We start from the raw sequence: 346,546 nt of genomic DNA on the forward strand, positions 1-346,546 counted from the left end.
AACTTTTTAATCCTTCCTTATTTCCAACATAGGGGCTTGGAAAATACTAAACAGCCAAATCTTAACCGCAAAACCGCAACCAGCCGTTTGAAAAAAGAATTATTCTATTTTTACCGGACAGCAATGATCCGAAGTCTAAAAATCCGAAATTCAAACGAACATATGACTCCCTCCGCAACGTCTATCCCCGGTCACAGGTGTTAAAAGTCGAACGCTAACAACAAACTACAAACAATAAACTATTAAACTGTATTCCCTATGATCTCATATTCTCATACTGCAGCGGAATACCCAACTCCCATGTTTTGGAAGCCTGTATAACAGTCTGCAGATCGTCAATTTTTTTTGCAGTAACCCTTACCAGGTCATCATTAATAGAAGCCTGTACTTTTAAGCCTGCATCTTTTATATGTTTAACTATCTTTTTAGCATCTTCCTGCTTAAGCCCATTCCTCACGGTTACTTCTTTTTTCCATACTTTACCGCTTTGCGATCCTTCTTTTGACAAATCAAAAGCTTCGGGAGCGATACCCTGCTTATGTGCCCTGTTGATGAGCATATCAATCAACTGCCGCATCTTCATATCATCATCCGTTTCTATATTCAGCTTAAATTCTTTTTTATTCAAATCAATTACCACATGGGCGTCTTTAAAATCAAAACGGTTAGTGATCTCTTTTTTAGTAACATTTACAGCATTGTCCAATAGCTGGGCATCTACTTTGCTTACCATATCAAATGAAGGCATAATGATTATTTTTCAAATACAAATGTAATATATCTCATCATAGAACCAACAAATCAACCTTATACAAAACAGGTTGGTACATGATGGTAACAAACAGCAACTACCCAAAAAAGCATCCTGCACTATAAAATTCCAACAGCAGGCAGAAAGAAAATTGAAATCAAATAAAAAATCTATCTCCCCAAAGCTCCATTGGCTTATTTAGTTTATTTTGGGGACAAATTAAATTGCCATGATCAAAAAGAGCACGCATTTATTATTGTCTTCCGTTTTAGGTATCCTTTTTTTTACAAACGCTATTGCTCAGAATAAAAAAAATAACAGGGAGTTTTATGAGATAAAATTATATCATTTTACTACAACTGCACAGGAAGAAGTATTGGACAAATATTTGTCGGAAGCCTATATACCAGCATTACATAAAGCAGGCATTAAAAATATCGGGGCTTTTAAGCCATTGAGCAACGATACTGCCGCCGACAAAAGACTTTACGTTCTTATTCCGCTTAACTCAATGGAACAGCTACTTACGCTGCCACAACAATTGCAAAAAAATGCTGATTATACTAATGCGTCAAAAGCTTATACGGATGCGGCTTACAATGCAGCGCCCTATACCAGGATGGAATCTATTTTACTGCGTGCCTTTCACCTGGCGCCAAAATCGGCAATACCGCAATTAAAATCGAACAAAAATGAAAGGGTATATGAATTGCGCAGTTATGAAAGCCCTACTGAAAAACTATACTGGAATAAAGTGCACATGTTTAATGAAGGCGGGGAAATCCCTCTTTTTAAAAGGCTTCAGTTCAATGCAGTTTTTTACGGTGAAGTAATTGCCGGAAGCCGCATGCCTAACCTGATGTATATGACCAGCTTTGAAAACATGGCTGACAGGGAAGCACACTGGCAGGCATTCAGGGATGATGCCGTATGGAAACAACTTTCAGCAAAACCGGAATATAAAAACAACGTTTCAAGAAATGAAACTATACTAACGCAGCCTACGGTCTATTCGGACTATTAAATAATGAATGACTGTCATTTTATATTTTCTTCAAACATTGTTTCTAAGATGTCCAATAATTTCCCCAATAAATTTACTAACCGGAAAAACATCCTCGTAAATTGCATTACAAAAGAATTATCTTCATACAAGGAGCCCTTCCGATATGCTGGCATAATTTTATATATATAAAACCAAAATAAATTTTATGCAAAACTGGCTTAGAACTTTACTTGCAGGATACGGCGCTTACAAATGGGGAGGCGGATGTTTGGGTGGCATCCTTGTTTTTGTAATCATTTACTATCTTTTGGGATATTGTTAGCTTGTTTTGAAGAATGCATTTACCGGTATCGGGAACTATCACTCTTCAATTATACAGTTTACTATGCCCCGTAAAAAGGTCTTTTACCGCATTGCTTTTTTACTGTTTATTTGTTTACTTGTTATTGTGACAAGATATGTTTATCTGGCTGCATCTGTTATAAATGCATACGGTGCAAAAATAATATGCTCTGCGTTTTACCTTCAGCACCGGAGTGTACAAAAAGTTATTGAGGAAGAGCTTTATGCCTTCCCTTTTTCTTTGGCAGACTATACTTTAAATGAACAGGATTCATCGGTTACCGGAACGATATGGGGTTTGGCAAAACGAAAAGCTATTTACCGCAAAGGACTGGGCGCAACACTGGTGAGCGATAGCAGTGAAACCCAAATAAAAGCACAACATTTTATACTTCCGGTAAAGCCTTCAAAAAATACCGATACCATTGCCTGGCCCAATGGCAACCAGTTGCCGGATACATTGCCTCCGGGAATTGATCCCTTGAGGCTGGATACGATATTGCAGCAAGCACTCAATGAATATAAAGATGGGAATCCTGTATATACAAACGCAATTGTAGTATTATATAATGGTCAATTGGCGGCTGAGAAATATGCTCATGGCTACAATAAAAATTCACTCCTGCCGGGATGGTCTGTTGCCAAAAGCATAACAGCCGCATTAACCGGTATTCTCGTAAAAAAAGGAAAACTGGATGTAAATGCTCCGGCGCCCGTAGCGGAATGGAAGGGTACCGGAAAAGAAAAAATTACCTTAAAGCAGTTGCTGCAGCAAACTACCGGGTTGGATTATGAAGAGAATTACAGAAAACCATCCGGTGCAACCAGCATGCTTTTTGAAAAAGGTAACGCTGCAGCCTATGCAGCACAACTTCCGTTAGCATATACGCCCGGTACTGTATTCAACTACTCCAGCGGCAACAGCAATATTATAAGCAGGATCGTCCGGCAGGCCATGGGCGAAAACTATCACGCTTTTCCTTATGAATCGCTTTTCTATAAAACAGGCATGTATTCTATAGTGCTGGAGCCTGATGCATCGGGAACTTATGTGGGTTCTTCCTTTTGCTATGCAACAGCCCGTGATTATGCCCGCTTTGGCCTGCTCTACTATAATAATGGTAAATGGAACAATGAACAATTATTGCCTGAAGATTGGGTAGAAGCAACGGTTCAGCCATCGGTAGCAGATACACTACAACATTATGGATACCAGTTTTGGTTAAATGGTTTCAATAAGAATGATCCTTCGCAACGCTGGTACACTGATGTGCCGGCTGACATGTATTTTGCTGATGGCTTCGGTGGGCAGGATATTTACATCATCCCTTCAAAAAAATTAGTGGTAGTACGTTTGGGTTTGCATGTAATGGATGAAAACAAGCTACTCAAAGACATCATTTCAGCCATCCGGTAAATATTTCAATATATTGATTTAATCGAAACAAATTATTTCTTTATGCGCTTAGATGAGGCGGCAGCAATGCTTAATAATGATTACTTCCATACTGGAGAACAAATGGTTTGGGCCGACCTTGGATGTGGCAAAGGAACTTTTACCCTGGCGCTTGCAAATCTGCTCTCTCCGGGAAGCCTTGCGTATGCTATAGACAGCAACGCCGCCTCCCTGCAACAAATACCCTCATCCTATAAACAAGTAAGCATCGAAAAACACAAAGCCGATTTTGTCGGCGATAAGTTGCCATTTGATACAGTTGATGGAATACTTATGGCTAATGCATTTCATTATGTGCAACACAAAGATGCCTTTATAAAAAAAATTGCAGTTCATATAAAGCAAGACGGGCGGTTTTTAATTGTGGAATACAATACCAATCAACCCATACCGGTATGGGTGCCCTTTCCGGTAAGTTTTACAGCGTTACAAAACTTATTTTGGGATGCGGGTTTTAACACTGTCCGGCTGCTGAGCGAACGCCCTTCTGTATATGGACATGCCTCCATGTATTCTGCGATTATAACAAGATAATGGCCGTCTTTTTTTATACATATGTTAAGAAAACGGGCTGCAATAAATGAAAAGAGAAAAGGCATTATTTTTATAAATGAACCCATATTTTTATTATTAAACACACCAGAGTGACAAAGACTTCTTCCATTAACCGTGCATGGCACGAAAAGAACCGGATGCCTGCGAATGCCAATTTTGAGCAAAGGGTTAAATGGCATATGGAGCATAAAAAACATTGCTCCTGCCGCCCTATACCCAAAAAACTGGTAGAAGAAATGAAAAAGAAAGGACTATCATTGTAAATCCCATTTATCAACCTTTACCCATCATGAAAAAAGTATTTCAATTATTATTCAGTATATGCTTTTTTGTTTCGCCACTGCCGGCCCAACAATCTGATGATGTATCCGGGGGATATTTTCTTGAAGGTGTACAGGAGACCGCAAGCGGATTTCAGTTAAAACCCAATTATACTTTTACATTTTTTTTCACCTATGGCGGGCTCGACCGCTATGGATCGGGAAGATGGGCGCAGGAAAAAAATTCGATCGTATTTAACAGTCGCGTAAAACCATTAAGAGATTTCAAACTTCTATCGGGCAGGAGGGTAAATGATAATTTTGTTACGGTAAAATTCACAGATAAAAATCCTGCGTTGGTGAACGGCATTGAATGTACTTTGTATACCGCAAGAGGAAGGCAAAAATTATTCACCGATAAAAATGGCATAGTAAAATTCCCTAAACAGCAGGTGGATTCCCTGCATATCTTTTCCCCGCTTTTTCCGGATCATCCTTTCACCTTTATCGTAACCAATAAAATTCAGAATAATTTTGAATTTGCTTTTGAAAAATGGGTGGCAGAAGTTTTTTTTGAAGATTTTACTTTATTGTTTACGAATAACATGCTTGTGGGACAGCATCCGTTGCTGAACGGCAACAAGTTTCGGTATGTAAAAAACAAGTAGGTGGTGGGTGTCAGCAATCAGCCGTCAGCAATGAACTTCATATTCCGGAGATGATATGAGGTTTCAGGTATGAGATTAGGAGGTAAAATGAAAGCATCCGTGGTTTGACTTTGCCGGGTAATATTTTATAGCAGATGTGGAAGAATGTATTGTCCGGGTTTGTAACCAAAGTGCCGTCCATCTCTACTTGTGAAGAGGGACAAGAGTCCGCCCGCCTGCCCGACTGAGCCATTCAGGCGGGGCTGAATGTCGTTCAGCGGGGGGTGAGGCTATCTTTCATCAGCCGAAGGTCCGTATAAACCCGGCACCGGCACATTCAGCAAACGGAGATATACCGATAACTGTCCCCGATGATGAATAATATGATTCATTACCATGTTGCGAATAGCCACTTTCCGGGGCAATTCAAAACGCATCAGCTCAGCTCTTCTTAGCGTCCATCGGATGTTCAATTGTTCATCAGAGGTTTTTTCCAGAAATTCAACCGCCCGTTGTATGGTAAGGTCAAAAATTGCTATTAATTCATCTCTTGAAGAAACATTTATCCGGTTAAAAACATCCGTGGCAAAATTAAATTCAGTACCTGTCATTATATGATCAATCCATTGCGGTAGTTCCGCTATATGACAGGCCAGCCGCGCCAGCGACATGCTTTTTTCGTGTGGTTTCCAGTTAAACTGTTCTTCGGGTATCCGTTCCAGTATTTTGCGCGTATTTGATGCTTCGTATTTGAGTTCACCTATGAGTGCGGTATGCATTGACATTGAAAAAATTTTGACAAAGATAGAATTGATTTTGCTATGCTTTTTTTGTTTGTTACCTTTTCGGTATAAAATAAACCGTATGAATAAAAGCGTTGCATTGTTTTTTTGGGCCAGTTTTATCTTAATAGGTCTGAGTTTCGAAGGATTTGCCAACATTCGCCTTCCTGCAGTACTTTCCAATAATATGGTATTGCAACAGCAGTCAACCGCAAATCTGTGGGGCTGGTCATCTCCCGGAGAAAAGGTTTTCATTACCACATCATGGGGCACAACAGTTGATTCTACCATTGCATCGGGTGATGCCAAATGGAATATTGCAATCAAAACGCCTGCAGCGGGTGGTCCTTATACTATTACCTTCAAAGGCAATAATACGATTGTGCTTAATAATGTATTGATTGGTGAAGTGTGGGTATGTTCCGGTCAGTCGAATATGGAATGGAGCAGCCTGAATGGTTTACCTCAAATGGATGCCGAACTTCCGAACAGCGCCAATTCCAATATCCGTTTCTTTCATATTCCCAAAACCACAGCGCTAACTCCCCAGGATGATTGCGCGGCTACGTGGACAGAATGCAACCCGGAAACATTAAAAAGCTTTAGCGCAGTAGCTTACTATTTTGGAAAACAATTGCAACAAAAATTAAACGTGCCCATTGGGCTTATCAATACCAGTTGGGGCGGTACCCCTGCCGAAGTATGGACACCGGAAGAACTGGTGGAAAACGATCCGGAACTGAAAGCGGCTGCAGCTAAAATTGGCGTAACCAACTGGTGGCCCAACGCACCGGGGAGAGCCTATAATGCTATGATCGCTCCCATCACTTCTTTTAATATTGCAGGCGCCATCTGGTACCAGGGAGAAAGCAATGCAGGCACAGCATCTACCTATAAAGAATTGATGACAACCCTGATTGATAGCTGGCGCAAAGACTGGAACAAGGATTTTCCTTTTTATTACGTACAGATAGCCCCCTTTGCCTATGGCAATAAAAATATAGGGGCATTATTAAGAGAAGCGCAAACCCAAACGCTCACACATCCCAATACAGGCATGGCTGTAATAACAGACCTGGTAGATGATGTTAAAAACATTCATCCAAAAAATAAGCAGGATGTAGGTGCACGGCTGGCCGCCTGGGCTCTGGCGGAAACCTACAAAAAAGAAGGGATCACTTATAAAAGTCCCATGTATAAAAACATGGAAGTAAATAAAAATAAAGTAACGGTGTATTTCGACAATGCCCCCAATGGACTAATCATAAAAGGAGGAGAAAAGAAAGCAACTGAATTTTATATTGCCGGAGATGATAAGAACTTTTTGCCTGCCGATGTAAAGATTGATGGAGATCATGTAATACTTTACAACAAACAAATTAAAAACCCTGTAGCTGTTCGCTTTGCGTTCAGCAATACGGCAATAGCCAATATTTTCAGCAAAGAAGCCGGCCCGGACGGACAGGGATTGCCTGTAAATCCTTTCAGAACAGATGACTGGGATGTGGATACGGGAAAGGCGGATTGAGAAGATTTAGAGTTTATGGTTTGTTTGCAGGGTTTCGGGGCACAAGAACAGTTTGCGAACTTGCTCCCGTGAAACCTGGGACCTGCAACCTGGAACCTCCTATCCTTTCGTTGATAAATAATTATAATCCTTTAACAAGGTATCTAAAAAATCAAATGCAGGCATGGTACTTTGAATGGCTAATACATTCTTTACCCGGACTGAAGCGTTTTCCACCATCTGTATATGTCCTGTTTGGCGGCCCGTATCCAAAATACCCTTAATCGTATTAATATCTCTGTCGCTCAGGCGCATTACCTGTGGAAATACAGGAACATAGCTGTCGCTTACTTCCATGAAAATGGTGTCTTCAAGATTTCCTTTGGGATTAGCTTTTATGAGGAGTGTCCCGGCGGCCAAATCTCCAAGCCTTTTTGACTTTTTATGCACTGCTACCAAAACCAGGTCTGCAACAAACATCAGCGTTGTTATCCACAATGCTTTTAATGCGCCTATCCAGCCAAATACAATAGCTATGATGATAATCGGAATAGAAAGATCGGATGACCGCAGCAGCCAGCGGATCATATACTGACCCGGAGCGGCTTTGCCCCCGTTATCATTCACCACCCTTATGCCCAGTAATTTTTTCCCCACGCTTTGCCCGTTCCAGAACAATTCGCAAAAAAAATGATAGGTGAACACGGGCAGCAATATAATGAGTTGCAGGGCCCACATGTCGTATCCTGAAATATTACGTGCATAATTACCTGCGGCGGAAGCGTATACATTGTAAGCAATGATGATATAAAATATTTGCAGCACAAAATCAATGATCCAGGCTATCATTCTTGTATGAAAAGGAGCGCTTTCAAATTCAAGATCAATATTAAAACTGGTAGGAATAAAAATCTTACCCATAAGTATGCAATAATATATATTTGGGTCAGTTCTTAAACGATGTTAAGTATTTATTTAAATTGGAGCAAATTTAATTACCGTTGCGCGAAGCCTTATTTATAAAAAAGCATAAAGACAGGTGGCTGAAAACACAGCACATGCCGGCAGAAGATGCTGACGAAACCGGTGTAGATTTCACGCAACTGGTAGACGATCTTTCCTATGCCAAAACCTTTTACCCGCATAGCAGGGTAACCCGGTATTTGAATGCAAGGGCATCGCAAACTTACATGAGCATTTACCAGAGCAGGAAAGAGGAGCGCAACCGCATTACTGAATTCTGGAAGTATACCGTACCTCTTACCGTTCGTAAACATCATGGCGTATTGTTGTTTTGTGCAGCACTTTTTATTACTTTTTTTATAACCGGTTTTTATTCTTCGCAGCATGATGAAACTTTTGTGCGCGAAATGCTGAGTGATGGTTATGTGAATATGACGGAAGAGAATATTGAAAAAGGTAAGCCCTTTGGCGTATACGCTGAAGGAGGTGAACTGCTGATGTGGATGGGGATCATGATCAATAATCTTTTTGTGGCTTTTGGCTATTTTGCGCAGGGACTTTTGCTTTGCATTCCGTTGATCATTTCCTTACTTACCGAAGGCGTTCGGCTGGGCGCATTTGAACAAATGTTCTTTGCAAAAGGATTGGGCATGCAATCTGTGCTAACTGTTTTTATTCATGGCACACTGGAAATATCAGCTATTGTAATTGCAGGCGCGGCGGGCATTGTATTGGGCAAGGGCTGGATGTTTCCGGGAACGGGTAAAAGGTTAGATGCATTTATGCGGGGAGCTAAAGATGGCGTTATCATATTAGCCAGTCTTATCCCGGTTTTTATGGTAGCAGCCTTTTTTGAAGGATTTATTACGCGTTATTATACAATGCCGTGGTGGTTAAGTGGTTTTATTTTACTGCTTTCTGCTTCCTACATCACCTGGTATTATATTATTTATCCCGTGCGGGTGCAAAAACGCATGTTAGCCCGCAAAACCGTATAATGTGATCAGACGCTTTTTTTATATATACATTTTCCTCCCCGGTTTTATACATCTTTTTGCGCCTGTTGTTGCCTATGGCCAGGAATTCAGAGACAGCATCCGGGCAATAGAACAGAAAGACAGTATAGAAGCGCAATTAGACAGCCTGAGCGGCTACCACTCTGAAAGTGAATTTGCTGAACCGGACCTGGATACTTTATTTTTTTCAGGTAAAGAGGATCCTGAATCATTATACGATTCATCAATTATAAAAAACAGGTTTGTTCCCGATTCCATTACGCAAAATCTGAAAGGTGACAATGCTTTCTGGTATGCTAATAAAGACAGGCATGCCCAAAACAAAAAGACGGAAAGCAATTCATTTTGGGAAAAATTTTGGGAAACCGTTTTTACAATGCTCCGCTCGCCTCTGTTCAGGCAGATCATATGGCTGCTTATGCTCTCATTATTTGCTGCCGCAGTAATTTGGTTTCTTGTTCAAAACAAAATGAATATTTTTGGTTCAGGCAAAACGGTAATATTAGCCGCACAGGCGAAGGGGGGTGATGCAGATAACCTTTTTACTACCGACCTGCAGGAAGCCGCTGATAAGGCAGCGGAGAAGGGAGATTACCGTTTGGCCATTCGTTTTTCCTACCTGCTATTGTTAAAAACATTTTCTGAAAATGGTTTGATCAGCTACGGTACCGATACCACCAATAGTGAATACCTGGCCCAATTGTATTCCCGGCCCTGCTATAGGGATTTTTTTAATGTTACCCGCAGCTATGAATATGCATGGTACGGCGAAATGCCTGTGAACAAACAACAATATGAAAGTGTTGTAAGCGATTTTTCTTCACTGTATCAAAAAGCAGGCTTATCCATTTGAAAAAAGCAATACCATACCTGTTAGGGAGCTTATTGCTTTTACTATTACTGGCATTGCTGATAGGAGGGAATAAGAAAAATTTCGACCACAGAATTACATTAAGTAAAAATGATAAGATTCCTTACGGAAGCTATGTAGCCTACCAGAGCCTTTCTCATTTATTTCCACAGGCAAAAATAACCATCAACAAAAAAGCGCCGGGTTATTGGGATGAGGCGGTATTGGATTATGATACGGGCAGGCAGGCTATAATCATTATTTGCAAAGATTTTAATGCCAGTGATGAAGAATTGACGGAATTGTTTCATTTTGTAGGCAGGGGTAATGATGTGCTGATATCATCGTACGACCTGAGCAACGATGCGCAGCATTTTTTTCATTTGAATTTAAGTTATGCAGATGCGGGCTTTCCTGTGTATGACAATTTTAGTGAATTAGATACGCTGCAGTTGGGATTAATACATCCGCCATTTTCAAAAACAGATAACCAGTATGGTTATCCCGGCAGAAAATTCAATTCATGGTTCAATACCATTGATTCTTCCATGTCGTACGTACTGGGTACGTCAGGTGAAAGCAGGGCCTCATGCATTCGTTTGCGTGTGGGAGATGGCAGCTTTTTTATACACACCGCGCCACTCGCATTCAGCAATTATTTTTTGCTGCATAACCAAAACATGGGTTATTACAGCCAGTTGCTTTCTTCTATGGATGCCGGGGCATCAACCGTGGCATGGGACGAATATTACCTGCATAAGCCTCAAAACAGCGGACAAAAAGATCCATCTCCCCTCCGGGTATTAATGGAACAACCGGCTTTTCGTATGGCTTTATTAACGGCGCTTGCAGGATTGATTTTATTTGTATTGCTTGGTATTAAAAGAAACCAGCGCATGATACCTGTTGTTGCTGCACCTCAAAATGATTCATTGGATTTTGTAAAAACCATCGGCCGTTTATACTTTCAAAAGCGGGATAATAAAAATCTCTGCCAGAAAATGATTGTTTATTTCACGGAGCATGTCCACAGTCATTTTAATATAGCTACCGGAAATATGGATGCGGATTTTATTACACGGCTTTCTCAAAAATCAGGATGCAGTGTGCATACCATTCAATCTATAACAGACTATATTCGCTTTATACAGGAAGTGCCTGCTGTTCACGACCGGCAGGTAGCTGAGTTTTATCAGTTATTAGAACGCTTTTATAAAATTACTTAGCATGGAAGAAAATGTATTTCAGCCCCGAACGGATCTCTCACAACTGCATGAAGTTGTAGCGCAAATGCGCAGCGAAATAAGCAAGGTAATTGTTGGGCAGCACGACATGGTCAAATTAATTATGGCGGCGCTGCTTGCCGACGGGCATGTATTGATAGAAGGTGTTCCGGGCGTGGCCAAAACCTTAACCGCAAGATTGGTGGCTAAATGTATTGCATTGCATTTCTCACGCATACAATTTACGCCCGATTTGATGCCATCCGATGTATTGGGTACTTCTGTCTTCAATCCGAAGGAAGGCGGCTTCCAGTTTAAACGCGGGCCTATTTTCGGCAATATTGTTCTGGTTGATGAAATTAACCGCGCGCCGGCTAAAACGCAGGCGGCATTATTTGAGGTGATGGAAGAAAAACAGGTAACGGTAGATGGGTATTCGCATCCTATGGAAAAACCTTTTATGGTGCTGGCCACACAAAACCCCGTGGAACAGGAAGGTACCTATCGTTTACCTGAAGCGCAGTTAGACCGTTTTCTTTTTAAAATAACCGTTCCCTACCCTACCGAAGAAGAAGAGATTGCCATATTGAACAGGTTTCATCAAACACCGGGAGAAGAAATAGCCGCACAGTTAAATGCTGTATTATCGGCAGCACAGATCAGCGAACTGCGACGATTGGTGAGACTTGTACTGATTGAGGAAAAGCTATTGCAGTTTATTGCCCGCCTGGTAACATCTACCCGTTCGCATAAATCCATTTACCTTGGCGCCTCTCCCAGGGCATCATTGGCTATAATGATGTCGGCAAAAGCCGCAGCGGCTATGCAGGGCCGTGACTTTGTAACGCCTGAAGACATACTTGAAATGGCTCCTCCCGTATTACGCCACCGCATTATTTTAACGCCCGAAAAGGAAATGGAGGGTGCGACAGAAGATGATGTAATAAAAGAAATTATTCATGCACTGGAAATACCGCGATAAATATTGAAAAAACTTGTGGCCTTATACCGTTCCTTTATGCTTACCCGCAACGTATATATGTTGCTGGCAGGTATTGTGCTGTTGTTTATCGTTTCTTTTTTTATTCCCATACTTATGATGGCAGGCCAACTTCTGTTACTGCTGGTGGCTTGCCTGGTAGTGGTGGATGCTATTGTATTGTATGCGCGCCTGCACGGCCTTACCGGCAAAAGAAATGCCGCAGAACGGTTTAGTAACGGAGATGATAATATCATTCACATACAGCTTGGAAACCATTATACTTTTACGGTAAGGGTTGAACTCATTGATGAACTGCCGTTTCAGTTTCAGGAAAGAAGCTGGAAAAGGAAAGCTGTACTTAAAGGCGGGCAGGATTATCATTTAACCTATATATTGCATCCCCAGCAAAGAGGTGAATACGCTTTCGGTAATATCAATGCTTTTGTAACCAGTCCGATGGCGCTGGTGCAACGCCGGTTTGTTTTTGAACAGCAGCAAACAGTACCTGCATATCCCTCTTTTCAACAATTGAAACGCTACCAGCTAATGGCGGCAAGCAACCCGCTGAATGAAACGGGCATACGGCGTTTACGCAAATCCGGCAGTAGTATGGAATTTGAGCAGATAAAGGAATATGTGCATGGCGATGACAACAGGAATGTGAACTGGAAGGCTACCGCCAGGAAAGGAGACCTGATGGTGAACACTTTTACAGATGAAAAAAGCCAGCATATTTATTGTCTCATAGATAAGGGGCGCAATATGAAAATGCCTTTTGAAGGGATGACGCTTTTAGACTATGCCATTAATGCATCGCTGGTATTAACCAATGTAGCTTTGCTTAAACACGATAAGGCCGGGCTACTCACTTTTGCAAGTCAGCCTGATACTTTTTTACCTGCAGACCGCAAAGGCATACAAATGGAAATGATACTGGAAAATTTATACCGCCAGCAAACGCATTTTTCAGAAACCGATTTTGAAGCATTGTATACTCATATTCGCGGTAAAATAAAGAACAGGGCATTGCTGATCCTCTTCACCAATTTTGAATCTATCCCCGGTTTTCAGCGGCAACTGCCCTACCTGCGCAAAATAGCCAAACATCATTTGCTACTGGTAGTGTTCTTTGAGAATACGGAATTGAAAGCGCTCAGGGAAAAACCAGCCGAAAACATAGAAGACATCTACATTAAAACCATTGCCGGCAAATTCGCTTTTGAAAAAAGATTGATTGTAAAAGAACTCCAGCAGCATGGCATACTTTCCATGTTAACTACTCCTCAGCAGGTAACTGTAAATACAATTAATAAGTATATTGAATTGAAAGCAAGACAGGCATTATAAGCGAGCCGAAGAAAAGACCAAAAAACAAATAACAAGAACCAAATAAAACCTGTCCGCCGTGGCGGATTCAAACCCGAAACTGCAAATCTGAAATCCGAAAAACAATCGAATTCAAGTCACACACATAGCTCTATTTCCCACATCTCCACACTTCTCACATTCCCACATTTCCCACCCGCCTATTTAGTCGGGCAGGCATTTTCACATTTCATATTCCTTGCCCATATCTTTGCTTCAAATTTTTAAACCGCATGCAACCTGAACATAATAATCCGTTTGCCGAAGGAAAAGCGCTACTGATCAATAAGCCATTACACTGGACATCTTTTGATGTTGTGAGAAAAATACGTTCTACCATAAAAATAAAAAAAGTAGGTCATGCCGGTACCCTTGATCCTTTAGCTACAGGATTGCTGATCGTGTGTACCGGAAAATTCACAAAAAAAATAAATGAATATATGTCCCGTGAAAAAGAATACACCGGCAGTTTTACCCTGGGCGCATCAACGCCTACCTATGACCTTGAAAGTGAACCGGAAAATTTCAGAGATTACAATCATATAACAGAAAACCAGTTGCATGAAGCCACAAAACAATTCACCGGTCAAATTCAGCAAATACCTCCCGCACACTCCGCTATTAAACAAGACGGTAAGCGTGTATATGAAATGGCCCGCAAAGGGATGGCCGTAAAACTGGAACCAAGAACATTGTTCATAAAAGAATTTACCATTACGGATATTGAATTGCCTAAACTGTATTTTAAAGTAGTATGTTCTACGGGAACGTATATACGAAGTTTAGCGCATGATTATGGAAATGTTCTGGGATGTGGTGCTTACCTCAGCAGCTTATGCCGTACAAGAATAGGAGAATTTACTTTGGAAAATGCTATGAGCATGGAAGGCTTTCAGGAAATGGCAGAAGAGATGAAGCAACAAAGTGGTAAGAAGTAAGTGGTAAGTTGTACGTGGTGAGTGTAATGAGCAGTAAAGTTCTAAAATGGATAACCTATCCCAAACTGGAAAGCAGGTCTTCTCATGTTGGAAGTGATAAACCATCCATCGTTTTGCGGTTTTATATATTCATCCGATGCGTATAACGGATCTTTTAACCGCCAGCCCAGGTCAAACCGCAATAAAAAGAACTTAAAGTCAAGCCTCAACCCCGCTCCTCCGGCTACAGCAATATCTTTATATAACCTGCCCAAATCAAATACAGCATATTTAAATTCCGGGCTTGAAGATCTTCTTACCCAAACATTACCGATATCTGTAAACAAGGCTCCGCGCAACCAGTAACCATACACCGGAAAAATATCGAACCGGTATTCAACATTTCCTTCTAATTGAATATCGGCATACCTGTCGTCGAATTTTTTCTCCACTACGCCCGGGGGATCTGTAGTAATCGTACGGACCCTGAGTGTATCATAAAAAATGCTGGAACCCGGGCCTAATTTACGCAGTTGCCACCCCCGCATGCTGTTGGGTCCTCCCGCAAAAAACTGCCTGAAGAATGGAAGTGAAATATCTCCCTGCCGGTTTTCGGTTTTAAACCCAAGTCCGTAACCTGCAAATACCCTGTAAGCCCACATGGATTTGGCATGTGTAACATAATGCCTGAAATCTGCACTTAGCTTTATAAAGCGGTATAGCTGGCCAAGTGGTTTACCATCCTGCGTTTGTTTTTTAAATAAAGCACCTATAAGCAATCCCGATTCTTCACCATATAACCTCAGGTAATTAAATATCCGTGGATTTGAAGTATTAAACCTCCGCGTATACGTTCCGTTAATGCCCATAATAAGCCCGTTATTGTAAGAATAAGACAGGAGCGGATAGTCTCTGATCAACTGTTCAAAACCCAGGTCAATATCATAAATGCGGGTAAATTCAATATTAGGGAACCTGATCTGCCAGTTAATATTGGCCCTTTTCTGAAATTCGTACCCCAGGTATGCATTCAATGTATTGATCTTATAATATTTATACCGGTCTATATACGACCCGTCTAAGTTCACGTATGTTCTTGCATTTAAAAAATCTTCCTGGTTTTTTAGTTTAAATGGCGTGAGTAAACGTGGAAAAATAAGCCGGTTGCTTAATCCCATTTCTGTAGAAAGTATCTTACTGAAATCTGTAAATTCAATCCCAGTTCTTAATACATTTTCCAGTTGCAATGCCTGGCGGGCAACATTCCTGTTCTTTAACTGGAAATTAAGCGCCAGCCCCTTATTACCTGCATTATACAGTTGATTTTGTGCCGACAGAATACTGGAACCTTCGAAGTCGGCGCTGAAAAAATATTTTTTTGCAGGAACCATGCGTATAAAAAAATCCACTGCCGGTTCAATGGAATCCCGCGGACGTGCATTGATCGTAACGTTTTGCCAGGCCTCAATACGGTTAAAGTTGAGGAGCGTTTTATTGAAATTTGATGCCCGAAAAAGTTCGCCGGGCTTCAGTGCAATTCTTTTTACCAGGAAAGATGGTTTAAAGAGATTATACCGGCTGTAAATGCTGTAATTTCCATATTCTGTCCGCTCCACGTCCCGTCGCATGCCTGTCATTAATTCTGCCGGCTCATCAGGCAAAATAACTACATTGCCCACTTTATATAACTGTGTAATGGAACTGTCTTTTAACGGTATTTCCAGGATGGCAATATCAATTGTTGGATTTTGATATTTTTTCTGAGCCTCTACCTGCAACTGTATTTGTTCAAAAGGATCCGCAGAGGCGTCTATTAAAGATACATTCACGGTATCTAATTGTGCTTTCAGCATCTCCCTGTTAATACGATAAAACCCATTGTTACGGAATACTTCAATAAGCCGGTTCAGCTCTTCATCAATTTGCTGATTGCTGAAAGCTTCCGATTTTTTTAACAGCGATTTATCCTTGTTTTCGTTTACCAGTCTTTGCAACGTAGTGTCCGTGAAATGATAGCTTATGGAATCTATACGAAAAAGACTTCCGGTATTGATATTATAATTTACTTTCAGGCGGTATTGGTCGGGTTTATCATTGCGGATAACCGTATCCACTTTATTCCATTCTGCCTGTACATCACTCCGGTAATAGCCATTATTGTGCAGCAAATTGTTCATGTTCTGAACTGATCGCTTGATATAGTTGCTGTCGAAAACCGCAGGCCGGTTTAAAACATGACGCACAAACAAAACACTTTTAAAAACGGGCTTTACACTATCCTCAATCTGGGTCTCCAGCTTATTTTCCAGTTCCTTCTTCTCACCGGAGTTCATTTTACCGTTAATATGAATTTCGTTCTCAAAAACGAATGGCTTATAGGGCTGGTATTTTTTAACTACCGTACATGATGATACCAGTCCTAAAATGATTATGATAAAATAGGAATGATTAAAGAAAGAAGAATGTATTTTCATCCGTATTTTTTTTAATTTGCCGTTTTCAGCGCTGATATTTTGCCGGATGCCTGCCTGGTCGGCAGACAGGGAACGCCTTATATACATTATTTTTGTGAAAAAAAATTTACATGTGCGTTTCGTTGGTGAATCAGGCATAAATAAAAATAAGGATGCTCAGCAAATCAAGGGTCAAATATATTCAAAGTTTATACCATAAAAAATTAAGGGATGAAGAAGGATGTTTTGTAATTGAAGGCCCTAAAATTACGGAAGAATTCCTGTTGCATGCACCAGATAAAATACTTTCGCTATATACTGTTAAAAGTTGGCTAAATAATAACGAAGCACTTATAAAGCGGATGGATCCATCAGGTATTTTTCTTATAGAAGAAGCCGGCCTGGAAAAAATATCTTCACGCAACACGCCCAACCAGGTGCTCGCCATTGTGAAAAAAAAGGAAGAACAGCATGAGGCTACAGTTCCCCCCGGCATTTTTTTGATGCTTGATAGTATCCAGGACCCCGGTAATTTTGGTACTATCGTTCGCATAGCCGATTGGTTTGGTATTGGTACCATCATATGCAATAAAGCATGTGCAGATCTGTACAATCCTAAAGTTGTTCAGTCAACAATGGGCAGTTTGCTGAGCGTAAATGTTATATATACAGAACTTATTGACTGGTGCAAACAAAATACCGGCATTGCCATATATGCGGCCACATTGCATGGAAAATCAATATATCAGTGTCCCCCTGTATTGAATGGAGCTCTTCTTATGGGCAATGAGTCGAAAGGTGTTCAACCGGAATTATTGCGCTTTTGCAAAGAACAGCTAACCATTCCGGGGGCAGGACGGGCAGAATCGCTCAATGCGGCAGTGGCTACGGGTATACTGCTATCACATCTTGTAAAAACAGGGGTGGGCTATCAGCCATGAGCCAGGTAACTTATACAGTGTATTTTATGAAAAAGGAAAGCGAAAAAAGACATCTTTGTAAAAATATCAACAAATAACCAATGACAATCCAATGGACGGGCGTATATCCTGCGCTCACTACAAAATTTACCTCCGGTGATGCATTAGATCTTCCGCTTTTTGAAAAGAACCTTGATGCGCAATTAAAAGCCGGCGTTAGCGGCATTATTTTAGGCGGTACCCTGGGCGAAGCCAGTGTGCTTACTGTGGATGAAAAGGAAAGACTGGTAAAATTTGCTGTTGAAAAAATCCAGGACCGCATACCTGTAATTTTAAATATTGCCGAAGGCTCAACACGTGAAGCGATACAGCAGGCGGCATTGGCCAAAGCATGGGGCGCCCACGGACTAATGCTATTGCCTCCTATGCGGTATAAAAGCGACTACAGGGAAACGGTTACTTACTTTACCACTGTTGCTAATTCCACAGATCTGCCGGTTATGTTGTATAATAATCCCATTGATTATAAAATTGAGATTACCCTGGATATGTTTGATGAACTGAGTGTTGTAAAAAACATTGAAGCCGTTAAGGAATCAACACGTGATACAACCAATGTAACGCGTATGATCAATCGCTTTGGCAAAAGGTTTAAAATACTTTGTGGTGTAGATACGCTTACTTTTGAAGAACTTGCCCTGGGCGCCGATGGATTGGTGGCGGGGCTGGTATGTGCTTTTCCTGCCGAAACCGTTGAGCTATATCGCCTGGTAAAAGAAGGGAGATGCGAAGAGGCGTTGGGTCTGTACCGATGGTTCATGCCATTGCTCGAATTGGATATTCATCCTAAATTAGTACAGTACATTAAACTGGCAGAAGCGCAAACGGGTATCGGCAGCGAGTATGTGAGAGCGCCGCGCCTGGCGCTCATCGGTAAAGAAAGAGAACAGGTACTGAAAGTGATCAGTGGTGCTTTAGCCACACGTCCGGTTATCGATGGGGCCTGATCCCACAATCTCTTCTCACCGCTTTCACTTCGGTTCAATATTCACCACTGACTACTCACTACTCACCATTTACCACTGACTATTCACTACCCGCCACTCACTAAAATGCAGTATCTTGGCGCATCAAAAAAATAAGGAATGAACGATATTGATATGGTAATGCAAAACGCGCAGGATGCGTTTAACAGTTATAAAACCCTAAGCCCTGCACAACGCGCCGTTTTTTTAAATGAAATAGCCGCAGCATTAGAAGCGGCAAGAACATCGTTGGTACCGGTAGCCCATGAAGAATCAAACCTTCCTCTCCCCCGCTTAAACGGAGAACTAAGCCGCACTACCAACCAGTTAAAAATGTTTGCCCGCCTTATTGAAGAAGGAAGTTGGGTAGAGGCCGCCATTGATACCGCAGATAAGAACAGAACGCCTCCAAAACCCGACACCCGTAAAATGTTATTGCCTGTAGGACCGGTGGTGGTTTTTGGTGCAAGCAATTTTCCTTTTGCCTTTTCCACTGCGGGAGGCGACACAGCCAGTGCCCTGGCTTCGGGCTCTTCGGTGGTTATTAAAGGTCATTCGGCTCATGCCAAAACTTCTCAATTGGTTTTTGAAGCCATACAAAAAGCAATTGCAAAAACAGGAGTACATGCTCATACAGTACAGCATGTATTAGGCTCCGGTAGCACAGCAGGTAAGGCCCTGGTGATACACCCCAATACAACTGGTGTGGGTTTTACAGGTTCCTTTAGCGGAGGTAAAGCGTTATGGGAATATGCCAATCAGCGGGAAACACCTATTCCTGTTTTCGCGGAAATGAGCAGTATCAACCCAGTAGTTTTCTTGCCCGATACGCTGGAGCAAAATACAGTTGCATTGGCCAAAAGCTACGCGGCATCCGTTACGCTTGGCATGGGACAATTTTGCACCAATCCCGGGTTGCTGCTTGCTGTACAAAGTGAAGCTTTAGACAATTTTTTAAACCTGCTCGGCGCAGAGATCACACAGATCATTCCTCAAAAAATGCTGCATAGCGGCATTCATACATCTTATCATAAAGCATTGGACCGGGCATTATCGCAAAAAGGCATTGAAAAGATAGGGGAATCCGAACAACAAGCGGGGGACGGAGAGGCTTTTCCTACAGTAGCCAGAGTGAAGGGAAATATTTTTTTACAAAACCCGCATTTCCGGGAAGAGGTTTTTGGTCCTTACTCTTTAGCAGTTTGTTGCGATAGCAAAGAAGAATTAATAGCGGTATTGAAACAACTGAAGGGACAGTTAACCACTACCGTTATGGCTACTGACGCTGATATTGCCGCTAACTACGATATTATTGATTTGCAAACAACGCTGGCGGGAAGGATCATTTTAAATGATGTGCCCACAGGCGTTGAAGTATGTGCCAGTATGGTACATGGCGGTCCCTATCCCGCTACTACAGATGCAAGATTTACATCGGTTGGCACTACTGCTATTAAACGGTGGGTTCGGCCGGTATGTTTCCAGGGCTTTAATGACCGTATGCTGCCCGATGCACTGAAGAACAGCAATCCGCAATATATATGGAGAATAGTGAACAATGAATGGACCAATGCAGCGATCTCAAAATGAAAAAAACGTTTTTTTGTATAGATGCGCACACTTGTGGCAATCCTGTTCGCCTCGTAGCAGGCGGCGGTCCCATACTGCATGGGAAAAATATGAGTGAAAAAAGGCAGCACTTTTTGAAGGATTATGACTGGATAAGAAAAGGATTGATGTTTGAGCCCCGTGGTCACGATATGATGAGCGGCAGCATTTTATATCCGCCACATGATCCTGCAAATGATGTAGCCGTATTGTTTATAGAAACCAGCGGCTGCCTGCCCATGTGCGGTCACGGCACTATCGGTACCGTAACCATTGCACTGGAGGAAGGATTAATTGTACCGCAAATACCCGGCGTTATACGCATGGAAACTCCTGCCGGACTGGTACGGATCAGTTACAAACAGGAAGGCAAAAAAATTAAATCTGTAAAGCTTACCAATGTGCCCGCTTTTTTGGCCGCGGAAGGATTAACTGCTGATTGTCCCGAATTAGGAGAACTTGTGATTGATATTGCCTACGGCGGTAATTTTTATGCTATAATAGATGTACAGCCTCATTTTAAAGGACTGGAACATTATACCGCCGATAAACTGATTGCGTGGGCAAGGGGAATGCGTAAACGCATCAACGAAAAATATGAATTTGTTCATCCGGAGGATCCTACCATAAAAGGGTGCTCACATATTTTATGGACAGGCGCCGTTTTGGATAAAAATGCTACAGCACGCAATGCCGTTTTTTACGGCGATAAAGCCATTGACCGCAGCCCCTGCGGAACTGGCACCTCTGCCCGCATGGCGCAATGGTACGCCAAAGGAAAGCTCAAAAAGGGAGATATTTTCATTCATGAGAGCATCATCGGTTCAACATTTACGGGAACCATTGAGGAAGAACTGGATATACACGGAAAACCTGCCATTCGCCCCGGCATTGAAGGCTGGGCAAGAATTTACGGCTACAATACCATCACGATTGATCCAGAAGATGATCCTTACGCCTATGGCTTCCAGGTGATATGAAGTAGTAAGTAGCAAGTGGTAAGTCATAAGTGCTGCTCCTGAATCTGTCTTATCTTTGCGTCTTAATCTATTCGTTACATCAATCTTACAGTTATGAGTTTAGGTTATTTCAGCTATCCTTTACCGGCTAACGAGCCTGTACTAAACTATGCAGCAGGCAGCAATGAAAAAAACATTTTAAAAAAAACATTGTCGGAACTTAAAAAAGAAACGGCGGATATCCCCATGTATATCGGCAGTAAGGAAGTGAGAACAGGAAAGAAGACAGCCATTCATCCGCCACATGAGATCAACCACGTATTGGGATATTTTCATGAAGGCAATGAAAAACACGTGCAGCAGGCTATTGATGCAGCGCTGGCGGCTAAAGCATCATGGACTGGCATGAGTTGGGAAAACAGGGCGCATATTTTTCTGAAAGCCGCCGACCTTATCGCTACAAAGTACCGTTCGTACATGAATGGCACTACCATGCTGGGCCAAAGCAAAAATGCCTACCAGGCAGAAATTGATTCTGCCTGCGAGCTCATTGATTTTTTACGGTTCAATGTACATTACCTGAGCGAAATATATAAACAGCAACCCGTAAGTTCAGCAGGTATTCATAACCGTATGGAATGGCGGCCGCTGGAAGGTTTTGTGCTGGCTATTACGCCTTTTAATTTTACGGCCATTGGTGGCAACCTGCCCACATCGGCCGCTATGTGCGGCAATGTGGTGGTATGGAAACCCGCCAACACACAGGTTTTTGCCGCTCAGATGTTCATGCGCATTTTAAAAGAAGCAGGTTTACCTGATGGTGTGATCAATTTGATTTACGTAGACGGACCAACGCTGGGAAAGATTTGTTTTGCACACCGCGATTTCGCCGGCGTGCATTTTACAGGATCTACGGGTGTATTTAATTCCATGTGGAAAAGCATAGGTGAAAATATTGCTTCTTATAAAAGTTACCCCCGCATTGTGGGCGAAACGGGTGGTAAGGATTTTGTTATCGCTCATAAAAGTGCTGATGCTGCCGTGGTTGCTACCGCTTTGTTGCGCGGGGCATTCGAATTCCAGGGACAAAAATGCTCTGCTGCTTCAAGAGCATATATCCCCAATAATATTGCTGAAGAAGTAAAAAAGAAACTGGTGGATGGCGTAAAAAGTTTTAAGATGGGAACAGTGGAAGATTTTTCCAATTTCATTAATGCGGTTATTGATGAAAAAGCTTTCGATAAAATAAAAACGTATATAGATAACGTAAAAAAAGACAGGAAAGCGGAAGTGCTGGTGGGTGGTAAGTGCAATAAGAGCAAAGGTTATTTTATTCAGCCTACGGTAATAGAAGCAAAGAATCCGAAGTATATTACCATGTGTGAAGAAATTTTTGGACCTGTATTGACTATATATGTATACAATGCCAATAAGTTCGAGGAAACGCTGCAATTGGTAGATGAAACTTCGCCTTATGCATTAACGGGTTCGGTGATTGCGAAGGACCGGGCCGCAGTAGAGCTGGCTACGAATAAGCTGCGCCATGCGGCCGGTAATTTTTATATTAATGATAAGCCCACCGGCGCAGTGGTAGGCCAGCAGCCTTTTGGCGGTGCAAGAGCGAGTGGTACCAACGATAAAGCCGGCAGTATGCTGAACCTGTATCGCTGGCTGAGCGCCAGAACCATTAAAGAAACTTTTAATCCGCCCGTAGATTATGCCTACTCTTTTTTAGGTGAAAAATAAGTTACATTCGCTGTCAAAAATATTCATGCATTGAAAACCATTCTCGATCCTTACCAGTTAAACCTCACCATACAGCGCCTGGCGTATGAGATCATTGAACGCCATAGCGATCTGGATAATACCGTATTGATCGGCATTCAGCCCAGAGGTGTTTTTTTGAGTGACAGGATAGCAGCTCATATACGCCACCTGGTTCCTTCTGTTTCTATAGATTATGGCAAACTGGATATTACGTTTTACCGTGATGATGTACGCAGTGAACTGCACGAAGCCAATAAAACGGATATACCATTTTCAATTGAAGACAGAAAAGTAGTGCTGATTGATGATGTGCTGCATAAAGGCAGAACCATTCGCGCAGCTCTGGATGCGCTGCTTGCTTTTGGCCGCCCCGATAAAGTGGAACTGTGTGTATTGATTGACCGCCGCTTCAGCCGCGAACTGCCCATACAACCCGATTATTGCGGCAAAGCAATAGACTCCATCATTTCTCAAAAAGTAAGGGTGGAATGGGATAAGGAAGAAGTGGTATTATACTGAGGTAAGTTGCAAACCGCTTATTTTCATTGACTACTGAATATGATACAACTCATCAAACGCACGAAACTGGTATATGCCATATACAACTTCTTTCATAAAAATCAATTGGCACATAATGTACCATTGTATAAAAAATTAGGATTACAGAAAAAATATTATTCTTCCCTGTCAAGCAAAGACTTTGCGGGTTTGCCGAAAAATTTATCTGAAAGCCTTGCAATAGATAAACAAAAGCTTGCGGCATGTGCACTTTTCAGCAGCATAAGTGATCGCGCCAAAGAATATATTCTTTCCTTTAATGACAAAGGGTTTGCCATCATTGATAATTATCTCTCTGTTCAGCAGGCTGAGGCTATTAATGCTGAAATCAGTGGATTGCTGGAACAGGGAAAGCTAAAGTTAAATGAACGCAATAAAATCATGTTTGCTATTCATGCTTCCAGCCTGATATGGAATACCGGCAACAATGAGGATCTTAAAGAAGTGCTTTCTGTTTTGCTTGGAGGCAAAGCCATACTTTTTCAAAGCATTAATTTTTTAAAAGGCAGCGAACAGGCAACACATTCCGACAGTATCCATATGACTACTTTTCCATTAGGAGGACTGTTGGGTGTTTGGATTGCACTGGAGGATATTACGAATGAAAACGGGCCATTACATTATTATCCCGGCAGCCATAAGTTACCCTATTATTTGAATGGCGATTATGGCAATGAAGGAAATGCATTCTTCCTGGGAAAGAAATCCTATGCTGATTATGAGGATATGATAGCGGAAAGAATCAAAGCGCAAAAACTGGAGAAAGTAAAGTTCTTCGCGAAAAAAGGCGATCTGATCATATGGCATGCCAACCTCTTTCATGGCGGGGATCCTCATCTTAATAAAGTGAAAACCAGGAAGAGTATGGTATTTCATTATTTTAGTGAAAATGCGATCTGCTATCACGAAATAACCCAAAGGCCGGCACTGATAAGGCAATACCGTTAAACCATACACGACATTTGAATACTGAACCACACCCCGCGTATTGCTCATTCATATCTGCCATTTTATCTTAGTTTTGATGTAAGCCGGATATAATTTTCCCATGGATAAATTGCCAAATATATTTTATCTTCTATTTACCGTTATAGTCATAGTGAGCTGCAAACAGGCTGCCCAAAAATCTGTTATTGACAATATAAAAAAACAGGTAGCGCTTCAACTCAACCCCCGTGAAAATAATCCCCGCAATAGCGAAGGAGATTTCATCACTTTAAAGGATGGGCGTATTCTGTTTATTTACAGCCACTATACCGGTATATCTGCCAGCGACCATGCCCCGGCTCACCTGGCAGGAAGATTCTCTGATGATGGAGGAAAAACCTGGACGCAGGAAGACAAACTCATTATTGCCAATGAAGGAGACATGAATGTGATGTCGGTTTCCCTGCTGCGGCTGCAAAACGGCAACATCGCCTTGTTCTACCTGCGTAAAAACTCGGAGCAGGATTGCATTCCCCTGGTGCGCATTTCAACGGATGAAGCCCGAACATGGAGTTATCCCGTTGCGTGTATCACAGATAAAAAAGGGTATTTTGTTTTAAACAATAACCGCGTAATCCAACTGCAAAGCGGAAGGTTGCTGATGGCAGTGGCTTTACATGCGGTACCTGGCGGCAAATGGCAAAACAAAGCCACATTGTATAGTTATTATTCGGATGACAATGGTATGAACTGGAAACATAGTAAACAGGTACCCAACAGCACCGCGATCATTACCCAGGAACCCGGGGTGGTTGAGCTTAAAGATGGCTCTCTAATGATGTTCATCAGGGCCAGTGGTGGTTTGCAGCAATTATCCCGCTCAAAAGACAGGGGCGAAACCTGGGGACATATTGAACCGGCTAATATTAAATCTCCGTTATCACCCGCTTCCATTGAAAGGATTCCCGCAAGCGGGAATTTGCTTTTGGTATGGAACAATAATGATGGTAGTGATCCTTCGATCAAAAATAAACGTACACCGCTGACTATAGCGATTTCGAAGGATGAAGGAAAAACCTGGCAAAATATTAAAACAATCGAGGGCGACCCCGATGGCTGGTACTGTTATACCGCCATTCATTTTTATAAAAAGCATATTTTATTGGCTTATTGTGCCGGCAGTCAGTCTAAAAAAACGCATTTATCGGTAACCCGTATTAGTCGTATCAGCCTGCACAATCTTTACAGCAACCACAGGAATAGTATTGACCCGCGCAACCATTAGAGGCAATTCATCGTATACTCAAAACTAACCGCCGGAAACTTGCATCCGGCAGGATTTTATTGTAATTTAACCCATCCCTGCATTATTCCTTTTCTATGAATGGTTTCTGAGTTCTATTTATTAACAATTAAAAGATTACATCATGAAAAAGAACATGTTTTGTTACATGCTTATGCTTGTAAGCATAACGCTTTTTTCCTGCACAAAAAGAAATGTAATGCACGATGATGTTGCTGCAAATGCTATGCATATGTCCGACAAGGAAGCCAATGGCGGCGGGCCTTATGTACTCAACATGGTGATCCAACTCAGCGGGAATAATGAAGTGCCTGCTGTTTCCACCACAACAAAAGGCGTTGCACATTTACGGGTAAGCGCCAGTAAAAAATTGTATTCCAAAGTAATTGTTCAGCGTTTGGAAAGCGGCGATGCTCTACGATTTGCCCATGTACATTCCGGCGCCACCGGTGTAAATGGCCCCGTTAGGATTTTCTTATGCCATACCGCTGCTGATTTCGGGCAAAACATAGTAACAGAACTTACCGATGAACAATATAATTTTCTTTTAAATGAGCCAGCATATGTAAATGCACATTCCAATTTTAATCCTGCCGGTATTATAAGAGGACAGGTTCGTTAATATGACACATAAAAAGTGCTGATATATACTATACCAGCACTTTTATAAAAAACGTACAAGTAAATACCTTGCTTTAGTATGTGAGCGTGTTTAATTACATTAACCTATAAAACGTTTTTTTCAAACCCTTTACTATGAAATAAAAAAGGAATAAGAAAAGTAGCACCGATACCCGTAATGATAATAACACCCAATAACAATCCCCTGAATTCTACAGTCATCTCATGATTTAAAGAACGGTTCACACCTTCCGCCTGCCATGCCAAAAAAACAGTAAGGAGAGAAAATAGAATGATAAAAACCAATTCTCCTTTTCCTGATGCTTTTGTGAGCGCAAAATAAATCAGTCCAATCACAATGAAAAGGATATTTACTCCAAAAATAATAGAAGCTACATTGATAATATCCGTAGGCACAAATCCTGTTTCGGCCCGGTAAATAAGGTTGTATGTTAAACAAATAAAGGTGCTGACAATACCCACAAAAACGCCTGTTAGAAATGCTTTCGAGAAAGGGGTTTGCAAATTTTCGTATTCCATATACATCATTTAAAAAGTGAAGAAATTCTATAGCGCAATACAATGAGCAGCAGAAAAAAAGCAGGTGAAAGTTACAGAATAACAGGGGCTATACTGCACTTCATTCGCGAATGCCCGCTGAACAATCGCTTCAGTAGGCCTGAAACGCTGAAGTAACAGGCATTAAAACAATTGGTTAAGCAATTGTTATTGAACGGACGATTCAGGAAATATATCCTGATAAATGTTTCTCCGTTCAAATTATTTTGGTATCCCTTTTAAATTGAAATGTGAAGTTGTCATCTCCCAGCAATAACACGCAGCAATACAATCAATCTATCAGCGCTGAAATGTGTATGCGTATCCAAGCGTTAAAAACAAACCTCCCGTATGACTTTTACCGTTTGCCTTTGTATCTTTTTGAATGGATGTTAAACCATACCCTCCCCGTGCATCCAAAATAATTTCACCGGCTCCTCCGGCGGGGTAGGTTAAACCAATTCCTCCGGTGAGTCCGAAATTAATCGGGTTGATGTCTTGCTTTATGTCGGTATCTGCTTTAAAAGACTGGGCAGGCATTGGTTGCCCCTGGATGCCTAACGGCTGCGTGCCCGCCCTGTCCAAATAAAGCTGACTGGTGCCTTCGGTTTTTTGAGTAGCACTCAGCAAAATACCTGCATAAGGCCCGGCATTGATATAATACTTTAGTTTATCACCCCAGGTGAATTTAGCAGTAACCGGAATTTCAAGATAGTTTAAAATAGCTTCATTTTGAAAGTCGGCATACAACATTGTTCCGGGCGGCAACAATTGCGATAAATCCGGGGGAATAGCGGTAACAGGCTGCATACCTTTTCTTTTTCCTCCCTGCCCGGTATAATTTACAGCAGCTTTTATGGAAAATTTCTGCGTTATACCCACATCCGCAAACCCTCCAAAAACAGCGGCAAGCCTCGATTCATATCCTTCACTTATTTCATTGTTCCCGCTACTCCGTAATTGCGGAACGCTTATGCCTCCGTTAACACCTATTGCAGTGACCTGAGCAGGTAGTGAAGCGGAAAAGAAAATACAGATGAAAAAGCAAATAATTAAACCATAAATATCCTTTTTCATAACCAGTGATTTAAGAAATACTATTCCCGGATACGTTCCAAATTGCAAATGACAGATAAAATGTCCCAAATTTTGTTCCTATTTTAAAAAGAATACTGCAGAACCGGCATTAATCATCAGCACATCAATATGAAAACCATTAGCGGCCCTAAAAAGCAATATATTATTTGTTTAAAATTTACGTTCTTATTAATAAATCCGGTGCCGTGAAAAAGACCATTATTCCTTTTATACTTTGTGCTTGTATACAAGTAGTTTCAGCGCAAACCTCTTTTGATTCTTCGGTTGCATTGGTTCCTCAGCAGGGGAATATCATTATGGCTTCCACTATCGTTAAAATTGAAAACCTGGGCATCAATATCAATTCCGACCTGCCGGAGTTAAGACCTACTATATCGGCAGATGGAAATCTTTTATTCTTCATCTGTCAAAACCATCCTGCCAATACAAAATACCGGTCTGTGCCCAATTCGCAGGATATATGGTATTCAAAAAGAGATAGCCTGGGTATATGGAGTGAAGCCAGGCACATGCGTTATCCTATGAACAGTACCCACTATAATGCTGTTTATTGGATATCTCCCGACAACAACAGGATTTTATTGCGTGGTGCATTTACGGAAGGCGCCTTTCTGGGTAAAGGTGTAAGCATGAGTCATCTGCAGCCCGATAGCACCTGGAGTGCCCCTGATATGCTCTACATTAAAAACTATGAAAAATATGATAAGGGACGCCAATCCGGCGCTACCATGGCACATGACGGGCAAACGCTTTTATTGTATATGACTCCCGAAAGAGGAAGCCCCGACAATGATTTGTATGTATGTTTTTTAACTGCCGACGGCTCATGGACAGAACCTAAAACATTAGGTAAGACAATAAATTTACCGGAGTATGATGAAATGACGCCTTACTTAGCAGCGGATGGTGTAACGCTGTATTTTAGCAGTAACCGGCCCGGAGGGCTGGGCGATAACGATATATGGATGACCAAAAAACTGGATAAAACATGGCAAAAATGGAGCGATCCGGTAAACCTGGGCAGTCCCATCAATACGGAAGATTGGGATGCCTTTTTTACACTGGACGCCGGCGGCGAATATGCATATTTATCTACTAATCTGGATACCTACGGCCAAAGCGATATTGTGCGGGTTAAATTGCTGGAGAAGGAAAAACCTGATCCTGTAGTATTGGTAAGCGGTAATGTATACAATGCGAAAACCAAACAACCATTGAGCGCTTCACTCTTATATGAAACATTACCCGATGGCGTAGAAGCAGGAAATGCAGTGTCCAATCCTTCAGACGGTGCATTTAAAATTGTGTTACCCTATGATAAAAATTACCTGATAAGGGCAACCGCAGATAAGTTTTTTGCGCAATCGGAGAACCTGAACTTAGATTCATTAACAAAAGCGGGGTATAAAGAGATACATAAAGATCTGTACCTGTTTCCTATTGAAATTGGGCAGGTAGTACGATTGAATAACGTGTTCTTTGATTTTGATAAATGGGATCTGCGGCCTGAATCTTTTGTAGAATTAGACCGAGTGGTAAAATTGCTGGTGGAAAACCCGGCTATTGAGATAGAAATGAGCGCCCATACCGATAGCAAAGGCTCTGATGAATATAATTTTACATTAAGTGATAACAGGGCCAAATCTGTAAGGGACTATATTCTTTTTAAAGGCATAGCCGAAAGCAAGATCATTTCGCAGGGATATGGTGAAACAAAACCCGTAGCAACAAACGATACGGATGATGGCAGGCAGTTGAACAGAAGAGTTGAATTTAAAATTTTAAAGAATTAGTATTAGTTGGAAAACATTATTCCTTTGGGAAATTTGGATCCATTTTTACCTCTTCAATTTGCATGGTATGCCTCCTGCTATGGGCGCCAATAAACAAAATTACCTGGTAGGCATCAAGGCTGCCAAATGGAAACGCAGCAACGTGATTGCGCAGGTCTGCTTCGGTATTAGTAACGTATGCAATAAGCTTTGTCCTGTTTTCTTTAAAGGAAGCTAACGCTTCCTCCGCAGTTGCAAAGGCAGTATTCTGAGGCTCAAGCGGAGGCGCAGTTTTTACTTTATGTGTACGGTCAGGAACTTTGGTTTTTACATCTTCGTCTGTCATTTTAATTTCCGCTCTTTTTTCGGGGTTGGCAGCCTGTTCTATTGCGCCGTTGGCTGCTTGCCACAACATAGTTTCAGAAGCTGCAATATGCTTCAGGCATTCTTCTACGCTCCATTTATCTTCCGCGGGCTTAAATTTTAATTGCGCTTCGCTGAGGTTTTTAACAGAAGCATATACTCCCATTTCGGTTTCTTTCAGAAATTTGGCGGCATCTTTTCTTTCTTTTTTTGAAATACCTTTTTCGGGAGCAACAAATGAAAGCGCCATTACAGCGGTGACAAACAAAAATATCTTTTTCATAAAAAAAATTGAGTGGGTGGATGAAAAATTGTATGCAACAGGAAATCTTCTGTTAAGTTAATACATTTAAAGCTGAACTTATAAAATCAAGGCCGGTCGTGATTTACAAACAAGTGCCTTTAATTAGCCGGAAATTTCGTACTTTTGGAGGGATACGCGAAAAGCTTCATCACTTTTCCTGCAATCTCTTCACCTGAAAAAACAATCAGTTAAACATTAAGTAAAATTATATTTATGGCAGAAACCTGGAGTAAAAAAGAAAGAGAAAAGAAAAAACAACAAAACAAAAAAGAAAAAGCCGAACGGAAACAGGAGCGGAAAGAAAATTCCAAACCAGGAAAGAGTTTGGATGATATGCTTGCCTATGTAGATGAAAACGGCCATTTCTCATCCACTCCTCCTGATCCACGGAAAAAAGTAAAGATTAACGTAGAAGACATTGAAATTGGCGTTCGCAAACAGGCAGATATTGATCCGGCAGATTTAATCCGGAAGGGAATTGTAACCTTCTTCAATGAATCGAAGGGCTACGGATTTATTAAAGACAAAGAAACACAGGAAAGTGTTTTTGTACATGTGAATTCATTGCTGGAACCGGTAAAAGAACATAGTAAGGTAACTTTTGAAGTTGAAATGGGCCCTAAAGGCGCCAATGCCGTTAACGTTAAGCTTTCTACTTAATACTTTAAAATACAGATCCTGTAATTTGTACACCGCTTTTCGTAAACGCCGCTACAGCCTGTTGCCGCACTTTTTTAGCTTCTTTTTCTTTTTTCTGTTGCTGTAATGCATCTGCCAGCCCGGTAAGCGACCAGGCATTATTGGGATTTACAATAAGATCTTCCCTGTATACTTTTTCGGCCGCTGCATATTGTTTAGCTTTCAGTAAAGCATGTCCCAGGTATTGCCGTGCGGGATGCGGCCAATCTCTTGGCTCATTATATAACATAGCTGTTTCTTTATTCACCGCCTCTTCCAGTAGTTGGGCCGCCTGAGCATACTGATTGCTTTCTTCTGCGATAACGCCTTCCAAAATTTTTTCAGCCACCTGCACCGCCGCAATACCAGGATTAAAAGCAGCAGGACTTTCATGCAATAAGGCAGACGGCATGCTATCGCGCATATACTGTAGTTCCATTTTGGCCGCTTCAAACTGCTGCCTGCGGGCGAAGGCCAACCCCCGCCCATAATGCCATATAATATTAGCATATGCCCGGGAGTGATGAGTAGCAGCAGTTTTCAAAATCTCATCCCATTTACCAAAACGGATTTGGGTAAAAAAAGGTGTCATATACACATACTGCGCATACATACCAAAATATCCACCGGCATCAAGCCATGAACTGTCGAAACTATTTTTTGCCCTTTCCGATATTTTCAGTGCTGTTGTATAATCACCAGCCATATTAGCACAGCTTGCCTGCATATGAAGGTTGTGTACGATATAAATAAAAGCATTATTAACTACGGGCGGATATTGAGAGAGATACTGATAATAGCCTTTAACGGCGTTTTCATTGACCTCCACTCCCTTGTTGTAATAACCGGAACGAATGTAAATATGTGAAGGCATGTGTACCAGGTGGGCGAGGCCGGGCATCATAGCGCCGAGCCGGTTAGCAACAGCCAATCCTTTTTCGGGATGTTCCGAACCCTCAATGGCATGAATATAATAATGACTCGCTCCCGGGTGATCAGGAAATTGTTTTACCAGTTGTTCCAGCACACGCACGATCTCAGGCGTCCAGGGCTTGGGTTTATACAACCGGTCATACAGATCCCACGGATGCTGCACCATTAACGCATCGGCGTATAACGCGGCCGCATCGCCATTCTGCGGAAAGGTTTCATGCACCTTCTTCATTGCACCGGCATACAACTGGTTTAAGTATGCTCTTGTTTGCGTTGTGTCGGTAGAATACCGGGTTTGCATAGCGGCAATCAATGCTTTTTCAACAGGTGTGCAGTTGCCACATAGTTCGGTTGCCCTTTGCACAGCAGCCAGCGCTCCGGGTGAAGCGGCATAGCCAAAGTCGTTGATATTAGGGCCATAGGCTAAAGCTTTCCCCCAATACCCCATGGCAAAATTCTCATCGAATTGTACAGCTTTTTCAAAAGAAGCCAGGGCTTCAATAATGTGAAAACCATAATACATATTGATGCCCTGCTGAAAATAGATACCTGCACTGTCGTTGGTTACAGTTACCGGCATGCGATGCTTTCCCCAGCCTTCCAGCAACGGAATGATATTGGCGCTGTCGTTAAAATTAATAGCAGAAAGGTTGGGACTACAACCCAATGCATATTGCTTTTTATAGGATTCTACAGTTTCCGGGCTTTGATATACATCAGCGGCACCGGGCGCCTTGTATAAGTAAAGTATGGAGGAACCGATAAAAGCGGTAAGCACGAGAATGACATAATTTCTCATGACTGTAGATTTTAGTTGCAATAAGATACGAAAGTTGTTTCGAAATTTATAATAAAAATATCCCGGTCTTATTTAATGAAATTTTTCTTCTTTGCTCAACATTTCCAGTATGATCTTCATTCGCTTTTCCCCGGTTTCTGGCTTTTTAGCCGTTTGCAAACGCCAGGCAATGATATAAGTATTCGCTTTATTGAGCGTTTGAAAAAACTTTTTAGCTTTAGGAAACTCATTTTCAAAACCAGCGCATATTCAATATGCATTACCTATCTACAAAGTTCAGCCATGCTTTAATTAACCTTTTCAATCCCTCAGCCTTCACTTCCGCATCTTTTTTACCCGTTATTTTCATTACTCTCCGGCCGTCCGTGTAATTACCTTCCAATAGACCGGTGGTATCGTTAATAGTTGCCCCGGTTGGGAAAACAAGTAAGATATATTCTTTTTTATGGAGATTGAAAACAACAATATCTCTTTTATACTCCTTCGGATCAAATGGTTTCATTTTGCCCGTATACCAGAAAGCCGGGGAGTTCCATTTTACCTGTTCCCCTATTGTTTTGTCGGTCTGCAAAATAATTTGCCTCAATTTTTCAACTGTATCTTTCAGTGGGTGATCCAGTTTTTGAATAAACGCCTTTACCTGATCTTCGCCGGATTGTTGTGCAGACTTTGTCATTGATTGTTAATTGATATACAATATAAAAAATAGTTGGATAAAAACTTACCCTTGATTCAGATAAGTTTTCCTTTACCTATTATGTGTCTACGCACCTACTGCGTCTATACGTTTTTTTTATTACCACATAGGATTATAGACGCACAGGATCACATAGGTTTATACTATTGTGTGTCTATGTGCCTACTGTGTCTATGTGTTTTTTTAATTACCATAGGAGGATCATAGGTTCACATAGGCATATCCGTAATGGTGTTAATGTATTGCATTATGTTTTGCTCTGATTGTTTATTATTTTTAATGCAACGCCCGGCGCTATTGCTGATAAGAACCGGAGGATTTTTACTTTCCCAATTTTGATTTCCTGTTTCCATTTTTCTAATCCAGATATCATTTCCGCTACTGCTTTTTGTGGAGTTATGGCTATTTTAGGAGGATTGCCTTTATGCCAGGGCGTTATAGTTTAATGATATAACAGGATGAAGCAAATGAATCAGCCGCACAGGCGCTATAAAGTTTGTTTGCATTTGGGACTCCCCCATTTCAACAATATCTTTATTTCGCCAAAAACCGGTTCTATGCACAATAGCTGCATTGTTGAAAATTACATTGGTGTCCGGATGTTCCTGTTTTACCCAATAGGCCAAACCCTGGCATTGTTCCGGATCGGAAATGTCAGACCGGAAATATCCGCTTAGTTTGCAGAAATCTTTCGCAGCAATTGGTTTCTCTTCCGGCCTTCCGCAAATAATTACTTTGTTTCCTTTAGCTGAGAGTTGTTTACCCAGTTCCAGTCCGATTCCGGAACTGCCGCCTGTAATAAGGATCCTGCTGTTGGTAAGTTTCATTTTGGAATATTTTTGTTCCTGTGCGAACAAAAATATTCCAGCCTTTCGTGCAAAATCCTGACCTATGTTAAGTCATGATTTTTTTTCTGATCCTGCTGAGTGATTCAGGTTTAATGCCAAGATAAGACGCCACCATATGCAATCTTACCCGGTTTTCCAGCAAAGGAAAAGCTTCTAAAAAATCCATGTACCGGGTTTCGGCATCAAGTAGCAGTAAATCTCTTTCCCGTTTTTCTTTTATGCAATATGCTTTTTCCAACTGTGTAACCAGGTAGCCATCCCAAAACGGATCGCTTTTTTTCAGGCTGAGCCAATCCCGGTAATTAATTTCCAGTATTTCGGCATCTTCAAGGGCCTGGATAAAAAAATAAGAAGGTGTATCTTTTATCATAGCCGAATAGGAAGAGATAAAATTATTTTCAGGTATGATCGCTTTTGTGTATTCATTCCCTTCCTTATCAATATATACATACCGAAAAAGGCCACTGAGCGCAAAACAGAATTTCCGGGGAATTTGTCCTTCGGTAATGAAATATTCGTTTTTTAATAATTTTTTAGATTGAGCTATACTTAAAAGCTGTTCGGACCTGGTTTCTGGCAAGCCTGATATGTTTTTGATTATTTCTTTCAAATTGAGAATTTGTTTTTGAATTAATTGAGCTATGAAAGTACAACTGAAACTCAGGTAATGTTTAAAAATCATTAAAGTTCCATGGTGCACGGTATGGTCTTGAGATCATAAGGTTGGCGAAATCATCATCAAATTTTTCCTTTTTGGGATTCCACTTCAGTGGTCTTTGTAATTCATAGGCAATATTTACCGCATTACACACTGTTGCTGTACGGTGCCCGATCTCCACATCTGCTACAGGCTTCGTTCTTTTTTTAATGGCAGTGATCCAATCCTGGTGATGATTATTACTGTGGTATAATTTTTTGTCTGATGGCTTTAGCTGCAGCTTAACAATATTTTCCGGGTTCGACCTCAAAAAAGATCTTGATACCTCTATTGTACCTTCTGTGCCTATAAACTGTATGGCATTCCCGTCGCCCCATTGTTTATGATTAACCACAATTCCACTAGCATAAGTAAAAGATAAGCCGCTTTGTGCCGCCGGTGTGGAAGGCGGGTTAAAGGCTACCGGGCCGGAATCGTCCATATCCAAAGCCCATTGTACAATGTCGAACATATGCGCTCCCCAATCGGTAATATACCCGCCTCCAAAGCCTCTGTATCCGCGCCACCACGCCCATGAATTGTCTTCGATTGGTGGTGATAATGTTGGATTATAACCCCTGTACAAAGACGGACCAATCCACATATTCCAGTCGAGGTATTCCGGAACTGGCAGGGAGGGTAAATCGCATTGCTTTACCGGCTCTCCTACCGAAACATTAATTTCTTTCACCTGTCCTATATAACCATTCAGCACCAGCTCACCTGCCTGTCTGAAATTGTATTGTGAGCGTTGCATGCTTCCGGTTTGCAACACCCGTTTGTATTTCCGCACAGCGTCTACCATTGCCCTGCCTTCGGCAATCGTTAAAGCCAGTGGCTTTTCGCAATAAATATCTTTACCGGCTTTTGCTGCGTCAATGGTTATTTGGGCATGCCAATGGTCCGGCGTGGCTACTACTACAGCATCAATATCTTTACGTTCCAGCAACTCCCGGTAATGGCCATACGCGGTTACATCAGCATTTGTCTTTTTTGCATTAGCTGTTTTTGCAAGGCTTACAAAATGTTCCAGTTTCTTTTTATCTGGGTCACAGGCAGCCAGTACCATAGTTTCGGGAACGGCGGATATAGCTTTCAGCAACCCCCCTGCCTGTTTTCCATTCCCAATAAAGCCCAGGTTAATCCGGTCATTTGGCGCTAAAAACCCTTTTCCGCCCAACACATGCCGGGGAACGATGGTAAATGCTGCTGCTCCAATCAATGTGTTCTTTATAAAAGTTTTTCTTTGCATCTGTTTGTAAGTTTAGAATTGAACCTTAAATATAACCAGAATTCATATACTGCGATGCAGTAACTGACTGTAACGGTTCTCCTCAAAAATAAATCGCAGTTCATAAATATATATTGTCATTGCTGCCAGGAAAAAATAAACAGCAGGGTTTTTGTCGCAAACCACCCTTCAATTGTCGTCTTTATTTATACATTATTGTGGCTTGCGAAAATCAAATGCTCCTTTTCGCAAATTAATTCCATATTCAAGATATGCTTTTAAGCAGGCAAGAAAGTTAGCCCAACCTTCGGTATTACCCTTCAGCCAGTTTATTCCTGTTTCATCGTTGTTCATGCCTTTTTCTGTTACGGTTACAACTGTTGAGTTGTTCTCCCGCGATGTGAGCGATATTTCTACCAGTAGCTCCTGTTGGTTGTCGCTCATCCAGTAGAAAGACAGGTATTGGTTTTGCACTATTTTACCAACACGTACCGGAACATCAATGTCAAATTCCGGAAAATTCCAAACCAATTGTTTGCCTTCCTCCATGATGCCTGTACTTTGAGAAATGAAATAGTGGCTCATTTGGGCAGGATCCGTAATGGCTTCAAAAATTACCGTAGCCGGCTTTTGAATTTCAATCGCTGCTTTAATTTCAAGCGTTTGTGCTGTCATACTAAATCATTTTTTAAAGTTAGTCGTTTTGCTGCCAGAGCGGTCTTAAGTTTGGGAATGGCTGAAATACCCAACCCGTGCAGGGCCAATAATTCCTTTTCCGAAAATGCTGAAAGTTGCTTAGGAGTAGTAATTCCTTTAGCTTCCAGCGCACGCCTGGCGGGCGCAGAGAGAATAGATAAAAATCCGTCATTGGGTTTGCGTTGCGCTTCACAAACCGGGCAGGTGGGACAATCGCTGCTCTTATAATATTTATGCCCGTTTTTACAGGTGCGCAAAGTTTTGTGCAGTGTTTTCGCTTTAGGATTCCTGCGCTCACTCATTTCTGTATAAATTTTTAGATTTTGCCCAACGCATTTACTCGTTTACGGTGTAATTAAACAAGCATACATATTTTGCAGGTTCAATTATTTTGCCTTTAAAAATCATAATGTCTTTCTCCTTCCGGAATTTTTTCTACTGCTAAAATATTAGCCAATATGCTGTCCAGTACCTGGTGTAGATCTTTCTTATCCGGAACAGATTCAAAAAACACATCGGATAGCTCGTGTGTCTTAAGCGCTTTTATTTCTGTTATTAACTTTTTTGCTTCAATGAGGTATTCCTTCTCGTTTTCACAGGAGGAAGCCAGTAAACCAAATGGCAATGTGAGGTCGTGATTAAATTTTTCCGCCTCCACTATTATTCCCTCATAAGCTTCTGAAGATAATTCATCTGTATCCATAATAATTGGTATTTACCGTTATAAAAAAATTGAATCGGACAATTCACTCTGATTATTTATCGTAATATGTTTGTACCGGAACACCTTTAGTGAGGGTTTGATAAACAACACAATATCTTTCTGTTAACTTAGCCAGGCTGCTGATTTGTTCATCTGTTGCATTTGAAGTGAAAGCAAAATACAGGCGGATGGCTATGAAGCCCACGGGCGCTTCTTTTGAAACGCCCAGGGTGCCGCGAAAATCAAGGTCTCCTTCCGCCCTGATACTTCCACCTGGTATTTCAACTCCTATTGCGGTGGCAACAGCACTTAAAGTAACGCCGGCACAGGCAACAAGCGCCTCGAGGAGCATATCGCCCGAACAGGCCAGCAACCCGTTTCCACCAGTAGCAGGATGCAATCCCGCTTCCACCAATGCCCTGCCAGTATCCACTTTACAGGATATCCCCTCCCCAATCTTTCCTTCAGCCTTTAAAGTAACGCATGCCATTTCAGGATCCCGCTGATAGCTTTCTTTTAAAGGCGCCTGAAGCTTTTTTAATTCAAAAGAGTTCATGGCTATAGATTTTAACTCGCATATTAATGATGTAAAAGCCGTACTGTAAAACATCCTTAATTAGTGCCGGGTAAATATACCATGAATTAATTGTTAAAGAAAGGGAGGCAAGGCTATTATCCCGGGCAAAACACAAACAAAAAATTTCAAAACTCAAGAAATTCCATCTTGCCCAATATCATATAAAAGCACGACGAAACTCATACCCGCAAATGCCTGAAATATAAAACGCTTTCGTAACTTGCCGCCGTGAAACGGCTTACCGGCATATTGTTGCTCTCTTTACATATCCTGGCATTTACAGAATGTCATCAGTTGCTGCGTATTCCATACTTAATGCAGCATTTCCTGCAGCACCGTGCAGCCGATCCCAATATGAACTTCAGCGCATTTATCAAAATACATTACCTCGGTCCTGTTATTGTTACCGACGATTTTAAGCAGGATCAGCAATTGCCTTTCCGAAGCGTGGATTGCCACATGCTCAATACCGCAGTTTGCATATATGAGCCTGTTACAGTGGAAATTGATCCTCCCGCTGAAATACCGTCTGTATTCTATTGCTGTAATGAAACGAATAAGCCCCAGTTCTCTTCCTTTGATATTTTTCAACCCCCACGCAAGTCCTGAGTGATATAGACTGACTATTTATTTACAGGCCAAACCATTTTACATGTTAAATGCTATTATTCGCTTTTCCGTAAGGAACAAGCTGATCGTAGGTTTATTTACCCTGGCGCTCATTGTGTGGGGTACCATAGACCTTAGAAATTTACCGATTGACGCTCTGCCCGATATTACCAGCAACCAGGTGCAGATCATTACCGTATCGCCTTCATTGGCCGCTCCCGAAGTAGAAAGGCTGATCACTTTCCCGCTGGAACAGGCCAATGCCAATATTCCCGGCATAAAAGAAATGCGTTCCATTTCCAGGTTTGGTTTATCGGTGGTTACTGTGGTGTTCAGCGATGAGACAGATCTGTACTGGGCCCGCCAGCAGGTAGGCGAAAGGCTGAACCTGGTGCGTGAACAAATACCATCCAGCGCAGGAAACCCCGAACTGGCGCCGGCAACCACAGGTATTGGAGAAATTTATCAATATGTGCTGCGGCCCAAAAAAGGCTATGAGGGGAAATACGACCTGGCTGAACTGCGCTCCATTCAGGACTGGATAGTAAGAAAGCAATTGCTGGGAACACCCGGTGTGGCCGATGTAAGCAGCTTTGGCGGCTATTTGAAGCAATACGAAATTGCCGTGCGGCCGGATCACCTGAAGAGCATGGATATTACTATTGCAGATGTATTTAACGCATTGGAAAAAAACAACCAGAATTCCGGCGGCGCCTATATTGAAAAAGGCCCGGCTGCATTGTTTATTCGTACCGAAGGATTGGCAACCACTATCGGGGAACTGGAAAAAATATTTGTAAAGCATACCACATCGGGCATTCCAGTGTATATGAAGGATGTAGCGGAAGTGCGTATTGGACATGCTATACGTTACGGCGCCATGACCTATAAAGACGAAGGAGAAGTAGCCGGAGCAGTGGTGCTGATGCTGAAGGGCGCCAATGCATCGCAGGTAATAAAAGATGTAAAAACAAGAATAAAACAAATCCGGACAACATTGCCGGAAGATATTGTACTGGAATCTTTTTACGACCGTACTAAAATGGTGGATAATGCCATTGGTACCGTAAAAACCAACCTGCTTGAAGGCGCCCTGATCGTAATTTTTGTACTCGTATTATTTTTGGGCAATTTCAGGGCAGGTTTGATTGTGGCATCGGTTATTCCGCTGTCTATGCTCTTTGCCGTTATTTTAATGAATCTCTTTGGCGTATCGGGCAACCTTATGAGCCTTGGTGCACTGGATTTTGGGTTGATCGTAGATGGGGCGGTCATTATTGTGGAAGCGGTATTACACCGGCTTTCGCATAGCAAATCCTTTGCTGGTATGAACCGCATTACGCAAAACCGGTTGAATGAGGAAGTGGAATCTTCAGCAGGCAAGATGATGAACTCGGCCGTGTTCGGACAGATCATTATCCTCATCGTGTATTTGCCCATTCTTACCCTTACCGGTATTGAAGGAAAAATGTTCCGGCCCATGGCGCAAACCGTTTCTTTTGCGTTGATCGGCGCCTTTTTACTTTCGCTTACCTATGTACCCATGATGTCTTCGCTCTTTTTAAGCAAAAAATTGAAGCATAAAGATACATGGGCCGATAAGATGATGAAAACATTGCAGGGATGGTATCAGCCTTTACTGAAAAAAGCGCTGGCTTTTCCGAAAGCGGTGGTAGGATTTGCCATAGTATTATTTTTAATAGCAGCTTTTATCATGAGCCGCCTGGGTGGTGAATTTATTCCCAAGCTGGAAGAAGGTGATTTTGCCGTAGACGCCCGCCTGCTTGCTGGCAGTTCATTAACCGAAACCATTAAACAAACCCAGAAGGCGGCGGCTATTTTACAAGGCCGTTTTCCGGAAGTAGAAAAGATTGTAACCCGTATTGGTTCAAGTGAAATACCTACCGACCCCATGCCGCTGGAAATGACGGATATTATAATCACCTTAAAACCAAAAAAGGAATGGACTTCTGCTTCATCTTTTGATGAGTTGGCCAATAAAATGAGCAAGGCATTAGAAGAAATACCGGGCATGACCAACGGTTTTCAATATCCCGTGCAGATGCGTTTTAATGAACTGATATCGGGCGCCCGCCAGGACATTGTATGTAAAATTTTTGGTGAGGATTTAGACAGCCTTTCGGCCTATGCCAATCAAATGGGAAATATGGTGTCTACCGTAGAAGGAGCCAAGGATATTTATATAGAAACCGTAACGGGTTTGCCCCAGATTGTAATAAAATATAACCGGGAGGCAATGGCACATTACCAATTGAATGTGGCGGATGTAAACCAGGTAATACGTACAGCTTTTGCCGGCGAAGCAGCGGGAATAGTTTATGAAGGTGAACGGCGCTACGATCTTGTGGTGCGATTGCAGGATGACGAGCGTAATGATGTTTCCGATGTTCAGCAATTGCTGATCCCTACCCCTGGCGGACTGCAGGTACCGCTGTACCAGGTGGCTACGGTTGAAATAAAAGAAGGGCCTAACCAGATACAACGTGAAAATGCGCAACGGAGAATTATTGTTGGTTTTAATGTAAGAGGAAGGGATGTGGAATCGGTAGTGAATGAACTGAGTGAAAAAGTGAACCAACAAATAAAATTCCCGGCCGGTTACTATGTAAAATATGGCGGACAATTTGAAAACCTGGTGGAAGCCACGCAGCGCTTATCTATTGCTGTTCCCGTGGCCTTACTGCTGATACTGGTGCTCTTGTATTTCGCTTTTGGATCCCTGAAGTATGGCCTGCTTATTTTTTCCGCCATTCCTTTATCTGCCATTGGCGGGATATTAGCGTTATGGATCAGGGATATGCCATTTAGTATTTCAGCAGGAGTAGGTTTTATTGCTTTGTTTGGCGTAGCGGTATTAAATGGCATCGTACTGATAGCAGAATTTAACCGGTTAAAGCAAACAGGACTACAGGACATTCAACAAATTATTATGGAAGGAACACAAATAAGGCTTCGCCCCGTACTAATGACGGCCAGCGTGGCCTCACTGGGTTTTATGCCAATGGCTTTAAGCCATGGAGCCGGCGCTGAAGTGCAGCGGCCGTTGGCTACCGTTGTAATTGGCGGATTAATGACTGCCACAATGCTTACATTGGTTGTGCTGCCGGTTTTATACCGCTGGTTTGAAAAAGGAGGAATGAAAAAAATGAAGATAAAGCCTCCTGCAACGATAATATTGTTTTTGGGGCTATGCAGCGCTGTACAAGGCCAACAAAGGGTAACGCTGGAGGAAATGCTGAAAATGGGCAGTGAACAGAATCTTAATTTGCAATCCATAAAAAAAGAAACGGATTACTGGAAGCAATTGCAGACAGGTGTTTTTGATCCGGGCAAAACCCAGTTGGGTGGCGAATACGGGGGCATCAACGGCATAAAAAATGACACCCGCTTTTTTGTAAGCCAGGGTTTTAACCTGCCGGTAGTATACCGCCGCCAGCGGCAATTGTATAAAAATGAGCAAACCGCACAGGAGCAGTTGGCCAACTGGAAACAAGCGGAGCTGCAACGGGGAATTAAAAGCGTGTTTTATAGATTGGCCGATGGATTGGAAAGAAAGAAATTATTGCAGCGGTTAGATTCGGTATACAGTCGCTTTCAGCAATCGGCAGACCTGCGTTTAAAAGCAGGAGAAAGCAATGTGCTGGAAAAAACCACCGCCGATGCACAGTTGCAACAGTTACAATTACAACAGCAGCAATTAGACGCCGATATACTGATATTGCAACAGCAATTGCAATGGCTTCTCAATACGGATGAACTTTTTCTTCCGGCATATGCCACTTTAAAAATGGAAGATATTGCTTTGATGGCTGATACAACTTCTGTGGCTACTCACCCGCAAATACAGTATAATAAATTGCAGGAACTAACAGCAGCAGCACAAACCAGTGTTGAAAAAACAAAGTTATCGCCCGACTTTTCTGTTGGCTACAGCAACCAGTCTATTATTGGTTATCACAGTGAAGATGGTATCAGCCAAAAGTATTATAGTAGCAGCAACCGCTTTCATATTGCCAATGTAACCGTTGGCATTCCATTGTTTAACAGCGCCACAAAAGCAAGGATTAAAGCGGGCAGGGTACATGAAGAAGTGGCGAAGCTGCATACAAAAGCAACGGAGCAATACATAAAACACAATCTTCAGCAACTTATGGCAGCATACAAAAAAGAGCTGAACAACCTGGCATATTATGAAAACACCGGATTGCAGCAGGCCGAACTGATCATAAAAACAGCAAGACTGAGTTTTGAGAACGGCGAAATAAGTTATTTAGAATGGACTGCACTGATGAACAATGCAGTGAATATCCAGTTGAATTATATGGATGCTGTGCACCAATACAATCAAACCCTTATTGAATTAGAATACTTAACCGGAAAATAAAATTTATGCGTTATCTATATATCATTGTATGGCTTGGACTAATGACAGCCTGCACTTCAAAAAAACAACAGGAGGAAAAACAAACCCCTGTATCTGAAAATGCAGTAACGCTTACCGCAGCGCAAATTAAAAATGCGGGTATTGAAACCGGGACGATCCAAAAACAATCGCTCAACAGCGAGCTTAAAGTGCATGGACTGGTGGACGTGCCCCCGCAAAATATTGTTTCGATCAGCTTTCCATTGGGTGGTTACCTCAAAAACACAAAGTTGCTGCCGGGTATGCATGTAAATAAAGGAGAGACAATTGCTATTATGGAAGATCAGTCCCTGATACAATTGCAACAGGACTACCTGGTAGCGAAAGCAAAATTGCAGTATACGGAAAAAGATTTTGAAAGGCAAAAGATGCTGAATGAAAGCAAGGTAAACGCGGATAAGATTTACCAGCAGGCACAGGCGGATTTTTCTTCACAAAAAGTATTGGTAAAAGGGTATAGTGAAAAGCTCAAACTGGTTGGTATTAATCCCGAAAAGCTGAATGAAAATACGATTTCAAGAAGCGTGCCCCTGTATTCACCTATCAACGGATTTGTTTCCAAAGTAAATGTGAATATTGGTAAATATGTGAACGCATCGGATGTGTTGTTTGAACTCATTAACCCTGCAGACATACATGCCGCGCTTACTGTATTTGAGAAAGACCTGGGTAAAGTAAAGCCCAAACAAAAAGTAATGGTCACTTTTGTAGATGATCCTTCTACTGAATATGAGTGTGAAGTAATACTGGTAACTAAAAATGTAGATGACAACCGCAGCGCTTTAGTGCATTGTCATTTTGAAGAACAGCCCAAACAATTGTTGCCGGGTATGTTTATAAATGCAAGGATCAAAGTAACCAATGCACAGGTAACTGCCGTGCCTGAAGCGGCCGTAGTACGGTATGGCAATAACGAGTTTGTGGTTGAATACAGGGGAAATAACAGTTTTCATCTTTTGCCGGTTCAAACAGGAATGAAAGAAGATGGGATGGTGGAAATTATAAGTGAGGATAATGATCTTACGGGTAAAACAGTAATCATTAAAAACGCCTATGCGGTATTGTCGCAGATGAAGAATGCGGGAGAAGAGGAATGAGCAGGCCTGTTAGATTTGCAGGGCGGAAGGCAGCGCAGCAAATCTAACAGGACTAAGCCAAATAATGTATCTTTAACCTCATTCTTATTATGAGTTCATCAGTAAAAATATTGCCACATTACACCTATGCCGATTATGTACAATGGGAAGGTCAGTGGGAATTGATTGATGGTATACCCTATGCCATGAGCCCATCTCCTGTTCCAAAGCATCAGCGGCTTGCTAATAACCTGGGGGCAGAATTAAGATTACAGTTGAAAAAATGTGATAAATGCAGTGGTTATCAGCCCGTAGATTACCATGTAGCCGATGACACCATTTTACAGCCTGATATGCTGGTGGTATGTGGTACTATCACTAAAAATTATTTGGATTTCCCGCCTGCCCTGGTGGCTGAAATCCTTTCTCCCTCCACGGCGTTAAAAGACCGTCATACCAAATACGGTATTTATGAATCACAGGGCATACCCTACTTTATTATTATAGCGCCGGATACCGAAGAAGTGGAAGTATATACCTTACAGAATGGTGCATATACGCTTTCCGCTAAAGGGAAAGATATTAAACACGATTTTGACTTCGAAGATTGTAAGGCGCTAATTGATTTTAAAGAAATATGGTGAGGATCTAAGATTTGATATTTGAAATGCAGAGAAGGCTCTGAATGCTGAAAGCCCTGTAGTATGAATTTCAAATCATAAACCTTAAATTTCAAATTATCTTATAATTTCTCCTTTCAAACGCAGCAATTCCGTTTCAGAAAGCTTGGTATTGTATCTTGCCGCTATCAGGCGGTCGTAGGCTTCTTCTAAGCTTTTTTGCGCTTCTCTTAATTCTAAAAAAGTAGATACACCCTGGCGAAAACGTTCCAGTGCGATCATTACGTTTTCCTTCGCCAGCTCAATATTCTCTTCTTCCAGCCTCAATGCATTGATCTGGTATTGATAACTGTTAAATGCCACTTTAATCCAAACATTTACCAGGCTCATTTGTTTGGATACTGCAATATCCTGGTATTCCACATCTAACTGCGCCTGCCGTATATTCCTGTTAACGCTTAAATTATTGAGTATAGGGATGGCAGCGGTAAAGCCAAAATTGTATCCTTTATTACGGCTGTATGTAGAAGAAAAGGGATTAATATTATTCTGGTTCTGATTACGGGTAAAGTTATACGCAGATACAAAGGAAACAGTAGGCCAGCGTGAAGCCTTAGCTTCTTTCAATGAAATTTTTGCAATATCCGCACCTTTTAATGCCTGTAAAATAGTCGGGTTAGAAGTTTCGATCTGGTTTTGAATATCAGATATATTCATGTCCAGTTCCAGCGGAATGGAATCAGCCACTTCATATACTGCCGGCAATTGCATGCCGGTTAACTGGTTTAACTGGTCTCTTAACTGGATCATGGTTGTTTGCTGCTCCAGGTGAGCAGCTTTCTGTGCATTCAGATCTACCTTGGCCTGTAGCAGTTCCGGTTTTGTGCCCAGCCCCACTGATAATTTCCTGTCGGCCAATTTCACCCTTTCTTCATTAATGGACATTTGCTCCTCGATAGCCTTCAGCAGTTGTTTCTGCCGCACAATAAGGTAATAGTTATTAATGATCTCCGCGGTAGTGTTCACTACCTGCGCTTTGAGGTTAATTCTTCCCAGGTTATATAATTCGTCAATCCTTTGTTTGGTGGCGAACATTTTTAACCCGTCAAATAAGGTCCAGTTTAAATTAACAGCAGCATTAATATTACCTGTTTTAATGCCCGAGCCTTCAACATCGTCCCTTGTATCAAATTTTTGTTTTTGTGCCGAAGTAGACCACAGGGTACCTGCAGTTGCGTTTATATTGGGCAAAAAAGCACCATAAACATAACGTTGATCCGTAGCCGCAGCTACAGAATCATTGCTTAATAATAATATGTCATAATTACTATGCAGTCCGGCGGCTATAGCTTCCTGCAGCGTAATCATTTGCTGCGCCTGTACCGAAAAATTAAAACCACATACTATTGTAACGATGCTGATTATTTTTTTCCACTCCATAACAGGTCAGGCTCTTTTTTCTTCTGAAAAATATTCGTCAATATGACTTTCGTGTTTTCTTGCCGAAAGAAAACTATACATGGCAGGAATTACAAACAGGGTTAAAATCAGTGAAAATATAATACCACCAACAATTACTATACCCAGAGGAATACGACTGGTAGCAGCCGCGCCAAATGATAAAGCAATGGGCAAAGCGCCCAAAGACATGGCAAGGCTGGTCATTAAGATCGGTCTTAACCTGGCCACGGCAGCTTCAATAACCGCCTGACCTTTTGGAATGCCTGATCTTTGCTTCTGGTTAGCGAATTCCACAATAAGAATACCATTCTTGGTTACCAGCCCGATCAGCATGATCATACCAATCTGCGAAAATATATTTAAGGTTTGATCAAATAACCATAGTGATAATACAGCGCCGGCAATAGCCAACGGCACAGTGAACATAATGATGAAAGGGTCAATAAAACTTTCGAACTGTGCTGCCAGCACTAAAAATATTAAAGCCAGCGCCAGCACAAAGGCAAACATGGTATTGCCGGAGCTTTCAGCAAAATCGCGTGAAGAGCCGGCAAGTGAAGTAGCAAACGTATCGTCTAACATTTTATCGGCTATGTCCTGCATGGCTTTAATGCCATCGCCAAGGGCTATGCCCGGAGCCAGCCCCGCCGAAATAGTAGCCGATTTATAACGGTTAAAGTGATAGATAGTAGGCGGTGTAGTGCTTTCCTTAACGCTTACCAGGTTGTCTAACGAAATACTTTCACCCCGTTGATTGCGCAGGTAAATATTTTTCAAATCAGTGGGTTTGTTCCTGTCAACCCTTGGCACCTGCCCTATTACTTCATATTGTTTTCCTTCTTTTGTAAAATAACCCAGGCGCCGGTTGCTGTAAGCCAACTGCAGCGCTTCAGAAATAGCATCAACACTAACGCCAAGCGCACTGGCCTTCAAACGGTCAACCGTAACCGAAAGTTCGGGCTTATTGAATTTGAGATCAATATCCACTCCCTGGAAGGCCGGGTTTTTATTCGCTTCCTCCATGAATTTGGGGAGGATTTCTGTAAGCTTTTCAAAATTATTATTTTGTACAACAAACTGAACCGGCAGGCCACCCCTTCGGCTAACCGAAATGGTTTGCTCCTGGGTTGGAAATGCTTTACCTTCTGTAAATTTTGGAAGATTCCTGTTTACCATGTCTACAATGTCCTGCTGCGACCGTGTGCGTTCAGCCGGATCAACCAGTGTTACTCTCAAAAAACCGGTGTTTACCGAACCAGAGCCGGAAAATCCCGGTGCGGTTACCGTTAATACCGATTTAGATTCCGGAACAGAGTCCAGCACAAAATTGGTGAGCTTATCAATATAGCGGTCGGTATAATCAAAAGAGGAGCCTTCGGGCATGGTTACCGACATGCGAAACTGGCTACGGTCTTCCATAGGCGCTAATTCAGATTTCAGGCTGCCGCCTATCAGCCATATCACCCCTCCGCAGACCAATATAATGATCACCGCCAGCCATTTTACTTTCATAAACAGTCCCAGCAAACGGTGATACCCGTTTTCCATACCACTGAAAAAGGGTTCGGTTACCCTGTAAAACCATCCGTGTGTATGCTTTTTGCGTGCAAGCTTTACATTGAGTACCGCGGTTAGCGTTAGCGATACAAAAGCCGATACCAGCACAGCTCCTGCTACTACAATTCCAAACTCACGGAAAAGGCGGCCCACAAAACCCTGTAAAAAAATGATGGGCAAAAAGATAACGGCGAGTGTAATGGATGTGGAAATAACGGCAAAATAAATTTCTTTGGACCCCTCCTTTGCGGCCTGCCATTTATTCATCCCCTGCTCCATCTTTTTATAAATATTCTCCGTTACCACAATACCATCATCCACTACCAGCCCCGTTGCCAGCACAATAGCCAGCAGGCTTAATACATTGATGGTAAACCCGCAGAGATACATAATAAAGAATGCGGCTATTAATGAAACGGGAATATCTATTAATGGACGCAACGCCATCAGCCAGTCGCGGAAGAAGAAATAGATGATCAGGATAACGAGCGTTATAGCTATAATAAGCGTTTCCTCCACCTCGGATATGGAGCGCTGAATAAATACACTGTCATCCAGAACAATATCAAGTTTAATATCTTCGGGTACTTCTTTTTTTAATTGCTCATACCGTTTGTAAAACTCATCGGCAATAGAAATATAATTAGCTCCCGGCAGCGGTACAATGGCAAGCGCAATCATAGGCACACCATTGAGCTTTAATATGGTTTCTTCATTTTCGGGGCCCAATACCGCTTCTCCTATATCTTTTAACCGTATAATACTGCCGCCGAAATTCTTTATGATGATATTATTAAACTCCTCCTCAGTAGATAAACGACCGAAGGTTCGTACCGTAAGTTCTGTATTATAGCCTGCAATTTTTCCTGAAGGCAGTTCCACGTTCTCCTTTAAAAGCGCTTCCTGCACATCCTGGAAAGTAAGCCCGTATGCATTGAGCCGTGAAGGCTCGAACCAGATGCGCATAGCATATTTTTTTTCACCCCATATTTGCAGGCTGCTTACTCCCGGAATGGTTTGCAGTCTTTCCTGCAGTACATTGGTTGCATATTCCGTAATCTGTAATGGGTTACGGGTATTGCTTTGCACCGTCATTGATATAATGGAACTGGAACTGGCATCCGCCTTGGAAACTACAGAAGGAGCGTCAAGATCCTGGGGAAGACGGCGCTGCGCCTGGGAGGTTTTATCTCTTACATCATTGGCGGCCGCCTCCAGGTCAACACCCAGTTCAAACTCGATGGTAATATTGCTCATGCCCTGGCTGCTGGAAGAGGTCATGTTTTTAATACCAGCAATACCATTAATAGATTTTTCTATGGGTTCCGTGATCTGCGATTCTATAATATCGGCATTAGCACCGGAATAATTGGTACGTACATTAATAATGGGCGGATCAATAGCGGGGTAATCTCTTACACCAAGGAAAGTAAAACCAATTACACCAAACACAATAATCAGAATGCTTGCAACGGTTGCTAACACCGGGCGCCTCAGACTTGTTTCAGAAATATTCATTATTGTATTTTGCTGAGTTGTATTTGAGAATTAGGTTGTATTGCCATTAACCCCGACATCAACACGGTATCTCCAATATTTACTCCACTGGTTACCTGCACATATACCGAATCTCTTATGCCGGTGGTAACGGGTAAAAACTGCGGCGCTCCGTTCTTATATACAATAACCTGTTTGCCATGGCTGAGCGGAATTACGGACTGGGTAGGTATAATAATAGCGTTATTATCTCTAGCAAGGTTAAGGGCAACTTTTGCAAAAGCCCCGGGTAACAGGGATGCGTGTTTTCCCTTTACCAATGCTTTGATATTTAAACTGCGGGTATTGGCATCAATAAAATATTCCGTTGCTATTACAGTAGCTTCAAATTTTGTACTTACGCCATCAACACTAAAGTTGATCTTTTTACCCGGTACAAAATTAGCGCTATATTTTTCAGGTACGGTAAAATCTAATTTCAGTTGATCTACCTGCCGTATGGTAGCAATTACATCTGCCGGGGAAACATAGGCGCCAAGGCTGATATTCCTTAACCCGATCCGTCCGTCAAAAGGGGCCCTGATCTCGGTTTTAGCAATACTTACTTTCACTAATTCAATATCCGCCTTATTATTATTTACCTGGAGTTCACTCAGGTCAACATCCTGCTGACTGATGCCCTGTATTTTTAACAATTCTTTATAACGCTCTACGGTTTTTTGATTGATCGCCAATTGAACCTCAAGCTTCTTTAACTGGGCCTGCAGATCATCATCAAACAATTTGGCTAATAATGTACCTTTTCTCACGAAGCTGCCCTCCTTAAAATTAATGCTTACCAGTCTGCCGGTAATTTCCGGGCGGATATCCGTTCCTTCTGCAGGCAACAATGAGCCGGCCACTTCAATATTTTCGCTTAAGGGAATGGTTTTTACAATAAATGCATCAGCAATAACAATGCGGCTTCTCTCTTTGGGTTGGGTTGCGGCTTTTTCTTTTTTTGCAGAACAGGCAAACAAGCCGGAGAAGACAATAATATATAAATATAAGTTTCTCATCGGCTGCGAAACTAATACAATTTGAAGTTGAAACATTCACCACTTGTAAATAAGTGAACGTTAATTAATGTTAATGGAAAATTCCGGGCATTCTGATATATCCGGGTAATAAACAATAGTCAATTGATTTCTCTTTTTAGGATAGGTACAGCCAGCTATAGTTGATTGCAGGTAATGGCTTTTAAATGTGCTCTTTCTTTATTGCATTTTGGATGAAACCAATTGAAAATAAACTATATTTTGCAACAGGGCTTTAGTACCATTTTGCTTATGAAGGGATGTGGCTAAAGCCACACAGTATCACTTTTAAGGCAGTCAGCTAAAGCTGACTGGAAGTGATGGGGCTTTCCTATATGATATCAATTTCCTTTGTAGTTGGCTAACCTGGTCGCAAGTGTTGAATCATCTCCAAATATCTTCATTCTTCATTGCAGTTTGGTTTTAGCCAACTGAAAAAAAACAATATTTTGAATTGGGCTTTAGCCCCATCTGTTTCCAGTTAGAAAACATGCTTTATTTAGGCTGAATATATTGCCAGCCATACTTATTCATAAATTCTTCTATCTCGTCAACAAAAGATGCTTTCTGATGATGCACTTCCTGGTTGAATATGTAATTTCTTACTGCTTGCACATGTCTTTCACTTACACTCACTGCCCAATAATCGTCCTGCCAGATAAATTTGTCTAAAGTTAATTTATTTTGATTGATCCATATAGATGATTCGCCTTTTATAAGTTGAGCTGTCTTGCTCATGCTCAGGTTTTTATTTAATGAGATCAGGCAATGAGCATGGTCTGACCAGCCATTAACGGAATCAAGATAAATGTCCTTTTTCTCTGCATTTTGTTTAATGTGTTGAAATACTTTTTGTCTGATTGCTGCATGCAGGAAGGGTGCTCTGTTTTTGGTAGAAAAAACAAGATGGACCCAAATTCTAACCCAACTCATAAGCGGTGTTTTTAGAATACAATTTAATGAAATTAATGTGGCTAAAGCCACATAGTATCACTTTTAAGGCAGTCAACTAAAGCTGACTGGAAGTGATGGGGCATTCCTATATGATATCAATTTCCTTTGTAGTTGGCTAAGCTGGTTGCAGGTGATAGGGCTCTCTAAATGTCTTCATGCCGCATTGCATCTATCATGTTTTATATTGCCGGGAATAAAATAGCTGTATCAAAAACGAACACCTGTTGTATCGCTAACGTACGAAGAAACAAAATAATAGGTTACAAATTATTGATAATCAATACACTTGTATTCTGGCACAACATTCACTTATAACATTAATGTTTTCTCATGTGCTGATTTTTTTGTCTCCCGGTTTTAAAGTCGGGAGGCTTTTAAAAAAGCCGGTAAAATTGCCTGAAAAAATAAATAGAATGGACAGAGCTATTGCAAAAAAGAAATGGAGTACAAAACGGATACTAACTATAGCCGGTATAGCAGGTATCGTTGGATTGATTGCCGCGAGTTATTATTCTACTTCCGGTAATTCAAAATTAAATGTAGACACGGAAAGGATTACCATAAGCGAAGTAAAAGAAGGAATTTTCCAGGAAACCATTCCTGTAAATGGTGTGGTGCTTCCGGTAACGAGTATTTATCTTGACGCGCAGGAAGGCGGACGGGTAGAAGAAAAATATGTGGAAGACGGCGCCATTATGAAAAAGGGAGAACCCATTTTACGGCTTTCCAATACCGACCTTTTAATGAACCTGATGAGTCAGCAGAATACCGTTTACAATACACTAACGCAAATGCAGATCAACAATAATGCGGCACAGCAAAATACGGTGAGTAAGCTGAACCAGATGGCCGATGTAGAAAGCCAGTTGAAAGAAGCTGAAAGGCTATACAATTTAAATAAAAAGCTTTTTGAACAAAAAGTTATCGGCTCACAGGAGTTTGAACAATCGAAGATCAGTTACAATTATTACATGCAAAAAGAAAAATTAACAAAACAGATATTATACCGTGACTCTTTATCGCGTTTACAACAGGCAACCCAGGATAAACAATCCTATGCCGGTTCGCAACAGGCGCTCAATATCATGCAAAAAAAAGTTGGCGATCTTATTGTGCGTGCACCGGTTGACGGGCAGCTTACTTCATTAGACGCGGAGATTGGGCAGAATAAAAACAAGGGAGAAAGATTGGGGCAGATAGATGTGCTGAGCGGTTTTAAAGTGCGTGTGGATGTTGATGAACATTATATTTCAAGAATATACCCGGGTCAGAGAGGACGTTTCACCTTTGCAGACACTACCTACCAGTTGGAAATTAAAAAAGTGTTTACGCAGGTAACCAACGGCCGCTTCCAGGTAGATATGGAATTTGTGGATAAAGTGCCCAAAGGCATAAGGCGCGGTCAAACCCTGCAAACCCTGCTGGCATTAAGCGATGAAAGAAAATCTTTACTGCTGGCACGTGGCGGCTTTTACCAGCAAACCGGCGGCAACTGGGTATTTAAAGTATCTGCAGATGGCAAAAAAGCGTATAAAGTAGATATACAGTTGGGCAATCAAAACCAGGATTACTATGAAGTGTTGCAGGGATTACAACCGGGCGATAAAGTAGTAACCAGCAGCTATGAAAATTATGGAACCATGCAGGAACTGGTGTTGAAGTAGCTGATAGCTATCGGCTTTCGGCGATCAGCCATCAGCATCAAGTTTCTTTATGAGTGAATAGATCATTCTTTTTATTCCGATTGTTTCAAATTCAAGCTCTTTAAATACAATTTCGGAGAGGTAACCCAGATCTTTTGATAAGAAAAGCTGGTATTCCAGCTCCGAAGATGAACCGGCAGCAATGACCAGAAATCGTTTGAAATCAGGAGTACTGCTGCGCCCGCATCCTTCAGCTATATTTGAAGGTATGGAATAAGCGCAACGGCGCATTTGAGACGCAAGTCCAAAAATTTCGTCTTTAGGATATGACTTTGTAAGCGAGTAGATTTTCAAAGTAAGCGAATGCCCTTTAGGCCAGACAGAAAGATTTCGGAAGTTTCTCATTCTGCAATGCATTTTAGGTTAACAACAAATATGAAGTTAACTTAAAATACCAAGTGGCCAAAAGCTGATTGCTGACTGCCGATTACTGAAAGCAACAGTGTAACAATTTATGCATATAAACGTATTATCATTCTTAATAAAATATATCATCCATGATCAAAATCTCCGAATTAGAAAAAATATACCGCACAGAAGAAGTAGAAACGGTTGCGCTGAATAAACTTTCATTTGAAGTAAAAGAAGGCGAGTTTGTGGCGGTAATGGGCCCTTCGGGCTGCGGAAAATCAACCCTGTTAAATATCCTGGGGATGCTGGATGATCCTGATGCAGGCAGCTTTTTATTCAATGGTATTGAGGTAGCGCATTTTAATGAACGCAAACGCGCCGACCTGCGCAAGCATAATATTGGTTTCGTATTTCAAAGCTTTAACCTTATTGATGAGCTCACCGTTTTTGAAAATGTGGAGTTGCCATTAATATATACCGGTGTAAAAGCCGCCGACCGCAAAAAAAGAGTGGAAGCAGTTTTGGATAAGGTACAGATCATGCACAGGCGCAACCACTATCCCCAGCAATTATCCGGTGGGCAACAGCAACGCGTAGCCGTAGCAAGGGCAGTAGTCAATAATCCCAAGCTTATTCTTGCGGATGAGCCTACGGGTAACCTCGACTCAAGCAATGGCAATGAAGTAATGCAAATGCTTACCGATCTGAATGAACAGGGCACCACCATTATTATGGTAACACACTCCGAGCACGATTCAAGGTACAGCCATCGGATCATTCGCATGTTAGACGGACAAACGGTTACAGAAAATATACTCGTGTAATTTGAGATTTGAAATTTAAAATTTAAAATCAGTTATGACACAGCAATATCAAACCAAAGTACAGCGCATTACCATGCTGCTTACACTGCTGGCATTGGTAATCGCTATTGCCAAAAATGTATCGGCAGGTACAAAATGCATACCTGCTAAGCAATCACATCAATGCGAAAGCAATGCAAAGACCGGCATTATTGAAACCACAACAGATATAAAAGATATACCCTGGCTGCCTGTTATATCCATGATCTGGTAAATAAAACATACTGTCTTCCAGTCCAATCCCCATGATTTCATTTCTGATCGTACAACAGGAGAAACAAACCGCCGGCAACAACAATAACATTAAACTGTATTGTAATGATCAGAAATTATTTAAAAGTAGCACTAAGAAATTTATGGAGAAATAAAACCTTCTCCCTGATCAACATTATTGGACTCGCTACCGGGCTATGCTGCTTTATCCTTATTGCCTTATATGTGCTGGATGAACTGAGCTACGACCGATTTTACAAAAATTCCGATCGCATTTACCGCATCAGTTCCGATATCCGTTTTGGCGGAGCCGAAACAAAGTATCCGTTCACTTCCGACATGATGGGGCAGACGCTGAAAAAGGACTATCCCCAGGTTGAGCAATATACACGCATTTATAATTCCAATGGAAGCAAACTGTTAAAAAAAGGAACACAGTTTATTACAGAAACCCGCGTGGCGCATGCAGATTCAACTTTTTTTGATGTATTTAGTTTACCCGCAATTGCAGGCAATGCGCACACAGCGCTCTATGAACCCAATACAGTGGTAATAACGGAAACGACCGCCCGAAAATATTTTGGCAACGTTAATAACGCTATTGGAAAAATTATTGAAACCGATGACAATGGTAAAACATTGTACAAAGTAACGGCGGTTATAAAAGATATTCCCTCTAATTCGCATTTCAATTTCGATTTTATTTTCTCTATGAAAAATGTGAATTACCAGTGGGGACAGTACGGGAGCCATAATTTCCATACCTATCTTTTGCTGAAACCCGGTATAACCCCGGAAGCTTTTAAAAAGAATTTTGATCAATATACAGACCAATATGTGCTTCCTGAGGCAAAAGCATATTTGCAGATCACCAGTATGGATGAGTTTCAGCAATCGGGCAATAAGCTGGAATATTCATTAACCCCGCTTACCGGTATTCATTTGTATTCTAACCGGCCTTTTGAGCTGAGTCCCGGCGGCAACATACAATACGTATATATTTTTTCGGCGGTGGCTATTTTTATTTTGCTGATCGCCTGCATCAATTTCATGAACCTCACTACTGCACGTTCGGCCAACAGGGCTAAAGAAGTGGGCGTTCGCAAAGTATTGGGTACCGAACGCAAAAATTTAATAACGCAATTCCTTAGTGAATCCATCTTAACTGCTTTCATCTCCTGCATACTGGCCATATTACTTGCTTTTGCCATTATGCCTTTGTTCAACAGTATTTCCGGGAAAACCATGAGTGCGCTCCACATTTTCACACCCGCCATCATTCCTGTTTTGGTGCTATTGCCATTTGCGGTAGGACTTTTGGCCGGTAGCTACCCTGCGTTCTTCCTTTCTTCATTTAGGCCTATAGAAGTATTAAAAGGCAGGTTAAGTTCGGGCCGAAGCAACGGAAGTCTCCGAAGTGCACTGGTAATATTCCAGTTCGCCACTTCTATTGTGCTCATTGCAGGCACCATTATTATTTACAGGCAGTTGCATTATATACAAACCAAAAACCTGGGCTACAATAAAGACCAGCTACTGCTCATTGAAAACGGGTACGCTTTACAAAATAAGCTGGAAGCGTTTAAGCAGGATATGCTGCAGCAACCCGGCGTAGTCAGCGGAACCATCAGCAGCTATTTACCCATACCCTCTTCGAGAAGCGATAATATTTTTTCAGGAGAACAGGTCATTGATGCAAAAAACGGGTTTAGCATGCAGGAATGGGTCGTGGATTATGATTACCTGAAAACATTAGGCATAGAACTTATTAAAGGGAGGAATTTCTCCCGCGATTTTGGAACAGATTCCAACGCGGTTATTCTCAATGAAGCTACAGCAAAAACTTTGGGTTACACTGATCCTGTAGGACAACATATTTACAAATCGGGCATGGGCCCCGGCTCCGCTGCATCGTACACCATTATCGGTGTAGTTAAAAATTTTCATTTCGAATCCCTGAAAAGAGATATTGGCATGGTAGGTTTGTTTTTGGGTAGAAGCACCGGATTCGTTTCTTTTAAAATGAATGCGGCCAATGCCCCGGCAATCCTAAAATATGCGGAAAAGAAATGGAAAACCTATGCTCCTGAAATGCCTTTCAGCTATCAATTTTTAGATGCAGCATTTAACAACGTATACCGCTCGGAGCAAAGGGTAGCAAAAATCGCTATAACCTTTTCTGTACTGGCTATTCTTATCGCCTGTTTGGGATTGTTTGGATTAGCCACCTATATGGCCGAACAACGCACCAAAGAAATTGGTATACGAAAAGTGCTGGGCGCTTCTGTTGGCAATGTAGTTACTATGCTTTCGAAAGATTTTTTAAAATTAGTAACCATAGCGTTTTGTATTGCTGCGCCGCTGGCCTGGTGGGCCATGCACAATTGGTTACAGGACTTTGCCTACCGCATTAACATATCGTGGTGGATATTTGGCATTGCAGGTGTGCTGGCGCTTTCCATTGCTTTGTTTACGATTAGCTTCCAGGCAATAAAAGCTGCAGTAGCAAACCCTGTCGCAGCATTGCGAAGTGAATAACGAAGTAATGCGAAGACTACGATGCATATCGGAGTAAAAAGTTTGAGAACAGAATAATTGTCTAAATGCTTAAAGCAACAGGTAATATGAAACAGTCAGTTTTATTCATAGTATTTTTTTCGCTTACGGTTTGCTGTGCTGCGCAAAGAACTAAAGCAAAAAAAGAAATAGCAGGCACAGAAATAAAAATTCCAATGACGCCCGCCTATTGGGAATTTGATACGTCTGTTACAGAATTTGTTACTTATAAAAATACAAACGTTATAAAAGGTAAAGATGGGAAGGGGTTCCAGGTGTTTCTCAAAAATGAAATTTTTTCAGAGGGCACTATTGAGTTTGATGTGGAGCTAAGCGGTATGGGTTTTCCGGGCATCAATTTCCGCATGTCTGAAGATCGTAAAAATGGGGAAAATTTTTATATCCGTTCCTTCGGGCCTGTTCAGCCCGAAGCCAGAAACACATTGCAATATGCTGCCTTAATAGATGGCATGAGCATCTGGGATTTATCGGATGAATACCAGGCAGGAGCTGCTGTTTATCAAAATAAATGGAACCATATAAAGCTGGTTATCTCAGGTAAACAAATGAAGGCCTATGTAAATGACATGAACAAACCCGCGCTCATCGTTCCTGAGCTGGAAGGCCGGCGTGATTCGGGCAGTATTTCCCTCTCAGGAAATGTTGTGTATGCCAACTTAGTGATTAAACCAAACGCTACTGAAGGTTTAGGCCCCGAAGCGGGATACATCTCAACGTGCAACGATACCCGCTACCTGAGAAGCTGGATGATAAACGCTCCAAAAGATTTCCCGTTTGGAAAAGAGATAATAATGCCGCTGCCCAGTATGTATGGAAAACTGAATACCTCGGAGCTGCCAGACAGCACCACACAATGGATGCCCATACAGGCAGAAAGTCGTGGCATTGTTAACCTAAGCAGAATATACGGGCACAAAGAAAATGATAGCCGGAGAATGGCATGGCTCAAAACTACCATTCAATCTGATAAGGTACAGGAAAAGACGTTGAGGCTGGGTTTTAGCGATGAGGTTTGGGTTTTTATAAACGGGCAAATGCTTTATGTTGATAAAAACTATTTCGGAACACCGCAGCAGAAATCAGGCGGAAGATGTACGGTAGAAAATACCAGCTTCAAACTGCCGCTTAAGGAAGGAGAAAATGAAATACTGATTGGGTTAGCCAATTATTTTTATGGATGGGGAGTTGTTGCACGACTGGATGATATGGACGGTATTAAAATTTTTCGATAAAAATATCAGCTAAAAAAAAACTAAAAAAGACAGGAATGCGAATCAGCAAATTTTATAAATCAAACTGATAAATAAGCGGTATAAATTAAGATATATAACATGTTCAGGAATTATTTCAAAACCGCATGGCGAAACATTATCAAGAATAAAACTTATTCTTTTATTAATATTCTTGGATTAGCAACAGGCATGGCTGTAGCAATGATTGTTGCATTATGGATATATGATGAAGTTTCTGCCAACAAAAATTTTAAAAACTACGATACGATTTACCGGTTAATGATGAACCAAACCTTTGATGGTGTTCGTGGTTCTCAACAAGCTTTGCCTTATCCAATAGGTGAAGAACTTAAAAATAAATTTCCTGATTTTAAAGCGGTGGCAATGTGCGATTGGGGTCAAAACAGATCGTTGATTTATGGTGAAAAAAAGATAAGCAAGTTCGGGCATTTTATTAGTGAAGATGCTGTTTCGATGTTTTCTTTAAACATAATTGACGGAAGCAAAAATCCATTGCACGATCCATATTCAATTGTATTAACAAAAGAAACAGCCAATATACTTTTCGGTAATGAAAATCCCATTGATAAAACTGTAAAGCTGGATAATCAAACCGATTTGAAAGTAACAGCAGTTGTAGATAAGGAACCTAAAAACAGTTCGCTCTCTTTTGATTATTTAATCCCTTTTCAATTGCAGGAAAGTATTTATCCATGGATAAAGCAACATCACAAAACAAACTGGGGAAATAATTCATGGCAAACATTTGTACAATTATATCCTGATGCTAACCCCGCAAGTGTAAAAACAAAAATCAGCAATGTCGTGATTTCTCATCTCACAGATGAGAATATATTAAAGCACATTAAACCGGAATTGTTTATTCATCCAATGTCGAAATGGAGATTGCACAGCGATTTTGAAAACGGTAAAAATGTGGGCGGTTTCATAAAATACGTAAGGATGTTTGGCATATTGGGTTTTATTGTTTTGCTGATTGCCTGTATCAACTTCATGAACCTAAGCACCGCACGTTCGGAAAAAAGAGCCAAAGAAGTTGGTATTCGTAAGGCAGTGGGTTCGGGCAGAAGACAACTCATTAACCAATTTTTAAATGAATCGCTATTGATGGCTTCTTTTGCATTTCTGTTAGCTCTTGGTATGGTTGCACTTGCCTTGCCATATTTCAACAAGCTCACCGATAAAGAAATGAGCCTTCAGGTATCTAACCCAATTTTTTGGTTAATCATGATTTTATTCACTTTTGTTACAGGTTTGCTCGCGGGGAGCTATCCTGCCTTTTATCTTTCTTCGTTTAACCCGGTGCGTATATTAAAAGGAAATTTAAATGCAGGAAAGAAAAGTTCATTACCGCGAAAAATATTAGTGGTGATTCAATTTGCATGTTCGGTAATATTAATGATTGGTACCCTTATCGTTTATCAGCAAATACAATATGGGAAAAACAGGCCAATTGGTTATAATAATAAAGGATTGATTACGGTGAATTGGTCTGATGATATCGCCAAACATTTTGAAGCGCTTCGACAGGAATTGCTAAGTTCAGGTGCAGCTATTTCTTTATGCCAAAGCAATTCGTCCCCTACCGAAATTGACAGCAATAATGATGGCTGGGAATGGAAAGGAAGTCAGCCTGTTGAAAAAGCCGTATTGTTCTCAACAATCACCACCACTTACGACTATACAAAAACACTAGGCATAAAAATGTTGGCAGGCAGGGATTTTTCAAGAGATTTTGCAGATTCCAATTCAGTTATTTTAAATGAATCGGCAGTAAAACGGATGGGACTACAACATCCTGTAGGTGAGGTATTGAAATGGAGAGACAGGCCTATGACTATTATTGGAGTGATACCCGATATTCAAATAGAATCACCTTATCGTTCTATATCACCACTTACAATAATATTCGATAAATATTGGGTAAACAATTTGGACATTAGATTGAATCCGGTTATGTCTGCATCGAAGTCACTTGCTTTAATGAAACCGATTTTTGATAAATACAATCCCGCTTATCCGTTTGAATATCATTTCGCAGATGAAGAATACGCAAAGAAATTTAATTATGAAGAACTCGTTGGTAATCTCGCAGCAATCATTGCAGTGCTCGCCATTTTCATTTCATGCCTCGGGCTTTTTGGTTTAGCATCATTTACTGCAGAGCAAAGAGTAAAAGAAATCGGTGTAAGAAAAGTGCTTGGTGCAAGCGTGTTTAATTTGTGGCGATTGCTTTCAAAAGATTTCCTGATACTTGTTTTGTTGTCATGTGCAATTGCAATTCCTGTTGGCTGGTATTGCATGAATGAGTGGCTGAAAAATTATGATGATAAATACAGAACGAATATAAATGTTGAAGTTTTTGTTGCAGTAACATTGGTTGCAATAGTAATCACATTGCTGACAATTAGTTTCCAGGCAATAAAAGTAGCGATGTCAAATCCTGTGAAGAGCTTGAGGGCGGAATAGAGAATTGTCTGAACCATGATTAATCTGATTATAGATTAATCATGGTTCAGGAACAATCATAAAATCATTTAATCAAAAAAATCATAGTTCAGAAAATGATAAAAAATTATTTCAAAACCGCGTGGCGGAACCTTCGCAGGAACAAGTTGTTTTCTTTCATAAACATACTTGGTTTGTCTATTAGCATTGCTACCTGTTTCATTATCATGTTGTATGTTCAAAGCGAACTCAGCTACGACCGGTTTCACAAAAATGCCGGTGATATTGCAAGAATAATTTTCCAGGCAGACATAAATGGCGGAAAAATAAATGAAAGCGTGGTGATGGCCCCGGTGGCAGCAACCATGAAAAAGGATTTTCCCGAAGTAAAAGATGCCACGAGGCTTTTGAATTACGGTACGCCCAGGATCAGCTTTGAGAACAAAGCTTTTAAAGATGATCATGTGGCCATTGCTGACCCCAACTTCTTCAGCATTTTTACTTTACCCATGATTGAAGGAGATGCAAAAAACGCTTTGGCAAACCCCTATTCAGTTGTGATAACAAAGTCAACTGCAATAAAATATTTCGGGAAGCAGGAGGTGATAGGTAAAACATTTGCGATCAATAATGATACCACGCTATACAAAGTAACGGGTGTTATGGAAGATATACCAGCCCATTCGCATTTCCACTTCGATATATTTGCTTCGATGAAAGGCTGGAGAGATGCTGGTTCCGATTCATGGCTGGGGGGTGGCTTTCATACCTATTTATTGCTGAAACCTGGTACTGATCAGCAAAAAATGCAGGCACGGTTTCCGGACATGGTAGCCAAGTATATGGGCCCGCAAATTCAAAAAGGGATGGGCTTAAGCCTCGAACAATTCAGAACTAAGGGAAATAAACTGGGATTTGTGCTCCAGCCTTTAACTTCTATACACCTGCATTCTGATACGTCTAATGAATTTGAACCGGGCGGAAATGCTACATACGTATATATATTTGGCGGTGTTGCGCTTTTCATGCTCATTGTAGCCTGCATCAATTTTATCAATCTCTCTACTGCCGGTGCATCCAAAAGAGCCAAAGAAGTGGGTATACGGAAAGTAGCAGGTTCCGGTAAACTTCAACTTATCAGGCAATTTTTATTCGAATCGCTGCTGATAACCTTTTTTGCATTACTCATTGCGTTTGTATTGTTGCAACTGGCGCTTCCCTGGTTTAACAACATCTCCGGAAAGCAATTGAGCATCGGGTTAAATCCTGTATTGGCATTTATCATGCTGGGATTGATTGTTGGATTGGCGGCCGGAATTTATCCCGCGTTCTACCTATCCTCTTTTAAACCAATTGCTGTATTAAAAGGAAAACCTGCCGGCAATAATAAAAACTTTGCCTTGCGGAGTGGACTGGTTGTTTTTCAATTCTTCATTTCAGTGGCTTTGATCATAGGAACCATAGTGGTGTACCAGCAAATGAAATATATACAAAACAAAGACCTGGGATACAACAAAAATCAGGTCATTACTATTCCCAATTCATGGGCTTTAGGCGCAAACGAAAAAGTATTTAAGCAACAAATGCAGCAGGATCCCCGTGTATTAAATGCAACAATGTCGTGGTATAAGCCTACAGAGCCCAACAACTACAACAATGCACTGGGCTACCCGGCCGGCAACGACAATTTAATAGTAAGTGGTGTAAACTATTATGTAGATGAGCAATATATCCCAACCCTGGGCATGCAAATGATCAGCGGAAGAAACTTCTCGAAAGATTTCGCTACCGACTCCAGCGCCATTATTCTGAACGAAACTGCAGCAAAGGCTTTAGGATGGAATGCAGAAACAGCTATTGATAAAACAGTGATAAGACAGAACAGCTCTAAAGGCGATAATTTTCCTTTTCATGTCATTGGTGTTGTAAAAAATTTCAACTTCAAATCCCTTCACGAAGCCATCAGTCCTTTGTATATGACCCTGCAACCCGAAGGCGGATTGATTTTTAAAGTAACCAACAGTGATATATCCGGTCTGCTGGCTGCTATGAAAACAAAATGGGACAGTTACAATACAGAAGAACCGTTTACTTTTTCTTTCATGGATGATTATTTCAACAAAGCTTATGCAGCAGAGCAAAAAACAGGTACCATACTGAACATCTTTGCGATACTCACCATTTTTGTGGCTTGTCTTGGCTTATTTGGACTGGCAACCTATACTGCAGAACAACGCACAAAGGAAATAGGCATCAGGAAGGTATTAGGCGCCAGTGTAACTCAGGTAACCCAAATGCTTTCCAAAGAATTTTTAAAGCTGGTATTGATTTCATCGCTTATTGCTTTCCCGGCTGCCTGGTGGGGCATGAATAAGTGGCTGCAAAACTTTGCATATCGTATTGATATTTCCTGGTGGGTATTTGCTGTAGCAGGATTGGCCGCGCTGGCAATTGCCCTGCTCACAGTGAGTTTCCAGGCTATAAAAGCAGCAGTTGCGAACCCGGTGAAAGCGTTGCGGACGGAGTGACCTCACCCCCGGCCCCTCTCCGCGTAGCGGAGGGGGGTGCCTAAATTTATGGCTGGTTGAGTGAATGGCGAGAGGAGCAACCTGGCATTCAAGGCAACCGGGAAATAGAAGAGATGTAAAAATGTAAAGCGCTTATCCGGATTTATTCAAATGCTGATATGGAAGAACTAAAAGTTTGTAATTGTTATGTAGTGCCGTCCCTCTCCATTGCATGGAGAGGGATAAGAGGGTGAGGTAATATCAAATCCTAAATATCAAATCTCAAATGATAAAAAATCTCTTACTCGTTGCGCTGAGGAATTTTAAAAGAGACAAATGGTATAGCCTCTTAAATATTCTTGGGCTTACCATTGGAATAACTTTTGGTTTGTTCCTTATCTTTTATATTAAAGATGAGTTAAGCTATGACAGGTATCATAAGAAAGCTGATAGAATATTTCGTGTAAACTCCATCATTAAGGAGGCAGACAGGGATACCATGCGCTGGGCGATAGCGCCCTTTCCAATGGGACCCGCTTTGGCAAAAGATTATCCTGAAGTAGAGGAATCCGTTCGATTTGTAAACAGTGGAAGAACCATGTTTAAGAATGGTGGGTTAAGGTTGTATGAAGACAAGGTATTTTTTGCCGACAGTAATGTGTTTCGTGTATTTACTTATCCTTTTATTGAAGGAAATCCACAAACAGCATTGAAAGAACCCAACACAGTTGTACTTTCTCAATCATCAGCTATAAAATTTTTTGGCACAAACAAATCTTACGTTGGTAAAACTTTGGAGAATGTTAATGGTAAGGTATACAAAGTAACGGGAGTGATGAAAGACGTTCCCAAAAATTCCCATTTCATTTTTAATATCCTGGCTTCGAGGAGTTCGCTTCCGGCCGATTTCGCGAATAACTGGGGGAACTTTGATTACTTCACCTATGTATTACTAAAACCGGGTACAACGGCCGCCGTCTTTGATAATAAGATGAAACCCATGTACGATAAATACCTGGCTTCCATTTTTGCGCAGTATAATATTAAAATAAAGTTTGAAGCGCAACCCATCACCTCCATACATCTTCATTCCAATACCGCTAACGAGCCTGAAGAAACGGGTAGCATGTCTTATATCTACATATTTTCGGCTGTTGCATTTTTTATGTTGCTGATCGCCTGCATTAACTATATGAATCTCACTACCGCGAGATCAGCGAGAAGAGCAAAGGAAATAGGTATAAGAAAGGTAACCGGTTCAAATAAAACACAACTGGTATTACAGTTTTTGATTGAATCAACACTTACGGCTTTAGTTGCTTTATTATTGAGTATAGGGCTGATTGCGCTGTTCCTTCCAATGTTCAATACACTGGCCGGGAAATATATTTCGTTCGGTACATTATTCAGACCAGATACTATACTTATTCTGCTGGCTGTAGTTGTGTTTGTTGGAATTGTGGGCGGCAGTTACCCGGCATTTTATCTATCAAAGTTTAACCCGGTTGATGTATTAAAGGGAAGCTTGTCAAAAGGCTCCAGCAATGCTAATTTAAGAAAGGCTTTAGTGGTGATACAGTTTTCCATATCCATGATTATGCTCATTTGCACATGGGTGGTATATGGACAACTTCGATATTTAAGAAACAAGGATCTTGGTTTTGATAAAGCCCAGGTGATGACTGCATCGGCTGTTACAGACAGGGATATACAAAGTGCTGTTCTTTCTTTTAAGAATGAAATGCGCAATAACCCGCAGGTACTTTCTGTTAGTGCTGCAAGCTCAGTGCCGGGGCAGGGAAATAGTTTTAATTTATTTTCTGTTCAAACAAAAGACGGATATGTAGATAAAGGAGTAGATGTATATGCTATTGATGAAGACTATATTAAAACACTCGGTATTAAATTGGCAAAGGGCAGAAACTTTTCAGGACTTCCGGATACGCTGCATGGTATGCTGGTGAATGAGAAAATGGTACAGGAATTTGGCTGGGGCGATAATCCGCTTGGCAAAAGAGTGAAATTTCCCGGTGATACTTCAGGTAATTATCTTGAAGTGGTAGGCGTAGTGAAAGACTTCAATCAAAAGTCATTATACAATCCTATTACTCCATTGATCTTATTGTACCGGCCCAATACCAATCTTATCCAGCTAAAATTAAGCACTGCAAATATTTCTTCTGCTATTACGCGTATAGAAAATACCTGGAAAAAAATATTTCCCGATATTCCTTTTCAGTATACATTCCTTGACCAGGATTTTGATTCTCAATATGCCGCCGATCAGAAACGTGGAAAAATATTTACCGCATTCTCTATACTTACAATACTTATTACATGCCTTGGACTTCTGGGTTTGATTGCCTTTACAACAGAACAAAGACAGAAAGAGATCAGCATCCGTAAAGTAATGGGTGCGAATGTTGGCCAGATCGTTCCGCTGATTACTAAAAATTTTGTTGTACTGGTTGGATTATCCTGTATTGTAGCTTTTCCGGTTGCATGGTATTTTATGGCGAAATGGCTGAAGATATTTCCATACAATACGGGGTTAAGTATAATGCCATTTATACTTTCAGCGCTGGTTGTGTTGTTGATAACGATGCTTACGGTTATATTTCATACCGTAAGAGCGGCTGTTGCTAACCCGGTGAAGGCTTTGAGGAGTGAATGATACAAATGTGGAGATGTGAAAATGTGGAAATGCCTGCCCGACTGAATAGGCGGGTGAAAATGAAAGCGGTGGGTACGCTACGAAGGAAGCGTCAGACCGCAGGCAAATGTGGAGGTGTGAAAATGTAATGCTGGGATTAGTTCAATAGATGATGTGGTAGTTAATATAACCTGAAATTGTACTATAGCACCGTCCTTCTCTATAGGAGAAGGATAAGAGGATGAGGCTAAACTTCTCAGGAGAGATCAAAACCAAAAGTAAAAATCATAAACAATAAATGTTTAGAAACTATTTCAAAATCGCCTGGCGGAATATTACAAGGCATAAAGCATATTCCATACTCAATATAGCAGGACTATCTATTGGCATGGCCTGCAGTATACTTATTTTGCTTTGGGTACAGCACGAGTTAAGTTATGATCGCTTCAACCGGCATGCACATGAGATATACCGTCTCACCTGTAATGCCGGTGATTTCAAAGCTGCCGTAAGTCCGGCAGGTATGGCGGAAGAATTGCGGGCGGAAATGCCGGAAATAGAAGCTACGGTACGTATAAGCAAGCCGTCTACCAGCCTGGTAGAAGTCGGTGACAAAAAATTTGAAGAACATCGTGTTTTTTTTGCTGACTCCAATTTCCTGCAGGTCTTTTCCTATGCCCTGCTTAGTGGCGACCGTAAAACAGCACTGAACAGCGCTGACGGTGTTTTAATCACTCAGGATATTGCAAAGAAATATTTTGGGAGCGAAGATGCTGTAGGTAAAATGATACGCGTAAACAATAATGAAAACTTTGTAGTAAAAGGCATTTTGGCAAATGCACCGTCTAATGCTCATTTCCGGTTTGATATCATTTTTCCTATGGCAACGCTTGCCCGGACAGACTATGATTTGATCAACAAGGTTTGGGGCAATTTTAATTTCTATACATATATTCAGTTTCATAACAACTTCAACAAAGCAGGCATACCCGGTATCATCAAAAAAATCAAGGCCATTCACAGGGCGCATAACGGCGACGGACTCAAAGTGGATTTTCACCTGCAGCCATTACCGGATATTCATCTGCATTCTGATCTGCAGATTGATTTGCCCGGACATGGCAATATCCAGTATGTCAACATTTTTTTCATAGTGGCTATCTTTATTCTTGCGGTAGCGTGCATCAACTTTATGAACCTAGCCACAGCCCGGTCAGCGCGGCGTGCAAAGGAAGTAGGATTGAGAAAAGTTGTTGGTGCCAGCCGTTACCAGATCATTCTCCAGTTTTTAGGTGAAGCCATGATCATTGCCTTCATTTCACTGCTTGTTGCTATCGGTATAGTATACCTGCTATTACCGGTATTCAACACCCTGTCTGGAAAGGAATTGACTATAAATGCGTTTAGTGGCGAGCTATGGATCAACCTGTTGATCATAGCATCCGTCACCGGCATCCTGTCTGGCAGCTATCCTGCTTTATTCCTTTCAGGCTTTAAACCGGTGAAAGTGCTGAAAGGAAAAGTTAAAGTGGCGGACGCCAGTTTTATATTACGGAATACACTTGTTGTTGCTCAATTCGTAGTAGCTATATTGTTGCTCACAGGGACCGCTGTAGTATACCGGCAACTGAATTTTATTAAAAACAAAAATCTCGGCTTCGACAAGGAAAACCTGCTGTATGTACCCATGACGGGTGAGTTGTGGAATAAGCGGCAGTCATTGAGGTCTGCACTGCAACAAAATCCGCTTACCTCCGATTTTTCAGTGATTTCAGATTTACCTACTGCGCTCATTTCCGGCACAACGGATATTGATTGGCCGGGTAGAGATCCTAAATCTCAGGTAGTAGTGCCTTCAATAGATGTGGATGTAAAATTTATGGATGTTTTCAAAGTAAAGCTGCTTGCCGGCCGTGGTTTTTCCGCGGCGCTGACAACAGACAGTTCGAATTACATGATCAATGAAAAGATGATGCAGGTGATGGGAATGAATATAAATAATGTGGTGGGGCAAAACATCAGGTTTGGCGATAATAAAGGGACGGTGATAGGGGTAGTAAAAGATTTCAATTTTAAACCGTTGCAATATGCCATTGAGCCATTGGTACTGAGATTTAACAAATACGGCGGATTGGTAATGGTACGTACGCAACCCGGAAAAACAGAAGCCACTATAGCCGCGCTGAAAGACATCAGCCACTCCCTCAATCCTTCTTATCCATTTGCTTACAGTTTCCTCGATAAGGATATTGATAATTTATATCGTGGCGAGCAGCAGATGGGTGGCATATTTAATCTCTTTGCCGCACTCGCTATTTTTATTTCCTGTCTCGGGTTATACGGATTGTCTGCCTTCATGGCAGAACAGCGTACAAAAGAGATTGGCGTACGCAAAGTACTGGGGGCTTCAATATTCAATATCGTATATCTTTTGTCTGCAAACTTTACGGGGTTAATATTGATTGCGATGTGCATAGCAATCCCCCTCTCTTGGGTGGCCATGAGCAAATGGCTTGACGGGTTTGCCTACCGGATTGAATTCAACTGGACCATATTTCTTGCAGCCTGTGCAACTGCATTATTGATTGCCTGGCTAACGGTGAGTTATGAATCTATTAAAGCGGCGGTGGCAAATCCTGTGAGATCACTCCATACGGAGTAATGCAAATTTGAAAATGTGAGGAGTGTGAAAATCAACAATCAATAAATCAGACATCATAAATAACACTTTATGTTCAAAAACTATTTTAAAATCGCATGGCGCAACCTGGCAAGGCATAAGGCGCATACCACTATTAACGTGGCAGGACTTGCAACAGGCATCGCTGCTTCCCTGCTCATTTTTATAGTGGTGTCATATGAACTGAGCTACGATACCTTTCAAACAAACTACAACAGCATTTACCGCATCGTCACATCATCAAAGCATGCAGACGGTAGTGTGGATTATAACCCAGGTGTACCATGCCCGGCTTATGATGCATTGAAAGCAATTTTTCCTCAAATTAAAAAAATGGTTGCATTGAACGCAAGTTCCCGCAACCAGTTTACCGTTCTGGGAAACAATCCCAACAGTGATGTGGCGATCAGCAAAAAATTTATAGAAGAGGGCAATATGATTTTTACCCAGCCTGCTTATTTTGATATATTCAATACGAAATGGCTTACAGGAAACAAAAAATCCCTGGCAGACCCTGGCAATGTCGTCATTGACAGATCTACTGCCATAAAATATTTTGGCGATTGGAAAAACGCTGTAGGTCAGTTCCTGAAATTAGATAACACCGTACTGCTGCAGGTATCCGGTATTGTAGAAGATATGCCAGCCAATACCGACTTCCCGATAAAAATATTTGCATCGTACGAAGCCTTTAAAAAATACCCTGATAATTTTGGTTATTCTGCCGAATGGGGAAGCCTCAGCAGCAATCACCAGTTATATTTCATGCTCCCGCCACATGTAACTGCAGAAAGTATCCGGTCCGGAATAAAAGGCTTCGTCAAAAAGCATTCCCGTAATACAGGACGGGATGAAAGAATGCTGGTACTACAGCCCATGAAAGACTTTCACTTTAATATGCAATATGGTGCACTTGGTGATCACAGCTCCAGCAAAACGATTTTGTTAACACTTGCGCTGATTGGCGTACTGATCATTATTATGGCTTCCATCAACTTCATCAATCTTTCCAGCGCACAGGCTATTGGCCGGGGTACCGAAGTTGGCATCCGCAAAGTTTTAGGCAGCAGCCGTGGTCAACTTATACGCCAGGTAATGGGCGAAACCTTTCTCGTTGTTTTCTTTTCACTTATGCTGGCGCTCGGTATTGCCAGATTGGTGATGCCCTGGTTAAGCAATGTTGCCAGTGTCCCTCCCGGCATTTCGCTGTTCACACCGGCAAGCAGCCTATTCTTAACCACCGTATTGATTTTGGTTACCCTGTTATCCGGCGCCTACCCCGCTTTGATCATCTCGGGGTTTAAACCTGCGCTTGCGTTAAAAAGCAAGATCAGTGTTGCCAGTATGGGTGGCATTTCCTTAAGAAGAGTTTTGGTTGTTACGCAATTTGCCATTTCACAGGTGCTGATCATTGGAACTATAGTAGCCGTTAGCCAGATGAAGTTTGTACGCAATGCAGACCTGGGATTCAATAAAGATGCGGTGCTGGTGTTGCCTTCAAATAGCAGCAGTGAAAACCTGGCCAGAAGAAATCCGCTAAAGGAACAATTGCTGCAAAATCCCAATGTAATAAGCGTTTCATTTGCAAGCGATGAAGCTTCTTCCGAAAACAACTGGGCTTCCAATTTTGCTTTCGATAATAAAGAAGATGCCCCCTTCCCGGTTTTTTCTAAATATGCTGATGAGGATTATGTACAAACATTCGGATTGCAGATAATAGCCGGAAGAAGTTATTCGGCCAGTGATACAGTAAAGGAATATTTAATTAATGAAACCCTGGCAAAGAGACTGGGATTACAGGATCCCAAACAAGCTGTTGGAAAGAACCTGCGGATGGGTGGCGGCCAATGGTTACCGGTAGTAGGTGTAGTAAAAGATTTTAAAGTAAACTCCCTGCGTGAAGAAGTAAAGCCACTGACTATCGCAGCAAGAAAAGATTTCTATTTTACAATTGCCGTAAAGCTCCGTACGCAAAACCTTGCTCAAACAACAGCCCAAATACAAAAGCTATGGGAAAAAACATACCCGGAATATGCTTATACCAGTCATTTTTCTGATGAAACCATAGAACGGTTTTACCGACAGGAAACCCAGCTATCGCTGCTGTACAAAATTTTCGCCGGTATTGCCATCTTCATATCCTGTCTTGGGCTATATGGATTGGTGTCATATATGGCTGTACAAAAAACAAAGGAAGTGGGCATTCGCAAAGTACTGGGCGCAAGTATAAGCAATATTGTATTGTTGTTTTCGCGTGAATTTACTTTGCTCATTGCCATCGCCTTCCTGGTTGCAGTGCCGGTGGGCTGGTATATCATGAACGGCTGGTTACAGAATTTTGTTTACCGGATTGATATGGGCCTAGGTGTTTTTGTGCTAGCCATTGTTGCATCGCTCACCATCGCATGGATAACGGTTGGTTACAGGGCGGTAAGAGCTGCGTTGGCTAACCCGGTGAAGAGCCTTCGCACCGAATAGCTACGGCTCTCAAAGAGCGTTTGAGAACGGAATAATACAAATGTGGGAAATGTGAAAAATATTAAAATCAAAATCAACTAACCTCCCTACCCCTGGGCAAGACCAATAATCTTTTTTTATGATAAAAAACTATCTGAAAATAGCGTTTCGCAACCTGTGGCGACACAGGGTGTTTTCATTTATTAACATCATGGGACTTACAGTAGGTATGACGGCCTGCTTCCTTATTTTTCTATTTGTGAAATTTGAATTGGGCTACGACGCATTTAATACAAAAGCCGATCGTATTTACCGCATCGTTTGCGATATTAAAACGCCTACCGAAGTCATTAAAGCAAGCGGTCCTTCATGGGCAGTGCCACCGCACATCATCAGCGAGTTTCCCGAAATTGAATCGGCAGTGCGCGTTGGTGATGTGAGCCTACTGGTACGAAAAGGAGATATCAAATTCCAGGAAGAAAATGCACTATGGGCCGACTCTGCTTTTTTTGGCATGTTTGATTTCAAGTTAATTCATGGCAATCCTTCAACAGCTTTAAAAGACCCGTTAAGCATTGTTTTTTCCGAAACAGCGGCAAAGAAATATTTTGGCAACAGCGATCCTGTAGGACAAACACTCTTATTAACGGGAGAAGGGATAAGTGCAACCGTAACAGGCATTATGAAAGACATGCCGGAGAATGCGCATATAAAGGCAGACATGCTGGTGTCTATGACTACGCTCACCAAAAAATTTAATCCCGGGCTCGATGACCAATGGGGAAACTATGGCGCTTCTGCCTACCTGCTGTTAAAGAAAGGAACAAATGCCAAAGCCCTGGCAAGAAAATTCCCCGACTTCCTGGAAAAGAGAAACGGTACCGAAATGAAGCAACAGCAAATGTATGCTACACTATTGCTCGAGCCACTAAGAGACGTTTATCTTCGTTCCACACGAAACGGTGATTCTAAAAAGGGCAATATCAGCAATGTATATATCTTTTCCGTTATTGCCGTGTTTATATTACTGATCGCATGTATCAATTTTATCAATCTTACTACTGCACGATCCAGTGAAAGAGCTAAAGAAGTAGGCATAAGAAAAGTAGTGGGTGCGGCCAAAAGCCAACTGGCACGACAATTTATAGGAGAATCTGTATTGCTGTGTCTCCTCTCTTATATCCTCACCACCGGGCTGGCGGCACTGCTGCTGCCTTCGTTTAACCACATGGCTGGTAAAACCATTGCTACAAGTATTTTTGCAGATCCGCAACACGTTCTTATCCTGTTTATTGCCTCAATAGGTATTGGTTTGCTGGCAGGCGCCTACCCTGCACTGGTATTATCTTCGTTTAAGCCCACAACTGTACTGAAAGGACGCTTTGCAACAGGCACACGCGGTATCGTTTTGAGAAAAGCACTGGTAATAGGACAGTTTACCATTTCCATTGCGCTGATCATCGGAACACTCATCGTATATACGCAAATGAAATTTATGCGCAGCCGCGACCTGGGTTTCAGCAAGGACCAGGTAATGGTGATCAATACCAACGGCGACCCGGGCAGAATGGCATTTAAACAATCCGTGTTAAGTGTTCCGGGCATAAAATCTTCGGCGCTGTCATCGAGCGTTCCCGGTGGGGGAAATCGCGGCGCTTATTCCGAAATAGAAAACAGGAAAGGTGATTTACAAATCGCTAATCTTGACCTGTATTTTGTTGACTTTGATTACATCAACCAGTTCAATATAAAAATGGCGGCAGGGCGTAGCTTTCAAAAGGAATTTGGAACAGATACCACGCAGGCAATGTTGTTAAACGAAGCTGCAGTAAAGATGTTTGGGTACAGTAGCCCGGAACAGGCAGTCGGCCGCCGTTTCAGGCAATGGGGCCGCGAAGGAAAGATCATCGGTGTTATGAAGGACTTTCATTTTCGTTCTTTGCAACAAGACATTAAACCGTTGAGCATGCGTATAGAACCCGATGGCTGTGACCTGGTTTCAGTAAAAGTGTCTGCCACCAATTTGCCGGCAACGATTAAGGCTATCGAAAGCAAATGGAAAACAACCATTCCTAACCGCCCGTTCAGCTATTATTTTTTGGATGAATTTTTTGACAGGCAATACCGGAGTGAAGAACGGTTTGGAAAACTATTTCTGAATTTTGCGGTATTGGCCATCTTCATTTCTTGCCTGGGTTTGCTTGGGTTAGCATCTCACAGCACCGCGCAACGTACCAAGGAAATTGGCATTCGCAAAGTAATGGGTGCATCGGTAACCAATATTGTAAATCTTTTATCAAAGGATTTTTTGTGGTTGGTGTTCATTTCCTTTGTGATAGCTGCACCGCTGGCGGGATACTCGATGTACACATGGCTGCAGGATTTTGCATACAGGATAAACTTAAGCTGGTGGGTGTTTGCAGTGGCTGGTATAACAGCCGCACTCGTTGCGCTGATAACCATCAGTTTCCAGGCAATAAAGGCAGCGGTGGCCAACCCGGTTCAGTCATTGCGAACGGAGTGAAGCAAAAGTTGCTCCGTACACGGAATATAAATGTGAAAATGGAGCCGGTCGTCACGCGACATGAGAAGCGTCAGACGGCTAGTTCAAAACGATAAACAACATAACACCGGTTGAAGTGTAACATTTTTTTTACTGATACGTACATACTATGCAACATTGATTTTTTTTGCCGGTCTTTACTTGGGCCGGCGCCTGTCGTTTTTGATAATATTCCGCCGGCGGGATTTCATCTTTCTTATACAGTCGTATGATTAAAAATTTCTTTAAGACAGCGTATCGCAACCTGGTGCGCAACAAGGGCTTTTCAACCATTAATATTACCGGGCTGGCCATAGGCATGGCCAGCGCTATGCTTATCTTACTCTGGATACAGAACGAAGTGAGCTATGACCAGTTCCATGATAAAAAAGACAGGATCTACGAAGCCTGGAACCGGGCACGTTTTGACGGCAAGCTTATGTGCTGGAACACCACACCCAAAATACTGGCAAGAACGCTCGAGCATGACCTCCCTGAAGTAGAAAGGGCCGTGCGGGTAAACTGGAACAGCAACCTGCTGTTTACTGTAGGCGATAAAAGAATAATGAAGTCCGGCAATACGGTGGATACAGGCTTTCTTCAAATGTTCAGCTTTCCCCTGCTCAGGGGCAATCCTGCCACAGCGCTCAATGATATGCATTCCATCCTCCTTACGGAAAAGATGGCAAAAAGCCTTTTTGGTAATGAAGACGCGATGGGTAAGATACTTAAAGTGGATAACAAGGATAATTTTACCGTAACAGGTATTTTAAAAGACTTTCCCAATCATTCAAGATTTACTTCCGAATATCTGATACCCTGGTCGTATTTAAGGCATACCGGCGGTGATGATTCCAGTTGGGGCAACAACAGCACCCGCACCTATGTAATGCTGAAGCCCAATGCCACGCTGGCTTCTGTAGCCCCCAAATTGCAGGTATTGAAGCAAAAATACGATGAGGAAGCGCGTACAGATAAATGGGAAATGTTTATATATCCCTTGCGAAAATGGCGGTTGTATTCGGGTTTTACCAACGGAGTGGAAGACGGCCGCGGACGCATTGAATTTGTACGTTTGTTTGGCATTATAGCCGCGTTTATTCTGCTCATCGCCTGCATCAATTTTATGAACCTGAGCACGGCGCGCAGCGAAAAAAGGGCAAAAGAAGTAGGTATTCGCAAAGTGGTGGGCGCCCGCAAAGGAACACTGGTGGGGCAATTTATCGGGGAATCCATTTTATTATCGTTCCTGGCAGCCCTGCTTGCCCTTATTATTGTAGTCATTAGCTTACCCGCCTACAACCAGCTAACAGATAAAAAGTTGTTCATTGATTTTGCGGATATTAACACCTGGCTTGCGGGTATGGGCTTTATTGTATTTACAGGCGTGCTGGCAGGCAGCTACCCGGCGTTTTTTCTTTCGTCCTTTCAGCCGGCAAAAGTGCTCAAAGGAACTTTTAAAAAGGTACACGCTTTGGTTACGCCACGTAAAATTCTGGTAGTACTTCAATTTACATTCGCTATTATCCTTATTATCTGCACCATTATCGTTAAGCAGCAGATTGATTATGCCCGCGACCGGCAAACAGGATATGATAAAAACAACCTGGTCTATCATTTCTTTTCAAACGATATTGAAAAAAATTATGCGCTTATTAAGAACGAACTGCTTGCTTCCGGCGCTGCTACATCGGTTGTAAAAACCAATTCGCCTCTTACAGAAGTGTGGAGCGATGGCTGGGGACAGGAATGGGAAGGAAAAGATCCGAACGATAAAACGGATTTTTACCGCTATGTGGCCGATGACGGGCTGGGAACCGCAACAGGCATGCAGTTCGTCCAGGGGCGCGACTTCGACCTGAAAAAATTTCCAACAGATTCAACAGGAATGATCATCAACGAATCTTCGCTGAAGGTGATGAAATTTAAAGAGCCGCTTGGCAAAACAGTAAAAGACAATGGTATATCGTGGCATATTATAGGCGTAATAAAAGATTTTATCATTACTTCTCCCTATGAGCCCATCCGCCCGATGCTCATCATGGGTGCAAAATCCAACTGGTTTCAAACCGTGCTTATTAAGCTTAACGATAAGCAGCCCGTTGCACAAAACCTGAAAGCTGCCGAAACCATTTTCAAAAAATACAATCCGGAATATCCTTTCGATTACAAATTTGTTGATGAGGAATATGCCAAGAAATTTGAAAATGAACAACGGCAGGGAACCCTTGCTGCATTGTTCGCAGGACTTACCATTTTCATTTCCTGCTTAGGATTGTTTGGACTGGCTACCTATATGGCCGAAAACAGGATTAAAGAGATTGGCGTTAGAAAGGTATTGGGTGCATCGGTTACGGGCATCACCGCCCTGCTCTCAAAGGATTTTTTAAAGCTTGTTATCGTGTCTTTTATTATCGCTGCACCATTGTCGTGGTGGGCCATGTACAAATGGTTGCAGGATTATTCTTACCGTGTAAGCATTCAATGGTGGGTATTTGCATTGGCCTGCCTGGTATCGGTAATGATCGCGCTGCTCACCATCAGCTATCAATCTATAAAAGCGGCAGTAGCCAACCCGGTGAAGAGCCTTCGCACCGAATAGCTACGGCTCTCAAAGAGCGGTTAAGAACGGAACAGGATGTCTGATGTCTGATTTAGTGATGTCTGATTTAAAAATAAAATCAAACATCACAGATCATCAAAGCAGAAATTTTTTGAGCCAACCCTGTGGCTCATCCCCGCCGGACTGGCTCAGTCGTGCGGGGTGAGGCACCGTCCGTTATCGTACACCTTTCGTCCGTTATCGCACAATATCTTTTATTAAAGGTTACAAGTAATTACAATTCAGCTTGTTACAAAGTGGCACATGTCTTGGGAAAATAGCTTCATCCGCTCATTCTTCAAGCAATCCATATGTTCAAAAATCACCTCACAACAGCGCTGAGAACGATAAGGAGAAATAAAATTTTTTCAGGCATCAATCTCCTGGGACTGGCGCTCGGGCTGGCCGCATTCTGGCTGATCGTTTTATATATAGCCGATGAACTGAGTTACGATCGTTATAATGCCAATGCCGAAAGGATAGTACGCGTAGTGCAACATTCGCGGTGGAGTGACAATGATCTTCACCTGGCCCTAACTTCGGCTCCCTTTGCACCTGCATTGAAAACAGCTTTCCCTGAAATTGAAGATGCGGTAAGAATTAACACTGAAGGCGGAGGCATCATTACTTATGGAGATAAAAACATAAAACAGGGTGATATCGTATTTGCAGATAAAAGTTTATTGCATATTTTTTCTTATGATTTTTTATACGGTGATGCCGGTTCTGCCCTGAACCAGCCTTCGGCTGTAGTAATTACGAATAGCCTTGCCCTAAAACTTTTTGGCAGCGCCGAAAAGGCTTTCCACCAAACCATTTATTTTGATAAGCAGTTTCCATCCACTATTACTGCCATTATTAAAGACATCCCAGGTAATTCGCATTTGCGCTTTAGTGCGGTACGCCCCTTCCCAGCTGATGATACGGGTGACTGGCAAAATTTCAGCATCTATACTTACCTGCTTTTAAAGGAAGGGATTAATTATACAGAACTGGAAAAAAAGCTCCCGGCTTTTGCGGCTGAAACCATTCAAAAAGCAATGGGAATTACGGATTATAAAATGGAGTTGCAACCGCTTACATCTATTCACCTGCATTCTAATCTTGGATACGAGCTTAGCGCTAACGGAAATATTAACCGCGTTTATACTTTTGCTGCTATCGCCCTGTTGATATTGATCATTGCCATGATCAATTATATGAACCTTACTACTGCGCTTTCTGCTTCACGCATAAAAGAAATTGGGGTGCGCAAAGCCATTGGTTCAGGAAAGCGTTCTATTGCAGGCATGTTCATTACAGAAGCAGTGCTGGTAACATGCATTGCGGCATTCATTGCAGCAGTTATAGTATCGCTAACGCTTCCTTTGTTTAATGAACTTACCGCAAAAGAGCTGTCGGCAAACCGTTTTGGTATTTTAAATACTATCCTTTGTTTGATTGCATTTTCACTGTTAACCGGCTTCATCAGTGGTATTTACCCTTCTTTATTTTTAGCAAAATTTAAACCTATTCCTGCACTTAAAGGCCAATTGGGAAAGCAATCCGGAAGTATATTCTTCAGAAAGTCATTGGTGGTTTTCCAGTTTGTAATTACGGTGGTAATGATTGCAGGCGCTGTTATTATTTACCAGCAATTACAATATGCTTTGCACACCAATCTCGGGTTTAACAAAGACGAAGTACTCACTTTTCATATTGATGATAAAAAGGTTCGCAATCAAATACCAGCATTAAAAGCACAATTGTTGCAAAACCCTCTTATAAAAAGCGTGGCTGCAGCAGGCAATCCTATTGGCAATAACAACCTGGGCGGCAATGGATATAAATATGAAGAAAACAATGGCGCAGTTTCGGATCATACAAAAATGGCACAGGAATTAATGGTGGATGCTGATTTTGTAAATACAATGGAAATAAAACTATTAGAGGGAAGAAATCTTTCTGAGGCTATACCCGCTGATCAATCCGGTTCCGTTTTAGTTAATGAAACACTGGTAAGGGAATTAGGGTGGAAAGAACCGGTTGGCAAACAAATGCTGAAAGCATCGGATGACGATGGGAACACAGCACCTAAAAAAGTAATAGGTGTTATAAAAGATTTTCACACGTATTCATTGCAACACAAAATAGAACCCCTGGTAATGGTAATGCCATCGGCCTCTTCTATGGAAGATAACCTGTATGTGCGGATTGCAAAAGGGAAAATTCCAGAGGGGCTTGCTTACATTGATAAAGTGTACCGCCAGTTTGATAAAACGAACCAGGCTACATATCATTTTCTTGATCAGAACTTTGCAAAGCAGTATGACGCGGAAAAAAAACAGGGCCAAATCGCTTTCTTATTTTCTATACTCGCCATCCTTATCGCCTGTCTTGGACTATTCGGCCTCGCTACTTTTTCTGTCAGCCAGCGCATTAAAGAAATAGGAATCCGCAAAGTACTTGGGGCCAGTGTGGCAGGCATTGTGGTCTTATTATCAAAAGATTTTTTAAAGCTTGTACTCATTGCATTGTGCATTGCTACTCCCATTGCATGGTACGCAATGAGCAAATGGTTGGAAGATTTTGCCTACAGAATCGAATTAACCGGAGGCGTATTTATTGTAGCCGGAATAACGGCTTTGGTTCTGGCATTGCTTACGGTAAGCTTCCAGGCTATCAAAGCAGCAGTTGCGAACCCTGTGAAGTCACTTCGAACGGAATGATTTTAAATTAAGATGGAGGCAGGATGAACATTCCTTCCTTATTAAAGCGGGATGAGAATAGAATAATTAACAAGCTATTTATATGATAAAAAACTATCTAAAAATTACCTGTCGGAATTTAATAAAGGACAGGCAATTTACACTGCTAAATCTTTCGGGGCTTTCAACGGGACTTGCTTGTGCATTATTGATCTGGCTTTGGTTAACAGATGAACTTCAGATGGATAAGTATAATCCGAAAGATGAGCAACTCTACCAGGTAATGCAAAATATCCGTCAGGAAAATGGCATACAAACACTAGAAAACACTGCCGGAATTCTGGCTAAAGCTTTGGCAACAGAAATGCCGGAAGTAGAATACGCATCAACAGTTGTACCGGCTTCATGGTTTTCCAGCAGCGGGATTATTTCCTTTGACAACAATAGTATAAAAGCGGGAGGTCAGTTTATCAGCAAAGATTTTTTCAATATGTTCTCCTGTTCTTTTATAGAAGGAGATAAAAATAAATTATTGACCGGGAAACATTTCATAGCCATCTCTGATGAATTAGCCCAAAGGCTTTTCCACACGACCGAAAATGTCGTTGGAAAAAGCATTGAATGGAACCAAAACGAATTTAATGGTTCCTATCTGATAACAGGAATATTCAGGAAAAACCCGGCTGCTGCTTCTATGAAATTTGACGCTCTTTTTAATTTCGATTTATTTGTTGAAAAGCGGCCCGGCATGCAGGAATGGGGTAATAGTGACCCTTATACCTATGTGCTGCTTAAAGAAGGAACAAATGTTAATCAGTTCAATAATAAGATCAGAAATTTTTTTGAACAAAAAAGCAAAGAGACCGGAAGAACACTATTTATACGGCGATTTTCAGATAAATATCTTTATGGGCAATATACCAACGGCATAGTAACCGGGGGAAGAATTACCTATGTGAAATTATTTTCTCTTATTGCCATCTTCATCCTTGTGATCGCCTGCATCAACTTCATGAATTTATCAACAGCAAAAGCCTCCCGTAAGGTAAAAGAAGTGGGCATAAAAAAAGTAGTAGGGGCACGCAGGTTGTCCATAATCATGCAATACCTTGGAGAATCTGTAATAATGAGTTTTTTATCATTATTCGTGGCTGTTGCATTAATTATCCTGTTGTTGCCTGCATTTAATGATATTACAGGTAAAACCCTCACCCTGCGGTTCAGTAACGCGCCTGTTTTATCCGTTATCTTAATTACGCTTATTACAGGGATTGTGGCTGGCAGTTATCCTGCATTTTATATTTCAGGCTTTAAACCGGCTGTTGTTCTTAAAGGGAAACTTAAAACATCTCTGAGTGAATTATGGATCAGGAAGGGATTGGTGGTTTTTCAGTTCACCTTATCGGTAATTGCCATAGCGGCTGCTATTATTATTTACAGGCAGGTAAATTATATACAATTCAGGAATCCCGGGTACAGCAGGGATAACGTTATTGATTTCGCAATACCGCTCGAAATGGATCCGGCCAAGATCGCTGCCACAACGTCTTTTGTAAATGAATTAAAAAATATATCGGGGGTGATACAAGTTGGCAGTTATTATCATAACCTGAATGGAGACCACGGCGCTATAAGCGATTTTCAATGGCCGGGCAAAGATCCAACAAAAACGATCAATTTTTCGAACCTCGAAGTTGGCTATGGTTTTATTGAAACAGTTGGAATAAAAATGAAAGAAGGAAGAAGTTTTTCTAACAATAACAATACATCCGGAGAGATCATCTTTAATGAATCAGCTATAAAGGAAATGGGGCTTAAAGACCCCATTGGAAAAACGATAAAATTCTGGGGGCAGGAACGGCAAATAGTGGGAGTAGCCGAAGATTTCAATTTTGAATCGTTGTATCAAACCATAAAACCCTGTTTTTTCCAGGCTTATCCTGTTATGCCTAATGTTATCGTTAAAATAAAGCACGGAACAGAGAAGCAGACCATTGAAATGATTAAAAAAATTTATAGCGATTTTAACAAGGGGCTGGTTTTTGATTACAAATTCCTCGATGCTGAATACCAGGCCCTGTATGTAAGTGAAACAAGAGTATCTGTATTGTCAAAATATTTTACAGGACTTGCCATTATTATTTCCTGTTTGGGTTTGTTTGGGTTGGCCGCTTTTACCGCTCAACGAAAACAAAAAGAAATAGGGATCAGAAAAATTGTGGGCGCCACGGTAAGCAGCATAGCTATCATGTTATCTAAAGACTTTATGAAACTCATACTTTTTGCTGTTTTGCTTGCATTTCCTCTAACATGGCTGACAATGAATAATTGGCTCAGTGAATTTGCTTACCGGATCTCTATTGGTATGGATGTTTTTCTGCTGGCAGGAATATCAATTCTGTTAATAGCAATAGTAACCGTAAGTTTCCAGGCCATCAAAGCTGCGGTGGCGAACCCGGTGAAATCGTTGCGCACAGAGTGAACCTCACCCCCCCTCTCCCCGCTGAGGAGAGGGGCGCCTAAGGTCAGTGCGTGTGGAGTAAATGTAAGAGGGAAAACAAGAAAACTTAAGATGACGGGAAATGAAAAACTAACTGATCGTTCAGGTGTGCAAGGAATTATTCTAAGGATGATATGGAAGAATCAAAAGTTTTGAATTGCACTGTAGTACCGTCCCTCTACATGCTGTGGAGAGGGATAGAGGGTGAGTTTAATTGCTGAAGTCATTTGACAGCGCACAGCTAAATAAATTTAATTTTTAATAAAGAAATAATAAGTATTAAATGAACACTTCCATTAAACCCATTTTACGGCATCTTTGGCGTCACAGATTATTTACGGTTCTCAATATTTTCGGATTGGCCGTAAGCATAAGTGCGAGTTGGGTCATTTACCGCATTGAAAGCTATGAATTCAGCTACGACCAGGCTGTACCCAATAAAGAAAATACGTATAAAGTAATCACTGCGCTTAATTCGCCAGACAGGCAAAATGCTAAAATGGGTGGCGTGGCTGCACCATTATATGAAGGGATAAGACAGGAAATTCCGGGAGTGGCTAATGTAGTTCCTGTTTTCAAAAAAAATGTGAGCAGTATTGAAATAAATAGGCCCGATAAAATTTTCACCAAAGAAGATCCGGACAATATTATTGCAACTGATGTGTCTTATTTTAATATGCTGTCTTATAAATGGATCGCAGGCAGCAAGGCTGCCGCATTAAACAGCCCTAATGAGGTGGTACTTACCCAAACCAGGGCGCAGGAATATTTTCCCAATCAGAGAACAGAAAATATCCTCAATAAAACAATTGTTTACTATGAAAGATCAGATACAATTAACAGAACCGTTACCGGCATTGTGGCCGATTATGTAACGCCCTCACAATTCACTTACAAAGAATTTGTATCGCTTCCTAAAAAAGACTATCAGCCGAACGCATGGACAAATACCAATGGCAGTGATCAACTTTTTATACAGGTAAAGAAAGAAGCAAAAGCATCTGTTGTACTTCAGCAAATAAATGCCCTTTCTGCCAGGAAATGGAAAGATTTTGAAGCAATTACCGGGAAGGAAATAAAAATGTCTAAAAGCTATGAACTGTTGCCCGTACAGGATGTGCATTTTGCTACTGATGTCGAAGAATATGGTATTTCCAAAACGAGCAAACCGGTATTGTACGGGCTAATGGGAATAGGTTTTTTTCTTTTGCTGCTCGCATGTATTAATTATATCAATATGAGCGCGGCGCAAATTCCGCAAAGAGGTAAAGAGATTGGTGTTCGTAAAACCCTGGGAAGCAGCCGCGGGCAATTGATCAGGCAGTTTCTTAGTGAAACGTTCATTACTGCTTTAATTGCCTGCGCGCTGGCGTTGATATTGAACAGTTTGGGTTTCGCGATTTTAAAAGATATTATTCCTGCAGGAGTGGCTCCCTATGGCTCTTTAGCCGAAGTCTTATTTTTTATGATAGCGCTTGCTTTGATAATTACCCTAATGGCGGGCATATATCCCGGCTGGCTCATTACCCGGCTCAAAACGGTGAATGTATTTAAGAATTTTTCTGTTGTTTCAAACGCACATCAGAAATTCAGTTTGCAAAAAACCCTTATCGTATTTCAATTTATCATTGCATTGGTATTCATTACCAGTTCCATGATCGTAGGTTCGCAATTGCGATATACGCTAAATGCCGATATGGGTTTTAATAAAGATGCAGTTGTGCTGGTAAGCGTTCCATGGAAATATAGTGGCGATGCAAAATATAAGGATAAACAATTTGCATTGCTGGGCCTGTTAAAGAATGAATCAGGCATTGAAAATATAGCATTGGGAAATGCACCTTTGTCATCGGGCTATTCCTCGAGCCCTTTTGTATATGAAGCTGATGGAAAGCCTGAAGTTAAAATGCAAACTTATAAAAAGAGTGGCGATACTACTTATCTTGATCTATACCAGATAAAGTTACTCGCAGGCAGGAACTTTCATGCATCAGATTCCATGAGTGAGTATATCATAAACGAAACAGCGGCAAAAGCATTTGGCTTTACCAATCCGCAGGATGCTGTAGGAAAAATGATAGGGCAATTGGGTAACCCTAAACTGCCGGTGGTAGGCGTGGTAAAGGATTTCAATACACAGGATTTTTATACCAAAATGGAGCCATTAGCAATTTCCAATGACAAAAACAACCTCTTTACTTTTAATATCAAACTCAGCAGTCATAATACTGCTCAATGGCAAAACACGCTGGAAAAAATTGAAAAGCAATGGTATCATTTTTATCCCGCAGAAAGCTTTCATTTCACTTTTTATGACGAAACCCTGGAAAAGATGTACACGCAGGAAAGGCAAATAGGAGAACTCATTGACCTCGCCACGATCATTACCGTGCTGATCAGTTGCCTCGGATTGTTTGGACTGGCAGCGCTTACTGCTTTTCAACGTACCAAAGAAATAGGCATCAGGAAAGTATTGGGTGCTTCCGTTTCGTCAATTGTTTCTATGTTCTCAAAAGAGTATGTCATTTTAATATTGATAGCCATGTTGATTGCGACACCTGTGGCGTGGTGGGCGATGAATAAATGGCTGCAGGATTTTGCGTATAAGATTGATCTGCATTGGTGGATGTTTGGCCTGGCAGGCATCATTGTTATGGCAATCGCTTTACTAACAGTTTGCTTCCAGGCAATCAAAGCAGCAGTTGCGGACCCTGTAAAATCGTTGCGCACAGAGTGAATCCGTCATTGCGATGCGCCGCGGCGGAGAAGCAAAAAGCGGCGATAGCGAATCCGATTCAGTCATTGCGTACGGAGTGAACCTCACCCCCGCCCGACTGAACATCGTTCGGGCGGCCCGCCCCTCTCCCTGCCGAGGAGAGGGCTGCCTGTAAGGTCAGAGCGTGTAGAGTAAATGTAAGGGGGAAACACGAAAACTTAAGATAACGATAAATGAAAAACAACCTGATTGTTGAGATGTGCAAGGAATTATTCTAAAGACGATATGGAAGAACAAAATATTAAGCCTTGCACTGCAGTGCCGTCCCTCTCCGCTGAGTGGCGAGGGATAAGAGGGTGGGGACAATTGCTGAAAGCTGATAGCTGATCGCAAGAAGCTGACGGCTCAAAACTTACAATTATGATCAAAAACTATTTAAAAATCGCTTTCAGAAATCTTGCTAAGAATAAGGTTTCTTCTTTCATCAATATTGGTGGCCTTGCTGTTGGCATGGCCGTTGCAATACTGATTGGCTTATGGGTATATGATGAACTTTCGTTCGACAAATACCATAAGAATTACGACCGCATTGCGCAGGTGATGCAGCATGCAAACTTTAATGGTGAATGGGATTCACAGACTGCCAATCCTGCGGTAATGGGCCCGGAGCTACGGAATAAATACGGAAGCGATTTCAAATATGTTGTACAATCATCATGGACGGGGAGTCATTTACTTTCCGTTGGAAATAAACATATCACTAAGGTAGGTAACTTTTTTGAGCCGGATGCGCCGGAAATGCTTTCGCTGAAAATGCTCAAAGGCACAAGGGCAGGATTGAAAGACCCTTATTCTATCATGCTTTCGGCATCCGCTGCCGAATCTGTCTTTGGTAAAGAAGACCCGATTAATAAAGCAATAAAGTTTGACAGAAGCTTTGATGTAAAAGTTACCGGCGTTTATGAAGATTTGCCAGATAATACTTCTTTCAGGGAATTAAAAATTATTATGCCATGGCAGTTGTGGTTAATTCAAAATCCGTGGGCCAAAAAAATGGATAACCCCTGGGGAAGCAATTTCTCTCAAACATTTGTGCAGATTGCAGACAATGCGGATATGGAAAAGGTTTCTGCAAAAATTAAGAATACAAAATTGGACAATGTCGGGAAGGAAGAAAAAAAATATCAATGGGCCGTTTTTCTGCAACCCATGAGCAAATGGAATTTGTATAATGAGTTTAAAAATGGCGTCAATACAGGCGGAAACATTCAATATGTCCGGCTGTTTGGCATCATCGGCATATTTGTATTACTACTGGCCTGCATTAATTTCATGAATCTTACCACCGCACGAAGTGAAAAACGGGCAAAGGAAGTAGGCATCCGCAAAGCGATAGGTTCACTACGCTGGCAATTAATTAAACAATTTTTTGCTGAATCTTATTTAGTGGTATTGCTGGCGTTTGTACTTTCCCTGATTTTAGTGGCCGTATTACTGCCTATGTTTAATGAGGTAGCAGGAAAAAAGATCGGCATTCCCTGGCAAAGCCCGGTGTTTTGGCTTTTCAATCTTGTATTTATCCTGGTAACAGGATTGCTTTCCGGCAGTTACCCTGCGCTTTATCTTTCTTCATTTCAGCCATTGAAAGTACTGAAAGGAACATTTCGTGTTGGTAAGCTGGCATCTGTTCCCCGCAAAGTTTTGGTAGTAACACAGTTTACTGTTTCGGTAATGCTGATCATCGGAACTGTTATCGTTTACCAGCAAATTCAGCATGCTAAAAACCGTCCTATTGGTTATACCCGTAGTGGTTTGATAAACCTGGGCATGGAAAAGGAAGTAAGAGAACACTACGAAGCTATAAGAACGGAATTAAAAAATTCAGGGGCCATTGAAGAAATAGCGGCATCCAATAGTCCTTTAACAGGGGTATGGAATACCAATGGTGGCTTTGAATGGGAAGGTAAAGACCCCAACCTGGCCGTTGATTTCCCTAACAATACAATATCATATGAATTTGGTAAAACAGTACAATGGAAAATCAAAGACGGACGTGATTTCTCACGGGAATTCGCAACCGACTCTGCCGCATTTATTATTAATGAATCAGCCGTTAAGTTTTTAGGCTTTGAAAACCCGGTGGGCAAGGTTCTGAAATGGAATGGAAAACCTTTTACCATTATTGGCGTCGTTAGTGATATCATGCAGGAGTCTCCTTTTTATCCCGTCCGGCCTACTTTGTATCATACAAGCGGTTATGATGATATGTATAACCTGATCATGAAGCTAAGCCCTCAGCAAAATGCAAAAAAATCTTTAAGCAGTATTGAACAGGTTTTGAAAAAATACACGCCCGGTGTACCGTTTGATTACAAATTTGTGGATGAAGAATTTGGAAGCAAGTTCAGAGCAGAAGAACGTATAGGAAAACTATCTTCTTATTTTGCTATACTGGCCGTTTTGATTTCCTGTTTGGGTTTGTTTGGTATGGCAAGTTTTGTAGCCGAACAGAGAACAAAAGAAATCGGAATCCGCAAAGTACTTGGCGCCAGCGTTATTAATGTATGGCGTTTGCTTTCAACAGAATTTTTTGTTCTGGTTCTTCTCTCATGCATTATAGCTACACCAATTGCATGGTATTACCTGCACAACTGGCTTGCTAACTACGATTACAGAGTTGAAATAAGATGGCAGGTATTTGTGCTGGCTGCATTGGCGGCGCTGGTAATCACTTTATTAACAGTAGGTTTCCAGGCGATAAAAGCGGCGGTGGCGAACCCGGTGAAGAGTTTGCGAACGGAATAGGATGTCTGATGTCTGATTTAGTGAGATCTGATTTAAAAATAAAATCAGACAGATCACCAAATCAGAAATTTTTTGAACCCAACTGTGGCTCCTCCCCGCCTGAATGCCAGCCCCGTCCGACTGGTGTCATCCGGGCGGGCGACTGAATAGGCGGGCGGAAATATGGAAGTGGAAAAATAAAGCGGTCGGCACGCGACGAAAGGAGCGTCAGACCGCGGGTTAAATGTAAGAACGTTAAACAATTGCTGAAAGCTGATCCGCCACGGCGGACAAGTTGCTGACGGCTCAAAGCTTACAATTATGATCAAAAACTATTTAAAAATCGCTTTCAGAAATCTTGCTAAGAATAAGGTTTCTTCCTTCATTAATATTACGGGGCTTGCAACTGGGATGGCTGTTGCCTTGTTGGTAGGCTTATGGATATGGGATGAGCTTTCGTTTAATTCCAATCACGAGAATCACTCACAGCTTGCACAGGTAATGCTCAGTCAAACAAGTATGGGAGAAACCTATACCGGCGAAACGGTTGCTATGCCATTAGGAGAAGCATTGCGAAACAACCACTCAGGTGATTTTAAATATGTATCTCTTACTTCATGGAACAATGATCATATACTGGCTGTTGGGAATAATAAATTACCTGGCGCTGGCAGGTGGGTGCAACCCGATTTTCCTGAAATGTTTACGCTTTCAATGATACAGGGCAGCCGTGATGCTTTAAAAGATCCTTCTTCTATCCTGGTTGCTGAATCTTTTGCCAAAGCCATTTTTGGGAATGATGACCCGGTAAATAAAACTGTAAAGCTGGACAATAAATTGGATATGAAAATAGGCGGTGTGTACGAAGACCTTCCCCGCAATAGCAGTTTTTACAACACTAAATTATTATTGCCCTGGGATAATAATGAAAACTGGATGAACAAACAAACGGATTGGGATAACCATTGCGGTTTGTTATTCGTACAATTAAATGATGGCGCTGACTTCAATAATATTACTGCAAAAGTTAAGAATATTCCTACGCCTCATATCAAAGAAGTGAAAGAAGAGATCATGCTGCATCCTTTCGCAAAACTGAATTTATATACTGAATTCAAAAATGGCAAAGCAGTGGGTGGCCGCATACAATTTGTATGGCTGTTTGGTATCATTGGTGTATTTGTTTTGCTGCTGGCATGTATTAATTTCATGAATCTTTCTACTGCAAGAAGTGAAAAACGTGCAAAAGAAGTTGGCATCCGGAAGGTAATGGGTTCATTACGGGGGCAATTGATCGGACAGTTTTTAAGTGAATCAATTGTATTCGCCAGCCTTGCTTTTATACTTGCTTTAGCATTGGTGCAATTATCACTTCCTTTCTTCAATGGATTAGCGGATAAACAAATGTCTATTGTATGGAACAGCCCGCTATTCTGGTTGCTGGCATTGGGTTTTACTTTCTTTACCGGAATTGTATCCGGAAGTTATCCTGCTTTTTATTTATCAAAATTTCAACCGATAAAAGTTTTAAAAGGAGTTTTCCGTGCAGGACGGTTTGCATCGCTTCCACGTAAGGCGCTGGTGGTAGTACAATTTACCGTATCTATTACATTGATCATCGGTACTATCATCGTGTTCCGTCAGATCCAATATGCAAAAGACAGGCCGGCAGGTTATACCCGCAACGAGCTTATTTCCGTTCCGCTTACAAACGAATTGTTTGGACGTTATGATGCTGTACGTAATGACCTGCTTCAGACGGGAGCTGTAGAGAATATGGCTGAGTCTTCACAATCTGCATCCCATTTCAGTAATAATAATAGCATTGACTGGAAAGGAAGGGACCCTGAGCTTGTTGTTTACTTCAGAAATGTGAACGTAACACCTGACTTTGGCAACACCATTGGCTGGACAATGAAAGAAGGCCGTGATTTTTCAAGAGATTTTCCAGCCGATTCAGGCTCCGTCATATTGAATGAAACCGGGGCGAAAATAACCTGGCTTAAAAATCCTGTTGGTGAAATAATAGAATTCAATGGAAAAACATATACGGTCATCGGTATAGCAAAAGATATGTTGACACAATCTCCTTATGAGCCTATGCAGCCGTCTATCTTTTTTTGTGAAGGATGGATGGGCGTTATTACTATCAGGATAAAACCATCAGTGGCCATAGGAGAAGCTTTAGCTAAAATAGCAACTGTATTTAAAAAGTATAGCCCCGGTAATCCATTTGACTACAAGTTTATTGATGAGGAATATGCAAAAAAATATTCCGGCGAAGTAAGGATCGGCAACCTGGCCAGTTTCTTCGCTATTCTTGCCATATTTATTTCTTGCCTGGGGTTATTTGGTTTGGCCTCTTTTGTAGCCGAACAACGGAATAAAGAAATTGGTGTACGCAAAGTACTCGGCGCCACTGTATTCAATCTTTGGAAAATGCAGTCAAAAGAATTTGTAGGATTAGTGATGATCTCTTGTCTTATTGCTATCCCGGTTGCATGGTACTTTTTAAATCAATGGTTGCAGAACTATAACTACCGCACTCCAATATCCTGGTGGGTTTTTGCAGCAGCAGGCATTGGTTCATTGCTGATTACTGTACTGGTAGTGAGTTTCCAGGCTATTAAGGCTGCTATTACTAACCCGGTTCAGTCATTGCGAACAGAATAACTAGTGAGGCTTGTAATAAATAGAAGTCGGGAATAGGGGAAAAAACAACATTAGAGAATAAAATAGTGATGTTAAAAAATTATTTCAAAACCGCTTTTCGTAACATTTTACGACACAGGTTATTTTCAGGGATAAATATTTTTGGACTTGCGACCGGGATGGCTTGCAGCATATTGATCTTTTTGTGGGTGCAGGATGAATTGAGCTTTGATAAATTCAATCACAAGGCAGATCATGTGTTCAGGCTTACAGCAAAAATATCTGGCGTTGAAGCCGCGGTGGTACCTCCTGCTTTAGCGGCTGCTATAAAAACGCAAATTCCAGCTATTAAAAACGTTACAAGAATTGCTTCAGCAGAAGAAATGATCACTGTCGGAATAAAAAAGTTTAAAGAGAAAAATATTTATTATGCCGACAGTAATTTCCTTCAGATATTCAATTACCCTTTACTGAAAGGAAATATTGCCACCGTTCTTTCTTCGCCCAATGGTGTTGTTCTTACCGAAGCAACTGCAAAAAAATATTTTGGTTCAATAAATGCTGCAATGGGCCAAATTATTTATATAGATAATGATATAAAGGGCACTAATCTTTCGGTTACAGGTGTATTGAAAAATATCCCTTCCAATTCACATCTGCAACCTGATATGCTCATCCCGATGGATCTGTATGACAAGGTAAACAATCCCGAGGGTGCATGGAATAATTTTGATGTATATGTTTATTTCCGGATAGAAGATGCTGTAGCGCTTACTGCGAATAATTTGAATGACATCAGTAAGCAGGTAAATGCCATATTGAAGCAGAATAATTCCATACAAGCTTCATTACATATTCAACCCTTAACCAATATTCACCTGCATTCACATTATATGCTGGATGTTGCGGGTCAGGGTAATTATGAGCATGTAAAAATATTTGCGCTGGTGGCTGTTTTCATACTCATTATTGCCTGCATTAATTTTGTTAATCTTACAACAGCCGTTTCAGGCCAGCGTACCAAAGAAGTAGGACTAAGAAAAACCGTTGGTGCATTACGTTTTCAGCTAATTGCTCAATTTATTGGTGAATCATTATTACTCTCATTCATTTCATTATTTCTTGCAGGACTGATTGTTTATTTAATGCTGCCGTTGTTTAACCAGCTTGCATCCAAATCAATTTCGTTTGATCTGTTCAATCCTTACACATTCATCAGCCTTATTGGTATTGCAATAATTACCGGACTCCTGTCAGGAAGTTACCCCGCATTTTTCCTCTCATCATTTAATCCTGTAAAAGCACTAAAGGGAAATAAAATATTGCACGGTAAAAAATCATTTTTGCGAAATGGATTAGTGGTATTCCAATTTTCAATTTCTGTGATCCTTATCATCAGCACTCTTGTCATTTATAAACAGCTTCAATTCATAAAAAACAGGGATATTGGTTTTAACAAAGAGAACCTGCTGTATATACCAATGCCCCAGGTAGGCGATCTGAAAAACAATAAAGACGCGATGAAAGCAACCCTGGCACAATATCCTGACATCAGCAATTACACATTCACGGATGAATTGCCTACTAATCTTAGTTCCGGGGCTTCACAACTTACATGGCGTGGTATGAACCCGGGAACACAAGTGGTAGCATACAGGCTAAGAGTTGATGAGAATTTTACGAAAACGTTTGGTATGCAGATGGCAGCAGGGCGTTCCTTTTCAAAAGATTTCGGAAATTATGACACCGGTTATGTTGTGAATGAAACTGCCTTGAAAGTGATGAAGCTGAATATACAGGATGCGATTGGTAAACTAATTTCAATATCATTAGAGGACAAAGAAGCGCCGATAATCGGAGTGGTAAAAGATTTCAATTTTAAGCCGGTACAACAACCTATTGAGCCACTGGTAATGAAACGCAATTTTTCAGGAGGTTATGTTGTGATGAGAACAACGCCTGCCAACATTCAAAAAGTTATAGGCTCGTTACAAAAAAGCTTTGATACTGTTTATAGTGACTATCCCTTTACATACGGATTTGTAAACGATGATCTTTCTAAACTGTATGTTACGGAACAGAGAATGGGAAGGCTCTTTAATATTTTTTCCATTTTGTCAATTGCTATTTCCTGTTTGGGCTTATTTGGTCTTGCAACATTTGCCACCCGGCAACGCACTAAAGAAATTGGTGTAAGAAAAGTTCTGGGTGCAAGTGAGGCAGGCATTGTGGCACTACTTTCAAAAGATTTTATCCAGCCGGTTGCAATATCATTCGTGATTGCTTTTCCTGTTGCGTGGTGGGCAATAAACCAGTGGCTGCAAAGCTTTGTCTACAGGATTAATATAAGCTGGTGGTTATTTGCAGCAACAGGAACAATAGCAATATTAATTGCACTACTGACGGTGAGCTTCCAGTCCATAAAAGCAGCATTGGCAAACCCGGTCGCAGCATTACGAAGTGAATAGCGAAGTAATGCGAAGACTCCTATGCATATCGGAGTAAAGTCACTGCGAACAGAGTGAACATCACTGCGAGAAGAGCGAAGCAGGAAGCAGGAGCCGAATAGAAAAATGATTGATAAATAGCTGGCTAAGATCACAATATTCAGAACTAAAAAATAATTTATGCTAAAGCACATTCTTACGATTGCCTTTCGGAGTATAAAGAAACATAAATCTTCTTTTGCTATTAATTTAACCGGCCTTTCTACGGGATTGGCCTTTGCTTTTCTTCTCTATTTATGGGTAGAGGATGAGAAAAGTATAGACAAGTTTCATGCAAATGATGACAGGCTTTACCAGGTAATGGAAAAAAGTACAGAAAATGGGATAATAAGAATACAGGATGGTACACAAGGTCCTTTGTCGGAAGCTATGGAAAAAGATCTCCCCGAAGTAGAAAATGCAGTTACAGTGATGAACTTGTCGAAAGAGGGTATGGATATCACTATAAAAAATGGGGAAAAATCTTTTAAATCTGCTCCGTTGTTTTCAGGTGATGCATTCTTTAAAGTGTTTACATTTCCTCTTATCTCCGGAAGTGCAGCAACAGTATTAAAAGAAAAAAACAGTATAACGATCTCTGAAGATCTTGCACGAAAACTATTCGGCACTACAGATGCAGCGTTGGGAAAATCTTTGCAATGGAATGCATTCGGGAAAGATCATTTATCCTCTGTTACAGGTATCTTTAAAAATGTCAGTTCAAAGTCCACACTTAAGTTTGATGTTGTATTTACCAAACAAAAATTAATTGAAGATCTGTGGCAAAACGGCCAGCAATGGTGGAACACCGGTCCTGAAACTTATCTCTTGCTTCAACAAGGAGTTAATCTATCGGCCTTTAATAAAAAAATTGAAAAATTTATTGACAAGTATGATAAGAATAACATCTTTTCCCTTTTTGTAAGAAAATATTCAGATGCTTATTTGTATGGGAATTATGAAGGCGATAAACAGGTTGGCGGCAGGATCACCAATGTGAGACTATTCTCTGTAATCGCTATTCTGCTGTTAATAATCGCTTCTATTAATTTCATGAATCTATCCACTGCAAAAGTGTCTGGGAGACTCAAAGAAATTGGCATTAAAAAAGCAGTTGGCAGCAGCAGGCGCAATCTTGTTTTTCAATTTCTCGGGGAATCGCTTTTTGTTACTGCTCTTTCAACTGTTATTGCATTGGTGCTGGTTGCACTATTAATTCCTCAATTTAATTTCATTACTGGAAAAAATTTGGAATTTCATTTTTCCGTCAGCCAGCTATCAGTGCTTTTTTTAATTGCATTGGTAACAGGTATATTGTCCGGAAGTTATCCTGCTTTTTATCTTTCAGGCTTCAAACCACTGGAAACTTTAAAAGGAAAATTGCAGGGAAAGGCAGGTGAACATTTTGTAAGGAAAGGATTGGTCATATTTCAATTTACAATATCCCTTGTTTTAATCGTATCTGTCTTTATTGTTTACCGGCAGATTCAATTTGCTCAAACCAAACCCATTGGATATGCAAAAGAGAATGTGGTTTATTTTGATATGGAAGGAAAGATATTTGAAAACAAAAAGAATTTCTTTGATGAATTGAGAAGAGTACCGGGTGTAGTACAGGCAGCAGGAATAAACCAAAGTCTGATCCGGGAAGATGGCGGCTCGTCAACTTATGGTGTAGAGTGGCCCGGCAAAATAGAAAATAAGAATATTGACTTCATGATCAGGGCAGTTGATAAAGACCTGGTGCGTACGCTTGGAATGCAGATAAAGGAAGGAAAATCTTTTTCCGATAGTATGGGCGGTAATAATGCTTATTTGTTGCTCAATGAAACCGCAGTAAAGGTTATGGGATTAAAGAAGCCTGTTGGAACGAAAGTAAAATTATGGGGAGAAGAAAAAATGATACTTGGCGTAATGAAGGATTTTCATACAGCTTCTGTTCATGAGCCGATTTCACCTTTGATATTCAGATGCGTACCAGATGATGTGAGCATGGCTATGGTTCGCATTCAAGCGGGGTCGGAAAGAAAAGTGATTGATCATCTTACTGCGTTCTACACAAAAGTAAATCCCGGTTATGCGTTAAATCTTCAGTTCCTCGATGAAACTTTTAAGGCTCAATATTTAACGGAGGAACGTACCTTTACCCTCGCAAAATACTTTGCTTACCTGACCATAGTGATCTCCTGTTTAGGATTATTTGGTTTAGCTGCTTTTGATACGGAACGACGCACAAAAGAAATTGGTATCCGCAAAGTATTAGGTGCAAATACAAAAAGTCTTATTGCACTTTTATCCAAAGATTTTTTAAAACTGGTAGTAATAGCAATCATACTTGCATCCCCGGTTGCTTATTATTTAATGAACAAATGGTTGCAGGATTTTGCTTACAGAGTGAATATAAGTTGGTGGATTTTTATCGTTGCAGGAGTGTTGGCATTATTAATTGCATTGCTTACCGTAAGTTTTCAGGCGATAAAAGCAGCATTGGCAAACCCGGTGAAGTCTTTGCGAGCGGAGTGAACCTCCCCCCGCCCGACTGAACATCGTTCGCACGGGCCCCGCCCCTCTCCACGCTGAGGAGAGGGACGCCTAAGGTCAGAGCATGTGGAGTAAATGTAAGGAGGGAACACGAGAACTTAAGATGATGAGAAATGAAAAATTAATTGATCGTTCAGGTGTGCAAGGAATTATTCTAAGGGTGATATAGAGGAATCAAAAGTTTGGAATTGCACTGTTAGTACCGCCCCTCTACACGCTGTGGAGAGGCCCGCCTGACCGGACGGGCAGGGATAGAGCCCGCCCGAACGACAAGGTCGGGCGGGGGTGAGGTTAATTGCTGAAAGCTGATCCGCCACGGCGGACAAGTTGCCGACGGCTCAAAGCTTACAATTATGTTTAAGAATTATTTCAAGATCGCCTTCAGAAACTTGTGGAAAAACAAAGCTTTTTCCGCCATTAATATTTTTGGATTGGCTATCGGCATCGCTGCCTGCATTGTTATCATGCTTTTTGTTTTTTATGAAAAAAGCTTTGACAGCTTGCATTCAAAAAACATCTACCGGTTAGATGAAGTGCAGAAGTTTGAAGGCATGGTGGAACCGCAGAATGTGGCATTGTCCATGTATCCAATGGGGCCAACCCTTACTACCGATTTTCCGGAAATCAAAAATTTTACCAGGGTAAGACAGGCGCAAAAGCTGGATCTGACCTATAAAGAAAAGCGGATATTCTTTCCCACCATTTTATACGTAGACTCAACATTTCTGCAGATTTTCGATTTTGAGGTGTTGAGAGGTGACAAAAATAAAATTCTTGAAAAACCCAACAGCATTGCCTTAACAGAAGAAAGCGCAAAGAAGTTATTTGGCAATGAAGATCCGATTGGTAAAACGGTGACCAAATATGTAGGAGATACCATCGTTTTTACCATAACGGGTATCATGAAAGATGCGCCGGAGAACTCTCACCTGCAGTTTGATGGTCTTGCTTCATTCAGCACAATTGCCGGCCCGCGAAATATGGAAAACTGGGGAGGTAATTGGCTGGTTACATACCTCGATCTGCAGGAGGGCACTGATATCGGATCACTGGAGAAAAAATTTCCGGCTTATCTCAAAAAATACATGGCGCAAAATGAGGGCTGGAAATTCTATGAATTATTCCTGCAACCAATTGCAGAAGTACATGGCGGATCAACTGCCATTACACATGATTACATCAACTATAAAAAATTTGATAAACGCTATACTTATATCTTTTCCATCATCGCCATTGTAATTCTCATTATTGCCTGTATCAATTTTATGAACCTGTCCACCGCCAGGTCTGCTGAGAGAGCGAGGGAAGTAGGTATCAGGAAAACGATCGGTGCGCATCGTTTACAACTGGCCGGGCAATTCCTCGGAGAATCAATACTGCTTTCGTTGATCGCATTGATCCTGGCAATTCTGGTTGTAAAGCTGGCATTGCCTTCTATTACACAGTTAAGCCAGCGGGAGCTGAGGTTGCCGCTCACTGACCTACCGCTGCTATTGTTAATAATTGCCGGCACTGTAGTTGTTGGCATAATCGCCGGTTTATATCCCGCCGGTTATCTTTCTTCTTTTCAGCCAATCCGAGTACTCAAAGGTGCAATCAGTTCGGGCCGGAGTAAAAGTTTCTTTAGAAATATACTTGTCGTGAGTCAGTTTACTGGTGCTGTATTATTGATCATAGGAACCGTGTTTGCAATACAACAATTGCATTATATGCAATCGAAAGATCCCGGCTTCAACCGCGACCAGGTTATGATTCTTCCATTGAACGGAGTGACTTCCGGAAAATATGATGCGTTGAAACAGGAGATGCTAATGAATGCCGCGATTACCAGTGTGAGTGCATCGCAGCAAAAGCTGGGCAATAACCTGCATCAGTCCGGCATGATCTTTCATGGTGACGGTCCTGCCCGCGAACTAACCTCTTCGCAGGTAGTTGTAGACCCCGATTATCTCACACTTTATAAAATACCGCTGATTGAAGGCAGAAACTTCACCAGCGATCCCAATGATAATGCAAAGGCCTACATCGTCAACGAAACGATGGCTAAAGAATTATTAAAAGATCAACCTATCAAGACCTATGAATCACTCATCGGCAAACATTACGGCTTTGGCGGTATGGACTCTGCAGGTTTTATTGCAGGCGTCTCAAAAGACTTCAACTTCAATTCGCTTCACTACAAGATCGAAACACTGAGTATTTTTTGTCAGAAAGATTGGGGCTATAGCGAGGTTTCGGTTCGTATAAATGGCGCCAAAGCACGGGCTGCCATAGAGCATATCTCCACAGCGTGGAATAAACTCAATCCTGACCAACCTTTTGAATACAGCTTTCTTGATGAGCATTTCAAGGAACTGTATGATGCTGATCGTGCTGTAAGTAAAGTAGTGGGGATACTGGCAGGCCTTGCCATTTTGATTTCCTGTCTTGGGTTGTTTGGCCTTGCATCCTATTCTGCAGAGCGAAGAGTAAAAGAGATTGGCATCCGGAAGGTGTTGGGCGCATCTGTTCAGAATATCACTATTATGCTGTCAAGAGATTTTGTTCGCCTCGTCATTATTTCTACACTGATAGCCTGGCCGATTGCCTGGTTCGGTGTAACCCGTTGGTTGCAGGACTTTGCCTATCGTGTTGCTGTTAGCTGGTGGGTCTTTATCATGGCGGCGGGTGTTGCATTGCTGATCGCTTTGCTGACAGTCAGCTTCCAGGCCATAAAAGCAGCATTGGCAAACCCGGTGAAATCATTACGCACAGAGTGAGTTCGTCATTGCGATCCGCCGCGGCGGAGAAGCAAAAAGCAGCGGTAGCGAACCCTGTTGAGTCTTTGCGGACAGAGTGATGCAAATGTGAAAATGTGAAGATTTGAAAGTGCGGAAATGAAAGCGGTCGGTACGCGACGTAAGGAGCGTCAGACCGCAGGTTAAATGTGATAAATATGGAAACCTGCCAGCCCCGTCCGAATAGCTCATCCGGGCGGACGGCAGGCAAGTGTGGAAATCAACAAATCATCAAATCATACATCAGTAATCCTATTTTATGATCAAAAATTATTTAAAAATTGCATTCAGGAATTTCTGGCGTAACAAGACTTTTTCCACTATTAATGTCCTGGGATTGTCTATTGGCATCAGTGCTGCCCTGGTTATTTTTTTGATCGTGTATTATGAATTCAGCTTCGACAAATTTGAAAAAGACAGCGATAGCATTTATCGTGTGGTAGTTGAAGAAAAGAATGGTGGTGAAATCAATTACAGTGCCGCTGTGCCGGCCCCTTTAGGCAGCGCTGCTGAAACTGAAATGACAGGTTTTGAGCAGACTGTCCCGCTTTTTCAGTTCCAGGGAGATGCAACAACCACTGTCTCTGTTATAAAAGACAACCCCGATAAGCCTGTTCTATATAAAAAACAACCCAATATTATTTTTACCAACAGGCAATACTTTGAAATGCTGACCTATGAATGGCTGGCTGGCTCGCCGGTTACCGCATTGCAGGACCCATTTGCAGTTGTACTTACAGAGCGTAGGGCACAACAGTATTTTCCCGGCGTTCCTGCAGGGGATGTTGTAGGGCGCTATATTATATATGGCGATTCGCTTAAAACAATGGTTACAGGTGTGGTAAAAGACCTTAACGAGCATACCTTTTTTACAGCCGGCGAATTCATTTCGCTTGCAACCGTTATGCATACCGCATTAAAAGATAATTTCATGATGGATGTATGGAACGACTGGATGGCTTATTCGCAGTTGTTTGTAAAACTTTCAAAAAACAATACGGTTGAACGGGCAGAAGTTAATATGAACAGCCTGTTGCATAAATACAATAAAGAAGCCAATAAAAATCCTTCGCATACTATGGCTTTCAGGCTACAGCCTTTAAGCGATGTGCATTTTAATTATGGAAGTGTGGGGCAGAGAACGGCACACAAGCCCACCTTATATGGTTTGCTTGCGGTTGCAGCCTTTCTATTATTGTTGGGTTGTATTAATTTTATCAATCTCACTACGGCACAGAGCGCTGAAAGAGCCAAAGAAATAGGCATACGCAAAACAATGGGTGGTTCCAGGAAACATTTAATTTTTCAATTCCTGGGAGAAACATTTTTTGTTACGCTTACAGCAACTGTTGTATCGGTTATCTTAACTCCTTTTTTGCTGCGCGTATTTGCAGATTTTATTCCGGAAGAAGTACATTTTGATCTCCTTCACCAACCGTATGTAGTATTGTTCTTATTGTTGCTTGCGGTGCTGGTGAGTATACTCTCCGGATGCTATCCCGCCCTGGTATTGTCTGGTTTCAAGCCCGTATCAGTTTTAAAAAACCAACGGGTAGGGTCAAACCAAACAAGAAGAGCCTGGGTTAGAAAAACACTTACTGTTTCACAATTTGTAATAGCCCAGGTATTTGTTATGGCCACGGTGCTGGTAAGCAAACAGATCCGCTTTGCCATCAATAAAGATCTTGGATTTAAAAAAGATGCAATTGTAAACTTCGTTGTTCCCAGGGATACTTCAATGAACAACAGGTATGCATTATTACGGAAAATAAGTGCTATTCCCCAGGTAGAAAAAGCAAGCATAGGTTTTCTGCCACCCGCTTCAGATGGTCCTGCGTTTACGAATATAATGTACAATAACGGTAAAGAAGATATAAAAGCCGATGTACAAATAAGATGGGGCGATACGAATTACCTGGAACTGTATCACATAAAATTACTTGCCGGAAGAAACGTACAGCAAAGTGATACCATTAAGGAGTTTATAATCAATGAAAAATATGCCCGGCTATTGGGATTTCAACATCCTGAAGATGCGCTCAACAAGCAGTTGGATTTCAATGGCAAAAAGATGCCTGTAGTGGGTGTGATGCAGGATTTTCATGAACAATCACTGCATGCAGCTATAGACCCTGTTGTATTTGCGGCTTTTAATGAGCGGAGCGGTTTCTTTCATATTGCACTCAAACAGCAAAATGCAGGAGGAACGGTTTGGCAGGCAGCATTAAGTAAAATAGAGAAAGCATTTAAGGAGGTTTACCCGCAAAATGATTTCAGCTATAGCTTTTTTGATGAAAGCATTGCAAAATTTTATAAAAGTGAGCAGAACACGGGACGGCTTTTAAAATGGGCAACGGGACTGGCCATTTTTATTAGTTGCCTGGGTTTATTGGGACTGGCAATATACACAACCAATATGCGAACAAAGGAAATAGGCATCAGGAAAATCTTAGGTGCTTCTGTAGCAAATATTATTTCCATCTTATCAAAAGATTTTGTGCGCCTGGTATTAATCGCTTTTGCAATTGCAGCTCCCATAGCCTGGTGGACCATTTACAACTGGCTGCAGGACTTTGTTTACAGAACAACCATAAGCTGGTGGGTATTTGTATTAAGCGGCATTTCGATGCTTTTGATAGCGCTGATCACATTAAGCATCCAGGTAATAAAAACAGCGGTGGCCAACCCGGTGGCAGCATTGCGAAGCGAATAACCTCACCCTCGGCCCCTCTCCACTCCGTGGAGAGGGGCCGAGGGTCGAAGAATGTGGAGTAAATATAACGGGGGGAACTGGATAATATGATAAATGTGATATTGTTGTGCTGAATTTTGTTCAACTGATGATGCGGTAGCTCTAATGTCTGAAAATATTCTATAGCGCCGTTCCTCTCCCTGCCCGCCCGAACGACCTTCAGTCGGGCGGGGCTGAGGCGGTCGGTACGCGATGAAGGAGCGTCAGACCGCGGGTAAATGTGAGAGATGCAGGAATGTGGGAAATCAGAAATCACAAAATCAGAAATCATAAATCTTCTTCTATGTTTAAAAACTATTTCAAAACTGCATGGCGGAATGTAATGAAGCATAAGACTTTTTCCTTCATTAATATTTTTGGCTTGACCATTGGTTTGGCAAGCTTTCTGCTGATCGCCTTGTATATTTTTGATGAGTTTACGTTCGACCGTTTTCATAAAAGTGCAGAAAACATTTATCGTGTTATAGAAACCAGAACAACACCTGAAGGAAAACAAACCAAAAGCGCAGGCGCTGGGTTCCAGGTTTCTGAAAAGCCCAAAACCGACTTTCCGGAAGTGAAAGATGCTGTTCGCCTGATCGCTTTAGGAAGGGTGAATGTGTCTGCCACTGAAAATACCAACGTGTTTTATGAAAATTATACGCTGGCGAGCCAGGATTTTTTGACCACTTTCAGTTTCGAATTATTAGAAGGCGACCGTCATACCGCATTAATTGGACCTCATTCTGTAATTGTAACCGAAGAAACCGCTCAAAAATTATTTAGCACTACCCATGTGATTGGCAGGATGATAAAGAATGACAGGGACAATCAACTTTTTAAAATTACTGCTGTATTAAAAAATCTCCCTGTTAATTCCCACCTCTCCTTTAACCTGCTTTTTTCTGAATCAAGCATTACTGATGATGATTTCAGGCAATTTATAAGCTCAGACTGGAATTCCGGCGCTTTTGCAAGTTATTTGTTATTAGATGACAAAGCCGATGCGCATAAGGTTGAAGCAAAAATAAATCAATTGGCTGCTGCCGGTAAAAACAATGAACCCGGGATTAAAAGACAGTATACACTTCAGCCTTTAAAAGACATTCATTTTTATTCCAATGATATTGAAGGCAATTCGGGCCGAAAAGGGGATATTTCATATGTATATGTTTTTTGCATAATTGCATTGTTTGTTTTACTCATCGCATGTATCAACTACATGAACTTAACTACGGCACGTTTTGCCAACAGGGCAAAAGAAATAGCCGTACGAAAAGTAGCAGGAGCTTCAAGGAGGAGACTTACGGGGCAATTTCTTACAGAAGCATTTTTATTGACCACCGTTGCATTGCTGCTTGCATTGATCCTGGTTAAACTGTTGTTGCCTTCTTTTAATGCATTCACAGAAAAACAATTAACGCTTAACAATCAAACCGACTTTCGCATTTATGCAGGCGTTTTTATAATCTTTATCATCACAGGATTACTGTCGGGCATGTATCCTGCGCTGTTTCAATCCGCTGCCAAACCCCTTTTATTACTTAAGAACAAGATCAATATTGGCAAAGGAAATCTTTCCATGCGGCGTTCACTGGTGGTATTTCAATTTGCGCTTTCCATTATTATGATCATTGCTACTATTGTGGTTTACATGCAAATGAAATATGTAAACGCAAAGGATATGGGTTTTAATAAAGAACAATTGCTTGTGGTGGATATTAACAGCGGAAAGATCAGACAGAGCGCCGAAGCCATTAAAACTTCCTTTGCAGCATTAGCACAGGTAAAAAACGTTTCGGTTAGTTCAAGAGTGCCGGGCGAATGGAAAGACCTTCCTAAGGTAAAGGTAAAAAATGAAAAAATACAAACACCTGAAGGTGATGACATGTATTTCATTGGTGTGGATGATCAGTTCCTGGAAACCTTCCGGATAGATTTATTGCAGGGAAGAAATTTTGCTGCCGGCAGTGTTGCCGACTCCTCTGCAGTGCTGATCAACGAAACGGCAGCCAAAGCATTAGGCATCACCCGGCCTTCAGAACAACGGATTGAAATACCATTGGATCAGCCATTCAAAGCAAGAGTAATTGGTATTATAAAGGATTTTAATTTTCAGTCATTGCGTGAGCCACTTGCACCTATGGTATTGGGCTTTCAAAAAAATCCTGTTCAGTCTATTGATTACTTCGCCGTAAGAGTAACAACAGATAATATAAGCGAAACGCTCAAACAAATGGACGCTGTGCTTCACGGGTTTGATCAAAAACATCTTTTTGAATATCATTTCTTAGATAAACAGTGGGAGCTGTTTTACCGTGAAGACCAGGTAAGAGAGACCATTTTTCTCATTGTTGCCATTCTTACTATTGTAATTGCATGCCTGGGTTTGTTTGGCTTAGCCACTTATGCAGCCGAACAACGTATCAAAGAGATTGGTATCCGGAAAGTATTAGGGGCAAGTGTTATCAGCATTGTAAGCATGTTGTCTGCCGATTTTTTAAAGTTGGTTTGTATTGCCGCGGTAATTGCCTTCCCGGTTGCGTGGCTGGCAATGAATAAGTGGCTGGCTGATTTCGCTTACCGTATCCACATTAGCTGGTGGATATTTGTGATAGCAGGTATAACAGCATTCCTGATCGCGCTGTTTACGATTAGCTTCCAGTCCATCAAAGCGGCCATGATGAACCCGGTAAAGAATTTGAAAACAGAATGATAATAAATTGGCGTTTAATGTTTGTGGTTGAGTGACAATAGACATAAACCATAAACTACAAACTATAAACTTTCTTTATGTTTAAGAACTATCTCAAAATAGCCTGGCGGAACCTGATTAAAAACAAGGTTTATTCTGCGATCAACATTGGCGGGCTTGCTGTAGGCATGGCTTCGGCTATGCTGATCGCACTCTGGATTTATGATGAATTGAGCTTTAACAAATATCATCAGCATTATGAACGTATCGGCCGGATCCGGTCTGTTTCCACAGAGCCGTCAACGGGTGCAATTGAAGGGAGTCCTTTTATGCCCATCCCGATGGAACATGTACTGGAAACCAACTATCAGCATTTGTTCAGTAAAGTTCTTATATCCTGGGGGATAGGAGAATATACCTTGAGATTTGGCGGAGAGAAAAACCTGAACAGGACAGGACATTTTGTTGAGCCGGGTATCCTTGAGATGCTCTCTCTAAAGATGTTGAGGGGGAATTACGGGAGCTTAAAAGATCCGCATTCTATTGTTTTGTCAAAAACTGCTTCCGATGCGCTTTTTGGCGATCGTGACCCTATCAATCAAAGCCTCAAAATTGATAACAAAATGGATGTTAAGGTAACGGGTGTATACGAGGATTTACCCAGGAATTCATACTTTGGCGAAGTGCAATTCTTTTCTCCCTGGGATTTGTGGGTTTCCTCTAATGAATGGGTCAAAGAAAATGTAAACTTTTGGGGGAACACCTCTTTCGGTATCTACGTAGAACTCCAGCCGAATATTACTTTAGAAACGGCGCAGGCAGGTATTAAAGACTTTTATCTCAAAAATATGCCGGGAGATTTTTTTAAATCTATTGAGAAAAATAAGCCCGAGATCTTCGTTTACCCGATGAAACAATGGCATTTGTATTCTGATTTTAAGGACGGCCGGCCTGACGGAGGACGCATTACATTTGTTTGGCTTTTTGGTGTTATAGGTGGTTTTGTGTTGCTATTGGCCTGCATCAATTTTATGAACCTGGCTACAGCCCGCTCCGAAAACCGTGCAAAAGAAGTAGGCGTCCGCAAAGCCATAGGATCCCTCCGCGGGCAGTTGATCAGCCAGTTTTTTAGTGAATCATTTTTAGTGGTCATCCTATCCTTTGCTGTCTCCTGTGTATTCATCCTACTCTCTTTAGGATGGTTTAATAAGCTGGCAGACAAAGCAATTTCTTTGCCATTCAATAATCCTTACTTCTGGTTAAGCAGTATAGCTTTTATCGTATTCACCGGTATGCTGTCTGGCATTTATCCCGCATTTTATCTGTCTTCTTTTCAACCTGTTACAATCCTTAAAGGAACATTTAAAGTGGGCCGGTTTTCAACCCTCCCCCGGAAAGTGCTGGTGGTTGTACAATTTACAGTTTCCATCGTAATGATTATCGGAACTATTTTAGTGTACCGGCAGATTGAATATGGCCGAAATCGTCCTGTAGGTTATAACAAGGAAAGTCTGTTAACCATACCGCTGAATGATCCCAATTATAAAGGCATGTATGATGTGATCAGGAACGAGTTACTTAACACAGGAGTGGTATCCGGCATGGCCCTTTCCAACAGTCCGTTAACTGATATCTGGAACAGGTCGGGCGGATTTACCTGGCAAGGGAAAGACCCCGAATCTCCATCAGGTTTTAATACCATTCGCGTAACACACGATTTTGGTAAAATGATCGGCTGGAAAGTGATCGCCGGCCGTGATTTTTCAAAGTCGTATGCAACCGACTCAGCAGCAGTAATTTTAAATGAAACCGCCGCCAAATATATAGGGTTGAAAAGCCCAATCGGTGAATTTATTAAATCTGAAGACGGGAAACAAGCCTGGCAGATTATTGGGGTAACTAAAGACATGATCATTCAGTCGCCCTATGAACCTGTCAGTGGTTCACTCTATTTTTTAGACTTCAATAAATCTACACGGCAAATGACCATTAAAATCAAACCCACAGTCAGCGCCAGTGAAGCTTTGCCCAAGATAGCGGCCGTATTCAGAAAGCTGGTACCGTCTGCTTCTTTTGATTACCGGTTTGTAGATGAAGTATATGACAAAAAATTCAGCCAGGAACAACGGATCGGAAAGCTGGCTGCACTTTTTGCCGTATTAGCGATATTTATTTCCTGCCTGGGACTTTTCGGGTTAGCTTCTTTCGTAGCCGAACAACGCACCAAAGAAATCGGCATCCGCAAGGTATTGGGAGCCTCGGTAGCTAATCTATGGCAAATGCTCTCAAAGGATTTCGTAATTCTGGTATTCATTTCCTGCCTCATCGCTGCTCCGATCTCCTGGTATTGTATGAATAAATGGCTACAAAATTATACATACAGAACGGATATTTCGTGGTGGATATTTGTGGCGGCTGGAGCCGGAGCATTGATGATTACCCTGTTAACCGTGAGTTTCCAGGCCATCAAAGCAGCCATGTCCAACCCGGTGAAGAGTTTGAGAACGGAGTGAACCTCACCCCCCGGCCCCTCTCCCCGCTGAGGAGAGGGGTGCCTAAGGTCAGAGCGTGTGGCGTAAATTTAAGGAGGGGAAACACGAAAACTTAAGATGACGAGAAATGAAAAACAATCTGATCGTTCAGATATGCAGGGAATTATGCTAAGGATGATATGGAAGAATCAAAAGTTTGGAATGGTACTGTAGTACCGTCCCTCTACACGCTGTGGAGAGAGGAAAGGGGGTGAGCCATGTACGGCAATGTAACAGGCACCGTTCGTTTTCGGACGCTTTCTTTAAATGAATATTCTTAAAGTGTTTGTTTATAGATACTTATATGCTTGGCACAGGTATTGAAACATTTATATTGCAGGTTTCTTTACGGCTAAACACTCCCCATGCTGCATCTTTTTTTTAAAGCTATTTTTCGAAATCTCAGGAAGAATAAAACCTATAGCTTCCTCAATATTTTCGGATTGGCAACCGGCATCGCCTGCGCCGGCCTTATTTTTTTGTGGGTGGAAGACGAGGTGAATTACGATAGCTTTAATGCAAAGAAAGATGAATTATACCTTGTTCGGGTAAACCAGCTTTATGATACATACACGGCCACATTTTCTTCAACGCCGGGTGTAATGGGACCGGCTTTGCAGGCAGATATTCCGGAAATTACCAATACATGCCGGGTAACTGAAGAGCAAACTTCGCTCCTTTTTACTATAAGAGATAAACCGGTATATGCTTCAGGGAAATATACAGAGTCTTCACTGTTCAGCATGTTTACATTGCCTTTTGTACAGGGCAATGCAAAGAGCGCTTTTTCACAATTATACTCCTTAGTAATTACAGAGAAAACCGCCAAAAAATTCTTTGGCAATGAAAAAAATGTGCTGGGAAAAACAGTAAGGGTTGATAATAAGCAGAACTATGTGGTAACGGGAGTTTTAAAAGATATCCCCGAAAACGCTTCCCTGAAATTTGAATGGCTGGCGCCTTTTGACATTTTTTATCAGCAAAGTCCCTGGGCACGAACATGGGGAAATTTCTGCATCAACACCTATGTGGAACTAAAACCCGGAAGCAATCCTGCAGCAGTAAATAAAAAACTATACGATTATATTCAACAAAAACAGCAGGCAGAACAATCTGCAGTGCATGCTTTTTTATTCGGAATGAACAACTGGCATTTGTACAACCAGTTCGATAATGGCAGTCCAACCGGTGGGGGCCAAATACAATATGTACGCCTGTTCACTATCATTGCATGGATTATTCTTTTCATTGCCTGTATCAATTTTATGAATCTTGCCACAGCCCGCAGCGAAAAACGGGCAAGGGAAATAGGAGTAAGGAAAGTGCTGGGCTCGGGAAGAAAAAGATTGATCGGCCAGTTTATGGGTGAAGCATTGTGTATGGCGGTGCTTGCTGCGATTGGCTCCATTATCCTGATGTCTTTAGCATTACCTGCATTTAATGCCCTGGTTCAGAAAAATCTGTCGCTGGGTTTAAATAATCCAAATCATATAGCAGCATTATTGCTTATTACATTCATATGCGGATTGGTAGCAGGTAGTTATCCTTCTTTGTATTTATCATCATTCAACCCGGTATTTGTTTTAAAAGGAATAAAGTTAAAAACGGGCAGCGCTGCCTATATACGAAAAGGATTAGTAGTATTGCAATTCACTGTTTCCATTGTACTCATTATTGGAACAATTATTATTTACCGGCAAATTCAGCATGTAAAAAGCAGGAACCTCGGTTTTAATAAAAACAACCTGGTGCAGATGAGACTCCAGGGGGATATGCTGAAAAACTTCTCTGCCATCAAGCATGATTTAATAGCCACCGGCGCAATTGAAAATGTGGCCCTTGCTGATCATGAAACGATATACGATGGTAATAATACCGGCGACATTACATGGCCGGGCAAAGACCCCAACAGCAATATTCTTATTTCGCAACGATTGGTAAGCCCCGAATTTATTTCAGTTACAGGTATGCATATCAATGAGGGAAGAGACTTCGGTCCAACGGATGTAGTGGAGATGGGAAATGATTTCAGACCAAAAGATAGTAACCAGTTGTTCAATATTATCATTACAGAATCACTGGCAAAGCTGGTTACGAAAGGGAGTGCATTGGGCACAATGCTGCAGGTTCCGGGTCAAAAGGAAAATCAATATTTCAACCTGAAAGTAACCGGTGTGGTGGCAGATTATGTTTATGGCGATATGTATGGTAAATCAGACCCGGTGGTATTTTATTGTATACCACAGTTTACAAGTTTACTTTACCTGCGTACCAAAGCGCATGCAAACGCAGAACAGGCTTTGGCAAAAATAGAAGCCGTAATGAAAAAACACAACCCGGCCTATCCTTTCGAGTACAGGTTTGTAGATGATCAGTTCAACCAGATGTTCATCAATGAAATGCTGATCAGTAAATTATCGCGTGTATTTGCGGCGTTAACCATCATCATTTCATGCCTGGGGCTGTTTGGACTTGCAGCATATACCGCTGAAAGAAGAACAAAAGAGATCGGCATACGAAAAGTGCTGGGGGCAAGCGTTTCGGGTATTGCGGGGCTGCTATCCAAAGATTTCCTTCAACTGGTGCTGCTCTCCTGTCTTGTTGCATTTCCCTTTGCCTGGTGGATAATGACCAACTGGCTGCAGGGCTATGCCTACAGGATAAATATTGACTGGTGGATATTTTTAGCGGCCGGCTTTCTGGCAGTGATTATTGCCTTGCTTACGATCAGCTTCCAGGCAATAAAAGCGGCAGTGGCGAATCCGGTGAAGAGCTTAAGAACGGAGTGATACAAATGTGGGAAACCTGCCAGCCCAGTCTACCGGACAAGCAGGCGGCAGACTGGTTTGAAAATGAAGCGGTCGGTATGCGACGAAGGAGCGTCAGACCGCGGGTTAAATGTAAGAATATTAAACAATCGCTGAAAGCTAATGGCTGACAGCTCAAAGCTTACAACTATGTTCAAAAATTATTTCAAAACCGCCTGGCGGAACCTGGTAAGGAATAAGATTTATTCCATTATAAATATTCTTGGTCTGGCGCTTGGCCTGGCGGCATGCTTTTTTATATTCCAGTACGTAGCCTTTGAATCAAGCTACGACCGGTTTCATACTAACGCGCCGAACATATATCGTGTTCCCATCTCCTACTCAGGAAGTTTTGCCGATAATGGAACTTCTGTAACCAATCATCCCGCCCTGGGGCCGGCAATGAAAAGGGATTTTCCCGAAGTAATAGATTATGTAAGAATGGTAAACTTTGCTAATTTTTTTAAGTCGAGTTACATGGCTTATGAGGAAGAGGGAGGTAAGGGAATTAAGACATTTTATGAAACCAATATTTATTTTGTTGATTCTTCCTTTTTCAAGGTATTCTCTTTTCCTTTGATCCGCGGAGATAAAAATAATTGCCTGAAGGATCCTAACACTGTTGTGATTTCCGAATCGGTGGCGAAAAAATATTTTGGAGATAAAGACCCTTTAAACAAAACGCTCATCGCTAATGGATCGTTTCCCGCAAAAGTTACGGGCGTTTTTGCCGATCCGCCGGAAAACTCACATATAAAGTTCAATGTACTGTTTCATTTTGATGGATGGGGAGCTGACGAAAACTGGAGATGGCCGGAATGGTACACCTATGTATTACTTGCGCCGGGAACGGATACCAAAAAACTGGAAGCGAAATTCCCCGCTTTCATTGATAAATACCTTGGTAATATCATGAAAGAGTTCAACTTCGGGTCTTCTTTTCAACTGCAGCCGCTAACCGATATTCACCTTACATCTCATTTTAATAAAGAAGCCGAAATAAATGGCAGTGAAAAGGAAGTTTTTTTCCTTTCTGTTATAGGTGTGTTCATTTTGCTGATTGCCTGGACGAACTATATCAATCTTTCTACCGCCAAATCAATGGAAAGGGCCAAGGAAGTAGGCATACGGAAAGTATCCGGCGCCATGAAAAAACAACTTATGATACAATTCCTGCTGGAGTCATTTATCATCAATGTAATGGCGTTAATTGTTACCGTTGTAATCATTATTGGCACCCTGCCCTGGTTTAACCGGTTCATTGGTAAAAATATCAGTGAGGGATTTTTCACACAAGGCATGGGAAGCCACCCTTCCTTCTGGTTGTATACTCTCGGAACTTTTCTCCTGGGCGCCATCCTGGTAGGGGCTTATCCCGCGTTTATATTGTCCTCTTTTAATCCTGTAAAGGTATTGAAAGGGCTGATCATAAAATCAAAAATGAACCTGTCGCTCAGGCGTGTGCTGCTTTTTTTTCAATTTTTTCTTTCCATCATGCTGATTGCCGCCACACTGGTTGTATTCAATCAACTGAACTTTATGCGCAGAGGCGATCTGGGTTATAAGACAGATCAGACACTAGTTATCAAACTGCCTGCTATATCTGATTCAACAAATGAATCCAAACTGAATTATTTTAAACATGAAGTATCAAGAGTGTCCTCTGTATTGAATACAACGTATACTTCAGAAGTGCCCGGCCGGTCAATCGACTTTCATAACACTGTAAGAAAAAGCAGCCTGGATAAACAACACAATTTCAATACCTATTTTATAAGCGTCGATCATGATTTTTTAAATACTTACCAGGTACCGATGACGGAAGGAAGCGGTTTTTCGCCTGCGGACAGCTCAGGAATTTATAATTGGGGACTACCGGGAATCTTCGGACAAGACAGGGATTTAAAGGTTTTGGTAAACGAAAAGCTTGCAAAAAGTTTGGGGTATAAATCGGCGAAAGAAACGCTGAATCAAAGGATCGTATTTAACTTTGGATTGGGAGAATACTATGCTACCGTTAAAGGAGTGGTTAAGAATTTTCACCAGCGTTCACTGAAAGAAACATACGATCCGATTTTGTTTTATTACCCGAGCTATTCTTCCGTCCTGCCCTGGAATTATGCATCGGTTGGCATGAATACAACTGATCTCAATAAGAGTCTTTCAGGCATAGAATCTGTGTTTAAAAAGGCATTTCCAGGAACGCCGTTCGAATCGTTTTTTCTTGATGATTATTTTAACAGTCAATACCAGGCCGATCAACGTTTGGGCAATGTGTTTGGATTATTCGCTTCGCTGGCCATTGTTGTTGCGTGCCTGGGGTTACTCGGACTTTCAGCTTTTATAATAAAGCTGCGTACCAAAGAGATCGGCATACGTAAAGTACTGGGTGCGCCGGTTTCCAGCGTGTTGCTGCTTGTTTCAAAGGATTTTATCAAACTGGTTTGCCTGGCGGCTGCTATAGCTGTGCCGGTTATTTTCTGGGCGGCAAATGAATGGTTGAAGAATTACGCGTTCCATGTCAAATTAAGTTGGTTCATGTTTATTATGCCGCCGCTGATGTTGCTGCTGATAGTGCTGGTGACAGTTTGTTTGCAGAGTTTGAAAGCGGTGATGGCAAACCCTGTGAAATCATTGAAAACGGAGTAGAGCCCCTCACCCCCGGCCCTCTCCCCGCTGGGAGAGAGGGGTGCCTTAACTCTTAACAGTTTGAAAAATAGTAAGAGTGGCAAGCTGAAGATCGAAAGAACATGAGAGTATGAAAGTGTGAAAATATGTAGACGCCTGTCCGGATTTATTTTGTAGATGATGTGGAAGAACAAAAAGCTTGGCTCTGTTTTACAGCACCGCTCCCTCTCTGTTGTACGGGGAGGGAGAAGGAGGGTGAGGCTTAAAAATGTGAAAATTTAAAGAATGTGGAAGTATGGAAATAAATTTTAAAATGGTAGCGGTCGGTACGCGACCAAAGGAGCGTCAGACCACGGTTTAATGTAGAGAATGTGAGAATATGGAAATTTTAAATGTAAATCAGAGATCACAAAATCATACATCAGCAATCAATAAATCAGCAATCATAAATAACGCTTTATGTTCAAAAATTATTTCAAAACCGCATGGCGTAATCTTGTTAAGAACAAGCTGCATTCCTTCATCAATATTGCAGGGCTTTCTATTGGCATGGCCGTTACGTTAATCATCGGGTTGTGGGTGTGGAATGAATTGTCGTTTGACAAATACCACAAGAGCTATGAGCGTATCGGCCAGGTATGGCAGTTTGTGCGTTTTACCGAAGAAAAATCATCTTATAATTCAGTGCCGATACCGGTGGCGGAAGAATTACGCAGCAAATACCCGGCTGTAGAGGCCGCCTGCGTTACCACCTATAACCGGGATGTGATATTGAGCGCTGACGGAGATAAAAAAATTGTAAAGAGCGGGATGTATGTGCAGCCCGGTTTTCCCGGCATGATGACGGTAAAAATGCTGGAAGGATCGGCGGGCAGCCTGCAGGACATGCATTCCCTATTGTTGTCTGCATCAATGGCCAATATACTTTTTGGCGCCGAAAGCCCGATGAACAAAACCGTCCGGCTGGACAACAGTACAGATGTAAAAGTGGCCGGGGTGTATGAAGATTTCCCCGGCAACAGTTCGTTCAAAGATGTATTTTTCTTAGCGCCCTGGGAATTGTTCACAAGTTTGAACGGTTATGCAAAGTACGCCTCAGATCAATGGGATGAAAATTCCTTCCAGGTTTTTGTTCAACTGAAAGAAGGCGCTGATTTCGCTAAGTCATCATCCGCCATTAAAGACATGCGGATGATAAGGGACAATCCGCCCAAGTACAAGCCGGAATTTTTTATACATCCAATGAGTAAATGGCATTTGCACGGAAATTTTGCAAATGGAGAGAATACAGGCGGATTGATCCGTTATGTACGACTGTTCGGCATAGCCGGTATTTTTGTATTGCTGCTGGCCTGCATCAATTTTATGAATCTGAGTACGGCCCGCAGTGAAAAAAGAGCCAAAGAAGTGGGTATCAGAAAAACGATTGGTTCTGCAAGAAAGCAGTTGCTGTTCCAGTTTTTCAGCGAGTCGGTACTGGTATCTTTTATCGCTTTTCTTCTCTGCTTATTGCTTGCACAATTGTCCATGCCTTTTTTCAACCGGTTGGCCGGCAAAGAAATGGCCATTCCCTGGAACAATATGTATTTCTGGTTACCGGCGCTTGGCTTTTGTTTACTCACCGGATTAATAGCCGGAAGCTATCCTGCTTTCTACCTTTCATCATTCAAGCCCATAAAAGTGCTCAAAGGAACGTTCAAAGCCGGGCGACTGGCTTCATTGCCAAGAAAAGCGCTGGTTGTTTTTCAGTTTGCGGTTTCCTGCATATTAATCATCGGCACTATGATCGTTTACCGGCAAATTCAGTATGCCAAAGACCGGTCTGCCGGTTACAACAGCAATGGTCTTATTGAAGTATCCATGCGAACGCCGGATATACTGAAAAATTATGAAGTGCTGCGGACAGCGCTTTTGGGCACGGGAGATGTAAAAAATGTTTCCCGGTCCATGGGTTCTGTAACAGACGACTACGGCGGTACTACGGCGGTAGGTTGGAAAGGAAAAGCGCATGGCACACAACCCCTGCTGATTTCCAACAAAGTGACGCATGATTACGGCGAAACAATCGGCTGGAATATATTGTCCGGAAGAAATTTTTCCAGGAATTTTTCCACGGACACAGCAGCTATTATTTTAAACCAGTCTGCTGTGGGACTGATGGGATTCAAAAACCCGCTGGCTGAAACAGTTAAACTTGCCGGCAAAGATTATAGAGTGATCGGTGTGGTGAGCGATATGATAAAATTTTCACCATTTAATAAAGTAAACCCTTCATTGTTTACTATTGACCCGAATGCAACAAATATCATAAATATCCGAATTGCCTCACAGATACCTATTGGCAATGCATTGTCAAAAATTGAAACGGTTTTTAAAAAGTATGACCCGGCAGTGCCGTTTGAGTACAAATTTGTGGATGAAGAATATGCGACTAAATTTTCAAATGAACTTAGGATTGGAAAACTTGCGGGAATCTTTGCTGCCCTTGCCATTCTTGTTTCATGTCTTGGTCTTTTTGGACTGGCCTCATTCGTTGCGGCGCAACGCACAAAGGAGATAGGCGTGCGCAAAGTGCTGGGTGCATCCGTATTTAATGTATGGAATTTATTGTCGAAAGACTTCATAATGCTGGTGACACTTTCGTTTCTTATTGCATTTCCACTGGCATACTACTTCATGCACAATTGGTTACAAAACTATGAATACCGAACAACCATATCGTGGTGGGTTTTTGCATCGGCGGGTATCGGTGCATTGTTGATCACCTTAGCTACGGTTAGCTTCCAGGCCATCAAAGCGGCAGTGGCTAACCCTGTGAAGAGCTTGCGAACGGAGTAACCCTCACCCCCCACCCAACTGAACGTCGTTCGTCCGCCCGGATGACGCCAGTCGGACGGGGGCGGGCCCGGCCCCTCTTCACGGAGTGGTGAGAGGTGTCTAAATTTATAACAGGTTGAGTAAATGTAAGAGGTGAGGCTGAGCCTTAAAGAAGAATGTGAAAGTATGGAAACCTAAAATGGAAGCGGTCGGTACGCGACGAAAGGAGCGTCAGACCGCGGTTTAATGTAGAGAATGTGAGAATATAGAAATTTTAAATGTAAATCAGAGATCACAAAATCATAGATCAGAAATCAGCAATTCAGCTATCATAAATAACGCTTTATGTTTAAAAATTATTTCAAAACAGCGTGGAGAAATCTTTTTAGAAACAAAGGGTTTTCTATTACAAACATTCTTGGCTTAACCATTGGTATTTCATGCACCACCTTTATTTTATTATGGGTGTATGATGAGCTTACCTACGACAGGTTTCAAAAGAACTATGATAACATTTACCAGGTTATTGCCAACCGTGATTTTAATAACCAGGTTTTTACCGACAGAAGCATGGCGCTTCCGCTTGCAAGAGCGCTTGAAAATAGTTCTCCGCAAATAAAACATGCTGTTGTTACTACTTACCAGCAACAAAATATTCTTGCTTATAACAACAAAAAAATAAAGAAAGATGGTTATGTTGCAAGCGATCATTTCTTTGACATTTTTACATGGCAGTTTGTTAAAGGCAATGCAGCAACAGCGCTGAAAGATCCGCATTCTATTGTTCTTACAGAGGATGCAGCGAAAGCTTTTTTTGGAAATGAAGATCCTATTAATAAAGTACTTACAATTGATAATAACCAGACAGCAAAAGTGAGTGCTGTAGTTAAACATGCACCAGGCAATTCTACTTTTCAGTTTGATTGGATAAGACCTTTTAACTATGATGATCCTGGTACAAAACAATCCATGAACGAATGGATAAATTCTTCATGGAATATATTTCTGTTAACGGTACCTCAGGCTGATACGGCTTTATTGAATAAGACCGTTACTAAAATAAAAAGAGAACATGGAAACGATGAGATCAGCAGCTATTTTGTTTTCCCCATGAATCACTGGCATTTGTACAGCGATTTTGAAAATGGCAAGAATATCGGCGGCATGATTGAATATGTGCGCCTGTTTTCTATTATCGCTGTTATTATTTTGCTGATAGCCTGCATCAACTTTATGAATCTTTCTACTGCAAGAAGTGAAAAACGCGCAAAGGAAGTCGGGATAAGAAAAACACTTGGTTCAAATAGAAAACAATTATTATTCCAGTTTTTCTGCGAATCATTCATCCTGACATTGATTGCTTTTGTGCTGGCTATTGTTGTTGTTATATTATTGTTACCGCTGTTTAATGCAATGGTTGACAAACACCTTTCGTTAAATGTAATGCAGCCCGTATTCTGGGTTATGGCTTCGGGCACTATTTTATTTACTGCATTTGTTGCAGGTAGCTATCCCGCATTATATCTTTCTTCTTTCAATCCGGTAAAAGTTTTAAAAGGAACAATTGTAGCAGGCAGAAAAACAATATTGCCAAGGCATGTGCTGGTTACTTTACAATTTGCAATTTCTATTTTATTGATATCTGCCACCATCATTGTTTACCAGCAAATACAACATGTTAAAGGTCGCGACATGGGTTATAACCCCAACGGTCTGGTGATGATTCCGTCAACACCTGATACGGATAAAAATTTTGCAGTTATCAGGAATCAATTATTGTCTTCTGGAATAATTACAAATATCACAAGAACCTCATCTCCTATTACAGAAATTTGGTGGAATACCGGCGCACCGGATTACGATGGCAAGCCTGCCAATTCACAAATTATTATGGGTGGGCTGGCAACTGACGTTGATTTTTCGAAAACGATGAATGTGAAAATGTTGCAGGGACATGATTTTACAGGAACGCCTGCAGACTCAACTTCTATGATTTTAAATAAAGCTGCGGTTGACGCGATGAAACTAAAAAATCCGGTCGGTATGCAAATGCGGTATGGAAAAACATATACGGTGATTGGTGTTATTGATAATGTGATTATGACTTCGCCTTTTGAACCGGCTTATCCAATGTTGATGGTTTATGAAAACCGCAGCTCCGGCATGAACACCATGCGCATTAAAGCAGGAGTGCCGGCACAAAAGGCAATTGCATTTTTAGAAGCTGCTTTTAGAAAAAACAATCCTTCTGTGCCGTTTGAATACAAGTTTGTTGACCAGGAGTTTCAAAAGAAATTCTTAACTGAAAAACTGATTGGTAAACTCACTAATATTTTTTCTGCATTGGCCATTTTTATTTGTTGTCTTGGTCTTGCTGGTTTGGCATCTTTTACAATTGAAAAACGTTTCCGCGAAATTGGTGTGCGTAAAGTATTAGGGGCAAGTGTTCAGCAATTGCTGATGCTGATATCAAAAGAATTTTTAAAACTGGTTGTAATTGCATTTGTAATTGCCATGCCGCTTACTTATTGGCTAATGAGTAACTGGCTCGACAAATATAATTATCGTATTACCATCAGTTTATGGCTTTTCTTTATTGTGGGTATCGCTATGTTCCTCTTAACATTGATAGTAGTGAGTTTAAATACAGTAAGAGTGGCATCAGGCAGCCCGGTAAAGAGCTTGAAAACGGAGTAAGGACAAATGTGAGAATGTGGAAACCTGCCTGCCGGCAGGTGTGAAAATAAAAGCGGTCGGTACGCGATCAAAGGAGCGTCAGACCGCGGGTAAATGTGAGAGATGTAGTAATGTGAAATCAGACATGACAAAATCAGAAATCATAAATCTTCTTCTATGCTCAAAAACTATTTAAAAATCGCATGGCGTTCTCTTGTTAAAAACCGGGTTACTGCTATTATTAACATATTGGGGCTTTCCGTAGGAATTAGTGCAGCGCTCATCATTTTTATGGTGGTACATTATAATTTTAGTTTTGACCGGTTTGTTCCTGGCAGAGACTATGTATATAGAATAGTTACTGAAGGAGAGGGTTGGAACAATAGCGGCGTGCCTGTACCTTTCCATACTGCATTACATAATATTTCAGGTGTTGCAGGCGTAACGCCAATACTTAATTATTCCGATAAGGTTAAAATAAGCATAAACGAGGGGAACAATACCGAGCCGAAATTGTTCAGGAAACAAACGGATGTGGCGTTTACCAATATGGAGTACTTTAAAATATTTCCACATAAATGGATAGCCGGCAATCAGCAAAAGGCTTTAGGTAACCCTTATTCAATCGTTATAACTAACAGCAGAGCAAAGCAATATTTCCCGGATTTGAAACCTGAAAATGTAATTGGTAAAACAGTTATACTTAATGATACTATTACTACAACCGTAACTGGTATCGTAAATGACCTGGAAGTCAATAGCGATTTTGATAAAATGATTTTTGTTTCCCTCCCAACAGCCACCCTGGGAAATTTGAAAGACTATTTTAATTGGAAGCACTGGGATAACACTAATTCAAGCTTTCAAACCATCATAAAACTTTTGCCGGGAATAAAGCCAGAGCAAATTAATAACCAGCTCGCAAAAGTTTTTAAGGAACGTGATCCTGGCAATACTAAAACGATTCACAGACTTCAGCCATTAAGTGATGTGCATACCAATCCTGTATTTGGAGGATCCGCTAATCCTGAAACGATGCGCAACCTGGTGATTTTAGGCGCTTTTCTATTGCTGCTGGGAGCAATCAATTTCATTAATTTATCCACTGCGCATGCATCGGAACGATCAAAGGAAATTGGTATTCGGAAAACATTAGGCAGCACGAAAAAGCAAATTGTTTTCCAGTTTCTGTCAGAAACATTTTTGCTAACTGTACTTACCGCTTTGTTGGCGATTGTTCTTATACCTTTATTGCTGAAAGGGTTTGAAGGTTTTGTTCCCGAAGGTTTACATTTTAATTATTTTCTGCAACAACCCTTTGTATGGCTGTTTTTACTGGTATTGATTATAGCGGTAAGTGTTTTGTCCGGTTTGTATCCTGCATTTGTATTAACAACATTTAAACCTGTATTGGCTTTAAAAAGCAATTTGCCGGCAGGAGATAATATATCCAGAGGTGTATTGTTGCGTAAAACTTTAATTGTATCACAGTTTGTAATAGCACAGGTGTTTATTATAGGGGTGTTTGTAGTGAATAAGCAAATACGATTTTCGCTGCAAAAAGATATGGGTTTCAGAAAAAATGCTATCATCAATTTCTATCCGCCATTTGATTGGTATAATCCCAACAATAAAAAATTTTTATTGAAAGATGCCCTATCTAAAATACCGGAAATACAAAAGCTTAGTTTTGGTAATCAGTCTCCTGCTTTTAATGGATATATGACGAGTAGTATTACTTATAAAGAAAATAACAAGAATCAGGAGATAACAGTTAATACGAGGAATGGCGATACTTCTTTTTTAAGTGTGTATGATATTAAATTGCTTGCGGGCAGGAATATTTTATTAACTGATACTGCAAATGAGCTTCTTGTTAATGAAACATTATCAAAGCAATTGGGATTTAAAGAACCATCAGATGCAGTTGGGCATTTTGTGTTTTTTAATGGTGCACCTAAACCCATTGTTGGCGTAATGACTGATTTCAATTTGCAATCTGTAAGAAATAGTATTAATCCTCTTATATATTATGCATCTCCCAAGAATGCCTATGTTATGCATATAGCATTACAACCTGACCCGGCAACCTGGAAAACAGCAATAAGCAAAATGGAGAAAGCCTGGAAGCAGATATATCCCGATCAGGATTTTGAGTATACCTTCCTGGATAAAACAATTGAAAATTTTTATAAAGAAGATCAGCAACTTTCAAAACTATTGACCTGGTCGGCAGCGGTAGCGCTATTTATAAGTTCCCTTGGATTATTAGGACTAGTAATCTTCATTACCAATAAACGGATAAAAGAAATAGGAATTCGAAAAGTATTAGGTGCTTCAGTGCGACAGATTATTGCTTTGCTTTCAACAGATTTTGTCAAATTACTCATACTTGCATTTATTATTGCTACGCCAATTGCATGGTGGCAAATGCATGGATGGCTGCAAAATTTTGCATACCGAACTAATTTAAGCTGGTGGATATTTTTGGTTAGTGGAGTAATCATGATTGTTATTTCACTTATTATTTTGGGCATAAGAGCCGGGAGTGCGGCAGTGGAAAATCCAGTGAAATTATTACGAACGGAGTGAACCTCACGCCAGCTCGAAAGAATCATTCTGGCGGGGCTCAGGCGGGTGGGCGACTGAACAGGCGGGTGAAAATCAACAATCAATAAATCAGACATCATAAATAACACTTTATGTTCAAAAATTATTTCAAAACTGCCTGGCGGAACATGGTTCACAACAAAGCATTCTCGGCCATTAATATTTCAGGACTGGCGCTGGGGATAACCTGCAGCCTGCTGATCATGCTTTGGGTACAGGATGAGCGGAGCATTGATGGCTTTCATGCCAATAGCAGTCGTTTGTACCAGGTATATGAGCGACAGCACTACGATGGTAAAGTGGAAGCCGGCTATTCAACGCAGGGACTGCTTGCGGATGAGCTTAAAAGAGTAATTCCTGAAATACAATATGCCAGCGGGTTGGAATATGCAGCAGCACCGGGCGCGCTCAGTACTTTTGAAGTGGAAACAAGGATCAATAAAATGAGTGGATTTTTTGCAGGCGCTGATTTCTTCAGCATGTTCAGCTTTCCTTTACTGGAAGGAAAACCGGAATCAGCTTTGAATACGCCCGAAGGCATTGCTATTTCGCGAAAAATGGCCGAACTGTTTTTTGGAAGCCCGGAAAAAGCTATTGGCCAAGCCATCCGTTACGAAAACAAAGATGAATTGCAGGTAACTGCTGTGTTTGAAAATACACCTTCCAATTCTTCAATGCAATTCGATTTTTTGAGAAGCTGGAAAGCTTTTGTAAAAGAGAATGCCTGGGTAAACAATTGGGGAAACACAAGTCCTTCCACCTATGTGCAACTAAGCGCCGGTGCTGATCCCCTGAAAGTAAAAGCCAGGATCAAAGATTTCGTTTACAATTACAGGCAAAAAGAAAAAGGTTTTGTAGTGGAGCTGGATTTGCAGTCTTACCCTGAAAAATACCTTCATTCTTCTTTTAAAAACGGCAAAATTGATGGTGGACGCATAGAATATGTGCGCCTGTTTACGCTTGTAGCTGCTTTTATTTTGTTAATTGCCTGCATCAATTTTATGAACCTGGCAACTGCCCGTTCTGCCAAACGATCTAAGGAGGTGGGTGTTCGAAAAGTTATTGGCGCCTCAAGGTATGCTTTGATCGGTCAGTTTACAGGAGAAGCAATGTTACTGACATGTATTTCAGTTTTAATTGCCGTTATTTTGGTAGCGCTGCTGCTGCCGGCCTTTAATACGCTTACCGGCAAACAATTATACGTACCCATTACTAAACCCTTTTTCTGGACATCTTTAGCGGGATTGCTATTGGTTACAGGCCTGGTAGCGGGTAGCTATCCTGCATTTTTTCTCTCCTCGCTTAAACCTGTAAAGGTGCTAAAAGGTAGTTTGACATTTAGCTGGAGCGCAATATTTTTCCGTAAGGCGCTGGTGGTTTTCCAGTTTGCCCTCTCTATTGTATTTATTGTAGGTATGATTGTAATTTATAAGCAGATGAATTATGTTCAGACAATAAACCTCGGTTATGACCGGGAAAACCTGGTATATATTCCTATAGAAGGCGACCTGGTTAAAAACTATGCACAGTTTAAAGAAGAAGCAGGCAAAATACCGGGCATCCTCAGCATTTCAAAAATGAGAAATTCACCAACCGTAATTGAACACCATACCAGCAGCATCGGGTGGCCGGGCAAAGACCCCAATCTTACCGTGTCATTTTCCGATGGCGTAGTGGGTTATGATTTTGTAAAAACAATGAAATTAGAGTTAAAAGATGGGCGTGATTTTTCCAGGGACTTTGGAACAGATTCCGCAAGTTTTCTGCTGAATGAAACAGCCGCGGCAAAAATGGGATACAAGGACCCTGTTGGTCAGCCTGTGTCATGGGGCAACCGTCCAGGTAAGATCATTGGCGTACTTAAAGATTTTCATTTCAATTCCATACACCAGTCCATCGAACCCCTGATCTTACGATTGGACGAAAACTGGGGCTGGGGCACCATACTGGTTCGTGCCGGGGCAGGCAAAACCAAAGCAACCATTACCGGACTGGAAAAAATAGGTAAATCATTAAATCCAAAATTTCCTTTTACCTACCAGTTCTCCGATCTTGAATATATGAAATTGTATAAAAGCGAGCAGGTTGTCAGCAAACTATCCAATTACTTTGCCTTCCTGGCTGTTTTTATTTCCTGCCTGGGTTTATTGGGTTTAGCAATGTTCACTGCCGAACAACGTACCAAAGAAATTGGCGTACGCAAGGTGCTGGGCGCATCCGTTCCCAATATTATTGCGCTGTTATCCTCTTATTTTATAAAACTGGTTTTGGTCGCCATACTCATCGCCTCTCCCATAGCATGGTACGCGATGAACAGGTGGCTGCAGGGCTTTGCCTATAAAATTGATATAATATGGTGGATATTTGCACTTGCCGGTTTGCTCACCATTGGCGTGGCGTTGTTAACAGTGGGCTATCAAAGCATCAAAGCGGCTGTGGCAAACCCTGTAAAGAGTTTGAGAACGGAATAGGATGTCTGATGTTTGATTTAAAAATAAAATCAGACATCACAGATCATCAAATCAGAAATTTTTTAAACCAAACTGTGGCTCATCCCCGCCTGAACAGTCAGCTGAAAATCAGCAATCAATAAACTTGTCCGCCGTGGCGGATCAGATATCATAAATAAAACTTCATGCTAAAAAATTATATTAAAATCGCCTGGCGGAATATTACAAAAAGCCGTTTTCATGCCCTGGTAAATATTTCAGGATTATCGGTGGGCATTGCTTTTACATTGCTTATTGGCGCATATGTATGGAGTGAACTGAATGTGAACAGTGCATTAAAGAACCTTAACCGGCAGTATATACTGCAAAGCAAATGGAAAAATCCCAACCAGGGACTTGAACTTACCACGGTTGGCCCACTGGCTAAGGCGCTAAGGGAAACGTACCCCCACCTTGTGGCCAACTACTACCGCTGGGATGGCATTACATCGAATGTATCTAAGGGAGATAAGGTTTTTAGGGAAGGGCTGCAGGTTGGCGACAGCACGATGTTAAGCATGTATGGATTCAGTGTGCTGCATGGCAATACGAAAACAGCTTTTGATGATCCTTTTTCAGTGGTTATCACCGCGGAAAAAGCGATCAAATATTTTGGCAAAACAGATGTGACAGGAGAAACACTGTCTATAGAAAATTTTTCAGGAGCGAAGCATGATTTCATGATAAGTGCTGTATTAAAGAGCCCTGCAAAAAATTCTGTAACGATGCTCAACGATAATAACAATAACCAATTCTATATATCGGCCAATAACATCAGTTATTTTGGCCGAAATATGGACTGGCCTAATTTTTATATTGTAGGTTATATTGAGCTTCAGAAAGGTGTTTCACCGATTGAACTGGAAAAGCCGATGCAGCATTTGTTAAAACAAAATGCGCCACCGGGAGTTGCGGAAAACCTTACTCCCTATATTGTTCCTTTAAACCAATATTACTTAGATGCCAATAACGGGTTGATCAAAAAAACCCTGTTTGCCTTATCCGGCATAGCATTCTTTATACTGCTGATGGCCATTGTAAATTTTATAAATCTATCGGTGAGCAAATCAGCGGCGAGGATGAGAGAGATTGGCATTCGTAAAGTATTGGGTGGCGTAAGGAGGCAATTGATTGTTCAGTTCCTGGTGGAGTCGGTAATCACTGTTCTCTTTTCTACAATAGTAGCAGTCTTTTTATATATAGCAACCTGTAACCTGTTCAGCAATATACTGGGCAAAGAAATTCCTTCTTTAAATGCCTTTCCATTATACTTCATTTTTATTCCGGCTATATTAATTGTATTGATCGGGTTCCTGGCAGGCATCTACCCTTCTTTTGTTTTATCTTCTCTTAAAGCGGTTGAATCCCTTAAGGGCAAGCTGGGAGCAGTAAAAGACAATGTTTTGTTGAGAAAGTTATTGATCGGTTTCCAGTTTGGCACGGCAGCGCTTGTTTTTATTTGCGCTTATATTATTACGGAACAAATGCAGCTTTTTTTTACAAAAGACTTAGGATACAATAAAGACTATATCGTGTCTGCCCAGTTGCCACGCGACTGGTCACGGCCCGGAGTTGATAAAATGGAAACAATCCGCAGCCAGTTTGCAGCAATGCCGCAGGTTAGTAATGCCGCACTGTCTTATGAAGTGCCGGACGATAACAATGCCGGGCAGGTTACACTGTACAGGATCGGTTCCGATTCTGCCCATGCTGTTTCTTCACAACAATTCACCACAGATGAATATTACAGGTCCACTTTTAATATCCCGATGGCCGCCGGAGAATTTTTTGGAAAGGAAGGCGGGCTGGTGGATGCAACTAAAATCGTTATCAATGAAAAGCAGGCTAAGGCCTTGGGCTGGAACGATCCACAAGATGCCATTGGTAAAGGAGTAGTTTTCCTGGGATTTAATGGTTACAAAGCTGCAATAGCAGGTGTTACAAAGGATTTCAATACCGGCTCATTGCAAAAAGCGATTCCGCCGGTTACATTCGTGCATGTTAAAACCAATACTATTTTCAGATTCCTGTCTTTCAAACTGCGGGCTGGCAATGTACGTGAATCCATAGCGGCTTTGCAGCAAAAATGGTCTGTGCTTTTGCCAGGCACTGCATTCGACTTTACATTTATGGATGATACCATCAAAAAATTATATACAACAGAAATACAATTACAGCAGGCGTCTTATACCGCTGCTCTGCTGGCGCTTGTTATTGTATTGCTTGGCGTGCTGGGCCTAATATCTTTAAGCGTACAAAAAAGGATAAAGGAAATCGGTATCCGGAAAATACTGGGATCTTCGGTTTCGGCCATTATTGCCTTGTTTGTAAAAGAATTTCTGTCAATCGTGTTAATAGCCGGTTTGGTGGTTTGCCCGCTTGCCTATATATTAATGAACAGTTGGCTGAATGCATACGTTTATCGGGTAGCCATAACCGGCATACCATTTATGGCATCTCTTGTTTTTATTGGCGCAGTTACGATACTGATCATTGTAGCCCGCACCTATAAAGCTGCTATGGATAACCCGGTGAAGAGCCTTCGCACCGAATAGCTACGGCTCTCAAAGAGCGTTTGAAAACGGAGTGAAGTTAATTTGAAAATGAGATGATTTGAAAATTGAAAATGAGCGGCCGCCACACAACGAAGGAGCGTCAGACCGCGAATACGGGATTATGTAAAATGTTTAAATTGCTGAAAGCTGATTCGCCACGGCGGACAAGTTGCTGACGGAAAGCTAACTACTGACAGCTCAAATCATACAATTATGTTAAGAAACTATTTTAAAATCATTCTTAGAAACCTGAAAACCCAAAAAGTCTTCTCCGCCATAAATCTTCTTGGGTTAACCGTTAGCCTCACGGCTGTAATATTTATATCGCTGTATATACGGTACGAGTTGTCTTACGACAAATATTTACCCACATCCGGTAATGTTTACAGGCTTTATACTGAAAATACCCGGTTAAAGGAGGATGCCAATAAACTGCAATTGCCAACCGGCCTGGCAGAAATGCTTAAAAAGGAGTTCCCCGAAGTGAAGGAGTTCGTGCAGATAAACCAGGGAAAACAGGAATTTATAGGGAAAAACGGAAATATAAAAGTCGGCACGCTTGATGCCGGCAATAATTATTTCACCATATTTCCTTTCACCTTTATTGCAGGTAACCCACAGCAGGCGTTATCGGAAAAAAATTCGATTGTTCTTACCGAATCTGCTGCTAAAAAAATATTTGGCAACACCAACCCTTTGAACCAGGTATTAATGAATACCCAAAATGAACCATTTACCGTAACTGCTATTGTAAAAGACATCCCGGCTAATACTCATTTTGAAGCAGAGGCTATTGTTAATTTAAGCTATCCCTGGGCCTTAAAGCCGCTCAACTGGAAAGCCTATTCCGGTATATACCAATATGTATTATTAGGAGATAACGTTGAAGCAGGGGCGCTGCAAAAAAAGTTTAAGTCTGTTTATGAAAAATATGCTTTTCCTAAAGATATACAACTTGTTTTGCAACCGGTAACAGCTATCCACCTGCACTCCAATTTCAGTGGTGAATTATCTGTAAACTCCGATATCCGGTATATCTACATTTTCGGACTGGCAGCACTGCTGCTATTGTTTCTTGCAGGCATCAATTACATCAATCTCTCAACTGCCCGTTCGCTGCACCGTGCAAAAGAAACAGGTATCAGAAAAGTACTGGGCGCCCAAAGAAAAGGGATTATCATACAATTCCTTTCGGAAACAATCCTGTTTTTCCTTTTAGCAACCATCGCCTCAATTGTATTAACAATTATTTTTTCTGCTTTCATTGCGGGAATATTACACATTAACCCGGATGTTTTTACAGCATTTGATACCGCTTCGCTCCTTGTTTTTTTGGGAGGAATATTATTTTTTGGAGTGATAGCAGGGCTTTATCCTGCATTTTACTTATCAAAACAAGCGCCTGCATTCATTATAAAAGGGATAATGAGCAGAAACGCATTTAATGTAATATTAAGGAAAGCATTAGTGGTGTTTCAATTTGGGGTTTCCATCTTCTTCATCATTGTTACCATTACCATTTTTCAGCAACTCCGCTTCATTCAGCATAAAAAACTGGGCTTCGATAAGGAACAATTACTGATGATCGCCTTTAACAGGTATGGCAAAAATGTAGAAATATTTAAAAACAGGCTGCAGCAAAATCCTGCTATTAAAAATATATCCATTTCTTCATGGAGCCCCGGTATAGGTTATGGAGGCAGCGGAAGCTGGGACGACCAGGCGGATTCATCTAAAAAGATTTCGGTAGACATGATGTTTACAGATGTTCATTTTATAAAAAGCATGGGTATTGAGCTCATTGCAGGAAGGGACTTTTCTGAAAAGCATCCTTTGGACACATTAGAACCGTCGGGAAATAAAAAATTAACCGGGGAAGCTTTTCGAAAAGCGTTAAGCGACAGGTCGCTCATTTTAAATGAAACCGCTGTTAAAGTATTGGGGTTACAACTACCTGTAGTGGGAACGCGGCTCAGTTATCCCGCATTACAGGGCACCGTAATTGGCATAGTAAAAGATTTCAACGGGCTTAGCCTCCATCATAAAGTAGCTCCTTTAGCATTAAGGGCAGAAGGCAACATGACAAGCGGCTATACTTTTATTCGCATCAATCCGGGAAATATGCATGCGGCAATTGAAACCATTAAAAACGAATGGAAAAAAACTTTTCCTGAGAAATCATTTGAAATTTCATTTGTAGATGAATCGCTGGAAAAATTATACACTTCCGAAAAAAGGCTTGCGGCATTATTCAGTTCCTTTGCTTTATTGGGAATAGGAATTGCCTGTCTTGGTATTTTTGGCTTGGCCTCCTATATGGCAGAACAGCGTTCAAAAGAAATAGGGATAAGAAAAGTGCTGGGAGCCAGTGTAAAACAAATAGTGAATATGTTATCCCGGCAATTTTTGAGATCCATTTTCCTTGGCGCATTGGTCATATTCCCGGTTGCATGGTGGTTCCTGAATTACTGGCTGCGCGGATTTGCATACAGGATCAGCATTAACTGGTGGGTATTTGCTTCGGCAACGCTCATTGCAGCAATTATTGCATTGGTCACAATAAGTTACCAGTCCATCAAAGCAGCAATAGCCAGCCCCGTGAAAAGCCTGAGAACAGAATAATACAAATATGAAAATGCCTGCCCGACTGAATAGGCGGGTGGAAGTGTGGAAATAAGCGGTCGGTAAGCAACGAAGGAGCGTCAGACCGCGGATAAATGTGGAAGAATCAAAATCCTGGAATTGAACTGTAGTACCGTCCCTCTACACGCCGTGGAGAGGAAATCCATTATTTTTATTGCAACAATAGTGGTGCTGATCACCATTGTCGGGCAGGGACTGGTGCTTCCCGTGATCGTGAAATAAATCCCGGCCTGACACAGAGTTGAGTTAAATTGTAATATGTGGTATTGCCCTTTCTCCTTTCTCCTCTCTCCTCTCTCCTTTCTCGTCCCAGGTCATTCCGCGGCCTCATCTTCTTCAACAACGGGAGGAACAGGATAAGCAGCCGAAGCCTCACGTGCAGCACGTTTCTGAGCCGGTGTAAGCGGCTGAACCCATGAATTATCATAAGGTTTGAAACAGGCATTGGCCAATAATTCCTGCAGGGTTATTTTACCGTCAATGTAGCGGCATAACGCTGTGAACGCAGGCCTGTTCTCTTTTTTTAAAATCAATAAACTGGCATTGGTTCCTGCTTTCGCAGCAATAGGCACGCCTCCGCCCAGTTCGGCCCAATGGCCACCCAGCAACAGATTTTTTACCGGCGTTTGGTAATGGGCTATTTTGCTTTGCATGTTCTTTCGTCCGGGTTTTGCTCCCATCATCGTGCCATTCTTATTGCCCGTATAACGATGATGCGTAACCGGTGTTGCCACTTCATAAAATAATATACGCGATCGCAGCCCCGGAGCTACCAGCGCTTCTACCCTTCCGATGATAATTTCAGCGGTTTCTTTCTTCAATGTTTTGTAAGCTTCCCCCCTGATATAACTACCCTTATCATCCAGTGTAGTATGCCAGTTATTACTATAGTCCATTAGCGCCGGCATAAATAAAGTGAGTGAGCCATGTCCTTCCGGCACCATCGTCTTATCTCTCACAGAGGGCGCCAGTATACTAATTTCGGTTGTAGCAGGATCGCCGGTATGATGACTGTCGTACGACTGTCTCTCGTCCGCAACATGTATCATCTCTTCACCAAAGCCCAATTCCTCCGCGGTGCAATCAAGGGCAATAGAAATGGTTACAGATGAAGTATACAATTCAGCATGCTGCAGTTTACTTTTCAGCTTTACAGGAACAGCATCAGCCGGTAACATCTTTTCATACAGGGTTTCAATATCACAGGCGGCAATTACATACTTACTGCTGAGCTGATGCAACTGCCCCTTATGCATAAATTTTACACCGGTACAAACATTTCCGTTCACCACGATTTCTTTAACACTGCATTGCGTGCACACCACATTATTATAAAATTCCACTACATGCTGCAGCCATTGTGGTATTACCTGCCCCCCTCCTTTTGGCGGACACTGGAAATCGTTGGCATACGACCAGCCTATAGGAACCATACAACCAATTAATTCGGTTTCAGATGCAAAAATGCTGTGCAATTTTTCATTTTTAAAGAAACGTTTTAATCCCTTCTTTAAACCCTTTTCCCCACTGTATGAAATAAAAGGAATAAAAGGCAGGATCACCTTAAGCACCTTTAACTTGTTTTGCAGCTTTTCTGAAAAAGACATGGTTTCTTCCGATCTGAATATCTGGTTCAGATTATTAAGTGAGTTCCCTATTTTTTTGGCTTTTAAAAAAAAACGTTCAATTCCTTCTTTTTCATTTGGGAATTCTGCACTCAACTGATCTTTTAATTCGTCAGGATTATTGGTGAGCAGGTAATCATAACCACTGCCCTTATATCGCCGGGTGCGCTCCAGGGTAATGGCTTTTGGATGATCATTACCCAGCACATCAAAAAGTTTGGTTACCATTCCCTCCGGCCCATATTGATTGAGCCAGTGAATAGCGGTATCAAAAATAAAATCCTTTCTCCTGAAACCGGCTAAGTATCCTCCCACATGCGGCTCTTTTTCCAGCACACAAACCGAAAGTCCGGCCTTGCTTAATAAAGCTGCCGCAGTTAGTCCGCCTATGCCGGCGCCTATGATCACCACATCATAATGCGTCTCCAGTTTTTTCATGGCAGGAAATTACTAAACAGATTTCAATTGTATGTTTTAATTATTCTTTTTACCCGCATTTCGGATTCATAGGGTCCGTGATCCCTCTTTTAAAGTAATTGAATAGGATGAGTACCGGTATAGATTGTGATGCAGGAAGGCGCAAATTACATTGGTTGAAAAGAGCTAAGATTATCATATACCTAAACTTAAAAGTGCTATACTTTTCCGATCACATATAATTGAGACATTGTAGGCACAGCGCTGCCCCCGGCATTTTCAAGTGTAATAGCAAATGCCTCAGCCCTGGGTATATTCTTCATTTTACAAAGCACATCGCCGCAGTCCCCAACCATGCCTGCATCAACGGGCTTGCCGTCTACAATTGCCCACAACTGGTACTGTTTTCCCTGCGGCACTTTGGCCATTTCATTCTGCAATACGTATACATCTTTTGTACGCGAATTCCAGTATACGGTAGCTTTGCTGTTTTTGCCTGTCATGGCAATAATCTGCATGGCCGTATCTTTCATCATCTGCATACTACTGTCCAACACATTCAGTTTTGTTTGAGCAGCATCAAGGTTCGCAAAAAGTGAACTACGTTCGGCAAGCAGCCCGTTGTACTCACGCCGCGCATCAGCATATTTGTTGTAGTAATAAATGTTCAGCACAGCGCTGATCAATAAAAGCACCAGGCTGGCGGCTGCCAGATATTTCCAGGTAGCGGGCCGTCTTACTGCAGTTCCGGTAATAGCCGGGTCTTCCTTAATTACCGGCAAAAAATCAGGATTAAGCTCATTCCATATCGCCTGCTTTACATCAGGCGATGGTACAACTGCATTGGCTGTTAAATGCTGCTCAAGACTGATCTCAAAGTCATTTACCGCTTTGGCAATTTCGGGATAGGCAGACATCATAGACACAACATCAGCAGTTTCTTCCGGAGAAGTAAGCCGCATGACGTAACTTTCAATTATTCCACTTTCTATGTATGCTTTAATATCCACTTTTAGCTATACTATTATTATAAAAGTTGTTTTAGTACAATTAGTGCTTTTCTGATCCTTGTTTTAACCGTTCCCAAAGGGATGTTTTCCTCCTTTGATATTTCCTCATGCGTATATCCTCTAAAATAAGCCAGTGTTATTAATTTTCCATACTCACCAGGTAAGCGTTTTACAATACCCGCAATTCCTATCCTGTCGGTATCAAATGGAATATTTTCCGGCAAATGACCCATAGTATCAGAGATGTCAAGATGCTTACGGCTGTTTTTAAATTGCTTTCCCCGTGTAAAATCTATTGATGCATTCCGCGCTATGTTAAGCATCCAGGTAAAAAGCCTGCCTTTCGCCGGATCATACTGATCTGCCTGCCTCCATATCTTTACAAATACGTCCTGCAAAATATCACTGGCTGTTTCTCTGTCCGTAATAATATTGAGTATTACCGCGTATAATGCGCCTGAGTATTGTTCGTACAGGTAATCAAAAGCAGAGCGGTCGCGCTGTTTCAGCAACAGCACAAGATCTGCTTCTTTATAATTTCCGGTAACTGGCATTAATCCTGCTAAATTAGTCCTTTCCTTTTTAATATGCATTATTTTCAGGCACGCGTAATATAAATGAATATCATCTGCATTTAACAGGTAAAAAAGTATGTCGATGCGCAAATAAATGCCGGAACCGGCTGCAACAATTGAGTAGAGTTTAAAAGGTTAACAGGGTTGAAACTATAGGAAGATATATTGCTAAGACCTGATGATACCTTACATCACATAAAAACTTACTATTTTTATTTAGGCAAAAACGGATCAACAATGGCCAATATCTGTTCCATGGAAAGGGGTTCATCAAAGCTTTCCGAAGCGGCTTCCATGCTAATATTCTGACCATTAATATTTACGATATTAACACCTGCCTGTGTGGTTATTTCTTCCCCGTCATAACTTGCCTGCACAGCAGCCCCAATTCCGCCACTATCCTTTCCTGTTATCCACGGCTTCAGATCATTGTTTTGCGTGGTTGCCCGGCGCATACTACGGATATGAGCTGCATGCCTGGCTTCTACGGAATGTATATTCAGCGCTGCCGTAAGTACATCGTTATTGGAAATTAAATTTCCCGCCTGGCCCTTATACGCTCTCACTCCCGTGTCTTCAAAGGTTTGCGCTACCGCAAGGAACAAGTCATAATTAGAGAAGGCGTCTTTAAAAGGTCCGTTGCCATCGCCCTTTGCTCCTGAAAAATCAAACTCAGGTTTGGATACAGGTGTAGCGCCCATTGCCATTATAGCTGTTTTAAGAAATTCCACATGGGCCACCTCATGATCCCTGATGGTAGTGATGGCCCCGGTGGCAGCGCCAGCAGGCAAAAGTCCCGGAGCTGCTACTGCTTTAGTGTAAAACTCAGCTTCAAGATATTCGAGTGTTAAAGCGAACTGAAGTACATCTGTAACACTTGCGGTGGTTTGTCCGTATGCTTTTTGAAACATGGAGCCAAAGGCGAGAGGAACCGTAGCTAAGGCAATTTTTCCACTCATTTTAGTAAAGCCGCTTATCACTTTTCTTCTTGAATCTAACCTGTTGTATACTTCGGGATCGGCTTTTTCAATTTCAGAAATAATATTATATAAGTTCATATTAGTAAGTTTTTAAGTGAATAATAAATGCTGATTAACTTGTTGGCAATCCGCTTGCATCAATTTTTGATTTAAGGTAAGTGGATGCAATAGTCAATACTTCTCCGGGCAAACGTGATTTGTCCAGCCCGTTACCATCAATAACTGTGTTGTCGGCAAATGAACCGTTGCTGATCATATCCCTGATGGTTGCCGCATGCCTGGCTTCAACCGAAACGATTTTACCGGCAAGCAACAGATAGTTGCCATCTTTTATCAGGTGGCCCGCCCCGTTATAGGCCGATACACCGAGGTCTTCAAAAGCTTTGGCCGTTCCGAGTACACTGTCCCTGCTTCCAAAGTCTATGGAACTGAAATCTACTTCCAGGGCAGGAATAGCTTTTGCACCCAAAGCCGATTTAAAAAATTCACGATGAGCAATTTCATGATCGCGGATATCGGTAAGATACGACTGCTCAGTTGCGGTAATGCCGCTGTATAGCGTACTTATTACCTGCACGTAAAAAGCAGCTTCCAATTGCTCCAGTGCATAAGCATAATTCAATATCCCTATGTCATCGCTGCCAAGTGGTATGCCTTTGTTGTTTCCGTTATTATTATTATTATTATTGTCTTTTTTACATGCTGCGGCTACAGCCATTACGGAAACAGTTCCTCCTATATATTTGAGAAAATTACGCCGTTGCATGCCTTCGGAAAACTGGTCGCTCTGAAATGCTGACTGGATTGTACTTTTCATAATTTCTGAATTAAAGTTTTAAAATGCTTTAATACACATACGAAAAGCAAATCCATATGGATTTAAATGCGGATTTTTAATTTATCGGGGAATAGTAAATATTATGGAGAAAAGCGATATAACGCTAACAATATTCTTAAAGGATTACGGCACTCCTCTTTATTGCTCTACCAGCACCACTGCCGTTGCTATTCTTTTAACATGCGATAAGGAAACATGTATCTTCATAAGGCCAATTGTAACGGCAGTTTCTCCAAGCAATTTTAGTTCCGGCTTACCATTTTCATTGTTAACAATTTCAACTTCATTAAAAGCCGTTCCATTTTTCCACCCGGTGCCGATCGCTTTAAAAAAAGCTTCCTTGGCTGCAAACCGCGCTGCGTAATGCTGGTATTTATTCGTTTTTGATTCGCAATAGGCTATTTCATTTTTTGAAAATACCAGTTCCCTGAAGCCCTGTTCTTTTTCAATGGCTTTTGCCATTCTGCCTGTTTCAACAATATCTGTTCCAATACCCGCAATCATTTTATTGAAGTTTCTTTTGAATATCGGTTATCTGTCGCCGGATATAGGCTTCTTCCTGCTTTGTAGCGATCTCTTTCGTTAATGCCAGCCCGTAATATTTTAAAGCACGATCAAATTGTTCACGTTTAAAACAATAATCACCCGCAAGCACATACGCATGATAAAATTGCGGGTTGCTTTCTACTAAGCTATCTGTATTTATATCTTTTCCTTCGGCTACCCGATGCTTATATTCCCTATATTTTTCAAAATTTTTATATTGCCGGCTCAATAAAAAGGTATCGGCAGCAACCGTAAGCTCAGGGTCATATATTTCCCGGTTTTCCGGCAGTCCATGCAACGCAAAAACCTTATTAAGATCGTAGGCTACAAACTCACCCAACTGCCAGGGAGCCGTGGACACCCATACCAATAATTTTTTTGGCTCAAATACAATGGCGTGATGGGCTATTAGCTGGTTCAGCGCTTTTTCATTTCCTATACCAATATTGGCATCATGCAACCCCTTCCTGTCTCTTAATATGCTAACTGTATTTTGCACAGTGTTTTTCCCTTTCTCCTGTAAAAGTTCCTGCAGTCTTTTATAACGATAAGCCGATGCGCTTTCATTCATTTGTTCAATATTGGGTTCAGACCCTGCCAATGCTTTACTCTGGAAATGATTGGCGCAAAGAATATGATCCGACTTTGGATCATACACATCTAAGGTATCGGGTGTTTTTTCAATGATCACGGCCTTATTGTCTGCCGCTGATCCCACCAAAAACGATTCGGATACAAACATCGTTCGTTGATGCGCTATAGCAATGGCTTCATCAATCGTAGCAGCATACTGCAATATTTCCCTTGCCACCAGTGAAACCGGCGTAGCTGAACCGGAGGGTATACTGCTTTTGGCGGCGTTTATGGTTACGGTAAGTCCTTTTTCGTTCATGCCCGATACCACGCCTATAAAGCCGCCCCATGTAACGCTCATGAACTTATAACCCTGCGAAGGATTTTCAAAAAGGATGATCTTGTTTTTGGCAAAATCATCACCCACATAAAAATCAAAATTCCGGCCAATGATCATGGTGCTGTCTTCCGAGGCTGCATTCCAGGTACCGAAAGAAGTACATCCCACCAATGCCATGTTCTGCAACGCATGACCAATATCGTGTGCTGCATGATAATTGAGTATACGCTGATAGTTGGTACCTATATATCCATATCCATCTGAAGCGGATTCGGATATGCCGTATATTTCCTGTTTATACTCATCGGTAATATTCTTATCCAGGTCGCGGTTGAACCAGCCGATCACATATTTTAAAAAATGCAGGTAAAAGGTGGAAGGGATCATTTTGCTGATCTGCGCACTGAAATAATCTTCCTGTGATACCAGCAATTCTTTGGAAAGCTTACCATTTACCACTCCCCTTTCAAAAGAATCTCCTTCTACATACAATTCAAATAATCCTGATCTGCTCTTCTTTAGCCAGTTGTTTCCAAGCGTATAAAAGCCATTGCCATGATCTTCCCGCTGCCATTTCACACTGCTCCTATCTGCAACAACAGGCGGATCTGTTTTGCTTACGTATACCACATATGCAAAACCACATAGCAATATCAGCCCCAATACGCCAATACTGTATAATAACCATTTCCCTATTTTTATGATGCTACGCATTTTTTATTTTTTCAACTACGTTTTCGTTACCCAATAGTGAAACACAGGTAAGCAGGGCGCTTATGGAAGAACCCAGCACACCGTGGATATTAATATTTTGCCCGGTAAGATAAAGGTTTCTGATCTTGGTTCTGGGTGATACAAATGTTTTTAAAGGATCTTTATAATCTTTTGCCACGCCATATAAAGATCCGTCATAATTACCAATATAATCCCTGTAGGACAGCGGTGTGGAAGTAGTGTATGATTGTATACAATTCCGCAGTCCCGGAAACTTTTCTTCCACGCAATCCAACAATATTTCAGCCTTATACTTTTTAAAGGTATCATACGCTGTGCCGCGTTTATTTTCGGCTGAAACCGTATTGAAAGTATCATGCCAGGGTGCTACTTCCTCATAACGCATATAAGTAAAAATGGTCATCGCCTCTGCATATTCTCCTGTTTTGGATGAAGGAGGAAGAAAAAGCGCGTAGCCCAAAGGCCAATTGTCTTCTGTATAATCAGCAAGGTTCCATATCTGTCCTTCTTTGTGATAATAATAATTATGCCTGGCATACCTGAAACAGTTTTTCTTTAATACAATATGCAGTAAAAAAGAAGAAATGGTATGGGGAAGGTTACGTATGCGCTTGCGATAGATGTTTTTTATAACCGCCGCATCCGTCATTTCCATTGTTTTTGCCGGATGAACATTAGAAATAAACTGGTTTGCATAGTACCGGCTGCCATCAGCCGATTCCGCATATACAACCACATCATCTTCGGTTACTATTTTTTTTACCTCGCAATGCCTGATAACTTCACCGCCGGCATCCCTGATCGTTTTGGTCAGAACCTTTCCTATCTGCGATCCGCCGTCAATGCATTTCCATGCGCTTTCAATATAACTGTTTATAATAAGCGCATGCACATAAAAAGGAGTTTCATCTGGTATGCCCACGTACAGCGCATTATTGCCTGCAAGCACAGCCTGCAATGTTGTATTACCGGTTAAAGAGGTAATAACGGAATGGGTATCCAAGGTCAATACATCCGCCTTTTCTTCATACAACCCGTTTGTTCTCAAATTATATAGGGGAAATTTGCTGCAGGTTTCTTTTATTTTACAGCAATAATTGCGGATAGCTGTTTCTTCATCCGGAAAATCCACAACCAGGTTTTTTATAAAATTTTCATATCCCTGGGCCTGCCGGTATACTTTCTGATCATTGCCGATGATGATCTTATCAAAGGCGTCCTCATCCATCTTTTGCAATTTCAGCTTATCCATCAAACCCAGGTATTTGAATATCTGGTAAAGGTTTTGTCCTTTATCTAATCCGCCAATATAATGTACGCCCGAATCGAAAATTACTTTTTCGCGTGCAAAGGTCTGAAGACTTCCGCCTGTTTGCTTATTTTTTTCGAGTATGCAAACACGGTATCCTTCTTTGCTGAGTATACCTCCGCATACCAACCCGCCAATACCACTTCCAATTATCACTATATCATACCTGTTCATTGTATGCCTTTGCGGTTTTGAATTACAAAAATAACATTAGATGTATACTTCGTTTCATCAATCTTGCGGCATTCCATATGATGTGCCGCTGCCATATCACTGATCAAACGGCCCGACAAAAAGGATAAGCCCGAACCGGTAGTTTTATTGAATCCAAAAAGCCTTGTGGAAAAAAACTCTGTCAGCTTAGTACCTTTATGCTTCTCCTCCAGGTCCTTATCACCGTCACGTATAATAAGTGTTCCGCCTTCATTCAGGCTTTCCATGCACTTACCGATGATCTGTTTTTGCTGCCCGGGGGTGAGATAATGCAACATATCGGCAAGTATAATACCATCGTATTTTTTGAATGCAAAGTTCAGTACATCTGCATGTTTAAAATTGATCTGTTCATCCTTACTGAAACAATGACCGGCTACAACCGTTTTTTCTTCATCATAATCAATACCGGTAATATTTCTATCCCTTGCAGCAAAATAAAGCATATACGACATAAAGCCGTAGCCACAGCCAATGTCGAGCAAATTGCCCTGCAAAGGCAGCAACTGATGAAACTGCAGGTAATCCTTTTCCAGTCTCACCTTAACGCGCATATACCATTCAAGCACCGGTCCTTTATAAATATAATTATAAATCAGTTGTTCCCTGAACCAGGAGGGAACTTCTTCCGATGCTCTTAATTTTTCATATTCAGTTCTGAAATACTTCCCGATTTGTTTTGCCCTCTCACTGTAACCATCACCATAGCTTTTATCCAAGGGGTGTATACGCGGTAAAAACCGAACCGTTATTTTTCCATCTTTTACCAGCATATCTTTTTTGGTCATCGTGTACCCGGTACCGTGAATAACCACGGGCAATATATCTAAGTGCAGTTGCTCCGCGAGGTAAAAAGCGCCCCTGTGAAATCTTTTCATTTTCCCATCCGGCGAACGGGTACCTTCGGGAAATACTACAATCGAATAGCCCTTGTTCACTTTTTCCCGCATTTGTTCAATGCTGTTCTCCGCTCCTGCCGAGGCCGAATAATAATCCGCCATGCGAACCACCGCGCCCGAAACAGGCGCATGCCTTACCCTGTCGTTGGTGAGCAATATCAGCTTTGGATATTGCATCATCAATATAAAATTATCTAACCCCGACTGATGATTGCAGATGATCACAGCAGGCTTTGAAAAATCCTCGCCCAACGGATTAATGATCGTTTTCTTAACATTACCCATTATATAAATGAGCGACCCTGAAAACCGGGCAATAGCCACATGGAAAAAATATTTACCTTTTTCTTTATTAAAAGGGTTGCATTTTACCAGCAGAAAGCCCAGTATAGCCAAAATAATGCTGCCGCCAATAAACCACACATGAGCAAACATAGATTTGCAAAAGCCAAAAAAAGTCCAGGGAAACAGTTTCTTCTGTGTTCTGTTCCTGATCAGCACGGAAAATAAAAAAGGAATGCATACCTGCGCCACCAGCACTACGCATAGTATACCAATAACGGAAATCATGGCAATGGACCGCAGGGCGGGATGTTGGGCAAAGATGAGCACACCAAGTCCTACGGTAGTGGTAATGGCCGAAAGCAGGATGGATGATTTAAAGGAAGAAAGGTTTTTTTTACCGGTTTTATATTCCTGCAACAAACCATCCATTATGAAAATACTGTAATCATCACCCAAACCAAAAATGAGCGTAGATACAATAATGTTAATAATATTAAATTTAATACCCGCTATACCCATTATGCCAAGGATCCATATCCAGCTCACCAGCATTGGCAAAAAAGCCATCAGCGCCAGCTCTATTCTTCCATACGTTACCAGCAAAACAAAAAATACCAGCAAGGAGGTAATGAGCGCTATAGTGGTAAAATCAGCATTGATGAGTTCCACAAATTTACCTGTGAGGTATTGCTTGTCTAATATGGTAGCGCCGGGCTTATTTTCAAATGCATCATATACAGCCGCCTTGTTTTGTGCGGGCACTTTCAACAAGGTTACAACAGTACTCTTACCGGGTTCTTCGGTAATATAATCATCCAGGAAGGTTTTTCGAATAGTGGCTACAGTAGTTTCGTCTGTGTCGTCAAAAGACTTGTCAAGCAACAATGCAAAACGGTTAAAAGCTGTGGTACTATATCCTAATGCGGCTCCCTGCTGTTTCAATACCAACAATAGTTGTTGCTTTTTTTGGGGCGTCCAGTAATTATTCCAGCGGGTGATCCTTTGTTTTTGCAGGGTATCGGAAATAAGCAATGAGGATACCCCGGAGTATTTGGTAATAATATCCTTTTCTCTAAACTGCGCTATCTTTTTTGTCAGCTCTTCATTAAGCACCAATGCATCGTTGAGTGTTTTTCCTTCAGCAACAAGATAAACCGACTGCAGGGCGGTTTCATTTATCCTGTTCAGTTTAGCTTCTGCCTTCTTTAAATGTTCCGGCATAAAGTTCATATTGTTCAGCTCTGTTTCAAAGCCTACCCGTCCGGAAGTATATACAAAAACAGCAGTTAACGCTGCAATACCAATTAAAATGTATTTGTTATGATCGGGGCGCAGGGAAGCTATCCTGTCAATCCAGGAATGTTTTGCTGCGGCATTCAGTTGATGCTTTTTTTGTGAAGGAAGGAAATGAGGTAAAAAAACCAGGGAGCAAAGAGAAGCGCCAATAAGGCTAAACCCTGCAAAAAGACCCAGATCCTTCAACATATCTGATGCTGCAAAGTTCAAACAAAAAAAACCGCCTATTGTGGTAATGCCGCCCAGCGTAAGCGGAAAAGCCAGGTCGCTTATTACCTTCCGGATATTGCCGGTATGACGGTAATGATTAAAAACATGCAGCGAATAGTTTACGGCAATGCCTAAAATTACTGAACCCGTACCAATAGCAATTACTGAAATACTTCCCCTTATAAAATATACAGCCATTAAAGCAAACAGGGCTCCAAAAACAACAGGGATCATTATGAGTATGGGTGCAGTTACCCGCTTAAAGTAAAGCCCGATAAAGACAATCAAAAAAATAACGGTAGCTGTTTGCGTAAATAAAGTATCCTTTTCCAATTGGGCGGCGTTACCGGCCGAAACTGCTGTAGCGCCAAAATAAGAGGCGTCAATACGGGGGAAAGCTGTTGCCTGCGAAGCCATCACGCTATCCAGTCCTTTTAAAAAAAATGCATTTTTCCCTGTATTATTCGGGGAGTATACCGGTGTAATAAAGAGCAGCAGATTTTTATGATCTTTGGTTATTACCGCGTTGTCATACAATTCAAAATTCTCATCATACTGGAGTTGTTGTAGCTTTTTGAGCGCAATAAAGGAAATACCCACGGGATCGTTGCTGATCATATTTTTAAAAGCGATGCCCGCAGGGGATGTCAGGGTTTGAATATTCCGTTGAAGCGTTTGGCTAATGACATCCGGAGTAATAAGACTGTCTATAGTAAGATAATCCTGTTCTGTAAGATAAACGGGAAGGTGTTCATTGATTACATCGAACATAGCCATCGTTACTTCATCATCTACTTTATAGCTTATCCTGCTTATATAGGATGGGAGCTTTTGCTGTACCTGTGTTACAAAATCATCCGCAAAAGCAACCAGGCTGTCCGGCTCGGCTATGGCAGTATCTTTTAAGGAAACCATTACCACCAGTTTATCCATGAATTTGGAATGCTGGAAAACATGGTTTAGTTTTTCAACCTTATCATCTTTGGGAAGTATTTTAGAAATGTCCTCTTCAAACTTCAGTTGAATTGCAAAGAGGGCCGACCCAATTAAGCAAACAAAGAAGAGCAGGTACAGTTGCCATTTACGTTTTTGAAAATAACCATATATACCGGCAAAAATCTTCTCCATATAATTGTTGCATTAAACTGCCGTACTCGTTTTTTTTCTGAAAAATGCAAGCAGTGCCCATGTCAGCAGTCCGCACAATATACCCAAAACAATTGCCAGTGTTATGCTGCCGTACAGGTATTGCTGAAAATTGTTTTTTACAGAGTCGAATGTCAGGTCGCTGGTCAAAGTCAAACTTCCGCCTCCGGTTTTCATCCATACCGCACCGGTTTTGTAGCTAAAAAAAATGATCAGTGGTATTAATGGCGGTATGCTGATATTGGCTGCTATTATAACCAGCGCCTTATTTAGCTTTAACACAATGGATAAAAATATGGCGGTAACCAACTGAAAGCCCCATACAGGCATTATACCCATGCATATACCCAGTGCAACAGAAAAGGCTTTTATATGATGAGGTTCATTTACATTAAACACCTGTTCCCTGAAAAATGCTCCCCAGTTTCTTTTTTGAAAAAGAGACAGGAAAAAATTTCGTGGCTTGATGTATAAAAATGCAATCAGTACCAGTAATGTATTCAACAGGCTGATCCTGAAAAAATCTTTGAATGGCCTGAAATGTGATATCCTCTTTTCTTTCGGAGCATAGTATACGGAAACCGGAACAGACTCAATTTTAATTCCTTTCCAGGCAACCCTCACCAGCACTTCAATTTCAAATTCATATTTGCGGGTAAAGAAAATTATGTCTTTCATTAAAGCTACAGGATAAAGCCTGTAACCCGATTGTGTATCGGGTGTATTAATGCCCGTCTCTATTTTAAACCAAAAATTAGAGAACTTATAGCCAAAGCTGCTTTTTCCCGGAACGGAAGACTGATCCATATTGCGGGCGCCTATTATTATTGCGTCTTTCGTTAATTCTAATTTATCCATGAATACCGGCAGGTCTTTGGCAAAATGCTGGCCATCCGAATCAATCGTTATGGCATGTGCATAGCCCGATTCAACTGCTTTTTCAAAGCCTTTCCGTAATGCCCATCCCTTACCTTTATTTTTTGGATAACTGACAATGTCAATATGCGGTAAAGATGCTAAAATTAAAGCCGTATCATCGGTAGAGCCATCGTTTACCACGATAATATTGTGGGTATATTCCGCAACATCTGCAATTACTGCAGGGAGCGTAATATCATTGTTATAAGTAGGTATGATGACACAGGTACGGTACTGGTTGAAAGCAGCCCTTAATATATCTTTATCACTCATCTAAAATATGGTAAGATTATGATTGCCGTGGCAAAGATAAATATTTAATAGCTAAGGGGTAAAGCATACATGCCGGATATGAGGGAATACAGCTTTTAAATGTGATGCCAAAACATGAAATGAATTGTAAAAAATTACAATTTCCGGCGCTTCATCTCTTTTTTGATCAACCCCAGTTCCCTGCCTGTTTGCCCGGCCATGGAACTGTTTTCCTGCGCCCGGCGCATAAGGTAAGGCACAACATCTTTAATGGGCCCAAACGGAAGGTATTTGCTTACCGAACAACCGGCTTTGGCAAGGTTGAAAGTTATATTATCACTCATGCCGTATAGTTGTGAAAAATGAATATGCGGATGATGCAATGAAAGCTTTTTTTGTTGAAGTAATTGTGCAGCATGCAAATTACTGTACTCATTATGCGTAGCCACAATAACAGCAATCTTATCTATATGATCAATACAAAATGAAACAGCATTATTGTAATCGCGGTCGGTAGCCGCCTTATCGGGTTGTATGGGTGATGCATACCCCATAGCCTCTGCCCTTTCCCTTTCTTTTTCCATGTAGGCTCCGCGAACCAGCTTAACACCCAGGATAAAACCACGCAGCTCGGCCGCTTCAAGTGAATCTTTCAGAAAAGATAGCCTGTCGTGACGATACAATTGAACTGTATTATATACCACCACCTTCGTTACATTAAGTTTCTCCATCATTAAAATGGCGATCACATCAACCGGATCCTGTATCCAGGTTTCTTCGGCGTCAACCAGTACGCCAACTCCTTTTTCGGCTGCCGCCCTGCAAATCGTCTCCATTCTTCTTTGCACATTTTGCCATTCGGCCCGCTCTTCATCACTCAGCGATGCAACTGCTTTGCTATATCTTTTCATAAGGGAGCCCTTGTGGTCCGAAACGGAAGAGTCTAATTTTTCCAATAAACCATACCTGGCAAAACCCGTTACCTTAATACTGATGAAAGGAATATTGGGCTGGGTGGAGGCATAATCAATTACTCTTATAAATTCAGCCATTGAATGATTAAAAGCCGCCTCATCATTTTCTCCTCCCTCCACGCCATAATCGAGAATAACACGCACATTGTAATCGCCGAGCTGCTGAGCTACCTGCGCCGTTTCTTCTAATGTTTCACCTCCTACAAACTGCTCAAAAATGGTATGCCTGATCAGCCCTTTCAGCGGTAGCCCGGCCTTTAAAACCCAGGGCGTTAACCGGGTACCCCATTTTACCAGCAACGGATATCCCATTGACGAAAAAAGGAATTTCGCTTTTTTTAATTCCTTATCTGTTTTGTAAGCAAATGCATTTTCAGTATTGTCAAATGAAATGGGGACGATGGTGTCCATACCTGCATTATTTGTTCCAAATGTAAGTAAGGAAAATTATGTAGCGGCATTTTTCACTGCCTGCCTGTCACTTATTTCTTACGGCTTTCTGCTCTCCTTTCCTTCATTAGTTTCTTTATCTTGCAGTTTTGCAGTACATTTTATGAAAATTACCCACACCGTAATTTACAAATTCAGCATTCCCATGCATCCTTTTACCATCGCCACGGGCACGATGCATTTTGCCCAGAATATCTTCATAAGAGTATATACCAACGAGGGAATCTATGGCGTAGGGGAATGCTCAGCCTTTCCAATGATTGTTGGCGAAACGCAGGCAACCTGTTTTGAAATGGCTAAGGATTTCGCTTTGTTATGGAAAAATAAAGATCCGTTGAACATAGAGGAACGCATGAACGAGTTGCATGCTTATACTGCATATAATAGTACGGCTAAAAGTGCTTTTGATATGGCGCTGTACGATATAAGCGCAAAAGCTGCAGGCAAGCCCCTGTATGACTTTCTGGGAGGAAAGAAAAAAAGCATGGAAACAGATCTTACGATTGGTATTGATACCCCTGAGGCGATGACGGAAAAGGCGGTTGAGTTCAAAAACAGGGGAGTAAGAATAATTAAAGTAAAATTAGGCAGGGAGCCGGAAGAAGATGTAGAACGCATAATGCAGGTACGTGAAGCCATAGGCGATGCTTTACTATTGCGTATAGACGCCAACCAGGGATGGAACAAAAACCAGGCGCAACTGGCTTTAACCGCATTAAGCCGGTATAATATTGAGTTTTGCGAACAGCCCATGCGCAGGCATGACGATCATTTTCTTCCTGAATTAAAACGCATTTCTCCTGTTCCCATTATGGCAGACGAAAGTGTCTTTGATCATCACGATGCGGAACGGATTATAAAAAGCAACGGATGCAGTTATGTAAATATAAAATTTGCGAAAAGCGGGGGTATACTGGAAGCCCAAAAAATAAATGAAGTTTGCCAGCATCATCATATTCCGTGTATGATGGGCGGCATGCTCGAAAGCCGCATTGCACTTACCGCTTTTGCGCATTTCGCCTCAGCTACCGCCAATATAAAATTTTATGATATGGATACCTGCATGCTTGGACATAAGCTTGATCCGGTAACAGGCGGGGTGATCTACAATAATTTTTATGTAGAATTGCCGGATGCAGATGGTATAGGTGCGGATGCAGATGAAAGTTTTTTACTTGCCAATGAACATATTATTATTTAATTTATTTACGATTACATTGATTTAAAATTAATTCTTTTTAAAAAAATAGTATAAATTGTTATATCAGTTACAAAAGAATAACCTCTGAACCTTGATCAATGATGAAAATACCTTTTCTGATCTATTTATTAACAAGTATAACCATCACCGAAATAATTGCGCAGGAAGTTCCTGGAAAAGAGGAGAATATAGAAGACAGCAGTAAAATTTACATTAAGCAATTTACCAATACAATAAATGGCGGGGTTTCTTACAGATCTCCGGTTTTTTTTGCCATTGGTGATAAAGGAGAAAGGCTAATCGTTCAATTAAACACTACTTCAGCAAAAGATCATATTCAAATTACTTTTTTAGCAAAAGATATAGCCTGCAGTAAACAGGGCCAAAGTATAATTATATTGATGAATGAGAATCATTCTCCCACCCTGGTAAACGCATTGCCTTCTAACTGCAGAAATATGCAGGCTGCATTTATATCAAACACAGAAGCACGTTTAGAGGACTTCGGTACCGATCAATCGGAAATTATGTTTTTGGGCTTTTTCAAAATAAAGTCCTTTACGCTCAGTGATGAATCAAAAACCATTAAGTATCACTTTGATAATCGAAGCGCTGAAAAGTTTCGAATAGCTTATAAATGTTTTGAAAAGTTTACAGGCATGTGGAACTGAACATATTGGAAAATGCAATCGGTGGCTTTTCCACAAATCAGGTAAAGGATTCCTCAATAAAAGCAGAATAAGGCGGCCGGTAACTATTTATTCACAACTAAGGGCTGAAAAAACAAATGGTACGATATTATATGTATATTGTTTTATAAAAAGAGTTTGCCATGATGAAAATATTTATTATTCTGCTTATGATGGCGGGTCCTGCAACGGGCTTTTGTCAGTCAAATGCCAAACAGGTAATTAAAGTGGCAGGTATCAGTTTGCAACAACTGGTCAGCGGGTTTCTGGATGCCGGATATTCTATCGAAAAAAGTGAAGCCTCCATGAGTGTAATTATAACGCATTTAAAAGAAACAAAAAAAGCGAGTGTAGCTACGCTTTTAAAAGCAAAAATTCAGGATGGCAACCTGTTGTTATCAGGCGAATATATTGTACCGGGAAAAGATGAAAACCATTCTCCCATTACAAATGCCGGAATTCCCGGAAGTCCATGCAGCGAATCATGGGAGATGATGCACGATTTTGCACAATCTTTTAAAAAACCATTGGAGATCCAGTGATTCAGGAGAGCAGCTATCGGTTATCAGGCTTTAAGAAACCAGTGCTATGTGAAACGTGAAAAGTGAAACGAGAAAGGTTAGAGATGAATAAATTTCACGTCGTTTATCATCTATCCTCTCACGAGGGCTGTGCTGAATTCACGATTGCGTTAAACCGGGCGGGCATTGCCCGTTCCCTCTTTTACTTTTATCCTCTCACTTTTCACCCTAACTTTAATATCCTTTAACCATAAATACACATTCTTCAATCTTCTTCACCTGTTGGGTTCTGCCTATATTTTTTATGGTGGAAGTGGAAGGTAATTTTATGTGGAGGTTTGCGCTATCTTTTTTCAATTCATCAAGCGCCTTATAAATGTTTTTTGATTTAATAGCAAAAACAACGCCTTCCGCACTTGTTTGACGGGTGCTTAATATACCAATTATTTCTCCATCTTTATTAATAACCGGGCCACCGCTATTTCCGGGATTAGCAGAAATAGATATCTGGCAGGTGAGCGAATCGCCATTAAACCCTGTTTTTGCGCTAAGGTAACCTTCGCCATATACAATTTCTTCCCTGGGATAACCTAAAGTAAATATGGGCTCAGCAAGGTCAACAACCGATTTTTTGTTGATGGTATAAGGCAGGGCGTTCAAAGGCTTATAAAGGCTGTCGCCGATCTTAAGAATTGCAATATCTAAGCTATCATCCGAAAATATGGTTACAGCGCTTAATTCAACCCCCGATTTACTTTGTACAGTAACTTTTTCGGCTTTGCTTACCACATGGGCGTTGGTTACCAGATACCCTTTAGCATCAATTAAAAAACCCGTTCCGCCAAACTTTGCCGGAATACCGGGAATCTCGATTTTATTCTTTACATCGGTTAATTCGCGGCGGGTATGATTTTGATTCTTTTCCAGAATATCAATCTTTCGTCCCAGGTTTTCTATTTGTGCTTTATCGGTTTTTGGTGTTAACGAGGTAATCATGCCGCTTATAATTAATGCGGTGATCCCTGCTATTGAAGCTGCAACGGCTATTGTTTTTCTGGAACGGTTCCAGAGGTAGATAAGTTTATTTCCACCAAATTTCTTTATTTTTCCTTCTGCTACTAATTTATTGTGCGCATCTTCTAAGGAAGAGCGGTATTGCTTATCCTGCTCAAACCGCTCCATTTGATTAATAAAAAAGTGATGCTCTACAACCAACTGGTCAACATCGGGATGGGTTCTGCGTAATTCCTGGAACAATATTTTTTCTTCCTCCGACAACTCCCCCTGGAGGTAACGTTCCACCATTTCAAGTAAACGAATGTCATTCATTTGTTACCATTTTTATATTGTGCAAAAAATAGCTTTCGCAATCTTATCAGGCATTTGTACTTCTGATTCTTTGCATTATCCGAGTTGGTATAGCCGAAAGCCTCCGCTATTTCCTGCATATTTTGTTTATGTATATAATAGGCCTCAAGCAGGCTTTTACAGGGTTCTCCGACATTTGCCATAGCATGTTCCATCATCCCAAGCTCATTGTTTCTCTTTTCATGCGCCCCAAGATCTTCCTCCACATACACCGTTTCTTCAAGTCCATTGCTTTGCAGCTCATACCGGCTATTTTTTTGTAATCGTTTGAGCCACAATCGTTTACTAACAGAGTACAAATAGGTTTTAACCTGGCAATTCAACTCAAATACCCCCGATTTAGCCTTTTCATATAATACAATCAAAGCCTCCTGAAAAATATCTTTTGCATCATCCTCCGTTCCGTTATTGTTCAGAATCAGGCTTTGAATAATTCCATAGTTATCCTTGTATATTGCTTCAATGGCGTTTTTATCGTTGACCGACAGGCCTTTGATTAATTCTTGTTCCTTAAGGTTACTATTCACTAAGCTTATATTAATACTATAATGCCATAATTGGTAACCCAAAATTGGGCAAAAAATAATTTAAAAAAAATCGGGTTACCTTTTTTTCACTTTTGTATTAAAGGTAGATTTCATTATCAAACTATTCAAAAACATTAAGAATGAAAAAGTTACTCGTTATTTTGGCTATAGGCGCTTTTGCTGCCTGCAACAATGCATCTGATTCTGCTGAAGCTACTGTTGACAGCGTAAAAACTGCCGCCGAAGCTACTGTTGACAGCGCACAAAATGCTGCAGATGCTACTGTAGACAGTGCAAAGAACGCTGCAGATGCTGCTGTTGATTCTGTAAAAGACGCAACCAAGCAATAAGCGATCCCAAGTTTTTTTTATATGGCAAGCAATCGTTGAGGCCACTCCTGTTCAGGAGTGGCATTTTTTTTAAAAATTGCGCTCTAAATATTTGTTTGTTTATTTTTAGTCTTACATTTGCTTTGCAATGAATACAACAAAAGCATACGGTTTCTTTTATTTTTATTTCTACTTTACAGGCAGACCGGGATTGCTTTTGTTGAAAAATAAGTAAAAACAAAAAATTCAGCATACACAGTCCCGGCTAAAAACCGGGATTTTTTTATGACTTTTTGACAAGATATACCCAAATATATGAGTAATTATAATAATACCACACCACCTGAAACAGCAACTTCCGAAGATAATTTTGCAATGGTTGACCAGGAGGATATACCGGGAGAAAACAAACCTGTGCTGGCATCTATACAAGGCTACGAAGGCAGCTTTCACCAGGTGGCGGCACAGCATTTCTTTGGCAAAAAAACATCTGTAATTTGTTGTGCTACTTTTGGAGAAGTGGTTAAACAAGTCACTAACAAAAAAGAAAGCGATGGTGGTGTAATGGCAATTGAAAATTCTATAGCCGGAAGCATTTTACCCAACTATAACCTGCTACAAAAAAGCAAGCTTAAAGTTATTGGTGAAATATACCTGCAAATCAAACAAAATTTATTGGTTAATCCGGGCATACAATTAGAAGACATTAAAGAAGTTCATTCACATCCAATGGCTATTCAGCAATGCCTGGAATACCTTGAAAAGTACAACTGGAAGCTTGTTGAAACCGAGGATACAGCATTAAGCGCAAAACATATTCACCAGCATAAAAGCAAACACATTGCCGCTATCGCAAGCACACTGGCAGCCAGGTTATATAATCTGGATGTGCTTGCGCCCGACATTCATACACTAACGAATAATTATACCCGCTTTTTAATATTACAGCATGAAGACCTGGCACAGGTAATTGAAAATGCCAATAAAGCTTCTGTGAATTTCCATACCGATCACTCTATGGGCAGCCTGGCCAAAGTGCTTACAAAAATTGCTGAAGGAGGGATCAACCTCAGTAAATTGCAAAGCTCTCCTATCCCGGGATCCGACTTCAGATATTCTTTTCATGCCGATATGGAGTTTGATTCGCTGGGCCGGTTTTACCAGGTAATAAAAGAAATGAAAGCCCTCACTGAAGATTTAAAAATTTATGGAGTATATCGCAAAGGAAAACATTATTCATAACACCACCCACTACTTACCACTTACTACTTACCACTATTATGACAGCAAAACGATTAGAAGGTATTGGTGAATACTATTTCTCCCAAAAGCTGAGGGAAATAGATGAATTGAACCGGCAGGGCAGGCAAGTCATTAACCTCGGCATTGGCAGCCCGGATATGCCTCCGCATCCGGATGTAATAAAAACCCTGCAGGATGAAAGTGCCAAACCCAACGTGCACGCTTATCAGAATTATAAAGGGTCGCCCGTTTTGCGCAAGGCTATTGCAGCCTGGTATAAAACATGGTACGCTGTAACGCTTAACCCCGATACAGAAATATTACCATTGATAGGTAGCAAGGAAGGCATTATGCATATATGCATGACCTATATAAATGAGGGGGATGATGTATATGTGCCCAATCCCGGATACCCAACCTACCGAAGCGCTGCAAAATTGGCCGGGGGAAATATTGTAGAATATACACTGGAAGAAAACAACAACTGGTTACCCGATTTTGAAAAGCTTGAAAAATTGATCAGCAGCTCAAAGACGAATCAGTCAACCCGTTTGCTCTTTGTAAATTATCCCCACATGCCTACGGGGCAGTTGCCAACCCAATCATTTTTTGAAGCCCTGGTTGCGTTTGCAAAAGCAAATCAGTTGTTAATTGTGCACGATAATCCGTATAGTTTTATTTTGAACAACCGGCCCGCAAGCCTCTTAAGCGTGGAAGGCGCCAAAGAAGTAGCTGTTGAACTAAATTCATTGAGCAAATCGCAGAATATGGCCGGCTGGCGTGTGGGAATGTTATGCGGTGCCAGGGAAAGAATTGATGAAGTATTGCGCTTTAAAAGCAACATGGACAGCGGTATGTTCTTACCGGTACAACTGGCGGCTGCAACTGCCTTAATGCTTGGCGGGGAATGGTATGACAGTATCAACACAATGTATAAAAACCGGAGAGAAAAAGTATTTGCCTTACTACAGTTGCTTAATTGCTCATTTTCGCCAGGGCAGGCAGGCATGTTTGTATGGGCTAAAATTCCCGGAAGCTACAAAGATGGCTATGCTTTAAGTGATGAGGTATTGTATACTTCAAATGTATTTATAACGCCCGGTGGCATTTTTGGAAGTGCAGGCAAGGATTATGTACGGGTAAGCTTATGTTGCACAGAGCAAAAAATAGATGAGAGCATAAATAGAATCAAAACATCATTGAAAGGAAAAAAATAAACAATGTTCGATACCATTACCATTGTAGGCGTAGGCCTGATCAGCGGTTCATTTAGTATTATTTTAAAAGAGAAAGGATTAGTAAAACATGTAATTGGCGTAAGCCGTACAGAGAACAGCATAAAAAAAGCGCTGGAATTAGGCATTATTGACGAGGCGCTGCCGTTGGAAGAAGCCGTTAGAAAAAGTGATCTTATTTATGTTGCCATACCTGTAGATGCCACTATTACGGTGATGGAGAAGATAATGGATCTGATAACCGAAAAACAAATTGTGGCAGACGCAGGTTCTACCAAGCAGGCACTCTGCGAAGCTTTGGCCAATCATCCTATGCGAAGCCGTTTTGTTGCCACGCACCCTATGTGGGGAACAGAATACAGCGGGCCGGAAGCAGCCGTTCGTGATGCATTTGCAGGACGTACCTGTGTAATTTGTGAGAAAGAAAAAAGCGATAAAGATGCCGTAGCTACCATTGAAGAAGTATATAAACTCCTGGGAATGCATGTTACTTATATGGATGCAGACGCTCACGATATGCATGCTGCTTACGTAAGTCATATTTCTCATATTACCTCTTTTGCGCTGGCAAATACAGTGCTGGAAAAGGAAAAAGAAGAAAATGCCATTTTTGAACTCGCAGGTGGCGGTTTTGAAAGCACGGTCCGGCTTGCGAAAAGCAATCCCGCTATGTGGCTTCCCATTTTCAGACAAAATCGGGAACATGTATTAGACGTACTCAATGAGCATATTACGCAATTAAGAAAATTTAAAAGTTGTATCGAAAAAGAAAACTATGTCTATTTACAGGAGCTGATGGAGAATGCCAATAAAATAAATCGTATAATCAAGTAACATTAAGAGAAATACAGCATACAAAATGGCAAATAATAAGCAGAATCAGCGAAATCGTGTTTATCTTTGCGAAAATTTTTTTAATATATGATGACATTTGAAGAGTTGGGTTTAGACGGGAGATTGGTACAGGCTACCGATGCTTTGGGATTTAAACAGCCAACCCCTATACAGGAAAAAGCGATTCCTGTTTTGCTGAGCGGCACCACAGATCTGGTGGGGTTGGCACAAACGGGTACAGGAAAAACAGCGGCTTTTGGCTTACCATTGCTGCAATTAATAGATGCAAAAGATAAGTATCCGCAGGCATTGGTGGTTTGTCCTACCAGGGAATTGTGTATGCAGATTGTGAATGAAATAGAGCTCTTTAAAAAATTTATAACCGGCATGCATGTGGTGGCGGTATATGGAGGAACATCTATTGGTGCACAGATCAGGGACCTGAAAAGAGGAATACAGATTGTTGTAGCTACACCGGGAAGATTGATTGATTTAATTGAACGTAAAGCAATAAACCTGGAGCAGATTAAATATGTAGTGCTGGATGAAGCAGATGAAATGCTGAACATGGGTTTCCAGGATGACATTGAATTTATTTTACAGAACACCCCAAATCGGGAGAGCACATGGTTATTTAGCGCCACCATGCCCCCCGAAATACGGCGTGTAAGTAAAAAATACATGAAGCAGCCCGTAGAAATAACGGTAGGCAAAATGAACACTGCCAATAAAAATGTTGATCACCAATACTATGTTGCCAGCGCACAGCACCGCTACGATGCGTTGAAACGGCTAATTGATTTTAACCCCGGTATTTATGGCATCATCTTTACCCGAACCAAGGCAGATGCCCAGGCAATAGCCGAAAAGCTTACACGGGAAGGTTACGATATTGACGCTTTGCATGGCGATCTTACACAGCAGCAAAGAGACAAAGTGATGGGTGAGTTCAGAGAGAAAACACTTCAGCTTTTAATAGCAACAGACGTAGCGGCCAGGGGCATTGATGTGCAGGGTATAACCCATGTTATCAATTATGAATTACCCGATGATGTGGAAGTATACACCCACCGCAGCGGCCGTACAGGGCGTGCGGGAAACACCGGCATTTGTATGTCTGTTATACACAGCCGGGAAATTGGCAAGATCAGGCAAATTGAAAGAATGGTGCAGGTACCTTTTCATAAGCTGGAAATACCTGCAGGCAAGGATGTATGCCGTAAACAGTTTTACCATTTTATGGATAACCTGCTTCAATTAGATATAGAGGATGACAGCTATGAACCATACATACCCATGCTGGAAGAAAAATTTGCGGACGTGAGCAAGGAAGAAGTATTGAAGAGATTAGCTGCACATGAATTTAAAAGGTTCTTAAAATATTATGAAAATGCAGAAGACCTGAACGTAAGAGAAAGAACCCGCGAATACCGCGAAAGAGATCCGAAAGCATTTACAGAAAGAAGGGACATCACCCGCAGGCGCGATACACGGGGACGTGAATTTGGCGGCAATGGCGGAGACTACACCAAATTGTTTGTTAATCTCGGGACTAAAGATGGGTTTTATAAAGCAAGTTTCCTGCAATTTATTTTAGACATGAGTGATTTAAAAAAAGATTCGTTGGGCAGAATTGATATGAAGGAAATGAATAGCTGGATAGAGGTGGATAAAAAATCTGCTCCCCAGATGATACGTTCTATTGACGGAAAAAAATATAAAGGAAGAAGCATAAGAATGAACGATGCCGATCAGAGAAGATAGTGTGAGAAATAATTAGTAATCCAATTTGTAACAAATAAAACATTATTATATGCAAGCGGTTGAAACCAATACAAAAGCTGCAGTGCTGGAAAAACTGAATAAAAAACCACTGATCATTTCCGGCCCATGCAGCGCAGAAACCGAGGAGCAGGTGCTGGAAACGGCACAGCGGCTGGCCAATACAGGAAAAGTAGATATGCTCCGGGCAGGTATATGGAAACCCCGCACCCGCCCCGGAAGTTTTGAAGGAATTGGCACAAAGGGTTTACCCTGGTTACAGCAGGCAAAAAAAATAACAGGCTTGCCCACAACAGTAGAAGTAGCTACAGGTAAGCAGGCGCAGGATGCATTGCATTTTGAAATAGATATGCTTTGGATAGGGGCACGCACAACAGTTAATCCTTTCAGCGTTCAGGAAGTAGCGGATGCGTTGCGTGGTGCAGATGTTCCTGTATTCATCAAAAATCCCATCAATCCTGATCTTGAATTATGGACAGGTGCAGTAGAACGCATAGCCAAAGCCGGTATAAAAACCATAGGATTGATTCATCGAGGCTTTAGCGCATATGGCAACACAGAATACCGCAATGCCCCCATGTGGCACCTGGCCATCGAAATGAAAAGGCGTAATCCTGAATTGAAAATAATAAATGATCCTTCCCACATTTGCGGCCGGAGGGATATCCTGCTTGAAGTAGCGCAAAAAGCTATTGACCTTGATTTTGACGGATTGATGATAGAAAGCCATATTGATCCGGATAATGCATGGAGCGATGCCAAACAGCAGGTTACGCCCGAAAAGCTGGCCGAAATGCTGGACGCTATTACCTGGAGAAAGGAAGATGTAAATTCGGAGGAGGTTCATGCGGCATTGGAAAAACTCCGCCAGCAGATCAATCACCTCGATGATGAAATGATGCAGATATTAAGCCAGCGCATGAGCCTGGCTGAAAAAATAGGGCAATACAAAAAAGACAATAATATTACGATCTTGCAAACGTCCAGGTGGAATGAAATTCTGGAAAGAGCATTTAAAAGAGGTGATAAGATTGGTTTAAGCAATGAATTTATTACCAAGTATTTTGATGCTATACATATGGAATCTATCAACCATCAAAATAAGATCATGAACTCCTGAACCATTCCGCATCAATAATATGCAGGGCAGCATTAATACTTTTATTTATATCCATGCCATATGGTGTACTGCCGGCAGGCAGCCTTCACTTACCAGCGTGGTAAGAAAAGTATTATTCCCTTATATAAAAAAAAATGCAGAAGAAAAGGGTATACAGGTGATGGCAGTAAACGGGGCCGGGGAACATGTTCATTGCCTCTTTAAGCTGATGCCTGTTCAGTCTGTTTCCGAAATCATAAAGCAACTCAAAACTGAATCCGAGAGCTGGCTGAATGACAATAAATTCCTCCTCCATACTTTTGAATGGGAAAAGATTTATTCCGCATGGTCTGTTAGCCCTTCCACTATTGATAAGGCTGTGGAATATATTAATAAGCAGGAAGAATATCACCTGGCAAAAACCCTTGATGAGGAACTGGCTGCGTTTGATAAGATGGTCATTCAAATAACGTGACCCGGATAATCCGTCCATCTCTAATTTCAACTCTTAAATCAGAAATGATTATAATGGATCCCGTAAAATACACATTCAGCAACGCTTCTACACATTGCTATTTTGACGCTGCTTTTCCGCAATTAAAAAAAATTGTGGATCCCAAATCGGCGATTATTGTTACCGATGAAAATGTTTACAGCGGGCATATCAAAAAATTCAGGAACTGGAATACCATTGTATTAAAACCAGGTGAAGCATTTAAAGTGCAGGCCACTGTTGATACCGTAATTGAACAAATGATAGCGCTGCAGGCCGACCGGAAAACTACACTTATTGGCGTTGGCGGAGGGGTGATTACAGACATTACTGGGTATGCAGCTTCGGTGTATATGCGTGGCATCCCGTTTGGCTTTGTACCAACATCGGTATTAAGCATGGTTGACGCAAGTATTGGCGGAAAAAACGGCATTGATGTAGGTGTATATAAAAACATGGTAGGGGTTATCCGTCAGCCCGCTTTTTTATTACATGATCCTGCTTTTTTGCAAACCCTGCCGCAACATGAATGGGAGAATGGCTTTGCCGAGATCATCAAACATGCCTGTATAAAAGATGCTGCTATGTTCAGGGAACTGGAAGCCAATACGCTAAAAACATACCAGAACAAAAGACAGGCAATGCGCACCTTAATTCAGCGCAATGCCGTGATCAAAATTAAAGTGGTGCAAAAAGATGAATTTGAAAAAGCCGGCAGGAAGCTATTGAACTTCGGCCATACACTGGGGCACGCTTTGGAAAACCAATACGACTTATCGCATGGACAGGCGATTTCCATTGGCATGACCTATGCCTGTCATATTTCAGCACAATTAAGAGGATTTAAGGATACGGAAAAAGTAGTGCAATTATTAGAACAGTACGGGCTCCCCACCTACGCTTCTTTTAATAAAAAAAAGGCTATAGAAGTACTGAAAATGGACAAAAAGAGGGAGCGAAAAGAAATGAACTATGTATTATTGGATAAGATAGGTAAGGCTGTGATTGAGTTAATACCTTTACAGCAATTGGAAAAAATAATATCAGCATTATAAGTTATGATTGCAACTATTCAACCTTCGCGGTTATCAGATACCATCCAGGCGCCTGCATCCAAAAGTTCCATGCAACGGGCCTGTGCTGCGGCTTTGATATCGAAGGGCAAAAGTTTCATTTATAATCCCGGCCATTCTAACGATGATAAAGCTGCACTACAGGTAATTGCAGCAATGGGAGCCAAAGTTAACCAGCTCAGTGATGGTTCAATAGAAACAGACAGCACTGGCATTGATCTATCTTCACCCGGCAAAGCACAGTCTTCAACAGTAGTAAATTGCGGTGAAAGCGGGCTGGGCATACGCATGTTTGCACCCATCATTGCATTAAGCAAACGACCGGTTACCATACAGGGAGAAGGTAGCCTGCTTTCGCGCCCCATGGATTTTTTTGATGAAATATTACCACGTTTAAACGTTACAGTTAGTTCAAATAAAGGCAGGTTGCCCATTACGCTTTCCGGTCCGCTGCAACCCGGGGATATTGAAATTGATGGTTCGTTAAGTTCCCAGTTTTTAACAGGTTTACTCATGGCATATGCCGCTGCGGATGCAAAAGGTGTAACCATTACCGTGAACAATTTAAAAAGTAAGCCTTATATAGATCTCACACTAAAAGTGATGCAGGCTTTTGGATTGAATGCACCACGTAATAAAAATTACGAAGAATTCTATTTTGAAGCACCCATTACCGGGCATACAGCATCACAAACCCGGTATACTGTAGAAGGAGACTGGAGTGGCGGAGCATTTTTACTGGTAGCAGGAGCTATTGCAGGAAATATAGAGGTATACGGGCTTGATCCTGATTCTGCACAGGCCGATAAAAAAATTCTGGCAGCATTGCGGGATGCCGGCGCAGGAATGGAAGTCAGCAATAAAAGCATTAAATTATTTACGGGTAAATTAAAAGCATTTACGTTTGATGCAACAGACTGTCCTGATCTTTTTCCTCCATTGGTGGCATTGGCAGCATATTGCAGCGGGTTAACCACAATAAAAGGGGTAAGCAGGCTGGCGCATAAAGAAAGTAACCGGGGATTAACCCTGCAGGAAGAATTTGGTAAAATGGGGTTGATTATAGATTTGGAGAAGGATACTATGCGGATACAGGGTGGAAAAGGATTAAAAGGAGCAACAGTGCATTCCCGCCATGATCATCGCATTGCCATGGCCTGTGCTGTGGCTGCACTGCAGGCCGCGGGAGAAACAATGATCGAAGAAGCAGAAGCAATAAACAAATCGTACCCTGATTTTTATGATGATCTGACAACACTGGGAGCCGGAATAAAAATAAAGCAGCAAACAATACATATTCAATAACCAATCATTAGCTTTAAGCAAAATCGCATATGAATTCTTTTGGGAGATTTTTTCGTGTACATATTTTTGGCGAATCACATGGCGAAAGTGTGGGTATTACCATTGACAATTGCCCGGCTGGTCTGCCGCTGAAAGCTGATGATTTTTTGAATGATATTGAAAGAAGGAAAGGAGGCACGCAAAAAGGAACAACTCCGAGGCAGGAATCGGACCTGCCTATTTTTAAAAGTGGTATTTTTAACGACACAACAACGGGTGCGCCTGTTACCATACTGTTTGAAAATAACAATACCCGTTCAGGAGATTATCAAAAACAAAGAGCGGTACCACGACCAGGGCATGCTGATTTTGTAGCGCATCAAAAATATGGAGGATTTGAAGATTACAGGGGTGGCGGTCATTTCAGCGGGCGTCTTACAGTAGCACTGGTAGCTGCGGGTGTAATAGCAAAAAAATTATTACAGTTGGCTCCAACCAGCAACAATGAAGCTTTAACTGAAGTTAAATCTGCAGGCATCTCTGTGATTGCATCTATATTAGAAATTGGCGGTGAAAAAGACCTGGAAAAAGGTCTGCAAAAAGCCATTGACGCTAAAGATAGTATTGGAGGTATTGTAGAGTGCAGGGTGAATGGCCTGCCGGCAGGCCTGGGTGAACCTTTTTTTGACTCTGCAGAGTCATTACTGAGTCACGCTGTTTTTGCCATACCCGCTATTCGTGGAATTGAATTTGGAACAGGCTTTGCCGCTGCCAGCATGTTTGGAAGCGATCATAATGATGCTATTGCCGACACGAGTGGCACAACAATTACCAATCACGCAGGAGGAATAGCAGGAGGCATAACCAATGGAAATGAATTGGTTTTTCGCATTGCTGTTAAACCCACTTCTTCCACACCCAAAGTACAACAAACCTTAAACTGGGAAACCGGTGCTGTGGAAGCGTTTTCAGTAAAAGGTCGTCATGATCTCTGCATAGCTTTGCGGGTGCCTGTTGTGCTTGAAGCCATTACAGCTATTGTTTTAGCCGACCTGATGCTAATTGAACAAAAGATACCGCGGATAATACATACTTAATTACTTAAACCAACTGCCATGCCTCTCATCTACCATGTTACAACCGCTTCTGAATGGAACGATGCAAAACAAAAAGGATATTATGAATCCCGGGCGCTCAAAGAAGAAGGATTTATTCATTGCAGTGAAGAAAGGCAAATACCTGATGTGTTGAAAAGGTACTATAGCGACAAAACTGATCTTGTTAAATTAACCATTCAAACAAACAAATTAACCAGCCAGCTAATATACGATTGGTCCAATGCTATTGAAGATACATTCCCGCATGTTTACGGACCTATCAATCTTGATGCAGTTGTAAGCGTTGAAAAAATACAGGCTGATTGATATATATCAACACATCCATGGCTTTCTTTTTTGATTATTGTTGAGCTATGATAATAAATCATTCCTTCAGTTAATTTACATAGTGTTTCATGCAGTTTTCATCATTTATGTAAGTATTTTTACTTACCCTTACGGGGATAATACTATAGCTCACAGTAAAAAAAACACGTATGAAAACTTTATTAATCATTACCAGTATTATCCTTTTATCCTTCCAGATAGACCGCCTGCTGGTAATCAATTTATCAGATGCCAGCGTTGAAATGCCATCATTAACCAATGCCTTTTCCGTTTATGAAAGTTTGCCGGACATAAAAGCCGCAAACAGCCATATAAAGGCGCCTGTTAAGGTAAATGAAATCAGCTCCGGCGCATTAACTTTAAAATCCGCTCCGGAGCGTATAGAAAAAAACAGGCCTGCAAAAATAAAACCCGGCATGAATCGCTCTAACCGGATGAATAGTAAAAACAGCCTTCTTCATCATGAAATAAAGCAATCCGGCAAATATCTTGAACTAAACACACTGCTGTTTGATTTTGATCAGTATGAGAATGTAGAAACTGAAGAATTTAATATTATTCTTCAGCTTGCAGACAAGCTGATCTTTGACGAATCATTAAAGATAAGTATAGCAGGTTTTACAGATAACACAGGTAATGCGGAATACAATAAAAAACTTTCCCTTTTACGTGCCGAAAATGTAAAGCACTATATGCTTGACCTGGGCGTAAATGAAGGCCAGATCATCGTTTCAGCAAACGGCATTTCATATCCTGCGGCAAACAATAACACAATGGAAGGAAGAGCAACAAACAGGAGAGTGGAAATGTTGCTTATACCATAATAGTCACGGAGCTGGCTTTCCTGCAGAAAATCAAACAGGCAGACTGTTTTATAAAATATGCACACAAACCGGCCTGAAACTAAAAGGGACCGGGGGGGTCAGCAGAAAAGTCAATCAACATTGTTTGACCGGTTTGCATGCAAATGGGTACGGATTTTCGCGGTTCGGCGAAACGTTATTATACTATGCTAAGGGTAGGGATAAACTGAAACCGGCAAAGGTATTGCCCAACGGATATAAGGAAAATTAAAAACGAGATTTCAACAATACAGACGGGTGGTTGTCACTAAAAAGTTGCAGCGTTAAAAAAAATACTCCTGCAAACAAAGTACGGATTACATTTATTTACAGGAGCCAACGCAGTAAACTGAAAGTATAAATCATTTAAATGATCAGCATGGCATCTCCATAGCTGAAAAAACGATATTTATCTTTTATAGCCTTTTTATATGCTTCCATAGCAAGATCATATCCGGCAAAAGCACAAGCCATAATTAAAAGACTTGTTTTAGGAAGATGAAAATTAGTAATGAGTGAATCAGCTATAGAAAAATTATATGGCGGATGAATGAAAGTATTCGTCCATCCTTCAGAAGGTTTTAGTAATTTTTCAGCAGTAAATGACGATTCCAGCGCTCTCATGGTAGTAGTTCCAACTGAGCAAATTCTTTTCCCTTCCAGCCTGGCCTTATTTACAATACCGCAGGCTTTTTCTTCAATTCTGTAATATTCCGCATCCATTTTATGTTTGCTGAGGTCTTCAACTTCAATAGGCCGAAAAGTTCCCAGCCCCGTATGCAGTGTTATTTCGGCAAAACGGATGCCTTGTATTTCCAGGCGCTTAATAAGCTCAATGCTAAAGTGCAAGCCGGCGGTTGGCGCGGCAACTGCTCCTTCATGTTTGGCATACACAGTTTGGTAGCGTTCCCGGTCTTCCTCATCAGGCTTGCGTTTAATATATTTCGGTAAAGGCGTTTCACCTAAAGTATTTAAAACCTGTTTGAACTCTTCATTACTCCCGTCAAAAAGAAACCGGATCGTACGTCCACGGGAGGTAGTATTATCAATTACTTCGGCAACAAGGTCTTCTGCTTCCCCAAAATACAGCTTATTTCCAACTCTTATTTTACGTGCAGGATCAACAATAACATCCCACAATTTATTCTGGTGATTCAGTTCCCGAAGCAAAAACACTTCAATTTTAGCACCTGTTTTTTCTTTACGTCCATACATACGGGCGGGAAACACCTTGGTATTGTTTACAACAAATACATCCTTATCGTCAAAATAATCAAGTACATCGCGAAAATGTTTGTTTTCAATTTGGCCTGTAGCGCGATGAACTACCATCATACGGGCGTCTTCTCTTTTTTTGGCAGGGTGTTGTGCGATAAGATTAAGTGGGAGGTCAAAACGGAATTGTGATAATTTCATCTGAATGTTTATTATTTTTTGCAGTCACATGAAACTTACCCTTATCAATGCGGCGAGGTATCTTTGTTTGCCCTGAACCTGATCTTACGGTACCAGGTTTCATGTAAATAGCTGTATTTAACAGCGTGCAAAGGTAAGGAAATAATTATTTCAATAATGAAATCTTCAAAAAACAGATAAAAATGCAATACATTGCCGGAGAGTCCCTAAAATTCGGTGAAATATAAAATACCAGTTTAGCCGGGTAATATTCCCTTTGGTATAGCTGCAATCAATTGCTTTGTATATGCACTTTGGGGTGCATTGTATACATCCTCAGCAGCACCCGCTTCTTCTATTTTTCCTTTATACATCACCAGGATACGGTCGCTGATGTAACGGACCACGGAAAGATCATGGGAGATAAAAAGTGCCGCGAAACGAAATTCCTTTTTCAGATCATTAAGCAAATTAAGCACCTGTGCCTGCACGCTTACATCAAGAGCAGAAACAGATTCATCGCAAACAATAAACGATGGATTTAACGCTAAAGCCCGCGCAATACCTATACGTTGACGTTGTCCGCCGCTAAATTCGTGCGGGTAGCGGTTGTAATGATCAGCGCTTAAGTTTACTTTTTCTAAAATGTTAATTATCAAATCCTTTCTGTTTTTGATGCTGCTTCCTACGCCATGTATACTCATGCCTTCGTGTATAGCGTTGCCTACAGAAAGACGGGGATTCAGGGAGGAATACGGGTCCTGGAAAATGATCTGGAAATCTTTTCGAACATGCCGCAATTGCGTAGGAGACAGATCCGGTAAATTTTGTCCATGAAAATGAACTGTTCCGGAAGTAGGATCAATCAAACGGAGCAAACTTCTTCCTAATGTTGTTTTACCGCAACCCGATTCTCCCACCAGCCCTACCGTTTCCCCTTCGTATATATCAAAACTCACATCATCCACAGCCTTTATATAACGCTTATGTGTACCCCTCATTCTTCTTTCCGCCGGAAACCATACTTTCAGGTTTTCCACTTTTACCAGTGGGGATGCAATGTCCGGGGTATCCTGTTTTGCCTCAATGGTTATGTGTTCTGTTTTTTCATGATTGCTACTCAGTCTTTCCTTCCTTACTATACTCCCATCTTCATTCATTTCCATAAAATCGCTTACTACAGGCAACCGTTCTCCTTTTGCATGAAGTACGGGACGGCACTCCAACAAAGCTTTGGTGTAAGGATGGCGGGGATCAGTAAACAACTCATGTATTGTATTTTGTTCAACGATCTTTCCGTTAAACATTACTATGGCCCGGTCTGCTATTTCGGCTACCAAACCGAGGTCGTGACTGATAAAAATTACACCGATATCTTTTTCAACCTGCAACTCTTTTATTAAGCGAAGAATGCTTTGCTGCACGGTTACGTCTAATGCGGTGGTAGGTTCATCGGCAATCAGCAATGAAGGTTCACAACTCATAGCCATAGCAATCATAACCCTCTGCTTTTGACCGCCGCTTATTTCATGCGGGAAACGATTGAATACAGCAACAGGGTCGGGCAGTTGAACTTTTTCAAATAATTCAATTGTTTTTTGCTTCGCGCTTTTATAATTGATATGCTGATGTAATAATATGGCTTCTGTAACCTGGTTTCCGCAGGTATATAAAGGATTAAGCGACGTCATGGGTTCCTGGAAGATCATGGCAATTTTATTACCCCGCACATATTGCATTTCCTTTTCAGAAATCCTTAAAAGGTCAACACCTGTTTCGCCTTGTGCAGAAAATATAATTTTGCCGCTTGTATATGCTGCAGGAGGTAATAATTGAAGTACAGCAAGCGAAGTAATTGATTTTCCGGAACCGGATTCTCCCACTATTGCTACGGTTTCGCCACGATTTACAGAGAAAGATATATTGTGGAGGGCGGGTGCAGCCTTTCCTTCCTGGCTGAAGCTGATACTGAGATTTTGTATGGATAAAAGAGGAAACATGCAAAAATTAGAATCTCAAATGCCTTACCGTTAGCCCATCATTAATCAGTTGTTTTAAGGAATCAATGCCGATCTTTATATGTGTTGCAACAAATTCTTCCGTCACTTTTTTATCACTCTCTTCCGTTTTAACGCCTTCGGGTATCATAGGCTGATCGCTTACCAGTAAAAGCGCCCCCGTAGGAATTTTATTATAAAATCCCACCGAGAAAATGGTGGCGGTTTCCATATCAATAGCGTATGCCCGTACTTTTTGCAGATAGTTTTTAAACTCTTCGTCATGTTCCCAAACGCGCCGGTTAGTAGTGTACACGGTGCCGGTCCAGTAATCCACACCGTAATCTCTTATAGTGGTAGAGATGGCTTTTTGAAGGGCAAATGCAGGTAATGCAGGAACCTCGGCAGGAAAATAATCATTCGATGTACCTTCTCCGCGTATAGCAGCTATGGGCAGTATCAGATCGCCCAGTTTGTTTCTTTTTTTTAATCCTCCGCATTTGCCTAAAAATAATACCGCTTTGGGCTCAATAGCTGTGAGTAAATCCATAATGGTTGCAGCACCCGGGCTGCCCATTCCAAAATTTATAATCGTAATGCCTTCAGCCGTAGCACATTCCATTGATCTGTCTTTCCCAATTACCTCAACCTTGTTCCACCGGGCAAAAGTGTTAACATAACTGCTGAAATTCGTTAATAATATGTATTTACCGAAATTTTCAAGCTTTTCGCCAGTATAACGGGGCAGCCAGTTTTTAACAATATTCTCTTTTGTGTGCATACTTCTTTAATTGGCTAAATTAGCAAATTCATTATTAAGTATGATTAAAATAGAATACCCTGCATACCAGTATAAGATCAAAACAGAAAACAACAGGGAATTTATTTTTGACGCTATACGCAAACAATGGGTAATGCTTACTCCTGAAGAATGGGTGAGGCAAAATTTCCTGCAATATTTATTACAGGTAAAAAAATTCCCGGGTTCATTAATTGCCGTGGAAAAAGAAATTCGTTTGGGTGAGCTCATCAAGCGTTGTGACATTGTTATTTATGACAGGAATGCAACGCCACTGCTAATGACTGAATGTAAGGCAATGGAAATAGAAATTAACGCCAGTGCAGCAGAACAGATTTTACGATATAATATTTCATTGCCTGTACAATACCTGGTTATTACCAACGGATCTTATTGCTTTGCATTTGAGAGAACAGGAAAGGATTTTCAACCTTTGATGGAAATACCGGAATGGAAGGATGGCTGATGAAAAGCTACTCTTCCACGGTTTTTGGACTTTCATAATCCTTTATCTTATTGTACAGGGTTTTGCGGTCAATTTTAAGAATTTCGGCAGCTTTTGTTTTATTGTAATTCACCTGTTTCAATACTTTTAAAATCGTGTCATACTCAGCCTGCGATGCAGCACCTTTCAGATCAGGGTTTTTAGCAGGAGTAATGCTATGAAAAACAGGTTCTTTTCCCGTTTCAATAAGTGATGCCGGTTGTATAATTTCATTGGGTAATACAGATGCACTGATCCGCGGTGCATTGGTTAATAAGGCAGCACGACGAATTACATTTCTAAATTCACGCAGGTTACCCGGCCACGAATAATGTATAAATAACTGTAAAACTTCATCGTCAAATCCTTCAATGTCCTTATCCAGTTCATTGCAGGCTTTTTGTAAAAAGAAGTCTGCAAACAACAGGATATCTTCTTTACGATCCCGGAGTGCAGGTATGTGAATAGAAAACTCATTAAACCGATGAAAAAGGTCTTCCCTGAATTTCCCTTTGCGGTAGCCTTCCTGCAGATTTTCATTAGACGCTACAATTATCCGGATATCCAGGTTCATTTCTTTTGTGCCCCCTACCCTCTTAAACTTACGCTCTTGTATTACCCGCAATAAACCAGCTTGCACGTCTATCGGAAGATTACCAACTTCGTCTAAGAAAATAGTACCTCCGTTAGCCATTTCAAAATGTCCTTCTTTATCATTTATAGCTCCGGTAAAGGAGCCTTTCATGTGTCCGAACAATTCGCTGCCCGCCAGTTCTTTTGATAAAGTACCGCAGTCTAATGCTATAAAAGGTTTATTGGCCCTGTCGCTGTATTGGTGGATTGTTTTTCCTATTACCTCCTTGCCCGTTCCGCTTTCGCCATATAATATAACACTATAAGGTGTAGGCGCTACCAGTTTAATCTGCTTATACAATTCTTTCGTGGCAGGATCCTTACCTACCAGGTATTCGTCATCCTGCAGTACTGGCTTTCCTTTCTGTTTACTTGTACTGATATTTGAAGAAGAAACAGACGCGCCGGCATTGGAAATATGTGCCTGCGATTTTTTTATAACACTTAATACTTCATCAGGAATAAGCGGTTTGGCAATATAATCGAATGCCCCCTGTTTAATTATATCAACTGCCGTTTTAATATCAGAATAACCCGTAATAATAATAACAGTTGTAGAAGGCTTAAGAGATTTAACTTCTCTTAATACATCATTGCCTTCTTTATCACCCAATCTAAAATCACACAGTACTATATCAAAATGCTGCTCCTTAAACTTAGATATTCCTGAATTTCCTGTAAACGCTGTTTCCGTCTCAAAACCTTTACGCTGCAAAAATCTGCTAAGTAATGCACACATATCCATATCATCATCCACTATCAATATTCTATTCATATCAGAATCAATTTAAACAATGTCTAAGTTAGTTGAAAACATTTAAAAATCCCGTTTCTATAATAGCTTATATAATTTTAGTATCCTGAAATACATCTTAAGGAGCTTAATTTATAAGCCACTGCAAAATGCAGTGGCTTATAATTATCCCTTTTCATAAATCTACCTAAAAAATATTATAGTTTTAATTTTAAGTATTCCGATGAGGACATTTTCCAGCCAGCTTACAAAATTAAAAAATCCTGCCAATAGCCAAAAACCTATCTAGCCCCATGTGATGGTACTATGGCTTTTATTTAATCATAATTCGTTGGTGAGTAAAATCGCCATATTGGGGAAATTTATGCCCAGTAGGCAATAGATTATAATTTCTTTTTTTATATATAATATTTAAATTATGCGTAAATTGGGTAATATAGTTTTACGGTGAATAAAAACGCTGCAACACAATATGGCAGGCAAGTTGCAATGAAAAGACGTGATTGTTTTAACCCAATGGCTTAAATTCACGTTGAAAATATGTTTAGCCCCCATTTTTTATGAAAGTTTTGATTATTGATGACGAATTGGATATATGTTATTTGCTAAGCGGTATATTAAAACAGCAACATTACAGTACCCGTTATGTAACTTCATTATCTGATGCGGAAATTGCTTTAAAAAACGATCCCCCTTCAATCATTTTCCTCGACAACCACTTGCCCGATGGATTGGGAATTGATTTTATCCAATTTATAAAATCCCGGTATCCTGTAAGTAAAATAATAATGATAACAGCCCATGATAGTCCTGCTGAGCATCGAAAAGCATATGCCGAAGGAGTAGATGTTTTTATTCCTAAACCTTTTACAAAAGAAAAGATCTATTCTGCAATTAATGAGATTACAGCATAATTGGATTTATTTGCTCATTGTGTAGAAATTATTTCACGCTCATTTCTTAAAAATTTATCCCGGTCACGTTAAAACCCTTATCAGGTAAGATTTTTAAAGAATTATTTTTTTTGGCAATATTTTTTAATATGGTATAATCATTCATCATTTAAAATTTATTTAGTATGGGAAATTTATTATACCTGATAGCGGTAATTTTAGTTATAGCATGGGCTATCGGCTTTTTAGGTTATCATGCCTCCGGATTAATACATATTTTACTGGTAATAGCCGTTGTTGTTGTTCTGTTAAGAATAATAAGAGGGGCAGCCAACTAATTTTCTTTGTTAAAGCACATGAAACAGGCGTTTATTTTTTATCAAAAATATTATTTATGGAAAGCTGGAAATTAAAGCTAAAAGGCAGTTGGAATGAAGTTAAAGGCAAGATCAAACAAAAATATGGAGATCTAACCGAAGATGATCTTATATATGAAGAAGGTAAAGATGATGAATTACTGGGAAGGATTCAGCAAAAAATTGGAAAGTCCAAACAAGATGTAAAGAAGTGGATTGAAAGTTTATAATAAACACAGCTCATACCGTAGTACGGCAAATCCCTATCTATAGGAGTTTGCCGTATTTCATTAAAGAAGTAAATTTATACCAATTGGCGTTACACAAAATCAAACGTAATAATGAAACGTGTACCTTTCCCCGGTTCACTTTCAACATGGATAGTACCTTTATGACTTAGTATAATATTTTCGGTATTGGTCAATCCCAATCCTGTTCCCTTCGCTTTTTTACTGTAATAGGGCTCAAATAACTTATTAAGGGTTTCACTATCCATTCCGCATCCATTGTCATCAATTTCAACTATACATTTATTATCTTGGTCATAAGTTAAAATAGTCAAAATTCCCTTACCGGGTTCCATAGCTTCAATGGCATTTACAATAATGTTTAAAAAAGCTATTTTTATTTTTTCTTTATCTACCGATATGCTACATATGTCCTTATTGTACTTTTTTACAATTTTAATATCATTTAGTTTTAACCTGTCTTCGGCCAGTTGCAAAGCATCTTCCAGTAAATGGTTAACAGAAACCGCTTCTGCTTTGGGCTCTATAAATTTCGTAGAGTTCAGCAGTTCAGTAATAAGCATATTAATGCGCTGGCTGTTTCTCGTAATCATGTCATAAAAAACATTTCTGTTTTCCTCGTCAGAATCTGTTTCAGATCTGAGCTGGTCTACAGACAGGTTAATATTGGTAAGGGGATTCCGGACTTCGTGTGCAATGGTTCTGGCTATACGGCCTGTAGAAGCAAATTTTTCCATCCTGCGCATTTCCAGTATTTCTTTATTTACTTTATCCAATTGCTTAATTCTTTCTTCCAGTTCGTAACGATACTCTTCAGCACGTCTGTCTGCAAGCCGCCTGCCCCGATTTTCTGTTACATAAGTAACGAATCCAAAAACAAATAACAATAAAGCAACAATAAGTGAAACAATTACAACAATGTTGAGCAAACTGGACCGGGATATCAGATCAATATTTCTCTGTTCCAGCAGATTGCGTTCAGATTTCTGCATCGTTTTAATAATGGCATCCAGGCTTTCCATATTTGCTTTCCCTTCTCTTTCGAAGTGTAGCATACTATCGGTTAGCTGATAATTGTTTCCACTAAATGTATCAACAGCACTCTGGATAAGATCATATTTCTTATCCATCAGCTTCTTTGCCTGTTGCATCAAATCGCGCTGCGTTTTGCTATTAATTATTTGGGTAAGCAGATCATAAAACAAAGGGCCCGATTTCATTTTACTCTGGTAGTAGGGGCTCAAAAAACTTTTATCCTTATTGATAACAAAACCCCTGAAACCTAAATCAGCGTCTTTCATGAGTGAAAGAAAATCTTCCAGTTTATGTATTACCTGGTTGGTATGCTCAATCAGCCTGGATTGCTTAAGCACCTGCTTATTAATATATAAAGTGATAAGATAGGAAATAAGTAAAATAAAGAAAGCAGAGCCATACCCCACCCTGATCCTTTTATCAATTCTGAATTTTTTTATAATACGTTTCATGTATAATTAAAATAATAGCCGAAGATTCTGGTAAGGCAATATGATAAGGATTTTGTTTTTAGTATGTACAGTTGGTATTAAAAACGTACCAAAACAAGGGTAAAGCTAAATGAAAAAATGGTACAACAATTGTTTTATAAACAGACTGGCCTCCGACCTTGTTATTTCTTTTCAATTTGCCTGTACTTTAACCGAGCATATGATACAACCCAGCACATACAAAGCTCCTCCGTACGTTTTAGAGCGCCTATCACATTTACTGAATTTACTGAAAATTGAAAAGGAAAAATATGAACGGGTTGCATTTTCTGTAACTGACCGGCAATTAAAATATGCAGTGAGCATTTTAGCACAGGAAAGTAACCAATATATATGTGAACTGGTATCCCAATTAAGATCACTTGGTGCGGATGCAAATACCGAACAGAATGAAAATATAAGAAGCAAAGAATATCCGGCGCCTGAAATGGATGCTACCCGGGACAAGATTGTAAACGTTACCACATTAGAATTTTGCAGGGAAAGTGAAAAACAAATGATTAATGCTTATAGGGCAGTGCTGAATGAACCCTTTCTGATGGAAGGAGTAAGAAAATTAATGCGTACTCAACTTAATGGCATAATGTACGCTTTTTTGCAATTAAAACTCTTTAGTACAGCCAGTTAGTATGCAATGAAATGAGCCCGAAAAGGAAATGTATTATAAAAATGAAGGGATAAATCTTGGTGATTTATCCCTTTTGTATATGTTTTTTATATTATGACATTTTTATGGAATCCGTATATGCAGGAACAAACAGCACCTTCTTTTTTGTTTTAACTTCATCCAACTTAGAGAATTCAGAATTATTGCTGATAAATTCAGGAACAATTTGTTTCATTTTTCCAACCAGCTTGAGATGATCTCCCTGTTTGCATAGGTCGGTGAGGTTTTCAATATCGTTAAGCACCTCCTTATATGACCTGGAAACTACTTTTGCTATTTTAATTTTTTCATGATGAGTAGGTAAAGTCTTTTCCGCTTCATTCAACAACTCTTCATATAATTTTTCACCCGGCCGCAAGCCAGTATATACTATATTAATATCCTTATCAGGTATCAGTCCGGATAATTTAATCATGTTTGCTGCCAGGTCAGCGATTTTCACAGGCTCACCCATGTCAAAAACAAATATTTCCCCGCCATGTCCTACGGTAGCAGCTTCTAAAACCAGTTGTACAGCTTCCGGGATAGTCATAAAGTAACGGGTTATATCCGGGTGAGTAACTGTTATGGGGCCGCCATGCTGTATCTGAGTCCTGAAGCGGGGAATAACAGAGCCATTAGAACCTAGTACGTTTCCAAACCGGGTAGTAATAAATTTTGTTTTAACGTTGGCGGTAATCGTAATTGAATCATCATCATCATCCTGTATAAGACGGGAAAGGAATTCTGCTGCAGGCGGATTATTGGATGCATGATTTAGCGATTGAACATATGTTTCAGCAATGCGTTTGGAAGCACCCATGATATTTGTTGGATTCACTGCTTTGTCGGTAGATATCATAACAAATTTCTCTACTCCAAAACAAACTGATAAATCCGCCATATTTCTTGTACCCATTACATTGGTAAGTATCGCTTCCTCGGGATGCTTTTCCATCATAGGAACATGCTTATATGCCGCAGCGTGGAAAACAATATTAGGACGATATTCCTTGAAAGGAATGAGCATTCTTCTCAAATTCCTTATACTGGCAATAAAAGTTTTTATTTTGGCTGAAGGATATTTTTCTTCCAGCTCAAGCTGTATCTCATGAAGGGGTGATTCAGCCTGGTCGCATAATATAACCATTTCCGGGCGATATGACATGACCTGCCTCACAATTTCGGCTCCAATAGAACCGGCGGCACCTGTAATAAGCACCCTTTTCCCGAAAATCTCTTCAGAAACCAATTGGTTATTAATCTCAATAGGCTTACGGGGAAGCAAATCTTCAATCTTCAAATCCTGCATCTGGCCAAGGCTAAGTTTGCCGCTCACCCATTGTTCTGATGGCGGTACTGTTTGAACTTTGATGCCCAAATTAAGACAACGGTCAATAATTGCCCTGAACTCAGGTTTGCCCGACTGTCCGTTAGGAAGAATAAGCTTGTCTATTGTAAGCTTTTTGTGCAATTCGGCCAATTCACGCGTATGGTACACTTTCTTTTGCTCTATGGTACTATTGATCTTTTTGCCTCCCGATTGAATAAAACCGCTTACAACAAATTTATGATTTCCGGCTGCTTCAATTGCCTGTTTAATAAGAATAGCATGATTATCCGATCCGTATATTAATACTTTTTTTACATCGGTCATTGCATACCCTTTGGCTAAAATGTATACTTCTTTGATAGAAGTACGGAACATGATCAGTAAAGAAGAGCTAATGAAAAAATTCAATACCAGTAAAGTTGGCATATCAAGAGATGGAATATGGTATATGCGATTCGCTATTATTTCTGAAACAAACGGATAGATCAGGCTAACCATAAGGATTGCTGAAAATATCCTGAACATATCCTTTGTATTGGAATAACGGATAAGCCCTGTATAAATCCGCATAAAATAAAACACTGCAAGAGATAAAAAACTGAATAATCCTGCGTGGATAAAAAAGTGCCCACGCACCAAAACCGGAAAACGGAATTGTTTTAAAATAAAATAAGACAGTGCAAAAGATGCAGTTACAATAACTGTATCTACCATCAAAATGATCCAGCGTGGAACAATGAAGGGTTTGTCGTAAAAAATTTTCATACTTCAGTACAGTATTAGATTCGGATAACAAATAATTACCAGGTTTTAAAATACAATACTGGAATTAAGGATGTAAAGGAAAGGAATAAGGTTTAGTTTGCCCGTATTCATACAGCAGGCAACAAGCTTTTTTGGCAATACATTAACGATACTGGAAATGATTTCATCTAACTCAGAAGGAACATCCGAGAATAGGAAATTGGGGTTATCAGTAGAGAGCAAAAAGAAACAATTCGTTGCAAAGATGATAAAAAAAATTCACATTCAAGCACTTTCTGCTCATTTTATCTTTAATCAATTATATAAAAGGTATCTGATACACAACTTACTGCAAACATTTAATTATACAGCAAAACGAATATTTATTTTTCATAATGTATTTATACAACAATTATTATTATCATCTACCACTAATATCACACAGGTTAAAGCATTGTTACCTTCTTTCGGGCAATTAATTATGATATTTTTCCTGCCAGCCCAACATACCACCTGAAAGATTTTTGGTTTTGGTAAAACCTAATGTATCCAAAATCAGGCATGCCTGGCCGCTCCGGTTGCCGCTCCGGCAATAGCATATAACTTCTTTTTCCCTGAGAGGTTCAATTTCATCAATGCTCATACTTTGAATTTTGCCGAGTGGCAAAAGAATACCTCCAATGTTGAACTCCGCATTTTCACGCGGTTCACGTACGTCTATTAAATTAAGTTGTTCACCTGCGTCCAATCTGCTCTTTACTTCTTCTGCAGTTATAAGTTCCATTTTATTTGCTTTATGCTATTAATCTAACTAATATTCGTTCAATGCCGGTTCAGGGTTGGGTGCATCAACATTTGTACTATCAATTTTTCTAACCGGTTTGTTATTGGTAATCCAAACGTCTATCATTTGCCCTTTTCGAATGCGGTTCAGATTTCCGTTATCGTTATAACGCTCCGGCTGCTGCCTGAATACATAAGAAGAACCGGTATCCTGGATTGTGCCGTCCTGAATAACACTACCAGGTATAATTCCATTGGCTTCCAGTAAGGTAACAGCTTCTTCATAATTCATACCAAAAAGATCAGGTACAGGCATTTCTATACTTCCGATCCCGGCTCCTAAAACCAATGACACCACTGAACCCATTGTAATTTTTGCCCCCGGTTTTATCGTTTTATTATTCAACGACTGATCCAACACTGCATTTTTGGCTATATCCGGCGTATAGGTTGTGTCGCCTAATTTCAGGCCTCTTGCTTTTAATTCAAGTTCCGCATTTCTAAAGCTCATCCCCACCAGGTTAGGCATTTCAATTACAGGCGGAACCGCCCGGTTTATTGTTAAATAAACCACGCGATTTACTTTCACGGATGCATCTGGTTCGGGAAACTGCTTTACAACAGCAAGAGGTGCAAGCGTATCATAATATACGGAGTCCTGCACCCACACCTCAAACCCCTGCTTATTAAGCAAAGCAGTAGCTTCTTTGATATTTTTGTTGCCCACATCGGGAACTTTAAGATAAGAACCATGATGCGTGAAATATTGAAGTGATTGCAGAGACAAAAAAACGAGGAGAAAAATGGTTACAGCAGCAACCAATACATTGAACCATAATGGACGTTGAGTTATTATCTTAAACATATTTACTGATAAGTCTTTAAATCGGAAACCTAAGTTTTACTCCATATATACCTGTTAATCCTATTGTTCATTTCCTTCGCAACAAAGCCTCATCAATTAAAGCTGAATAAAACGCCTTCAATGTCCAATTTAAGGCTTTTACCTGTTGTGGAACTATACTGGCTTCGCTCTGACCGGGAACTGTATTGATTTCAAGTAAGTAAGGAAGCTCATTTTCCTCATTATAAATAAAATCCATTCTAACAATACCGCGGCAGTTGAACAATTCGTATACCTTCCTGGCATTTTGCGTTAACTTTTCCAAAATTCCTTCCGGAATTTGTGCCGGTGTAACTTCCGTAGACATTCCTGCGGTATATTTCGCCTCATAATCAAAAAAATCTTTCTTACTGATTACTTCTGTAACAGGCAGAATGATAATCTCCTCTTTGGTTTTAAATACCCCGATGGTAAACTCTCTTCCTTTTATAAATTCCTCCACCAATACCTGCTCATCTTCATTAAAAGCTTTTTCCAACGCCACAGGTAACGCTGCCGGGGTAAGCACCTTGCTCATGCCTATACTGGACCCTCCATTATTGGGCTTAACAAATACAGGGAGCTGTACCTGCGCCAGTATTTCTTCCGGCAATATGGCATTGTGCCTGAAAAGATGCACAGACTTGGCTACACGGATCCCTGAAAAAGCAGCTATGGCCACAGTGTACCGTTTATTAAACGTAAGGGCCGAAGTGGCGGCATCGCAGGAAGTATAGGGCAGGTTTAGCAAATCAAAATATCCCTGCAGCTTTCCATCCTCGCCCGGCGTGCCATGTATACCAATTAAAACAGCATCGAACTTTATGATGGTTCCGTTGATATTAATCGAAAAATCATTCTTATCTACCGGTAAATTATCATTACCGGTACTGTAAAACCAACCACCGGGGGTTATGTTTATCGTATAAACGTCATATTTATCCTTATCAATATTATTTTCAATAGTGATGGCACTTTTATAGGAAATAACCGCTTCACCTGAATAGCCGCCGGTAACAAAAGCAATATTGGGTTTCATGTATTATAGCCAGTTTGCATGCAAAGAAACGATTTTTGATATCAAATATGATAATTGAAAAGCTAAATTTCATCGTTTGCCACCCATTGTTTACTTACTTATCTTCTTTCATTTCTGCACCCACCCCTTCATTTCCCGCATCTAAAACAAATTTCCATCTCCCGTCTGCCTGCTTTTTCCAGATGGTTACATAGGTTCCCCGGCGCGCAGAATCTCCTGTTTGCATACTATAAACCCCATAGGTATAACCCATATCTGCAGATGTTGCAACATCGCCGCCCACGGGCTGCCAGGTAAGTATAACCGAAGAATCATTAAAGGAACTAATGAAATCTATAGCATCAGCACCTTTTACCGGCAAACTGTTTGGCTGTAATAACACGCCATCAGCCTCAATATATTCAAGAAAGGCTTTCTTCATTCCCACTTCTTTTGAACGATTGGAGAAATCAACATCCGTTTGCTGCATTTCATTTAATGCATTCATCCGTTCAGTATTCTCCCTGAACTGAAGATTGCAGGAAGCATTAATCAGAAATAATAAAGCAGGTGCAAAAGAAATCACAGTCCTTTTCATAATTCTATATTCAAAAAACAAGGGTGAAGAATCATTTTCATGTCTTCACCCTGAAACGGGAAATATCACCCGCCTGTAATATGATGCGAAGCATCATTAGTTAAGAATGTAAAACTGCTCTTTATTTGCCGCAGCGCACGCCCTTCCAAAAGGTTATACGTGCAACTTTTCTTTTTTAGCCATTAATTCCTCTACTGTTTCCTGATACATTTCATCAGGTACGCAACAATCTACCGGGCATACCGAAGCACACTGAGGCTCTTCATGAAACCCCTGGCATTCGGTACATTTATCAGGAACAATATAATAAATATCAACACTTACAGGAGGGTTGCGTTGATTTACTTCCATAACCGTTCCGTCCATCAGTGTAAAATCCCCCTTTATAGTAGTGCCATCAGCAATTGCCCACTCCACTCCACCTTCATAAATTGCATTGTTCGGACATTCAGGTTCACAGGCTCCACAATTAATACATTCATCTGTTATTTTAATCGCCATACTAATTTACAATTTTTCGGATAATTTTTAGCAATAGATTTGCACATCAAAGATAATCACACTGAATTTAAAATCCATGTTGAATTTACAACAACGAATCAATATATTAACCTATCTGCAAAAATATATAGCCGGTAACGATCCCGTTTGGCTGAATATAAAAACGCAGGCAGCCGAAAGCAATCCCTGGTTTATCGCTCCATTTATTGATAACGCCATTCAGAATATAGCTTTACAGCTTCTTGAACCATCGAAAATGAATACTTGGGCTGCTTCATACGATATACCCGAGCAAACCCCCGCTCCTGTTAATATAGGTATTACCATGGCGGGTAATATTCCCCTTGCAGGATTTCATGACTTTTTATGTGTTTTTATATCCGGCCATAAACAAACCATTAAGCTGTCTTCTAAAGATAATGTACTCCTGAGGCATATCGCCGAAAAGATGATATCCTGGGATCCAGCAATAAAGGATTACATTGTTTTTGCGGATATGCTTAAAGGATGTGAGGCCTATATTGCCACAGGATCCAATAATACTGCCCGGTATTTTGAATATTATTTCAGGAAATATCCTCATATCATCAGAAAGAACCGAACTTCCATAGCCATATTAAAAGGAGATGAAACCGGGGGGCAACTGGAAAAACTGGCGGACGATGTTTACCTGTATTTTGGATTGGGGTGCCGGAATGTTACTAAAATTTATGTGCCTGCCGGCTATGATTTTCTACCGCTGTTAGAATCATTTAAAAAATATGACAACCTGATCGAAAATCATAAATATAAACATAACTATGATTTTAACCTGGCAATGCAAATGATGAACCAGCAATTTTATATGACTAATGGTTCTGTCATCTTATCTGAAAATCCATCCGTTTTCTCGCCGATAAGCCAGCTACACTATGCGTTTTATAACGAGCCGGAAGATATATACAGCACCCTTAACCCGGAAGAAATTCAATGCATTATTGGAACAGGTAAAATTCCTTTGGGTACTGCCCAATCGCCCGGCTTAACCGATTACGCGGATGGAATTGATACTATGAAATTTTTAAACCGGCTCACAAAAAGCAATTGATTTTACAGAGCACTGTTTTTCACAACCATCTAACATTCCTTAACATTTTCATTACGTATTCCTTCGTAACTTCACAACACTTCTTTGAAATACGAAATTGTTCCTAATCATTTGTTAAGCCTGTTACGATGAAATGTCATATTCACGGCCGATTTATTTATTTTGTATCAGTAAAGGCATAGCGTTTGATTGAACAATTGAAGTCTATTTTAATTTAGCTAAAAAATAAAATTCACATACAAATGAAAATTAAACAGATAGTATTCACAGTGTTGATAAGCGCCGCTACCGCATTAGGTGTAATGTATGCTTACAACTCATTTGTTACAAAACCCGTGGCTATTCAGGATGGTGTAAAAATTCCGGCTAATTATGCAGGGTTATTTAATGGAGACAATATTCCTGGTCCTGTAGACTTTGAACAGCCCTCAAAAGTAGCTGTACCCGCTGTAGTGCATATCACCACAGTGATTGGAAAATCAGAGGCCAGCAATAACCTGCCCCGCAAGAGTAACCCTTTTCAGGGACTTGTGCCTGATGACTTTTTTGACGATTTTTTTGGTAACGGGCCCAATATGAGGAGCATGCCGCAAAGAGCTTCGGGGTCAGGAGTTATTGTAAGCCAGGATGGTTACATTATTACCAATAACCACGTAATTGATGGCGCCTCTGAAATTAAAGTAAGCCTCAACAATAATAGCAGCTATACAGCAAAAGTAGTAGGCGCCGATGCCAGCAGCGATCTTGCAGTATTAAAAATTGATGCAAAAAATCTTCCCTTTTTATTGTATGGTAACTCCGATAATGTGCAAATAGGACAATGGGTGCTGGCCATTGGCTATCCCTTAAACCTGGAAACTACGGTAACTGCAGGTATAATCAGTGCTAAAGGAAGAACACTGGGTTTAAATGCACGCCGGAGCAAAACGCCTATAGAATATTTTATACAAACGGATGCGGCGGTTAACCAGGGAAACAGTGGCGGTGCGCTGGTTAATACAAATGGTGAATTGGTTGGTATTAACTCTGCTATTGCATCCCCCACCGGATCATATGCCGGCTATTCCTATGCCATTCCGGTAAATATTGTAAAGAAAATAGTAAACGATCTGATCCAGTTCGGTACCGTTCAAAGAGCATATCTGGGCATAAGCTATTTGCCCGATGGGGCTCCGGATTCTGAAAAAGAAAAAGTGGGCTATAAAACCGGGCAAGGTGTGTATGTAAGAGAAGTTGCAGAAGACGGTGCTGCCGCAGCTTCAGGCATCAAGGCCGGTGATTATATCTCCAAGCTTAATGATGTTCCCATTACGTCAGGCAATGAACTGGTAGAAAAAGTTGCGAGACTGAAACCCGGCGACAAGGTTAAAATTACTTATCTAAGAAACGGAAAAGAATCCACTGTAAATCTTACGCTAAAAAACAAAACAGGTACATATGATATTGTAAGAACTTCTGTGCTGGATGATTTTGGAGTGGATTTTGTGCCTCTTGATAAGAAAAAAGCAAATGAATACGGGCAAACTGGTGGCGTAATAGTGAAGAAGATAAACCCCAACGGCTTAATAGAAGCACAAACAAGGATGCGTGACGGCTTTATTATTCTTCGTGTAAATGATAACCCTGTAACATCTGTGGATGAATTATCCGCTGAAGTTGAAAAGGCAGGAAACAGCATTAAACTTGATGGGTTTTACCCCGGGTTTGAAGGGTTGTATACTTATAATATCAGTAAAGAACCCCAGTAAGAATTATAGTAATTCAAATTTATGCATATAAAAAATGTCCCGGAAAACCGGGACATTTTTTATAATAAAACACATTGATGATAAGCGCTCCTTCCCTTTTACACAATGCCCTCAATTATTATAACACGCTCTACTCCCCCGGCTGTTTTAAATTAACGCTATTATAACCGCATGATTCTTTACCGGGGGTTCCCGGTTACTAATGGTAACCCATTAGGTGAATGACCCTGGCGTAATAATGTTGTTATGAAACCAATGGAAAGCCCGGGAAAAAATATATATTCGTAATGATGAAAGGAGAATTTCTGAACCCCAAAAAAATAAGCCTCTCTTTGCAGGGATTGTCCCTCCGGCAACGCATTCCTTTACTGATATGCCTTCTTTTATGCAGTGTAGTAGCGATTTTTAGTCTCATGTCCTATATAAGTGTCAGAAGTCTTGAAATGAACGCAGGTAAACAACGACTTATTAACCTTGCTTCCCAGGCAAGCGGCATGATAGAGGAATCCCTGCGCGATATAGTAATGGATACAGAAGAAGCCATTACAGAACATACTGTCCTTGCTTATTTAAAAAGCGGCACCGCAGAATCAAAAAGTGCAACACTCCATTTATTACAGCAGATAGGTGGTGACGGGTCTTCGGTTTATGCAGAGTTGATGGACAACAATTTTAATATTTTATTGTCGGCAGGCAGAGCTCCGGATCGCAGGCCCCGTAGCTTAAAACCATTACCAGATACTTCGTTAAAAAATTTTACAAATAAAGCAGGCAATATTTACCAGGTTAATGATTCTATTTATTTTCCTGTTATCATTCCGGTTATGGAGAATAAAAAGGCAATTGGATATATTGTCAGGTATCGGCAGGTGAAAATAACTTCCAAATTAATAGAACAATTTTCAAAACTCGCGGGAAGAGGAGCAGCCCTGTATGTGGGTAACAGGGATGGCAGCCTTTGGACAGATCTGGTACATCCTGTATCGTACCAGCTTCCGGTAGGCCACTTTAATAAGGACAAAACCTATGAATATGTTCAGAAAAACAATAATAAATTAATCGGCGCAGTGCGGTATATACCAGATGCACCCTGGGTAGTAGTGCTGGAGTTTCCGCACCAGGCATTTCTGCAGGCTTCAACTCAATTTTTTAACTGGCTGATTGTTGTAGGTCTTATTCTTATCGGAGGGGGCATCATAGCAGCGTGGCTGATGAGCCGCAACCTCACCCGTCCGCTCAATACATTGACTGCTGCTGCTGCAGCCATTGCCGGCGGGCACTATGCTTCAACTGTAGATGTTAGCGGTAGCGGCGAAGTGGGCAAACTAGGGAGGTCTTTCAATGCCATGTCCGCAAAACTAAAGGCTGCCCAGGATGTAATGAAACAGCAAATACTTGAGGCAAAGCAGATGAATGAACAGTTGCGTAACCTTTCTGCCCATATGGAAAATGTGAGAGAGGAAGAAAGGCTGCATATTGCCAGGGAAATGCACGATGAGCTGGGTCAATTGTTAACAGGATTTAAAATGGAGGTATATCTTTTAAAAAGAAAATTGGCAGGTGATGAAGACCCGGCCATAGCAGAAAAAATTCATTCTCTCGAAAATGCCGCGGGTGAAGCAATACAGTTTGTGAGAAGACTTTCATCAGAGTTGCGGCTTGGCCCCCTGGAAGACCTGGGACTGATTGCAGCACTGGAGTGGTATTGCGGTGAATTCACAAAACGCTTTAATATTCCTGTTGCTTTTAGTAGCTCGGTTGCAAACCTCCAAATATCCGGCCTCATTAAAACCGGGCTGTTTCGTATTTACCAGGAGTCGCTTACTAACGTTGCCCGCCATGCCGCGGCCACCAGCGTTGAAGTTAGTTTTGACATCATCAATGATAAGCTGTCACTTACCATACGGGATAATGGCAAGGGGTTTAATGCCAGCTCGTCTGAAAAGAGGAAAACCCTTGGTTTGCTGGGAATGAACGAAAGGGCTATAATGATCGGAGGATCACTGAAAATCAGGTCTGCCAAAGGACAAGGTACTGTTGTGGAAATAACTGCCCCGCTCATAAATGATGCGGTAACCGCATGATCTGTATAATTGTCATGTTCTGCCAGTTGTTTTTTGCAATTCTCCCTGTAACAACGTACATGTGCAACCGAAGATGCAATTGACGCGGCTAAAACCGCTTAATGAATCACAGGATTTGAATAGCAAAGGCTTACAATGCATTTATATCCGGGCCGCATTTTCTGTTCAATTGTTTATTTTACCCTAAATACATATTTCAGGCACTGGGTTTGCATTAGACCTAATAAATTAATGGTTATGAAAATTATTATCACCGCTCTCCTGTTTGCTATTGTCATGCCATCCTTTGCGCAGCGGGAGAATGAGCACAATAAACACGACATGGAAAAAATGGAGCAGTTTCTGCCTTCGGTTACGCGTAGTATAGGTGGGAGCTTTCAACAATTTGACGGGCTGAATGCACGTGTGGCAAATTTGCCCCAGTATGAACATTTAAAGGACTATACGGCTACCCTTGGATTGGGCTGGATGAAAGAAAAGGATCGGTTTATTTCCGACATGGGCATTACCATTGGCAGCAGCCTTAGTCGCCACAGAGATGAAAAAAGCAGCACCATCCGCTATATTGGCTTCAACGCCAATGCCGGCTATGATGTATTAAAAGATGAAAGAATAACACTATGTCCGCTGGTGGGTATTGGGTTTCAGGCATACCAGGCCATTTTTTATAAGGACAACTCAGCAGTAGATTTTGATGATGTACTCCAATCGCCTGCTGTAGAGAACAGTATTCATCCGGTGAAATTTAATAACGGGTTCTGGGTATATCGTGCCGGGCTGGGTTTGTCATTTAAGTCTCCCAAACATCCGTCAAGTTCAATAGGTTTGCAGGCCGGGTATACAGGCAGTTTTCAGAAAAGAGCATGGAGGAGCAGGGAAAATCAGTCTTTGCGCAATGCCCCCAAAGACAGGATTTCGCAGTTCTACGTTAGTCTTATTTTAACCAGTAAGCCCTGGATGATGATGAAAAAGTAACATATCGAATTGTTTTGGATTCGCCCCGATCCGGTATGGATGCCTGCGCTTAGCTGAGGTTACATTATCATCTCTGATTTTGAAATTTGATAGCGCTCCGCATCTGTTTGCCCGCATAAGATTATACAGCGGGTAATCAATAAAAATAAAAAGGGGCTGCTTTAAAATTCTGCTTTTAAGGCAACCCCCGCTTCTTTCATATCTCTGCCGAATCAAATATCGCCTCTTGTTGTTGGTGATGCCAACACACGTTGCCCGTTGCACGAACACCAACAACGGCGGAAAATAATTCTTCAAAAGGGGCATCATAATTAAACTTAAAATCGGCGGGTAACTTTTCAGGCTTAAAAATAAATTTATCTTGTACAAAATAAAGAACAATAGTTAATACGATAATTCCACCAATAATATATAAAAGCGCAGCAGGCAATGCAACAGGTAGTTTTGTTGCATGAAATTACGGAAACCAATAACAGCTTTCAGCCGTTAATCAGCGAATGTATACTATTCCTGATTTCGGATTTGTTGATTTCTGATTTTTAGTTTACCGTGTATTCCTTCGGATTTCGGATTTGAAATTTCGGATTTGAAATTTCTTTGGTTCTTGTTTTTTGTGATTTGGTTCTTCTGCTGCTACCGCTCCCGCCTGGTGTTGTCACCAGCGGGATAACCAATTCTGCTTTGCTTTAAGGCAATCCCCCTTCTTTCTTTTCATATCATTACCGAATCAAATATCGCCTCTTGTTGCCCGCCCGGATGACCCAGTCGGACGGGTTGGTGACGCCGACACACATTACCCATCCCACGAACACCAACAACGGCGGCAAACGTTGTTTTGTTGTTGGTAATCTCTGTAGTTTTTGATACGGAAAAATTAATGCCAGGGAATTTTAACCATTGAATGCAGGCTGCGAAACGGATTTCATCCAACATGCCTTTTATTTTGGCGATAAGGCGGAAACAAGTAGTTACAGCAGGTCTTTCAGTTGTTGTATAAAACCAGGTGTGTTATAGCCAGCAATGCCTTCCTGCTTTAATACCAGTTTTCCCTCTTTATCCAAAACAACGGTAGTTGGCAATGTGCCACTAAAAATTTGAGAAGGTACAATACCTGTGGAGACGGTTAAAGGAATATCAAATTCTTTTTTTTGCAAATAGCTTCTTGCTTTAGACAAGTCATCATCTTCACTGATGAATAAAAAAACAAACCTTTTATCGTCTTTAAACTTATTGTATAGCGCATGAAGTGAAGGCATTTCTGCCCGGCACGGCGGGCACCAACTGGCCCAAAAGTTAATGAAAACAACCTTGTCTTTTAAATCCGCTGTTGATATTTGTTTTCCATTGGTATCGCTGAAAGAAAACGACAGATCGTTTTGTGGTGGATTTTTGCTGTGGGCGTCCTTTTTAATTTCTGCATTAAATAAACCTATAGAAACCAGTTGTCGCAGTACCCAGGATTTTGCATCGGTATTGAAAACAAAAAAAAGCAGTAGCACAATAAATAAAACATTCCCTGCTTTTTTCAGCATCATTTTCGAAGGCATCTTTTCAGCACTCATGCTAATCATTTAAACCAACAAATAAAACATTACTTGTTGGTAATTTTTGTTCCCCTGAGATTGCTTTATTGACAGAGGTATTAAAATCAATATTCTTCCTGGTTAAATAAAAAATCTTCCTGCGTGGGGTAGTCCGGCCAAATTTCTTCCATTGATTCATATACATAAGAATCATCTTCGCTTTCCAGTGTCTGGATATTCTCTATCACTTCCACGGGAGAGCCGGAACGGATCGTATAATCTATTAATTCATCCTTTGTTGCCGGCCAGGGCGCATCGTCTAAGTGCCTTGCCAATTCTAATGTCCAGTACATATAATTTATTTGAGATCGCGAAGATAAAACAATGATAACGATTTATTCTTTCTGTTCTGCGTTTATCCTTTTTAACAATATAGCTGACACTTTTGTTGTCAGCAAAGGGATCAGATAGAATTTTTACTACCTGGTTTCTGTATTTGCGTGCAGCCTCAATAATTGAAATCAGAAATGATACCAGTCCGATACCGGTAATCCTACAGTTAAGATTTATGCATGAAGTAATAATAAAGTATCAAATCCGCAGCTTACCAACTTGTATGTTTGCTCAATAAAGAATTCAACACCGGGGTAATAAAGCAGATGGTTAACAGGATACCGTATTTTCAAAATTGAATGCTGTATATTTTTCTTATGCTCAACAATAAAAATATTGTCATTATAGGGGGAACAACCGGAATAGGCTTCTCAGCGGCAAAAGCATTTATCCGGCACGGGGCAAATGTAGTTGTGGTTGGCCGCAATTCTGATAATAACCAGCAAGCTCAACAGGCATTCGGCGATTCAGGTTTGGTTTTTACCGGAGATGCAATTCATGAAAATACTGCGGCTGATGCGATTGAATTATGTGTAAGAACCTGGGGAAGTTTGGACGGACTTTATCATGTAGCAGGCGGAAGCGGTCGTAAAATGGGAGATGGCCCATTGCATGAACTTTCGCTGGATGGTTGGAATAAAACGCTGGCATTGAATCTTACTTCTTTAATGCTTTCCAACAGGGCTGCAGTGAAATTTTTCTTAAACACTAAACGCGGAGGCACTATTTTGAATATGGGTTCCGTTCTGGGTTATTCGCCAGCGCCCAAATATTTTACTACACATACATATGCTGCTGCTAAAGCCGCTGTCATTGGTCTTTCTAAGTCTTTAGCGGCTTATTATGCAAAAGACAATATACGCATTAACGTGATTGCCCCGGGCCTGGTAGAAACACCAATGGCACAACGGGCCGCTAGCGATGCGGATATTCTATCCTATATCAAAAGTAAGCAACCCTTAGACGGAGGAAGAATTGGGAGGCCTGAAGATCTGGACGGCGCTGCCTGTTACTTTATGTCTGACAATTCCAGCTTTACTACCGGACAAGTATTGGCGATTGACGGAGGCTGGAGTGTAAGTGAAGGGCAAATATCTTCAAAGTATAAACAATAACAATGACAACAGCTATAGGTATTGACCTGGGAGGCACCAATATCAAGGGTGTATTACTAAATGCTAAAGGTGACCTGATACATCAGGTGGCACGGGCAACGGAACCAGGCAGAACCCGCAACAATGGGGAAGAACAGTACTGGAAACAAACCGTATCCCAAATGATCCTGGAACTAAAATCAAAAAGCGCCAACCCGGTAAATGCTATTGGATTAGCAGCTCCCGGCCTTCCCAACGAAAACAATTCAGCCATCCGGGTAATGCCTGGAAGGCTTGATGGATTGGAAAATCTTATCTGGACGGATTACCTGGACGAAAAAGCCGTTTGGGTTTTAAATGATGCACATGCCGCCTTAATAGCTGAGGCAAGATTCGGAATTGGGCAGGGCATAAAAAACATTGTTATGTTAACCTGGGGAACGGGCGTGGGCGGCGGCGTATTAATTAATGGAGAATTATATCAGGGCAATTATCAGATGGCGGGGCACCTGGGACATATGATATTAGATGTTTATAATGAAGATCCCGGAATTGTAGGTATGCCCGGAACGCTTGAAAATGCTATAGGCGATGCCACGGTATCAAAACGATCTTTTGGAAGAATCCAGTCAACGCATGAACTCGTAAAAGCCTATCGGCAGGGAGATTCATTTGCAACTTATATCTGGCTTAACACGGTACGACAATTGGCCCTGGGTCTTTGCTCCCTATGCAATTTACTTTCCCCAGAACTGATCATTTTAGGTGGAGGCGTTACAAAAGCCGGTGACGCCTTATATAAGCCGTTAGCCGATTTTATAGACGTATATGAATGGAAAAATACAGGTAAAAAAACACCCATTAAACAAGCGGGATACGGTGAAATGGCCGGGGCAGTAGGTGCTGCGGGTTTTGCTTTTGACAAAGTTGCATTGGTTAGTTGAAATGCTTTGTACCCGGATGAATCAAAAATAATATTGACTTCTTAAATCTTTGGCCTAAAATCAATTGATATGGATGTAATTAATGAATACCTCACTAAATGCCGTCAAATCATTGAGGTTGTAGAGAAACAATCTGAGAGCATACGAAAAGCAGCAAATCTGTTTACCGAAACCATTCTGGCCGGTCGCATGGTCCATGTGTTTGGTTCCGGCCACAGCAGGATCATGGTAGAAGAAATGTGGCCCCGTTACGGCTCTTTTCCGGGATTCAATCCAATAGTTGAACTATCACTCACCTTCCATAACCTGGTAGTAGGGTCCAATGGACAAAGGCAGGCCATGTTTTTAGAAAATGTACCAGGACTTGCTGAAAGAATCTTACGCAACTTTGATTTGAGTACCCGGGACACGGCCCTGATTATTTCGTCAAGTGGTTGTAATGTTGTTCCGATTGAAATGGCAGAAAATTTTCAGCAGAAGGGCATTAAAGTTGTGGCTTTACTTACAGCAGCGCATGCTGCAAACAGCAGCAGTAAGCGGAAAGATGGGAAAAAACTGGGTGATTTTGCAGATATAATATTAGACACAGGTGCTCCCTTAGGTGATGCGATGATAAAGATACCCAACCTGGAAACGCCCGTATCTCCCGGATCTACAGTTGGAGGAGTCTTGATTATTAATACCATCAAAGCTGAAGTAGCCCGCTTGCTGACAGCGGCCGGACAGCCACCTAAAGTATTGAGTAGTGCAGCTATCGTTGGAGCAGAAAAGGCTGTTCAGTTATTTGAAAGCGCTTATGATGAACATGCGCATCGCCTGGCAGAATTATATAAATCTGTTGGAAAGCCGGTATCTTCTATTCATTAATACTGATTCATACAATGATAGCATTTATTGATCATCATCAAATTCCTTTACTCGCCGAAACGGACATCCTGGTAATAGGCGCAGGTTCTGCCGGTTGTTTAGCTGCGTTGGCTGCAAGGCAAAGTAAGAAATACGAAGTGATGTTGGTTGAACGATACGGTTTTCCCGGCGGCACATCTACGCAGATGCTCGATACATTTTATGGATTTTTCACGCCGGGGGATACACCCAAAAAAATTGTGTCCGGTTTGGCCGATACGATTGTAAATACATTGAATGAAACAGGGGATATTTTTTTACGTCCCAATACTTATGGAGCGGGAACAGGGGTAAATTATAATCCGGAGCGTTTAAAATATGTGTGGGATCAAAAGATCATGGAAGCTGGTATCCGTTTTTTGCTGCATACTACTTTGGTTGACGTGGTAAGGGAAGAAGCAGAAAAACAGAGTTGTATTTTCTGGAATAAAAGTGGATTTTATAAAGTTAAAGCCAAAAGAGTTATTGATGCTTCCGGTGATGCTGATTTTTGTCATTTGGCGGGATTTTCTTATGAAGTTGCCGGTGAGTCAGCGCCTGCACAAAGTATGACTACTACTTTCAGGATGAGCAATGTGAACTTAGAAAAATACAAACAGGCAGGCGGTAAAAAAATGATGAATGAAAAAATGAAAACCGCCTTTGAAACCGGAAGCTATGCATTACCCCGGAAAGAAGGATCGGCTCATGAAATGTGCCAGAAAGGATGTATCTCTACTGTGGCGGTGAAAGTAGGCGATTTAAATCCATTAAATGCAGAGGAGCTCACCCGGGCTGAGATTGAGGGCCGCAGACAGGCATTCGTTTTCGAGGAGTTCTTTAGAAACGAAGTGCCGGGGTATGAAGAATCAAAGATTATCGGCCTTTCACACCAGATCGGGGTTCGGGAAACCAGGCGTGTATATGGCGAATACCGCCTCGAAAAGAATGATTGTCTGTCTGGCAACATTTCACCGGATAGCATTTTTCTCTGCGGGGCGCCTATTGAAGATCATCGAAAGTCCAAAAACGGAGAAAGTGAAACTTTCTGGCAATATATTCCTGATAACGGAGTGTATGGAGTTCCCTATGGAACAATTGTGCCTAAAGGAAGCGAATTGGTATGGGTGGCAGGACGTTGTTTTTCTGCTACGCATGATGCCCATGCCTCATGCCGCTCGATGGCCCAAACGATGTGTATGGGACAAGCTGCGGGACTTGCCGCTGCGTTATCCATAGATGAAGATATGGCCGCTCATTCCTTAGATATTTCCAAATTACAATCAAAACTGTTACAGACAGGAGCCATCCTGGAGGTTCCTCAAACTTTGGCAGATACAAGCAGAAATGGTTGGAGATATAATTTTAGGTAGAGCAATCTTTGATAAGCATTCAGCGATCAGCCATCAGCATTCAGCCAGAAGCGATGGTTGAAAGCCATAAGCAATCCAGTGCTATGTTAATCGTGAAACGTCAGAAGTCAAACGTGGAAATCTCACGTCTCACAATTGTTTACGATGCAATAGTCTTAACTTAACATTAAACATGCAATCCACTAAGATCCCATTTGTGCGAACAGTTCTGGGAGACATTTCTCCTGCTGAAATGGGATTAACCTATTCGCACGAGCACATTGTTATTGAGGAAAGTTATCCTACCCTGCAATATCCTTTGTTTCTGCTTAACGACGTAGATAAAATTTCGAAGGAATTAAAAAGCTTTTATGACGCAGGGGGACGAACGATGGTTGATACCATGCCCGCTGATTGTGGCCGTAATGTGCTCAAACTGGCTGAAGTTTCCCGCAGAACAGGTGTACATATTATAGCGCCTACCGGCATTCATCTCGAAAAATATTATTTACCTAATCACTGGCGATATTCCTATACGGAAGAACAATTGACGCGGTTATTTATCGCTGATGTAATGATTGGAATTGATGCCAATGATTATAACGGTCCTAATGTTGACCGCACCACGCATAAAGCCGGTATGATTAAGCTGGCCACCGGTGATGAAAAGATTACTGCCCACCAGGAAAAAATATTTCGTGCAGTAGTGAACACACACCTGGAAACCGGTGTACCTGTTTTAACCCATTCCAATTTTGGTAAACATGCCATTGACCAGGTGAATATATTTGAAAAGCTGGGCGCTCATTTAGCGCATGTGGTGATTTCACATGTTGATCGCTACGAGGATATTGGATACAACCGGGCATTACTTGAAACAGGGGTAAGAGTAGAATACGACAGTGCTTTCAGATGGAAAGAAAAAGAGAACTGGACCTATAAACTACTGCAAGCTTTATTGCCTGATTTTCCTGATCAGATAACGATGGGAATGGATGCCGCTAAAAGCAGCTATTGGTTATCTTACGGTGGCAAGCCCGGATTGAATTTTTTGCTAACCACTTTTAAAGATGATCTGCAAAAGATGGACTTAGTCCAGTATTATGAAAATATTTTTTTTAAAAACCCGGCGCAGTTGTATTCATTTTCTTAAGGCATACATCTGCTATGCATATTTAAAGAGAAATTGTCTCAAAATATTCCTTTTTAGACCGGCCCCTCTACAACGCTCTTATCCAGATATTCCGAAAACTAACTTCACTCCCGTGACCTTGTAATTTGATAGCTGCTTTATCATGAAGCTCGTAGCGCGGAATACCGATATATTCTATCGTTCCCTGAATTTCAAAATGGTTCAGTGTTAATACTCCGTTATGCACTAAAGTAATATAGGCTGGTTTTTCAACACTACCGTTGTAGCGGAATCGGGGAGCTGTGTAATAAATGTCAAAAGTATTCCAATCACCCGGCTTGCTGGAAGCATTTGCCATAGGGATAACCTGTTTATAAATGCTTCCCATTTGTCCATTGGCATAGAGCGGCGTTTCATTATTATAAGAATCGAATATCTGTACCTCATAACGTTCCTGCATAAATACGCCACTATTACCGGCATTGTTGCGCTCAGTACTGTTTTTAGCATCTGCCGGAATTTTAAATTCAACATGTAACTGGCAATCACCAAATTTTTGTTTGGTTTGAATATCGCCGGTTCCTGGCTTAAAAGTCATCACACCATCTTGCAATTTCCACAGGCAAGTACTCTTATCTTTTGACATTACCCAATTATCAAGGTTTTTGCCATTGAATAGAACTATTGCATCGGATGGTGGTGCACTACCTATACCCGGAGTAACGATTTTAGGTAACGGGCCTACTACTTCCGTAGCTTCCGGTTTAGTATAATCTTTCTCAAAAATGTTCTGAGCTTTCGCCATAGAACAAAAACTTAATACAACCAGGGAAAACAATATTTTTTTCATAAAAATTTTTGATAACCGTAAAGATTGGGTAAGTAAACCCGGGTCTTTCAACCCGGGTTTATAATAAAACCAGCCTGCATACACTGGCGTTACGTTGCTCCGATTATGTCTTTCAACAAAACTAATATCCGGGATTTTGTGTCAATTTCGGATTTTTTTCCATAATGCTCAAAGGAATCGGAAGCCGATAATTTTTATCATTGGTTATAATATAAGATTGAGGCACAACATTAAAATACTCATAACTGATTTGATTGGTTACCGTATTCAAAGAAGGCTCAACTCCCCTGACAAAACCTTGCAGCTTATTGCCTATTTTCCATCTTGTAATATCTGTATATCGCTTATCTTCAAATGCAAGCTCAATTCTTCTTTCAGTACGGATAATTTCGCGCATTTGCTCCTTGCTCACAACACCATACGTATCCTGGATCGTAGGAATATTTACATCGGCTCTTGTTCTTATTTGATTAATGGCATCTAACACAGACTGATCGGGGCCAACGGCTTCGTTTTGTGCTTCAGCATAGCCCAGGAGTACATCAGCATAACGGATCAATGGCCAATCTCCCAAATTTTTCTTTCCCTTAGGACGTTCCAATAGCCCATTGATTCTTTCGTCATACGTTTTGCGGATATAATATCCTGTAGGGGTAACCCATGATGTACGGGCCCGATCAACAGCATTGTAAGGGTCTCCTTTCCTGGTGTAAATAAAACCGTCTCTAAATGGCGCCCCGTCGTAAATAATAGATTCATAAAACCTGGGTTCACGGTTTTCATAGGGATGAGCTGCGTCATAAAGTGGAGACTCTGTAATGGTTTTTCCGTCTTTCATACGGTAGGCATCTACCAAATCCTGGGTAGGCGCGGATTCAACAATAGAATAATTTACAACGCCAAATGGCTCTATTATAGCATTAGCAGGACCATAGAGATCTTCCAAAAAACGAGTATCCTGGTCTTCATTGGCAAGAGGATATCTTATGACGTAGGGCAAAATCATTTCAGCATTGTGATTATTATCTTCAACGAACAATCCGTGGTAATAATCCGTTAGTTGGTATTTTGCCATATCCATAACCTGCTTGTAACTGGCAGCGGCTTTTGCCCATAGCTCAGTATTACCATCAGGATTGCTTAACGGACTTGCTGCAAGAAGCTCGACATAGCCTTTCAATGCGAGTGCAGCCCCTTTTGTTATCCTGCCCCATTCCGGTTGATCCACAGGAAGTGAGTCGGCTGCTTCCTGGCAGTCTCTGCTTATAAAAGCAGCGGTTTCCTGCGCAGTTGCCCTTTCCCGGAATATCGCATCTCCCTGGGTTTTTTGATCTAAAGGCTCTTCAATAATAGGAAGACCTCCAAAATATTTGAATGTGGTCATATAAAACCACGCCCGCAGAAACTTGGCTTCAGCTATCCGCCCGGTTTTATACTCGCTGGTTAACGCTTCAGATTGTCTTACCTTTTGTATAAACACGTTACATTTCCGGATATAAGAAAAGTTCGCATCCCAGGCCCAATCATTTACAGCATCATATCTTTTGATAGTGAATAAAGTATTACTTGGAGACATTGAACCACTGCGAACAATTTCCGCCTGGCCTTGCCAGGTTTGGACATTCATGCAATTGTCTGTCCAGCTTTCGCTCCACCAACCGGTAGTTCTATACGGTGGTAAAAAACCATAGATATCGTTTAAAAATAAGTCTGCTACTGAAGGTTTATCCCAAACTGCATCTTCACTCACACGGTCTTGCGGTTCAATATCTAACCATTTTTCTTTACACGATGAAAAGGTTAAAATAACGGTTGTTAAAACCATAATAAGACTATAGTGTATTGCTCTTTTTATATTTTTCATTGTTGCTGTATTTAGAATGATAGACTAACACCGAAAGAAACAGATTTTTGGTTGGCAAATCTGTAAGCACCTCCCGCTGCGGATTCAGGATCCGAGTTAAGGTATTCAGCCGTCCAGGTAAACAAATTTTGACCAGAAACATAAAACCTTGCAGACCCCACTCTGATTTTTTTCAATAAACCGGCAGGGATGGTGTATCCAACATTAAAACCCTTCAATCGTATATAGGTATTATTTCTCATTGTATGCGTTGAGGTACGGAAATTATTAGCTGAACTGAGGTAAGACCACCTGGGAAATTTTGCATTGGGCGTTTGTGGGGTCCAGTGATCCAAGGCTTCAACCTGGGTATTCCCATTGGAATTGCCAGGTGCTCCGCCACCTGCTGCTCCCGGTCTGTTAACACTCATTAAGGTAGCTCCCTGGATCAATGCACTGATATCAAAACCTTTCCATGAAACGGCCAGATTTAAGCCGAATATACTCTCAGGAAAATTCGGGTATCCTATCTTTTTTTCATCAGTGGCATCAACTATGCCATCTTTATTGAGATCTGCATACTTTACATCGCCGACTGTGTAGGTGCCAAAATTTTGTACTGGCGAGTTATCCACTTCTTCCTGCGTCTGAAAGTATCCCAGGGCTACCAAACCATACTGTGCCCCCAATTGATTACCTGTACGTCGCCGGTTAGGATCGTTATAAGTTGCCGGGTTTTCGAAAATTCTAAGCAGTTTATTTCTGGCAAAAGAAAAATTAGCATTGATATCAAAGGTAATCCCATTGGCAAAATTTTTTCTTGTGCCTGCTGTCAACTCAAACCCCCGGTTTGACATTTTCCCTGCATTTTCCTGAGGTAGGGTAATTCCGTATTCTGCAGGAATAGTAACATCAGGATTAAGCAACATATTATCGCGGATCTGGTAGAAATAATCAGCACTAAAGGATAATAAACCATTCCATAAAACAACGTCAACACCAATATTGGTTTGCTTTTGTTTTTCCCAGGTAATAGAAGGATTGGCAGGAGATCTTTCATACAATCCAGTACCTAACTGACCACCCAGTCTATAAATTTCGTTAGATATGCCATATGTACTCAGATATTGATAAGGATCACCGGCAAGGTTCCCGGATTGTCCCCATGAGCCACGGAGCTTTAATTCGTTGATCCAGGCATATTTATTTTTAATAAACTTTTCCTGCCCAATTCTCCATCCTGCAGAAACAGCAGGGAAATAACCAGTCCTGAATCCGGGAGCAAAGTAATAATGCTGATCCCGCCGGCCGGAAAAACCAATCATATATTTGTCCTGGTATCTGTAATCTAATTTAGCAACTAGCCCAAATTGACGGGCTTGGGTTGCAGTACCACCATTACCTATATCAGTCTGCACTGAACTACCCATGTCAAGAGTGGGAATCAGGATACTATAATTCTTTTTGGTCGCGTAAAAACTCTTGGTGTTCAGATCACGTGCCTCAGTCACAAATAATGCGGTGATCGCATGTTCACCAAAAATGCGGTCATAATTTAGAAAACCCTGGGCGGTAATGGTATTGGATCTCAAATAGTTTTGTGCAAAGCCTGGTTTTGATGTGGGTAGTCTTTTGGTGTACACAGCAGGTGTTACTGTATTGTCAACGTCCCAGTAAATAGGATCGGTATTCCATGCTTCGCCAAATGTATTATTGGTTCCATAGTTAAAAACGCCCTTAATACTTAGGCCTTTTAGCGGTAGTTTTTGTTCAAGACCCACGCTATAAAGGGTGTTATCTGCTTTATTGGTACTTTGTCCCGAAGTATATATACGACCAGCAGGATTGAAATCAAACCTGCCTCTTGCCCAAAATCCGTCCGTGTTAGGATACCATATCGCGTCATCAGGAGCGATTTCATACATTCGTCCATAAATCCCAAACACATCTGTTATTTGACTGCCGAATGAAGGCCATTTCCTGATACCCCGGTCCATCCTTACCCCTAAAGAAACTTTCAATGACTTGTTCAGATCAGCATCAAGGTTGAGCACCCCGTAATATCTCTGAAAATTTTCAGTGGGGATCATTGACGCCTGGTTAAAGTATCCGAGGCTTCCGTAATAAGTAATGTTTTCCGAACCGCCTCTGATCGAAAAATTTTGATTGCTGATCGGGTAATCATGCCTGATAACATCGTGCAGGTTATTGCTGTTAAAATATTTATCGTAATTACCGGTAGGATCTCCTACAGATACCTTGCGGTATTCTTCGAGTTCACTTTCCGACCAGGGAACATTGGTATCGTTAGGATGATCATTTAAATAAATTTCATTTTGCATCAATGCCTGCTGGTACGAATTGAGGGTCTTCGTTAAATAAACAGGGTTTTGAAATCCCAAATTGGCATTATAAGAAAGTTTTGCACCCCCCTTAACCCCTTTCTTTGTTGTAATTAAAATTACGCCATTGGCGGCGGCCAATCCGTAAGGAGCAGCAGCAGCAGCATCTTTTAAAACAGATATGTCTTCGATATCTTCAGAATTTACGCTACTCATTTGCCCCGGAATCCCATCAATGATGATCAGGGGGGCTGAATTTCCAATGGTATTTTGACCCCTGATCCGGATAGTAGTTTCATCAAGACCCGATTCTCCGCTGGTTTGGTAGGATAAAATTCCTGTAACTCTACCAGATAATTTATTAGCGATATTCGGTACAGCTTCAATTAATTTATCGCCTTTTATCGCACTGATCGAAGATGTTAATGTTGCTTTCCTGGTTTTATTGCCATATCCCACCACTACAACCCCTGCTAACCCGGTACCATTTTCTTCCATAGTTACATCAAATGCATTTTGATTTCCTACAACAACAGACTTCTCAGTAAACCCAACATAAGTAAATACTAAAACAGATTGGCTACCAGGAACCTCGAGGGAAAATCTTCCATTCACATCCGTCATAGTTCCAATTTGCGAGTTTTTCACTTTTATACTTACAGATGCAAGCGGTTCCTGTCCGGAAGTTTTGACTACTCCGGAAACTTTTACCGACTGGGCACTTAAAGTGCCGGCTGAAAACAGCAATAGAAGCGCAGGGATCAAAAAGGAATACCTCCCTGGTTTCCAGAGATCGCAGAATGCTTTAAATAATCTGAGCTTTTTGTGCATGATCGTTAGTTTAGTTATTAAATATTTGTTTTTCTGTTTTATGGTTGACACTCAATATAGATGTTTAAAATCCAACTAATTGCAACCTGTATAATCCTTCTGTCTTGCTACAGTTTCTTGTCGTTTTGCAACAAAAATGAAACAACATCAGCAATATCCTGCCTGCTTACCGGCATGTATTCGGGTGAAGGCATAATCGTCATTTTGTTCAATTGCTTCCTGGTTTCAATTTGCGAAGCTTCAATGATGTATTGCCTGCCATAGGTATCCATAACTGTTACTACAGGCCCACCCGATTGAAGTAAGCCATAAATGACTGCCCCGTTTTTCAACAGTACAAGGTATGGCTCAAGTCCGAAGGAGATACCTGAGGCGGGATTTGTAATGGCGTCAAGTATTACTTTCTTATCAAACCTGGTTTGGATATTGGTAAGGTCAGGACCAATGTCCTGGCCGGTGGTTCCTACTTTATGACAGACAACACATTTTGCAATAAAGACGTTTTTGCCACGGCCGATATCTGACGGTAATCCTGCAATGGCGTCAACCTGGTAAGAACTATCCGGCGAAGCAAAATAATGGGCCATTAGTACTTTTATATTCCTATCGTCCTCTTGTAGCATTTGCGTGCTTAAAGTATGGATAATGGTGTCCGGCAACTGATGACTAACCAATAAATAAAGGAGATGGAGTTTACCTGTTGGGCTCACCGCCAATGTGGAGGCACTTTCCATTCTTATGTTCATCGCTACTGTTGAATCAGCAACCTGCCGGCGGTATGTCAGCATTTCGGGGTGCGCTTCCGGTAACAGATCTACGGATGATTTCCAGTTTTTTAAATAGTCCGTCCAGCTATTTGTTTTGCGAAACACGAGCCACCATTTCACCATGCGGTTCATGTCATCACCCGAATGATCTTCAAGGTGAAGCATTGCTGTAGCCGCTTCCTGTGTAGGAATAAACGCCAGAGCTACCAAAGCCTTTTTCCTGTCTTCAGGTGAGAGCTGCCTGGATGAAGCTCTTTTTTGTAATGCCGGAACCGCCGATGACGGATGTAATTCCCAAACGATAGAAGCCAGCGGCTGGGGCCAGCTTTCGGCATCCTCAGCATTAAAATGTTGCAGTAAATCCGGGTAAAAAGCTTCCTCTTTGCCCTCCAGTGCAATCCCTAATGCATTTAAGTACGCCGGATCCTTACCATCAAATGCGTCTATCAGTGTTAGTATAACTTCTTTGCTTTTATCCAGTGGTACATCCCTCATGGCAATGGCCACCTCCCGCCTTACTGCAGGCGATTTGTCCTTAGCTGAGCGCCCTGCATACAGCATCAGGTGTTCCGCATCTGCCTGCCTGAGTGCGCGGAAAGCCGTGATTCTTATATTCGGATCAGCATCCTGTAGCAGCGTTTCTACTTCTTTAATACCCTGTTCTCCCATTTGAGAGAGCAGCCAAACGGCCCGGGCACGGTGATAAGGATTTTCAGCAGATAATATTTCTTTTATTTCAGGCAGCACTTTGCTTCCCTGTGCTTTCAATAGTTCAAAGCCCCGGTTCCGTACATTAATGGCAGGATTCAACAATGCAAGTACCTGGCCGCTGGTATTTTTTAAATTAATAAGAGGTGAAGCGAGCTTTTTGTTTTTGGGAGCAATCCGGTATATCCGGCCATTGCCTTTTTGATCCAGCATCTGATGTCCGCCCACAACAGGATCGTACCAATCAGCTACATAAATAGCCCCATCAGTGCCAATCGCTACATCACTTGGACGAAACCATTTGTTTTTATTGACGGAATCTATTTCACTCCAGCGGTAGTGCTCATTATCCATATTAACCGAAGCAATAAAGGAAGTTCTGCCTGATAAATTATAACCGGCACCATCTGGTTTGGGATGATAGCCAAAAATAGTATTCCGCCCGGCATCAGCGCTCAGCAATAAACCCCGGTATGCTGCACCTAATCCATCACTTTCATTAACCACTATTCCTGTTGGGGCTCCCGCGCCGTACATATCTCCTGATTGCTGGATGCCGGGGTCTTCCTGATGCCAATGGGCTGTCAGGATACTTTGCCCCGGCCGTTTGTCTGCCTGCCAGGTTCGTTCGCCGGTAGAGCTGAAATATCCTGCATTTCCCCCTTCCATAACCCAGCTTGTACGACAGGCATCTACCTCATCGTCATTATCACTCTGCCATAAGTTACCATAAGAGTCTACTGCAACTTCGTAAGAATTGCGAAAGTTGTGAGCAAGGGCTTCCAATCCTGTTCCATCCGGATTTACTCTAAAAGCTACCCCTCCTGTCCATATTCTTCCATCATCACTTTTCATTGCCGGCGTATTTTCTGTGTTATAAGGAGTGCCCCCGGTATATACGCTTCCGGCACGTAACGTGCGGCCAGCTTTATCCGTAACTATATGAGGTCCGGCGTTTCCGGCAATAAAATACCATTTCCCATCAGGTCCGGCAGTACCCGTGTGCAAGCCATGATCATGATCTTTGCCGCCAAAACCGGTGAGAAAAATTTCTTTTTTATCCGGCTTGTCATCTCCATTTTCATCGGTATAAACAATAATGTTAGGGGAACAGGAGACAATTACTTTATTGCCAATGACCGAAATTCCTAATGGCGCCACAAGATCACTATCCTGCACAAAAACTTTTGAAGTGTCTGCTTTGCCATCACCATCAGTATCTTCTAATATCATAACTCTGTCTCCCTTCGAATGCAGGAGATATTTTGTGGTATCATGATTAAAGTTTCGATAATCAACTGCTTCAGTCACCCAAATACGTCCCCTGATATCCACATCTATATTTGTAGGATTATAGAACATCGGCGATTCAGCCCATACAGTAGCTTCCAGGCCATCAGGAACAAATAGCAATGGCGCTGTTTGAGATTTTTCTTTACCAGATGTACAGGAAAATACCAGAAATAACAAAAACAGGATAAAGTAATCATTGATTCGGCAAGAAGTCATTGTTGTAGAATATTTAAAGGAATGAAAATGCACTATCAGACTATTATTTTCGAAAAATAAAATGATGATGCATTAAACTGAACGGATATATGAAATATTAGCAATGTAAAAATTGAAAAAATGCCCCTGAGCCAACAGCACCTTCTACGATGATCCAGGGCAATTGTTTGCCAAAGCGACTACCTCATTAGCTTTCCGGGAGATCAATCATAAGCGCAACCCTGAATTTCATTTTGGCCGGGTGTAATTAGGCTGAGGGACTTTTAATAGGGTGAATGTTAATCAGCATGCTGTTTTAATATTACTTTTTCCGATAAAAGTTATCTGTAACAAATATAAAATGGTAAAAGCCTCAGGGTTGATACTTTTTCACCAATTCATGCAAATATTTTGACTTTACTCAATGTTCAAAATTTTTTTAACTTCGGGAGTAACGAGGACAAAAGAATGGAAATCAATTTACAGATAAAAAGTACGCTGGAAAAGAAGAAACATTTCGTCTTTCAAATTACTTTTTTCAACTCGTAAAAATGACATGATAAATTTAAGTTGTTGAGTTGAATGAAAAAGTCGGTATGTTTATTTTGTTATTGACTGTACTAATATTTAAAATATGAAGCCACGGCAGGAAAAACTAATCTTGGAACTGATATACTCTTTTGTAGTGCAAAAAGATGTTTACCCATACTATCCTACTCCATGGCACTATCATCCGGAGTATGAATTGGTGCTGGTTTTAAAAAGTACCGGACAGAGAACAGTCGGTGATAGTGTTGAACGATTTTCTGATGGTGATTTAGTTTTCCTGGGACCTAATTTGCCTCATGCTTATCAAAACGATCCTGTTTATTACCAGAAAAATTCAAACTTAACAGCGGAAGCAATAGTTATACATTTTAAAGAAGATTTTTTAGGCAAAGAATTCTTTAATCTTCCGGAGATGATTTATGTAAACCAGCTTTTTGATAAAGCCAAGCTCGGAGTAAAAGTGCTGGGGGATACCCGTGAGAAGATTTCAGACATGATGCTGGAAATGCAAACCTCAGGCGGACATAGACGCATTATTCTTTTACTATCTATACTCGAAATGCTTTCTGTTTCAAAGGAAATTCAACTTTTAGCAAATTCTGGTTTTGTTCAGCAATCTACCGTTTCCGCTAATGATCGTCTTGCAAAAGTTCATGAATATATTATGGAAAATTTTAAAAAAGACATTTCGTTGGTTGACGCCGCCAAAGTAGCTAATATGTCCGTTCCCTCTTTTTGCCGGTTTTTCAAAGCCTGCACAAGAAAAGGATTTTCTAATTTTCTTAATGAAGTACGAATCGGTTATGCGCGTAAACTACTTTTGGAGGACAGGTACAATATTGCTCAAAACTGTTACGAGAGTGGATTTAAGAACATGTCGAATTTTAACAGGCAGTTTAAAAAATATACAGGTGAATCTCCATCACATTATAAGCAAAGAGTATCACAATCCATTAATGCATCGTATTTGTAAATCTGAAAAACACCCACCCATTTACTCACCCTGAGATTGCCTTTTTTTGAAATGATTTGACAGGAGAAAAACAAAAATCCCTGTAAATCAATGAAGACTTACAGGGATTGATTTGATTTGACATCGAATTAAGTCGGGAGGACAGGATTCGAACCTGCGACCCCGTGGTCCCAAACCACGTATTCTACCGGGCTGAACTACCTCCCGAACTGTTCTCTTTTTTCTATCCCACCCTAAAGCGGGATCTTTGAAAATCTATTAGTCCTTTCGTTACAATGATTTTCTACGACCGGGCTGAACTACTTCCCGAACCTCATTTTCCTGCCGCTGCCGTTAAGGCAAATGCTGAAAGGGTGGCAAAGGTAATGGAAATGACAATCAATTCCCAAAAGAGACAGAATTCTTCCCGAAAAATTTCTACAGTTCCGGTTTCCCCTCTTACTTCTTACTTCTTACCATCTTAACTCTTACCCTCCTACCCTAACCCGTTTATTAAAAACCAGCTTACCGCCCACATATACTTTTAAATAATAACGTTGTGCCGGCCGGTACGACAGGTCGTATGTAAACACAGCTTCTTTCAACTCCTCGTATATATGTTCTTCGATTACCTCATTGCCGGGATCGGTAACCAGGTGCACCGTTACTTTTTGGGGACTGTTCCCAAAGTAATCCATCGTGGTTTTGCCGCTTGTACGCGTTGGAAAAACACCGATAGCGGGCAGGGCATCCGGTAAAGCAAATGCTGTGGTATCGGTTGATACTTCAAAGCTATAATAGATATCACTTCCAAAATCCGAATCAAAATGTTTCAGCAATTGCCCTTTACTATCCAGCAGCCGGGCAAAGCCTCTTCCACCACGATTATTGAACCAAAATTCCAGCCCGTTATCCGCCGTATCTTTTAATACGAGCTCGTAACATCCGGGAGCTAAACGAAGTGTATCCCTGTAATCGGTTTCCGCTTCTAAGGTGCCTAAAGCTCTTTCATACATTGTGTTACCATCACTGTTGCGTACAACATACCCGTTTTGCTGCGGCTGTTTGTTGGTGCGCAAATGAAACACCAGCTCACTGCCATGCACAGGCGCTTTTGTAAACAGCGTATGCATGGTATTGTCACTCCTGTTATCATCTTTTTTTCCATTGGGTTCGGCAAGCGATACGTTGAAAGTATTTTCACCTGTATTACCCTGCACTTCACCTGGCAACCCTATAATCGCTTGCCGGTTAAACAACAGGTTGCCTTTCCATACATGTTTCCGCCGGCTAAAACCAGCCGTACCATACTCAATTACACATTGTGTAAGCGGCTTACTGCCCATATTCCGGATTACGATTACGGGATTTGCACAGGAAGGGTTTTTACGAAGATGCGTTTTCGAACCCGTAGGTACCCTAATATCTTCAACAGCCACATCATGTTGCGCCGCCGGTTTTTTATATTGAATGAGATAAGCGCTGATGCGTTCATTGGCACTGGGGTTACCGGTTACATAAGGTTCCATGTTAATATCTATCGTATGCTCTGTACCGTTAGTAACAGCCAGGTCAAAAACATCAGGTTGCTGCAGGTAGCCGGGGCACCAGTAGGCACGGTCTATAAGCCAGGTGCCTGCCTGCGGGTATAAAGGATTATCGCCACATTTTTTCCAGATATTCCTTTTGTCAATCATTTTCCCATCGAACCAAAGTTCGCGGTACCGGCTGCAAAACTCGCCGCAACCATTGGCGTCCATACCATGCCCCGTTTGAAAAATAAGGATACGGGTATGTTGCGTATTTTTTCCGGTAACAAAAGAAACCGGTTTTAATTTTTCCTCTATGCTTTGCGTACTGTCGCCATAAAGAAAGCTGCCATCATACAACTTAAGAATAGAAACAGGTTCCAGCACCGGCGTGCCTTCAACAATCTCAAAGGTTACGGTAATCTTCCAGCCCCTGTCGTTATTGGGTTCGTAGCCCGTATGCTCGTATTCAATTTCAACACTGTCCCGCAGCAATAAGCTAAAATCCGTAATGTCCGACTTCCAGTCAAAGCTCCAATCCTGCCCAAATGCGCCACCATAAGGAGTAAGCATTCTGCCAATGGGATAATCCAAAGACGGGCTGTTAACGCCTCCTTTCCTGCGGATATAAATATGATCTAAGTAATCCCAGTCGGCGCAACGCAAGGAATCCGGACAGCCGAAAATAACCAGCAGGTTAATTCTGCGTACCGGCACTTTTGTTGAGGGAAATACCGCCCACCGCCTGTAGGCTTTTACACCTTTGGCGGGATCGGTAACTACTACGGTTTGATCGTGTGAAACCACGCGGATAGTATCACCTGTTTTTGACCAGAGCAGGGAAATGCAGCAAAAGATAAATACAAGGGATAATAGAACTGTTTTCATATAAGCACCTGTAATTAACGGTCTGTTTCATGCATGCACGCTATCTTACGCCAACGCTACAACCTTCCCTGTACGTACCGATTCATCACAGGCAAAAGCAATGCGCAGGCTATTAACGGCATCTTCAATATGATTGGTGAGATCAATATCTTGATTTATGGCTTTTAGAAAATAAAGCTGCTCGCGGTCGCACAACTCCTGGTGGCCCGGCTCATCTTCTAAGTTGATCCATTCATCTTCTCTCGCGAATTTTTCATTGGCATCTAATTCCGCATGATGCACCAGCAACGATTCTGTTTTGGTATGCGCGTCAATAGAATCCGACTTTCCGCTTCCTCCCGCTGTTTTTGCCACAATAGACACCGAACCTTTTGGTCCAATTACATCTTTCACAAAAAACGCTGTTTCACTGATCATCGGCCCCCACCCTGCTTCATACCATCCTACCGATCCATCTTCAAAACGGATCTGCAGCTGACCGTAATTATAATTTCCTGCCGGTATCTCTTCGGTTAGCCGCGCTCCTATGGCGTATACCTGCACCGGCTTTGAGCGGGTCATCTGGCACATCACATCAATATAATGCACACCACAGTCAACAATAGGGCTCAGCGATTTCATAAGGTTACGGTGCAACGTCCACATTTTGCCGCTGCTTTGCTGGTTCAGGTTCATGCGTATAGCCAAAGGCTTACCCAGCTTATGGGCTTCTACAATAAACCGCTCCCACGAAGGGTGATGCCGCAGGATATAACCCACTACTAATTTCTTTCCTGTTTTGCGGGCAACCTCCGCTACACGTTCAGCGGCAGCAACAGAATCCGCTATGGGCTTTTCAACAAATACATGACAGCCTTTTTCCATGGCTTTAACAGCAAAGCGTTCATGCGTATCGGGATAGGTAGATATGCATACCGCATCGGGCTTTGTGGCTTCCAGGGCCAGGTCAAAATCGTTATACAGGTCATAGCCACCGCCCAACTTTTCATTCAATATTTCTTTAGTGCTTCCACCAGAAACCAGTCCACAGATCTCAAATCCATCAAGATGATGATAAGCCATTGCATGGGAACTTCCCATATTGCCACAACCTACAACCAAAACGCGTATTTTTTTTGTATTGTCCAGCATAACTGAAATGATATTTTATGATATAAATATAGTTAACTCTGTTTTATGATACCCCTGTTTAACCTATTGAACATTATTATTCATTCACCAAAAAATGTACAATGCGACAGGCATTTCCTTTCGAATCTTTGTTCTTTTGAGCTATGATCTGCACCTTCAATATATGTTTCCTCTTTGGTAAACCATCGGCTAATACCAGGTACCAGGGCAGATGCAATCCCCCACTCCATTGTGTGTACAGATCAATGGTTTTGGCAGCCTTTCCATCCACCGAATATTTTATCATTCCCGCATCCGGACCCGCAACAATAGCAATGCCCGCAGCAGTTCCTGTAAATGAAAAACCAAAAGATGCACCGGCTTTACCTGATTCAAGTACGGGCACATGCACAAAGCCCTGCCTGGTTCCTCCTTTGTCAAGCGGATGCCAGTTGGCGTTCAGCGAAAAATCCTTCAGTGCAGTGGCCTTATCCACGCTTACATATCTTCCATTATCATAAGCTGCTTTATATCTGGCCGCCGGAAGTTTTACAGGAACCAATCCTTCTTCTTTATATTCCTCGCCAGCCTTTTTTAAAAGTGCTTTAATAGCCTGAAAATAAATTTCCTGGCCAAAAGGAGAAGGATGCAGATCTTTAAAATCAGCTTCCCAGGTAAACTCTTTCTTAGCAATACGCTGCTGCACTTCGTGTGCAAGATTAAGAAAGGAAAGTTGGTAATACTTTGCCATCTGGTCGTGCAAGGCTACTTCAGCAGGTGTTTTTCCATTTTCGTAGTCCCTGATCTTGTCTTCGTCTGCAAAAGCCATTAACACAATATTCATATAAGGATTAGCCGTAAGCGCATGCCTTATGATGCCTTCCATTGCTTTTTGCTGTTGTGCCACTGGCGTTTGATTGGCCAAATCATTTACAGCCGCTTCCACAAACAGCAGGTCAACTTTCCCCTTACTTAAAACATCTGTCTGCAAACGAAAAGCATGCGGCACACTTCCCAGGGATGCAATGCCTGCATATATAAAATGAAATTTTGTTTGCGGATAAACTTCCTGCAGGTATTTGGCCGTTTTATCTTTCCAGCCGGGGTTTTGCGTTATGGAACCGCCTAAGAAAGCAACCGTCAGCTCCTTTTTTTCTTCGACCTGGTAAAATGTATTGTTCAGGCTGCCATAGCTGTGCACAAACTTTTCATTAGAAAGCGTTTGCTTTAAAGGGATCGTATGATTGAAAATAAAATCCGCATATTGCTCAGGATCTTTAATCGTAAAATGATGTCCTACATCATTCACGCCTTCCGTCATGTAATCCACGCGAATATTGCCTCCATACTTTTTATAATTCTTTTCCAGTACTGCTGTATTTTCAGCCAGTGGCACTATGCTGTCTCTTTCACACACCACGTGCACAACAGGTACTTTATACGCGGCCAATACCTCCAGGTTGTTAACCGGGTTATCGGCAAAGGCCATTGCCTGCTCTTCAGTATAGTTATATGCTTTGAATAATTTTTTCCAGTCGGCATCGCTGCCTCTCCCTTTTCCTTTGCCACCGGGCCAACTCTTAATGTCTAATACAGGCGCTTCGGCATAAATGCAACTCACCTTACCGGGATTCCGTTTAGCCCATGCATATACATACAGTCCGCCGCGGCTTACCCCTTCCAATGCCGGCTTTTCTGAAAATTGTTTTTCGCGTATAAGATAATCGTAAAATTGTTCCCATACCTGCATGGCTTCTGCACTGCCAAACATATCGCCACAATCAATATACGCGATATGAAAGCCGCGTGATAAAAGGATGCTGTCCATATCCGTATGCCAGTCGGGAAAATAGGCCCGCCATACCCACGGGTTTCCCGGCAAAGCCTGTTGCGGTGCTACAATACGTGCCTGCCTTCCCTCAAAAACAAAACTGTGTTTAACAAAGCCATGCCATGCGCTTTGTTGCGGCTCCTGCTGTGCAAATACGGATGTGCAGCCGAAGATGCAGAGCAATAATATCTTTATGATGATCTTTTTCATATACCTGTAATAGTACCCGCCCGCCTGCCCGACTGAGTCATTCAGGCGCGGTTGAACACCTTTCGGACGGGGTGAGTGGTGAATAGTCAATAGTGAGAGGAAGACCCTTTCATCGCTCCTTTCTCGTCTCTCGTTTTCCCTGCAATTTGCAACCTGTAACCGGCCTCCTGTCCCTGAAACCTGCAACTTGTAACCTGCCCCAAACCCCCTCCTACTTCGTCATAAATTCCCACGTAATTTTATTGTAGTGAAACGCCTTGCTTTCAGGCAATTTAGCCGAACCTTTTAACTTTCCTTCCTTATCTTTTTTTACCGACAATAACGCCCTGGCATAAGCGCCTTTTTCATAGTCAAAGGTTTCCCCGTCATCGTCGTATAATTGTATACTGTTTTCTGTATGTCCATAATGCCTCACAGTTAAAGGTAATATTTCATCCTTACCCGGCGTATGCAATACCGGCGGTATCATTGGAATAATGGCTCCTTCTTTTACAAACAAAGGGATGTTTTGAAGTCCCGGTTCAATTTCAATTATAGCGCCATTGCCTGCAAGCCTGCCCGTATAGAAGTCGTACCAGTTGCCTTTGGGCAACACTACCTTCCTGGTTTTTTCACCGGCGAACATGGGCGCCACCAATAAATAATCGCCCAGCATGTACTGGTCTTTTATATCCTGCTTTATCGCTGTTTCATAAGGATTGTCGGATGAATTTAAGTTACCTCTTTCTTCTTTGGCATTAAAGAAAAATCCTTCTTCGAGATTCATGGCCCTCACCGGAGGTTTGCCCTCGAAATGATATTGTGCAAATGCATTGTACAGGTAAGGCAACAATTGCATGCGCAGCAACATTACCGATTTCACTTCATCGGCCACATCAGCAAAAGTCCAGGGTTTGGTTCCATCCGCCCATGCATTGAGCATAGCCATGGGTGAAAAACAAACCGACTGCATACGGCGCAGCCATTCCTCCGATGTTTTGGAGGAACGTGCTTCCGGCGTCCATAGTACGCCTATAAAACTACTGTTGCATAAAGCGGTGATGAAGTCACGGTGATTGTAATAATCATTATAGATCACATAAGGCAAAGACGGAGCGCCTGCATTGGAAGCCCGGGTTAACCCGTAAGTGCGCTGATTTTTTTCGCGGAACCACTGGTCGCTCATTTTCTGAAACTGCAAACCATATATCTGGCGCATTTGCTCACCACTTAGCCCGGAAGGAAATTTAGCGCCATCGGGCCAAAGCCATACATCAAAGCCATCCGTTTCATCAACTTTATAACCCGACACGCCGATACCGAGATGCTGTTGCGAAAAAAGTTTTTTATACAAATCCTGTACCGGAGGTAAAGTAAGGTCGGGTACCACACCGGCCCAAACGGTATGGGTGCCGGTGTACGGTAGTACATCTTTATAAATGGGTGAATGGGAAGATACATAAGGATTGATCCACAGGTTAACCCTGATGTTCCTATCCAATAGCCCGCGAACAAATTTTTGCGGCTGTGGAAAACGGGTACTGTCCCAAACAAAATTATTGGGATAGGAGTAGGTTTGCCAGCCGGGTTCCAGGCCTATAAAACTTAAAGGATATCCTCTTTGTTCAAAAGCATCCACTTCTTTCATCACCTGCTTACCGGAAAAAAGCGTTGGCGTACGTTGGGTAAAGCCCAATCCCCACTTGGGCGGTAATACACCTCCGCCGCAAAACAGGTTATAGCGCTGTACTACTTCTAATGCATTGCTGCCTGCAAAAACGTACACTTCCGTACCCGGCGCAGGCACTACTATTTCCACCGCATCGGAGTAAGGTTGCGGATCCCAGTTGGACTGGGTATTCCGGTTCATTTCATCAGGCGGGTTTTTGCTATCCTTTCTAACCGCTATACCCGCATACACTTTAATGCGGCGTGCGGCATTTATTAAAACACCGTAACCTTTATCGGATATATACAGCGCTACCGGCGCATGGGTGCGGCCATCGTCTTTTCCACCATAATGATCTACCTGCAATTCTTTAATGGTGCCTCTTTGCTGAACCGATTTAAAATTCAATCCCAGTCCAAAAAGTTGTTCTTCTCTTTCCAGGGGGAACCTAAGCAGCGTTTTGGCATCAAAAATTTCGTTTACGCTTTGCTGTAAGTTTGCCGGGAAAGACGGTTCACCCAATTTTGAAAGCGCCGCTCTATTGGGCTCTATACCTGCAATACTTAACGGACTTACTTTTTCCGGAATGCCGGCCAGGGCTTTCCATACCCCCGGCGCTACCTGCTGCCATTGAAAAGATTTTTCCTGGGCACTAACAACAATGCAACTAAAAGTTAAACTTAAATAAATCAAATACTTCATGCTGGTGGTTTATGGTTTTCATAATCATTTCCCGTATCATTCAAAAATTTGAAAGATACTAAGCAGCCCATTATCATACGCTATTATTTTTTAAGATAGCCGGCTAATACGGGCGCCAGTTTATTATAACCTGTGGCGTTGGGGTGCAGTCCGTCGCTAAAAAGACTTTCATCAATTTTACCGGAGGCCTTAAGGAATACCCGGCCGGGATTAATATAGGTAACCTTCATTGTGGTTGCCAGTTTTGTAATTTTTTCATTGATCTCCCGCACTCTTTTTTCCATATCTCTTCTCGGGAATATACCAGACAGCAGTATGCCTGTTCCCGGCTGACGCAGTTGAACGGCTTCCACTAACCATTTCAATCCGGCTATTATTTCTTCATTGGTATTGATGGCCAAATTATTGGTGCCTATCATCAACACCACGTGTTTTGCGGTATACCCTTCTAATGCGCCGTGGTACACCCTCCACAGCGCATTCTCTATCCTATCCCATCCAAATGCCATATTTCTGAGATCCAATGGCGCCAGGTAGCGGTTCCACGAATCCTCCCCTCTTGCAATCGGATCTCTGGGTTCACCGGCCCAGTAATGAATTATTGAATTAGCGATAATTACATTGCGGGGTGGAGATTTTTTATTGAGTTCGCTGATGGCATTGTGTCTTCCACGCCAGTCGTACCCGTCGCGGCTTTGTATTATCGGCTGCGTGGTGCTGTACACCGGATTGGCAGGCTCATGCACAATTTCGCGAATGGCCTTCGTGTAGGCATCGGCGTGCTGTTTCATGCCCAGGTCCGTAGGATGGCTGCCGTCTACAGTTGAATTAATATCCATTCCCAGCGCTGCATTGGATAGTATATAAATATTTTTAACGCCCTCGCTTTTTAGCTTCGCGAAGGTTTGCTGCAATACTTTAGTGGATCTTTCGCAATCCTCCACCCTTTTAGCATTGATGATACCTGAATGAGAACCCAGGCTATGTTCAACCAAAAGTATAGGTGTGGTAGATCGTTTAGCCTGCAGTCCTTTCACCGATTCCCTGATTTTATTTTCCAGTTCTTTATCAGGAATATTGACCAGGTTGGGCAAGCAGTCAAGCACGTATATTTTAGCGTCAATTTCTGTCATCAGGTCAATCACCGGCTTTTCTAATCTTCCATTGCCCGAAAAACCAAGATTAATCAAAGGATAATCCAACTGACGTTCTAATATAGCGGTCCACGCCATGCCCGGCCGGGATGCGCAACCACCCTGGGCTATAGAAGTGCCATAGATCACTACCGGTTTCTCTTCCGAAAGCGGCATCGGGATAAACGTATTTCCTTCCGGCACGCCAATTTCCATCCAGCTAACGGCATTGTATAGGGGCAGGAACAATCTGAATTCACAGTCTCTTCCTTTAAATTGCCGGTCCACTTCTATATTAGCATACTGGTAGGTTATGGTATCAGAAAAATGATATTTTCCCGGCGCCCACACCCAGTTCCCGCTATGGTCAAGAGCATACAGGTCTACCCCACTTACGCCCGTAGCCGGCATATGTGGCATGGCGAAATTGCCTTTTGAAGTTACACCATAACGAACTGCGATATTACTTGCATTCGTCTTGAATTTGATGTACAAACCTGCGCTGTGCCGCGATAAATTCCATACTTCTTTTCTTACGGTTGGTTCTGCCCTTGCGGGTAAGCGGTCGTAAAAGCTTTTTACTTCCTTTGGCCATGCCTGTCCTTCGAGAACAGGAAAAGCATTGCCGGCAGGATTCCACCAGGCAATGGTATCTGTTGCCTGCGCCGCGGCTTTTTCAACAATCAAAAAACAGATCAGTATCCCAAACAGGTATTTTAATTTCATACTCCGGTTTTTTAAACTCGTATTTATAAGGATGCTTTTTCACCCGGCCATGGCGCCGGCTTACCGGTTGCTTTATACAGCGGCTTTTGGGCCTTTACTTCTTTTAAATATGCCGTTAACTGGCCGGCAAGGTTCTTCACCTTAGCCGGGTATTTTTGTGCAAGGTTATTATGCTCTCCAATATCGCCTTTTATATTAAACAATTCCGTCCGTGCATCTTTATAATAATAAATCAATTTCCAGTCGCCTGAACGGATGGTGCTGGTTGCTCCGATACCGGGTCCTGCAGGGCCCCAGTTATTGGGAAAATGCCAGTACAGGTTACGGCTTTTTCTTTTGGCCTGAGGGTTTTTTAAAAGATCTTCAAAAGATGCACCATCAACATGCTGTACTGTTTTTGTTGCTTTTATACCGGCCAAAGAAAGGATGGTTGGGAAAAAATCTTCAGCGATAATATATTGGTTACAGGAACTGCCGGCTTTGGTAACGTCCGGCCAGCTCACGATCATTGGTTCCCGTATGCCGCCCTCATATGCAGAACCTTTACCACTGTTGAGCGGAGCGTTATGCGTATGGGGTTTGCCCGCACGGGCCTGGGCGCTCAGCCCGCCGTTGTCCGACATAAAAATGATGATCGTATTACCTGCAATATTTTTTTCATCAACGTAATTCAAAATATCATTTAAACTCTTGTCCATTCCTTCTATCATAGAAGCATAGCGTGCTTCGCTTTCGGGTAAATCCCGGTCTTTGTATTTTTTGTAATAACGATGATCGGCCTCCAATGGAACATGTATGGCGTAATGCGACAAATACAAATAGAATGGCTTATGCAATGAGCGCGCCGTGTCCATTGCCAGAATAGCCTCCTTAGTAAGCGCATCGCTCAGGTTAATATCCTGTCCCCAGTATTTTTCCAGTCCCGGAATGGACCATACCTGTTTGCCGGGGTCTGTTGAATTATTGCCAAAATCATTTAAACCCTGGTAAGTAGCCGGACCGCCTGCCGCGTGTCCGGCAATATTCACATCAAAGCCAAGGTTTTTAGGATCAGCCCCCGGCGTACCCATTGCGCCCCAGTGCGCTTTACCGCAATGAATGGTATAATATCCGTTGCTGCGCAAAACCGCGGGTAACGGGGTAGCATACACGGTGCGCTCAATACCGGCTACGGGTGATAATCCATTTACATTCCATAATGGATACTCAAGTACATCGTCTTTTGCATCATTAGAGGCATTTTTTCGCAAAGTCCAGTTGGTTACCCGGTGCCTTGCAGCATTCATTCCCGTCATCAAACTCACACGGGTAGGCGAACACACGCTGCTGGCATAAGCCTGGGTAAATTTCATACCCGAAGCAGCCAGGCGTTCCATAGCGGGGGTATGATACAAATGGTTAAAAGGCGTTGCTTCATTCCAGAAAGGAACCGAAGTATCCTGCCAGCCCATATCATCCACCAAAAAAAAGATGATATTGGGTTTGGGGTTATCCTGCGCGGACAATGCGCCGGGCGTACTCACACAAAACAATAAAAAAGCAATGAATAGAAGGGATCTTTTCACATTCAGGTTTATTTAACAGGCAGCGCTTCATACAAATCATTGCTTTCAAAAACCTCAGCGGCTACGCAATGCGAATAAAGGCAAAAATTGGGGTTGAACCTAAAACAAATACTATAATTTTATGAACAATTTACATCGTTTATGACAGCTACCATCAATGAACTCCAAACTATTATAGAAAAATACTGCCCACTGCTTAAAACGGTTAGTGACGCTGATTACACATACAAACCATTACCGCATAAGTGGAGTAAAAAAGAAATACTGGGTCATTTGGTAGATTCAGCGCAAAATAATACCAGGCGGTTTATTGTAGCCCAATATGAAGATGAGCCTCAGATCACCTACCAGCAGGATGAGTGGGTAAACATCTGCAATTATCAGGAATACCCTGTGCAAGACTTAATTCAACTGTGGCAACTGCTGAACCGGCATATCTGTATTATTCTTGCCCATACGGCTGCCGAAAAACAAAACAGAACGGTATTCACAAGCGAACCACATACCATGGGCTGGGTAGCGTCAGATTATAATAAACACCTCTTACACCATTTGCACCAGGTGCTGGATATGGAGCCTGTAGCCTACCCGTGATGGGTGTTTGAATGAATGTGCAAATGAAAATTTTTTAGTTCCCTCTATGGTGCTTCTATGCAACTATGTGTCTATGTGTCTATGTGTCAAAAAATAAATTGTTTTTGCTGTGCCGGACTGTTTTAACAAAAATGCGTAAATTGGTTTTATGAAAAAAACAGGCATTCCTTTACTGTTTTCCATGATCATTTTTATGGTAAGCAGCAATGCTTCCGCTCAAAATGCTTTAGACAGTATATTGCCCGTTCGCGGGTTTTGTATTGCGGCGCCGATGCCAAAAGGCGTTGATTCACTTGTGACCTTTATTAATAAGGAACTGGCTCCCCGCAAAGTAAATACACTGATCCTTCGTGTAGATTATAATTATCAATATACCAGTCACCCCGAATTGCGCGATAGTATTGCTTTGTCAAAAACGGATGCTAAAAAGATAGTAGCCGCCTGCCGGGCGAACGGAATAAAAGTAATACCGCAGGTTAACCTGCTTGGGCACCAGTCGTGGGCGAACAAAACGGCTAATCTTTTACTAAAATACCCGCAATTTGATGAAACGCCTCATGTAAAAATGCCGGAAAAATATGTATGGCCCAATGCGGATAGTTTGTACTGCAAGAGCTATTGCCCTTTGCATCCCGGTGTTCATAAAATTGTATTTGCATTGATGGATGAGATTTGCGATGCGTTTGAAACAGATGCTTTTCATGCGGGTATGGATGAAGTATTCTATATTGCCGATACCAGGTGTCCCCGCTGCGGTGGAAAAGATAAGGCCGAACTGTTTGCCGGAGAGGTAACCCGTATACACGACCATCTTGCCGTTTCAGGAAAAAAACTATGGATTTGGGGCGACAGGCTGATTGACGGATATACCACTGGGTTGGGCATGTGGGAAGCCAGTCATAATAACACATATCCTGCGATTGATATGATCCCAAAAGATGTGGTAATATGCGACTGGCATTACGAACGGCCCGATAAAACAGCGGTATACTTTGCTATGAAAGGCTTCAATGTAGTTACCTGCCCCTGGCGGAACCCATCCATTGCATTAAGCCAGCTCAACGATATGATCAGTTTCAGAAATGGATCAACACCTGAAATGAACTCCAGGTTCAGGGGAATGGTTCAAACCGTATGGTCGGGCGCCGATGGATTCCTCAGAGGTTATTATGGCGGCACAGAAAATACGCCGTCAGGCGGGAACACCCCATGGGATTCCTTCCGGGTGCTATACCAGGAGATCAACAAGCTGCAATAAAAAGCGGGTAGTGCTACACTACCTGTTTCATGATCTCCCTTTCAGAAAAGCGTACCAGAGGTTTAAACCGCTCATACCAGTCTTTCCACTGATCACCGCCCAGCTCTTTTTTCAGATCTGTTTCATAATCGGACAAACGGGCATAGGGTAATTCAATAATGAGGCGGTAACCTTCGCCGGTAAAATCAGTTAAAACCCTTGTGCCGGTGGGATGAAGCAGTAAGTCTTTTTGAATCCCTTCATCCAATAAAGCTTTGGCATCACGGTAGCGGCCAAACTGAAGATGGAAAATTTCGCGAAAGATGTACATAACCCATTTGTTAAGATGAATAAGTGCTTGTAATAAATATACTCAATAGATCAGTAAATAAAGATTTTGTTACATATAATAATTGAATTCTTATAATCTAATGATAATAAATCTCCCTTAAAATTAATAATTGTGCATTTAAACAGACAAAGATTTCTTCTACTGTTTTTTGTGGTGTTATGGCATGATTTTTTCAACCTCTTTGCAAAATTTATAACTTATGTCCGTACGTAATTTTTGTTTGCTGATTATTTCAGCTACCATGTTGCTGGCAATAACATCCTGCCAAAAAGACAATAAGAATGATTCTACACATTTAAAAATCAAGCTTACGGATAATCCCTACCAGGCTTCAGAAGTGAATGTGGACATCATGGAAGTAAACATAAAATTAAATAATGATTCTGCCGGCTGGACGCGGCTTGAAACACATGCAGGCATTTACAACCTGCTGGATCTGCAAAACGGCATTGATACAGTATTGGCGCAGGGCGTTATTCCCACTGGCACACTCAAAGAAATCCGCTTTGTACTTGGCAATGAGAACAGCATTAAAATTGGAGACGCAGTTTATCCCCTAAGTATTCCCAGTGGTGCGGAGTCGGGCTTAAAAATTAAGCTTAATAAAACACTCAATGCCTCTTTGGATTCTTTATTGATTGATTTTGATGCTGCACTGTCCATTTTGCAGGAAGGAACCGGTGATTATAAATTAAAACCAGTGCTGAAGATTAAATAATTAACTGATCTTGACCACGTAAAAGAAGCTAAGTTTTTTTCAAGAACTTGGCTTTTTTCGCTGCAATTATAGCCGAACTTATACTATAGTGCCAATAGACTGGCATTGCATCATATCTATTCTACCTTCCATGCTTTTAAGGATTGTTCCGCAATCGTATGGCCCGGAACGGGAAATTTAATAATAAACCGAAATGCCGGCACCATAAAACTGTTTAATATCCTGTAATATGATTAATTTGTAGGGTTAAAGTTCTAAAAACAACCGAATGCACGGTGTTAGGGCTGATTTGGATATTATCATCAATATATTCCTCAACATAGCTGCGTATGAAAATAATTTTCTTCATCTTCATCCTGATTCCTTCCGGACTGTTGTCTCAATCTGCCTCCTATAGCCTTTTTAACGGACGCGATTTAAGCGGATGGCATATAGATGTTCCGGAAATGGATACGAATGCCCTGGCTAGAAATCCTTTTATCATTAGAAACGGACTGCTGGTAAGCTTAGGCGAACCCAATGGACATTTGATCACAGATTCCATTTACAAGAATTTTAGGTTACAGGTGGAATACCGCTTTGCCGGTAAACCGGGAAATTGTGGTGTGCTGGTATTTGCTTCCACTCCCCGGTCACTTTATAAAATGTTTCCCAAATCCATTGAAGTGCAAATGATGCATGAAAACGCGGGTGACTTCTGGTGCATTGTGGAAGATATAGCCGTGCCTGATATGAAAAAACGGCGGGGAGCAAAAAAAGAATGGGGCATAACGGAAGGTAAAAAAAGAAGGATACTCAACTTAACAGACGGATCCGAAAAGCCTTTGGGAGAATGGAACACGATGGTAGTGGAATGTCTAAAAAATTCGATACGGGTATGGGTAAACGGCGACCTGGTCAACGATGGTTTCAACTGCACGGCGGAAAAGGGTCAGATCGCGTTACAGGCTGAAGGCGCAGAAGTAGAATTTCGAAAAGTTGAATTAACGCCTATTGCCGCGTTGTCGGCGGCTGTTAAAAAGTAATTGGCGTTGCCACCAGGCGCTATAGTTTTGCGTAAAAGTTAATATCATCCGATTTAAAACTGCATAGGTTTCATCCATCAAACAATAACCACGGAATGAGGACGCGGGATTGCTTTACCAGTCGATAAACGGCCATCCGGTTTCTTCCTCAAGCAATAAACTCCCTTATTTTTGTAGCAAAACAGACCGGTTTGGGTAATTTATACCACACCCGCTGTATCAATACAACGTTTACATGCATTAGCATGATATTTTCTATTGATTGATAAGGGATTAGCTCAAAAAAACAAATACCCGTATTCATTTAGCATGAGTAGCATGGACCAGCAGGGAACAAAAAAAAATACAGGAAGAAGAATAGCACGGATAGTGGTCAAAACTGTTCTTTTTATATTGTTGTTTCTGGTTCTTCTTGCCGGGCTCATCCTCACCCCGCCCGTGCAAAATTTTATTCGTGGAAAAGCGGTTACTTATCTTGAAAAAAAGCTACACACCAAAGTTGCTATTGGCAAAATATATATCGGCTTCCCCAAAAAAGTGGTGGTTGAAAATGTTTATATAGAAGACCGGAGCAAAGACACGCTAATTTCCGGAGGCAGCATAAAAGTAAATGTTGATTTATTTGATCTCATTACCGGAAATGGAGTAGACATCCAGTCTGTTGAATTAGATAATATAACGGCTAAAATTAAACGACAATTACCCGATACGGTTTTTAACTTCCAGTTCATTGTTGATGCTTTTGCTTCAACAGATACAAGTCCCAAAGAAGAAGATACCAGCTCTACTCCCATTACTTTACGTTCTGTTGAATTGAATAAAATAAGAACGATCTATAAAGATGCTATCACAGGCAACGATGTGGAGGCATACTTAGAACATTTTGACACCAGACTGCAAACATTTGATCTGGAAAAAATGCAGTTCAGCGTGGCTCCTATTACCCTGCAGGGTTTAACTGCCCGTGTATACCAGTCGAAGCCATTGCTTGATGCAGAACCTGCACAAAAAGATATAACAGATGCCAAAACACCGCTTAATGTGCAGTTAGATATAGACAATTTAGATCTTCAAAACATCAACCTCGATTACCGCAACGATGTCTCTGCTTTGTATACGCAGCTAAACCTGGGAGCATTGCAGATTCAACCGAAAAAAATTGACCTCGCACAACGCATCATTAATCTCGATGCCCTTGCATTAGACAGCACAACCGTTGTTTTACGCCTGGGCAAAAAAGAAGGTGCGGAAATTGTAAAAAAAGAAACCCGGCAGGAAGCAGAGGCCCAGGCGGAAGCGGGCTGGCGGGTACAGATAGGAAACTTGCAATTAGACAACAATAACCTGCAGCTTGATGACGACAACAGCCCCAAACAGCAAAGCGGCATGGACTATATGCACCTGAAAACAGAAGCATTGACCTTACACGTTAGCGATCTTTTATACAGCAGTGATTCCATTGCCGGCAATATTACAAAAGGAACGTTTAGCGAGCAAAGCGGTTTTGTATTGAATCAATTGCAAACACATTTTTTGTATTCAAACAGGCAGGCTTATTTAAAAGAGCTCTATTTAAAAACGCCCGGAACGGAATTGAAGCGAAGTATTGCTATCCGGTACGATTGTGTTGCTGCATTACAAAAAGATATAGGCCGCATGGAGCTGAACCTTGATCTGCAGAAAAGCAAAATTCAGGTAAAAGATATACTGACCTTTGTACCTGACCTGCATTCTCAACCCGCTTTTGCCGACCCCAATACTACATGGCTGATCAATGGCCGCATAAGCGGCCGCATTGCTGATCTGCAGCTCCCTGTTCTACAGATCAGCGGATTGAAAGATACACGGATTGACATAAGCGGGCGATTAAGGGGTTTGCCTGACATGAATAACCTGGGCGCCGATCTTTCCATAAAAAATATCAGCAGTTCACAAAGAGACATTGCATTATTTGTGCCTGCAGGAACCCTGCCTCAAAATATTACACTGCCTTCCCAAATGCATGTATCCGGCAAGCTCAATGGTAATACGGGGAAGCTTGTTACCGACCTGTTACTGAAAACCAGCCTGGGCAATGCTTCGTTAAAAGGAACCATGGAGGAGATTGCTGACGCCAAACGCTCTGTTTACAATCTTCAACTGAATACAACAGCTCTTGACCTGGGAACCATTTTACAGAATAAGGAAAGCCTTGGGCCGGTGTCTGCCGATTTCCACATTAAAGGAAATGGTTATGATATCAAAACAGCCAACGCTACACTTACGGGAAAAATAAGATCGGCCATCATTAAACAATATGAATACCGCGATTTGAATATGAAGGGAACAATAGCCGATCAGCAGGCAACAGTACATGCTGATATTGCTGATCCCAATATTCATTTTGCGGCGGATGCTACAGCCGACCTTTCCAAAGAATACCCGTCTGTACAATTGAATGCAACCATTGACAGTATTAAAACGCAAGCCCTGCATTTAACCGGCGATGAGTTGATCTACCGTGGTAATGTAAAGGGCGATTTTAAAAATACAAATCCGGATAGTCTTGATGGTACATTGTTCATCCTGCAATCATTGCTGGTACATAACCAGCAAAGAGTGCAAATGGATACCATACAATTACTGGCAGGAACAAATGACAGCGCGAGATATATACAGTTAAACAGTGATGTGGTAAACGCCCGATTGCTGGGCAGGTATAAGCTCACCGAACTGGGCAGTATTTTTCAATATGCTATACCACCTTATTTCGCCATGGCTGATACAGATTCAGCAAAAAAACCGGAGCCCTATGATTTTACCATAAATGCAAATATCATAAACGGACCGGCGCTAAAGGCTTTTGTGCCCCAACTCGAAAGAATGGATTCTGTAGTGCTCAAAAGCAGGTTCACAACCAATGAAGGCTGGAATGCATTGCTGGCTGCACCGGTTGTACATATTGGCGCCAACCAGGTAGACAACCTGCAACTGAACGCCTCAACTGCAGACAGTGCCCTTCAGATTAATGCTGATGTAGAAAATATAGTTATTGGAAAAAGCCTCGCCCTGCATAAAACCAATATTACCGCTTCGGTAGCAAACAATACAATTGATTATGCATTGAATATAAAAGACAAAACCGACAGCGAAAGATACAACCTGAAAGGATTATTACAGCAATCAAAAAACGGTGATTACCTGTTTTCGATAAAGCCTGAAGACCTGCTGTTGAATTATAAAGACTGGACAATATCGGCAGATAATAGAATTACAGTAGCTGATGAAGGAGTGCATGCGGAAAATTTTGTTTTAAACCAGGACAAGCAGCAACTGAGCATCAATAGTATTTCCGAAGCAGCAAATGCCCCGATGGAAATCGGCTTTTCCAATTTTAGCATTGCCACCCTCACCGGTTTTGTGCAGCCCGACTCCACTTTAGCTGATGGCACACTGAATGGTACAATTACCATTAGTAATCTCATGCAGCAGCCTGTTTTTGTTGGTGACCTTTCTATAAATGAGTTGAGCATCAAAAAAGATACGGTAGGAAATGTAAAAATGCTGGTCAACAATAAAGTAGCAGATACCTACAATGCCGATGTAACCATAACCGGCAATGACAATGATGTACAACTCAGCGGCAATTATTATGCTAACAATAAGGCTATTGATCTGAGCCTCGACATACGTAAACTGCCTCTTACTACCGCACAGGCGTTTTCGGCAGGGGCATTGCGCGATGCTTCAGGGTTTGTAAACGGGGCATTTAAAATTACGGGTACAACAGACCAGCCTGCTGTAAACGGCGAATTGCTTTTCAACAAAACAGTTTTTAACCTGAGCATGCTCAACAATATGTTCGCTATTGACCAGGAAAAATTATCGGTAACCAGCCAGGGTATTGTTTTCGATCGCTTTGAGATAAGGGATTCAGCCAGCAATGCACTGATGCTTGACGGTACTGCAGCCACCAGCAATTTTTTGAATTACAATTTTGACCTTAAAATAAGAGCGGATAATTTCAGAGCATTGAACAGCACCAAAAAAGACAATAAATTATTCTATGGTCAATTGTATTTTAATACCAACCTTACCGTAAAAGGGACGGAAAAAGCGCCCGTGATTGATGGAAGCCTGAAAGTAAATGAAAAAACAAAAATGACCATCGTACTGCCCCAAAATGAACCAGGGGTGGCTGATAGGGAAGGCATTGTAGTTTTTATTGATAAAGATGCGCCGAAAAATGATTCTCTTTTTCTGGCTTCCTATGATTCACTGAACACTTCATCGCTGCAGGGAATGGACGTTTCGGTAAATATTGAAGTAGATAAGGCTGCGGATTTTACACTGATCGTTGATGAAGGCAATGGCGATTTTCTGAATGTGAGGGGTGATGCACAACTGAGTGCCGGTGTAGATCCCAGCGGTAAAATAACACTTGCCGGAACCTATGAAATGGAAGAAGGCAGTTATGATCTTACATTCAACTTTCTTCACCGAAAATTTGATATCGTAAAAGGAAGCAAAATTACCTGGGAAGGAGAACCTACGGATGCCAACGTGGATATTACCGCCAAATACACAGCCAGCACAGCTCCTTTGGACCTGGTGAAAAACCAATTGGGTGAGGACGTAACTCCTGCCCAAAGAAATACATACCTGCAAAAACTTCCTTTCGATGTAATGCTTAGTATGACAGGTAAACTGCTGAAGCCCGACATTAGCTTTAATATTATTCTTCCGGAGAATAAAAATTACGGTGTTTCAAATGATATTTTGGCCAATGTAAGAACGAAACTTGATATCCTGCGGCAGGAAGAAGCGGAAATGAACAAACAGGTTTTTTCATTATTGCTGCTTAACCGTTTTGTGGCAGAGGATCCTTTCAGAAGCAGCGGAAGCACCAGCGCCTCTACATTGGTGCGGCAAAGCGTAAGCAAACTGATGACGGAACAACTCAACCAGCTTGCGGCCGACCTGGTAAAAGGTGTTGATCTTAACTTCGACATTGCCGCTTCCGATGACTATACTACCGGGGAAAGACAAAGCCGTACTGACCTGAACGTGGGACTATCCAAAAAATTATTAAATGATCGTTTAACCGTAACCGTTGGCAGCAATTTTGAGGTTGAGGGTCCTAAAAATTCCAATCAGGCTTCAAGCAATATTGCCGGTGATGTAGCGCTGGATTACCGTTTAAGTGAAGACGGCAGGTATATGCTGAGGGCTTACCGGAAAAATGATTACCAGGGCGTAATTGATGGTTATATCGTGGAAACGGGCATAGGCTTTATCATTACTGTAGACTATAACCGCTTCAGGGATATCTTCAGAAAAAGGAAAACACCTGAGCAACGCAGAAAAGACAGGGAGATAAAAAAAACCGAGCGGCAGGAACAAAAAAACAATCCACCGGAAAACACCAATCCTGCAAACCAATAAAATGAAGAAAAGGACCATTCATATTATTATAGCATGGGTAACGGTTTGCTTGCTGGCAGCTTGCAGCAGTACCAGGAAACTACCGCCCGGCGAGGCATTGTATACAGGTGCTGATGTAAAAATAGAAGGTCCTTCCCTTGGGCATAAAGAAAAGAAGAATATTAAAAATGAGCTGGAAGCGCTTACCCGCCCTTTACCGAATAAAAAAATATTAGGTGTTCCTTTCAAATTATTGATGTATAACCTGGCAGGCAATCCCAAAAAAGAAAAATCAATAATGGGCTGGCTGAAATATAAAGTAGGTGAGCCTCCCGTGCTGGCCAGTGATGTTAATATAGAATGGAATGTAAAAGTGTTACAAAGCACAATGGAAAACCGGGGTTATTTCAAGGCTGCCGTACAGGGCGATTCTATACTGAAAAACAAAAAAGCTAAAGTAGTGTATGCCGTTCAAACGGGCAACCGCTATGCCATTAATAAAATTATGTTTGATAAGGACAGTTCTGTTTTACAAAAAACAATAAATGCATCTTCTGCCAAAACCCTGCTTAAAACCGGCTCTTATTTTGATCTTGAAACCATCAAAGCCGAACGGGAACGGATAGATGCAGATCTGAAAGAAAAGGGATTTTACTATTTTGATCCGGATTATCTTATCATCCGGGCCGATAGTACGATTGGTAATAATGCAGTGGACCTGGATGTAAAAATTAAGCCGGGCACACCACAAATGGCCAGGCAGGTGTATACCATTAACGATGTATATATTTTCCCGGGCTACCGGCTCAGTGCAGAAAAAGCCGACACTCTCAAAAGTGATGCGGAATACTATAAAGGCTACTATGTTGTAGATAAACGTAAAACCTACAAACCGCAAATGTTTGCGCAGTCCATGCAATTTAACCCCGGCGATGTGTATAACCGCACTGATCACAACCAGAGCATCAGCAGGCTGGTAAACCTGGGCGTATTTAAGTTTGTAAAGAACAGATTTGAGCCCGTTAAAAATTCAGATTCCGCCCAACTCAATACCTATTATTACCTCACTTCCCTGCCCAGGAAATCGCTGCGTGCCGATATCAATGCCAATACCAAATCGAACAATCTTACCGGCTCCGGCATTACCATAGGATGGCGCAACCGCAATACGTTCCGGGGTGGCGAACTGCTGTCTGTTAATGCTACTGCTGGTTTTGAAATACAGTTTAGCGGACAGTTAAAAGGATTTAATACCTACAGAGGCGGATTGGAAACCAAATTGACTTTTCCACGCTTTCTTATTCCTTTTGTTAGTTTGAATACGCGCAGCGGCTTTGTGCCTAAAACCAATATGCTCCTGGCCTATGATATCCTTACAAAGGAAAAATTGTATACCATGAATTCTTTCAGGGGCGAATTTGGTTATGCCTGGAAAGAAACAGTTAATAAAGAACACCAGCTCAATCCCATTTCAATCAATTACGTGCAACCCATCCGTGTTACCCCTTTATATGAAAGCAATGCGTTCAACAATCCCACCCTGCAAAAGGCAATTGAAAAGCAGTTCATCATTGGTTCCAATTATAATTACAATTACAATGAACTAACAGGTAACAATGGCTTAAAAGGATTCTATTTTAATGGCAATGCCGATCTTTCCGGAAATATTGCCGGTTTAATTACCGGCGCCAATACACTGAACGGAAAACCTAAAACGATTTTTGGCGCACAGTTTTCACAGTATGTTAAGCTCGAAACCGATCTCCGGTATTACGTGAAGCTCTCTTCAAAAAATACATGGGCAAACCGTTTGATCGTTGGATTTGGTTATCCGTATGGCAATTCCACAGAGCTTCCTTTTATCAAACAGTTTTTTGTGGGTGGGAACAACAGCATCCGTGCATTTCGCAGCCGTTCCCTGGGGCCCGGTACTTATAAAGACATGAATACGGTTAATTTTATTCCTGATCAGTCGGGCGATATCAAGCTGGAATTCAATACAGAGTTAAGAGCTAAATTGTTCAGCATAGTACATGGAGCTATTTTTGCAGATGCAGGCAATATATGGCTATACCGGGGAAATACAGATAAGCCAGGCGGTAAATTTAGTAGTAGTTTTATGAAAGAGCTGGGTGTAGGTACAGGTGTGGGGTTACGTTTTGATGTATCCTTTCTCGTGTTGCGGCTCGATGTGGCCTTTCCTTTGCGTAAACCCTGGCTTCCGGAACCGGAAAGATGGGTAATAGACGGGATAAAATTCGGCAGCGGCGCATGGCGGAGAGACAACCTTGTTTTTAATTTGGGGATTGGCTATCCGTTTTAGTAGTAATTGGGCAGTTGTCAGTGGTAAGTGTCTTCTCACTTTCACCTTTCTCTCTTTCTTCTCTCCCATGGCCTATTCACATTTTTGTTCTACTCATATTTGAAATACCGGGGCTTTTTTTCCACAGGTTTCGTTTTATAATTCTCCTTACGTTTACGGATATGCTATTGCGTTGCAGGTGTGCTGACTTACGCATTAATAAACAGATCATATCAAACTGGCAAGACTTTTGAAAAAGAGGATAGAAACTAAAAGAGTACATTATGAAAAAGACTATCGCAGCACTTGGTGCATTACTTCTGATGAGCGGACTGGTTGTACAGGCGCAAAAATCTTCCGTATACGTAAAGGCTGGTTTAAACCTGGCCAATATTTCTGTTAATAAAGACGGACAGGTAGATGATTCGAGAACGCTTCCCTCTTTTCATGCGGGATTACAGGCCGATCTTCCTATAGGTTCATTCTTCGCTATTCAGCCCGGTGTATTTTTTACGGGTAAAGGATCAAAACTCGAATCGGGCAACACATCGGGCGATAACTGGTACAGGGTTTCTACACGCCCCTATTACATTGAGGTTCCTGTGAATGCCATTATAAAAATTCCATTGGGTGAAGACGCCCGGTTCTTTGTTGGAGCCGGCCCGTATGCCGCCATTGGCGTGGGCGGAAAAAATAAAGTAGAAGGCGAACTGTTTGGCGTAGACTTCAGCAGAACACAGAACATTAAATTTTCAGATGATGATCCGTTTACCAGTGGTGAAGAAGGATCTGGTTATGGCATTATGAGGCGCTTTGACTACGGTCTGAATGGTACGGCAGGTATAGAAGGTAAACGTGCCCTGTTTTCCATCAACTATGGATTAGGATTAGCGAAATTACAATCAGGCACCAGCAGCTCGGATGATGAATTGAACAAGCACCGGGTGTTGAGCTTTACCCTTGGAGTTAAATTATAAGTTAGTGAATGGTCAATGGTGAATGAATGGTCAGGGGTGAGTTGTCAATTGTCAGCGATGACTCACCTCTTAGTTCATAAAACGATAAACGTGAAGCGATAAACCGTTTCAACTTCTCACCTTTCATATCGTGAGACGATAAACTATCCAACTTCTCCTCTTTTCACCTTTCACCTTTCACCTACTCACCACATCATCCACATAATACACCGCTTTTGCAACTTTCTCATCTGCGCCGGGCAATGGAGGTGTTGGTTCTTCATTAGGCGTTCTGCGGTTCGGAATATCCCTGTATGGCCCTGTTCTGAAAGATATCCGCTCAACCGATTTCACTGCTTCGGTTAATGCTGCGCGTGATAGCACTTTTTTGCCGTTCAGGAAAAGATCGAATGATCCGTTTATATCAGCATTAATGATAAGCCGGAAATCATACCATGTACCGGGCCGATATTTTTGGATCATAATGCTTTTACTGCCATTCATTACTTCTATATATCCCTTATCTGTAAAATCAATCCGTACCGGGCGATTGCCATAGCGGTCGGTTACATCAACTGACAGTTCACCATGATCGCTTTGCCCGGCATATAACCTGAACCGCAGATCAGCTTTAGTGGTTTCTTTAAAAACCCGTATGGCTCTTGCATAGTCATAGGGATCTTCATCCGTTAACTGCAGACTTTTATTTTTAGCACCGGGAAAATCTGCTACTGCAACGGGCGCCCATTTTGGAGAATAGGTATTCCAGTTGGGTATTGCTTTCCCCGCAACAAAGGAATTAAAATTATCATTTACAGGTGTGTTTATACTGTAGGTAACAGGAACGGGTACACGCGTTATCCACATATCCTCCTTGTTCATGCTGTAAGTGATCCACATATCGTTGCCCGGCGGGTTGCCATTGCCTTCCACTATGCCTCTTGTATAGCAGGGTCCGAAATCTTTCCACCTGCCAAAAAAACGCCTGGGCGGCACTTCGCCCTGCACCAGCAGCATATCATCAAAAACAATTCCGTCGTTGCTGGTCACTATAATTAAGGGATAACGGTATTCGGAGTTGTCTATCGGGTTATAACACATGGCATACCTGCCGTCCTCCATTCTTTGTCCCCAGTTTTTACCGCCCGACATTAAGAGCGTAGGCACTCTCACAGGTGTGGAAAATGTAGCGCCTTCGTCTTCCGATAAAGCGGCTTTTGATTTTTTCCATAGCAGAACCACTTTGTCATCTTTACGATGAAAATAAGACAATGCGGAAAGATGGTCATCATTTTTATTTTCGGCATATAAGGCATCGTTACCATCATCCTCATCCTTCCATTGTAACACCATTAACCTGTTTTTCAGCAATGCTTCGCAGGCGGCAACAAAACCGGTATCCTTTGATTGGGTATAAAAAGGAAAGCTGGTATTGGTTTCGTTCCATTGGGCATGACTTTCATAACGGATAAAATGTATAGGGCCAAAACTACCGTCTTTGTATATTTCCCGCACTACCCTGCCAATGCCACCTTCCTGGAAAGGGTCTTCCGTATGCCCGTAAAAAGCAAGGGTGAGTAACCGCCCGTTTGGCGCCGCGTAAAATCCCATGCGCTGATGCATCATATACCCGTGGTATCCGTCCGGTATTGTTACTCCGGCAGGCGGCTGGTAAGGCGGAAACAAAATGCGTGGCTTTTCCCAATTGCGTCCATCAGCCGAAGTAGTGAGGAGCGTTTGCCCCGGCGCAATATGTTCATCAACCGGGTTGCTGAGATATTGCAGGTAAAATTTTCCATTCCGGTAGGCCAGGTTAGGTGCATGATTATATGTCCACCCCGAATCCGCATCCATCCCGCCATGTTCTCTATTGGCCCGCATTACCTGTATGCTTTCGGCGCCAACTGCCCAACGTAAGCGACCTTCATGCACACTCGGATCAATGGTTACGCCGCCCACATAGCGAACGGGTTCGGAGGCGCTGCCGGTTTGGGCAAACAAATATGCAGGCAATAAAATAACCGTCAGGGATATTGCACAAATAACTTTGCTGTGGGTTGAACAAAACATAATGATGAAATTAAGGTATTCAACTATATAAAACAGCACGGCTATGCTGAATCTTATTCTAATTTACTATAGAGAAATTATATTTCGATTTATACTGCATAATGTACCTGCCGTTAATCTTTCGGTTTGGGTTTCGTGGCTAAGGGTTATAGGTTTCACACGGCGTACGCAGCGATATGCGCAGCGTGAATAAAAGTTTTAATTTTGACCATTGAAAAATATATCACATGAACGTTGAACAAATACGCGAATACTGCTTGCTAAAAGAAGGCGCAGAGGAGTCTCTTCCTTTTGGACCCAATACAGTAGTATTTAAAGTAGACGGGAAAATATTTTTATTGCTCGCTTTGGATACAGCACAAACACAGTTCAATGTAAAATGTGATCCGGATAAAGCGGAGGAGCTCAGAGCAGCATATCCCTGCGTACTTCCCGGTTACCACATGAATAAAAAACACTGGAACACGATTATTGTTGATGGATCTGTTTCATCTGGTTTATTGAAAGAATGGATGGATGATTCGTATGGGCTGGTGAAGAAAAAGAAGTAAGCGGTTATATTCCATTAAAGGACAATAGCCGCTGTCGGCAGCTATTTCCTCCCGCGCTTCATTTTATGAAGAAATGCTATCCGCCTCAAGTACAGCGCTGCTCATACGCACTATAGCATTGATGTTTTCTTCCTTTACATTATCGCTGTCCTGCCGCATGAATTTCTTAGCTTCAGGATCTTTTACCAGCATAGCACCTACATTAAGCATAAACCTGTCTTTCCATGAGAGCTTACTTTGGATCAACCGCCCGGGCAGGAAAAAAAGATGGGAGGGGTCAACAAGCCCGTCAGGAACATTTTGCATTATGATCTTTTCGCGGTCCTTGGGGTTATTGCTGCCGCAAACTATAAACAGGAGTATCTTCTTATTTTTTAAAACATCCGCATATTGCTTTATCCAGTCGCGGATGAGCAATTTGCCGATATACACGGAACTGCCCATAATAATGCAATCATACGTTTTGATATCCGCTTCCGGCAGTTCTTCCGGTGTTTTAAGTGGCAGATGAAGTGCTGCACCCAGCCATCCAGCATACTGGCGTGTGGCTCCGTACTTTCCTTTATAAATGATAACGCTTTTCATACTAAGCATTGGCTGCCTGCTGTTCCTTTTTTAATTTACTATCCAGCACAAATGTACCGAAAGGCAGAAGGGATGCTATAAATGCCAGCACTACCTTACCAAAACTCCACCGGTACTGTATCCATACTTTTAACAGCAGCGCTATATACAACACAAACAATACGCCGTGTATCCAGCCCGTATACTTTACCGCCTCCGGAAGCTCTGCGAAATACTTTAAGGGCATGGCTATACCTAATAAAATAAGGTAGGATATACCTTCCACTATCGCTACCAACCTGAACCTGCCCAATGTTGAATCCCAAAATGAATTATTCATGCCTGAAATTTTTGGAAAGATATAAAGATTTCCCACAACGCGGGCAATGAAACTGGCCACTCACTTCTCACCTTTCTCGTTCCACCTCTCACTTTCAATTCACTATCATTCACCACAGCCACAGCGCGTATAGGAGAACCATCACGTCCTTTAAGATACCATACGCTTATTTTGAATTATTCTTAATCATTTGTTTTTTCTTTTTAACACCCGCTTCTTTTATCTGCAAATTTTTAAAAGAATATCCGTTTACATTATCCATAACTATTGCAGTTCTGTAATCTTTATTACGTGCAATGAGCTTTACATTTTCGAAAGATATATTCCTGGCATTTTTAATAAAAAACCCCCAGGCTGGTAATTCTTTGAATTGAGAAAATTCGGGATACGCAGTTTCCATTTCCGGGATTTCACTCAACGCTTTTGCCGAGGTTCCCCGATAAGCATAATTGGGATTGCCATTTCCGGGATATGAAATTTCTATGTTCTTTAATTTCATATTCTCTATTAACATGTTTTTCAATCCTACAATACCGGATGGAGAAATATTTCTTGGATTATCTTCTACAGGCCCTTCTATTTCATAACCTGCATCGGGTTTTTCTTCTGTGATTTCAGCATAAAAATTCTGGATGGTTATATTTTTCATGGAACCAATCCTTTCATTGTTCCAGCGCGCGCCAATACGCAAATAAATAGGATTCCCCGTATGATAGGCGTACAAACTGTCTACGAATATGTCTTCTATAATCCCACCGTCCGGTGTAGCAATGGTTAAAGCAGACCTTAAGGTATTATAGACTTTATTGTTGATAATTCTGATATTTTTATATCCTCCTGCCGACACTGTTCCGAACTTGATACCATTAGCGCTTGACCTGGCTACGTTATTGCGTATCTCTACATTCTCATTTCTTTTGGTTTTATCGTGGGATTTAAGACAGATGGCATCATCAGCAGCATCAATATAAGAGTTGAGTAACTTAAAATTTTTACAGTCAACAATGTCAATACCATCATTATTCCAGAAAGCAGTGCTGATTACCGTAATACTATCCACAACAACGTTTTCACACTGATCATAGGTTTGAACCCATGTAGCGGAGTTTTTAATAATGATGCCATAGATATTTACACCTTTACACTCCCTGAAATAAATACAATGCGGACGTTTATTATCAGGGCGGTCATATTTCATGGGGTCTTCTATAACACCTTTATGAATCTGATCAACCAGATTATACGCCACTTCCCTGCCCTGCCCGTCAATAACCCCCTTACCCCTTATGGCTATATTTTCAGCTCCTTTAGCATACACCAGGCCGGGAATGGGTTCTTTTATATTGTAATCATAAATATTGGTTGAGCCCAGTAATATGGCTCCTTCTTCTAAAAGTATGGTTACATTTGATTTCAGTTCAATGGTTCCTGTAAGGTACCTGCCCACATAAAAACGCAATGTTCCTCCTCCTTTTTCGCTGATATAATCTACGGCTTTTTGTATAGATGTAGTATTCAGCGTAGTTCCATTCGACTTAATGCCAAATAAAGATGCATTATAAATGGTATCAGTGGTTCCGGCTTTTATATGAAAATTTATCAGCAATAAAGCCAATGCGGAAATAATATATCGTTTAGTATTCATCACCATTTCAAATTTAAAGTACAGGTTTACCCTTTGGATTAATGCAATTTTCCACCATGATTATTTCGCTATTCTGATCCTTTATAATGGGCTGCCCCTTAGCATCAATAAAAATATTTTTTAGCGTAATTGATTTTGTATTTTGAAAAACGACACTGCCGCTGTTTTCAATAGTATTGTTTCTGATGATTTGATTGCTCAGATCAATCTGATTACAGGAGATATACTTTTGAGCATTTTGAAGTGATTTCTGGAAGATGATCCCTTCCACCTTAACATTGGAACAGTTTATCATGGTGAGTAAGGAGGGCGTTAGCGCTAAATAATCAGCCTGTAGTTGTTGCTTACCCTTTAGCGCATTCGTAGTTAAAAAATATTGCTTTGGATTTGCTTCTATTACTCCTTTCCCAATAATACTTACATTCCTAAGGTTATTTCCAAATAATAATGCCCTTTCGTTTTCATAGAGTATATAATCATTAATATTAGAACTGGCAACCAATATTGCTCCTTCGTGCAACTCAATCGTTACATTGGATTTAAGCACTAATCCGCCTGTTAAGTAACGGCCTACATAAAAGCTCAGCTTGCCTCCGCCTTTTTCTGCTATATAATCTATTGCCGCCTGAATGGAAGTTGTATTGTTGGTAATACCGTCGGACATGCACCCAAACAGGGAAGCCTTATATTCCTGTGCCTGGCAAATGGTTATAGTAAATATTGCTATAAATAGCGACAGTCGTATTCCTTTCATAGCTATTTGATTGAGGTATTATTAGACTTATAAAAGAAAATTTGTTGTTTATTACCGGCTTCAGGTTCTTCCGTTTTTACATTTATAAATTCAATATTATCTACTTTGTCACTTACTATAGCAGGTCTGTAGTCCGGCTTATTGGCTCTGAATGTTACATTCTTGAACGTGATATTTTTAGCATGACGAACATAGAATCCCCATGCCGGTAATTCTTTGAATTGAGAAAACTCGGGATACGCAGTTGGCATTTCAGGTATGGAGTCCAGTTCCGCAGCAGTTAAACCTCTGTATGCGTAGAATGAATCGCTCCCTCCCGGATAAACGATCTCAATATTTTCCAATAACACATTTTCAATATTATAACCCGGCAATCCTATAATACTTGACGGAGAAATATTCCTGGGTAAATCTTCCACCGGGCCTTCATAATCATAACCCTTATCCGGTTTCTGAAGGGGCACTTCCGCGTATACATTCTTAATCGTTATATTCTTCATCACCGGCTTCTTACCTTTACCCCAGCGGTCTCCTATCCTTAAAAAAATTACATTGCCGGTATTGATAGATCTAACGCCATCAACCAAAATATTTTCTATAACAGCTCCATCAACCGCGGCAAAAGTAATTGCAGACCTGTAGGTGTCAATTACTGTTAAGTTTTTAACCGTTACGTTTTTAAATCCGCCACGTGATACCGTACCAAATTTCAAACCATTAGCGCTTGACCTGGCTACACAATTTTCGATTAGAATATTTTCACACAATTTTGTTGCGTCATGAGATTTTAAACAAAGCACATCATCGGCTGCATCAAAATAAGAGTTACGAATAATCACGTCTTTACAATCTACGATGTCAATACCGTCGTTATTCCAGTAAGATTTACTGTCTACAGTAATATTGTCAACAAGGAGGTTCTGGCATTGATCATAGGTTTGATTCCAGCTGGCCGGGTTTTTTAAAGTAATGCCTTCAATTTTTATATTCCTGCACTCGCGGAAATAAATATTCTCAGGTCTTTTCCATTCGCGTACTCTGTCGTATTTCATCTCGTCCTCAATCAGTCCCCTGTGTGCAAGATTCAGCGTGTTTATAGCTGTGGTAAATCCTCTGCCATCTATTATGCCGGCGCCTGTAATGCCTATATTATCCTGCTTGATTGCGAAAATCAGGGCTTTCCATTTTACCGTGCTATCCATAATGTAATCATACGGATTAGTCGAACCCCAAATGGTAGCCCCTGCCTCCAGATGCAGGGTTACATTGGCTTTTATATAAACAGATCCGGTTACATAATTTCCGGGGCTGAAAATTAACCGCCCTCCGCCTTGTTTGGATACAAAGTCTATGGCAGTCTGGATTGATCTTGTGTTCAGGGTAACATGATCACCATAGACTCCAAAGTCCTGAACAAAATAATCCTTGCCATAAACGCTGGTTGTTAGTATCGAAACTAAAATCAATAATAGTCTTTTCATAATGATCTTATCGTTTAATAATTGTAACCGCCTGAATCTCATATCCGGCTTCATCCTGGTTGTTGTGCTTTCCGGAAAGTGAATTGTTTCCGGACTCCAGTCTTTATCTAGCACGAAAGTGTTATGGACTGCAGGCAGAAACTCATTATCAACTGGCTTTTGGAGAAGTTTAAAGGTTAATACTTTAAATTAAGGCTGCCACCAAAGTTTTGTTCCTTTGGTATCTCCGCCCATCGCCTGCTTTGCTTCATTGTAATTGTCGCGGTTATTGGAACTCTCGGCAAGCGGGTAAGAAACCCGGAATGGAACAGAAGTTACGGTATTATCGAGGATCGTAGCCGGGATAACGAAAAAATCATCGCCATTGGGCTTTTTAAAATCCAGCCGGGTTCTTTCAAACCAACCCTGCAACCCCTGGTTATAAAGCGCAACCCATTTTTGTGAACCGATGATGTTTTTCCAGTTCGCCTGGTCGTAAGGGTTAGCGAGGAGAAAGGCATCGGCATCCGTATCGCTTACACCCCAAAATTTCATACTGGCTCTAACGCCATTTTCATAAAACGTTGCTGCATCGCCTCCTACGCTAAATCCTCTTGCTGCGGCTTCGGCCAGGGCAAACTGCACTTCAACATAACTCATAATATAACCGGGGAATACAGGACTGTATACCTGTGAACTGGGCAGGGAAAACCGGTCTATCCCTCCGGTGAAATCGCCAAGGCCATAAGGCTTGCCCACAATATCATTAGGTGTGGGTGCAACCCTGGCATATTTGGTTAAACGGGGGTCATTGGTCTCTTTTAAGAAATCAACGAGTGTAGCAGATACAAAGTATTGATTGGATACCCCACCGCCTGATTGATCGTTATAAGGAAACTGATCCGGCACGTCTTTCAGGTAAGTAAATTTCGCCTCATCGTTTATACTGGTAAAAACACCGGCACTTGCCGCCTGCTCAATAATCGTTTGAGCCTTTGCAGGATCGGCATTGAGCATTCTGCACCCTATCCGGAGCTTTAAAGAATTCGCCAGCTTTTTCCATTTATCCGGAGCGCCATTGTAAATGAGCTCACCATTTGAAAAAGTAGGTTCACCTGCATTTAATGCAGCGATCTGTTCATCCAGCATGGTGATTAAACCGTCATAAATTGATTTTGAGTCATCGTATTTGGAAGTCAGAATAAGTTCATCCCCTTTTAAAGCCTCGCTAAAGGGGACATTTCCATACGTATCTGTGAGTACTTCATAAATCCAGGCGCTAAGAACAGAAGCTATGGCATTTTGATTTTTAGCGCCGGGCTCTGCATTGAGCTGGTTTATTCTTTCCAGTTCCTGGATATTGGAAAGAGAAGTGGAATACAATGTCCAGAGTAAATTATTTCCGCCTTCGTCTAACTGGTACTGGCTTTGAGATTCATTTTGAGTTTGTGAATAATATTGCGCATAAAGATTACCGATATTGATGTTTACAAACTGATGGTACATGATATCAGACGCCGTTTTTTCGATTCCGGTAATCAGAAGTGCCGGAGTAACAGCAGTTGGTTTTGTAGGATCGCGGTTCAATTCTTCAAATCCCTTGGTGCACGATTGAAGCGAGTAAATAACCAACAGGGCGATAGCAAATTGTATTTTCAAATATTTTTTCATATCACTGTTTTTAAAAATCAGAAACTAATGTTTAAGTTGATGCCAAAAGACTGTACAGATGGCAATGCTCCGCCCTCTATTCCTATAATATTTGAATCTGAATTAATAATGTTCGAAGGGTCTACGTTAGGCGAATTGGAGCTGATCAGCCACAGGTTCCTGCCATATAATGAAAGTGTAGCCTTATTAGAATGAATGGCCCGGATCCATTTTTCAGGTAAGCTATATCCAAGCTTTACTTCCCTTAAGTATACATAGCTGCCATCATACAAATTGGCTTTATTAAGCCTGGTACCGAAGTTGTTTTTGAAATAACGCGGGGCTGTAAGCCTGGTGGTCAGGGGGGTTCCATCGGCCAATACACCTGTAACATCTATACCGGTTTCCCTGATATTATTGGCAACGGTTTCCTGTAACATGCCCGAAGCAAATCCATACATATTGGTGTAAGAAAAGAAATTTCCGCCTTTTTGGAAATCAATCAATCCACTCAATACAACGCCTTTATACGTGAAAGTGTTGGTTATACCTCCCACAAAATCGGGTTGGGTACTACCAATAACCTGATTTTTATCGGAGGGTACATAAAACCCGTTAGCATCAACCACTTTTTCTCCCTTTAAATAGGTGTAATCTGTACCGGTAAGTACAAATAATGGTTGTCCAACGATTGCCGCAACAGAAACAGAATTTCTTCTCCGCTCTGTTGCCAGAATGTAACGGTCAATACTCGGATTATTTGGAATATCCAAAGCCAGCAAAATACTGCGGTTTGCAGCGTAATTAATTCCTATTGTCCAGGAGAAATGCTCAAACTGCAAAGGGATACCCGTTAATTGCAATTCAATTCCCCTGTTTCTTGATTTTCCAACATTGGTAAGAAAGGAGCTATACCCCGAAGTATTGGAAATGGAAAGTGGCATTATCAAACCATTGGTGATCCGGTTGTAGAAAGTAAAGTCAATACCAATACGGTTTTGCAGGAACTTTAGTTCTACCCCCGCTTCTATTTCATTGCTTCTTTCAGGTTTTAACTTACTGTTCGATAATGTAGGGTTCCTTAAAATATAGGGATTACTTCCAAATAGTACAGCAGGGTTATATGCTACCTCGGTTCTGTAAGGGTCCGTATCGCTCCCTATTTGTGCCACACTTGCTCTGAATTTCCCATAGCTAAGCCATTTGCTGGCGGAAGTCAGCCAGTTTGAAAAGATAACAGACAGGGAACTTGCAGGATAAAAATAAGAATTGTTTCCTGCCGGCAGCGTGGAAGACCAGTCATTTCTTCCCGATATATCCAGGAAAACAGCATCCTTATACCCCAGTGTTGCAGTTCCAAAAACAGAGTTTATTGTTTTTTTGAAAATATTCTCTCCAACACCAATCCTTCCAATATTATTGGTAAGGGTATATAATCCGGGAGTGATGAGTCCTGCATAACTGGCCGAATTTACTACATCTTTTGAGTTCATTATATTTCCGCCCAATGCCGCGCTGATATTAAGACTTTGACTGAGCTCCTTTTGTGCAGAGGCAATAAATTGATAATTCAATTCTCTATGCTCAATGTCTGTTCTTGAATAATTACCGGGCGTATAATCCCTGGCTACGCGTTCTTCCCGCAAGGTATTGAACTGGTCAATAAAAACTTTTGCAGAAAGGTTGATCCAGTCTACCGGTTTAAAATCAAACCCTGTCAACCCGTATAACCGCTTCCTTTTATCGGTAGGATAATCTTCATATTGATGCCAGTAAGGAGTAGTAGCGAAAAGCGGACGGGGATTGGTTGGAGAGGTTCTGTTCCAGCTAACCTGCGAGCCATCAGCAAACTTGTAAAATTTCAACATATCCATCTCCAGTTGCCTTTGCCCATACATAGTGAATAGCTGGGTTGGATTGTAACCACTAAAGCCGGTTGCCGATTGGCCCCTTACGAAGTTTTCAGAATAATTGGCACTCAGTACTACACTCAGGTTCCTGTTTTTGGTGAGTATATGGCTGCCGTTAAAGCCAAAATTATTTCGTTTCAGAAGGGAATTGGGAAGAATAAAATTTTGATTCAGGTTGCTGTATGCCAGTCTGAATGATCCTTTGTCATTGCTTCCTCCCACACTGATGCTGTTGGTTAAAGTAATTCCTGTTTCATAAAAATCCCTGATATTATCCGGCTGAGGCGACCAGGGTGTAGTAACACCAAAATAGGGATTGCCCTTATCCTGATCAAAAGAGTAATAGGGTCTTATAATCTGTCCTTTAAGTTCAGGTCCCCATGATTCATCAACCGAATACTGAGGCAGCAGATCATATCCTCCATTCACCGGGTCATTATATGTGGGGCCATTCAAAAAAAGATCCGGGAATTTGCTCTGCCATAAGGTATCAAAGCCACTGGCCACAAAATCGGGTGCATTATTAGATCCGCCGCCGCCATACCTGTTTTGAAATTTGGGCAAATAATACACATTGTCTATTTGAGCATTCATATTATAGGTAATGCCTAATCCATATTTCCTATTTCCTTTTTTAGTGGTAATGAGTACCACGCCATTCGAACCTCGGCTGCCGTACAATGCGGTAGCCGCGGCCCCTTTTAAAACACTGATCTGATCAATATCATCGGGGTTTATATCCTGAATGGGGCTGCCATAATCATATCCGCCACCCCCTTTTTCCTGGTTGGTGTTGGCAATGGGCGAACTATTACCCATGAAAATGCCGTCAATAACAAAGAGCGCATTGTTGTTACCCGTAATGGATTTATTACCCCTTATAAGTATTTTTGTAGAACCACCCAGAGCGCCATTATTGGTGTTTATTTGAACACCCGCTAATTTGCCCTGTAAAGCATTTACAAAATTCGCTTCTTTAGCCGTTTGTATGGCATCCCCTTTTATTTCTGCAATGGAATAACCAACGGCATCCGTCTTTTTTGAAATACCCAGGGCGGTTACTTTTACTTCAGTCAGTTGCTGGGCATCCGTATTGACCGATAAAATCACTGTAAGGTAGGCATCGGGGTTATCAACCACCAAAGTAGTATCCCGGTAACCCACGCTGGTAATCAGTATACTTGTTCTTTTGCTGAAGGGAAAACTGAATTCACCATTATTATTGGTGCTGTACATATTGCCGTCATCCGGCGTTAGGGTGGCGCCCGCTAAAGGATTGCGGTCCTGGTCAAGCACTCTTCCCCTGATATTTTTGACGGTGTCCTGTGCGGCAAGCGTACAAAATGAAAGCGCCGTAAAACAGAAAAAGCATAGCAGTCGTTTTTTAAATGGCATAGGTATCTTTTTAGGTGATCAAAAAAAATCGGATGTATCAATCATTTCCGGATAAAGATTTATAATATTTTCGGTTTATTTTTTAAATCTTTTGAATACCATATTATTACATTGCCACGCTGAAACTATATTTCCCCGACTGCAATAGCACCTTCGTTTCCTTGCCCGTAGCTGAAAGTAATTTTACGCCTGCGGCACTTTTAATATCACTTCCGCTTTCGGTAACACCATTTCCGGCCGGAATAACAACTGTGGCCGTTGTATTCACAGGTATTTCCACATCTATACTAAAGCTTTCCTTTTCTTTTTTCCAGGATACGCCAATCCTGCCTGCAATAGAATGATAGGATCCTTTTGCATGGGTAAGGCTTCCTCCCGGAACGGGTTGAATGATAAAATGCTTATACCCCGCATTCTCTTTATCGTTATTAATACCCAGGATACTCCTGTACATCCACTCTCCCACTGAACCTATGGCGTAATGATTGAATGAATTCATCCCGACATCCTGGAAACCCCTGCCCTTTACATATCCATCCCATCGCTCCCATATGGTGGTAGCGCCCTGGTCAACAGAATAAAGCCATGAAGGAAACCTGTGGCTTTCAATTAGCCGGTAAGCGATATCATTGTATCCAAACGCCGTTAACTGGTTCATTAACCGGATGGTGGTTTGAATACCGGTTGAAATACGGTAATCATATGCTTTAACTGCTTCCACCATATGTGCGGCTGCTTTTTGCTTCATATTTTCAGGTACAAGGTCAAAATCTAACGCCAATGCATACCCTGCCTGTGTATTGCCTGTTACCATTCCATCATCAGACACATATTCTTTTACAAATGCTGCTTTACTATTTTTTGCCAGTGAATCATAATAGGCAATGTCGTCCTTTTTATTTAAGAGTTGGGCTGCTTTGGAAACAATGTTTGCAGAATATGCAAAAAATGCGGTGGCATATACATCATCCGGAACTTTGCCCCCTTCTTTTGGATAATCATCCGCAATAATTGTATTTCCATTCAGCCAGTCTCCGTATATATTACCGCGGGCCCGTTTCCAGAGCAGGTTCGGGTTTTCACTGACAATGCTGTGAATATATTTTTTCATCGCACCGTAATGTAATGACAGTACGGTGGTATCGCCATAATGTTCATAAACCTTCCACGGAATAATTACACCTGCATCACTCCATCCGGGAGAATTATAGAAATTGGCCATTACACCTACCTGGGGTGCAAAATCAGGGAAACGTCCCTGGGAAGTTTGACAATCCCTTATATCGCGTATCCATTTGGTAAAAAAGGCTGCCATATCCATATTCAAAATAGCGGTAGTGGAAAATACCTGTGCATCGCCCATCCATCCGGCCCGTTCATCTCTTTGCGGACAATCGGTAGGCGTTGAATGAAGATTATCGCGCTGCGTCCATAAAATATTCAACCACAGTTTATTCAAATCCGGATTAGAGGTTTCAAAGTTACCAGCAATGGATGCGGAAGAGGCCACCACCCGGGCCATAACATTGCCGGGCTCAGGCTCCTGTGTGAGTCCTGATATTTCCACATACCTGAACCCGTGATAGGTAAAGCGCGGTTCATAGCTTATTTGCTTTTCATTCCCGGGAATATAAATATCGGTTTGCTTGGCCTGTCGCAGGTTATCGGTATATAATTTCCCTTCCTCATCTAAAACTTCACCAAAGCGCATCTTTATTGTTTTTCCGGGATTGTATGGCAGCTTTAATTGCACCCAGCCTGCAATATTCTGTCCAATGTCAAAAATATATGTGCCTGTTCCGGCAGAAATTATTTTAACGGGAACAATCTCTTCAGTAACTGCAATGGGTTCATTCATTTGAGCGCTCAGTATAAGAGATACTTCATTATCCACAGTAACATGCTTCCATTTGCTGTCATCAAAACCGGCCTTATTTAAATCTGCCTGAACAAGCCTGGCGTCAAAATGTTCCCCATTAAAAAGAGATGCCTGCTGCACGGGACCATTCTCCCATATTTTCCAGCTTTCATCTGTTGCCACCAGGTCCCTGGTTTCATCATCGTATTCAACTGCTATCTGGGCCATTAATCTGCGGTCAAAACCATAGGAACCCCTGTCTGAATGCGAAAAGATTTCACCGGCATACCATCCATCGGCCAGCATAGCCACAATAACATTTTGCCCCTGGTTCAGCAGGTTGGTTACATCGTAAGTTTGATATTGCACACGTGTATGATAATCCGTCCATTCCGGCGCAAGAATATATTGTCCACAGTTTTTTCCGTTGATGCGGATATCGTAAACGCCCAATGCACTGGCATACAGGAAAGCCTTTTTTACTTTTCTTTTTGTCGTAAATTCCTTACGCAATACGGGGGAAGGAGGAACGGGGAGGCTAAATTGTTTATGATTGAAATTGGGTTTTAAAAATCCGTCTGTTAAAAGTTCGGGGAGCCAGTTATCGCCTTTCAATCTCCTGTAATTATTAAAAAGATGATCTGCCAGTACATGCTTCTTTAATGCGATGTTTTTTCCCTGATCATCTAAAACTTCTATTTCTGCTAATGAAAAGCCAAACTGTGCCGAATCAATAGCGGCAGATTTTGTAACATACACTTTAATATAGCGCGCATTTGTTTTATTGAAGTGTATATAATACGGGCTCACTCCTTTTGAAACATAATCATTGCCTGTTTCATCAGCAAGGATAACCGGGGAACTAAAATCAGCGGTGGAGGAAGCCACTATTTTAAAACGTACCGGGAAAATAAAAGGGGAAGACTCCTGGTATAATACCACGGGATGTAAACGAATGGCAGCAAATGATTCAGGCTTGCCCAAATCAACAGTTACTGATCCGGGGTTTGTTGCCGATGAATCGCTCCGCGACTGATAGCCATAATGAAAATAGAACCTGTCTTCCATTGGAACCTGCTGTGGCGCAGCGCCTATCCATTTGGCCTTCCAGTCTTGTTTATTCAATAATCCTGCAGACCAGCTTGCAATTTCACTCCACGCACTTGTATTTCCCTTTTCATCCCACACTCTTACTTTCCAGTAATATTGGTAGCCCGATTCAAGGGCCTTACCTCTGTATTTTACCTGGTTTGTTTGATTTGATTTTACTTTTTCAGAATCCCATACATCAGCTTTATCTTCTGTCAGCATCCCAGAATCGCCCGCTACCAACACCTGGTATGCCGATTGTGATTTTGCTCTTTCATCCGACAACAATTCCCAGCTTAGCCTGGGTTGTGTTACATCAATGCCCAATGGGTTTTGAAGATACTCACAACGCAGGCGATCAATAGCTATGTTGGCGGGTTGTTCTTTACAGGAGAATAATATAAAAGCGAAGAAGAAGCAAAGCAGCCTGGTATTCATATGGCAATTTTTACAAGGATACCAACTCCTTTGTACTATTTCAAATGTTTTTATAACATTTTAGAATGTTTTTTAAGCTTTCTGCAAACATAATACAGGCTGGTATGCTTTGTGTACGTTAGCGTTTTATACTACGCAGTGGAAACAGTATTGCCAGTTGCTTTTTCTTATAAATAACTAAGCCACCACTTGTGATGTACATTCAGGCTTTTATACCGGTCATATTTTTTACAAAATGGATATAAAATAAGTACTACCAATAACCATACTGCATACACTCCCCACAAGTTAAATCCAAAATCACTTGGCCTGAAAAGGAAAGGATTGTTGGGCGTAACAATTTGGCTATTGGAATAACCCTGCGCAAAGAAACAAATGACAACAAGCAGATGAATAAGATAAAAATGCAGGATATAATAAAACATTGGTACACGTCCGTATATCCTGAAAAAATCAGTGGTTTTATTTCTTATTCCTTCCAGTAATGACAACAGCAGCATTCCACCGCCAATAGTGATACAAAGAAAATGCAGCGATGGGGGGTATTTATTGATATTAATAAAGGAAAGAAAAGTAAACACATCACCTCTTGGTTGTACGGACCATGGAACCGGGTCGCCATATTTATTGATAAACCGGAAAAGAATAAAAAGCAGTAAAAGCCCTGCTCCCATCTGCCATAATATCTTTTTTCTCCATGCGGCATTAACACCGGAACTGAATAATCTTCCAAAACAATATCCAAGCAGCATTACTCCCGTCCAGGGTAGAAACGAATAAACAATAAGAACTAAATGATCTTTATCAATATTGTAAACAGAAAAATCAGAGAAGTACAAAAGGTTTGAAATTAAACTTCCTTTCAATCCCGCGTTGATACCCGGATAATCGAGCAGGTTATGACCAAAGACAATGATAAACCCAATAGTTAAGATCGCTTTAAAAGGCAGGTATATCAATAAACCCAGGATGAAAAGACTTATACCGATAGCCCAGATGACCTGCAGAATGACAACATTATAAAATGGATTGAAAGTCCAGCCCAAAGTAATGATCGCTACTTCCACCACTACCAGCCATAACCCTCTTTTCATCAGAAAACTGCTGAGTTCCTTTTTTGTTTTTTTTAAACCAAGTAAATAACTTGAAGAACCTGCCAGGAAAACAAAAATGGGAGCACAGAAATGAGTAATCCACCTGGTAAAAAACAATGCCGGCGTGGTGCTATCAAGATCAGTGGGACCGGTGGCAAGTTCATCCCCGCCCTCAACAATCACTCTATGAAAAAAATCCCTGACATGATCCAGCGCCATGATAACCATCACAAGTCCGCGAAGCACATCAATCGAATCAATCCGGTAGCGACCAGTAACCGTTAATTCCTGCATACAATTGCATTTAACGTTTAAGATACAAAAAGGTGATTGTCTGCAAATACCCGAATTGGGGGATAAAGCTGCAATTTTCTTCCCTGTTCAGAAAATGAATATCCACTCCAATCATTTTAAATTCCGCTCTACTTCCCCTACTACAAATACACTTCCGCAAACTATTAAAAGGTCGTCTTGATGTGAATGACCGATTGCGTTTTGCAGCGCAATGTTTACATTGGCGAAATGATCCCCTTTCAGGCCATATTCTGCAGCAATAGTTGCAAACTGGTCTTCCGGCATGGCCCGGGGTGTTTGCGCTTTTGTAAAATAATACGAGGCTTCTTTGGGTAATAACTGCATCACTTTTTCTATCTCTTTATCCTTTACCATTCCAATTACAATATGGAGATTATGATAGCTCATTAATTCCAACTGCTCTGTTATTTGCCGTATGCCATCTTCATTATGACCTACATCCAGTACGATCAGGGGTTGCCGGTGAATAATTTCCCAGCGGCCATGCAGCCCCGTCAGTGATTTAACATTGCGCAATCCATTTTGTATGGCTGTATCCGGAATTTGCCAGCCTTCTTTCTTTAGCTGGCCAATGGCAGTATATGCAGTAATTAAATTTTTTACCTGGTAAATACCTGTAAGATCAAGGTGGATGGTTTGCTTTTCATTATGTGAAGGACGCACCAGTTCTACCGCCAGTTCGTGCTTTTCATATTTGTGATCATCAGCATACCATTCCTTTTCAGCTAATACGAGAGGAGATTTTTTTTCTTTGGCAATGCTTTCAAAAACGGGCTTTGTTTCAGGCAGAGTTTCACCAACAACGACGGGTATCCCTCGCTTGATGATGCCTGCTTTTTCAAAAGCGATCTGTGCCAGGCTATCACCCAAAATATTCATATGATCCATGCCGATATTGGTAATTACGGATAACACGGGTATTATTACATTCGTACTGTCTAACCGCCCGCCCAAACCTGTTTCTATAACGGCAATGTCTACCTGTTTACCGGCAAAATATTCAAATGCCATCACAACGGTTATCTCAAAAAAAGAAGGTTCAATGGTTTCAATCAGGGATATTTTTTTTTCTGTAAAGGATACCACAAAATCTTCATCAATCATAGCACCATTTACCCTGATCCGTTCCCTGAAATCTTTAAGATGAGGCGATGTATACAACCCCGTAGTATAGCCTGCTGTTTGCAATACCGCCGCCAGCATATGGCTAACAGACCCTTTGCCATTTGTTCCCGCTACATGAATACTTTTGAATGTATTTTGCGGATCACCGGCTTTTTCGCACAAAATGCGGGTATTGGTCAGATCTTTTTTAATAGCCGAAGCGCCCGTGCGGCTAAACATGGGAAGCGCCTTATACAGATAGTCAATGGTTTCTTTGTAATTCATGAAAATACCCTGCCTGGTGCAGGGAACAAAAGTAAGCGGAAAAATAAATGTAAGTATGATTTGTAAAATAAAAGAAGGCATACGCTGCAACTAATGGTTGATCTGCGTATGCCTTTTGAAGATATTGGGCTTCAAAAACAGGTATCTTTAATTCGTTACTTTAAAATTGAAAATGATCGTTCCTCTTTGTTCATCACCGGCAGCAAATTTTAGCTGGCGGGCCTTACGTAAAGCGATATCTTTTAAGCCGGCATTGGAAGTGGTAGATCCTCTTGGCTGGTAGGTAGCGCTGGTAACCGCTCCTGAAGCATTAACGGAAAGATCAACAGCCACTTTTGCATTTTCATTAAAATCATCCTGAAAGGAAGGTTGTTGCAAGATACGGCGCCCTCTCAAATTACCCGATATGGTATAGCCGCTGCCGCCCGATCCTTCATAGTTTTTTGAATTGGGATCACCATCAATCTTACCCCTGTCGCCGGAGCCTGTGGTATTGCCTTCGCTACGACTACCATTCCATGAATCGGCATTATTGCCTCCGGTACCACTACCATCACCGCCTTTATAAGTGGCTTTAGGTTTTGGTGGAGCAGGTTTGGGATTTTCAACAATCTGTGGCTTGGTATTATTTTGCTTAGTTACCGTTGTATTTTCCTTAGTTGGAACGTTGGTGCTTTTGGGATTAGATACCTTAGGTTTGGGTACCGTTACATCGGGAGCTTCTTCATCATTGTCGTCTGTTTCAATAGCTCTTACATCCTGAACTGGTGTATTGGCAGCTTTGGGAGGGGTATTCACTTCTTTTTCCGCTGCTGCGGGTTTACCCGGAATAAGCGGCTGTATGTCTCCGGACCCATCATCACTGTTTCCAAGATTTACAACCATTCCTTCTTCAACAGGAGGAGGCGGAACAACCGGAACAGACCATGAAACCAGGAAAAAGAATAATAATAAAGCACCGGATATTACACCCGTTATTGTTCCGGCCTTTACGTTTTTTGCTTTTTCGAAATCAGATGACATTTTATTATAATAAATTGATTATACAAATTTAATCATGTTACTGTTATAATCATGTGAATTTGGGCATATAATCATATAACAACTTATCATACAACGTCTGTCATTACTCAAATCGTATCTGCGCATTGGGATGCACATGCCCGATGGAAATGGCAATATAGCTCAATAATAAAATACAGAGCAGTACTGCAGCCCACCATTTAAGCACAACATATGGCCAATGGGCAGGAATGGAACTTTCCTCCCCGGCTAATGCATCCGGGGTATTTTTACGCAGCAACAGCCACAATACTACCAGGTTCACCCAATATAAATGTTGAGAACTGAATTTTGGCGTAAGCCATATAGCGCTGATCACGTTGCTGATTATTATATACCATATCATGTAAAATAAGGTGAGCCACACTACTTTTTTTTGTGTGGATGCTTCCTGCAATGCCGGCTTATAATAATAAGTGAGTGCCAGCATAAATAATGCAGACATCACCCACATAATAACCTGCCAGTTGAAAGCAAAAGCCGCCGGATCGGCAGTATGTATACCTTCCCCGGTTGACATCATGGTTTTGGTATTCACGCCTTCCATAAGATTAATTACAGGAAGGAGTATTATTAAAAATATCCACGCTATTGTGTTAGATGTTTTACCGGGAGCAACGGTTTTAGGCCATTTGTTAACAGAAAATATTCCATAAGCCATTCCCAGCCCGCCAAAAAAACCGATAGAATATTCCATTACATTCCACCAGTTGAATTTTATACCTGAAGTATGCCCCATGCGTTGCAGGAAATTACCAAAGCCAAAACCAAAACCCGCACCCAAAGCGCTGAAAAAAGCGATGCGCAGCGCATAGCTATAGCCGTTACGATGCATATACCATCCCAAAGCCAGGGCGGCGCCCATGCAGGCGGCCCAAAGTTCAGAGCGGGGGGGCGTCATAAACCACTCCAACTGAAAAATAAATACACCCCAGAACAGGTATCCTCCTGCAAACATCTGCGTAAATACCGCAGCCCAGTCTACTTTATGTTCAGGTGTGGTTGATAAAGCAAGTGCCGTTATTCCTCCGCCCAAAAATCCATATAACGCTCCGATAATTACCAGCATTAATAAGCCGTAGCTTACATTCAGGTAATCCGCAGCATGCCCGTAACCAACAATTTTTCCATAACTGATCATACCGCCGGCGCCCCATGCAATAGCGCCCAATACCACAATAACAGGCAAACGATCGTACCAGTCTTTACGGCCCGAAAGCGCTATTACCGTTAATATACCAATGGCGGCAGCCCAGGTTGCACCATATTCATGGCCAATTTGTCCACGGGCGGCCCATGCAGTTCCTAATGCAAGGCCCACAGGCAGCATGCGTTTAAAAAATAATGAAGATGTATGCATCAGTAAGGGTTTAGTAATACAGGTGAGTACACCGGCGTTGTGATAAGAGCACTAAAACATCGGCCGCTAAGCTGGGAAAATAAGTGAGAAATGACATGGAGGAAACGAAAAAGTTTCGAAACATTCAAATCTCAAATTTTAAATCTCAAATCACATCTACCTGTCTTTGGCCGCTTTTATCAATGCATCTTTAGTACCTATCCAGTAAGCGATATTCTTCCTGTTCCATGTATAGCTTACGGCAATAGTATCCCCATAGCTGATCACTGCGGGGTAGGAAAACTCGTCTTCTTTATCGCCGCTGTCAATATCCAATATCTTCGGCCAGGTAGCACCGTTATCAAATGATATAGCAAGCGAAAGCGGTGAACGCGAACCCCAGTTAGCCGTATCCGGATTATAGGCCAATACCAGTGTTCCATCTGGAAGTTTGGTAAGATCAATACCGCTGTTGGGATTGGGCAACCCTGATTTGCTGCCGGCAGACCAGGTTTTTCCCCCGTCTTCGGAATCACTGCGATAGATTGCGCCTTCAGAACTGCGCAGCAACATATGCACTTTACCGGGAGCGGATTCCCATAGGGTAGGTTGTATTACTCCCTTGCCTTTAAACTCTTTTCTGTTTAACGCTATATATGGAGCAGCCGTCCATGTTTTACCCTGGTCGGTACTGATATCTGCAAAAGCATCCCATTTTCCTTCTTCGTGAGAAGCACCTGCTATCCACAATCCGCCGCACGTTACAATAGGCTTATTGCGCACCGGTCCTCTTCCTCCTTTATCGCCCTTCACCAGTTCGGTGGCTTCCGACCAGGTTTGCCCGTTGTCATCAGAAGTTTTTACCCATGTTTCCCATGAAGGAATTTTTTTCCCTACTTTAAAATACAGAAACACTCTGCCTTCGGGAGCCTGGAATAATACAGGGTTCCAATGTGCATCTTCTCTTATTTTAGCCACTTCAACCGGCGTTGTCCAGTTGCCGGGTTTACCCTTTACCAGCCAGATCCCTACATCATCGGTTCCCTCTTTTTGTCCGCCAAACCATGCAGCCAAAAATTCACCATTTTGCAAATGCAGAATGGTGGATGCATGGCACTCCGGGAAAGGCGCAGGCATCGTAAAAAAATATCCTTTTACAAAAGATGAATCACCGGCAGGCATATCGGCGTCTTTACTATTGGTTTCTGTTTTCTGTTGCGGCCCCGAGCAGGCAGACAAAATGAAAATACATAAAACTGTGAGTAGTTTAACAGGCATATTGATATTTGAGATTTGAGATTTGTGGTTTATAGTTTAGGGTTGCATTTCGCTTCGGATTCGGATTGGTGGCAAACATAGGAGCAATCAGGTGAGTACCTGCTAACGACACGATGAGTATTCTTTCTTTTACTTCTCATTTTTCACCTCTCTCTTCTCTCCTTCCGTCAGGCTTCGGATTCTGTTACTGATACCTGACACCTCATACCGTATACCTAACCCAACTCCTCACGCTACATCTTCATACACCACTTCTTTAATGTCTAACTTTTCGTACCATGATTTTAAAGTATCTAAAATGGAGTGTAAAACAGCTTTTTCTTTAGGTGTAGGCTCCAGTGCATGCGCCCTGCTAATGGCATGAATGGGCAGTCCTCTCAGTTGCATAAAAAATTTAGCGCTCATGGGGTAAGCAACATGAATTAAAGGATCTACGCGGGCCAATTCAGCCTGTATCCATTCTACTTCCTTTTGCTTGGACGGGTCGTTAACATGATCACACAACCACACCAATATTTCGGGGTAAAAGTTACCGGCTATGGCCGATAGTCCCGCTGCACCGGCTTTCATGGAAGAAACGCCATTGGGCGTATGGGCATCAAAAAATTGCATGGGTGTATTTTTGATCAGCGCTAATTTTGCCTTTACCTGTGCTTCATCGCAACAGGTATCTTTATGATAAAACATCCTGTTGGTTGATACCAGCGTTTTTAATACTTCCGGCGTTACCACTCTTTTATAAGGAGCGGGGCATTCATATAACCCGAGGGGAATATTACCCGTTAAGGATAACATTTTTTCAAATCTTTGCAGCAAAATATCATCTCCTTCATCTATCGCCGCATAATGTCCGGTAATCAGTACAACCGAATCAATACCGGTATCAAATATTTTTTTGGTGAATTCCGCTTTATCTTCAATGGTTAGGCCAAATGAACCGGTTGCCACCACCGGAACGCGGCCGTTAACATGCTCCACTACGGCCCTGGTAAGTGCCAACCGCTCATCTTCACTTATACTATACATTTCGCTGGAAAGGCAATTGGCGAATAATCCTTTTACTCCCGCGGCAAGATAAAAATCAACCAGTACTTTCACCATATCAAAATCGAGCTTTGCCTCAGGTGTAAACGGCGTTATCATTACAGGAACAAATTTCTTTGACATAAATTTGTTTTGGTTTTATCAATTATTTGTTGAATAATATACTTTACAAATTAAACGCAACATTACTTTACTGAACATACGCGGGAATGAAGACATTTTTATATGATCTTCATTTCTTTGGCATTGTAACTCAGTAAAATAAAGAGCCCCTATCATAGGCGTTCATACTCATTTCCTTCTGGCTTTTGTTAATAATAGTCCTACAAGGAATATGGTCAAGGTACCTATAACCACGATCATGTTTACATGGAACGGGCTTTTAAGATGCTCCCATTGTGCCGGGAAATATTTGGATAATGACATCCATAAAATAACCAGTATACCAACGATCGTTCCTGTAACGGCTTCGGCATTGCGCGCCTTTTTTGCAATCATGCCCAATAAAAATAAACCCAGCATACCCCCCGAAAGAATACCAGCCAGCTCCCACCACATATCCAGAATGCTTTTTACGCCAATCAGTGCAATGCCAAATACGATGGATAATATACCCGTAAAAGCGGTTACTGTATAAAGAATGAGCATCTCTTTTTTAGGTCCCGGATTGGGATTGATGTAGCGCTGGTAAATGTCTTTTAAAAATACAGTGGCCGAACTGTTCATACCACTGCTGATGGTGCTCATTGCGGCACTCAGAATTGCGGCAATGATCAATCCCACCAAACCTTTAGGTACTTTCAGCACCATAAAATAAGGTAATATTTTATCTCCGTAATCAGCAGGCGTTAGGGTATTAATATCTACATTTTTTTCGGCCGCCACCTGTTGCTTTACCACATCTAACAGTTCGGGATGCTGACTAAAATACGCATACAATGCCGTACCTATAATAAAAAACAGCAGAGATACAGGCAGGTACCAGTATACGCAGAGCCAAACGCTTCTTGCAGCTTCCTTTTCACTCCGCGCGGTATGATAGCGTTGCACGTAGTTCTGATCCATACCGAAATTATTCAGGTTGATAAAAAATCCATATAAAAAAACAACCCAGAAAGTAGAAGAACTGAAATCGGTGAGAGAGAAACTACCCAAGCCAAATTTTTCATCCGCCACACCTATTCTGAATATTTCCCCTACACCTCCTTTCATTTCGTATAATATAATACCCAATACAATTAAAGCGCCTGCAGTTTTAATGATCCCCTGTACCACCTCTGTCCATATCACTGCCTCCATTCCTCCCAATACCGTATAAATAATAATGCAGATTCCTGTAACCACCATTATGGTTTTCATATCCACACCGGTTAATGCCTGCAAGGTTAACGCAATACCAAAAAAGATAGAGCCCATGCGGGCCAACTGGGTAAGTATAAAGCAGATCATGGCATAAGTTCGGGCCCAGGCGCCAAATCTTTTTTCGAGGTGAGTATAGGCGCTTACTTCACCATGAGTACGGTAAAAGGGCACAAAAAACCGGGTAGCGAAATAGGCGGCAAAAGGCATTGACAAACTGAATACGAGCGAATTCCAGTTGCTGCCAAACGCTTTTCCCGGAACACCCAGGAAAGTATTGCTGCTTAAAAAGGTAGCATATAACGATATACCCAGGGCCCAGCCGGGTATGCTGCCTGAAGCCGTAGTAAATTGTTTGGTATTTTTATTTTTCCTGGAAAAGTATACGCCAACCAGTACCATACTGAGAAGATATACAAGGATTACTATCAGATCAATCAGGGGTAAATGCTGCATGGTTCAGATCGGTGCGTTTAAATGCGGGTTTCAATCAAAGATTATTCAAATTTAAAAAGCGGCCAATGTTAATTGTTATAAAAAGAATAGCATAAATTATTATTGCCCTGTAAATTAATACTATTTTTAAGCCACCGAAAATTAACTGAATATAGTGAGTATAGCAACAAAACAAGATACCGGTACCATGGAAACAACGGCCCAAACACATTGGGTTTTGCCTGCACGTTTAAGAAGCAAATTAGAGAGCCATCCGATCGGAAAAAACCTATACATAACCGAAATAGCTTTTTATACTGAACAAAGCGCTCTTGAAAAAGAGATATTAAAAAACAATCCCGACTATGTGCTGGTATATTGCGTAAGCGGTATTGGATGGTACACGATCAATAATAAAAAACTAATCCTCAAAGCCAATCATTTTGCAGTATTACCCCGCAAAACCTATTTCCGGTTGGGTGTGGAAGCTTCTGACCAGTGGAGTCTTTATTTTGTAAAATTTAACGGGGCAATTGGTGAAGCGATGTATACCTACCTGCTGCGGGATAAAAATAATAAAAACCAAACCACACCACCACTGGTAGGGCGGATAGCACAATTCCAGGACATTATGCATCACCTTGACCTGATGGATAACATGGAAAACCTGTTGTACGCCAACTTCCGGTTCTATAGTTTTTTGGGCACATTCCGGCTTACCGTTTTCAATTATATGAAAAAGGGAGTGGATAATATTATTGAGCGTTGTATCCTCATTATGAAGCAACATCTTCATGACAATCTTACACTGGATGAATTAGCGAAAGAAGCCTGCGTATCAGCCTCCTATCTTTCGGCACTGTTCAGGCAAAAAACACATTATTCCCCCATTCAGCTTTTTACTTCACTTAAAATTCAGAAGGCAAGCCAGTTGCTGAAAGCAACAAAAATTCCTATTAAGCAGATCGCCGAGGAAATGGGATATACCGATCAGTACAGTTTTTCAAGATCATTCAAACAAATCATGGGCACTTCACCAAAAAAATTCAGGGAAAATAAATAAGAGCTATTTATGATTTGCGGTTTTTGGTTTATGGTCGCATTTCGCTTCGGACTTAACAATTTGAAATTTGAGATATTAGATTTGAGATTGAATCCGTTCGAATTCTTGCATGCATTGTCCCCTTCTACTCAATAGCTGAAATGGAAGAACTTATGCCCGCCTCTACCCTGAAGCACCGTCCCTCTCCGCTCCGGGGAGAGGGAAAGAGGGTGAGGTTACTTTCCCAGCCTTACCTAACTTTGTCGTATGGAACAATTTTTAAAAGACCTGTTTGCCGGGCAATCGTATAACGAAAAAAACTTTTTCCTCATTGCTGGTCCCTGCGTTGTAGAAAGTGAGGAGCTGGTAATGGAAGTGGCCGAAAAAGTATCCGGCATTTGTAAAAACCTGGGCATTCCTTATATATTCAAAGCTTCTTACCGCAAAGCCAACCGTACCAGCGCCTCTTCGTTTACGGGTATAGGTGATGATAACGCGATGGCGCTGGTGAAAAGAACAGGTCAAAAATTCGGGCTGCCCACTACGTCCGATATACATGCACACGATGAAGCCGCATCCGCGGCCGCATATATTGATATATTGCAGATCCCCGCTTTTTTATGCCGCCAAACCGATTTGCTGCTGGCAGCGGCAGAAACCGGCAAGGTAGTAAATGTAAAAAAAGGACAATTTTTAAGCGGCCCCGCTATGAAGTTTGCGGTTGAAAAAATAAGAAAAGCAGGAAATAATAAAATTTTACTAACGGAAAGGGGTACCACATTCGGCTACCAGGACTTAGTAGTGGATTATCGCAATATCCCGTGGATGCAGGCGCATGGCGTACCGGTAGTAATGGATTGTACCCACTCTCTTCAACAGCCCAATCAAACCAGCGGCGTAACGGGTGGCAATCCGCAACTGATAGGCACCATAGCGAAAGCTGCTATAGCGGCCGGTGCTGAGGGACTGTTTATAGAAACCCATCCTGATCCTGCTTCGGCTAAAAGTGATGGCGCCAATATGCTGCAATTGGATTTACTTGAACCGCTTTTAAAACAATTGCTGAAGATAAAGGCAGTGGTATAAGAAGTTTCAGGGAGCAGGTTACAGGAGAATGGGCTTGCGGGTTTGCAAACTGTCCTTGTACCTTGCAACCTGTACCCTGCAACTTGTACCTTGCAACCTGTAACCAACCATAAACTTCCAAACCACAAACTTCAAACTTCCAACCATCACTGGTCATCCGGTTTTTTACAGCAGGTTGGTAATTCTTTATATGAATCTTCATTCGCTTTCACGTCATCTGCATCATAACCTACATTAGCGATCCCTGTTTTTATATTTTCAACATTGGTCCTGTCTTTGAGGTAGGTTACCGTAGTTTCTTTGCGTTTAAAATTTACGTTCACTTTTGTAATGCCTTCCTCATGTTTCATATAATCTTCAATACGTTTTTTGCATTGTTCGCATTGTACGGTGGGTGTGGCGATTTTAACCGTTACCGGTTTTTTTTGTTGCGCCGAGGCAGACCAGGCAATACCACAAACCAGGGTGACAAGCAGTACGAGTTTTTTCATAAAATACATTTTAATGTAAAAATATTATTGCGGAATTATATGGTGAAAAGGTAATTGTTTTTTTCAAAACAATTTGTTAACCCTGCCAATGCGCCGGATCGCTGCGCCAGTTTAACAAAGTTGCTTCTTCGGCAGAGCCTACTATACCTTTATCCAATGCCAGGGATATAAGCGTTTCATAGTTGGTTAATGATTTCAAAGGCACCCCGGCTTCTGCAAAAGCGGCAGCAGCCACATCGAAGCCGTAAGTAAAAATAGAAACCATGCCTTCCACTTTCAATCCCTGTTCTTTAAGCACCGTGCAAACCTGCAGGCTGCTTTTGCCTGTGGAGATCAGGTCTTCCACCACCACTACCCTTTTGCCGGGTTCAAAATAACCTTCAACCTGGTTGCCCAACCCGTGTTCCTTGGGCTTGGGACGAACATATATATAAGGCAGCTTTAGCTGGTCGGCAGCCATTGCGCCCCACGCAATACCGGCGGTTGCTACACCAGCCAGCATATCCGCTTCGGGAAAGCTTTCAAATATCACATTGCAGAGCTCCGATTTTACAAAGTCGCGGATGTAGGGAAAAGACAGTGTTTTGCGGTTATCGCAATAAATAGGACTTTTCCAGCCCGATGCCCATGTAAATGGTTGTTGCGGATTCAGCCGGATAGCATTAATTTGTAAAAGCTTTTCGGCTACTGCTTTTTCATTCGTCATGGCGCGAAAATAATAAAAATTGAATGGTATGGTTCTGAAAATATACTTTGGTGATAAGCCCGTTTTTCTTTGTGATGAGATAACCCCTGCTATAGAAATATACAGGCATCACCCGGATACCGTTTTTATAGATGAAATGACCAATCATGCCATTAATGCATTATTGCATGAAATTGCAAAACCGGGGTTTCATGCAGGTATTCTTTTTACTGCCAATATGGAACAATCAAAGAAATTACTCTGGAAGCATTTCACCAGAATACAGGCCGCGGGTGGTTTGATAGAAAATGAAAAAAATGAGATCCTGATGATTTACAGGAGAGGGAAATGGGACCTCCCGAAAGGCAAATTAGATAAAGGAGAAACGCTGGAAGCATGCGCGGTGAGGGAAGTGAAGGAAGAAACCGGGCTGAAAAATGTGCAACTTAAAAAATTCATACTAACCACCTTTCATACGTATAATGAATTTGGCAGGCATATCTTAAAAGAATCGCATTGGTACAGGATGAAAGCCGCATCCTCCCAGCCATTGAAACCGCAAACAGAAGAAGATATTCAGCAAATAGAATGGGTAAAGGCCGCTGCGCTGGGTGAAAAATTAAAAAATACCTTTCCTTCCATTAAAGATGTGATTGAAAGTGGGCATGTAAGAAAAGAAAGCTAAGACAAAGCTTATGCAACCGGTATATCTTGCTTGATATAGCGAGTATTTAACAGCAGGCACAGGGGTTTAACTAATATTAATATATGAAGAGTATTTTTTTTATGAACCTTATTACAGTTCTTTGTTTCCTTTCTTCTTGTGGATTAGGCTTTTACTTTAAAAAGCAAATTACAGGTCAGTATTATTTGGTAGCTATAGATACAAAAGAACAGCTAAATATTGCTTATCGGGATGGAGCTACTAACAGCTATTCTGGAAGAGTTCCACATAGAGTAATAGAATTTGGTTTTTCTGACAGTTTGATTGTGGCAAAATCCATAAATAATGTAAATCAAGCTTATTATTATATTATTTCCGCCGTTGTTGGTGTTCGTGCGATGGGCAATGTGTGTTGGCATCACCAACAACAAGAGGCGATATTTGATTCGGTAGAGATATGAAAGAAGCGGGGGCTTTATTGAATTGCAAAATTTTCCTTGACCCGCTGGAATATACTGACAAGCTACTGTTTGCTTCCCACGAAGAAGGAAGGATAAGGGCATTGTATAATGACCCGCTAAACCCCAACACCCCTACCGGATTAACCTATGACTATTTTATCAAAGACCATTTGGGTAATGTTCGCATGGTCTGACCGAGGAAAAAAAGACAGATCAATATCCTGCAGCAAAGCCGGCATGCTCATTAACCTACCGCTTCCGCGATCATCATGTTTTGGTTTTCTATAAGCCGGCGATAGCCGCTTATATTGCCGGCTCTCTATAACTTTTTGCTGTTTTTAAATGGGTTGAAACCCTACCGATTTTTGCGGGATTATAATATCTTTCGAGGCTACGCCTTTTTTACGATTTTTTAAACCAGGTGCATTTGCCCTGCTTATATAACTGGTATATCCTTTCCTTTTAAAATGGCTACCGTAAGGCGGCTTATACAAAGCAATCTTTCCCTGTCATCATAAATTTTTATATCCCACACATGGGTAGAGGAGCCCAGATGTATGGGTGTTGCAATGCCAGTAACCAATCCCTGCCGGGCGCTGCGGATATGATTGGCATTAATTTCCAGTCCTACACATATAAAAACACTGGTATCCAAAACCAGCGATGAAGCCACACTCCCCAGTGTTTCTGCCAGCGCAACGGATGCGCCACCGTGCAATAAGCCATAAGGCTGGCGGGTGCGGTGATCCACCGGCATGGTGGCTTTCAGATAATCATCTCCAATTTCAGTAAACACAATACCAATGTGCTCACCCATCGTTCCGGCGCTCATGGCCTGCAGCTTTTGGAGTGAAAATTCTTTTTTAAACCAGATATGCGACATGGACATGGAGATTTTAACCTTTCAAATAACTTCAAACTTAATTGTTTTCATCATAATTACACGTTACTGATTGCATTGATCAGTAAATAATTTTAATATTGCCGGCAGATTTTTTAATGCAGGAACAACTTTTACAACTCAGGCAAATGATTCAGGCTGTGCACCCGCTGCCTGATGAAGACTGGCATGCATTTACCGGGATATGGCGGCCTTTTTCGGCCAAAAGAAAGGAGATCATTACCGCTGCCGGTGAAAAAGAAAAATATTTATATTTTGTTCTGGAGGGTGTGCAAAGAATATATTATTACGATGAACAGGACAGGGAAGCTACACTCGTTTTTACCTATGCACCTTCTTTTGGCGGTGTGCTGGATGCCATGATGCTCGGGCAGGCTTCCCGTTATTTTTATGAAGCACTTACCGCTTCTGTTTTTTTAAGAGCTGCATACAGTGAGGTGGAAACCATAATGAAAAACACGCCTGCTGTTGAAACCATGGTTCGTTTGGGTGTAACCAATGCCTTATCGGGCTTATTGGAAAGACTGGTGGAAATACAATGTTATTCTTCAGAAGATAAATTCAGGAAGCTGCTGCAACGCAGCCCTCATATTTTGCAATTGGTTCCTCATAAATACCTGGCCAATTATCTGGGGATAGACCCCACCAATTTCAGCAAGCTCATCAATAAAATAAGGATCTGAAAAATGTTGGTATTTACCAATAATTATTATTGCGGCGAGGTACAATTTTGCATCATAAATAAATATGAAGCAAATGAAAGCAATCTCAAAATTCGAATTACTAAGCACATTGGAACAGGAAACAGAAAAGCATCTTACGGAAGCCGTTCGCGTTTTTCAGAACTTGCCTGAAAAAATCCTATTAAAACCTGCTGCAAATGGCGGCTGGAGCATAGCGCAGTGCCTGGCGCATTTAAACAGTTACGGAAGATTCTATTTGCCTGCCATAGCGCATGCGCTTGATCATCCGGAGGGTAATGCCTGCAATGAAAACTTTACAAGCGGATGGCTGGGCAATTATTTTACTAAAATGATGCAGCCCGGCAGTTCCGTTAAAAAATACAAGTCGCCCAAAGATCATTCCCCGGTTGCTGATCTCAATGCCGCTGCCGTTATAGCTGAATTCATTGAACAGCAGGAGCAGCTCATAATACAGCTTCGGAAAGCAAAAACAGTCAATATCAGTGCTACCCGTGTGCCCGTCTCCATTTCAAAATGGATCCGGCTCAAGCTCGGCGACACCTTCCGGTTTTTAATAGCACATAACGAACGGCACATCTTGCAGGCAAAAAGGCATTTGAAATAATACCGATGATTAATACATCAATCCATCCTCTTTAGTTCAACATGTATTTCATTTACCGGGGTTGTAATACTGCAATTGCATTTCCAGTAATTTTTTATAATTCCGGTACTTGTATGCATTCCATTCATCTGCAACTTTAAGCACCAGTTCATTTAGTTCACCAAGTTCATCATTTTGAAACGCGCCAAACACGAAATAAGCATATTCTTTGTTTAAAAAATTATTTAATACTCCATACAATTCTTCATTTTGTTGCGGAAAGATAAGCCGGTTATTCATTGTTTCGGAGAAACGTTTCTTCAAGGCAGGCTCCCACACTTCTTTTAATTCTTTTATGATGTGCTTTATCTGATCTTCCGTAAGACCAGACTGATATAACGGGGCAATTGCATTGAGCGCTTTATCGGCAATATCTAAGTAAGCATTATGCTTAGCAGTGATCGCTTTATAACCGGCATACTCATTTTTAACGCTTCCCGCATTTATCCCGGCTTTGTTGCAGAGAAAAACAAACGCATCCTTATCCAACGATTCCAAAGCCCGTTTTTGCTGTTCAATTTCTTCTTCTAATATGCTGATAACCGAACCGGCATCTTCCCTGGTATATTTCTTACCATCAAAGTCAAAACTGCTGACATCAATTTCTTTGTCCTTAATAGCGTTCGCGATCAGCAGGTCATTCTCGTTATTTTTTAAAGAAACATGCAATTGACCATTCTTTTCACTGAATATTTCTTCAAACGTTGCAAGCTTCCCCGTGTTACCAATAAAGTCAATATCCCAGCTATCCATGTTTATATAGCGATTGTCGTAAAATCCATTGTATGCTGAGGGTAATTCGTATTTTTCATTTTCCTGCCGGCACCATTCTTCAAAATGCCTGGCATCGCAGATTTCGGGAGTTGTTTCCAGGTGAACAGCATGATATAAATTATTTGTCATTCTTTCCTGTAATGCTTCTATATCTTCAAAAACCTTCCACGCTCTTCTTTCATCCGGAGTACAGTTTATATTGAGTCCGTCAAGATGTTGTTTTCGTTCTTCAATGGGCGGATGGCTGGCCCATTGGTTTTTATAATTGATCCTTGATTTTGAAAAAGACTGGATAAACTGAAAAGACACTTCAGGCAAGCCCTCATTTAGAGGCAGCTGGTATTGTTTAGCAAGAGAATGAAATACAGATAGCTGATTACCAAAAATATTTTTAACCACCTTATTTTGTTTCATCCATTCATTGGCCTTCTCAAGAGCTGAATTGTAACAACTTTGGGAAACTTCTACCCTGCTCAACCCGCTCACCAGGTTATTTCCGCCCGCTACACTTGCTGCCACTGCATCGGCATGAAACTCCATTTCACGGCTAAGCGACATGTAATTCTTATTGATGAATGAATACATACCTTTCAATACCCATTGTATTCCCTGCGATATTTTAACCGTAATGCCAGCAAACAAAACAAAATAGCCGCTTATCCTGCTCCAGGATTGCAGAAACCGGGTATAACTCGTATTTTCATAAAGCATGTTATAAATTACGCGGTTAACATTATAGGTAAAACTTCCCAGCTTCATACTTCTTTGACTAAAGTGGCCAAATTCATGAGCCATAATAGCTTTAAATTCGCTCATGTTAACCGTATTAACCAGGCCTAATCCAATCTCCAAATTTTTACGAACAGGTAAAAACATGCTCCAGAAGCTGGAGTTATAAAATACGCAGGCATTTACATCAGGCGATAAGTAGATTTTCCTGGGGAATGTAGTTTGCGTTTCCTTTGTTAATTTTTTGATGAATGCAAACAACTGTGGTTGATCCGCTTCCTTAATTTCTATTCTTCGGGCATTCTCATTTTTTGATACTGCAAAAATAAATTTAATCAGGAAGAAAACAACAGATACCCCAACACCCATCAACCCAAGTCCCAACATTATTGTTATAAATTTCGGCATCGCAATTATGACCGACAACCCTATATAAAAACATGCAATGGCCAAACCTGTTGCGGCTATAATAAGAATAAGGTAAACCATAAAAAAGAGTACAATCGAAACGATCACTTTAGACACCTGTTGTTTAAATGCGGCGGATGGAGCCAGCTTTTTCCCATCCGTCACTACAGGAGATGCAGGATACAAAAGAGCATTCATAATAAGTAAGGGTTTAAGGATACACAACATATAAAAAAAAGAAGAACAAAAAAAATCGGATCCCGAAACCTTTCCTGACCGCGAATATCATCCCGGCAAAACTCCGCTTCAGAGGCTGCTAACTAAAACACCTAACTGACTGCTCTGCGTTACAATGCCTATAATATCAGCCGGCAATATTTTACTATTAAAATTTTTTTTATTGGTAAAGTTTTTTATTTTTACCATGCAAAATTGATTAGATGGTAAAATTAATCGGCCTGCTTCTATTGTTTCTGTCAGAATTGCTGCTTCCTCTTTATAGGCCGTTGCTGCTGAAGGATATGGTACAATTATCGCAGATAAACATGAATGCTCCGGCGGAGCAAGCAACAAACGATGGGTTTATTAAAGCAGTGCCTGTCCGCGCGGGCGACATAACACCGGGCACAAAAGGAATGGCGACAATGCGTTCCCAGGCAGGATTATACATAACCTCATTTTGCGGAATAGCACGATAAAAATTTTTGCATAACTATTTTAACACAACCGTTAAATTATGATCACAAGAATATGGCATGGCAAAATTAAAACCGTGCAGGAACGCATGTACACGCAATATATAACAGATACAGGCATAAAAGATTACTTGAACACCGCCGGTAATATGGGTGTACAAATTCTGCAAAAAACAGAAGGAGATATAACGCACGTGTATACCGTAACGCAATGGAAAGACATGAAAAGTATTGAAGCGTTTGCAGGAAAAGACCTTGAGAAGGCGAAATACTACGAAGAGGATGAAAAATATTTACTGGATGCCGAAGACTATGTTACGCATTATAAAAGCTATTCGTTTTCCAATACCAAAATCAACAGCTATATCCGCCAGTTTGAACAATTGTACAGCGGCGGAAGCTGGCAGGATGAAAGCTTTGAAGCAAAGCTGCAGGATTTAACTGAAGAGACAGCTTTTATGCGGCCCTTGCCGGGCATTCATTGCATTGCCGAAATAATGTGGCACAGCCTGTACTGGCGAATAGTATTGATTAAACGAATGGAAGGAAATTACGGTTACAGAGACGAAACCGTTGATAAGTATAATTTTTTATCCATTGAAACTTTAAAGCAGAAAGGATGGAACAATTTGTGGAATGAATGGAAAGAAAGCCAGGAACAGATTATACAATATCTTAAGGAAAAGACAGATCGTTATCCTGAAGAAAAAATCACCGGGAAAGATAGCCTTGAATATATAGTGGAAGGCATTATTCAGCACGATATTTATCATCTGGGACAAATAGGGCTGGTTAAGAAAATAATGAGTCTAAAATAATATTTTGTTTTAATAAGCGATATTTTATAAGGATAACATTTGATTTCATACCTGTTATAGTTTTAGATTTGCGATAATTGTTTTACTATTCACACAGGTACTCCGGATGCTTACACATAAAATAAACCGCACATCATCTGAAAAAGCAAAACCGATTTATTCGCCGCTGGCGGATTTTATCAGGATGGTATATCCAATAGGAAAAAAAGCTGAGCAATACATTATACAAAATTCGTTTCATCAAAAAATAAGCAGGGGCAAATACCTTTTAAAAGCAGGTGAATTTTGCTCACATTATTATTATATACACAAAGGCGTTTTACGTGCTTTTATAAAAGAAGGCAATAAAGAGATCACTACATGGATTAACCCCGAAAATGAAATCACTACCTCTATCCGGAGCATGTCACGCAGTGAACCATCACTGGAATATATACAAGCCCTGGAAAACAGCGATCTGTATGCAATATCTTTTGAAAGCCTGCAAAAGATGTATACGCTCTTTCCGGAAATGAATATAGTAGCGCGGATGCTGCTGGAAGAATACTATGCTGCATCCGAAGAAAGATCATACATTTCCAGGCTCCCCAGCGCTGAAAAAAGATACAGTCATTTCAATGCTACAAGGCCGGAGCTGGTAAACCGTATACCACTCAAATATGTGGCCTCCTATCTTGGCATGTCGGAGGAAACGCTTAGCCGGCTCAGAGGCAAGAAAAGCATGTAGCCCGCACTGTTATATATTATTTTACCAATTGTTATTCCCCGGCCAAATAAAAAAGAGTAATGGTAATGAAATTTTTATTTGTAATATTGGGTATCTTTCTGCCTGGGCATACTCTAAAGTAAAAGCAGCAGGTTTTTAACTGTAGCTATACTTTGAAATTTCACACAACTGATAATAAATTCTTCTTACTATAACGCTCTAAATCAGATCATTTAAGTATGGGAAAACTCCAAATAAAAAAATCTTCCACTGTTCATGACGTAGTTATCATTGGTTCCGGAGCAGGAGGAGGAATGGCCGGACATTTTTTAGCCAATGCCGGTATTAAGGTGCTGATGCTGGAAGCGGGTCCTTTCTTTGATCCTGCCAAAGATTCACAGCAGTTTAAATGGCCATGGGAATCTCCGCGCCGTGGCGCCTCTACTGTTCGCCCATTTGGTGATTTTGATGCCGCTTACGGAGGATGGGAAATAGATGGTGAGCCATACACGCGAAAAAACAATACGGAGTTCGACTGGTTCCGTTCCAGGATGCTGGGTGGCAAAACCAATCACTGGGGCAGGATATCCTTACGCATGGGTCCCGAAGATTTCAGGCCTAAGGATGGCTTAACCGATGATTGGCCCTTTACCTACAATGACATCAAACCTTACTACGACAAGGTTGACCGCTTAATAGGGATTTATGGTACCGTTGAAGGTATAGAAAGCGAGCCCGACGGTATTTTCATGACACCTCCCAAACCCCGGCTCCCCGAATTATTCATAAAAAAATCGGCCGCCAAAGCAGGCGTAACGGTTATTGCAGGCAGAGGATCGGTAATTACCGAACCCATACCCGGAAATAAAGACCGTCAACCCTGCTACTATTGCGGTCAATGCAGCCGCAGTTGCAAAACGTACGGCGATTTTTCCGCATCTTCCTGCCTGGTTATTCCTGCCATTAAAACGGGAAACTTAGAAGTAATTACCAATGCCATGGTAAGAGAAATACTTACCGATAAAAGCGGCCAGGCTACCGGTGTTTCTTATATTAACAAAGATGATATGCAGGAGTACCAGGTAAGCGCCAAAACGGTAGTGCTTGGTGCAAGCGCCTGCGAATCGGCACGTATATTACTAAATTCTAAGTCTGCCAGCCATCCCAATGGATTAGCCAATAACAGCGGCGTGGTGGGCAAATATCTCCATGATTCTACCGGCTCCAGTTTGTCTGGTTTTTTGCCGCAATTACTCGATCGTAAACGCTTTAATGAAGATGGTTCAGGAAGCATACATATTTACTCACCCTGGTGGTTAGACAATAAAAAACTGGATTTCCCAAGAGGTTACCATATTGAATATGGAGGCGGAATGAGAATGCCTTCCTATGGTTTTGAATCGGGTATACACCGGACAAACGGAAAGGTGCCCGGAAGAGATGGCAAACCCAAACAAGCGGGCGGCTTTGGCGCATCACTAAAAGATGATTATCGCCGTTTTTATGGCACCCGTGTTGGCATGGCCGGAAGAGGCACTGCCATTGCAAGAAAAGAGAATTATTGTGAGATAGACCCCAATGTTGTTGACAAATTTGGGATACCCGTATTGCGTTTCAATTATACATGGAGCAATGAAGAAGTGAAGCAGGCCAAACACATGCAGGAAACCTTTCAGTCTATTATGCACGAGATGGATGCAATCGTTACATCAAGCCCGCATGGCCCCGAAGATAATTATGGATTAGAAGCGCCAGGCAGGATCATTCATGAAGTGGGCACCATAAGAATGGGAGATGATCCGAAAAAATCGGCCCTTAATAAATGGTGCCAGGCCCACGATTGCAAAAATTTATTTGTGGTAGATGCGGCGCCCTTTGTGCAGCAGGGAGATAAAAATGCCACCTGGACGATCCTTGCCTTATCGTTGCGTACAGCAGAATATATTCTTGAACAAAGAAAGAAATTAAACGTGTAAAAGCTTTATAATTTTATTATATTATGAACAGACGCGAATCACTTAAGGCCATTGGCTTAACCGCTGTTTCAACGGGCGTTTTATTGGAAGCCTGTAAAACCGATAATAAAAAAACAACGGCAGCTACGGCAACAACTGCTAATGACAACAATGCAGGGCGGGAAGCTTTTGAAGTAGAACGCAACAAAAAGCTGAACGAAGAGCGATTTTTCACTGATCATGAAATGCTCACTATTACCGCGCTTGCTGATATCATTATACCCAAAGATGAAAAATCCGGCAGCGCTTCAGATGCCAAAGTGCCGGAATTTATAGAATTCATTGTGAAAGATATTCCTTCGCACCAGGTTCCCATGCGCGGGGGATTAAGATGGCTGGATATACAATGCCTGAACAGGTACAACAATACTTTTAAAGATACTACAGCAGAACAACAGCTCGAAATGGTGAACGATATTGCCTGGCCCGAAAATGTAAAGCCCGGTATGGAACAGGGGGTTGCTTTTTTTAACCGCATGCGCGACCTTACAGCATCTGGTTTTTTTACCAGTGAAATGGGCGTAAAGGATCTGGGTTATGCTGGCAATATGCCCAACAAATGGGAAGGCGTGCCGGCAGATGTATTAAAACAATATGGTTTGGAGAATGTTTGATATTGACATGAAAAGCACCAAATAGCAAGCCATAAGAAACAAACCTGTCTGCCAGGGCAGATAAGATTCAAAATTCAATTCGAAATATGAAATCTGGCTTAAGTAGCCTGTAATGGTGTGCGCTGCAATGCTAAATCAAGGGCTGAAACCTGATCATCCGGTACTGTCCGTTAAAGCCCGGCAGTGCCAGGTGCTGGTTAACCCGGCGCTGGGATATGGAATAGTACTGGTGCCAGTGCCCGGCAAAAACTCCGGTCAGTTTTTTGGCTGCCATCACTTCTTTCACAAATGCCGCTGTTGAAGGTTGGTTACCTGCTGCTGACCAGCGTTCCCTGCGTTCGGTCTCATGATTTTTGTCGCTGGCCGCACCCCATCCGGGATGACCGCAACACATGCGCATGGATGACATATACAGGGGAATATGCACAAAAAGCGCAACGGGTTCGGATCGTTTAATCTGATCCCGGAAAAACGCCAGTTGTTCTTCATTTACCTGGTAGGTAGAATTATCAATAGTAACCATATTAATGCCACCCACAATATCTGAGGAGTAAAACAGGTTGCTACCAGTATATAAAGGCTTAAGCCTTTTTTCGCACCATTCTTTTCGAAGTGCATCTGAGGAACCTTTCATGCCTTCATAGTGCCAGTCGTGATTGCCTGCGGTATAAATATGAGGAATGCCGGCGCTTTCAACAGCCGAGCGTACAAATTCCACAGCGGTCGCAGAAGGATAGTTAACAATATCACCCACCAGAGCGATCAAATCCACTTTTTCCTGCTTCGCCAACTGCATCATATCTATAAAACACTCCACAGTAGTTGTAGATTCGCCGGTTTTATAATGCTTAGGCTGCAAAAAAGCCCTGTTCATACGGGCACTGTATTGTTCATATTCGCGGTCGCTTTCATTGTCGCAACTGATATGGGTATCCGCTATCTGTAATACGGTTACTGGCGCAGGCAAGCCGGTTAATGATATGGTGGTTTGCATGGTATTGGTGTTGTGCACGCATTGCCAGGGTTCTTTGGGCGAAGCAGTAAAAGAAGACAATACGGGTAAACCAAGTGAAGCTCCTGCGCCAAGCGAAGTTTTGGTTATAAAAGACCGGCGGTTCATGGAAGACATAATAAAAGGTTTGTGTAAATAAAAAAATGAATGCTTGTCAGGTTATTCCTGCCGCGTTGTAAAACGAACAAAAAGAAAATTCCTGCAGGCAATCAATTTAAAAGTAATTATATTTCTGCATTCATTTGCTGCTTTCACAGATGAAGGTTACAGTATTCAATACCAATAGTCTAAAATATATAAGGAATGTTCTCCGGCCCCGGCACTACTCCTTATCTTTATTTTTTTATTTGTCTTTCATAACCACAGGTTTCAGCATGAAGAAAATTTTTCTCTCTGGATTATTCTTATCGGTTGCTTTTGCCTATGCGCAGCAAACAAGCGCACCCAATGCTCCATGGAATATAAAAAAACTATATCAAACGCCGCCTGTGCATGAAACAGATTGCTGCAGTGTGCCCGGCATACGATCTTTTTTTTATGAAGGAATTGTTTTTAAAACCAAACCAACAAAAGTGTTTGCTTATTATAAAGCACCCGGGGGAACTCCGCCTGAGGGCGGATGGCCGGCAGTGGTTTGTGTGCATGGCGGCGGTGGAATCGCATTTCCGGAATGGGTACAAGCCTGGGTAGATCGTGGCTATGCCGCTATCGCTATGGACCTGGAGGGGCATCTTCCTATAGGAGACTTTCCCAACCGCGAATGGCATGAACAGGCCGGACCACCCCGTATCACAACCTTTGGCGATATTGAGATTGCCGACAGGGAACAATGGTTCTATCATGCGGTAGCAGACGTGATCAGGGCTAATTCGTTACTGCGTTCTTTTCCTGAAATTAATCCCCAAAAAATCGGGGTGCACGGTATTTCATGGGGAGGAGTAATAACAGCCGCAGTAATGGGGTTGGATAATCGTTTCGCCTTTGCCGTGCCGGTATACGGTTGCGGCTTTTTGTACGAATCCACCGTTTCGAATTTTGAAAGATATTTTAAAGTGATGACGCCTGCCCAGTTAAATGCCTATAAAACCAAATGGGATCCTTCATTATATATTCCTTCTTCTACCGTTCCAAGCCTATGGTATATTGGCAGCAACGATGGATCGTTTCCCTTAAATATATGGCAGCAATCGGTATCACTTGTTAAAGCAGCGCCACTGCTTTGCATACCAGTTACCAGCGAGCACGGACACATATGGAACCAGCCAGAAATATTTGCCTTTGCGGATATGATGGTAAAGAGTGGTAAAAAATTAATGCAAATCACTAACAACCCCATCCGAAAGAATATTGTTACGGCAAAAATTGTTTCTGAAACAACCCTAAGCAAAGCAGTATTGTGCTATACAGCCGATGCTGGTGTTTGGCAAAGCCGCAACTGGGTACAGGTACCAGCAACATTAAATAAAGACGTGGCATTGGCTGTTTTGCCGGGCGATGCAAAAGCATATTATTTCAATGTCACAGATGCTAATAATCTTCGCTTCAGCTCTGCGGTTACCATTATAGAAAAATGATGTGATAAAATATTTTGTATCAGTTCTTTATCTTTAATGACCTCACAACTGGTTCAGGCAAAAACTGGGTGACATCTCCACCATTGCGAATTACATCTCTTACCAAAGTAGAAGCTACGGAAGTATATTGCGGAAGGCAGGTTAAAAAGATTGATTCTATCTCCGGGGTAAGGCTTCGGTTCATATCTGCAATTGCCTTTTCGTATTCAAAATCACTGACATAGCGAATGCCTCTTAAAATAAAATTCGCATTTACTTTCCGGCAGCACTCAACCGTTAATCCTTCATAAATAACCGCATCAACCTTATCTACATCTTTAAATATTTCCTTTATCCACTGCAGGCGTTGCTCTTCCGAAAACATAGCGGTTTTATTTACATTCCGACCAATACCAATGAACAGCTTATCGAATAAATTGAGCGACCGGTTTATAATATCTAAGTGACCAATGGTTATTGGGTCAAATGTTCCGGGAAATAAAGCAATGCGTTGCATATATTTATTTGAGATTGGAAATTTAAAATTTGAGATTTCCCGGCGTCCTCCCTACTCACTCAGTACTCCCCACTCCCTACTCACTACTTACCTTTTCAACTCACTTCCCTTCCCCCGGCTAATAAATACAATACCGCCATCCGGGTGGCTACACCGTTTTCTACCTGCTGTAAAATAATAGATTGTTTTGAATCGGCCACATCGCTGTCTAATTCAACCCCCCTGTTGATGGGGCCGGGATGCATGATCAGTATCTCTTTATTAAGTTCATCCAGCATTCTTTTATTAATGCCATAGGCGAGATTATATTCCCTGAGGGATGAGAACAACACCTGGTTCTGACGTTCCAATTGAATTCTCAATACATTCGCTACATCACACCATTTCAATGCGTTACGAACATTATATTCTACCCGTATATCGAATGCTTCCTTTATATAAGGTGGAATGAGTGTGGGAGGTCCGGCGACCATCACTTCGGCGCCCATCTTTTTTAAAAGGTAAATATTACTAAGCGCCACCCTGGAATGCATGATATCACCGATAATAGCCACTTTCAAACCTTCCAGCTTTCCCTTGTGCTCCCGCATGGAAAAAGCATCCAGCAGGGCCTGGGTAGGATGTTCATTTATACCGTCGCCGGCATTTACAATAGCCGCCGGAATATGTTTTGCCAGAAAGTGAGGCGCTCCGCTGGCGCTATGCCGCATCACCACCATATCTACTTTCATAGAAAGAATATTGTTAACGGTATCCAGAAGCGTTTCACCTTTTGATACAGAAGAACCGCTGGCTGTAAAATTAATGGTATCGGCGCTCAGCCGCTTTTCCGCCAGTTCAAATGAAATACGGGTACGGGTAGAGCTTTCGTAAAAAAGGTTCACAATGGTTACATCCCTGAGCGTGGGTACCTTTTTAATGGGGCGCTGTAAAACTTCCTTGAATTGGGTGGCAGTATCTAAAATGAGTTGAATATCCGATGGAGTGAGGTCTCTAATGCCCAACAAATGTTTGGTGCTGAGTTGCATTAGGGAGCGAAATTAAAGGATAGAGATTAAAGTGCAAAATCCGAAAGCAAAAAATCGGAAGAAATACAAAGAAACAAAAAGCCCAATCTCAAGAAACAAACCTGCCTGCCGGCAGGCAAGCCTGTCCGCATGATGGAAAAATTCAAACGCCAAATCCGGAGACTGAAAACCCGAAATCCGGGGCTGGCGATCAACTTTCAGGACAATTCAGCCTGTCGTTAGTAACACTTATACCTCAACACACCTCACAACCTTATACCTCATACCTTACACAACCTCAATACCTTATCTGACTGCTGATACCTGTTCTGAAAAAGTTGTTTTCATATAAGATGTTTTATATACCTTTGCAGCCCGTAAAAACGGGTGTGTTTGTTAAATGCTTTGCAGGAACAGGCACAAATTGCCCCAAAGGCTCCATAAGTGTTCCGTCTGTTCGGAACCGCCCCACGGGTATAACATAAATACTTTTACGCATATGCCAAAGGTTAAAACCAATTCAAGTGCAAAGAAAAGGTTTAAAGTGACCGCCACAGGCAAGATCACACATCAAAAGTCTTTTCGCCGCCACATTCTCACTAAAAAATCAAAAAAACGCAAACGGGGCATGAGAATTGACGGGCAGGTACACAAGTCCAATATGGATTTCGTGAAACGCCTGTTACGTCTAAAGTAATGACCGTGCCTTTCATAAGGCGGGCGAAAAAACCAGTAAACCTCCATTAAAAAACAGTTGACCGTACATCAATAAAGTACCGAAACATAAAACTTATTAAACTATGCCACGTTCAGTAAATGCCGTTGCATCTAAGGCACGAAGGAAAAGAATTTTAAAAGCCGCCAAAGGCTTTTATGGTAAACGTAAGAATGTTTTAACCGTTGCCAAAAACGTAGTAGAAAAAGGATTAACCTACAGTTATGTAGGACGCAAACTGAAAAAGAGAGAGTACCGCGCTTTATGGATTGCCCGTATCAATGCGGCCGTTCGCGAAGAAGGGCTTACTTATTCGGAGTTTATATTCAAACTGAGACAGAAAGGAATTAACCTTGATCGTAAGGTTTTAGCCGATCTGGCAATGAATGAAGCCGAAAGCTTTAAGAAACTGATCGTTTCAGTTAAGTAATTATAAAAGGAAGGATGAATTGAATAATTTTTCCAGATAATTGCATATGACCGGTAGTGAAAAAATCACAACCGGTTTTTTTATGGGGGACTGATCAAAGAACTACATTTGCAAATCATTGCTCACGCTAAACAACAAGGCTAAGTAAAAATGAATAAATCATACACCGACCTGGTGAAACAAACCTTTTACTTCCCACAGGAAGGTTTTGAAGTAACCGACGGCTATCTGCGTTTTAACGGATTGGATCTTAAAGCTATTATTGATAAATATGGCACCCCGCTTAAACTCACCTACCTGCCCAAAATAGGTATGCAGATAGACAAAGCCAAGAAAATGTTCAAAGAAGCATTTAAAAAACACCGGTATGAGGGCAAATATTTTTACTGCTATTGTACCAAAAGCTCACATTTTTCTTTTGTTGTGGAAGAAGCCCTGAAGCATGAAATTCACCTCGAAACCTCTTATGCATACGATATTGAGATCATAAACCGGCTGTATGAAAAAAGAAAGATCAATAAAGACATTCATATCATTTGCAATGGCTTCAAGCAAAAAGGATATACTTCCCGCATTGCGCGGCTGCTGAATACCGGATTTAAGAATGTGATTCCCGTTTTGGATAATAAAGACGAATTAGATGCTTACCGCCGTTCCGTAAAAGTGCCTTTTAAATTAGGGATACGCGTTGCGGCTGAAGAAGAACCTACTTTCCCGTTTTATACTTCGCGGCTGGGTATGCGGGCAAGAGATATACTGGAATTTTATGTTGATAAGATCGAAGGCAACGAGGAAAAATTTCAGCTAAAGATGCTGCATATATTTCTCAATAAAGGGATCAAGGATGATATTTATTACTGGAGTGAGCTCAATAAGATCATTCACCTGTATTGCCAGTTAAAAAAGATCTGTCCTGAACTGGATTCCATTAACATTGGCGGAGGATTCCCCATCAAACATTCGCTTGGGTTTGAATATGATTACCAGTTCATGATCAATGAAATTGTACGCAATATTAAAAGCGCCTGCAAAAAAGCCAAGGTACCCATGCCCCACATTTATACGGAGTTCGGCAGCTTTACAGTAGGCGAAAGCATGGCGCATATTTACAGTGTGGTAGGTCAAAAAGTCCAGAACGACCGGGAAACCTGGTATATGATTGATTCTTCTTTTATTACTACCCTGCCCGATACCTGGGGCATAGGGGAAAGGTTTTTGTTGCTGCCCATTAATAAATGGGATGAAGAATATCAACGGGTGGTACTTGGCGGCATGACATGTGACAGCCATGATTATTATGATTCCGAAGAACATATCAACGAGGTCTTTTTGCCCAAAATTGTAAACGGCGAACCGCTCTATCTTGGCTTCTTTCATACAGGTGCATACCAGGACCAGATCAGCGGCTATGGTGGCATCAAACACTGTCTTATCCCTTCCCCCAAACATGTAATAGTGGAATACGATAAGAACGGGAAACTGGTTGACTGGCTGTATGCCAAAGAACAGTCTTCGCAAAGCATGCTGAAGATACTGGGATATATTAAGTGAGTAGTAAGTGGCGAGTGATATACAAGTTACAGGTTACAGGTTACAAGTTTCAAGTTTTGCAATGTTTTCATGGACAACTAACCACTCAACCAATCACCAGCTATCAAAGCTTAACAAACCTCAGTATATAACTGTTTTTCCCGGCGGTTAATTTTATAATATACGTACCGGCAGCCCAGTTACCGGTATATATGTTTTTGGTAAGCAGCGTGTTGTTTATTTTTTCGGCATAAACAAGCTTCATATCACTGCTTAAAATTTCAATAAGGGCATTGGACGCCGGCCTTCCGAAATGAATCGTAACATTATTTGCTGCAGGAACCGGGTACAGTGTAGGCGTAGTATTACCGGAGCCGTTTGTATTTATTTGGATAACCTTACTGTACGAACTTTTCCCATCTACATCTACCTGTTTTATGCGGTAATACAATTTTCCTCCCCGGGGTTGAACATGAAGATAGTTATAAGATACAGGTATGTTGCTGTTGCCTTTTGAAGCCAGTTTTCCCACCGGGATAAAACGTACTGCATCGGTACTCATTTCTATTTCAAAATAGCTGTTGTTCAATTCCATAGCCGTTGACCAGTTCAGTTTTACATTGCCATCAGCATATAAAGCTTCAAAATCAAGCCAGCTTACAGGCAAAGCTGCATCAACCGAACCAATTGAAAAACCCGAAAAACCCGTATTAAAAGTAGTTGTCACCGTATGGTCTTCACCAAAGCCGCCATGCACCAGTGTTGTACTCAGCTTTACTTTTTCCGTTTGCGGACTGGTTGGAGAAAAAGATGAAACCGGGATTTCCGTTTTGATCATTTTTACATTGGCCCAGGACTTTCCTGTTGCTGCTTCATAACCCAATTTTTCCGCATCGGTATAATAAAGTGTTATTTCATAATTTCCCGAAGCATTGTTGTTTTGCGGCGTTACAAAAAATGTTTTACGTGTAAGAAACTGAGCTGGTGTATTGTTCCAGAACGGTGCTGCACTGTTACCATCCCGGTCTATGCTTACAGTTGTGCAACCATAATCCCAGTCACCCAGGTTTTTAATTTTAGCAATGATCTTCTGCGGCTGAAATTTATCGTAAAAATATACTTCGTTATATGGACCAAGGTATTCTTCTTTGGATGTGCATACAGAATTGCTTACCGGATTGCCCTGCACAGCATAATCCAATATTATTACGGGTTTTATACCGCTTTGATAAAAACTTACCAAAGAAAAGTCTTCGGAGCAGCTTATTCCTTCATTTTCTATCATATTGCCCTGTTCAGCATTGCTTCCATCAGGGTAGGCATATAATATATCCGCGGCATCTGCAATGGCCGTGCCGTTATCAAAGCAAAGTTCTACTCCGATATTACTGGTACCATCCCACTTAAAAGGTTGCGTGAATGCAAATGCATTCCAACCATTCTTTGTAGTGTATGAAGGAAGCGAAAGAACAGTAGTCATATTAGCAATGGTATGAATACTTCCGTTTTCCACAAGATTACCGAGGCTGGTATTGGCCATTTTAATATTCAGGTTTTTAAAGGCCCGGAGAGAATTCTTTTTTACAAAGAACCTTATTCCTGAAATGGAACAACCCGAAAGCCCTGCCGCAGTAAGTTCACCTGCTTTATACAAGATCTGGGTTTTTTGCTTTTGGAGTGATGCATCAAAGATTTTAGCATTATTAATATCGTAAGTTGATGAGCCTATACTGCTGTTTGAGAGTGTACCCGGAGCTACAGGACGATAATCATGTCCGCGGATAGTGATATTCATTACGGTAACAGCGCTGCCTTTTTCGGCAATACCGCCACCATTATCAACAGAAAAGCTCAGCTTTAAAAGTTTTGCTTCCGGTGAGCTTCCGTGATCATAAACACGCAGTATGAAAGACCGGTTGTTGTTTGCGCCTGCCGGAAATACAACCTCCTTACCAGAGGGAAAATCAAAATCTGATTTTTCCAGGGCTGTTGAAACAGGATCAACACCAATGATGGCGGTAGCATTTTGTACCGGGTCACTGCCAATGGTAAAATTAAAAACATGATCGCAGTACTTGCGGCAGCCGTTTACAGTTGTTGCCGTTTTTACAAGCTCAGCATTTTGCTGTTCAAAATTTATTTTTGGTGTACAGGAAGGATTTGCATAGGTGGGTATGGCTCCTGCTGATGTAATAAGGGAGCTTCTTTCCTCCAATAGTATACTTGCCTGTATCCGGTCTTTTTGTCCGGGTGTAAAAAGCGTGTAACAATTGGTGTAGCTCATAAAATTGCTTTCCGTACGAATATTATAAGGCTGGTTAATACAAATATTATTGCCCGTGCGGCAGGTAAAATTAACTACACCTGAAGCATTGGCATTCATGGAAACAGGATCAGTATCAGCAACATGATCGCCATTACCAACAGGACATTTAGTGCTTACATTAGATCCCTCAAAAGGATGATAAAGATTAAAGGCATGACCTATTTCGTGGGAAAGTGTTTTAGAGCCTGCCTTCATTTGCGTGGCCAGCATTACTGTTCCGTCTACCACGCTGGAAGTAGGAAAATAAGCATACCCGGCAATAAATTGCCCTGTAGTTCCATCCTGCCCATTGATCTTATTTACCACATAAATATTGTAATACCGCGACCTGTCCCACGACACCGGCTCTTTCATAGCTATATCCTGGCTAACATCATTATTGGTAGCGCCATTGGTCACATAATCTGCATTGGAAGACATATTAACCCGGTTAATACCAGGTGTTGGATTGCAACCAGGATCTCTTTTCGCTAAAACGAACCGTAATCCAAGATCACCGGCAGCATTTATACCGGCAGGAGTAAGGGAAGGATAGGTGCCGCTGTAAACGTCATTCAGATAGTCAACCGCAGCAATGATCTGTTCGTCCGAAGGATTGAAAGGCGTTCCAACCGGTTCGCCGGTGTGTAATACATGCACTACTATTGGAATAGTAAAGATATTTGTTTCCTTTTTTTGATAATTCTTTGGGGCTTTCCGTTGCTGGATAATTTTTTCAATTTTTTGCTCATTAAAGGTTACGCGGGATTTATATAAAGGATCAGCACCCTGCAACGCACGATGCGACTGGTCGAAGCCACATATTGGTTGAGCAGGTATATTGGCGCAATACAATAACACACAACAAAAAGCAGCAATTACGCCTTTCATAGCAGCATATTATAGTCCAAATGTAAATAATAAAACAAGTGCCTCATTTTTTACATGACTAATTTTGTTCACATTTACGTTTTCACCGAACGCTTCTTCAATAGTTGCGATTGAAGCCTTGTTCACCGGAAAACATGCTATAATCCGAAAATTTTCCGTGATCATACTTCCTGGTGAAAGGGAGTTTAATTATTCACGGTTTCATCCTGGTGGCTAATTCCTTTTGGAACGGATACCACCAATATTCTATTAACGCGTATAATACCCAGCCATTTTAAAAGAAGTATAACCGGGTAAACAGGATCTACTTCGTGCCAGCGCTTCCCGAAATTAATGGAAGAGGGATTTTTGTGGTGGTTGTTGTGGTACGACTCTCCGAGCATTAAAACATCAACCGAAAATAAATTGTATGAAGTGTTTTTTAGCCTGAAGTTTATATACCCGTATTTATGGGCGAACCAATTAATGATGGCACCATGAAACGCGCACATGGTTATTACTACAGGAAGCAATAAAAACCACCATGCCGAAGATGCGAAAATGATAAAGAAACTGATATACAGCAAAATCCATAAAATTTTTGAAGTAGTAGAATTGGCCCATTTATCAAAACTATTCCATTTAGGAAGGTTTTTGGTAAATCTCGATTCTACAGGCAATGTTCCCTTAAGTATACCAACATAAATATTCCGCGTTCGCCACATCATTGAAAAAATATTCGATGAAAACTTAGGCGAATGCGGGTCTTTTTCGGTGTCGGTATAAGCATGATGCATCCTGTGCATTACGGCATAGGAACGGGGACATGAATAAGAAGACCCCTGCATTAAATAAGTGAAAATGAAAAAAAACCTTTCCCAGAATTTACTCATTTTAAACGCGGCATGAGCGGCATACCTGTGCTGAAAAAATGTTTGTGTAAACAAGGACATGTACCACATTGATACAAAAAAAATAAGTATAGTCATAAAATTGATTTTATTCCCACAGAAGGTAGCCTGAAGAAATACAGGAATTATTTTTGGGAAACATCCGAATGAGAAATGAGTTCCTGAATAGGGGGAAAACGATTGACTGTATTATCTGTTTTGAAGATAGGCATAATTATGTTAAGAAATGCACAACGTATATAGGAATTATTGGTGAATAAATCAAAAATGTAATTAATGCTTCTTCAGCTTCTGATTTTTTCACCTATTTTTGCATCATGAATAACATTAGTGTATTGACAGATTTTGAAGCATTGACCAATACCATCAATTTTAAAAAGCTGCCTTCTCCGCCCGGATTAGAATCCTATACTATTTATGCCGGGGGCAATTTTATTTTCATATCCAATGCCAAAAATCGTACGATCCGCTTTAGTCTCGCCAATTTCAGTACCAATGATATTACAAACGACGGAATCCAGGACTGGATTGATCGCATTCATAAATTGTACCCCAGTTTTTAATGAACAACGCTATTAATTAATAGTCCTAAACAGGAATTTTTTCCGCATCTTCCAAAATACTTATTACCTCTTCGACATTCAATTGTCTCCTTCATCCCTGCTTTTGACAATAACTTGTTGTTATGCCAGTGCTTCTTTTCGTCACTCCCACACTATTTCTAATTGTTGTTCTTGTGGTTTAGCTTTCAATCCGTGGTTATGTTGTTCAATTTTGTCTGTGTCAAAGTTGCATACCAAAGCTTCTACAACTGTCCGTCGGTTTTCAATGTTGCCACCGTTATGATAAAAATGGTCTTTGGTAACAATGTTGAATTTGTTCCAAAACCTATTTATCATTTCATTATCTCGCCAGTCATTATGATGCCAGGTTGATAGAATAAATTTTGCTTTGGTTTCTGTAAGTAAATTGAATAACAGTTCTTCGTCCTGTTCTGTCCAGCCATTGTAATAGTCAACATGTCTACCGTAATAGGGTGGGTCACAATAAATAATGTCGTTTTCTGTTGCAAGAGGAATGATACCAGCAAACGATTTGTTGTGAAATATCCAGTTAGGTTCGGGTTGTATGATTTGAGAAACTGCAGCAACCTGATTGGTAATTTTTGTTACGTATGCTTGTGCAAAACGATCAGGTTTTTTACAAAAAGGAATATTCCAGTTGCCCTTACTTCCAAAACGCATCATTCCGTTGAAACCAGCTCTCGAAAGAAAAATAAAATCATAAGGTGAAAACTCACCGCTGTTAAAACGGGAACGGATTTTTAGGTAATGTTCGTAACCATTGTTTTCAGCTTCGCTTAAAAGTTTGCCCTCTTCTTCCAGGTATTGTTTCATCAAAGGTGCAGAAATGCTTTTATCCTGTATCCCTTTGTAGAAACCAATTATATGAGGATTTGTGTCGTTTAAAATTGCTTTTTTATAACCCGAATTATAAGCGACTACACCAGTTCCCAAGAATGGTTCTATCCATTTGCCTTTTTGATTGGCAATAGTTACTAAATCCTTAATCCAGGGAACAAGTTTGGTTTTTATACCCTGACTTTTTATAGGTGGGACAATAACTTTCATTGGCTTAATTTTTTAGGGATTCTTGTTACAATTTTTTCCCACAAATCTGTTCTGCCTTTAAACTCTAAAAAGTCTTTGAGGTTGGTTATCTTGATGGTTTTACCGTCTTTAACCATTGTAGCCAAACCGAAGTTTATCCAATATTCATCAAACCACTCTTCGCCTAATTGGCTAAAAATGCCGTTTTCATTCCGTAAGTCATCAATGCTTAATGTAGAGCCAATATTTGCAGTATTGCCCGAACCTTGTTTGTCGCTGGCAATTTTCCATTTTTCGGTTGCGAAAAAGTCAAAATCCTTAATTACGGAAGTAATAGATTTCAAATTCTTTACAGTCGTTACTTCTCTTTCTCCTACTTTTTTGTTTGGCGTTTCGTATTCTTCCTGTAGCTCCTCAACCTGAAAGATTTCAGTATCAGAAGGGTCGTCAGCAGTAATATCAGTTCTTGTATAAATTACACCTAAACAATAATGACCTAAATACTGACGGTAAGGAAATTGAATGTTTTTCTTCTTATCTCTTTCTTTGAAATAGCTTCCGTGGCTTCCTAACGTAAAACTTGAAATACCGCTTTTCTTACGATAAGTTGTTTTCAAATCCACTGCAAACTTTACATCTTCATTTTCTTTGTTGATGAAAGTCAAGTCTGGATAATAATTCTGATGTTCGGTCAGTAAAATCTTGTAGCCAATTTCTTCCGCAAATTGCAAGATTTGAGGGAAGATGTGTATTTCAAGAATTTTTGAAACGATTTTCGTGTCGGACGAAATGGTGTAAATGTTTTTATAAACATCAATAAACCCTTTTACCGACCAGTCGCCATTATCAGTTGAAACGTATTTTTCCAACTTGCCCGTAAATCTGTCAAGTTCTTTTTTGAATATCGCCTTATATTTCTCTTTCTCGTTTGCTGTCATTCGTCAAATTTACTAAAAATTGTAGTTTCTTTTTCGGTCTGTTGATGTTACTAAGGTTTCTCGGAAGTTTTGGGCAAAACTTGTGCATTTAAGTCATAATCTCAATAAGCCTACCCCCATGTTCAACAGTAGCAAAAGGTCCGCGAAATACGGTATACGCTTAAGGTATTGTACGGGGAATGCATTGGGGCCAAGGCATGCACAACGTTTATTTACAGGCAGGAGGCACAGAATACTGGGAATCATTTGAAATTAAAAAAGGATCGCATTGATGGATCCTTTTTTAGCGGAGGTCCCGAGCGGATTCGAACCGCTGTGGGAGCTTTTGCAGAGCTCTGCCTAACCACTCGGCCACAGGACCTTTTATCTTTTTTACCGGGTTGCGAAAATAGGATATTTTTATGAACCACAAAATAACTTACCAATGCAATATATTGCTGAATCTGAACTAATTCTCAACAAACGGGGCGCCATCTATCATTTAGATTTGTTGCCTGAAGAGTTGGGCGACATTGTTATTACTGTGGGCGACCCGGGCCGGGTAAAAGAGGTAAGCAAATATTTTGATATGGTAGCATGCAGCCAGCAGCACCGCGAGTTTATTACACATACCGGACGCCTGGGTAATAAGCGCATTTCCGTTGTATCTACAGGCATCGGAACCGATAATATTGATATTGTGATGAATGAACTGGATGCCCTGGTGAATATTGATCTCCATACAAGAACCGTGAAAACGCAGCTTACTTCATTACAAATTATCCGGATAGGTACAGCCGGATCCCTGCAGGAAGATATCCCCGTTGATAGCTGGGTGGCCAGTACCCACGGACTGGGCATAGATAATTTGCTGCATTTTTACCGATATGAAAATAATGAAGAGGAAAATCAGTTGATTCAGTCTTTTATTACACAAACCCAACTGCATAATAATGCTGCATTGCCTTATATTAATAGCGCCAGTGTTGGACTGATCAAGCATTTTGTAGAAGGGTTTCATCATGGCATTACCGTAACCTGTCCCGGGTTTTACGGGCCGCAGGGAAGAATGTTGCGGCTGGGCTTAAGTGACCCTGCTTTTATAGACAGGTTGTCCGGCTTCAGTTTTGGTACCCATCGTATTTGTAATTTTGAAATGGAAACAGCAGGCATTTACGGCATGGGGAAACTTTTGGGGCATCATTGCCTTAGCCTCAGTGCTATTGTGGCCAACCGGATCAGCAAAAAATTCACCAGGGATGGGAATGCGGTTGTTGATCAACTGATTAAAAAAGCACTGGAGATTATATCGGCTTTTTAATTACCAGCCATTTCTATGCATCTGCCAGAACAACTTATTTAATCAATTAATGCCATTCAACCAATAACTTTGCAGCATAAAAAAAGGGTAATGGATATACATTTTTTTAAATATCAGGGAACGGGAAACGATTTTATTATATTAGACAACCGTGACAATGCCTATTCTTTTCTTGATACAGCGCAGGTAAACTTTTTGTGTAACAGGAAATTCGGTATCGGTGCAGACGGGCTGATGTTACTGAATAAGCATAACAGCTATGACTTTGAAATGGTTTATTATAATGCCGATGGAAAAGAGGGCAGCATGTGCGGAAACGGCGGGCGATGCCTGGTAAAGTTTGCATACGACTCCGGTATAAAGAAAACCACCTATCATTTTATGGCTACAGATGGCCCCCATGAAGCAGAAATAGACCTGCAGGGCATTGTTCGGTTAAAAATGAAGGATGTGCAGACAGTGAAAAATAAAACGGATCACTTTATCCTGGATACGGGTTCACCGCATTATGTACAGTTTGTTCAAAATCTGCAAAAATTGAATGTAAAGGAGGAAGGAAAGAAAATACGGTATAGCGATGCTTTTGCTGATGAGGGCATTAATGTAAATTTTGTGGAGACAGTTGATGATCACACCATTTTTGTACGCACCTATGAACGGGGTGTTGAAAATGAAACGTTAAGCTGTGGAACCGGCGTAACGGCTGCAGCGCTCGTTTCGGCGCATAATGAAAACAGCTTTAATGAAATTGATGTACGCACTACAGGAGGTAATCTGAGCGTGGAGTTTGACCTTTCAGACGAAAATCAATACAGCAATATCTGGCTTTGCGGCCCTGCAGAATTTGTATTTAAAGGAGAAATAGGATTGGAGTGAATTTCAAATCTCAAATATTAAATCTCAAATCATAATACCCCTACCTTTGCGCCGCAATGATTCAGTACTTCAAAAATATCAATGGGGTAACCACCGCCATAGAAAAGGCGGATAATGAAACCTGGGTAAATATTTTGCCGCCCCTGAAGCATGAAGAATTTGCTGAAGTATCGGAAACCCTTGAAATTCCTATTGAATTTTTACAGGATTCCTTAGATATTGATGAACGTTCGAGGTTTGAACTGGAAGATAATGTGAAGCTGATCGTGATCAAAACGCCTACTGAAAACAATTCTTTTAACGAAAGCGATGCGTATTATATAACCATACCCATTTGCATCATTCTCACCCATAACCAGATTGTTACCGTTAACTCCTTTGAAAACGGAGCTATTAAAAAATTTCTGAGTACATTCCAGAACAGGAATGCCGGTAAAAAGAACATGATGGTGCTCAAGATATTCGAGAAGATCACACAGGCCTTCATGGAATACCTTAAAGAGATCAACCACCGCAGGAATATCCTGGAACAGCAATTGTATGCCTCTAACCGCAACGAAGAGTTGCTGGAACTGATGCGAATACAAAAAAGCCTGGTGTATTTTGTAACAGCACTGCGTTCCAATGAAATGCTGCTGATGAAATTAGAAAGAACAAATTTTTTAGGATTCAATGAACAGGAGAAAGAGGAACTGGATGATATGGTAGTTGATATGTCTCAGGCACTTGAAATGGCCCATATCTATACCAATATCCTCAGCAGTTCTTTGGATGCTTTTGCCAGCATCATTTCCAACAATCAAAACTCCGTATTGAAACGACTGACTTCCATAACCATCATTTTACAATTTCCCGTATTAATCGCCAGTATATATGGAATGAATGTACCTATCCCCTATCAGCATCAGGCTCACGCATTTTATATCCCTATTATCCTGGCCCTATCTGTGTCTATTATTATGGGCGCCTATTTTATGAAAAAGAAATGGTTTTGATAAGTTGGTTGAGTAGTTGATTTGAAACTGCCCCCTTGTAACTTGTACCCTGCAACCTGTACCTACCATTCACCTCTTCTCACCATCCCCGCCACCACCTTATCTATAGGAAGCGTAACACTTTCTTCGGAAAAATCATTCCAGTCAATAAACCGGAAAGTTTCTGTTTCACCTGTTTGCTCGTATACGTTCATTTGTCTTTGATCAAAATCAAAGGGCTTTAACCGGAGCGGTGCCGAAATAGCAGCCAGAGGCTCGGCAAAATAATAAATGGAAATAATTTGCTGATCGGGTGTAAATGCCGACATCTGAAAGAAATCCGTTGTATAAATGTGATCCGTTACTTTCACTTCGAGGCTCATCTCTTCTATAAATTCCCTTTTCAGGCAATCCCTTGTGCCTTCACCAAATTCGAGTCCTCCACCCGGAAACTTGGTGTAGTAACTGCCGCGGATAAATTCGTCACTCACCAAAACCTGTTTTTTTTCATTGATAAGAATGCCGTAAACCCTGAGATTGAACATAGGAGTTTGTAGTTTTTAGTTTGTTGTTTATAGTTTGTTGTAAAAGTAATAAAAGCCGTTAGCAGCCTGTTTTCGCCTCACCCCAACCCCTCTCCGCCCGGAGAGGGGTTAAAATCCTCTCCTATATTGGCTTTCATTTAGCTTTCAAAGATTTTCTCCGGACACTATTAGTTTTTGTTTATCGTTTGTTTTCTTTTGGATTTGAGTTTTATTTGGTTCTTGGGATTTGATTCTTGGTGCTTTTCAGAAGCAGTCTAACCCTTTCTTCATTTTCACACCAGCCGGCTGGCAGGTTTCCACATTTCCACATTTGTATGGTCTGACGCTCCTGCGTCGCGTATCGACCACACTACATTATCACATTTTCAAATTTTCAAATTATCTCTCCATCGCCGCCTTTTTCATTTTTATTGCTGTTTCCTTACCTACATATTTTTCAATTCTTGCTTCAGCAAAGTAAATAAGGGGAGTTAAAAGAATAGCTATAGTAAATTTATACATATAGTTTACACAGCCAACCGCAATCACCTGCGCCCACGTCCAGTTACTGCCCAATTTAAAGGCAATGGTTAGCACTATAAAACTGTCAATGAGCTGAGATACCAGTGTAGACCCCGTTGCCCTCAGCCATACTTTCTTTTCGCCTGTTGCCCTTTTGATCCGCTGAAATACAAATACATCTACTACCTGGCTTACCAAAAAAGCTACCAGGCTTCCCAGTATAATCCACATGCCCTGTCCGAATATACCGTTAAAGGCTACCTGCATATCCGGAACACCCTGGTTTGCCTTAGATGCCGGCCACCAGTCGGCATAGGGAATATGAATACTGGCATAAAACATAATAAAAGCATAGGATATCAATGCAACAGCCGTATAGCTGATCCTTTTTACGGCTTTGGGTCCGTAATATTCATTTACGATATCCGTCATAACAAATTCCAGTGGCCACAACAGCACCCCGCAGGTAAGGCTGAACGACAGCCCGCTTTGACCGAAAAGGGTAAGGTTTACGGGATCGAAACCGAATAGCTTTTCGAGAGAAAAAATTTTACCTCCAATACACTCCGCTATCAGTGCATTGGCTACAAAAAAAGCCGCAAACCCTATAAATAGTTTGGTTGGCCGATCTTTCAGTATTTGCTGTATCATATTATGCGTTAAAATTAAAGGGAAGATTAAAAATAACATTAATTTGCCGCCTTAAATTTGAATTCCTGTTCCGGGAGAAGTTTTGCTTCTGTGGCCCTGATAAAATCAGCATTAAAATATTCTGAAAGTGAAAAAATTTAACTTCAAAGCACTTGTCCCTCACCTGGTGGCTATAGGCATTTTTTTAGTGGTGTCTGTAATTTATTGCAGGCCTGCCTTAGAAGGAAAAGTGTTGCAACAAAGTGATATTGTGCACTGGGAAGGTATGTCGCACAATTCATTCGAATATAAAAAAGAGAAGGGGCATTTTCCCTTATGGAATACCCATCTGTTTAGCGGAATGCCCAATTACCAGGTAGCTATGGAAGCCCATTCCCTGGTTCCGGATTTTCATACCATACTAACATTAGGACTACCCAAACCCATCAATTTCTTCTTTTTAGCCTGCCTTTGTTTTTATATACTGTGCTGCACCGTTAATATAAAACCTGTTTTGGGTATTATGGGGAGCCTTGCTTTTGCATATGCCAGTTACAATCCTATCTTGATAGCAGTAGGGCATGAAAGTAAAATGTGGGCGATAGCATATATGCCGGGCGTGCTGGCGGGGTTATTGCTCATCTATCAAAAAAGATACCTCTTCGGGCTTGCCGTTACGACTATATTCGCCACCTGGGAAATAGCGTTTAATCACCCCCAGATCAGCTATTACTTTTTTATTACAGCGGGTATTATCACCCTTGGTTATATTGTACAATGGATTAAAGCCAAAGACTGGAAACACCTGGCTATATCGCTTGGTTTGGCTGCTGTTGCCGGGTGCGCCGCGCTTGCCAATTCGGCCATGAGCTTACTTACCACAGCCGAATATGCAAAGTATACCATGCGGGGCGGCAAAACCATTGAAACATCGGGAACGGAAATAAAAAAGGTAGATACAAAAGGATTAGACAAAGATTATGCGTTCAGCTATAGTATAGGCAAAAGTGAAATTCTCACTTTTTTCATTCCGGATGTATTTGGCGGAGGTTCAGGTGAGCACTTCGATGAAGACTCCAAACTGGTAACAGCGCTCACGGAAAAGAATATCCCGGGAGACCAGGCTGTTCAGCTAGCCTATTCCCTCCCCCGCTACTGGGGCGGGATAGAGGAAGGCACCGCAGGCACTATTTACCTGGGAGCCATTATCTGCTTTCTCGCTGTTATTGGACTTATCTTAATAAAAAACCCGGTCAAATGGTGGGTCCTTGCAGCCACAGTTTTTGCGATTTTTATGGCATGGGGAAGAAACTTTTCGGCTTTCAATTCATTTTTGCTGGATTATTTCCCATTGTATAACAAATTCCGTTCACCCAATATGGCATTGGTTATTCCCCAGATGCTGCTGCCCTTGCTGGCTGTTTGGGGATTGCAGCGCATATTTTTTACGGCTAACGGCAAAGACCAGTTGAAGGCGTCTTTTAAACCCATTTTGTATTCCATAGGCGCTTTATTCGGCGTTACTTTGCTGATTTATTTCTTTAACGATTTCAGCAGTGCTTTCGATTCCCGTATTGTGCAGGCATATACCAACCCACAGGATGGCAGTACAGAAATAGGCCGCATGATCGTGAATGCTTTAAAAGTGGAACGAAAGGATATGTTCAGCAGTGGTATTTTACGTGCGCTGTTATTTGCCGGGCTGGTGATTGGGCTATTGTATTTATACCTGAAGAACATTATTAAACCTTTGGCGGCTGTTATTGTTTTTACTGTGATCAATATGATTGACCTTCTGGTAGTTGACAGCAAATACCTGAATACTGATCATTATATGGATGAAGATAGTTACCAGTCAGAAAATTTTACACCAACAGCAGCCGATACGCAGATTCTGCAGGACAAAGACCCGCATTACAGGGTATACCATTTATCGGGCGACAGGTTCAGCGATGCAATCACGGCCTATTTCCACCGTTCCATTGGCGGATACCACGCGGCCAAACTGCGTATATACCAGGATCTCATTGAAACGCAGTTGTCGAAAGAATCATTGAACATGGATGTGCTGAATATGCTGGATACCCGTTATCTTATTATTCCTCCCCAACAGCAGCAACAGGCGCCTGCAGTGCATAAAAATGATGAAGCACTGGGAGCGGCATGGTTCATTAAGCATATTAAATATGTAAATGGTCCTGTAGAAGAAATAAAGGCGCTGAACCAGTTTGGACCAAAAGATACGGTTATTGTTGACAACAGCTTTAAATCAATAACCGGCACCGATCCCGCACCCGATTCTTCGGCTACTATACAGTTAGCAAGCTATGATAATGATGAAATAAAATATTCCACCCAATCCGCTACCAACCAGTTTGCCGTGTTCAGTGAAATATATTACCCGGCGGGATGGAATGCCTATATAGATGGCAAAAAAACGGATTACGCGAAAGTGAATTACGTTTTAAGAGGTATGCCTGTGCCGGCGGGTAAGCATGAAATAGTATTTAAGTTTGAGCCAACCTCCTATTCGAACGGGCAAAAACTCATATACGCCGGCAATGTGCTATTCTTTCTTGCCCTTGCTGGAGGCATTTTTTCTTTATGGAAAAACAGGGAAAAGTTCACTGTATAATTTTAGCAACGAATTGAATGATAAATGTATTAAGTATTGTATCGTATCGTTTTTTACCAGCCTTAATGGGCGGCGAAAAGAATATCAGCATATTTAATAATTATCTTTCAGGCCTGGTGAACCTTAGCTGTGTTACTGTAAAAAAGGTAGAAGTACCTGCTGCTGCCGCATATGATATACTTCCTTTGTTGTCCAACAGTATCATCCGTTATATCAATCCCTTTTATTTTTTCACTATAAAAAAGATCATCCGGCAAAAAAAAGTTAGTCATATTATTTTAGAACATCCTTATTATGGCTGGCTGGGCATTGCTTTGCAAAAACTGCTTGGTATAAAACTGATCATACATTCGCACAATATTGAAGCATTGCGGTTTAAAAGTTTTGGCAAATGGTGGTGGCGCCTGTTGTGGCTGTATGAGAAAGCAGTACATCGCCGGGCTGATATGAATTTCTTTATCACCCGGGAGGATATGAATTATGCCATTAGGGATTTTAAACTAGAGCCCAAAAAATGTACTGTTATTACTTATGGTATAAACTTCAACACCTCTCCTACCCCGCAGGAAAAAACAATTGCCCGGACAACCGTCTGCACTGCGCATCATATTGATCCCGCAGACCTGCTGTTGTTTTATACAGGCACTTTATACTATCAACCCAATTTAAAAGGTTTGGATATTATTCTGGATGAGATCAATCCCCTGCTGCAGCAAAACGAAATTGCGTATACGATAATGATCTGCGGCAATCACCTGCCCGAACGCTACCATAATCTTGAAGCGTATAAAAATAAAAACATCATTTACGCGGGTTTTGTAAAAGATATTGATACTTATTTTAAAGCCGCGGATATTTTTATGAACCCCATCAGTGAAGGAGGAGGTATAAAAACAAAATTGGTGGAAGCCCTGGCTGGCAATACTTCGGCTGTATCCTTTGCCAGCGGAGCCTTTGGCGTTCCGGCTGAATTAACCGGCGGAAAGCTGATCGTTGTGCCCGATGGGGACAGCACAGCACTTTTTGAAGCCATACGGCAGTCTGTAATATTGCTGAAAGAAAATGTTTCAACAGATTTTTACGAACATTTTTACTGGGGCAATATCGTACAAAAAGCATATCAGCATATACTTTCGATAGCCTGATCAGCAGCGCAATGTTTACTTTTGATATTCCAAAGGATTATTTCATGCAATATAAAGAAAGGGTTCCGGACGAATTATTTACCGGTGAACATTACCTCGGCCGGCCGGCCGATATAACGGATAAGATCATTAGCCGCCGCATTAGCCTGCTGGAACAATATCCCGGGTTTACCGGGAAGCAATACACACATCTTGATATAGGGTGTGGCAACGGTGCGTCTATGTTCCTGCTGTCGCAAAAAATGAAATCATGCCTGGGAATTGATATTGTAAATGATTACGAACAGGACATTAATGATTATCTCAAAAAAAACAATATCATCAATTGCCGGTTTCAATGTGTGGATATTGAAAAGGATATTTCACCCTTGCAGCAACAATTCGACCGCATCACCAGTTTTGAAGTAATAGAACATTTGCATGATGAGAACAGTGTATCCATTTACCGGGAGCTTTTAAAAAATGATGGACTGATGGCAATCTCTGTTCCCAACAAGTGGTGGATATTTGAAACGCATGGCGCTAAACTACCCCTGTTACCGTGGAACAGGGTTCCTTTCTTTTCGTGGTTACCCCGCTTTTTGCACGAGCGCTGGGCCAATGCCCGCATTTACACCAAAGGAAGAATTACACGATTGCTCGAACGCAACGGATTCGAAGTGCTGCACAGCAGCTATATTACCGCACCCATGGATGTTTTAAAAGAAGGCAAACTGAAGCGCTTTTTGGTAAAGCATTTCTTCAAAGATGATAGGACCCGATTCCCTTTTAAATCAACTGCGATATTGGTGATTGCGGGGAAGCGGAAATAATAATCATTTCTTATTTTATTCAACTCTTAGGTTGTACCAATCTAAGATGCTTTCAAATCCATTGAAAGGCATAATTGATCGAATAAACATCATATTAAATCTTTATTTCAATTATTTTTCTTTTATTTGTGGTATTATTAAAATCAAACACCTAAACTATGAATTTAAGAACCTCTTCCTTAATTATCCTCTCATTAAGCATACTGCTCTTTACCAATTGCACAAAAGAGGAGATCATAAATAACAAAATTCCCATAGCTGAAGCCGGAGAAAGTCGGGTTATTGAATTACAAGAGAGTGAAGGATCAGCAACCCTCACAGGAACAGGTGCAGATGCAGACGGAAATGTAGTAGCTTATTTATGGAGCCAGATATCGGGGCCCAATGCTTCGGAAATAGTGAACGAAGGAGCCGCTTCAACTGAAGTGAGGAAGCTCATTACGGGAATTTATACTTATCAGCTGATGGTGGTAGACGATGGCGGAGCAACTGGTGTGGATACGGTTTCTTTAACTGTAAAAGGCCCCACAAATTTAATACTTCAGCCTGCAATAAATCCGGATGAAGTAGCAATTTGGGGTAATACTAACGGACTTGACCAGACCGATTCAAATCCTCCAGAATTAGGCGCAGTATCGTGGACATATGGTGGAGCTGTAATAGGCATGAGGTCTGCCTTTAAATTTGATTTAAGTAGCATTCCTGCAACTGCAACCATATTAGATGCCAAGTTATCGCTTTATTCTAACCATAGCCCTCTCAACGGAGGTGTTCCAAATGCAAATTCAGGCCCTGATAATACAATGCTTATTCAACGAATAACAAGCCAATGGAGCGCTAATGCAGTTAACTGGGTTAGCCAACCTTCTACGACTACTAATAACCAAGTTATTATTCCTTCAACAACTCAGCCATATTTAGACCTAATTGATGTTAATGTGACAGAGTTAGTGAAAGGCATGACAGCAGGTAATACAAATAATGGCTTTTCTATTCGCCTACAAAATGAAGTTATATATAATTCAAGAATTTTTTATTCAAGTAGGCATACTGATTCAGGAAAACATCCTAAACTTATTGTGACTTATTCAAACTAATAATTAGTATATCTACTTAGTTATATTAAAATTCTGATGACCACAATCATCAGAATTTTTTATATAATCAATCGTCAGACTGTTAGCGAATCAAGGTTATTAATCCTTTTCTATCAATTGTACCACAAAAGGTTTTTGCTTTTATCACATACACAAAACTGCCTGAAGGCTGCTCAATACCCTTAAAAGTTCCATCCCAGCATTGAGAAGAATTTTTTGCAGTAAAAACCAATTCACCCCAACGGCTATAAACAGAAAATTCCTGTATTTGTATATTCCCCCATTTAGAAAGACCAAAACAATCATTTAGTCCGTCTCCATTAGGTGTAAATGCATTAGGTACAAGGAAAAGCCCCCGGCCATCGGCAGTAACTTTAACGGTTACGCTATCCGTTGCAGGGCAACCATGCTGGCTGGTTCCCGTCACAATAAATGTAGTAGTACTGTCCACAATAGCAACAGGATTGGCCCGGTTCATATCATTAAGATAAATGCCGGGACTCCAGGTATAGACATCTGCACCACTGGCCTGCAATTGCGCAGTACGTACCGTACAATTAATGTCATTTAATTTAAGTGCCGATACTGCAGGAGTTGGATTAACATCAACCCGCACATTCATCAGTGTATCATTATGGCAAATACTTTCGTTTATCCGTACCGTATAGCTGGTTGTTATGGCAGGCGACACCCTTGTAGAGGGCTCCTGGGGACTGTCTACCGAGGTATCCGGTGTCCATTGATACATATCTCCACCACTGGCAGTAAGCATGGCAGACGAACCTTCACAAATTGATTGATCCTGTGAAACGGAAAATTTCGGATAAGGGCGAATGCCCACCTTAACGGAATCTGTATTTGTGCAATTATTAGCATCTGTAACCAATACGCGGTAAACGGCATTTTGCATTGGCAAAGCGGTGGGATTAGAGATAGCGGTATTGTCAAGTGTTGCGGCCGGTGACCACAAATAAGCATTCCCCCCTCCGGCATTTAATTGCAGGGAACTGTTAGAACAGATCAATGTATCATTTGTTATTGTAATAGCTGGCTTGGGCTTTACGGATATAGTAACCATATCCTTTCCACTGCAACCGGCGGCAGTAGTGCCCGTGACAATATACTGAGTGGTATTAACCGGGCTGGCCTGTGGATTGGCAACGTCCGCAGCAGAGAGCCCCGTAGCAGGAGTCCATGAATAACTGCCCGCACCCATAGTATTCAATTGAACAACGCTGCCCTCGCATACGAGCGTGTCATTATTAGTGCGAACAACAGGCGGCTTTTCAATAGTGATAACAACACTGTCGCGTTTAATGGTTACCGGTGCAAAAGAAATATCATCAAGTGCAAAATCATTCCCCCAGGTTAGCGTATTCTTGTTTACAATAGCAATAGTAGCGGTTGTATTATTCCCTGAATTCCATGTGGTATAGAATTGTGTCCACGTGCAAATTGGCAAACTGGCTGTTATAATATCTCCTATATCATTACCATTAATTGAAAAGCTTAATTGTGCCGGATTGTCACGGAATAATGCTTCGATCCATGTTGAAAAGGAATAATTCGTATTGGGCGTAACATTTACCGTTTGTGTCCAAACATTTACACCGGCTTGTGGTGCTCCGTTTACCAAAAGCATATTTCCATTTCCGGAATGATCCGGGCAATCACCTTCCAGATGCGGGTTCCAGGCCTTAGAACTGGGTCCTACAAAATATTCAGCTTCTGTAGTACTAATAGGAGCAAGATTATATTCTGATGTAAACCCTGTGTTGCCTGCGGAAAAATCACCATTTACAATAATATTTGTTCCATAACCATTAGCTAATGAGGTGAGATAGTATGTTGTTGACATATTGGGTGCTGCAATTGGATTAGCAATACCTGTGCTGGAAAGCCCTGCGGCCGGCGACCAGCAATATTTTAAAGCAGGAATAGCATTTAATTGTAAGCTTGATCCTTCGCATATTGTAGTATCATTCGTAATAATAAGACTGTCAACAGCAACCTGAACTGCTATTTGTTTGGTAACACTCACAATATTGCCTCCGAAAGTTTCCAATTTTAATGTAACATCATAATTTCCAAAACCACTATAGGTAGTTGAGGGATTATTTTCACCGGGTGCAACCGGGCCACTCCCAAAATCCCAGTTGATTACCGTGCTGCCAGCCGTTTCATTCCTGAATTCAAAAAGTAAGGGATTACAAACATCCTGTTTGTAGGTAAAGTCGGCAGTTATTGCATATCGCAATAAAAAACTATCCCTGTTGCTGCATCCGTAACCGGTGGTTTCCACCCAGTATATACCTTCATCCTGTACAATTATTGAATCCGTTTTTTCACCTGTATTCCATGTGTAAGTACCTGAAGGATTGTCTGTACCGATTTTAATATCTTCTCCGGGGTTAATGGTAAACGTTTGAATGAGTTTATGCACAGGTTTTGGAACCACCACTACCTGTCTGCAAAAAGAAGATTGAGATGGCAATCCATCGTCAATAGTAAGATTGATATTATAGACGCCCGGAGCATCATAAATAATTGGTGGAGGATTTTCCAGGTTAAAACCCGGTAAACTGGAATTGGTACAACTGGGAAACTCTACACGCGTTATCGTGTTGTTATTAACATTGGTAATAAAAGTATATACTTTATCATTTACCCTGAATAGTTTGGATAAAGAATGAGGAAAATTAAGTGTTCCAATATTTCCCAGCGATATCCCGGATGGTATTCTTTCAAGATCGTTATGAAAATTAAACCTTGCGATATCGTTGCCTGAACCATTAACTGCAAAGCCTACTATTGCGTCACAAAATTTCATTATATAAACATCCCTCGGCGAGTTCAGGGCATTACCCGGATTTCCAAGGTTGAAAGCTATGGGATCATTTAATAATGAGTTACCAAATTCCAACCGGGTAATACCATTATCATGAGCAGTGGTTATAAATGCATACCATTCCCCTTTGTCGGTCAGCACATTTATTCCAGTCGGGTAAATCAGCCCCAATCCCGTATGATTTTCTGCATCAGGTGCATTATCAAGTCCGTTAGCGAAATTAAAGCGGGTTATAGAACCATTTTTATTTACGGTAAATCCATGCCAGTTATTGTTTTCCTTAAACATGTAAAGGTCCAGAGGTTGATACATTGCTCCAAGATTTCCCCAGTCCACAGCCGTTGGCGTATTATTTGAAATATTGGCCCCAAAGTCAATTTTTACGATCTGTGGCACATTGCCATAATCAGGATCTCCACCTACAATAAATATATACCATTTTCCGGTTTCATTTATAATCTGTATTCCCTCTATACGTGTTTTAAGCACGCCGCCAATATTGCCAAGATTTACAGCCGATGGCGTATTGAGCAGACTGCTGCCAAAATCAAGTCTTATTAGTTCAGCAGTTACATGGTTAACCACAAAAACAAAGAAATTACCATCGGCTTCAACAAAATCGCTGAATACCGGCATATTGAGTAAATTACCGGGATTGCCTAAATTGGTGGCCACAGGTGGAGTATTAACTATATCCGCAACGCAAAAATTCCAGTAATAACTTGTTGCACCAGCAGAATGATTGGTAATATTCACCGGTTCAGATATACAAACCGTGTCGGGGGTAGAAAAATTAGCTGTTTGCGCTTTTCCAAAAAAAGGAGAAATAAAACCAGTAATAAAAAAAAGCATCCTGGCGTAGTTTCCCATGGGTAAGGTTGTATGTTAGTGGGTTAAGGTTAATTTCTGCTAAACTACAATTTTCTCTAATATATGCCTGAGTTTTTTATGATGCATAACTGGCAAATTGCCTTCCTGATAATCGCTTCGTTTTAAAACTGCATGTTTTTTGACAGGAATACCAAAATATCAAACAAATTTTCATTTTGTTTGATATTTTAAATCACCAGTTTAAATTCAACAATATAAATTTGCCGGTAACTTAATACCCAAAGTACTATGGCTGAAACATTAGGAATGCTATGCGATAAATTAACCATTGTTAAGCTAAAAGAATATCATACCCAGGATGCCTCACGGCTTGCAAGCCTGGGCGAACAGGCTTTGCTGTTACAGGAGGAAATAGATGAATACCTTAGCCTGGCTGTAAACGGGCAGATTCCTCCGGAACGTCTTACATTTGCCGCCAACAAAGTATTCAAAAAAGAAGGTAATGAAGTAGCCGAGGTAGTTGGAAAAATAGGTGAGGTCTTTTACCAGTTGGCAGATGTGAATTGCCGTTTATGGCATGAACAGGAAAAAGTATATGAATTTGAAAAAGTACCCGTTGAACAGAAAGATGCAGTAGTAAAACAACTGGCGGTATTAAACCTGGAAAGGAATAAGTGCATTGATGCGATCAACCAGCAGCTTATAAACTATATAAAAAAGCAACAGACCACCTAATATAAAGTCATTCAATTTTATGCATATAAAAACGAGAACAACCTGCAGGGTTTGCGGGTCTTCGTCACTAAAAAAAGTAATTGATCTTGGGCCACAGTACTTGCAGGGATCCTTTATAAAACCCGGCAAGGAGATGCCCTCCACCCGCCGGATTTCATGTACATTGGTAAGATGCAACCCCGAAGAAGATGAAAATGCCTGCGGTTTGCTTCAAATGGAACATAGTGTGCCGCCAGAAATATTATATGCCGCATACTGGTACCGTTCGGGCACTAATAATACCATGCGCAATCATCTGAAAGGCGTGGTTGATGCTGTAACATCTATTATTAAAAAGAAGGATGCTATTGTATTGGATATTGGTTGCAATGATGGAACATTATTAAGCTATTATCCAAAAGGCGGAATGAAATATGGCATTGATCCCTCTGATATAGCACAGGAAATAAAGGAAGACGCCATTGTGGTGCAGGATATTTTTCCTTCAAAAAAGCTGGTGGAAGTACTGGAGGGAAAGACCCTTGATGTGATTACTTCCATTGCCATGTTTTACGATCTTGAAAATCCTGTTGAATTCGTAAAAGGCATTAAACAGTTACTTTCTCCTAAAGGCATTTGGGTATTTGAAATGTCGTATATGCCCGATATGCTTAAGCTGGATTCCTTTGATACCATTTGCCATGAGCACCTGGAATACTATAGTCTGGCAGTGATTGAAATTATTTTGAAGAAGGCCGGCATGCGGTTATTTAAGATAGGATTCAATGATATTAATGGCGGAAGCGTTCGCTGCTATGCCACCCATGATACCAACATTACATACGATACCCCTGAAGCCATCCATCTGCTAAATGAAACCCGCCAGGCCGAATTTGACCTTGAGCTGGATACAGATAAACCTTACCAGGCATTCTGGAACAGGATCAGCGTTTTAAAAGAGGAATTACACGGGCTGCTTGTAAAACTAAAATCTGAAGGAAAGAAAATTCATATTTATGGCGCTTCTACCAAGGGCAATACCATTTTGCAATGGTGCAATATAGATAACACAATTATTGATTACGCCGCAGAAAGGAACCCGGATAAGTACGGAGCAAGTACGCTCGGCACCAATATTCCCATCATCAGTGAAGCAGAAAGCAGGGCAATGAACCCTGATTATTACCTCGTATTGCCCTGGCATTTCAAAGAAGAGTTTCTTGAAAGAGAAAAAGAAACATTGGAAAAAGGAATAGGACTGATTTTTCCTTTGCCTAAGGTTACTATACATACAAAATAAAAGAGTGAACAAAAGAAATATCCACAATACCATTTAATGAAAAAAAAAATACTATTTATTTCTCATCCACAAAAAAATTGTGGTGTTCATGAATTTGGCAGGGCTATTTCTGACGCATTACAATCTTCACAACAGTTCAATTTTGTATATATGGAATGCAGCAGCATGGCTGATTTACAGGATGCCATTGATATGCATTCGCCAGTTGCAGTAATATATAACTATCATTTTTCCACCCTGCCTTGGCTTACTCAAAAGATTATTCATACAAAACACAAACCACTAAATCGTCATATTTCTATTCCTCAGATAGGCATTATGCATGAAGTAACCCAGGAGAAAGCGGATACCGCGACTAGTGCACTTTTTAATTACTATATCGCACCAGACCCCACATTATTGTTAAAAAATCCTATAGTATTTAAAACAGGACGGTTGATTCCGGAATATAATAATCCTTTTACTATACCTGATAAGCCCGTTATAGGTAGTTTTGGATTTGCCACCCCCAATAAGGGTTTTGAAGAAATAGTTGAAGCTGTACAAAATGAATTTGACATCGCCGCTATCCGGTTTAACATTCCTGCAGCTGATTTTGGTGATCGCGATGGAAGCAATGCTGCCAAATTGGAAAAGAAATGCAATCAACTTATTAAAAAGCCTGGTGTTACCCTAATCGTTACACATGATTTTTTAGAACAGAAGGAGATTTTGGATTTTCTTGCCCAAAATTCCATTAATGTTTTTTTATACCAGGATAAAATCAATCGTGGATTATCTAGCACACCTGATTATGCTTTAGCCGTAAATCGTCCGCTTGCCGTTTCAGATAGTATTATGTTCCGCCATCTTCACACCGTAAGCCCGACAATAGTGTATGGACAGTCTACATTAAAACAAATTATAAAAAACGGTATAGACCCTTTAAAGGAAATTCAAACCGATTGGAATCATATTACGCTTGTATGGGAATATGAAAGAATTATAAAAGCCATACTGAAAAAAGAAGAGCAAAAAAAATACAACAAGCAAAAAAACACCTGGTCAACTGTAAAAACACAAATCAGAAACTTCCTGGGGCTTCAACAAAATAAATTTACATGGTTAAGAAATACTGAAGCAGCAACTGATGATATCTTAACCGTTGATCCTTCCCAAAAGTATATACCTGTTCATCTTCCGGCACCAAACGTATTCAACCGGATACTTGATAATAATGCACGCCTGTTATACAAACCTGCTATCAAAAAATTAGAAGAACTGGTTCCACTTACGATGGCAAAAAAAATATCTGAAGCAAATGTGCAGCAGGCTTTTGTATTTGATACAGTATACCGGCTAAGCGCAAATTATAAGAACTCTAAAATTCTTTGTGTTGGCAGCTATGAAGATACGGCAGCCATGTCGTTGAAAAGATTAGGATTTGAGGTTGAAGAAATTGATCCCGTACTGAATTATTACTTGCAGGAGTTCTTTTCCAAACCAACTACTATTAAAAACTCCTATGATATTATTTTTTCCACCTCAGTTATAGAGCATGACCCTGATGACGAGTCCTTTATCAAATGTATAGAAGGCTTATTGGCTCCGCAAGGAATAGCCATACTCACCTGCGATTATAAAGATGGCTGGCAACCGGGTGAACCCAAACCTGATGTTGATGCCCGGTTTTATACAAAGTATGATCTCACAACAAGATTGCTTTCATATATTCCGGAATGTAAACTTATTGATAACCCACATTGGGAATGTAAAAATCCAGATTTTAATTATCTTGGTAAATATCAATATACGTTTGCCACTTTTGTAATACAAAAGACGAAATTGTAATGACAGCAATAATATTCGGCGCAAATGGTCAGGATGGATTTTATCTTTCCGCACTTTTGCAAAAAAAAGATATTGAAGTTTTACCTGTGTCACGTAACGGAACTTCAATTAAGGCCGATGTTGCAAACAGGGAAGAGGTTAAGACGTTAATCAGAAATTACAAACCAGATTACATCTTTCACATGGCCGCAAATTCCACTACCCGGCATGATGCTTTGTTTGAGAATCATGCAACTATTTCTACAGGCACCCTAAATATACTTGAAGCTGTAAAAACGATTCATCCAACTGCTAAAGTTTTTATATCAGGCAGTGGACTGCAATTCAAAAATGAAGGAAATCCTATTAAAGAAACTGATCCTTTCGAAGCCAGAGATGCATATTCTGTAAGCCGTATCCATTCGGTATATGCAGCAAGATATTATCGTTCACTGGGCATCAAAACCTATGCAGGCTACTTTTTTAACCACGACAGTCCCCGGCGAACGCCCAGGCATATCAGTAAAATGATAGCCAACGCTGTTAGCAATATATCGAAAGGAAAAGAAGAAATGATTGAGATTGGAGATATGTCTGTAAAAAAAGAATGGGGATTCGCCGGAGACATCGTAGAGGCGGTATGGACACTTGTACAACAGGATGATATTTCAGAAGCAGTATTGGGAACGGGCGAAGCATACTCCATAAAAGACTATATTGAAAAATGTTTTGCTGTTATAGGCAAAGACTGGACAAAATATGTTAAGGCGAAGGAAGGTTTCACCGCTGAATACTCTCAACTGGTTTCGAACCCAGCTACCATCTTTTCTTTGGGATGGCAGCCCAAAACTTCATTTACTGAACTGGTAAAACTCATGCTTAACCATGAATAATCCAGCCGGGAAAAATAAAATTTTACTGGTACAGCTTTTCTCAAACGGAGATTGTTTGTATGCCACAACCATCGCCAGACAGATAAAGCAGGACTATCCGGGTTGTCATTTAACCTGGGCCGTTGCCGGTTTTTGCAGAAGTATAATCGAAGGCAATCCCTATATTGATGCAATACTTGAAATAAATGATGTTCCCAAGAATGATGTGGCTGCTTTTAGGAGACTAAAAAAGAGATTGCATACTGAAAAAAGAAGTGGCTTTTGGAAAGAACTGTTTATTACTCAGAACATGGATGAAAATCAGGCATATTATGACGGTTGTATTAGAACAGGTATTTTCCGTTCTTATCCACATCCAGTAACTGTAGATATAACCCCGGTGATAAGACTTACTGAAAAAGAAAAAGAAAAAACTTGTGCTTTTGTAAAAGCACATGACTTGGAAAATTATCAGTACCGAGTTTTATTTGAATTCGCACCGCAAAGTGGACAATTACCAATTACTAAAGAGTTTGCCGTAAAACTAGCTGAAAAAATAGTTGAGAATACTGATATCGCCGTGATTTTATCATCTGCGCTTAAAATTAATCATCCCAATAAGAGGATTATTGATGGCAGCACTTTAACATTAAGAGAAACGGCAGCGTTAACATTTTACTGCACGCATTTAATTGGATGTTCAAGCGGCATTACCTGGATTAGTACGTCTGATCATGCAAAATTACTTCCAATGATTCAATTAGTAAATCCGAATACAGATTGGGTAAATCCGGTAAGCAGAGATTTCCAAAGACATGGTAAATCAACTGATAACATTATTGATTTACTCAATTTAGATCAACAAAATATCATATGCTGCCTTCAGCTATGTCTGACAGATTTTCCTGCTGCAAAACGGAAATACAATGAAATTATTCCCGTTCGGTTCAAAACCACTAAAAAAATCGTATATAACCTCATCTGTTATTTTCAATTTAAAGCTATTATAAAACACATTAAGGTAAATGAAGAAGTGTACGGAAATAATTGGAGTTTTTATAAACAAGTAGTTTTAGCATTCTTGTTTTTTCCATTAACGTTGCTCCGTAATTTTCTTACCAAAAGAATTTTAACGCCATTTAAATCTTAGAATTTAATTAAATGAAGATAGTCGTAAATACACGCTTACTCCGCAAAGATCAAATGGATGGTATTGGCTGGTTTACATATAATACGCTCAAGAAAATTACAAAAGAAAACCCTGATATTGAATTTCATTTCTTGTTTGATTCGGGCATTGATAAGAGGTTTTTATTTTCAGAAAATATCATTCCTCATAATTTATTTCCACCAGCAAAACATGCTTTGCTTAATATCATGTGGTTTGAATGGAGTGTTAAAAAAGTTCTCAAAAAAATAGAACCCGACCTTTTTCTTTCGCCAGACGGAATCCTATGTCTAGGATGGAAGGGCAAACAATACAGCGTTATACATGATCTTAATTTCGTCCACATTCCAGAAGTATTAAAATATAGCAATAGAAAATATTATAATTATTTTTTTCCACGTTACACAAAAAAAGCCGACAGGATAGGAACCGTTTCAGAATATAGCCGACAGGATATTATCAATACTTATAAGACTAATGGAGAAAGGATTGATGTTCTTTATAATGGTATTAATTCGTTTTATCACCCTGTAGACAGTAATATTAAAATACAAACACGCAACAAATATACACAAGGAGAAGATTATTTTGTTTTTATTGGCACCCTTAGCCCAAGAAAGAACATACTAGCTCTCATGAAAGCCTTTGAAATATATAAATCAATAACTAATAAAGCTACCAGGTTGATAATAGCTGGCAGCGGAATGTATAAAACGAATGAATTAGTAGCTTATAAAAGTGAAATGTTATTTGGTAAGGATGTGATTTTTACCGGTCGATTAACTGATAGAGATCTAAATGATGTACTTGCATCCGCTCTAAGTCTTGTTTTTGTTCCGTTATTCGAAGGTTTTGGAATACCTGTTATAGAAGCAATGCAATGTGATGTCCCTGTAATTGCCTCAAACGTCACTTCATTGCCTGAAATAATAAGTGACGCAGGGCTTCTCGTGAACCCTGAAAATATACGCGAGATAGCCGGAGCTATGATAAAAATAGATGAAGAAAAAACGCTTCGAAAAGAATTAATTCAAAAAGGCCGTATAAGAAAAACTTTTTTTTCATGGGATAAAACATCAGATCTTTTGTGGGATAGTGTAAAAAAAATATTATGATTTTATAAAACATCCAAAACAAATCTATTGTTACTACACCAAACTGATTGATAATAAACATTCCCCTCAATCTCTCCTCGCTACTGAACTGGCGCCGCTGCTTTTAATATTGCGGGTTATGCCCTGTCCTTTATAATAGATGTCGCTGGCGCCGCTGGCACTGGCGGTAAGCTCTTTTGCTACGGTGATTTGTATATCGCTGGCGCCGCTGGCACGGGCTTCACAACAGTTGGCAACCAGGTCATAACCCTTTACATCGCTGGCGCCGCTCACTTCTATTTTTACATTTTCCGCCCTGCCACTGATCCGGGAATCTGAACTGCCGCTCTGCTCAAGACTCAGATGATTAACATCCACCGCTCCTTTAAAATCGCTGGAACCTGATATATCCACCTTAAGTGCATCCGCTTTTATCACACCATTTACATAAATATCTGAAGCGCCTGAGGCTGATAGCTTTTGGATTGTTTTAAACGAAACGTAGGCTTTTAAATTTTTACTGCCACTTGTCCATGAAAGCCCTTTGTCGTTATAATGTATCTTAAGTTCCCCGTTTACAACCTCCGTCACGATCCGGTCGCGGTATTTGGTTTCAGCGGCGCTCACTACCACTACTTCCTCGTCGCTTTGCGATAAATACAAATCAATGGAGCCTGAAACGGAAATGGCGGAAAAAGGTCCGTTTATACTCCTGGGCTGGGCATTTTTATCATTTACAAATACTTTCTCGTCCTGAGCGCTGGCTGCAAAGACAAAAGCAGTACATAATGCAAGCAGTAATATTTTTTTCATGCGGAGCTTTTTAAAGATGTTTTTGTTACAGAAGCGGGCATAATATTCTTTTTAATCCCTGTTATCAACCATTGTAATACGGTGACCCGACATAAAAGTTACACGATTTGGAAAATATTTTAAAACTCCGTTAACTTTGCATCACAAACAACCGCGGTTAAAGTTTGTTTTAACCTCAGTGATTCCCGGGGTGTTTTGTTTCGCTTACAGCGGGGCAAGACTGAGATCAAACCCGTAGAACCTGATCAGGGTAATGCCTGCGCAGGGAAGGACGAGTCCTCACATCTCTCCTTTCCTGTTTTTGTAAACCCGGCCAACGACAAGTGAGTGCAGTAAAAACAATATGCACGTCGGCAGCCGATAACAAAAACAGAAATGAAAAAAGTATTTTCGCTATTGATTATGCTGGCAGGCGCAGTTGCAGCTTTTGCCCAGTACCCGCTTCATGGAAAAATTGTAGAAAAAGAGTCGGGGCAACCTGTTGCCAATGCCAGCATTGCCTTATCCGGTAACCGGAATACGCTTTCCGCCGAAAATGGTGATTTCCATTTTAGCCATCTCAAAGAAGGCAGTTATACAATAACCATAAGTTCTATTGGTTTTAAAGCGATCCGGGAAACCATACAGGTTCCTTCATCTTTTCCTGTAAGCATTGTCTTAGAAAGGATTAACCTTATGCTGCAACCTATTGAAATAAAAGGCGTAAGAGCAGGTGAGAGAGCGCCTTTTACGAAAAGCAGCCTGTCGAAAAAAGAAATAGAAAAAGCAAATATGGGTCAGGATCTTCCTTTTGTACTGAACCAGCTTCCATCTGTAATTGTAAGCTCAGATGCCGGCAATGGCGTAGGTTATACAGGCATACGCATTCGCGGCACCGATGCTACAAGAATCAATGTAACGCTAAATGGCATACCTTATAATGACGCAGAATCGCAGGGTAGTTTTTTTGTTGATCTGCCCGATTTCGTTTCATCGGTCAACAGCATACAGGTACAGCGTGGGGTTGGCACCAGCAGCAACGGTGCAGGGGCTTTTGGCGCAACCATTAATATGACCACCAACGAGTTTATCGAAAAGCCTTATGCTGAAAGCAACAACAGTTACGGTTCTTTTAACACATGGAAGAACACCCTTAAAGCCGGTACCGGTTTAATTGACGGGCATTTTACTGTAGATGCAAGACTTTCATCGTTGAAAAGTGACGGCTATATAGACCGCGCCAGCAGCGATCTGAAATCATTCTATTTGTCTACTGCTTACTTCTCCGGGAAAGCCTCGGTAAGACTGAATGTTTTTTCCGGCAAAGAAAAAACCTACCAGGCCTGGAATGGTGTTCCCGAAAGCCTGTTAAAAACAAACCGCACTTACAATTCCGCGGGAACAGAAAAGCCGGGGGAGCCATACGAAAATGAAACCGATAATTACCAGCAGGATCATTACCAGTTGTTTTACAACCAGGATGTAAATGATCGCCTGAGCTTTAATGTAGCGGCATTTCTGAGCCGGGGCAAAGGATATTATGAACAATACAAGGCCTCCGAAAAGTTTATTGATTTCGGGTTGCCCAATATACTTATAGGCGATTCAATAGTAAGCAGTACAGATGTTGTGCGCCAATTATGGCTTGATAATTATTATTATGGTGGCATCTTTTCGCTTCAGTATAAAAATAAGGGAACGCAATGGATAACCGGCGGCGGATGGAACCGTTATGATGGCAATCATTATGGAAAGATCATATGGTCACAGGTGGGTATTACTAAAGACTATCAATGGTATGACCTGGATGCCTTTAAAACAGATTTCAATATCTACACCAAGCTTCAGCAAAAGTTAACGTCTAACCTTGAGGTATTTGGCGACATACAATACCGGAATGTAGGATACCAGTTAGACGGTTTCAGGGATAACCCTGCATTGTTCGTGAACAATACATATCATTTTATCAATCCCAAAGCGGGAATAAGCTACACTACTCAAAACTGGTCGGGTTATATTTCTTACGCTTTAGCCAATAAAGAGCCCAACCGGGATGATTTTGAAGCAGGCGCTGAACAACAACCCAGGCACGAAACTCTGCATGATCTTGAGCTTGGGATTGAACAGAAAAATTATACATTCAACTGGGGCGCATCTTTTTATTATATGAAATACCGCAACCAACTGGTATTAACCGGTAAAGTAAATGATGTGGGTGCATACGTTCGCACCAATATCCCCGACAGTTACCGTATGGGCATTGAACTGCAGGCCAAATGGCAGGCTGCCCAATGGTTCCATGCTTCGGGCAATATTGCTTTCAGCCGCAATAAAGTAAAAAACTTTGTGGCCTGGTACGATAATTATGATGATGGCAGCCAGAAATCTGAAACATATAATGAAAGTGATATTTCTTTTTCTCCTTCCGTGACAGGCGGCGCTGTTATCAATTTTATGCCTTTACAAAATTGGGAGATCAGTTTTTTGGGCAAGTATGCCGGTAAACAATATTTGGATAATACCAGTAATAAGTCCAGAAAATTAGATGCTTTTTATGTGCAGGATTTCAGAACCATATATACGCTGAACAAATTGCTGTTCAGCGAAATTAACCTGGTATTGCAGGTAAATAATCTTTTCAATAAAAAATACGACCCCAACGGCTATACTTACAGCTATATTTCCGGCGGAGCGTTAGTAAACGAAAATTATTATTTTCCCATGGCGGGTAGGAATTTTATGGTGGGAGTAAATGTGAAATTGTAATATCCTGCAAACCATCCCTTACGGTCTGACGCTATGCGTACCGACCGTAAGGGATTAATCTTATCATTTAAATACCAGCGCTCCTAAAGGCGGGAGATGAATATTAATTTCAAAAATTTTATCCTTTTTATCAATCTCAACTGTTTCAACATAGGGGTTAAATACATCGCCGCTACCCCAATATTTTTTGGCATCGCTGTTGAATATTTCTTTCCATTCAAATTTATCTTTCACCTGTATTTTCCAGTCGCGGTGGACTTCTGGTGTAAGGTTTAAAACCACGAGCAAATCATCTTTTGGTTTCTTTCCCTTTCTGCGGTATGCAATTACGCTTTCCGCCCTGTGATTAAGATCTATCCATTCAAATCCGTAAATATTAAACTGGTTTTCATATAAAGCAGGTTCACAGCGCAGCAGCCCGTTCAAATCTCTAACACAATCTTTTAACAGCCTATGACTGTCGTGCTGTAATAAATACCAGTCCAGTTCCGATTTATAATTCCACTCACTCGTTTGCCCAAATTCATCGCCCATAAACAGCAATTTTCCGCCGGGGTGGGTAAACATATAGGAATACAACAGGCGCAGGTTGGCAAATTTCTGCCAGTCATCACCGGGCATTTTATATATCATGGGGCTTTTGCCATGCACCACTTCGTCATGGCTCAGGGGAAGCATGAAATTCTCATCATAGTAGTATATCATACTAAAAGAAAACTTATCCTGGTGATGAAGCCGGTGTATCGGATCTAATTTAAAATAATCCAGTGTGTCGTGCATCCACCCCATCATCCATTTCATTCCAAAGCCCAGTCCACCCTCAAAAGTAGGCCTGCTAACGCCCGGCCAGTCTGTTGCTTCCTCTGCAATGGTTTGTACGTCGGGGAAATCCCGAAAAATGGTTTCATTCAGGTCCTTAATAAAAGCTATGGCTTCCAGGTTGCCATCACCGCCATATTCATTGGGTTCCCATTGCCCGGTTGTACGGGAATAATTTAATTTGAGCATAGAACTAACAGCATCAACCCGGATTCCATCAGCATGATATTTATCCAGCCAATACCTTGCGCTGCTGATTAAAAATGATTTCACCTCTCCTCTTTTGTAATTGAATATATAGCTGTTCCAGTCGGGATGAAATCCCTTGCGCATATCTGCATATTCGTAAGTATGTGTACCATCAAACATAAACAAACCATGTGCATCATAAGGAAAATGCGAGGGCACCCAGTCCAGTATAACGCCTATTCCTTCGCGGTGCAATGCATCTACCAGTTCCATAAAACCCTGCGGATCGCCGAAGCGGGAAGTGGGAGCAAAATACCCAGCGCCCTGGTAGCCCCATGATCCGTCAAAAGGATGCTCCATTACAGGCATAAATTCCACGTGGGTAAATCCGGTTTCTTTTATATAAGGCACCAACCGTTCTTTAATTTGAGCGTAGGTATTATAACTTTCTTCATCGTTCCTATTGGGCCGCATCCAGCTTGCCAGGTGTACTTCATATACGCTCCAGGGCGCTTCCAGCGAATTGTTATATTTCCTGTCTTTCATCCATACACCATCATTCCATTCATATTCCAACGCCCAGGTAATTGACGCCGTAGCAGGTCTTTTTTCCCAATACCAGGCAAATGGATCACCCTTATCCTGCCGGCTTCCTTTATAGCCGTGGATATGATATTTATAAACTTCACCTTTTTGCAGATGAGGAATAAACCCTTCCCAAATGCCAGAATTATCCTGCCGAACAAATAATGGATGCGTTTCATTATCCCAGTTATTAAAATTGCCTTTAACAGATATATAGGAGGCGTTAGGCGCCCATACCGCAAAATAGTAGCCATTGGTTTCCAGCACCCTCACAGGTCTCGATCCAAATAAAGTATACAAACTGTAATGTGTACCCTGCTGAAAATTATTTATATCTTCATCTGTAAATAAAGAATAGTTCCATACAGTTTTTGTACTATCTACAAAATGAATCTCCTCGTATTTTACGTCTGTCACACTATTATGGGGGTTCATCATTTTTTTAGATTTGGTTTCTGATTGTTTAGTTCTTTTGGATTGTGTTCCCTCCGAAATAATTTTGGAGGACTTCTTTTGAGAAGCTTTTGTATGCTTTATGGATTTTTCAGGTTTTGGCATCTTGCTGTATTAAGTATGTGAAGCTATTTTAACTTAAGATTAAAAGTACAGCTTATGAATTTAAAGATAAATAATAGATTTTTATATACTTAACCCCCTTATCCTCTAAATATCGCTTATGCTCCGACCAATTACCTGCTTTTTTGCTATCCTGTGCATTTTATCAAAAACATACGGACAAAAAGCATCCATTACGGGATCAGTTTTTGATACCGCCAATCAAAAGAAACTGCAATATGCTGTGGTTACATTGCTTAACCCTGCCGATTCGTCTATAATCACTTTTACAAGAACTGATAAAGAGGGCAATTTTATTTTGCCCGGGCTCTCTCCCGGAAAATTTTCCGTTGTCATCTCCTACCCTTCTTTTGCCGATTACGTGGATGAGGTACAACTGCAACCAGGTGCTGTTGCCGATATGGGGAAGGTCAGCCTCACTAATAAAAGTGTTCTGCTGAAAGAGATCATCATCAGGCAGAACAATGCCATGCGTATGAAGGGTGATACGCTGGAGTACGCTGCTGATAGTTTTAAGGTGAGAGCTAACGCCAGCGCAGAAGAGTTACTAAAGGCGATGCCGGGGATACAGGTTGACAAAGACGGGAAAATTATTGCACAGGGGCAGGAGGTGCAGAAGGTGCTGGTAGATGGAGAAGAGTTTTTTAGCGATGATCCTACCGTGGCTACGCGAAACATAAGGGCAGACGCGGTGGATAAAGTGCAGGTATTTGATAAAAAAAGCGACCAGGCCGCTTTTACCGGCATTGATGACGGTGAAAAAACCAAAACGCTCAATCTTAAATTAAAAGAAGACAAGAAAAACGGCTATTTCGGTAAAGCCTCAGCGGGTGGCGGTTTAAAGGATAAGTTCAATAATGAAGCGATGATTAACTTCTTTAAAGGCAAAAGGAAAATCGCTGCTTTCGGTACCATGTCCAATACAGGTCAAACAGGGCTTAACTGGCAGGATAGCCGAAAATACGGAATTACTGAAGATAACTTTGAGTACGATGAGAACAGTGGCTTCTTTTACTCGTTTGCTGAAAATGATGCTTTCGAGTTTAATGGTAACGGGTTGCCTAAAGCATGGACCGGAGGACTTCACTTTTCAAACAAATGGAATGAAGACAAACATAATTTCAACGCCAGCTATATGTATAAGAAATTAGATGTAGCGGGTGATGGAGAAACCCGAACCCAATACATTCTTCCTGATACGCTTTATTATATCAACCAGCGCAATGCCAGTTTTTCGCAGCGCGACCGCAATACCCTGAACGGAAAATATGAAATACAACTTGATTCATCTTCTTCGCTGAAGTTCGTGTTCAGCGGGTATAAAGGCCACACGGAGACCAGCAGTATTTTTCACTCCGAAGCGCTGAACGAAGATTCGGGCCCTGTAAATACCAGCAACAGGAAAACCTCTAATAAAAATCAGGAGTCCTCCCTGAATACCAGTATCATTTACAGGAAAAAGTTTAAAAAAACGGGAAGAACCATCACGGCTACCATGGAACAAAAGTATACTGATAATGACTCCCAGGGATATCTTGATGCGATCAATAACTACTATGGAGAGGCTGGGGAAATTTTCCAGAATGACACGATTAACCAGCGCAAGTACAATCACAGCAAACTGTTTACTTTTAACGGGAAAGTGACCTATACTGAACCTATAGGCAACAATAATTACGTGATACTGAACTATGGCATTTCCAATACTACCAGCAGCGCCGACCGGTCTACCTATGATTATAACGATGGCAAATACGATGTGCTTAACCCATTTCTGACCAATGATTATGATTTTCTTGTTACTACTAACGCCGGTGGTGTTGCTTACCGCATAGCCAAAAAGAAATACAATCTTTCTTTCGGCAGCGACCTGGCTTCGCAGGCCTATACACAAAAAGATAATCTTAAAGATTCATCCTTTCATTACAACAGGCTGAACCTATTCCCGAAAGCCAATTTCTCCTATAACTTTAAACCACAAACAAGGCTTAACTTAAGTTACAACGGAAGTACACAACAGCCTACCATCCAGCAGATACAACCGGTGCAGGAAAACAATGATCCTCTTAATATTTTTACCGGCAATCCCGATCTTGAGCCTGCATTCAATCACCGCTTCAATATTTTCTTCAACGACTATAAAGTGCTCAAGCAAAGGGGTATCTTCGCCAATGCAAGCTTTAACCTTACCAATAACGCCATTACCACAAGCAATACGATAGATAGGTTTGGCAAACGCATATACCAGTCTGTAAATACCAGCGGCACTTACAATTATTCCTCTTATATCAGCTACAATATGGAAGTGCCCTCTATTAAAACCAGGTTCTTCGCCAATATTAATACCTATGGGGGCAAAGGGATCAATTTCGTCAACCTTGAAAAAAACGTCACACACAACAATACTTACTCCGCAGGTGTTGGAGGTTACTTCTCAAAGGAAAACAAAATGGGTATCAATCTCCGAACAAACGTATCTTACAATACATCTCTAAGTTCGATCAATGAAGCTGTTCAAACAAAGTATTGGGTATATGGCTATAATATTGACACTTATTTTGCACTCCCTTACAAATTTGATCTCTCCAGCAATGCCGATTTTAATTTCAGGCAAAAGACCAGTGTATTCGATCAGAACCGTAACACTATTATATGGAATGCCTCGCTGAGCAAGCGTTTGTTTAAAGAAACCTGCTCTTTGAAATTTTCCATCAATGATATCCTCGATCAGAACATCGGGTTCAGGCGGGACATACAAAGCAATTTCATTACCGAGAACACATACGCTACATTAAGGCGGTTCTGGTTGGTAAGCTTTACCTGGAATTTTTCTAAAAACAATGCACAAACGCAAAACCCATAACCATGAAACGTAACAGTACCATCCTTTTATCCATATTGCTGGGCATAGTACAAATATCAAACGCACAGTTTATCCTGAAAGGAAAGATTGAGTTTGAAAAAACCGTTAATATCCACAAGCAGATGGACCTGGGCGATGATGGCTGGGCTTCGACCCTTAAAAAACAAACACCGGAATTTAAGCATACCTACTTCAATCTGGTATTTGCCGGAGATAAGACATTGTATGCACCCGGGCGTGAAAGCAATGAGAAGGCCGGTCCTTTTGGTGAAGGTCCGGCTTCATCTAATATGGTATATAGCGATTTTGCAAATCAAAGCACCATAGCAGCCAAGCAGGTGTTTGATGAGTCCTTTCTTATACAGGACAGTTTGCGCAAGTACCGGTGGCATCTTACAAAAGATACCCGTAAGATAGCGGGCTTTGAATGCAGGAGAGCCTTTACCGTTATTATGGACTCGGTATTCGTGGTAGCTTTTTACACCGATGAAATTGTTGCACCCGGTGGACCGGAATCTTTCCAGGGATTACCCGGGATGATCCTTGGTGTGGTTATACCCAGACTGTATACCAACTGGTATGCTACCAAAGTGCAGCTTGAAGAAGTAAAAGAAACTGCTATTGCTCCACCTAAAAAAGGAAAAACCACCAATTATTCCGGAATGGAGAAGACGATACAGGATAGCCTTAAGCGCTGGGGCAAATGGGGTACCAAGTATATATGGCAGATTATGATATGAGACGGGTAACTGGCTAATTCGTTAATAATGTACGATTGTGTAAAAGTTTTTTACGAGCGTATAAATTGATGGCAGCTTTGATTGCATTATATGTATCATGGATTAAATGGCTGGAAGCGAATATGCTTACCTGCCCTTCGGTAAAATATTTTAGCATAGAATGCCCCGGTTGCGGAATACAACGCAGCATGATTGCGCTGCTTAAGGGAAATTTTTCCGGTTCCCTGGTAATATATCCTGCATTGGTGCCACTTTTGCTGCTATGTGGTTATGCCCTGCTTCACCTGAAATATAAATTTTCAGATGGTTCAAAAATTATTATCGGATTGCAAGTGCTTGTTGTAAGTATCGTTACAGCACATTACATTTACAAAATAGTTACACATCAAATTTTTCATTAAATGAATCCACAGGATAGTTCCATATTCGTTCCGCAATCTCAGCGTTCACTACCCAATGCTTCTGCAGTAATGGCACTTGGTATTATTTCCATTATCGGCTGTTGTTGCTATGGCGTTCCTGGTGTGGTGTGTTCAATTGTAGCATTGATCCTGTACAGCAAAGACGCTCAATTATTCCAGGCAAATCCTGAATGGTATACCGCTTCATCTTACAGCAACCTGCGTACGGGAAGAATATGTGCAATTGTTGGATTAATCCCTTCTATACTTTTTCTGCTGTTTTGGATATTTGTAATGATTACCGCGGGATTTGGTATTCTCAGTAACCCACAGGATGTTTTTAACCGGATATAGAGGCCCATTAAAAAGAAATTATTATAAAAACTTCTTAATCCGGACAAATGACCGTAAATTTGGGTCATAAATCAAAAATATGGCTACGCCTAAAAAATATATTATAGAAGATCCTTCTTTAAATATATTGGAAGATCCTGCGGTAACATACGCTGCGGCGGTACCCTCCAGCCCTTTTTTAAACCTGGTTCGCGGTGTACTTCACCTTCTGGGTATTTCAGGGCAAACAACGCCATCACCAATTCGCAATAATGCAGATTTTATCGGAATAATCCGGGAAGGCGTTCCCAAAAAATCACTCGATCACCTCATGGATAATACCGGTTTAACCGTGGCTGAAATTTCAACCATCATCAGAACTTCGGACAGAACCCTCAGAAGGTATACTGCCCGTCAAAAGCTTAATCCTGAGCAGTCTGAAAGAATTATTGAACTTGCCAAGCTCTACAGCCGTGGGGAAGAAGTTTTTGGCAATATGGATGCCTTTAAACAATGGATGAACAGCACCGTAATAGCTTTAGGCAATAAAAAGCCCAAAACATATTTAGATACTTCTTTGGGGATAGACCTCCTGATGAATGAATTGGGAAGAATTGAACATGGAATTTTTGCCTGATGAGAAAGGTATACCGCATCAGTAAATGCATTTATATTGAAGATTTGAAGGGTACCGGCGCTGCAAATTATTCCGGCCGCTGGCACAGTAAAGGCACTTATATTTTATATACTGCTGCCACCGCTTCATTGGCCCTGCTGGAAAGTGTGGCACATATTGCCGGCATTCCTGCAGATGATTATTGTATGCTTTGTATAGAAGTTCCTGAAGATAACATTCTTACTATAGGCATTAAAGATCTGCCGGAAAACTGGTATGCCAATCCATCGCCCGGCTCACTTGCCGCTATTGGCGATTATTTCATTCAGAAAAATAAATACCTGGCATTACAACTGCCTTCAGCCATTATGCCGGAAGACAATAATATCCTTATCAATCCCAATCATAAAGATTTCTCAAAAATAAAAGTGGTGTATAAAAGGATTATCCCCATAGATAAAAGACTTTTGTAGAAACTGCTCATTTCCCACTGAGGATCTCATGTCCTAGTTTATCCCGTTTGGTTTTCAGATATTTTTCGTTGTGGGGGTTTGGATGAATATGTAAAGGCACATTTTCAACTATATCCAAACCATAACCTATTAAACCTACCCGCTTGCGTGGATTATTACTTATCAGCCGCATTTTATTAATACCCAGATGCCGCAAAATCTGAGCACCTACACCATAATCCCTTTCATCCATTTTAAATCCCAGGTGCAGGTTAGCTTCTACTGTATCCATGCCTTCTTCCTGGAGCTTGTATGCCTTCAATTTATTCACCAGCCCTATTCCACGGCCTTCCTGGTTCATGTATAATACCACACCTTTCCCTTCTTTCTCTACCAATTTCATTGCTTCATGTAACTGATCACCACAATCGCAGCGGAGAGAGCCTAATATATCTCCAGTAAAGCAGGATGAATGCACACGAACCAGCACAGGCTCATCCTTTTGCCATTCCCCCTTTATCAACGCCATATGTTCACCGCTGGAAGGATTGTTCCTTTCCCTGAAAATAATGAGCTTAAAATGACCATACTTAGTGGGCATATCTACCTTAACTATTTCTTCTATCAGAGAATCGGCTCTTAACCGGTATTCTATCAAATCTTTTATGGTAATCAGCTTAAGCTGAAATTTCTTTGCTATTTCCTGCAATTCAGGCAGCCTTGCCATTGAACCGTCGTCATTCATAATTTCTACCAGTACCCCGCCATATGGCGCATCAAAACCTGCCAGCCGTGCAAGATCAATGGTAGCTTCCGTATGGCCGGCACGTCTCAATACCCCGCCAGCTTTCGCTTTTAAAGGAAAGATATGCCCCGGCCTGCCCAATTCGACAGGCTTTGTTTCAGGATTGATTAAAGCTTTGATTGTTTTAGAGCGGTCGTGAGCAGAAACACCTGTTGTGCAGCCATGACCCAAAAGATCTACAGATACTGTAAAAGGTGTTTCATGCAAGGAAGTATTGCTGATAACCATCAGATCAAGATTCAGTTCTGTACATCTTTCCTCGGTTAAAGGCGCACAAACCAGTCCTCTTCCGTGTTTGGTCATAAAATTAATGATCTCGGGAGTAGCATTCTGAGCAGCAGTAATGAAGTCTCCTTCATTTTCACGGTCTTCATCATCCACCACTATTACCAGCTTTCCATTCTTTATATCTTCAATCGCACTTTCAATAGTATTGAACATCTTTGAAATTTTGGCAAAGTTACGAATTGGCAGCTTGAACAGACATATACAATTTTGCCGGCAACCCATATATGAGATTTTAGTGATGCCTCCAATTCGTAATAATATGTTAATAATACACAGCCTGTTTTATAAAAGATTGATTTTTCTTTGCAGTGAGAAAAAACATCTGTTATGCAACTAATGAGAAAACTATTTTTATCAGTCATTGTACTGATGGCAACCCTATTGGGGCATAGCCAGGTTACTACCAGCAGTATTACAGGAACAATTTCCGACTCTACCGGTTTCCCACTCGAAGGCGCCACCATTATCGCCACTCATGAACCATCAGGAACATTTTACACCACCATTTCAGGTAAAAGCGGATTCTTTAATGTTGCTTAAAAAGGCAAGTGTAACAGCGGATGGAGTACCCACTTTTACCATGAACACTGTGCAGACAGGCGGGCAAATCATTTTGACCACAACGGCATTCAGAGATGTAACTGCCACTACTCCTACATGGAGTATGCAAATAGGATTGCGTTATATGTTCAATTAACGGATTATACATTCATTAAAAACAAAAGAGACTCCCTTGCAAGATGTCTCTTTTATTTTATACGCAGGTTTTATTACAATTGCGCTCTTCCGGATTATGCAGTGCGCTCTTCATTTCCACATTTTCAAATTTCCCCATTTTCAAATTGTCTTCCCCCACCCCCATTTTAAAAATACCGGCATAGCTTTTGCCCATGTGGCCACATCATGCCTGCCGTCCTTTAGCTCAAGATATTCAATATCGCGTTGCCTTTTATATCCTTTATGTTCCAGTTCCTCTATCAGTCCAATTGTATCATCAATGCAATCAATAATTCCGTTATTATTGCGGTCTTCCGTTTCATCAAGCGTTCCGGTTTCAAAAAAGAATTTAAGCCAGGGATAATAACCGCCCTCCCGTATACAGGCATGCATAATGCGGTCGGTAGCTTCAATATACCCTTCATCAAGCCCCTTCGACCGCCACCAGAATGAACCGCTGAAAACCCCTGCTTTTACAAATTCTTTTGGATGATTCCATACAATATCCAATGCAGACAGTCCGCCTAAGGAAAAACCGGCAAAAGATTTTTCTTTAAAAGAAACAATACCGGTTTGCATGCGTATGAAAGGGAGCAATTCCTCTAATATAAATTGAGTATATAAAGCCGCTTTAGCACCGCGCCCTTTGTAATCTGTAACGAATGCGGTGCCATATTCATTTTTCCGGTCATCACCACAATATATACCCACGCAAAGTAAAGAATGAATTGCATTTTGCCGGTATAAGCCGGAAAGGATGCCGGCCAAACCCAGTTCTTCCATATTTTGACCGTCATTGATGAGCAATAAACTTACTTCATTCTTTTCGTGAAAAGAATGGGTCATAAAAAAATCAACACGCACTTCGCGCTGCAGGTAACGGGAAGGAAGTTGCAGTTTTTTTAATGGTATTATGGTTTCCTTTTTTATCAGCATCAACACCAAATATAATGGAAAGATTTAAAGATAATTTGATCTGGTAAAATAGTTTTTAGCTATCTTACAATGCACTTAACAACCTATTATAAATACCCGGGCGATACCGCACGGAGAAAAAAACAGTATGAAAAAAATCGGAATCCTGCACGGTAAAGAAAGGTCCTTTCCCAATGCTTTTATAGAAAGGATTAACAGCAAAAAGCCTGATGGTATTATTGCCGAATCTGTATCTATTAATAAAGTAATGCAGGGCGAACCAAGCGGGTATGCCGTAATAGTGGACCGTATATCGCAGGACGTTCCCTTTTACCGTGCCTTTCTTAAAAATGCAGCCATCAGCGGTACAGCGGTAATTAATAATCCTTTTTGGTGGAGCGCAGATGAAAAATTTTTTAATAACGCCCTTGCTACAAAAATTAACGTCCCTGTTCCCAAAACAGTAATTCTACCCTCCAGGAATTTACCGGCAGACACATCTGACGAATCGTTTGCCAATCTTGCTTTTCCATTGGACTGGGAAGGAATTTTTAATTATGTTGGATTCCCTGCATACATGAAGCCATTTGCAGGAGGAGGGTGGAAAAATGTATACAAGTTAGACAGCATGGAGGATTTTTTTGATAAGCATGGAGAAACCGGCGAATTGGTTATGCTGCTCCAGGAGGAGATTGTATTTGATGAATATTACAGGTGTTATTGTATTGGTGGCAAGCATGTACGTATTATGCCTTATGAACCCCGCAATCCACATCACCTGCGGTATGTAAGCGATTTTAAGCCATCACCGGAACGATATCAGCTTATGGAAGAAATTGTGCTGCGGCTTAACGAATTTCTTGGCTATGATTTTAATACCGTAGAATTAGCTCTTCGCAACGGCGTACCTTACGCTATTGATTTCTGCAATCCTGCTCCTGATGCGGAGAAAAGCAGCGTGGGTGAAGAAAATTTTGAGTGGGTTGTGGAAACTTCAGCCAATTATGCTATTGAAAGAGCGCAAAACTGCAAAGAAGGATCAGATAACCTTACCTGGGGCGAATATGTGAAGCGGAGTGTAGAAAAGCAGCCATTAACGTAATTTGAAATTTAAGATTTGATATTGATCTGTCGGGAGTTTCATTCGTCTGTACAAGGATGGCTCGCGTGGATTTATGATTTACTTTTTATTAATTAAACTTTATCAATTCGATTTTCCCCGATTGACTAAACGAAACCAACCATATGGCTAATCTGAATTACAAACAATTTACCCTTGGCGTGGAAGAAGAGTACATGGTGATTGACCCCACTACCTTTGAACTTAAAAGCCATGAACAAAAAATTGTATCTGAAGGACAAAAGATCATAAAGGATAAAGTAAAGGCAGAAATGCACCAGGCGGTGGTGGAAGTAGGTACGGATGTATGTGAAGATATAGATGCTGCATATAACGATGTAGGACTGCTGCGTAAAACCATTGCAGGCATTGCAGGCGATCTTGGCTTTGCAATGGGCGCATCAGGTACACATCCTTTCAGTTTGTGGGAAAGGCAGCTTATTACAGATCATATACGTTATCATGAAATTGTAAATGAAATGCAGGATGCAGCCCGGAGCAACCTTATTTTTGGCTTGCATGTGCATGTAGGTATGGAAAGCCGCAGAATGGCTATACATATCGCCAATTCGGCCAGGTATTTTTTACCGCATGTATTTGCGCTCAGCACCAACTCTCCTTTCTGGGAGGGAAGATATACAGGCTTTAAATCATTCCGGACAAAAGTATTCGATAAATTTCCGCGCACCGGCATACCCGACTATTTTGAAAGCATTGAAGCCTATGATAATTATGTAAACCTGCTGATCAAAACCAATTGCATTGATAACGCAAAAAAAATATGGTGGGATCTGCGTGTTCATCCTTTTTTTAACACCGTTGAATTTCGTATTTGTGATGTGCCGTTAACCGTAGATGAAACCATAGCCATTACCGCTTTGTTCCAGGCTATATGCGCCAAGCTTTACAAGCTCAGGATGGAAAACATGAATTTCATACAATACTCCCGGGCACTGGTAAACGAAAACAAATGGCGAGCAAGCAGGTATGGGTTAGACGGGCACCTGATTGATTTTGGCAAAGAAGAAGAAGTAAATACGAGAGTGCTGATATATGAATTGCTTGATTTTGTAGATGATATGGTAGATCACCTCGGATCAAGGCACCGGCTTGGCAATGTGCAAAAAATAATTGATCAGGGCACCGGCGCCGACCGGCAACTGGCTGTTCATGAAAACACAAAAAACCTGACAGATGTGGCAGCCTATATTCATTCTCAGTTCCTGGCAGACCTGTGATAAGCATGATCTTTTATGCCTGCTGCATATTATCTATACACTTCCTGAGGCTTTCTTTCCACAAGGGAATATTCACCCCATAGGTTTCCCTGATCTTTGATGTATCAAGCAGCGAAAAGGAAGGACGTTTGGCGGGAGCCGGATATGCAGTGGCGGGTACAGGATGCAGGATGCAACTGGCTCCGGTCATTTCTTTTATAGCCATTGCAAAATCGTACCAACTGATATTTCCTTCATTGCAGTAATGATAGATGCCCGGTAACCAAAGCTTACTAATGATGATTTGCATAATAGCCTGGGCCAGATCATTTGCATACGTTGGAGAGCCCACCTGGTCATTCACTATATTCAGTTCCTTTTTTTCTTTCATTAAGCGCATCATGGTCTTTACAAAATTACTGCCATGCTCACTGTACACCCAGGATGTGCGTATAATTATAGTTTCCACATTATTTGCTATGGACAACGCCTCGCCTTTTGCCTTGGAAGCGCCATAAATATTCAGGGGGTCAACGTCTGCATCTTCTTTGTAAGGAACGGATGACTGCCCGTTAAAAACATAATCGGTAGAGATGTGTAAAAATTTTGATTGGTAAGCTGTACATGCATCCGCAAGTATTTTAACTCCTTCCGCATTGATAAGAAATGCGCTTTCTTTATCTGATTCGGCTTTATCAACAGCGGTGTATGCTGCGCAATTAATACAAAATTGCGGTCTAACAGCATCAAAAACAGCTTCTGTTTTAGCTTTTTGTTCAACAGGCATATCCTGTTTAGATAAAAAAACAAATTCAAAGCCGGGATAGAATGCTGCAATATCCTTTATGGATTTACCCAGTTGTCCACCAGCGCCGGTTACAAGTATTTTTAATTTGTGCATGGATAATGGTTATCCTTCAAATACAAAACGGTTTTTACAGTCTTTTAATAAGGGATGACCCTGGTCTTTATCGGAAAGTATTGCTTTGCCAGGCGGAATTTTCCAGTCAATATTTAAAAAAGGATCATTGTATGCAATACTACCTTCAGCAGCTTTATCATACAAATTATCGCACTTGTACAATACGGTTGCATTTTCACTTAAGACAGAAAAACCGTGAGCAAAACCTGCAGGAATAAGCAGTTGCAACTTATTTTCGGAAGAAAGCTCAACGCTATATACTTTGCCATAGGAAGGTGAGCCTGCTCTTATATCCACCGCTATGTCTAATATTTTCCCGGTTAGGGTGCGTACAAGTTTTGACTGCGCTTTGGGAGGATTCTGATAGTGCAAGCCCCTGATTACTCCATAGTGCGAAAAAGACTGGTTGTCCTGCATCCATTGATAATCTACTCCACCTTCGTTAAAAATTTTTTCGTTATAACTTTCAAAGAAAAATCCCCTTGCATCTTCAAATACAACAGGCTGAAAAATAAGAAGTCCTGGGAAACCGGTTTTTATAAACGACATGGAAATCTGGTTGTATTACAGTACAGCAAAATACTGTATTTAATATGCATGAAGATACGAATGTTCTTTTATCGCTTTACATATTGGTCTGCATAAAATTGCTGATATTGGCCGGATGTAACATGGTTGATCCATTCCTGGTTCTGAAGGTACCAGTTTACCGTTTTTTCCAAACCTTCCTCAAATTGCAGCGAAGGCTTCCAGCCTAATTCATTATTCAATTTGGTTGCATCAATGGCATAGCGCAGATCGTGACCAGAGCGGTCTTTAACGTATGTAATAAGTTTTTCCGATTCCCCTTTGGGTCGGCCCAATTTCGTATCCATTATAGCACAGAGCAGTTTAACGAGGTCTATATTTTTCCATTCGTTGTACCCGCCAATATTATAGGTTTCTCCTGCCCTGCCTTTGTGAAAAATTGTATCAATAGCCCTGGCATGATCTTCCACCCACAACCAGTCTCTTACATTTTCTCCTTTTCCGTAAACCGGAAGCGGTTTATTGTTCTTAATATTATTGATCATCAGGGGGATCAGCTTTTCCGGAAAATGGTGCGATCCATAATTGTTGGAGCAATTGGATATTACTGCTGGCAATGTGTACGTGTGATAGTAGGCCATTACCATGTGATCGGAAGAAGCTTTGGAAGCTGAATACGGTGAACGTGGATCATAAGGCGTTTCTTCCGTAAAAAAACCGGTTTCTCCTAATGAGCCATATACTTCATCGGTAGAAACATGATAAAAAAGTTTATTGCTATAGTCGTCATTCCAATATTTCCGGCAGGTATTGAGCAATACAGCCGTACCCAGTACATTTGTTTTTACAAAGGCAAGCGGATCCATTATGGAACGGTCAACATGACTTTCAGCGGCCAAATGTATCACCCCATCAAAAGCGTATTTGCCGAATAACTGATCCATTTGTTGTTCATTGCAAATATCGGCATGTTCAAAAATATAATTGGGAAGCCGGTCAATATCCCTTAGGTTTTCAAGGTTACCGGCGTAGGTCAGCGCATCAATATTAACGATGCGATAAGCGGGGTATTTCGTTACAAATAAGCGAATAACATGAGAACCGATAAAGCCGGCGCCTCCTGTTACAGCAATGGTTTTAATATACTGTGCCATTACAAACTCCAATATTTCAAATTTGCAAACTTATTTCTATACAATCCTTTCAGATCGGCAAAAATGGCATTGGGATTGGTAATTCCAAGCAAATATTCCTCCGTCAGGCTTTTATACTCATTATGCGCAACGCCTAATATAACAGCATCGTAGTTCTTTCCGATTGCGGGAGAAAGCGGAAATCCATATTCGTGCTGCAGTTCCGCATTATCGGCATAGGGATCAACAATATCTACGTTTAATGAAAATGCTCTCAACTCTTTTATCATATCAATGATCTTTGAATTGCGGATATCACTTACATTTTCTTTAAATGTTGCACCCATAATCAATACACGTGCGCCGGTTGCTTCTTTTGCATGCTTAATAATATGCTGCACTACCTTTTTAGCCACATATAAAGGCATTTCATCGTTAATTACGCGGCCTGCAAGTATAACACGCGATTCGTAGCCCAGTTCGCTCGATTTATAGGTTAAATAATAAGGATCAACCCCTATACAATGTCCGCCCACCAGGCCAGGCTGAAATTTCAGGAAGTTCCATTTGGTTCCGGCAGCTTCCAGCACTTCATAGGTATTGATGCCCACCATATCAAAAATAATGGATAGCTCATTCATTAAAGCGATGTTCAGATCGCGTTGCGTGTTTTCAATGATCTTTGCCGCTTCGGCTACTTTAATGCATGAGGCTTTATGTACGCCTGCCTTTACAACAATCTCATACGTTTTAGCAATTTCCTCAAGTGATACTGCGTCCGATCCCGATACTACTTTAATAATCCTGGATAGTGTATGTTCCTTATCGCCCGGGTTAATACGTTCCGGTGAATAGCCTAATTTAAAATCAATATTCAGGTTTAAACCACTCAGCTCTTCAATAATGGGGAGGCAATCTTCTTCAGTGCAACCCGGATATACGGTGGATTCGTAAACCACATAATCGCCAGCCTTAATTACTTTACCAATGGTTTCAGAAGCTTTTTTTACCGGCAAAAGATCCGGAACGTTATGATCATCAACGGGGGTTGGAACGGCAACGATAAAGAATTTCGCTTCTCTCAATACATCCAGCGAATTGGTGAACTCAATATCACATCCTTCAAAAGCCGAAGCTTCCAGTTCGTTACTTGGGTCAATGGCCTGTTTCATCATATCAATGCGTTTGGCATTAATATCAAAACCAATCACACTCACACTTTTTGCAAATTCGAGTGCAATGGGTAAGCCAACATAGCCCAATCCTATTACGGCCAATTTAGCCTTCTTGTCAATAATATCCTGGTAGATTAACATAAAAGTTATTTTTTAAATTCCTTGGGTAGTTTATATAATTCCTCTTTAGGTAAAGATTTGAAATAATCATATGTAATTTTCAATCCTTCTGCACGACTTACCTTAGGCTCCCATTCCAATATTTTTTTGGCACGGCCTATATCAGGTTGTCGTTGCTTCGGGTCGTCTGTAGGTAACGGCTTATATACAATTTTCTGATGTGTTCCTGTAAGTTTAATTATTTCTTCAGCAAAATCCCTGAGAGTGATTTCATCGGGATTTCCAATATTTACGGGATGAATATAATCGCTGTACAGTAACCTGCAAATGCCTTCAATAAGGTCGTCTACATAACAGAAAGAGCGGGTTTGCGAGCCATCACCAAATACAGTAAGGTCTTCGCCACGGAGTGCCTGCCCAATGAATGCGGGCAAAGCTCTCCCATCGTTCAGGCGCATGCGCGGACCGTAGGTATTAAAAATGCGGACTATTCTTGTTTCAACTCCATGAAAAGTATGATAGGCCATGGTGATCGCTTCCTGGAAACGTTTGGCTTCATCGTACACTCCACGCGGTCCTACAGGATTTACATTTCCCCAATAATCTTCTGTTTGCGGATGCACCAAAGGATCGCCATATACTTCCGAAGTGGAAGCAACCAATATTCTTGCTCCTTTGGCTTTAGCTAATCCAAGACAATTATGCGTACCTAATGAACCGACTTTTAAAGTTTGAATAGGAATTTTAAGATAATCAATAGGACTTGCCGGCGATGCAAAATGAAGAATATAATCTATATGCCCGGGAACATGAATGAATTTTGAAATATCATGATGATAAAATTCAAATTGTTCCAATGCAAACAACGATTCGATGTTTTTAAGATCGCCTGTAATCAAATTATCCATGCCAATAACATGGTAACCTTCTTTAATAAACCTGTTGCAAAGATGAGACCCTAAAAATCCTGCTGCTCCTGTTACTAATACTCTTTTTTTCATTTCCTTTTTGTTTACTGAGAAATTACCGGCCGTCCTATGCTCTCATAATAAAACCCCAATTCACGAATAGCGTTAACATCAAATAAGTTTCTGCCATCAAAAATCACTTTGCGTTTCAGGTTGGATACAATTTTCAGAAAATCAGGTGTTCTGAACTCATTCCATTCTGTAGCAATCACCAATGCATCGGCATCTTTCAGGCAATCGTACTGGTTGGCGGCAAAAACGATTTTATCGCCTGCCACCTGTCGAACATTATTCATAGCCTCCGGATCATATGCCGCAATGGATACGCCTTCCTGCAATAAAGCATCAATAATTTCCAATGCCGGAGCTTCTCTTATATCATCTGTATTCGGCTTAAAGGCCAATCCCCACAATGCAATTTTCTTCCCCTTAAGATCATCATTAAAATACTTTTTTATTTTGGTTACCAAATGCAGCTTCTGTTTTTGGTTAACCTCCATTACCGCATTCAGTATTTTAAAGTCGTAGCTGATTTCTTCAGCGCTTTTTACCAAAGCCTGTACATCTTTTGGAAAACAACTTCCGCCATAGCCAATACCGGGAAACAAAAACCTTTTGCCTATCCTGTCATCGCTTCCAATGCCGCGCCGAACCATATCAACATCTGCACCCAGCTTCTCACACAACTGGGCTATTTCATTCATAAAAGATATTTTGGTAGCGAGAAAAGAATTAGCGGCATATTTGGTGAGTTCAGCCGAGCGCTTATCCATAAAAATAACCGGGTTTCCCTGGCGCACAAAGGGTGCATACAAGTCGGTCATTACCTTTTTCGCTTTTTCTGAAGATGTTCCTATTACTACCCTGTCGGGCTTCATAAAATCATCTACAGCTACCCCTTCACGCAAAAATTCAGGATTAGATACTACATCAAAAGCCCCTTTGTGACTGTCTTTTTCACCGTTGGAAATAGCAGCACCAGAACTTTCAATTATAGCCTGCTCCACTTTTTCAGCAGTTCCAACCGGAACCGTGCTTTTATCTACAATAACTTTGTATTGACCCGGTTTAAGAATTTTGCCCAGTTCTTTCGCAACACCCAGTATATATTTTAAATCGGCCGAGCCATCTTCTCCCGGAGGCGTTGGAAGCGCTAAAAAAACAACTTCGGCATCTTCAGTTCCTTCAGAAAGGCTGGTAGTAAAATGCAGCCGTCCTTCTTTCAGATTCCGGAGAAAAATTTTCTCAAGTCCCGGTTCATATATAGTAATCTCACCATTGCCTAATTTTTCCACTTTGGTTTTATCAATATCTATACAAGTAACTGTATTACCGGTCTCGGCAAAGCAGGTTCCTGTAACCAAACCTACATATCCTGTTCCTACTACAGCAATTTTCATTTATATCTATATTTATGTAATTAATTAATTAATGTACGATAGTACTTTTTGTGTAATAAAGGCAAGTTGTTCTTCATCTAATTCTGTATGTATGGGCAGGGAAATAACCCTTTCCGTCAGCCAGTCTGTTTGAGGCAACTGGTAAGCTGCTCCGCCAAATGCTTCAAACATCTTTTGCCGGTGCGCAGGTACAGGGTAATAAATCATGGAAGGGATATGATGCTCCGCAAGATATTTATTAAGCTCATCCCTGTTTACATCATTCAAGATCAATGTGTACTGATGAAATACATGGTTGGTATAAGATGCAGTAAAAGGAGTTGTGATTTTAGGCTGGTTCGCAAAAGCTTTATTATAGTAAGCGGCGGCCTTTTGCCTTGCAGCTATGTAATCATCGAGCTTTTTAAGTTTAATATTCAATATAGCAGCCTGTAAAGTATCCAGCCTCGAATTGCAACCTACAACCTCATGATAATATTTTACTTTTTGTCCATGATTGGCGATCATTTTTAACCGTTCAGCCAGTTCATCATTGTTGGTAAACATTGCACCTCCATCGCCGTAACAACCCAGGTTTTTAGAAGGAAAGAAAGAAGTACAGCCAATAGTGCCGATAGTGCCCGTTTTCTTTTTTATGCCATTGGTAAAAGTATAATCGCAGCCGATTGCCTGTGCATTGTCTTCAACCACATGCAGATTATATTTTTCAGCTATCCGCATAATCTCTTCCATATTGGCGGATTGGCCATACAAATGAACCGGCACTATAGCCCGGGTTTTGGGCGTAACGGCTTTTTCAACAGCCTCAGGGGATATACAAAAAGTTTGCGGGTCTACTTCAACAAAAACCGGTTTAAAGCGCAGCAATGCTATTACCTCGGTGGTAGCGATATAAGTAAAGGAAGGTGTAATAACTTCATCGCCAGGCTCAAGCCCAAGGGCCATTAATGCAATTTGAAGAGCATCTGTTCCATTGGCGCAGGGTATTACATGCTTTAATCCTGAATAACCGGCCAGGTGCCGGGCAAAATCCTGAACAGGTTTTCCATTAATAAAAGCACAACTATCAAGCACATTATGAATAGCTTCGTCTACATCTGGTTTGATATGTTCATACTGCTGCTTAAGATCTACCATTTGAATAGGCCGCATATATCTTTCTTTTTTGTAAATGGGTGCAAAAATAGTAAAATATGCATAGGATAAGCAATAGGTATTAGTTTTGTGCCATATTTTAATCATTATAAAAGTGATCACAAAATTTTACAATCTATTCATCAATATATATGGTTTTGCCATGAAAGTCGCTTCCCTGTGGAATCCCAAAGCGAAGCAATGGAAAGATGGCCGAAAGGGATTCTTCGAAAAACTGTCCAAAACACTGGAAAATTTACCCAATGGTAATCCCACCATATGGATGCATTGTGCTTCTTTGGGCGAATTTGAACAGGGAAGACCACTTTTAGAAAAAATAAAGGCACGGCATCCACAGGCAAAAATCATACTTACTTTTTTTTCTCCTTCGGGATATGAAATCAGGAAGGGTTACAAGGGTGTAAACCTGGTATGCTATCTGCCCTTAGATACAGCTTCAAATGCTGCAACATTTGTTAACTATATTAATCCTACCCTGGTACTGTGGGTGAAATATGAATTCTGGCTGCATTATTTGCAGGAGTTAAAAAGAAAAGACATACCTGTTTTGCTCATATCGGGTTTGTTACAAAATGAAAACGCTTTTTACAAATTATACCGCAAAAGACTGCTTGCCTGTTTTACTCATTTTTTCGTACAAACAGAAGCATCAGCTCAAAAATTGGCAGCAATAGGGTTTAGTGAAAATGTAACCGTATCGGGCGATACCCGTTTTGACAGGGTAATTGAAATTGCAGAGGCTTTCGAACATATACCTGCCGTGGCAAAATTTTGTTCGGGGCACAAAGTACTGGTTGCCGGCAGTACCTGGACGGAAGATGAAGAAGAATTGACACATTATGTAAGAGTGAACCCGGATATAAGATTTATTATAGCACCCCATGAGGTTGACGAAGAAAATATAAAAGACCTGCAAAAGGAATTTCCCCGATCCGTTCTTTTTTCAGCTTTGCAATCAAAACCTTTTCATAATGAGGCTGTTAAAGCTTTTGATGCGCTTGCAGGGTCTGCACAGCCTAATGAAGTGATCAATACACTGATCATAGATAATATAGGCATGCTTTCACGCTTATATAAGTATGCCGACATAACATATGTAGGCGGCGGATTTGGTGAGTCGGGACTTCATAATATACTGGAAGCTGCGGTATATGGCAAACCGGTTTTCTTTGGCCCCGTGTATCAAAAGCATTTTGAAGCTATTGAACTTGAAGATGCCGGTGGGGCAATTAGTATAGAAAACGCACTGGAATTAGAAGCCAGGCTGAAAGAGTTATGGGAAAATGAAAATTTGCTGAAAGAAAAAGGAGAGGCTGCAAAACAATATGTATATGCCAGCGCCGGCGCTACCGGTTATATAATGGACTATATTTATAAAAATCGTCTTCTTACCAACTGATCAAATTGCTTCACCGCAGGGTGTTCTTCATTCCATCCTAGTTTCAGTTTCAGTTCACGTAATATCCAGAACTCGGCTTCGGGATAAATGGTAAAATGGTTGATGGTCTTTAGCGATCTTTCATACATCGCTTCGTCTCCCCGAAAAAGCTCTGTAATAAAAATGAACCGGTCATTTACACCAATCGCTTTCTTAATATCCTTAAGTGGTTCTTCTTTTAATTTTTCACCCAGCTCTGTTTTCTGTTCATACAATCTCTCATTGAGTGAGGGTTCTCCTCTGCCCATTACTTCATTAAGCTCTTTTACCTGTGGCTGATGAGACAGCGTGGGCACCTCTTCCAGTACATTAAACGCCGGTGCTGCAACAGATCCCCTATTTCCGGATCCGTTTTTTGATGGCAGCGTTATTGCATCCTCATCTGAACTTATATTTATTTGATCGCTGGTTTCCGGTTTATCATTGCTTTTATCATTGCCCGTTTTACTTGCCAATTGTTCCGTATTGGCAACAGATATACCGCCCGGCATCATTACTGCAATTTTTTTACGTTCAGGAGCATGTTGCTGCTGTTTGAGCAGGAACAGTTCTGTTTGTAACATCTGCGCTACATGAATGATTTGATCCGGAGGAGCATTTTGCTGGTAAAGTTCCTGTAATTTGTTTATTAAAACGCCGATACGTTCCATTTGAATATGGTATTTTTGAGCGTCTGTTTAATTAAGAATATATTATACATTATTTTCGGTGAAGTTACAAACACCTTGCCATAAAATAATCACAAATGTTTACCGAACCGCACATCAAAGGAGAAAGAAGAGGATGGATAGAAGTGATATGCGGCTCAATGTTCAGCGGAAAAACAGAAGAATTGATCAGGAGATTAAAACGTGCAAAGATCGCGAACATGCGGGTTGAGATATTTAAACCTGCAATGGATAACCGGTATCATGAAAACGAAATCGTTTCCCACGATGAAAATTCTATTTTGTCAACACCGGTTGAAAACGCCGGAGCTATATTATCGCCTGCACGCAATGTGGATGTGGTTGGTATTGATGAAGCGCAGTTTTTTGATGATGAAATTTCAACGGTGTGCAATCAATTGGCCCTGCAGGGTATAAGAGTAATTGTTGCCGGGCTCGACATGGATTATTCGGGAAGGCCGTTTGGACAAATGCCCAATTTGCTTGCTGCTGCCGAATACATTACCAAGCTCCACGCCATATGTGTGCGGTGTGGCAACATTGCCAATTATTCGTATCGCAAAACAGCGCATGAGGCACAGGTAGTGATAGGTGAAAGGGATATATATGAACCCAGGTGCAGGTATTGTTATAATTTGGAAGAATGATGCGGGATTTCTGATTTCTGATTTTTGATTTTCTGATTTAGGGTGATAGCAAAAAGTGAATTTTCCATATCTTAGGATATCACGATCTTACGGTCTTACAGTCTTACAGTCTTGCGGTCTTACTTTCACCTCAGATACTGCAACCTGCAACCTTATGGTGAGAAGTGAAACGTGAGAAGTGAGAGGATAAATCTTTCACTTTTCCCGTCTATCGTTTCCCCGTCTCCCGTCTCTCTCCCTGCAACCTGAAACCTCTAACAATCCCACCCCTCCACATACCTCTCCATCCCCTAACTTTGCTGCATGTACAAACACGTCATAACACTTTTAAAAAAAGACCTGCTACTGGAACTCAGGCAGCAATATACTTTTTACGGCGTTTTGCTGTATGTGGCTTCATCCATATTTGTATTATACCTGGCCATACAACAACCCGAAAGCGATGTGTGGAACGGGTTATTCTGGATCATCCAGTTGTTTATCTGCGTAAATGCGGTAGCCAAAAGCTTTTTACAGGAAACCAGGGGAAGGATGCTGTACTTTTATGCCATTGCAGGACCGCAGCACTTTATTCTTGCCAAGTTGTTGTACAATACCTTTATTATGTTGCTGATGAGTTTGATCAGCCTCGTGCTTTTTCGTGCGCTCCTGGGTAACCCGTTGATAAACTTCTGGCAATTTACCGGCATAGTATGTATTGGATCCGTAAGCCTGAGCCTTGTATTTACCATGCTGGCTGCTATTGCTGCAAAAGCACAGCAACAGGCTTCTTTAATGGCAATCATGGGCTTTCCGATCATCATTCCGCAATTGCTGTTGCTGATGCGAATTTCCAAAGCCGGCTTGGGAGAAGCCTTCCAGGCGGGAGCTTTAGCCGATATGGTTTGGCTGCTTTGCGGATTAGACTTACTGGTTATGATAATGGCAATTATCCTTTTTCCATTTTTATGGAAAGATTAAACGCATTGTTCATTCGCTAAATTGATGTAGGTTTGCGGCATTAAATAATAGAAAAAGGATGAAGAAATCCTGGTGGAAGATACTTTGCATCGTTTTATTGATTTACGTATTGCTTGGCGGTCTTTTGATGGAAGTACCCCGAAAAGCCATTTTGAATGAAACCATACGGAATATTTATTTTCATGTACCCATGTGGTTTGGGATGATGACGTTGTGCGGCTGCTCTGTATACCATTCTATCCGTTTTTTGCGAAACCCCGATTTATTAAGCGACATCAAAGCAACCTCGTATGCCTCAACTGGTATGCTGTATGGTATACTCGGTATTATAACAGGTGCCATATGGGCCAATTATACCTGGGGTAAGCCCTGGAGCAACGATATCAAACAAATTGGCGCAGCGATAGCTTTATTGATATATGCAGCTTATTTTGTATTAAGAAATTCCATTACAGATATAGACAAACGGGCAAGAGTAGGCGCAGTATACAATATATTCGCTTTCGCCATGCTGCTGCCTGCATTGTGGATCATTCCCCGTATGATGGAATCATTGCACCCCGGTGGCATGGGAAACCCCGGTGCTGACCCCAGAGACATGGACACGCGTATGCGGATGATATTCTGGCCGGCTGCGGTACCGGGCTTTATACTTTTGGGTATCTGGATCAGCACCATCATCATCCGGTTTCGTAAAATAGAAGATAAAAACCTTTTACATGTTTAATTCATCTGTAAAAAAACCCCTCTTCGCGGTACTATTGTTTGTTGCAGCACAATCTGTTTATGCCCAGGAAAAAGTGGAAATGGCGGATGGATTGCGCAGCAATGGTAAGATTTACGTAGTAGTGGCCGTGCTTGCGGTCATTTTCATTGGATTGCTCCTTTTTCTGATAAACATTGACAGGAAAGTAAGCCGGCTGGAAAAAGAAAATCAAAAACAATAATTTTCTCAGCTTCGGGTTATTATTGCATTCACGATTGGAACCTTAAAAACATTGCTATATGTCTACCCACCAGGAGTATAGTTTCTTCGATGCTGTTTTAGCAAGTTTCGACAAAGCCGCAAAATTCACCGCATGGGATCCCGGAATATTAGAACAGATCAAACAATGCAATTCGGTATACCGGATGCACTTCCCCGTTAAAATAGGCGATAAAATTGAGGTAATAAAAGCTTACCGGGTACAACATTCTCACCATAAAACGCCCTGCAAAGGAGGCATACGGTTCGCCACTACGGTAAACCTTGATGAAGTAATGGCCCTGGCCGCATTAATGACCTATAAATGCGCCATTGTAAATGTTCCCTTTGGAGGCGCCAAAGGCGGTATTAATATTGATCCCAAAAAATACACGCCCTATGAACTGGAAAAAATTACCCGCCGCTATACACACGAACTGATCAAAAAGAATTTTATTGGCCCGGGAACCGATGTTCCTGCACCGGATTACGGAACGGGTGAAAGAGAAATGTCGTGGATATTGGATACATACACCAGCATGAAACCCGGCGAAATTGATGCACTGGGCTGCGTAACAGGAAAACCCGTTACCCAGGGGGGCGTACGCGGAAGACGAGAAGCAACCGGTTTGGGTGTTTTTTACGGCATAAGAGAAATATGTTCTATGCCGGATATGATGGAGAAAGCCGGATTATCTAAAGGTATTAAGGGGAAAAGGGTGATTGTTCAGGGGCTGGGCAATGTGGGCTACCATGCTGCTAAATTTTTCCGGGAAGGAGGCGCTACTGTTATTGCACTGGCAGAACTTGAAGGCGCCATTTTTAACCCCGGAGGATTAAATGAAGAGGAAGTATTTCAGCACCGGAAAAAAGAAGGCACCATTCTTAATTTTCCGGGTGCAACCAATATTCTCCATTCGCCGGATGTGCTGGAACTGGATTGTGATATTTTAATACCGGCTGCACTGGAAAATGTAATTAACGGCGAAAATGCACCCCGTATTAAAGCCAAAATTATAGGGGAAGCTGCCAACGGACCACTCACCCCGGAGGCAGATGAAATTTTTATAAAGAAAGGAATATTGGTTGTGCCCGATATGTACCTCAATGCTGGCGGTGTAACCGTAAGTTATTTTGAATGGCTTAAAAATCTAAGCCATGTAAGATATGGGAGGATGGAAAAGCGTTTTACCGAAAACCAGAACAGTATTATACTCACCCAGATAGAGGACTTAACCGGCAAAGAAGTGAAGGCAAAAGAAAGAGAAATTATTATGCATGGGCCGGATGAAGCAGACCTGGTATATAGCGGCCTGGAAGAAACCATGATTGGCGCTACCAGGGAAATCACAGAGGTTTGGAAAAGCAATCCCGATATTCCAGATATGCGCACCGCAGCCTATGTGGTAGCGATAAACAAAGTAGGTACCAGCTATGCGGAGCTGGGGATATTTCCATAGAATTAAGCGTGCGAATGTTTTTATTTTTTACTGTAGTGAAAATGGAAAAAAATTTTGTCAAAACAATTGATCTCTTATCTTTGCACTCCCTTTACAAAAAGGGATAAAAGAAAGCTCTAAAAAATATTGGGAGCATAGCTCAGCTGGTTCAGAGCATCTGCCTTACAAGCAGAGGGTCCGCGGTTCGAACCCGTGTGCTCCCACATGGTAAAAGGTTTTGATTGTTTAATCAAAACCTTTTTTGTTATATAGTATTTACTATCCGTTATACGAGGATACTACGCAGCGTTTACTAAAGAAAAATAATTAAGCAGGTTCTGTATAAGCTATCCGTATGCCTCTCAATAATCTTTCTTCAGTAGCGGTTTTCATGGTTGGCCCAATTTCTATATGGTACATGTATTTATCCAATATTTTTCCTCCGGCATCAAAGTGATTTATTACTTTTTGAAGGAAATTGTCCGGAACAGAAGTTCCGGGAGAGCAGGCTTCATATGTTACTTCAATCTCACCGGAGGGAGCATGATGATCAATATGATGCTTTAGAATCCATACGGTAATATCTTCGGAAGTATTATTTTTATAATATATTGTAACACTTTTCATAACTGATCCCACCCGCAATAAAATCGGCGCAATCAACATGCCATTGGCTGAGTATCTTCCGTCCTGGTAATTATCCGTATATCCTCCGTTACCTGGCGGAAAGAAAAAAGAGGCGTCAATGTACAGCACTTTGTTTTTACTAATAACAGATACAATGCCCGGTTTCTTTAACGCTTTTTCCTTGACTGAAGAACCTGATTTTTTCAGAGGGCCTATGCTTTTAGTAATTTTTTTTTTAGCAACGCCCCCTTTTTTGTTAACCTTTTTCCCGGTTGAACTTTTTTTTACTGCCATGTTTATTGGTTTTTATGATTTAAAATAAGAAAATACAAAACCTTATATTAGTGGTCAATACCATTTTAAGGTGATATTATATTAGTCAATGCCACCAGTGCTACAAATACGTTAACACCAACTATTGTTACCCCTTGCAAGGAATCTTTCATTCCTGTTCGCTATATTCCTCATTGGTATTTTTACATTGTTATCGGAGCCAGGTTTTGCATTACCATCGCTGTGATATTGCTCATCTATATTATGACATTTTTTTAACCCGTAAATTCAATTGGAGCAAGAATATTGGTGACATATAACACTGGAACGCTCTTGCGATTAGTCTGAAGATATGTTGTATGTTGCGAATATTAAGCGGGCAGAGGAATTTATAGTATCTGTTCGCCACCTTAATTTTAAACCTTCTCCTCCTAATTCAACTGTACCGCCGGCAACCTGTGCAATTGCCCGTCAATTACATTCAATTCTTCAATCTCAAATTCCCAGTATTTGTATAAGGGAGAGCCTGAAAGCTGCTTTTTAACCTCCCTTTTATTTTTAGCCGACATGGTGATCCATATCTTTTGCGATTGAAGGGTAACCACATACTGGTCAATCACCGACTTTTCAATGAGCGTATTAACGTATGCGCGGTGTTCGGGAATAAGGGCCATGAATTCATCATTCATGTGAAACTTTATAGAAACCTGGAATTTTTTCATTGTTTTAATCCTCCTCACCTCACCTTTAATGTCTGGAGCAATTATAACACAAAAACTGTTAAGAGATAGCCATTATATCGTCCACTCCGCAATGCTGTTTACCATTTCTTCCCTGTAAGGCACGGCAACTTTTATATAATTGTCCGTATACCCTTCCATCATACCATTTTTATGGCGGCCTTCAAATAATACTTTGCGGGTTTGCCCGGCATGCTGCCCCGTAAAATATTGCATTTTCATATACGACAAATTACGCAGCGTTTTATTGCGCTCGTGCCTGGTATGTACCGGAACAACGGGCTTAATAGAAAGCGCAGCCGTATTGTCTCTTTCGGAGTAGGTAAAAACATGGAGATAGGAAATATCCAGCCCGTGCAAAAAATTGAATGTGCTGTTAAAATCCTCTTCCGTTTCACCCGGAAAACCTACAATTACATCCGCTCCAATACAGCAATGCGGCATTAATGATTTGATGGCGGCCACCCGGTCTGCATACAATTCGCGTTTATACCTGCGGCGCATCAATCCTAATATGCGGTTGCTTCCGCTTTGCAGGGGAATATGAAAATGCGGCATAAATTTTTTACTGCCCGCCACAAAGGATATAATATCATTGGTAAGCAGGTTAGGCTCTATAGACGAGATGCGATACCGTTCTATTCCTTCTACCTGGTCCAGTTGTTGTATAAGCTGAAAGAAATCCTCGTTTCTTTTTATACCGGAATTACTTGCTGTTTCATTTATTCCAAAATCGCCCAAATTAACCCCGGTTAATACAATTTCCTTTACTCCTTTACCCGCAAGTTCCTTTGCATTGGCAACCACATTGGCAATGGTATCGCTCCTGCTTTTGCCCCTTGCCATGGGTATGGTGCAAAAAGAGCAATTATAGCTACAGCCATCCTGCACTTTTAAAAAAGTGCGGGTACGGTCGTTTACCGAAAAGGAACTGTTGAATCCTGATATTTCTTCAATATCGCAACTGGATATTTTTGCGGAATCGCCTTTGGATAATTCTTTAAGATGAGCGGCTATATTAAATTTTTCTGCGGCGCCCAGTACCAGGTCCACACCCTTTATTCCTGCAATTTCCTTAGGTTTTAACTGTGCGTAACATCCTGTGATAACCACCAGGCTTTGCGGTGATTTGCGCTGGATCCGGCGCACCAACTGGCGGCATTCCTTATCGGCGTTATCAGTAACAGAGCAGGTGTTGATTACATATACATCGGCAATATCCTCAAATGGCTTTTTCTGAAATCCTTCATGCTCCAGCATGCGTGAAAGTGTAGATGTTTCAGCGAAATTAAGCTTGCAGCCCAGGGTATGGAAAGCTACTGTTTTTGAAATATCCATAAGTGGGCAAAGATACTTGAAATGCAGAAAACGAAAGAGGGACATTCCGGGCTATGGCCCTGTTCAATGAAGTATTGTTATTGGTTATTCCCCGGCTTTAGTCCTTTGCCTACAAAAATATTTCCTTTGTATACTTCATCAATTGCTTCTATAAGATCTTCTGCAACGGAATATTTAAACACATAACCCCTCGCCCCGGCGTCCATCATCTTTTTTATATAAACCGGTGAAGTATGAAAAGAAACACAAATCACTTTAACCTCAGGATGATCAAGAGATAGTTTTTGCGTGGCTTCAATGCCCGAAACGGGCTTCATATTGATATCTATCAGCACAATATCCGGCTGTAATTCCTTTACTTTTTTTATAGTTTCTTCCCCATTGGTACATGTTCCTACCACATTGATGTTTTCATGACTTTGAAGAAAGAGCGACCAGGCATTTCTGATTTCGGGATGGTCATCGGCAATCACAACTTTAATCATGTCTGGTGTATTTAGGGTAACTATTACACAATAGTCGTATAAATACGTAGAAAAGTTCCCATCAGACAAAAAAAATATAGAAATTTCTTTTTTTTATTATCAAAGATCAATGATCTGCCCTAAACCAAACTCAGATCCAGTACCTGCTGCATGTTCTTAACATAGTGAAATTTCATGCCTTTAATAAAATCTGAATTGATTTCCTGTACATCTTTTTCGTTTTGCCAGCACATTACCACCTCTTTCATGCCTGCACGTTTGGCGGCAAGTATCTTTTCCTTTATACCGCCAACGGGCAATACCTGACCACGGAGGGTAATTTCACCGGTCATTGCCAGGTAAGGTTTTACTTTGCGCCCGGTAAGCGCCGAAGCTATGGCTGTCATCATGGTAATGCCGGCGCTGGGTCCGTCTTTCGGCACCGCTCCTTCAGGAACGTGTATATGAATGTTCTTTTTTTGAAACGACTCAGGATCTATACCATATTTACGGGCGTTGGACTGAAGGTAGGTTAATGCCGTTGTGGCGCTTTCTTTCATCACATTACCCAGGTTGCCCGTTAGTTTCAGTTCGCCCTTACCATCGCTTTGAGTGGTTTCAATGAATAGTATATCGCCTCCAACATATGTCCAGGCCAATCCAACCGCTACTCCGGCCATATTGGCTATCTTATATAGATCGTTGCTATACCTTGCCCTGCCCAATATTCTTTCTACATCTTTTGCAGTAAGACTGGGTTTTAGCTTTCCCTTTATAGCATATTCTTTTGCTAAGGAACGCATAATGGAAGCCAACTGCCTGTCTAACTCCCGCACCCCGCTTTCCCTGGTATAATCTTCAACTATTTTTTCCAAAACACTATCGCCCACCTTTATATTTAAGTTCTTTAACCCATGTAGCTCTTTTTGCTTGGGAAGAAGATGCCGTTTGGCGATCTGTACTTTTTCTTCAACCGCATATCCGTTAAGGTCAATAATTTCGAGCCTGTCTCTCAATGCCGGCTGAATATGCTGAATATCGTTGGCGGTTGCGATAAACAACACCTTACTTAAATCATATTCGAGTTCAAGGTAATTGTCGTAAAAAGTATGGTTTTGCTCGGGATCCAATACTTCAAGTAATGCAGAAGATGGATCACCACGGAAGTCACTTCCCACTTTATCTACCTCATCTAAAATAATTACCGGATTACAGGACTTTGCTTTTCGTATAGACTGAAGGATACGCCCGGGCATTGCGCCGATATAGGTTTTACGATGTCCCCTGATCTCACTTTCATCGTGCAAACCACCCAGGCTAAGCCTTACATATTTCCGGTTCAGGGCCGCCGCAATACTTCTTCCCAAAGATGTTTTACCAATGCCCGGAGGGCCTACAAAACAAAGGATGGGACTTTTCATGTCGCCTTTTAATTTTAACACTGCCAGGTATTCCAGCAGGCGCTCCTTTATCTTATTCATTCCATAATGATCCCGGTCAAGTATTTTTTTGGCTTTCCCAAGATCATAAGAATCTACTGTTCCCTCATTCCAGGGCAGTTCCAGCATCAGGTCAAGATGATTATATACGACAGAATAGTCCGGCGTGGAAACATGCATGCGTTCCAGCTTTTCTATCCCTTTCTTAAAGGCTTCTTTTGCAGCATCCGGCCATTTTTTAGCGTCCGCTTTTTTCTGCATTTCCCTTATCTCTCTTTCATTAACATCCCCACCCAGTTCTTCCTTTATGCTTTTTAATTGTTGCTGCAGAAAATATTCCTTTTGCTGTTTGTCTAATTCTGTTTTGGTACGGTTGGTTAACTGGTTTTTTAATTCCGCAAACTGCAGTTCCCGGTTAAGCAGGTGCATTAATTTTTCGGCCCTCACTTTTATATCATTCATTTCGAGCAGGTCCTGCTTTTCTTTTAAATCGCTGCTGATATTGCTACTAACAAAATGGATAAGGAAGGAAGGGTTTTCGATATTCTTTAAAATAACCGAAGCCTCAGAAGGCATATTGGGTGAAAGGAGGATGATTTGCGCCGCAAGGTCTTTTATGGAGCTTACCGTTGCCGCAAAATGCTGGTCATCGTCAATATTAACTTTATCTTCTTCCAGCAAATGTATAGCAGCCTTAAAATATGGGTCTTCAGCTATAATCTTCTCTATAGCAAACCTTTTACGTCCTTGGATGATGATGGTTGTTCCTCCGTCGGGCATTTTTATGAGCTTGATTATTTTTGCTACCGTACCCGTATTTTCAAGGTCATTTACAGTTGGGTCTTCTACCGTACTGTCTTTTTGTGCTACAACGCCTACCAGTTTGTCAGTCCTGTATACATCATTTACAGCTTTTATAGACCGGTCTCTACCAACGGTTATAGGTAAAACCACTCCCGGAAATAAAACAGTATTGCGCAGGGGCAACAAAGGCAATTCGGATGGAATGCTGATCTCATCTGTATTTTCAGCTTCATCTTCATTCAAAGGGATGATGGGCATAAACTCCATTTCATCTTCAGGACGCAAAAAAATATCGCTTCTTTTCATAATCTTCCATTCAAAAGTCAATATGACATCTTTTCAAAGCTAAGGCGCTTTGAAAAGCTTTGATACTACGTTGGTCAAGTATAATGCCAGTAAAAAAACAAAAAATCCGGATGATTGCATCCGGATTCTTCAATAATTATTTTTTTATTCTTTTAAAGGGCTATTCCTACCCCCAACTGTACCGTTTGACTTTTCCAGTTATCGCGTTTGTCTATATCATTAATATTGGCTAACCCAATTCCATATCTGCCGTATACCCTTAATTTTAATATATTCACCTGTGCGCCTCCCACCATTGAAAAATCTCCATTTTTAAAGGCTTCTTTGCCGTTTTCAAGGAAGGTGCTGTGTTTATTCATGAGAATGCTGAATTGCGGACCCGCCTGCAGGGTGATGAATGAAACAGGCTTGTAAGAAAGCATCAGCGGAATACTTAAATAATTCAGCTTTACATCTTTTAATTCATTTGCTGATACTTTATAAATATCCTCAAAATCGCTTGATGTGGTGGTATTGGTTTGATTAAACAATACCTCAGGTTGAATGCCCCATTTTGGAGAAAACATAATTTCAGGTGCAACGCCGAAATGATAGCCCAATTGAAATTCATCCTCAAAAGATTTGCCTTCCAGCTTGCCCATATTTGCGCCGGCATGGATGGCGAGCTTAATTCCCTGTGCAAATGAAGATGAAGATGAAGCGATAAAAAAGAAGCTTAAAAAGGCTCCGAAAAAAATGATACGTTTCATACGAGGAGTTTTATTTCCTTAAATCTAATCCAATATAATGCCATCTGCAATAAAGGCTTCAGAGTAATTTGTTAAGTAAACGTAAGGGAAATGTTATATAGGTTTCAGGTTACAGGTTTCAGGTCTCAGGTTTCAGGAACTTTGCCACCCTGTAACTTGTACCTTGCACCCTGTAACTTGTACCTTGTAACCTGTACCCTCTACACCAGTTCAATCAATGTAATCTCCGGCAAAATACCCACCCTTCCGGGATAGCCTATAAACCCATACCCGCGGTTGATGTACAATTTTTGCTTTTCCTCTTCATACAATCCGGCCCATTGCTTATACACATATTGTACGGGGCTCCATTTAAAACCAGGCAACTCCACTCCAAATTGCATTCCATGTGTATGGCCACTGAGTGTAAGATCAATATCGCTGTATTCGGGCCTTACCTGTGCGTCCCAATGACTGGGGTCGTGACTCATTAAAATTTTAAAAGGATATTTTTCTGCTCCAGCGTATGCTTCATTTAATTTACCATACTTTGGAAAGTTGGCTTTGGCTCCCCAGTTCTCTATACCCAATAAAGCAATTTGCTGTCCCTGCTTTTCCAGCACCACATGCTCATTCATTAATAAGCGCCAGCCCATATTTGCCTGCATCTGCTTTAATCGCTCAAGGTTTTGCTGTTTCTCATCTTCACTTGACCATTGCCGGTAGTCGCCGTAATCATGATTACCCAGTGTGCTGAATACGCCCATGGGCGCATTTAACCTGGCAAATATTTCAGTATAATCATTCATTTCACTGGCATGATCATTTACCAGGTCGCCGGTAAAAAGAATAAGGTCCGCCTCCTGCGCCATAATCATTTTAACACCATGCTCCACAGCCTTTTTATCGGTAAAACTTCCGGAATGCACATCGGAAATATGAACCAGCTTCAGCCCCTTGAATGCTTCGGGAAGATTGGGAAAATTAAGCTTCACCTTTTTTAACTGGTAGCGGTATTTGTTAACAAAGCCATACATCATTGCTGCCATCAGTCCTCCGCCAACCGCCAGCCCTAACCAACTCATAAATACCGATCTTGAAATACCCGCTCCTTTAAAGGGCTCTCCCTGCACATACTGGTAAAACAGTTTCCCTCCTCCCCATTGCAGCACCCTGCGTAAATCATCTGCCACCAAAAAAATTACAGTCAGCGCCTTGGAAAGGAATAAGCCTATAATAATGGCCATCCAATAGGTTCGGAAGTTTTTTGGCCAGTTATCTAAATTAATATAGGGCATAACAGCAAGTGTTATAACAACCACAGCGCTTACCGCCCAGTATAATCCGTAAACGATAAATTTTATCTTAGGCGTTGCTGTTTGTGCTGTAAGTTTTACGGCCTGAAAAACATACAGGTCAATCAACAGTATTATTATTATAAAGATCCATGAACCCGAAAAACGACGCATATTGCTACATTAAATTCAAATATAAAATCCGAAGCCGGAGTACCAAGCACCAAAAAACAAATCACAAGAACCAAATAAAATTCATATGCCAAAGTCCGAAGCCGGGGCAAAGCACTAAAAAATAAAATTCAAAAAACAAATAAAATCTAAAATCCGAAGCTGGAAGCTCGAAATTCGAAACCAAATACAACTATAAACTACAAATTAAAAAATCCCGGCCCCCATACAACAGTACCAAAAATAAAAAGCAACAAACTCAAAACTGGAACGGATTCCCTGTAACCTGAAACTTGCAACCTGTATCGTCAAAACCGTATAAAATCCTCTAACTGCTCATCAATCATTTTTAATGTTGCCTCATCTTCAATATCCTTTTCACCATTTAATAATTTGTTCACCACCGATATAGGCAACTTATTGTGATGAACATTCATTTTAAGATAATGCAATACGCCTGTAAGATGCTCCATTCCCCTCAGGTTGCCTGCCCTTCCTGTAGACACACCGGTTAGCAGCGCTTTTTTGCCCCACCATACTTTTTCAATGTCGGTATTGTCTATCATAGCCTTTAAAACGCCCGGAAAACTACCGTTATACTCGGGGGTAACAAAAATAAATTTCCGGGAAGGGATGAGTACTTCTTTTTCCAACAGCCTCAGCCCGTCGTTCCTGTTATTAACATCTATTCCTTCCAATGAAATAAACCTGGCCGGTATTCCTTTCTTTTCAAGTAAACGCAGGTATTGTTTTGCCACTCTTATGGTATTACTTCCGGGGCGGTTGGTACCGGAAATAATAGTATATATATCTGAATGCATCTTAATATCGGCTACTGTGAATGAATTGTTCAATGAATATTATACCGAAACTGTATTTTTGTCAACATGTCACTGTTGATTCAGCCATTTATTCAACAAAGATAAACCTGTTTCAGCCATCAACTGAATTCTGAAACGGCATAAATATATATGATGCGTTTTACATATTACGGGCATTCTTGTTTTGCAGTACAAATAAAGGGTAAAAAAATTCTGTTTGATCCTTTTATAACGCCCAATGCATTAGCAAAAAACATTGATATAAGCCAAATAGCCGCCGATTATATCTTCCTTTCGCATGGTCATGAGGATCACGTTGCCGATTGCATAAGCATTGCAGGAAGAACCGGGGCTAAAGTAATATGCAGCTTTGAAATTCATATATGGCTTAATAACCAGGGAATAACCAATACCCATCCTATGAACACCGGGGGTAAATGGGCCTTTGATTTTGGAGCGGTGAAATGTGTGGTGGCCCAGCATTCCAGCGGATTACCAGACGGTAGCTACGGCGGAAACCCTATGGGTTTTGTTTTTACCAGCGAAGAGGGCAACTTTTATTATAGTGGCGATACCGCCTTAACGTTGGATATGCAACTGGTTCCTCAATATGCCATATTGAACTTTGCCGTGCTGCCCGTAGGTGATAATTTTACAATGGGTATAGAAGATGCCATTCAGGCAGCGCGTTTTATACAATGCAACCAGGTTATCGGGGTTCACTATGATACTTTTGGTTTTATTAAAATTGATCATGAAAAGGCAGGGAAAGCGTTTTCAGACCAGGAAATGAAGCTGCATTTATTACAACCTGGTGAAACCCTTGACATTTAATGAAAAACAGCAGAAATAATAATTTACATTTGCCATTTGGCAAAACCGGAAAGCATTTTTAGTATAATAATATAGGTAAACAACACATGGCAAGAATTATAGGTATAGCCAATCAGAAAGGCGGGGTAGGAAAGACCACTACGGCTATTAATTTGGCCGCGAGTTTGGCGGTACTGGAGAGAAAAACACTGCTGGTAGATGCTGACCCACAGGCAAACAGTACCACAGGAGTAGGTTTTGACCTGCACAATGTACAAAAAAGCCTGTACGATTGCATGGTAAATGAAACGCCGGCAAGAGAAACCGTATTAAAAACCGAGATCCCCAATTTAGATGTAATTCCTTCGCATATTGACCTGGTGGGCGCTGAAATTGAAATGATCAATTATCCCAACAGGGAAAATGTGCTAAAATATATCCTTGATCCTATCAGGGGTGATTATGAATTTATTGTGATAGACTGCTCTCCTTCTTTAGGATTAATTACCGTAAACGCTTTAACCGCCGCCGATAGCGTAGTAGTGCCGGTACAGGCAGAGTTTTTTGCATTGGAAGGATTAGGGAAATTGTTGAACACGATAAAAATTGTGCAGAGCCGGTTAAATCCGGAACTGGTGATTGAAGGTATTTTAATGACGATGTATGACGGTCGCCTGCGCCTTTGCAACCAGGTAGTAAACGAGGTAAGGCATCATTTTGAAGAAATGGTTTTTGATACTATTATCCACCGCAACACCCGTTTAAGTGAAGCGCCAAGCGTGGGCAAACCTGCTATCTTATATGATGCGGAAAGCAAGGGATCTATTAATTATCTCAACCTTGCCAAAGAAGTTTTGCAACGCAATAACATGACGAAAATATCACAGGACGAAAGAATCTTAACTCTTGACAATGAGCAGCACTCCAAACAATAAAAATAAAAAAGAAGCTTTGGGCAAAGGAATACGCTCCCTGTTGCAAAGCATTGATGCCGACTTAAAAACCACCAGTGGCGATCATTTGAAAGGAGGTGTGGTAGAAAAAGTTACCACTACCATACGTGTTCCTGTTGAGCAGATTGAGGTTAACCCCAAACAACCGCGTCACCATTTTGATGAGCAGGCTTTGAATGAACTGGCCAACTCGATTAAGCTGCACGATATTATTCAGCCCCTAACGGTTTCTAAAACAGGCGATAAATACCGCATCATTGCGGGTGAAAGAAGGTGGCGGGCAGCTAAAATTGCGGGATTAAAAGATGTACCGGTATATATCAGGCAGGCTAATGATCAGCAATTGCTGGAACTGGCCTTATTGGAAAACCTGCAGCGTGAAAACCTTAACGCTATTGAAATAGGGATCAGCTATAAGCGTATGATGGAAGAACTGGAATATACGCAGGAGCAGGTAGCCGAGCGTATGGGCAAAGAAAGAAGCACGGTAACCAACTATATCCGTTTACTAAAACTTCCACCGGATATACAAATAGCTGTACGCAACAATACGATCAGCATGGGGCATGCCCGTGCCATTGTAAATGTTGATACCGTTGATCAGCAATTGTTTATTTTTAATGAAATTAAAAGCAAAGGTCTGTCTGTGCGGCAAACAGAGGACCTTGTAAGAAAATTATATAAAACCTCTGCTGTTAAAAAACCGGTAAAAGCAGTGCTTCCCGCTCCTTTCAGGAAAATTGAAGATAACTTAGCCTCTCACTATGGTACGCGTGTAAAAATGCAACACAATAAAAAAGGGCATGGCGCCATTACCATTGAATATTTTTCCATACAGGAACTCAATACCATCCTGGAAAAAATGAATGTTCCGGCTGTTTAATGCAATCACTACTATGCGTCAGCAATACATGCTATTGATATTTTTTTTAGCATTTTGTGTACAATCTGCCTGTGCACAAAACGATACCGTTATCACAAAACAAATGGCTGACAGTAGTATAATAACGTCTGTACCCGTTATTAAGGATACCGTACCGAAAATCGCACCTGCCGATACATCAAAAAAAAGAAGCCCTGCAGGTACGGCGGCGCTCCTTTCTGCCATATTCCCCGGTGCAGGACAGGTTTACAATAAGAAATACTGGAAGCTACCTCTTGTTTATGGTGCCTTGGCCTTCCCCACTTATACATTTATTGACAACCTCAAATGGTTTCAGCGTACGCGGTATGCCTATAATGTTTTAGCAAATAAAGACACTGGGAACTATAAAAATGTTTATGTTCAGTTGCAACCATTGGTGAACCGCGGGGATAAGTCAGGACTTCAGAATTACCGCAATGAATTCAGAAGGAATGTAGATTACTCCGTATTAGCCTTCATTTTGATATGGGGGTTGAATGTAGTTGACGCTACCGTGGATGCCCATTTGAGAGATTTCAATATTACGGATGACCTCAGCCTGCAGATTAAACCCGGTTATATGCCTGTTGCCAACACTGCAGGAATAGGCATCGTACTTAATATTGGTAAAAACCATGTCAACCGGCTTTCCCCGGCCCGTTAAATCTGTTTATCTTTGCCGCCTGAATAAATAAAATACAAGATGAAAATAGCATTGATAGGTTATGGTAAAATGGGCCACGCCATTGAAGAGATCGCCATTCAGCGCAAGCACAGCATCGAATTAAAAATTTCAATTGACAATACGGAAGATAATACAGTTGACAATATCAGTAACGCCGATGTGGCTATTGAATTTACAGGCCCCGACAGCGCTTTTGACAATATCAACAAATGTTTTGAAGCGGGAGTGCCGGTAGTATCGGGTTCCACCGGTTGGTTAAACCGCTATGAAGAAGCAGTATGGAATTGTAAAGCGCAAAATGGCGCATTGTTGTATGCCAGTAATTTTAGCATAGGCGTAAACATTTTCTTTGAGGTCAATAAAAAACTGGCGCAATTAATGGCTTCCCAGAGAGAATACAATGTTACCATAGAAGAAACCCATCACACCCAAAAAAAAGATGCACCCAGTGGCACTGCCATTACGCTGACTGAACAGATACTGGCGGTTAGTCCTTTTAAAAAGCAATGGGTTAATAAAGAAACGAATAAAGCATCAGATCTCCAGATCATCAGTAAAAGAATTGATCCGGCGGCAGGAACCCATCGTATCCGGTATCATTCGCCAACAGATGATATTGAGATCATTCATACGGCACATAACCGTTCGGGTTTTGCTTTGGGCGCTGTGCTCGCCGCTGAATTCATATACGGGCAACGGGGTGTATTTACAATGAGCGATGTGCTTGGACTGTAAATGAACGAGTTTAACAGAAATCCAGATTTTAAAATTATATTGCTGTTTGTTTAAAACCCGTTAGGATTATGCTTTCTAAAAAAACCCAGTATGCTTTTAAAGCACTCATGTATATGGCCCAGGTTGAAAAAGACGGGCCCATCCTTATCGCAGAAATTGCGAGGAAGAAAAAAATACCACTCAAGTTTCTTGAAAATATACTCCTGGAACTAAAAAAGGGTGAGGTGTTAGACAGTAAGAAAGGCAAGGGCGGGGGCTATTTTTTCAAGGAAGCACCGTCAAAAATCCACCTGGCAAAAGTAATGCGTTTGCTGGATGGTCCTATTGCCCTGCTTCCCTGTGTAAGTCTGAACTTTTATGAGCGATGTAAAAACTGCGATGAAAAAAACTGTGGACTGCGCGATACGTTAATCATGGCAAGAGACGCTACATTAAGAATTTTAGAGAAAAAAACAGTTGCAGACCTTGTATAAATGATAGTAATATGCTGTACATGCACAGAAAGGTGTGTGCGTACTAAATTGCAATTAACCTGCCGCAATGCTATGCACCATCAAACTTCAGTTCACCTTCCCTGGTTTGTATAATCAATTCCTGCTGTTTTGATGCTTCCACCCTGCCAATTACCCGGGCATCAATACCAAATTGGACCGCTGCTTTAACGATAGCCTCCGCATCTTTTTCAGATGTATATACTTCTAACCGGCAGCCCATGTTAAATACCTGGTACATTTCGCGGGCAGGAGTATTGCCTGCTTTTTGAATAAGATCAAAAATAACGGGAGGTAAGAAAAGGTTGTCTTTTATGATCCTTACGTTTTCCGGTACATATTTCAGGCACTTGGTTTGTCCTCCGCCGCTGCAATGAATTAAACCATGAATCGCATCGAAATGTTCTTCCAGCAAAACTTTCAATACCGGGGCATAGGTGCGGGTAGGCGACAAGAGCAATTTTCCGATGGTAATTTCTTTTCCATCCACATTACGTTTATCTGTCATTTTGTGCTCACCAATATATATTACATCTTTATTCAGAGCCGGTTCAAACGTTTCGGGGTATTTTTCCGCATAATATTTACTCAATACATCATGGCGTGCACTGGTTAATCCATTGCTGCCCAACCCGCTGTTGTATTCCGTTTCATAGGCGCATTGTCCGTAGCTGGCGAACCCTACAATTACATCACCCGCCTGTATCCCCTGCCTGCCGGCAGGCAGGTTTTCATTGGTGATGAGCTTTTTCTTTGGCCAGCGGGAAGTCATTGTGCCATTTACGGCAATCGTTCTCACCACATCACCCACATCCGCCGTTTCTCCGCCTAAGTAGTGAATATGTATACCATATTGTTTCAGGTTGTCGAACAATTCCTGTGATCCGTTAATGATCTGTTCCAGCACTTCGCCGGGAATACGTTTTTTATTGCGGTCAATGGTTGAATTGAACACGATATTATTGTATACACCAACACACAACAAATCATCGAGATTCATAACAATCGCATCCTGTGCAATGCCCTTCCACACCGAAATATCGCCTGTTTCTTTCCAGTATAAATACGCCAGTATACTTTTGGTACCAGCACCATCGGCATGCATGATATTTACATAATCCTCATCCCCACCCAAAAAATCGGGATACATTTTACAAAATGCTTTTGGGTACAAACCCATATCCAGGTTTTTAATGGCCGCATGTACTTCTTCTTTCTGTGCAGATACCCCTCTTTCATTATATAAGCTCATGATATTTTTTTAAACCGCTGCAAAAGTAAATATTCGCCGTGCAATTATCAATTATCTGTTAGTTTTGCAGCCCGGCGGGCACAACGGGCTCAGCGATCAATTGTTTGAGTTTCGTACCTGCATTCCATAATAATGTCAACAGGCTTGAATTAAAAGAGGAATTTACCCTGCAAATACATCACAACATATCGAAACTTCCCGCTTTTAACAATGCTGTAGTAACCATAGGTACTTTTGACGGGGTGCACACAGGGCATAAACATATTCTTAACCAGTTAAAGACCGAAGCCTCACCCATATCCGGTGAAACCGTTATCATTACTTTTCACCCGCATCCCAGGAAAATTGTTTCACACACCCACGAAGTGCGGCTTTTAAGCACCTTAGAAGAGAAAATTGAAATATTGTCGAAGGAAAGCATTGATCATCTTGTGATCGTTCCCTTTACAGAAGCATTTGCCGAGCAAACTGCTGAATCGTATATAAAAAATTTTTTAGTTAAGAATATCAATCCGCATACCATCATTATTGGTTACGACCACCGCTTTGGCAAAGACCGCGCCGGAGACTACCTGATGCTGGAAAAATATGCCGAGGAACTGGGATTCAGTGTAAAAGAAATTCCCGAAAAAGTGCTCAATGAAATAGCTGTTAGTTCTACCCGCATCCGCAAAGCAATAAGGGAGGGTGATATCGAATCTGCCAATGCCCTGCTGGGATATGATTATTTTTTTGAGGCAAAAGTGGTGGAAGGTAACCAATTGGGCCGCACCATTGGCTATCCCACAGCCAATTTGCATGTCGAAAATCCCGAAAAGTTAATACCGGGCAATGGCGTGTATGCAGCAGAAATAAAAATTGAAGAACAGCTCTTTAAAGGGATGATGAATATCGGTTTTCGACCAACGGTTGATGGCAGCAAAATGGTGATTGAAGTGAACATTTTTGATTTTAACCGCGATATTTATCATACAGGAGTAAAAGTATATGTAAAATACTTTTTGAGGCCCGAACAAAAATTTAACGGGCTGGATGCATTGAAAGCCCAACTGGAGCGGGACAAAGAAGTGGCAATTCAAAAGTTAGTCCAATGAACAGCGGTTGCTAAAAACCGTGCCGATATCGCCATCTCATCCAAGCACGGTTATTAAAGCCGGATTTGCCATAAAAATCCTTACAAAGAAGAACGTTGTGGCTTCGTGGCGTTACTTCAACTACGCTGCATTCCCCGTAATGTATTTCACCAGCGTTCTTTTGGCAACCGGTAATAAGGTTTCTTCCAAAGGAAAGCTCAAATCGGTTTCAATACTATATACCGCAGGGTTGGGCAAATCTGTTTTACTCCTGATCAGTTCCGTTTTTATGTGCTCATAAGTATTTACGATTGTTCTTTTCCATTGAGCAATGAAGGATGTTTTAATGCTGCGGTATTTCTCGTCGTGCTTTTCAAAAATACTCAACCGGTACTGGTATACATTGGTTTGATGATATGATCCGTTGCAAAGAAAGAAGTATCCTTCATTGTTTTCCAGCGGAATAATACCTACCGGAAGGATATTCAGCTTTTCTTCTACAAATTCGTATATCCCAGCCCCGTCTTTAATGGTAGCGCTCATGCGGTTAACCGCATATTGGATAATATCTTCCAGCTCTTTCATCATTTCATCATCTTCAACAATTTTTTCATACAGCAGTTGCAGCTTATCCATATTTACATGCGTAAATTTTTTAGGAAACTGATCCTGTAGCATTTCCTTGTTGTGCTTAAAATGCAGGATATTGTTGTGATGAAAAATAATGTCGGATAACTGCGGGTACAATTTATTTTGTGTAAACTCCTTGTGTATTTCCTGGAGATAAGCCAGCAGGGTATATTTTTTCAGCTCAAAATCAATATATCCTTCTGCAAACCAGGTATGAGATAAAGTCTTCATAATTGTATGGGTTAGTTTACCGAATTTAAGAAAAATACAAAAAACTTCCAACCAACTATAAGTAAAAGATCATCGTAAAAAGCAGCATTCCCTTTTTTAACATGCTGCTTCATATCCGCATAATAATTCAGCTGCCGTTGCCAAATGGTAACGGTTATATTGCCGCGCTTATTTTAAAAGAGGAGTAAAATTTAAACAAACCCGAATAGCGTTGCCAGAAGTCTGCACCTTGTGCCTGTAACATGAAACCTGTAACCCGCAACTCAAAAGCTTCTGTTCACATCAAAGTTTTCCATTTCGTTCGCTACTGCAGTAAGAAATGTAGCGCCCAATGATCCGTCAACTATGCGATGATCGTAGGAAAGAGAGAGATACATCATATGACGTATGGCTATACTGTCGCCCTGTTGGGTTTCTACTACAACCGGGCGCTTTTTTATAGCGCCTATTGCCAGTATGGCTACCTGGGGCTGATTGATAATGGGCGTGCCCATTAAACTACCAAAAGTTCCTACATTGGTTACGGTAAACGTTCCGTTTTGGGTATCATCGGGCCGAAGGCGGTTATTGCGGGCAGCGTTGGCCAAACGGTTTACTTTTTTAGCGAGTCCTGTAAGGTTCAGCATATCTGCTTCCTGTATAACCGGTGCTATTAGATTACCGTTAGGCAAAGCGGTAGCCATACTTATATTGATATCCTTACGCACGATAATTTTATCACCATCAACACTGGCATTGAGCCAGGGATATTTTTTAATGCATTTAATGATGGCTTCAATAAACAAAGGTGTAAAAGTTAACTTCTCCCCTTCCTGCTTTTCAAAATTCACTTTCACTTTTTCTCTCCACAATACCATATTGGTTACATCGCATTCAGTAAAACTGGTTACATGTGCACTGGTATGTTTGCTGTCTACCATATGCTTTGCAATAAGCTTACGCATACGGTCCATTTCAATAACTTCTACATTCCCACCATAAACCGGTTCCGTAACTTCTGCGGCTTCTTCAGGCTGAATGGCAGTAGTAGCTTGCTGAACAGCGGAAACCGCTTGTGGCTGCTCAATGGCTTCCGGAGCCGTGCCTTCTTTTTTGGCAGCAATCCATTGAAGGATATCTTTTTTGGTAACCCGCCCATCATTTCCGGTGCCGGGTATTTTTTCCAGGTCCGATAAATTTACGCCTTCATTGGCGGCAATATTTAAAACAAGCGGAGAATAGAACCGGGCGCTGCCCGTTTTAGGTGCAGTGGTATGCGATGGCTGATAAGGCACTTCTTTTATTCCTGTTTCATCCCTTATTTCAGGAGTGGCAACCGCAGTGGCAGGAACTTGTTCCTCAACGCCATTCTCCGACCTGATCTTTGCGATAACGGTACCAATGGGCACTACATCATTTTCATTATAGAGCAGTTCTTCAATTACACCTTCTGCTGTAGATGGCACTTCACTGTCTACTTTATCCGTAGCGATCTCCAACACGGTTTCATCCATTTTTACATGATCGCCCGGTTTTTTACTCCAGTGTAAAATGGTAGCTTCCATGATACTTTCGCCCAACTTAGGCATTACCAGGTCAACTATCGCCATATCAGAATTTTAATGATCGTTAAGGTTCAAAGGTAAGTATTGCTGTTCAAATAGAAACCCATAGAAACATATGTGAATATTTTTCTAATAACTCTTTCCGGCATATCATTATTGCCCATGCATTATTTCAATAAAATGCCCTCTTCAACCATTAGTTTCCGCAAAAGATTTAAAGCATAATATGCCGTCATTTCAATATTACGGGCCCGGTTGTGCCGGAAATTAAATTGTGCGGTAATAATATTATTCCGGCTACCCGCCGCTATCCATACGGTTCCTACCGGTTTTTGCGCTGTGCCTCCATCAGGCCCCATTATACCCGAAGTAGCCACCGCGTAGTCTGTATTCATTTTTGCTATAACGCCACGCACCATTTCCTTTACGGTATCTTCACTCACGGCGCCAGCAGATACGAGCGTGCTTCTTTGCACACCCAGTATATTTTCTTTTGCTTCATTGGCATAACTCACCACACTCCCTTTGTACCAGGCAGAGGAGCCTGCCACCGAAGTAATGAGATGGGCAATGTATCCTCCCGTGCAGCTTTCAGCCGTAGAAAGTGTTTGTTTGCCTTTTTGCAGCATTTTTCCAATTACCTGCGAAAGCGTAGTGTCTTCCGCTGCTACCAGCCATTCGGCTACCAGCGTTTTTAATTTCCCAAACTGGCTGTTTAACGTTTCCTGCAACCTGCTGCTATTGCTGTCGCTCCCGGTAATGCGCAAACGCACCATTCCATAATTGGGCAGGTAGGCTAATTTGAGATGATCAGGCAGTTGCGATTCCCAGCCTTTAATGGTTTCCGCGAGAAAGGATTCGCCAATGCCAAAAGTAAGCAGGGTACGATGATCTATAAAAGGGAAAGTAAAATACTGCTGCAAATGCGGAATAACATAATCCGTCATCATTCCTTTCATTTCATGCGGTACGCCGGGCATGCTTACAAAAATCTTTCCCTCTTTTTCAAACCACATGCCTGGGGCTGTTCCTCTTTTATTGGGAATAACGGTGCATTTATCCGGCACTTCCGCCTGTTTAAGATTGCGTTCTATAAGCGGATGATTCAATTTTTCAAAAATAGCTTTTACATTCGCCAGCGCTTCTCCATTAATAACCAATGAAGCGCCAAAATATTCGCAAAGCACCGGCTTGGTTATATCATCAGCGGTAGGACCCAGTCCACCTGTTATAAGAATAATGGGCGTATCCCTGCTCTCTTCATCCAATGCCCGGATAATTTCTTCTTTATTGTCGCCAACCGACACTCTGCGCCTTAGCCATATACCCGTTTTATTCAGTTCCTGCGCTATCCATGCGCTGTTGGTATCTATTACCTGCCCTATCAGCAATTCATCGCCAATGGTAATAACAGAAGCATTTATTTTGAGTGTATTATTAAAAGGATCAGATATTTGTGCCATCATAAATTTCCTGCAAGGTAAGGGTAAAGCCAATGGTTTGAATAGTGAAAGAACCTTCATCTATATTTTCAAAAGCCCACGCATTGCCGGACTGCCTGCGGGAAACAATGACGGATAGCTTGAGCGCATCAATCATAATATATTCTTTTAACGAAGGTATCTCACGATAAAAGAAAAATTTTCTTCCTTTGTCCATGCTGCCGGTGGAAGGAGAAAGGATTTCAAATATCACCGAAGGATTTAGCAGGGTATCAAATTTGTCGTCTTCCAATTGAGGTTCACCGCATACAATTACCGCATCAGGATACATATACGAATCATGTAAGGGGGTACTAACACGCATATCGGAAGGAAGCATATTGCAACGATTCCCTTTCAAAAAAAAACCCACTTCCCGGTACAAGTTCATGGCAATCCTGTTGTGCCGCAAACTTGCGCCGGCCATGGCAATAATGTGCCCGTCATAATACTCACTCCTGTTTTTGGAAGCCCTTTCCGCCTCCAGGTATGCTTCAGGTGAAATATAGTTGTATTTTGGCGCGGGCTCTTTAACTTCATTTTCCATACTATAAATTTAATTATTCCCGGTTTAGCGATAAATATTTTTTATTATGAGAAGAACAATCGGAAGTTTCAACCATATGGCTGTGTTGTATATCCTTGCAATGGCGGTAATGTTCCCTGCAACAAAGATTAGCGCGCAAACGGTTACACAAAAACTGCAAAAAGCATTCCTCCGGTTCGAAGAAGACAGCCAGTTGACACATGCCATCAGTTCATTGTATGTAATTGACGCGAAGAGCGGGAAAGTGGTATTTGATAAAAATAGACAAACAGGGCTGGCTCCGGCCTCTACTCAAAAAATAATTACCAGTACCACCGCTTTTGCTTTGCTGGGACAGGATTTCAGGTACAAAACAAAATTTGGCACAGGCAACAACACATTGTATATTTTACCTTCAGGAGATCCAACATTGGGAAGTGAGCGGTGGGAAAATACAAAAGCCAACAAAATACTGGAACGGATTATTGAATCGTTCAGGCAAAAACATTTACATATTGATTCAATCTCTGTTGATAACAAAGGGTGGGCATTTGATTATATCCCCGATGGCTGGATATGGCAGGATATAGGAAATTACTATGGCGCCGGATCTGAAAAATTAAACTGGCGCGAAAATCAATATGATCTGCTGCTGCAATCGGGGAGCAACATAGGCGACCCTGTGCGGATAGCAGGCACCAATCCCAAGTTATTTGGCTATGCTCTTCGTTCGATGGTAACCGCTGCAGCCCGGGGAACGGGAGACAATGCATATATCTATTTCCCCTTAAATGATACTGCCGGAATTGTTAAAGGAACGATTCCTGTTAACGAAAACGGGTTTGGCGTATCTGGCGCTTTTCCTTCCGGCGCCAAACAGTTTATTGCTGAATTAACAGACCAAATGGCAAATGCAGGAATAACGGATCCTTCGTTTGAAGCAAATAAGGTTTTTGACGGGAAAGCTGACGCCTATACAATTCTTCATACAGAAACATCTCCCCCGCTTGATTCCATCATTTACTGGTTCAATAAAAAAAGCATTAACCTTTATGGTGAAGCATTGTTAAAAACAATGGCGTATGAAAAAAAAGGATATAGCGCCACAGATACCGGCATAAACATTGTAAAAAATTTCTGGGAACAAAATGGAATTGATCCTGCAGAAATAAATATGGTGGATGGCTCCGGGCTTTCGCCATTAAACCGGGTTACTACCCATGCGCAGGTTGAAATACTGAAATATGCTCAAAAGCAAAGCTGGTTTCCCGCTTTTTATCAGTCATTACCAGAATATAACGGCATAAAAATGAAAAGTGGCACTATAAGAAATGTGAAAGGTTTTACGGGATACCATACCGCAATAGATGGTAAAACCTATATTTTCTCTTTTTTAGTGAACAACTACAATGGTTCAGCATCTGCTTTAGTACGCAAAATGTATAATGTGCTCAATATATTGAAGTGAACGGAGGTGTCAGGTTTCAGGTTACAGGTTACAGGTTTCAGGTTACAGGTTTCAGGTTTCAGGTTACAGGTTACATGACACAGTCTGTGTATGCCTAAAATAGGTTGACAAAAAACAGTCACTTATGCGGCAAGTTAACTCAAAATTAGAAATCCGTGAGCATCGGATTTTCTCTGAGGAATTAAAAAAGAAAGCGATTAAGGAATTAGTAA

Annotated in this window: 267 protein-coding genes, 3 tRNA genes and 1 riboswitch; of the genes, 151 read left to right on the forward strand and 119 right to left on the reverse strand. The window is 41.3% G+C overall.

Going from position 1 to position 346,546, the window contains the following annotated elements; all coding sequences use genetic code 11:
• A partial coding sequence (locus FRX45_RS23540; protein WP_226805218.1) for a hypothetical protein occupies window positions 1–204 on the forward strand: 204 nt, incomplete at its 5' end.
• Window positions 205–256: 52 nt separating this feature from the next.
• On the opposite strand, the gene FRX45_RS10290 is transcribed toward FRX45_RS23540, so the two are convergent.
• Window positions 257–748 carry a YajQ family cyclic di-GMP-binding protein gene (locus FRX45_RS10290; protein WP_152268341.1) on the reverse strand — a complete coding sequence of 164 codons (492 nt, stop codon included), beginning with the start codon at window positions 746–748 and terminating at the stop codon, window positions 257–259.
• 232 nt (window positions 749–980) lie between these two features.
• Between FRX45_RS10290 and FRX45_RS10295 the strand changes: the two genes are divergently transcribed.
• The 5 genes from FRX45_RS10295 (at window position 981) to FRX45_RS10310 (ending at window position 5,038) form a co-directional block, all read left to right on the forward strand.
• Window positions 981–1,775 carry an NIPSNAP family protein gene (locus FRX45_RS10295; protein ID WP_152268342.1) on the forward strand — a complete coding sequence of 265 codons (795 nt, stop codon included), beginning with the start codon at window positions 981–983 and terminating at the stop codon, window positions 1,773–1,775.
• Between the two features lie 367 nt (window positions 1,776–2,142).
• Window positions 2,143–3,516 carry a serine hydrolase domain-containing protein gene (locus FRX45_RS10300; RefSeq protein ID WP_152268343.1) on the forward strand — a complete coding sequence of 458 codons (1,374 nt, stop codon included), beginning with the start codon at window positions 2,143–2,145 and terminating at the stop codon, window positions 3,514–3,516.
• 42 nt (window positions 3,517–3,558) lie between these two features.
• Window positions 3,559–4,089, forward strand: a complete 531-nt coding sequence (locus tag FRX45_RS10305; RefSeq protein WP_152268344.1) for a class I SAM-dependent methyltransferase — start codon at window positions 3,559–3,561, stop codon at window positions 4,087–4,089.
• A 110-nt stretch (window positions 4,090–4,199) separates the two neighbouring features.
• A complete protein-coding gene (locus FRX45_RS23275; protein WP_193311672.1) occupies window positions 4,200–4,373 on the forward strand; it encodes a hypothetical protein in 174 nt (57 codons plus the stop codon).
• Between the two features lie 26 nt (window positions 4,374–4,399).
• Window positions 4,400–5,038 carry a hypothetical protein gene (locus FRX45_RS10310; RefSeq protein WP_152268345.1) on the forward strand — a complete coding sequence of 213 codons (639 nt, stop codon included), beginning with the start codon at window positions 4,400–4,402 and terminating at the stop codon, window positions 5,036–5,038.
• Between the two features lie 269 nt (window positions 5,039–5,307).
• Here FRX45_RS10310 and FRX45_RS10315 read toward each other — a convergent pair whose 3' ends face one another.
• Window positions 5,308–5,802 carry a DinB family protein gene (locus FRX45_RS10315; protein WP_193311657.1) on the reverse strand — a complete coding sequence of 165 codons (495 nt, stop codon included), beginning with the start codon at window positions 5,800–5,802 and terminating at the stop codon, window positions 5,308–5,310.
• Between the two features lie 79 nt (window positions 5,803–5,881).
• Between FRX45_RS10315 and FRX45_RS10320 the strand changes: the two genes are divergently transcribed.
• Window positions 5,882–7,327 carry a sialate O-acetylesterase gene (locus FRX45_RS10320; RefSeq protein WP_152268347.1) on the forward strand — a complete coding sequence of 482 codons (1,446 nt, stop codon included), beginning with the start codon at window positions 5,882–5,884 and terminating at the stop codon, window positions 7,325–7,327.
• 99 nt (window positions 7,328–7,426) lie between these two features.
• Here the strand turns inward: FRX45_RS10320 and FRX45_RS10325 are convergent, their stop codons facing one another.
• Window positions 7,427–8,227: an RDD family protein gene (locus FRX45_RS10325; protein WP_152268348.1), complete on the reverse strand. Its 801-nt coding sequence runs from the start codon at window positions 8,225–8,227 to the stop codon at window positions 7,427–7,429.
• An 80-nt stretch (window positions 8,228–8,307) separates the two neighbouring features.
• On the opposite strand from FRX45_RS10325, the gene FRX45_RS10330 reads away from it, so the two are divergent.
• From FRX45_RS10330 to truB, 6 genes are all read left to right on the forward strand, one after another.
• The gene (locus tag FRX45_RS10330) at window positions 8,308–9,267 is read left to right on the forward strand and encodes a stage II sporulation protein M (RefSeq protein WP_152268349.1); all 960 of its coding nucleotides are present in this window, start codon (window positions 8,308–8,310) and stop codon (window positions 9,265–9,267) included.
• 1 nt (window position 9,268) lies between these two features.
• Window positions 9,269–10,138, forward strand: a complete 870-nt coding sequence (locus FRX45_RS10335) for a hypothetical protein (protein WP_152268350.1) — start codon at window positions 9,269–9,271, stop codon at window positions 10,136–10,138.
• On the forward strand, window positions 10,135–11,361 hold the full coding sequence (locus tag FRX45_RS10340) for a DUF4350 domain-containing protein (protein WP_152268351.1): 1,227 nt from the start codon (window positions 10,135–10,137) through the stop codon (window positions 11,359–11,361). Before FRX45_RS10335 ends, FRX45_RS10340 begins: the two co-directional genes overlap by 4 nt.
• A 1-nt stretch (window position 11,362) precedes the next feature.
• Entirely contained in the window at window positions 11,363–12,340 is a 978-nt protein-coding gene (locus FRX45_RS10345; RefSeq protein WP_152268352.1) for an AAA family ATPase, read from the forward strand.
• Between the two features lie 3 nt (window positions 12,341–12,343).
• Window positions 12,344–13,687 carry a DUF58 domain-containing protein gene (locus tag FRX45_RS10350; RefSeq protein ID WP_226805226.1) on the forward strand — a complete coding sequence of 448 codons (1,344 nt, stop codon included), beginning with the start codon at window positions 12,344–12,346 and terminating at the stop codon, window positions 13,685–13,687.
• Window positions 13,688–13,938: 251 nt separating this feature from the next.
• Window positions 13,939–14,643, forward strand: a complete 705-nt coding sequence (gene truB, locus FRX45_RS10355) for a tRNA pseudouridine(55) synthase TruB (RefSeq protein ID WP_152268353.1) — start codon at window positions 13,939–13,941, stop codon at window positions 14,641–14,643.
• A gap of 41 nt (window positions 14,644–14,684) precedes the next feature.
• On the opposite strand, the gene tamL (FRX45_RS10360) is transcribed toward truB, so the two are convergent.
• A complete protein-coding gene (gene tamL, locus FRX45_RS10360) occupies window positions 14,685–17,183 on the reverse strand; it encodes a translocation and assembly module lipoprotein TamL (RefSeq protein ID WP_193311658.1) in 2,499 nt (832 codons plus the stop codon).
• Window positions 17,184–17,248: 65 nt separating this feature from the next.
• Between tamL (FRX45_RS10360) and FRX45_RS10365 the strand changes: the two genes are divergently transcribed.
• The 9 genes from FRX45_RS10365 (at window position 17,249) to FRX45_RS10405 (ending at window position 26,764) form a co-directional block, all read left to right on the forward strand.
• Window positions 17,249–18,016, forward strand: coding sequence for a TrmH family RNA methyltransferase (locus tag FRX45_RS10365; protein ID WP_152268355.1), 768 nt, complete (start codon window positions 17,249–17,251; stop codon window positions 18,014–18,016).
• An 80-nt stretch (window positions 18,017–18,096) separates the two neighbouring features.
• Window positions 18,097–19,002 (forward strand): dihydrodipicolinate synthase family protein, encoded by a 906-nt coding sequence (locus tag FRX45_RS10370; RefSeq protein WP_193311659.1) that lies wholly within the window; start codon window positions 18,097–18,099, stop codon window positions 19,000–19,002.
• A 138-nt stretch (window positions 19,003–19,140) separates the two neighbouring features.
• Window positions 19,141–20,610: an aldehyde dehydrogenase (NADP(+)) gene (locus FRX45_RS10375; protein WP_152268356.1), complete on the forward strand. Its 1,470-nt coding sequence runs from the start codon at window positions 19,141–19,143 to the stop codon at window positions 20,608–20,610.
• Window positions 20,607–21,608, forward strand: coding sequence for a 4-hydroxyproline epimerase (locus FRX45_RS10380; RefSeq protein ID WP_152268357.1), 1,002 nt, complete (start codon window positions 20,607–20,609; stop codon window positions 21,606–21,608). Before FRX45_RS10375 ends, FRX45_RS10380 begins: the two co-directional genes overlap by 4 nt.
• Window positions 21,609–21,701: 93 nt before the next feature.
• Complete coding sequence (gene pruA, locus FRX45_RS10385) at window positions 21,702–23,333, forward strand: L-glutamate gamma-semialdehyde dehydrogenase (RefSeq protein ID WP_152268358.1); 1,632 nt, start codon at window positions 21,702–21,704, stop codon at window positions 23,331–23,333.
• A 30-nt stretch (window positions 23,334–23,363) separates the two neighbouring features.
• Complete coding sequence (gene pyrR / locus FRX45_RS10390; protein ID WP_152268359.1) at window positions 23,364–23,873, forward strand: bifunctional pyr operon transcriptional regulator/uracil phosphoribosyltransferase PyrR; 510 nt, start codon at window positions 23,364–23,366, stop codon at window positions 23,871–23,873.
• Between the two features lie 39 nt (window positions 23,874–23,912).
• The gene (locus FRX45_RS10395; RefSeq protein WP_152268360.1) at window positions 23,913–24,860 is read left to right on the forward strand and encodes a phytanoyl-CoA dioxygenase family protein; all 948 of its coding nucleotides are present in this window, start codon (window positions 23,913–23,915) and stop codon (window positions 24,858–24,860) included.
• A 100-nt stretch (window positions 24,861–24,960) separates the two neighbouring features.
• A complete protein-coding gene (locus tag FRX45_RS10400; protein ID WP_152268361.1) occupies window positions 24,961–26,124 on the forward strand; it encodes a sialidase family protein in 1,164 nt (387 codons plus the stop codon).
• A gap of 142 nt (window positions 26,125–26,266) precedes the next feature.
• Window positions 26,267–26,764 carry a CHRD domain-containing protein gene (locus FRX45_RS10405; protein ID WP_152268362.1) on the forward strand — a complete coding sequence of 166 codons (498 nt, stop codon included), beginning with the start codon at window positions 26,267–26,269 and terminating at the stop codon, window positions 26,762–26,764.
• A gap of 104 nt (window positions 26,765–26,868) precedes the next feature.
• Here the strand turns inward: FRX45_RS10405 and FRX45_RS10410 are convergent, their stop codons facing one another.
• Window positions 26,869–27,303: a hypothetical protein gene (locus FRX45_RS10410; protein WP_152268363.1), complete on the reverse strand. Its 435-nt coding sequence runs from the start codon at window positions 27,301–27,303 to the stop codon at window positions 26,869–26,871.
• A 318-nt stretch (window positions 27,304–27,621) separates the two neighbouring features.
• Window positions 27,622–28,398, reverse strand: a complete 777-nt coding sequence (locus tag FRX45_RS10415; RefSeq protein WP_152268364.1) for a porin family protein — start codon at window positions 28,396–28,398, stop codon at window positions 27,622–27,624.
• Between the two features lie 206 nt (window positions 28,399–28,604).
• Between FRX45_RS10415 and FRX45_RS10420 the strand changes: the two genes are divergently transcribed.
• Window positions 28,605–30,212, forward strand: coding sequence for an OmpA family protein (locus tag FRX45_RS10420; protein ID WP_152268365.1), 1,608 nt, complete (start codon window positions 28,605–28,607; stop codon window positions 30,210–30,212).
• A 16-nt stretch (window positions 30,213–30,228) separates the two neighbouring features.
• Here the strand turns inward: FRX45_RS10420 and FRX45_RS10425 are convergent, their stop codons facing one another.
• Window positions 30,229–30,837, reverse strand: a complete 609-nt coding sequence (locus FRX45_RS10425; protein WP_152268366.1) for a DinB family protein — start codon at window positions 30,835–30,837, stop codon at window positions 30,229–30,231.
• Between the two features lie 234 nt (window positions 30,838–31,071).
• Between FRX45_RS10425 and FRX45_RS10430 the strand changes: the two genes are divergently transcribed.
• The gene (locus tag FRX45_RS10430; RefSeq protein ID WP_152268367.1) at window positions 31,072–31,518 is read left to right on the forward strand and encodes a cold-shock protein; all 447 of its coding nucleotides are present in this window, start codon (window positions 31,072–31,074) and stop codon (window positions 31,516–31,518) included.
• A gap of 4 nt (window positions 31,519–31,522) precedes the next feature.
• Here the strand turns inward: FRX45_RS10430 and FRX45_RS10435 are convergent, their stop codons facing one another.
• The 10 genes from FRX45_RS10435 to FRX45_RS10480 all read right to left on the reverse strand — a co-directional run bounded on the left by FRX45_RS10435 (window position 31,523) and on the right by FRX45_RS10480 (window position 38,696).
• The gene (locus tag FRX45_RS10435) at window positions 31,523–33,268 is read right to left on the reverse strand and encodes a tetratricopeptide repeat protein (RefSeq protein WP_152268368.1); all 1,746 of its coding nucleotides are present in this window, start codon (window positions 33,266–33,268) and stop codon (window positions 31,523–31,525) included.
• 72 nt (window positions 33,269–33,340) lie between these two features.
• A complete protein-coding gene (locus tag FRX45_RS10440; protein ID WP_152268589.1) occupies window positions 33,341–33,517 on the reverse strand; it encodes a YdeI/OmpD-associated family protein in 177 nt (58 codons plus the stop codon).
• 10 nt (window positions 33,518–33,527) lie between these two features.
• On the reverse strand, window positions 33,528–33,944 hold the full coding sequence (locus FRX45_RS10445) for a DUF1801 domain-containing protein (protein WP_152268369.1): 417 nt from the start codon (window positions 33,942–33,944) through the stop codon (window positions 33,528–33,530).
• A gap of 443 nt (window positions 33,945–34,387) precedes the next feature.
• Window positions 34,388–34,792 (reverse strand): SDR family NAD(P)-dependent oxidoreductase, encoded by a 405-nt coding sequence (locus tag FRX45_RS10450; protein ID WP_152268370.1) that lies wholly within the window; start codon window positions 34,790–34,792, stop codon window positions 34,388–34,390.
• 67 nt (window positions 34,793–34,859) lie between these two features.
• Window positions 34,860–35,393, reverse strand: coding sequence for a Crp/Fnr family transcriptional regulator (locus FRX45_RS10455; protein ID WP_226805233.1), 534 nt, complete (start codon window positions 35,391–35,393; stop codon window positions 34,860–34,862).
• A 91-nt stretch (window positions 35,394–35,484) separates the two neighbouring features.
• Window positions 35,485–36,762 carry a Gfo/Idh/MocA family protein gene (locus FRX45_RS10460; protein ID WP_152268372.1) on the reverse strand — a complete coding sequence of 426 codons (1,278 nt, stop codon included), beginning with the start codon at window positions 36,760–36,762 and terminating at the stop codon, window positions 35,485–35,487.
• Window positions 36,763–36,954: 192 nt separating this feature from the next.
• Entirely contained in the window at window positions 36,955–37,416 is a 462-nt protein-coding gene (locus FRX45_RS10465) for an SRPBCC domain-containing protein (protein ID WP_152268373.1), read from the reverse strand.
• Window positions 37,413–37,739, reverse strand: coding sequence for an RNA polymerase alpha subunit C-terminal domain-containing protein (locus FRX45_RS10470; RefSeq protein WP_152268374.1), 327 nt, complete (start codon window positions 37,737–37,739; stop codon window positions 37,413–37,415). The genes FRX45_RS10465 and FRX45_RS10470 overlap by 4 nt, the downstream gene beginning before the upstream one ends.
• Window positions 37,740–37,834: 95 nt before the next feature.
• Window positions 37,835–38,140, reverse strand: coding sequence for a hypothetical protein (locus FRX45_RS10475; RefSeq protein WP_152268375.1), 306 nt, complete (start codon window positions 38,138–38,140; stop codon window positions 37,835–37,837).
• Window positions 38,141–38,192: 52 nt separating this feature from the next.
• Complete coding sequence (locus FRX45_RS10480; RefSeq protein ID WP_152268376.1) at window positions 38,193–38,696, reverse strand: OsmC family protein; 504 nt, start codon at window positions 38,694–38,696, stop codon at window positions 38,193–38,195.
• Between the two features lie 249 nt (window positions 38,697–38,945).
• Here FRX45_RS10480 and FRX45_RS10485 point away from each other — a divergent pair, with 249 nt between their 5' ends.
• From FRX45_RS10485 to FRX45_RS10500, 4 genes are all read left to right on the forward strand, one after another.
• Window positions 38,946–39,326 (forward strand): hypothetical protein, encoded by a 381-nt coding sequence (locus FRX45_RS10485; RefSeq protein ID WP_152268377.1) that lies wholly within the window; start codon window positions 38,946–38,948, stop codon window positions 39,324–39,326.
• Between the two features lie 43 nt (window positions 39,327–39,369).
• A complete protein-coding gene (locus FRX45_RS10490; RefSeq protein ID WP_152268378.1) occupies window positions 39,370–43,731 on the forward strand; it encodes a CusA/CzcA family heavy metal efflux RND transporter in 4,362 nt (1,453 codons plus the stop codon).
• Between the two features lie 5 nt (window positions 43,732–43,736).
• A complete protein-coding gene (locus tag FRX45_RS10495; protein ID WP_152268379.1) occupies window positions 43,737–44,867 on the forward strand; it encodes an efflux RND transporter periplasmic adaptor subunit in 1,131 nt (376 codons plus the stop codon).
• 89 nt (window positions 44,868–44,956) lie between these two features.
• Window positions 44,957–45,490, forward strand: a complete 534-nt coding sequence (locus FRX45_RS10500; RefSeq protein WP_152268380.1) for a Uma2 family endonuclease — start codon at window positions 44,957–44,959, stop codon at window positions 45,488–45,490.
• A 93-nt stretch (window positions 45,491–45,583) separates the two neighbouring features.
• Here FRX45_RS10500 and FRX45_RS10505 read toward each other — a convergent pair whose 3' ends face one another.
• From FRX45_RS10505 to tnpA (FRX45_RS10520), 4 genes are all read right to left on the reverse strand, one after another.
• A complete protein-coding gene (locus FRX45_RS10505; RefSeq protein WP_152268381.1) occupies window positions 45,584–46,906 on the reverse strand; it encodes a TolC family protein in 1,323 nt (440 codons plus the stop codon).
• 6 nt (window positions 46,907–46,912) lie between these two features.
• On the reverse strand, window positions 46,913–50,002 hold the full coding sequence (locus FRX45_RS10510; RefSeq protein ID WP_152268382.1) for an efflux RND transporter permease subunit: 3,090 nt from the start codon (window positions 50,000–50,002) through the stop codon (window positions 46,913–46,915).
• Entirely contained in the window at window positions 50,002–51,039 is a 1,038-nt protein-coding gene (locus tag FRX45_RS10515) for an efflux RND transporter periplasmic adaptor subunit (protein WP_152268383.1), read from the reverse strand. The genes FRX45_RS10510 and FRX45_RS10515 overlap by 1 nt, the downstream gene beginning before the upstream one ends.
• Window positions 51,040–51,552: 513 nt before the next feature.
• On the reverse strand, window positions 51,553–51,990 hold the full coding sequence (gene tnpA / locus FRX45_RS10520) for an IS200/IS605 family transposase (RefSeq protein ID WP_152268384.1): 438 nt from the start codon (window positions 51,988–51,990) through the stop codon (window positions 51,553–51,555).
• 434 nt (window positions 51,991–52,424) lie between these two features.
• Between tnpA (FRX45_RS10520) and FRX45_RS10525 the strand changes: the two genes are divergently transcribed.
• The gene (locus FRX45_RS10525) at window positions 52,425–53,675 is read left to right on the forward strand and encodes an efflux RND transporter periplasmic adaptor subunit (protein ID WP_152268385.1); all 1,251 of its coding nucleotides are present in this window, start codon (window positions 52,425–52,427) and stop codon (window positions 53,673–53,675) included.
• A 24-nt stretch (window positions 53,676–53,699) separates the two neighbouring features.
• On the opposite strand, the gene FRX45_RS10530 is transcribed toward FRX45_RS10525, so the two are convergent.
• Complete coding sequence (locus FRX45_RS10530; protein WP_152268386.1) at window positions 53,700–54,059, reverse strand: four helix bundle protein; 360 nt, start codon at window positions 54,057–54,059, stop codon at window positions 53,700–53,702.
• Between the two features lie 152 nt (window positions 54,060–54,211).
• On the opposite strand from FRX45_RS10530, the gene FRX45_RS10535 reads away from it, so the two are divergent.
• The 30 genes from FRX45_RS10535 (at window position 54,212) to FRX45_RS10680 (ending at window position 127,164) form a co-directional block, all read left to right on the forward strand.
• Entirely contained in the window at window positions 54,212–54,889 is a 678-nt protein-coding gene (locus tag FRX45_RS10535; RefSeq protein ID WP_152268387.1) for an ABC transporter ATP-binding protein, read from the forward strand.
• 34 nt (window positions 54,890–54,923) lie between these two features.
• Window positions 54,924–55,142 carry a hypothetical protein gene (locus tag FRX45_RS10540; RefSeq protein WP_152268388.1) on the forward strand — a complete coding sequence of 73 codons (219 nt, stop codon included), beginning with the start codon at window positions 54,924–54,926 and terminating at the stop codon, window positions 55,140–55,142.
• Between the two features lie 104 nt (window positions 55,143–55,246).
• Complete coding sequence (locus FRX45_RS10545; protein ID WP_152268389.1) at window positions 55,247–57,679, forward strand: ABC transporter permease; 2,433 nt, start codon at window positions 55,247–55,249, stop codon at window positions 57,677–57,679.
• An 86-nt stretch (window positions 57,680–57,765) separates the two neighbouring features.
• Window positions 57,766–58,950, forward strand: coding sequence for a hypothetical protein (locus FRX45_RS10550; RefSeq protein ID WP_226805235.1), 1,185 nt, complete (start codon window positions 57,766–57,768; stop codon window positions 58,948–58,950).
• A gap of 99 nt (window positions 58,951–59,049) precedes the next feature.
• Complete coding sequence (locus tag FRX45_RS10555; protein WP_152268390.1) at window positions 59,050–61,440, forward strand: ABC transporter permease; 2,391 nt, start codon at window positions 59,050–59,052, stop codon at window positions 61,438–61,440.
• A gap of 95 nt (window positions 61,441–61,535) precedes the next feature.
• Window positions 61,536–63,947: an ABC transporter permease gene (locus FRX45_RS10560; protein ID WP_152268391.1), complete on the forward strand. Its 2,412-nt coding sequence runs from the start codon at window positions 61,536–61,538 to the stop codon at window positions 63,945–63,947.
• 265 nt (window positions 63,948–64,212) lie between these two features.
• Window positions 64,213–66,600, forward strand: coding sequence for an ABC transporter permease (locus tag FRX45_RS10565; protein ID WP_152268392.1), 2,388 nt, complete (start codon window positions 64,213–64,215; stop codon window positions 66,598–66,600).
• A gap of 277 nt (window positions 66,601–66,877) precedes the next feature.
• Complete coding sequence (locus FRX45_RS10570) at window positions 66,878–69,241, forward strand: ABC transporter permease (protein ID WP_152268393.1); 2,364 nt, start codon at window positions 66,878–66,880, stop codon at window positions 69,239–69,241.
• A 69-nt stretch (window positions 69,242–69,310) separates the two neighbouring features.
• Window positions 69,311–71,737 (forward strand): ABC transporter permease, encoded by a 2,427-nt coding sequence (locus FRX45_RS10575; RefSeq protein ID WP_152268394.1) that lies wholly within the window; start codon window positions 69,311–69,313, stop codon window positions 71,735–71,737.
• 118 nt (window positions 71,738–71,855) lie between these two features.
• Entirely contained in the window at window positions 71,856–74,240 is a 2,385-nt protein-coding gene (locus FRX45_RS10580) for an ABC transporter permease (protein ID WP_152268395.1), read from the forward strand.
• 247 nt (window positions 74,241–74,487) lie between these two features.
• On the forward strand, window positions 74,488–76,860 hold the full coding sequence (locus FRX45_RS10585) for an ABC transporter permease (RefSeq protein ID WP_152268396.1): 2,373 nt from the start codon (window positions 74,488–74,490) through the stop codon (window positions 76,858–76,860).
• Between the two features lie 311 nt (window positions 76,861–77,171).
• Window positions 77,172–79,568: an ABC transporter permease gene (locus FRX45_RS10590; RefSeq protein ID WP_152268397.1), complete on the forward strand. Its 2,397-nt coding sequence runs from the start codon at window positions 77,172–77,174 to the stop codon at window positions 79,566–79,568.
• A gap of 82 nt (window positions 79,569–79,650) precedes the next feature.
• Window positions 79,651–82,029, forward strand: coding sequence for an ABC transporter permease (locus FRX45_RS10595; protein WP_152268398.1), 2,379 nt, complete (start codon window positions 79,651–79,653; stop codon window positions 82,027–82,029).
• A 301-nt stretch (window positions 82,030–82,330) separates the two neighbouring features.
• Window positions 82,331–84,784 carry an ABC transporter permease gene (locus FRX45_RS10600; protein ID WP_152268399.1) on the forward strand — a complete coding sequence of 818 codons (2,454 nt, stop codon included), beginning with the start codon at window positions 82,331–82,333 and terminating at the stop codon, window positions 84,782–84,784.
• A gap of 399 nt (window positions 84,785–85,183) precedes the next feature.
• Window positions 85,184–87,568: an ABC transporter permease gene (locus tag FRX45_RS10605; protein WP_152268400.1), complete on the forward strand. Its 2,385-nt coding sequence runs from the start codon at window positions 85,184–85,186 to the stop codon at window positions 87,566–87,568.
• 300 nt (window positions 87,569–87,868) lie between these two features.
• Window positions 87,869–90,220 carry an ABC transporter permease gene (locus FRX45_RS10610; protein ID WP_152268401.1) on the forward strand — a complete coding sequence of 784 codons (2,352 nt, stop codon included), beginning with the start codon at window positions 87,869–87,871 and terminating at the stop codon, window positions 90,218–90,220.
• 68 nt (window positions 90,221–90,288) lie between these two features.
• Complete coding sequence (locus FRX45_RS10615) at window positions 90,289–92,667, forward strand: ABC transporter permease (protein WP_152268402.1); 2,379 nt, start codon at window positions 90,289–90,291, stop codon at window positions 92,665–92,667.
• Window positions 92,668–92,826: 159 nt separating this feature from the next.
• On the forward strand, window positions 92,827–95,208 hold the full coding sequence (locus tag FRX45_RS10620; RefSeq protein ID WP_152268403.1) for an ABC transporter permease: 2,382 nt from the start codon (window positions 92,827–92,829) through the stop codon (window positions 95,206–95,208).
• A gap of 371 nt (window positions 95,209–95,579) precedes the next feature.
• The gene (locus FRX45_RS10625) at window positions 95,580–97,985 is read left to right on the forward strand and encodes an ABC transporter permease (protein WP_152268404.1); all 2,406 of its coding nucleotides are present in this window, start codon (window positions 95,580–95,582) and stop codon (window positions 97,983–97,985) included.
• 277 nt (window positions 97,986–98,262) lie between these two features.
• Window positions 98,263–100,716, forward strand: coding sequence for an ABC transporter permease (locus FRX45_RS10630; RefSeq protein ID WP_152268405.1), 2,454 nt, complete (start codon window positions 98,263–98,265; stop codon window positions 100,714–100,716).
• 322 nt (window positions 100,717–101,038) lie between these two features.
• Window positions 101,039–103,450, forward strand: coding sequence for an ABC transporter permease (locus FRX45_RS10635; RefSeq protein WP_152268406.1), 2,412 nt, complete (start codon window positions 101,039–101,041; stop codon window positions 103,448–103,450).
• A 77-nt stretch (window positions 103,451–103,527) separates the two neighbouring features.
• Complete coding sequence (locus FRX45_RS10640) at window positions 103,528–105,942, forward strand: ABC transporter permease (protein WP_152268407.1); 2,415 nt, start codon at window positions 103,528–103,530, stop codon at window positions 105,940–105,942.
• Between the two features lie 383 nt (window positions 105,943–106,325).
• Window positions 106,326–108,749 (forward strand): ABC transporter permease, encoded by a 2,424-nt coding sequence (locus FRX45_RS10645; RefSeq protein ID WP_152268408.1) that lies wholly within the window; start codon window positions 106,326–106,328, stop codon window positions 108,747–108,749.
• Window positions 108,750–108,917: 168 nt separating this feature from the next.
• The gene (locus tag FRX45_RS10650) at window positions 108,918–111,416 is read left to right on the forward strand and encodes an ABC transporter permease (protein WP_193311661.1); all 2,499 of its coding nucleotides are present in this window, start codon (window positions 108,918–108,920) and stop codon (window positions 111,414–111,416) included.
• A gap of 438 nt (window positions 111,417–111,854) precedes the next feature.
• Window positions 111,855–114,233, forward strand: a complete 2,379-nt coding sequence (locus FRX45_RS10655) for an ABC transporter permease (RefSeq protein WP_152268410.1) — start codon at window positions 111,855–111,857, stop codon at window positions 114,231–114,233.
• A gap of 324 nt (window positions 114,234–114,557) precedes the next feature.
• The gene (locus FRX45_RS10660; RefSeq protein ID WP_152268411.1) at window positions 114,558–116,909 is read left to right on the forward strand and encodes an ABC transporter permease; all 2,352 of its coding nucleotides are present in this window, start codon (window positions 114,558–114,560) and stop codon (window positions 116,907–116,909) included.
• 156 nt (window positions 116,910–117,065) lie between these two features.
• Complete coding sequence (locus FRX45_RS10665) at window positions 117,066–119,480, forward strand: ABC transporter permease (RefSeq protein ID WP_152268412.1); 2,415 nt, start codon at window positions 117,066–117,068, stop codon at window positions 119,478–119,480.
• A gap of 110 nt (window positions 119,481–119,590) precedes the next feature.
• On the forward strand, window positions 119,591–121,969 hold the full coding sequence (locus FRX45_RS10670) for an ABC transporter permease (RefSeq protein ID WP_152268413.1): 2,379 nt from the start codon (window positions 119,591–119,593) through the stop codon (window positions 121,967–121,969).
• Between the two features lie 164 nt (window positions 121,970–122,133).
• Window positions 122,134–124,542: an ABC transporter permease gene (locus FRX45_RS10675; RefSeq protein WP_152268414.1), complete on the forward strand. Its 2,409-nt coding sequence runs from the start codon at window positions 122,134–122,136 to the stop codon at window positions 124,540–124,542.
• 213 nt (window positions 124,543–124,755) lie between these two features.
• Window positions 124,756–127,164 (forward strand): ABC transporter permease, encoded by a 2,409-nt coding sequence (locus FRX45_RS10680; protein ID WP_152268415.1) that lies wholly within the window; start codon window positions 124,756–124,758, stop codon window positions 127,162–127,164.
• A gap of 335 nt (window positions 127,165–127,499) precedes the next feature.
• Here the strand turns inward: FRX45_RS10680 and FRX45_RS10685 are convergent, their stop codons facing one another.
• The 11 genes from FRX45_RS10685 to FRX45_RS10735 form a co-directional block, all read right to left on the reverse strand.
• On the reverse strand, window positions 127,500–129,248 hold the full coding sequence (locus FRX45_RS10685; RefSeq protein WP_152268416.1) for a phytoene desaturase family protein: 1,749 nt from the start codon (window positions 129,246–129,248) through the stop codon (window positions 127,500–127,502).
• 197 nt (window positions 129,249–129,445) lie between these two features.
• Window positions 129,446–130,189, reverse strand: coding sequence for an anti-sigma factor (locus FRX45_RS10690; RefSeq protein ID WP_152268417.1), 744 nt, complete (start codon window positions 130,187–130,189; stop codon window positions 129,446–129,448).
• Between the two features lie 65 nt (window positions 130,190–130,254).
• Window positions 130,255–130,791, reverse strand: coding sequence for an RNA polymerase sigma factor (locus FRX45_RS10695; RefSeq protein WP_152268418.1), 537 nt, complete (start codon window positions 130,789–130,791; stop codon window positions 130,255–130,257).
• A 233-nt stretch (window positions 130,792–131,024) separates the two neighbouring features.
• Entirely contained in the window at window positions 131,025–131,870 is an 846-nt protein-coding gene (locus tag FRX45_RS10700; RefSeq protein ID WP_152268419.1) for a ferritin-like domain-containing protein, read from the reverse strand.
• 34 nt (window positions 131,871–131,904) lie between these two features.
• Window positions 131,905–132,609, reverse strand: coding sequence for a ferritin-like domain-containing protein (locus FRX45_RS10705; RefSeq protein WP_152268420.1), 705 nt, complete (start codon window positions 132,607–132,609; stop codon window positions 131,905–131,907).
• Between the two features lie 159 nt (window positions 132,610–132,768).
• Window positions 132,769–133,134: a holo-ACP synthase gene (acpS, locus tag FRX45_RS10710; protein WP_152268421.1), complete on the reverse strand. Its 366-nt coding sequence runs from the start codon at window positions 133,132–133,134 to the stop codon at window positions 132,769–132,771.
• Window position 133,135: 1 nt separating this feature from the next.
• Window positions 133,136–134,803, reverse strand: a complete 1,668-nt coding sequence (locus FRX45_RS10715; RefSeq protein ID WP_226805237.1) for a C45 family autoproteolytic acyltransferase/hydolase — start codon at window positions 134,801–134,803, stop codon at window positions 133,136–133,138.
• Window positions 134,796–136,307, reverse strand: a complete 1,512-nt coding sequence (locus tag FRX45_RS10720) for a phytoene desaturase family protein (RefSeq protein WP_152268422.1) — start codon at window positions 136,305–136,307, stop codon at window positions 134,796–134,798. The genes FRX45_RS10715 and FRX45_RS10720 overlap by 8 nt, the downstream gene beginning before the upstream one ends.
• Window positions 136,304–140,164 carry a trifunctional MMPL family transporter/lysophospholipid acyltransferase/class I SAM-dependent methyltransferase gene (locus FRX45_RS10725; RefSeq protein ID WP_152268423.1) on the reverse strand — a complete coding sequence of 1,287 codons (3,861 nt, stop codon included), beginning with the start codon at window positions 140,162–140,164 and terminating at the stop codon, window positions 136,304–136,306. Before FRX45_RS10725 ends, FRX45_RS10720 begins: the two co-directional genes overlap by 4 nt.
• 12 nt (window positions 140,165–140,176) lie before the next feature.
• Window positions 140,177–141,373 (reverse strand): DUF2062 domain-containing protein, encoded by a 1,197-nt coding sequence (locus FRX45_RS10730; protein WP_152268424.1) that lies wholly within the window; start codon window positions 141,371–141,373, stop codon window positions 140,177–140,179.
• Window positions 141,374–141,507: 134 nt separating this feature from the next.
• Window positions 141,508–142,737 carry a proline dehydrogenase family protein gene (locus FRX45_RS10735; protein WP_152268425.1) on the reverse strand — a complete coding sequence of 410 codons (1,230 nt, stop codon included), beginning with the start codon at window positions 142,735–142,737 and terminating at the stop codon, window positions 141,508–141,510.
• Window positions 142,738–142,879: 142 nt separating this feature from the next.
• On the opposite strand from FRX45_RS10735, the gene FRX45_RS10740 reads away from it, so the two are divergent.
• The 3 genes from FRX45_RS10740 to FRX45_RS10750 all read left to right on the forward strand — a co-directional run bounded on the left by FRX45_RS10740 (window position 142,880) and on the right by FRX45_RS10750 (window position 145,208).
• On the forward strand, window positions 142,880–143,977 hold the full coding sequence (locus tag FRX45_RS10740) for a mandelate racemase/muconate lactonizing enzyme family protein (RefSeq protein ID WP_152268426.1): 1,098 nt from the start codon (window positions 142,880–142,882) through the stop codon (window positions 143,975–143,977).
• A gap of 98 nt (window positions 143,978–144,075) precedes the next feature.
• Entirely contained in the window at window positions 144,076–144,648 is a 573-nt protein-coding gene (locus FRX45_RS10745) for a hypothetical protein (RefSeq protein WP_152268427.1), read from the forward strand.
• A 161-nt stretch (window positions 144,649–144,809) separates the two neighbouring features.
• Complete coding sequence (locus FRX45_RS10750; protein WP_152268428.1) at window positions 144,810–145,208, forward strand: hypothetical protein; 399 nt, start codon at window positions 144,810–144,812, stop codon at window positions 145,206–145,208.
• 213 nt (window positions 145,209–145,421) lie between these two features.
• Here FRX45_RS10750 and FRX45_RS10755 read toward each other — a convergent pair whose 3' ends face one another.
• The gene (locus tag FRX45_RS10755; RefSeq protein WP_152268429.1) at window positions 145,422–146,516 is read right to left on the reverse strand and encodes a trypsin-like peptidase domain-containing protein; all 1,095 of its coding nucleotides are present in this window, start codon (window positions 146,514–146,516) and stop codon (window positions 145,422–145,424) included.
• Window positions 146,513–147,082: an RNA polymerase sigma factor gene (locus FRX45_RS10760; protein WP_152268430.1), complete on the reverse strand. Its 570-nt coding sequence runs from the start codon at window positions 147,080–147,082 to the stop codon at window positions 146,513–146,515. Before FRX45_RS10760 ends, FRX45_RS10755 begins: the two co-directional genes overlap by 4 nt.
• A 140-nt stretch (window positions 147,083–147,222) precedes the next feature.
• On the opposite strand from FRX45_RS10760, the gene FRX45_RS10765 reads away from it, so the two are divergent.
• From FRX45_RS10765 to FRX45_RS10820, 12 genes are all read left to right on the forward strand, one after another.
• On the forward strand, window positions 147,223–147,432 hold the full coding sequence (locus FRX45_RS10765) for a hypothetical protein (protein WP_152268431.1): 210 nt from the start codon (window positions 147,223–147,225) through the stop codon (window positions 147,430–147,432).
• Between the two features lie 294 nt (window positions 147,433–147,726).
• Window positions 147,727–148,653 carry a prephenate dehydratase gene (locus FRX45_RS10770; protein ID WP_226805239.1) on the forward strand — a complete coding sequence of 309 codons (927 nt, stop codon included), beginning with the start codon at window positions 147,727–147,729 and terminating at the stop codon, window positions 148,651–148,653.
• A 38-nt stretch (window positions 148,654–148,691) separates the two neighbouring features.
• Window positions 148,692–149,870 carry a pyridoxal phosphate-dependent aminotransferase gene (locus FRX45_RS10775; protein ID WP_152268432.1) on the forward strand — a complete coding sequence of 393 codons (1,179 nt, stop codon included), beginning with the start codon at window positions 148,692–148,694 and terminating at the stop codon, window positions 149,868–149,870.
• Between the two features lie 3 nt (window positions 149,871–149,873).
• The gene (locus FRX45_RS10780; protein WP_152268433.1) at window positions 149,874–150,722 is read left to right on the forward strand and encodes a prephenate dehydrogenase; all 849 of its coding nucleotides are present in this window, start codon (window positions 149,874–149,876) and stop codon (window positions 150,720–150,722) included.
• An 87-nt stretch (window positions 150,723–150,809) separates the two neighbouring features.
• A complete protein-coding gene (locus tag FRX45_RS10785) occupies window positions 150,810–152,486 on the forward strand; it encodes a DEAD/DEAH box helicase (RefSeq protein ID WP_152268434.1) in 1,677 nt (558 codons plus the stop codon).
• 49 nt (window positions 152,487–152,535) lie between these two features.
• Entirely contained in the window at window positions 152,536–153,624 is a 1,089-nt protein-coding gene (locus FRX45_RS10790; protein WP_152268435.1) for a chorismate mutase, read from the forward strand.
• 19 nt (window positions 153,625–153,643) lie between these two features.
• Entirely contained in the window at window positions 153,644–154,078 is a 435-nt protein-coding gene (gene tnpA / locus FRX45_RS10795) for an IS200/IS605 family transposase (RefSeq protein WP_152268436.1), read from the forward strand.
• Window positions 154,079–154,131: 53 nt separating this feature from the next.
• Entirely contained in the window at window positions 154,132–155,151 is a 1,020-nt protein-coding gene (gene aroB, locus FRX45_RS10800) for a 3-dehydroquinate synthase (protein ID WP_152268437.1), read from the forward strand.
• 3 nt (window positions 155,152–155,154) lie between these two features.
• Window positions 155,155–156,474 (forward strand): 3-phosphoshikimate 1-carboxyvinyltransferase, encoded by a 1,320-nt coding sequence (gene aroA / locus FRX45_RS10805; RefSeq protein WP_152268438.1) that lies wholly within the window; start codon window positions 155,155–155,157, stop codon window positions 156,472–156,474.
• Between the two features lie 29 nt (window positions 156,475–156,503).
• Window positions 156,504–157,550, forward strand: a complete 1,047-nt coding sequence (aroC, locus tag FRX45_RS10810) for a chorismate synthase (RefSeq protein WP_152268439.1) — start codon at window positions 156,504–156,506, stop codon at window positions 157,548–157,550.
• 18 nt (window positions 157,551–157,568) lie between these two features.
• Window positions 157,569–157,877, forward strand: coding sequence for a DUF952 domain-containing protein (locus tag FRX45_RS10815; RefSeq protein WP_152268440.1), 309 nt, complete (start codon window positions 157,569–157,571; stop codon window positions 157,875–157,877).
• Between the two features lie 170 nt (window positions 157,878–158,047).
• Window positions 158,048–158,722 carry an OmpA family protein gene (locus tag FRX45_RS10820; protein ID WP_152268441.1) on the forward strand — a complete coding sequence of 225 codons (675 nt, stop codon included), beginning with the start codon at window positions 158,048–158,050 and terminating at the stop codon, window positions 158,720–158,722.
• Window positions 158,723–159,106: 384 nt separating this feature from the next.
• On the opposite strand, the gene queA is transcribed toward FRX45_RS10820, so the two are convergent.
• The 3 genes from queA to FRX45_RS10835 form a co-directional block, all read right to left on the reverse strand.
• The gene (gene queA / locus FRX45_RS10825) at window positions 159,107–160,156 is read right to left on the reverse strand and encodes a tRNA preQ1(34) S-adenosylmethionine ribosyltransferase-isomerase QueA (RefSeq protein WP_152268442.1); all 1,050 of its coding nucleotides are present in this window, start codon (window positions 160,154–160,156) and stop codon (window positions 159,107–159,109) included.
• Window positions 160,157–160,392: 236 nt separating this feature from the next.
• Window positions 160,393–162,135, reverse strand: coding sequence for an ABC transporter ATP-binding protein (locus FRX45_RS10830; RefSeq protein WP_152268443.1), 1,743 nt, complete (start codon window positions 162,133–162,135; stop codon window positions 160,393–160,395).
• A 7-nt stretch (window positions 162,136–162,142) separates the two neighbouring features.
• Window positions 162,143–162,913, reverse strand: coding sequence for an AMP nucleosidase (locus FRX45_RS10835; protein ID WP_152268444.1), 771 nt, complete (start codon window positions 162,911–162,913; stop codon window positions 162,143–162,145).
• Window positions 162,914–162,953: 40 nt separating this feature from the next.
• Here FRX45_RS10835 and FRX45_RS10840 point away from each other — a divergent pair, with 40 nt between their 5' ends.
• The gene (locus tag FRX45_RS10840; RefSeq protein WP_152268445.1) at window positions 162,954–163,397 is read left to right on the forward strand and encodes a type I restriction enzyme HsdR N-terminal domain-containing protein; all 444 of its coding nucleotides are present in this window, start codon (window positions 162,954–162,956) and stop codon (window positions 163,395–163,397) included.
• A gap of 7 nt (window positions 163,398–163,404) precedes the next feature.
• Here FRX45_RS10840 and FRX45_RS10845 read toward each other — a convergent pair whose 3' ends face one another.
• Window positions 163,405–164,823 carry a sigma-54-dependent transcriptional regulator gene (locus FRX45_RS10845; protein WP_152268446.1) on the reverse strand — a complete coding sequence of 473 codons (1,419 nt, stop codon included), beginning with the start codon at window positions 164,821–164,823 and terminating at the stop codon, window positions 163,405–163,407.
• Between the two features lie 539 nt (window positions 164,824–165,362).
• Here FRX45_RS10845 and FRX45_RS10850 point away from each other — a divergent pair.
• The 3 genes from FRX45_RS10850 to FRX45_RS10860 all read left to right on the forward strand — a co-directional run bounded on the left by FRX45_RS10850 (window position 165,363) and on the right by FRX45_RS10860 (window position 166,281).
• Window positions 165,363–165,716 carry a response regulator gene (locus FRX45_RS10850; RefSeq protein ID WP_152268447.1) on the forward strand — a complete coding sequence of 118 codons (354 nt, stop codon included), beginning with the start codon at window positions 165,363–165,365 and terminating at the stop codon, window positions 165,714–165,716.
• Window positions 165,717–165,880: 164 nt separating this feature from the next.
• Window positions 165,881–166,033 carry a lmo0937 family membrane protein gene (locus FRX45_RS10855; protein WP_152268448.1) on the forward strand — a complete coding sequence of 51 codons (153 nt, stop codon included), beginning with the start codon at window positions 165,881–165,883 and terminating at the stop codon, window positions 166,031–166,033.
• A 56-nt stretch (window positions 166,034–166,089) separates the two neighbouring features.
• Window positions 166,090–166,281, forward strand: coding sequence for a CsbD family protein (locus FRX45_RS10860; RefSeq protein WP_152268449.1), 192 nt, complete (start codon window positions 166,090–166,092; stop codon window positions 166,279–166,281).
• An 89-nt stretch (window positions 166,282–166,370) separates the two neighbouring features.
• Here the strand turns inward: FRX45_RS10860 and FRX45_RS10865 are convergent, their stop codons facing one another.
• Entirely contained in the window at window positions 166,371–167,786 is a 1,416-nt protein-coding gene (locus tag FRX45_RS10865) for an ATP-binding protein (protein WP_152268450.1), read from the reverse strand.
• 109 nt (window positions 167,787–167,895) lie between these two features.
• On the opposite strand from FRX45_RS10865, the gene FRX45_RS10870 reads away from it, so the two are divergent.
• Entirely contained in the window at window positions 167,896–168,453 is a 558-nt protein-coding gene (locus FRX45_RS10870) for a hypothetical protein (protein WP_152268451.1), read from the forward strand.
• A gap of 91 nt (window positions 168,454–168,544) precedes the next feature.
• Here the strand turns inward: FRX45_RS10870 and FRX45_RS10875 are convergent, their stop codons facing one another.
• The 6 genes from FRX45_RS10875 to FRX45_RS10900 all read right to left on the reverse strand — a co-directional run bounded on the left by FRX45_RS10875 (window position 168,545) and on the right by FRX45_RS10900 (window position 174,331).
• Window positions 168,545–170,569 carry a polysaccharide biosynthesis protein gene (locus FRX45_RS10875; protein ID WP_152268452.1) on the reverse strand — a complete coding sequence of 675 codons (2,025 nt, stop codon included), beginning with the start codon at window positions 170,567–170,569 and terminating at the stop codon, window positions 168,545–168,547.
• Window positions 170,570–171,023: 454 nt separating this feature from the next.
• Entirely contained in the window at window positions 171,024–171,332 is a 309-nt protein-coding gene (locus FRX45_RS10880) for a rhodanese-like domain-containing protein (RefSeq protein WP_152268453.1), read from the reverse strand.
• A 27-nt stretch (window positions 171,333–171,359) separates the two neighbouring features.
• Window positions 171,360–172,196, reverse strand: coding sequence for a PASTA domain-containing protein (locus FRX45_RS10885; RefSeq protein WP_152268454.1), 837 nt, complete (start codon window positions 172,194–172,196; stop codon window positions 171,360–171,362).
• Between the two features lie 67 nt (window positions 172,197–172,263).
• Entirely contained in the window at window positions 172,264–173,253 is a 990-nt protein-coding gene (locus FRX45_RS10890) for a D-alanine--D-alanine ligase (RefSeq protein WP_152268455.1), read from the reverse strand.
• A gap of 94 nt (window positions 173,254–173,347) precedes the next feature.
• Complete coding sequence (locus tag FRX45_RS10895) at window positions 173,348–173,830, reverse strand: YybH family protein (protein ID WP_152268456.1); 483 nt, start codon at window positions 173,828–173,830, stop codon at window positions 173,348–173,350.
• Between the two features lie 153 nt (window positions 173,831–173,983).
• Window positions 173,984–174,331 carry a 4Fe-4S dicluster domain-containing protein gene (locus FRX45_RS10900; protein ID WP_152268457.1) on the reverse strand — a complete coding sequence of 116 codons (348 nt, stop codon included), beginning with the start codon at window positions 174,329–174,331 and terminating at the stop codon, window positions 173,984–173,986.
• A 76-nt stretch (window positions 174,332–174,407) separates the two neighbouring features.
• On the opposite strand from FRX45_RS10900, the gene FRX45_RS10905 reads away from it, so the two are divergent.
• The 4 genes from FRX45_RS10905 (at window position 174,408) to FRX45_RS10920 (ending at window position 180,225) form a co-directional block, all read left to right on the forward strand.
• Window positions 174,408–175,418: an acyl-CoA reductase gene (locus tag FRX45_RS10905; protein ID WP_226805241.1), complete on the forward strand. Its 1,011-nt coding sequence runs from the start codon at window positions 174,408–174,410 to the stop codon at window positions 175,416–175,418.
• A gap of 242 nt (window positions 175,419–175,660) precedes the next feature.
• Complete coding sequence (locus tag FRX45_RS10910) at window positions 175,661–177,166, forward strand: trypsin-like peptidase domain-containing protein (protein WP_152268458.1); 1,506 nt, start codon at window positions 175,661–175,663, stop codon at window positions 177,164–177,166.
• Between the two features lie 287 nt (window positions 177,167–177,453).
• A complete protein-coding gene (locus FRX45_RS10915; protein WP_152268459.1) occupies window positions 177,454–179,250 on the forward strand; it encodes a HAMP domain-containing sensor histidine kinase in 1,797 nt (598 codons plus the stop codon).
• 237 nt (window positions 179,251–179,487) lie between these two features.
• Entirely contained in the window at window positions 179,488–180,225 is a 738-nt protein-coding gene (locus tag FRX45_RS10920; protein ID WP_152268460.1) for a hypothetical protein, read from the forward strand.
• Between the two features lie 196 nt (window positions 180,226–180,421).
• Here FRX45_RS10920 and FRX45_RS10925 read toward each other — a convergent pair whose 3' ends face one another.
• The 4 genes from FRX45_RS10925 to FRX45_RS10940 all read right to left on the reverse strand — a co-directional run bounded on the left by FRX45_RS10925 (window position 180,422) and on the right by FRX45_RS10940 (window position 182,101).
• Complete coding sequence (locus FRX45_RS10925) at window positions 180,422–180,655, reverse strand: hypothetical protein (protein ID WP_152268461.1); 234 nt, start codon at window positions 180,653–180,655, stop codon at window positions 180,422–180,424.
• A gap of 281 nt (window positions 180,656–180,936) precedes the next feature.
• The gene (locus FRX45_RS10930; RefSeq protein WP_152268462.1) at window positions 180,937–181,158 is read right to left on the reverse strand and encodes a hypothetical protein; all 222 of its coding nucleotides are present in this window, start codon (window positions 181,156–181,158) and stop codon (window positions 180,937–180,939) included.
• 35 nt (window positions 181,159–181,193) lie between these two features.
• Entirely contained in the window at window positions 181,194–181,787 is a 594-nt protein-coding gene (locus tag FRX45_RS10935; protein WP_152268463.1) for a TlpA disulfide reductase family protein, read from the reverse strand.
• Window positions 181,788–181,873: 86 nt separating this feature from the next.
• Entirely contained in the window at window positions 181,874–182,101 is a 228-nt protein-coding gene (locus FRX45_RS10940; RefSeq protein ID WP_152268464.1) for a DUF2795 domain-containing protein, read from the reverse strand.
• A 357-nt stretch (window positions 182,102–182,458) separates the two neighbouring features.
• On the opposite strand from FRX45_RS10940, the gene FRX45_RS10945 reads away from it, so the two are divergent.
• The 5 genes from FRX45_RS10945 to FRX45_RS10965 all read left to right on the forward strand — a co-directional run bounded on the left by FRX45_RS10945 (window position 182,459) and on the right by FRX45_RS10965 (window position 187,569).
• Window positions 182,459–183,256: an SDR family NAD(P)-dependent oxidoreductase gene (locus tag FRX45_RS10945; protein WP_152268465.1), complete on the forward strand. Its 798-nt coding sequence runs from the start codon at window positions 182,459–182,461 to the stop codon at window positions 183,254–183,256.
• A gap of 2 nt (window positions 183,257–183,258) precedes the next feature.
• Window positions 183,259–184,179: an ROK family protein gene (locus tag FRX45_RS10950; protein WP_152268466.1), complete on the forward strand. Its 921-nt coding sequence runs from the start codon at window positions 183,259–183,261 to the stop codon at window positions 184,177–184,179.
• Window positions 184,180–184,248: 69 nt separating this feature from the next.
• Window positions 184,249–185,046 (forward strand): sugar isomerase domain-containing protein, encoded by a 798-nt coding sequence (locus FRX45_RS10955; RefSeq protein WP_152268467.1) that lies wholly within the window; start codon window positions 184,249–184,251, stop codon window positions 185,044–185,046.
• Window positions 185,047–185,060: 14 nt separating this feature from the next.
• Window positions 185,061–186,437, forward strand: a complete 1,377-nt coding sequence (locus FRX45_RS10960) for an FAD-dependent oxidoreductase (RefSeq protein WP_152268468.1) — start codon at window positions 185,061–185,063, stop codon at window positions 186,435–186,437.
• A gap of 172 nt (window positions 186,438–186,609) precedes the next feature.
• Window positions 186,610–187,569, forward strand: a complete 960-nt coding sequence (locus tag FRX45_RS10965; protein WP_226805243.1) for a phosphotriesterase family protein — start codon at window positions 186,610–186,612, stop codon at window positions 187,567–187,569.
• 67 nt (window positions 187,570–187,636) lie between these two features.
• On the opposite strand, the gene FRX45_RS10970 is transcribed toward FRX45_RS10965, so the two are convergent.
• The 4 genes from FRX45_RS10970 to FRX45_RS10985 all read right to left on the reverse strand — a co-directional run bounded on the left by FRX45_RS10970 (window position 187,637) and on the right by FRX45_RS10985 (window position 196,398).
• The gene (locus tag FRX45_RS10970) at window positions 187,637–188,398 is read right to left on the reverse strand and encodes a 3-keto-disaccharide hydrolase (protein ID WP_152268469.1); all 762 of its coding nucleotides are present in this window, start codon (window positions 188,396–188,398) and stop codon (window positions 187,637–187,639) included.
• Window positions 188,399–188,519: 121 nt separating this feature from the next.
• On the reverse strand, window positions 188,520–190,262 hold the full coding sequence (locus FRX45_RS10975) for a RagB/SusD family nutrient uptake outer membrane protein (RefSeq protein ID WP_152268470.1): 1,743 nt from the start codon (window positions 190,260–190,262) through the stop codon (window positions 188,520–188,522).
• Window positions 190,263–190,273: 11 nt separating this feature from the next.
• The gene (locus tag FRX45_RS10980; protein WP_152268471.1) at window positions 190,274–193,414 is read right to left on the reverse strand and encodes a SusC/RagA family TonB-linked outer membrane protein; all 3,141 of its coding nucleotides are present in this window, start codon (window positions 193,412–193,414) and stop codon (window positions 190,274–190,276) included.
• Between the two features lie 107 nt (window positions 193,415–193,521).
• Window positions 193,522–196,398, reverse strand: a complete 2,877-nt coding sequence (locus FRX45_RS10985) for a PVC-type heme-binding CxxCH protein (RefSeq protein ID WP_152268472.1) — start codon at window positions 196,396–196,398, stop codon at window positions 193,522–193,524.
• Between the two features lie 664 nt (window positions 196,399–197,062).
• Here FRX45_RS10985 and FRX45_RS10990 point away from each other — a divergent pair.
• Window positions 197,063–197,899 (forward strand): AraC family transcriptional regulator, encoded by an 837-nt coding sequence (locus tag FRX45_RS10990; protein ID WP_193311662.1) that lies wholly within the window; start codon window positions 197,063–197,065, stop codon window positions 197,897–197,899.
• Between the two features lie 133 nt (window positions 197,900–198,032).
• Here FRX45_RS10990 and FRX45_RS10995 read toward each other — a convergent pair.
• From FRX45_RS10995 to FRX45_RS11025, 7 genes are all read right to left on the reverse strand, one after another.
• Window positions 198,033–198,106 (reverse strand) — tRNA-Pro (locus FRX45_RS10995).
• Between the two features lie 260 nt (window positions 198,107–198,366).
• Complete coding sequence (locus FRX45_RS11000) at window positions 198,367–200,295, reverse strand: peptide-N-glycosidase F-related protein (protein WP_152268474.1); 1,929 nt, start codon at window positions 200,293–200,295, stop codon at window positions 198,367–198,369.
• A gap of 45 nt (window positions 200,296–200,340) precedes the next feature.
• Window positions 200,341–201,426 (reverse strand): Gfo/Idh/MocA family protein, encoded by a 1,086-nt coding sequence (locus FRX45_RS11005; protein WP_152268475.1) that lies wholly within the window; start codon window positions 201,424–201,426, stop codon window positions 200,341–200,343.
• Window positions 201,427–201,502: 76 nt separating this feature from the next.
• Window positions 201,503–203,446: an SGNH/GDSL hydrolase family protein gene (locus FRX45_RS11010; RefSeq protein ID WP_152268476.1), complete on the reverse strand. Its 1,944-nt coding sequence runs from the start codon at window positions 203,444–203,446 to the stop codon at window positions 201,503–201,505.
• Window positions 203,447–203,657: 211 nt separating this feature from the next.
• The gene (locus tag FRX45_RS11015; protein WP_152268477.1) at window positions 203,658–205,796 is read right to left on the reverse strand and encodes a TIM-barrel domain-containing protein; all 2,139 of its coding nucleotides are present in this window, start codon (window positions 205,794–205,796) and stop codon (window positions 203,658–203,660) included.
• 83 nt (window positions 205,797–205,879) lie between these two features.
• On the reverse strand, window positions 205,880–207,655 hold the full coding sequence (locus FRX45_RS11020) for an SGNH/GDSL hydrolase family protein (RefSeq protein ID WP_152268478.1): 1,776 nt from the start codon (window positions 207,653–207,655) through the stop codon (window positions 205,880–205,882).
• Window positions 207,656–207,678: 23 nt separating this feature from the next.
• Window positions 207,679–209,220 (reverse strand): sulfatase, encoded by a 1,542-nt coding sequence (locus FRX45_RS11025; RefSeq protein ID WP_226805257.1) that lies wholly within the window; start codon window positions 209,218–209,220, stop codon window positions 207,679–207,681.
• Window positions 209,221–209,361: 141 nt separating this feature from the next.
• Here FRX45_RS11025 and FRX45_RS11030 point away from each other — a divergent pair, with 141 nt between their 5' ends.
• The gene (locus FRX45_RS11030; protein ID WP_152268480.1) at window positions 209,362–209,814 is read left to right on the forward strand and encodes a DinB family protein; all 453 of its coding nucleotides are present in this window, start codon (window positions 209,362–209,364) and stop codon (window positions 209,812–209,814) included.
• A gap of 148 nt (window positions 209,815–209,962) precedes the next feature.
• On the forward strand, window positions 209,963–211,072 hold the full coding sequence (locus FRX45_RS11035) for a family 20 glycosylhydrolase (protein ID WP_152268481.1): 1,110 nt from the start codon (window positions 209,963–209,965) through the stop codon (window positions 211,070–211,072).
• Between the two features lie 13 nt (window positions 211,073–211,085).
• Here FRX45_RS11035 and FRX45_RS11040 read toward each other — a convergent pair whose 3' ends face one another.
• Entirely contained in the window at window positions 211,086–211,382 is a 297-nt protein-coding gene (locus FRX45_RS11040; protein ID WP_152268482.1) for a hypothetical protein, read from the reverse strand.
• 220 nt (window positions 211,383–211,602) lie between these two features.
• On the opposite strand from FRX45_RS11040, the gene FRX45_RS11045 reads away from it, so the two are divergent.
• From FRX45_RS11045 to FRX45_RS11070, 5 genes are all read left to right on the forward strand, one after another.
• Entirely contained in the window at window positions 211,603–212,121 is a 519-nt protein-coding gene (locus FRX45_RS11045) for a DUF4382 domain-containing protein (protein WP_152268483.1), read from the forward strand.
• 329 nt (window positions 212,122–212,450) lie between these two features.
• On the forward strand, window positions 212,451–213,146 hold the full coding sequence (locus FRX45_RS11050; protein WP_152268484.1) for a 3-keto-disaccharide hydrolase: 696 nt from the start codon (window positions 212,451–212,453) through the stop codon (window positions 213,144–213,146).
• Window positions 213,147–213,455: 309 nt separating this feature from the next.
• Window positions 213,456–218,570, forward strand: a complete 5,115-nt coding sequence (locus tag FRX45_RS11060; protein ID WP_152268486.1) for a translocation/assembly module TamB domain-containing protein — start codon at window positions 213,456–213,458, stop codon at window positions 218,568–218,570.
• Between the two features lies 1 nt (window position 218,571).
• The gene (tamL, locus tag FRX45_RS11065) at window positions 218,572–220,872 is read left to right on the forward strand and encodes a translocation and assembly module lipoprotein TamL (protein WP_152268487.1); all 2,301 of its coding nucleotides are present in this window, start codon (window positions 218,572–218,574) and stop codon (window positions 220,870–220,872) included.
• 263 nt (window positions 220,873–221,135) lie between these two features.
• Window positions 221,136–221,828 (forward strand): porin family protein, encoded by a 693-nt coding sequence (locus tag FRX45_RS11070; RefSeq protein ID WP_152268488.1) that lies wholly within the window; start codon window positions 221,136–221,138, stop codon window positions 221,826–221,828.
• Between the two features lie 177 nt (window positions 221,829–222,005).
• Here FRX45_RS11070 and FRX45_RS11075 read toward each other — a convergent pair whose 3' ends face one another.
• A complete protein-coding gene (locus tag FRX45_RS11075; RefSeq protein ID WP_226805259.1) occupies window positions 222,006–223,877 on the reverse strand; it encodes a six-hairpin glycosidase in 1,872 nt (623 codons plus the stop codon).
• A gap of 227 nt (window positions 223,878–224,104) precedes the next feature.
• Between FRX45_RS11075 and FRX45_RS11080 the strand changes: the two genes are divergently transcribed.
• Entirely contained in the window at window positions 224,105–224,428 is a 324-nt protein-coding gene (locus FRX45_RS11080) for an MmcQ/YjbR family DNA-binding protein (protein ID WP_152268489.1), read from the forward strand.
• 63 nt (window positions 224,429–224,491) lie between these two features.
• On the opposite strand, the gene FRX45_RS11085 is transcribed toward FRX45_RS11080, so the two are convergent.
• From FRX45_RS11085 to FRX45_RS11155, 15 genes are all read right to left on the reverse strand, one after another.
• Entirely contained in the window at window positions 224,492–225,013 is a 522-nt protein-coding gene (locus FRX45_RS11085) for a flavodoxin domain-containing protein (RefSeq protein ID WP_193311663.1), read from the reverse strand.
• Window position 225,014: 1 nt separating this feature from the next.
• Entirely contained in the window at window positions 225,015–225,332 is a 318-nt protein-coding gene (locus tag FRX45_RS11090) for a DUF3817 domain-containing protein (protein ID WP_152268491.1), read from the reverse strand.
• A 166-nt stretch (window positions 225,333–225,498) separates the two neighbouring features.
• Window positions 225,499–226,977: a glycoside hydrolase family 28 protein gene (locus FRX45_RS11095; RefSeq protein ID WP_152268492.1), complete on the reverse strand. Its 1,479-nt coding sequence runs from the start codon at window positions 226,975–226,977 to the stop codon at window positions 225,499–225,501.
• Between the two features lie 13 nt (window positions 226,978–226,990).
• The gene (locus FRX45_RS11100) at window positions 226,991–227,731 is read right to left on the reverse strand and encodes a glycosyl hydrolase family 28 protein (protein ID WP_152268493.1); all 741 of its coding nucleotides are present in this window, start codon (window positions 227,729–227,731) and stop codon (window positions 226,991–226,993) included.
• A 2-nt stretch (window positions 227,732–227,733) separates the two neighbouring features.
• Window positions 227,734–229,212 carry a glycoside hydrolase family 28 protein gene (locus tag FRX45_RS11105; RefSeq protein ID WP_152268494.1) on the reverse strand — a complete coding sequence of 493 codons (1,479 nt, stop codon included), beginning with the start codon at window positions 229,210–229,212 and terminating at the stop codon, window positions 227,734–227,736.
• 189 nt (window positions 229,213–229,401) lie between these two features.
• Entirely contained in the window at window positions 229,402–230,862 is a 1,461-nt protein-coding gene (locus FRX45_RS11110) for a SusD/RagB family nutrient-binding outer membrane lipoprotein (RefSeq protein WP_152268495.1), read from the reverse strand.
• 17 nt (window positions 230,863–230,879) lie between these two features.
• Window positions 230,880–234,146, reverse strand: a complete 3,267-nt coding sequence (locus FRX45_RS11115; protein ID WP_152268496.1) for a SusC/RagA family TonB-linked outer membrane protein — start codon at window positions 234,144–234,146, stop codon at window positions 230,880–230,882.
• A 106-nt stretch (window positions 234,147–234,252) separates the two neighbouring features.
• Window positions 234,253–237,531, reverse strand: coding sequence for a family 78 glycoside hydrolase catalytic domain (locus FRX45_RS11120; RefSeq protein WP_152268497.1), 3,279 nt, complete (start codon window positions 237,529–237,531; stop codon window positions 234,253–234,255).
• A 167-nt stretch (window positions 237,532–237,698) separates the two neighbouring features.
• The gene (locus tag FRX45_RS11125) at window positions 237,699–238,919 is read right to left on the reverse strand and encodes a DUF1624 domain-containing protein (RefSeq protein WP_152268498.1); all 1,221 of its coding nucleotides are present in this window, start codon (window positions 238,917–238,919) and stop codon (window positions 237,699–237,701) included.
• Window positions 238,920–239,030: 111 nt separating this feature from the next.
• Window positions 239,031–240,410, reverse strand: coding sequence for a bifunctional folylpolyglutamate synthase/dihydrofolate synthase (locus FRX45_RS11130; RefSeq protein WP_226805261.1), 1,380 nt, complete (start codon window positions 240,408–240,410; stop codon window positions 239,031–239,033).
• 66 nt (window positions 240,411–240,476) lie between these two features.
• Window positions 240,477–241,352, reverse strand: coding sequence for a hypothetical protein (locus FRX45_RS11135; protein ID WP_152268499.1), 876 nt, complete (start codon window positions 241,350–241,352; stop codon window positions 240,477–240,479).
• Between the two features lie 103 nt (window positions 241,353–241,455).
• Window positions 241,456–242,751 carry a hypothetical protein gene (locus FRX45_RS11140; protein ID WP_152268500.1) on the reverse strand — a complete coding sequence of 432 codons (1,296 nt, stop codon included), beginning with the start codon at window positions 242,749–242,751 and terminating at the stop codon, window positions 241,456–241,458.
• Between the two features lie 156 nt (window positions 242,752–242,907).
• Entirely contained in the window at window positions 242,908–244,008 is a 1,101-nt protein-coding gene (locus tag FRX45_RS11145; RefSeq protein ID WP_152268501.1) for a sialidase family protein, read from the reverse strand.
• A gap of 228 nt (window positions 244,009–244,236) precedes the next feature.
• Window positions 244,237–245,175: a dihydrodipicolinate synthase family protein gene (locus FRX45_RS11150; RefSeq protein WP_152268502.1), complete on the reverse strand. Its 939-nt coding sequence runs from the start codon at window positions 245,173–245,175 to the stop codon at window positions 244,237–244,239.
• Between the two features lie 168 nt (window positions 245,176–245,343).
• Entirely contained in the window at window positions 245,344–246,867 is a 1,524-nt protein-coding gene (locus FRX45_RS11155; RefSeq protein ID WP_152268503.1) for a sodium:solute symporter, read from the reverse strand.
• Between the two features lie 154 nt (window positions 246,868–247,021).
• On the opposite strand from FRX45_RS11155, the gene FRX45_RS11160 reads away from it, so the two are divergent.
• Both FRX45_RS11160 and kdsA read left to right on the forward strand, forming a co-directional pair.
• Window positions 247,022–247,909, forward strand: a complete 888-nt coding sequence (locus FRX45_RS11160) for an AraC family transcriptional regulator (protein ID WP_152268504.1) — start codon at window positions 247,022–247,024, stop codon at window positions 247,907–247,909.
• A 246-nt stretch (window positions 247,910–248,155) separates the two neighbouring features.
• Entirely contained in the window at window positions 248,156–248,974 is an 819-nt protein-coding gene (gene kdsA / locus FRX45_RS11165; protein WP_152268505.1) for a 3-deoxy-8-phosphooctulonate synthase, read from the forward strand.
• Between the two features lie 146 nt (window positions 248,975–249,120).
• Here kdsA and FRX45_RS11170 read toward each other — a convergent pair whose 3' ends face one another.
• Entirely contained in the window at window positions 249,121–249,465 is a 345-nt protein-coding gene (locus FRX45_RS11170) for a heavy-metal-associated domain-containing protein (RefSeq protein ID WP_152268506.1), read from the reverse strand.
• A 76-nt stretch (window positions 249,466–249,541) separates the two neighbouring features.
• Entirely contained in the window at window positions 249,542–250,171 is a 630-nt protein-coding gene (pyrE, locus tag FRX45_RS11175; protein WP_152268507.1) for an orotate phosphoribosyltransferase, read from the reverse strand.
• A gap of 28 nt (window positions 250,172–250,199) precedes the next feature.
• Between pyrE and FRX45_RS11180 the strand changes: the two genes are divergently transcribed.
• Entirely contained in the window at window positions 250,200–250,835 is a 636-nt protein-coding gene (locus FRX45_RS11180) for an NUDIX hydrolase (protein ID WP_152268508.1), read from the forward strand.
• A gap of 83 nt (window positions 250,836–250,918) precedes the next feature.
• Window positions 250,919–251,275 carry a hypothetical protein gene (locus tag FRX45_RS11185; protein WP_152268509.1) on the forward strand — a complete coding sequence of 119 codons (357 nt, stop codon included), beginning with the start codon at window positions 250,919–250,921 and terminating at the stop codon, window positions 251,273–251,275.
• A 436-nt stretch (window positions 251,276–251,711) separates the two neighbouring features.
• On the opposite strand, the gene FRX45_RS11195 is transcribed toward FRX45_RS11185, so the two are convergent.
• A complete protein-coding gene (locus tag FRX45_RS11195; RefSeq protein ID WP_152268511.1) occupies window positions 251,712–252,158 on the reverse strand; it encodes a hotdog fold thioesterase in 447 nt (148 codons plus the stop codon).
• 146 nt (window positions 252,159–252,304) lie between these two features.
• Here FRX45_RS11195 and FRX45_RS11200 point away from each other — a divergent pair, with 146 nt between their 5' ends.
• Together FRX45_RS11200 and FRX45_RS11205 are read left to right on the forward strand one after the other, a co-directional pair.
• On the forward strand, window positions 252,305–252,859 hold the full coding sequence (locus FRX45_RS11200) for a Crp/Fnr family transcriptional regulator (RefSeq protein WP_226805269.1): 555 nt from the start codon (window positions 252,305–252,307) through the stop codon (window positions 252,857–252,859).
• Between the two features lie 73 nt (window positions 252,860–252,932).
• Entirely contained in the window at window positions 252,933–253,484 is a 552-nt protein-coding gene (locus FRX45_RS11205) for a DinB family protein (protein WP_152268512.1), read from the forward strand.
• Window positions 253,485–253,532: 48 nt separating this feature from the next.
• Here the strand turns inward: FRX45_RS11205 and FRX45_RS11210 are convergent, their stop codons facing one another.
• Complete coding sequence (locus tag FRX45_RS11210) at window positions 253,533–255,632, reverse strand: M48 family metalloprotease (protein ID WP_193311665.1); 2,100 nt, start codon at window positions 255,630–255,632, stop codon at window positions 253,533–253,535.
• 538 nt (window positions 255,633–256,170) lie between these two features.
• On the opposite strand from FRX45_RS11210, the gene FRX45_RS23280 reads away from it, so the two are divergent.
• The 4 genes from FRX45_RS23280 to FRX45_RS11230 all read left to right on the forward strand — a co-directional run bounded on the left by FRX45_RS23280 (window position 256,171) and on the right by FRX45_RS11230 (window position 260,282).
• Entirely contained in the window at window positions 256,171–256,947 is a 777-nt protein-coding gene (locus FRX45_RS23280) for a DinB family protein (RefSeq protein ID WP_193311666.1), read from the forward strand.
• Window positions 256,948–257,053: 106 nt separating this feature from the next.
• Entirely contained in the window at window positions 257,054–257,674 is a 621-nt protein-coding gene (locus FRX45_RS11220; RefSeq protein WP_152268514.1) for a Crp/Fnr family transcriptional regulator, read from the forward strand.
• Between the two features lie 218 nt (window positions 257,675–257,892).
• Window positions 257,893–259,629, forward strand: a complete 1,737-nt coding sequence (locus FRX45_RS11225; RefSeq protein WP_152268515.1) for a GMC family oxidoreductase — start codon at window positions 257,893–257,895, stop codon at window positions 259,627–259,629.
• Between the two features lie 23 nt (window positions 259,630–259,652).
• A complete protein-coding gene (locus tag FRX45_RS11230) occupies window positions 259,653–260,282 on the forward strand; it encodes a gluconate 2-dehydrogenase subunit 3 family protein (RefSeq protein ID WP_152268516.1) in 630 nt (209 codons plus the stop codon).
• A gap of 130 nt (window positions 260,283–260,412) precedes the next feature.
• On the opposite strand, the gene FRX45_RS11235 is transcribed toward FRX45_RS11230, so the two are convergent.
• Complete coding sequence (locus tag FRX45_RS11235; RefSeq protein WP_152268517.1) at window positions 260,413–261,411, reverse strand: metallophosphoesterase family protein; 999 nt, start codon at window positions 261,409–261,411, stop codon at window positions 260,413–260,415.
• A gap of 257 nt (window positions 261,412–261,668) precedes the next feature.
• On the opposite strand from FRX45_RS11235, the gene FRX45_RS11240 reads away from it, so the two are divergent.
• Window positions 261,669–262,868, forward strand: a complete 1,200-nt coding sequence (locus FRX45_RS11240; protein ID WP_193311667.1) for an acetylxylan esterase — start codon at window positions 261,669–261,671, stop codon at window positions 262,866–262,868.
• A 19-nt stretch (window positions 262,869–262,887) separates the two neighbouring features.
• On the opposite strand, the gene coaD is transcribed toward FRX45_RS11240, so the two are convergent.
• The 3 genes from coaD to FRX45_RS23285 form a co-directional block, all read right to left on the reverse strand.
• Window positions 262,888–263,364: a pantetheine-phosphate adenylyltransferase gene (coaD, locus tag FRX45_RS11245; RefSeq protein WP_152268519.1), complete on the reverse strand. Its 477-nt coding sequence runs from the start codon at window positions 263,362–263,364 to the stop codon at window positions 262,888–262,890.
• Between the two features lie 95 nt (window positions 263,365–263,459).
• Complete coding sequence (locus FRX45_RS11250; RefSeq protein WP_152268520.1) at window positions 263,460–264,392, reverse strand: aspartate carbamoyltransferase catalytic subunit; 933 nt, start codon at window positions 264,390–264,392, stop codon at window positions 263,460–263,462.
• A gap of 337 nt (window positions 264,393–264,729) precedes the next feature.
• Window positions 264,730–264,870 (reverse strand): hypothetical protein, encoded by a 141-nt coding sequence (locus FRX45_RS23285; protein WP_193311668.1) that lies wholly within the window; start codon window positions 264,868–264,870, stop codon window positions 264,730–264,732.
• Between FRX45_RS23285 and rpmI the strand changes: the two genes are divergently transcribed.
• From rpmI to FRX45_RS11265, 3 genes are all read left to right on the forward strand, one after another.
• Window positions 264,871–265,068 carry a 50S ribosomal protein L35 gene (gene rpmI / locus FRX45_RS11255; protein WP_152268521.1) on the forward strand — a complete coding sequence of 66 codons (198 nt, stop codon included), beginning with the start codon at window positions 264,871–264,873 and terminating at the stop codon, window positions 265,066–265,068. It abuts the gene before it with no gap.
• A gap of 103 nt (window positions 265,069–265,171) precedes the next feature.
• Window positions 265,172–265,516 (forward strand): 50S ribosomal protein L20, encoded by a 345-nt coding sequence (gene rplT, locus FRX45_RS11260; RefSeq protein WP_152268522.1) that lies wholly within the window; start codon window positions 265,172–265,174, stop codon window positions 265,514–265,516.
• Window positions 265,517–265,666: 150 nt separating this feature from the next.
• Window positions 265,667–267,067 (forward strand): type III PLP-dependent enzyme domain-containing protein, encoded by a 1,401-nt coding sequence (locus FRX45_RS11265; protein WP_152268523.1) that lies wholly within the window; start codon window positions 265,667–265,669, stop codon window positions 267,065–267,067.
• 103 nt (window positions 267,068–267,170) lie between these two features.
• On the opposite strand, the gene FRX45_RS11270 is transcribed toward FRX45_RS11265, so the two are convergent.
• Together FRX45_RS11270 and FRX45_RS11275 are read right to left on the reverse strand one after the other, a co-directional pair.
• The gene (locus FRX45_RS11270) at window positions 267,171–270,242 is read right to left on the reverse strand and encodes a zinc-dependent metalloprotease (protein ID WP_152268524.1); all 3,072 of its coding nucleotides are present in this window, start codon (window positions 270,240–270,242) and stop codon (window positions 267,171–267,173) included.
• 185 nt (window positions 270,243–270,427) lie between these two features.
• On the reverse strand, window positions 270,428–271,210 hold the full coding sequence (locus FRX45_RS11275; RefSeq protein WP_152268525.1) for an acyl-CoA desaturase: 783 nt from the start codon (window positions 271,208–271,210) through the stop codon (window positions 270,428–270,430).
• A 239-nt stretch (window positions 271,211–271,449) separates the two neighbouring features.
• Between FRX45_RS11275 and FRX45_RS11280 the strand changes: the two genes are divergently transcribed.
• Window positions 271,450–271,695: a hypothetical protein gene (locus tag FRX45_RS11280; protein ID WP_152268526.1), complete on the forward strand. Its 246-nt coding sequence runs from the start codon at window positions 271,450–271,452 to the stop codon at window positions 271,693–271,695.
• 141 nt (window positions 271,696–271,836) lie between these two features.
• On the opposite strand, the gene FRX45_RS11285 is transcribed toward FRX45_RS11280, so the two are convergent.
• From FRX45_RS11285 to FRX45_RS11295, 3 genes are all read right to left on the reverse strand, one after another.
• A complete protein-coding gene (locus FRX45_RS11285) occupies window positions 271,837–272,763 on the reverse strand; it encodes a DNA adenine methylase (RefSeq protein ID WP_152268527.1) in 927 nt (308 codons plus the stop codon).
• On the reverse strand, window positions 272,760–273,680 hold the full coding sequence (locus FRX45_RS11290) for a type II restriction endonuclease (protein ID WP_152268528.1): 921 nt from the start codon (window positions 273,678–273,680) through the stop codon (window positions 272,760–272,762). Before FRX45_RS11290 ends, FRX45_RS11285 begins: the two co-directional genes overlap by 4 nt.
• A gap of 290 nt (window positions 273,681–273,970) precedes the next feature.
• A tRNA-Cys gene (locus tag FRX45_RS11295) sits at window positions 273,971–274,041 on the reverse strand.
• 63 nt (window positions 274,042–274,104) lie between these two features.
• On the opposite strand from FRX45_RS11295, the gene FRX45_RS11300 reads away from it, so the two are divergent.
• The 3 genes from FRX45_RS11300 to FRX45_RS11310 all read left to right on the forward strand — a co-directional run bounded on the left by FRX45_RS11300 (window position 274,105) and on the right by FRX45_RS11310 (window position 276,851).
• Complete coding sequence (locus FRX45_RS11300; RefSeq protein ID WP_152268529.1) at window positions 274,105–274,980, forward strand: nucleoside phosphorylase; 876 nt, start codon at window positions 274,105–274,107, stop codon at window positions 274,978–274,980.
• Between the two features lie 90 nt (window positions 274,981–275,070).
• Window positions 275,071–275,856 (forward strand): diaminopimelate epimerase, encoded by a 786-nt coding sequence (dapF, locus tag FRX45_RS11305; RefSeq protein WP_152268530.1) that lies wholly within the window; start codon window positions 275,071–275,073, stop codon window positions 275,854–275,856.
• A 56-nt stretch (window positions 275,857–275,912) separates the two neighbouring features.
• On the forward strand, window positions 275,913–276,851 hold the full coding sequence (locus FRX45_RS11310) for a magnesium transporter CorA family protein (RefSeq protein WP_152268531.1): 939 nt from the start codon (window positions 275,913–275,915) through the stop codon (window positions 276,849–276,851).
• 62 nt (window positions 276,852–276,913) lie between these two features.
• On the opposite strand, the gene FRX45_RS11315 is transcribed toward FRX45_RS11310, so the two are convergent.
• Both FRX45_RS11315 and FRX45_RS11320 read right to left on the reverse strand, forming a co-directional pair.
• Window positions 276,914–277,375 (reverse strand): NUDIX domain-containing protein, encoded by a 462-nt coding sequence (locus FRX45_RS11315; RefSeq protein ID WP_152268532.1) that lies wholly within the window; start codon window positions 277,373–277,375, stop codon window positions 276,914–276,916.
• A 378-nt stretch (window positions 277,376–277,753) separates the two neighbouring features.
• Complete coding sequence (locus tag FRX45_RS11320) at window positions 277,754–278,527, reverse strand: queuosine precursor transporter (RefSeq protein ID WP_152268533.1); 774 nt, start codon at window positions 278,525–278,527, stop codon at window positions 277,754–277,756.
• A gap of 127 nt (window positions 278,528–278,654) precedes the next feature.
• Between FRX45_RS11320 and FRX45_RS11325 the strand changes: the two genes are divergently transcribed.
• The 4 genes from FRX45_RS11325 (at window position 278,655) to FRX45_RS11340 (ending at window position 284,195) form a co-directional block, all read left to right on the forward strand.
• Window positions 278,655–281,141 (forward strand): YfhO family protein, encoded by a 2,487-nt coding sequence (locus FRX45_RS11325; RefSeq protein WP_152268534.1) that lies wholly within the window; start codon window positions 278,655–278,657, stop codon window positions 281,139–281,141.
• 17 nt (window positions 281,142–281,158) lie between these two features.
• Window positions 281,159–282,286, forward strand: coding sequence for a glycosyltransferase family 4 protein (locus FRX45_RS11330; protein ID WP_152268535.1), 1,128 nt, complete (start codon window positions 281,159–281,161; stop codon window positions 282,284–282,286).
• A gap of 44 nt (window positions 282,287–282,330) precedes the next feature.
• Complete coding sequence (locus FRX45_RS11335) at window positions 282,331–283,098, forward strand: class I SAM-dependent methyltransferase (protein WP_193311669.1); 768 nt, start codon at window positions 282,331–282,333, stop codon at window positions 283,096–283,098.
• Between the two features lie 158 nt (window positions 283,099–283,256).
• A complete protein-coding gene (locus FRX45_RS11340; protein ID WP_152268537.1) occupies window positions 283,257–284,195 on the forward strand; it encodes a DNRLRE domain-containing protein in 939 nt (312 codons plus the stop codon).
• A gap of 82 nt (window positions 284,196–284,277) precedes the next feature.
• Here the strand turns inward: FRX45_RS11340 and FRX45_RS11345 are convergent, their stop codons facing one another.
• Window positions 284,278–287,913 carry a gliding motility-associated C-terminal domain-containing protein gene (locus FRX45_RS11345; RefSeq protein ID WP_152268538.1) on the reverse strand — a complete coding sequence of 1,212 codons (3,636 nt, stop codon included), beginning with the start codon at window positions 287,911–287,913 and terminating at the stop codon, window positions 284,278–284,280.
• A gap of 249 nt (window positions 287,914–288,162) precedes the next feature.
• On the opposite strand from FRX45_RS11345, the gene FRX45_RS11350 reads away from it, so the two are divergent.
• Genes FRX45_RS11350 through FRX45_RS11375 form a run of 6 tightly spaced genes read left to right on the forward strand, consistent with a single transcriptional unit; the run spans window position 288,163 to window position 294,852 of the window.
• Entirely contained in the window at window positions 288,163–288,609 is a 447-nt protein-coding gene (locus tag FRX45_RS11350) for a hypothetical protein (RefSeq protein ID WP_152268539.1), read from the forward strand.
• A 19-nt stretch (window positions 288,610–288,628) separates the two neighbouring features.
• Window positions 288,629–289,888 carry a class I SAM-dependent methyltransferase gene (locus tag FRX45_RS11355; RefSeq protein ID WP_152268540.1) on the forward strand — a complete coding sequence of 420 codons (1,260 nt, stop codon included), beginning with the start codon at window positions 288,629–288,631 and terminating at the stop codon, window positions 289,886–289,888.
• Between the two features lie 36 nt (window positions 289,889–289,924).
• The gene (locus tag FRX45_RS11360) at window positions 289,925–291,718 is read left to right on the forward strand and encodes a hypothetical protein (protein ID WP_152268541.1); all 1,794 of its coding nucleotides are present in this window, start codon (window positions 289,925–289,927) and stop codon (window positions 291,716–291,718) included.
• A complete protein-coding gene (locus tag FRX45_RS11365; protein ID WP_152268542.1) occupies window positions 291,718–292,590 on the forward strand; it encodes a GDP-mannose 4,6-dehydratase in 873 nt (290 codons plus the stop codon). Before FRX45_RS11360 ends, FRX45_RS11365 begins: the two co-directional genes overlap by 1 nt.
• Window positions 292,583–293,719 carry a glycosyltransferase family 9 protein gene (locus FRX45_RS11370; RefSeq protein WP_152268543.1) on the forward strand — a complete coding sequence of 379 codons (1,137 nt, stop codon included), beginning with the start codon at window positions 292,583–292,585 and terminating at the stop codon, window positions 293,717–293,719. The genes FRX45_RS11365 and FRX45_RS11370 overlap by 8 nt, the downstream gene beginning before the upstream one ends.
• Before the next feature lie 11 nt (window positions 293,720–293,730).
• Window positions 293,731–294,852, forward strand: coding sequence for a glycosyltransferase family 4 protein (locus FRX45_RS11375; RefSeq protein ID WP_152268544.1), 1,122 nt, complete (start codon window positions 293,731–293,733; stop codon window positions 294,850–294,852).
• A 66-nt stretch (window positions 294,853–294,918) separates the two neighbouring features.
• Here the strand turns inward: FRX45_RS11375 and FRX45_RS11380 are convergent, their stop codons facing one another.
• Window positions 294,919–295,644: a head GIN domain-containing protein gene (locus tag FRX45_RS11380; protein ID WP_152268545.1), complete on the reverse strand. Its 726-nt coding sequence runs from the start codon at window positions 295,642–295,644 to the stop codon at window positions 294,919–294,921.
• A 176-nt stretch (window positions 295,645–295,820) separates the two neighbouring features.
• A riboswitch (TPP riboswitch) is annotated at window positions 295,821–295,929 on the forward strand.
• Window positions 295,930–296,019: 90 nt separating this feature from the next.
• On the opposite strand from FRX45_RS11380, the gene FRX45_RS11385 reads away from it, so the two are divergent.
• A complete protein-coding gene (locus FRX45_RS11385) occupies window positions 296,020–298,389 on the forward strand; it encodes a TonB-dependent receptor (RefSeq protein ID WP_152268546.1) in 2,370 nt (789 codons plus the stop codon).
• Between the two features lie 63 nt (window positions 298,390–298,452).
• Here FRX45_RS11385 and glgB read toward each other — a convergent pair whose 3' ends face one another.
• The gene (gene glgB, locus FRX45_RS11390; RefSeq protein WP_226805271.1) at window positions 298,453–300,540 is read right to left on the reverse strand and encodes a 1,4-alpha-glucan branching protein GlgB; all 2,088 of its coding nucleotides are present in this window, start codon (window positions 300,538–300,540) and stop codon (window positions 298,453–298,455) included.
• Between the two features lie 118 nt (window positions 300,541–300,658).
• Here glgB and FRX45_RS11395 point away from each other — a divergent pair, with 118 nt between their 5' ends.
• The 6 genes from FRX45_RS11395 (at window position 300,659) to FRX45_RS11420 (ending at window position 305,984) form a co-directional block, all read left to right on the forward strand.
• A complete protein-coding gene (locus FRX45_RS11395) occupies window positions 300,659–303,421 on the forward strand; it encodes a TonB-dependent receptor (RefSeq protein ID WP_152268547.1) in 2,763 nt (920 codons plus the stop codon).
• A 2-nt stretch (window positions 303,422–303,423) separates the two neighbouring features.
• The gene (locus FRX45_RS11400; RefSeq protein WP_152268548.1) at window positions 303,424–304,161 is read left to right on the forward strand and encodes a GLPGLI family protein; all 738 of its coding nucleotides are present in this window, start codon (window positions 303,424–303,426) and stop codon (window positions 304,159–304,161) included.
• Window positions 304,162–304,238: 77 nt separating this feature from the next.
• A complete protein-coding gene (locus FRX45_RS11405) occupies window positions 304,239–304,562 on the forward strand; it encodes a DUF2752 domain-containing protein (RefSeq protein ID WP_193311670.1) in 324 nt (107 codons plus the stop codon).
• Entirely contained in the window at window positions 304,563–304,916 is a 354-nt protein-coding gene (locus FRX45_RS11410; protein WP_152268550.1) for a CCC motif membrane protein, read from the forward strand. It begins immediately after the preceding gene.
• Window positions 304,917–304,995: 79 nt separating this feature from the next.
• Window positions 304,996–305,532, forward strand: a complete 537-nt coding sequence (gene parS / locus FRX45_RS11415; protein ID WP_152268551.1) for a type II RES/Xre toxin-antitoxin system antitoxin — start codon at window positions 304,996–304,998, stop codon at window positions 305,530–305,532.
• Complete coding sequence (locus FRX45_RS11420) at window positions 305,532–305,984, forward strand: RES family NAD+ phosphorylase (protein ID WP_152268552.1); 453 nt, start codon at window positions 305,532–305,534, stop codon at window positions 305,982–305,984. Before parS ends, FRX45_RS11420 begins: the two co-directional genes overlap by 1 nt.
• A 7-nt stretch (window positions 305,985–305,991) precedes the next feature.
• Here FRX45_RS11420 and FRX45_RS11425 read toward each other — a convergent pair whose 3' ends face one another.
• Window positions 305,992–307,209, reverse strand: a complete 1,218-nt coding sequence (locus tag FRX45_RS11425) for a bifunctional 3,4-dihydroxy-2-butanone-4-phosphate synthase/GTP cyclohydrolase II (protein WP_152268553.1) — start codon at window positions 307,207–307,209, stop codon at window positions 305,992–305,994.
• A 174-nt stretch (window positions 307,210–307,383) separates the two neighbouring features.
• Here FRX45_RS11425 and FRX45_RS11430 point away from each other — a divergent pair, with 174 nt between their 5' ends.
• Both FRX45_RS11430 and FRX45_RS23290 read left to right on the forward strand, forming a co-directional pair.
• Window positions 307,384–307,596, forward strand: a complete 213-nt coding sequence (locus FRX45_RS11430) for a carboxypeptidase-like regulatory domain-containing protein (protein ID WP_152268554.1) — start codon at window positions 307,384–307,386, stop codon at window positions 307,594–307,596.
• Window positions 307,586–307,753, forward strand: a complete 168-nt coding sequence (locus FRX45_RS23290; protein ID WP_193311671.1) for a hypothetical protein — start codon at window positions 307,586–307,588, stop codon at window positions 307,751–307,753. Before FRX45_RS11430 ends, FRX45_RS23290 begins: the two co-directional genes overlap by 11 nt.
• Window positions 307,754–307,893: 140 nt before the next feature.
• Here the strand turns inward: FRX45_RS23290 and FRX45_RS11435 are convergent, their stop codons facing one another.
• Window positions 307,894–308,709, reverse strand: coding sequence for an alpha/beta hydrolase (locus FRX45_RS11435; RefSeq protein ID WP_152268555.1), 816 nt, complete (start codon window positions 308,707–308,709; stop codon window positions 307,894–307,896).
• 127 nt (window positions 308,710–308,836) lie between these two features.
• Here FRX45_RS11435 and FRX45_RS11440 point away from each other — a divergent pair, with 127 nt between their 5' ends.
• Both FRX45_RS11440 and FRX45_RS11445 read left to right on the forward strand, forming a co-directional pair.
• Window positions 308,837–309,790 carry an ATP-grasp domain-containing protein gene (locus tag FRX45_RS11440; protein ID WP_152268556.1) on the forward strand — a complete coding sequence of 318 codons (954 nt, stop codon included), beginning with the start codon at window positions 308,837–308,839 and terminating at the stop codon, window positions 309,788–309,790.
• 143 nt (window positions 309,791–309,933) lie between these two features.
• Window positions 309,934–311,046 (forward strand): carboxylate-amine ligase, encoded by a 1,113-nt coding sequence (locus FRX45_RS11445; RefSeq protein ID WP_152268557.1) that lies wholly within the window; start codon window positions 309,934–309,936, stop codon window positions 311,044–311,046.
• Between the two features lie 13 nt (window positions 311,047–311,059).
• On the opposite strand, the gene rfbD is transcribed toward FRX45_RS11445, so the two are convergent.
• The 7 genes from rfbD to FRX45_RS11480 form a co-directional block, all read right to left on the reverse strand.
• Window positions 311,060–311,926: a dTDP-4-dehydrorhamnose reductase gene (gene rfbD, locus FRX45_RS11450; protein WP_152268558.1), complete on the reverse strand. Its 867-nt coding sequence runs from the start codon at window positions 311,924–311,926 to the stop codon at window positions 311,060–311,062.
• Between the two features lie 9 nt (window positions 311,927–311,935).
• Window positions 311,936–312,496 (reverse strand): dTDP-4-dehydrorhamnose 3,5-epimerase, encoded by a 561-nt coding sequence (rfbC, locus tag FRX45_RS11455; RefSeq protein ID WP_152268559.1) that lies wholly within the window; start codon window positions 312,494–312,496, stop codon window positions 311,936–311,938.
• 68 nt (window positions 312,497–312,564) lie between these two features.
• Window positions 312,565–313,629, reverse strand: coding sequence for a dTDP-glucose 4,6-dehydratase (rfbB, locus tag FRX45_RS11460; RefSeq protein ID WP_152268560.1), 1,065 nt, complete (start codon window positions 313,627–313,629; stop codon window positions 312,565–312,567).
• On the reverse strand, window positions 313,629–314,924 hold the full coding sequence (locus FRX45_RS11465; RefSeq protein WP_226805273.1) for a nucleotide sugar dehydrogenase: 1,296 nt from the start codon (window positions 314,922–314,924) through the stop codon (window positions 313,629–313,631). The genes rfbB and FRX45_RS11465 overlap by 1 nt, the downstream gene beginning before the upstream one ends.
• A 5-nt stretch (window positions 314,925–314,929) precedes the next feature.
• The gene (locus tag FRX45_RS11470; protein WP_152268561.1) at window positions 314,930–315,904 is read right to left on the reverse strand and encodes a UDP-glucuronic acid decarboxylase family protein; all 975 of its coding nucleotides are present in this window, start codon (window positions 315,902–315,904) and stop codon (window positions 314,930–314,932) included.
• 11 nt (window positions 315,905–315,915) lie between these two features.
• Complete coding sequence (locus FRX45_RS11475; RefSeq protein WP_152268562.1) at window positions 315,916–317,271, reverse strand: UDP-glucose dehydrogenase family protein; 1,356 nt, start codon at window positions 317,269–317,271, stop codon at window positions 315,916–315,918.
• 24 nt (window positions 317,272–317,295) lie between these two features.
• Window positions 317,296–318,423 (reverse strand): DegT/DnrJ/EryC1/StrS family aminotransferase, encoded by a 1,128-nt coding sequence (locus tag FRX45_RS11480; RefSeq protein WP_152268563.1) that lies wholly within the window; start codon window positions 318,421–318,423, stop codon window positions 317,296–317,298.
• A gap of 97 nt (window positions 318,424–318,520) precedes the next feature.
• Between FRX45_RS11480 and FRX45_RS11485 the strand changes: the two genes are divergently transcribed.
• On the forward strand, window positions 318,521–319,825 hold the full coding sequence (locus FRX45_RS11485; protein ID WP_226805275.1) for a 3-deoxy-D-manno-octulosonic acid transferase: 1,305 nt from the start codon (window positions 318,521–318,523) through the stop codon (window positions 319,823–319,825).
• Here FRX45_RS11485 and FRX45_RS11490 read toward each other — a convergent pair.
• Complete coding sequence (locus FRX45_RS11490) at window positions 319,798–320,514, reverse strand: hypothetical protein (RefSeq protein ID WP_152268564.1); 717 nt, start codon at window positions 320,512–320,514, stop codon at window positions 319,798–319,800. The genes FRX45_RS11485 and FRX45_RS11490 overlap by 28 nt on opposite strands.
• Window positions 320,515–320,609: 95 nt before the next feature.
• Here FRX45_RS11490 and FRX45_RS11495 point away from each other — a divergent pair, with 95 nt between their 5' ends.
• The 6 genes from FRX45_RS11495 to FRX45_RS11520 all read left to right on the forward strand — a co-directional run bounded on the left by FRX45_RS11495 (window position 320,610) and on the right by FRX45_RS11520 (window position 324,766).
• Window positions 320,610–321,179 carry a thymidine kinase gene (locus tag FRX45_RS11495; protein WP_152268565.1) on the forward strand — a complete coding sequence of 190 codons (570 nt, stop codon included), beginning with the start codon at window positions 320,610–320,612 and terminating at the stop codon, window positions 321,177–321,179.
• Window positions 321,180–321,482: 303 nt separating this feature from the next.
• On the forward strand, window positions 321,483–322,139 hold the full coding sequence (locus FRX45_RS11500) for a heme exporter protein CcmB (RefSeq protein ID WP_152268566.1): 657 nt from the start codon (window positions 321,483–321,485) through the stop codon (window positions 322,137–322,139).
• 58 nt (window positions 322,140–322,197) lie between these two features.
• On the forward strand, window positions 322,198–322,866 hold the full coding sequence (gene ccsA, locus FRX45_RS11505) for a cytochrome c biogenesis protein CcsA (RefSeq protein WP_152268567.1): 669 nt from the start codon (window positions 322,198–322,200) through the stop codon (window positions 322,864–322,866).
• Window positions 322,859–323,086, forward strand: a complete 228-nt coding sequence (locus FRX45_RS11510; protein WP_152268568.1) for a CcmD family protein — start codon at window positions 322,859–322,861, stop codon at window positions 323,084–323,086. The genes ccsA and FRX45_RS11510 overlap by 8 nt, the downstream gene beginning before the upstream one ends.
• A gap of 58 nt (window positions 323,087–323,144) precedes the next feature.
• Window positions 323,145–324,563 (forward strand): Glu/Leu/Phe/Val family dehydrogenase, encoded by a 1,419-nt coding sequence (locus tag FRX45_RS11515; protein WP_152268569.1) that lies wholly within the window; start codon window positions 323,145–323,147, stop codon window positions 324,561–324,563.
• 128 nt (window positions 324,564–324,691) lie between these two features.
• Window positions 324,692–324,766 (forward strand) — tRNA-Val (locus tag FRX45_RS11520).
• A gap of 103 nt (window positions 324,767–324,869) precedes the next feature.
• Here the strand turns inward: FRX45_RS11520 and FRX45_RS11525 are convergent.
• From FRX45_RS11525 to FRX45_RS11560, 8 genes are all read right to left on the reverse strand, one after another.
• Entirely contained in the window at window positions 324,870–325,463 is a 594-nt protein-coding gene (locus FRX45_RS11525; RefSeq protein ID WP_152268570.1) for a hypothetical protein, read from the reverse strand.
• A gap of 410 nt (window positions 325,464–325,873) precedes the next feature.
• A complete protein-coding gene (locus FRX45_RS11530) occupies window positions 325,874–326,164 on the reverse strand; it encodes a hypothetical protein (protein ID WP_152268571.1) in 291 nt (96 codons plus the stop codon).
• Between the two features lie 72 nt (window positions 326,165–326,236).
• A complete protein-coding gene (mtaB, locus tag FRX45_RS11535; protein WP_152268572.1) occupies window positions 326,237–327,520 on the reverse strand; it encodes a tRNA (N(6)-L-threonylcarbamoyladenosine(37)-C(2))-methylthiotransferase MtaB in 1,284 nt (427 codons plus the stop codon).
• Window positions 327,521–327,597: 77 nt separating this feature from the next.
• Window positions 327,598–328,005: a response regulator gene (locus FRX45_RS11540; RefSeq protein ID WP_152268573.1), complete on the reverse strand. Its 408-nt coding sequence runs from the start codon at window positions 328,003–328,005 to the stop codon at window positions 327,598–327,600.
• A 119-nt stretch (window positions 328,006–328,124) separates the two neighbouring features.
• Window positions 328,125–330,533, reverse strand: a complete 2,409-nt coding sequence (lon, locus tag FRX45_RS11545) for an endopeptidase La (RefSeq protein ID WP_152268574.1) — start codon at window positions 330,531–330,533, stop codon at window positions 328,125–328,127.
• Between the two features lie 152 nt (window positions 330,534–330,685).
• The gene (locus tag FRX45_RS11550; protein ID WP_152268575.1) at window positions 330,686–331,282 is read right to left on the reverse strand and encodes a porin family protein; all 597 of its coding nucleotides are present in this window, start codon (window positions 331,280–331,282) and stop codon (window positions 330,686–330,688) included.
• A 200-nt stretch (window positions 331,283–331,482) separates the two neighbouring features.
• Window positions 331,483–332,730: a metallophosphoesterase gene (locus tag FRX45_RS11555; protein WP_152268576.1), complete on the reverse strand. Its 1,248-nt coding sequence runs from the start codon at window positions 332,728–332,730 to the stop codon at window positions 331,483–331,485.
• Window positions 332,731–333,035: 305 nt separating this feature from the next.
• Window positions 333,036–333,581 carry an NADPH-dependent FMN reductase gene (locus FRX45_RS11560; RefSeq protein ID WP_152268577.1) on the reverse strand — a complete coding sequence of 182 codons (546 nt, stop codon included), beginning with the start codon at window positions 333,579–333,581 and terminating at the stop codon, window positions 333,036–333,038.
• Between the two features lie 117 nt (window positions 333,582–333,698).
• On the opposite strand from FRX45_RS11560, the gene FRX45_RS11565 reads away from it, so the two are divergent.
• The 6 genes from FRX45_RS11565 (at window position 333,699) to FRX45_RS11590 (ending at window position 338,111) form a co-directional block, all read left to right on the forward strand.
• Window positions 333,699–334,382 carry a metal-dependent hydrolase gene (locus FRX45_RS11565; RefSeq protein WP_226805277.1) on the forward strand — a complete coding sequence of 228 codons (684 nt, stop codon included), beginning with the start codon at window positions 333,699–333,701 and terminating at the stop codon, window positions 334,380–334,382.
• A gap of 86 nt (window positions 334,383–334,468) precedes the next feature.
• Entirely contained in the window at window positions 334,469–335,296 is an 828-nt protein-coding gene (locus FRX45_RS11570; protein ID WP_152268578.1) for a ParA family protein, read from the forward strand.
• Window positions 335,274–336,197 carry a ParB/RepB/Spo0J family partition protein gene (locus FRX45_RS11575; RefSeq protein WP_152268579.1) on the forward strand — a complete coding sequence of 308 codons (924 nt, stop codon included), beginning with the start codon at window positions 335,274–335,276 and terminating at the stop codon, window positions 336,195–336,197. Before FRX45_RS11570 ends, FRX45_RS11575 begins: the two co-directional genes overlap by 23 nt.
• A 103-nt stretch (window positions 336,198–336,300) precedes the next feature.
• Window positions 336,301–336,882, forward strand: coding sequence for a DUF5683 domain-containing protein (locus FRX45_RS11580; RefSeq protein ID WP_152268580.1), 582 nt, complete (start codon window positions 336,301–336,303; stop codon window positions 336,880–336,882).
• 39 nt (window positions 336,883–336,921) lie between these two features.
• Window positions 336,922–337,638, forward strand: a complete 717-nt coding sequence (dapB, locus tag FRX45_RS11585) for a 4-hydroxy-tetrahydrodipicolinate reductase (protein WP_152268581.1) — start codon at window positions 336,922–336,924, stop codon at window positions 337,636–337,638.
• Between the two features lie 68 nt (window positions 337,639–337,706).
• Window positions 337,707–338,111: an RrF2 family transcriptional regulator gene (locus FRX45_RS11590; protein WP_152268582.1), complete on the forward strand. Its 405-nt coding sequence runs from the start codon at window positions 337,707–337,709 to the stop codon at window positions 338,109–338,111.
• Between the two features lie 70 nt (window positions 338,112–338,181).
• Here the strand turns inward: FRX45_RS11590 and FRX45_RS11595 are convergent, their stop codons facing one another.
• Window positions 338,182–339,381: an AIR synthase-related protein gene (locus FRX45_RS11595; protein WP_152268583.1), complete on the reverse strand. Its 1,200-nt coding sequence runs from the start codon at window positions 339,379–339,381 to the stop codon at window positions 338,182–338,184.
• Between the two features lie 104 nt (window positions 339,382–339,485).
• Here FRX45_RS11595 and FRX45_RS11600 point away from each other — a divergent pair, with 104 nt between their 5' ends.
• The gene (locus tag FRX45_RS11600; protein ID WP_226805286.1) at window positions 339,486–340,475 is read left to right on the forward strand and encodes a bifunctional riboflavin kinase/FAD synthetase; all 990 of its coding nucleotides are present in this window, start codon (window positions 339,486–339,488) and stop codon (window positions 340,473–340,475) included.
• A gap of 120 nt (window positions 340,476–340,595) precedes the next feature.
• On the opposite strand, the gene FRX45_RS11605 is transcribed toward FRX45_RS11600, so the two are convergent.
• The 4 genes from FRX45_RS11605 to FRX45_RS11620 form a co-directional block, all read right to left on the reverse strand.
• The gene (locus tag FRX45_RS11605) at window positions 340,596–341,315 is read right to left on the reverse strand and encodes a hypothetical protein (protein ID WP_152268584.1); all 720 of its coding nucleotides are present in this window, start codon (window positions 341,313–341,315) and stop codon (window positions 340,596–340,598) included.
• 263 nt (window positions 341,316–341,578) lie between these two features.
• Entirely contained in the window at window positions 341,579–342,904 is a 1,326-nt protein-coding gene (locus tag FRX45_RS11610; protein WP_152268585.1) for a dihydrolipoamide acetyltransferase family protein, read from the reverse strand.
• A 122-nt stretch (window positions 342,905–343,026) separates the two neighbouring features.
• Window positions 343,027–344,325, reverse strand: coding sequence for a CinA family nicotinamide mononucleotide deamidase-related protein (locus FRX45_RS11615; protein WP_226805292.1), 1,299 nt, complete (start codon window positions 344,323–344,325; stop codon window positions 343,027–343,029).
• Window positions 344,306–344,887, reverse strand: a complete 582-nt coding sequence (locus FRX45_RS11620; protein WP_152268586.1) for a Uma2 family endonuclease — start codon at window positions 344,885–344,887, stop codon at window positions 344,306–344,308. Before FRX45_RS11620 ends, FRX45_RS11615 begins: the two co-directional genes overlap by 20 nt.
• A 46-nt stretch (window positions 344,888–344,933) precedes the next feature.
• On the opposite strand from FRX45_RS11620, the gene dacB reads away from it, so the two are divergent.
• On the forward strand, window positions 344,934–346,334 hold the full coding sequence (gene dacB / locus FRX45_RS11625; protein ID WP_226805294.1) for a D-alanyl-D-alanine carboxypeptidase/D-alanyl-D-alanine endopeptidase: 1,401 nt from the start codon (window positions 344,934–344,936) through the stop codon (window positions 346,332–346,334).
• Window positions 346,335–346,546 lie beyond the last annotated feature (212 nt).

Source organism: Agriterribacter humi, from assembly GCF_009192765.1.
Classification (GTDB): domain Bacteria; phylum Bacteroidota; class Bacteroidia; order Chitinophagales; family Chitinophagaceae; genus Agriterribacter; species Agriterribacter humi.

Excerpts from the sequence above, each read along its gene's own strand:
- FRX45_RS11475 (WP_152268562.1), bottom strand. The coding sequence starts at position 317,271 with ATGAAAATTGCTGTAGTAGGAACAGGATATGTAGGTTTGGTTACAGGA.
- FRX45_RS10460 (WP_152268372.1), bottom strand. The coding sequence starts at position 36,762 with ATGCAAAGAAAAACTTTTATAAAGAACACATTGATTGGAGCAGCAGCA.
- aroA (WP_152268438.1), top strand. The coding sequence starts at position 155,155 with ATGATTGCAACTATTCAACCTTCGCGGTTATCAGATACCATCCAGGCG.
- FRX45_RS10310 (WP_152268345.1), top strand. The coding sequence starts at position 4,400 with ATGAAAAAAGTATTTCAATTATTATTCAGTATATGCTTTTTTGTTTCG.
- FRX45_RS11300 (WP_152268529.1), top strand. The coding sequence starts at position 274,105 with ATGCAATATATTGCTGAATCTGAACTAATTCTCAACAAACGGGGCGCC.
- FRX45_RS11525 (WP_152268570.1), bottom strand. The coding sequence starts at position 325,463 with ATGGCAGTAAAAAAAAGTTCAACCGGGAAAAAGGTTAACAAAAAAGGG.
- FRX45_RS11060 (WP_152268486.1), top strand. The coding sequence starts at position 213,456 with ATGAGTAGCATGGACCAGCAGGGAACAAAAAAAAATACAGGAAGAAGA.
- FRX45_RS10450 (WP_152268370.1), bottom strand. The coding sequence starts at position 34,792 with ATGAAACTTACCAACAGCAGGATCCTTATTACAGGCGGCAGTTCCGGA.
- FRX45_RS11385 (WP_152268546.1), top strand. The coding sequence starts at position 296,020 with ATGAAAAAAGTATTTTCGCTATTGATTATGCTGGCAGGCGCAGTTGCA.
- FRX45_RS11605 (WP_152268584.1), bottom strand. The coding sequence starts at position 341,315 with ATGAAGACTTTATCTCATACCTGGTTTGCAGAAGGATATATTGATTTT.
- FRX45_RS10935 (WP_152268463.1), bottom strand. The coding sequence starts at position 181,787 with ATGAGTGCTGAAAAGATGCCTTCGAAAATGATGCTGAAAAAAGCAGGG.
- FRX45_RS10725 (WP_152268423.1), bottom strand. The coding sequence starts at position 140,164 with ATGGAGAAGATTTTTGCCGGTATATATGGTTATTTTCAAAAACGTAAA.
- FRX45_RS10740 (WP_152268426.1), top strand. The coding sequence starts at position 142,880 with ATGAAAATTACCCACACCGTAATTTACAAATTCAGCATTCCCATGCAT.
- FRX45_RS10580 (WP_152268395.1), top strand. The coding sequence starts at position 71,856 with ATGATAAAAAACTATCTGAAAATAGCGTTTCGCAACCTGTGGCGACAC.
- FRX45_RS10675 (WP_152268414.1), top strand. The coding sequence starts at position 122,134 with ATGCTAAAAAATTATATTAAAATCGCCTGGCGGAATATTACAAAAAGC.
- FRX45_RS11080 (WP_152268489.1), top strand. The coding sequence starts at position 224,105 with ATGAACGTTGAACAAATACGCGAATACTGCTTGCTAAAAGAAGGCGCA.
- FRX45_RS11395 (WP_152268547.1), top strand. The coding sequence starts at position 300,659 with ATGCTCCGACCAATTACCTGCTTTTTTGCTATCCTGTGCATTTTATCA.
- FRX45_RS11480 (WP_152268563.1), bottom strand. The coding sequence starts at position 318,423 with ATGCGGCCTATTCAAATGGTAGATCTTAAGCAGCAGTATGAACATATC.
- FRX45_RS10820 (WP_152268441.1), top strand. The coding sequence starts at position 158,048 with ATGAAAACTTTATTAATCATTACCAGTATTATCCTTTTATCCTTCCAG.
- FRX45_RS11465 (WP_226805273.1), bottom strand. The coding sequence starts at position 314,924 with ATGTTAATCTACCAGGATATTATTGACAAGAAGGCTAAATTGGCCGTA.
- FRX45_RS10885 (WP_152268454.1), bottom strand. The coding sequence starts at position 172,196 with ATGTTTAAGATAATAACTCAACGTCCATTATGGTTCAATGTATTGGTT.
- FRX45_RS11135 (WP_152268499.1), bottom strand. The coding sequence starts at position 241,352 with ATGTCATCTGATTTCGAAAAAGCAAAAAACGTAAAGGCCGGAACAATA.
- FRX45_RS11550 (WP_152268575.1), bottom strand. The coding sequence starts at position 331,282 with ATGAAACGTATCATTTTTTTCGGAGCCTTTTTAAGCTTCTTTTTTATC.
- FRX45_RS11075 (WP_226805259.1), bottom strand. The coding sequence starts at position 223,877 with ATGTTTTGTTCAACCCACAGCAAAGTTATTTGTGCAATATCCCTGACG.
- acpS (WP_152268421.1), bottom strand. The coding sequence starts at position 133,134 with ATGATTGCGGGTATTGGAACAGATATTGTTGAAACAGGCAGAATGGCA.
- FRX45_RS10785 (WP_152268434.1), top strand. The coding sequence starts at position 150,810 with ATGATGACATTTGAAGAGTTGGGTTTAGACGGGAGATTGGTACAGGCT.
- FRX45_RS11620 (WP_152268586.1), bottom strand. The coding sequence starts at position 344,887 with ATGGAAAATGAAGTTAAAGAGCCCGCGCCAAAATACAACTATATTTCA.
- FRX45_RS10850 (WP_152268447.1), top strand. The coding sequence starts at position 165,363 with ATGAAAGTTTTGATTATTGATGACGAATTGGATATATGTTATTTGCTA.
- FRX45_RS11375 (WP_152268544.1), top strand. The coding sequence starts at position 293,731 with ATGAAGATAGTCGTAAATACACGCTTACTCCGCAAAGATCAAATGGAT.
- FRX45_RS10690 (WP_152268417.1), bottom strand. The coding sequence starts at position 130,189 with ATGCGGCTTACTTCTCCGGAAGAAACTGCTGATGTTGTGTCTATGATG.
- FRX45_RS10880 (WP_152268453.1), bottom strand. The coding sequence starts at position 171,332 with ATGGAACTTATAACTGCAGAAGAAGTAAAGAGCAGATTGGACGCAGGT.
- FRX45_RS11370 (WP_152268543.1), top strand. The coding sequence starts at position 292,583 with ATGAATAATCCAGCCGGGAAAAATAAAATTTTACTGGTACAGCTTTTC.
- FRX45_RS11235 (WP_152268517.1), bottom strand. The coding sequence starts at position 261,411 with ATGTCTTCCATGAACCGCCGGTCTTTTATAACCAAAACTTCGCTTGGC.
- FRX45_RS11265 (WP_152268523.1), top strand. The coding sequence starts at position 265,667 with ATGAATAAATCATACACCGACCTGGTGAAACAAACCTTTTACTTCCCA.
- rfbC (WP_152268559.1), bottom strand. The coding sequence starts at position 312,496 with ATGTCGTTTATAAAAACCGGTTTCCCAGGACTTCTTATTTTTCAGCCT.
- FRX45_RS11140 (WP_152268500.1), bottom strand. The coding sequence starts at position 242,751 with ATGCATACATCTTCATTATTTTTTAAACGCATGCTGCCTGTGGGCCTT.
- FRX45_RS10435 (WP_152268368.1), bottom strand. The coding sequence starts at position 33,268 with ATGAGAAATTATGTCATTCTCGTGCTTACCGCTTTTATCGGTTCCTCC.
- coaD (WP_152268519.1), bottom strand. The coding sequence starts at position 263,364 with ATGCAACGCATTGCTTTATTTCCCGGAACATTTGACCCAATAACCATT.
- FRX45_RS10300 (WP_152268343.1), top strand. The coding sequence starts at position 2,143 with ATGCCCCGTAAAAAGGTCTTTTACCGCATTGCTTTTTTACTGTTTATT.
- FRX45_RS10590 (WP_152268397.1), top strand. The coding sequence starts at position 77,172 with ATGTTCAAAAATCACCTCACAACAGCGCTGAGAACGATAAGGAGAAAT.
- FRX45_RS10735 (WP_152268425.1), bottom strand. The coding sequence starts at position 142,737 with ATGGACACCATCGTCCCCATTTCATTTGACAATACTGAAAATGCATTT.
- FRX45_RS10980 (WP_152268471.1), bottom strand. The coding sequence starts at position 193,414 with ATGCACAAAAAGCTCAGATTATTTAAAGCATTCTGCGATCTCTGGAAA.
- FRX45_RS11230 (WP_152268516.1), top strand. The coding sequence starts at position 259,653 with ATGAACAGACGCGAATCACTTAAGGCCATTGGCTTAACCGCTGTTTCA.
- FRX45_RS10525 (WP_152268385.1), top strand. The coding sequence starts at position 52,425 with ATGGACAGAGCTATTGCAAAAAAGAAATGGAGTACAAAACGGATACTA.
- FRX45_RS10410 (WP_152268363.1), bottom strand. The coding sequence starts at position 27,303 with ATGGAATACGAAAATTTGCAAACCCCTTTCTCGAAAGCATTTCTAACA.
- FRX45_RS11130 (WP_226805261.1), bottom strand. The coding sequence starts at position 240,410 with ATGCCTTCTTTTATTTTACAAATCATACTTACATTTATTTTTCCGCTT.
- FRX45_RS10700 (WP_152268419.1), bottom strand. The coding sequence starts at position 131,870 with ATGAACTTATATAATATTATTTCTGAAATTGAAAAAGCCGATCCCGAA.
- FRX45_RS11580 (WP_152268580.1), top strand. The coding sequence starts at position 336,301 with ATGGCTGACAGTAGTATAATAACGTCTGTACCCGTTATTAAGGATACC.
- FRX45_RS11180 (WP_152268508.1), top strand. The coding sequence starts at position 250,200 with ATGGTTCTGAAAATATACTTTGGTGATAAGCCCGTTTTTCTTTGTGAT.
- parS (WP_152268551.1), top strand. The coding sequence starts at position 304,996 with ATGGCTACGCCTAAAAAATATATTATAGAAGATCCTTCTTTAAATATA.
- FRX45_RS11170 (WP_152268506.1), bottom strand. The coding sequence starts at position 249,465 with ATGAAAAAACTCGTACTGCTTGTCACCCTGGTTTGTGGTATTGCCTGG.
- FRX45_RS10610 (WP_152268401.1), top strand. The coding sequence starts at position 87,869 with ATGATCAAAAACTATTTAAAAATCGCTTTCAGAAATCTTGCTAAGAAT.
- FRX45_RS11315 (WP_152268532.1), bottom strand. The coding sequence starts at position 277,375 with ATGTTCAATCTCAGGGTTTACGGCATTCTTATCAATGAAAAAAAACAG.
- FRX45_RS11355 (WP_152268540.1), top strand. The coding sequence starts at position 288,629 with ATGCATATAAAAACGAGAACAACCTGCAGGGTTTGCGGGTCTTCGTCA.
- dapB (WP_152268581.1), top strand. The coding sequence starts at position 336,922 with ATGAAAATAGCATTGATAGGTTATGGTAAAATGGGCCACGCCATTGAA.
- truB (WP_152268353.1), top strand. The coding sequence starts at position 13,939 with ATGCAACCTGAACATAATAATCCGTTTGCCGAAGGAAAAGCGCTACTG.
- FRX45_RS10945 (WP_152268465.1), top strand. The coding sequence starts at position 182,459 with ATGCTCAACAATAAAAATATTGTCATTATAGGGGGAACAACCGGAATA.
- aroB (WP_152268437.1), top strand. The coding sequence starts at position 154,132 with ATGGATCCCGTAAAATACACATTCAGCAACGCTTCTACACATTGCTAT.
- FRX45_RS10655 (WP_152268410.1), top strand. The coding sequence starts at position 111,855 with ATGTTCAAAAATTATTTCAAAACCGCATGGCGTAATCTTGTTAAGAAC.
- FRX45_RS10630 (WP_152268405.1), top strand. The coding sequence starts at position 98,263 with ATGATCAAAAATTATTTAAAAATTGCATTCAGGAATTTCTGGCGTAAC.
- FRX45_RS10415 (WP_152268364.1), bottom strand. The coding sequence starts at position 28,398 with ATGAAAAAGGATATTTATGGTTTAATTATTTGCTTTTTCATCTGTATT.
- FRX45_RS11225 (WP_152268515.1), top strand. The coding sequence starts at position 257,893 with ATGGGAAAACTCCAAATAAAAAAATCTTCCACTGTTCATGACGTAGTT.
- FRX45_RS11490 (WP_152268564.1), bottom strand. The coding sequence starts at position 320,514 with ATGGAACGTATCGGCGTTTTAATAAACAAATTACAGGAACTTTACCAG.
- FRX45_RS10915 (WP_152268459.1), top strand. The coding sequence starts at position 177,454 with ATGATGAAAGGAGAATTTCTGAACCCCAAAAAAATAAGCCTCTCTTTG.
- FRX45_RS11220 (WP_152268514.1), top strand. The coding sequence starts at position 257,054 with ATGCTTACACATAAAATAAACCGCACATCATCTGAAAAAGCAAAACCG.
- FRX45_RS10405 (WP_152268362.1), top strand. The coding sequence starts at position 26,267 with ATGAAAAAGAACATGTTTTGTTACATGCTTATGCTTGTAAGCATAACG.
- FRX45_RS11510 (WP_152268568.1), top strand. The coding sequence starts at position 322,859 with ATGTTTAATTCATCTGTAAAAAAACCCCTCTTCGCGGTACTATTGTTT.
- FRX45_RS10535 (WP_152268387.1), top strand. The coding sequence starts at position 54,212 with ATGATCAAAATCTCCGAATTAGAAAAAATATACCGCACAGAAGAAGTA.
- FRX45_RS11360 (WP_152268541.1), top strand. The coding sequence starts at position 289,925 with ATGAAAAAAAAAATACTATTTATTTCTCATCCACAAAAAAATTGTGGT.
- FRX45_RS10475 (WP_152268375.1), bottom strand. The coding sequence starts at position 38,140 with ATGGATACAGATGAATTATCTTCAGAAGCTTATGAGGGAATAATAGTG.
- FRX45_RS11005 (WP_152268475.1), bottom strand. The coding sequence starts at position 201,426 with ATGCTGGACAATACAAAAAAAATACGCGTTTTGGTTGTAGGTTGTGGC.
- FRX45_RS10640 (WP_152268407.1), top strand. The coding sequence starts at position 103,528 with ATGTTTAAGAACTATCTCAAAATAGCCTGGCGGAACCTGATTAAAAAC.
- FRX45_RS10380 (WP_152268357.1), top strand. The coding sequence starts at position 20,607 with ATGAAAAAAACGTTTTTTTGTATAGATGCGCACACTTGTGGCAATCCT.
- FRX45_RS11240 (WP_193311667.1), top strand. The coding sequence starts at position 261,669 with ATGAAGAAAATTTTTCTCTCTGGATTATTCTTATCGGTTGCTTTTGCC.
- FRX45_RS11470 (WP_152268561.1), bottom strand. The coding sequence starts at position 315,904 with ATGAAAAAAAGAGTATTAGTAACAGGAGCAGCAGGATTTTTAGGGTCT.
- FRX45_RS11150 (WP_152268502.1), bottom strand. The coding sequence starts at position 245,175 with ATGTCAAAGAAATTTGTTCCTGTAATGATAACGCCGTTTACACCTGAG.
- FRX45_RS10730 (WP_152268424.1), bottom strand. The coding sequence starts at position 141,373 with ATGAGTGATAAAGATATATTAAGGGCTGCTTTCAACCAGTACCGTACC.
- FRX45_RS11595 (WP_152268583.1), bottom strand. The coding sequence starts at position 339,381 with ATGAGCTTATATAATGAAAGAGGGGTATCTGCACAGAAAGAAGAAGTA.
- FRX45_RS10555 (WP_152268390.1), top strand. The coding sequence starts at position 59,050 with ATGTTCAGGAATTATTTCAAAACCGCATGGCGAAACATTATCAAGAAT.
- ccsA (WP_152268567.1), top strand. The coding sequence starts at position 322,198 with ATGAAGAAATCCTGGTGGAAGATACTTTGCATCGTTTTATTGATTTAC.
- glgB (WP_226805271.1), bottom strand. The coding sequence starts at position 300,540 with ATGCCAAAACCTGAAAAATCCATAAAGCATACAAAAGCTTCTCAAAAG.
- FRX45_RS11345 (WP_152268538.1), bottom strand. The coding sequence starts at position 287,913 with ATGGGAAACTACGCCAGGATGCTTTTTTTTATTACTGGTTTTATTTCT.
- FRX45_RS10365 (WP_152268355.1), top strand. The coding sequence starts at position 17,249 with ATGCTCAGCAAATCAAGGGTCAAATATATTCAAAGTTTATACCATAAA.
- FRX45_RS11115 (WP_152268496.1), bottom strand. The coding sequence starts at position 234,146 with ATGCCATTTAAAAAACGACTGCTATGCTTTTTCTGTTTTACGGCGCTT.
- FRX45_RS10695 (WP_152268418.1), bottom strand. The coding sequence starts at position 130,791 with ATGCCAGTTACCGGAAATTATAAAGAAGCAGATCTTGTGCTGTTGCTG.
- FRX45_RS11155 (WP_152268503.1), bottom strand. The coding sequence starts at position 246,867 with ATGCAGCATTTACCCCTGATTGATCTGATAGTAATCCTTGTATATCTT.
- FRX45_RS10400 (WP_152268361.1), top strand. The coding sequence starts at position 24,961 with ATGGATAAATTGCCAAATATATTTTATCTTCTATTTACCGTTATAGTC.
- FRX45_RS11045 (WP_152268483.1), top strand. The coding sequence starts at position 211,603 with ATGTCCGTACGTAATTTTTGTTTGCTGATTATTTCAGCTACCATGTTG.
- FRX45_RS11010 (WP_152268476.1), bottom strand. The coding sequence starts at position 203,446 with ATGAAAAAGATCATCATAAAGATATTATTGCTCTGCATCTTCGGCTGC.
- FRX45_RS11195 (WP_152268511.1), bottom strand. The coding sequence starts at position 252,158 with ATGTCGCATATCTGGTTTAAAAAAGAATTTTCACTCCAAAAGCTGCAG.
- FRX45_RS11095 (WP_152268492.1), bottom strand. The coding sequence starts at position 226,977 with ATGAATACTAAACGATATATTATTTCCGCATTGGCTTTATTGCTGATA.
- FRX45_RS11205 (WP_152268512.1), top strand. The coding sequence starts at position 252,933 with ATGAAAGCAATCTCAAAATTCGAATTACTAAGCACATTGGAACAGGAA.
- FRX45_RS10970 (WP_152268469.1), bottom strand. The coding sequence starts at position 188,398 with ATGAAAAAAATATTGTTTTCCCTGGTTGTATTAAGTTTTTGTTCTATG.
- FRX45_RS11495 (WP_152268565.1), top strand. The coding sequence starts at position 320,610 with ATGTTTACCGAACCGCACATCAAAGGAGAAAGAAGAGGATGGATAGAA.
- FRX45_RS10625 (WP_152268404.1), top strand. The coding sequence starts at position 95,580 with ATGTTTAAGAATTATTTCAAGATCGCCTTCAGAAACTTGTGGAAAAAC.
- FRX45_RS11350 (WP_152268539.1), top strand. The coding sequence starts at position 288,163 with ATGGCTGAAACATTAGGAATGCTATGCGATAAATTAACCATTGTTAAG.
- tamL (WP_193311658.1), bottom strand. The coding sequence starts at position 17,183 with ATGTATATAAGGCGTTCCCTGTCTGCCGACCAGGCAGGCATCCGGCAA.
- FRX45_RS10565 (WP_152268392.1), top strand. The coding sequence starts at position 64,213 with ATGATAAAAAATCTCTTACTCGTTGCGCTGAGGAATTTTAAAAGAGAC.
- FRX45_RS10920 (WP_152268460.1), top strand. The coding sequence starts at position 179,488 with ATGAAAATTATTATCACCGCTCTCCTGTTTGCTATTGTCATGCCATCC.
- FRX45_RS11565 (WP_226805277.1), top strand. The coding sequence starts at position 333,699 with ATGATGCGTTTTACATATTACGGGCATTCTTGTTTTGCAGTACAAATA.
- FRX45_RS11000 (WP_152268474.1), bottom strand. The coding sequence starts at position 200,295 with ATGAAAACAGTTCTATTATCCCTTGTATTTATCTTTTGCTGCATTTCC.
- FRX45_RS11515 (WP_152268569.1), top strand. The coding sequence starts at position 323,145 with ATGTCTACCCACCAGGAGTATAGTTTCTTCGATGCTGTTTTAGCAAGT.
- FRX45_RS10545 (WP_152268389.1), top strand. The coding sequence starts at position 55,247 with ATGATCAGAAATTATTTAAAAGTAGCACTAAGAAATTTATGGAGAAAT.
- FRX45_RS11040 (WP_152268482.1), bottom strand. The coding sequence starts at position 211,382 with ATGTACATCTTTCGCGAAATTTTCCATCTTCAGTTTGGCCGCTACCGT.
- dacB (WP_226805294.1), top strand. The coding sequence starts at position 344,934 with ATGAGAAGAACAATCGGAAGTTTCAACCATATGGCTGTGTTGTATATC.
- FRX45_RS11185 (WP_152268509.1), top strand. The coding sequence starts at position 250,919 with ATGAAGAGTATTTTTTTTATGAACCTTATTACAGTTCTTTGTTTCCTT.
- FRX45_RS10500 (WP_152268380.1), top strand. The coding sequence starts at position 44,957 with ATGAGTTCATCAGTAAAAATATTGCCACATTACACCTATGCCGATTAT.
- FRX45_RS11365 (WP_152268542.1), top strand. The coding sequence starts at position 291,718 with ATGACAGCAATAATATTCGGCGCAAATGGTCAGGATGGATTTTATCTT.
- FRX45_RS11500 (WP_152268566.1), top strand. The coding sequence starts at position 321,483 with ATGTACAAACACGTCATAACACTTTTAAAAAAAGACCTGCTACTGGAA.
- FRX45_RS11100 (WP_152268493.1), bottom strand. The coding sequence starts at position 227,731 with ATGAAAGGAATACGACTGTCGCTATTTATAGCAATATTTACTATAACC.
- FRX45_RS11320 (WP_152268533.1), bottom strand. The coding sequence starts at position 278,527 with ATGATACAGCAAATACTGAAAGATCGGCCAACCAAACTATTTATAGGG.
- FRX45_RS10960 (WP_152268468.1), top strand. The coding sequence starts at position 185,061 with ATGATAGCATTTATTGATCATCATCAAATTCCTTTACTCGCCGAAACG.
- FRX45_RS11570 (WP_152268578.1), top strand. The coding sequence starts at position 334,469 with ATGGCAAGAATTATAGGTATAGCCAATCAGAAAGGCGGGGTAGGAAAG.
- FRX45_RS10875 (WP_152268452.1), bottom strand. The coding sequence starts at position 170,569 with ATGAAAATTTTTTACGACAAACCCTTCATTGTTCCACGCTGGATCATT.
- FRX45_RS11435 (WP_152268555.1), bottom strand. The coding sequence starts at position 308,709 with ATGCTGATAAAAAAGGAAACCATAATACCATTAAAAAAACTGCAACTT.
- FRX45_RS10515 (WP_152268383.1), bottom strand. The coding sequence starts at position 51,039 with ATGAGAAACTTATATTTATATATTATTGTCTTCTCCGGCTTGTTTGCC.
- FRX45_RS10900 (WP_152268457.1), bottom strand. The coding sequence starts at position 174,331 with ATGGCGATTAAAATAACAGATGAATGTATTAATTGTGGAGCCTGTGAA.
- FRX45_RS11090 (WP_152268491.1), bottom strand. The coding sequence starts at position 225,332 with ATGAATAATTCATTTTGGGATTCAACATTGGGCAGGTTCAGGTTGGTA.
- FRX45_RS10305 (WP_152268344.1), top strand. The coding sequence starts at position 3,559 with ATGCGCTTAGATGAGGCGGCAGCAATGCTTAATAATGATTACTTCCAT.
- FRX45_RS11615 (WP_226805292.1), bottom strand. The coding sequence starts at position 344,325 with ATGATGGCACAAATATCTGATCCTTTTAATAATACACTCAAAATAAAT.
- FRX45_RS10870 (WP_152268451.1), top strand. The coding sequence starts at position 167,896 with ATGAAAAAATGGTACAACAATTGTTTTATAAACAGACTGGCCTCCGAC.
- FRX45_RS10480 (WP_152268376.1), bottom strand. The coding sequence starts at position 38,696 with ATGAACTCTTTTGAATTAAAAAAGCTTCAGGCGCCTTTAAAAGAAAGC.
- FRX45_RS11400 (WP_152268548.1), top strand. The coding sequence starts at position 303,424 with ATGAAACGTAACAGTACCATCCTTTTATCCATATTGCTGGGCATAGTA.
- FRX45_RS10685 (WP_152268416.1), bottom strand. The coding sequence starts at position 129,248 with ATGAAAAAACTGGAGACGCATTATGATGTGGTGATCATAGGCGCCGGC.
- rfbD (WP_152268558.1), bottom strand. The coding sequence starts at position 311,926 with ATGCACAAATTAAAAATACTTGTAACCGGCGCTGGTGGACAACTGGGT.
- FRX45_RS10465 (WP_152268373.1), bottom strand. The coding sequence starts at position 37,416 with ATGACAGCACAAACGCTTGAAATTAAAGCAGCGATTGAAATTCAAAAG.
- queA (WP_152268442.1), bottom strand. The coding sequence starts at position 160,156 with ATGAAATTATCACAATTCCGTTTTGACCTCCCACTTAATCTTATCGCA.
- FRX45_RS10905 (WP_226805241.1), top strand. The coding sequence starts at position 174,408 with ATGTTGAATTTACAACAACGAATCAATATATTAACCTATCTGCAAAAA.
- FRX45_RS11285 (WP_152268527.1), bottom strand. The coding sequence starts at position 272,763 with ATGAAAGTTATTGTCCCACCTATAAAAAGTCAGGGTATAAAAACCAAA.
- pyrE (WP_152268507.1), bottom strand. The coding sequence starts at position 250,171 with ATGACGAATGAAAAAGCAGTAGCCGAAAAGCTTTTACAAATTAATGCT.
- FRX45_RS10745 (WP_152268427.1), top strand. The coding sequence starts at position 144,076 with ATGATGAAAATACCTTTTCTGATCTATTTATTAACAAGTATAACCATC.
- FRX45_RS10755 (WP_152268429.1), bottom strand. The coding sequence starts at position 146,516 with ATGAATGACATTCGTTTACTTGAAATGGTGGAACGTTACCTCCAGGGG.
- FRX45_RS10720 (WP_152268422.1), bottom strand. The coding sequence starts at position 136,307 with ATGAACAGGTATGATATAGTGATAATTGGAAGTGGTATTGGCGGGTTG.
- FRX45_RS10855 (WP_152268448.1), top strand. The coding sequence starts at position 165,881 with ATGGGAAATTTATTATACCTGATAGCGGTAATTTTAGTTATAGCATGG.
- aroC (WP_152268439.1), top strand. The coding sequence starts at position 156,504 with ATGAATTCTTTTGGGAGATTTTTTCGTGTACATATTTTTGGCGAATCA.
- FRX45_RS10495 (WP_152268379.1), top strand. The coding sequence starts at position 43,737 with ATGCGTTATCTATATATCATTGTATGGCTTGGACTAATGACAGCCTGC.
- FRX45_RS10600 (WP_152268399.1), top strand. The coding sequence starts at position 82,331 with ATGAACACTTCCATTAAACCCATTTTACGGCATCTTTGGCGTCACAGA.
- FRX45_RS10840 (WP_152268445.1), top strand. The coding sequence starts at position 162,954 with ATGATTAAAATAGAATACCCTGCATACCAGTATAAGATCAAAACAGAA.
- FRX45_RS11575 (WP_152268579.1), top strand. The coding sequence starts at position 335,274 with ATGAGCAGCACTCCAAACAATAAAAATAAAAAAGAAGCTTTGGGCAAA.
- dapF (WP_152268530.1), top strand. The coding sequence starts at position 275,071 with ATGGATATACATTTTTTTAAATATCAGGGAACGGGAAACGATTTTATT.
- FRX45_RS10985 (WP_152268472.1), bottom strand. The coding sequence starts at position 196,398 with ATGACTTCTTGCCGAATCAATGATTACTTTATCCTGTTTTTGTTATTT.
- FRX45_RS10505 (WP_152268381.1), bottom strand. The coding sequence starts at position 46,906 with ATGGAGTGGAAAAAAATAATCAGCATCGTTACAATAGTATGTGGTTTT.
- FRX45_RS11330 (WP_152268535.1), top strand. The coding sequence starts at position 281,159 with ATGATAAATGTATTAAGTATTGTATCGTATCGTTTTTTACCAGCCTTA.
- FRX45_RS10325 (WP_152268348.1), bottom strand. The coding sequence starts at position 8,227 with ATGGGTAAGATTTTTATTCCTACCAGTTTTAATATTGATCTTGAATTT.
- FRX45_RS10770 (WP_226805239.1), top strand. The coding sequence starts at position 147,727 with ATGAGTAATTATAATAATACCACACCACCTGAAACAGCAACTTCCGAA.
- FRX45_RS10510 (WP_152268382.1), bottom strand. The coding sequence starts at position 50,002 with ATGAATATTTCTGAAACAAGTCTGAGGCGCCCGGTGTTAGCAACCGTT.
- FRX45_RS11340 (WP_152268537.1), top strand. The coding sequence starts at position 283,257 with ATGAATTTAAGAACCTCTTCCTTAATTATCCTCTCATTAAGCATACTG.
- FRX45_RS11280 (WP_152268526.1), top strand. The coding sequence starts at position 271,450 with ATGAATAACATTAGTGTATTGACAGATTTTGAAGCATTGACCAATACC.
- FRX45_RS10570 (WP_152268393.1), top strand. The coding sequence starts at position 66,878 with ATGTTTAGAAACTATTTCAAAATCGCCTGGCGGAATATTACAAGGCAT.
- tnpA (WP_152268436.1), top strand. The coding sequence starts at position 153,644 with ATGCAGGGCAGCATTAATACTTTTATTTATATCCATGCCATATGGTGT.
- FRX45_RS10445 (WP_152268369.1), bottom strand. The coding sequence starts at position 33,944 with ATGACAAAGTCTGCACAACAATCCGGCGAAGATCAGGTAAAGGCGTTT.
- FRX45_RS10470 (WP_152268374.1), bottom strand. The coding sequence starts at position 37,739 with ATGAGTGAGCGCAGGAATCCTAAAGCGAAAACACTGCACAAAACTTTG.
- FRX45_RS11050 (WP_152268484.1), top strand. The coding sequence starts at position 212,451 with ATGAAAATAATTTTCTTCATCTTCATCCTGATTCCTTCCGGACTGTTG.
- FRX45_RS11250 (WP_152268520.1), bottom strand. The coding sequence starts at position 264,392 with ATGCAACTCAGCACCAAACATTTGTTGGGCATTAGAGACCTCACTCCA.
- FRX45_RS11610 (WP_152268585.1), bottom strand. The coding sequence starts at position 342,904 with ATGGCGATAGTTGACCTGGTAATGCCTAAGTTGGGCGAAAGTATCATG.
- FRX45_RS10955 (WP_152268467.1), top strand. The coding sequence starts at position 184,249 with ATGGATGTAATTAATGAATACCTCACTAAATGCCGTCAAATCATTGAG.
- FRX45_RS11410 (WP_152268550.1), top strand. The coding sequence starts at position 304,563 with ATGAATCCACAGGATAGTTCCATATTCGTTCCGCAATCTCAGCGTTCA.
- FRX45_RS10430 (WP_152268367.1), top strand. The coding sequence starts at position 31,072 with ATGGCAGAAACCTGGAGTAAAAAAGAAAGAGAAAAGAAAAAACAACAA.
- FRX45_RS10585 (WP_152268396.1), top strand. The coding sequence starts at position 74,488 with ATGATTAAAAATTTCTTTAAGACAGCGTATCGCAACCTGGTGCGCAAC.
- FRX45_RS10830 (WP_152268443.1), bottom strand. The coding sequence starts at position 162,135 with ATGTTTCCTCTTTTATCCATACAAAATCTCAGTATCAGCTTCAGCCAG.
- rfbB (WP_152268560.1), bottom strand. The coding sequence starts at position 313,629 with ATGGCACAGTATATTAAAACCATTGCTGTAACAGGAGGCGCCGGCTTT.
- FRX45_RS11120 (WP_152268497.1), bottom strand. The coding sequence starts at position 237,531 with ATGAATACCAGGCTGCTTTGCTTCTTCTTCGCTTTTATATTATTCTCC.
- FRX45_RS11210 (WP_193311665.1), bottom strand. The coding sequence starts at position 255,632 with ATGAATGCTCTTTTGTATCCTGCATCTCCTGTAGTGACGGATGGGAAA.
- FRX45_RS10660 (WP_152268411.1), top strand. The coding sequence starts at position 114,558 with ATGTTTAAAAATTATTTCAAAACAGCGTGGAGAAATCTTTTTAGAAAC.
- FRX45_RS11555 (WP_152268576.1), bottom strand. The coding sequence starts at position 332,730 with ATGCGTCGTTTTTCGGGTTCATGGATCTTTATAATAATAATACTGTTG.
- FRX45_RS11030 (WP_152268480.1), top strand. The coding sequence starts at position 209,362 with ATGACAGCTACCATCAATGAACTCCAAACTATTATAGAAAAATACTGC.
- pruA (WP_152268358.1), top strand. The coding sequence starts at position 21,702 with ATGAGTTTAGGTTATTTCAGCTATCCTTTACCGGCTAACGAGCCTGTA.
- FRX45_RS10615 (WP_152268402.1), top strand. The coding sequence starts at position 90,289 with ATGTTAAAAAATTATTTCAAAACCGCTTTTCGTAACATTTTACGACAC.
- FRX45_RS10620 (WP_152268403.1), top strand. The coding sequence starts at position 92,827 with ATGCTAAAGCACATTCTTACGATTGCCTTTCGGAGTATAAAGAAACAT.
- FRX45_RS10765 (WP_152268431.1), top strand. The coding sequence starts at position 147,223 with ATGAAAAAGTTACTCGTTATTTTGGCTATAGGCGCTTTTGCTGCCTGC.
- FRX45_RS11530 (WP_152268571.1), bottom strand. The coding sequence starts at position 326,164 with ATGAAAAAATTCCAGGTTTCTATAAAGTTTCACATGAATGATGAATTC.
- FRX45_RS11540 (WP_152268573.1), bottom strand. The coding sequence starts at position 328,005 with ATGATTAAAGTTGTGATTGCCGATGACCATCCCGAAATCAGAAATGCC.
- FRX45_RS10930 (WP_152268462.1), bottom strand. The coding sequence starts at position 181,158 with ATGTTGGATGAAATCCGTTTCGCAGCCTGCATTCAATGGTTAAAATTC.
- FRX45_RS10290 (WP_152268341.1), bottom strand. The coding sequence starts at position 748 with ATGCCTTCATTTGATATGGTAAGCAAAGTAGATGCCCAGCTATTGGAC.
- FRX45_RS10865 (WP_152268450.1), bottom strand. The coding sequence starts at position 167,786 with ATGAAACGTATTATAAAAAAATTCAGAATTGATAAAAGGATCAGGGTG.
- FRX45_RS10815 (WP_152268440.1), top strand. The coding sequence starts at position 157,569 with ATGCCTCTCATCTACCATGTTACAACCGCTTCTGAATGGAACGATGCA.
- tnpA (WP_152268384.1), bottom strand. The coding sequence starts at position 51,990 with ATGAGTTGGGTTAGAATTTGGGTCCATCTTGTTTTTTCTACCAAAAAC.
- FRX45_RS11085 (WP_193311663.1), bottom strand. The coding sequence starts at position 225,013 with ATGAAAAGCGTTATCATTTATAAAGGAAAGTACGGAGCCACACGCCAG.
- FRX45_RS11105 (WP_152268494.1), bottom strand. The coding sequence starts at position 229,212 with ATGAAAAGACTATTATTGATTTTAGTTTCGATACTAACAACCAGCGTT.
- FRX45_RS10750 (WP_152268428.1), top strand. The coding sequence starts at position 144,810 with ATGATGAAAATATTTATTATTCTGCTTATGATGGCGGGTCCTGCAACG.
- FRX45_RS10595 (WP_152268398.1), top strand. The coding sequence starts at position 79,651 with ATGATAAAAAACTATCTAAAAATTACCTGTCGGAATTTAATAAAGGAC.
- FRX45_RS10530 (WP_152268386.1), bottom strand. The coding sequence starts at position 54,059 with ATGAGAAACTTCCGAAATCTTTCTGTCTGGCCTAAAGGGCATTCGCTT.
- FRX45_RS11015 (WP_152268477.1), bottom strand. The coding sequence starts at position 205,796 with ATGAAGTATTTGATTTATTTAAGTTTAACTTTTAGTTGCATTGTTGTT.
- FRX45_RS11070 (WP_152268488.1), top strand. The coding sequence starts at position 221,136 with ATGAAAAAGACTATCGCAGCACTTGGTGCATTACTTCTGATGAGCGGA.
- FRX45_RS11290 (WP_152268528.1), bottom strand. The coding sequence starts at position 273,680 with ATGACAGCAAACGAGAAAGAGAAATATAAGGCGATATTCAAAAAAGAA.
- FRX45_RS10575 (WP_152268394.1), top strand. The coding sequence starts at position 69,311 with ATGTTCAAAAACTATTTTAAAATCGCATGGCGCAACCTGGCAAGGCAT.
- FRX45_RS11420 (WP_152268552.1), top strand. The coding sequence starts at position 305,532 with ATGAGAAAGGTATACCGCATCAGTAAATGCATTTATATTGAAGATTTG.
- FRX45_RS10895 (WP_152268456.1), bottom strand. The coding sequence starts at position 173,830 with ATGAAAAGGACTGTGATTTCTTTTGCACCTGCTTTATTATTTCTGATT.
- FRX45_RS10295 (WP_152268342.1), top strand. The coding sequence starts at position 981 with ATGATCAAAAAGAGCACGCATTTATTATTGTCTTCCGTTTTAGGTATC.
- FRX45_RS10780 (WP_152268433.1), top strand. The coding sequence starts at position 149,874 with ATGTTCGATACCATTACCATTGTAGGCGTAGGCCTGATCAGCGGTTCA.
- FRX45_RS11430 (WP_152268554.1), top strand. The coding sequence starts at position 307,384 with ATGCAACTAATGAGAAAACTATTTTTATCAGTCATTGTACTGATGGCA.
- FRX45_RS11145 (WP_152268501.1), bottom strand. The coding sequence starts at position 244,008 with ATGCCTGTTAAACTACTCACAGTTTTATGTATTTTCATTTTGTCTGCC.
- kdsA (WP_152268505.1), top strand. The coding sequence starts at position 248,156 with ATGGAACAATTTTTAAAAGACCTGTTTGCCGGGCAATCGTATAACGAA.
- FRX45_RS10345 (WP_152268352.1), top strand. The coding sequence starts at position 11,363 with ATGGAAGAAAATGTATTTCAGCCCCGAACGGATCTCTCACAACTGCAT.
- FRX45_RS10425 (WP_152268366.1), bottom strand. The coding sequence starts at position 30,837 with ATGAAAAAGATATTTTTGTTTGTCACCGCTGTAATGGCGCTTTCATTT.
- FRX45_RS10940 (WP_152268464.1), bottom strand. The coding sequence starts at position 182,101 with ATGTACTGGACATTAGAATTGGCAAGGCACTTAGACGATGCGCCCTGG.
- FRX45_RS10715 (WP_226805237.1), bottom strand. The coding sequence starts at position 134,803 with ATGCGTAGCATCATAAAAATAGGGAAATGGTTATTATACAGTATTGGC.
- FRX45_RS10370 (WP_193311659.1), top strand. The coding sequence starts at position 18,097 with ATGACAATCCAATGGACGGGCGTATATCCTGCGCTCACTACAAAATTT.
- FRX45_RS23285 (WP_193311668.1), bottom strand. The coding sequence starts at position 264,870 with ATGCGTAAAAGTATTTATGTTATACCCGTGGGGCGGTTCCGAACAGAC.
- FRX45_RS11275 (WP_152268525.1), bottom strand. The coding sequence starts at position 271,210 with ATGACTATACTTATTTTTTTTGTATCAATGTGGTACATGTCCTTGTTT.
- FRX45_RS10490 (WP_152268378.1), top strand. The coding sequence starts at position 39,370 with ATGTTAAATGCTATTATTCGCTTTTCCGTAAGGAACAAGCTGATCGTA.
- FRX45_RS10560 (WP_152268391.1), top strand. The coding sequence starts at position 61,536 with ATGATAAAAAATTATTTCAAAACCGCGTGGCGGAACCTTCGCAGGAAC.
- FRX45_RS10845 (WP_152268446.1), bottom strand. The coding sequence starts at position 164,823 with ATGAATAGAATATTGATAGTGGATGATGATATGGATATGTGTGCATTA.
- FRX45_RS10670 (WP_152268413.1), top strand. The coding sequence starts at position 119,591 with ATGTTCAAAAATTATTTCAAAACTGCCTGGCGGAACATGGTTCACAAC.
- FRX45_RS23280 (WP_193311666.1), top strand. The coding sequence starts at position 256,171 with ATGATCACAAGAATATGGCATGGCAAAATTAAAACCGTGCAGGAACGC.
- FRX45_RS11035 (WP_152268481.1), top strand. The coding sequence starts at position 209,963 with ATGAAAAAAACAGGCATTCCTTTACTGTTTTCCATGATCATTTTTATG.
- FRX45_RS11335 (WP_193311669.1), top strand. The coding sequence starts at position 282,331 with ATGCAATATAAAGAAAGGGTTCCGGACGAATTATTTACCGGTGAACAT.
- FRX45_RS11445 (WP_152268557.1), top strand. The coding sequence starts at position 309,934 with ATGGCTAATCTGAATTACAAACAATTTACCCTTGGCGTGGAAGAAGAG.
- FRX45_RS10650 (WP_193311661.1), top strand. The coding sequence starts at position 108,918 with ATGTTCAAAAATTATTTCAAAACCGCCTGGCGGAACCTGGTAAGGAAT.
- FRX45_RS11110 (WP_152268495.1), bottom strand. The coding sequence starts at position 230,862 with ATGAAAAAATATTTGAAAATACAATTTGCTATCGCCCTGTTGGTTATT.
- FRX45_RS11440 (WP_152268556.1), top strand. The coding sequence starts at position 308,837 with ATGAAAAAAATCGGAATCCTGCACGGTAAAGAAAGGTCCTTTCCCAAT.
- FRX45_RS10860 (WP_152268449.1), top strand. The coding sequence starts at position 166,090 with ATGGAAAGCTGGAAATTAAAGCTAAAAGGCAGTTGGAATGAAGTTAAA.
- FRX45_RS10775 (WP_152268432.1), top strand. The coding sequence starts at position 148,692 with ATGACAGCAAAACGATTAGAAGGTATTGGTGAATACTATTTCTCCCAA.
- FRX45_RS10605 (WP_152268400.1), top strand. The coding sequence starts at position 85,184 with ATGATCAAAAACTATTTAAAAATCGCTTTCAGAAATCTTGCTAAGAAT.
- FRX45_RS10320 (WP_152268347.1), top strand. The coding sequence starts at position 5,882 with ATGAATAAAAGCGTTGCATTGTTTTTTTGGGCCAGTTTTATCTTAATA.
- FRX45_RS10950 (WP_152268466.1), top strand. The coding sequence starts at position 183,259 with ATGACAACAGCTATAGGTATTGACCTGGGAGGCACCAATATCAAGGGT.
- FRX45_RS10965 (WP_226805243.1), top strand. The coding sequence starts at position 186,610 with ATGCAATCCACTAAGATCCCATTTGTGCGAACAGTTCTGGGAGACATT.
- FRX45_RS10790 (WP_152268435.1), top strand. The coding sequence starts at position 152,536 with ATGCAAGCGGTTGAAACCAATACAAAAGCTGCAGTGCTGGAAAAACTG.
- rpmI (WP_152268521.1), top strand. The coding sequence starts at position 264,871 with ATGCCAAAGGTTAAAACCAATTCAAGTGCAAAGAAAAGGTTTAAAGTG.
- rplT (WP_152268522.1), top strand. The coding sequence starts at position 265,172 with ATGCCACGTTCAGTAAATGCCGTTGCATCTAAGGCACGAAGGAAAAGA.
- FRX45_RS11270 (WP_152268524.1), bottom strand. The coding sequence starts at position 270,242 with ATGAAAGGCGTAATTGCTGCTTTTTGTTGTGTGTTATTGTATTGCGCC.
- tamL (WP_152268487.1), top strand. The coding sequence starts at position 218,572 with ATGAAGAAAAGGACCATTCATATTATTATAGCATGGGTAACGGTTTGC.
- FRX45_RS11590 (WP_152268582.1), top strand. The coding sequence starts at position 337,707 with ATGCTTTCTAAAAAAACCCAGTATGCTTTTAAAGCACTCATGTATATG.
- FRX45_RS10975 (WP_152268470.1), bottom strand. The coding sequence starts at position 190,262 with ATGAAAAATATAAAAAGAGCAATACACTATAGTCTTATTATGGTTTTA.
- FRX45_RS10395 (WP_152268360.1), top strand. The coding sequence starts at position 23,913 with ATGATACAACTCATCAAACGCACGAAACTGGTATATGCCATATACAAC.
- mtaB (WP_152268572.1), bottom strand. The coding sequence starts at position 327,520 with ATGGATATTTCAAAAACAGTAGCTTTCCATACCCTGGGCTGCAAGCTT.
- FRX45_RS10910 (WP_152268458.1), top strand. The coding sequence starts at position 175,661 with ATGAAAATTAAACAGATAGTATTCACAGTGTTGATAAGCGCCGCTACC.
- FRX45_RS10705 (WP_152268420.1), bottom strand. The coding sequence starts at position 132,609 with ATGAAAAGTACAATCCAGTCAGCATTTCAGAGCGACCAGTTTTCCGAA.
- FRX45_RS11380 (WP_152268545.1), bottom strand. The coding sequence starts at position 295,644 with ATGAAAAAAATATTACTGCTTGCATTATGTACTGCTTTTGTCTTTGCA.
- FRX45_RS11125 (WP_152268498.1), bottom strand. The coding sequence starts at position 238,919 with ATGCAGGAATTAACGGTTACTGGTCGCTACCGGATTGATTCGATTGAT.
- FRX45_RS10540 (WP_152268388.1), top strand. The coding sequence starts at position 54,924 with ATGACACAGCAATATCAAACCAAAGTACAGCGCATTACCATGCTGCTT.
- FRX45_RS11200 (WP_226805269.1), top strand. The coding sequence starts at position 252,305 with ATGATTCAGGCTGTGCACCCGCTGCCTGATGAAGACTGGCATGCATTT.
- FRX45_RS10315 (WP_193311657.1), bottom strand. The coding sequence starts at position 5,802 with ATGTCAATGCATACCGCACTCATAGGTGAACTCAAATACGAAGCATCA.
- FRX45_RS10635 (WP_152268406.1), top strand. The coding sequence starts at position 101,039 with ATGTTTAAAAACTATTTCAAAACTGCATGGCGGAATGTAATGAAGCAT.
- FRX45_RS10680 (WP_152268415.1), top strand. The coding sequence starts at position 124,756 with ATGTTAAGAAACTATTTTAAAATCATTCTTAGAAACCTGAAAACCCAA.
- FRX45_RS23290 (WP_193311671.1), top strand. The coding sequence starts at position 307,586 with ATGTTGCTTAAAAAGGCAAGTGTAACAGCGGATGGAGTACCCACTTTT.
- FRX45_RS11425 (WP_152268553.1), bottom strand. The coding sequence starts at position 307,209 with ATGTTCAATACTATTGAAAGTGCGATTGAAGATATAAAGAATGGAAAG.
- FRX45_RS11310 (WP_152268531.1), top strand. The coding sequence starts at position 275,913 with ATGATTCAGTACTTCAAAAATATCAATGGGGTAACCACCGCCATAGAA.
- lon (WP_152268574.1), bottom strand. The coding sequence starts at position 330,533 with ATGAAAAGAAGCGATATTTTTTTGCGTCCTGAAGATGAAATGGAGTTT.
- FRX45_RS10375 (WP_152268356.1), top strand. The coding sequence starts at position 19,141 with ATGAACGATATTGATATGGTAATGCAAAACGCGCAGGATGCGTTTAAC.
- FRX45_RS10645 (WP_152268408.1), top strand. The coding sequence starts at position 106,326 with ATGCTGCATCTTTTTTTTAAAGCTATTTTTCGAAATCTCAGGAAGAAT.
- FRX45_RS11020 (WP_152268478.1), bottom strand. The coding sequence starts at position 207,655 with ATGAAATTAAAATACCTGTTTGGGATACTGATCTGTTTTTTGATTGTT.
- FRX45_RS10665 (WP_152268412.1), top strand. The coding sequence starts at position 117,066 with ATGCTCAAAAACTATTTAAAAATCGCATGGCGTTCTCTTGTTAAAAAC.
- FRX45_RS10550 (WP_226805235.1), top strand. The coding sequence starts at position 57,766 with ATGAAACAGTCAGTTTTATTCATAGTATTTTTTTCGCTTACGGTTTGC.
- FRX45_RS10890 (WP_152268455.1), bottom strand. The coding sequence starts at position 173,253 with ATGAAACCCAATATTGCTTTTGTTACCGGCGGCTATTCAGGTGAAGCG.
- FRX45_RS10835 (WP_152268444.1), bottom strand. The coding sequence starts at position 162,913 with ATGCACACAAAAGAGAATATTGTTAAAAACTGGCTGCCCCGTTATACT.